Below are 451,722 nucleotides of genomic sequence, written 5' to 3'. Positions count from 1 at the left end.
ACGTAGGGCATGACGCCGCCGGCCAGCAGATAGTCCAGCTCGGTCTGGTTATCGATGCGGCAACGGACCGGGAAGCGGGCCATCTTGCCGTCCGACGGGCGGAACAGTTCGACCCACAGGTCCTGGCGCGGCTTCAGCTTGCCGACGTTGGCGTCGGCCAGGCCGCGGATGGTGACGATCTCCTCGCCCGTCAGGCCCAGCTTCTGCCAGCCGTCCTGCTTGAACTGCAGCGGAACCACGCCCATGCCGACCAGGTTCGAACGGTGGATGCGCTCGAAGCTTTCGGCGATGACGGCGCGCACGCCCAACAGGCGCGTGCCCTTGGCCGCCCAGTCGCGCGACGAACCGGTGCCGTATTCCTTGCCGGCGAAGACGACCAGCGGACGGCCTTCCGACTGGTATCTCATCGCAGCATCGTAGATCGACATGACGTCGCCCGACGGGAAGTGCTTGGTCACGCCCCCTTCGATCTCGGGCGTGATGCGGTTCTTGATGCGGATGTTGGCGAAGGTGCCGCGCATCATGACTTCGTGGTTGCCGCGACGGGCGCCGTAGCTGTTGAACTCGGCCGGCTCGACCCCGTGGTTGGTCAGATAGACGCCGGCGGGCGAGGTCTTCTTGATCGAACCGGCCGGGCTGATGTGGTCGGTGGTGATCGAGTCGCCGAAGATGGCCAGCACCCGCGCCTCGACCACGTCCTGGACCGGGGTCGGCTCCATCGACAGGCCTTCGAAATAGGGCGGGTTGGCCACATAGGTCGAGGCGTCGTCCCATTCGTAGGTCTGGCCGCCGGCGACGGCGATGGCCTGCCAGTGCTTGTCGCCCTTGAACACGTCCTTGTAGCGTTTGGCGAACATGGCGGGGGTGACGGACTTGCGCTGGATGTCCGCGACCTCCTGGGTCGTTGGCCAGATGTCCTTCAGGAAGACGTCGTCGCCCTTCTCGTCCTGGCCGATCGGGTCCTTGGTGATGTCGATCCGCATCGAGCCGGCGATGGCGTAGGCCACGACCAGAGGCGGCGAGGCCAGGTAGTTGGCCTGGACGTCGGGGTTCACCCGGCCCTCGAAGTTGCGGTTGCCCGACAGGACCGAGGTGGCGACCAGGCCGTTGTCGTTGATCGCCTTGGAGATGGCCGGGTCCAGCGGGCCCGAGTTGCCGATGCAGGTGGTGCAGCCATAGCCGACCAGGTTGAAGCCCAGGGCGTCCAGATCCTTCTGCAGGCCGGCGTCGGTCAGATAGTCGGTCACGACCTGGGAGCCGGGGGCCAGCGAGGTCTTGACCCAGGGCTTGGCCTTCAGGCCCAGCGCATTGGCCTTGCGCGCCACCAGGCCGGCCGCGATCAGCACCGACGGGTTGGAGGTGTTGGTGCAGGAGGTGATGGCGGCGATCACCACGTCGCCGTCGCCGACGGTGAACGTCTCGCCGTCGACCGCCGCGCGCGGGGCGTCGGACGGGCGGCTGAAGACTTCGGTCAGGGCGCTCTCGAACGAGGGGGCGGCGGCGGTCAGTTCGACGCGGTCCTGCGGACGCTTGGGTCCGGCCAGCGACGGCACGACGGTCGCCAGGTCCAGTTCCAGCGTGTCGGTGAACACCGGCTCTTCAGAGGTCTCGTCGATCCACAACCCTTGGGCCTTGGCGTAGGCCTCGACCAGGGCGACGCGCGCCTTGTCGCGGCCCGTGGCGGTCAGATAGGCGATGGTGGCGGCCGAAACGGGGAAGTAGCCGCAGGTGGCGCCGTATTCCGGGGCCATGTTGGCGATGGTCGCCTGGTCTTCCAGCGTCATGCCGGCCAGGGCGTCGCCGAAGAATTCCACGAACTTGCCGACCACGCCCTTCTTGCGCAGCATCTGGGTGACGGTCAGCACCAGGTCGGTCGCCGTCGCGCCTTCCGGCAGCTTGCCGGTCAGCTTGAAGCCGATGACTTCGGGGATCAGCATCGGGATCGGCTGGCCCAGCATGGCGGCCTCGGCCTCGATGCCGCCGACGCCCCAGCCCAGGACGGCCAGGCCGTTGATCATGGTGGTGTGGCTGTCGGTGCCGACGACGGTGTCGGGATAGGCGACGGTCGTCTTGCCCTCGGTCAGGGTCCAGACGGTCTGGGCCAGGTTCTCCAGGTTCACCTGGTGGCAGATGCCGGTGCCGGGCGGCACGACGCGGAAGTTGTTGAAGGCCGACGACCCCCAGCGCAGGAAGTTGTAGCGCTCGATGTTGCGCTCATATTCGCGCTCGACGTTCTGGCCGAAGGCCTTGGGCGTGCCGAAGTTGTCGACCATCACCGAGTGGTCGATCACCAGGTCGACCGGCACCAGCGGATTGATCTTGGCCGCGTCGGCGCCCAGGGCGCTCATGGCGTCGCGCATGGCGGCCAGGTCGACCACGGCCGGAACGCCTGTGAAGTCCTGCATCAGCACGCGGGCGGGGCGGAAGGCGATCTCGTGCTCGACCGAGCCCTTGTTCTCGATCCAGGCGGCGACGGCCCTGAGGTCGTCCTGGGTGACGGAAACCCCGTCCTCGTTGCGCAGCAGGTTCTCCAGCAGCACCTTCATCGAGCGCGGAAGACGGGAAATCCCGGCCAGCCCGGCTTCCTCGGCGGCGGGAAGGCTGTAATAGGCGTATTTCTTACGCCCGACGGAAAGGTCCTGGCGGGTCTTGAAGCTGTCGATCGACGGCATGGAGAGTTTTCCTCTGGTCAGCGCCGCCCGACAATCCGGTTGCGCCTTCGCGCGACAGACGCAGCGGCTCACAGGACCCCTGCGCGCGCGGCGAAAGCCTGCTGCGGCGACCGTGCCTATAGCCTCGCCGGACCCGACCGTCCATGTGTCCACACCTTCGACAGGGACATTGAGAAGGGTTCGCAAGAATCGCGCGAATTTCGCCCTCCCCCTCCCGGCGAGGGAGAAATCCCCATGATCCACACCCTCTGTCTCTCCGACCTGACGGTCTCGCGCGGCGAGCGGCGGCTGTTCGACGGCCTGAACCTGACGCTGCGCGCCGGCGAAATCCTGACCCTGACGGGCGCCAACGGCGCGGGCAAGACCAGCCTGTTGCGCGCCGTCGCCGGCCTGCTGCGGCCCGACGCCGGAATGATCGGCTTCCAGGACGGCGACGGCAATCCCCTGGACGCGCGAGAGGCGCGCGGGCGCGAAGTGCATTTCCTCGGCCATCTGGACGGGCTGAAGGGCGGACGCACGGCGCGCGAGGAACTGGGCTTCCAGTGCGACTGGCTGGGCCACACCCAATACGGCGTCGATAACGCCGCTGACGTCTTCGGCCTGAAGCCCCTGCTGGATCTGGAGGTGCGCCGATTGTCGGCGGGCCAGCGTCGACGCCTGGCCATGGGGCGGCTGGTCGGATCGCCCCGCGCCCTGTGGTTGCTGGACGAACCCATGGCCCCGCTGGACGGGCGCTGGCGCACGGCCTTCGTCGAACAGATGCGTCGGCATCTGGAGGCCGACGGCCTGATCGTCGCCGCCGTCCACGACCCCCTGCCCCTGACGTCGCGCAGCCTAGACCTGGGAGGCCTGTCATGAGCCGCCCCGGCGATCAGGAACCCCGCCCGCCCGGCCTGCGCGGCGCGACGCGGGTGCTTCTGCAACGCGAACTGGACCTGGCCTGGGGCGGCGGCGGCGGGCCGCTGCTGGCCTGCGGCTTCTTCGCCTGCCTGACGGCGCTGCTGCCCCTGGCGGCGGGCGGCGATCCGCGCACCCTGTCGCCGGTGGCGGGCGGCGTCGCCTGGCTGGCCCTGGCCCTGGCGTCCCTGCTGTCGCTGGAGCGGCTGTTCGAGCGCGATATGGAGGACGGCGCCCTGGACCTTCTGGCCCTGGGTCATCTGGCGCTGGAGCAGGTCGTCCTGATCAAGGCCCTGGCCCAGTGGATCGCCGTCGGCCTGCCCCTGGCCCTGACCGCCCCGGTCGCCGCCCTAGCCCTGGGCCTGCCGATGGCGCTGACGCCGCTGGCCGCCCTGACCGCCCTGATCGGCGGGGCGGGCCTCGCCTTCACCGGGGCGCTGGGCGCGGCCCTGGCGTTGGGCGCCAAGCGCGGCGGCCTGCTGATCGCCGTGGTCGTCCTGCCGCTGTTCATTCCGCCCGTGGTGTTCGGCGCGGGCGCCCTGGAGCGGGCCGCCTCGGGCCAGCCGGTCGGCCCGGCCCTGGCCTTGCTCTCGGCCTACGTCCTGTTCGCCGCCGTCGTCGCCCCCTTCGCCGGGGCGGCCGCCGTCCGCAATGCGCAAGGATGAGCCGCCGCTTGCCCGCCGCCCCATCGCCGCGTAAGCCCTGAACCGATGTTCGGCCTGTCCAATCCGCAGCGCTTCATGGCCTTCACCGGCCCCTTGACGCCCGGTCTGTGGGGCTTGGCCGCCGTGCTGCTGGCGGTCGGAACCTGGCTCAGCTTCACCGTCCCGGCCGACTACCAGCAGGGCGACACGGTGCGGATCATGTTCGTCCATGTGCCGGCCGCCGCCCTGGGCCTGGGGGCCTATGCGGCGCTGGGCGTCTCCAGCTTCTTCGCCCTGGTCTTCCGCCATCCCCTGGCCGACGCCGCCGCCCGCGCCGCCGCCCTGCCGGGCGCCGCCTTCACCGCCCTGGCCCTGATCACCGGCTCCTTGTGGGGCCAGCCGATGTGGGGAACCTGGTGGGTGTGGGACGCGCGCCTGACCAGCGTCCTGGTGCTGTTTCTCTTCTACCTGGGCTATATGGCGCTCAGGGCCTCGATCGACGACGAGCACAAGGCCGGACGCGCCGCCGCCGTCCTGGGCCTGGTCGGGTTGATCAACCTGCCGATCGTCAAATTCTCGGTCGACTGGTGGAACACCCTGCACCAGCCCGCCAGCGTCCTGACCCCCGGCGCGTCGGGCCTGGACCCGGTCTATCTGCCGCCCTTCCTGACCATGCTGGCGGCCTATGGGGTGCTGTTCCTGGCCCTGTGGCTGACGGCCGTCCGCGCCGAGGTCCGCCGCCGCCGCGTCATGACCCTGCGCGCCCGGCGGGTTCAGGAGGCCTGACCCCATGCTCGACCTCGACATGACCCCCTACGCCGCCTTCGTCTGGCCCGCCTGGGGGATCAGCGCCCTGGTCCTGGCCGCCCTGACCGTCCGCGCCCTCGCCGCCGCCCGCAAATGGAAGCGCGAACTGGCGCGCCTGGAAATGGACCAGAGGATGTCGTCGGAAGCCGCGCACCTCAACCGCCCTCAAGCAGCGCAAAGCGCGGTAGGGCCAAAAGAATGACCCGCTGGCTGGCCCTCGCGCCGCTGGCCGTCCTGGCCGCCCTGGCGATCCTGTTCGCCGGCTGGTCGCTGAAGCGCGATCCGGCCTTCAAGCCCGACGCCCTGGTCGGCCAGCCCATCCCCGAGACGGTGCTGCCGCTGCTGTCGGGCGACCAGGCGGGGCCCGGCCATCTCGACCTGAAGACCGCCGGCGTCGGCAAGCCCATGCTGGTCAATGTCTTCGCCTCCTGGTGCGCGCCGTGCCGGATCGAACACCCCAGGCTTTTGGCCCTGAAGGCGCGCGGGATCGCCGTCGTCGGCGTCGCCTACAAGGACGAGCCGGTCGCGACGCGCGCCTTCCTCGACGAACTGGGCGATCCCTATTCCATGGTGCTGGTGGACCGCGAAGGTCGCGCGGGCCTCGACCTCGGCATCTCCGGCGTGCCCGAGACCTTCGCCGTCGACGGCCGGGGCCGCATCGCCGCCAAACAGTCCGGCCCCCTGCTGGACGAGGCCGACATCGAACGGCTGGTCGCCTCCGTCCAGGCGCCCGCCGCGCGTTAACCCTTTTTCGACCGATTGCGTTAACCATGTCGGCATGAGCGCGATTCGTCCCGGCCTGCCGCTGAACACGCCCGCCCAGGGGCTCGACCTGCCCGGCGCGCGCAGCGCCCAGGCGGCCTTCTTCCGCGCCGCCCTCAACCAGGCGGCCTCGGCCCCCACGCCTGCGCCAGCCGCCGCCGTCATGTCCGCGGTCCGCACCGCCACCCCCGCCCGGCCAGCCGAGCCGCCCGTCGCCGCGCCCCAGCGCGAGGCGCCGCGCATCCTGCGCCCCGGATCCTATCTGGACATCCGCGTCTGATCCCGCCACGCCGCCGCACCCGTCCCAGGGTTTCGCGAGCAGCCGCCCAAACGCAAAAACGGGTCTGACCGACCGGCCAGACCCGTTTTTCTTGCGTCCCGACATGGAGCGGGCGAGGCGATTCGAACGCCCGACCCCAACCTTGGCAATGTTGGGGATCAGCATTTCCGGGCTTTTCAGGACGTTCCAAAAATCAGCTTTGTATGTTGTTTTGCATAGAGTTTCTTGTTTATCCGGTTGCGGAGCGTTTCGGCCGGTTTCACTTGAGTTGGTAGCGGAGTGGTAGCGGTGGCTCGGAAATGAGCGTATATTTCTATCGCCATGACGAAGCAAAAACTCACCAAGCGCGTGGTTGAGAGCGCGCCCGTTCCGGAGACCGGCGAGGGTCGAATCTGGGACAGCGAGATCGCAGGCTTCTGCCTTCGGATCTATCCAGGGACCGAGACCCGACAGGGCCATGCAGCCAAGCCGGTCCGAAGAATCTTCGCCATCAAGTACCGGGTCCGCGGGATCCAACGCTGGCTGACGCTTGGCGAGCATGGGGACGGTCCGGACAAGCTCACCGCGGACCGCGCTCGCAAGGAGGCCGCATCGGTGGTGGTCGACGCACGGCGCGGCATCGATCCCGGCGAAGCCCGCAGGCGCATCGAGGGCCTTACCGTCAAAGGCTTGGTTGAGCTCTATCTGGAGAGGGGGCCGGACGACAAACCGACCAAACGGGATTCGTCATGGGCCATGGACCGGACGAACCTCGAGCGCCACGTCGTGCCCCTGCTCGGGAAGATGGCGCTTGATACGGTCACTCGCGACCACATCACCGGGATGATCCGATCGATCACGGCCGGGAAGACCGCCAAGGATGTGAAGACCAAACTTCGTGGTCGATCCATCGTAAAGGGCGGGGCAGGCATCGCTGACCGGACCTATTCCACCCTGCGGGCGACCTTCAACTGGGCGATCGACAAGGGCCATTTCGCCGGCCCGAACCCCTGCGCCAAAGTCGAACGCAAGATTAGGCCGGCGGTCGAGCGCTTCCTGTCCGAGTCCCAGGCTCAGGATTTGATCGCAGCGCTGGACGCCCTGGAAGCGGGTGCGACGATCTCCGAACGGCAGGGCGCTGTCTATCGGCTTCTGCTTCTGACGGGCGCAAGGCGCAACGAGATCGCGGGCCTGCGCTGGACGGAGGTCGATTTTGATCGGCGTCGGCTCGTGCTGCCGCCGAGCCGCACCAAGGCCGGTGGCCGCACGGGGGATCGTCGGATCTCGCTCAACGACATGGCCTTCGGAATCCTGCACCGTCTCTACAAGACCCGCGGTCGAAGCCAATTCGTCTTCCCGGCCGCCAAGGGCGACAACGGATATGCGACCTCCGAGTCCAAGATCTGGCGGGACAAGGTGCTCCCCAAAGCCAAGCTGGAAGGCGTCCGCATCCACGACCTGCGCCACAGTTTCGCAAGCTTCGCCCTAGCCGACGGGGCCAGCCTCCCGATGATCGGCAAGGCGCTGGGACACGCCAACAGTCGCGCCACGGAACGGTATGCCCATCTGAGCGACGATCCTGTTCGCGCGCTTGCAGAGCGGATCGGTGAGCGTTTCAGTCCCAAGGCCTGAACTCGGGTCCACGGGCCGATATCAATCCGGAGCCATGGTTTGACTTTGAGCGTAGTAAGACGCTCGCGGTGTTCCAATATGCCGAATGTCAAACCAACATGTTTGACAATCTTCATATTAGGACACTATGAGTGTTCAAATGATAGGAATGTCAATCGGCGTCTAAAAGGGACCCCCTATCGGCGTGCAATAGGGACCCCCTTTTGAGGTTCGGGATGGACGTCACGAGCGCACCGCTTGCGAGGGTTGGGGCGTAGGGAGGGCGTAGCCCGACCGGAGGCTCAACCCTCGCCTGGCGTTCTTCGTGGAGGGTTAGCTGCGGTGTTTGAAGCGCCAGCTGTCGTTGCCGGTCTCGACGATGTCGCAGTGGTGGGTGATGCGGTCGAGCAGGGCCGTGGTCATCTTGGGATCGCCGAACACGGTCGGCCATTCGCCGAAGGCGAGGTTGGTCGTGACGATCACCGAGGTCCGCTCGTAGAGCTTGCTGATCAGGTGGAACAGCAGCTGGCCGCCCGAGCGGGCGAACGGCAGGTAGCCAAGCTCGTCGAGGACCACGACGTCGAGGCGGCAGAGGTGAGCAGCCAGCGCACCGGCCTTGCCCAGGCGGGTCTCCTCCTCGAGGCGGTTCACCAGGTCGACGGTGTTGAAGTACCGGCCACGCGCCCCGGCCCGCACGACGTTGGCGATGATGGCGGTGGCCAGGTGGGTCTTGCCCGTGCCGGTCCCGCCGACCAGCACGATGTTGCGCCGGTTCGCCAGGAAGGCGCCGCTGTGAAGCGAGCGCACCAGCCCCTCGTTGATCGGCGTGTCGTCGAACACGAAGGCGTCGAGGTCCTTCACGGCGGGCAGCCTGGCCGCCGCCATCCGGTAACGGATGGAAGCCGCATGCCGGTGGGTCGTCTCGGCGCGCAGCAGGTCGGCGAGGATCTCCATGGTCGTGCGCTTGCGCTGCAGGCCCGTGGTGACCGCCTCGTCGAAGGCTCCGGCCATGCCCTTGAGGCCCAGGCCGGTCAGGGCCGCCATCATCTCATGCCGCTGCATGCATGCCTCGCAAGCTGTCGTAGCGGTCGCAGTCCGCCAGAGGCGGATGCCGCAGCGCCAGGTCATCGGGCGTGACGATGCTCAGCGGCCGGGGCGGTTCGCGCCGGCGCGCCAGGATGTTGAGGATGACGTCGTCGCTGACGGTCCCGGCGGCGAGCGCCTCGCGCGCCGCGGCCTCGACCGGCTCCAGGCCGTCTTCCAGCACCGCCGCCAGAACCCGCACGAACCGGCGATCGGCTTCGTCGCCCGCACCCAGCTTGCGCCTCAGGCGGGCCAGCCCCGGCGGCAACTCCCAGTCCTGGAACGGCGCGCCATTGCGCAGGGCTCCGGGCTTGGTCGCCAGCACCGGGAGGTAGTGCCAGGGATCGTAGAGGGTCCGGTCACGACCGAAGAACCGGCGATGGTCGGCGACGACCTCACCCTCGCAGCGCACGACGATCCGGTCGGCATAGGCGCGGACCTGCACCGTACGGCGCCCGGCCTTCGCCATCACCGAGTAGCGGTTACGGTCGAAGCTGATCAGGCAGGTCCCCGTCACCGCGTGCTCGCTCTCGTGGAAGCCGTCGAACGGGCCCAGCATCGGCTGCAGCGCCGGCCGCTCGGCGGCCAGGGCCTGAGCAACCGTCAGCTCTTTCTGCTCGGGGTGCTGACGCAGCTCGCCCCAGCGCCGGCACTCCGCCTCCAGCCAGCCGTTCAGCTCCTCCAGGCTGGTGAAGCGCAGGCGCGGCTGGAAGAACCGTCCCCGGGCCGTCTGGACCTGGTGTTCGACCTGGCCCTTCTCCCAGCCCGCCGCCGGGGAGCAGGCCGTCGGCTCCACCATGTAGTGGCTCGCCATGACCAGGAAGCGCCGGTTGAACACCCGGTCCTTGCCCGTGAACACCGTCGTCACCGCCGTCTTCATGTTGTCGTAGATCCCGCGCGTCGGCACGCCGCCGAAGAAGGCGAACGCCCGCGCATGCGCGTCGAACAGCATCTCCTGGGTCTCGCGCGGATAGGCCCGAACATAGATCGCCCGCGAGGCGCACAGCCGCATGTGCGCCACCTTCACCCGCATCGGCTTGCCCGCGATCTCCACGTCCTCGTGGCTCCAGTCGAACTGGTAGGCCTCGCCCGGCCGGAACATCAGCGGGATGAACGATGGCGCGTCCGCCACGCCCCGGCGTCGCTTCAGCCGCCACCCCGCCGCGTAGCGCCGGACCGCGTCGTACGACCCGTCGAACCCCTCGCGCACCAGCAGGTCATGAACCCGCGTCATCCGCAGCTTCTCGCGCCGCGGCCGCGCCTCGTCCTCTTCCAGCAGCTCATCGAGCCTGGCCTGGAACGGCGCCAGCCTCGGCAACGGCTGCACCGCCCGCCGATAGGCGAACTCCGCATCCGGCTCCCGGATCGCCTTGCGCACCACCTTGCGCGACAATCGAAGGTCACGCGCGATCGCCTTGATCGCCTTCCCGGACGCAAACTCGCGCCGAATCCTCAACACCGTCTCCAACACCAACATCCCGAACTCGCCGCCTGACATCCGCCAAGCCGCCACCGTTAGACCTCAGGAATGAGGGGTCCTTATTCGACGCCGATCACACCGCTAACGGGGTCCCTTTTCCACGCCGATCCACACCCAGGTACAGGTCAGAAGCTCGGCCATCTGGGCCCGGTCCAGGTTTCGTGCGGAGCGGTAGTCGATGTCTTCGGCCGCGGCAGGGATCTTCAGTCGGGCGGCTTTCAGGATGCGTTTCAGGCGACGGTCGTCACGATACGCCGCTTCAGCCTGCAAGAGGTGCATTAGCCGATCGTGGAACGGTAGATCGGCGAACGCCGGCGTGGCCGCGTGATGCTCGACCGCTTCCACCATGCCGTTGAGGCCGAGGTCGCGGAGTTTGTCGATGATGTGGGTGGTGTTCATGACTCGTCTCCGGCGAAATAGTCGGGACCGCGCACGTTCTCATTCGTCGCGGCAGCGGCTGTTTTGGGCGTGATGAAGTCTGCCGGGTCCGTGAACTCCAGATTCCGATCCAGGACATTGCGCACATGGGCCAGTCGGGGTTCGCCGCACCGCACGGCGCGGGCGCAGGCTGCTTCCAGCCTCACCGGACCGACGCGGTGCGCCAAGGCCCGAAACGAGCGATAGACGGCGGTCTTGGCCGCGCCGAAGAACGGACGCCCAGCTTCGCCCTGGACCACAGCCTGAACACCGGGCCCATGCAGACGGGACCATAGGACAAGATCTTCGTCCTCCCCCGCGCGCCGCGCCAAATGGTTAGGTGGCATATGGGCTGGATCAGTCGAGGCCTCGCCCGCTACGGCCAGGCGCGGGTGGACGCCTACCGGCTTCCCGTCGTGCCAGATCTCGACCGTGGCGGCGTTCGCGCGCACATCAACCCGCTGCCCGATCAGGGTATGCGGCGCCGAGTATCGGCGCTGATCGTGCATGACGTGATAGTCTGGTCCGAGGAGCAGCTGACGCCTGACCTCGAAGAAGGCGAACGGCTCCGCCTGGAGAGGCCGCAACGCCGGACGGTCCAACTGCTCGAACAGAGTGGTGCGAGACTCTCCCGGCGCGCGCCGCAGCGCCTTGGTGTTGAGGCGGATGAGCAGGCTGGCCAGCAAGGCGTTCATCTCACCGAGCGACATCGCCGGGCGATCTGCGAGGGCCAACCGCAACAGGCGCTGAATCAGCTTCACGCCGATCTCCACCTTCGCCTTGTGCGTGGGACTGTAAGCCTTGGCGGGGCGTGCGATCGTTCCATGATGGTCGCAAAAGGCTTGAAACGTCGGATTGATCTCAGGCGCCTGTCCGCGCTTGTGGGAAATCACAGCGGCCTTGAGGTTGTCGGAGATGATCACCTGCGGGACGCCGCCGAAGAACCGAAGCGCCTGCTCGTTCGCCCAGATCCAGTCGCCCGCACGCTGTGAACGGGTGACGCAGGCGAAGGTGTAGTCAGAGGCGGGCAGCACCGCGACGAACAGTTCGAACGGGACCCGGTCGGCGGGGTCATCGTCTCGCCCGCGCGGCCGAAGCCCGGCGAAATCGACCATCATGGTTTCGCCAGGCCGGTGGCGCTGTCGCATGATCGGATGAGCCGCCACGTTGTATTCTCGGAATTTGCGGCAGTAATCGCGATAGGAGATGGTCGGCTGGTCGCCCGCCGTCTCGACGTAGGTGTCGTGCAAATCCTTGAGATGGTGGCCGGCCTTGACCTTTACGGCCACGGCCGCCCAGTCTGGCTGCAACTGTCCAATGGCCATCGGCGCCGATCGGCCCGCATTGAAGAGGCGCATCAGATCGCTGTCAGAAAGTGCGCAAAGGCCTTCGCATGTCAGGGACATCTCCAGGGCAAGCGAGCGGTAGCGAGCGACGGTCGTGTAGGAACAGCAGATCATGCGGCCGATCTGCCGATTGCCGTAGGCCGTGGTGAGGATGAGGCGCAGCAGGCCTCGCGGGTCGAACATGGAAGCTCCCGTTGTTCAATTCTTGATGATGGGAGCCTGAAAGGGGCGCGCGCGTCGGCGGTCTCCGTCGCGCTGACGCGACGGAGATTCCTTGACGGCGATGACGCTTTCGGGGAGATTGGCGGGGTCGCTGTGGAAACGACGAACCAATCTTCCGAAAGGGCCTGCGCTTTTGCCGAGCGCGGGCCTTTTCACTTTCAGGCGTGGATTGTGTGAAGCTTGATCAGGGGACGGGCATGGCGGTCTCCTTGTGGTGATCAGCCGATCCACTGCGGTAGCGGTCAGGCCAAATTTCTTCCGGACGCTGTCCCAGCGCGTCGGCGATGGCTTGCTCGACACGCCGCGAGCGCCTGAAACCGCGCGACACTATGGACACCGTGGAGGGCGTCACAGCCAGCGACCGGGCAATGTCCGACAGGCTGATGCGTTTGAGACTCAAAGCGGACTTGATCCGTGCATGCCTTTTGTCGTCTATCATCGCCTTGGCTCCATCTTGTGCGGCTAAAGGACCATAGTGTGCGAAATACCAACACCGCAACCATCAATGATCCAGACCCTGGCATCGCCCGGCGGCTGATCGCCGTGCGGCAGCAAAGTGGTCTCAATCAATCCGCCTTCGCAGCCCGGCTCGGTTTCCCCCGCCGCACCTATCTGGGATGGGAGCGCGGTGAGTCTGATCCTCCGATCTGGCTGCTGGACGCTCTGCACCAGGAGTTCGGCATCGACCCTCACTGGCTGCTGCACGGCCCCGGTGATCGGCCACGCCAATATGGCGCCGGACTCGATTGGGCCCGGTTTGGCCGCCTGCTTGTGGCCGTAGATCGCGAGGCTCGGGCGGCGGGCCTGGCGCCGAGACCCGAACAGATCTGCGAGTTGACCCGCGCGGTCTTCGAAGGCGCGCCTGAAGATGAAAAGGACGCCATCGAACGTCTGGCGCTGACCTTCAAAACAATGAAGAACCGGAATCGCTGACCATGGACGAAGACGTGCGCGTGGTTCCCTTTCCGAATCAGACGCAAACCCCGGAGGTTCAGCGGGAGGATGCCGTGGCGGACGCACTGGAGCGGGTCGGCGATATCCCGGTTGCGAAGGTGGAGGCGGTCGCCGCACTCGAGCGAAGGCCGAACTGGCCGGCGATCATCACCTTCATAGCGATCTCAATGCTCTCGTTGTCGGTAGCGGTCTTTTCGACGGGGGCGGATGATGTCCTACGCATGGGCGCGGCCATGGCGTTGGTGATCTCTATTCTGACGGGCGGGCTGGCCGTTCTGTATCGCCATGCACCGACGTTCTGGCGGCCCGGCATTGAACATACCGATCGTGTTGTGGATGACGGCGTTCAATCGCCTACGCCGTAGTCATAGCGAGCACCATGGGCGACCAGAATCCGACTCCCCGTCGAAGCCCGCAGCCGGTTCCCTCGCAGGGCGGTCCCGCCAACTTTCCAGCCCCAGGAGGGCCGAGGCGCACGGATCCGCACAGGACGATGATCTCGTCGCCGAATCCGAGGTGATCGAGACATTTGTGAAGTATCCCTCGATCATCGCCCGCGCCGCAGGTCTCGCATCCGAGATCTGACTGGCGGAATTCGAGCAGGAACCGCAGATGATGGTCGCGCTGAGTGCGCCCGTGAGCTTCGGCAACCGCACTCTCATCCTCTTCGCATCGAAGTGGCTCCCTATCCCTTGACGAACGTCATCATATGGCGTCCGGAAGTTTAGTTCCCTAGCTTCACAAGCAAGGCTCAGGAGGGCGGCGGTGTCTAATCAAACGCATTGGGAAACCGTTTATGAACAAGGCGGTGGAAGAGGTCAGCTGGTATCGACCCCATCTTGAGGTTTCGCTACGGCTCATTGCAGACTCTGCGCCATCCGCCAGCAGCGCGATCATTGACGTGGGCGGCGGAGAAGCGACGCTGGTCGATGATCTCGTCGCGCAGGGCTACAGCGACGTCACGGTCCTCGACATCTCCCCGGCGGCGATTGACGTGGCGAAGTCCCGTCTGGGTATGTCCGCCGCCGCGGTGCATTGGATCACCGGCGACATTACGGCTGTTGAGCTGGAACCGGCTCGCTACGATGTCTGGCACGACCGGGCCGTCTTCCACTTCCTGACCAGCGCAGGCGACAGAGCCGCATATGTTCGGCAGATCGCCCGCTCTGTCAGGCCCGGGGGCCACGTGATTGTCGCGACGTTCGGGCCGGACGGTCCGGACAAGTGCAGCGGCCTGGACGTAGTCCGCTACGACGCCGAACATCTTCACGGCGAGTTTGGGCCGAAGTTCCGTCTCCTGGACAGCGTTAGGGAGTTGCACGAGACGCATTGGGGTACGAATCAGCAGTTCATGTATTGCCTCTGTCGGATGGAGTGAGAGGCCAACCCGCCCCAGCGCGCCGCTTCGGCCCTGATCGGACTGAACGCCAGCGGCAAGGCCCCGGCCCTCGCCGTGCCGGTCGAGATGACGGTGCTCCAGTTCCACCCTTGTTCGCCGCCCGCCTTCGGCGATAAGACGAACCTCCCCCACGTCGCTCGATCACGCCCGATCTGTCTCTCGATATGCCAGCGCGGGGAGATAAAAGCGCTATGTCGCTCGTCGTTTTCAAACCGCGCAAGCCCTCGACAGCCGAACACAGCCGCGGGCGGAGGCGCAGGGCCTCGGCGTCAAACGCGGAGATCGGTTCACATGGAGAGCTCATCATTTCACCCGTTCATCACCGCCCCCAGTTGAGGCTGGCCGGAGCAAGTTCACAGGAACGGCGCGCCCCATCAAAGGCGTGATACAAGTGAAGATTGATGTCGCCTGAGGACGACGAGATGCCTTCTACGAGCCCTTCTGCACGGCCAGCGCCGCGTTGACTCCCTGGGCCAAGTCCTCTGCGGGTCCCTTGCCCCAATAGTGGACGAAATAGAACGCGGGGGTCTCCCCAATCATGTGATTGTGCAAAGCCACGACATGGATGTCTCCGGCCCGTAACGACCGGAGCACCGGCTGCACCTCCTCAGCGGTCATGATGAAGTCCCCGGCCACAGTCGCCATCGCGGTGCTTCCGGAGAAGGCCGCCCACGTCGTCAATCCCATCGATCCTCCGACTTCGACGCCATGCATGCGACCCGTGCGCGGCAAGGTGAACTTGACCACGCCACCGTTCAGCTCGGGATCGACTTCGAAATAGCGCCGCAATGAAGCGACATCGAACTCTCCGGCAACGGTCGGGGTGGATCCAGGAAAGCGTCGTCGAGGTGTCGGCGTCTCCGCACGAACGGCTCGAATGGCGTCCCACACGGCCTTCACCCCGGTGGCCAGGTCGTGCGCCGGCCCCGTGCCGCCGACGTGCATGAAATAGACGGGCGGATCGTCGAAGATGAAGTGATTGTGCAGGCCGGTGACCTGCAGCCCGGCGGCGAAGGCGGCGTCCATGGCGGCCGTGATCTCGTCCTCGAACACCACGGTGTCGCCCATCAGCATGACATTGTCGTCGCCGTGCGCTTTGAAAGCGGCCCAGGAACCCAAACCGGCGGCCGGCGCGAGGGGGGCGCCGTCCACTATCACCGGGACATCGGTTCGCGACCAGGCGATGCGCACGACACCGTCGGGAGCCACGGTCGCCTGTACGCCGGCCGCGGACGAGATGACCTCCCGCTTGTCGGATTGGGCAGCGCCCTTGGTCGCTATCGCCGTCGGCGATAGCGCCATGACTGCCAGGATCTGGACCATATGTCTGCGGTTCATCGCACGCTCCGTTTCTTAACTGACTATTCGATGCTTGGGGGACTTACGATAGTTGCAGTCGGCCACGCTTTAACTCGCCGGAGCGAAAAAGACCCAACCCGCTAACCCGGCGGCGGCCAACGCGACCACGACGTTGAGCTTATTCTTCCATGTGTAGAGCAACGCCAAAGCGACCGCGAAGATAGACACGCCAATGATCAGATCCGGGACGCGCTGGGCTGTGACCGTCGCCAAGTCGATCGTCGTAGCGGCGATGAGGCCAACCACGCCGGCTGAGACGCCTGCCAAAAAGGCATGCAGCCGCTTGGCTTCCAGCACCGATTCCAAACGGTCGTAGAGGATCAGCGAAAATGCGAATGCCGGGAGGAATATTCCGACGGTCATGGCTACGGCGCCGAGCGGTCCGCCGCCGAAATAGCCGACGAAAGTTGCGAAGATGATCAGAGGCGCCGGCAGGATGCCCGACAGCGCCAAGCCATCCAGAAATTGGCCATCGTTCATCCAACCTTGACCCACGGCGTCGTTGCGAACGAACGGGATCGCGGTGTAGGCGCCGCCGAAAGTGAGGAGGCCGGCCTTCAAGCCGGAAACGAACAACAGCCAAACGGGCGCTTGGCCGGGGTCACCGATCGCCGTTTGGACCTCTGGCGTTGCGGCATCGGGCGCCAAGAGCGTTACCAGAATCGTCAGAGCCGTCGCCCCGGCGGCGACAAGCGCAGCGAATACTCGCAGGCCGAGCGCCCATAGCGCGTAGATCGCCCCGGAGGCCGGAAGGGTGATCCAGAACGGAGCGCCGGCGAAGGCTGCCAGGCCGCAGATGATGGCGAGCATCCACAGGCGACCGTCCAGCAGGATATGCTTTCCGATCCGATGGACGGCGGCGACGATCAACGCGATCACCGCCGCCTGAATCCCCAGGAACGCCGCGCCGAGCGCTGTGTCGATCAGGGCGATACGGAAATAGAGCCATGACAGCGCCATCATGAGGAGAAAGCCGGGAAGCATGAAGCCCAGGCCAGCGAGGATGCCCCCGAGTCTTCCCTTGGCGCGCATCCCCAGGTGGACGCAGAGTTCGTGCGCCTCGGGGCCCGGCAGCACCTGCATCACTGCCAGCAGCCTGTTGAAGCGCTCGCTGGAGATCCAGCGCTCGTCGTCGACCAGTTCACGGCGCACCATGGCGATCTGTGCGACCGGACCGCCCCAGGCCAGCAAGCCGAACCTTAGAAACCGAATGAACAACTGCGCATGCGTCAGGTTGGGCGGCGCGGCCTCCGGGCGCGGTTCCGAGAGATCGACCGTCGTATTGATGTCCGTTCCGGCGCTCATGCCGCTAGGCCCGGAGTCGCGCCAGGGACCTCGTTCCGACCAGACCAACTTCCAGTTTCAGGTGACCAATCGCAGGCGACCCAGGTCATACCACCTCCTCAACTTGCTAGCTCGTTCACCTGTATCATTTGTGGTCATTGAATGATACACCTTGTATATGATTTCGTTCCCCGGCTCGCGCGCCCCTTGGCTGCTGTTGATCCACCAACTGCCCGCCAAGCCCGCCTATCTGCGCGTCAAAGTCTGGCGGCGGCTGCAGGCGATCGGGGCGACTCCGCTGAAGAACGCCGTTCACGCGCTACCGCTTCGCGACGACACGGCAGCTCTGTTCGACGACCTGCTGCGTGAGATCACCGAGGGCGGGGGTGAGGCCATCATTTTGGAGGCTGCGCTGGTCGGTGGCTTGGGAGACGCGGACGTGCGAGCCCTGTTCGATGCGGTTCGCGATTCCGATTACGAGGACCTCGCCCGCGAGGCGCGCACGATCGACGACGGGCAGGTCGCCCGCGAGATTGTTCGCCTGCGCGCGCGTCTGGCCGAAATCGCGGCCATCGACTATTTCGGCACCCACGGCCGGCAAGCTGCCGAAGCGGCGCTCGCAGACCTGGTGACGCGCTCGACGCGGCACCCTGACGTCAGTTCGACGTGTCAGGCGGTGATCGCGACCGCCGACCTGAGACAGCGGGTCTGGATCACCCGGCGCGGCATCCATGTCGATCGTATCGCGTCGGCCTGGCTGATCCAGCGCTTCATCGACCCCGAAGCGACTTTCAAGTTCGTCGACGGCCAAGGCTACGAGCCTGCCGCGGACGAACTCAGGTTTGACATGGCGAATGCCGAGTTCACCCACGAAGGCGAGCGCTGCACCTTCGAGACGCTGCTCGTGCGGACACAACTCGACAATGATACCGCGCTGGTCGCGATCGGCGAAATCATTCACGACCTCGACATCGCTGACAGCCGCTTCAATCGGCCGGAGACGGCCGGCCTGGGCGCCCTCATCGCCGGAATTTGCGCCCGAACGGATGATGACAACGAACGGCTGGCGGAGGGAACCGCCGCGCTTGAACAGTTTTACGCCTATTTCAGCAGAGGGCGAAAGGCGTGAACTGCGAGCTCTGCATGAAAGTTCTCGTAACAGGTTTGACCCAAGGAGGCCGAAGATTATGAACCTCGGTATTTTCTACTTTTCGCTCGCAAGCTTAGTTGTCTCACCGGGATCGGGCGTGACTCAAGATGTTCCGCCTTCCGCAACCGGCTCCGCCCTTTTGGAGCAATGCAGACGCGGGGCGCCCGAGTGCGGAGCCTATCTGCAGGGTATGCTCGATGAGTTGATCGTCCGTCGCGCCGTGTGCGGCGCCCCGAGATATGACCGTCAGCGTCTCCGCCAAGCTTATCTGCGCTGGGCCGAATCAGAGACTTATCTCAGAGACAAGCACATGGCGGCCGGAGCCAACGAGGCGTTGACTAAGGCGTGGCCTTGCGCTCGGCAGATCGATCCCAGCTCCAGCTGAGGGCCTGTTTGAGCCTGCCGACTTGGGCATGCTCGACACGGGCGTGGGCGGGATTATCGCCCTGATCTTCCTGCGGTCGGCAATCCGTGTATTGCGCGAGGCGTTGCCCGCGCGGCCGAGGGCTGGCGCGAGCTGATACACCGGTTCTGTTCGCGCCGTTAGCGGACCTTCCGAACGTCAAGAGCTGACACCAAGTAAGTTGATCAGCGCCAAGATTTCTTCTGACTACGGTTCGATCCCGCGAACGGGCGACTGAGCTTTGTCGAATAGCTCTGTCGCCCGTTCACTACTGCCAAAAACATGCCCAGCGTGGCTCGAGGCGCCCACTCGTTCTGACCGCAGGAGTCCAGTTCGTTGGCGGTGTGCAGGAAACTGCTAGCCCCTTTTGCTTGCTGGGTAACACCGGGGTAACAAACCTTGATATTTCAAGTTGTGCTGCGCTGGCGCGATTTCACCCTTGCGCGGGGCGTTCCACCCCGTTTCAGCCGTCCGTCGAGGCGCCACGCGACTCACCCTGACCGCCTCCGGCCGCGACGTCAGCTGGAGGGGGCGCCAGCTATGGACGGGAAATGTTGGCCGCGATCCTCATGGCGGTGATCGGTAAGATCGAAGACCTACACTCCAACAGGCTCAGCATCAGGGAAAGGCGCCCCATCGAAGCTCCGGATGGAAGGTGCCTAGTTTGACTGGGAACGCTTCTAAGACACCCACGGTGCTGCAATGTGCCGAGTGTCAAACTGGTTAGTTTGACAATTTTCATATTAGGACACTATGAGTGTTCAAATGCTGGGAAAGCTAAACAAGCTCGAACGTATCCTCCCGGAAGGCCTTCTGGTCGATTCCGGCTGGATGAACGAAAACGGCTATCCCAACTCGCTGAGGGCCAAATACGTCGCGTCGGGACGCCTGGAACGGACGGCGCGGCGGGTCTATCGCCGTCCACGCGGAACCCTCGACTGGCCGACAGCCGTTCTCTCGCTCCAGGCCCTCCTCGACTATTCCATTGTGATCGGAGGCCGCACCGCGCTCGAGTTGCAGGGCTATGCCCACTACCTTCCTGCCGCCCGCAAGGAAGTTCATCTCTATGGCGACGAGACCCCGCCGACCTGGCTCGCCGACCTGCCGCTGGACGTAGAGTTCAAATATCACCCGTCCCAAAGGCTCTTCCGGAACGCCCGATACTTCGAGGTCGCCCGGCTCCGCGAGGACTCCAGCGAGACCGGCCTCCTGGCGGACTGGGCCCGCGCCGCAGTGGTGGACACCCCCCTGGGCCACTGGCAATGGCCCTTGCGCCAGTCGACGCCCGAGCGCGCCATCCTCGAACTTCTGGACGAACTCCCCGATCATGAGAGCTTCGACCAAGTGGATCAGCTGATGGGCGCCCTGGCCACCCTCAGCCCGCGACGGCTGCAGCGCCTGCTCGAGGATTGCGTGAGCGTGAAGGTCAAACGCCTGTTCTTCTATTTCGCCGACCGGCACGGTCATGCGTGGCTTAAAGCCCTGGACCGCGACGCCATCGATCTGGGCAGCGGCAACCGCGTGCTCGCCAAAGGCGGCAGACTGGACCCGACCTACAAGATCACCGTGCCGAGGTCGCTCGATGCCGGTCAGTGACGTCTACGCCCGGCAGGTCCGCCTCCTCGTCCAAACCCTTCCCCTCGTGTTCCAGGAACCCTGCTTCGCCCTGAAGGGCGGCACGGCGATCAATCTGTTCGTCCGCGATCTCCCGCGACTGTCGGTGGACATCGACCTGACCTATCTGCCGGTCGAGGATCGGGACACATCGCTCGCCGCAATCGACGCGGCGCTGAGGCGGATCGCTGACGCCATCGAACACGCCCTGCCGGGCTCGGTCGTCGTGCGCGGCAAGGGTGGAGCCCAGCCCGTGATCGACAAGCTGCTCGTCCGCGCGGACGGCGCGGTGATCAAGGTGGAGGTGACGCCGGTCCTGCGCGGCGTGGTGTTCGAGCCCGAGGTCCGTCCGGTTTCAGCAGCGGTGGAAGAGCGCTTCGGCTATGCCGAGGCCCGGATGGTCTCCCACGCCGATCTCTATGCGGGAAAGATCATGGCGGCGCTGGACCGCCAGCATCCCCGCGACCTGTTCGATGTGCGCGACCTTCTGGCCAACGAGGGGATCACGCCGGCACTGCGACAGGCCTTTGTGATCTATTTGGCCAGCCACCACCGGCCCATGGCCGAGGTGCTCCGCGCCAATCCCAAGGATCTGACCCAGGAGTTCGAGCGCGGGTTCGATGGAATGACCGAAGACCCGGTGGACCTTGGCGACCTCATCGTCGCGCGCACGGCCCTGATCACCGCCATCGTCGATGACATGCCGGAGGCGCACCGCACCTTCCTGATCGGGTTCAAAGCCGGCGCGCCTGACTGGGACCTCATTGGCCTGCCCGACGCCGCCGACCTCCCCGCCGTGCGCTGGAAGCAGTTAAACCTCGACCGCCTGGAGCCCGCCCGGCGCGCGGACATGGTCGAACGGCTTCGACAGACTTGGCCGCAATCAGTCTGACAATACCGCCAGACCGCAGCATGCTCACAGACTCCGAGGTTCGGACGCTATGAGCAACTGACACAAACGGTCGTTTAGGCGTCTGCGCGTCGGGTCTAGATGGCGATTTCCGGAACGCCAGCCTGCCCTAGGAGCGCATAGAGCTCGGCTACCTTTGATCGTTGGCCACGTTGCTGGCAGAACGCAAAGATGGCCCGCTGCTTCGCTCGGGAGAGAGCGACGAAAAACGCGGCGAGGCCCTCTTTGTCGCCGGGTTTGTGCGCCCACCAAGCTTGGTCGTCGAGACCCATGAAGACGATCGTGTCGTACTCAAGCCCCTTGCTCTTATGCACGGTCATCAGAGGTATCTGATCGAGACCTTCGAAGGCATCCAAGCACTCGGACCAGGTCGATACCCCGGTAGCCGATGCCATCAGGTGCTGCAGGAGCCCTTCAACGACGATCTCGAGAAGATTGCCTGCTCCATATTCAACATAGGTTCTTTGAACGGCCGCGGGATCGAGGAAGCTCAACACGGCCTCTGCGATGTTAACCGCCGCCTCCGCCGAGGGCGCGGTTTCAGTCATGTCTTTCCTAAGCCGGGCCAGAAAACGGGACAGAGCGGCTTCAGCCCCGGCGTCCGCAGCATCGTCGCCGGGCGGGATCGCTCTCAGCGCCGAGACAGCGGCGGATAGATACTGCCAGGCCGCAGGCGAACGCTGGACAGATCCGAGCCTTAGCGCAGCGACGACGAGTCGGCAGAGGCTGTCTGATAGCAGGTCCTGAAGCGGGACTTTGCCGACAAGCGCGCTTTCGTTGCGAATACGCAAGCCGCTCGCGGCCATCGGCGCGCGGAGTTCGGTGTCAACCGCCTCCGCCTTCTGCTTGACGAGGATCGCATAGTCGCGTGGACGACGTCCTCTCCGCGTCATGTCGCTAGCCAACCACGTCGCGAGATGGCGCGTTTCTTGAGCGCATGTCGGGCTGTTCCAAATCTGGGCCACGTCGCCGTCGATAAGTTTGCCTGTCTTGGCAACGACTTGTGGCGACGATGGGTCGAGGGCGCGTGCGACGACATGCTGGATGGCGACGAGATCCGGTGAAGAACGAAAGTTGAAGAGCAGCGGCACCCGCAGAGCGTGGAAGTCTGCTTCCAATCGGGCGAAGGCGTCTGGTCTCGCGCCGGCCCAGCCCATGATCCTTTGTTTGTCGTCTCCGACGCCGGTGATTACGGCGCTGCTGCCCCTGAAGACCGAATAGAGGAAATCATACTGAGCGAAGGTGGTGTCCTGAAACTCGTCGACGAAGATGAAGGGATAGGTGGCGCGGAGTGCGTTCGCGATCTGAGGATTTGATCTCAGAAGTAGCTCGGCCATGCGGTTCAACGTGACGAAGGTGAGGTTGGATGGATCTCCCGCACCCCGTTGCTCCGACCACCACCGTGCGGTCGCAAACTCTGCCCCGGATCGCGGTTCCGGGTGAGGAACGAGCATGCGTCTGGCCCCCACCGTGCGACCCTCGAAACTCGAGGGACCGATTTCCTCGATCTCGGCCTTCCATGGCTCTGGCGCCGCAAGCCGTGCTCGAGTGAGCCAATAGTTGGTCGATTTGTAATCCCAGAAGGCAATCTCATAGGGTTTCGTAGGGCGCCATTCGGCGGGAATTGCAGTGTGAAATCTGTCGACGAGGTTTTTGGTGAAGGCGTCGAACGTGATCGACGTGAACCGATCCGAAAACTCCGCCGGGCACCGTTGTTTGACGCGGTCCGCAAGATTGCCGGCGGCATCGCCCTTGAAGGAAATGGCCAGGATCTGGAAAGGCGGGCGGCACAGGCCGGTTTCCAGCAGATAGGTCGCCTTCTGAGCCAGGAACTCTGTCTTTCCCGCCCCCGGGCCTGCGACCACGGAGGTCGATCCCGGGTGGCGGAGCGCGGTCCAGGCGGCCGGTTCGAGGGCATCGATTCCGCGCGGCCTCCAGTCGTCGGGCGCGATGAACCGTAACGTCATGATGTTGGCGATACGGTCACAGCCATGGGTCCAGCCGGCGGCGGGGGATCGAGCTGGGCCGCGACGGAGCCGAGCAAGGCCTTCAGTTCCTCTGGAGCCGCCGACGCGAGGGCCGGACTGTCGAGACCGCTCAGAACCCGAACATGCGTGCTTGGCTTGCCTCGCCCCAGAAAGAGGTAACGATACCAACGCAGCAGGCTGTCCTGGCTAAAGTCGTAGAGGGCGTGAATGCCACCGTCGCCTAACACGGCGTCGCGCGGCTCCCCGGCCGGGGATGGTCCGGAACGCCCGGGCTCTGGCGCCGAATAGGCGACTTGCATCGCCATCAGCATCGAATAGTCCAAATCCAGCGGCTCACAGAAGAAGACGTTGAACCTTCGAAGAGATCGCGCCCACGTCTGAATGCTTGTCCAGTTGGCGGCGGCGAAGGTGTCGAAGGCCGCCAGGTCCGCCGAAGGGCCCGCCGGGCTCGGGGTTTGGAAAAGTTGGTCAGGCCGAACGCCATTTTCCATTAGCTGCGCGCAAACGGTCTTGATGCGCCCCCAGCCCCCGCCCGCGCGACCGTAATCCAGATCCAGAAGAGTCGCGTGCGGAATGTCCAGATCGACAAGCAGCCGCCACAGGTGGTTGACGTGGCGGCCCCCAAGGGGAACGACCGCAACGAAAGACCGATCGATGTCTAAGCCAAGGGCCTCGGCGAGGCGCGGGAGCACCACCTCTTCGGAGGCGCCTTCGCCGAGGATCACGAAACGGGCAAAATAGAGTTCGGGGTAGGTGCGCACAGCCTCGCGAACAAACTTCGAAGCCTCGTCCGCGGTCGGAGGCAATCGGATCCCCCTCACGCGGCAGGCGCGGGTCTTCGGGTCGAGGCGGAAATGACGGACCTGCTCGGGCTTCACCCGCGCCAGAATGCTTGGCGAATGGCTCGAGAGCATAGCTTGAGCCCGTGACCCTGCGGTCAGTTCCTGGATCTGTCGGACGATACGGGAGAGGTAGAACGGCGCGAGGTTGTTTTCTGGCTCTTCGACGGCGATCAGAGTCAAGGCGGGAATGCTGATGCCGCCGGGCTGAAATCCATCAGGGCGGGGATCCGTCGCCAGGTTCGATTCTACGTCGAGCGTCGCCGCGGTCATGGCGAGGTGGAACAGGGATCGCTGGCCATCACTCAACTCATCGAGACCACGCTCGCGCCCTGCCTCGTCGGGGCGGAACAAAACCTCAGCCTTGCGGATGAACTGTTCGAATCGGAGGTCGATAGGCCGAAACACCGGCGTAGTGTCCGTGCCTGCGGTATGGACCTGCTGCCATCGTCTGGTGACTGCTGCGACCACGGCGTCTACTGCTGGCTCGCCGGAAAACGCGTTGTTCAGCGCGGAGCCCGCCGAAGCGAACGTGGTCCGCGTGCCTTCCGACCAGCTGATTGCCCGCCACAAGCGTCCACGCAAAAAGGCCGTCACCTGCGAGATGCCGTCGCGCGAGGCCGGTACATAGATGAGCTGGATTCTGGCTCTATCCTTGGGTTTCAGGTCCGAACACTCAGCGTCCGTAAAGGCGCCCATCGTCCGAACGGCGCGATAGGTGTGTTCGATTGCCCCATCGATGGAGCAGTCATCCGTCCAAATCCCCTCCATCCTCAAGCGACATTTCATTCTTCCGCTGTCGTCCGTGGCCATCTGAGAGAAGAACTCAGGAACGGCGGACGCGTCCGCAAGCGGATCGTCGAGCTCTGGAAAGGCCAAAACCGCCTCTATGGTGAACCGGCGCTCGTTGGGCGGATTCACTTCCGCAGCCGGGACATGAAAGTCTTGTCGCCGAAGCCTCCGTTGGTCCGGCGTAACACCGAAGAGCCGCTGAAGCGCAAGCATAACGGCGGTCTTCCCTGCACCGTTCACCCCGACGAAGGCGGTCAATCCTTCATCGAGATAGATCGGGATAGGGTTTGGTCCGAAGCATCGGAAGCCAGAAATTTCGAGTCGTTGGATGTGCAAGACGCCACTCCCCTGGACGCGACAAGCTGAGATGCCGCAACCTTTGCTTGCGGCCTGTTCTGACGGCCCTTGCAAGGCTCGACAAGGGGCAGCCGTGAACCATTAGCTTGGGCTTTCGGCTCTCGCGCGTCAGCTTCCGATCACCGTCGGCGGCGGATCGCCCAGACGAGTTTGGCCAGCGCCGATGCCAAGGCGGCTGCCGCCAACAAACCGCCCGGCTCGAACAGCTGAGCCATCACGAGGCCTGCGATCCTTGATCGTCGGCGCCGCTGAAATGACGGCGATCGACGATCAGAACTTTCCGGGCTCGAACAGCCGGATCGGCGTCCCGGTGTGCGATGCCGACAATCCCGACGCGGCGTGGCGACCCAGAAGAGGTATCGAGTTCGACTCCAAAGACGACGCCCAAGCCTTCGCGGCGCATGTCCTCGAGATGGCTGAAGATCAGGCGGTAGAGTTCACGTAGTCCGCCCAGGCTCGAGCTCTTCAGCAAGGGGCCGGCGGCGAGCCGGAAGGCGAGAACTTCGATCAGCTCGAACAGGCCGCTGACCAGCGATGAAGGCTCCGGATCTCCGCCGAGCGGCGCATGAACGACCAGGTCGCATCCGGCCAAGGATCGGAGTTTGGCCTGGTTGTCGAGCGGCGACACCTTCACAATAACGATGTGGGGATAGGGGTTGTTTTCCGGCTCTGCCAGCTCCTCGGGCATCAGCGGCCGCCGGGCTGCCGTGTAATATCCTGGCTCGAAACCGAACGCCGCGCCTATCCGGTCGAGTGCTTCGGGCTGAACCTTCTCCCCGCGTTCGATCCGTTCGAGGGTGGAGAGAGAAATGCCGGCCATATCCGCGAGCGTGGACTGTTTCCACGACCGAAGTCTTCGTGTCACCGACACATTGAACGCGATGATTTCTGGTGGGACGGAAGCATCGATTCCGGGGTCTGGGGCCGGCAGGGCCACGAGGCGGTCGTAGAGCGAGGAAGTCGGCATGGCGGTATCCTTTCCCCCCCTTTCTGAGACCTGACGCGCCGCGAAAGTAGCCCCATCCATCCTTCACCATCCCCGATGAAAAGGGAGTCGTATTCGTCATTCTTAATCGCCACACCGGTCGTCGGGGTCATCTGCCTGGCGACGGCCATCGGACAACGCGCTGTCTTGTGCGGATCGCCTATGCCCGGGCTAGGTTCGCGAAGCTGGAACGAACGGGCTGGAAACATGATGGAACGAGAAGAGGCAGACCCTCGCGAGGCGCTGGCCGATGAGGGCCTGCTGTCACCACAGGTCGAGACGTGGCGACATATCTACATCGACAACTACCGTGACTGGTTCGAGCTCGCGCGCGAGCTGAACCGGTATGCCGTGAGCCTATTCCAGGATCATCAGGATGCCGGCGACGGCGGACCTGCAAATGCGGCGGCGCCGACCGCCGTCCGCGTCTACGGCCGTGCACTCAACGCCTACACGGCAAGCATCATGCTTGCCGAGCGCGCCATGACGATAGAGGCCGTGGGAGCGGTGCGCCCCATCCACGAAGCCGGGTTCTGGCTCAGCCTTCTGGCGACCAATCCGGAGAAGGCGCTCGAGGAGCTGGACATCGATCACCACAAGCACGCGGTCGATCGGGAACAGCTCCTCCGGGCGGCCTACCCAGGAAACGCCGAGCTCCATTCCGCGTCGGTGCAAAGAGAAGCGGCTCATGCCGCGCTGCTGGGCAAACGCCGACCGATCTCCATGAAGGCGTTGGCGGCGAGCCTGCCCGGAGACCCCGGCTACCTCCAGTATCGTCTCGCGAGCGGCTTCTACGGGCATCTCTCGCAAAATAGTCTGGACGCCCTGAAGCTACGGACGGGCGACAAGGGCGTCCGGCCGATACTGGGACCGTTTGAAACCGAGATTCCCAAGGCGCTTTTCTTCGCGATCGACGCCATGGCGCGCACGACGCGCTATTTTGCAGCGCTGGTGAAGGTGCGTGACGCGAACGACATCCTTTCGGCGCTGCGAACGAAGCTTACTGATCTCGGCAAGGCCGACGCCGAGGCCGGGCCCCAAGGCGGCTGACGGGCCCCGCGACGTTCCGACAAAACGGTTGCCGAAGCGAATCGGCTGCTACGATCCGTCATGGGCAAGAAGATCTCAGACAACCCGACAGCAGCCGAGATGATGCAGGCGGCTGAGGCGGCGCGTCTCATCGCGAGCCTCGGGATCGTGCCGCCGGATGGCCCTTTGGCAGACGCCGCCAAAGCGCTGGCGGACGTCGTCGACAAGGCCGGCGTCTTGACCCTGCCCGACCGCTTCAACACCGCCTTCTCGGGCGTGGGTTGGGTCACTTGCGGAAGCATGCCCACAGAGGCGATGGAATCCGCGATCGCGCTCAAGACCGCAGGCAGGGCGGTCGATGCGGAGCAGTTACTGGCCGACATCTTCGATGAGCCGACGCTGAGGTTCCTGATCATGCGCTCCCATCGCTTCCACAAGGTGTACGAGCGCAAGCCCCAACTTGAAGAGGCCAAGGCGCTGTTCCTTGAGGGCCGCTATCTCGCCGCCACGCCACTCCTGCTTATGGCCTCTGACGGACTGGCCTACGACGTCGGCGGCTTCAGCGTTTTCTCCGAGCACGCCGATCTCACGGCCTTTGATTCCATCGTCGGTCACCCGACCGGCTTGCCCGCCCTGATCGGTCTCATCAGGGCGCCACGCACCAAAACGACGGGGGACCCGATCTCAATCCCCTACCGGCACGGCATCCTGCATGGTCGTGATAGCGGCTACGGGAACCGGATCGCCTGCGCCAAGGCCTGGCACCTGTTCCAGGCCTTGGTCGATTGGGCTCAAGAGAAGGCCGCCGAGCCGGACCGGATCGCGGTCCAGAAGCGCAAGGCCTCACAGTCATTTGGCGATATTATCGACGAGGCCGTATCAAGCGCGGCGCGTCGAGACGCGGAGAAAAAGGCGCTCGACGCCTGGACGGCCCGAGACCTCCCCGGCCTGCCAGATAGTCTCGAACCCGGCTCGCCAGAGGAAGCGCTTCACGACTATCTGGTCGGCTGGGGCAGCGGCAACTTCATGCTGATGTCGAGCCGATCGATCAACCTCGTCGGCAAGAGCGCCGGAAAGCTCGCCTACGAAGCCCGTCGCGACGCGCGCGGGCTTAAGCTGACGGATTTCCGCATCCTACGGTTCGAGGACAACACCCCAAGCAGCTCGCGTGCGGAAACAATGCTTACGTTCGAAACCTCCACGGGGCGAAGGGAGATGCAGCTCTCGATCGGGGTCATGCTCGACCTCGGCAAGGACGGCATTCACCTGCGGGGCCCTCAGGCGCGCTGGCAGGTCATGGGCCACGCCCTGCATGAGGCCCGCACGCGACTGGGCGAGGCCGGTGAATCCTGAGAGGGACGCTTCTGTTCCAGCGGCCCGCGATGCGGTGACGCAAGATTACATGGGGAAGCGGAGGACTAGCAGGCGCATGGCGCTGTCAGTCCGTCGGGTCGCGGGCCCGCTGATCTTGGAGGCGATCGAACGCGTTACGGATCGCCAGAGACAGATTGATGCGCAGGCGCGTCACCGCATTGTCGCGGCCATCGAGATAGTCTCGTTCGAGGCGGCGCAGTTGGTCTGCGGCCCGCGCATCGCTAAAGACGTCGAGACTATTGAGTTCCTCATGAACCGCGACGATCTGCGCAGTCGAGCCCCGGCCGACGATGCGGAAGTCGGGGCTCGCGGGCAGTCCGCCCGAGACGGGCGAGAAGACCTTGATCGATTCCCGGCCCTTGTGCTCCGTGGTGACGAAGCTGTGGTCCGCGATGTCGATGATGAAGTCGCCGGTAAGCGCCGTCGCAAGCTGATAGAGGCCCGACCGGTTCCGGAGCCTTTCATGGAGCCAGTAGTCCTGATCCGTATCGATCGGCGCTTCGCCCGGATGATCGACCCACGGCCGATAGCCGGACCGAGGATTGAGCGGCGCGTGAATATAGGCCCCAAGGTTCGACGGCAGCTTGCCATAGCTCGCGTCGAACTGGTCCGCGAACGCGCCGGCCAGCCGGCCGGCGACCAGGAGCTCGAGACCGCTCAGGTGAAGCGCTCCGATCAGCGCGGCATGCGCCAGCCCGACGCCGTCGTAGACCCGCGCGCCCGCCTTGCCCGAAATGCTGTCCCGCGCTCTGGGCGCGAGTCCCTGATCGTGGAGCAGCGCGAAATTGCGCGGCGTAATATCCGCCGCCAACGCCACTTCGCGCGAGGTCAGTAAGTCCTGTGTCGATCTCGAAGGGCGGCCCATGTAAACTGTCACTCTCTAGAAGTTTTAACTTCCACGAAGTGGATGTTTCCGTCAAGGGCTTGCTCCCATCCCACGTGCGGGGCCAGAACTGCGGCTGTGCGCAGCGTTCAGATGTAGTGCTTGAAGGGCAAGGGCGGCAGGTTGGCGATTGGCGCGGCGGTCAGGATTTCGCCGACGTCGTCTGCAAACCTCAAGGTCACCGGCGTGCCGTCCCCGTAGATGCAGGCGTTGAAGTTTAGCTTGGTGAGACCGAGGACGTCCTGCATGACCTGGGTCAGATCCGCGTCGCCCTTGGTCACTTCGATAGACAGCGGGTTGGGCGCTTCGCGCCCGGGATAGGTCTGGAGATCGGGCACGAAGCCGACGGTCCACAAATAGCCCTTGCGCGGGCTGACCGTCAGAGCCGTTCCCCGCAGGACAGGGCTCCGTCCCTGACGGAAGAGTTTGATCTCGCGCGTCGTCTGAATCCGTACGCCGACGAGCCGTGTGTCAGGTCCCACGGCGCTGGAAAAGCCCCGCCATTCAGCCTCGTTGAAATGCTGCTTGGCGTGAATGAAGAGCTCCTTGGGCGGGCGGCCGTGCTTGGCGATGTAGGCCTCGACCACTAGGCCGGCGATCTCCTTCGCCTTTGCCTCATCGAGGTGGAACTCGGACGTCGTCAGCGAATACCAGGGGCCCACGGCGCCCTTGAACACGACGCCGTCTCCGGATCCGAGAAACATCTGGGCGCCGCAGCAGGCGTTCCCTGGCGATCCGGCGGTATCGGTCTTCTTGAAGACGAGACCGATGTAGCAGACGTCCTCTCTGACACCCGCTAATGCCCAGGGACGCCCCCCGGCCTTGAAGAAGGCTGTGGTCGACAGGTTCCAGGCGATATTGGCGGGATCCTGCAGCATCTGCGGCTTGCCGCCGAGCGCATTGACGCCCTCCGGATCGATCGTCGATTCCCGGACGATCTGAAGAACCACCTTCTGATCGAGCAGCCGCGCCTTGAGCTGGTTGTGGAAATCGACCTCGTACCGGTAGGGCTCGGCGGCGGCGTTGTCCTCTGCGAACATCGACGGCGCCTGCACAAAGCTCCTCGCCGTACGGGCGGAGAACCTCTGGCTGGTTCGGGTCCGTTCGGGCAAGGGAACGATCGACTTCGGCCGACAGAAACGGTGTACGTCGTCCGGTATCACGACAAACCAGACCGCCGGAACGCTGTCCTCCTCGCGGAGGAACTTGCGAATGGCCTGGTCGAAGAGATCGACGGTCTTGTACACGCGCTCGTGGCCGTCCGGGATCCGGACTGTGCTCGACAAGGCCGCCGCTGAAATCGAGATGGTCGCGACGGGGTTGGCGGGCCATTTGGTCTTGAAGGCTGCTTCGAAGCCCGGAAACGCAAGGTGATGCTGCTCCGCCTTGGCGGCCGGGATATATCCCGTGATCTGGGATACCCACTTCTTGTACCGCGCTATCCCTTCGTCCGTGCCGATGACGCCGACTCTCATTTCAGCGGGTTTGGCCTCGTCGATCATGGGGCCGAAAAGGAACAGACCATCCTTAGGGTCGGGCAGCATCTGGCCGTGTCCGAACTGGAGTAGCGGCTCCGTCAGGATCTGCAGGCCCTGGATCGGCTCAGTCATCTGCGGACTCCGCCAGGCCCGCGATCTCGAAGGCCTCGTCCGGTTCCACAGGCGCCTCCGGAGGCGTCTCGTCCTCATCGTCCGGGACCACGGCCCGGGATTTCACGGCGGGATCGGCGCAAGAGACCGGCGATTCAAACAGGACTGGCCGCGCATCCACGACCACCTCTGCGAAATCGCCCATCGGCAGCTTCAGACGGCCGTCCTCGTCACCGATCCAAGCCACGTAGGCAAGCATCAGGTCGCGCCATTGTCCGTTCCACCAGTTTCGGCAGAAACCGCGCCGGAGCTTGTGCATCTTCTCCACGCTGTCGAGCGGCGTCTTGCCGTCGTGCGAGAAGATGATGGCCGCCTTCATGACGAAATGGGGCGTGTCCGTCATGACGGGCTTGGCGATGAAGCCGAGGTGCCAATAGACGCCCCGCTTCTCACTCCGGCCCACCATGGCCTTGCGCCTGCGTTTGCCGGTGTGATCGACAAAATAGGCGGTATCCTTTTCGATCACGTCCTTGGTGAAGAACCATGCGACCGAGTTGTCGGCCATCTCGAACGCGGACAATCCCTTGGCCGCCATGGCGTTGTTCCAGGATTGCCGCAGGAGATTGACGACCATGCGCCGGGCGTCCGCGCGTTTGACGCCGGGCATCGCCGCCGGCATCCCGGCTAACATGTCTTCCAGCGGCAAGGTGTAGCGACGCTCGATGACCTGTTCCGGCAGCGCGAGCTTCAGGTCCACTTCCGTGCCGAACGTCCCCACCAGCCTGAAGTATTTGAACCAGGGGAGACGGGTTCCGGACATGACGCCCGAGACCGCCGTCTCGGCGACGCCGAGCGAGAAAAGGGACACTTTGGGAGGCAGCGCGGCAATCGGGAGCCAGTTCGAGTACAGCTGCTCGGGCTCGATCCGGGGCATTTGATCGGCGTCGGACCGTCGGAGGCACCAGGCTGCGACGTCAGCCGGAGCGATTGCACCCTTCGGCACGCCGTCACGCTCAAGGACCTGAAAGACTCTCGCCAGGGCGGGAGCCCACCCGGCCTTGAAGTCGATGACGTTCTTGCGGGCGATATTGGCTTTGAAGTCCGAAAAGGGGACATCGTCCACCCTGACCGGCAGGAGGAAATTGGCGATCTTGTCGCTGCGCTCCACCGTGACGGCGAGGTGGATTTCGTCTTTCACGCCCTCCTTGTTCAAGGCGGCGGCGGAAACGACGAGGATGAATTTCGCCGTGTGATGGCGAATGGCGTCTTCGATGTCGTCCCAGAACAGCTCACCACCGATCAACTTGGTGACATCCGACCAGACTTCATAACCGGCGCTGGCGAGTTGAACGCCGAGCCATCGGACGAAATCGTTCTCCTCCGGATTGGCATGGCTGATGAAGACGAGGCGACGGCCGAGTCCGGCGGGCGTTTGAGGCGATGGCGAGGTCACGGATGATGGAATCACTCAGGAACCATAGCGTGATTTCCAAAACTCTTCCTGTTTTGTTCCGCCGCGCTGTTTGTTGATCCGTCGCACGCTTCGCCGTCGCGATCTCGCTAGAGGTTGTAGACGGCCTTGAGCCGCGCGACGAGTCGCCCCGCGTCAGGCGGCGTGAGTTTCAGCGCCTACGGATCAAAGGTTTTGTCCGCCTCGACCGCTTCGACAAAGGCCCGCAGATCGGCGGCGATCCCGTCCGGGAGCGCCAGGGTCATCGTCGGCCCCAAGAGCTGAAGGAGCTTGAACACATCGTTGCGATGCTTGGTGACATTCCGGCTATCGACCTGCTGGCCGTCCGCCCGGTCGCGCGCCAGGTTGTTGTAGGCGAACGCCTTGAAGGGAATGAGGGTCTGGACGTCGATGACAGGGACGCCGTCCATCTCTGTCGTTCCGTCCTTGAGCAACGCGTAATAGGCGTCGTCGAGCAGCATGGCTGACAGGCTCTCGACCGTCCCGTCCAGCGGTATGGGCGTGAGGCGCGCGCCCTCCGGCACGGTGATGACATCGGGCAGCCGCGAGAACAGCTCGATCATCGCCGGATAGGTCTTGTCGGAGGGATGGGTGAACCGGAAGAAATTCCTCGCGCCGTCGCTGCGTTCGCGGGTCTGGTAGCCGCCGGCGTCGATGAAGGCCCAGAAAGATCGGACGAACTCCGGCTTCAGGGCCTCGAGACAGAGGACCAGGTCGAGGTCCTTGGTCGGTCGGAACGGCAGACCGGCGCCGGTCATGTGAATCTCGGCCGCTGCGCCGCCGATCAATGTGTACTGGTCCTCGAAGCCCGCGAAGGCCGCCTTGAACACATCAATGCCTACGACCATCCGAAGGGCTCCATGAGGGTGTCGACGGCCTGATCGAGGCGTTCGTCATGACGATCCTCCAGGCTCAGATACAGGGAGAGGCGATCCACGACGGGTCCGTGATGGCAAAGCAGACGGGGATCGTAAGACCAGGTTTCGATGCGGATGGCTTCCGGGTCCCGATCGTCGGCCGGCTGAAGGTCGTGCTGGTAGACCAGCCCCTTCCACTGACGTGCGGAGACCGCCCGGACTTCATGAACGGGAGGACCGAGGAGGGTGTACTCCGACAAAGCGGATTCCCCGGCCAGCGGCAGTGCCTGGGCCTCAGGAAACGGCCTGACCAAGCGACGGGCACGGACGGGCGACTGAAGCAAGTCACGGACCGCCCGCCAGAGGTCGTCGCCCTCCTGCTTGAAAGCGATGCGACGCTCCCGGCCGCGAACATCGATGCCGAGAATGCCGTGCCGCTGCAGTTCATCAACCACCCGCCCAGTGCTCATGGCGGAATATTGAAACCGCTCGGCCAGGGACTTGGGCGTCTGGCCATCGAGGTCCTCACGAAGCAACGAGGCCAGGACCACGACCTGGGCGGCCGGCGTCAACTGCTCCACGGCCGGCCGGACCTCTGACCGGAAATACTCGCGCAGATCAGCGCCGAGCTCGGGCAGGAACAGCTGATTGCCGGGAACGATGAAGTTGACGCCCTGCTGGATAAGACGCTGTCGGTTGGCCGAGCTCAGGGCGTCCGTGAGGAAGACGACCATGAACGCGTCCGATGTCGAGCGGGCGGTCTGGATATGTTTGGCGATCGTGGCCGGGGTTTCCGCGTCCTGGCCGGGCGTGGCGAGAATGAGCAGCTTTCGTCCAAACAGGCTCGTTTCGGCCAGACGATAGCGATCCGTCAGGAAGAACGGCAGGAGGCCCACGTCGGCCTCCTTGAACGTCAATCGGATGTCGAACAGCTGCGTGACGTAGGCCGCCGCATCGTCGAAGAGACGGCCCAGACTCCCAAAAGATGTCGCGTTCGATAACATTGGACTGCACGATAACACTGGCAATGTTACCATTCAATCTAATGTTATTATTGTTGTCGTGGCGGCGTTTCAGCCACCGGTCCGCCGCCAATCGCCAACGTCAGGCTCGGGGCTCCATTGGAAGAAGGTCCGCGTCACGTTCGAGGTCTTCGCGCCTGAGCCGACGCCCCTCCAGGAGCAGCCAGTCGAGTCGTTCCCGGAGTTGATCGTCAGAAAAGCCGGGCGCCCAGGCGAGCGGCCTCAGTTCGATGAGCGCCTCCTCCTGGCCCATCCGGAACTCCCCCGTCAGGGTGGTCAGTTCGATGGTCAGGCTGATGCTCTGGGACCGATGCCGGTTGTAGTCGTCGATCAGCCCCAGATACTCATAGTTCTGATCTGCGCGCGCTCGCGCAGCGGGGATGTCGACGTCGTGTTTTCGGTTGGGCGCGATATCGGTCACGAGATCACGAAGATCGGAGACGCTCAGCGCATTCTCCGAATACGAGGCGTCGATCGATCGCAGGTCCGTCACGACCTGGCGGCAGTCCTGACAGATGTATACGACCCGATAGGATCGGAACGCCCCCATCCAGCTCTCATCCCCGACACGCCAGAACAAGGCCTGGGGATCGCGCTCGGCCGTGAAAACCATGTGACGATGCAGGCTTCCCGTCCATTTGCCCTTTCCCGAAAGTCGGAGCGCCTCGCTCCGATCGCGCCGGCAGACTTCGCACCGCCAGTCCGGGACGACCCGCCGCCAGGGTGTCTCGACGCCTTGGGAGGTCCTGAAGGCCGCGAGGTCTTCCAGGCTCGGTCTTCGCGAGGCGGTCCGCTTGAGACGGGGCGAAACGCCAAAGCCGTCGTGACGCACCGAGCGTTCCGAAACGATGCCGGGTATCCGATAAAGGCTTTCTGCATCGTGGCCCTGCTGCGATGCGAGGCGGGGCACGATCGACGTCAGGACGTGTGGGCTCCAGAACTGCGGTGGATTGCCCTGGATGCGATGGCCTCCCGCTTTCAGACGCCCCGCTAGTATGTCGAGAAAGGCGAGCCGGTCCGCAACGTCGCGCTCGACCTCGTTCCAGACGTCACGGACCGCCTCATCGTCGATCCCATGCATCCGGTTGGGCTTCACCCGGATGAAGCGCATGATCTCGCGGGGCGAGAAGCTGAAATAGCTGGGGATCAGGTCGCCGAGCCGGCCCTTGGCCTTCCCCTCGGCCGTATTGCAATCGTTGCAGATCAGGGTGGTGAAGAACCGCATGGTGAGGTCCTTGCAGGCGTCGACGCCGCGCCGAAGGTCCCGGCTTTCCGGGGTCCGGTCCTCCGTGTTCACGAGCGGGCGGAGCATCTTTTTGGCGTGATCGCGCAGGTGGTCGTGATGCCATTCCAGCTGGCACAGAAGGACACCGTTATCGCTGACCCGCGCGATCTCGGGCTTGCGGCGCTGACAGGCCTCGCAGACCCAGTCACGCCGGACCTCGGCCCAATTGCTGTTCAGATTGAGCTTCTGAGCCCCGAGGCTGTGCATCAAGGCCTTGGTCTGCCGGCTCCAGGCGCCGTCTGCCTGGGGCAGCAGGGACTCAAGGTCCTCGTCGGACACCGCTCTGAGGTCGGGCATGACGAGAGAGAAGGAGGCGGTCATCGAGGAATCCGGATGTTCAGGAAGAACTGCTTCGAGTGTGCGCCAGATTCGGACGTCCGCTCGCCTTCAACTCTGGGATCTCCAACTTCGAAGCTCAGGCGCGGCCTGCCGGGGCGCCGCCCGACTCCGCCAAGGGCAGCTCCACCGCGTAGCACCAGTAGATCAACAGGGCCGCGGTCAGCGCCTTGTCATCCAGTCCCGACGGAAGGGTCGTTCCTGCACGCTCGCCGGCGATTTCATTGACCTGGATCACTGAAAGCGCCTGCGTCAGGCGAGAGCCCAGAACCCGGCCGGCCTCCGGCGAAACCCGCTTCCAGCGTTTGAGGCGGACGCGATCCTGAATCGCGGCGTCGGCTGCGGGTTCCGATGCCGGGGCATAGGCGACGTCGCGCCACGGAGCGAAATACTGCGCCTCCGGCCAGAGCAGCCGAGACTGGTCGCTCCACGAAATGACGACCGGCCTTCTCTGTTCGGGTCGCGACATCGCGCTTTCGCAGAACGTCCTCAGAAGCTCGAATTTGTCCATATCGGTCTCACCAGGCCCTGAAGGACGACGCCGTCATCCCTGTCTGAGGTTCGGCGCCGGAAGGTCGTTGAGCTCACAAATCAGGGCCCGACAGCGATCGAATATTATCGCTGCCAGGTTCGGCGGATAGACGTGCTCGCTCCCGTGGGCGATTTCGTTGCGAATGTGGACGAGCAACTGGTGATCGTCGCCCCACTGACTTTTCTGCGGCGGCGATAAAATGTTCCGATCAACCGCATAGCCCAGGCGCCTTGCGAGGCCGGGCATCGTCTTGGCGTCAGCGCCCAGTCGGGTCTTCAGCGCGAACTCGAGACTGGCCAGGGCCTGGCCGGCGGCGACCACCATCAGTTCATAGTCGAGCCAGCCATAGATCAAGGCGTTCAACGCGCGCGCGTAGATTCTGACCACGACGTCCGGCGCGCCCGCAGGCAGCTCCAGATCGGCGACCATGTCGTAGTGGTCGCGGAAGCTCAACGGGCGCAGGCCGTCGACCGGGTCCTCCGTCATCACGATCCGGTATCGGGCGTCGGGCTCCAGGGCCTCAGCGTAAGTCTTCATTCGCGCCTGTCCCTTGGCAATGACGCCGCTGTCCGGCTTTGTAGGTCAATGGGCAAGTATGATCCGCTTCGGGACTATCTCCGCAAACTGAAGACCGATGAAGTCGAGCTCTCTTTCGCCGAGATGGAGCGAAAGATCGGCTATATGCTGCCCAAGAGCGCCAGCCTGCCGCAGTGGTGGGCGAACACAACCGACCCGGCCGCGACCCACGTTCAACGCAAGGCCTGGGGCGACGCCGGCTTCGACGCCTTTCTGATCGCCGGCGCCGACCGCGTCCGTTTCAAGCGGGTCCAATCGACCCGGTCCGCCCCCTAGCCTCCGAAGTCGAACGCAGCCTGGTTTTCGGGAACACCAGATTTCCGTTTCCGACGGCTCCTGACGGGCTGATCCGAACCGGTCGCAACCTCAGGCGCCGGTGACCTAGGCGGCTCTTCCAGGGTTCTCCTGACTGGCGGTTTGACCGGCTCCGGCGCCGCCACTATGGCCCGGGGCTCCGGCAAACGCTTTGGTGTCCTCGCCCGTCGCCACGCCAGCAGCTCGCTCTGCCACCATCCGACCCGGTTTTGCGAGACCTGGACGCAGGCCGGGAAATCTCCGGTCTTCTGCATGCGCCAGACCGTCGTCCGGCTCAGACCGCAGATCACCTTCACCTGCGACCAGGGGAGAATCCGGTCTTCCAACGCGTCGAACGGAGGCGGCTCGCTCACACTGTCCATGACACCGCCTCGTCTGCCCGGCGCTCCAGAACCTCGGCCAGCAATCGGGCGTCTCGTGCCGCATCCACCGTATCTCGAACATCCCAGGTGCGAAGAACGTCCTTCAGGGCGAAGCTGACCGCCGGGTCGATCAGCAGGTCGGCGACGCTGGGCGCCCACTCCGTTCTGAAGCCTTCCAATCCCGCCTCAGCCATGACGCCGACCCCTGGCCGCAGGCGGGGCAGACGCGCGAAGGTCGCTGACCTGGTTCAAGGCCCAGGCGCGAAGCACGCCGCGCGGATAGTAGGGCCTGTGCCGAATGTGTAGACAGGGGGGGCCGTTGCCTCCGGTGGACCACAGCCGGGCGAGGGTCTCCGGCTTCATGCGGATGCCGAACTGGATCAGAAAGGCGGACGCTTCCTTGCGGGTCAGCAGATCCTCATCAGCGGCGTCAGTCACCGCCGCCACCGGTTCTGTCGCGGGGATCATCGATCAGTCTCCGGGGCCCGGCACTCCCGGGAATTGCGGGCGCCCCTCCCGGCCGAGAGCGCGAGGTAGCAATCAACGGCTGCGGCCACATAGGCTTGCGTCTCCGCTATGTTCGGTATGCGCCCGAGTCTGGCGACACGATCCGGCCCCGAGTTATATGCCGCGAACGCCAGCCGAACGTCGCCGAAGCGCAGCAGCTGCCGGGCCAGATAGTCCGCCCCGCCGTTGAGGTTCTCGATCGGATCGAAACGGTCTCTGACCGCGAGATCCGCCGCCGTTCCAGGCATCAACTGCGTCAGGCCACCGGCGCCGACCGGAGACACGGCATCGACCCGGTATGCGGATTCCACGATCACCAGGGCATGGAGCATCTTGGGGTCGATCCCATGGCGCTCGGCGGCGGCAGCGATCGCGTCCATGAAGGGTTGGGACAGGGGCGGCAGTCTAGGCGTGAGGTCGACGACGCCCGCCACGTCCGACACAGGCTGCGCGGTGGGACGGCCGAACAGATCGCCACCGGCGTTGCGCCAGTCGACCGTTTGAGCGGCGGCGTTACCCGCTGCAAGCGCCAGGGCCAGAGCGGCCAAGAAGGGTCTCACCATGTCAGGGTCTCCCGAAACACCCCCTCCAGATCCCGGGTCCGGACGGGTCCAAAATAACGACTGTCGAAACTTCCCGGCGTATCGCCGAGCAGGAAGAGCTCGTCCGGCGCGAGCCGGCGGCACCCGGTCCAGGCGGGCAGAGCCGTGCCACGACGATCACGATCCAGAACGTGAGCCACGCGGCCGGGCATTCGAACCGCACTTCCCTGCCGGCAGACGGGATCGCCGCCGACGGCCGCGACCCGTTTGATCAAAAGGACCTCGTCCGGCATGCCGAGCGCGCCCAGGTAGCGCCGGGCGATCGGGGGTTGGGGCAGAGCGACCATCGCGCCCGTCTCCGGCGCGCCGCGCGGATGTCGCAGATACAGGCCACGGGGTACGCTGGGGCTCTCGTTGACCAAAGCCAGGGCTGGCGTCTGCTCAGCAATCAGGGAGCCCAGGGTGAGGAAGAAGACGGTGACGCCGAGCACGGCCCAGCGGTTTCCAGTATCGAGAGGGGTCCAGGTCATGGCCGGTAAGGCTCCAGGATCAGGTCACGGGTGATCATCACGCGGACCGGCGCGCCGGCGCGCAGACGGATCGACGGCCGGACGTCCAGCTCCCGGTCCACGAGCCGCCCCCCGACCTGGGAGCCCTCGATGGCGGCGGCGTCCCCGGCGTCGCCGAGCAGGCCGCCCGAACCCTCGCCATCTCCGTCACGGGCGATTTGGCCGAGGGTGGTGATCGCGCCGGCGAACAGGGTTCCGACCAGCAAGGGGAACAGCCGCCGATCGACATGGCCGCGCACGCCCACGGCGCCTTGCGCATCAACGCCGGGCTCGCCGGTCAGCACCAAGCTCTTGCCGTTGGGCAGGATCAGCCGGTCCCAGGTCAGGAAGGCGCGTCGGTCGCCATAGGCGCTTTCGCCCTCATGACGGCCGATAAGCCGGGTCCCCTGGGGCAGGACGAGATGGCGGCCGCTGACGGTGTCATAGACATTCTGCGACACCGTCGCGACGACCGGCCCGGCGCGCGCGGTGTCCACCCCGGTCAACAGGACCGCAGGAATGATCGCGCCAGCCTTCAGCTCATAGGGCGACAGCGGCGCCGTCAGGGTGTGGCCATTATAGGTGGCGCCGACGTCCGCAGCGTCCGCACGAGCGCCGGCCGTCGCTGGACCCGCCCCGGCATGCGCGGCAGGACCGGCCCCGGTTGACGCCCCCTCGAAGAACAGGCCCGATCGCGCCGCCTGTTCGCCCGGACTTGGCCCGGTCGCCCGGTTCGTCCGCGATGGCGCATAACCGGCGCTATACCGGGCCGGCGCGGGCGGCGGCGGGGGATCACCAGGCTCAGCCGTCTCGGGCTCGGCCCCATGGCGCGGCTCGGGCAGCCGGTCATAGGTCGCGGGTTGGTCGGTGACAGCTTCGGAGGGTCGAACGGAGCCCCGGGCCTGCTCTTCCCGACCCTCGACAGCGCGGAGCCGGGCGCTGTCGCGCAGTTCCGGCTGGACGACGAAGGCCCAGGCCAGGGAGCCGGAGACGAGGATCACGCCGCCGATCACGATCGTCTGGACGACCGACTTGCGCAGCCGGGTGACCGGCGGACGCGGAGCCCGCATCGATAGGCCAGGCGGCGGCGCCTTGGCCTTGCTGGTCAGGTCGGGTCTGACCTCAGGGCCGACGCCGGACCCTGCCGAAGAAGCGACATCGTCGGGATTGTGGGGGGTATCCTGGAACGAGCTCATCGGGCGGCTCCCTCGAGGCGGCGGATACGAACGATCTGGGGGCGACGATCGCCGAGCCTGAGCTCGGCGCGATCGAAGACGCGATCGACGATGAACAGACCTCCGGCCTGGCGGTAGTTGACCATCTGGGTCTCGCCGTCGGCGGCGATCACGAACAGGGCCGGCGCCTCGTCGATCTGAAGATCGGGGTCGAAAGCGATGAAGGTGCGCTGCCCGTCGTTGAAGACCGAGGCCGGCGTCCACCGTGCACGGCGCCCTTGCGGCTCTATCCGATAGCGGGCGTCGATAGGCCCCTCCGGCATCGCCACCGGGTCCGACACGCGGATTTCCGCCGCCTCGGCGATCGGCGCCATGGCCGGGGGATCCATCGCCCCGGTGTCCCAGGCGACCGCCGCGTTGAACCCTGAGGCGTCACCGCTCTTCAGGTCGATGAAATAGACCCGCCGGTTGGTGGTCAGGACCAGGTTGGTCTCGAGTCCTCGTTGCAGCGGCTTGAGGAGGACGTGGGTTCGCTGACCTGCGCCCTCCCCGGACGTGGTCTCCCCGATCTGCCAGCGGACGGTGTCGCCGGCTGCCTTGGAGACCAGGATCTCGCCGGCCCCCAGGGTCAGGGTGGTGACCCGCAGAGGCGCCGTCCAGACCTCGAACACCCGACCCGGAGACCAGGCGAACACCTGGACCCCGCCGACGAAGGCGTCCGAACGGGACGGGGCCCGGGCGTCCAGATTGGCGGCGACGATGGCGCGGCGGCCGGTCATCCCCGTCGCTGGCGCCACGGCGGTCGGCTGGGCTTCATAGGGCGTGCCGACGGGAACGGCGGGCGCCAGGGTCGCATCGGCGACCAGCGCATCATCGACTTGTACCGTCGATTGCGGCAGGGCTCCGGCTTCGGCGATGACGGCAGCCTCGGCCTCCACGACAGGCAGGGGCGACATCGGCGGCGGCCCGGATGTTCGGCCGAACACGGCGCAGCCGGACAGGCTGAGGCCCAGGCCGGCCAGGATCAGGAAGCGTCGGGGGTCCATGATACGTCCTCGATTTTCAGTCCAAGGGGGTTCTTCATCAGCTCGGCCTCGGTGCGGGGCGGCTGGGTCGTTGTGGTGATCAGGGCGCGCCAGCGCTCGACGCCGGCCTGCTGGCCGTTGACGAAACGGGTCTCGCGCCATTGCAAATCGTAGGTCCGCTCGGTGCGCCGCACGACGTTGAGCACTTCGACGTTGACGGCTTCGCGTCCGACCTCGGCGAAGGGGTCGTGGCTCTGCGCCCAGGCGTTAAGGAAGCTCGCCGCCTTGGGCATCATCAGGTCATAGGCCCGAAGCCAGTTCTGCCGGATCACGATCGGGTCGATCGACTTGGAGCGGACGTCACGCACCCAGCCGGCCAGCGCGTGTCCGATCTGGGCTTCGGTCGGTTCGTAGCGGCCGCCGATCGCTGTGATCCTCTGGGTCTGTCCGAGATCGGAGACCTCGACCACGAAGGGTTTGACGACGGCCCTGTCGGCCTGCACCCACCAGCCCGCTCCGAGGAAACCGGCGAGGACGAGATTGGCCACCGCGATACGGCGCCAGTTCCGGGCATGGGCCAGGGACAGCCCCATCCGGTCGTCCCAGATCTGGCCGGCGCGCTGATAGGGGGTCGTCTCGGGCGCCGAGGCCAAGGCGCGTTTGGGACGAAAGAAGGGGTGCATGGTCAGGACTCCTCGGTTCTCAGGTTGGGAGACAGGACGCCGCTGGTTTCGCCGGCAGGCATGAGCCCTCGCCCGGCATTGGCGACGAAGAAGGCTTGCAGTGCCTGGGCGCGGGCCGGCGGTCTCGATCCGCCTGACGAGGTCGATCCTAAGGCCGTCCGATGGAAATCGGACCGGGCGGCCTGGGCCTCCGCCGCGATCTTTTCGGCGGGCCTGCCGGGCCGCGCCACGGCACCGGCGCCGTCATTGGCCGCGCCGCCGGATCCCGACGCTTCTCCCGAAGGCGATCCCGACGTTTGGCGAGGTTGCCAGGCGACCGCAGGTTCGGAGACGCCGTTGGAGGGAAATGTCGGCGCGGCGGACATCGCCCCGCCCGACGGCCGACGCGGGCCGGACGGCGACGGATTGTCATTGGAGGGTTTGGGAGGCGTGGACGGCGGAGGCGACATCGGCGGGGTCGGAGACCGGCCGCCGCCTGCCCCGGCCGCAGCCCGGGCCGGGCCAGACATCTTCGCTGCGCCGCCTGCGACCGCCGTGCCCGCACCCGCGATCCCGGCTCCGGCCAGGGCGGCGCTGCCGCCGACGGCGATTCCGGCCGTGATGGCGGCCCCGGCGCCCAGGGCCGGCCCGCCCGTCACCAGGGCCGAGGCCAGATTGGGGATGAACATCGCCAGCATGGCCAGAAGGATCGAGGCGACGAGGATGCTCAACGCCTCGTAGATGTCGGGATTGGCCGAGGGCTGGAGCTGGTCGAAGACGGTCCTGGCCCCGGAGATGACGATGGCCAGGGCCAGCACCTTGAGTCCGGACGAGACGACGTATCCAAGGGGCCGCTCCGCCAGGAAGGCGGACTTGTTCCAGATGCCGAAGGGCAGGAGGATGAAGCCGCCCAGGGTGACGATCTTGAACTCGAGCAGGGCCACGATGATCTGCAGCGCCAGCACGGCGAAGGCCAGCATGATGCCGATCATGGCCAGGCCCAGGATCAGGGCGTCGGCCATGTTGCCGACCACGTCGAGCGGATTGTCGACGGGCGCAGGCGTCTCGCCGAGCGCCTTCACGATCTCCCAACCCTGGGCCAGGATGGCTCCGGGATTGAGAAAGTCGGCCCGGCTGAGCGATCCGCCCCCGGCCGTCAGACCCAGTTCAATGAACCCGGCGTAGATCGTCTCGGACAGCTGTTGCCAGTCGTTGATCAGCCAAGCGAAGGCTCCGATCAGCAGCACCTTTCCAAAGCCGGAGGCCAGCACTTCGCGATTGGAAGACATCGCCCACTGGATCCCGGTCAGGGCGACGACCAGGACAATCAGGAGCCCGAAGACGCCGTTGACCGCGCCCTGCAGGGCGTCGAACCCGGCCGAGATGGTGTTGGAGAACACCACCATCAGCTCATTGGGGGTTTCCACTCCGACCGACATCGCTTGCGCTCCTCAGTCCCGCGCGTGCGACAGGGGATCGAAGGTCGGTGCGGCGGGCGTTCCGGCCGAGCCCGCCCAGCGGCGGCGACGGGCCTCGTCCCCCGAGGCCTGGGTCGCGGCGTCGCGCGCCGTCGCCTCGGCCAGAAGCCGGGACTGGGCGAGCATGATGGTGCGCAAGGCCGCCAGATCCTCGGCAAGGACGGCCAGCATCTGGTTGGAGGACTGGATCGCGGCGGTCTGGCCTGAAGCGGCCTCGCTGGCCGAGAGGGCGCCCGTCAGCCGCTGATTGCGTCCCTGTCCAAGACGTTCGAGCTCGGCTGCCGTGCGAGCCACATCCTCGGCCGTTCGCCGGGCGTTGGCGGTCCGGGCCTGCCCCTGCTCCAGAAGACGCAGCATGTCCGAACCGGACAGGTCATCGGGATAGAGGCTCTGGAACTGCTGCTCCAGGCCGCTGACCGAGCTGGCGATCCCGCGCGCCGTACGGGCCAGTTCGGCCATGTCGCGCAACGACTGGCTGTTGCCGGTCAGGTGGCTGTAAGGCGAGGCCGCAAGGCTCTTGGCCTCGTTGGCCAGGCTCTCCAGCTGACGCGCCGCCTGAAGCGCATTTTCGATGTGATTGCGGGGGTCGAAGACGACCTGTTGTGCAGGCGCCGGGGTCGCGGTCGCCAGTAGGCTGACGGCGACGAGGCCAGCGGCCAAGATCTGGACCGGCCTATTCGGCCGCGAGCGGTCGGGCGAAGGCGTCGAAAACAGCATCAACATTGTGCACTCCCTTGGCTGTGAGAAATTCCCGCGCGAATCCGGCCTCTCCGGAGGCTGCGAGGATGTCGTCGATGAGGGTCTGGTCTTCCGGTGCGCTGGCTCCGCACAAGGCGAGGGCCACGCCGGTCAGGCGCAGATCGAACAGGCGTCGGCCGCGCGGCTGGCGCCAGTAATAGGCCCGCTTGGGCGTGGCGAAAGCGATCAGCTCGAGCTGGCGCCGGTTCAGGCCGAACCCCTGATAGAGGCGCGCCGAAGACGGTTCGAGCGCGCGGGGGTTGGGCAGGAAGACCTGAGTCGGGCAGCTCTCGATCAGACTGCTCGCGATCGGCGAGGCGGCCACGTCGTCCAGACTCTGGGTCGCGAACACGACGGCGACCCGCTTCTTGCGCAGCGTCTTGAGCCACTCCCTGATCTTGGCGGCAAAGGCCGTCTCGCCGAGGAAGAGCCAGGCCTCGTCGAGCACCAGCAGTGTGGGTCGACCGTCGAAGCTGCGCTCCAGATGATGGAAGAGCGCCGAAAGGACCGGCGCCACGGCCGAGGGCGTGGCCATCAGGCTTTCCAGCTCGAAGGTGTCGAACCGACTGGGAACCAGCACCTCGCCCTCTCCATCGAGCAGGGCGCCGTGTGGACCTTTGAGCGTCAGGGGCTCAAGCGCCGCCGCGACCGCCTTGTCCTGCACCAGGGCGCAGAAGAGCGTCAGCGTGCGCTGCGCCACGGGGGCGTCGGCCAGGGCCGCGAGCGCCGCCCAGATCTCTTCACGGATCCTTGGCACAGGCTCCAGCCCCGCGAGCCGGACGGTCTCTGCGATCCATTCCGACGCCCAGGCCCGTTCGATCTCCTGGTCGATGCGCGCCAGGGGCTGCAGCGAGAACCGCGCGCCGGGCTCCAGCGCCCTCCAACGGCCGCCCGCAGCGAGTGTCGCGGCCCGCGCCGATCGGCCCTTGTCGAAGAAGACCACCCGGGCGTCCGGATAACGGAACCACTGCAGGGCCAGAAAGGAGAGCAGCGCGCTCTTGCCCGAGCCCGTTGGCCCGACGACCATCGCGTGGCCGACATCGCCGACATGGAGCACCAGACGGAAGGGGGTCGACCCTGTCGTCCGGGCCGTCGCCAGTGGTGGGCCGTCCAGGTTGAGGTCCATGGAAGGACCGGCCCAGACCGCCGACACCGGCAGCAGATCGGCCAGATTCAGGGTCGAGACGAGCGGTCGGCGGACGTCGGCATAGGGCTCGCCCGGCAGTGAGCCAAGCCAGGCCTCTACGGCATTGAGGTCCTCGATCCGGGCCAGCAGCCCCTGAGCGTTCAACGCGGCCTCGATGGCCCGCGCCTTGGCGGCGGCGCCGGCCTCCGTCGCGTCAAGCACGGTCACCGTCAGGGTCAGATAGCCGAAAGCGCAGGCCTCGGCCCCCAGGGCGGCCAGAGCGCCGTCGCACTCCTCGGTCTTGGAGGCCGCGTCGGTATCGAGGAGCGGCACCTCCTCCTTGGTGATGGCCTCCCGGAGAAGAACACCGACGCCCTTGCGCTTGGCGAACCAGCGCTTCCTCAGCTTGACGATCTCACGCTCGGCCTCCGGCTTGTCGAGACCGATCCAGCGGGCCGTCCAGCGATATGGAAACGGCAGGGCGCCGAGCGCATCGAGCAAGCCGGGCCGGGTCACCGACGGCAGGCCGCGCACGGACACGACCTTGAGCCAGCGATCGCCGAGGCATGGGGCGATCCCGCCGGAGAGGTCGGCGTCCGCCAGCCAGGCGTCCAGATACATCGGCGAATCCGGCGCGGCGACCGGGAAGGTCCTCGGCGACACGCAGTCGTGCAACCAGGTCAGCAGTTCGGTGTCGTCGAGCGGATCGATCTCGGGCAGGGCGTCCGACAGGAGGTCGAGCGTGGTCGCCGCCTCACGGGTGAAGACCGCCACGGCCTGGCGCCAGTCCGCGCCGCCCTTGGCCAGGCCGTGAAACAGCCAGCGCTCCATTCTCCGCGTCTCGTCGGCCGGCGGCAGCCAGGTCAGGGCCAGGCGAAAATCCGTCTCGAAGGCCGGGTCGCCAGCCTCGAAGCGGCTCCGACGTTCCTCGTCGAGAAGCCAGGCGACATCCAGGTCGAACGCGCTCTCCGGATAGGGGGCGGCCTCACGGCGGCGCGCCTCCATATGCAGGCACCAGCCCGTCCCGAGACGCTTCAGCGCATTGTTCAGACGCGCCCGGACGGCCATCAGCTCGTCTTCGGTCGAGGATTCCAGGTCCGGTCCCCGGAACCGGAAGCCCGTGGTGAAGGAGCCGTCCTTGTTGAGGATCACGCCCGGCGCGACCAGGGCGGCCCAGGGCAGATGGTCGGCCAGAGCCGCCGGGCGTCTGCGATGTTCTTCGAGAAAGCGCATCCCACCCTCACGCGTCCAGATGGCCAGGCAGGGCGAGGTGTCTCCGCAGCACGTCGAAGAACCGGCGGTCTGCCCTGGCGGCCCAAAGGCCGATGGCATGGGCGACGGCCCACCACAGAAGGCCGAGCCACCAGATTCGCAGGGCCAGGCCGAGCACCACCGCAATCGTCCCCATGGCGATGGCGTAGTCCCGAGGCATCCCCGCCATGAGGACCGGCTCGGTCAGGGCCTGGGCGACCGGAAGATCCCAGCCCTCCGGTCGGCCGTCTTGGAGGGAGCCGGCCATCATCCGATCTCCGCACCGCCGGCGAAACCGAAGAAGTCGAGGAAGAAGGTCGAGGCCGCGAAGGCGATGCAAAGGCCGAACATGATGCCCAGACCGCGCCGCATCGAGGATCCGTTCTCGCTCATCGCGATCCCGGCGCCGAAGACGACCACCGCAACGACCGCTGCGGCCTGGACCACGGGCCCGGTGATGGACTGGACCACCTGCTGGAGCGGTCCTTCCCAGGGCATCCCCGAACCTCCGGCCAGGGCCGGCCCGGCCATCATCAGGCCACACGTCATCATTGCGCCGAACAGGCGGCGCCCAAGTCTTCCACGCATGTCTTGCTTCCTGTGTTCAGCGCGTCTCAGCGCGATGCACCACATTGCAAGCAAATAGATCCACAGGTTGTCAACTCTTTGGATCTATTATTTTACGAGACTTGCAGACGACTGTAAAACAACTTGAAAAGACTCAAAATACGACTTGTGATGACTTGCGGTCCGAAAGTCGCCCCGACTTCGATGGCGACTTCCCACGACTTGCGTTTCGTGCCCGACAGCGCTCGTTGCCAAACGACGCCGCCTCAATTTCAGGTGAAAGATTGGCCTCAGGCCAAGCCGCTGATCGCCTCGCCGTCGTGACCCAAGGCTCGGCACTGACCGCAGCCTGGACCTTCCGTCCGGTGTCGGTCCGCCGGATGTGGCCATCCAATCGATCGTCGATGATGGTGCGGCGAGGCATCCAGGAGAAAGTTTTAGCCGCCCGCCTCCCCGAAAGGCCCTTTCGGGGTGAGCCAGCGGCAGCTTGAATCGAGAGGTCTGAGACGCGGCTGAGGTCTGAAATGCGCGCCACAAGCAGCTATTCGGGTCACCGCGAAAATTTGACGTTGCACTAGGACAGGGGTCCGGGGCTTAACTTTCCGGTATTGAACCCCCCGCCCCCCTTCAGGCGGGGGGTTCTATAGCGATTGCGGAGAGATCCGAGGTGATCTCGACCGGAACCCCGGCGGCCTTCCGTTCGGAATAGCGGTCCACGAGCTGGACGGCGTGGGGCCGGACCAGAATGGTGAAGCGCACCAGTTCCTCCATCACATCAACGATGCGCTCGTAGTAGGCCGAGGGCTTCATCCGGCCGGCCTCGTCGAACTCCTGGAAGGCCTTGGCCACGCTCGACTGGTTGGGGATGGTGATCATCCGCATCCAGCGGCCCAGAAGGCGCAGGGTGTTGACGGCGTTGAAGCTCTGGGACCCGCCAGACACCTGCATGACCGCGAGCGTCCGGCCTTGGGTCGGGCGCATGCCGCCCAAGCTCAACGGCAAGTGATCGATCTGCAGCTTCATTACCCCCGACACCTGGCCGTGCCGTTCCGGACTGCACCAGACCATTCCTTCCGACCAGAAGGCGTGCTCGCGCAACTCGCGCACCGCCGGGTGGTCGTCGTCGCCGGGCGCACCCGGCAGGGGCAGATCCGAAGGGTCGAAGATGCGGGTCTCGCACCCCATCCGCTGCAGCAGGCGGGCGGCTTCCTCGACACAGAGCCGCGAATACGACCGCTCGCGCAGCGATCCGTACAAGAGCAGGATCCGCGGCGCGGGATCGGTCGGACCCAGTCCCCGGGCAGGATCGGCGAACAGATAGGCCGCGTCCAGAGCCGGCAGGTGATCCGGATCCGGCAGCGAACGCAGGCGGGCGAAGGTCATCAGAGGTCCTTGGTCAGATAGGCGGCCGACGCCGGGCAGACGTCCACGAACTCGCGGGTTCGCCGGATCACGGGCGGTGCAGACGCCCGATCGGCGACGACGAAGCCGTGCCGGATGAAGAAGCGCTCGGCCGTCGTGGTGAGCAGGTGCAGACGTGCAGCGCCCAAGTCGCCGGCGGCGGTCTCGGCGGCGGCCAGCACCCGACTTCCCACGCCGCGGGCCTTCTGGTCGGCAATTACGACCAGGGAGCGCAGCAGCAGGTCGCGCCCCTCCCCTTCCAGCCCGACGAAGCCGATGACTGCGCCGTAGTGATCGGCGCTGAAGTAGCGACCGGCGCCGGGCTCGGGCAGACCTGCGTCGCGCAGGGTCGCGATAAGACCGGCGTCATCCGCATCCAGGAGATGCAGGACGACCATCAGGCGGCGTCCGCCGGCGGGGCGGTATCCGGGAACCAGCGGCGACCCATCCACAGCGCGACGGACACCAGCAGGATCAGCACCGGCACCTCGACCAGGGGACCGATGACGGCCGCGAAGGCGACGGGCGAGGTCAAGCCGAAGGCCGCGATGGCCACCGCGATGGCCAGCTCGAAATTGTTCGAGGCCGCGGTGAAGGCCAGGGCGGTGGTGCGCGGATAGTCGGCCTCGATCAGCTTGCCCATGAGGAAGCTGACCACGAACATGACGAGGAAATAGATCGTCAGCGGTATGGCGATGCGCAGGGCGTCCAGCGGCAGGGCCACAACCTCCCCGCCCTTGAGGCTGAACATGACCACGATGGTGAACAGCAGGGCGATCAGGGTGATCGGTCCGATGCGCGGCAGGAAGCGCCGCTCGTACCAGTCGGCGCCGCGGCGGGCGATCAGGCTGCGACGGGTCAGGAAGCCGGCCAGGAAGGGAAGACCGAGGTAGACGAGCACCGCCCCGGCGATGGTCCAGACGCTGACGTCCACCACGCTGCCCTGCAGGCCGAAAAGAGGCGGCAGGACGGTGAGGAATATCCAGGCGTACAGGCTGAAGAACAGGATCTGGAAGATCGAATTGAAGGCGACGAGCCCCGCGACATACTGGTTGTCGCCGCGCGCTAGCTGGTTCCAGACCAGCACCATGGCGATGCAACGGGCCAGCCCGATCAGGATGACGCCAGTCATGTAGTCCGGCTGATCGCGCAGGAAGATCACCGCCAGGGCGAACATGAGGACCGGGCCCAGCACCCAGTTCTGGAACAGGGACAGGGCCAGCACCCGCTTGTCGGCGAAGACGCGCGGAAGTTCCTCGTACCGGACCTTGGCCAGCGGCGGGTACATCATAAGGATCAGGCCGATGGCGATCGGGATGTTGGTCGAGCCGATCGAGAGGCTGTCGACCCAGGTCGGCAGGCCCGGCGCCAAGGTTCCCAGAGCCACGCCCAGGCCCATGGCCACGAAGATCCACAGCGTCAGCCAGCGGTCGAGAAAGGACAGGCGACGCGGCGCATCGTCCGCCACGGGGGTGTCAATCACCGCTGCACCCGCTGGCCAGAGGCGTCGATGACCACCTCGCCGTCCTCCTTGGTGAAAGGCTTGAGATCATCGGCAGGCAGGAGGTCCAGAACGGCTTCGGACGGTCGGCACAGGGCAACACCGAGCGGACTGACGACGATCGGCCGATTGAGCAGGATCGGATGGGCCGCGATCGCATCGAGCAACTGATCGTCCGTCAGGCCCGGGTCCCCGAGGCCCAGTTCGGCGAAGGGGGTGCCCTTTTCGCGCAACAGATCGCGCAGCGGCTTGCCGGCCCGTTCGGCCAGCCAGGCGACCATGGTCCGCGACGGCGGCGTCTTCAGATACTCGACGACATGCGGCTCGGTGCCGACGTGGCGGATGAGCTCCAGCGCGTTGCGCGACGTCCCGCAGGCTGGGTTGTGATAGATGATGACGTCCATCGGGATCCTCAGGGGCAGCAGGGTGCGAGTTCAGCCAGCAAGGGCTCGCAGAGGTCCGCCCTGCCCCCGCAGCAGTCCTTGAGCAGGAACAGGACCAGGTCTCTGAACCGGTCCAGGTCGGCCCGGTAGATGATCGACCGGCTGCGCCGTTCCGACTTGATCAGCCCCGCACGGGTCAGGACGCCCAAGTGCGCCGACAGGGTGTTGGCCGGCACGGCCAAAGTCTGGGCGATCTCGCCGGCCGGCGCCCCCCCGGTTCGTGACGCACCAGAAGGCGGAAGGTTTCCAGCCGGGTCGATTGGGCGAGGGCGGCAAGCGCCAGGATTGCATCTTCTGATTCCATATTTCCAGATTAACGGAATTATTAATCGAAGCAATCACTACCGAGTTCCAGACGACAGTCTGAAGCGTCAGCCGATCAGTCAGCCAAGTCGTCAGCGAGAGGAATAATAGCCGAGCCCAGCGGCCACGTCAGCCCAACGTCGCTTCGAGGTGGCGTCAAGCTTGTCCAGCCAGGAGCTCACGCCGGTCCGCAATTCCGATGCCTTCACGACTACCGCGGGCCAAACCGACTGTCCGGCCTCGTCACGCAGTTCGAACCGGACCGTGGGATCCGGCAAGGTCAAATCGAAGTCAACGACGCCGAAATTGACGTCGTTGGAGAACGCCTGGCGCACTCGCATGACCGGGCGGCCCGTCAGGTAGAGGTCGACGGTATCCTGAGCCAGCGGCGAACTGACTAATTCGTACAGATCGTAGCCGCCGCGGTCCGACCAGGGCAGGCAGTTCATCTCGCCGAAATGCGTATCGCCCGAGAGCAGCAGGACGCCGGGGATCCTCTCGGCCATGATGTGTTCGAAGATGGCGTCCCGCTCATGGGTGAACGAGGACCAGGAATCCGCACCCTCGGCCTTGCCGTCATTCCAGCCGGAACCGGAGATCAACACCTTGAATGGCGCACGGCTAGCGCTGAGCCCGGCCATCAGCCAGTCGCGCTGCTGCTCGCCCAGCATGGTCTTGCCGGCGACGTTCGGGCCCATGTTCGGGTCGCGGTGGTAGCGGACGTCGAGGAAGAAGAAATCGACACCACCCTGCGACCAGCGGAAGAAGGCGCCTGCCGTTCCAGGCAGGCCGGCGGACGGGTTGGGCCAATACCGTGCGAACGTCTCCAGGGCGGCGACCTTGCCGGGATGCCGACGATCCTGGTCGTTCAGCCCATAGTCGTGGTCGTCCCAGATGCAGAACTGAGGCGTGGTCGCCATGAAGCGCCGGATCTCAGGCAGATCGCGCTGGCGGCGATATTCCTCGGCGAGGATCTCCGGGTCCAGGCTGTCGGCATAGACCGCGTCTCCGGCCCAGACAAAGAGGTCGGGTCGGGCAGTCTCGACTGCGCGCCAGATCGGCTGGACAGGATAGCGGGCGCGGCGGGCGCAGGATCCGAAAGCCAGCCTGAACCGGGCCGCCTGTTCGGGCGCCGCCGTCAATGTCCAAGGCTCCAGTCCCTGGTCGTCCGGATTGGGTTTGCCATCGACAATGACGCGGTAGGCGTAGGTACGGCCAGGCTCCAGCCCTTCAAGCTGATGAACCTGGATGAAGTCCTCCACGACATCGGCGGCCAGGACCGGGCTGCGACGTGGGTCCGGGAACTGGGGATCGACGTCGTATTCGATGCAGATAGGCCAAGGGCCGCTGGCCCGCGTCCAGACGACAGCCTCCTCGCCGCGCGCCCAACCCAGGACAGGCCCCTGCATCAGGCGTTTGATGCCGACCCAGTCGAGATTGGACTGGGCCGCCGCGACGGGGGGCGCGAGGGCGAGGAGGCTCGCGCCCATCAGGGTTCGGCGGTTCAGTGCAGGCATAAGGCGTCCTGTCGCGCGGAGGTGGGTCCGCGCCGCCGCCCGTGATCAGGGCGGCGGCGCGGATTGTGGTCAGAAGGCGTAGCGCAATCCGACGCCATACGTCGCCGGTGCGCCGACCAGACGCGATGCGCCGTTCAACTCCGGGAAATAGACCTCGTCGGTGATGTTGCGGCCGTAAGCGTAGACCGCCCAGTCGGCCGTCGACGCCAGCTCGACCCGTGCGTTCACCAGTGTATAGGCCCCCGCCGTATTGCCGGGGATGGCGTTCAGACGGTTGGACTCCTCGCCGTGGTGCGAGACGCCCAGGCGCGAGTTGATCCTCCAGCCGTTCGACAGGGTCAAGCCGTGGTTGAACGACAAGGTGGCGGTCACGTCCGGGGCGCCCGGCAAGGGGTCGCCCACCGTGGCCAAGACATCGGCCACACGCGCCGAACTGAACGAGATGATCTCGGAGTCCAGGAAGGCTGCCGATAGATCGACATCCAGGGTCTGGGTGTCGGTCTCGAACAGCACCGCATTAATGGCGAAATCGATGCCCGAGGTCTCGGCCTCGCCGACGTTGGCCCGGCCGTTTGTGTCGTTGGCCAGACGGGTCGTGGCCTGGAGTTCCTCGAACTCATAGGCGAAGGCGTCCAGCGACACGCGCAAGCGGCCGGTGGTCCAGCGCAGACCGGCCTCATAGGCGGTGACCGTCTCGGACTCGAACGGCAGGGTCTCGGCCTGAGTGAAGATCGAAGTGCCGTCGAAGCCGCCGGCCCGATACCCGGTGCCGGCCGAGATGAAGACGTTGAGGTTCGAGGTGACGTCGTACTTGGCCGTGATCCGGCCCGAGACGTTGTCGTCCTCGAACTCGCGATCCCAGATGAAGGGGTTGGTGGTGGCGAAGGTGGTGGTGAAGGTCGAGATCCCCCACGGGTTGAGGTCGTCGTTGCGGCCGCTGAACGTCGATTCATCCCGGGTGTAGCGTAGGCCGCCGGACAGTTGCAGCCGGTCGGTGACGTGGAAGTCGATCTGGCCGAACGCGGCGACGCTGTCGCGGGTCTGCTTGTGCAGGTTGTCGTACATCGTTCGCGCCGTGTAGCTGGTCCAGCGGGTGTCGAAGTCGATCTCGTCGGAGACGAGGAACCCGCCGACGATCCAGTCGAACCGCCCGCCTGTATCGTCGCCCAGCCGGACCTCCAACGAGGCCTGGCTCAGCTCTTCATCGGCGTCGAAGCGGGACGCGGGATAGGGCGAGCCGTCGCCGTTGCCTTGGACCGATCGCGTGGTGGCTTGGGCGCCCGCAACGATCGTGAGGTTGAGGTTATCGCCGAGCTCATGCTCCAGGGTCGCCGACAGACCGTAGATGTCGATGTCCTGCGTTGGATATTCGGCCGAATAGAACTCGTAGGGGTCATCGTTCTCGCCGGCGTTGGCGATGTTGGTGTCGAGCGCTGCCGAGATCCGGTCGTACTGGCGCGTCTCGCCACGATCCCGACTGCCGAACAGTTTGATGGTCAGATCCGTCTGGGGCGCGAGTTCGATCGCCACCGTCGCACGACCAGCGACGAGGTCCTTGTCGCCGAAGCCTTCGCGACGGCCGGGATCGAGGATCGGCGGCATCTGGTTCTGCACCACCCCGCCGACCGAGAGGCGGAAGCCCGCAAGATCGCCGGCCCCGGCGCCGTCCATGAAGCCGCCGCCCTGCTCAGCCAGGATCGCCACCCGCACGCCGACCCTTTCCGTCACCGGGCCGCCGAAGGCGGTTTCGAAGGCGGTGTAGTCATAGCTGCCGTACTCGACCCGGGCGCCTCCCTCCCGCACGTCGGTCGGACCGCGGGTGATGGCGTTAATGACGCCGGCCGTGGTGTTGCGGCCATACAGAGTGCCTTGAGGCCCCTTCAGGACTTCCACGCGCTCCAGGTCGAACAGAGGCATGCCCAGATAGGCGTTGGAGGTCTGGTAGACGCCGTCGATGTGCAGGGCGACCGAGGGGTTGCCGTTCGGCTTATAGTCATCGGCGCCGCCGATGCCGCGGATGGAGATCAGGCCGTAGTTCGTTCCGCCAAAGGCGTAGTTGACCGAGACGCCCGGAACCTCGTCGACCAGGCCGGTGACGCTGTCGATGCCGCGCCGTGCGGCGTCATCGCCATCGATGACCGTCACCGCCAGAGGCACGTCTTGGATGCGTTGCTCGCGCTTCTGCGCCGTGACGATCACATCGTCGAGTTGGGCCGCGTCGCTCGTCTCGATTCCGCCCGCCGAAACAGAAAAGGTGCGCTCGCCCACCGGCGTCGCGACCAGGCCGGATCCGGCGAGGATCTGGACGAGAGCTTGGGACGGCGACATCAATCCCGAGACTCGGTTTGCGCGCTTTCCACGAACCAGTTCAGGCGCGAACAGCACCTGAACGTCGGCGGTGCGCGCAAAGCTCGTCAGGGCTGTTTCAAGCGGCTGGCTTTCGATTGAGAAGGCGACCGGCTGATTGGCGGCTGTCTGGGCCATGGCGGGCGCCGAGACACCGAGCGCGGCGACGGCGACACAGGCGAGGAGGCCGCGCCTGAGGGCGCCGGCGAGCGGAGTGGTGTTGGTCATTGTAGCCCCATGAGATGCAGTGCCGGACGTGCGCCGGCTCACTCCCAGGAACGGAAGGCACTGCCCTGATCCCCACCCCGTCTTGGAAATTTCATCGAAGCGTCGCCGTTCAGTCAGAGGCGTCGATCCGCCATGTTCCGTCCGGGGTCTGAACAACGTCTAGATCGAAACCGCTGGCCAGACCCTGGGCGAACTCCCGCCCTCCGTCGTAGCGGAAAGACCCGGAAATCCGCACCTTGCCGGCCCTGTCGTCGCCGATCACCAGATGATCGGAGGAGTAGCGATTGAAGGTCTCGACCACCTCGCTCAAGGGCTTATCGCGAACGACCAAACGCCCCAGGCGCCATGCCGTGGCGCTCTCGACGTCGACAGAAGCAATGCGCAATTCGGCGCCCTCTCCGGTGCCCCGCTGTCCGGCCGCGAGATTGGCCACTATGCGGGAGCCGTTGCGCCGGTCGGCGACCGTCAGGGCTCCCTCCTCCACGACGATGTCCGGCCCCTCGTCCAACAGGCTGACCTGGAACCGGCTGGCCCCGGCGCTCATCGCCCGATCCCCCGCGATTACCGTCAACGGACGATCGCCATCGGCGAGGACATTGAAGTAGGCCTGCCCTTCCTCGAGGCGAACGCGACGGCGATCAGAGGCATAGTCGAGCCGCAGACGGGTCAGGGGCGCCAAGGTCACCTCCGATCCGTCTGGCAGGGGCGCGGTCAATCTCTGCCCCGCCCCGGTGACGATCAGGGCACTCGCTGGGGACGACGCGGACAGGACCCAGACACCGGCCCCCGCCGCAGCGACGGCACCTCCGGTCAGGCCGAACAGGGCTCGCCTGCGCGTCACGGCGCAGGATTCAGATTTCAACGCCCTCGCGCGAAGGGCCAGAACATCCGGCGCGCCCGCTTCAACGCCCAGCGCGCCCCAGGCGACCTGGCACTGGCGATACGCCTGCCTGTTGTCAGGGTCCGCCTCGATCCAGGCGCGAAAACCCTCTTCGTCGGCCTGGCCGGGTCGCGCACCGCTGTTCATCCGCGCGAACCAGAAGGCGGCGGGGTCGTCATGGTCATCGTTGTCGGGGGTCGGCGAGGCGGGAGACATCAATCGGAAATCTTTCCCAGGTCCTGTCGCAGCGCCGACATCGAGCGCACCATATGCTTCTCTACCGCGCTCACGGAAATCCCCAGCCTTTCGGCGATCTGGGCGTAGGTCAGGTTTTCAAACCGGCGCAGGATAACGATCGTCCGGGCGCGGGGCGGCAGGGCGTCGAGGGCGGCCAGCATCCGTGTCAGCCTCTGACGGCCGGCGACGATACGCTCAGCGCCCGGCTCTTCGCTCTCGGCAGACAGGGTATTGATATCGACATGTCGCCCTCCTCCGCGCGAAAGCTCATAGCGTCCTCGGTCGCGCGCAACGTTGGCGGCGGCTTCGAAGACATAGCCATCGACGTTGTCCAGGGTCAGGAGATCGGCCCGGCGCAGCAGACGCACGAACAGATCCTGGACCATTTCCTCGGCGTCCGTTCGGGAGCCGGATCGTCGTGAGAAGAAGTTGAGCAAGGGCAGACGCAGTCGCCGAACGAGGGCCGCGAAGTCGTCCGCCCTATCGATCTCTCTGGATCGACCATCCTTGTTCTCGACCTGCTCGAACACCTGGACCATGGCCAGCTGATGCCGGAGATGAGTCACGGTGAAATGTCGTTCTCGCGACAATCCCATAACGGCGTCATCGACGACGGCTTCGGGCCATTGAATGGGGTTTGATCAGATTGCGCGGTTGATCCCGCAATCCCGGCAGGATCTCCTCGCCGCAGCTTGGTTCAAGCGTCGGTGTCGCCACCCAGTCGAGGCATAATGCGGATGTAGACCAGTTCTGCCAGCAGCTCGATCAAGGTTTGGGTGACGATGATGGCGGGGACCAGGGGGATGGCCCCGGGCACGACGAGCGCCAGCGGCAAGACCACCAGCGAGTTGCGGGTGCCTGCGCAAAAGGCGACCGCTCGACCGGCCTCGGGGGTCAAGCGCGCGAGACGCGCCACCACCCAGCCAATCAGCGGAGCCAGCACGGCAAAGGCGATGTAGACCGGAACCACACTCAGGGTTCTGTCTAGAGTTTGCCCGAGTTGCGGCACGACGGCGGCGACCACGATGAACAGAACGAGTGCTGTCGCCGGCACCGGCGCGAGGCCCAGCCCCGACGAGACCCGCTCGCCCGTCGCACTCCGCGCGGCCCAGGCCTGAACCAGAGCCGCCAGGACGAAAGGTATGACGATCAGCCAGATGAAAGCATGGACGAACGGGCCGGGCTGGACGTAGGCCGCCGCCTCGGCCCCTAGGAACAAGCGCAGATAGATCGGCAGCAGTACCATCTGCGCGATCAGCAGAACCGGTGTCGAAGCCAGCAGCAGCCGGGCGTCTGCCTTCCCCAGATGGGCAAACGTCACGACGTAGTCGATGCACGGGCAGAGCAGCACCATCAGCACGCCAAGACGGATCAGAGGATCGGCCGGCAGAAATTGGATCAGGCCCAGGACCAGCAGGGGCACGGCGATGAAGTTGACGGCCAGCAAGGCGCCCATGAACCGCAGTTCGCGAAGCGCACGGCCGAGCGCCGCGACCGGCACCTGAAGGAAGGTGACGAACAGCATCAGGGCCAGCGCCGGATTGATTGCGCCTTCCAGGGCCTCGGTGCCCGGGATCAGCAGGCCGGCCGCTACGGCTGCCAGTACGGCGGCGAAATAGATCCAGACCTGGCGCGTTTCCAGTGTTTCGCGGAGTTCGGCAGTCGTCATGTTAGATCCTTGGTCTTTCGCGTCGCCACGATGAAACCGAACGCCAGCGCAGCGATGGCCAGGAGTTGGGCGAGGACACCTTCAAGGGTCGGATAGAAGCCTAGCCAGTCGACACGCGGCAAGGCCAATGGATGCAGGCTGATCAGCCCGGCTTCCTGCAAGGCCGCTACGCCCTTGCCGGCGAGAACCACCGCGAGGGCCGCCATCAGGATGGCGCTGTACTGGAAGAATTTCGCGATCGGCAGGCTGCGGCTGAGGCGCAGCATGACCCAGGTCACGACAACGAGAACCATGGCCGCAGCGCCGATGCCGGCCAGCATCGCTGCACCGCCGCCCTGGGTCCAGAGGGCGGTCAGGAAGAGGATTGTCTCGAACACTTCGCGGTAGACCACGATGAAGGCAAGCAGGAACAAGAACCAGGCCGACTTCTTCGACAGGGCCGTCGACAGCTTCTCTCGGATGTAGACCTGCCAGGCGTCGGCCTGCGCCTTGCCGTGCATCCAAAGGCCCACTGAGATCAGCACCACCGAGGCGATCAGCGAGCCGAACCCCTCGGTTAGCTCGCGGCTGGCGCCGCTGATGGTGATCAGATAGGTCGCCGCCGCCCAGGTCAGTCCGCCGGCGAGCAGCGCCGCCACCCAGCCGCCATGCACATAGGGAAGCACATCGGTGCGCTCCGCCTTGCGGAGAAAGGCGATCATCGCCACCACGATCAGCAAGGCTTCCAGACCCTCGCGCAGGAGGACCGCGAACGCGCCCACGAAGCTCGACGCGTTGCTGGCCTGATCGGGTGCAAGGGCGCGAGCGGCCTCGGCGAACAATCCGTCCAGTGTCTCGATCTCGCCTCGCACTTCGGCGACGGGCGCGTTTCGGCTGATCGCGCCGCGCACCTGGCCCATGGCCGTTTCGATGCGCAGCATGAGGGCGTTGTTGCGCGCCGTCAGCGATGGTTCGACCGGCTCGAAGCCGTCGAGATAGGCGGCGAGCGCGAGATCCGTCGCCTTGCGTTTGTCGCCCGCCTCATAGGCCGCCAGACTTTCGCGGAGCTTCTGGCGTGCGATGTCGAGCGAGCCCGTGGTCTGTTGGACGACGGCCTCGGGATGCCGCCTCAGATAAGCGGTCAGGGCGTCAGCCTTGGACGGCCCCACGGCGACGGTCAGGGCGGCCGGCGTGATCTGCGACAGCGCCTTCAGGTCAGGAAAGCGGGCGCGCACCGCCGCATCCTCGTTCCAGAGCTTCTCGCCAACGGCGGCCTGCTCCTCAGTGAAGGCGAAGCGTCCGACGTAGAAGGCCAGGTCCCACTGCTCGTCGGTCGACAGATGGGCGAAGCTCGCCATCGCCGTGCCGTCCAGACCCTGATTGATGACCTGATACAGGCCGAACGCACTGCGTTGCCGCGCGCGATCGACATCTGCGAAGGCGATGGCCGGCGGGTCGAGATCGGCCGCCAAAGGCCCATCGCCGCCGCCAGTCTCTCCGTGGCAAGCGGCGCAGTTTTGCGCATAGAGCGCCGCCCCACGGGGAAGATCCGGCGTCCGGACGGGCGCCAGGGGCGTGGGATAGGCAACAAGCAACTCAGCCGCCAAAGCATGCGCCTGACCGGCCACGGCCGTGGGATCTTGCTTGGCTATGATCGCCGCTTCGAGGGCTCGGGCCTTGCTGACCAGACCCGGCTGGGCCGGATGGACCGGGAGGGCTGCGATCCGTTCACGCACCTGGGCCGCAAACTCATTCATTTCCGCGTATTCGGGCGGGCTGATGATCTGGCCGTTCTGGACCGCGCCGCTGTAGTCCACCGCGAGATAGTCGAGAAGACGCCACGCCGTCTGTGACGACGCGCCCTCTTGGGCGGAGGCGATCGGCGGAGCCGCTCCGACCAGACCGAGAGCGAGCAACCCGAATGCCAAGGCGCGGAGACGGTTCTTAAGAGCGGTTATCATTCGCAATTGTTTAGGCCTTGTCGCATTCACAGCCAAGCCACTCCCGCGATGCTCAGGCCTTTTCTTTGCAGCCGCAGGACCCGTCCACGCTGCAGGATGGGGCCGGGCGCTTGGGCCGCATCAGCAAAAGAGCGGCGCCCAGAACGATCAGCATCAGCGCCCCGCAGGCGATCGCATCCCAGCTCTGGGTCAGGGCGACGCCTGCGGCGGCTAGGGTCGCACCGCCCATTACTAGCGCCGCGATGGGCACGGCGCAGCAGGCCGCGCAGGCGCCCGCCAGACCGAGAACGACCCAAGGCGGTCTGATCTTCTTCTTCGGTGTCGTTTCGAGGGTCATCGCAGCATCGCCATCAGCGCGGGTTCGATCCGGGGCCAGACGAGGGCCAGGGCGAGCATGAGAGTTGAAAGAGCCATCATGATTACGGTCGATCGCGCCAGCGGATGACCGCGGCGGAAAGTCCGCCACGCCAACCAACCCCAAGCAGCGAGCACGATCATGAAGGCGACGCCCGTGATCCACATATTGGCTCCCGCGAACCAGGCCAGGACGGCGCCTGAGGCGCCCAGAGCCAGCACCGGGAAGGCCAGCGGCACGACGCAGCAGGCCGCACATCCGAGAACGGCGCCCGTAGTCGCGACGATGGAGCCGACGCCGACCGCCTTCTGGTTCGGGTCGCCCTTGGCGGGCTCGGCGTTCAACGGCGCGCCGGGGGTCAGAGAGGTCATGATCAGCAGCATCCACGGGTTTGGGCCTGGGTCGACGGACCCGAGGCGATAAAGTCTTCGAACAGGGTGTCGGCGGCGAGACGGGCGTCTTCCGGCGCCGTGACCACGAGACGGACGGACCCCAGCCGCGGCTCGATCTCAAACGTCAGGAAGGAGCAGCAGGCGGTTTCCTTACGGACGAGTTCTTCGACATCCCCGTCAGCAGGCCCTTGGAATGGGTCTGCAGGAAGGGGGCGTCGGGCGTCCAGTGCAGGGTGATGTCCGCGTGGCACAGCGCCGCCAGTTCCGCCGCCTCGGCCCGGGCGCTGCGCCGGATCGAGAAGGTCTTTTCCTCGCGAACATCGAGGCTGATGGCGGTCAGTTCCGCCAGCAGTCCCATCTTCTCGCCGTGAGCAAGCCCATGCACCCAGCTGATCACCGTCTTGCCGGACGCTTCCCAGGCCGTACGGCGATCTTCGAGCCGGCGACGCACGTCCCCGTCGAGGGTCTCAATGACCCGGTCATTGGCCGGATTGAACCCACAGGCCGTGATGGCCAGGGCTGAGTCCACGCGCCCGATGTGGGCGCGCCGGACGAGGACGATGAACAGCCGGGCGATCAAGGCCGTCAGCGCCGCCCCGGGATCGTCGGCCAAGGCGCGGATCAGGCCGCGCGTCGCTACATCGGTCCGCACGGCGTGAAGGGCGTGGTTGACGCCATCGGTCTCCGGCTCCGGAGCCTCGACTTCCGGCGGGACATAGGCCAGTGGCGCCGAGGTCCGACGCGCGGCCTCCGGCGCGGCGTCCTCATCCTCTTCGTCGATCTCGGGTTCCTCGAGCGTGTAGCAGCGGACTTCGACGCCTGCCTCCGCGGCCGGCCACAGGACCAGCGTCGTCACGACCCGGCCCCCGCATCCAGTCTGGTCTGATGCGATCTTGGCGTGGATCATATCGACGATCGCCAGATCGGCGACGTCGGGGTGCTCGACGTCCGCCAGGGCGATTCGCGCCTTCTCTGTCCGATCGTTGAACACCTCCCGCTGCGCCCGGTAGCGCGCCATCTCTTCGGCGGGGAGTGAACCGCCATACACATAACCGAGCGCCTCAAGATCATCGGGAAGCTCTGGCTCCGGGCCAGCGGTCACGTGAACCGAGATCCCTTCGGCCTCGAACACGGCCGCGATCCCGCGTGCGCGACGGGTCCACACGGCGGTCAGAATGTCCGGGTCGAGCAGAACAGGCGGCAGTTCGCCGAACAGGTCGGTCTCGGTGCGGCCTCCGGCGTCGGCATAGGCCCGAGGATCGACCAGGGCGCAGCGGCGATCGCGCGTGGTGACCCGGCTGTCGTCGAGACGTTCGCTGACCCGCCATTCCTGGAACCCATGGCCGTCCAAGGTCATCTGGGCGAGATCCTCCTGCTCCTGGCGATCCGGCAGCCGTGCCAGCAACCGGGTCTGGCGAAGGGTGATGCGGCCCGCCTTCAGCGCCACCAGAGCGGCGGGCGCGACGCCGGACAGGGCCGCCAATCGCTTGATCTCGATCTCGTCGTAACCGAGTGCCCGCGCCATGGCCGTGATCGTCAGCTTCGACTTCAGCATCCGGCCGATGGCCGCGATGACATCGGCCACATGGACCGGAACGGCGGTGTTGGTCAGCAGCACCGCCGCCGCCTGGCGAGCCGGATCGGTCTCGACATAGGTGCGGACCGGATAGTCCTCGTCGATGTCGCCGGCCTCGAGCAGGATCGCCAGGGCCAGGCGGCGCCGGCGGCCGTCGAGGGCCATGAAGGCCTGCTCCTTCTTGCCGCGGCCCGGGCGAACGGTGACGGGCTGAAGCTGTCCGGCCGCCTTCAGGGTGGCGGCCAGGGTCGGAATGTCCTCGTCCGGCGGTTCGCCATAGCGCAGGTTCTCTCGCGCGATGCCGAGATCGCCGAGACGGACGATGCGTTCCACGGGCGTGAAGATGACGGCCGGGGTCGTGGTTTCTGGAGCCGGGGTTGTGGGGGTGATGGCGGGAACGAGGGCGGTCATGAGGTCTCTCCTGCCGGGCGACGGAGTCCATCCCCGCCGCTCCGGCGCCCCTCAGCCCCCTCGCTCCTTCCTTTGCGATGCCGCCGCGACCGCGACCTCGTTCCAGTCGCCGAACGGCGGCTCGGGCCATGATACCTCTACCTCAAGACCGTCATGGACCAGGCGGCGGCGCAGCCGGGCCGCCGCAGCCTCACCGGCCTCCCCCCGGTCGGCGGCGATCAGGACCCTGCGCACGCAGGCGGGCGGGCACCAGACGGCGAGGTTGTTGGCGGCCATTAGGGCCCAGCCGGGAAGACCGAACCGGTCCATGGCCGATAGGGTCGTGACCACGCCTTCGCCGACCAGCATGTATTCGGCGGCAGGCGAGAGGCGAACGGCTGCGCCGGGGGGCACCTGACCCACGGTCTTGCGAGCCAGGCGCAAGCCGGCAGCGAGCAGCCCATTGGTCTCGAGATAGGTCAGTTCGACGGCCGTCAGACGATCGTCGGCGTCGCTGATCCGGGCGATCAGAGCCGGACGCATGCGTCCGCCGGTCCGATAGACCGACAGTGGCGCGGAGGAATGCAGGCGGAGATTGGAAGCGGCGGCTCCGGCCGAGACCACGCGGCGCCGCAGATAGAGACCCGCCGGACCATGGGGGGGTCGCTCTGTCGTCGCGGTCCACAGACGCGATGCAGTCTCGATACGAAGGCGACGATCCGGCCTGGGCGCAGAGGACCGCCCACGCCCGCCGCCGGTGAGCCGGCCGGCGTCGTCGATGAAGCCTCGAACGCGAAGGTCATCCCGGGCGGCTCGCCAGTCGGCGCCGCCAAACCCGTGGACGATGACCCGATCATCGGCCAGCATCAGCGAAACCGATCGGTCCGCCGCGCTATGGCCGGGTGCGGGGATGCTGGCGCGTGAGCCCCCGGCGTAAAGGTCGCCGCCCAGGGCGGCGACGATGGCGTGAAGAGTCATGGCGACCTCAGATCAGCCCGAGCTGTCTGAAGCTCGTGGTGCCTTGGCGGCCGATGACGAGATGGTCGTGAACCTGCAGGCCGAAGACGTGTGCCGCCTCGACGATCTGCCGGGTCATTTCGATGTCGGCGCGCGAGGGCGTCGGATCGCCGGACGGATGGTTGTGGACCAGAATGAGCGCGGAGGCCGAGACCTCGAGCGCGCGCCGGATGACTTCCCTGACCCGCGCACCGGCCCATCACCAAGCCCGGGCTGAAGCGGAGGAAGGCGATGAGGCCGACGAAGCCGAAGACAATGCGGCCCTTGCAGCTCGCGCGAAGCTCACGCTCGTCCAAGCCCAGGACATTGCTCTGCGGGCTCGCGCGGGAGAGGTGAAAGACCATGAGTTGGAGGCCGAACGTGGCGGCAGCGGCCTTCGCTATTCTTTCGACATCCTGAGCGGCGGCAAAACCTTCGAGGTCGGTGTCGACGCCGAGACGGGCGCAGTCCTCGAGAACGCCGAAGAAGGACCCAATCCGGACTGATACAGCTGCGTGTCGCAATGTCTCGTCGCGGTCTCAATAGCGGTTGGCGTCTCCTCCGAGACGCCAACCGGTCGATCCAGTCATTGGACCCCGACCCCGCCTGAAGCGTAAGCTGAGGCGAGGTGTTTCCACCCGGTCTAGCCCTGCCGGCAGCGGTCCAAGCGGAGCGTTAAAAGCCGCCTAGGGCTTTGATCGAGAGCACCGGGGGGGCGGATGCCGGGTCTAAACGCCCTGCCGACCAAGCCACTCATGAAGGCCGATAATGCAGAATCTCGACAGCAAATCAGCGATCAGCAAGGTCCCAGCCGTCACGGCCGGGTTCTGGCTGATCAAAATCCTGGCCACGACCCTGGGCGAGACCGGCGGCGACACCGTCAGCATGTCCATGAAGCTTGGATATCTTGCCGGCACCGGGATTTTTCTCACGGTGCTGGTCGCCCTGGTCTGGGCTCAGGTCAGAGCCAAACGCTTCCACCCGTTCCTCTACTGGGCGACGATCATCGCCTCCACGACGGCAGGGACGACCCTGGCGGACTTCGCCACACGGTCGCTGGGGATCGGCTACACGGGCGGTTCGGCCCTGTTACTGGCCGCTGTCCTGACTTCGCTGGCGCTCTGGCGGCTTTCGTTGGGTTCGATTTCGTCTGATCACATCGCGACCCCCAAGGCCGAGCTCTTCTACTGGATCACGATCACCCTGTCCCAGACGTTGGGCACGGCGCTCGGCGACTGGACAGCCGATACGGGCGGCCTCGGCTATGTCGGGGCGGCGGGTGTTTTCGGCGCCCTGCTGGTACTGGTCGCTGGGCTGGCCTTGTGGACCCGCGTCAATCGCGTCCTGCTCTTCTGGGCCGCCTTTATCCTCACCCGGCCGCTCGGCGCGGTGGTCGGAGATTTTCTAGACAAGCCTCTGGATCACGGTGGATTGGCATTCAGCCGCCCGTTGGCGTCAGCGGTTCTGACCGTCGCCATCCTCGCCCTCATCCTCCTCCTCCCTCAAAAGGCTGGTCGACATCCTGGGAGCGATCAGGGGCCATCGCCCCGCGCATAAATGCGCTCGTTTCGTTGCTGACGAACGTCCCGGTCGGCGTTCGCTGTCACTAAGCATGTCCTCGTGCGACGGTCGCGGAGCGGCGGCGACTGGTACGATGGCCGTCAGAAAATCGACCGCGGCCCTAGTGCTCGTCTCACGACGGCGAGAGAGGAATCCGCAAGGCGACGGCAAGGCCGGGGAGGCGGTTGGTGATGGACAGCGTACCGCCATGCAAGGATGCGATGGCGGCGACCATGGACAGCCCCAGGCCAGATCCATCGGTATGGCGGCTGCGGTCAAGCCTGTAAAAGCGTCGGGTCAGGTGCTTCAACTCTTCGGCTGGTGCACCCGGGCCATCGTCTTCGACCGAGAGCTCGGCGTCAGCACCTGCCCGTGCGACCAGGACCCGTAGCGTCTGTCCCGGCGCGCCATGGGTCAGCGCGTTGTCGACGAGACTGGCGATCACCTGGGCGAGCATGGTCGGATCGCCATTCACGCGGACGTCTTGACTGACGATCAGGGTCAGGCTCCAGCCCGCCTGATCCGCCGCCGGAAGGTAGGCGTCGACCACATCGGCGGCCACGGCGGCAAGATCGACGTCGGTGAACCGCCGACTAGCGCCGCCCTCGATTTGGGCCAGTCTCAGCAGGGCTCCGAAGATCTCAAGCAATCGGTCCGTCTCCAGAACCGCCTCTGTAATCAGTTCGTCGCGCTCTGTTTCCTCCGCGCTTTGGGCGTCCTCGAGCGTGTTGCGCAGCCTGGTCAGCGGGGTGCGCAGATCGTGGGCGACATCCGAGGAAACCTGCCTCAACGCTTCCATGGCGGCCTCGAGCCGTTCGAGCATCGCGTTCAAGGTGTCGGCGAGATCGTCGAACTCGAGCCCGATGCCCAGTGACGGCAGACGCTCGGAGAGGTCGCCGCTCATCACCCGTTCGGCGGCTTCTGTGACGCTCTTCAAGCGCCGCAAGAGCACGGCGCCGGCGGCGATGCCGCACAACAAGGCCAGAAGCACGAGAGCGACCCCGCCCCAGAGCGCCAGGCGATGCAGCCACTGGCGCAGTTCGGCCAGGGCGTAGGTATCGCGTCCCACGGCGATGAAGGTGCCGTCCCGCGCGCGCGCGGTCAGCACGATGACTTCGATCCGGTCACTTTCGACGTCGTCTTCCTTGGCGTCCCAAGGCAGATGGATGCTCGCTACGCCTTTGATGCGTTCGACCGCGTCCGGAAGTCCGGCGCTCAGCCGATCGCCGCCGGGGGTGACGACCAGATAGCTGAACCGTTCGGGCTGGCCGCCCGAGACATGTTCGCGAAGCGACGCCACGAGGGCTGCGCCGCCCTCGGCATTGGCATCCGCGATCAGCACAGAGACCTGGTCGCGCAGCGCATCGCGGGCTGTCTCCTCGGCGAAGCGACCGACAGCGATATCGAGCACCAACAACAGCAGTCCGGTCCCGAGACCGAAAACAAGCGCGAAGAGAACGGCCAGACGAACGCTGGTGGTCTGCCACAGACCAGCCGGGCCCCTACTCCGGTTCGTCAAGGACATAGCCAACGCCGCGCAACGTCCGGATCAACTCCACGTCGAAGCCTCGATCGACCTTGGAGCGCAAGCGGCTGACATGGGCATCGACGATATTGGTTCGGGGATCGAAATGGAATCCCCACAGGCTCTCCAGCAGCATGGTCCGGGTGACGGTCTCGCCGATGCGCCGCGCTAGGAACTCCAGCAACTTGTATTCCTGCGGGGTAAGTTCGATCCGTTTGCCAGCGCGGATCACCCGGCGGCGACGGGTGTCGATGACCAGATCTGCGAGGGCGATCGTCTCGCTCAGCCCGGACAACGGTGGCCGACGCACCAGGGCATTCAGGCGCGCGAGCAACTCGCTGAAGGCGAACGGTTTGACCAGATAGTCGTCGGCCCCGCCTTCGAGACCTGCGACACGGTCCTCGACCGAGCCGAGAGCGGTCAGGATGAGGACCGGGGCAGCGACCCCTTCGCTGCGCAAAAGGGCCATGGCGTCGAGCCCGTTCAACCCCGGCAACATCCGATCCATGACGAGAACATCGTAGGCCCCGGCCATGCCCATCTGGACGCCCTCATTGCCCGAGCGGGCGACGTCGACCGTGTGGCCGGTCTCGGCCAGGCCCCGGGCGATGAAGCCCGCCGTGCGTTCGTCGTCCTCAACGACCAGCACCTTCATGACACGACGCCAGGGTTCATGTCGGCCACATGACCACGATGCCGGGTCGGTCGCCAGTCCGACGCCGCCATTGCCGTCCCGAATTAACCCGCCCGTCAGACTAAGCGTAAACTGCGCGACCTAGAACGGTGGCAGACCACGAGAGAATGCCGCTTGCCCTTCGCCGCCACTACGATTGCTCTCCCCAGCGCCGTGCTTTTTTGCAGGCGCGACGATCCGTCGATCAGCGACGCATACCCATCGGCGCAGATCCATGGATTCGCGCCCGCTTGGGTCAGACGGGTTCTGTCCTGGGTCTGGCTCTGTCGGTACAGGATTCTACCCCCAAAACTCGTGATAGATGCGGCCAGATGTTCGATCTGATCGTCGGCATCATCGCCGCCACCGGTGTTATGGGCGTCGCCCTCCTGATGTTCGCGGAGAACATTTTCCCTCCGTTGCCGTCCGAGGTGATCATGCCGCTCGCCGGGTTCGCCGCCGCGCGAGGCGACATCGACTTCGTTTTTCTGGTCATCGCCGGGACCGCCGGAGCGGTTCTCGGCGCCTGGGTTTGGTACGAGATCGGGCGTCGGGTCGGCCTGGAACGGCTGCGACGCTGGTCTGCGTCGCACGGCCGTTGGTTGACGCTGGCGCCGGACGAGGTCGATCGGATGGCCGGTCTGTTCACGCGGTTTGGGGCTCTGACGGTGTTCCTCGGCCGCCTCCTGCCCACGGTTCGCACATTCATCTCGATACCGGCGGGCGTGACCCGGATGCCGCTTGCCGACTTTCTGGTCTGGACCTCGGCCGGCACCGCCCTCTTCACCTTCACCCTTGCGTATGCGGGTTATCGGCTTGAAGCCCACTACGATCGCGTGGAGGCTTGGTTGAACCCTTTGACCACTGGGGTTCTGGCCTTCGCTGTCCTGGGCTATCTCTATCGGCTTGTGACCTTTAGGCCGCGCCCTGGCGCAGGGGTGCACGATGGTTGAGCTCTCCTCTTTCTGCGAGGGTAGGGTGCGAGCTGAACCGATTGGTGGTCGTCCGTCCGGATCGCCGGCCACGGAGAGAGACGGGGGTGCACCTCGGCCTCATCCCCTCTTCGACCGCGTCGTGGCGCGTTGTGGCGGTGGGTGCAGGAGCCGCCCCCACCCCGCTGACAGGTCGACACCGACGGCGTCCTTCAAACGCAATCTCAACGAAAGCCTCCTCGCTGGACTGTCTCTTCCGGAGGCGGCAGGCCGACCCACGAAGCCCTTGCAAACATGCCGACGCCATTGACTCGCCCTTTCACCACTAGCCGGCGTCTGATTGATGTGCGCCGACTGCCCGGAACCTGACCATGTCGGAAGACAAGAACGCCGCCATTCAGCGCATGCAGTTGATCCGCAAGGTCGTGCTTTTCGTTCTGATCATCGCCGTGGTCATCCTGGCTGCCTTCAGCCGGACCCTGAGGGGTGAAACGCCGTTTCACGAGGGCCTGGAGACTGTCGGCCTGATCCTGATCGGCGTCGCCATCGTCGGGCGGGGCTGGTGCTCTCTCTATATCGGAGGGCGCAAGAAGGCCGAGATCGTGGATCGTGGACCCTATTCCATCACCCGAAATCCCCTCTATGTCTTCAGTTTCGTCGGCGCCTTCGGGATCGGCGCCCAGACGGGCAGCATCGTTTTGGCCGTTCTGTTTCTGCTGATCGCCGTCGCGGTCTTCTGGGCGACCGTGAAGAGCGAGGAGGCCTGGCTGCTCGACGCCTTCGGAGCGCCCTATGCGGCCTACCTCGATCGCACGCCTCGTTTCTGGCCAGACGTCTCGAAGTGGCGGGACGCCGAGACCCTCGAAGTCCGCCCCATCTTTTTTCTGGTCACCCTCAGGGATGGCCTGGTCTTTCTGTTAGCGATCCCGATCTTCGAGCTGATCGAACACGCCCAGACGAGCGGCTGGATCCAGACGGTGTTCACACTGCCCTGAGCCAGGCGCCGCGAACTCGCTGGACCGCCTAGAACCAAAAAGCCGCTTGGCTGGTGGACGGGGGCGTCGCACCAGAGTTGCCGAGCTCACCGAGCAGGACCCGCGCCTGCTGACACGACAGGAAGGCCCCGAGCGGTCTCCTATCCCGGCTGCGCTCCGGCGGTTGCCGCCGAAAGAGCGCGGGCTTCGCTGCGTATGCGCACCCACATCATCGCTGCGTTGAGAACGCTGAACACGATCGCATAGCCGACCAGTCCGAAGGCCACCGGCAGGACCGCGATCTCGAGGGCGACCACGACATAGTTGGGATGGGAGGCGAAGCGATAAGGCCCCCGAGTGACCAGCGGCGCGCCTGGCAAGGTGACGATCCGGGTCGTCCAGCGGGACCCGAGGGTGGCGATCACCCAGACCCGGCCTGCCTGGAGCAGAACGAAGACGGCGAGCATGGCAAGGTTGACCGGCCTGTCCCACGCGAACGCCCACAGCCCCAGGAGCCAGGCCCCGTGCAGGAGGACGATGAAGACGTAGTGGTCCGCGCCCGTCTCGACGGCGCCCTGGGCGCGCAGACGGCGAGTGTTATACTCGGCCAGAACCAGTTCACCGAGCCGCTGCGCAGTCACCAGGGCGAGGACGACGATGGACAGCATCATGCCGCCGACCTCAGAGTTACGGTGCTCAGGGTGAAACCTGGCCCCAGGGCGGTCACGACCGACCGGTTCGGCAGACCCTGCCGTCTCGCCCGGTCGAGGACATAGAGGACCGTCGGCGCGGACATGTTGCCGTGGTCGGCCAAAACCTCCCGTTCGTGATCCAGACTGCCCTGATCGAGGGACAGGGATCTCTCCAGGGCGTCGATGACCTTCATTCCGCCCGGGTGACAGATGAAACGATCAACATCCTCAAGCTCCAGGCCCTGGCGTTCGAGCATCCCAACCATCGCCGGTCGAAGATTTTCGCGGGCGAACGGAGGAATCGCTCGGTCGAAGATGACGCCCAGCCCCGTCGAATCGACACGCCAGCCCATGACATCGAGACTTCCGGGCCAGGTGTGTTCGCCCGCCGCCTCGATCGAAGCGAAGCCCGTCTCGCCGCAGCGCACCACACAGGCGGCCGACCCGTCGCCGAACAGCGCCGTCGCAACGATGTCCGCCTTGGTCAGGTCCTCCATTCGGAACGAAAGAGTGCAGAGCTCGACCACGACCATCAGGATCACGGCGCCCGGCGAGGCCTGGGCCAGCCGTCCCGCAAGGGCGAGACCCGTCGCTCCGCCGGCGCAGCCGAGGCCGAAGACCGGGACCCGCGCTGCATCCGAGCGAAATCCCATCCGGGCCATGGCGCGGGCTTCAAGGCTGGGCGTGGCGATGCCCGTCGATGAGACCGTGATGATCACGTCAACATCGGAACCTTTCAGGCCTGCTTGATCGAGAGCCGCTTCGGCGGCGCTGGCGAACATGCCGACTGCGATGTCGAGATAGGCTTGGGTCCGTTCCGGCCAACTCCGTGGAGTGAGATACCAATCCAGGGGCATGGCCGATTGCCGCGTCCTGATCCCCGCAGTGTCGAACACGGGCAGCATCCGGTCGATTCCGGGAAACCGGTCTCTAAACAGCGCCTGAGCGACCCGGACCACGTCCGTCTGGGTCATGACATTCGGCGCGTCTGCGGTCGCGATGGAGAGAATTTTGGCGGAAGCCGGCATCGAGGTTCGCTCCGGTCGGTATCGGTTGCGACCCGAACGCTAATCGCGCGAAAGCTCCAAGGTTCCAAAAAGGCTTACGATACAGCTAGATAAGAACCGGTATCACTCGCAAAAGCAGCCAGAAGCGAAAGCGTAGCGTTCGAGGATGAAGCACGAAACAGCTCACGAGATAGGCGGTCGGCGTGCCTCTCGACCGGTTCATTCTCGACCGCTATCTCGCCAGCGCCGGTCAGAATGAGACGTCGTCGGGTCTCAAACGCCGTAACCCGCAAGGTGGACCGGAGCGATGGCCCCGGCCTCACGTCTCTTTTCACACCGTCGGTTTCGGTGTGAGGTTGGCTGAAAGCCTGGCGAGACGACGCGGCAGATCGCGTTCGATGGTTCTCTTCTGATAGGGACTAAGCTTGCGCCAGCCCGCTATCTCCGGCCGCGTCCGACCGCATCCTTCGCACTGACCCGAGCGTCCGTCGAAGGTGCAGATATCGATGCAGGGCGTGCCAGTCATCAAGGAACTACCGGGCAAGGGCCACGACGGCCTGCCAGGTGAGAACCAGGCCGACGATGGCGATCAGCCCGCCTGAAAAATAGGGCGCTTTCCGCGCAAAAGCCGCGAAACCTCCCGACCAGCGCTTCTCCGCATGCCGCATCCCGATCGCCGCTGCGACACCGACGGTGACCATGGTCGCCGCCAATCCGATCGAAAAGCACAGGACGAGGGTCGCACCCAAGGCCACCTGCTTCAGCTGCAGGCAGAGCAGCAGGACGGTGATCGAGGCCGGGCACGGGATCAGGCCGCCTGTCAGGCCGAAGAGCATGATCTGCCAGGTGGTCACCTTGCGGTTGGCGAACCGTTTCTTGATGTCGTTGGCGTGGGCGCGTTCATGGGCGTCCTGGTGGCCGGGGTCTGAGACATCCAGGCCGCCGTGGTCATGACCATGCTCGTGATCGTGTTCGGCGAACTCGACGTCGAAGTCATGGGTGTGATTGCCGTGGCCCAGAACCAGCCGCGCCGTGAAGGCGTGGGGTTCGGGAATGACGTCAGCCGACTCAAGATAACCGTCGCGCGCCTCGAAGCCGAATGTTTGAACAGAGCCATCCGCCCGGGTGGTTGCGACGGTGACGTCGTCGGCCCTCGGAACCGGCCCTTTCTCCGGAGCGAACCGGAACCGTGGGGGCACGCCGTCCTCGAAGATGCTCAGGCTGACGACGCCATGGCCGGGGTCGATCCAGCGCGTCTCGTCGTGGTCATGGTCGTGGTCACGATCATGCTCGTTATGGACGGCGTTCTGCTCGCGCCATGTGGCGAACAGCATCCATGCGGCGACACCGAGGATGATCACGGCCGAGGCCAGTTGGAACCAGCCCTCCGAGGCTTCGATGTCGAAGAACTGGCCGAAGTAGAGCCCGGTCAGGGCGATGGCCCAGACGATGGCCGTATGGGACAGCGTCGCCGACAAACCCAGCAGGATGGCCTGCCAGACAGTACCGCGCACCGCGACGATGAAGGCCGCCATCATCGTCTTCGAATGCCCCGGCTCCAGCCCATGAAGGGCGCCGAGCAGCAGGGCGGAAGGAATGAACAGCCAGGCGTGGGCCGAGCCCTGCGCGAGCAGGTCTGCAAACGGGGTCATCGACGTCTCACAGGTATTTGGTGATGTCTTTGAACTCGGCCATGGCCTGACGGGCCTCGGCCGGGTCGCCCTCCGCCGCATGGGCGAGGCAATGATCGATGTGGTCGTGGATCAGCGTCTTCTTGGCCGCCGCCACGGCCTTCTCGATCGCGTGAAGCTGCTGGGCGAGATCCAGACACGTTCGCCCGCCCTCGATCATGGCGATGGTCTTGCGCAGATGACCCTCGGCGCGCTTCAGCCGATTGACGATCTCGGGGTGGGATTCGTGGACGACGTGGGCCATGACGTTATGCTATCCCCCTGGAGGGGATAATACCAGCCCATCTTGGTTACCCGCCGCAGGACGACGTTCGATGTTTTCACCGCTTCGCCATGCCGGCTACCGGCATCTGTTCATCGCCCAGGTCGCGGCCTTGCTGGGCACCGGCATGGCGACGGTGGCGCTGGGTCTGCTGGCGCATGATCTGGCCGGGGCCAATGCCGGCGAGGTGCTGGGCATGGCGCTCGCCATCAAGATGATCGCCTATATCGGCGTGGCGCCTTTCGCGAGCGCCCTGGCCGCTAGACTGCCCCGGAAGGCTCTGCTGGTGTCGCTGGATGTCGTCCGGGCCTGTGTCGCCGGCGCCTTGCCGTTCGTTGGTGAGGCCTGGCAGGTCTATGCCCTGATGACGGTGCTGTACGTCGCCTCGGCGGCCTTCACACCGGCGTTCCAGGCCATGATCCCCGACCTGCTTTCGGACGAAGGCGAATACACCAAGGCCCTGTCGCTCTCGCGTCTCGCGGCTGATCTCGAGAGCGTGGCCAGTCCCGTGCTGGCGGCCGTGCTCCTCGCCTTCATGAGCTACAACAATCTGTTCGCCGGGACGTCCCTCGGCTTCGTCATCTCGGCCTTTTTCGTCGTCACGGCTGCACTGCCGGCACTGACGCAAACGGTTCAGAAACCCTTCATCCAGCGGCTCACGGGCGGGGTTCGCCTGTTCGCTTTGACGCCACGTCTGCGCGGTCTGATCGCCATCAGCATCGCCGAGGCCGCCGGCGGGGCCATGGTGTTCGTCAACACGGTCGTCCTGGTGCAGTCCCGCTTCGCCATGTCCGGCCAAGCCGCCGCCTGGGCGCTAGCGGCATTCGGGGCGGGGTCGATGGCGGCGGCGATCGCCCTGCCTCGCCTGCTGGACCGGATCGCAGACCGGACCGCCATGCTGTGGGGCGCAGCGATCATGACCTTGGTGCTGCTTGCGGGATCGGTGCTGGCGACCACCTATGTCGCCCTGCTCATCCTCTGGGCCGTCATGGGCGTCGGCTATTCGCTGACCCTCACACCGGCGGGTCGCGCCTTGCGTCGGTCGTCCAACGCACAGGATCGTCCGGCCCTATTCGCGGCGCAGTTCGCCCTGTCGCACGCCGCCTGGCTAATCGCCTATCCGGTCGCGGGGCTGGTCAGCGCGGCGGCGGACCCCAGCGCGGCCTTCCTGGTGCTGGCGGCCTTATGCGCATTCGGGACAGGCCTCGGTTTCGTGGTCTGGCCTGCGAACGACCCGACGGACCTGCCGCATCGGCATGACGCACCGGCCGAAGACGATCCGCATCTGGACGGTCAATCCGGAAAGACGTCGCATAGCCATCCCTTCGTCATCGACGAGCGCCACCCGCGATGGCCGACGACGAAGGAGTGAGGCCAAGGCGGGCGACATCCGACCGTAAGCCTCAGTCGACGAAATCGACGCTCTCGTAGTCGCCCGAGGTTTGAAGCGTGATGGTGACACGCTCGCCGCTGCGGTTACGCCAGAACCAGCCGTGATGACCCGCGAAAGCGGCCGTTAGCACCCCCGTCTCGCGGGCGGAGGTTCCCTTGCTATAGCCGTGATAGGTGATCCCTTGGCCGTCACCATGGGTGTCATAGTTCACCGCCGGGCCACTGGTGGACCAGGTGAAGTTCGCCTTCGCGCCGTCCCCCATGGCCATTTTGATCTCGGCCCCCTCGTCAGGCTCAAGGGTCAGGGACGTGCGATGGCTGCGACCCGCCGATGCGCCATTGGTTGTCGTAGCTGCGGCTGCCGTCTGGGTCGTGACCGCTGGCGGGACGGCTTCGGTCTTGGCAGACCTGGCCGGCTCCTGAGTTGCGGTGTCTGGTGAGCCCACTGGTGCGGCTGCCGGCAAGGCAGGCGCGGTCCTCGTGGATGTAATGACCGCCGCCGTTGAGGCCGCTTCAGCCGCAGCTTCAACGGCGAGTTGGCGCTTGATCCGGCCCATCTCGGTCAGCCCGAAGACCGAGCCGATGCGGGTAGGATCGACGCCGTACTCGGCTGGAAGGACCACGGTGACCAGCAGGGCCGAGGCGATGACGACGGCGACGCCGGTAGACTTGAGCAGCTTGGCCGTCGACGGCAGTTCGGCGGGATCGGGTTGATTGAGATTTTGCATGGAAGGTCTCCCGTCAGGCGACGAAGAAGCCGACGAGCTGATAGCCCGTCAGGATGAAACCGAGGATCATGAGGATGACGTTGGCCAGATAGGCGTGGCGCCCGAAGCTGGCGGTCCGGCGCCAGAATCCCATGGCGATCAGGATGGCTCCGAGCGCCAGAAGCTGGCCGATCTCCACGCCGATGTTGAAGGCGATCAGGTTGACCAAGAGGCCGTCTGAAGACAGCTGGAAGTCCTGCAGTTTGGTCGCCAGACCCAGGCCGTGGAACAGACCGAACGCCAGGGTCGCGGCCCTGGCGTCCGGCTGGACACCGAACCAGCGTCGGTAGGCCCCCATGTTGTCGAGCGCCTTGTAGACGACGGACAGGCCGATGATGGCGTCGATCAGATAACTGGAGACGTTGACGTTCAGCATCACGCCCAGCAGCAGGGTCGTCGAATGCCCGACGGCGAACATGGTGACGTAGAGGCTGATATCCTTGAGGCGGTAGAGGTAGAAGATCACCCCGAACAGGAACAGCAGATGGTCGTAACCGGTGACCATGTGCTTGGCCCCCAGATAGACGAAGGGCCAGAAGACGATGCCGGACGTCTCCTGGATGTAGCCCTTGTCCCCTGCCGCCACCCCGTGCGCCAGGGTGGCGGTGAACAGGCCGTTGAGGAAGAGCACCAACAGGCCTGCGCTCAGCAGGCCGATGGGCGTTCGCAACCAGGCGGTCGCGCGCTGGAGACGCGGGTTCATGAAGTCCTCCGGGAGTATGCGAAGGGAAGCCGCTCACGCCACGACCGTCTGACGCCGTTCGGCGAAGACGGGCGGCCGTGGACGAGGCTGTAGAGGGCGGGGAGCACGAGCAGGGTCAGCAGGGTCGAGGAGATGATCCCGCCGATGACGACCGTGGCCAGCGGGCGCTGGACCTCGGCGCCGGCTCCGACGTTCAAGGCCATGGGCACGAAGCCGAGGCTGGCGACGAGCGCCGTCATCAGCACCGGGCGAAGACGGGTCAGCGCCCCCTCCCGGATTGCCTCGCCAAGAGGCTTCCCTTCGGCGATCAAGCTGCGGATGAAGGTGACCATGACGACACCGTTGAGCACGGCGACCCCGGACAGGGCGATGAATCCGACCCCCGCCGAGATCGACAGAGGCAGCCCACGCAGCATCAGGGCGGCCACCCCTCCGGTCAGGGCCAGAGGCACGCCGGAGAAAACGATGGCCGAGTCCTTGACCGAGCGGAACAAGGCGAACAGCAGGCCGAAGATCAGCAGCAACACCGCGGGAACCACGAGTTGCAATCGTTTGGCGGCCGAGATCAACTGCTCGAACGTTCCGCCATAGGTGACCCAATAGCCGGCCGGTATGGCGACCTCAGCATCGACCCGGTCCTGAACCTCGCGGATGAACGAACCCAGGTCGCGGTCGCGGACATTGGCCGTGGTCACGATGCGGCGTTTGCCGTTCTCTCGGCTGATCTGGTTCGGACCCTTTGTGAGTTCGATCGTGGCGACCTCATTCAGGGGCACGAACTGACGCGGCTGTCCTTCGCCCGCCGGGAGCGGGACCTGGAGACGACCGATGGCGTTGGTGTCGGCGCGCAGACGCTCGGGCAGGCGGACAACGACGTCGAAACGACGGTCACCCTCGAAGATTTGCCCGGCGGTCGTGCCGCCCATCGAGGTGGAGATAACCGACTGGACGTCTTCGATGCTCAGGCCAAGGCGCGCCATGGCGGGTCGGTTGGGTGTGATCTGGAGCACCGGCAGGCCGGTGATCTGTTCGGTCTGGGGATCGGCGGCCCCGTCCACCGAGGCCACGATGGCTTCGATCTCGGCGCCGAGGCGCAGCAGTTCGTCGAGATCGTCGCCATAGACCTTGATGGCGACGTCGGCCCGCACCCCGCTCAGCAGTTCGTTGAACCGCATCTGGATCGGCTGGGTGAACTCGTATTTGCTGCCGGGAATCTCATTCACGGCCTCTTCCATCTCGGCGACGAGGTCGCCGCGAGACTTGCGAGGGTTCGGCCAATCCTTCCTGTCCTTCAGCATGATGAAGGTGTCGGCGACCGAGGGCGGCACCGGATCGGTGGCGACCTCGGCGGTGCCGATCTTGGCCACGACCCGCTCCACCTCGGGGAAGCGGGCGATGCGGGCTTCCAACGCAGTCTGCATCTGCACGGCCTGGGTCAGGCTGGTGCCCGGGATGCGCAGGGCGTGCATGGCGATGTCGCCTTCGTCGAGATTGGGCACGAACTCCGAGCCCATCCGCGACGCCCCGAACCCGGCGAGCAGCACCAGCACGACCGCAATGCCGATCATCAGGCTGCGGGTCCTGAGCGCGAAGTCGAGCGCCGGCTGATAACCCACCCGGGCCCAGCGCATCAGGAAGCTGTCCTTCTCCTCGACCTTGCCGGTGACGAACATGGCGACGGCGGCGGGTACGAAGGTCAGGGACAGCAGGAGCGCTGCCGTCAGGGCGATGACGACGGTGATCGCCATCGGGTGGAAGGTCTTCCCCTCCACCCCGGTCAGGGCGAAGATGGGGACATAGACCAGGGTGATGATCATGACCCCGAATAGCGAGGGCCGGATTACCTCGCTGGAGGCGGTCGCCGCCAGATCGAACCGTTCCTCGCGGGTCAGGATACGACCCAGGCGATGCTGGGCCTCGCCGTAGCGCCTGAGGCAGTTCTCGACGATGATGACGGCGCCGTCCACGATCAGGCCGAAGTCGAGCGCGCCGAGGCTCATCAGATTGCCGGAGGTTCCGGTCCGCACCATGCCGGTGATGGTCATCAGCATGGTGACGGGAATGACCGCCGCCGTGATCAGGGCCGCGCGGATGTTGCCGAGCAGCAGGAACAGCACGACGATGACCAGCAGGGCGCCCTCGACGAGGTTCTTTTCGACGGTGTGGATGGCGCGTTCCACCAGTTCGGTGCGGTCGTAGACCGGCGTGGCGACGACACCGGGCGGCAGGGCCTTGGCGGCTTCCTGCAGGCTGGCGGCGGCGGCCTGGGCGACGATACGGCTGTTCTCGCCAGCCAGCATGAGAACCGTCGCAAGGACCGTCTCCTTGCCGTTCTCGGTCGCGGCGCCGGTGCGAAGTTCCTGGCCCATTCCGATGTCGGCGACGTCCAGGATGCGGATCGGAACGCCCCCACGCGTGGCGATCACGATGTTGCCCAGGTCTTCACTCGTCGAAGCCTGCCCCGGCACCCGGATCAGATACTGTTCGCCGAAGCGCTCGACATAGCCCGCGCCGACGTTGGCGTTGTTGTTGTCCAGCGCTTCGACCACCTCGGCCATGGTCACCCCGTAGGCCGCCAGCCGCTGCGGATCGGGTGTGACGTGATACTGACGCTCGTAGCCGCCGACGGTGTTGACCTCGGTGACACCGCGCGTGTTGCGAAGCTGGGGCCGGATGACCCAGTCCTGAAGCGTGCGCAGGTCTTCGGTCGTATAGGGCTGGCCGTCGGGACGTCGTGCACCCGGCTCGGCCTCGACCGTATACATGAAGATCTCCCCGAGGCCGGTGGCGATAGGGCCAAGTTCAGGGGTGACGCCGGGGGGAAGCTGACCGAGGGCGCTTTGGAGGCGCTCATTCACCAGTTGGCGTGCGAAATAGATGTCGGTGCCGTCGTCGAAGATGACGGTCACCTGGCTCAACCCGTATCGCGAAACCGAGCGGGTGTATTGAAGGCCCGGAACGCCTGCGACGGCGGTCTCGACGGGGAAGGTGATGCGCTGTTCGGCCTCCAGCGGCGAATAGCCGGGGGCTTCGGTGTTGATCTGAATCTGGACGTTGGTGATGTCCGGAGTGGCGTCGATCGGCAGGCGCTGGAAGCTCCAGACGCCGATGGCGCAGGCCAGGAGGACGAGCCCCATGACCGCCCATCGGAAGCGGATCGACAGGGCGATGATGCGTGCAAGCATGGTTCTCGCGCCCCCTAGTGATCATGGCTCGCGCCGGACTTTTCGATGTCCGCGCGAATGAGGAAGGCGCCGTCCACGACGTATTCGGTTCGGGGTTCGAGCCCGCCAAGCACCTCGGTCCACTCGTCGGTCCTTCGGCCCAGTTCGAGCATCCGCACCTCATAGGTGTTGCCGACCTTGGCGTAGACGACCTGGAAATCGCGGAACGGCTGGATGGCCTTGGTCTGGACGGCGAGAGGCACTGCACCCTCACCGACCTGAACGGTGCCCTGTACTCCCAGGCCCGGCCGCCAGACGCCGCCCTGATAGGCCAGTTCGACATGGGCGATCAGGGTCTGGCTCATCGGATCAGAGCCGGGCAGGATGGTTTCGATGACGCCATTGAAACGGTGGTCACCTGCCAGACTGGTGACCTCGACCCGCTGGCCCCGGCGGACACGTTCTGCATCGCGCGGATAGAGGGCGAACTCGGCATGGAGGCGGGTTGGGTCGCCGATCACCAGCATCGGCTCGCCGCCCGCGCCGGTGATGGCCCCGGCGTTGACGTTCTTGGCCATGATGACGCCGGAGATCGGCGCGGTGACGGAATAGGTCTGGAGGCTCTCGCTGGACTCGACCCGCGCCACAACCTGGCCTCGCGATACGCGCTGGCCCAGTTCGACGTTCAACGCCATCACCCGACCCGGATAGCGGGCGAAGACATCGCTCTGGCCCTCAGGCGTGATCTCGACCCGACCGCTCAACGGCAGAGACTCGCCCAGGACTGCGGAACCGGCGCGCTGCGTGGTGACGCCACCGGCGCGGGCGGCGTCGGCTGAGATGACGGTGCGACCCTCATAGGACTGGTAGGCCCAGGTCGATCGCTTGCCGTTCTGGGTCGCCGCGACCGCCACGTCGAAGGAGTGCGGCTCGGAGACGACACCGGGGCTGGCGAGATAGTCCTCGGTCGGGATGAAGGTGAACCGATCGACCTTCGGCCCGAGACGGGTCAGGGCCATGGTCGCCTGGACCTGACGTGGATCGAGCGGCTTGTCCTTCAGATAGGGATAGAGCCGGAACAGGGGCTCTGGTCCTTCCTCGAAGATGGTGATCTCAAGGGCGAAGTCTCCGTCGCGGAGCATCCGGCCTCGGTGAGGGCCACGCTCATAGTCGGCGGCGGCAGCCTCGCCGTTTTCGCCTGCCTTTTCGGCGGGCTTGTCTCCGCAAGCGGCGGCGGCGAAGGCGAGGACGATCGCGGACGCAACGAGCCAGCGCCGCGAAGGTGTCAGGCGGATCATGGTTGAGTCTCCAGGGCGAGGATCAGGGCGCCGTGCGCGCCGGTCAGTCTGTCGAGGCGGGCGCGATCGATATGGAATTGCTTGAGCACCGCGACGCGGCGGGCGCGGGTCTGCAGCAGGGCGGTCTGGGCGGAGATGACGTCGTTGTAGGTGAAGCCGCCCCTGTTGAAGCCGTCGCGCACCAGAACGACGGCGCGCTCGGCCTGGGGAAGGGTTTCCTGCCCGATCCTGCGAGCTTCGCTGGCTCGGGCCATGACCTGAACCTGCAGGCGCGCGATCTCACGTTCACGGTCGATGCGGGCGGCGGCGAGATCACCCTCGGCGGCCAGCCCCTCCGCTCGGGCGCGGTCGATGGCCCCGAGGTTCTGGTCGTAGCGACCAAGGGGAATCGACGCGCCGACGACAAAGCCGAGGTCGTTGCCGTCCCCGAAGTGACGGACGCCGGCGCTGACCGTGGCGTCCGACCGGGCGCGGGCCGTCTCCACCGCCACCCGGGCGACGGCGATGTCGCGCTGTGCGACGAAGATGTCCAGGTCCGCCTGGGCGACCCCATCCGTGACGTCGAGCGCCGACCGGGTGTCGGCGAAGGTCTCGGCGCCAAGGGTGAAGTCCGATGACCCATCCCAGAACCGGGCCAGCGAAATGTTGGCGACCCGGACGGTAATCCCGGCCTGATCGAAGTCGATCTGGGCCTGAGCCAGTTCGGCCTCGGCGCGCGCCCCGGCGAACAGAGGATCGCGCGCCATGTCCACGCGGCGACCGACCTCGGTCTGGAACCGTTCGGCGAGGTCAAGGCGCTCGCGGGCGATCTCCAACTCGGCCTGAGCCGCCAGAGCTTCCGCCCAGGCGCGCTGCACCTGTTCGAGCCGGTCCAACTGGCGAATGCGCGCGGTGGCGTCGACCAGCAGCCCTTCGGCTTCGGCGAGAGAGACACGGGCGGACCTGTCACCGCCCCGCTCGAACCGTTGCTCGACTGTGAGCGTGGTCTCGGTCCGACGGAACAGGTCGCCTCCGCCGATGGTCGGAAAGTTCTCGACCATCACCCCAAGCGTGGGGTTGGGACGAACGTCCGCCTGACGCACGGCTGCCCGCGACGCCTGTCGCCGGGCCTGGGTCGGTGCCAGTGAGGGATCGACCAGGGCGGCTCGACGCAGCGCCTCGTCCAGCGACAGTACAGGCGCGGTGGACGTGGCCGCCGCATCCTGTGCGACAGCAAGGGTCGGCGGCAGCGAGGCCGCCAGAATGAGCGCGAGGGCCGACACGGCCGTCAGTCGCGCCCACGGCCCGGCAATGCCGGACGATGGGGTCTTCAAGGGATTCTCTCCGGGAAACGGGGGTGCACGCGCGACCGATTGGCCGCGTCGGATCAGATGATCGTGCGCGTCCGTCTGGGAGGGTATTCAGGCCCGTCGCCGTCGTGGGCCGGACGTGCGCCATCGCCCGCCGGCTGGATCAGCACGGCGTTCATGGCGACGAGGGGGCTCAGATCGCGGTTGAGGATCGGGATGGCGGTGTGGCTGTCGCCGCTCGTATGGTGGTGATGGCTTGCTGGACGCCCGGCCTCGCCCTCGTCTTCGCCGTCTTCGGCTTGATCCAGTGGATCCTCGGCCGGCGCGTCGGGGGCGATATGGACGTGCAGCGAGCCATGATCGACGTCCGCGATCTCTGCGTGATCACCGTGGCCGATCGCGACTGCCGGCCAATCCGACGCATGGGCAATCTGGTGCCGCCCTTCCTGAACCCCATGCAGGCTCAACGTCGCCACGAGGGCGGCGCACAGGCTGACGCAAATGGTGCGAAACAGGCGAGACAAGATTGAACGGCTCCTTCATCCGCCATAGTGCGACCCGATCCCAATGGCAACGGTCGAGGTTGCCGCATCACGATATGGCTAGGATTCGTCCTTCAGGTGGATACGTGATGGCGGAGGTCGGGAGCTCCGTTGACGGCTGCGACGATGCGAACATTGATCGATCCGCCAGTCGTGGTAAGGGGCGGCATGGGAGTGACTCACTATCATTCTCAAAATGTTTTCTTGGTGGGCTGCGGGTCGCTGCGGCGCCAGTGCGGCGCCGACCGGTCGGGATTGACCGACGCCGAGGCAGTACCCACGTCTCGTGGCCCGGGGTCAGGCCGGCGCCGCGGGCCGGGCTCGCCGGCTTTCGAACCGGCGTCGGATCCAGGTTCGCCCAGGTTTCTCAACGAGCAGATGCAGGGCCGCCGCGATCAGCGCCGTGACGACGAACAACCCTGCCAGTTCGACTGGCGTGATGCGGAAGGCGCTGTCGATGCCGCGCAGTTCGGCGACCACGCCCTTGAAGGCGACGAGGACGGGCATGTGCACGAGATAGAGGGCGAAGGAGGCTTCACCGGCGAAAACCAGCGCAGGGGCGGCGAGAGGCCCCTCGCAGTCCGCGCGTGCGAGCAGGGACCAGGTCAGGATAACGGGGGCTGAGAGGGCGACGATGATCCGGTCGTCCAACGACAGCTGCATAGCGCCGAGCAACACGAGGGTAGCAGCCAGGGCGGCGGCGATGGCGACGGGCCGGCTCCAGCGCCAGCGATGGCCCAAGCCGTAGAGCGCCATGCCGATCAGAAAGGCCGGCGCTATGCGCAAGATGCCCATGTCGTCCTCGGCCCGAGGCAGAACCTTGCCGAAGGTTGAGACGTAGGCCGCGTCGATGACAACATAGCTGACGATGCCCAAGCCGAGCAGGAACCAAGGACGATGTCTCATCCGGATCGAGAGAAGGGCGTAGGCCGGGAACAGCAGATAGGCGAACCATTCCGCCGAGAGCGACCAGGACGGGCCGCTCCAATTGTATCCGATTTCGCTTGGAAACCACGCCTGCACCAGGAACAGGGTCTTGAAGAAGCCCTCTGTCGTATAGGTCGAGAGATCGAACGGAACGCCAGAGATTGAAGCTCCGAGCACCATGATCAGAACACCGCCCAAAATCGCCAGATGGAGGGGATAGAGCCGAGCCAAGCGGGCCACGAGGAAGCGCCTGTAGCTGAATGTTCCTGCGGCGAAAGCGGGGCCGTAGACGTGGGCCAGAATGAAGCCCGACAGCATGAAGAAGGCGTCGACCGCCAGCCGGCTTCGCTCGATGATCGGGCTGTAGCCGAGGGCCGGATCCCACTGAAGCTGGTAGTGGAACAGCACCACGCCCATGGCCAGGAAGGCCCGCAGGCTGGTCAGGGCCATCAGATCAGCCGGGTAGCCTTCGTGAGTCGGAGAAACGGACGTCATGAACGATGGCCCCCCAAAGGCAGGCGGCACAGGACGGACCGCTTAATTGGTCTACGCATCGGTCGCCTCCATCCCTCATTCTGTCGCATCTGGGGATCAGGCCTGCCGCGCTGGAGAAAAGGCCATGATCTGATCCTGCGCCGCTCGCGGGCTCATGGCGATCGGCTTGCAGGTTTTCATCGGAAGGCGCGATGACGCGCGCCACCGGCTCAGCCCACAGACCGGCGCGGCCATGGTGAACGATGGCCTGGATCTCATCGAGCGCGGTTTTCTCCATGGGCGATGGATCGGCCGCCCATGCGGGCCCGCACGAAGACCACGTCGCCCACGCCCATGTCGCGATCCAGCTGACCGTGGCTCGCGCGGGCTCGGCCCGCGTGGTTCTGGACGACCGTCGCGCCCCGAGCCGTCAGGCGATCGTCATCGGGCTTTCTGGCGCTGATCGGGCCGGCCCTCGCCTCGTCATTCCGCCCTCCCTGACGGCCCTGTCGAGCCCAGAGGCCCAGCCGGACCGCATCGTGGCGGGCTTCAGAGAACGGCTCGGCGTCAAGGCGTATAAGCTGGATCCACGCCTTGAAGGGGTGCTTCTCAAGCCGTCTGAGGACCCGGCGCCCGGAGCCGTCGCCCGTGGGGCCTGGTCGGTCGGCGCCTCAAGGTCCTGGCCTAGGCGCAGATGCAGGCTCCACGTCTTCGCTATGCGCCCGTGATTCTCCGTGGGTTTTTCGGCCTGTTCATCAGCCTGTGGGATCATCTCTTGGGCAAGTTCCGGTCCGGGGTCCACACGCCCCGGGCAGGCCAGATCGGCGTGTCCGATCGGCCCTACTACCCGAGAGGATATTTTAGGACGCTCGCCGAACCAATCCGACAGGCCGTCTAGGGAAATATCCTGCGCTAGCGCGATGCGCGTCCGAGAAGGTTGATCAGTTCTGTGGCCTTGGCCTTGCGATCGGAGAGATCGTCGCCGGTCATCGCCCCCATGACGCAATGGTCGAGGTGGTCTTTCAGCACCTCGCTCTCGACGCGCAGCAGGGCCGCCCGTACGGCCTGGAGCTGGGTGAGGACCTCCACGCAGTAGCGGTCCTCCTCGACCATCCGGGCGATGCCGCGCACCTGGCCCTCGATCCGGTTCAGGCGGTTCAACACCTTGGGTTTTGTTTCCGTCTGCATCCAATTCCTCGCTCTGACCGTTCGACCATACCCCAGGACAGCGCCTTGCGCGATACCCCCTTAGGGTATATATGGCGTCCAGCTGTTTCAAGGAGCCCGCCATGTCCATGCCCTCCCCTTCGCATCCGCCCGACCACAGCTGCTGTTCGGCCAAATCGGCGGACAGCGGCGCGAAGGCGGTCGATCCGGTCTGCGGCATGACCGTCGATCCGGCGACCACAGCGCATCGGGCGGCCCACGACGATAAGGACTATTTCTTCTGTTCGGCGGGCTGCCGGACCAAATTCATCGCCGATCCGGACCGCTATCTCGGCGAGGCCCGGCAACCGGCGCCTGTCATCCCGGGCGCCATCTACACCTGCCCGATGCATCCGGAGGTGCGCCAGGAGGGCCCGGGCTCCTGCCCGATCTGCGGCATGGCGCTGGAGCCGGAGACCGTCACCGCCGAGGCGCCGGTCAATCACGAACTGATCGACTTCACCCGCCGCCTCTGGGTTGCCGCGGTCCTGACCCTGCCCGTCTTCGCGCTCGAGATGGGCGGCCATCTGACCGGACTGGCGATGCGGATTTCGGGCCAAACCTCCAACTGGATCCAGTTCGCGCTGGCGACGCCCGTGGTGCTGTGGGCCGGCTGGCCGTTCTTCCAGCGGGGCTGGGCTTCCCTCCGCAACCGCAGCCTCAACATGTTCACCCTGATCGCCATCGGCGTCGGCGCGGCCTGGATCTACAGCGTGGTCGCGGTGCTGGCGCCGGCTCTGTTCCCGGCGGCGGTCCGCCGGATGGACGGCAGCGCGCCGGTCTATTTCGAGGCAGCGGCCATCATCACCGTCCTGGTTCTGGTGGGCCAGATTCTTGAGCTGCGCGCCCGCGAACAGACGTCCGGCGCCATCCGGGCGCTGCTTGATTTGGCGCCCAAGACCGCGCGGCGGCTCCGTGACGACGGCGGCGACGAGGACGTCACGCTCGACATGGTCGCCGTCGGAGACCGGCTGCGCGTCCGCCCCGGCGAGAAGGTGGCGGTCGATGGCGAGATTCTGGACGGTCGCGTAACCATCGACGAGTCCCTGGTCACGGGTGAATCCATGCCGGTGACCAAGGGCGTCGGGGACAAAGTCGTCGCCGGTTCGCTCAACAAGACCGGCTCGTTCGTGATGCGGGCTGACAAGGTCGGCGCCGACACCCTGCTGGCGCAGATCGTCCAGATGGTGGCCCAGGCCCAGCGCAGCCGCGCGCCGATCCAGCGGCTGGCCGACAAGGTGTCCGGCTGGTTCGTGCCGGCAGTGATCGGCATCGCGGTTCTCGCCGCCCTCGTCTGGGGCCTGGTCGGTCCCGAACCGCGCCTGTCCTACGCGCTGGTCGCCGCGGTCTCGGTGCTGATCATCGCCTGTCCCTGCGCGCTGGGCCTGGCAACGCCGATCTCCATCATGGTCGGGGTGGGGCGCGGCGCCCACGCCGGGGTCTTGATCAAGAACGCCGAGGCGCTGGAGCGTTTCGAAAAGGTCGACACCCTGGTGCTCGACAAGACCGGCACCCTGACCGAGGGGCGACCGTCGGTGACGGCCATCCGGCCCGCCGCCGGGTTCGACGAGACCGAGCTTCTGAGACTCTCCGCCAGTCTGGAGCGGGCCAGCGAACATCCGCTGGCCGACGCCGTCGTCCGCGCCGCGACGGATCGCAAGCTCGCGCTGTCGGAGGCCTCGGAGTTCGACAGCCCGGTCGGGCGTGGCGTCACCGGGGTGGTCGACGGCCGCCGCGTGGCGCTCGGCAACGGCCGGTACCTCGGCGAGATCGGCGTGGATGTCGCCGCTCTCGAGGCCGAGGCCGAGGCGCTACGCCAGGACGGCGCCACCGCGATCTTCGTGGCCGTGGACGGGGCCGCGGCCGGCGTCCTCGGCATCGCCGACCCGGTCAAGGCGACGACGGCCGAGGCCATTCGCGATCTCAAGGCCGCGGGCCTGCGCCTGGTGATGATGACCGGGGACAACCGGACCACGGCCGAGGCGGTGGCGCGCCGGCTCGGCATAGACGACGTCCAGGCCGAGGTCCTGCCGCAGGACAAGGCGGCGGTCGTCGAGCGGCTGCGCGCCGAGGGCCGGATCGTCGCCATGGCTGGCGACGGGGTCAACGATGCCCCGGCCCTGGCCGCCGCCGATGTTGGTGTGGCCATGGGCGCAGGTTCCGACGTGGCGATCGAGAGCGCCGGCGTCACCCTGCTGGGGGGCGACCTCCAGGGCATCGTCCGGGCCCGCAAGCTGTCGAAGGCGGTGATGAGCAACATTCGCCAGAATCTCGTCTTCGCCTTCGGGTACAACGCCCTGGGCATTCCGGTCGCGGCGGGGCTGCTGTACCCGATCTTTGGCCTCCTGCTGTCGCCGGCTCTGGCGGCGTTGGCGATGGCCCTGTCCTCCGTGAGCGTCATCGGCAATGCGCTGCGGCTTCGTGCGGTCAGACTTTAACGGGGGCGGCATGGGGGACCGGGGCCAGGAGAAGGCGACGACCGGCGTTTGCGCCATTACGCACTCCGGCAGCCGATCCCTCGCCTGATCCAACAGCGTTCGGGTATATTTGATCAAGGCGGAACCGTGTCGGAGGACCCGGATTTAACTGGCGTTCATGTCCAGTTGCGCAACGGCGCCGAGATCCCGGTTCAAGTCCGCGTCCCGCCGCCGCCTCGCCGGCGCCCTCTTCAACTAGCCGCCGGCCGATTCGCCGGCGCCGCCCCACGCCGGAGACACCCGATGTTCAACCTGACCTTCACACGCTCGTCCGTTCTGCTCGCCGGCTGTTCCGCTCTCCTCGTGGCGGCGTGCAGCCCGGCCGCCGAGCCGCCGGCGGCCTCCAAGGCCGACGAGTCGGCGCAGACTCCGGAGCCCATGGCGATGGCGCAGACGCCCTTCTCCGCCGCCGAGGCGAGGATGCACGAGGCCATGAGGTCGGCGACGGGAGCCAGCGCCGGAGAGGCATGGGCCCGCAAGATGATCCCCCATCACCAAGGCGCCCTCGATATGTCCCAGATCGTGCTGCGCGACACGCGGGATGCCGACATTCGCCGGATGGCGCAGAAGACCGTCGAGATGCAGACCGGGGACATCGCCGAGCTCCAGCGTTGGCTCGAAACAAACGTGGGGGCCGCAGCCGGTGCGGCAGCGCCGGGCGGAGGCGGTGAGCCGCCGTTCGCGCCGGCCGAAGCGAAAATGATGGAGGCCATGATGGCCGCGACCGGGGTCGACACGGACCAGACTTGGGCTCGCAAGATGATCGCGCATCACCAGGGCGCCCTCGACATGGCCCAGGTGGTGCTGCGCGAAAGCCAGGACGCCGACATCCGGCGCATGGCGCAGAAGACGATCGAGATGCAGACCGCGGACATCGCGGAGCTGCGCGCCTGGCTGGAGGCTCATCCCGCCAGCGCAGGATGATCCGGCGTCGGCGAGAAGTCCCGTTGCAGATTTGCGAGTAGAGGAAGAACAATCGATGGAAAACATGAAGACCATGCACGCCATGAAGGGGAGCTATCGGTCGTTCGCGATCGAGCTCGTCCTGGATTTCATCACCATGTACCTCGTGATGTACACGATGATCGCGTCCCTCAATCATTTCTACTTCAACCTCAACAACGTCTACATGACCCTCATGATGGTCTCGCCTATGGCGATCCTCATGCTGGTGTTCATGCGGTCGATGTATCCGTCGAAACGGACGAATCTGCTGATCGGCGGGGCTGCCGCCCTGGTGTTTGCGGTCAGCTTCTGGGGTATGCGGACCCAGGCGGCGGTGGGAGACACGGAGTTCCTGCGTTCGATGATCCCGCACCACTCCGGCGCCATCCTGATGTGCCAGCAAGCCTCGCTGACGGATCCGGAAGTGCTCGGTCTGTGCGAGGAAATCGTCCGCTCCCAGGAACAGGAGATCGCCCAGATGAAGGCTCTTCTGGCGCGGCGGTAATTCGGCGGGCGGCCGCGAGGGCCGCCGGCGCGGTCGGCTCTGCGGCAGCGTGTCGCGAGGGCCGACCGCGTCGCCTGCGTAAATCCCTATAGATCGTCGCCGTACGGAGGCGCGGTCATGACTTTCAGGAGTATCCCATGAAGCTGGATCGTCGACTACTGCTGCGCGGCGCTGTCGCCGGAGGCGGTCTCGCGGCCCTGCAGGGCTTGATGCCCGCCTGGGCCCAGACAGGTTCGCCGGGGTTGCGGGCGGACCTGCCGACCCTCACCGGCCCGAACATCGACCTGACGATCGGTCAGTCGCCGTTCACCGTGAACGGGCGCACCGCCACGGCCACAACGATCAACGGCGTGCTTCCCGCGCCGGTGCTCCGTTTGCGCGAAGGCCAGAACGTCCGCCTCGCGGTGACGAACCAGCTTGATGAGGACACATCCATCCACTGGCACGGCATCCTGCTGCCGTTCCAGATGGACGGTGTGCCGGGCGTCAGCTTCCCCGGCATCCGCCCGCGCGAGACCTTCGTTTACGAATTCCCGGTCCGGCAGTCCGGCACCTTCTGGTACCACAGCCACTCAGGACTGCAGGAGGCGCTCGGCCATTACGGGCCCATCGTCATCGACCCGGCGGGCGCCGACCCGGTCGCCTACGACCGCGAACATGTGCTGGTCCTGTCGGACTGGAGCTTCATGCACCCGCACGAAATCTTCGACAAGCTCAAGAAGAGCCCCGGTTACTTCAACCGCCAGCGCACCACCCTGGCCGGCCTGCTGGACGGCAGCGACCGGATGAGCCTGGAAGAGCGCCGGATGTGGGGCGAGATGCGCATGGATCCGCGCGACATCCTCGACGTCAACGGCTCGACCTACACCTATCTGATCAACGGCCACGGGCCGCGGGAGAACTGGACCGGTCTGTTCCGGCCCGGCGAGCGGGTGCGGTTGCGCATCATCAACGCCTCGGCCATGTCGATCTTCAACGTGCGAATTCCCGGACTGCCGATGACCGTGGTTCAGGCCGACGGCGAGAATGTGCGCCCGATCGAGACCGACGAGTTCCAGATTTCTGTGGCCGAGACCTATGACGTCATCGTCCAGCCGACCGAGGACCGCGCCTACACCATCGTCTCCGAAGCCATCGACCGATCGGGCATGGGGCGGGCGACCCTGGCGCCGCGTCTTGGAATGACCGCCGAGGTTCCGCCGCTGCGGGAGGTTCCCAACCTGACCATGAAGGACATGGGCATGGGGGACATGGGCGGCATGGGCGGAATGGATCACGGGTCCATGGGAGCCCAGCCGGGCGGAGCCATGGCCGGGATGGACCACGGGGCCATGACCGGAGCCTCCGGCGGAGCCATGGCGGGCATGGATCACGGCGCCGTGCCTGCCCAGCCTGCCGGGGCGATGCCTGGAATGGATCACGGCTCCATGGCCGGAATGAACATGCGCGATCCCGAGAATGCGCCGCCCGACATGGCGGTCGGTGTGGGCGTCGATGCCATCGCGATGGCGCCGGCCAACCGCATGGGCGAGCGTCCGATCGGGCTTCAGGATGTTCCGCATCGCGTCCTCGTCTACACCGACCTCGTCTCGCTCCAGCCCAACAAGGATCAGCGTCCCCCGTCCCGGACGATGGAAATCCATCTGACCGGCAATATGGAGCGGTTCATGTGGGGCTTTGACGGCCGAAAATTCAGCGAGCTGGTCGAGCCGATCCGGTTCGAGCGGGACGAGCGGGTGCGCGTGACCCTAGTCAACGATTCCATGATGGCGCACCCGATCCATCTGCACGGCCATTTCTTCGAACTGGTCACCGGGGGCCCTGCCGGGCACCAGCCGCTCAAACACACTGTCAACGTTCCGCCGGGCGGCAAGGTCAGTTTCGACCTGACCGCCGACAACCCCGGCGACTGGGCCTTCCACTGTCACCTATTGCTGCACATGCATGCCGGGATGTTCAATGTGGTCACGGTCCGTCCGATGGAAGGAGCTGCATCGTGAAGACGTCGGTCGCCGTCCTTCCCCTGATCCTCGCCGCGGCCTCCGCGGCGGCGGGAACGCCTGCGCTGGCGCAGAGCCACGCCGGGCATGCAACGCCCGCGCCTGTTCGCCAGACGCTTCCGGAGGGTTGCGTCGCGCGCGGCTCCTCCACCGCCGATGCATCCCGGATAGGGACGGCCGGAGCGCCGACGTGCCCGACGGGCGCGGTGCCCGTCCGTCTGCAGGCTGGGGCGATGCCGGCGGGGCACGACATGTCGACCATGGGCCAGACCCGGCCTGCGCCGGCCATGCCTGCGGGACACGACATGTCTACGATGCCCCAGACGCAGCCCGCTCCAGCCGCCGCGTCTAGACATGCCGGTCATGACATGTCGACCATGGGTCAGACCCAGCCCGCGCCGGCCATGCCGGCGGGGCACGACATGTCGGCTATGGGCCAGACCCAGCCGGCTCCGGCCGCCGCGTCCCCGCATGCCGGCCATGACATGTCGGCCATGGGTCAGACCCAGCCTGCGCCAGCCATGCCCGCGGGGCACGACATGTCGACGATGGGCCAGACTCAGCCGGCTCCGGCCGCCACGTCCCCGCATGCCGGTCATGATATGTCGACCATGGGTCAGACCCAGCCCGCGCCAGCCATGCCGGCGGGACACAACATGTCGACGATGGGCCAGACCCAGCCGGCTCCGGCCGCCGCGTCCCCGCATGCCGGCCATGACATGTCGACCATGGGTCAGACCCCGCTCGCGCCGGCCATGCCGGCGGGGCACGACATGTCGACGATGGGTCAGATGCCGGCCGGACACGACATGTCCGGAATGGCCATGCCGCCCGACGTCCCGACCAGCGCGAACAATCCCGGACGTCCACCGGAAGCCCCCGCTCCGGCGGGCGCGGCAAGCGGGCCGGCCAATGCCGCCGACCTGCTGTTCGACCCCGCCGAAATGGCGGCGGCCCGCGCCCAGCTGTTGGTCGAGCACGGAAACGTCCGCACGACGGCGGTCATCATCGACCAGCTCGAAGCGACCTTTGGCGACGACGAGGAAGGCTACGCCTGGGACGCCCAGGGCTGGACCGGCGGCGACATCAATCGGTTCTGGTGGAAGTCGGAAGGGGAGGGCGCTTTTGACGGCGAGGTCGAGGAGGCCGAGATCCAGGCCCTCTACAGCCGGGCGTTCCGACCCTTCTTCGACTTCCAGACCGGCCTGCGGCAGACCTACCGGCCCGAGGGCGACCGGACCGATCTGGTCGTCGGCATTCAGGGTCTGGCGCCCTACTGGTTCGAGGTCGATGCGGCGGCCTTCCTGTCCAACAAGGGCGAACTGACGGCGAGGGCGGAGGCCGAATATGATCAGCGGATCACCAATCGCTGGATCGTGCAGCCCCGGGCCGAGGTGGTGCTGTCGGCGGAGGACATCCCCGAACTCCGGATCGGGTCCGGCCTGTCGACGCTCCAGATCGGGGCCCGCTTGCGCTACGAGTTCCGCAAGGAATTCGCACCCTATGTCGGCGTCGAATGGACCAAGAGCTTCGGCAATACGGCGGACTTCCTGGAAGCTGACGGGCGAAGCTCGGAAGACACCCGGCTGGTCGTCGGCATTCGGGCGTGGTTCTAGCGAAGCGGCGGCGGGTCTTGTCTTGACGCCGGCGCCCCCACAGGCACGCAACGGGTCGGTTGTCAGGACGCCCCCGCCGGGGCCAGGGCCTCGCTACAGCCTGTGCCTTGCGCCGGCCGGTGACCGGCCCGGTGTTGTCCAATGACAGCGGGGCGGCGGATCCGGGCCGTCGTGATCGATCTGGATGACACCCTGCTCTCAGCCTATCGCCGCCCTGATCTGGCGTGGCGCAGCGTCTGTCAGGTATACCAGACCGAGCTTGGCGACCTCGCTCCGGACGTTGCAGCGCGCGCCCTGACGGAGGCGGGGCGGGCCTTCTGGAGCGATCCGGACAGCCACGCCGTGGGCCGCGCAGACCCGAAGCAGGCCCGGCGCGTCATCGCAGCCAAAGCCTTCGAGGCCTTGCGGCGCGACAGTAGTCCAACGGTATCTCCCGAGATCGCAGAGCGCATCGCCGACGCCTTCAGCCTCCATCGCGACCGGCAGATGCGGCTCGAACCCAAGGCGGACGCCGTGTTGGTCCAATTGCGGGACGCTGGATACCGGCTCGCGCTGCTCACCAACGGCGCCGGTCCACTGCAGCGCGCCAAGATCGAGCGTTTCGGTCTGGCTTCGCGTTTCCATCATATCCAGATTGAAGGCGAGGTCGGCGTTGGCAAGCCCGATCCGGGCGCGTTCAGGCGAGTGTTTGCCGCCTTGAACGTCGATCCGCCCGAGGTCTGTGTCGTCGGAGACAGTCTGGAATGGGACATTCGCCCGGCCAAGGCGCTGGGCTGTTTCACCATTCTGTACGACCCGGAGGCTGGCCAAGCTGTAGGACGCGGTTTCGGCGACGCCCACGTTGTGACCCGGACATTGGCGAGCTTGGCGCCCCACCTTCAGGAGCGTAGTTCGCCCCCCGGCCGGATGGATCGCGCCGGCCGGCGATCACGGCGCGCCGACTGAGCCCAGGGCTGAAAGACCATCGCGAGGGGTCAGCCGGGGAGCCGACCGCTGATCGACGACGGAAAAACGCCGCGCGGCAGGTCGCGCGGCGTTCCTTCCACATCCGGCTTCGGCCCCTCAGGAGGCGGGAGGCCGATCCCTCAGTGAACCATGAAACGGACGAGGCCGTTCATCTGGTGGCCGTCGGCGCCCTTCGCGGCCCAGGCGGCGGAATAGGATCCGGGGGCCAGGATGGGGAGGGGCGCGCTGACCGTGGTGACCGGCGCCGCGTCGTCGACCACAGCCACGTCGATGGACCGGGCGTCAGGGCCCGTCAGCCTGAGAGAGGTCAGGGTCATGGCGTGCGGGAACGTCGCCGAGAAGGTCGTCGGCGCGACCGCTAGCATGGCGTTGTCCGCGGGCGCGGTGACGACGCCGTTGGCGGGGGCCTGCATGGCGGCGTGATCCTGCGCCGACATGCCCGCGTGCGAATGGCTCTGGGCCTGGGCGAGGGAGACGGGAGCCAGCGCCGCCAGAGCGGCCAGGCTGGTGAGGATTGAACGGTTCATGAGAGACTTCCTGATGCTTACGTGGACTACTGGTTGGGCGGCATGGTCATGCCGTCCATCTTCGACATGTCATGGCCAGCCATCGGATCGGCCGGCGGCGGCGTCGGGGCGGGTGCTGGCGCCGGCGCGGGGCGGGTCGGTCGGGGCGTCGAGGCCCGGGGGGACGGCGCCGGGGCTGGTGCGGCGGCCTGCGGCTGCGGGGTCGGCTCGGGCGTGGCGACCGGCGCGGCCTCCATCGGGGTCGTCGCCGAGGCGCCCGGCGCCGTCTGGGCCTCGACCGGTTGAGGGTCGGCGGCCGGCTGGCAGGCGCCCAAGGTGATCGCCGCTGCGGCGGCTAGGATCGGGACTCTCATGTGACAAGCTCCTGAAAGAAAAGGGCGATGATCGGGTCGATTTCCCGCGACGCCCTCATACTAGAATACGCGGACGGGCGCCGCATCCCTCGCCGCCTGGAGGTCGATCGACGGAGCGCCGCTGCGGCCCGAGCGGGGCTAAGGCGCGACGAAGGTTCCGAGGACCCTCGAGCTGATCACTCAAGAGCGGCCCGGACAGCGGGCGTGTCGTCCAGCGCCTCGGACAGCTTGCGACGAGCCCGCGCCACGCGGGTCTCCACGGTCTTGATGGAGACACCCAGCATCCCGGCCGTTTCCGCCTGACTGCGCCCTTCGATTGCCGTCAGCATAAGCGGAGCCTTGAGGTGCGGCGGCAGACGGCTCATGGCCTCGTTCAACCGCGCCAGCCTTGCGCTGGCATCCATCCGGTCATCGACCGCCTCGGCCCCGTCCGGCACGGACATGGCTTCCGGCGACGACAGGTCGACGCCGCCCCGGATGAGCCGCCGAACGAAGCGGCGACGGCTCCAGTCCCGGCATTTATTGAGTGCGATGGTCCGGATCCAGGCCTCGAAGGGTCGGACCGGGTCGTAGCGGCGAATGTTGATCCAGGCCGCCGCATAGGTGTCCTGCAACAGGTCCCAGGCGTCCTGTTCATCGCCGACATAGCGCCGGACGAAACGGAACAGAGAAGTCTTGGTCTGCCGCATCAACTCGCTGAAGGCCGCCCGGTCCCCGCCGGCGGCGCGGGCTGACAGGTCGTTGGGGCTGTCCACGCGGAACGCTAGCCTTCGTCGGGCGCGAGGGCCTCGACGATACGGTCGTCGAATACCTCGGCCTGGGCCGGCGTCAGAACGGACCGCATCTCGAAGACGTGGGCGATCGTCTCCTTCTGCAAGGCGCCCATGGCGACGTGGAAATGGTCCACCGCCGCCTGGACCTGGGGACCGTCGCCGTCGCTCCTTGCGATCGCGCGCGCCAGTTCCTGATTGGCCGCGCGGACGTCCGCTTCGAGCGCGGGCCGGCGCGCGGCGAACCGGGCTTCGACTGCGTCGATGCGGGTCAGCTGGTCGGGCGAGAGCTTCAGGTCGTGGTGCACGATGTCGTGCAGAGATGGCGGTTCGCGCCGGCTCAGCACCCAGCTGGCGCTGATCCAAGTGCCCGCGCCGCTGGCGACCGCCGCCAGGACGGCCGTCAGGGCGATGGCCTGCCAGCCGCGCATCATCGGCCGGTTTCCAGTCTCACCAGAGGCGACAGGCCCGCGTCGACCGTGAAGATGGCCATCTCTCCGGCCGGTCTGGGGGCGGCGACCGCGCCGACGCCGCCTGCCGTCAGGCCGGTGACCAGGGCCATGGCGACGGCGCCCAAACGCAGTTGCGACGCGAACCTTTCGCCGCGAAGCGCGTCGACCCGGCTCCAGACCAGCGGTTCGAGCCCGTCGAGCGACCGGCCCAAGGGCGTCGCCGCCGATCCGGCCAAAAGATCATCCAAATTACGCGCCATCGAACACTCTCCTTGCGCCCCTAATCCCTACTACGCCGAAACGAGCCAAATCCCTCAAACGAGGGGACGGCCTCTCCGGTGCGTAGTTAGCAGAAGGGACGGGATGGGAGAGAACAATGTCGATACGCAAACTTCTGTCGGGGCTCGCCCTGGTGGTGGCGCTGTCTGTCAGCGCGCCCGCGTTCGCGCACGAGGATCATGACAATCAGGCCGCGGCCCGCGCCCAGGCCGCCGCGCCGGCGGGCGCCGTGCCAGAAGGCGGCGTGATGGCCATGCCGGGGATGACCATGGACATGGACCACGGGGCCATGACTGCGGACGAGGGTCCCAAGCCTATGCCTCAACGCCTGTATCGCTGGCTCGGCGCCATGCATCCCGCCGCCGTCCATTTCCCGATCGCGCTGTTCCTCGTCGCCGCGCTCCTCGAGATCGCCGCCCTGACGCTGCGTCGGCCGGTCCTGACGCAGGGCACGCGGGTGATCATCGCCCTGGCGGCGATCTCCGCGGTCGCCGCGGTGGCGCTGGGATGGTTCGCTATGGGGCTGCCCGGGAAGGACGATGTGACTCACCTCTACCATCGGTGGCTCGGCACCTCGATCGCCGCGCTCGGCCTGCTGAGCTGGTGGGCGAAGGAACACTGGGTCCGCCGGCCGGGGCGCGGGCGCGAGCTGATCTACATCGGTCTTTTGACCGTGACCGCCGCCGCCGTGATGGTCAACGGCCTGCTGGGCGGGATGCTGACCCATGGCATGAGGCATCTGATGTTCTGACGGCCTTGGGGTCCGTCGTCGCCCGAACGCCTCGTTCTTCATCTACTTCGCCGGACCGGGTTCTACTGCGGCCGCGGCAAACCAGGAGACTGCACCATGATGTTCCGTTCAGCACTCGCCGGATCGGCGGTCGCCGCCCTCCTCGCGACCTCCGGCCAAGCGCAAGCTCAATCACAGGCGCCGGCCCACTCCCACGCCCCCGGCTCGGTCAATACGCCAGGCTCGGCGCACGCCCCCGGCCATGCGCAATCCGCTGACGAGGCCCAGGTGCGAACGGTCGTCACCGCCTACAAGGACGCCATCGAGCGGATGGACGTGTCGCAGACGCCGGCCCTGTTCTGGCCCGACTCGGAAATCTTCGAGAACGGCGGCGTGGAGGGATCCTTCGCCTATTATCTGGAGCACCATCTCGGACCCGAGTTCGCGGATCTGGCCGGCTTCGACTTCCGCGACCACGAGATGAAGGTCGAGGTCGACGGCGACACCGCCTTCGTGAGCGAGACCTACACCTACCACATCACCTTCAAGGACAGCGCCCGGGCCCCCATCGAGCGCCGCGGCGCCGCCACGAGCGTCCTGCGCAAGCGGGGTGACGAGTGGAGGTTCGACGTCTATCACTCCTCGGCCCGGCCCTTCCGCCCCGCCGCCTGATCGCGGCGGCGACCGTCATCGGCGGCCTCCAGATATCGCTCGCCAGAGGGACCCATGAGATCGATGCCCACGCTTTCACGCCGTGCATTTCTGGCTGCGGGGGCCGGCTCCGTCGCCGTCGCGGCCTGCGCTCCGGGCGCCCGTTCATCGACCGAGCTCGCGGTCTACAAGACACCCACTTGCGCCTGTTGCACGGCTTGGGTGGACCATATGCGAGCCGCGGGCTTCCAGGCGCGGGTCAATGAACTTCCGAGCCTTCGCTCTATACGCAGCACCCAAGGCGTGCCCGAGGCGCTCGCCTCCTGCCACACGGCCATGATCGGCGGCTATGTCCTCGAGGGCCATGTGCCGGCCGAGGATGTCCGCAAGCTTCTGGCCGAACGTCCCGAGGCCGTGGGCCTCGCAGTGCCGGCGATGCCGCTGGGGTCTCCCGGCATGGAGACGCCAGACGGCCAACGTGAGCCCTATGAGACCCTGCTGATCCTCAAGGGCGGCGGTACGCGCGTCTTCGCGCGTCACGGCTAGGCGAGGCCCAGGGATGAAGGTTCTCAAGCTCTCCACCCAGCTGCACAAATGGATTGCGCTCGTCGTCGGCCTTCAGGTGCTGTTCTGGGTCGGCGGCGGTCTGGTGATGACGGCCATTCCGATCGAGACGGTGCGCGGCGAACATCGGGCGGTTGACCTCAAGCCGAGCCCGCTGGAGCTCGGCGCGCTTCCGGCACTGAGCGAGATCGCGCGCCGAGCGGGCGTCGCGCCTGTCCAGGCGGAGCTTCACACGACGCCGCGGGGGGCGGCCTGGACCTTGAAGCCGGCGTCGGGCGAGCCAGTCGTCGTGTCCGCCGCGACCGGCCGGCCGTTCGGACCGATGTCGGCCGCCGACGCCTCGGCCTTCGCCAAGGGCGCGTACAAGGGCGAGGCGCGGGTTTCCGGCGCGGTTCTTCTGGCGACGGCGCCCGAGGAGACGGGACGCACCGGACCGCTGTGGCGGGTAGACTTCGCCGACCGCGAAAAGACGGCCTTCTACCTGTCGCCAGCGACAGGCGAAGTGGTGACGCGCCGCTCGGGCGTGTGGCGGATCTTCGACTTCTTCTGGCGACTGCACGTCATGGACTGGAACGACGGCGAGGACTTCAATCACCCCCTGATCATCATCACTACCGCCTTGACCCTGAGCATTGTGATTTCGGGCTTCATCCTGCTGTGGATACGGATCTCCCGCGACCTGAAAATGGCGCGTGCGGTTCGCAAGCGGGAGCCATGAGGCAGGCGACGGCTCGATCACAGGAAGCTCTGCCAAGAGACAACGACCGGACTTCACCACCGCGTCTCGCCGCCCTGACCACCGCCTGGCCGCCGCACATCCTGCGGCAAGAGGACGTCGCGGCCAACGGGGCCGAAATGTTCGCCACGACCCACGGCGGTTTCGAGCGGCTGGCGCCTATCTATCGAAACGCCTTGATCGACACACGGCATTCGTGCGTCCCAATGGACTGGTATCTGCAGCCGCACAGCTTCGCGGAGCGGAACGACCTGTTCCTGGAACACGCAGTCGCCCTGATGGCCGAGAGCACGACGAGCGCGCTGGAGCAAGCGGGGTGATCGCGACCTTGGCCGGTTTTGGACCACTCGGATCATCACCTGCCCGGCGCGCCGCTAGTCCGATCCGGCCCTTCCGGGTCATTCGTCATCCCAACTACTGGATCGCATCTCTTGAGATCGCCATGTTGCCGCTGGTTTTCGGCCAGGTCTGGATAGCAGTGGTGTTCACCGCGCTTAATGCCATGCTGATCACCTGGCGGGTGCGGCTGGAGGATCGCGCTCTTGCCTATCAGGCCTGTGAGCCAGAACGACCTGGATGCGAGGCGGGCCAGTCACCGACGATCAGGTCAGGCGGTGCGAAATTTCGGTCAGCGCCCGGAGGTCTGTCGCGAAGCGGGCGATCGACTCCCGGTGTCGGTCCAGTTCGCCATATGGCAGATAGCGCACGTCGAGGTCAGCGATACGGCTGAAGGCCGGCCGCTGCAACTGCGCGCGAACATCCTCCTCTCGGCTGTCCGGCGCCACGAGGAACAGGCCTGCGGAGGTGTGAAGCTCGCCTGACAGGGCGAGATCCAACATGCGCACCACACCGGAATAGATGGTCGTAGAATGCTCGACCTCAAAGGCGGCCGTTACGCGGTCCGCGCCAGCCTCCAGCCAGAGGACGTCGATGAGGCGGATGGACTCTGCGCCCGCGCCATTCGCAAGCGCCGCAGGCAAATGGTCCAAACAGCCTTGACCCAGGCGCGCGCCCTCATGAATGCGGCCGCGGTCATTGGCGGCGATCCACACCCGGTAGCCCAGTGCCCGGCCCAGATCGCGAATCCAGGCCTGGATTTCGGTATGGGTGCGATCCGTTTCGCGCTGTTGCAACGTGGTCTTCTCGAACTTCACGGCCTCGGCCCGGGCCTCGGCAAGCCGCTCCTGCCAGCCCCGGTTCGAGAGATCCTCGCTGTCGAGGGGCGGAGCAGGGTATCGACCGGAGCCGACGTCAAACAGGAAACCCGCCAAGGCCCCCAGGTCGTTAGACAGCAGGTCGCGATACCGAGCGTTGAGGGCGAGGATTCCCTCTCGCATGGCCAGATAGTGCTCCCAGCTGCCCAGCTTCACTTTCGACCCGGTGATTCCGTTGTACCCATTGACGATGGCGGTGTTGAACGGCGGGGCGTGGGTGGGATGCAGGAAGTAGATCAGGTTCGCAACGGCCGGCCCGAGCCCCTTGATCTTGAGCTGGTCAATCGTGCGGATGCCGGACAGGATCTCGGCGCCGGTCGAACAGCCGCTGCAGTGGTGCAGCAGACGCCCGAAGGCGCGCTGATTGACCGGGTTTTCGTAGATGTCGGGAATCCGGAGCTTGGGCTTCCAAAGGAAGGCGTGATCGGCGCCCCGGAAGATCTGGCGTTGCTCGGCGACGGAATGAACGATCGTCTCCAGTGACGAGCCGCGATAAGCGACGCCGAACCGGCCCGTCTCGATCTCCTCGACGACTTGGCCGATGCCCCGGCGGATGGAGCGGAAATTCTTCAGTCGTTCATCCCACAGGAACCACGTCTGATAGGTCGCCGAAGGGTCGTCGCGCCACTGCTCGATAAGCTCTCGAAGTCGATCCGGCACGCCATCCCCCTCAAGACTCCACTATCCCAATCTAGGCAGGTTGGCCGGCGAGCGCCAATGGATCGAACTCGAAGCGCGGCTAACCGCGTCCCCGAGCGGGCTCCGGCGAAGCGGTCGGGCACGGCCTCCGGCTTACATCGCCATGTCCATGGCCGAGACCGGGGCCAGGGTGCCCATGATCGCGACCAGGGCGAGGAGCGCCAGGGCGAGCAGGGTCTCCACCACCAGGCTGCGCTTCAGACGTCCCACCGCGACCCGAAGATCCTCGGGATCGTCGAGGGCGCTGGCGAGATCCGGAGTCAGATGGAAGCGGTTTGCGGCCGCCAGAACCAGCATGAGCGCGAAGAGGACCAGCTTGCCCGTCAGCAACAGGCCGTAGGGCGTGGTGAGAAGACCGGAGAGGCGATCAGGTCCGACCAGAAACCAGCTGTTGACCAGGCCGCTCAGCACCAGGACGGCCACCGACGCCGTTCCCACGCCGGCGAAGCCGTGAAGCGCCTGATGGAGAATCCGGTCGGCGGCCGGCCCGGAGCGGTGACGGATCGTCAGGATCAGCAAGGCCGCGAGCGCGCCGAGCCAGACCGCCGCGCTCCAGCTATGCAGGACGTCCGCGGTCAGATGGACCAGACGACCGGGTCCCTCCGTCGCCGCGCCGTGCCCCGTCCAAGCGAAACTTGCGGCCGCCACCAATCCGGCGAGGACGACGGCGATCCAAACCGGCCGGGACGGTCGGACGAAAACGAGGAGGAGCAGGGCGGCGGCGGCGACCAGGGCGCGGATGAGGAAGGCCGGCCCCAAGCTCGTGCCGGTGATCATGAAGCCCAAGGACGCGGGCTTGAGACCCTCGGCGATCGAGCCCGCCATCACCGAGGTCTGGGCCGCGAGCGCGGCGAGCGAGCCCAGGGCGACCACGGCCGACGCGGCGATCAGCAGGGGCTTGGCCCAGTCGAGCGCGACACCGTCGGACGGGCGCAGTCCGTAAAGGAAAAAGAGTGGCGTTCCCAGAAGGACGACCACGCCCCCGTACTGCAAAAGTCGGAGCAGGATGACGAGGCCATCGAGCACGGGGCTCAGCGCACCGTGAAGGCGATGGCGCCGGTCATGCGGTGTCCGTCCGCCGAAGCCGCGCGCCAGTTGAGGCTGTAGGCGCCGGCGGCGAGCGGACGCGCCGTCCGTCCCGACACGGTCTTGCCGTCTTCGGAGACGGTGGCGGTCACGGCGAATTTGGCGCCGGCGGCGTTGACCACTTCGAGGCCCGAGAAAGCCGGCACCACGCGTTCGCTGAAGGTCACCGTGAGCGCCCGGGGAGAGGCGACGGTCGCGCTCGCCGCCGGGGTGGAGGCGACGACGCGAGCGTGGGCCTCGGCCTGGGTGGCGACCAGGAGCAGGGCGCCGGCGGCGCCGATAAGGGAGAGGATCTTGCGAGGGGTCATTGGGAGGCTCCGAAACCAAAGGGGTTCAATGAGGTATACGGGGCCCGGAGTTCAATCCCTCATTCGACCTTCGGCTGACGCACGCTTACCCCGGGTCGAAGTCTGTCTGGAATGGGGCTGCGGTGCGAGGCAATCGGCGACGGTTGGCTGGGCGCGGGCCCAACGCCGGAGATCGGTCGCTTGACACGGCGCGCCGGGGGGCGTGGGATGGACGGGTATGTGGAATATCGTCCGCACCCTTCTGTTCGCCTTGGCGGTGGCCGGCTTTGTCGGGCAGTCGTCGGCGCACGCCACCCCGTTCCAAGTCTTCGAATCGACGGGTGGAATGGCGGAGATGGACTGCGCCGAAATGATGGTGATGGCGGACGAACCGTCAGGCGGACCGACGAGCCCCTGCGACGAGATGACGCCCGACTGCATCGCCAAGATGGGCTGCGCCGCCGTCGCGGCGCCCATGCCGCCGGCGCCGACCGTTCAACGGCCTTCGGCTCCGCGGGGACTCCGGTTCGCAGCCGTCGATGTCGTGCGAGAGGGCGCAGGCCCGCTTCCACTGAAGAATCCGCCGAAACGGCTGGCGTAGACCGCGTCCGCTGATCGGAAGGCCGTGCGCGCCGTTGCGCGGGCGACCGCCGATCGATCCGAGCCCTTCGCCGATGTCCCGCCCTCGCAGCGGGCCCAGTGGTTTCGAGGAATTCATGACCATTCGTCTGAGGTCGGCGACACGCGCATCTGCGTGTCCGCCGCCCCGTATCCGCCTGCCGCGCGTCGCGACGCGACGCGCGGAGGTTTCCCCGCCGTCCCGGGACCGTGGGTCGACCGCAAGCTGGGCGATTTTTCCCGCCTGCGCTCTGCTGCTGAGCGCTTGGGCCGTGTCGGCCAGGGCCGACCCGCAGACGTTCGACGAGCCCTGGCGCGGGCCGCCGTCGGAGCGCCCGGCCTTAGGGCCAGCACCCTGGGGGTCGATGCCGCGCGCGCTGCGGCCCCGGCCGCCGGCCGGCTGCCCGACCCTCGTCTCACGTTCGGGCTCGACGGGTTTCCGGTGACCGGGCCGTTCGCAGGCCAACTCGACCAGGACGACTTCACCATGCTCAGGATCGGCGTCGAGCAGGACGTGCCGAGCCGCGCGCGGCGTCGCGCCGAGCGCGACGTCGCCGAAGCGGAGATCGGCGTCGCCGGCTCCGAGCTGTCCGTCGCGCGACGAGAGGTTCAGATCGCAACGGGACTGGCTTGGATCGACCTCTTCTACGCCCAACGCCGCCTCGCGGCGCTGGAGGAGGTTCTGGAGTCCCTTCAGCCGTTGTGGAACACCGCTCCCGCCGGCGTCGCATCGGGCGCCTATCGGCCGGCGAACGCTCTCGGACCCGTCCAGCTCAAGGCCGATCTGGACGATCGCCGCAGCAGTCTCGTCGCCGAGCTCGAGAAGGCGCGGGCTGAACTGGCTCGCTGGACGGGCGACAACGAACCCGAAACGACGGGCCCGCCGCCGCAAGACGATCTCGACCTAGCCGCCTTGCGGAGCGGCATCGCCCGGCTGCCGATTTTGCGCGCCTATGGCGCCGCGGCGCGGCGCGCCGACGCCGAGGTCGACCTGGCGCGCGCAGGACGACGGCCGGACTGGTCGTTGGAGGCCAGCTACGGCCGCCGCGACGAGCGGTTCGGCGACCTGTTCTCCGTCGGAGCGAGCGTGCGGCTGCCGATCTTTCCGGGGCAGAGGCAGGATCCCGTCATCGCGGCGCGCGCCGCTGACGCGCTGCGGGTCACCGCCGAGCGCCAGGACGCCGAGCGCGTGGTGACCGCGTCGCTCCAGAGCGCCCTGGCCGACCACGCGACGGCCAAGGATCAATGGCTTCGGTCGCGCGACGTCGTTCTGCCCAATGTTCTGCAGCGTTCCGATCTCGAAACCGCGAGCTATGCGGCGGGCCGGGCGGGCATCGTTGAAGTGCTGGAAGCCTTCACCGCCGTGGCCAACGCCCGGCTCGACACGCTCGATCGCGAGGCCGCCGTGATGCGCCAAGTGGTCGAGATCACTCTCACCTATGGGAACGACGCCCGATGAACGCCCCTCGCAACAAACGGGTGGGCATCGCCATGGGCGCTCTTCTTCTGCTCGGGATCGGCGTCGGGGCCGGCGTCGTCATCGCCCCGCGCCTGGACGGGGCCGCAAACGAGAACGCCGAGGAGGGAGGGGAGCGCGAGATCCTCTACTGGTACGATCCCATGGTTCCGAACGAACGATACCCGGGGCCGGGGAAATCGTCGATGAACATGGATACCATCCCCAAATACGCCGATGAGGGGGCAACGAACGCCGCCCCCGGCGTCCGGATCGATCCGGCGCTGACCCACAATCTCGGGGTCCGGTACGCCACGGCCCGCCGCGGCGACCTGGAGGGCGATCTCAGCGCCACAGCGGCGGTCGATTACAATGAACGCGACATCGCCGTGGTCCAGTCGCGTGCGGACGGCTTCGTGCAGCGGGTCTACAACCGCGCGCCGGGCGACGTGATCGCCGCCGGGTCGCCTCTCGTCGATCTGCTCATTCCGTCCTGGGGCGGAGCCCAGACGGAATATCTGGCCGTGCGACGCACCGGCAACACGGCCCTGATTGAGGCCGCGCGGCAGCGATTGGTGCTGCTGGGCATGTCCGAGAGCCTGATCGCCTCAGTGGAACGCAGCGGGCGGGCGCGGACCACAATCACGGTCTCAACGCCCACCGGCGGCGTGATCAAGACGCTGGGCGTGCGCGCCGGCATGAGCGTCACCCAGGGCATGACCCTGGCTGAGATCAACGGCCTGGCCACCGTCTGGGTCAACGCCGCCATCCCGGAGACGCTGGCGAGCCAGCCGAGGGTCGGGCAGTCCGTCGAGGTGGCCCTGGCCGCATTCCCGGGCGAGCGGTTCACGGGCCGCCTGACCGCCCTGTTGCCGGAACTCGTCGGCGACAGCCGCACGGTCACCGGGCGGATCGAACTGGCCAATAGAGGGGGCCGTCTGCGCCCCGGCATGTTCGGTCGGATCAACTTCGGCGGCGGTTCGACGTCGGCTCTGCTCGTGCCGACCGAGGCGGTGATCCGAACTGGAGAGCGGGACATCGTCATGCTCGCCCTGCCGGAAGGCCGCTATCAGCCGGCCGAGGTTCGCATCGGACGGGAGGCCGGCGGTCAGACCGAAATCCTCGCCGGTCTGCGCGACGGCGAGCGGGTTGTCGCGTCGGGTCAGTTCCTGATCGATTCCGAAGCCAGCTTGTCAGGCGTCACGGCGCGGCCGATCGGCGGGACTTCCGGGCCCGCGCGCGCTCCGGCGTCGCCGACCGCCGGCCGGCCGGCCACCGCCGCCCAGACGGCCCCATCCATGGTCGCGCCCGCACCGCGCGGGAGGTCGGGGCAATGATCGCCGCAATCATACGCGCCTCGGTCAAAGGACGCTTCCTCGTCCTCATGGCGGCCCTCGCCCTGCTCGCTGCGGGCCTGTTTGCGGTGCGCAGCACGCCGGTCGACGCCCTGCCGGACCTGTCGGACGTGCAGGTCATCATCCGCACCAGCTATCCGGGGCAGGCCCCTCAGATCGTCGAGAACCAGGTCACCTACCCACTGGCGACCACCATGCTATCGGTGCCCGGCGCGCGAACGGTTCGGGGCTATTCCTTCTTCGGCGACAGCTTCGTCTATGTGCTCTTCGAGAATGGGACGGACCTCTACTGGGCGCGGTCCCGGGTCCTGGAATACCTCAGCCAGGTTCAGGCGCGGCTTCCCGCGACCGCCCAACCGGCGCTGGGGCCGGACGCCACCGGCGTGGGCTGGGTCTATGAATACGCCCTGGTCGATCGCACAGGCCGCACCGACCTGGCGCAGCTGCGAAGCCTGCAGGACTGGTTCCTCCGCTACGAGCTGAAGACCGTGCCGGGCGTGGCCGAGGTCGCCAGCCTCGGCGGCATGGTGCGGCAATACCAGGTGGTGCTCGACCCCGTCAGGCTCGCGTCATACGGCATCACCCATCAGGCGGTGGTGGAGGCCCTCCAGCGCGCCAACGGCGAGACGGGCGGCTCGGTGCTCCAGCTCGCCGAGGCCGAATACATGGTGCGCGCCAACGGCTATCTGACTGAGCTCGACGACTTCCGGGCTGTGCCGCTCCGCACCGCGGGGGGGGCGTGCCGATCAGCCTCGGGGACGTCGCGACCCTCCAGATCGGCCCGGAGATGCGGCGCGGCATAGCGGAACTGAACGGCGAAGGCGAGGTCGCCGGCGGCGTCGTTATCCTGCGGTCCGGTGCAAACGCCCGCGCCACGATCGCGGCGGTCGCTGAAAAACTCGAGACGCTCAAGGCCGGATTGCCGCCGGGCGTCGAAGTGGTGACGACCTACGATCGGTCGCAGCTCATAGACCGGGCGATCGACAATCTGAGCGGCAAGCTGATCGAGGAGTTCATCGTCGTCGCCCTGGTCTGCGGCCTGTTCCTCTGGCACGCCCGGTCGGCGCTGGTCGCCATCCTGACCCTGCCCCTGGGCGTGCTGGCGGCCTTCCTGATCATGAATCTTCAGGGCGTGAACGCCAACATCATGTCGCTGGGCGGCATCGCCATCGCCATCGGGGCCATGGTCGATGCGGCGGTGGTCATGATCGAGAACGCGCACAAGCACATCGAGCGATGGGAGCACGACCACCCGGACCACAAGCTCATCGGCGAGGATCGCTGGAAGGTCATCACCGAGGCGGCCGTGGAGGTCGGACCCGCGCTGTTCCTCAGCCTCTTGATCATCACCCTGTCATTCATCCCGGTGTTCAGCCTGCAGGCCCAGGAGGGGCGGTTGTTCGCGCCGCTGGCCTTCACCAAGAGCTATGCGATGGCGGCGGCGGCGATCCTGTCGATCACGCTCGTGCCGGTTCTGATGGGCTATCTGATCCGGGGACGGATCCCGGCCGAACAGAGCAACCCGATCAATCGCTGGCTGACCCGCGTTTATCGGGGACCGCTGGACTGGGTGCTGCGTCATCCCAGGAAGACCCTGGTGGCCGCCTTTCTGGTCTTCGCCACCACGGCCTGGCCCCTTAGCCAGCTGGGCGGCGAGTTCATGCCGGCGATGGACGAGGGCGACCTGCTTTATATGCCTTCGGCCCAGCCGGGCCTCTCTCCGGCCAAGGCCGCGGAACTGTTGCAGCAGACGGACCGGATGATCCGCACCGTGCCCGAAGTGGCGACCGTATTCGGCAAGGCGGGCCGGGCGGAGACCGCCACGGATCCGGCTCCGCTGGAGATGTTCGAGACGACCATCCAGTTCAAGCCACGCGATGAATGGCGGCCCGGCATGACCCCGGAGAAGCTGGTCGAGGAGCTTGACCGCGCGGTTCAGGTTCCCGGACTGTCCAACGTCTGGGTCCCTCCGATCCGCAATCGTATCGACATGCTGGCGACGGGCATCAAGAGCCCCGTCGGCGTCAAGGTGTCCGGCGCCGACCTGGCCGCGATGGACCGTATCGCGGCCCAGGTGGCCCAGGTCGCCAGGACCGTACCGGGCGTGACCTCGGCCCTGGCGGAACGCCTGACCGGCGGGCGGTATGTCGACATCGACATCGACCGGCGCGCGGCGGCCCGTTACGGCCTGAACATCGCCGATGTCCAGTCGATCGTCTCAGGCGCCGTGGGCGGGGAGACGATCGGTCAGACGGTGGAGGGGCTGGCCCGCTATCCGATCAGCGTCCGTTATCCGAGGGAATTGCGCGACAGTCTGGAGCAGCTGCGCGCCCTGCCGGTTCTGACGCCGTCGGGTCAGCAGATCACCCTTGGCACGGTCACCGATATCCAGATCGCCGATGGCCCTCCGATGCTGAAGTCCGAGAACGGCAGGCTGACCACCTGGATCTATGTCGATGTTCGGGGGCGTGACCTCGCGTCCGTCGTCGCCGATCTGCGTCAGGCCGTCGCCAGCGAGGTGGATTTCGCGCCGGGCGTCAGCATCGCCGACTCGGGCCAGTTCGAATACCTGGAACGGGCGGCGGAACGGCTGAAGATCGTGGTTCCGGCCACGCTCGTGATCATCTTCATCCTGCTCTATCTGACCTTCGGTCGCTTCGACGAAGCCCTGCTCATCATGGGCACCCTGCCGTTCGCCCTTACCGGCGGTTTCTGGCTGCTCTATCTGATGGGCTTTGATCAGTCGGTCGCGACGGGCGTGGGCTTCATCGCCCTGGCGGGCCTGTCGGCCGAGTTCGGCGTGGTGATGCTGATCTATCTCAAACATGCGCTGAAGCATCGAGGGCCTGATCCCGACCGGGACCAAGTGGAGGAGGCCGTTCGCGAAGGCGCCCTTCTGCGGGTCAGGCCCAAGGCCATGACGGTCGCCGTAATCCTTGGCGGTCTGTTCCCGATCCTGATCGGCCACGGCGCGGGCTCTGAAATCATGAGCCGGATCGCCGCCCCGGTGATCGGCGGCATGATCACCGCGCCCCTCCTGTCGATGCTTGTCATCCCAGCCGGCTACCTCCTCCTGAGACGCCGGAAATCACGTTCTACCCCCTCAACCCAAGGAGCGACTTCATGATCCGAACCCTCATCAGCCTCGCCGGCGGCGCCCTGGTGCTGGCGTCTTGCGGCCAGCAGGCCGACCCTGCGCCCGGCGAAGCGGCGGTCGAGAGTCCCTCGGCCGCCCCTGAGGCGGCTGCGGCATCCTCCGCCGCGGCCGCCAAGACCGCCTACGGCGCCGGGGTCATCACCGCCGTCGATCCGGCGGCCGGCACCGTCACGATCAATCACGAGCCGATAAAGGCGGTGAACTGGCCCGCGATGACGATGAGCTTCAAGGCCGGTCCCGCCGTGATTCGGGAGGCCGCCATTGGAGACCGCGTCCAGTTCGATCTGACGGTTCGCGGTGGAACGGGCGAAATCACGGCGATCTATCCGCATTGACGGCGTCGCCGGTGCGGGCGTCCGGGTCGTCGGTCGGGATGAGTTGGGTTGGGTTGGACACCCATCCGGCGCCCGCCTGACGACCCGGCGGCGGCCAAGCCGCCCGGGCTGTCCGGCCATCAAGACTTAAACTTTGCCGTCGATCCTGCGAGACTGGACGGTGGTTCCGGGCCTGGACGATCTTGGGGCGCTTAGCTTAATGGCGCAAAGCGGCGGACATTTAATCCGCAGATCGTGGTTCAAATCCGCGAGCGCCCTCCAGGATCTGACGCGGATGCGGATGAGGCGAGCGCCGCCGCGGCCGATGCGGAAGGGCGCCGCCGCGCCCTGGATCAGCGAACGGCGCGGGAGGACCAGTGGATGTGCGTGATCCGCCATCCCTCGGCCTGGCGATGGAGCACCATCGTCTCGACCGACATGCTGTCGACGGGGCGGCCGTTGAACTGGCCCGTCGTCCGGCTCTCGCTCGCGACCCACGCGCTGTCGGCGACGGCGCGCGCCATGCGCCGGGACCTTGCAGCCGGCACGGCGGCCGAGAAGGCGGCGTCCGCAGCCAGGTGGTGTTGGGCGTATTCCGCCTTCGATCGCTCGGTCCCGCCGCTCTCGAAGATCAGCACGTCGTCGGCCAGAAAGGCCAGCGCAGCGCTCGTATCTCCGTGTTCCAGCGCGGCGTGAAAGGCGTCGACGACGCTCGCAGCCGCCGTCGCTTCTGCCTGGATATCGTCGACTGAAGCGGCCGCCGGGTTCGCGACCGGGTCATGCGCCAGCGCCGGCCCGGCGGAGGCGATCGACGCGGAGAAGGCGAGGGCGAGAAGCATTCTTGCGGCGGACATGGCGTGGCCTTGGGTTTGCTGCAGCTTGGTCTCCCACTCTGCGACGGCTTTGCCTTGCGAGGCAATCCGCCCGATCGGCCTCCGGGGATTCCCGGGCGATGGCGGGATGGGGTCAACGCCACCCGGTCGGGGTTCTACACGTCGCCTGTCGCCGCCGGGAGGGACGAAGGACTGGATCTAATTCCCGCCTTCGCGACCGCCGGCGGCGCGGAGGAGGTCGCCGACCGGACGTCCATTCAGCCGGCACGAGGCGACGACCCGATCGTAAACGATGACCCGGCCGTTGCGGCCGCGAACCGCCGTGCAATCGAGCCAGCGACGGCCGACCACGCGGATCAGGCGCTCGCGGTCGGCGCGGCCGGCGGGGCTGTGCAGTTCGGCTGCGTCGAAATCCGAAAGCCGCACTTCGATCCAGGCGGCGGGGTCGGTCGTGTTTCCGAGGCACAGGCTGTCGCCGTCGCCGACGTAGCGCACGATCCCCGCGAAGGGCTCGCCGACGCGTTCCGGCAGCCGGCCCTCGCATGGATCGGCCCGGGCGGCGGTCGGGGCCAGCAGGAGCGCGGCGCCGATCAGAAGCCATTTCATCGGCCCAGGGTGGCGCGGCACCGGGCCGGGGACAAGCCCGACAGGGAGAGAAAGGAAGGCCGGACGGCGGGCGCTCCGTGGTGGAGCGGAGAAGGAGACCGCCATGAGACCGAACCCGACGTCGACCCTGATCCGGGCGCCGGCTGCCGAACCGCGCGGGCGCCGTCCGACGCCGACCCTCGTTCCGGCGGCGCCGGACGATCAGACCTTGCTGACTCTGATATTGGAGCGGATGGACCCGGAGACGGATTCTGCGCGGCTCGCCGCCGCCTTGCTCGAACGGTTCGGCAGCCTCGGCGGCGTCGCCGGCGCGGCGCCCGGCGAACTGGCCCAGGCGTCCGGCGCCGGGCCCGCCCTCCGGGCCGAGCTGACGCTTCTGCGCGAGTTCGCGGTCCGTCTTGCGCGCGCCGAAGCCTGCCGCCGCCCGGTCATAACGTCCTGGACCGCGCTCGTGGCCTATGTGCGGGCGGCGCTCGCTCACGAGCCGCGCGAGCAGTTCAGGACCTTGTTTCTGGATCGCAGGAACCAACTGATGCGGGACGAACTCGTCGCCGATGGGACAGTTGACCATGCCCCTGTATATCCGCGCGAAATCATTCGCCAGGCGCTTGAACTTTCGGCGTCGGCTCTGATCCTGGTCCACAATCACCCCTCCGGCGACCCCGCCCCGTCGCGCGCCGACATCGACATGACGCGCCAGGTCATCGAGGCGGCGCGTGTCTTCAACATCCAGGTCCATGACCACCTCGTCGTCGGTCGGGAGGGCACGGCCAGCTTCAAGGCCCTCGGCCTGATCTGAGGCGGCCATGACCTTGCACCGCATCGTCACCGCCCTGGGCGGCGATCTCTATTCCGACGGCCGGCGCGCCAACGTCCCCGCGCCCGGCCATAGCGCGCAGGATCGCTCGGTCTCGCTGCTGCTGAGCGACAACCGGGTCGTCATTCACGGCTTCGGCGGGGCGGACTGGAGGACCATCCGCGATCATCTGCATGACCGGGGCTTCATCGACGACGCCGGCCGATTGACCGGCGGCGGCCGATTGACCGGCGGCGGCCGAGCGGGTCCGTGGACCCCAAGGCCCGATGTCCGTCTTCGCCTCCAGACCGCGTCGGACCTCTGGGCTGGCGGTCGCGCCCTCGGCGGCGACGACCCCGCCGGTCGCTACCTTGAGCGTCGCGCCATTCAAGGCACCGCCGCCGCGAACCTCGGATTCCATCCCGAGGCGCCAATCTCCGTCTACCGGCCGCGGGGGCAAGTCCGCGCCGCCCTGATCGCGCGGATCAGCGACACAGAGGACCGGCTGACGGCGGTGGAGCTGACGTATCTGGACAGGAGCGGGCGTCTCGCCTCGGGCCTGCGACTGACGCGAAAGACGGTCGGTCTGGTTCCGGCCGGCGCCGCCGTTCGACTGGCGCCGGCGGCCGCGGAAATGCTGGTCGGGGAAGGCGTGGTCACGACCCTGTGCGCCATGGACCGTTTCCAGCTTCCCGGTTGGGCTTTGACGGCGGCGAACAACCTCGCCGCCTGGACGCCGCCCGCGCGGGTGCGCCGTCTGCTGATCGCCGCCGACCGGGGAGCCGCGGGCGAGGGTGCCGCGGCGCGGCTTCGCCGCCGCCTCGCGTTCGGCGGTCTGGAGGTTCGCATCGTGCTTCCGGACCCGCCATTCGGCGACTGGAATGAAGTGGCCGTCGCCGCGGCGAAAGGAGAGGAGCGAGGGTCGTGATGGGCGCCGGAGCGGCGGGGATGGGCCCCGATGCCCGGCGGGAGAGTCCCCATGACCGACCTTGTTCCTGCCACCACCCCCGCCATGATCGTCGAGCGCGACGAGCGCACCGTTCGCCTCGGAGACGTCGGCATCGCCCGCGAGAATCTCCGTTTCAATGAGCCGCCGGATGACGACATTCCGACCCTGGCCGCCACGATGAAGGCCGCCGGCCAGCTGCAGCGCCTCACCGTCCGCCCCGGCCGCGGCAAGAAGGAAGGGCCATGGATGGCGCTGGACGGGCGCCGTCGTCGCCTCGCGCTCGGCCTGCTGCTGGACGCGGGCGAGATCGACGAAAATTACCCGGTCACGGTCTGTGTCGAGACCGATCCCGCCCGCCAGGCGGCGGCCGTCCTGTTGACCAACACGGCCGTGCCCGTCCACGTCGCGGATATCGTCGGCGCCATCGGCCGGATGCTGAAATCCAGGCTGACGGTGTCCGTGATCTCCCGGGCTCTCGGTTACGCCGAGATCGACGTCAAACGCTTGGCCGCCCTGGCCGGGCTGCCGCCGGTCGCCCTCGTGGCCCTGAAGGCCGGGCGCATGACCCTCAAACAGGCCCGGCTGCTGGCCCGTCTGCCGGACAAGGCGGAACAGGCCGAGCTCGCCGAGGCGGCGCTGGACGGGCATGGATTTCAGGATTGGCGCATCACGGAACGGCTTGACGAAGGACGGGTCACCGCCCGGGACCGCCGCTGCGCCCTGGTGGATTCGGTCCGCTACGGCGAAGCCGGCGGGCGCACCGAGGCGGATCTGTTCGGAGAGCTGGCGCCCGTATTGCTCGATCCCGACATCCTAACCGACCTGTGGATCCGACGGGCGCGCGCCATTGCCGCCGTGTTCGAGGCCGAGGGGATCGCGGTGCATGTCACCGCCGGACCCGAGCCTGAACTGCCCGATGACCTGGAAGCGCTGGGCTATGTCTACGGCGGCCAGCTTCCGGCTGAAGACATGGCGCGTTACCGGGCCCAGCGCGAGGTGTTCAATGAGCGGGCGGAGACGGCCCGGCGGGCTCTCTCGGAGGCCGGCGACCCCGAGACCGTGGACGCCGCCATCATCGCCATGATCCGCGCCCGGGTGACGGCGGACCAGACGGGTTGCGGCGGGCGGGTGGTGACGACGATGGTGATGTGGCCCGCCTCCGGCACGGGCGTCGATGTGCGCTGCTACACGCCCGAGGAACCCGAGATCGAGGAGGACGGTTCGACCGAGAGCGGTTCACCGGACCAGGCGTCCGCGCCGCCGGCCTATGTTCCTCCCGAAGTGGCGACGCCCGTGCCGGAGATCGACGGCGTCAACCATGCCCTGCACGGCGTGCGCACCGACGTCGCGACGCGGGGACTGATCCGCGCCCTGGCCGATGACCCGGGCGCCGCCCTGACCGCCCTGATCGCGCGCCTGTTCACCGTTCTGGTGCTGCGCACCCATGTGGCGCGCCCGGACTCGGCTCTGGCCATCCTCGCCACCGGCTTCAATCCGGCCGGCGGGCGGGTGATCGAACCCCTGGACGGAGAGGTGCGCCAGCGGCTCGACGATCGCCGCGCGACCTGGCAGGCTTCGGGCGAGACCGTCATCGCCTGGGTTCATGCGCTGCCGCATGGCGAGAAGATGGGTCTGCTGGCCGAACTGACCGCGATCAGCCTCGACGTCCGCGAGGAACGCACGACCCTGATCCGGCGCAGCGCCCGCGCGGAAGCGGCTGAACTGGCCGCGCTCTGCGCGGCGGACATCACCCTGCACTGGACGCCTGACGCGCCCTTCCTTCAGCTTCACTCCAAGGGGCTGCTGCTGGGGATGCTCGAGGCCATGGGGGCCGAGGACGACCGCGCCAGGTCGCTGAAGAAGGCCGAACTGGTCGACTGGGTCGCCGAACAGGCGGCGTCGCGGACCTGGGCGCCGGCCGGCCTGTCCTGGGCGGGCTCGCCGCAGGATGATGCCGACGAAGCTGACGACCGGCCCATCGACGAGCAAGACCCTGCCTTCGACGACGACGGGGTTGGGGGGGTCGGTTCCGGCTGAGGGCGAAATGACACCCTAAGCGAAATGGCCGGGTTTGGCTGGAGAACGGATTGGTGGCTTTCCGACAGCGATCCTCTACTCGCTGCCATCTCGAGCTCGCCCGGTTTTTCTGTACGCAGCGGGCTTTGCGGAAGCACTGCCCTGAATATCTTCCGGTCGAGCGCCCGTCGGGCAAATAAGTTGCTTCAGCACCCTGCCTCAGACAAATGCCTGTTATGGAGGGACCCGGGACGGTAGCTGTACGGATCAGATCGGGCTGGGGCTGGCTTGTGCTGGTGACCTTAACTGTCTCCACCATTGGTGACGAGATCTCCCTCATCACTCTGATGTTTCGGGCTGCCGAGAACGAGACGCGTTTTGCCGTGCCCATGCTGCTGATTGCGCAGCTGCTACCTGGTTTAATCGCTGCTCCGTTCATCGGTCGCTTTGTCGATAGGCGTGATGCTGGCAGAATACTTGTCGTCACCGGCCTAGCACAAGCGGCGCTTCTCGCCTGGATTGCCGGCAACACGGCGATGTTGCCGACGCTCGTTGGCGCAAGCGTGCTCAGCATCTGCTTCGCCATCAGCGGAACGGCGACCTTCGCGCTTATACCCGTACTGGCGACAGCACTTGGCATGCCGCTCAGCCGCGCGAATTCCGTGCTTGAGCTTGTGCGCGGTGTTGGGATGCTTGCAGGTCCGGTAGCGGGCGGTATCCTGATTGCGTGGATCGGCGCGCGCAGTGCTTTGCTCATTGATGCTGCCAGCTACGTCTTGCTCGCCACCGTGATCCTGGCCAGCGGCTTGCGCCGGCCGATAGCGCCGGATGAGCAGGAACCTCGTACATTGCTCGCCGAGTACTGGCCGATCCTCCGCAACCGGCGGATCACGGTGATGACAGGATCGCTGGCTTTGGAGGTCTTTGCCTCTGCCATCGCAGATGTAGCATTCGTGTTCCTGATCACAGTGACGCTGAAGCAAGGCCCCCTCTCATTTGGCCTGGTAACCGCTTGCTGGGCCGCCGGCATGATCCTGGGCGCTCTCGCGGCAGGTGCGCGGCCGATGCGCCGACCTGCTCCTTTGGCTTTCGTTGCGGCCACTATGATTGGCGTGACCATGCTGGTGATCGGCAGCGCCGCTTTGGTCGGCGCGGCCACCATCATGTTGATCGGGATGGTTTTCGTATTCGGCGGAGTTGCCAACAGCGTGCACAATGTGGCGGTACGCACGATGCTGCAAAACGAAACGCCGACTGACCACCATGGGAAGGTTGCAGCTATTTATGGCGCAGTCACGAGCAGCGCCGTCATCATTGGCTATGTCACGGGTGGGCTGTTCACCCCGAGCAACGCGGTCGGTGCTTATCTGATTGCCGGTACGCTGGGTACAGCCGCCGGCTTGGCGGGATGGGGGTTGTTCAGCAGGTTTGCCGTTAGACTGGCGTCGCGTCCGACAAGCGGCACCCAATCTGCTGGTCGATGAATGTACGGCAGCTTCAGCGACAGGCCGATATGGGGCGACTGGCGCCCTCTCGGCGGGGGCGGGAGGTGAAAACTGATTACTCTGCTATTTCAATGTCAGGGGCCGTGTCCAACCGCGCCCGCCCCACGATCGCGGCGACGGTGTTCTTGCTGAGGCCGAGGTCGCGCCCGATCCAACGATAGCTGCGACCTTCGGCAACGAGCGCCAGCACCTTGGGGGCGAGCCGGTCGGACTTGGGGCGGTCGCCGGCCTGTCGCCCGAGTTTGCGACCCCGCGCCCGCGCCGCGGCGAGACCGGACCGAACGCGCTCGCTCAGCATGTCGCGCTCGAATTGCGCGATGCCGGCGAGCATCGTAGCCATCATTCGCCCGTGCGGTGTATCGACCTCGAACGTCATCCCGCTCATCGCGACTACCGATACCCGCCAACCCGACAGCCGGTTTAGCGTATCGAGCAGGTCCTGGGTCGAGCGTCCCCACCGGCTGAGTTCGGTGACAAGGATCGCATCGATGTGGCGGGCCTGCGCCAGTTTCATCACTTCGGCGCGCGCCGAGCGGTTGGCCTTCATCCCTGAGGCGGTTTCGCGAAAAACGTCGATGACCTCATAGCCGCCACGCTCGGCGAAACCGGCGAGGTCACGCAGCTGCCGCTCGCACGACTGGTCGGCGGTCGAGACCCTGGCGTAGATGGCGGCGCGTTGTCCCAATTGAACCTTCCTGAAATCAGGCTTCAAAAACCCTTGATTTGCGTGGGGTGAGTGTTGTCCAAAACAGACTTCTGTTCAACAGGGACACTGCCACATGCCGAGACGCCACATCCTGAGCGCCCGGCAGCGGTCGGCGCTGCTTGACCTGCCGACCGACGAGGCGTCGCTGCTGCGGCATTACATTCTGGCGGATGACGACCTGGTTCACATCGACCGGCGGCGCCGGCCGGAAAACCGGATCGGCTTCGCCCTGCAACTCTGCGCACTGCGCCGTCCGGGCCGGATGCTGGTACCCGGCGAAGTGATCCCGCTCGCGGTATCCACCTTCTTGGGGGCTCAACTTGGCATCGCCGGCGATACGCTCGTCCGCTACGCCGTCAGGCGCCAAACCCGCCAGCAGCACATGGAGGTGCTGCGCTCTATCTATGGGTACAGGACGTTCCCCGGACAGGGTCCGCGAGCGCAGGCTTTTCGTGAATGGCTGTTCGCCGAAGCCGAACAGGCACGCTCCAACGACGATCTCGCCCGGCGTTTCATCGCTCGCTGCCGTGACACTATGACCATCCTGTCCGCGATCACAACTATCGAGCGGTTGTGCGCGGATGCGCTCGTCGCGGCCGAACGCCGAATTGAAAGGCGGATCGCCGAGCGGCTCAATCCCGCGACCTGCGCTCGGCTCGACGAGCTGACCACTGAAATGCTGCCGGGCGCGATCAGCCGCTTCATCTGGCTGCGCCGGATCGAGCCGGGCAACAATTCCGCCGCGGCGAACCGGCTACTCGATCGATTGGAGTTCCTGCGTGCGATGGACCTCGATGCCGGTCTGCTTGCCGGAGTCCCACCGCATCGCGTCGCCAGGTTGCGGCGACAGGGCGAACGCTACTTCGCCGATGGTCTGCGTGATCTGAGTGCCGACCGGCGTCGCGCCATCCTCGCGGTCTGTATGATCGAGTGGGCAACCGCGACTGCGGATGCGGTGATCGAAACACATGACCGGATCGTCGGGCGTACCTGGCGGGAGGCGAAGCAGCTGCATGACGCTCGGATCGCAGATAACAGGGGTGCGGTCACTGCGACGCTGGCGGGCTTCGCCGCGCTCGGACAATCGCTGCTCGAAGCGCATGGCGGCGGTGCGTCGCTGGAGGATGCGATCGCGGATGCGGCGGGATGGGGGCATTTGACCCGCCTCGTCGCTACCGCCCGGACGCTGACGGACACGTTGGGTGACGATCCGCTGGCCCATGTCGATCAGGGCTATCACCGCTTCCGTCGCTATGCCCCGCGCATGTTGCGCTGCCTCGACCTCGAAGCCGCGCCGGTCGCCCGGCCCTTGCTGAACGCGGTGACCGCCATCGCCACCAAAGGCACGCCCCCGGCGACTGACGATTTCCTGCGGCCGCATTCCAAATGGCGGAGACAGTTGCGAGCGAAAGGCGACGATGATGCCCGTCTCCGAGAGGTCGCGGTCATGTTCCACCTGCGTGACGCGCTACGCTCGGGCGACATCTGCCTCGACCGCTCGCATCGGTATGGTGACCTCCGTAACGTCCTCGTGTCGATGGAAGTCGCGCATGCTGCGAAGCTGGCCGTACCGTCCGACCCGTATGTCTGGTTAGCCGATCGCAAGGCCCGTCTCGCCGATGGCCTGGCCCGGCTCGGTCGCGCCGCGCGTAACGGCACGATCCCGAAAGGCAGCATCGAAGACGGAACGCTGCGCATCGATCGCCTCACCGCCGATGCGCCGGATGGAATTGATGATCTGGTGCTCGATCTGTATCGCCGCCTGCCGCCCGTCCGCATCACCGACCTGCTGCTCGACGTCGATGCCGCGCTCGGCTTCACCGAGGCCTTCACGCACCTGCGCACCGGCGTTCCGTGCGGCGACCGGATCGGCCTGCTCAATGTCCTGCTCGCAGAAGGTTTGAACCTGGGCCTGCGCAAGATGGCCGAGGCTTCCAACACCCATGATTACTGGCAACTCTCTCGGCTCGCGCGCTGGCACGTCGAACGCGAGGCGATCGATCAGGCGCTGGCCCGTGTGGTCGCCGCACAAGGCGATCTGCCGATGGCGCAGGTCTGGGGTATGGGCACTACCGCATCCGCCGATGGTCAATTCTACCCCGCCGCGCGACAGGGCGAGGCGATGAACACGGTCAACGCTCGCTATGGCAACGATCCCGGCATCAAGGCCTATACCCACGTCAACGACCGCTTCGCGCCGTTGACGTGACCCCCTGAAACTCCTCCAGGAATAGCTAGAGTCCGCCCCTTGAAAGGACGGACAGAATGAAGCGATCACGGTTCACAGAAGAGCAGATCATCGGGATCCTGCGCGAGCAGGAGGCCGGTGTTCCGGTGGCGGACCTGTGCAGGAAGCACGGGCTGAGCTCGCCGACCTTCTACAAGTGGAAGGCCAGGTATGGCGGCATGGACGTGTCGGAGGCCCGGCGGCTGAAGGCGCTGGAAGACGAGAACGCCAAGCTGAAGCGGATGCTGGCGGACTCGATGCTGGACAACGTCGCGCTGAAGGATCTGCTGGGAAAAAAGTGGTGACGCCCGCTGCGCATCGAGAGGCGGCGGCGCACCTGCAGTCGGCCTACGAGATGAGCGAACGGCGGGCCTGCCGGGTGCTGGGCGTTGATCGGACGAGCGTGCGCTATCAGGCGACGCGACCGGACGACAGCGTCCTGCGGGATCGACTGAAGGCCCTTGCGCAGGAGCGGCGGCGGTTCGGCTATCGCCGCCTGCACGTGATGCTTCGGCGCGAGGGGCATGCGGTCAACAAGAAGCGGGTCCAGCGGATCTACCGCGAGGAAAAGCTGACAGTGCGCCGGCGCGGCGGGCGCAAACGCGCGATGGGCACAAGGCGGCCGCTGGAGATTCCCCTGTTCGCGAACCAGCGCTGGTCGCTGGACTTCGTGTCCGATCAGATGACCGACGGGCGGCGCTTCCGCATCCTGACGGTGATCGACAACTGCACGCGGGAATGCCTCGGCCTCGTCGCCGACACCTCGCTGTCAGGCCGTCGGGTGGCGCGCGAGCTAGACGCCATCATCCTGCGACGCGGGCGACCCGAGACGATCATCAGCGACAACGGCACGGAGTACACGTCCAACGCCATCCTGGCCTGGGCCGACGACGCCGGCGTGGGTTGGCATTACATCGCGCCCGGCAAGCCTCAGCAGAACGGCTTCAACGAGAGCTTCAATGGCCGCCTGCGCGACGAGCTGCTGAACGAGACGCTGTTCCGATCCCTGCCGCACGCCCGGGCCGTCCTCGAAATCTGGCGGCGCGACTACAACGAAACCCGGCCGCACTCGAAGCTGGGATGGCTGACGCCGCAGGCTTACGCAGATGCGCTCAACGGACAGATCGGCCGGTCCGCTGCGCTGGTTGAAGGCTGCGCTGACCGGCCTCTTGCCAACCCCACCAACCCAAGTTCAGATCATCAAAGGACTCTCGTTATGGCTGGATGAGAAACGGGGGTCACGTCACTCAAAAAAATCGGGAGCGGCGATCATTTTATCAGAGGCTTTATCAGAGTCCCGGCGAGGTCCTATTGGGATGGCAAGGAACAATCCAACAGCGCAGAACGCCTCGCCATGCGCCCCCAACCCGGGCCGAAGCCTTGCTTCCCAGTTTAGAGGGCCAAAGGACCCTGATGAGTGAAACCGGAAACCTAGACGAAGGCGCCCGTGGAGCTCGGCTCAACAGGCATTGTTTCTGCGTCACCGGACAGGACCAGCCTGATGGCGGCTGTTAGCGCGGAGGCTGAAAATGCGGAGCTCGTCGGTGCGCTTCTCGCCTCGAGGCCCAACCTGTTCTCGAACGGACCTGTTTTCATATCGGCGCTCGACCTCAAGACTATGCTCGACGTCGTCGCCGTCATCGAAGCCGCAGCGACAAACCCGGCATATCAAGACGAGGTTCTGCGCTGGGCGCCGACAATCGCTCGCAGAGACTTCGGCCCGCGTGGGGTCTTCATGCTGGCCTAAAGTAACGCGATCGCCGGACCCTATGGCAAGGCGAAGCCCGGGAGTAGTTAAAATCCGAACCCCGGCGACGTTGGTGATAGCCATCCACCGGATCAACACCAGCCCGATGACGACGACGGCCGCTGCTCCGGGCCTGCCGGCCCGGAAACTGTCGACATAAAGTCAGCAGACGCGTCGCGATCATATAGCCCCCGCCGCCAAAACGCGGTCTAGTCAGCGCGCCGTAAAAGCCCCTTTTCAGGCGAGCTGTGGCCCGGCTGTGCGCGCTTTATCGCGCTCGGCCCGACGCTGTGCGATGCCGCGAAGCGCCCGCCGGGCGGGGAATTCGACCAGGTGGTAGGAGACCGCGGCCACCACCGGCAGCATCAGGAACACGGCCAGCCACACGAAGAGTTGAAGCTTGTCGCCTCCGCCTGTGAGCTTGGACGCCGCGTTCACGGCCAGCAATTTCCACGGCACCACGACCATATAGACCGAATAGCTGATCTCTCCGAGATAGACGGCGGGCTTCGACGCCAGCCAGCCCGCGCGGGCGTTGGACAGGGAGGCGAGGGCCAGGATCAGGGCGCCGCACAGGGGCACGATCAGGGCGTCCGGCGCCGACAGCGACCCCGCGACGGCGATGGCCACTGCCGCGCCGGCGGCGATCCAGGCCGGACGCGGCAGGCTGACCTTGCGGTGCATCAGATACAGCGCGCAGCCCAGCGCGAAGCAGGGGACGATCCGCAGCGCGCCCCAGCGGATGGTGGCCTCGGTTAGGGGGAAGCCGGCCAGCTTCTGAAAGACGATGTAGAGGCCGACCAGGAAAAAGACCGCGCCGACGACGGCGGTGATCGGCCGCTCGCGCAGCCGCCAGGCCACAAAGGCGAAGGCGGGGAAGGACAGATAGGCGAACCACTCCGCCGAGATCGACCAGGACGGATGGTTCCAGCCGGCCACGGGCGCGAAGCCCCAGGCGTGGACCATCAGGATGTTGGCCGGCAACGACGACCAGCTGAGGATATTGCCGTTGACGCTCATCCCGGCGGCGAGCGCCCCGAAGGCCAGGACGCCGACGCCGATCAGGGTGGCGATATGCAGGGGATAGACACGCGCGATCCGCGCCCAGAGGAACGAACCATAACTGAACCGCTTCTCGCCATGCGCCGCCAGATAGACGTGACACAGGATGAAACCGCTGAGGACGAAGAACAGCTCCACCCCCAGATAGCCCTTGGCCACCAGGTTCGGCATCCATGAGACGTCGAGGTCAGGCCAGAAGGCGAACAGGGCCACCCAGATGGCGGCGCCGAAGCGCAGCGCGGTGAGCGGTCGCAGGTCCTGCGGCGTTTCCAGCTGTGTCATCCGCCCCATATGCGGCCGATGCGGTTCCAGAACCGTTAAGTGCGCCCAATGAAAGATGCCGGCGTGGCCTGCAACCCGGGACGATCAGCTTGGAGTTAGGCCATTGGTGACGCCCATATAGTCGACGTTTCCCGGAAGGAGCGCCAGGCGCACGGAGCGGAATATAGATCAGAATTGCGCCGCCAGATGCGAGAGCGACGCTCGTAAGTCGTTGCCGCTCCTTGCCATGCTGCGGCGTTCAAGCTCGGGCCGTCGCTGCCCGGCTACCCTTGATGCCCGCCTCCGCTGCACGTTGCGCCGACCACGTCCCTCGGAAAAGGCTCGGCCATCAGTCGCGACAATGATTCGGTGTTTCAGGAGACTTCAGCCGATTTCGCCTCAATGCCACGTTGGAGAACCAAGCCTCCTCCTCCTCACCAAACAAAAGGTTTTGGTAGCGGTGTGGTAGCGGCGGGGAAAATAGGGTGGGCGATCCCGCCGGGATCGCCCTGCCATAACCTATTGATTGCCTTAGCAATCTCGACTGGAGCGGGCGAAGAGATTCGAACTCTCGACCCCAACCTTGGCAAGGTTGTGCTCTACCCCTGAGCTACGCCCGCGATCCGTAAGGCGCCGCGTGTGCGCCCCGTCGAGGAGGGGGCGTATAGCGGAGGGTCGAACGATCCTGCAAGCTCTTTTTTGCGGCTATCGCGCTTCGCCCTGCCTGAGCCGGACCGGCCCCCGAACCGCCGCCCCTGGCCCCCCGGCCGCTCGCGGCCGGAGCGTCTTTCGCGCTCGAGCAGCGAGCGGCCGCACCTTATCCCCGCGCAGGCGGGAACGCGAGCGTAGCGCCCTCGCGCGCCTCAGCGCGGCGCCAGGCGGATGGCGCCGTCCAGGCGGATGCATTCGCCGTTGATATAGACGTTGCGCGCCAGCTCCAGCACCAGGGACGCATAGTCGGCCGGCGTGCCCAGGCGGCTGGGGAAGGGGATGGCGGCGGCCAGGGCGTCCTGGATCTTCTGGTCCATGCCGGCCATCATCGGCGTCCACATGATGCCGGGCAGGATGGTGTTGCAGCGCACCCCTTCCTGGGCCAGGTCGCGCGCGATCGGCAGGGTCATGGCGTAGACCCCGCCCTTGGACGCCGAATAGGCCGCCTGGCCGATCTGGCCGTCCTGCGCCGCCACCGAGGCCGTGTTGACGATCAGGCCGCGCTCGCCGTCCGCCATCCGCTCCAGCGTCACCATGCCCGCCGCCGATTGCGACAGGACGCGGAAGGTGCCGAACAGATTGACCCGCACGGTGCGTTCGAACTGGGCCATGTCGTGGGCCTTGATCTCGCCGGTGTCCTTCTTGCGCGAGACGGTCTTCATGCCGGTGGCGATGCCTGCGCAGTTGACGGTCAGCCGCTCCTGGCCATGGGCGGCGCGGGCCTTTTCGAAGGCTGAGGCGACCGAGGCGTCGTCTGTGACGTCCACCTGGCAGAAGACGCCGCCGATCTCGGCGGCGATCGCCTCGCCCTTCTCTGCGTTCAGGTCGAACAGGGCCACCTTGGCGCCGGTGGCGGCGATGGCGCGGGCCGTGCCCTCGCCCAGGCCCGAGGCCCCGCCCGTGACGACGGCGGCGATGCTGCTGTCCAGTTTCATCCTGTTCGTTCCTATGTAATGTTGAACCCGAGTTTCGATTGAGGATTTAGCGGCCATGACCGCCAAAGCCAAACCCGCCGATCCCGCCGACGCCCTGGACCCCAAGAAGGCGCTGGTTCCCGCCGTCGTCAGGATCAACGAGGCCCGCGTGGCCAGGGGCTTCTGGCCCAAGATTCAGCGCACCGCCGCCCGCATCCCCTTCGCGGACCAGGCCCTGGCCGCCTGGTACGCCGCGCGCGACCCCCAGACCCCGATGGCGGCCAAGGGGATGATCCTCGCCGGCCTGGCCTATTTCGTCCTGCCGGTGGACGCCATTCCCGACCTCTTCGCCGGCATCGGCTATACCGACGACGCGGCGGTCATCACCGCCGTCCTGGCCATGGTCGGCGCCAACATCAAACGCCGCCACCGCGACCTGGCCGAAGAGGCGGTCCAGCGGCTGAAGGCGAAATGACGATCCTCCCTCGCTGCGCGGTGTGGGATCAACTCTCGACCGTCACGACGATCTTGCCCAGGGCCTGACGGTCGCCCAGGGCCTTGATGGCCTCGCCGGCCTTTTCCAGCGGGAAGGTCCGCGACACGCGCGGCTTGATCCTGCCGTCGGCGTACATCTGCATCAGTTCGGCCATGTTGGCGGCGTGACCCTCGGGATCGCGCGCGACGGCCGCGCCCCAGAAGACGCCGATCACCGACACCGACTTCAGCAGCGTCAGGTTCAGCGGCAGCGACGGAATGCCCGCCGGGAAGCCCACCACCAGATAGCGCCCGTTCCAGTCCATCGCCCGGATCGCCGGATCGGCGTAGTCGCCGCCCACCGCGTCATAGACCACGTCGGCCCCGTCGCGGCCGGTGGCCAGCTTGAACTCGCCCGACAGCGCCTTCTGGGCGGCCTTGTCCATCGGACCGGACGGATAGATCAGGCCGTTGTCGGCCCCCATATCCAGCGCGAACTGCACCTTTTCGTTGGTCGAGGCGGCGGCGACCACGCGCGCCCCCATGGCCTTGCCCAGTTCGACGGCGGCGGCGCCCACGCCCCCGGCCGCGCCCAGCACCAGCAGGGTCTCGCCCGGCTTCAGCTGCGCCCGGTCCTTCAGGGCGTAATAGCTGGTGCCATAGGTCATGATCAGGGCCGCCGCTTCTTCGAAGCTCATCGCCTCGGGGATCGGGATGACGGTCTCGGCCCGCACCGCCAGCCGCTCGACCAGCCCGCCCCAGCCGGGCGCGGCGATGACGCGGTCGCCCTTGAACACGCCCTTGACGTCCTCGCCCACCGCCTCGACCACGCCCGCGACCTCGGCGCCAGGCGAGAAGGGCCGTTCGGGCCGGAACTGGTATCTGTCCTCGATGATCAATGTGTCGGGATAGTTGATCCCCACCGCCTTGACCTCGATGACCACCTCTCCGGCCTTGGGCGTGGGGTCCAGCACCTCCTCGACCACCAGGGTTTCGGGACCGCCGGGCGTTTTGGACAGGACAGCGCGCATCTTTCCTCCTTGGGGCCTGTCGCGCTTCGCGCTGCTTGAGGCCGTTTCACTTTATCCCTGGCCTATCGCGCTTCGCGCTGCTTGAGGCCGTTTCTTCGTGGCCGACATGGCGCAGCCCTCGTCGCGACGCTAAACAGCGCCACGCCCGATTGAAAGAGGCGAAAAGCCAAGCTCAGGAAGACTCCATGACCGCCCTCATCCTCCACGGCGGCGCCGGCGCCCGGCGTGAACGCAACTACGAGGCCGAGGTCGCGCACATGCGCCAGGTGGTCGAGGCCATGGCGGAGCGGCTGGACGCGGGCGACAGCGCCCTGGACGTCGCGACCGCAGCGGTGGTCATGCTGGAGGATTCGGGGCTGTATGTCGCGGGCCGGGGCGCCTCGCCCAATCAGGCCGGCGCCTATGAGCTGGACGCCAGCCTGATGGACGGCTCGACGCGCCGGGCCGGATCGGTCGCAGCGCTTCAGGGCTTCCGCAATCCGGTCCTGGCCGCCCGCGCGGTGATGGAGCGCACGCCCCACGTCATGCTGGCAGGCCAGGGCGCGGCCCTGTTCGCCCACGACCAGGGGCTTGAGCCGATCGCCGACGAGGCCGCCTGGTTCACCGGCGCGGGCCGGGGCGAGGACAACCATCCGCCCGGCGCCCTGGGCCACGGCACCGTCGGCTGCTGTGTCCTGGACGGCCAGGGACGTCTCGCCGCCGCCACCTCGACCGCCGGCGTCTTCGGCAAGATGCCGGGCCGCGTCGGCGACACCCCCATCCCCGCCGCCGGAACCTGGGCCGACGACCACGCCGCCGTCTCCTGCACCGGACAGGGCGAATATTTCATCCGCGTCGCCGCCGCCGCCCAGGCCGCCTGGCGCGTCGCCGCCGGCCAGACCCTGGCCCAGGCGACCCAGGCCGTGATCGACCAGATCGGAACCCTGGACGGCGACGGGAAGGGCGGCGACGGCGGCCTGATCGCCCTGGACGCCGCCGGAAACATCGCCGCCCCCTTCAACAGCCAGGGCATGAAACACGCCTGGCTGACCCCCAAAGGCGAGATCGGCGTGCGGGTCTTTCCCGGGACGTGACACACGCCAGGATTGACGACATCGCCGGAATACGCGAACCCGGGTCATGGCGATCCGAGAACATCCCAAGATCGGCACGATCCTGATGTGCGACTTCGACACCGGATTCGTTCCGCCGGAGATGGTCAAGCGCCGGCCGGTCGTGGTGGTCAGCCCGAAGATCGCGGCAAGACCCGGCCTCTGCACCGTCGTGCCCCTGTCGACCACGCCGCCCGATCCCGTGCAGCAGTTTCATTGCCAGATCGACCTGCCGGATCAGCTTCCAGCCTGGCTGGACAGGGCCGGCGTATGGGTCAAGGCCGACATGATGGCGGCCGTGGCCTTGTCGCGGCTTGATTTCATCCGCTTGCCCAAAGGCCGGCAAGGGAAACGAGAGTATTGCTTCGCGACTGTAAGCAACGAAAATCTGAGAAGAATACGGTCCAGCATACTGGCTGGCCTAGGTTTGGCGCACTTGACAAAAAGCCTCTGAAACTCTAGGTATGCGTCCGTTGGCGGCTCTCGCTTCGGCGATCCGCGTCTAAGACCTCGAAAGAGGCCGTCGTGCAGCCCAAGGCGAAAGCAAGCCCTTGCACGACGTAGAAAGCCTCGCTTCGGCGAGGCTTTTTCATTTTCCGGCGCCCGCTGCATCGCTTCATTACATCTCGGTAAGGTGCAAGACGCGCAATCGCTGTTACGTTCGGCCCGCCCGGCGTTCCGGGCCCGGAGCCCCCTATGAAATTCCGCCTGATCGCCACGCTCAAAGCCGGGGCCGCCGCCTCGGCCCTTCTTCTCGGCCTGGCCGCCCCCGCCTTCGCAGACAGCGCCGCCGCCCCCTCGGCGATCCAGGCGCCGCAGGGCGTGACCGTGCCGCCGCTCGGCTTCGCCAGGCGCGTCCTGCCCAACGGGCTGGAGGTCTATACGGCGCGCGACGCCGACACCTCCAACGTCACGGTCCAGGTCTGGTACAAGGTCGGGTCCAAGGACGATCCGGCCGGGCGCTCGGGCTTCGCCCACCTGTTCGAACACCTGATGTTCAAGTCGACCCGGAACCTGCCGCCCGAGACCTTCGACCGGCTGACCGAGGACGTGGGCGGCTCCAACAACGCCTTCACCGCCGACGACACCACCGCCTATTTCGAGACCGTGCCCGCCAACCATCTGGAGAGGATGCTGTTCGCCGAGGCCGACCGCATGGGCTCGCTGGTCGTGGACGAGCCGACCTTCGTGGCCGAGCGCGACGTGGTGAAGGAGGAGTACCGCCAGCGCATCCTGGCCAACCCCTACGGCCGGCTGTTCGGCCTGTTCGTGCCCGAGACCATCTATCAGGACAGCCCCTATCGCCGCCCCGGCATCGGCTCGATCGAGGAGCTGGAGGCCTCGTCGCTGGACGACGTGCGCCGCTTCCACGCCACCTACTATCGGCCCGACAACGCCTATCTGATCGTGGCGGGCAATTTCGACCAGGCCCAGCTGGACCGCTGGATCGACCAGTATTTCGCCCCGCTGAAGAATCCGACGACGCCGATCCCGGCCAACCATGTGGTGGAGCCCGAGCCGAGCGCTCCGAAAAACGTCACCTATTATGCGCCGAACGTGCCGCTGCCGGCCGCCGTCGTCGCCTGGCCGACCGTCAAATACGCCGATCCCGACCGCGCCGCCCTGACGGTCCTGGACGGGGTGCTGTCGACCGGCGAATCCAGCCGCCTGTATCGCTCGCTGGTCTATGACAAGCAGATCGCGGCCCAGATCGGCTCGACCCCCGACTTCGCCCAGCAGGCGGGCAATCTGTCGGCCCTGGCCATCATGGCCCAGGGCCATACGGCCGAGGAGGGGATCGCCGCCCTGAACGAAGAGATCGCCAAGCTGCGCGATGCGCCGATCACGGCCCAGGAGCTGGACGAGGCCAAGAACGAGATCGTGGCCAACACCCTGCGCAGCCGCGAGACGGTGGACGACCGCGCCACCGCCCTGGGCTTCTCGCTGATCAACACCGGGTCGGCGGCCGCCGCCGATCGGGAGGTGGCCCAGATCCAGGCCGTCACCGCCGCCGACGTGCAACGCGTGGCCCGCAAATATCTGACGCCGCAGCGCCAGTCGACGATCACCTTCCTGGCCGCCGACGCCCAGAACCCGGCCTCGGTGCAGAAGATGAACGTGGATGCGCCCGTAAAGGTCGCCGATCTGGCGCCCGCCGGCGAACCCGCCGTCCTGCTGCCCGAGGCCGAACGCGCCCGTCTGCCCCAGCCGGGGCCCGAGGTCGCGCCCGCCACCCCGGCCGTGGCCGATTTCCGCCTGTCGAACGGCCTGCGCGTCCTGGTCGCCCCGACCGACGGCCTGCCGCTGGTCTCGGCCCGGCTCGGCTTCAAGGCCGGTTCGTCCGACGATCCGGCGGGCAAGGCCGGGGTCGCCGCCCTGACCGCCTCGCTGCTGACCCAGGGAACCAAGACCCGGACGGCGCCCGAGATCGCCACCCAGATCGAACAGCTGGGCGCCGCCGTCGGCGCCGCGGCCGGGGTGGACTTCTCCAACGTCTACGCCAACGCCCCGGCCAACGCCTTCCCCGCGACCGTCGCCCTGATGGCCGATCTGGTGAAGAACCCCGCCTTCGCCGGCGAGGAGCTGGAACGCCAGCAGGCCCAGACGCTGGACGGCCTGCGCGTCGCCCTCAGCCAGCCGGGCGCCATCGCCGGCATGACCGTGGGCCGCGTCGTCTATGGCGACGCCCCCTATGGCGCGCCGGGATCGGGCACGCCCCAGACCGTGCCGACGATCACCCCGGCCGACGTCGCCGCCTTCCACGCCGCCCGTTATCGCCCGTCGGACGCGACCCTGGTCTTCTCGGGCGACATCGCGCCCGACGCCGCCCGCGCCCTGGCCCAACAGGCGTTCGGCGACTGGCGCCCCGCCGGCGCCGCGCCCGCCCCGGCCGCCGATCCGGCCGGACAGCCCCTGGCCCCGCGCATCGTCGTGGTGGACCAGCCCGGCGCCGGCCAGGCCGCCGTGGTCGCCGCCGTGCGCGGCGTGTCGCGCACCGACGCCGACTTCTTCCCGCTGACGCTGGGCAATTCCCTGCTGGGCGGCGGCTTCTCGTCGCGTCTGAACCAGGAGATCCGCATCAAGCGCGGCCTGTCCTACGGCGCCTCCTCGTCGCTGGGCGCGCGCGCCGATGCGGGCGTCTTCACCGCCTCGACCCAGACCAAGAACGAGACGGCCGACGAGGTCGCCGACTTGATCCTGGCCGAGATCGCCAAGCTGGGAACCGAAACCCCCACGGCCGCCGACCTGGCGCCGCGCCGCGCCACCTTGATCGGCGGCTTCGGCCGCTCGCTGGAGACGGTGGACGGCCTGGGGACGCTGGTCGCCAACCTGGCCCTCTACGACCTGCCGATGAGCGAACTGGCCGACTACGCCGGCCGCGTCCGCGCCGTCACCCCGGAACAGGTCCAGGCCGCCTTCGCCGAACACCTGCCGGCCGATCGCGCCAGCCTGGTGATCGTCGGCGACGGCTCCAAATTCCTGGACGCCCTGCGGGCCAGACACCCGAACCTGGAGGTCATCGAGGCCGGCGCCCTGAATCTGAACTCGGGCTCGCTGAAGTAGGCGCGCCGAAAGCAGACGGATCGCCCTCCCCTGCGGGGGAGGGCGCGGCGCCGTTCATCGCCAACCCGCGCAATCGGGCTCGCAACGCCTCGGCTTTTCAACCACTTGGCGATCAGCAGCGGCTTTCGTCCCTACGCCGTCGGAAACGGGGTTATGATCGCCCGTGGTCTTTGACATCGCGATGCCGTCGACTTGGACTCGTTGGACTGTTTTTCCGAGTCCAAGAGTCCAAGTCTGAACCCCGGCGTATGGCGCCAGGGCAATTCCGGATCGATATTCCGTTGCGTTTACAGCCATATAGGGCAGATGGCGTGAAGTCGCGCCTTTCCGCAGGTGCAGCTCAGCCTCACGCCCCCAGGCACACCACCTGGGCCACGCGCAGGTCGCGCCGCAGCGCGTTCGCCACCTGGCCATAGTCCTCGGTCGTCACCGCCGGTCCGCGCGCCGCCTCGGCCAGGGTCTGTTCGCCGCGGATCGCCGGGCCGAAGGTCTCGGGCGCGGTCGTATAGATGCGGCCCCGGCGCGGCGCCTCGGCGATGGTCACGCCGACGACCCGCCCTTGCGAGTCCAGCGCCGGCGCCCCCGACAGGCCCGACAGCGTCCCTTCGAGCCCGTCGGTGCGCCCCACCTCGGCCCAGGCCAGCACCGGCTCCTCGCGCGCCCCGCGGCCGGACACCTTCAGCGTCTCGCGGCCCAGGAGGCGCGACGTCACCTCGCCCGGCCGGCCTTGCGGGAAGCCGGGATGAAACGCCCTCTGTCCCTTCCGCAAGGGGTCGCCGACCGCCACGGGCAGGGCCGCCGGCCCGCCGTCGGTGATCAGCAGCGCCACGTCCGCGCGCGGCGCCAGGCGCACGTCGGCGGCCACGGCCCGGCCCGGCCCCACCACCAGGGCCGGCCTGCGGCAGCCCTCGACCACATGACGCGCCGTCACCCAGCGTCCGCGCCCGGCGATGGAGAAGGCGGTGCCCGACGCCGGCTTGAACGGCGCCTGGCCCGCATCGACGGTCACGGCCGTATCGAAGGGGGTGATCGGCCCCAGAAGCGGCCCGTCCTCCACATTGGGGGCGGGCGGCGCGGGCGGGGCGTCGGCGTTCTCGCGCCGGCCCAGCGACACCGCCAGCAAGACGGCCGCCACGGCGCCGTAGATGGCCCAGTCCGGCAGGCGCGGGAACTGCATCGGCCCGCCCCGATCAGCCGGTCAGGGCGGCGGACAGGATCACCGCCGTCGCCAGCTTGGCCCCCAGCAGCACCACCGCCGCCGAAATCTCGCCATGCCGGATCCGCTCGGGCAGGCCGGTCAGCAACAGGTCCACGACGCGGAAGGCCAGCAGTTGCAGCACCACCGTCGCCACGCCCCAGATGGCGATGTCGCGCACCGAGGTCGAGACCGACAGCGACACGGCCAACGGCACGGCCAGCCCCACCAGCACGCCCGCGAAGGCGACGGCCGCCGCCGTATTGCCCTGGCGGATCAGCGCGACCTCCTTCCACGGCGTCAGCATCGCATAGACCGTCGCCCCCGCGACCAGCAGCAGCAGGGTGACGATCAGGTGCATGACCATGACCGGAAAGCCCGAGGCGAAGGCCTGCACCTCGGCGCTCGACAGCACGTTCGACAAAGACGGGTCCATGACCAGACGCCTTGCCCCATTGTCGCCCCAATCCGCAAGCGCGGCCGGGACACAGTGCGTGACATTATGTGTCGAGGGTTGTGTCTCTCCCCCGGCAATGGGGAGGCGACGCAGATCAGGCCGCCGCCTGCTCCGCCTTCCTGAGCGCGCTGGCGCGGACCTTCTCGCTTTCGGACTTGAGCTGGCCGCAGGCGGCCAGGATGTCGCGGCCGCGCGGGGTGCGGATGGGGCTAGCGTAGCCGGCCTTGTTCAGGATGGCGGCGAAACGCTCGATCGTCTTCCAGTCCGAGCATTCGTATTCGACGCCGGGCCAGGGATTGAACGGGATCAGATTGATCTTGGCCGGGATGCCCTCGATCAGCTTCAGCAGGGCGCGCGCCTCTTCCGGGCTGTCGTTGACGCCCTTCAGCATCACATATTCGAACGTCACCCGCCGCGCATTCGACAGGCCCGGATAGGCCCGGATCGCCGCCATCAGCTGCTCCAGCGGATATTTCCTGTTCAGCGGCACCAGCACGTCGCGCAAGGGGTCGTTCGTGGCGTGCAGGCTGATGGCCAGCATGGCCGCCGTCCGCTCGCCCAGCGCCTGCAGCTGCGGCACGACGCCCGAGGTCGAGACCGTGATCCGCCGCCGCGACAGGGCGATGCCCTCGTTGTCCGAGATGATGTCGATGGCGTCGGCGACGTTGTCCAGATTGTAGAGCGGCTCGCCCATGCCCATGAAGACGATGTTCGACAGGCGGCGGTCTTCCTTCGGCGACGGCCATTCCTCCAGGTCGTCGCGGGCGACCTGGACCTGGGCCACGATCTCGGCGGCGGTCAGGTTGCGCACCAGCTTCTGCGTGCCGGTGTGGCAGAAGGTGCAGTTCAGGGTGCAGCCGACCTGGCTGGACACGCACAGGGCGCCGGCCCGGCCCACGTCGGGAATATAGACGGTCTCGATCTCGATGCCCGGCGCGGTGCGGATGAGCCATTTGCGCGTGCCGTCCTTGGACACCTGGCGCTCGACGACCTCGGGGCGCGCCAGGGTGAAATGCTCGGCCAGCTTGGCCTGCATGTCCTTGGCGACATTGCTCATGGCCGAAAACTCGGTCACGCCATAGTGGTGGATCCAGCTCCACACCTGGCTGGCGCGCATCTTGGCCTTCTCGGGCGGGCAGACGTTCGCGTCGATCAGGGCCTGGCGCAGGCCGGCGCGCGTCAGACCGCTGAGGTTGACGGGAGCCTTGACGGCGGGCGCGTTAGAGACGCGCGAAAGATCGAGCGTGATGCTCAAGGCGGCGATCCTGCGTGAGGTTGAGCCGGCCTATATAGCACGGATCCCGGCGATTGCATGGCCGGGGCGGATTCGACTGCCCTTAGAGGCCCACGTCCCAGACGCCGGCGTCGCGCATCCGGGTCTCGCGCGCCTCCTCGGCCCGACCGCCCATGTCCTTGGCCATGCTGCGGATCGCGGTCGAGACGGTGGCCTTGTGCACGCCCGGCACGACGGCGTGGGAGAAGGCGGCGCCGGCCAGACCCAGCAGCTTGAAGCCGAAACCCGCCGAAGCGACCATGTGCTGGAGATAGGTCTCGTCGACCTCGCGCGGGTGGTCGCGGAACAGGCGGTCGAACGGGGTTGAGCCCGAACGGCGGCGGTCGATCGTCGTCTGACTCATGGCGGCGGCCTTCCCTGTTTTCTCAACAACCATGGTCACGCCGGACGGCCGGCGACGCAACCCCCATCGCGATCTGTTCATTGGACGTGACCAACACGCCACCTGCCCGCTTCAGACCCATCGTCAGAAGTGAAAACTCGGTCTAGGGTCGGCGCTCGATCAAGGAAATGCCCATGCCGATCCGCCTATCGCCCGCCTCTTCCATGGCCGTCGCCCTGGCCCTGATGGCCTCGGCGACGCCGGTGCTGGCGCAATCGGGCGCGGCAGGCCTGCCCTATGACGCCAGGCGCGGCGTCTTCAGCTTCTCGTCGGGGCTCGAGGGCTCGCTTCCGGCGGTGGTTCAGGTCACGACCCTGGGCCAGTCGCGCGGTCCCAGTTCGGATGCGGCCGATCCCAAACCCTACGCCTCCGGTTCCGGCGTCATCGTCGATGCGGCCGAGGGGCTGGTGATCACCAACAATCACGTCGTCGAGGGCGGGCGAAAGTTCACCGTCGATCTGACGGACGGCCGCCTGTTCGACGCTGTGCTCGTGGGGGCGGACAAGGCGACCGACATCGCCGTGCTTCGCATCACGCCTGACGGTCGGCCGCTGAACCTCAAACAGGTCCAGACGGTGGATTCCGACACCCTGCGCACCGGCGACCTGGCCTTCGCGGTCGGCTATCCGCTGGGCCTGGACCAGACCCTGACCATGGGCGTCATCTCGGGCCTGAACCGCTCAGGGCTAGGCGATGCAGTCGAGGATTACATCCAGACCGACGCGGCAGTGAACTCGGGCAACTCGGGCGGGCCGCTCCTGGACAGCCGCGGCCGCCTGATCGGCATCAACACCTCGATCCTGTCGGGGGGTCTCGGCGGCGGCAACGACGGCATCGCCTTCGCCGTGCCGACGCGGATCATGCTCTATGTCGCCGACCAGCTGAAGAAGAACGGCGAGGTCAAGCGCGGCGCGACCGGGGCCATCTTCGGCTCGCTGAACGCCGAGCGCGCGCGCGACCTGCATCTGGGCATCGTACGCGGAGCCGTCGTCGCCGATGTCGCGCCGGGATCGCCGGCCGAGCGCGCCGGCCTGCGCCACAACGACGTCATCACCCGAATCCAGGGCCGCCCCGTCGCCAACGCCGGCTCGGTCAACGCCACCATCGGCATCGCCGCGCCGGGCTCGGATCTCAGCGTTTCCTATCTGCGCGGGGGCCGCGAGGCGACCACGTCGCTGGCGGTCGAGACGCCCGCTGATCAGCCCGTAATCGCCGGGGCTCAATCGGTACTGGCCTATGGGGCGACGCTGCGAGACCAGGACGGCGGCGCCCAGGTCACGGCGATCGCGGCTGGCTCGCCCGCCGCCCAGGCCGAACTGACGGCCGGCGATGTGATCACCGCCATCGCAGGCCAGCCTGTCGCCGACGCTCGCGCAGCCGCCACCGCCCTGCAAGGCACCTCAGGATCAGTCGAGGCGACCGTGATCCGAAATGGAGAGACCCTGAACCTGACCTTGTCGATTTAGGCGGGGTCAGGCGCCGACACGGCGCTGCTGGCAGGCTCCAGACAGCGAAACGCCCGCCTTGCCAGGGAGGGGGAGGGGAAAGGCAGGGCGGGCGCTCGCTTGGAGGAAGCATCGGCCGCCGGAGCCCGTAAACTGGAAACATCCAGGGGGGCTGGGGGGGCTGTTCAGGATCCGGGACGCTTCCGAACTCCGACGAGCCGATGATCGATATTTCGTTGCTCATACGGGCGGGCGAAGGACCGAAACGGGGCCATTTCGTGTCTGCGTCGATTTCCCGGCCGCCTCTGGCGTCGCGCCGCCAGCGACCTAAGTTGAACCCATGAGCCTGAACCCTCACGACACGACGCCGGCGCCCGGCCCCGTCTTCTTCGACCGTCGCGAACTTGACCCGATCCTCAGGGTGTACGGCCGCATGGTCGCGCAGGGCGAATGGCGCGACTACGCCATGGTCGGGCACAAGGACTTCGCCGAGTTCGCCGTCTTTCGCCGCAGCGGCGACGCCCCGCTCTACCGCATCGAAAAGCGCCCCGCCCTCCAAACCCGCCAAGGCCAGTGGGCCGTCATCGGCGAAGGCGGCCAAATCCTGAAACGTGGCCGCGACCTGGCCCAGGTGCTGCGCGTCTTCGACGGCCGCCGGTTCCAAGTGGTGGAGTAGCTCAGATCGCCTCGCCCCGGCGGACCATGATGCCGATCGACGTGGTCGTGAAGCCCATCAGCATCATCTTCAAATGCGGGTCATGGCGATACGGCGGCATGTCCAAGTATCGATCAACAGCCCCTTCGCCGGGATTCCAGTCCATCGCCGACATCTCGTGCCCTTTGGCCCGCAGACGATCCGCAAGCGCCTCGAAGTCCCGCTTGCGGAACAAAACCGTTCCCAGATTATCGACGGTCTCATCGTCGGACGACACATTGTACTCTGTGGTGTGAACCGCCCAGCCGCCCGGCTTCAGACAGTCGATCGACCGCTCGATGAAGGCTAGGCCCTTCTCGATCGACCCCAGATGCTCCAGCGCACAGGCCGACCAGCAGAAATCATAGCCTGTAAGCTCTTCCGGAACGGCGTTCATGTCGCAAAAGCGGAACTCCACGTTGCGATCGAATAGATCATCAGCGCAAACAGCGCGATTGCGCAGCGCTTCCTTGCCGTCGGCATGTTGTTTGGTTTCAGCCCAGCCCATTTCGGCCTTGCCGTCCGGCGCAAGGTCGGTCGCCGTAATAGAGACGCCCTCCGAGGCGAACATCGCCGTAAGCGGCTCGCGTCCGACGCCGAATCCCAGCCCGCGGCGCCCATCAACGCACACGCCACGCTCCCAGAGCGCCTGCGAGATGAATACGAATTCCCAGAGCTTTCTGTGGTACCGCAAGCCCTCGCCCAGGCGCGATGTCCAGAATGAGAAATAGGGCTGTTGAAAGCTGTCCTGCCGACACAGAGCGCCACGATCAAACACTCTGTATCCAGGGCTCGCGTCTGTGAGCAGCGACGGCTGTCCGCGCCAGACAGCCTCTTCAGGCAGCATCAGTTGTGCAAGCCCCTGCTGGATTTCGCGGCGCTGTTCGCGCTGACTGATTTCCATGCGACGCACCGCACGTTCGACAGCCACCATTCGCGAAGGCAGCGTGCCGAGCCGAGCGATCCTTCGTAGGCTGCGGCCAAGCCGACCCAAATTCATGTCGATATCTCCTCATCGCCGCGACGCCTCAAGGAGAGCGCAGAACGCATAACCTTACGCGGCTCGTTATCACCTGTAAGCACCCTGGCAACAGACGAAACAGCCCGCACAGTTCAAAAGAGAAAGGGCCCCGCGAGGGGCCCTTTCCGTATCCGTCTTTCGACAGACCTCAGTTCCGGTTGCCGCCCATGAATGCCAGCAGGAATTGGAACAGGTTCACGAAGTTGATGAACAGGCTCAAGGCACCGAAGCCGGTCGCCACGCCCATCGCGTTCTGGTCGCCGCCCAAGGCGTAGTAGGTCATTTTCAGACGCTGAGTGTCGTACGCGATCAGACCCGAGAAGATCAGCACGCCCAGGCCGGAGATGATCAGGTAGAAGGTCCCGGACTGCAGGAACATGTTCACGATCGAGGCGATGATCAGGCCGATCACGCCCATGATCAGGAAGGTGCCCATGCCGGTCAGGTCCTTCTTGGTCGTGTAGCCCACCAGGCTCAGACCGCCGAAGGCCGCCGCCGTCACCAGGAAGGTGGTGGCCAGCGAACCGCCCGTATAGCGCAGGAACAGGATGCCCAGACCCGCGCCGATCGTGGCGACCACGGCCCAGTAGAGCATGTTCACGCCCTTGGCCGTCGGGTTCTTCATGAAGAACATCGAGCCGAACAGCATCACCAGCGGCGAAAACTGGACGATCATGCCCAGGATGGTCAGGCCGATCCGGCCGTCCGCCGTCTGGACGAACAGCAACTGCTGCACCGCCGGCACATTGCCGGTGACATAGGCCAGGGCGCCGGCGACCACGAGGCCCAGGGCCAGCTTGTTGTAGACGCCCAGCATGAAGCTGCGCAGGCCGGCGTCGACCGACATGTCGGCCGTCTGCGGCAGAGGACGGGCGTAACCGTTGTTGAAATCGCTCATGGCGACGAACTTTCTCCGATTGGCCGGAGAGGCTTCTCCGGTCACACGCTTTGAATATCGTGAGCCTAGGCCCGCGCTGCAAGGAAAACCGGACTTGGAGGCTTGTGTTCCGGCCGCTACTTTCGGTCGCATGCTTCGTCTGTTCACCGCCCTGACCCTGCCGCCCGATGTCGCAGAGACGCTGAGACGACGGCAATCGGGCCTGCCCGGCGCACGGTGGCGGCCGTTGGACGCCCTGCACGTCACGCTCGCTTTCTATGGCGAGATCGACGAACGCCGCGCCGACGACCTGGCGTCGGAGCTGACGCGCGTGACGGGCGGTCCGTTCGAAATCGCGCTGAAGGGCGTCGGCTGTTTCGGCGACGACCACCGCAGCCACACGCTGTGGGCCGGGGTCGAAACGCCTAATGAGCGCCTGTCGGTTCTCGCCGGACGCTGCAAGGCCGCCGGAGAACGCGCCGGGATCGGCATGGAGGCGCGCGCCTACAAACCGCATGTGACCCTGGCGTATCTGAAAACCCAGACCAATCCCGAACGGCTCGGCGCCTGGGTGTCAGGGCACAATCTGCTGCATTCGCCGCCGATCCGCATCGACCGCTTCGGCCTGTATTCCAGCGGCCTGACCGACAGCGGCAGCCATTACGAACTGGAGCGGGAGTATCTGCTGTGACCACTGCCGCATACACCGTGCCGCCGCATGTGACCTTGGGGCCGACGCTGGAGACCGAGCGGCTGATCCTGCGTCCGCCGGCGGTTGAGGACTTTCCGCGCTGGGCTGAGTTCATGGCCGATCCCGAAACCGCCCGCTTCATCGGCGGGGTCCAGCCCGCGCCCCAGGTCTGGCGCCTGATCTGCACCGTCGCGGGCATGTGGGCCCTGGCGGGAGAGGGCATGTTCTCCATCCTGGAAAAGGAAACCGGCCAGTGGATCGGCCGCATCGGGCCGCTACATCCCTATGGCTGGCCCGGCCGCGAGGTGGGTTGGAGCCTTCATCGCGACGCCACCGGCAAGGGCTATGCGGTCGAAGCGGCCGCAGCCACGATGGACTACGCCTTCGAGGTGCTGGGCTGGGACGACGTGATCCACTGCATCGCGCCCGAGAACCTGCCCTCGGCGGCGGTCGCGACACGGCTGGGATCGCGCAATCGCGGGCCGGGCGCCCTGCCCGAACCGCACCAGGACATCGCCATCGATCTGTGGGGCCAGACGCGCGACGAATGGGCGATCAATCGGACGCGCCTGAATCGCTGACCGACAACCGAATGCGTCGGCGCATCGTATCCCTTCCAAACCGAACGAGGATACGCCCATGTTCCGCGCCAGCCTGATCGCCGCCTCCGTCGCCCTCGCCGCCCTGCCGGCGACGGCCTTCGCCCAGGCGTCGAACGTCGATCTGAACCGCTTCGACGGCCGGTGGTTCGAGATCGAGCGCAATCACAACAACGTCCAGAAGGACTGCAGCCGGGCGCAGATCGACTTCACGCCGCAGGGCGCCGCCGCCCGCTACGCCATCACCATCACCTGCGTCCGGCGCGCCGACGGCAAGGTCGAGACGCTGCGCGCCAACGCCCGTGTCACCGACACCACGACCAATGCGAAGTTCCGGTTCAGCCTGACCGGCCTGCTCAGCTTCGGCGGGCTCGCCGGCCAGAACTACTGGGTCTACGACCATGCCCCCGACTACAGCTGGGCCATCATGGGGCTGCCGGACAAGTCGAACTGGTGGATCTGGCACCGCAACCAGAATGCCTCGCAGGCTGAGCGCGACCGCATTCTGAACCGCGTTCGCGCCCTGGGCTTCAGCACCGGCCGCCTGGTCCACACCGGCGTCTAAGGCGCCGCTTGCGATAGGAACGTAGGCGGAACATAAGCTGTCGGCATGTCCGCCGTCGCCCATCTCGAACTCGTCTTCAGCCGTCCCGAGACCACCCTTTCGGTCACGTGCGGTGCGGCGCGGCTGATGATGGATATGGGCTATGCGCCGCTCTTGGAAGTCTGCCTGCCCAACGGTCGCCGCGCCGATGTCATGGCGATCGGGCGTAAGGGCGACATCGTCATCTGCGAGGTGAAGTCGGGCGTCGAGGACTATCGCGTCGACCGCAAATGGCACGAGTACGGACCGTTCTGCGACGCCTTCTTCTTCGCCGTCGCGCCCGAGTTTCCGCAGGACATCCTGCCCGACGAACCGGGCCTGATCGTCGCAGACGGTTTCGGCGGGGCGGTCGTGCGAGACGCGCCCGTGATCGGCTTGGCGCCCGCCCGCCGAAAGGCGCTGACGCTGGCTTTCGCCCGGCTGGGCGCGATGCGGACCTTGCGGGACTAGAGCCGGCGGAAGACGGCGGTCGCAAAACCTTCGGCGACCAGACGCGCCTCGACCTCGGCCAGGTTTTCGATCACCACGCCCTTGCCGCCTGTCGCGTGGATGATGCGTTCGCCATCCAGCATCAGCGCCGAATGGCCGGTCCAGTCTTGATGGTCGTTCGGCGCCAGCCAGACGACGATATCGCCGCGCTTAAGGTCCGACAAAAAGACCGCTCGACCCATGTGGGCCTGCGCGTCCGACCGGCGGGGACCGGGCAGGCCGCATGCCAGCAGGGCCTGCTGCACCAGGCCGGAACAGTCGGTGGAGATCGAGGACCGCGCGCCCAGCTCATGCGGACGGCCGAGCAGCCGCTCGGCCACCGCGACCAGATCTGTCTCGAACGCGCCGACCGGCTTCAGATCAGCCTCGGCCACATCCGTCGCCTCGACCACCAGAGCGTTTAACGGCAGGGCGGCATCCACGCCGGCGATCCAATGCGTCGCCAGCGGCGCGCCGGCCGACAGACTGTTCAGGACGACCCAGCCGACGACGCCGTCTCGACGCGCCCGGCCCCAGGCCCGCCCGTTCGACCGATCTAGCACGTCGAAGACCTCGCCATGCAGAAGCTGGTCGATCCGACCGTCAACGTCGGACAGGATGTCGGCCACGGCGACACGACAATGCATGGCCTCGGTCGCCCGATAGGCGTCTGCGCGCACCAGCCCTTCCAGCGCCTGTTCGGCGAGGTCGGGGCGAACGAGGCGGTCGCCGGGCGGAAGAAGGTCGAGGACGTCGGTCAACGTGAACTCGCATTGCTGAAACCACAGCCTTATCCCCCGATGGCTTAGGGGCCGTTAACGCGGGACGCTTTTGCGAAAGAAAATCAACAGAACCGCGTTCTTGATGGCGCGAAGCTGTCTTGAAGCGTCACCTTGGACGCCCATTTCGGCTTGAGGCGGCGTCGCGCCGGGAGGTCCCTATGCTGCTGCTGAGCGTTCTGATCATTCTTGGCCTAACCCTAGCTGACGATGGCGTCGTCGGCGCGGCCCTTAGAGAATGGCTCGTCGAGATGCCTGCGCGATTCCTGGCGGGCTTGTCACGCGGTCGAACATCAGGGTTGTGCCTCGTCGCTCTGGTGGGCGTCGCGGCCGTGATGCTGTTCGAGACGGAAGGCGTCCGGCTATTCTCGATGGCCGCCCCCGACATGGTGGCCTGGGTTCTGATGTTCGACGTGACCGTCATCTTCGACATCGTCGTTTTGGCGGTCAGTCTACGCGCGGTCGCCGGTTGGCGAGACCTGATCCGGCGCCGCGACCTGATGCAGGGCCTCGCTCGAAGACTGATCGGCCGGATTAAAGGCGTGCGGTCGCGGGGCCGACGCGTCAGTAAGCCTCGATCGCCGCGATCTCTGTCGAGTGATCCCGAACCAGATCCCGCCTACGCCTTCGTTTAACTACGTCGCGTAACGGGCCTTGAGCATGGCGTAGCAGGCTCTCAGCGCCTGGGCCTCGCCGCCTTCCGGATAGCCGGGGCGGGCGCGGGGGTTCCAGGCGAAGATGTCCATGTGCGCCCAGGCCCCCGTGGTCGGAGCAAACTTCTGCAGAAACAGGGCGGCCGTCACCGAGCCGGCCTGGGCCCAGCCGGCCGGGTCGTTCCGGAGATCCGCGATCTCGGCGTCCAGCGCGCCGCGATAGCCGGGCCACAGAGGCATCCGCCACAGGGGATCGCGCACCTGACCCGCCGCAGCAAGCAGCCCGGCGGCCAGACCTTCGTCGTCAGTATAAAGCGGCGGCAGCTCCGGTCCCAGGGCGATCCGCGCAGCGCCGGTCAGGGTCGCGAAGTCCAGCGTCAGGTCGGGTTGGTGCTCGCCCGCCCGTGTCAGTGCGTCAGCCAAGATCAGCCGGCCTTCGGCATCCGTATTGCCGATCTCGATGGTCAGTCCCTTGCGGCTGTTCAGGATGTCGCCGGGCCGGAAGGCGTCGGCCGACACGGCGTTCTCGACCGCCGCGACGATGACCACCAACCGCACGGGCAGGTCGGCCTGCATGACCAGACGTCCCAAGGCCAGCGCATGGGCCGAGCCGCCCATATCCTTCTTCATGTTGCGCATGCCGGCGGCGGGCTTCAGGTCCAGACCGCCGGTGTCGAACACCACCCCCTTGCCGACCAGGGCGACCAGCGGCAGGTCGGTCCGGTCCAGCTTCCAGCCGATCTCGATCAGGCGCGGCGCCCGGTGCGGGGCGGCGGCGCGCCCCACCGCGTGGACGGCCGGATAGTTGTCGTCCAGCAGGGCGTCGCCGGTGGTGACGGCGATCTCGGCGCCGGCGCTCTCTGCGATCTCGCGGGCGATGGTCTCGATCTGCAACGGCCCCATGTCGGCGGCGGGCGTATCGACCATTTCGCGCGCCAAGGCGCAGGCGGCGGCGATGCGCGAGATTTCTGCGACATCCACCCCGTCCGGCGCGATCAGCCGCACGGGCGTCCGGTCCGGCCGGGCCTTATAGCGGTCGAAGACATAGCCCCCCAGCAGGAAGGCCAGGGTCGCCAGTTCCGCGTCCTGCGCAGCGACCTCAAGCCGATACAGGCCACCCGGCAGTCGCGCCGACAGTCCCCGCGCCGCCATCGGATCGAAGGCCCGGCCAGTTCCTATAAAGACCTCGGCGATCCCGCCCTCAGCGTTGGGAACGATCAAAATTTGGCCAAGCTTGCGTTCAAACCGCTGCGATTCAGCCCATTGCTTGGCTACACCGTAAAACTCTTGCGAGAGAGTAGCGAAGTTGATTTGCACCGCATCGCGCTCGCCTTCCAAAACAAGCTCAATATGCGATCCCACAGAGCTTATCCGCCGCTAAACATCATGTTCAACTAAATCATACCCTCATCGCATCAAGCCAAGATCGACACCCAGCGCCAAGAAAGCGTGACTCCATCTGATATCACACCCCATCCACCCGTCATCCTCGCCCTTTGGAACCTGGATGTATCTGATATCGTCATGCACAATCAAACCCTTATAGAAATCACTCTGATGCGCGTTGGCCAAAGCGAAATTTTTAGCACCTAAATCAATCAACGCAGCCCTAATCTCATGCATTCGAACCGAGTCTAGCGAGTCTCCGTTATATTCTCTTCTGATGTAACATTTTGGATCCGAACTACGCGCCACTTCCAGAAATCGCTTAGCTAAGTAAGAAAATTTTTCGTTAACGCCGTCAATATCTTGGCGAACCAGTTCTTGGTTGGTTGTGGCCGCTTGGTTGCCCCCCTTGAACTCGTGGTGAAAAAAAATCCCGGTCTTGATTTCTCTAGCGCTGGGAAAACCTTCCCAAGATGCGATTTCGAAATCTTCAGGCCGTAAAATTTTGTGGCACCCGCGATTCAACGCCTCAATCAAGCCGTCAAATGGCGTGACCAAATTGTCAAAATAGCTGGTTTTAGGACGAAAAACCCTCCGCAACTGGCCAGCCACCATGCAGTTGCCCCCAAGCGATATAAAGCGCAATTTTCTATACCATGCAGTTCCGCCGACGTGGGTTTAGCTACTCTCCCCACCACACAATGGCAATGAAGACAGGCGCTCACCCCATCGTGAATCTTAGACACCATTTTATTAACCAAAAGGCACGACGGTGCGTCATCTGTCCACACGAGGAAGGTATTAGGTGCGGCGCTGCTTGTTCATAATACGCTACGCCAGTTTGGTGTTGCTTTCGGGACTGGGCATTCCGGAAGTCAGCGTAGCAGGCGGTCCAGCATCTTTTTCGGCGGCCCAGGCTCGGGCGCCGTCGTCCGCTGCGGTGCGGGCCACCTATGACCGGATGGACGCCCTGTCGCGCTCGGTCTTCTGGGCCTCGGAGCAGCAGGCGGATCCAACCGACGCCGTGGCGGGCGTGAAACTGGCCCAGGCTCTGCGTGAGCTGGGCCGATACGATCAGGCGGCCGAGGCCGCGCAGGCGACCCTGACGGTCCAGCCCAACAATCTGGACGCTCTGCTGGAGCTGGGCCGCGCCCACATCGCGCGCGGCCAGGCCTTCTACGGCGTCGCCCCTCTGGAGAAGGCGCGCGACCTGGCGCCGCGCGACTGGCGGCCCTATTCGCTGCTGGGCGTGGCCTATGAGCAGGTGCGGCGCTTCGACGACGCCCGCGCCGCCTGGAACCAGGCCCTGGTCCTGTCGCCCGACAACCCCGACGTCCTGGCCAACGCCGCCACCGCCGCCCTGACCCAGGGCGATGCGCCGGGCGCCGAGACCCTGCTGCGCCGCGCCGCCGCCCAGCCGACCGCCTCGGCCAAGGTGCGCCAGAATCTGGCCCTGGCCCTGGGCCTGCAGGGCAAGATGGCCGAGGCCGAACAGATCCTGCGCCGCGAACTGCCCCCCGAACAGGCCGAGCAGACCCTGCGCTGGCTGCGCTCACGCTCGGCGCCGGGCGCGACGGCGGCCGCCGCGCCGGCACAGCTCGCCGCCCCCGCATCGACGAGCGACACGGCCCGGACCTGGCGTTCCCTTCAAGGCGGCTGATCCGACCATTGCGACGCACGCCCGCGCGTGGTGGATGAGGCCATGGCTTCCCTCCCCCCGCCCCGCGCCTACGCCGCCTTCCTGTTCGACATGGACGGCACATTGATCACCTCGACCGCCGCCGCGGAACGGGTCTGGACCCGCTGGGCCGAGCGGCACGGTCTGGACGTCGCCGCCTTCGTCCCGACCGTCCACGGCGTGCGGGCCGTCGACACCATCCGCCGCCAGGCCCTGCCCGACATCGACCTGGACGCCGAGGTCGCCTGGGTCGAGCGGGGCGAGATCGAGGATGTGGCGGGCGTCGCCCCCATCCCCGGCGCCGTCGATTTCGTCAGACGCCTGCCGCCCGACCGCTGGGCCGTCGTCACCTCCGCCTCCCTCCCCCTGGCCCGCGCGCGCCTGAAGGCCGCCGGGGTCGAACCGCCCGCCGTCATGATCACCGCCGAGGCCGTCGAACGCGGCAAGCCCGACCCGGCCGGCTATCTGAAGGCCGCCCGGGCGCTGGGCTTCGACATCGCCGACTGCCTGGTGTTCGAGGACGCCGAGGCGGGGATCAGGGCCGGCGAGGCCGCCGGGGCGGACGTGGTGGTGGTGACGGCGGCCTGGACCCATCCGCAGGAAACGGATCACCCGAAGCTGGCGGATTATGCGGATGCTGGGCTTGAGGTCGGGGCGGACGGTTCGCTGACGCTGAAGGTCTGACACGTCATTCTCCCTCCCCGCTCCGGGAAGGGTCGTCGCGCAGCGACGGGGTGGGGGCGGCCGGCAGGGCCGCACCTGGCTGATACGAACAAATCTGTGGGATTTCGCCTTGCCGCCCCCACCCGACCTCGCTTCACTCGGCCACCCTGCCCGAGCGGGGAGGGAGAGGTTTCGCGACCGCGTCGGACATCCTATCTTCCCCGCCATGATCGACGATCTCTACAGCGCGCGCATCCTGACGCTGGCGGCGAACCTGCCGCATGCGGGGCGTCTGCCGGCGCCGGAGGGCACGGGCGAACGGGTCGCCAAACTGTGCGGCTCGCGCGCGACCGTCGACGTGGTCCTGGACGACCGGGGTCGGATCGCCGCCTTCGCCCAGGACGTGAAGGCCTGCGCCCTGGGCCAGGCCGCCGCCGGGGTGCTGGGCCAGCACGTCGTCGGCGCCTCCCTTTCCGAGATCGCCGACGCCCGCGACGCCATGATCGGCATGCTGAAATCGGGCGGCGAGGGCCCCAGCGGCCGGTTCGAAGACCTGCGCCTGCTGAAACAGGTCGCCGACTATCCCGCCCGCCACGCCTCGACCCTGGTCTCGCTGGAGGCGACGCTGGAGGCGGTCAATGCGGCCCTGACCGCACGAACTCGTCTCGCCGGCGCGGCCTGACGGGCACGACCGGTTGATCCCCCTGCTGCAACGGGGGATAAGCGCGGCGAACCTCTCAAGCCCCCGGCGAAGGGACATATGTCTCTCTACGAACGCGGCGTTCGCGCGGCCCATCGGGGCTACAAGCTGACGCTGTCCCCCCTGATCGGCCAGCAGTGCCGGTTCCTGCCGACCTGTTCGGATTACGGGCGGGACGCCCTGATCCAGCACGGACCGGTAAAGGGGGGATGGCTCACCGTGCGCAGGCTCTGTAAATGCCATCCCTTCGGGGGATCGGGATACGACCCGGTCCCGCCTATAAAGACTGACACATGATCGACCTGAAATTCCCCGATGGCGCCGTGCGCCAATATCCCGAAGGCTCCACGGCGCGCGACGTCGCGACCTCCATCTCGCCTTCGCTGGCCAAGAAGGCCGTGCTGGCCGAACTGAACGGCGAACAACGCGACATGGGCCGGGTGCTTGAGACGGGCGGCGACTTCCGCCTGATCATGCGCGACGACCCCGCCGCCCTCTATACGATCCGCCACGACACCGCCCACGTCCTGGCCGAGGCGGTCCAGACCCTGTTCCCCGGCACCCAGGTCACGATCGGCCCGGCGATCGAGGACGGCTTCTACTACGACTTCTACCGGGAAGAGCCCTTCTCGACCGACGACTTCGCCGCCATCGAAAAGGAGATGGGCCGGATCGTCGACCGCGACGCCAAGTTCGAACGCGAGGTCTGGGAACGCGACGAGGCGATCCAATTCTTCGAGGCGCGCGGCGAGACCTTCAAGGCCGAGCTGATCCGCGACCTGCCGGAGACCGAGACCATCACCCTGTACAAACAGGGCGACTGGATCGACCTGTGCCGGGGGCCGCATTTCCCCTCGACCCGCCATGTCGGCAAGGCGTTCAAACTGACCAAGCTGGCCGGCGCCTATTGGCGGGGCGACTCAAAGCGCGAGCAGCTTCAGCGCATCTATGGCACCGCCTGGGCGACCAAGGAGGACCTGGACGCCTATCTGCAGCGGCTGGAGGAGGCCGAGAAGCGCGACCACCGCAAGGTCGGCAAGGCCATGGAGCTCTTCCACATGCAGGAAGAGGGCCGCGGCATGGTCTTCTGGCACCCCAAGGGCTGGGTCCTGTGGCGGGTGCTTGAGGCCTATATGCGCCGCCGCCTGGACGCCGCCGGATACGTCGAGGTCAAGACGCCCCAGGTTCTGGACCGCAAATTCTGGGAGCAGAGCGGCCACTGGGACAAGTACCGTCCCAATATGTTCGTGTGCGAGACGGTCGAGGGCGAGACCTTGTCGCTGAAGCCGATGAACTGCCCCGGCCACGTCCAGATCTTCGACCAGGGCCAGCGGTCCTATCGCGAACTGCCGCTGCGCATGGCCGAATTCGGCACCTGCCACCGCTATGAGCCGTCCGGTTCGCTGCACGGCCTGATGCGGGTGCGCGGCTTCACCCAGGACGACGCCCACATCTTCTGCCGCGAGGACCAGATCGTCGAGGAGACGGCCGCCTTCATCAAACTGGCCCGCAGCGTCCACGCCGATCTCGGCATGGAGACCGCCTACATCAGCCTCGGCACCCGGCCCGAGAACCGCGCCGGCACGGACGAATTCTGGGACAAGGCCGAGGCCCTGATGGCCGAGGCCGCCCGCGCCGCCGGGACCGAGCCGGTCGTGACCGAGGGCGACGGCGCCTTCTACGCGCCCAAGCTGGACTTCATCGTCAAGGACGCCATCGGCCGCGAATGGACCTGCGGCACGATCCAGCTGGACTATGTCCTGCCCGAACGCCTGGACGCGACCTACATCGCCGAGGACGGTCAGAAGCACCGTCCGGTCATGCTGCACCGGGCCATTTTGGGCAGTTTCGAGCGGTTCATCGGCATCATGATCGAGAACTACGCCGGCGCCTTTCCCCTTTGGCTGGCCCCGACCCAGGCCGTGGTGGCGACCATCACCTCCGACGCCGACGACTACGCCCGCGACGTCATGGCCCGATTCAAGGCCGCCGGCCTGCGCACCGAGATCGACCTGCGCAACGAGAAGGTCGGCTACAAGGTCCGCGAACACTCGGTCGGCAAGGTCCCGGTCATCGCCGTCGTCGGCCGCAAGGAGGCCGAGGAAGGCATGGTCGCCATCCGCCGCCTGGGCTCCCAGGCCCAGACCCTGGTCACGGTCGAGGACGCCATCCGCATCCTGACCGACGAGGCGACGCCGCCGGACCTGAGGAGTTTGGCATGATTTCGCCGTTTTCATCCGTATGCGTGCTTGAATGCCCGCCAACGAGGTAACTGACGTCTATCGCAGTGAAAACATCGTCGCACGAGCCATAGCGTGCGACGATGTTTCGCGTTGGGTGATTACTTTCGATAACTACAGTATCGGCCACGGCTTCGAGCGAGAGGGATTTTCCGAAGGCTTCTTAAAAGAAAAGGGCCTTTCAGCCATTCACATCATGGGACGCCGGGAAGACTGGTACCAGTACCCTGATATGAAGGACGCCATCGACGCGATCAGAAAGCATCTGCCGCATCCAGAACGCATAATTACATATGGCTCCAGCATGGGGGGATACGCAGCGCTGCGCTTTGCCGACCTGCTGAGGGTGGATGCCGTTCTCGCGCTTTCTCCGCAGTACTCGATCAACCCGAAGAAAGTGCCATTCGAGACGCGTTGGCTTCAGGACGCAAATCGTATCGTATGGAGGCCCGAACTAGAGCCCCCTCTGCCAAAGACCGCGCACGTCGTAGTCGTCTATGATCCCACCACAATCGACGCCCAACATGTTGATCTGATCGCATCGGAGGTTCCCACCACCACCATCCCAGTACGATACTCTGGCCACCCATCGGGACCAGTCGTTGCGGACACACATCTTCTGGCACCGCTTTTATTGGACGTTCTCAATGGCGTGGAAGACCTATCTTATTACTCCAAAGCTGTGCGGACTGCTCGAAAACACAGTTCCACCTACCTTATTCACTTGGCGCGAGCGCTTCCCGCGCGGAAAAGCCATATAGCTCTCGCCCTCGCAGAACGCGCAGTGAGCCTACAGCCTCTCCACGTCGATTCTTTGCGCTACCTAGCTGACAACCTCGTCATTGCTGGCAGACATGAGGAAGCGATGACCTATTACAAGCGCGCAGTCGACGCCGCCCAAGGCAGTATCGCCGGTTTGATTCCTTTTGCAGATGGCCTGGCCCGAATGGGACGAAGCCAAGAAGCGCTAACGATAGTACGCGACGTCATCGTTAGGCCGGACGCCGCCGTGTTGGCGCATTTGCACGCCTGGCACGGCATGATTGCTTGGCAGGCTGGCCAGTTTCAGGAGGCGTCAAGGGCCGTGAATCGGGCGTTGGCGCTCCACCCCGATGAACCCAAATACCATCAGCTTGCCTCAGCTTACAAAATCGACACATCGATTGCCGCTCGATTTCGGCGGGCATTGGCGCGGATGCGCTTAAAATTTTCACCAAACGAAGGCTCAGCTTGATTGTCGCGGCCTAATGACGAGGGCACTCCCTGTTGCTGGAGGCCCGCAAACTAATCCGTTGAGCCTTTGGCGCCACATCTGACGTAACCCCCTGAAACTCCTCCAAGAATAGCTAGAGTCCGCCCCACGAAGGACGGACAGAATGAAGCGATCAAAGTTCACTGAAGATGACGTTCCCCCTTCCTGATCCTCCGTTTTGAGTGAGAGTCCGTTTCACCAAAGGAGACGGATGTGAAGAAGAGCAGGTTCAACGAGGCGCAGATCATCGGCGTGCTGCGCGAGCAGGAGGCCGGGAGCCCGGCCGAGCGTCGCCGGTTCGGCTATCGGCGCCTGGGCATCCTGTTGGAGCGGGAGGGCGTCAGCATGAACAAGAAGCGGCTGTTCCGGCTCTATCGGGAGGAAGGCCTGGCGGTGCGACGACGACGAGGCCGCAAGCGGGCTACCGGAACACGTGCGCCCATGGCCCTGCCGGACGGCCCAAACCAGCGCTGGTCGCTGGACTTCGTAGCCGACGGTCTATCGTGGGGGCGAGGCGGTGCGCCTGAACCCCGCGGCCGTTCGGCTGCGCAACTTGATCAGCTCCGCCGCACGGCCGCTCCCGCCGGCGCAGCAGATCGGCTATCAACCCCCTGGGCTCTCACAATGATCGAGGGAACAGAGGGGGGGCACGTCATTGCGTTCGCTTTGTTCAAGCGTCAGACGCCTTGGAACCCATAAGGCTGCAGGCTCGCATCGTCGCTTAACGAAGGCGCGACGTGTCGAGGGCGGGGTGGACCTGGCGGATGCAGATGCGGATTTGTTCGAGGATGTGATCCTCCGACCCGGCCCAGCCTTCGGTTTCCATGCGCAACATGCGGGCCGTCGAAAATTGCTGGGCCGCCTCGCTGAACCGCTGAGCCAGTTGCAGTGCATTGGCGTACTGTAGCCTGGCTTCGTAGGCGAGCGCGCCGCCCTCGGGGGTCACGTATTGCAGGTATTCGCTGTACAGGGCCACGGCGTCCTTCAGCCGGCCCTGTTCCTTCACCGCATGGGCGAGGACAAGCAGATAGTTTCGGCGGCCGGCATTCACCAGCTCTTGAAAACCCTTTTCGGCCGCCGCCCATCGTCCTTGCGCCAGGGCGGCCATCGCCGCATCGACCCGACCCTGCCAGGGGGCGTCAGCGGCTCTGGCCGCGCCGACGCGAAGCGTCTCGGCTATACCTCCATCATTGGGGGCCAACTGCGCAGCGCGTTCATAGTAGTGGAACGACTTCTCGGCATCGCCCTTCACCCAGAAGAAATGGCCGATCTGGACATTGAGGTCGGCGTCGTCAGGTCGCTGCTTGAGGGCTTCAAAATAGGCCGCTTCCGCAGCATCAAGCTCGCCGGCCTCCTTGAGCATGTGGCCCAGTTGCACACGAGGCCCGAAGCCGTCGCGAAGCTCTAGCGCGCGGCGATAAAGATCCGCTGCGTGACGCCAGTCGTGCTGCGATTTGGCGGTCTTAGCCTTCTGAAGGATTTGTTTGCGCTCTGCGCTTGAGCGGGCATCAGCGATGCGTCTGAATGCGACGTCGAGTTTCATTCGGCGACCCAAGTCAAGCTGACTTCTTGTGGCCTTACAATCCAGGGCTCGTCGTCCGGCTCGCCTTTTCGGATGGCGAAAATCAGGACTTCGCACACCAGATGTTCCGGCAGGGTGCGAAATTCGCTGCTGAACGTCGCCCGGCCCGCGAGAGTCATCGAAAAAAGCTTCTCAAGTCCTGCGTTGGCCGTCGCCTCTACACATATGACGGAGTCGCGATGTTGCCGCCAATCCACGTTGAGGCGCCAAAGGCCCGGCCGTAAGGGTTTCTTGGGTCCGGCGAGCACCAAGCCTTCGCTCACTTCCAGCCCATCGTCCTTGTAAAAGGCATTGAACGAAAGCGCGTCGCCCGTAACCATTAGCCCGCGATCACCAAGAGACAACATCAGAACCAAGCGATCACTACATTCCGCCGAGATGAGCGAAAACGGCGTGTCGCCGGTCATGCGAGCGACGGTGGGATTGCGTCCCTCCGCACGTGCGATATCGACGATCTCCTGAATGATTTCCGATCGGCTGACGCCGTTATTTAGGCGATCCTGGAATCGAAGACGTTCGTGCAGTTGCACGTCGCGGCCCATGAGCCGAAAGGCGGCGTATTCCAAAAATACGACGTCGTCAGACGGCGCATGGCTCGTCAAAATCTCTTCCACCACAATCTCGTCATCCGGGCGGACAATGGCGGTCGGTACAACAGGCGGGGGCGAACTGGGCGTGCCTTCGCTGCGCGCCTGCAAGGCCGCCCAGATCCGAGACTTGTTCACCCCCCGGAGAATGGCCTGAGTAAGGGCATTGGCGTCGCGCGGCGTGACCGTCGTTGCGCCGAGCGCTTTGATCGCAGCTCGGACAAAGGATTCAGCCGGGAGTTTCAACAGGGCTGCTGGCATCGCGGCGATATCGCGCGGCTTCGTCATTCAAGAAATCCTCATCAGATTGGCAGCGCGCTGACCAACCACTTCCCAGCTGTGGGTTTCGGCGTAGCGTCGCCGGGCGCGATCATGCAAAGTGCGTATCGCATCGTCCTGGGCGAGACCCAGTATGGCTTCGGCCAGAGTTTCCACATCCAAGTTTCGCACGAGATGGCTGAAAGGCAGCAGGTCTCGGAAAACGCCCGAGTTCGAAAGCAATGTGGGCCGGTCCAAAGCTATGGCCATCCTAGCGGCGCCCGAAGCGCCTTCGGGAGAGGGGCTATAAGGAAACACGAGCAGATCACAAGGCGCCAGGAGCTTCACCACCTTGTCATCCGGCAAGAAATCATAATTGGCCGTGACATGGTCTTCGAGCTTCAATGTCTTGATCAAGGCGTCTACCCGCGACCGCGCTACGCGGCTTTGACGCTCTACCCGCTGTGCATTCGCCAGAACCAGATGGATGCGAGGGTCCGACTTGCGAGCCAAGGCGATCGCACTGACAAGAAGTTCCAGATTCTTGTGTTCTGTCAGGAATCCGAACGTGCCGACAACGAAGTTGTCGGGGTTCGGTCGTTGGGACGCGCCCAGGATTCGGACGCCGTGTGGAAGGACTTCGCCCCGAAAACCCGCGCGGCCGAGTTCTTCCACGTCCTCAGCTGCGTGGGCGACGATGACGTCAAAGCCGTTCAACCAGTCCGCGTCAGACTGCAAGGTTTCGTGAACGTTGTGCAGCGTGATGATAAGTCGATCCCGGCCGCGGCGAAGCGCGGGTACGACCTTTCTCATGTCGTCTGCTGAAAAGTGCCCGGGATGGTGCTGGAACCAGATTACGGGCGCTAGGGCTTTATTGCCGACTTGATCGGCGAAGCGCTGCAGCGACACACCGTCATAACCCCACAGTCTCGTCACGCCATCTTCTCTTGAATTCGCTTCTGTCGGCTTGAGAGACCGCCGCGCCCAAATGTGGGCCAATCCGTCCTTGAGTGCAGAATCGCCATATAGTTGCTTTGAATACGTCGCGATCCCGCACTCCTCGTTCCAGGTCGAAACGACTTCAAATGAGGGGGCGGAAGAGCGCGATGTCTGCTGCGTCGATAGTGATGAAATGACGCGGCTAGCCACGGCGTCCCATGTCAGCGACTCGGACGCCAATCGCCGTGCATTGGCAGACAGACGCCGCGTCAGTTCGGGTTCATCCACCGCCTGTTGAAGCGCCTTCGCGAAACTTTCAACATCAGGATCTTCCCAAAGACCGTAAGTAGAAGCGACGTGTGATTTGGATTTTGCCGGTCGGCTTTCGACAAGCAAAGCTGTTCTCTCGGTGCAGAAATCGGCCTGTCCTCCTGAGCGCGCAGCGACCACAGGGATGCCTAGGTGCATCGCTTCTGCCAAAGGAAGCCCGAATCCTTCTCCCCTACTGACCAAAACTACGGCTGTGGCGCTCTGATAAAGACGGGCGATTCCGGCACCGTCGAGCGTTGAATCATCTATTATAATCCGCGGCGGGACGGAGAACCGTGACTGCGTGTCCTCCACAACGCGGCGCACGAAATTGTGAGGATTTGGGCTGGTCTTGATATAGAGTTCTACGTCGTTTCGATCATTGAAGGCCCGACAGAAAGCTTCAACTAATTCGTCCGGCGCTTTCCGAGGAAGGAACGTTGAAATATGGAGTAGTCGTTTACCGGTTTTCTCAGGCGCTTGATTGTGGCGCGCCTGAGATAAAATTTGATCTGCGCCGTTTCCTACAATGGGGCACGGGATGGTGACACCCGAACGTCTAAGTGCGTCGGACACATATCTGGCGGTCGTCATTACGAAGTCGAGGTCGCGATTAAAACGCATGGCCATGAGAGGAGGAATCTCGCTTTCCTCCCAAGCCCAGCACACCAACCCGTTCCTCTTGCCTGCCATGCCATGTGTCACGGGTGGCCAGGCATTGCGTAGATGCACGTCCACCGGATCGGCGTGGGCGACCGCTATGCCCGCCAAACCGGCGCGTTGGAGTTCTTCGTCACCTTCGCTGCGGTCAGTAGGTAAAATTCTGAGATTCAGACCGCGCTGCAGCAAGGCTTTTGCCAGATGCCGGTTAACGATCGAGAGGCTGGCGAAGCCGCAAAACTGCCCTTCGATGAGCACACGCCCGATTGTAGAAGGATCGCCTGAATGCGTCATTCTGAGTTCTTGCCTATCCATTAATTCGCCGTTCGGCCTGTCTCGGGTGGGATCACCGAATTCCTGCTCAGTCTGAACCTGACGACTACATTTCGGCTCGCGATTCAAGAGGCGGTGTGGATCGGCGTGGAAAAGGGACCCCGTTAGCGGTGTGATCGGCGTCGAATAAGGGCCCCTCATTCCTGAGGTCTAACGGTGGCGGCTTGGCGGATGTCAGGCGGCGAGTTCGGGATGTTGGTGTTGGAGACGGTGTTGAGGATCCGGCGCGAGTTTGCGTCCGGCAAGGCGATCAAAGCGATCGCGCGTGACCTTCGATTGTCGCGCAAGGTGGTTCGCAAGGCGATCCGGGAGCCGGATGCGGAGTTCGCCTATCGGCGGGCGGTGCAGCCGTTGCCAAGGCTGGGGCCGTTCCAGGCCAGGCTCGATGAACTGCTGGAAGAGGACGAGGCGCGGCCGCGGCGCGAGAAGCTGCGGATGACGCGGGTCCATGACCTGCTGGTGCGCGAGGGGTTCGACGGGTCGTATGACGCGGTCCGGCGCTACGCGGCGGGGTGGCGGCTGAAGCGACGCCGGGGCGTGGCGGATGCACCGTCGTTCATCCCGCTGATGTTCAGGCCGGGCGAAGCCTACCAGTTCGACTGGAGCCACGAGGACGTGGAGATCGCGGGCAAGCCGATGCGGGTGAAGGTGGCGCACATGCGACTGTGCGCGTCACGCGCGATCTATGTTCGGGCCTACCCGCGCGAGACCCAGGAGATGCTGTTCGACGCGCATGCGCGGGCGTTCGCCTTCTTCGGCGGGGTGCCGACGCGCGGGATCTACGACAACATGAAGACGGCGGTGACGACTGTGTTCACGGGCAAGGACCGGCTGTTCAACCGGCGCTTCCTGGTCATGGCGAGCCACTACATGGTGGAGCCGACGGCTTGCTCGCCGGCGGCGGGCTGGGAGAAGGGCCAGGTCGAGCACCAGGTCCAGACGGCGCGGGGACGGTTCTTCCAGCCGCGCCTGCGCTTCACCAGCCTGGAGGAGTTGAACGGCTGGCTGGAGGCCGAATGCCGTCGCTGGGGCGAGCTGCGCCAGCATCCCGAGCAGAAGGAGCTGACGGTCGCCCAGGCCCTGGCCGCCGAGCGCCCGGCGCTGCAGCCCATGCTGGGCCCGTTCGACGGCTTCCACGAGAGCGAGCACGCGGTGACCGGGACCTGCCTGATCAGCTTCGACCGCAACCGCTACTCGGTGATGGCTAGAGCGGGACGCCGTACGGTGCAGGTCCGCGCCTATGCCGACCGGATCGTCGTGCGTTGCGAGGGTGAGGTCGTCGCCGACCATCGCCGGTTCTTCGGTCGAGACCGCACCCTGTATGACCCATGGCATTACCTGCCGGTGCTGGCGACCAAGCCCGGCGCCCTGCGCAATGGCGCGCCGTTCCAGGACTGGGAGCTACCGCCCGCCCTGGCGCGCCTGAGGCGCAAGCTGGGTGCGGGTGACGAAGCCGATCGCCGGTTCGTGCGGGTTCTGGCGGCTGTGCTGGAAGACGGCCTGGAGCCGGTCGAGGCCGCCGCGCGCGAGGCGCTCGCTGCCGGGACCGTGAGCGACGACGTCATCCTCAACATCCTGGCGCGCCGACGCGAACCGCCCCGGCCGCTGAGCATCGTCACGTCGGATGACCTTGCCCTGCGGCATCCGCCTCAGGCGGACTGCGACCGCTACGACAGTCTGCGAGGCCTGCATGCAGCGGCATGAGATGATGGCGGCCCTGACCGGCCTGGGCCTCAAGGGCATGGCCGGCGCCTTCGACGAGGCGGTCACCACCGGCCTGCAGCGCAAGCGCACGACCATGGAGATCCTCGCCGACCTGCTCCGCGCCGAGACGACCCACCGGCATGCGGCTTCCATCCGGTACCGGATGGCGGCAGCCAAGCTGCCGGCCGTGAAGGACCTGGACGCCTTCGTGTTCGACGACACGCCGATCAACGAGGGGCTGGTGCGCTCGCTGCACAGCGGCGCCTTCCTGGCGAACCGGCGCAACATCGTGCTGGTCGGCGGGACAGGCACGGGCAAGACCCACCTGGCCACCGCCATCATCACCAACGTCGTGCGCGCCGGGGCGCGTGGCCGCTACTTCAACACCGTCGACCTGGTGAACCGCCTCGAGGAGGAGACCCGCCTGGGCAAGGCCGGTGCGCTGGCTGCTCACCTCTGCCGCCTCGACGTCGTGGTCCTCGACGAGCTCGGCTACCTGCCGTTCGCACGCTCCGGCGGCCAGTTGCTGTTCCACCTGATCAGCAAGCTCTACGAACGGACCTCGGTGATCGTCACGACCAACCTCGCCTTCGGCGAATGGCCGACCGTGTTCGGCGATCCCAAGATGACGACGGCCCTGCTCGACCGCATCACCCACCACTGCGACATCGTCGAGACCGGCAACGACAGCTGGCGCTTCAAGCACCGCAGCTGACCCCACCAAAAGAACGCCAAGCGAGGGTTGAGCCTCCGGTCGGGCTACGCCCTCCCTACGCCCCAACCCTCGCAAGCGGTGCGCTCGTGACGTCCATCACGAACCCCAAAAGGGGGTCCCTATTGCACGCCGATAGGGGGTCCCTTTTAGACGCCGATTGACAAGGCGGCCTTAAGCTCGATAAAGGTAGCCTGATACGGTCAAAATGACTGACGGGCCCCCTCCCTCCACGCCGTTCCTGTTCGCGCGATCCAGAACACCCCGTCCAGCACCAGTCGATGATCCCTCGGGCAACGCCCCCGCCTCGGCCCCCTCTCCACCACGAACGGCTCAAAGAACGCCCATTCCTCATCGTCATCAATCCACGACCGTCGTGGATACCTTCACGCGGTACTCGCCGGTGATCGATCCGCGGTTCACCTATCGGTCGGAGAACGTCGTTGAGGCGCTGGATCAAGCCTGCGCCAGGCTGGGCTATTCGAAGGCGATCCGGGTCGACCAGGGCACAGAGTTCGTCTCCCGGAATCTCCACCTATGGGCCTACGCCCACGGCGTCACTCTGGACTTCAGCCGGCCCGGCAAACTGACAGACAACGCCTTCATCGAGGGGTTCAACGGACGCTTCCGGGCCGAATGCCTGAACGCCCACTGGTTTCCTGACGCTTGCGGATGCGGCCGAAAAGTTGGAGGGCTTGGCGCAGAGACTACATGGGGCCATAGGCAGCAAGCCGCCGATAGCGTTGATGAATCCCGGTGACGCAGCCAGCCCGTCACCCTGACTCGGGCCGGGAAACTCCAGCTCCGAGTGCTCCAGAGAATGGGGGCGGATCACAAACGCCAGGACTCAGGTCGCCGCTGGATGAAAACTCAGGGGCACGTCAGGTTGATAGCGGATCTGCTGCCGGCAGGGCCATGGGCGCAAGGATTCCGGTGGCGCGCTTTCGGCCCCGCCGCCGTCGCATCGCCAGGCCTTCCCCGATAGAGCCGGAACAGCCGCTTCTTGTTCATGCTGTTGCCCTCCCGTTCCAGCAGGATACCCAGGCACCGATAGCCGAGCCGGCGGCGCTCAGCCCCCAGACTGCGCAGGCGCTCGCGCACCTCCGCGTCGCCTCGTTCAGGCTCGCGGCGCGCCGTCTCCGGATCGATCTGGGTCAGCCCGCGGGCGCGCTTCTGCAAGAAGCCGCGCTCCGCTATCAAACGAAACCGGCGGTCTCTGCCTTATCGTCGCGAGCTCAAGCCTGCAGTCAACGTCAGCATGGCCTTGTTTGATTGGATGAAAACGATGGCCCTTCAGGAGCTTTTGTTAAGCGAATTTGAGCCATCTGTCGCTGAGTGTGTAAAATCCCTCGCCAAGTAAGTTCGTCATAGCTACTGGGTGACAGTTGCCCAAAAGCGCCGCTGCGCGATTGATGGCTCCCTCGGCCATCGTTGCGACTATTTTGGTGATCTGTTAAAGAATAGAGAAAGATTGTGAAAATATTATCTAATGCATTTCACACAAGCTACCAGTACAATCTTGCCTCGGCTTTTCCTGAGCACGAATGGACATTCTTGGGGCCCTGGTCTCAAAATAGGCCGGAGTGCGATAACGTAGTTACGGACCGCGCGGAAGATTTGTCTGACTATGATTTCTTTCTTGCTCACTCTCCGGCTGAATATATATCTTTGTCAGGGCGGTTGGATGCGCGTGGGATTGATCGCTCAAGACTGATTTATATATCTCATTGGGGTTATCAGCCGCACCAGTGGGTCCATGTTTACAATGGAGTAAACTTTGATTATTTTATAAATGATGTTTCTCATTCCCCGATTGTTTGTGTATCACATTACATGGTGCCTCAGTTTGGATTTTATTCTGAACATAGCGTATCTGTAATACCGCATTTTATTCCTTCAGATTTGTTTGGCGAAAGCGTTTGGCGCGATGAGGGCGAAGACTTCATCAACGTCGTAAATTCTTTCTATCAACCAGAGCGCGGAGTTGGAGCAGCGTTTTGGGATTCTTTACCTGTGACAAAACGCTTGTATGGGGCGGGCAATAAGCCGACAGATGGAGGGGGGCTTCCTACTGTAGATGATTTTAAGTTGGCGGTTGGTCGGTCGAGAGCGTATCTTTGGACTGCTGACGCCGTTGCAACTTCTTTTGCGCCTTTAGAGGCGATGGCCCTTGGGTGCCCACTGGTTGCGCCAGATAACCTTGATTGGAGTAAGGAGTTCGAGCACGGAAGAGAGGTGCTGCTATATAAAGCGGGCGACATCGATTCGTGCCTTGAGCAAATAAACTTGCTAAATAGCAGCTCTCTTTTGAGAAGCTATCTATCTGCGGCTGGGAGGGAAGCTGTAATATCGCGATTTACAAAAGAGCTTTTCCGGCAGAGGTGGAAACAAGTATTTGATGGAGTGCTTGCTGCGGATCTAATCCGTCCCCGGAAAATTAATTGCAGTATGCGTAGAGGCTCTGGGGTCATGATTCGTAATGACGGAAAATTCGACCTGGCAACTGAGATTCGTCTTAAAGCTGGATCTGTCTGTGTTATTCATCCGCAATCAGATGAATCTGAGATCAGGCTTTCTTTAAGAAATAGCTTGAATTCCGTAAATCTTTTGGAGGGCTTTGCAAGCCTTGCTGCCTGCGGAAAGTTGTCACGCCATGCTGTTACAATGGCTGACGATTTTGGGGGCACCACTCAAGCTGTCCTTAAATCTGGTCGCCCTGTTTGTGTCTCGAATGACAAGTTTTTCTTGGAATTTGAGAAGAAAACCGATGAATTTAATAGGAGTCTTTACCCGATATATCGTGATTCGAGAGTTGTTTTTACCGAAAGGGCAACGTCGCAAGGTCCAGGGAATGGTGCCTCTTTGCCGCTTTTCTGCGATGAGCAATTTGCTGCTGGTGAATTTTCTCTATTTGTAAGGTATGATGGCCTAGAGCCTGCTCTTATTAGGAATGTTTTTGAGCAAGGTGTATTTCCGTCTGAAATCGTTGCGAACTGCATGCCTGATGCATCATGGGCTATCGGGTGTCATGTCGAGATGCTCGTGGAAGCATTATTCCATAACGAGTATTCTGTTCAGTTTCTTTCTATTCCAGATCTTGAGGACGTCAGCGCACTAATCGCTCCTGGCGATACAATTCCAAAGTTGCATCGATACATTCTCAGGGCGGTTCGTGGGTAGCTGAAACATTCAGACGTGGGGTGTGTTGCCGTTAAACCGGTGATTTCCTAGCGTGACTCCCCGCCCATCCCCCGCTATCTCGCGCCAGTGATGAACGAAACCGAGCGCCAATCCGAGGAACGCAGCTGGGAGACGGCGAAGACGCTCGCCGAGGCCCTGCCGTATATCCAGGTCTATGATCGCGAGACCGTGGTCATCAAATACGGCGGCCACGCCATGGGCGAAAGCGCCGTGGCGCGGCAATTCGCGGCCGATGTGGTGCTGCTGAAGCTGATGGGGGTGAACCCAGTCGTGGTGCACGGCGGCGGGCCGCAGATCAGCGCCATGCTGGACAAGGCGGGGGTCAAGTCCAGCTTCGTCGACGGCCTGCGCGTGACCGATCCGGCGACGATGGAGGTCGCCGAGATGGTGCTGTCCGGCGCCGTCAACAAGGAGATCGCTCACTGGATCACCATGGCCGGCAAGGAGGCCGACGTGCGCGGCGTCGGTCTGTCGGGCAAGGACGCCGGCCTGCTGACGGTCGAGAAGACGCGCCGGACCAAGCGCGATCCCGACAGCATGATCGAGCACGAGGTCGACCTGGGCTTCGTCGGCGAACCGACCCGGGTGGACCCCAAGCTGATCAGGGGGCTGATCGCGTCCGAGACCGAGGACTGGGTGCCGGTGATCGCGCCGATCGGCGTGGCCGAGGACGGCCAGACCTACAACGTCAACGCCGACACGGTGGCGGGCGCCATCGCCGGCTCGCTGGACGCCAAGCGGATGCTGCTGCTGACCGACGTGCCGGGAGTCAGGGGCGCGGACGGCGAGATCATCCGCCAGATGACGCTGGAGGAGGCGCAAGGCTTGATCGACGCCGGCGTCGCCTCGGGCGGCATGATCCCCAAGCTGGAGACGGCCATGGCCGCGGTGCGCGCCGGGGTGGAGGCGGTGGTCATCCTGGACGGCCGGCGGCCGCACGCCATGCTGGTCGAACTGTTCACCGAATTCGGGGCCGGCACCCTGGTGAAGGCGTCTTGAGGAATTTGTCGCACGTCACGGCCTGGGTGTTCGATATGGACGACACCCTTTATCCGCCCGAACAGGGACTGATGCGGCTGGTCCAGGCGCGGATCAACGCCTATGTCGTCGAGGCCGTGGGGCTGGAGCCGGAGGAGGCGGCCGTGCTGCAACGCCAGTTCCTGGACGCGCACGGCACCACCCTGGCCGGGCTGATGGCCAACTACACCATCGACCCGCAAGACTTTTTGAAGGTCGTTCACGACGTGCCGATGGACGGGATCGAGCCGAACCCGCGTCTGGCCGAACAGTTGATGCGCCTGCCGGGGCGTCGTTTCGTCTTCACCAATGGCGCGCGCGACTATGCGCGCCGGGTGCTGGATCGGGTGGGGATCGCCGACTGTTTCGACGGGGTTTTCGCCATCGAGGACGGGGATCTGACGCCCAAGCCCGCGCCGTCGACCTTTCGACGCATGGTCGAACGATTCGACTTCGAACCGCGCAGCGCCGCCTTCTTCGAGGATACGCCCAAGAACCTGGAGCCTGCCAAGGCGCTGGGAATGGCCACCATCCTGATCGGCGACGGGCATGGCAAGGCGCTGGGCGATCACATCGACCATGTGGCCCCGGACCTTCTCGACTTCCTCTCCGACCTGACCTTCAAGGACGCCGCATGACCGACCTGTCGCATCTCGAATCCGTCATCGAGGCCGCCTGGGACAACCGCGCCGAGGTCTCGCCGGCCGCCAAGGGCGAGGTCCGCGACGCCGTGGAGAGCGCCTTGGCCTTGCTGGATTCCGGCCAGGCGCGCGTCGCCTCGCGCGGGACGGACGGGGTCTGGACCACGCATCAGTGGCTGAAGAAGGCGGTGCTGCTGTCCTTTCGCCTGAACGACAACCAGATCCTGCGCGCCGGGCCGGCGGCCGCCATGCCGCTGTCGGTCGACCATCCCGCCGCGCTGGGCCCCTTCTGGGACAAGGTGCCGAACAAGTTCGGCGATTGGGCCGCCGCCGACTATCAGGCGGCCGGTTTCCGCGCCGTGCCGGGGGCCATCGTGCGCCAAGGCGCCTTCATCGGCCGGAACGTGGTGCTGATGCCGTCGTTTGTGAACATCGGCGCCTATGTGGACGAAGGCTCGATGGTCGACGCCTGGGCCACGGTCGGCTCCTGCGCCCAGATCGGCAGGAACGTCCACCTGTCGGGCGGCGCAGGGATCGGCGGCGTGCTGGAGCCGCTGCAGGCCAATCCGACCATCATCGAGGATGGATGTTTCATCGGCGCCCGCGCCGAGGTGGCCGAGGGCGTGATCGTGCGCGAGGGCGCGGTCCTGGCCATGGGCGTCTATCTGTCGGCCTCGACCAAGATCGTCGACCGGGCGACCGGCGAGGTGTTCCGGGGCGAGGTGCCGGCCTATTCGGTCGTGGTGCCGGGTTCGCTGCCGGATCCCAACGGCGGTCCGTCGCTGTATTGCGCCGTCATCGTCAAGCGCGTGGACGCCCAGACGCGCGCCAAGACCGGCGTCAACGAGCTGCTGCGGGACTGATCAGGCGGCGTCGGGCAGGGCGAGATGGGCCGCCCATTCCGGCGCATCAACCACGATCGCGATGGTGAAGACCGAGCCGCGCCCGACCTCGGGCCGGACGGTGATCTGACCGCCCATCAGCACCGCGAGGCGGTAACAGATGCTGAGGCTGACGTGCCCCCCGTTTCTCATCCAGTGACGTGCCCCCTCTGTTCCCTCGATCATTGTGAGAGCCCAGGGGGTTGATAGCCGATCTGCTGCGCCGGCGGGAGCGGCCGTGCGGCGGAGCTGATCAAGTTGCGCAGCCGAACGGCCGCGGGGTTCAGGCGCACCGCCTCCGGGGTCAGTCCCCGTGCGCCGAGTGCGGCCTGACGTGGTTGTAGTCGATGCGCCAGCGCTCGATGACGGCGCGGGCTTCGGCCAGGGTGGCGAAGACCTCCTCGTTCAGGCACTCGTCGCGGAGCCGGCCGTTGAAGCTCTCGACGAAGCCGTTCTGCTGCGGCTTGCCCGGCGCGATGTAAGGCCAGCCGACGCCGGTACGGTTGGTCCATTCGAGGATCGCACGACTGGTCATCTCCGTCCCGTTGTCGCTCACGATCATGGCCGGACGTCCCCGCCGTGCGATCAGCCGATCCAGCTCCCGCGCCATGCGCTGGCCCCCGATCGAGGTGTCGACCACCAGAGCCAGGGCCTCACGCGTGCTGCGCGAGCAGGAGGCCGGGAGCCCGACAGCGGAGGTCTGTCGGCGGCACGGGATCAGCGAGCAGACCTTCTATCGGTGGAAGGCGAAGTACGGCGGCATGACGGTGTCGGACGCCACGAAGCTGAAGGCGCTGGAGGACGAGAACCGGCGGCTCCGCCAGCAGCTTCTTGACGCTTCCGCATCCTGTGCATCGTCGATGACTTTACGCCGATGATCTGCGCCTCGTTGAACCTGCTCTTCTTCACATCCGTCTCCTTTAGTGAAACGGACTCTCACTCAAAACGGAGGATCAGGAAGGGGGAACGTCACAGGCGAAACCGCAAAATCCAGCCCGTCATCGACGGCCACATCTACGCCCTGCGAAACCGCATCGAGCGTTGTTTCTTAAAGCTCAAACACAGCCGACGACTGGCCACACGATATGACAAGACCGCCGACAGCTTCCTCGGCTTCATCCTCACCGCATCAATCCGATTGTGGACCAGGCACTTCGTCCACACCGCCTAGGCCGGATTTGATACTTCAGTAATTTCAACCCCGCCGAAACTTACGTACCCGTCGAACACACCTTCCAACTGAACCAGCCGCACTTCACTGGGGGCGGCCTCAGTCCATCGGTGCTCCATGATGATCTCGAAGTACCCAGGCCTGGATGGGGAAAATTCCTGAGCCTCATAAACCTCTACGCCGCCCCAATCGACGCGAAAACGAGAACGGCTCGCCCCCTCGTCAAATCCAAACTTGATCTTGGCCTGCCAGGTCGCCGGCCGCATGACGATATAAGGTCCAGAGATCAGGAAACGCGGTTTTCCTGTGATGTCGAAGGGCAGGCCCGACATCGCTAGGTCGACAGATCGCACATCGTAATTAAAGAGTTCTGGCGACCACGTCGCAGAAGCCTCACCCATAAGCAGGCCGAGCGCTTCCGCCGCAGCCTTTGATCGCGCACTGACGGATTTTGGCTGATCTGGACAAGCGACTTCAAGCCCCGGAGCGATCTCTATCAGCCGGCCTTCTTCAGTTGGCAGTACAAGCCGTCGCACCTCGTCGAGTCGACCAGCGTCCCAGAGGCAGCGGGAAATAGATTCGATGTTGTAAAAACCATGATCTTCGTCATCGAGATCTGGCAAACCCAGCAGTATCACGATTTCAGAAACATCTGCCCCCCTGTCCAAAGCCGCCTCGACAGAAGTGCAGATGGAGAGAACGCTGTCATGCCGATCTTCTATCGAATCTGCTTTCAAAGCATCGGACAGGCGCCATCCTTTTAAAGTGGCCTGGCTTGCGATTGCATTTCGCCATGCCGTCCAAGACCTGCACGGCGGCAGCACAACGCAATGATTAGGCAACGCCATGAAAATTACGCAGCCCTCAACCACGTGTATACTTCAACGGCTTCTTGCACATCGTCAAAAAGCTTAGCCTTTCCGCTCTCTATGATCAGCGCCTGATCGCAATAACTCGCAACCATGTCGGTGTTGTGCGATGCCATTACAAACGCCCTATGCGCTCTATTCTGGAACAACTCTTCCTGACACTTGCGCTGAAAGCGTGCGTCACCCACCGCAACCAATTCGTCAATCAGATAGCAATCGAACTCGACCGCGAGGGACAGCCCAAAAGCCAGCCGGGCCCGCATACCAGATGAATACTGCTTCACAGGCCGCCGCATAGCGTTCCCTAGTTCAGCAAAATCATCCACCCTCGCCATCAGGTCTTTGAAGTCCCTGTCGTAGAGTCGCGCCAAAAATCTCACATTATCGATGCCCGTCAGTGAGCCTTGGAAGCCACCTGCGAAGCCAATGGGCCAAGACGAAGTCATCCTCCAGGTAATCCTGCCTTCCGTAGGCCGGTCGATCCCGCCGAGCATGCGTATGAAGGATGACTTGCCCTGCCCGTTGCGACCAAGAAGAGCCAGCCGTCCATCCCGACGCAAGGAGAGGTTTAGATCGGAAAACAAGGGTTTGTGCGCGCCCGGATGTGTACGACTCAACCCCTGGACCAGCAACCCTATTTCGCCAGGTGTCAAATCGGTCATCCGAGCTGACGGTGCTCCCGCACCCCCGCCCATATAAGCCAACCCAGACCGTAAATCAGCATTGTAGAGAAGAACACCGTAAGAACCGCAACGAATCGACGCGGCTCTGTCGGCTTGTCAGGGTAGCTAGGGCTGACGATGCGCTCTAGGTAAAGTTTCTGGCGTCTAGCCTCCTGTTCGGCCGTGACGACGCCTGCGGTGGCTTCCGCCAGTTCTTTGTTGGCGAGTTCGCGCCGCAGCGACAGGTCCTCGTAGCCGCTGATCTTGCTGGCGAGAGAGTTTGACGCCCCTGCGATCTTGGCGCGTTCGGTGGCGACCTGACTTTCGTAAGCCGCGATACGGGAATCCAGCATAGGAAGTTGAGGGCTTCGGGGGGCGTCGGCGACGAGTTGCGCACGCTCCGCCTTCAAGGTCGCGATCGCCGCAAGAAGGTTGCCCACGAGAGCAGAGCCCTCCGTCGCGGTGCGAGCAGGATCTATAAATTGTTCCCGGTTACGAAACGCCGCCAGTTGAGACTGGATTTCCGATAGCCGCGTCCGCGCCTCTTCCTGGCTTCGCTTGGCGTCACGAACCGCGTCTTCAGTCGCGCGTGCATTCATTCGGTTGACAAGCCGCTCCCCGCCATCAAGCATGGCGACATTGAGCGACTGCGCGATCTTTGGATCAAAACTCTCGACACGCAGGGTGCTGATCCCTGTCGTTGCGTCATATCCGGTGACGACAAATCGCTTGAAAGCCTTTCTCATGCCCTCGTCAGAGTCACCCTCCCAAAACCGGGGCCACCCCGTGAGGGGATCACCGCCTCGGGGCGCGAGAATCTTCTGAAGATCAAAGCGCTGGCGCAACTCCTGAATTCCATCCGAAGACAGCACGTACTCGTGTACAGCAAAGGCGTCAGAAGCCGAGGCCGACAGTCCCACGCCTTGCAAGACGAAACCCAGGGACGTCGCCTGCGATTGATTGGCCTGCCGGACGACAAACCGCGCTTCAGACACATAAAGCGGTGACGCAATCAACAGGTAGTAGATAGCAACGAGCAGCGTCGGAACCACCACAACGCCCAAAAAGCCCGTCGGCAGGCGACGCCACCAGCGCGTCTCCTTGGGGGATGACGTGATGAGCTGGGGGATCGGACCCACATAATTGATCTTCGTTTTGCTCATTGGTTTCGCCCAGCGGGGTTTAGGATTCGGTTTCGATTAGCGGTCGAGCGCTTGAGATGAGCAAAAGGCCGACAATGTTGAAAACTGCGCCAACAGCCAGCGCATAAGGAACATCGTAATAGGTTTTGACAAATTCGCCAAATACAGAGGAGCGCATCATCTCGACCGGATGCACGAAAGGCAATACGAGGAGGACCTTTCGGAACCCTTCAGGCAGCCAGGCAACCATCGTGAACACGCCCGAAAGAGGCAGCATCAAATAACCAATCAGGCCGATCAACCGCTCCATCACATCGAAGCGCATGGCCAACCCAGTAAGGATCAGGGCGAAGCCTGTGGATATGAAGGCAAGAAGAAACCACCCCTCATACAGCAACAGGTAGTTACTTGGAGGATTTACCTGCCCCACAGCAAGCAAAAAGGCGTAAACGACCGCATAGGCGATCGTAGCGCCTGCAAATTCCAACAAGACACGTGCCGTGAAGATATGAAATGAACCAATCTGCCTATGGTAGAGCAGCCCCATGTTGCCTTGCAGCGCGCCAGCTAAATAGCCAATCAAGTGGCGGATCAGAATCAGCGACATATAGGCCGTCATAACGAATGGCGCGAGGCGGATTCCGTGCTCGTATGCGGGCTTGGTGAAGCTCCAGAGCACCATCACGCCGAAACAGAAGGCAAGCGGCTCAGCCACCAGCCATACAAAACCAAGCCCCTCACGCCCGAAACGCGTGATGATCTCCCTCATCAGCAAGGCGAGAACGGTCCTGAAATGTCTTTTTATAGAAGCGATCATGACGCTGCCGTGGTGGACCTAGGATAAACCTCGACCGAGCAGATCGACCTTTTGCTCGTTTGCGCTCTATTAGAAGACCGGGTCAAGGGCCGGATACTCAACCCACAACCTTCGCGTAAAGATCGCGAAGCCTGAGCTGATAGGCGGCCGGGCTGAACGCCTCGGCCTGAACCTTTCCGAGGGTCTCGAAATTAAGCCGCATGTCCGCGTCTGCGTCGAGCGCCTGAATACCGCGAGCGATGGCGCGTGTGTCGTAAGGATCGACAATCAGCGCCGCGTTCCCAGCGACTTCCGGCAGCGCCCCGCCGGTGGACGTCAGCACTGCGGTCGATAGGGCCATCGATTCCAAAACAGGCAATCCAAAGCCCTCATAAAGCGAGGGGAATAATGTCGCCTTCGCGCCACGAACCAAGCTGATCAACAGAGAGAACGGCATATAATCGTATTGTCGGATGCGGTCTGCATTGGGCCCGCCGTCGCGTTTCACCTGCGCGAGCAACGCCGTTTCGCCTTCATCCAGCCAAGCCCGACCGCCGATTATTATCAAGGGAGCTCGGGTTCCTGAAGCCAAGTAAGCTTCAACGATGCGTCCAAGATTCTTCTTGGGTTCGATAGCGCCGAAATGAAGGAAATAATCCTTCCAGCCTAAGTTGAATACGCCTTCGAGTTCCATCTCTAATTCGGCTTGCGGTCGATCAGAAAGGGAGGACGGTATGCTTACGGCCTGATATGTATTTGTAACCTGGCGCTCATCAACACCAAGCAGGCGTATCACATCCTGCCGCGTGGTTTCCGACACCACCGCGATATGATCCGCACGGCTCGCGACCTCTCGGCTCAACTTCATGTAGTTAGCTTTATCGTCCAACGTGGTGTGAGGAAGACGCAGCGGTATCAGGTCGTGGAAAGTGTAGATGTTCGCCACGCCCCTAGCATGGAGCGGCAGATTGGCTGTCCAGTGCATGATGTCGGGTGCCGGAGCGTCGGATGTCGCTGCAAACGAAACGGGGGTTGATCGCCCGTAGGCCTGAAAAGCGCGGTTAGCTAGGAAATACAGATCCTGGACAGCCCAGAAACGGTCTGCAGCCGGCATCCCGCCTGAACGCGACGGCCAAATAACCTCCCCCGACGGTATGATTGGATAAGGCGATCGACCAAGCGGCGACGTGAGCGTACCTCTCCAACGACGCGCCTTTTGCTTACGGTTCAGCTTCTGGGGGGGACGTTCAGCATCAACGAGCATGGCCTCGTTGAGAACGTTCTGCGGCCTTCTAGCACCAGACGGCCCATAGAGAACCTGTGTCCCCATGCCTATGGCGCGCGCATTCTCCAAGAGATTTCGGCCGTATGTCGCGATTCCGGAGCCCTTAGCGAGAGCAAGATTAAAGCCGTCAATACAGATCGAGGTCATGGTCACCAGCAGTACGTCAAAGGCACCTTGGACGATTGTGAAGACGGATCGTCAACCCCCTCTAGAGATTCAGCAGCACCGGATCCCCGCCCTGAGCGGCAATATTCACGCTGATCGCCTTCTCCGCCGCATAGCGGATCAGGCTGTTCGGCCCACCCGCCTTGGGCCCGGTGCCCGACAGGCCCTCGCCACCGAAGGGCTGGACACCGACCACAGCGCCTGTGATCGAGCGGTTCACATAGACGTTGCCCGCCGGGACCAGGTCGACCACCTCAGCGGCGAAAGCCTCGATGCGGCTGTGGACGCCCAGGGTCAGGCCGTAGCCGCGCGCGGCGAGCGCGCCGGCGACCGATCTCAGGTCGGACGGGGCGTAGCGATAGATGTGCAGGATGGGGCCGAAGACCTCGCGCTCCAGGAAGTCAGGCGTGGGGATTTCGGCGATGGTGGGGGCGAACAGGTCGCCCTTCTCCGAGGCCATCGGCAGGGCGGCGCGGGCGACGATCTTCGCCTCTCGCGACAGGCGCTCGACATGAGCCTCCAGGGCGCGGCGCGATTCGGGGTCGATCACCGGGCCGATGTCGGTCTTGGGGTCGGCGGGATCGCCCAGCACCTGCGCCGCCAGCGCGCCCTTCAAGCCCTCGATCAGGGCGTCGGCGGAGTCCTTGGGCACATAGAGGACGCGCAGGGCCGAGCAGCGCTGGCCGGCCGAGCCGAAGGCGGACTGGATCACGTCGTCGATCACCTGTTCCTTCAGCGCCGTGGTGTCGATGAACATGCCGTTCAGGCCGCCGGTCTCAGCGATGAAGGGGATGATGGCGCCGGGGCGGGCGGCGATCGAGCGGTTGATGGCGGCGGCCGTGTCCGTGCCGCCGGTGAAGGCGACGCCGTCTATGCCCGGATGCGTGACCAGGGCGGCGCCCACCGTCTCGCCGCGTCCGGGAACCAGGGCCAGCAGGTCGGGGTTCAGACCGGCCTTGTGATACAGGCGCACGGCCTCGGCGGCGATCAGGGGCGTCTGTTCGGCCGGCTTGGCCAGGACGGCGTTGCCGGCGGCGAGGGCGGCTGCGATCTGGCCGGTGAAGATGGCCAGCGGGAAATTCCACGGCGAGATGCAGGCGAAGACGCCGCGTCCGTGCAGGATCAGCTGGTTGGTCTCGCCCGTCGGCCCCTTCAGGGTTTCCGGCGCGGAGAAGTCGCGTTCGGCCAGAAGCGCGTAATAGCGGCAGAAGTCGGCGGCCTCGCGCACCTCGGCGACGCCGTCGTTCAGGGTCTTGCCCGCCTCGCGGCTGAGCAGGGCGACCAGACGGTCCATGTCCGCCTCCAACGCATCGGCCATGTCGCGCAGGACGATGGCGCGGTTCGCCCCGCCCTGGCGGTCCCAGGCGACGTGGGCGTTGGCGGCGGCCAGGGCGGCGGCGTCGACGTGGGCGGTCTCGGCTTCGGAGACATGGCCCAGCACCTGCGAGCGGTCGAACGGATTGGTCACGTCCTGAGGATTGATCCCGGCCCTCAGCTTGCCGCCGACGATCGGGCCGGAGGTCAGCTTTTCGCGGTCCACCAGCCCCAGCGCCTTGGCGTGGCGTTCGCGGTCGGCGGCCTGGGAATAGTCGCGGCCGAGGGAGTTCTGACGATCGCCGTACATGTCTTCGGGAACCGGAATCTTGGGGTGACGGTCGGGCGCCTGCTCGACCAGGGAGATGGGATCGGCCGCGACGGCCGAGGCGGGCACGCGCTCGTCCAGCAGGGCGTGGACGAAGGAGGAGTTGGCGCCGTTCTCCAACAGACGTCGCACCAGATAGGGCAGCAGTTCCTCGTGCCCGCCGACCGGGGCGTAGGCGCGCACGATGACGGTCTCATCTTTCCAGGCTTCACGGGCCGCGTCGTACAGGGCCTCGCCCATGCCGTGCAGGCGCTGATGCTCGACCGCGACGCCCCGATCGCGCGCCATGCGGCGCACGGCGGCCAGGGTGTGGGCGTTGTGGCTGGCGAACTGGCTGTAGATCGCCGGCGACGCCTCGATCATGGCGCGCGCGCAGACCAGATAGTTCAGGTCGGTCGCCGCCTTGGTGGTGAAGACCGGATAGTCGGTGCGGCCGAAGACCTGGGCGCGCTTGATCTCGGTGTCCCAATAGGCGCCCTTGACCAGACGCACCATCAGCCGGCGGCCCGAGCGACGGGCCAGGTCGGCCACCCGCTGGATCGTTTCCAACCCCCGCTTCTGATAGGCCTGAACCGCCAGGCCCAGACCGGTCCAGCCGCCCAGCGACGGCTCGTGCGCCAGCCGGTCCAGCAGCTTCAGCGACAGGGCCAGACGGTCCGCCTCCTCGGCGTCTATGGTGAAGTTGATGTCGTATCGGGCCGCGATAAGGGCCAGGCGCAGGACGCGGGGATACAGGGTCTTCCACACTCCGTCCTCCTGCGTCGCCTCGTAGCGGGGCGACAGGGCCGAGAGTTTGACCGAGACGCCGTGCCCATGCTCGGGGCCCTGCCCCTTCGACGTCTTGCCCACCGCCTCGATGGCGTCGGCGTAGATGGTCTCGTAGCGGTCCGCGTCGGCCATGGTCCGGGCGCCCTCGCCCAGCATGTCGAAGCTGCACAGCCAGCCTTCCTTGTTCGATCGCTTCAGCGCCGACTGGATGGTGCGGCCGACCACGAACTGTTCGCCCATGATCTTGACGGCGGTGGCGACGGCCTGGCGGATGACCGGCTCGCCCAACCGGCCCGCGATCCGTTTCAGGAAGCCGGGCAGGTCGGTGCGCGCCTCCTCGTCCACGTCCACCAGCTTGCCGGTCAGCATCAGACCCCAGGTCGAGGCGTTGACGAACAGGCTGTCGGACTGGCCCAGATGGGCGGCCCAGTCGGCGGAACCGATCTTCTCGGCGATCAGACGGTCGCGGGTCTCCTCGTCCGGCACGCGCAGCAGGGCCTCGGCCAGGCACATCAGGGCCAGACCCTCGCGGGTGCCCAGCGAGAACTGCTGCAGGAAGCTTTCGACCACCCCCTGTTTCTTCTGGCTGCGGCGGGCGTGCTCGACCAGGGCGACGGCCTCGTCCACCACGGCGGCGCGTTCGGCGGCGTCCAGCGGAATGCGCGCCAGATTGGCCGCGACGGCCTCGCGCTCGTTGCGGAACTTGTGCGCATCCAGACCGTCCCAGACGGCCAGGCTGGCGGGCGTGAAGGCGGGGGCGGTCATCGGCGACAAATCCTGTGGATTTACGCCTATAGGCCGGAGTTCATTGAAGGTGCTTCGTATGATAGGACACGAGGCCGAAGATCGTTCGATGTAAAGGCAGGATATCCGATGATCGACATCGACGCCGTCGACCGCCGCATCCTGCGCGTGCTCCAGGCCGAGGCCCGCATCTCCAACGCCGAACTGGCCCGGCGATGCAACCTGTCCCCCGCCGCCTGTTTCGAACGCGTCAAACGGCTGCGCGAAAAGCGGATCATCACCGGCTACGCCGCCCTGATCGACCCGGCTCAGGTCGGCCGCGACCTGTTGATCTTCGTCGAGGTCCTGCTCGACCGCACCACCGGCGACGTCTTCGAGGCCTTCGCCGCCGCCGTCCGCAGCCAGCCCGAGGTTTTGGAGTGTCACATGGTCGCAGGCGGCTTCGACTACCTGATCAAGGCCCGCGTCGGCGACATGGACGCCTATCGGGCCTTTCTGGGCGACGTGCTGGTGCGGATGCCGGGGGTGCGCGAAACCCGGACCTATGCGGTGCTGGAAGAGGTGAAGTCGACGACGGTTTTGCCGTTGTAAATGCACCCTAGGGCGATGCCGCGTCGCTGCTCGCGTCACCTTCGCTGCAACTTGAGATCAGCGAATGGGGTGACGAGACAAGGCTGCTGACCTAAGACGGGCCTCTGACTAGCAGCTTACAGCATCGCTCAATGACCAACATCTTCCCCGTCATCATGTGCGGCGGCTCCGGAACGCGCCTTTGGCCTGCCTCTAGGCCCTCGCTCCCCAAACAGTTCATTCCTTTGGCAGGTAATCGGTCGCTGTTTCAGGAGACAGTCAGCCGTGTCGCCGCTTTGGCGGAAGACGGCGGCGAACTGCTTGTGGTTGGCGGCGTGGGCCACAAGAGGGCGATCCTTGATCAGCTGGAAGAGATCGGGATTTCAGCCGTCATTCTTCTGGAACCTGAAGGCCGAGATTCCTCGGCCGCCATGGCTGCGGCTGCCCTTTGGACTGCTGAGCGCGCACCGGATGCGATCAATCTTTTTGTCGCATCCGACCACCACATTCCCGATGACACGGCCTTCAGGCAATCTGTGGCCTACGCAGCGGGCGCAGCGGCGAAAGGCCGCATCGTAACGCTGGGCGTCGTGCCCACGGAGCCGTCGTCCGCCTATGGTTATATTGCGCCTGCAGGCTCGGGCTTGTCGGAAGTGTCAGCCTTTGTCGAGAAGCCTGACCAACAGACGGCCCGTCGATATATTTCCGAGGGGTATCTTTGGAATAGCGGGAATTTCATCGTGCGCGCCGATATTTTGATCGAAGAGCTTCGAGAGCGCGCCGCCGCAGTCGCCGAGGCCGTCCAAGTCGCCTTGACTCAAGCCGAGCTCGATGGCCCGGCGCTGACCTTGGGGTCTGAATTTTCGGTCGCGCCAAAGATATCCATTGATTATGCCGTAATGGAAAAGACGGATCGCGCGTCTGTTCTGCCGGTCAACTTCGAGTGGTCAGATCTTGGAGCCTGGGATTCCGTTTACGCCTCCGGCGAAGGCGATGTCGGGCTTCACATCCTCGAAGATTCCGAAGGTTGCCTGGTCCGCGCCTGTGACGGCGTGATGGTTGCGGCCATCGGCTTGAGGGACGTTGGCATCGTTGTGGAACCCGATGCGGTTCTCGTCACTGACCTGAAAAAAAGTCAGGACGTGAAGAAGGTGGTCGAAAGGCTGCGCAAACTTTCCCCGCAGCACCTGGACTTCCCCCCCCCAGACACTCCCGAAACGCTGGAGGCTGGCGCAGTGCGGCTCACCGCCTGGCTGCGTCAGGTCGCCCTGCCGGTGTGGTCGAGCCTGGGGCAGGATGAAAGCGGCGGCTTCGAAGAGGTTCTGGCGCTGGATGGCCGTCATATCGCGACCTCGAGGCGCGCTCGGGTCCAGACCCGCCAGCTTCAAGTATATGCTGAAGCGGGACGGCAGGGATGGCGTGGGCCCTGGCGCGCGGTTGTGGACGCCGGTCTTGCTCGCCTCGTAGAAGTTTATCTAAAGCCCGACGGTCAGATGCGCACGCTCTTGGCTCCGGATGGAACGCCGCTTGATGAGACAGCGATGGTCTACGATCAGGCCTTCCTTATGTTCGCGTTAGCCCGTGTCCCCTCAGGGACCCGCGAGGTCGACTTTGAGACGCGAGCAGCAACCGTTCGTGACCTTCTGTCCGCCCGCGCCGATTACAAGGGCGGCGTCAAAGAAAGCGGTCACCACCCCTATCAGTCAAACGCCCATATGCACCTTCTGGAAGCTGCGCTGGCCTGGGAAGAAGCGGGCGGAGGCGGCGAATGGGCCGCCCTATCCGACCGCATTGTCACATTGGCCAGAACATCTTTCATTGACGAAGAGACCGGCGCTCTGCGGGAGTTCTTTCAGCAGGACTGGTCGCCCGCCACCGGTGAAGATGGCGCGCTGGTCGAACCGGGCCATCAGTTCGAATGGGCGTGGCTGCTCGCGCGTTACAGCCGCAGACGAGATGATCTCGTTGCGCTGGTCGACGCCTGGCGACTGTATGAGGTCGGGCTGAAAGGCATCGATTCTAAGCGTCAAATCGCCGTAGACGCCATGAACATCGACGGCAGCGTGCGAAGCGCGCGCGCTAGACTCTGGCCCCAGACCGAGTGGCTGAAAGCGTCACTTATACTGGCTTCGCTCTGCACCGAGAAAAAACGCACTGTCTGCCTGGAACAGGCCGCAATGGCTCAGCGAGCACTCTGGCGATATCTGACTCCGCAAGGAGTCTGGCATGACAAGCTACTCGAGAACGGAAAATTCATCGATGAGCCCGCCCCGGCCAGTTCTTTCTACCACATCATGGCGGCCTATGTGCAACTCAGGGAAACGCTGACAGAGCTTCAGCCAGACGCTGCTCTTTCCGTTCGCCTAGGATAAGGCGTGGCGGTTCGGCCACGACCGTCTCGCCTTCGTCATTCGAACGGTCTAGAAGTTCCGCCCTTACTTAACGGCTCAGGGTCCGCCCGCCTCAATGCGCATCGTTCTGGCCACCGACGCCTGGGAACCTCAGGTCAACGGCGTCGTCCGCACCCTGACCCGCACCGTGGCGGAATGCCGGGCCATGGGGCATGAGGTCGAGGTCATCGAGCCCAGCCTGTTCAAGACCATTCCCTGCCCGACCTATCCCGAGATCCGGCTGGCCCTGGGGGCGGAGGAGGAGATCCGGGAGATGTTGCGCGCCTTCGAGCCGGAGGCGGTGCATATCGCCACCGAGGGGCCGATCGGCATCGCCACGCGCCGCATCTGCGTGGAGTGGAAGCTGCCCTTCACCACCAGCTACCACACCAAATTTCCCGAATATGTCTCGGCGCGGTTCCCGATCCCGGTCCAGGTCGGCTACGCCTATATGAAATGGTTCCACAAGCCGTCGGGCCGGCTGATGGTGGCGACCCCGACGCTGCGCGACGAACTGGTCGAGCATGGGTTCAAGAACGTCTCGCCCTGGTCGCGCGGCGTGGACACGAAGGTCTTCAACCCCGATCTCGAACCCATCTATGACGAACTCGGCGGCAAGGACTGGCCCCGCCCCTTCTTCCTGAACGTCGGCCGGGTGGCGGTCGAGAAGAACATCGAGGCCTTCCTGCAACTGGACCTGCCCGGGACCAAGATCGTCGTCGGCGACGGCCCGGCGCGCGCCGAGCTGCAGGAGAAATACCCCGAGGCCAAATTCCTGGGCGCCAAGTTCGGCGACGATCTGGCCCGCTGCTTCCGCGACGCCGACGTCTTCGTCTTCCCCAGCTGGACCGACACCTTCGGCCTGGTGATCCTGGAGGCCATGGCCACCGGCACGCCCGTCGCCGCCTACCCGGCCCACGGTCCCATCGACATCATTCCCGGTTCGAACGCCGGGGCGATCGACAAGGATCTGAAGACCGCCTGCCTGGCGTGCCTGGACCTGGACCGCCAGGCGGTGCGCGCCTATGCGGAGAAGTTCAGCTGGCGCGCCTCGGCCGAGCAGTTCGTCGAAAACCTGCAACCCTATCCCGAACCGGAACGCGGCCGCTTCTGGCGCCGTCTGCGCCGCATCGCCCGCATTCGCAAACGCGCCGCAGCCTGATAAGGGCAACGACAACTCTAGCGCGACTCCCTACAAAGGACATCCCATGCTCAAGCCCCGCCAGGATCTGACGCCCAACACCGCCGCCTATGAGACCCAGGCGTTGGTCAAGCCGACGGGCTTTCGCGAGTACGATGCGCGCTGGATTCTGGAGAAGGAGATCAACCTTCTGGGCGTCCAGGCCCTGGGCCTTGGGCTGGCGACCTATGTCCACGAGATCGGGGTCCAGCCGAAGATCGTGGTCGGTCACGACTTCCGCGGCTACAGCCTCAGCGTCAAACAGGCGCTGATCATCGGCCTGATGCAGGGCGGGATGGAGGTTCTGGACGTGGGGCTGTCCCTGTCGCCCATGGCCTATTTCGGCCAGTTCGAACTGGACGCCCCCTGCGTCGCCATGGTCACGGCCAGCCATAACGAGAACGGCTGGACCGGGGTGAAGATGGGCGCCGACAAGCCCCTGACCTTCGGCCCTGAGGAGATGGGCCGGCTGAAGGAGATCGTGCTGAACGGCGAGGGCGTCGCGCGCGACGGCGGCAAGCTGGTGCGCATCGACGATTTCCGAGAGACCTATATCGCCGACGTCGCCTCCAAGGTTCAGGTCAAGCGCCCGCTGAAGGTCGTGTGCGCCTGCGGCAACGGCACGGCCGGCGCCTTCGCGCCCGAGGCCCTGCGCCGCATGGGCGTCGAGGTGATCGAGATGGACACCGAGCTGGACTACACCTTCCCCAAATACAATCCGAACCCGGAGGATCACGCCATGCTTGTGCAGATGGCCGAGCGGGTGAGGGAGACGGGCGCCGACCTGGCCCTGGGCTTCGACGGCGACGGCGACCGCTGCGGCGTGGTGGACGACACGGGCGAGGAGATTTTCGCCGACAAGATCGGCCTGATGCTGGCCCGCGATCTGTCCAAGGGCCATCCGAACGCGACCTTCGTCGTCGATGTGAAATCGACCGGCCTCTACAAGACCGACGAGACGCTGAAGGCCAACGGCGCCCAGGTGGTCTATTGGAAGACGGGCCACTCCTATATCAAGCGCAAGACCGCCGAACTGGGCGCCCTGGCCGGGTTCGAGAAGTCGGGCCACTTCTTCATGGCCGGCGACCTGGGTCATGGCTACGACGACGGCCTGGTCGCGGCCGGCGCCGTCCTGGCCATGCTGGACCGCAATCCGGGCAAGAAACTCAGCGAGCTGAAAGCCGCGCTGCCCGACGCCTGGACCAGCCTGACCATGTCGCCCCATTGCGACGACGAACTGAAATACGGGGTGCTTGAGCGCATCGTGAAGGAGTATTCCGATCTGGCCGACGCCGGCGGCGAAATCCTGGGCCGCAAGATCGTCGAGGCCATCACCGTCAACGGCGTGCGCGTGCACCTGGAAGACGGCTCCTGGGTCCTGGTGCGCGCCTCGTCCAACAAGCCCGAACTGGTGGTGGTGGTCGAAAGCATGCGCTCCGAGGACGACATGCGCGACCTGTTCCGCAAGGAGGTCAAGCCGCGCCTGGCCGCCTATCCCGAGATCGGCGCGTTCAACCAGGAAATCTGAGGGCGATCAGGCCTCTGCGCGACCGGGGCGCTGAACCAAACGGCGTCCCGGCCGCTTCCTCCCAAACCTCAAGGCGGGAGGACCGATTGCCACGTTACTTTTTCCATACCCAGAACGGCGACTGCGTTCGCGACGACCAGGGCGAAGAGCTGAAGAGCGTGGACGCCGCGCGCGAGGAGGCGGTGGCGGTCCTGGGCGAAATCCTGCGCTACCGCGGGGCGTCCTTCTGGGACACGCGCGCCTTCAGCGTCATCGTCACAGACGCGGACGGCGAGACGGTGGTCAGCATCACCGCCTCGGCCTCGGACGCCCCGCCCGACGGATGGAACCTGTCGGAACGGCTTCAGTGACCGCGCGAGGGCTTGGCCGCCGTCGCTGCGACCCTGCCCCCCCTCACTCCACCGTGACGGACTTGGCCAGGTTGCGGGGCTGATCGACGTCGGTGCCTTTCTGGACGGCGGTGTAATAGGCCAGCAACTGCACCGGCACGGCGTAGATCAGCGGCGCGATCAGCGGGTGGCAGTCCGGGGCGTCGATGCGGCGGATGCCGGCGCCGTGCGGATCGGGCGCGGCGGCCGGCGCGATCATGATCACCGGCCCGCCGCGCGCGGCGACCTCCTGCAGGTTCGAGGCGGTCTTCTCGAACACCTCGTCCAGCGGGGCCAGGGCGATGGTCGGCGTCTCTTCGTCGATCAGGGCGATCGGGCCGTGCTTCAGTTCGCCGGCGGCGTAGCCCTCGGCGTGGATATAGCTGATCTCCTTCAGCTTCAGCGCGCCCTCCATGGCCAGGGGGAACATGACCCCGCGTCCAAGGAACAGGACGTCGTCGGCCTTGGCCAGGTCCTGAACAACGGCGCGGACGCCGTCGCCCATGCTCAGGGCCTGGGCGATCAACCGGGGGCTTTCGAACAGGGCCTTGACCAGTTCGGCCTCTTGGCCCGCGTCGATACGGCCGCGCGCCACGCCCGCCGCCACGGCCAGGGCCAGAAGGGCGGCGACCTGGGCGGTGAAGGCCTTGGTCGAGGCCACGCCGATTTCGGGTCCGGCGTGGGTGGGCCACAGAACCGCCGCCTCGCGCGCCATGGACGAAGAATGGACATTGACGACCGCCGCCGTTTGCAGCCCTTGCGCCTTGCACCAGGTCAGGCTGGCCAGGGTGTCGGCCGTCTCGCCGGACTGGCTCACGGCGACCGCCACCGTGCGCGGCGACACGGCGGGCGAGCGATAGCGGAACTCCGACGCGATCTCGACGTCGCAGGGCAGGCCCGCCAGCCTTTCGAAGGCGTAGCGGCCGATCTGACCGGCGTAGAAGGCGGTGCCGCAGGCCACGATCTGGATGCGGTCGACGGCGGCGAAGTCCACGCCCTGCGGCTTGGCCCTGCCCGTCACCAGGTCCAGATATTCCGACAGGGTGTGCTGGACGCTGTCGGGCTGTTCGTGGATCTCCTTTTCCATGAAATGGCGGTACTCGCCCTTTTCGACCAGGGCCGAGGAGGCCGAGACCTGGACCACCGTCCGTTCCACAGGCTGGCCCGCCATGTCGAACATCCGGGCGCCCCGGCGGGTCACGGCGACATAGTCTCCCTCTTCCAGATAGGAGATCTTCTGGGTGAAAGGGCCCACCGCCAGGGCGTCGGATCCCAGATACATTTCGTCCTCGCCCCAGCCGACGACCAGCGGGCTGCCTCGACGCGCGCCCAGAATCAGGTCGTCCTCGCCGTCGATCAGGACAGCCAGCGCGTAGGCGCCGGTAAGCCGATCCAGCGTGACCTTGAACGCATCCAGCGGCGCCCGGCCCGTCTTCAGTTCAGCGTCCAGCAGGTGGGCGATCACCTCGGTGTCGGTCTGGCTTTCGAAGACGTGCCCCTCGGCGGCCAGCTCGGCCTTCAGCTCGGCGAAGTTCTCGATGATGCCGTTGTGCACCAGCGTCACGCGCCCGGCCTTGTGCGGGTGGGCGTTGGCGGTGGTCGGGGCGCCGTGGGTGGCCCAGCGGGTATGGCCGATGCCGACCGTGGCCTTCATCGGGTCCTCGGCCAGGACGGCCTCCAGATTGCGGATCTTGCCCTGGCCGCGGCGGCGTTCGACATGGCCGTCGACCACGGCGGCGACCCCGGCGGAATCATAGCCGCGGTATTCCAGCCGCTTCAGGCTGTCGATCAGACGGGGAACGACGGGGCCGTTTCCCGTGACGCCGATGATGCCGCACATGCGAAAGCTCCGCTCGGGGAATGAAAAGGCCGCTTTGCACTGGCGGCGAACTGGGACTAAGCCACACCTTGCCCCTTCGGCCGTCTAGGCAATCTTAAATCCGGCCGCATTAAACAAGGGGTTTCGGATCGTTACCCGATACGTAAGGACCAGGCCTTGGGCGACAGAAAATATTTCGGCACGGACGGCATTCGCGGACGGGCCAACACCTATCCGATGACGGCCGAGGTCGCCCTGCGCGTCGGTCTGGCCGCCGGCAAGCTGTTCCGCACCAGCGACGACCGGCGCCATCTGGTGGTGATCGGCAAGGACACCCGCCTGTCGGGCTATACGATCGAGCCGGCCCTGGTCGCCGGCTTCGCGTCGGTGGGCATGGATGTGCGCACCTTCGGTCCCGTGCCGACGCCGGGCGTGGCCATGCTGACCCGGTCGATGCGGGCGGACCTGGGGGTGATGATCTCGGCCTCGCACAACGACTACGCCGACAACGGGATCAAGCTGTTCGGGCCCGACGGCTACAAACTGTCCGACGAGATCGAGCTGAAGATCGAAGCGATGATGGACCAGGGCCTGGACCAGGGCTTGGCGGCGTCGAACAAGCTGGGCCGGGTCAAGCGGATCGACGACGCCCAGGCGCGCTATATCGAGATCGCCAAACAGGCCTTCCCCAAACGCCTCAGCCTGAAGGGCCTGCGCATCGCCGTCGATTGCGCCAATGGCGCGGGCTACAAGGTGGCGCCGACCACCCTGTTCGAACTGGGCGCCGAGGTCTTCCCCGTGGGCGTCGAGCCGAACGGGACCAACATCAACGCCGACTGCGGTTCGACCCATCCCGAGGCCTTGTCGGCGGCCGTCAAGCGCTACCGCGCCGACATCGGCATCGCCCTGGACGGAGATGCGGACCGGCTGATCGTCTGCGACGAAAAGGGCCAGGTCGTCGACGGCGACCAGATCATGGCCCTGGTCGGACTGGACTGGGCCAGGCGCGGCATCCTGACCGGGGGCGGGATCGTCGCCACCGTCATGTCGAACCTGGGGCTGGAACGCCGGCTGAAGGCCGAGGGCCTGACGCTGGAGCGGACCAAGGTCGGCGACCGCTATGTGATGGAGCGGATGCGAGAGGGCGGCTTCAACATCGGCGGCGAACAATCGGGCCACATCATCCTGCACGACCACGCCACCACGGGCGACGGCCTGATGGCGGCGCTGCAGGTGCTGGCCGTCCTGGTCGAATCCGCCAAGCCGATGAGCGAACTGGCCCGCCAGTTCGACGCCGTGCCGCAACTGCTGGAGAACGTCCGCTTCACCGCCGACAAGCCGCTGGAGACCGACGCGGTCAAGGCCGCCATCGGCGAGGCCGAGACCCTGCTGAACGGCCAGGGCCGCCTGCTGGTCCGCCCATCGGGCACCGAAAAGCTGATCCGCGTCATGGCCGAGGGCGACGACGAGGCCCTGGTCAGACAGGTGGTGGCCGATGTGGCCGGCGCCGTGCGGGCGGCGGGATGACCAGCCGCTAGTTGCGGCACTCCGCCGGCGGATTTCCGTCGCCCCGCCACAGCCTGCAGGACCGGTCGATCTCGCCCTGGATCAGGTCGCAGGGGTTGGCGGCGTTGCAGGGCGGACGGGTCGCGGGGCTCACCTTGATGCAGCGTTCGACCAGACGCGCGGCGGCGCTGGCGCCGATGGCGTCGCGACAGGCGACCTCGCTGACCGGCGCGCGGACCGGCGCCATGTCCGGCCCCTCGGGGATGCGGGCCTGCGGTTCTTCGACCGGCTCGGTCTTTTCAGGCTCGGCGGTCTTTTCGGTCTGGGCCGAGGGCGCCGGCGTCTGGGCCTGGGGAGCGGGCGCCGGCGCCTCGGTCTTCAGCGGCGTCGCCTCGATGATGTCGTTCCGGCCCGCCGAACCGTCGGCGGTCGCCGGCGGGGCCGGATCGCCGCGCTGGCACCCAGCCGCGATCAGCGCGCAGGCGATCAGCGAAAGCCAGGGGGATCGACGCATGGGCTGCGCTCCGTTCGGAAATCGAGACGCGCCACAATGCCTCAAAGGCGGGGGCCGGCGAAACCCCTTATCGCTTCGCCGCCGCCAGCGCCGCCTTTTGCAGGGCGAACAATTCGGCGCAGCCGATCTCGGCCAGGGCGAACAGCCGGTCGAACTCGGCCCGCGAGAAGCCGCGCTTCTCGCCCGTGGCCTGGACCTCGACGATCTGGCCCGCGCCGGTCAGGACGAAGTTGGAATCGGCCTCGGCGCCGGAATCCTCCTCATAGTCCAGGTCCAGCACCGGCGCGCCGTCGCAGACGCCGCACGACACCGCCGCCACCTGGTCCAGGATCGGATCGGATTTCAGCACCCCCTCGTCGCGCAGATGGTTCAGGGCCGAGGCCATGGCGACCCAGGCGCCGGTGATCGAGGCGGTGCGGGTGCCGCCGTCGGCCTGGATCACGTCGCAATCCAGCACCACCTGACGCTCGCCCAGGGCCTTCAGATCCACCACGGCGCGCAGGGACCGCCCGATCAGCCGCTGGATCTCCTGGGTGCGGCCGGTCTGCTTGCCCGCCGCGGCTTCGCGGCGTCCGCGCGTATGGGTGGCGCGGGGCAGCATGCCGTATTCGGCCGTGACCCAGCCCTGGCCCTTGCCGCGCATCCAGCCGGGGATGCTCTCCTCGACCGAGGCCGTCACCAGGACCTTGGTGTTGCCGAACGCGATCAGGCACGAGCCCTCCGCATAGCGGTTGACGCCGGTCTCGATGGTCACGGGACGCAGCTGGTCGTCGGTGCGTTGCGAATGGCGCATGAGAAATGATCCCTGTCGGTCGGGCCTTGGAAGCGGTCGCGGCGGTGCTTATCCTGAAACCGTGAGCCTGTATGCCCCGAAAAACCCGCCGCTGGACGCCGGCCAATCCCTCGCGGGCCTGGCCGGGCTGGACACGCGCGCGCGCGACATCTTCCGGCGCATCGTCGAGAGCTATCTGGAGACCGGCGAGCCGGTGGGATCAAGGACCCTGTCGCTGGGCGGGGTCGCCCTGTCGCCGGCCTCGATCCGCAACACCATGCAGGACCTGGCCCTGGCCGGGCTGCTGGCGGCGCCCCACACCTCGGCGGGGCGGATCCCCACCCATGCGGGCCTGCGCCTGTTCGTGGACGGCCTGCTGGAGGTCGGCGACCTGACCGCCGAGGAACGGCGCGAGATCGACGGGCGCCTGGCAGGCCGGGGCCGCAACCTTGAATCCGCCCTGGACGAGGCGTCCAACCTGCTGTCCGGCCTGGCGGGCGGGGCGGGCGTCGTCTCCAGCCCGGTGCGCGACGCGGGCGTCAAACATGTGGAGTTCGTGGCCCTGGGCCCGGATCAGGCCCTGGCCGTCATCGTCGCCGACGACGGCACGGTGGAGAACCGAATCATGGCCCTGTCGGCCGGGGTCACGCCGTCCACCCTGCAGGAGGCCTCCAACTTCCTGAACGCCCGCCTTCGCGGCCGCCCCTTCGCCGACGCCCGGCGCGAAATGACCCAGGAGCTTCGGGCCGCCCGGCGCGAACTGGACCAGGCCGCCGCCCGCCTGGTCGAGGACGGCCTGGCCGCCTGGTCCGGCGGCCCGGACCGCGAGCGCGCCCTGATCGTGCGCGGCCGCGCCAATCTGCTGCAGGACCGCGAGGGGCTGGCGGACCTGGAGCGGGTGCGCGTCCTGTTCGACGACCTGGAGCAGAAGGAGCAGTTGATCGGCCTGCTGGACGGGGTGGACGCCGCGCAGGGGGTGCGCATCTTCATCGGGGCCGAAACGCGGTTGTTTTCACTTTCGGGTTCCGCCGTGATCGCGGCGCCCTATATGAGCGGCCGACAGCGGGTTCTGGGCGCCATCGGCGTCATCGGCCCCGCGCGACTGAACTACGCCCGTGTCATTCCGTTGGTGGACTATACCGCCCGGGTGCTGGGCCGGATGCTGGACGGGAACGAAACGTGAGCGACAAGCCCCTTAACGACGACATCAACGCCCTGGACGCCGAGGCGGCCGAAGCCAACGCCGAACATGGTCTGGATTCCCGCCCCTCGCAGGATGCCGGCGGCGACCTGGCCCCGCTGGACGCCGTGATCGCCGAACGCGACGAGTGGAAGGACCGCGCCCTTCGCGTCGCCGCCGAGATGGAGAATCTGAAGCGCCGCGCCGAGGCGCAGCAGAACGACGCCCGCGCCTTCGCCATCCAGCGGTTCGCCAAGGACCTGCTGGGCGTCGCCGACAATCTGGAACGCGCCCTGATGGCCGCGCCCAAGGAGGCCGAGGGCGCCACCGCCGGCCTGGTCACGGGCCTGGAGCTGACGCAGAAGGCGCTGCTGCAGGCGTTCGAGACCAATGGGCTGAAGCGCGTGGCCCCCGAGGCGGGCGAAACCTTCAACCCCCACCTGCACCAGGCCATGATGGAACAGCCGTCCGACACCGTGCCCGGCGGCAAGGTGATCCAGACCATGCAGTCCGGCTTCGAACTGTTCGGCCGCACCGTGCGCCCCGCCATGGTGGTGGTCGCCGCCAAGGGCTCGGGCGGACAGGCCGCCAACCCCTATGGCGCGGCCCCTGCGGCCGACGGTCAGGCCTTCGACGGCAAGGCCTGATCCACGGCCGATGGACGGCGTCGGTCAGAACCGGCGCCGCCATCCTCCGATCAGGGCGAATTCGGGCGCGGCGTCGGCGACATGGCGCGGCGCGCGGCTGGCCACGGCCTGAAGCGTGACGCTGGAGCCGTCCCTCAGATCGCGTTCGCCGCCCAGGATGACGTCGATCTGCCGACCGCTGGGAGCCGCCGAGAAACTGCGCCGGGAATAGGTCAGCGGGTCGAAATAGTCGATCGGCACGTCGGCCAGATAGGCGGAGAAGGTTCCGCTCTCGATCCGCAAGGGCTGGGCCAGGGTGAAGCTGACCCGGCCGCACAAGGCCGAACAGTCGGCCAGCAGCCCTAGCCGCCAGTTCGAACTGATCGCCGCCCGGTCCATCGACAGGAACCGCCCCTCGATGCGGGTCGACCCCAGCCCCGCCTCCCCGATCAGGCGCAGGCCCGGCGTCAGGCTCCAGTCGCCGCCCAGGGCGTAGAACCGGGTCCGGGACGGCAGGGCGAAATCCGATCCGCTCGGCAGGAAGGCCCCCAACGGCCCCAGCCGTTCGTCCAGGGCCCCGACGCTGAACGACAGGCCGCCGTCCGCGCCGCGCCAGCCGATCGACGCCCGGCTGTAGGTCGCCGCATCCTGTTCGACGTGGCGCAGCGGCATCCGCCGGTCGCCGCCGCCGCTTTCGGCCGAGACCGTCAGGGCGCCGAACCGCATCGCGCCGCGCACGGCGCGGTCGGCCTGGGCCAGGGCGGCGAAGCCGTCGCCGGCCGCGCCGTCGAACGGCGAGGCCGCCCCGCCCTTCCCCTGCCAAACCGAGAAATTCATCCGGCCCGTTTCCAGGTCCAGCATCGCCTCCTGGCGAGGCTCGTCGCCCATCCACGGCGCATCATAGAGGTCGTGACGCGGCGCTACAGGCTCGGGCGTCGGGCTGGGCTGGGCCGCGATCAGGTTCAGCCGTCCGCCGCCGGGCAGGGCCAGGGTGGTGGCCGCCGTTGTGTTCTGGTCGAACGGCGCCGCCTGATAGGAGCGGCTGGGCGCCGTGGGATAGGCCCCGCCCAGCTGGACCGCGAACATTCGGCCATAGCCGTCGAACAGCACCGTGTTCAGCGCGTTCTGCCGGCCGAAGGCGTCGCCGAAGGCCGCGCCCACGAAATTGCCCGGCTCGGTCTGGGTGATCAGTTTCGATCCATCCGCCATCGGCGTCGCGCTCGTCCCGACCGGCCGGAAGGCGCCGGCCAGGTCCAGCAGACCGCGCCCATAGACGATGTCCGCGCCTGGGTCGCCGGCGTCGCGCGCCGTATCGACCAGGATGGCCAGGGCCTGTCGCGCCGTCAGATTGGGAAAGGCCTGCATCAGAAGGGCCAGGGCGCCCGAGACGTGCGGCGCCGAGAACGACGTGCCGCTAACCACCCAGCAGGACGTGCCCTCGCAGCCGGTGACGACCTCTTCGCCTGGCGCGGAGATATAGGCGCCGGCCGTATCGCCGGCCTTGTTGGAGAAGCTGGACATGACATTGGTCGCCCCGTGCGATCCCACGGCGATGACGCCGCCCGCGAAGCGCGGATCGACGGCGTAGCGGGCGGGCCAGCCTGGATTGGCCTCTCCGTCGTTGCCGGACGAGGCGACGATCACTGCGCCCGAGTTGACGGCCCGCAGCAGGGCCGCCTCGAAGGCCGAGCCCAGCCGGCCGTCGCCGCCCAGCGACATGTTGATGATCTTGACCCCGTTGGCGACGGCGTAATCCAGCGCGCGCACCAGGTCCGAACTGCTGAAACAGACCTTGTCGTCCTTGTCCTCGCAGTCCGAGATGTCGGTGCGGATCGACAGGATGGTCGACTGATAGGCGACGCCGATCGCGCCGAAGCCGTTGAAGTTTGAGGCGATGACGCCCGAAACCCGCGTCCCGTGGCTGCTGGATTCGACATAGGGGGTGTTCCGGCCTGCGACCACGTCGGTCGAGGCGCCGGATATCCGCCCCTCGAGTTCCGTCAGGGTGTTGGCGACGCCCGAATCGACCACGGCGACGGTGACGCCCGCGCCTGTGGCCCCCGACTGCCAGGCCGACTGAACCTTGATGTTCGCCAGCCCGTAGTTGCGCAGATATTCGCTCGACGTCACGGCGGGCGGCGGTGGTGGCGGAGGCGGCGGGGGTGGGGGCGGTGGGGGCGGTGGGGGTGGGGGAGGAGGAGGCGCAGGCGGGGTGATCGCACCGCCGCCCCCGCCGCCGCCTCCCCCGCCGCCGCACGCGGCCAAAGGCAGGAACACCAGCCCAAGACCCAGGACGACCGCCGCACGACGCCGCAATCCGATCATCGCCAATCCCTCCCGCGCGCGACCGCCCTCCGCAGCCCGCCGTTCAGTAACGCCCTAATTCTTTAACGCCTTATCGAAGGTCGCCAGCAGTTTGGACCAGCCGTCCTTGGCGTCCGCCTCGACGTAGCTCGCGCGATAGTCGGCGTGGAAACCGTGCGGCGCGTCGGGATAGACGACGATCCGACTGTCGGTCTGGCCGGCCCGCGCCAGGGCCTGGCGCATCCGCTCCACGCTGGCCAGGGGAATGCCCTGATCCTGGCCGCCATACAGGCCCAGCACCGGCGCCTTCAGATCGTCGGCCAGGTCGACCGGCCAGGGCTGGCCCGCCGAAACCTGAACCGGGGTCGCGTCCGCGCCGGGCGCCAGCCGGCCGTACCAGGCCACGCCCGCCCCGATGACGGCGAAACGGGCCGCCGCCTGCCAAACCACCTTGCCGCCCCAGCAGAAGCCGGTGATGCCGACCTTGCCGTCCCGGGCCCAGGATTGCTGGCTGGCCCATTCCATCGTCGCCGACAGGTCGCCCATCACCTGCTCGTAGCCGGCCGCGCCCACGATCTCCATGATCCGCTTCATGTCCGACAGGGGCGCAGGGTCCTCCACCCGGTTGAAGAAGGCGGGCGCGATGGCGGCGTAGCCCTGTTTGGCCAGCCGGCGGCAGACGTCGCGGATATAGTCGTGCACGCCGAAGATTTCGGACACCACGATCACGACGGGGAACGGTCCCGCCTCGTCGGGTCGCGCCACATAGGCCGGCAGGTCGAACCCGTCCGACGCGGCGTAGGTCACGGTTTCGGTCGTCAGGCCCGCCGTATCGGTGGTGATCGGCTTGGCCTCCCTGGCCAGGGCGGCGACGGCGTAGCCGGAGAACAGCAGCCCGCCCAGGGCGCCCAGGGTGCGTCGGCTCAGCTTCACATCGTCGGCGGCCTGGCCTTCGGGACGGATCGGCACGGTCATGGGCGACGCTCCAATGCAAGGAAAGGCGTCAGAGCATCACGACCGGCGCGCGCCGTCCAGTCCTGTCGAGGCGCGATGCAAACGTCTCGGCAGTCTCGACAATTTGTCGAGGCTGCGCCCGAAATCCCGACGCCGGATGTCGAGGATCAGTGCCGGAAGACGCGAACCCCGGTGAAGGCCATGGCGATCCCCTTCTCGTCGGCGGCGGCGATCACCTCGGCGTCGCGCATCGAGCCGCCGGGCTGGATCACCGCCGTCGCGCCCGCCGCGACCGCTTCCAACAGGCCGTCGGCGAAGGGGAAGAAGGCTTCCGACGCGCAGGCCGAGCCTTCCGCCAGCGAATGGGCCAAGCCCTTGGCCTCGCCGGCCTCCTTGGCGCGGATGGCGGCGATGCGGGCCGAGTCGCGGCGGTTCATCTGGCCGGCGCCGATGCCCGCCGTCTGGCCGTCCTTGGCGTAGACGACGGCGTTGGACTTGACGTGTTTGGCCACGGTGAAGGCGAACAGCATGTCCTGGATTTCGGTCGGCGTCGGCTGGCGGCGCGTGACGATCTTCAGGTCCGACGGCTTGATCAGCGAGCGGTCGCGCGACTGGACCAGGAAGCCGCCGGCGACAGAGCGAAACACCTCGCCCGGGCCGTGCGGGTCGGGCAGGCCGTCGGCGATCAGCAGACGCAGGTTCTTCTTGGCGGCGAAGACTCCCCTGGCCTCGTCGTCCGCGCCTGGCGCGATCACGACCTCGGTGAAAATGCCGGTGATGGCGCGGGCGTCGTCGCCGTTCAGCGGGCGGTTGACCGCGATCACCCCCCCGAAGGCCGAGACGGCGTCGCATTCCAGGGCGCGGGCGTAGGCTTCCGACAGGTCCTTGCCGACCGCTACGCCGCACGGGTTGGCGTGCTTGACGATGACCACGGCCGGCTGTTCGAACTCGGCGACCAGCTCATAGGCCGCGTCGGCGTCGGCGATGTTGTTGTAGCCCAGCTCCTTGCCCTGGACCTGGGTCGCATAGGCCACGCCCGGACGCTTCTCGCCGGTGCGGTAGAAGGCGCCCGTCTGGTGCGGGTTTTCGCCATAGCGCAGCGTCTGGGCCAGGGTTCCGGCGATGGACTTGCGGGCAGGCGCCGCGTCCTCGATCTGTCGGGCGAACCAGCCCGAGACGGCGGCGTCGTAGGCGGCCGTGCGGGCGAAGGCGCGGGCCGCCAGCCGCTTGCGCAGCGCCAGATCGGTCGATCCGTTCGCCTTCAAGGCCTCCAGGATCAGGGCGATGCTCTCGCCGTCCACCGCCACCGCCACATGCCCATGGTTCTTGGAGCCGGACCGGATCATGGCCGGGCCGCCGATGTCTATGTTCTCTATCGCGGCCTCGAAACCGCCGCCGGCTTCAACCGTCTTTTCAAATGGATAGAGGTCGATCCAGACGAGGTCGACCGCGCCGATGCCGTGTTCGGCCATAGCCTGGGCGTGCGCCGGGGCGTTGCGCACGCCCAGCAGGCCGCCGTGCACGACGGGATGCAGGGTCTTGACCCGGCCGTCCATCATCTCCGGGAAGCCCGTCAGCTCGGCCACGTCCTTGACCGGCAGGCCCAGCTTCTCGATGGCCGCGCGCGTGCCGCCGGTCGAGACCAGTTCGACGCCCAGATCGTGCAGGGCGCGGGCCGCGTCCTCCAGCCCCGCCTTGTCGGACAGGGAAATCAGGGCGCGCTGCGGTTTCACCTGATCGGGCGCGGGCGGAAAGTCGGGAGCGGCGGGCATGGCGGCGTCCGTGAATGCTGGGGAGGATGGCGCGCCGTCTAGACCCAAACCGCCGCCGCGTCACCCCGTATGCGGACGCCTCACAACAGGTCGAACCATCGCAGGGCGTTGAGCGCAAGGCCCAGCGCGATCAGGGGGCCGAAGACCCGAAAGGTGTGCCGCGTGCAGCGCTCGGGAAAGAAGGTGTCATAGGCGCCGTCCGGCGTGGCGCCATAGCGCACGGCCACGGCGGTCAGGGGGCACTTCAATCCAGAGGCGATGAAAACCGCCGCTTCGACGGCGACCAGGGTCAGGGCGATCCAAAGCCACCGTCCCGTCCGCCCCGAAATCCCGGCGTAGAGCACCAGAAGAGAAGCCGCCGACATGACCAGATAGATGGCCGTATGCACGCCGCGAACGATCCGCAGACGATCCCCGTCGGTCACGCCGGATCGCCGCTCGCGCCCGCAGGGCTCAGCTTCCAGCGGATCTTGGTTTCGCTGTCGGTGCGGGCCGAGCCGCGCACCACGATCTGCAGGCTGCGGCGGGTCAGGCCCGCGTCGATATGGACGCTGGGTTCGATGGCCACGTCCGGCCCGTCGGTCCTGAACCACCAGCCCCGGCCCGAGGCCCCGCGCAGCAGGATGGAGCGCCGGTCCCGCGCCAGCGACGCCTGAACTCCCGGCTCCAGATGGAAACGGATGGCGTAGGGAGCGGCGATCTGGCGCACCATCTCCTTTCGGCCCGGCGTCGGAAACAGCTTCTCCTCGGCGCGCAGTTCGTCCAGCCGCTGGTCCAGATACAGCCTGCGCTGATGGTTGAGGCCGAAGAGCTCGGTCCAGCCGTCGTGCTCCATCTCCAGCCAGACCGCGCCGTCGCCGTCGCGCCGATCGGCCGTGACATGGATCGGCGGTCCGACCAGGCGCGGCCCCAGCAGTTCGCCCTTCCACCCGCCCAGCGGCTCGTTCAGCGACCGTTCGCCCAGCGTCAGCGTCGAATGGGCGGGCGTCAGGCGCAGGGCCTGGCGGTCCGTCGCGGCCGGGGTCCAGCCCGATCCCGTGACCAGACGATCCTTGCCGCAGGCGATCTCCAGCGCCAGGGGCTGGGCGCAGGCCGTGGCGCCCCATGGCCCGGACGCCGGCGCCGCCGTATCGGCGACGACGGTCAGAAGCGGGCTGGCGATGCGGGTCAGGCCCGCCGCCTTGCCCGCGGCGGCGGGGTCGTCCGTCGCCTCGTCATGGGCGCGGGCGGCGGCGACCCGTTCGACGCTGGACGCGCCGCCGCCCTGGAAACCGGCCAGACGACCGTCGGGCAGGGTCAGCAGACGCAGTCCCTTGGTCAATCGGGCGATGGCGGCCGAAACGGCGTCGGGCGTCGGCTCGGAAAGTTGCGACAGGGCGTCGTCCAGCGTCAGCAGGTCCAGCAACAGCTCCAGCCCCGCCTCCGGGCTGCGCGAGGCGTGGCCGCCGTCGTCCCGAACCGTGATCTCCAGCGCGCCGGACAGGCGCGACAGGGCGCGGCGACGCAGGCTCTGCCCGGCCGGTCCGGCCAGGACGCAGCCGCCGACGGCCGCCGCCGTCAGACGCTCGGCCCGGCTGGCCAGACCGCCGGGGGGCCGCAGCAGCTGGCGGGTCTGGCGCGCCAGGCTGTCGGCCAGGGCCAGGCGTTCGGTCTCGGTGGCGACCGCCCCCATCCGCCGCGCCGCACAGGCCAGGTTGACGACGCGCCGCGCCAGGATTTCCGGCCCCCAGGCGAAGGGCGACCAGCGGGCGAAGGCGTCGCCCCAGGCCAGGGCCAGACGCAGGGCCTCGCGCGCGCCGCGATCGCCTTGCATCATCAGGGCGGGCAGCCAGGCGAAGGCGTGCAGTTCGACCGCGAAGGGCCTGGACGGACTGGGCCGGTTCCACGGATCGCCCGACGGCTCCACCTCCATCGCCGCGCCGGCCAGCAGGAACCGCCCGGCCAGGACGTTGCGGCCCGGCGCAGGATCGTGCGGACGGAAATCGCGCGGCGTGGCGGCGAAGGCGCTGACCTTGCGCCCCTTCAGCGTCAGGCCGTAGCCGGGCAGGCCGTAAAGCTCGATCCACAGTTGGCGCGTCGCCAGCCGTCCGGCGATGGCGGGCCACAGGCCGGGACCGGCCGCCGCGTCGCCGGCCCGAACGGGCGTCCTGACCGGGGCGCCGGGCAGGCCGGGAATCTGGCCCGAAGCCACGTCGAGGCCCGCGTCCTGGCCGCGCGGAGCGAAGGGACCGAGCGGGCTCATGCGCGTTCCGGCGCGGCCTTCAGGGCGGCGATATTGGCCGCATAGTCGCCCTTGAACACGAAGGAGCCGGCGACCAGGGCGTCGGCTCCGGCGTCGACGCAGGCCGCCGCATTGGCCGCGGTGACGCCCCCGTCCACCTGCAGATGCGCTGAGGATCCCGCCCGGTCCAGCATGCCGCGGGCGCCTGCGATCTTGCGCAGCGAACTGTCGATGAACCTCTGGCCGCCGAAGCCTGGATTGACCGACATGATCAGCACCAGATCGACCAGGTCGACCACCTCTTCCAGGATCGACAGCGGCGTCGCCGGATTGAACACCACCCCGGCCTTGGCGCCCAGTTGGCGGATGCGCCCCAGGGTGCGGTGCAGGTGCGGGCCGCTTTCCGGGTGGACCGTCAGGATGTCGGCGCCGGCGTCGCGGAACGCCTCGAGCCACGGATCGACCGGCGCGACCATCAGGTGCACGTCGAACGGCAGGCGGGTGTGCGGGCGGATCGCCTTCACGATGTCCGGCCCCAGTGTAAGGTTGGGCACGAAATGCCCGTCCATGACGTCCACATGGACCCAGTCGGCGCCCGCCGCCTCCAGCGCACGGACTTCTTCGCCCAGCCGCGAAAAGTCGCTGGCGAGGATCGACGGACAGATCAGAGGGGTGACGGCCATGGCCCTCGGGATAAGGCGGGTTGCAGTCGGGAGCAAGCCGCTCCCGCTCAGGAAACCCGTTCCAGCCGGGCGGCGAAGAAGCCGTCGAGACCGCCTTTTTCGGCCCACATGGAGGGCAGGATGCGGAGCCAGCCTTCGGGGGTCAGCGCCTGGGCCGGGGCCCCGACGGCGGCGGGGTCGGCGGGTGTGGTGCGGAAGCCGGGGTTGCGGCGCAGGAAGGCCACGATCTGGGTCTCGCCCTCCTCGCGCTCCAGCGAACAGGTGCAATAGACAAGCCGTCCGCCCGGCTTGACCCGTTCCGCAGCGGCGTCCAGCAGGCGGTGCTGGACATCGGCCAGTTTGGCGACATCGGCCGGGCGGGTGGCGCGCAGGACCTCGGGGTTGCGGCGGAAGGTGCCGGTGGCGGTGCAGGGCGCGTCCAAAAGGACGGCGTCGAAGGTGCGAACGTCCGCCCAGTCCTCGGCGGGCGCGGCGACGACCTCGGCGCCCAGGCCGGTGCGCTCCAGGTTCTGGCTCAGGCGTTTCAGGCGCGGGGCCGACCGGTCGAGCGCGACGACCGCAGCGCCGGCGGCCGCCAGTTGCAGGGTCTTGCCGCCGGGCGCGGCGCACATGTCCAGCGCGGTCTCGCCCGCCTTCACGTCCAGCAGGCGGGCAGGAACGGCGGCGGCGGCGTCCTGGACCCACCAGTCGCCGTCCTCGAAACCGGGCCAGGTCGCCACGTCGCCGCGCCGGCCGGTGCGGACGGTTCCCCCCGGCAGCGCTTCTCCGTCCACGGCGGCGGCGACGGCGGCGGGATCGACGCCGGGCTTCAGGCTGAGGTCCGTCGCCGGCTCCTCGCGCGCGGCCAGGGCCAGGCCGACCAGGGCCGCCTCGCCATAGGCCGCCCGCCACCGGGCGGCGATCCAATCGGGCAGATTGCTCTCGGCGGTCGTCAGGCCGGGACCGTCCCTGCCCACGCCGCGCAGCACGGCGTTGACCAGGTTCTTGTAGGGCCGGGTCTTGGGATCGCGCTCGGCCAGTTTCACCGCCGTCGACACGGCGGCGAAGGCGGGGGTCTCCAGCACGAGGGTCTGGGCCAGGGCGATGCGCATCAGGGTGCGCACGGCCTCGGGCGGGGCCTTCTGCAGGCGGCGATCCAGAATCTGATCGATCTCGCCCAGCCGGCGCAGGGCGGCCATGGCGACGGCGCGGGCGAAGGCGCGGTCCACCGGCGCCAGGGCGCGGGCGGCCGGCTGGGACAGGGCCTCGTCCAGGCCGTTGCGCTTCTCCAGCGCCGCGTTCAACAGGACGCCGGCGACCACGCGCGCCTCAACGCCGATGTCGTCCTGAGACGAAGCGGCGGCCTCCGCCGAAGCCGGGCGCGGCCTGGCCTTGGTCGCCATCCGGCGCCCGCGCGCCTCGGAGCTTTGGCCCGGCCGGGCGCCCGGCCTCATACGGCCACCTGCGCGCCCAGTTCGACCACGCGGCCGGGCGGGATGTGGAAGAAGTCGGTCGGATTGGCGGCGTTGCGCATCAGGAAGATGAACAGCCGATCCTGCCACAACGGCATGCCCTGGCGCGCCGAGGGGATCAGCGAGCGCCGGCCCAGGAAGAAGCTGGTCGACATGATGTCGAACTTCAGCCCCTGCTTGCGGCACAGGCCGAGCGCGCGGGGCACGTTCGGCGTCTCCATGAAGCCGTATGTCACCGTGACCTTCTTGAAGTCGTCGTTGATCGGCTCCATCCGCACGCGGTCGGCCTCCCTGACGCGCGGCCGCTCCGAGGTGCGCACCGTCAGGATGACGTTCTTCTCGTGCAGCACCTTGTTGTGCTTGAGATTGTGCATCAGGGCGACGGGGGCGACATCGGGGTCCGAGGTCAGGAAGATGGCCATGCCGGGCGCGCGGTGCGGCGGCCGCGCCTGCAGCATCTCGATCAGGTCGGTCAGCGGCAGGCTGTCCTTCCGGGTCTTGGCCGTCAGGATCTGGGTGCCGCGCACCCAGGTCCACATCACCACGACCAGCAGGGCGCCCAGCACCAGCGGCATCCAGGCGCCGTCGGGGATTTTCAGCAGGTTGGAGGTCAGGAAGACGCTGTCGATGAAGGCGAACGGGATAAGGGTCCCGGCGACGGCCCACATCGGCCACTTCCAGCCCTTGCGGATGACCGAATAGGCCATCAGCGTATTGACCAGCATGGTGCCCGTCACCGCCACGCCATAGGCGGCGGTCAGATTGTGCGAGCTCTGGAACACCACCAGCAGCACCAGAACCCCGGTCATCAGGAAGGTGTTCACCGCCGGCACGAAGATCTGGCCGGCCTGGGTCTCGGAGGTGTTGCGGATGTCGATCCGCGGCAGCAGGCCCAGTTGCACCGCCTGCTGCGTCACGGAAAAGGCGCCGGTGATCACGGCCTGGGAGGCGATGACGGTCGCGGCGGTGGCCAGGATCAGCATCGGCCAATAGGCGGCCTGGGGCACCATGTTCCAGAACGGATTCTCGGCCGCGGCGGGATTGTCCAGGATCAGGGCGCCCTGGCCCAGATAGTTCAGCGTCAGGCAGGGCAGGACGAAGGCCAGCCACCCCATTCGGATCGGCGCCTTTCCGAAATGACCCATGTCGGCGTAGAGGGCCTCGGCGCCCGTGACGGCCAGGAAGACGCTGCCCAGGATGACGAAGCCCAGGAAGCCGTCGTGCAGCAGCAGGCTGACCCCGTAATAGGGCGACAGGGCGCGCAGGATGGTGACGTCGTCGAAGATATGGACCAGGCCCAGCGCCCCCAGGCTGAGGAACCAGACCGCCGTGATCGGCCCGAAATATTTGGCCAGCTTGGCCGTGCCGCGCGACTGGACCAGGAACAGGGCGATCAGGATGCCGGCCGAGATCGGCACGATGAAGGGGTCCAGCCTGCCCGACACGCCGGGCGCGTCCTGCAGCCCCTCGACCGCCGACAGCACCGAAATGGCGGGCGTGATGATGCCGTCGCCATAGAAGAGCGCCGCGCCGCAGACGCCCAGGATGAAGATCCAGGCGCTGCGCCGCCCCACGGCGAACTGCGCCAGGGCCATCAGCGACAGGGTGCCGCCCTCGCCCTTGTTGTCCGCGCGCATCAGGAAGAAGACGTATTTGAACGTCACCACCACCATCAGCGCCCAGAAGGCCAGCGACACCACGCCGACGATGGCCAGGTCGCCGCCCACGCCGCGCTGGGCATGACCGATCGCCTCGCGCAGGGCGTAAAGCGGGCTGGTGCCGATATCGCCGAACACCACGCCGATGGCGCCCAGGGTCAGCGCCCAAAGGCCGCCGTGCTTGGCGATCCCGCCCTGAACAGGGCCGCCCGGAACGTGGGATTCCGGGCCCGTAGCGTGGGTGGACGTGTCCGGCGTGTGCGACGCAGGCGAGGGAGCGCTCGCGTCGTGGGGAGTATCCCCGGCCATGCGTATCCTCCGGGGCGCCGACGCCAGTCGGTCCCTTCAAAGCGGCGAGCCTTTAGGCTCATTCCGCACGGTCTTCAATCGCGCCCGGCAGGATTCGGTTTCGCCGCGCCGCCGCCGATTTGTGATTCGGCGCGCGAACGCCTATTTTCACCCCAGGAACAGAACCATGTCAGACAGCCAGCGCTTCCCCGTCGCCGCCCACGCCCTGGCCTATATGGCCCACAAGGGCGCCTATGGGCCTGCGCAGGCGGCGCCCAGCGGCGTCCTGGCCTCGTCCATTCCGACCAACCCCGTCGTCGTGCGGCGCGTGACCGCCCTTCTGGCCAAGGCCGGGCTGATCGCGACCCGGCCGGGCGCCACCGGCGGTTCGTGGCTGCTGCGTCAGCCTGAGGACATCCGCCTGGACGAGGTGCTGAAGGCGGTCAACGGCTGCGCCCACATCGGCTCGCCCCCCGCCGGGGCCAAGGGCTGTCCGATCAGCGAACACATTCCCCGCCAGGTGGCCAAGGCCCTGACCGCCGCCGACGAGGCCGCGACCGAGGCCCTGTCCAAAATCACCATCGCCGACCTGCTGGCCGAGAACCCGCCGTCCCTGGCCGCCTTCACCGTCCATCCGTCCTGCCCCGTCGCGGCCTGAGACCGAAGTGCGCCGCACAGTCCTGATCACCGGCGCTTCGGCCGGGATCGGCGCGGCCCTGGCCCGGACCTACGCCGGCCGCGGCTGGAACCTGATACTGACAGCGCGGCGAGACGCGCCCCTGAACGCCTTGGCCGAGGCGGCGGCGGCCGCCCACGGCGCGGCGACCGTCGTCATTCCCGAGGACCTGGCCGATCCGGCGGCGCCCGAGCGCCTGGTGGCCGACATCGCCGCGCGCGGCCTGGTCGTCGACGGCCTGGTCAACAATGCGGGCTTCAGCCGCGTCGCCGGCTTTCTCGACACGGACCTGTCCGCCCATCGCGCCATGATCCAGGTCATGCTGACCGCGCCGGTCGAGCTGTCGCGCCTGTTGCTGCCCGGCATGGTGGAGCGCCGCTTCGGCCGGGTGCTGAACGTCGCCTCCCTGGCCGGCCAGATGCCCGCGACCGGCGGCGACACCCTGTATGGGCCGATCAAGAGCTTTTTGATCAAGGCGTCTCAGGGCCTGCATCTGGAGACGCAGGGGACCGGCGTCCACGTCACGGTGCTGAACCCCGGCTACACCCTGACGGAGTTCCACGACGTCAACGGCTCGCGCGAACAGGTCTCCAGCGCCTATCCGGCCTGGATGTGGATGGACGCCGCGCGCGTGGCCCGCATCGGCTACGACGCCTGCGAGGCCAACCGCCCCAGCGTCACCCCCGGCGTCATGAACAACGTCATGGCCGGACTGGCGCGCTTCCTGCCCGACGGCCTGGCGCTCCGCATGGTGGCGAACCACGCGAAGCGGCTGGAGCGGCTGTAGGGCGTGGGCCGGACATCCGGCCGGCCTCCACCCCACACCCGTCATCCTAGGCCTTGTGCCTAGGATCCAGAATCCCGGTGTTGGGACAGGATGCGATGTCTTTGATGCGGCGCGTATGGATCCTAGGCACAAGGCCTAGGATGACGAATTTCTGGTAGATGGGGCTGAACCCAGGCAGCGGCCTCAAATATGAATCGCGTGCCCCAGCGCCCGCAGCGACGCCTCGTGGAAGGCCTCGCCCAGGGTCGGGTGGACGTGGATCGTCCCGGCCACGTCTTCCAGCACCGCCCCCATCTCCAGCATCTGGGCGAAGCTGTTGGACAGTTCCGACACATGCTGGCCCACCGCCTGGACCCCCAGGATGCGATGATCGGATTTGGACGCGATCACCCGCACGAAGCCGCCGTCCTCGCCCGCCTCGATGGCCAGGGCGCGACCGATGGCGGCGAAGGGGAAGAGGGCCTGGATCACGTCGTCGCGGCCCTCGACATCCTGCGGACCGACGCCTGCGGAGACGATCTCCGGCTCGGTGAAACAGACCGCGGCGATCGTCACGGGATCGAAGATGCGGTCGTGGCCGGCGATGATCTCGGCGACCACCTCGCCCTGGGCCGAACCCTTGTGCGCCAGCATCGGTTCGCCGGTCAGGTCGCCGACCGCCCAGACGTTCTTCATGCTGGTGGCGCAGCGCTGGTCGATCTTCACGAACGGGCCTGACATCGCCACGCCCATGTTCTCCAGCCCCCAGCCCCGGGTGCGGGGACGGCGACCCACCGTGACCAGCACCTTGTCCGCGTTCAGTTGCAGGGGTTCGCCGTCCTTGGTGGTGACGTTCAGCTTTCCGTCGCCGAAACCGCCCGCCCGGGCGCCGAGGTGCAGTTCGACCCCGTGCTTCTCCAGCCATTTGGCGACCGGATCGGTCAGGGCCTTGTCGTAGAGCGGCAGGATGCGCTCGGCCATCTCGACGATGGCCACTTGGGCGCCCAGCTTGCGATAGGCGATGCCCAGCTCCAGCCCGATATAGCCGCCGCCGACCACCACCAGCTTCTTCGGCACCTCCGACAGGCTCAGCGCCTCGGTGGAGGAGATGACGTCGCCGCCGAACGGCAGGAAGGGCAGTTCGACCGGCTCGGACCCCGTGGCCAGGATGACGTGTTCGGCGGTGATCTTCACGTCGCCGTCGTCGGTCTTGACGATGCAGGTCTTGGCGTCCTCGAAGTTCGCCCAGCCCTTGATCACCTTGACCTTGGCCTTCTTCAGCAGGGCCGCGACCCCGGCGTTCAGCTTCTTGACGATCCCGTCCTTCCATTCGACCGTCTGCTTCAGGTCGATGGCGGGCGCCGCCGCCGTGATGCCCAGCGTGCCGCCGCCCTGCTCTCGATCTTTGGCCGCCTTGGCCACCGTCTCGAACTTGCCCGCCGCATGGATGATGGCCTTGGACGGAATGCAGCCGACGTTCAGGCAGGTGCCGCCCAGCCCGTCGCCGCCGTCCACCAGAACGGTGTCCAAGCCCAGCTGGCCGCAGCGAATGCCGGCCACATAGCCGCCGGTGCCCGCGCCGATGATCAGGACTTTGGTTTTGAGCTGCTGCATCGTTCGTTCCGTCTCATCCAATCGACCCTCTCCCGGCGGGAGAGGGCTTGAGCGCACGACGCCCCCGGCGTCGTTTTTGCGCGAAAGGGTGAGGGTCGGCCGGTGCGGACTGGCCCACCGGCTGAACCCTCATCCGGCCCTGCGCGCCACCTTCTCCCAACGGGAGAAGGGCGTCGCCTAGCCCATCCACAGCGTCGCGGGATGCTCCAGCAGCCCCTTGATGCGCTGGACGAAGACCGCCGCGTCGTGGCCGTCGACGATGCGGTGATCGAAGCTGGAGGACAGGTTCATCATCTTGCGCACGACCATCTGGCCATCCTTGACCACGACCCGTTCGGCGATCTTGTTGGGGCCGACGATAGCGACCTCGGGGTGGTTGATGATCGGGGTGTGGACCACCCCGCCCAGCGTGCCCAGCGAGGTGATGGTGATGGTCGAGCCGGACAGCTCCTCGCGCTTGGCGGTTCCGTCCTTGGCCGCGCCGGAGACGCGGGCGATCTCCAGCGCCGTATCATAGGGGTCGCGCGCCTCGGCGTGGCGGACCACCGGCACCATCAGGCCGTTCGGCGTCTGGGCGGCGATGCCCAGGTGCACGGCGGCGTGCTGGGTCAGGACGCCCGCCTCGTCATCGTAGGTGGCGTTGATCTGCGGCTGGTCGCGCAGGGCCACCACGATGGCGCGGGCGATGAAGGGCAGGACGTTCAGCTTGGGCTGGTCCTTGGACTTCGTCGCGTTCAGGTGGGCGCGCAGCGCCTCCACCGCCGTCATGTCGATTTCCTCGACATAGGTGATGTGCGGAATGCGGCGCACGCTCTCGGCCATCTTCTCCGCGATCTTGCGGCGCAGGCCGATGATCTTGACCTCGGTCGTCCCTTCGGCCGGGGCGTACAGCGAACCGCCGCCCGACGGCGCCGAAGCCGGAACCTGGCCGCCGCGCGCGATGAAGCCGTCCAGGTCCTCGTGCGTGATCCGGCCGGCCGGGCCGGAACCGGGCACGAAGGTCAGGTCCACGCCCAGGTCGCGGGCGCGGTTGCGCACGGCCGGAGAGGCGGACGGCCGCTCGCCCGGCGCACGTCCGGTCAGGGCCGGAACGGGCTTGGCCGGGACCGTAGCCGAAGTCTTCGAAATCGTCGTCGGAGTCGTCGAAGTCGCAGCGGAATCCGTCGTCGAATTCTCCGCCGGATTCGGGGCCGGTTTCGGGGCCGCGACCGGCGCCGCGACATTGCCCCGCCCCTCGACATCGAAGGTCGCCAGCGGCCCGCCGACCGGCACGGCCTTGCCCGCCTCGCCGTACAGGGCGACGACGGTTCCGGCGACTGGCGAGGTGATCTCGACCGTGGCCTTGTCGGTCATGACGTCGGCCAGGATCTGATCTTCCTCCACCGCGTCCCCGACCTTGACGTGCCAGCCGACCAGCTCGGCCTCGGCGGTGCCTTCGCCCACGTCGGGCAGTTTGAAGACGTAGTTGCCGGCCGGCGTCGACGGCGCGTCGGAGCGCCCCTCCACCGCTTCGCGGTCCCCCTCCCCACGGGCGTGGGGAGGAGACGATGCGGCGACTGTCTCCTCCCCGCGCGAAGCGGGGGGAGGTGGCTCGGAGCGCAGCGGAGAGACGGAGGGGCTCTCTTCGGCATTGCCCGTCCCCTCGACCTCGAACTCCACCAGCGGACCGCGCACCGGCACCATGGCGCCGGGTTCGCCGTGCAGGGCCGTGACCGTGCCCGACACCGGGGCGGTGATCTCGACCGTGGCCTTGTCGGTCATGACGTCGGCGACGATCTGGTCCTCGGCGACAACATCGCCGACCTTGACGTGCCAGCCGACCAGTTCAGCCTCGGCGGTGCCTTCGCCCACGTCGGGCAGTTTGAAGACGAAACGACCCATCTTATCGACCCATCCCTGTTGCTTGGCCGGTCACGACGCTCTTCAAGGCGTCTGCGACCCGTTGCGGTCCGGGGAAATATTCCCATTCGAAAGCATGGGGATAGGGCGTGTCCCAGCCGGTGACGCGCGCGATCGGCGCCTCCAGCGAATAGAAGCAACGCTCCTGCACCAAGGCCGACAGTTCGCCGCCGAAGCCCGAGGTCTTGGGCGCCTCGTGAACGATGACGCAGCGGCCCGTTTTCTTGACGCTGGCCTCGATGGTCTCGATGTCCAGCGGGACCAGGGTGCGCAGGTCGATGACCTCGGCGTCCACGCCCGCGTGCTCGGCGCCGGCCAGCGCGACCCAGACCATGGTGCCATAGGCCAGGATGGTGACGTCGGCGCCCTCGCGCATCACGCGCGCCTTGCCGATGGGCTCGACGTATTTGCCGGTCGGGACCTGGGCCAGGTCTTGCGCCTTCCACGGGCTGACCGGCTTCTCGTGCCAGCCGTCGAAGGGGCCGTTGTAGAGACGTTTCGGCTCGAAGAAGACGACCGGATCGTCGTCCTCGATCGCGGCGGTCAGCAGGCCCTTGGCGTCGTAGGGATTGGACGGGATGACGACCTTCAGGCCCGCGATATGGGTGAACAGGCTCTCAGGGCTCTGGCTGTGGGTCTGGCCGCCGAAGATGCCGCCGCCATAGGGGCTGCGGATCGTGATGGGCGAGGTGAACTGGCCGCCCGAGCGGTAGCGCATCTTGGCCGCTTCCGAGACGATCTGGTCGTAGGCCGGATAGATGTAGTCGGCGAACTGAATCTCCACGACGGGCCGCAGACCATAGGCGCCCATGCCGATGGCGGCGGCGACGATGCCGCACTCGCTGATCGGGGCGTCGAAGCTGCGGGTCAGGCCATGCTTTTGCTGCAGCTTGTCGGTGACGCGGAAGACCCCGCCGAAATAACCCGCATCCTCGCCGAACGACAGGACATCGGGGTCCTCGGCCATCTTGACGTCGATGGCCGAGTTCAGGGCCTGGATCATGTTCATCGGCTGAACGCCGGACCCGATCGCCTCGGAGGCCGGAGCGGCGTTTTGGTCGACCATGTCCGGCTCGACGCCGTCGGTGCGGTCGGCCTCGGTGAAGGTGGATTGCTCAGCCATGATCAGACCCCCACCTCGCGACGCTGTTCGACCAGGCGCCAGTCCTCGGTCGCATAGACCTCTTCGAACATCGTCTTCACGCTGGGGCGCGACTGGCCCAGGGTGCCGACGGCCTCGGCTTCCTTGCCGGCGGCCCGGACCTGTTCGACCGCCGCCTTCAGCGCGGCCGCATGGCGTTCGTCGTCCCATTCGCCGATGACGGTCAGGTGCTGGCGCAGCCGCTCCAGCGGATCGCCCAGCGGCCATTTTTCGTGCTCGTCGCCGGGGCGATAGCGGCTGGGGTCGTCGGAGGTCGAGTGCGGGGCGCCGCGATAGGTGAACAGTTCGATCACCGTCGCCCCCTGGTTCGACCGCGCGCGCTCCTCGGCCCACTGGGTCGCGGCCCAGACCGCCAGGAAGTCGTTGCCGTCGACCCGCAGCGCCGGCAGGCCGTAGCCGATGGCCTTGGAGGCGAAGGTCGTCTCCAGCCCGCCCGCAATGCCCTGGAAGGACGAAATGGCCCACTGATTGTTGACGACGTTCAGGATAACGGGCGCGCGATAGACGCTGGCGAAGGTCAGGGCGTTGTGGAAGTCGCCTTCGGCCGTGGCGCCGTCGCCGATCCAGCTGATGGCGATCTTGTCGTCGCCCTTGTAGGCGCTCGCCATGGCCCAGCCGACCGCCTGGGGCACTTGCGTGCCTAGATTGCCCGAGATGGTGAAGAAGCCGTAGTCCTTGGCCGAATACATGATCGGCAGCTGGCGGCCTTTGATCGGGTCCGCCGCATTCGAATAGATCTGGTTCATCATCTCGACCAGCGGATAGCCGCGCGCGATCAGAAGCCCCTGCTGGCGATAGGTCGGAAAGCCCATGTCCTCGCGGCTGAGCAACATCCCTTGCGCCACCGCGATGGCCTCTTCGCCGGTGCACTTCATATAGAAGCTGGTCTTGCCCTGGCGGTGGGCGCGGTGCATCCGGTCGTCGAAGGCGCGGGTCAGGATCATGGCGTTCAGCCCGCGCCGCAGCGTCTCGGGATCCAGGCGCGGGTTCCAGGGGCCGACGGCCTGGCCCGCGTCGTCCAGGACGCGAATCAGGCGAAAGGCCAGATCGCGCATGGCGTAGGGGGTCGATCCGACCTCGGGCCGATCCACCGCGCCGGCCGGGTCCATCTGCAGATGGCTGAAGTCGGGCGCGTCGCCGGGCCGACCGGACGGTTCGGGCACGCGCAGCGACAAGGGCCGGCTGTTCTTCTTGCTCATTTTGTCGTTCATGCGGGCGTCCATGTCCGTTGGGGTCCGTCCGTGTTTCCTCTAGACGTTTGATAACACGGCCCCTAAGCAGGCGCTCGCTCAAATTGACCTTGCAAAATCCCGATTTCGGGTATTTTATTTCGCGATAATCATAATCGGAGAAACGCCTTGGCGGACGAACTCGATCCCATCGACGCCCGTATCCTGGATATCCTGCAACAAGACGCCGGGCTGTCGGTCGCCGAGGTGGCGGATCGCGTCGGGCTTTCGGCCTCGCCCTGCTGGCGGCGGATCAAGCGGCTGGAGGATTCCGGCCTGATCACCAAGCGCGTCACCCTGCTGAACGCCAAGCTGCTGGGCCTGGACTTCGAAGTCTACGCCATCGTCAAGCTGATGCTGCCGTCGTCCGAAAACCTGAACGTCTTCGAGGCCGCCGTGGCCAAATGGCCCGAGGTGGTGCAGTGCGCCACCATCACCGGCCGCGAGGACTATGTGCTGCGCATCATCACCGCCGACATGCACGCCTTCGACCTGTTCCTGCGCGAAAAGCTTCTGGCGCTGGGAATCGTCTCGGACTGCGAAAGCCACATCGTGACGCGCGGCGTGAAGAATGTGACCGCCCTGCCTCTTGGCATCGTCACGCCTCACGTCGGATAACGGCGCCCAGGCGGACGTTCGCCCTGGGAGCCGACACATGATCGAACTGGTGATCGAGGCGCGCCGCAAGGATCTGGGCGGGTTCGAGGTCGGGCGCGTCCTGCCCTTCCATTCGCGCCGGATGGTGGGGCCCTTCATCTTCCTGGACCAGATGGGACCGGCCGAGTTCGCGCCGGGCGCGACCGCCATCGACGTGCGCCCGCATCCGCATATCGGCCTGTCGACCCTGACCTATCTGTTCGAGGGTCGGATCATGCACCACGACAACCTGGGCTACGACCAGGCCATCCGGCCGGGCGAGGTCAACTGGATGACGGCCGGCAAGGGCATCGTCCACTCCGAACGCACCGACCCCCTGACCAAGAGCCGGGGCGGGCCGATGCACGGGATGCAGGCCTGGGTCGCCCTGCCGAGCGAGGCCGAGGAGATCGACCCGTCCTTCGTTCACCTGGGCGAGGACGCCCAGCCGACCTATGAGAACGGCGGCCTGTTCGCGCGGCTGGTCGCGGGCCAAGCCTATGGCGCCAAGGCCGAGGCGCCGGTGTCCTCGCCGCTTTTCTACATCCATTGGGAGCTTCAGCCCGGCGTGCGCACCGCGCCGCCGGCCGCCAGGGGATCGGGGGGCGTGAACGAGCGCGCCCTCTATGTCGCGAAGGGGTCGATCGAGGTGGGAGACCGCGCCTTCCACGAGGGGCAGATGGTGGTGCTGTCGCCGGACGCCGAACCGACCGTCAAGGCCCTGACCCAGGCCACCGTCATGGTGCTGGGCGGAGAACCGGTGGGCGAGCGGCTGATCTGGTGGAACTTCGTCGCCTCCAGCCAGGCGCGGATCGACCAGGCCAAGGCCGACTGGAAGGCCGGCCGGATGAAGCTGCCCGACGCCGACGATCTGGAGTTCATCCCCCTGCCCGAAGAACCGGCCGCCGCCCAGCCCGCCCCCGCGCCGGTGGAGCCCAAGCCGACCGATCCGGTCTGACACGACGAGGGCTTGTCTCCGCGATTTGCTCCAGAGGACGCAACCCGCTAACGCCTGCGCCATGAACTTCGACTTCGACGCCCAAGTCACCGCCGCCCTGTTCGACAACACCGGCGCCGTTTTCGCCCTCGGCGACGGCTCGGTCCGATTCGAGGACCGGACGCGGGTGGAGGCGCACGACGGGGCCGTGCTGTGCGCCTGCGTCCACCCCTCGGGCGAGGGCTTGATCACGGGCGGCGACGACGGAAAGGTGGTCTGGACCCGCCGCGACGAAGATCCGGTGGTGCTGGCCACGGCGAAAAACCAATGGATCGACGCCATCGACGCCTCGCCGGCCTCGGGCCTGATCGCCTTCTCCTTCGGCCGCACCCTGTCGGTGATCGACCCGGCCGACATGGGCTTTCGCCGCGACTTCGCCCATGAGCGGACCGTCTCGGGCGTCGCCTTCGATCCCAAAGGGCGGCGCATCGCGGCCTCCACCTATGGCGGGGCGGCGCTGTGGTACGCGCGGATCGAAAAGCAGCAGCCGGTCAAGCTGAGTTGGGCCGGCTCGCACACGGCCGTCGCCTTTTCGCCCGACGGCGCCTTCGTCGTCACCACCATGCAGGACAATCAGTTGCATGGCTGGCGCATCAAGGACGCCAAGAACCTGCGGATGGGCGGTTATCCGGCCAAGGTCCGGTCGATGGCCTTCCTGGCCGATGGCCAGCTGATGGCGACCTCGGGCGCGCAAGGGGCGGTGCTGTGGCCCTTCGTCGGCGCGAACGGACCGATGGGGCGCGAGGCGACCGAGATCGGCTATGACGATACGACCCTGGTCAATCTGGTCTCGGCCCGCGCCGACAACGGCCTGCTGGCCGCCGGACTGATGGACGGTCGGGTCTGGGTCGCCCATCCGGCCGCGCAGGGGCTGAACTTCGTCAAGGCCGAGAAGGGGCCGGCCATCGTCGCCCTGTCGCTGAGCCCCGCCGTCGACAAGGTCGCCTGGGCCGACGAGGACGGTCGCGCCGGGGTCATCCTCCTCTGATGCCGGCTGCGGGGCGCAAGCGCGGACGCCGCCGCGTCGTGACGATCGTGCTGGCCGTCCTGGTCCTGTTCCCCATCGCCGGCGTCCTGGTCGTCGCCGTCGTTCCGCCCCCGCCCACCATTCTGATGCTGCGCCAAGCCCTGAGGGGCGAGGGGCTGGACTATCGGTGGCGCGGGCTGAACCGCATTTCGTCCAATCTGGTCGACGCCGCCATCGCCGCCGAGGACGCCCGGTTCTGCAGCCACCACGGCTTCGACATGGACGCGATCCAGAAGGCGCTGGACCACAACGCCGAGGGCGGGCGCATCCGCGGCGGATCGACCATCAGCCAGCAGACCGCAAAGAACGTCTTCCTGTGGCCCGGCCGCGACTGGGTCCGAAAGGGGCTGGAGGCCGGCTATACCGTCCTGATCGAAACGGTCTGGTCCAAGCGGCGGATCATGGAGGTCTATCTGAACGTGGTGGAATGGGCGCCCGGCGTCTATGGCGCCCAGGCCGCCGCCCGCCACTGGTTCGGCAAGGACGCCGAAGACCTGACCCCGCGCGAGGCTGCGCGCCTGGCCGCCATCCTGCCTGCGCCGCGCCGCTATCAGGCCGCCGCGCCCGGCCCCTATGTGCGGCGACGGGCGGCCCGCATCCAGGCGGCGATGGGGACGGTGCGGGGCCAGGGCCTGGACGCCTGCGTCGTGGGCCGCAGGGGCTGAACCCGCGCCCTTGAACGGCTCGGGGGATCAGACGGGGTTAACCCTTCCCCTTGAGCCTTCCCTTAACCGCCGCGCGTCATACTGTCGGCCAATCGGGCGTAATCGGGCGGTCGGGGCCCATGGGGATGAACTTGGCCAACGCTTCCACACTGGTCGGCAGAACCGTTCGGGGCTTGCGGGCGCTTGCGGCGCGTCTCGCGTCGGATCGCGGCGGCAATGTCGTGATGATCTTCGCCCTGGTCATGCCGGCCCTGATCATGATCACCCTGGGCGGGATCGACCTGAACCGGATCACCACGGTCAAGGCCCGGGTTCAGGACGCCCTGGACGCCGCCGCCCTGGCCGCCGCCCGGTCCTCCTATACCGACGCCGACGACCTGAGGACGGTGGCCATGGTGGCGCTGCGGGCCAATCTGCGCGGCGCCTCGGTCGAGCCGTTCAGCGATGCGGACCTGAAAATCGAACTGACCGCCAATCAGGTGGTGGTCGCCGATCTGAAGGTTCAGGTGAAGACGCTGGTCGCCAACATCGTCCTGCCGCCCTACGGCAAGCTCATGGACGACACCCTGCCGGTCAATGTCCACTCCGAAGTCAACCGCTCCTCCAAGGACATCGAGGTCGCCCTGGTGCTGGATATCACGGGGTCCATGGCCGGCTCGCGCCTGACCAGCCTGAAGGACGCGGCTCGTCAGCTCGCCACCATCGTCGTGCAGGACCGACAATCCCCCTACTATTCGCGCATGGCGGTCATTCCCTACTCCACGGGGGTCAATCTAGGCGATATGGCCAGCGACGCCCGTGGCCCCGCCATCCAGTCCACGGCCATCACCAAAGCAGACTGGTCGACCGGCGCGGCTCGGTCGATCACCGCCATCTCCAGGGCGAACAAGGGCTACGTCACCTCTTCCAAACACGGGTTCAAGGACGGCGACTTCATCTGGATCGATGGCGTGAAAGGCATGACGCAGATCAACGCCAAGCCTTATCGCGTCGCCGACGCTTCGACCGACGCCTTCTCATTGCAGTCCTGGAACGGCTCCTACTGGGCGGACGTCAGCACATCGAGCTACAAGACCTATTCTTCGTCGGGAACGGCGTATGGCTGCAAGCTGTCGGACTGCACGATCGTCGTCACGTCGCCCAATCACGGACTTTCGGCGACGGACCCGGCGACAGGCGCTCAATCGGGCGTGCGCATCACCGACGTGATCGGGATGTCGAAGATCAACGCCACGAGGGACACCGACTATTGGCTGATATCCAATGTCACCCGGGACACTTTCTCGATCGGCCTGGTCGGGCCCACCGCCGGAACCTATGCGTCGGGCGGCAAGGTCTGGTGCGGCGACGACAGGTGCCAATGGCGCATCTATCGCAACGTGTCGGGGGCGATGAAGGTCTATCCGATCAGCGACTGCGTGAGCGAACGGGCGGGTCCGCACCAAAACGACGACACTCGTCCATCCGTCGCCTATGTCGGGCGATTCTATCCAAACCAGGCCGGCTCGAACAAATGCACCGCTTCGCCGCTGCTGCCGCTGACCGACGACAGAGCGGAGATCAACAAGCTCATCGGCCCGGTCAATGCGCCCAGCCAAGGCTTCCAGGCCGCCGGCTACACCGCCGCACAGATCGGACTGGCGTGGGGCTGGTATTCGGTTTCCCCAGAATTCAACGCGTTGTGGAGCGCCTACCCGGCCGCAGCCTACGATCCAAACAAGACCCTGAAGGCCGTGATCCTGATGACGGATGGCGAGTTCAACGCGCCCTATTGTTCCGGCGTGCTTGGTCGGGACGCCTCGTTCGGCGGTTCGGATCGCGCGGACTGCGCCGCGACCAACGGCGAACCCTACGGTCAGGCCAGGGCGCTCTGCACAGCCATAAAGGGCAAGAACATCATCCTCTACACCGTCGGCTTTCAGGTCTCCGCCAACAGCTCCGCCGGCAGATTCCTGAAGGATTGCGCCACGACCCCCGCGAACTTCTTTCTTCCCGCCAGCGGGGCCGACCTAACGGAATCGTTCAAGGCCATCGGCCGCGACATCACCCGGCTGAGGATTTCGCGCTGATCGGTCAGAGCAGGCGAATTTCGCGCAGGCGTTCCGTCAGATAGTCCTCGGCCAAAATGGTCTTGCCGGCGTATCGGTCGGGATTGTCCGGCGTGATGGCGCTGGGCAGGGTCTCGATCGGGAAGTCCGGGTTGAAGTGCAGGAAGAAGGGCGTCGAATAGCGGGCGAAGCCCCGCCGTTCCGGCGCCGGATTGACCACGCGATGCGTCGTCGACGGAAGGACATGGTTGGTCAGCCGCTGCAGCATGTCGCCGATATTGACGACCAAGGTGCCCGGCGGCGGGGCGATGTCCAGCCAGCCGCCGTCCTTCTCCTGAAGCTGAAGGCCCGCCTCCTCGGCGCCCAGCAGCAGGGTGATGACGTTGATGTCCTCGTGGGCGCCGGCGCGCACGCCGGGCGCATCGGCCGGCACCGGTGGGTAGTGCAGCATCCGCAGCACGCTGTTGCCCATCTCGACCTTGTCGGCGAAAAAGTCGTCGCCCAGCTTCAGATAGCGGGCGATGGCGCGCAGAATCCTGGCGCCCAGGGCGTCCATATCCTCGAACATGCCGTAAAGGTGCTCGCGGAAACCCTCGATCTCAGTCGGCCAGACGTTGTCGCGCATATAGCGACGATAGGGGTGGCCTTCGGGCAACTCGCGCCCGACGTGCCAGAACTCCTTCAGATCCACGGTCTTGGAGTCCTTGGCCGCCTCGACCCCGAACGGGGTCAGGCCCCGCGCCCCGCCCGTGCCGGGCTGATGATATTTGCGCTTCACATCCTCGGGCAGGGCGAAGAAGGCCTTGGCGTCGTCGAGCGCGGCCGCGATGCGCGCCTCGTCCAGACCATGGTCGGCCACCACGGCGAAGCCGAAGCGCGAGAAGGAGGCGCCCAGGGCGTCGCTGAACGCCTGGAAGTCGGCGTCGTACAGTTTCATCGAGACCGGCGTGATGGCGCGGTTCTGCGGGCGGTTGTCTTCGGTCGCGCTCACGGCGTCGTCCTTGGTCTGGGGATGGGCGGCGTCCCCCATACGCCTAATCCGCATGGTTGTCAGTTCGCCGAAGACGCCGACGTATCGCCCGTTCATCCGGCATACAGGTTGGAACCTTCACAGTAAGGATACGTTTTCGCGCCAGATCGCAAAATACGAAAAGGACCCCTTCATGCGCGCCAAATTCATCGTCGCCAGCGTCTCGATCGCCGCCCTGCTCGGCGCGGCCGCCTGCACCACCACCGACCCCTACCGCTCCGGCCCCGTGCGCAACAACACCGGCACCGGCGCCATCGCCGGCGCCCTGGGCGGCGCCTTGCTGGGTTATCTGACCAACACCTCGAACGGCGAACAGGGCCGAAAGAACGCCCTGATCGGCGCCGGGGTCGGCGCGCTCGGCGGCGCGGCCGTGGGCCAGTATATGGATCGCCAGCAGCGGGCGATGGAATCCCAGTTGTCCGGCTCGGGCGTCGGCGTCGCGCGTCAGGGCGACACCCTGGTCCTGCGCATGCCGTCGGACGTGACCTTTGCGACCAATCAGTCGTCGATCGACCCGCGCTTCCTGCCCGTCCTGCAGGATGTGGCGCGCGTGCTTCAGCAGTATGACCAGTCCACCGTCGATGTGATCGGCCACACCGATTCCTCGGGCGGCGACGCGATCAACCAGCCCCTGTCCGAAGCGCGCGCCAGCAGCGTCGCCGCCGAACTGGTCCGCAACGGCGTCCTGGCCCAGCGCCTCTATGTCGCCGGCGAGAGCTCGCGCAAGCCGGTGGCGTCCAACGCCACGGCCGAAGGCAAGGCGATGAACCGCCGTGTGGAGATCCTGATCCGTCCGTTCACCGGCTGATCACGGCCCCATCGGCGAGGATGGCAGGGCGGCGTCGAAGAGGCGTCGCCCTTTTTGCGGCCCGGCGATCGGGTTCACCGCTTGCATGGCGCCGCGCATCGGGGCTAGGCCGGTCGCAGCCCTCTTTGGAGCGAGGCCGTGCCGCCGGAAGACCGGGACCTTGAACAAGGCTTGAAGCTGGCCGTGGTCGCCGTGGTCTGCGCCATCCTGACGGCCACTCTGGTCATCGCCGTCGGCGGAGCTCTGCTGGGACGACCGCCGCCCGACGCCGAGTCCGTGGAGGCGCCGGCCGCCCTCGCCCCAAAATCCTGAACCTTCCGCGCAAACGGAAACGCCGCCTCCTTTCGGAAGCGGCGTCAAGGTCTGTCGACATCTGATCCCCGGTCTGCCGGTCTGGTTTGTCCAGACCGGCTTCCGTCGGGTCTTAGAAGTTGATGTCGATGGTCGCGCGGCGGTTGAGCGGTTCGCGCACGCCGTCGGCGGTGGGCTTGGCCAGGTTGGTTTCGCCCTTGCCGTCCAGGGCGATCACGCCGCCGTTGACGCCTTGAGCCACCAGGGCGTCCGCGACGGTGCGCGAACGACGGTTGGACAGGCCGACGTTATAGGCGGCCGAACCCGAGGTGTCGGTGTAGCCCACGATCAACACGCGCGTCGGACGGCCCGACTTGGCGTAGTTGGCGGCCTGCGTCACCACCGAACGGGCTTCCGCCGTCAGGTCCGAGCGATCCCAGTCGAAATAGACCACGAACTGGCGGGCGACCGGCGCGGCCGGAGCCGGCGGCGGGGGCGGCGGGGGAGGCGGCGGGGGCGGAGGCGGGGGCGGAGGCGGCGGCGCGTCTTCGGCGCCGAAGCTGTAGCGCAGGCCCAGGGTCACGGTGTGCGACTGGTCGTAGTCGCCGTCCCATTCGCCGAACGACGTGGCGCCCACGCCCGTCCCGGCCGTCGTCGAGGCGAACTTGGCGTCGCCCGTCAGATAGCGGTAGGTCAGGTCGATGTTGGCGCGGTCGCTGATGGCCCAGGCCAGACCCGCGATCGCCTGAGCGGCGAACTTGGTCGAGGTGTCGTCCGCCGTGAAGGTGGCCCCACGGTTGGCGCGCAGGGCGCCGACCGTGTCGACGTCGATGCGGTTCACGCCGGCGCCCAGCCCCACGAACGGGCGGATGCCCCAGGCTTCGTAGCCGAAGTCATAAATGACATTGGCCATCAGGGTGACGGATTCGATGTCGCCTTCGGGCGAGTGGCAAGGCCCCGTCGCCGGCGTCAGGTTGCACAGGCCTTGCGTGCCCGACACGGCGCGGACCGTGCCGATGTCGCCCGAGCGATAGCCGCCTTCGAGTTCCACACGCCAGTTGGGGTTGAAACGATAGCCCAGGCGCGCAAAGGCGGCCCAACCGTCGTTCACTTCATAGTTCCAGTTGGCGCCCGTGGTCGACGACTCGGCGTTGATGTCGTCGATCATGTGATAGCCGGCGTCGATGGCGCCGTACCAACCATTGGGTTCCGCCGATGCGGCGCCGGCGGACAGGGCCAGGGCGGCCGCTGCGCTGGAAGCCAGCACCAAAGTCTTCATACGCATAGGGTGTAACCCTCCGCCTCTGTTGAAAATGAGGGCGGATTTACCGCCTGAGGCGGGACATAACAGCCTTGCCTTGGAAGGTCGAGGCGAAAAGGCGACAAAGATTCCGGCTTCGCTCCCCACCGTGGCGTTGATGCTACAGGTGAATTTCGGATTTTATCGATTTTTTGTTAACGCTCGGCCTCGCCGGCGTCACAATCCAAGGCGGAAAGGGGGCCCAACCCTCGCGCGCAAACGCCCGCCATGATGGCGTCGCGCTAGCCGGGGAGCATCTGCATCGCGAGCCATTCCGCGACCAGCGCGGGCTTGTCTTCGCCGTCGATCTCGACGGTCAGTTCGTGCTTCAGCAGCCAGCGCCCGCCGCCCTTGTCCTCGGCGGAGAGCAGTTTGAAGCGGCCCCGCACGCGGCGGCCGGCCCGCACCGGGGTCAGAAAGCGCAGCTTGTCGAAGCCGTAGTTGACGCCCATCACCACCCCGTCCAGCGGCCGGACGGCGTCATAGCTCATGGCCGAGGCCAGGCTCAGCGTCAGAAACCCATGGGCTATGGTCCCGCCGAAGGGCGTGGCCCTGGCGGCCTCAGGATCGACGTGAATGAACTGGCGATCCTCGGTGCAGTCGGCGAAGGCGTCGATCCGGGCCTGATCGACCACGAACCATCTCGATACCCCGACCTCCTGTCCGATCAGCCCCTGAAGTTCGCTGGCCTGGGTCATCGCGTGCTGCCTCCCTGTGAGAATTTTTCCGGAGGTTGACCCAGGCCGGGCGCGATGGAAACCCCTCAGCCGGCGAAACGGCCCTCGATGATCTGCGCATAGAGCGCAGGATCGACATTGCCGCCAGACAGGACGATGGCGGTCGTCCGCCCCTTCGTCTCGACCTTTCCGGCCAGGAGCGCCGCCAGCGAAACCGCCCCGCCCGGCTCGATCACCAGCTTCAGGTGACGGAAGGCGAAACGCATCGCCTCGGCGACCTCGCCGTCCGAAACGGTGACGCCGCCGGCCAGCCGCCGATTGATCGGCCAGGTCAGTTCGCCGGGCATCGGGGCCATCAGGGCGTCGCAGATCGACGGCGCGCCCTGGGGATGGCCCTGGCGTTCGCCGGCCGCGAGCGAACGGGCCGTATCGTCGAAGGCGTCCGGCTCGACCACGACGACCGCAGTCGAGGGGCTGCGCTCCGCCATCACCAGATTGATCCCGGCCATCAGCCCGCCGCCGGATGCGCCGCACAGCAACTGGTCCAGCGGGGCGCCTGCCTGGTCCAGCATCTCCAGGGCGACGGTCCCCTGGCCCTCTATGACGAAGGGGTCGTCGAACGGCGGAACCAAAACGGCGCCGCGTTCGGCGGCGAGGGCGGCGCCGACGGCCTCGCGGCTTTCGCGCCAGCGATCGTACATCCGCACCTCGCCGCCGAAGCCGATCACGCCGTCCACCTTCACCCGAGGCGAGTCCGACGGCATGACGATGACGGCCGGGGCGCCGACCAGGGCGGCGGCGGCGGCGACGCCCTGGGCGTGGTTGCCGGACGAAAAGGCCACGACGCCGCGCGCCTTCTCCTCGGCCGTCAGCCGGCTGATACGGTTGTAGGCCCCGCGAAACTTGAAGGCTCCGGCCCGCTGCAGCGTCTCGGCCTTCATCAGCACCCGCCCGCCGACGGCGGCGTTCAGGGCCGGACTTTCGATCAGGGGGGTGCGGACGGCGACGCCGTCGATCTGGCGGGCGGCGTCCAGGACGCCTTCATAGCTGGGCAGGTGCGTGATCATATGCTCCCATAAACCGCAACGTCGGCGCCGCCCAAGGCACCGCAGGGAGAAATCCATGAGCCTGATCCTCGCCATCGACCAGGGCACGACCTCGACACGGGCGATCGCCTTCGAATCGGGCGCGGACGGCAGCGACCTGAGGCCCGTGGCGGTCAGCCAGATCGAACTGGCGCAGCATTTTCCCCGGTCGGGGTGGGTCGAGCACGACGCCGCCGAAATCTGGACCGCGACCCTCCAGACCTGCCGCGAGGTCATTGGCAAGGCCGGCGGCGTCGCCCGTTTCGACGCCATCGGCATCACGAACCAGCGCGAGACGGCGGTGATCTGGGACGCCGCGACGGGCGAGCCGCTGCAACGCGCCATCGTCTGGCAGGACCGACGCACCGCCGACGTCACCGCGCGCCTGACAGCCGAGGAGCGCGAGCCGATGGTCCAGGCGGCGACCGGCCTGATCCTGGACCCCTATTTCTCGGCGACCAAATTCGCCTGGCTGCTGGACGCCGTGCCGGGCGCGCGCGAGCGGGCGATGACGGGCGAGGTCAAGCTGGGGACCATCGACGCCTGGCTGATCTGGAAACTGACCGACGGCCGGGTTCACGCCACGGATGCGACCAACGCCTCGCGCACGGCGCTGATGGATCTGGAGGCGGTCCAGTGGCGCGACGATCTGTGCGCCCTGTTCGACGTGCCGCGGGCGGCTCTGCCCGACATCGTCCCCTGTTCGGGCGTGATCGGCGAAAGCGATGCGGCCCTGTTCGGCCGCCCTCTCCCCATCGCCGGATCGGCCGGCGATCAGCAGGCGGCCCTGGTCGGCCATGGGGCGCTGAAGCCGGGCGACGCCAAGATCACCTATGGCACCGGCGCCTTCCTGGTCGCCAATGTCGGCGACCGGCCCGTAGCCTCGACGCGCCGGCTCCTGGGCACCCTGGCCTATCAGGCCGGCGGCCGCGCCGCCTATGCGCTGGAGGGGTCGATCTTCTCGGCCGGCTCGGCGATCCAGTGGCTGAGGGACGGGGTGGGGATGATTTCGCAGTCCCGCCAGTCCGAGGCCATGGCGCAGGAGTTGCCCGACAACGGCGGGGTCTATCTGGTCCCCGGCTTCACCGGCCTGGGGGCGCCGTGGTGGGAGCCCGAGGCGCGCGGGACCGTGGTCGGCCTGACCCGCGATTCCGGCCCCGCCCATTTCGTCCGCGCGGCGCTGGAGGCCCTGGCCTATCAAACGCGCGACCTGCTGGACGCCCTGACCGAGGACGGCGCCCCGCCGCTGAAGACGCTGAGGGTCGACGGCGGCGTCACCGCCAACAGTTTCGCGATGCAGTTCGTGGCCGACATCTGCAAGGTCGAGGTCGAGCGGCCCGCCTTCCAGGAGATGACCGCCCTGGGCGCGGCGCGCCTGGCGGCCCTGGGCGTCGGCCGGGCGTCCGATCTGGACGCTCGACCGGCCGAGGCGCCGGCCCGCTGGGCGCCGCGGATGAGGGACGACGAACGCGAACGGCTGCTTTCCGGCTGGCGTCGCGCGGTGAAGGCCGCCATCATCGCCGCGCCGGGTCGGGCCTGAGATCCGAACGGCGCAAGGAAACGCCACGAGAACCGACTGGGCCGCCCATGACCGACGCCTCCTCCCCCGACGCCCCCGCGCTGGATGCTCAGAGCGCCTTTTCGGGCACGCGCGAGGTCGACGCCCGCTATCGCCTGGACGAGGCGGCGCTGGACGCCTGGATGACCGATCATGTCGCGGGCTACGCCGGGCCGCTGGCGGTGCGCCAGTTCAAGGGCGGCCAGTCCAACCCCACCTACGAGCTGACCACCCCGACCGCCGCCTATGTGCTTCGCCGCAAACCGCCAGGCGCGCTGCTGCCCAGCGCCCATGCGGTGGACCGCGAATATCAGGTCATATCCGCCCTGGCGGCCCAGGGCTTTCCGGTCGCCAGGCCCCACGCCCTGTGCCTGGACGAAGGCGTCATCGGTTCGATCTTCTATGTGATGGACAAGGTCGAAGGGCGGATTTTCTGGGATCTGAAACTGCCCGGACTGACGCCGCCCGAGCGGCGCGCCATCTACGAGGCCCAGACCGATACGCTGGCGCGGCTGCACGGCTTCGATCCCGCCGCCATCGGCCTGGGCGACTACGGCAAGGCGGGCAACTATTTCGCCCGCCAGGTCGGCCGCTGGACCAAACAGTACCGCGCCTCCGAGATCGACCCCATCCCGGCGATGGACCGTCTGATCGCCTTCCTGCCCGACAGCCTGCCGCCCGAGGGGCCCAGCCGGATCGTCCACGGCGACTTCCGCCTGGACAACATGATCCTGGCGCCCGACGCCGCCCAGGTTCGGGCCGTTCTGGACTGGGAGCTGTCGACGCTGGGCGATCCGATGGCCGATTTTTCCTATCTGCTGATCGCCTGGGCCATTCCCGCCAGCTTGCGCAACGGCCTGGCCGGGGCGGACCTGGAGGCGTTGGGCATTCCGTCGGTGGAGGAGACGGTCGAACGCTACGCCGCCGCGACCGGGATGCGGCCGGCGAACCTGGACTGGCTCTACGCCTACAACCTGTTCCGCCTGGCGGCCATCTGCCAGGGCATCGCCGGCCGGGTCCGCGACGGCACCGCCGCCAGCGCCCACGCCAGGAGCATGGCCGCCCAGGTCGGACCGCTCAGCGAAGCGGCCTGGGGCTTTGCGAAAAAAGCCGGAGCCTGACCGCGCCGCCGCCGACCGCTGAAGCCGGGCCTCAGTCCCGGACCGCCGCGCCCAGGATGCGGCGGTCGGTCTTGCCTTGGATCAGGACGGCGACCGCGTCGCCGCCGCGCGCCGGGGGCAGGGCGTAGAGAACGGGCCGGCCGCGCCATTCGCCCAGCCGCCGCACGTCGCGCACGACATTGACGTGACGCACTTCGCGGCCGCGGTTTTCGCCCCGGCCGACCTCGACCGTCTGTACGCCGGGCGTATAGGTGACGGCGACAACGTCAGCCCCGCCGACGGGCGCGCGTCCCGAGCCGACGCCGACGCGGTCGCCGGTCTCGCGGAACTCGATCTCGGGCGGCCAGACCTGACGGCCGGCCTCCTCGACGATGGCGCCTTCCAGCTCCAGCCCGCGGGCCCCCGACACCTGGCGGCGGCCGTCGATCACCACCTGGGGGGTCGAGACGCCCCGCTGGCGCAGGGCGGCGCGATAGGCGCGCTGGCGCTGGGAAAACTCGGGGCGCGCGAAGGTGTCGGTCCAACCCAGATAGTCCCAGTAGTCGACGCCATAGGTCAGGGCGATGACGCCCGGTTCGGCCGCCGCGCGCTCCACCGCCGCATTGGCCTCGACGCAGCCGCCGCAACCCTGGGCCGTGAACAGTTCGACCACCACCGGGGCGGCGCCGCGGACGGCGGGCGGCCGAACGCGCTCGGCCCGCGCCGCAGCGGACGCGCCGGCCGCCACGCCGGACGATTGAGCGGACGAACTCATGGCGAGCAGCGCGCTCGCCACGACCGTTCCCGCAATCGCCCACCCCCTGACCTTCATGCCTGCGTCTTTAGCCCCCAGCGTCGCCGACCGCGCCTCATATTCGCGTGAGCCGGCGCCCGATCCTTCCCTCAATCCATCAGTTGCTGGGCCAGATAGACATAGTGGCGGGCCCAGCGGCGGGCGTTGGCGACCGGGTCGGCGTCGTTGGAGTGACCCCCGGCCGTGTCCTCGTAATAGAGATGGTCGTGCCCCTGGTCGCCCAGGCGCGCGGCGAACTTGCGCGCATGGCCGGGGTGGACCCGGTCGTCGCGAGTGTTGGTGGTCAGATAGACGCGCGGATAGGTCACGTCGGGACGCAGCTGCTGATAGGCCGAGTATTTCGCGATCCACTCCGCTTCTTCCGGGATGCGCGGGTCGCCGTATTCGCCGATCCACGACGCGCCGGCCGGCAGCTCGTGATAGCGCAGCATGTCCACCAGCGGGCTTTCGATCACCGCTGCATTGAACAGCTCCGGGTGCTGGGTGATGGAGACGCTGGTCAGGACGCCGCCGTTCGACCGGCCATAGATGCCCAGGCGACGCGGGCTGGTGATCCCGCGCCGTTCCAGATCGCGCGCCACGGCGGCGAAGTCGTCGAAGGCCCTTTGCCGGTTTCCATCCAGCGCCGCCTGGTGCCATGCGGGCCCGAACTCTCCGCCGCCCCGGATATTGGCCTGGACGAAGACCCCGCCCCGCTCCAGCCACAGCTTGCCCATCTCCGGCTTGTAGGCGGGGTTCAGACTGACCTGGAAGCCGCCATAGCCCAGCATGATCGTCGGGTTCGACCCGTCCAGCTTCATGTCGCGCGGGCGGGTGATGAAATAGGGTATCTTGGTCCCGTCGGTCGAAGTCGCCTCATACTGTTCAGTCACGTCGCGGGCGGCGTCGAACTTGGCCGGCGCGGATTTCAGCTCGGTCAGGGTGAGCGCGCCGTTGTCCAAGGGCGCGGCAAGGCTGGCCGATAACAGGCTGAGCGCGGGCGGCGTCAGGAATCCTTGGCTCGAAACGAAGACCTCTCCTCGTGACTTGGATCTGTCGCCCAAGCCGACGGCGCTGTTCGCCGGCACGGCCAACTCGACAGGCCTGTAGGGTTGTTCGCCATGCGGTCTGAGCGTGATCAGACGGCCCCTGACGTTGTCGTTCAGCGCAACGACCAGCCGATCATCCAGAACGGCGACATCCGCCACCGACTGCCGCTGATGCGGCGCAAACGCCTCCACCTGCATGTTGCCGAAGACAAGGTGGGGATTGTCGATCTCCAGGCCATTGAGCGGCGGCGCGACCAATGTTCCCGCCTTGAAGGACTTGATGGACCCATTCCAGTCCTCATCCAGAACGAAAACCAAGGTTTGGTTGAGCATCCCGTAAAGCGTCACGCGGCTCGGGATGTGAAGGCGCACCGGGTGCCCATCCTTCAACCACCACGTCTCCGACCGGAAGGTGTCCAGCGGACGGGTGATGATGACGGCCGTCACCTTGCCGTCCTTGTCGCGATAGACGGCGGGGCTGACGCCATAGCCGCCGTCGCCCCGGTCGCCGCGATAGACCTCGGTCGCCTGGGCCAGGGCCTGGCCGCGCTTCAGCGTCTTGACGATGAAGGGATAGCCCGACTCGGTCAGGGTTCCAGCCCCGAAATCGGTGGCGACCAGCAGCGTGTCGCGGTCCAGCCATTCGATGCGGTGCTTGCCTTCGGGCAGGTTGAAACCGCCGTCCACGAACCGTTTCGTGGTCAGGTCGAACTCGCGCACCGTCACCGCGTCCTTGCCCCCGTCAGACAGCATGATCAGGCAGCGCGCATCGTCGGGCGCCAGGCAGTCGGCGCCCTTGAACACCCAGTCCCTGCCCTCGGCCCTGGACAGAGCGTCGATGTCCAGCAGCGTCTCCCACCGGGGCGTCGCGGTGCGGTAGCTGTCCAGCGTCGTGCGGCGCCAGACGCCCTTGGGATTGGCCGCGTCCTGCCAGAAGTTGCCGACGCCGTCGCCCAGGAAGGACGGGCTGGGGATGCGGTCTGTCGCGGTCAGTATGGCTTCGGCCTCGGCCCGGAAGGCCTCGTAGCGCGGATCGCCGGTCAGGACGGCCAAGGACTTCCTGTTCTCCTCGGCCACGAAGGCCATGGCCTCGGCCCCGTCCACCTGCTCCAGCGCCAGATGATCGTCGGCCGCCGCGACGCCGGCCGGGGTCAGATCGCGGGGGAAGTGGGGCGGCGGCGTCTTCGATGCGGCCGGCGAGGGGGCCAAATACTCGGCCATGTTCGGCGTGGTCGCGCAGGCGCCCACCAGAAGGGCGGGAATGGCGGCGGACAGGATCAGGTGACGCATGGCTTAAACTCCGCAATCTGATCCTCCCCCGCATCGCGGGGGAGGGGGACCGCCGTCAGGCGGTGGAGGGGGCGGAACCAGACAGGGCGCCAGGGGTCGCCCCCTCCACCACTTCGTGGTCCCCCTCCCCCGTTCGCAAGCGCTCACGGGGGAGGATCGGACTTACTGCTGCGCCGGCGTGTCCATCAGGCGACGCGAAAGATAAGTGTACTCCAGCGCCAGGCGCCGTGCGGTCTCGCGCAGGTTGGCGCCGGCCGCATGGCCGCCGTCGGTGTTCTCGTAGAACAGCACCGGATAGCCAAGCTCCTCAAGCCGCGCGGCCGCCTTGCGGGCGTGGCCCGGATGGACCCGGTCGTCCTTGGTCGAGGTGTGAATGAAGACTTCCGGGTAGGGCTGACCCGCGCGCAGGTTCTGATAGGGCGAATACTGTTCGATCCAGGCGCGCTGTTCGGGAATATCCGGGTCGCCGTATTCGCCGATCCAGCTGGCCCCGGCCAGCAGCTTGTGGAAGCGCAGCATGTCGAACAGGGGCACCTGGATGACGGCGGCGTTGATCAGGTCCGGCTGCTGGGTCAGCATCGCCCCCATGAACAGCCCGCCCTGCGACCCGCCCATGATGCCCAGTTTGGGCTGGCTGGTGATCTTGCGCGCGATCAGATCCAGCGCCACGGCCTGGAAGTCCTCGTGTGCGCGCTGGCGATTCTGTTGCAGGGCCGCTTCGTGCCAGCGGGGGCCGAACTCGCCGCCGCCGCGCGTATTGGCGATCACATAGACGCCGCCCCGCTCCAGCCACAGCTTGCCGACCGTCGCCGAATAGCCGGGCAGCAGCGAGCTTTCGAACCCGCCGTAGCCGTAGAGCAGCGTCGGGTTCGACCCGTCCAGCGGCATGTCCGCCTTATGCACCACGAAATAGGGGATCAGGGTCCCGTCGGCCGAGCGGGCCTCGTGCTGGTCGACCGTCATGCCCGTCGCGTCGAACTTGGCCGGCATCGACTTGACCTGATCGACCGCGCCGGTCGCCGCATCGGCCAGCCATAGGCTGGACGGGTTCAGATAGCCGGTGACGCTGACGAAGACCTTGTCATCCTTTTCGGAGGCCGAGCCGACGCCGACCGAGACGTTCTGGGGCAGATCGAGCGTCGTATGCGCCCACTCGCCGTCACTTCCCTGGGGACTGGGCGTATAGACCCGCACCGAACCGCGGACATTGTCGTACAGGGCCACGACCAGCCGGTTGCGGGTGACGTTGACGCCCTCGATCGCCTGACGCTCGGTCGGACGCAGGACCAGCTGGGCCGGGGCCGCCTGATCGGCCAGCCAGGTTTCCAGCGGCCAGGCGATCAGGTCGCCGGTCTTGAAATCCTGGCCCGAGGGCGCGGTCCAGTCCTGTTTCAGCGAGACCAGCAGCCGACCGTCGACCAGGCCGCTGATGTCGGACTTGGGCGGCAGCTGCAGCTGGGTCAGGGCGCCGTCGTCGGTCACGCGCCAGGTCTCGGACGAATAGAAGTCGACCGAACGGTTGATCAGCACCGCCTTCACCACCCCGTCGGCGTCGCGCAGCGTATAGCCGGACACCGAAACATCGGTAGGCTGTCCGGTGAACAAGGTCTCGGCCTGGTCCAGGCCCTGGCCGCGCTTCATCCGCTTGACCACCATCGGATAGCCCGAGTTGGTCAGGGTGCCGGGGCCGAAGTCGCGCGAGACCAGCAGGGTGTCCTTGTCGATCCAGGCCGCCCCGCCCTTGGATTCCGCCAGGACGATCCCGCCCTTGACGAAGGTCTTGGCCACGCTGTCGAATTCGCGCAGCGTCACTGCGTCCTTGCCGCCGTTCGACAGGCTGATCAGGCAGTAGCGCTCCTCGGGCGGAAGGCAGGTCGCGCCCTTGTAGACCCAGTTCTGACCCTCTGCGGCGGCCAGGGCGTCGACGTCCAGGATGGTCGCCCATTCCGGCGTCGCGGTGCGATAGCTGTCCAGGGTGGTGCGGCGCCACAGGCCGCGCACATGCTGGGCGTCCTGCCAGAAATTGTCGATATGGCCGTCGTGGGTGAAGCCGGGCGAGGGGATGCGGTCCTGGGCCTGGACGATGGCCAGGGCCTCCTGGTGCAGGGTTTCGTAGCGGGGATCGCCCTGCAGCACGCCCAACGAACGGGCGTTGTGTTCGCGCACCCAGGCCATGGCGCGCTCGCCCTCCACCTCTTCCAGCCAGACGTAGGGATCGGTCGCCTCGCTGGAGGCGAAGCCGCTGGCTGGCGTTGGAGCGGGGGCGGAAGAAGCGGTCTGGGCCATGGCTGCCGATGTCAGGCTGGTGGAGGCGAGAAGAGCCGCGAGGGCGGCGGCGGACGAACGGATCATGGTTAGGACGGTCCCCGGAAACGAAGCCGGCACCTTAGCGACGACGATCCGGGCGGCAAGCCGCGCCGCCTTACCGTTTTGTCACATCGGCCTATTCCTCGCCGTCAGTCCTCGTCGACGATGCACAGCAGATTGCCGCAAGCCTTGCAGTGGACAGCGTCCTGATCATGCGTCTGAAGTCCGCAGACTTGGCATGGATAGCGGACCTTGTGCGGCTTGATGAGGGCCTGGGCCAGGCGAAGGAACAGGGTGATGCCGACCAGCATGATGGCGATGGACAACAGCTTGCCCACCGAACCGGGCAGGGTGATGTCCCCGAACCCGGTCGTGGTCAGGGTGGCGACGGTGAAATACAGGGCGTCGACATAGCCGGCGATGCCGTCGTGTCCCAGGAAGGTCGCATAGACGAACCCCGTCGTCACGAAGACGAACGTGACCAGGCTGGCCAGGGCCCTCACGATGGCCTCGACCCGCGTGTCGTCGAACCTTCGGCCCACCGTGCGCCAGAAGAAATCCGAGTTCAGCACTGTCCACAGCCGCAGCATCCGCAGGAAGCCAAGGTTGAACAGCCAGGCCGGGAATAGCAGAGTCGCCAGGATGAAGAGATCCAGCCAGACGATCGGCCGCTTCAGCCAATCCTTGACGTCCGAATAGGCATAGGCCCGCGCCGCGAGGTCGGCGGCCAGCAGCGCCGCCACCAGATAGTCCAGCGCATAGAAGGCCCAGCCCATGTTCTTCAGGATCGGCGACGCCAGGAAGAAGGCGATGATGGCGAAGTCCACCGCGATCACCGTCATGCGGAACCGCACCGCCGGCGGCTGGGAGCCGTGATAGAGATAGCGCAGCCGGGCGCGCAGGCGCAGACCGTCGTCCTTCGGATGGGTGTCGGGTTCGGCCACTCTGGTTTCCGCCACGCAGGGATTGCGCCTATATGGCCTGCATGACCCGTCCTTTCGTCAAGATGAACGGCGCCGGCAACGATTTCGTCGTCGTCAATGCGCTGGAACAGCCGTTCGCTCCCGGCGACGTGCAGATTCGCGCCCTGGGCGACCGCGAGACGGGCGAAGGCTTCGATCAGCTGATCGCCATCGAGCCTTCAGGCAGGGCCGACGCCTTCATGCGGGTGTGGAACGCCGATGGGTCGATGGTCGAGACCTGCGGCAACGCCCTGCGCTGCGTCGGCTGGCTGCTGATGGAGGCCAATGGATCCGATCACGTGGTCGTCGACACCGCGGCCGGCCCGATCGTCGCGACCCGCGCCGGCGATCACAAGGTGACGGTCGACATGGGCAGGCCGCGCCTGGACTGGTCCGAGGTTCCGCTGGCCGAGGCGATGGATACGCGCGGAATCGAGCTGCAGCTCGGCCCCATCGACGACCCGGTCCTGCACACGCCGGGCGCCGTCTCGATGGGCAATCCACACGTGGTCTTCTTCACCGACCGCCAGGACGACGGCTTCGTCGTCGCCTCTGGCTCCCTGGTCGAACATCACCCGCTGTTTCCCCAAGGGGTCAATGTCGGCTTCGCGAAGGTGCTGGACCGCGACCGCATTCGCCTGCGGGTGTGGGAACGGGGCGCGGGCCTGACCCGGGCGTGCGGCACCGGCGCCTGCGCCGCCCTGGTGGCTTCGGCCCGGCGCGGCCTGACCGATCGCCGGGCGACGGTGGCGGTGGACGGCGGCGAGTTGGTCATCGACTGGGACGAAGCCACCGATCACGTGCTGATGACCGGCCCCGTCGAGATCGAGCGCACGGGCGTCCTGTCGATCTGAAACCGGCGCGCGCCGCGGCGAATCGCACGGCCGGAAACGGCTCCGATGGGACCCGGCCGGTTGTCCCGCCTGCCGCCGCGCTTTAGGAACAGGCAAAGCCAATCAGAACGCCGCGCCGGAAACGCCTGAATCCATGCCCGACCAGACAGAAAAACAGACCTTCTCCGACCAGGAGGCCCTGGACTTCCACCGCATCCCGACGCCAGGCAAGATCTCCATGGCGCCGACCAAGCCGATGGCGACCCAGCGCGACCTGTCGCTGGCCTATTCGCCGGGGGTGGCCGTGCCGGTGCTGGCCATCGCCGCCGACGCCGACAAGGCCTACGACTATACAGCCAAGGGCAATCTGGTCGCCGTCATCTCGAACGGCACCGCCATCCTGGGGCTGGGCAACCTGGGCCACATGGCCTCCAAGCCGGTGATGGAGGGCAAGTCGGTCCTGTTCAAGCGGTTCGCCGACGTCGACAGCTTCGATATCGAGGTCAAGACCACGGACCCGGACGAGTTCATCACCGTGGTCAAGAACATCGGCGACACCTGGGGCGGCGTCAATCTGGAGGACATCAAGTCCCCCGAATGTTTCGTCATCGAATCGGAGCTTCAGGATCTGCTGGACATTCCCGTCTTTCATGACGACCAGCATGGCACGGCCATCATCTCGACCGCCGGCCTGATCAACGCCGTCCACGTCGCCGGCAAGAAACTGGACGAGGTCAAGGTGGTGTTGGCCGGGGCCGGGGCGGCGGGCCTGTCGTCCATCGCCCTGATGAAGGCGGCGGGCGTGAGACCTGAGAACACCGTAATCTGCGACCGCGACGGGGTGGTCTACAAGGGTCGCGAACACGGCATGGACCAGTGGAAGGCCGCCCATGCGACCGACACGCCGCTGCGGACCCTGGCCGAGGCCATGGTCGGCGCCGACGTCGTGCTGGGCCTGTCGGCCAAGGGCGCGATCACCAAGGAGATGGTGGCGTCGATGGCCCCCAATCCGATCATCTTCGCCATGGCCAACCCCGATCCCGAGATCACGCCCGAGGACGTGCAGTCGGTGCGTTCGGACGCCATCATCGCCACGGGCCGCTCCGACTACGTCAACCAGGTCAACAACGTCCTGGCCTTCCCCTATCTGTTCCGGGGGGCGCTCGACGTGCGCGCGCGCCGGGTCAACCACGAGATGAAGGTCGCCTGCGCCCAGGCCCTGGCCGCCCTGGCGCGCGAGGACGTGCCGGACGAGGTCGCCGCCGCCTATCGCGGGCGCAAGCTGAAGTTCGGCCCGGACTACATCATCCCCACCCCCTTCGATCCGCGCCTGATCTGGTACATCCCGCCCTTCGTCGCCCAGGCGGCGATGGATACCGGCGTCGCCCGCGTCCAGATCGAGGACATGGACGTCTATCGCAACGCCCTGCGCTCGCGCGTCGATCCGTCCGCCGCCCTGATGCAGAAGATCAACTCGGCGGTGCGCGGCGGACCGGACAAGCGCGTCGTCTTCGCCGAGGGCGAGGAGCCCGCCGTCATCCGCGCCGCCTGGGGCTTCAAACAGGCCGGTCTAGGCACGCCCGTCCTGGTCGGCCGCGAGGATCTGATCCGCCAGAACGCCGCCGAGGCGGGCCTGGACTTCGACGAATTGGACATCGAGATCACCAACGCCCGGGTATCGCCCAACAATGTCGAGGACACCGACTGGCTGTATGAAAAGCTGCAGCGCCGGGGCTATCTGCGCCGCGACGTGGCGCGGATGATCAATCAGGACCGCAACTATTTCGCCGCCACCCTGGTCGCCAAGGGACGCGCCGACGCCATGGTCGCGGGCGTGACCCGCAACTTCAACATGGCGCTGAAGGAGGTTCAGCGCGTGCTGGACGTGGACGACACCCTGATCGGGCTGTCGATCCTGCTGGCCAGGGGCCGCACCCTGTTCGTCGCCGACACCTCCATCCACGAACTGCCGGACGCCGAGGAGCTGGCCGAGATCGCCGTCAAGGCGGCCGAGACAGTGCGTCGCCTGGGCCGCAATCCGCGCGTGGCCTTCCTGTCCTATTCGACCTTCGGCAACCCCCCCGGCGACCGGGCCGAAAAGGTGCGCGAGGCCATCCGCATCCTGGACAAGAAGGGCGTCGATTTCGAATACGAGGGCGAAATGCCGCCCGAGATCGCCCTGGACCCCAAGGGCCACCCCGCCTACGCCTTCAACCGCCTGACCAAGCCGGCCAACGTCCTGGTCATGCCCGCCATCCATTCGGCCGCCATTTCGACCAAGCTGGTCCAGGCGCTTGGCGGGGCCACGGTGATCGGCCCGCTGCTGGTCGGGCTGGAGAAGCCGGTGCAGATCGTGTCCCTGGGCGCCTCGGTCTCGGAGATCATCACCGCCGCCACCTTCGCCGCCTATGACGCCGGCCCCGCCTTCCAGGGGTCGGGCCTGACCTCCGCGCCGCGCCCGCCCGCGGCCGTGGTCGAACCTTGAGCGAACCGACGCCCTTTCCGCCCGCCGCCCCCCCGCCCAGGCGGGTGGAGCCGGGCCTCTATCTGGTCGCCACCCCCATCGGGAACCTGCGCGACATGACGCTGAGGGCGCTGGACGTATTGGCCGCCGCCGACCTGGTGCTGGCCGAGGACACCCGCGTCACGGCCAAGCTGCTGTCGGCCTATGGGCTGAAAGCCAAGCTGGAACGCTGCGACGACCATGCGTCGGGGCGCGCCGCCGAACTGGCCGTCGAACGCCTGCGGGAAGGCCAGGTGGTGGGCTTGGTGTCCGACGCGGGCACGCCGCTGGTCAGCGATCCCGGCTTCGTGGTGGCCCGTGCGGTGATCGCCGAAGGCCTGCCGGTCCATCCCATCCCCGGCGCCTCCAGCCTGCTGGCCGCCCTGTGCATCGCCGGCCTGCCCGCCGACCGGGTGCTGTTCGCCGGCTTCCTGCCGCCCAGGACGGCCGGACGCACCGCCGCCCTGGAAGAACTGAAGACCCAGCGCCAGACCCTGGTCTTTTTCGAAAGCGGACCGCGCCTGAGGGACAGCCTGACCGACATGGCCGCCGTCCTGGGACCACGGCCCGCCGCCGTGGCGCGCGAACTGACCAAGCTTTACGAGGAATGCGTGCGCGGGCCGCTGGACCAGTTGGCGGCCGATCCCCGCCTGGATGCGCCCAAGGGCGAGATCGTGGTGGTCGTGGGACCGGGCGAAGTCGAACAGGCGACCGAGGCGGATGCGGACGCCGCCCTGATCGACGCCCTACGTACGCTGTCGACCGGCGACGCGGCCTCCGAGGTCGCCAGGGCCCTGGGGCTGAACCGCAAGACCCTGTATCGCCGCGCGCTGGCGCTGAAGGGCAAGTGAAACGCCTGCCGCGCCTCGCGCCCGTCCCCCGCCCCAAGGCGGCGTGGCGGCAGGCGAAGGGCGGGGCGGCGTTCAAGGCGGGCCACGCGGCGGAATGGGTCGCCGCCTTCTGGCTGATGTCGCGCGGCTATCGGATTCTGGGGTTTCGCCTGGGGAGCCGGGCGGGCGAGATCGACCTGCTGGCCTGTCGGGGCGCGGTGTTGGCGGTCGTCGAGGTGAAACGGCGCGCGACGATCGAGGCGGCCCTGGTCGCCCTGAAGCCCGCCCAGTTCGATCGGCTGGTCGCAGCGGGCCAGGCGATCCGGCGCAATCGACCGGCCCTGCAACGGCTGGACTTGAGAATTGATATGGTGGCGCTGGCCCCCTGGCGGTTTCCGCGTCATCTTCGCGGCGTCGAACGAGGCGGTTGAAAGAAGGGCATGACGCGCGAGGAGGCCGAGCGCATCCTGACGGCGGCCGGCCAGGCCGACGACGAGGCCTTCCCCCTGCTGGAGGCCGCGATCGCCTGCGCCATCCACGATCATCCTTTGCGCGATCCCGAGCCGACCCGCGCCCTGGCGCGAAACGCCTGCGAACGCTTGAAGGAGCGGTTGGGCGGCGAAAGCCCCGACGACGCCCTGTCCGAAACCCTGTGCGCGGATCTCAGGCTGAACGGCGACCTGATCCACTACGACCACCCCGCCAACACCGACGTCATCCAGGTGGCCGAGCGACGGCGCGGCCTGTCCGCCGCCCTGGCGGTCTTCTATCTGCACGCGGCGCGCCATGCGGGGGTCGCGGCGGCGGGGGTGGACTTCCCCGGCCATTTCATGGTCCGTGTCGAGACGGCCGAGGGGCCGGTGGCGCTGGACCCCTTCAGCCAGGGACGGCTGATCCTGCCCAGCGAACTGACCCGCCGCGCCCTTCGCGCCGGGCTGACGCCGCATGTGGCGGATCGGCTGGATATCCTGATGGCGCCGGTGACGGACCGGCAGTCGCTGATCCGGCTGCAGAACGTGCTGTTCAGCCGCGCCATCCGGGATCGGGACTATGAGGCGGCCGAACGCTCGGCGCTGCGCCGCGCCCTGCTGGACCCCGAGGACCACCGCCCCTGGCTGGACGTCGCGGCCGCGCGCGAGAAGCAGGGCGCCCTGGCCGGCTCGCTCCAGGCCCTGTCGCGCGCCCACGGCCTGGACGGCGCGGAGGAGGCCAGGCGGTTCACGACGTTCGAACGGGTCCGGCTGCAACTGAACTGAACACAAGCGTCCTCCCCGATCGGGAAGTGAGAACGCCTAGACCACCGCCTCGCCGCGCAGCAGCCGCGGCAAATCGCCTGTCGCCCCGCCGGCTTCCTGCATGAAGGCGCGGCGCAGGGGACCGATGCGATTGACCGCAGCGAGCCCCAGGTCGCGCGCCAGCCGGATCGGGGCGATGTCGTTCGAGAACAGCCGCACGAAGGCGTCGAACCCGGCCGCCAGGGCCGCATTGTCGAACCGGCGCCAGCGGGCGTAACGCTCCAGCACCGTCTCGGCCCCGATGTCTTCGCCCAGGCGGGCGGCCTCGGCCAGCACCTCGGCCAGGGCGGCGGCGTCCTTCAGCCCCATGTTCAGCCCTTGGCCCGCGACCGGATGCACCCCGTGGGCGGCGTCTCCGATCAGGGCGATGCGCGGCGCGACAAGCCTTTCGGCCAGGCTGAGCGACAAGGGATAGACGAAGCGCGGCCCCTCGACCGTCGCCCCGTCCAGGAACTCTCCGAACCGGCGCATCAGATGGGACTGGAACGCGGCGTCCGAGGCCGTGCGCAGGGCCTCGGCCCGCCGCGTCGTCTCGGTCCAGACCAGGCTGGCGCGCTGGTCGGTCAGGGGCAGGATGGCGAAGGGGCCGCCGGGCAGGAAATATTCGTGGGCGACATCGCCGTGGTCGCGGCCCAGCCGCACCGTGGCCACCACCCCGCTCTGGCCATAGCCCCAGCCGATAGTGTCGATGCCAGCGGCCCGCCGCACGAGGGAGCCGCGCCCTTCCGCGCCGACCACCAGGGGCGCGGTCAGGACCGATCCGTCAGCCAGGATCACGGTCGCCCTGCCCGCCTCGGCGGCGACGCGGGCGACGGACGCCGGCGCCCGAACGTCGATACCGGCCCTCGTCACCGCCGCGGCCAGGGCGGCGCGGATGCGGCGGTTCTCGACCATATAGCCCAGCGGCTCGCCGCCGGTGCGGCCGCCGATCTCCTCGGCGTCGAAGCGCAGAAAGGCGGCCGAGGCGGGCCGGCTGGCGGCGCCCGGACGGCGGCCGTCCGTCACCAGAATATGATCCATCCGGCAGGCATGGGGCCGCAGCGCCTCGCCCAGCCCCAAGGCGTCCAACATGCGGAAGGTCGAAAAGGCGATGGCGGTCGAGCGCCCGTCGAAGGTCGGGGCCAGTTGGGCGTCGAACGGCTGGGGGTCGATCATGACTGCCTTCAGCCCGCCCTGCGCCGCCGCCAGGGCGAAGGCCGCCCCGGTCAGGCCGGCGCCGGCGATGACGATGTCGTAGCGTTCGATCTCAGCCATGACAGGCTTGTCGCGCCCGGCGCGCGAAAGGTCCAGAGGAAGTCGTCTTCGCTTCGCCCGGCCAAGCTGGTAAACAGCCCTTTAACCCTGCGGGTGCGACAAGGGCGGTCGAACCTCAGCCGCCCGGAAGGCTCGCCCTTCATGTCCACCGCCCTCGCCATCGGCCGTCAGGCCTGGATCAGCGCCCGCATCCTTTGGGATGCGCCCTTCGTCGTGCGGTTCCGGGGGGTGTTGCAGGCCCTTCTGGCGACCCTGCTGCTGATCGCCTTGGCGTCGTGGAACCCGGCGGACCCCAGCCTGAACGCGGCATCCAGCCTGCCGACCACCAACTGGCTGGGCGGCGACGGGGCGCTGTTCGCAGACCTGTTCATGCAGTCTCTGGGACTGGCCGCCTGGCCGGCCGCGCTGCTGCTGACCGCCTTTGGCCTGGCGCGCGCCGTGGGCGACGCCATCCAGCAACGGCTGAAGCCGACGCCGCTGAAGGCCCTGGCCGCGACCGGGGGAACCCTGGCCCTGTCGGGCGCCCTGGCGGCGCTGGCGGCGCCGGCGGCCTGGCCCCTGGCGGCGGGACTGGGCGGCCTGTGCGGCGACGGCCTGACCGGGCTGACAGCCCGGGCCATCGGGACCCTGCATGTTCCCGGCGCGCGCATCGTCGCCGGCCTGATCTTCCTGGTCGCCGGCCTGTGGCTGGTCGGCTTCGCCATCGGCCTGAGGGCCATGGACTTCCTGGACGCCCTGCACTGGGGACGGTCGCTGAAGGCGCCCGCGCCGCGCGCACCCGCCAAGCCTGCCCGTGACAAGGCCACGCCCAGGGCGCGGCCTCCGCGCGCCGCCCCGGCCCAGGACGCCCCGTCGCCCATCGCGGCGGAGACGCCCGCCGACCTTGGCCCTCGCACCGCCTATGACGACCTGCCGCCGTGGGAGGACGAGGCCGCGTCCCCGCCGCCCAGCGCCGCGCGCGCCGCAGGCGCCCGCCCGATCGAACCGCGCGTCGCGGCGGTCAAGGCGCCCAAGGCCCGAAAAGACGACCTGGACCAGCAGGCCTTCGACTTCACCCGACCCGAGGGCGATTTCGACCTGCCGCCGCTCGGCATCCTGACCAAGCCGGCCCAGCGCGTCGGTTCGGTGGACGAGGATTCGCTGAAACAGAACGCCAAGATGCTGGAAGGCGTGCTCCAGGAATTCGGCGTGCGCGGCGTGATCGACCAGATCCGCCCCGGCCCTGTCGTGACCCTGTACGAATTGGTCCCCGCGCCGGGCGTGAAGCACGGCCGCGTCGTGGCCCTGGCCGACGACATCGCCCGGTCGATGTCAGCCCGCGCCTGTCGTATTTCCGTGGTTCAGGGCCGCAACGCCATCGGCATCGAACTGCCCAACGCTAGGCGCGAGACCGTCTATCTGCGCGACCTGCTGGCCAGCGCGGAATATGACAAGAAGGGGCATCTGCTGCCTTTGGCGCTAGGCGAGACCATCGGCGGCGAGCCCTATGTCGCCGACCTGGCGCGGATGCCCCACCTGCTGATCGCGGGCACCACCGGCTCGGGCAAGTCGGTCGGGGTCAACGCCATGATCCTGTCGATCCTGTATCGCCACAGCCCGGCCGAATGCCGCTTCATCATGATCGACCCCAAGATGCTGGAGCTGTCGGTCTATGACGGCATCCCGCACCTGCTGGCGCCTGTCGTCACTGATCCGAAAAAGGCGGTCGTCGCCCTGAAATGGACGGTGCGCGAGATGGAGGATCGCTATCGCCGAATGTCCAAGCTGGGGGTGCGCAACATCGCCAGCTACAACGAGCGCGCCAAGGAAGCGCAGGCAAAGGGCGAGCATTTCGAGCGCACCGTGCAGACCGGCTTCGACGACCAGGGTCGTCCGGTCTACGAATCCGAGAAGATCCGGCCCGAGCCCCTGCCCTTCCTGGTCGTGGTCATGGATGAGATGGCCGACCTGATGCTGGTGGCGGGCAAGGACGTGGAGGGCGCCGTCCAGCGTCTGGCCCAGATGGCCCGCGCCGCCGGCATCCACCTGATCATGGCCACGCAACGCCCGTCGGTGGACGTCATCACCGGCACCATCAAGGCCAACTTCCCGACCCGCATCTCCTTCCAGGTCACGTCCAAGATCGACAGCCGCACCATCCTGGGCGAACAGGGCGGCGAGCAGCTGCTGGGCCAGGGCGACATGCTCTATATGGCCGGCGGCGGCCGCATCACCCGCCTGCACGGCCCCTTCGTGGACGACAAGGAGGTCGAGGACGTCTGCAAACATCTGAAGGCCCAGGCCGAGCCCGACTATCTGGACCTGATCACCGACGAACCGGACGGCGACGGCGACAACGCCTATGACGAGGGCGGCGGCGGGGGCCAGAACGGGAGTGGGGGCGACGACCTCTACGACCGCGCGGTGGCCGTCGTTACCCGCGACCGCAAGGCCTCGACCAGCTATGTCCAGCGCCGGCTCCAGATCGGCTACAACCGCGCCGCCTCCCTGATCGAGCGGATGGAGCAGGAAGGCGTGGTCAGCCCCGCCAACCACGCCGGCAAGCGCGACGTCCTGGCCGGTCCGCCGCCGATGGTGTGACGAGGGAGAGAAAGGAAGCTTCCCGCCACCTCGGAAGGAACAGGCCGTCCCCGCGCCCGTTACCCTCCCCGCCGCCGGTCCAAGCTTCAGCATTTCGATGAACAAGGCTTCATCGCAGCGCCGGAATATGGTCAGGCTCGCGTCATTCCGACGCCAAGCCGACCGGGCAAGACGGCAGGATCGACAACCATCCCGAACGGGAGACGGACTTCATGACCTCGCGCACCAAGACCCTGGCCACGCCCGACCTGGACCGCCGCAGCCTGCTGTTGGGAGCCGGCCTGACGACCGGCCTGATCGCAATGGGCGCCTTCGACGCCGCCCAGGCCCAGTCCAATCTGTCGGCCGACGACCGGGCCGTGGTTCAACAGGCGCAAGGGTATCTGCAGGCCCTGACCTCGGCGCAGGGAACCTTCACCGAAACCGGCCCGAACGGCCAGACGCGCCGGGGCCGGTTCTATCTGCAGCGCCCAGGCAAGATGCGGTTCGAGTATACCGACCCGGCCGGGCTTCTGGTCGTCTCGGACGGCTATAACGTCAAACGCTACGATCCGCGCCTGAACAACTTCCAGCAGGTTCCGCTGGGCCGCACGCCTCTGTCCACCTTCCTGGCGCGCAATGTACGCCTGGACCAGGGCGTCAACATCGAGCGGGTCACGCGCATGGCGTCCGGCGCCTTCGCCATCACCGCGCGCGACGCCCGACGTCCCAACGACGGACAGGTGGTGCTGGCCTTCGCCGGAAATCCGCTGCGGCTGCACGAATGGACCATCACGGATCCGCAAGGAGCCCGCACCCGGACCCAGCTGACGTCGTTGCAGCCGGCGTCGAACCTGTCGGCCCGTCTGTTCCAGCTCAGCGATCCGACGCGCCGCCCCGGCCGGAACTGATCAAGACAGGGGAAGAGTGACCATTCCTCAACCCCTGTTCGTCTAGGATGCCGGTCATGAGCCTGACCGCCCCGCCAGCCGGCGTCCCATCGTTGAAATGGACTGCGGCGACGGGGGCCGGCGCCTTCGGCCTGTTCCTTCTGGGCGCCGTGGTGGTCGAACCGGCCCTGCACAGGCTGATGGAGCCGCGCCAAGCCCCGTTCGGTTCGCGCGCCGACGGCCAGGTCGTCATCGGCGATCCTGTCGTTTCGGGCAGCTATGCATCGTCGGGGACGCAGACGCAGACGCCCCTGACGCTTCAGGCGCAAGGCGGCGTCCTGACGGTGGAAGGCGCGGGCCGTCTGGTCACGACCCCGCATCGGCTGGTAGGGGCCGGCGAGAAGGCCAGCGTCTCCAGAAGCTTCGCCCAGGTCATGCGCGCCCCGCCCGCTGCGCAAATCGAAATCCGACGGGTGACGGACGACCAGGACAGCCGGCTGTGCGCGGGCCAGGCCGTGGGCTGGCTGGCCCTGGCCGTGCGGCGCGACGGCTTTCTGCTGATGCCCGTGCGCCAGGGGCCGCCGCCGGGCGCCCTGGCGGCGGACGACCGGCTGTGCGCCGTGCGGGACTTCGTCCGATGATCAGAAGCCTGATCCTGGCAGCCGTGGTCGGCGCCGCCGTGGCGCTGCTGACCTGGACGCGGCCGGGCGCGCCCGAAACCCGGACCAGAGATTCGGTGACGATCCAGGTGCTGGACAACGGCTTTCACACCGATCTGGCCGTGCCCCGCGCCGCGCTGATGCGACGCGGCGGGCCGCTGGCCCAAGCGACGGCAGGCCTGGCACCCGGCGACTGGATTTCGATCGGCTGGGGCGACGCGCGTTTCTATGTGGACCAGAGCCCGATCCCGGATCGTCTGCCGGACGGCGCCCGGGCCTTCTTCCGGCCAGGCAATGCGTCGGTCGTCATGCTGGACCCGGCGCGCGACGATCCGGGCGCGGCCCATGCCGGCGATGTCGCGCGCCTGACCCTGACGCGGGCGCAGTTCGATGGGCTGGCGGACCGGATCGAACAGTCCCTGGCCCTGACCGACGGCAGGCCCCGCATCGTGGCGGCCCGTCCCGGCGACGACGCCCGCTTCTTCGCCAGCCGCGAGACCTTTTCCATTCTGCACCTGTGCAATCACTGGACGGCCGGGGTGTTGAACGCGGCGGGCGTGCCGGTCCGTCCGGTGCGGTCGATCTCCTCGGCGGAGGTGGTGCGGTCCGTGCGGGCGGCGGCGGTCCTAGACCGAAAACTGGACATGAGCGCGCCACGCGCCTAGACCGCCCGACTTTCGCCTATCCGGCCGGGTCCGAGCCCCGGCGGGCGAACAAGAAGGAGCGGCCCATGGCCCACAAGCAACATACCCGCAACGTATCCGGCCCGTCCGGCCCCAGCCAGCGCCAGCTGCGCGCGGGCGAACTGATCCGTCACGCCCTGGTCGACATCCTGCGCGAAGAGGACATTCACGACGCGGCTCTGGCCGGCGTGTCCGTCACCGTGACCGAAGTCAGGCTGTCGCCCGACCTGAAGCACGCCACCTGTTTCGTCGAACCCCTGGGCGCCGGGGTCGAAGCGGCTGCGACCAGCGGCCACGAGGGCGAAATCATCAAGGCGCTGAACGCCCATGCCAAATTCCTGCGCGGCCAGCTTGGCCGCCGGCTGGACATGAAGTTCACCCCCGACCTGCGCTTCCGCCACGACGAAAGCTTCGACGCCGCCAGCCATATGGACCGGCTGTTCGACGATCCCCGCGTCCGCGCCGACCTGGACCGCCGCGACGACGAGGGCGAAGACTGATGCTGGCGATCCTCCCCCGTCCTTCACGGGGGAGGGGGACCGCGCGCAGCGTGGTGGAGGGGGCGACCCCAGACACCGGCCTTGCGTCCGCCCCCTCCACCACTTCGTGGTCCCCCTCCCCCGCTTCGCAGGGGAGGATCTGAGGATGGGGCGCAAGAAAAAGGGCGATGTCGTCAACGGCTGGGTCTGTCTGGACAAGCCGTTCGAGATGGGCTCGACCGAGGCGGTCAGCCGCATCCGCCGCCTGTTCAACGCCCAGAAGGCCGGGCACGCGGGGACGCTGGACCCGCTGGCCAGCGGCATACTGCCCATCGCGCTGGGCGAGGCGACCAAGACGGTGCCGATGATGATGGAAGCGAAGAAGGTCTATCGCTTCACCGTCAACTGGGGCGTCTCGACCGACAGCGTGGACCGCGAGGGCGAGATCATCGGCCGGTCCGACGTGCGACCCACGGTCGATCAGGTGAAGGCCGCCCTGCCCGCCTTCGTCGGCGAGATCGACCAGACGCCGCCGCGCTTTTCAGCCGTCAAGGTGGACGGCGCCCGCGCCTATGACCTGGCGCGCGACGGGATCGATTTCGAACTGCAGGCCCGCCGCGTGACCATCCATTCGGCCGAGGTGACGGATGCGCCGGACGCCGACCATGTCGAGATCCGCATCCTGACCGGCAAGGGCGTCTATGTCCGTTCGCTGGCCCGTGACCTGGCCCTAACGCTGGGCGCGGAAGGCCATGTGTCGGCCCTGCGCCGCGAGCAGGTCGGGCCGTTCAGCGCGCAAAACGCCGTCACTCTGGATTCTCTGGAGGAAATGGTGCATAGGGGCGCCGCCTCGGAAGGCTTGCTTGCCGTCGCGACCGCCCTGGACGACATCCCGGAGCTGGCCGTGTCGGACCAGGACGCCTTCTCGCTTCGGCAGGGACGCCCGATCGTTCTGCTCCCCCGTCAGGTGGAAACCCTAAAGGCCCGTCTTTCCGACGGCGCGCGGACGGTTTCAGCCTTTCAGGGCCAGACCCTCGTCGCGCTGTGTCAGTTGCGGGCCGGCCGGCTAGAACCCGACCGCGTTTTCAACCTTTCCTGATCGCCTGATCAGGGGACTCCAACCCCGGCCTCAAGCAGCGCGAAGCGCGGTAGGCCACAAAGGGAGACTTTCGATGTCGGTTACTGCTGAACGCAAGCACGAGATCATCGCCGATAACGCCCGCTCCGCCGGCGACACTGGCTCGGCCGAGGTCCAGGTCGCGATCCTGTCGGAACGCATCGCCAACCTGACCGAACACTTCAAGACCCACAAGAAGGACAACCACTCGCGTCGTGGCCTTCTGAAGATGGTGTCGCAACGTCGCCGCCTGCTCGACCACCTGAACAAGGTCGACGCCGGCCGCTACCAGGCGCTCATCGCCAAGCTGGGCCTGCGCCGCTAAGGCGTCGGATCAGTGTAGAATACGCTTTCGAGGCGCGGACGGTCACGTCCGCGCCTCGTTGTGTAACTAAAGACTGCCTGCGCGCCGCAGGACTGACACGGCGCAGACGCGAGGGCCAGGACGGCCCTCCACCGGGTCTTCCGCGATGGCGCGGCGGCCCATGGATCGAAGGACTGAACACCCGACGCTCCAGCCCAATGATGGGACCCCAATTCTGGGGAAACCTGGGCGGAATACGCCGCCCGGGATACGAAAGACGAGACATGTTCGACATCAAACGCAAGACGATCGAGTGGGCCGGACGCCCGCTGACCCTGGAGACGGGCCGCATCGCCCGTCAGGCCGACGGCGCCGTGCTGGCGACCTATGGCGAGACCGTGGTCCTGGCCACCGTCGTCTATGGCCGCGCGCCCAAGCCCGGCCTGGACTTCTTCCCCCTGACCGTCAACTATCAGGAGAAGACCTTCGCCGCCGGCAAGATTCCGGGCGGCTACTTCAAGCGTGAAGGCCGTCCGTCGGAGAAGGAGACTCTGGTCTCGCGCCTGATCGACCGCCCGATCCGCCCGCTGTTCGTCAAGGGTTTCAAGAACGAGACCCAGGTCGTCGTCACCGTGCTGCAGCACGACATGGAGAACGACCCGGACGTTCTGGGCATGGTCGCCGCCTCGGCCGCCCTGACCATTTCGGGCGTGCCCTTCATGGGGCCGATCGGCGCCGCGCGCGTCGGCGTGATCGACGGCGAACTGGTGCTGAACCCGACCATCGACCAGCTTCCGACCTCGGACCTGGACCTGGTGGTCGCCGGCACCCAGGACGCATTGATGATGGTCGAATCCGAAGCCAAGGAACTGTCGGAAGACCTGATGCTGAAGGCGCTGATGTTCGCCCACGCCGGCATGCAGCCGGTGATCGACGCCATCATCGACCTGGCCGAACACGCCGCCAAGGAGCCGTTCGACTTCCAGGCCGAAGACCATTCGGACGTGGTCGCCTCGATCAAGTCGCTGGTGGGGGAGGACATCAAGGCCGCCTACACCCACCCCGGCAAGTATGAACGCCGCTCGGGCGTCGATGCGGCCAAGAAGACCGCCGCCGCCGCCCTGGTGAAGACCGACGAGAACCCCGACGGCGTCGACGGCTCCAAGTTCTCGGCCGCCTTCAAGGAATGCGAAGCCGAAGTCCTGCGTCGCGACATCATCGAGAACGGCCACCGCGTCGACGGCCGCGCCCTGGACAAGGTCCGCGCCATCGTGTCGGAAGTCGGCGTCTTGCCGCGCACCCACGGTTCGGCCCTGTTCACGCGCGGGGAAACCCAGGCCCTGGTCGTCGCCACCCTGGGCACCGGCGAGGACGAGCAGTACATCGACAGCCTGACCGGCACCTACAAGGAATCCTTCCTGCTGCACTACAACTTCCCCCCCTATTCGGTGGGTGAAGCGGGCCGCATGGGTTCGCCCGGCCGCCGCGAAATCGGCCACGGCAAGCTGGCCTGGCGCGCGATCCGTCCGATGCTGCCGTCCAGGGAGGACTTCCCCTACACCATCCGCCTGGTGTCGGAGATCACCGAGTCGAACGGCTCGTCCTCGATGGCCACGGTCTGCGGCTCGTCGCTGGCCCTGATGGACGCCGGCGTGCCGCTGGTCCGTCCGGTCTCGGGCATCGCCATGGGCCTGATCCTGGAGCCGTCGGGCGAGTTCGCCATCCTGTCCGACATCCTGGGCGACGAAGATCACCTGGGCGACATGGACTTCAAGGTCGCAGGCACCCGCGAAGGCATCACCTCGCTGCAGATGGACATCAAGGTCCCCGGCATCACCGAGGAGATCATGAAGCAGGCCATCGCCCAGGCCTCGGCCGGCCGCCTGCACATCCTGGACGAGATGGACAAGGCCATGGAGGCGCCGCGCGCCGAGCTGGGCGAGTTCGCGCCCAAGATCGAATCCATCAAGATCGCGGTCGACAAGATCCGCGAAGTGATCGGTTCGGGCGGCAAGGTCATCCGCGAAATCGTGGAAAAGACCGGCGCCAAGATCGACATCGGCGATGACGGCGCCATCAAGATCGCCGCCAACGACCAGGAGAAGATCGACGCCGCCAAGGCCTGGATCCAGTCCATCGCCTCCGAACCGGAAGTCGGGACCATCTACACCGGCAAGGTCGTGAAGGTCGTCGACTTCGGCGCCTTCGTGAACTTCTTCGGCGCCAAGGACGGCCTGGTCCACGTGTCCCAGATCGCCCTGGAACGCGTCGCCAACCCGGCCGACGTCCTGTCCGAAGGCCAGGAGGTCAAGGTCAAGTTCCTGGGCTTCGACGATCGCGGCAAGACCAAGCTGTCGATGAAGGTCGTCGATCAGGAGACCGGCGAGGACATCACCGACAAGATCAACGCCGAGCGCGCCGAACGCGGCGAAGCCCCGCTGTCGGACGATACCGGCGGCCGCCCGAAGCGCGAGGGCGGCGATCGCGGCGGCGACCGCGGCCGTCGTCGTCGCGACTAAGCGACGACCTCAAGCCTGATGCGAGGGAAGGCCCGGCGGAGCGATCCGCCGGGCTTTTTTCTTCGTCGCGCGCACCCCGGAGCGATTTCGCTTGCCGCGCCCGTCCACGCGGTTTCCATTATCGGCTCATCCGTGGGGAGAACGTCATGCTGGATCGCCGCCGCCTTCTTCAATCCGCCGCCCTGGGCGCGGGCCTCGCCGCCGTCGGAAGCGCCGCCTTCGCCCGGACGGAAGGGGGGTCGGCGGACGCCGCCCTCAAGGTCTTCATGGACAAGGCGTTCGAGGAGACGCTGGATCGGTCGCCCGAGGTCGTGACCATGTTCGGCCTGGACAAGGGGCCGCGAGCCGCCGCCAAGTCGCGGCTGACCGTGCCGACCCGCGCCGAGGAGGAAGCCCAGCGCGCCTTCGTCCGCCGGCAGGCCGCCGACCTCGGCCGCATCGACCGGGGCGCCCTGTCGCCGCGCGACCTGAACTATTACGACAGCATCAAGGACAATCTGGACGGCGTCATCGCCACCTACGCCATCCCCTATGGCCAGGGCGGCTGGCCCAACCCGTATCGCGTCAGCCAGCAGGGCGGCGCCTATCAGTCCACGCCGGACTTCCTGGCCAACCAGCACACCATCGAGACGGCGGCGGACGCCGACGCCTATGTGGCGCGTGTCGACGCCTTCGCCGACGTCCTGGCGGCCGAGACCGACAGGCTGAAGGAAGACTACGCCCTGGGCGTCGTGCCGCCCGACTTCATCCTGGCCAAGGCGATCCGCCAGCAGGAGGGTTTCCTGGCAACGCCCGCGGCGGCCTCGCCCCTGACCCAGTCGGTCGAGGAGCGCACCCAGGCCAAGGGACTGACCGGCGACTGGGGCGCCCAGGTCCAGCGGCTGATCGAGACGCGGGTTTATCCGGCCCTGGCCGCACAGGCCGCCGTGCTGAAGGCGGCCCAGCCGAATGCGACGCACGAGGCCTCGGTGCGGCGCCTGCCGCAGGGCGAGCAATATTACGCCAACAGCCTGCGCTACATCACCACCACCCAACTGACCGCCGACGAAATCCATCGCACCGGCGTCGAACAGATGGCCGAACTGACCGCGCGCGCCGACGGCCTGCTGAAGGCGCAAGGGTTGACCCAGCGCTCGGTCGCCGAGCGGATCAAGGCCATGGGGGACGACCCCAAATACGTCTATCCGAACACCGACGCCGGCAAGGCCGAACTGATCGCCAAGCTGAACGCCCAGATGGCGGACATGCAGGGACGCCTGCCCGATGCCTTCGGCCGCCTGCCCAAGGCCAAGGTCGAGATCAAGCGGGTTCCGCCCGAGATCGAGGCCGGGGCGCCGATGGGCTATTACAACTCGCCCAGCCTGGATGGGACGCGGCCCGGCATCTATTGGATCAATTTGAAGGACACGGCGGAGTGGCCGTCCTGGTCCTTGCCGACCCTGACCTATCACGAGGCGACGCCGGGCCACCACCTGCAGATCAGCCTGCAGCAGGAGAGCGAATCCGCCCCGCTGCTGATGAACCTTCTGGGCTTCTCCTCCTATGTCGAGGGCTGGGGCCTGTACGCCGAACAGCTGGCGGACGAACTGGGCGCCTATGAGAACGATCCGGCGGGCCAGATCGGCTATCTGCAGTCGCTGATGTTCCGCGCCGCGCGCCTGGTGGTGGACACCGGCATCCACGCCAAGGGCTGGAGCCGCGAACAGGGCATCCGCTACATGATGGAGGCCTATGGCGATCAGGAGGGGGCGGCGACATCCGAGGTCGAACGCTATTGCGGCTGGCCGGGCCAGGCCTGCGCCTACAAGGTCGGGCACAACGAATGGGTGCGCCTGCGCGAACAGGCCAAGGCGACCCTGGGGCCGCGGTTCGACATCAAGGGCTTCCACGACACGGCCCTGGCCGCCGGCGGCGTGCCCTTGTCGGTGCTGGACCGGATCGTCGCGGCCTGGGTCCAAACCCAGGCCTGAGGCGCGGGCCGCAGCGCAGGGTCTTCAGTCGGGAAGGGTTTGGCCGTCCATGCGGCGCAGGCGGTTGTGGATGTCGGTGGCGGCCACGGCGGCCTCCGCCGTCGCCACCGCGATCTGATTGAGCCCGCGCACGACGTCTCCGGCGGCGTAGAGGCCCGGCACGCTGGTCGCCTGATGCAGATCGACCTCCAACCGGCCGTCGTCGCTGAGGCGCGCGCCCAGCCCACGGGCCAGTTCGGCGTTGGGCGATGCGCCCAGGGCGGAATAGACCAGGTCGAACGCGCGCGTTTGGCCGCCCCAGGTCAGGGCCGTCACCCGCTCCTTTTCCAGCACCACGGCGTCGAGGGGCGCCAAGATGACCTCCACGCCCAGCCGCTGAAGCGCCGCCTGGCGCGTCAGGGCCTCGGGCGGGCCGATGTGAATCAGCGCGACCCGGTCGGAATAGGTGCGCATGAAGGCCGCCTCGCGCGCGCCCTTGTCGCTGTGGCCGATCACGGCGACGGCCTTGTCCGTCGCCTCGTAGCCGTCGCAGATCGGACAGATGCGGACCAGCGACCGCTGGACGGCGCGCTCGACGCCCTTCAGGTCGGGATGGCGGTCGACCACGCCGGTCGCCAGAAGGACGGCGCGGGCGCGCACCGACCGCCCGTCGATGCGGGCGACGAAACCCTGCCCCTCCTTGGCCAGTTCCGCAACGCGACCGGCCGTGACGACGGCGCCGTATTCCCGGGCCTGTTCACGCATCCGCTTCAGGATATCGGCGCCCGAAATGCCCGCCGGAAAGCCGGGCATGTTGTGGCTGACGGGTATCCAGCTGGCGCGCGGCTCTCCGCCGTCCACGACCAGGGTGTCGCGCCTGAAACGGCCCAAATAGGTCGCCGCCGTCAGGCCGGCCGGACCTGCCCCGATCACCAGGACCTCGGGGTCGGTCATCGGGTGCGCCAGGCGACGGGCCAGAGGTCGGCGGGGACGCCGGCGCATTCGCCCATGACGCTCTCGCGGCTGAGGACGAAACGGTTTCCAGTCCAGGTCCAGGTCTGAAGCGCGCCGCAGTCGCCCAGGCCTCGTCCCTTGGCGAAGGCGGACAGGGTGCGGATCCTGGGATCATATTCGCCGTTGACGGTGCTGTTGTCCGGCCGTTCGGGGTCGGCGCCCGGCCCCGAGGTTCCCGCCAGGACGGCGGGGCGGGGATCGCTGCCGCCCGGTCCGGTCACATACCAGACATGGGTGACGTTGTAGGCCCCGGCCCCGCATGGCGCGGCCCACAGCTCGGTCCGGGCGTCCAGACGGGCCGACATGACCATGTCCCTGACGGCCGGCATGGACGATTGCTTCAGACAGTTTCCGACCTCGGTTCGCATGCGCAGGGCGGCCGGCAGGCTTTGGCCCGTATCTCCGAAGCCGGACTGATCGACCGCCGGCGCCGGCGTGACGACGGGCGGGGACGGCGCGACGGGCACGGCCGAGGCGGGGCGGCCGCCGCGGCGGATCAGGGCGGTCGGGGTGTTCAACCGGCCCTGCTTCTCGTCGACCCATAACAGGGCGGCGGCGGCGCCGTTCAAGGAGACGACTTGAGTCGAGGCGGCGCGAATGGTCATGGCTTTGCCCTGGATCATGGCGTCGATCAGCGGGCGGGGATCGCCTGCGGCCAAGCCGATGGGGGCCTCCGCCTCGGACGCGGCGTCCAACGTCGCCGGATAGCTGCGGCCGTCGATCACCAAGGCGACGGTTTTCGCCGCGCCCGCCTCGGCGTCGGGCCAGTAACCGAAGCGGATGTCGGGCTGCGCCTCTGGTCCCGCCGCCAGTGCGATCCGCACCCAGCCGGCCGCGAACTCGGGCGCGAAACCGAACGCCCAGCAGGTTCCGTCGTTGCCGCAGGTCGCGCTCCAGTCCCGGAACTGGCGCGTCTCGGCGCGGGTCCGAAGCACGGGCGGGGGTTCGGCCGGAGCCGCCCCGGACGGCGCGGCAGGCGCGGAAGGGGCGGGCGAGCTGGCGGCCTGTCGATCGCCGCAGGCGCTCAGGGCCAGCGCAGACGCGGCCAGGACGGACGCTGGCGAAGCGGGGCCAAGGCGGAAGGCGGCCGTCATGTTTTCCTCAACGCCGAAGGCTTGTGGGCGGCGCGGGCGCCGGTCCTGTCGCTCTCGACGACATATTCGGGATTGTCGACGGAGGCGGCGACCCTGTGGCCCTCGATACGGGTTTCGGAGACGACCTTCCTGATCACCCGGCCGGTCGTCGCGCCCTGGCTGTGGTCCCATCCGACGCGGTCGCCCGCCTTGAAACGCTTTTCCGCCATCGCGGTCCCCTCCAAGCCTTCGTGTTCAGCGATCAGACGCCGCATCAGTTCCGCATCCACCACTGGCGGGGCCTCGCAGAAGGCCAGGATCCATCGCTCCACCAGCGCCCGCTCCTCATCCGTCATCCTGTCGTCCGTCGCCATTGATCGGACCGACACAAACCCTGGCGGCCGGAACAGTTCAGACGCCGGCCCGAGGCCTTTTCCGGGCAGGGTTAACGGAGGCCGGGGTTTGCGCCGGCGCGCCGCCCCGCTATACCGCCGCCACGATATTCCTTCCCTCAGTCACAGGCGGACCGCACGCATGGCCAAGATCAAGGTCGAAAACCCCATCGTCGACATCGACGGCGACGAAATGACCCGCATCATCTGGCAGATGATCAAGGACAAGCTGGTCTTCCCGTTCCTGGATCTCGAGCTGGACTATTACGACCTGGGCATGGAGCACCGCGACGCCACCGACGACCAGGTGACGATCGACGCCGCCCACGCGATCCAGAAGCACGGCGTCGGCGTGAAGTGCGCCACCATCACCCCGGACGAGGCGCGGGTGAAGGAATTCGGCCTGAAGAAGATGTGGAAGTCGCCGAACGGCACCATCCGCAACATCCTCGGCGGCGTGGTCTTCCGCGAGCCGATTATCTGTTCGAACGTGCCGCGCCTGGTTCCGGGCTGGACCCAGCCCATCGTCGTCGGCCGTCACGCCTTCGGCGACCAGTACAAGGCCACCGACTTCCTGATGCCGGGCCCCGGCACCCTGACGATCAAGTTCGTCGGCGAGGACGGCGAAGTGATCGAGCACGAGGTCTACAAGGCCCCCGGCGCCGGCGTGGCCATGGCCATGTACAATCAGGACGCCTCGATCCGCGAGTTCGCCCACGCCAGCTTCGCCTATGGCCTGCAGCGCAACTACCCGGTCTATCTGTCGACCAAGAACACGATCCTGAAAGCCTATGACGGCCGCTTCAAGGACCTGTTCCAGGAAGTGTTCGACGAACACTACGCCGCCGAGTTCAAGGCGCGGGGCCTGACCTATGAGCACCGCCTGATCGACGACATGGTCGCGGCCGCGATGAAGTGGTCGGGCGGCTTCGTCTGGGCGTGCAAGAACTACGACGGCGACGTGCAGTCCGACGTGGTGGCGCAAGGATTCGGCTCGCTGGGCCTGATGACCTCGGTCCTGATGACGCCGGACGGCAAGGTGCTGGAAACCGAAGCCGCCCACGGCACCGTGACCCGTCACTATCGCCAGCATCAGAAGGGCGAGGCCACCTCGACCAACTCGATCGCCTCGATCTTCGCCTGGACGCGCGGCTTCAAGCACCGCGCCAAGCTGGACGGCAACGCCGCCCTGGACCAGTTCGCCGACACCCTGGAGAAGGTCGTCGTGGACACCGTCGAGGCCGGCTTCATGACCAAGGACCTGGCGCTGCTGGTCGGCGACCAACAGGGCTGGCTGACCACCGAGGGCTTCCTCGACAAGGTCGCCGAAAACCTGAAGGCCGCCCTGCCGGACGTTGGCTGAGGCGCGCGGAGCCCCTCCGCACAGCATTGCCGGCAGGACGCCCAAACGTCCTCAAGCGGCGCGAAGCGCGGTAGGATAAACAAGAATGAGCCCTGCCGGAGCGATCCGGCGGGGCTTTTCGTTGTGCGAAGGGCCGGGGCGTGCATGATCGGCGATAATGAAGGAGCGTTCGTGAAGCGGCTGTTCGGAAACCTGGTGCTGGCGGCGCTCGCCTTGGCGGTGCTGGCCTTCTTCGCCGCGCCGGCGGTGGGGTTTTTCGCCATCCGTTCGGCGGCCGAGGCGAACGATGTCGCCGGGCTTTCTCGGCTGATCGACTTCGGCACCGTGCGGCAGTCGCTGAGGCCGCAACTGGCCGGGCGGCCCGAGGCCCTGGCCCCGGCGCCCTCCTTCCTGGAAGACCCCATCGGCGCCTTCCGTCGCCAATTGGACCAGCAGAACCCGTTGCAGCGGCAGCCCGACGTGAACGCCTATCTGACGCCGGCGGCCCTGTCGGCCCTGCTGCGGGGCGAGGGACGATACGCCAACCAGCAGACGCAGGCCGCGGCGACGACGGGAACCGCAGCCCGCAAGCCCTGGCCGCGCCCGGCCTATTGGAGCGTCAACCGGGTGCGGATGGCGGTGGCCGACCAGGGCGGGTCGCGAACCCTGTTCACCTTCGAACGGCGAGGGCCGTTCGAATGGAAGCTGGTCCATATCGGCCTGCCCGGGGACACGTCGCCGTCCGCGCCGGCGGTTCGTCCGTGAGCCGCCGCGCCGTCCGTTTTTCGAAGGAGGGGTCATGACCCGCAAGATCGTCACCGGCGCCCTGATCGCCGCCGTCGTGGGTCTGGCGGTCGCCCTTTTCGTCTCGCCCTTCCTGACGGCGCAGGCAATCGTGCGGGCGGCGCGGGCCGGCGATGCGGCGGCGCTGGAGCGGCAGGTGGACTTTCCCGCCTTCCGCGCCAGCCTGAAGAGCGAGCTGAACGCGCGGGCGGGGCTGGAAATCCGTGATCGGGCCAAGGGCGACCGGGGACTGGCGGCGCTGGGGATGCTGCTGGCGCCGTCGCTGGTCGAAGGCGCGGTCGACAACTTCGTCACGCCCCAGGGCGTCGCCGCCTTGGTCCGTTCGGGCGAGACGCCGCAGCCCGAACGCCCCGTGCCCGCCGACGACACCCCGGCGGCGCCCAAGGACAAGGTGCGCCAGTCCTGGGCCTATCGCGGACTGAACCGCTTCGCCGTGACCGTGACGCGCGATGACAAGCCCGATGACGAACTGGTTCTAATCCTGGAACGTCGAGGACCGTTCAACTGGAAACTCGCCGGCGTGGACCTGACGCCCGATCCGATGATGTAGGGCCGCGAAACCGCACTGCAACTTCGAAGACAGTGCGATGTGCAAGAAGCGCAACCGACTAAAAGTCGGGTGCGTCTCGCGCGACCCGACCTGCCGACCGGCCCTCATCCGACCCTTCTTCCTGCGGAAGAAAGGTCGGACATGTCAGCCGTTCAGAGCCGCTCGTACGGCGGCCAGACCGTCCTCGGCCCTGGAGCCGTCCGGGGCGCCGCCCTGGGCGAAGTCGGGCTTGCCGCCCGCGCCCTGGCCGCCCATGGCCAGGACGGCGGCGCGGGCCAGGTCGGCGGCGTTGACCGAGGCGGTCAGGTCCGAGGTCACGGCCACGGTGACGGCGGCCTTGCCCTCGATCACGCCGATCAGGGCGACGACGCCCGAACCGACCTGTTTCCTGAAGTCCTCGGCCACGCCGCGCAGCCCCTTGCCGTCCACGCCGTCCAGGACACGGGCGATCAGCTTGACGCCGTTGATCTCTTCCGGCGCCGAAGACGCGCCCGAGCCGCCGCCCAGGGCCAGCTGCTTCTTCAGCTCGGCGACTTGTTTCTCCAGCGTCTTGACCGAGCCTTGCAGAGCCTCGACCCGGGCCGGAACGTCGGTCGGCTGGATCTTGAAGTCGCGGGCCAGATTGCGGGCGACCTTGGCCTGGGCTTCCAGATAGAGGCGGGCGGCCTCGCCGGTCAGAGCCTCGATGCGACGGACGCCGGCGGCGACGCCGGTTTCCTGGATCACCTTGAACAGGCCGATATCGCCGGTGCGGGCGACGTGGGTGCCGCCGCACAGCTCGACCGAATAGGGGGCGTTGCCAAGAGCCGCTTCTGGGACCAGCGAACGGCCGAGCGTCAGGACGCGGACCTCGTCGCCGTATTTCTCGCCGAACAGGGCGATGGCGCCGGCCTCGATGGCGTCGGCGGGGGTCATCAGCTTGGTCTCGGCCGGGACGTTCTGGCGGATCACGGCGTTGACCTCGGCCTCGATGGCGGCCAGCTCGTCCTCGGTGACGGGAGCCGAATAGCTGAAGTCGAAGCGGGCCCGTTCGGAATCCACCAGTTGGCCCTTCTGGGCGACCTGCGGGCCCAGGACGTTCTTCAGCGCCGTGTGCAGCAGGTGGGCGGCCGAGTGGTTGGCGCGGGTCGTAGCGCGCTTGTCGGCGTTGACCAACTGGGCGACGCGGGCGCCGATCTCGAGCTTGCCGGCCGTGATCTGGACCGACAGGACATGCAAATCGCCGGCGTGTTTCTTGACGTCCAGCACCTCAGCTTCACCGCCCGGCCATTCCAGGGTTCCCTGATCGCCGGTCTGGCCGCCGCTCTCGGCGTAGAAAGGGGTCGTGTCGAACAGGACCTCGACGATGTCCCCGGCCTCGGCCGTCTCGACGGGCGCGCCGCCATTCATGATAGCCAGGACCTCGCCCGAACCCTCGACCGCGTCGTAGCCGGTGAAGACGGTCGGTCCCATCCGGTCGCGCACGGCCAGCCATTCGCCGGCGTTGGCGGTCTGGCCCGAGCCCTTCCAGTTCTCGCGCGAACGCTGGCGCTGTTCGGCCATGGCGGCGTCGAAGCCGTCGACATTGACCGAGAAGCCGCGACGGCGGGCCTCGTCCTGGGTCAGGTCCAGCGGGAAGCCGTAGGTGTCGGACAGGGTGAAGGCCGTCTGGCCGTCCAGCATGTCGCCGGGACGGAAGCCCTGAACCGCCGTATCGAACAGGGCCATGCCGCGGCCGAGCGTGGTGCGGAAGCGGATTTCTTCCTGCTTCAGCGTGTCCTCGATGAAGGGCTGGGCGCGGGCCAGTTCCGGATAGGCGTCGCCCATTTGGGCGACCAGGGTCGGGACCAGACGGTGCATCAGGGGGTCCGAAGCGCCCAACAGGTGGGCGTGGCGCATGGCCCGGCGCATGATGCGCCGCAGCACATAGCCCCGACCCTCGTTCGAGGGCGTCACGCCGTCGGCGATCAGGAAGGACGAAGACCGCAGGTGATCGGCGATGACCCGGTGGCTGGCGGCCTGATCGCCGTCCGACTTGGTCGAGGTGGCGTCTTCGGACGCCGCGATCAGGGTCTTGAACAGGTCGGTTTCGAAGACCGAATGCACGCCTTGAAGCACGGTGGTCATCCGCTCCAGCCCCATGCCGGTGTCGACGCTGGGCTTGGGAAGGTTGCGAACGATCTGATCGTTCTCCTTCTCATACTGCATGAAGACGTTGTTCCAGATCTCCACGTAGCGGTCGCCGTCTTCGTCCGGGCTGCCGGGAGGGCCGCCGGGGATCTTGTCGCCGTGGTCCCAGAAGATTTCGGTGCAGGGGCCGCAGGGGCCGCTGTCGCCCATGGCCCAGAAGTTGTCGGCGCCGGCGATGCGGATGATCTTGTCGTCGGAAAAGCCCGTGACCTTCTTCCAGATGGCGGCGGCCTCGTCGTCATCGATATAGACGGTGACGAGCAGGCGTTTGGGGTCCAGGCCGAAGTCCCGCGTGACCAGCGTCCACGCCCGGTCGATGGCGTGTTCCTTGAAATAGTCGCCGAAGGAGAAGTTCCCCAGCATTTCGAAGAAGGTCAGGTGGCGGGCGGTGTAGCCGACATTGTCCAGGTCGTTGTGCTTGCCCCCGGCGCGGACGCATTTCTGCGAGGAGGTGGCGCGCGGATAGGGCGGCTTGGCGGCGCCGGTGAAATAGTCCTTGAACGGCACCATGCCGGCGTTGACGAAAAGCAGGGACGGATCATTCTGAGGCACCAGCGGGGCCGAGTGCACCTTCTCGTGACCATCGGCCGCGAAGAAGTCGAGGTAGGTGGCGCGGATCTCGTTCAGGCTGGGCATTCGGCGTGTCTTCGGCTAGGCGGTCGCTAGGAACCGGCGTCATATAGGGTTTTGGCGGGAAGCGCATCACCTGCGCGGGATGGGGGTTTGGGCGCCACAAGATCCTCCCCCAAGAAGCGCAGCGGAAAGGGGGAGGGGGAGGATGACTTCACACCCTCGGCGGCGGACCGAACTTGCCGGACTGGTAGTCCTGGATCGCCTGGATGATCTCGTCGCGGGTGTTCATGACGAAGGGGCCGTGGCTGAAGACCGGCTCGCCGATGGGTTCGGCGTGGCCGAGCAGGACGACGGCGTCGGTGGTGGCCGTGATCTGGACCGCGTCGCCGTCGGACAGGCCGGCGAGGTTCCATTGCGGCACAGTGGTCCCGGCGACCGCGATCTCGCCCTTGACGACATACAGGAAGACGTTGCGGCCGGGGGCGACTGGGGTCTCGAACGTCGCGCCGGCGGGCAGGCGGACGATGGCCAGATGGACGTCGATCAGGGACTGGATCGGCGCCTTGACCCCCAGCCAGTCGCCAGAGACCGGCTCCACCGTGACGCCGTCGGCGGTGGTGAAGGTCGGGATGTCGGCCTTCTGCAGGCCGATGTAGTTGGGCCGGGTCATCTTCAACCGAGACGGCAGATTGACCCACAGCTGCAGGATCTCGATCGGCCCGCCGTCACGCTTGAAATCGACCGGCGATAGTTCGGCGTGGATCAGGCCCGAGCCGGCGGTCATCCACTGGACGCCGCCCGCCTCGATGACGCTCTCGCCGCCGCCGGAATCGTTGTGGGCAAGTTCGCCCTCCAGGATGAAGGTGACGGTCTCGAATCCCCGGTGCGGATGGGGACCGAAGGGCAGGCCGGCGTTGCCCGGCGCATAGGTCTGGGGCCCGTGATGGTTCAGGAACAGGAAGGGATCGATCTGGTCCAGACCGGGACCCGGCACGGGTCGGCGCGTGATCAGGTCGCCGATGTCGTCGCGATGGGCGGGATGCAGACGAAGGACGGGACGGGGCGTGATCTCGGTCATTCGTCACATATAGGGTGGCGGATACGCGCTGACCAGTTCAGGCCGCCGCCTGGTCAGCCGGGACGCGAGACCGCGACCGGGCGGGCGCGGCCGTTCTGGACCAGCTCGCCGCTCCAGCCCTGAGCGGCCGCGCGAAGGTGCAGTTCGCCGCCCGCCAGGGGCAGGACCGTGGTCGCGCCCACGACAGCGGCTGGACCTGCGGGGCCGCCCGGGACCGGGGCCGCCCGCTCGTCCAGCCGGCGCCAGGCGCCCTCGACGTGCCGCCCCTCGCCCCGGTCTGTCAGGGCCAGGGAGAGAAGCGGCCGGCCATCCGGCGCCGCGACGCGCCAGCGACCGTCCAGCGGTCCGGCGCGGCGGTCGGCGTCGATCTCGGCCTGGGCCACGCCCTGGTCGTAGGCGGCCTCGCCGTCGCTGGGCGTGACTTCATAATCGCCGACATAGGCGTCGACGGCGACTGGCCGGATCAGGGGGCCGCGGCGCCGGTCGCCTCCGGCGTCGCCCTCGGCCTCTGCCTCTCGACCAAAGTCGGAGGGCGGCTCGAACGGACGGACCGTGGGGGCCTGATAGATCTCGGGCGTGGCGTCCAGGCCGGTCGCCTGAAGGGGAACCTGCAACCCTGCCTGGGGCATGGCCGCCAGGGACACGGCGGCGAGGAAAGCGAACAGGATCATGCGTCTAACCTGCCAAAACACACGCCGGCTCGCCTAGAGGTCGGACGTCTCCGCGCGAAAACGTGATTCGAATGCGGGGCGAGGGCGACAAGCGTAACAATCGCCCGATCTGACCCGCCGTGCGTTGACACCGGCCCCTCCGGGTCACAAAAGCCTTCGCAACCGCACACGGCGATTGAATTCATTCGCTTTTGAGAACCATTCGCATGACCCAGCCCAGCCCGAAGCCGGGTGGCGCAACAAACGACCGAACGGGTCGTTTCGTCACCCAACCGAACGGTCACGTCACTCCGCTTTCTCCGCACATGCAGGTCTGGCGCTGGCACGTGACCATGGCCGCCTCCATCCTGTTCCGCGCCACGATCATCGCCGCGACCGTGGGCGTTCTGTTCGTGGTCGGCTGGCTGGCCGCCCTGGCGTTCGGACCCGAGCGCTACGACGGCTTCCTGCGGCTGGCGGGATCGCCGCTGGGCCTGTTCGTCGGCTTCGGCCTGACGGCGGTGCTGTTCTCCTTCATCCTGAACGGCGCGCGTCACACCTATAACGACACCGGAAACGGCCTGACGGTGAAGTCGGCCAACATGCTGTCCAGCATCGCGGTCTGGGCGCCGGTCCCGCTGGCCGTGTTGTTCTGGATCGTCCTGTTCGCCGCCGGGAGGGTTTCGCTGTGAGCGGCGCCGCAAAGTTCAAGAACAACGTCAAGGTTTCCGAGCGTCACGGCGCGGGCGAATGGCTGACCGAGCGGGTGCTGCTGGTCGCGCTTCTGCCGTTGGGCCTCTGGGTCGCATCCACCGGCTTCACCCTGGCGGGGGCGGGCTATGACGCCGTCATGGCCTGGTTCGCCGATCCGTTGAACGCCGCCTTGATGGCGATCACGGCGGTGGTCTTCTTCGGCTACCTCAGCCTGTCCTGGAAGGTGATCCTGGAGGACTATGCGCCGAATGCGGGGACGCGCGGCCTGCTGGTCGCCCTGCTGAACCTCGTCTTCGTCGTGCTGGCCGCCGCCAGCGTCTTCTTCATCGTGCGGCTGGCGCTGGGCTCGGCGCCGCTGCCCGCCGGCTTCGGAGCCTGATTTACTGATGGCTGCATACGAACTGATCGATCACGAATACGACGTCGTCGTCGTCGGCGCCGGCGGATCCGGTCTGCGCGCCGCCCTCGGCGCCGCCCAACAGGGCCTGAAGGTCGCCTGCGTCACCAAGGTCTTCCCGACCCGCTCGCACACTGTGGCGGCGCAAGGCGGCATCTCCGCCTCGCTCGGCAATATGGGCGAGGACAGCTGGCAATGGCACATGTACGACACCGTCAAGGGGTCGGACTGGCTGGGCGACCAGGACTCGATCGAATATCTGGTCCGTAACGCGCCCAAGGCCGTCTACGAGCTGGAACACTGGGGCGTGCCCTTCTCGCGCACCGAGGAAGGTAAGATCTATCAGCGCGCCTTCGGCGGCATGACCCGCAACTTCGGCGAAGGCCCGGTGCAGCGCACCTGCGCCGCCGCCGACCGCACCGGCCACGCCATCCTGCACACCCTGTACGGCCAGTCGGTGCGCCGCGAGGTGAAGTTCTTCGTCGAATATTTCGCGCTGGACCTGATCATGCAGGACGGCGCCTGCACTGGCGTGACGGCCCTGCAACTGGACAACGGTCAGCTTCACCAGTTCCGCGCCAAGATGGTGGTTCTGGCGACCGGCGGATACGGCCGCGCCTATTTCAGCGCCACCTCGGCCCACACCTGCACCGGCGACGGCAACGCCATGGTGCTGCGCGCCGGCCTGCCGTTGCAGGACATGGAGTTCGTGCAGTTCCACCCGACCGGCATCTATGGCGCCGGCTGCCTGATCACCGAGGGCGCGCGCGGCGAGGGCGGTTATCTGACCAACTCGGAAGGCGAGCGGTTCATGGAGCGCTATGCGCCGACCGTGAAGGACCTGGCGCCGCGCGACATGGTCAGCCGCTCCATGACCATCGAGATCCGCGAAGGCCGCGGCGTGGGTCCGAAGAAGGACCACATCTTCCTGCACCTGGACCACCTGGATCCGAAGATCCTGCACCAGCGCCTGCCGGGCATTTCGGAAAGCGCCAAGATCTTCGCCGGCGTCGACGTGACCAAGGAGCCGATCCCGGTTCTGCCGACCGTCCACTACAATATGGGCGGCATACCGACCAACTATCACGGGGAAGTCCTGACCCTGCGCGACGGCAACCCCGACAGCGTGGTTCCCGGCTTGATGGCCGTGGGCGAGGCGGCCTGCGTCTCGGTGCACGGCGCCAACCGCCTGGGCTCCAACTCCCTGACCGATCTGGTGGTGTTCGGCCGCGCCGTCGGTCTGCGCTGCGGCGAGGTGGTGGACAAGGCCTCGGCCGTGCCGTCGGCCTCCAAGGCCCAGACCGACGCCCACCTGGCGCGTCTGGATCGCTTCCGCTACGCCGACGGCTCGACCCCGACCGCCGAACTGCGCCTGTCGATGCAGCAGGCGATGCAGGCCGATGCGGCGGTGTTCCGCACCGGCAAGACGCTGGAGGAAGGCGTCCGGAAGCTGCGCGCCATCGACGCGGCTGGCGCCGACATCAAGACGACGGATCGCGGCCTGATCTGGAACACGGACCTGATGGAGACCCTGGAGTACGACAATCTGATCGCCCAGGCCCTTGTCACCATCGAGGGCGGGTTGAACCGCACGGAGTCGCGCGGCGCTCACGCTCGCGAGGATTATCCGAACCGCGACGACGTCAACTGGATGAAGCACACCCTGGCGTGGAAGCGTCCGGGCGAAGGGGTCCAGATCGACTACCGTCCCGTCCACAACTACACCATGTCGGACGACATCGCCTATATCGAGCCGAAGGCGCGGGTTTACTAAGATGGTCCAGCTCACTCTCCCCAAGGGCTCCAAGCCGACGACAGGCAAGGTCCACAAGGCCGCGCCGGGTTCGAAGGACGTCAAGACCTACAAGGTCTATCGCTACGATCCCGAGGTCGACGCCGATCCGCGCTGGGACGTCTATGAGGTGCCAGCCGGCGACCACGGCCCGATGCTGCTGGACGCCCTGATCCACATCAAGAACACCATCGACCCGACCCTGTCGTTCCGACGGTCGTGCCGCGAGGGCATCTGCGGCTCCTGCTCGATGAACATCGACGGGCGCAACACCCTGGCCTGCACCAAGGGCTGGGACGAGTGCCAGTCGTCCAACATCACCATCGCCCCCCTGCCCCACCAGCCGGTGGTCAAGGATCTGGTGACGGACCTGAGCCTGTTCTACGCCCAGTACGACTCGATCCAGCCGTATCTGCAGTCCGACGAGCCGGATCCCGAGAAGGAACGTCTGCAGACCCCGGCCGAGCGCGAGAAGCTGGACGGCCTGTACGAGTGCATCCTGTGCGCCTGCTGCTCGACCTCCTGCCCCAGCTACTGGTGGAACCAGGAAGAGTATCTCGGCCCGGCGGCGCTGCTGCAATCCTATCGCTGGATTTCCGACAGCCGCGACGATGCGACCCAGAAGCGTCTGGACGACCTGGAAGACCCGTTCAAACTGTATCGCTGCCACACGATCATGAACTGCGCCCAGGTCTGCCCCAAGGGTCTGAACCCGGCCAAGGCCATCGCCGAGACCAAGAAGCTGATGGTCGCCCCCAGCCGCAAGAAGGCGGCCTGATCGTTCGGACGCCGGAGGCTTTGTCTCCGGCGATCCCCCGGCTTAGGAGCGGCCCATGGCCAGCATCACCTATATCGAACATGACGGGACCGAACACGTCGTGGACGTGAAGCCGGGGCTTTCCGTCATGGAAGGCGCGATCCGCAACAATGTGCCGGGCATCGACGCGGACTGCGGCGGCGCCGGCGCCTGCGCCACCTGCCACGTCTATGTCGACGAGGCCTGGCGGGAGGCGACGGGCAAGCCCAGCGCCATGGAGGAATCCATGTTGGACTTCGCCGAGGAGGTGGAGCCGAACAGCCGGCTGTCGTGCCAGATCCGGGTTTCGGACGCCCTGGACGGCCTGGTCGTGCGCCTGCCGGAAAACCAGCACTGAGATGACGGGGGCCGCCCTGGTCGATGCGATCGGCGGCTGGGTCGACCAGAGGATCGGGGGAACGGCCCTCGAGGACTTGCCGCCCATCATCGGCGTGTCGGGCGCGCAAGGATCGGGCAAATCGACCTTGGCGCGCGACCTGGCCGAACGGTTTGGGGCCGCCGTCCTGTCGCTGGACGATGTCTATCTGACCAGGGCCGAGCGGGCGACGATGGCGCGCCAGGTCCACCCCCTGTTCGTCACGCGCGGTCCGCCGGGCACGCACGATCTGGACCTGCTGCACCGGGTTCTGGATCGTTTGAGGATGGCCGGACCGGGCGACACGACCCCCCTGCCCCGTTTCGACAAGCTGGCGGACGACCGCGCCGATGTCTCGACATGGCCGGTGATCGAGGGGCGCCCCCGCGCCATCGTGCTGGAAGGCTGGTGCCTGGGCGCCGCGCCTCAGACCCAGGCCGCATTGACCGCGCCCGTCAATGCGCTGGAGCGGCGGGAGGACGCCCAAGGCGTTTGGCGTCGCGCCATCAACGCCGCCCTGGCCGAGGACTATGTCGGCGTGACCCGGCGGCTGGACGCGCTGATTTTCCTTCAGGCGCCCGGGTTCGATGTGGTTCTGGACTGGCGCGGTCAACAGGAGGCGGCGCTGACGGGCGTCGCCCTGTCGTCAGAGCGGCGCGACCGGCTGGCGCGGTTCATCCAGCATTACGAGCGATTGACCCGCCATATGCTGGCGGGCGGGATCGCGCCGGACCTGACCGTGGACCTGGATGCGGATCGCCGGATCGTTGCGATGCGTCCGGGCGTTGAGACCGGATGAGCCTGTTCAAACCCAGGACCGCGCCCGGCGACGACCGGCGCGCCCAGCCCCGGCGTCCGCGCAATGCGCGGGGCGTCGTCTGCGGCGCCGACGTGGAGACCGCCTGTCTGATCGTAGACCTGTCGGACGCAGGGATGCGGGTGCGGCTGGATCGCGCCGCCGCCCTGCCGCGCGAGGTGGTGGTGGTCGATGTCGCCGAGGCGGTGGCCTATCCGGCATCGGTCGTCTGGCAGCGGGGGCAGGAGGCGGGACTGCGCCAGACCGGCGCCAAGTCCCTGCGCGGCCTTGCCCCGGCGCGCCTGGTCCCGGCCCGCGACGCCTGGCTGAGGGCCGGCGGGCGCTGAATCTGGTCCTTAAGGCCTAGGCGCCGAGACCGGCAGGCATGGATCCGGCGTTGATGGCGATGCGCCCGACCAGGCCCTTGACGATCAGGTCCAGGGCCGAACCCTCGCGATAGTCGGCGGCCGCGACGAAGTTGACCCGGTCCTCCGAGATCAGGGAATAGACCTTCTTCTGGTCCTTCTCGTTCGAGCGCGGATCATAGACGGCGATGGAGAAGCCGCCCTTGGTGTGCATCATCTTCATGGTCGGCACGTCGGTGTCGCCGTCGCCGATGAAGATCATCCGATCGAAAGGCACCGGGCGTTCGTCGTCGGGAATGAAGTGGTTGATCCGCTCGTGCTCCCAGTGGTTCTTCACCCCTTTGTTGATGCGGAACAGATACTGGGTCTTGGTGGTGTAGTTGACGCCCACCGCCGGCCAGGCCGCCTGGCCCTTGTCGTCATAGACGTAGTGGGAGGCGAAGACGTGGGTCAGGGCGGGGCGGATCGGCGTGCCGTCGATCATCTCCTCCAGGCCGGCGGATATGATGTAGTGCTCGATCTCCAGCCCGTATCGGGCGCCGAAGGCGTTTATGCGGTCGAACCAGCTGAGGTCCTTCAGCCCCTCGAACAGGGCGACCGCGCGGCCATGATCGCGCAGGGTCTCGCGCGTGACCGCCGCGCCATTCTGGCGCGCATGATGCAGCATCAGTTGCATGTACATCAGTATGCCGTCGCCATCGGCCTGTTTGGTCAAGGCTTCCGCCTCGCTCCAGAAGGCGCCGATATCCACGCCCACCGAGGGGATGAAGCTGACCTCCTGCATGTTCCCGCGGGCCAGGGTGCCGTCGAAATCATAGATCAGGGCGGTTTTCAGCGGGGCTTTGGGAGCCTTGTCGGGCATGGGCGGGATCCGGTGCGTCAGCGAACCCGCCCTCTATATCAGCCGGCCGCCCCCGTCGATTGGCGCCGCTGGCCGAAGGTGGGGGCCGAGGTCTTCTGCTCGTCCCAATAGGCAGCGCCGGTGGTCGGCTTGAACATGGTGCGCGGCGTGCCGTTTCTGGCCACCACGGCGAAGGTGTTGGTCGAAGCCTGATAGATCAGGGTGTCGCCGTTCGGCCGCTTGACCGTTTCGGCGTCGCGCGGCGGCTTGGCGGCGAAGGCCGTGACCTTGGCCAGATAGTCCTCGGGCGAGCGGGCGCCGAAGTCGGCGCCATTGCGGTCGTAGAGACGAGTGATCTTGGCGTCGACCGTCTCGCGCCTATTGGCGGTCAGGACAGGCTTTGCCTCGGGCGCGGTCGTCGTGATCTCGGCCGTATCGCCGGTTTGCGCCAAGGCCAGGGGCTGGGCATCGCCCGCGCGGTCGCGCGTCTCGACTGCCGAGGATCGGTCGCAACCGCCCAAGGCCAAGCCCACCCACAGCAACAGCGCCGCGGCCTTCTCCATCCTGTTCATCGCCAGACCCCTCCAATGCCCGTATGGCGCGACGAAAGCACAACTTGATTGTTCGCGCAATGTTCCTACGCAGCGTCTCGACGGCGTCATGCGGGATCGCTAGATCATGAGCCATGGACAGCCGCCCCCTCACCCATCGCAAGATCCTGCTGATCGTCGGCGGCGGCGTCGCGGCCTACAAGGCGCTGGAGCTGGTGCGGCTGATCGCCAAAGCGGGCGGCGAAACGCGGGTGATCCTGACGGAATCCGGGGCCGAGTTCGTCACGCCCCTGTCGCTGGCGGCGTTGAGCGGCCATCTGGTGCGGTCGGGCCTGTTCCACCCCGACGACGAGACCAGCATGGGCCATATCGAGCTGTCGCGCTGGGCCGATCTGGTGGTCGTGGCGCCGGCGACGGCGGGATTGATCGCCAAGGCCGCGAACGGTCTAGCCGACGACCTGGCCTCGACGACCCTGATCGCCACCGACAAGCGGGTGCTGCTGGCGCCGGCGATGAATGTGCGGATGTGGGAGCATCCGGCGGTCCAGGCCAATATGGAGCGTCTGAAGGCCTTTCCGGGCTTTCACGGCGTCGCGGTGGTGGGGCCGGACGACGGCGAGATGGCCTGCGGAGAATATGGGCCGGGTCGGATGGCGGAACCCGCCGCGATCCTGGAGGCCATCGAGGGCCTGCTGGCTGGCGCAGCCGGACGACCGCTCAAGGGACGCAAGGCCGTGGTCACCGCCGGTCCGACGTTCGAGCCGATCGACCCGGTGCGGGGCCTGACCAATCGCTCCAGCGGCAAGCAGGGCTACGCCATCGCGGCGGCCCTGGCCGAGTTGGGTGCGGAGGTGACGCTGGTGTCGGGGCCGACCGCGCTGGCGGCGCCCACCGGCGTGACGCGCATCAATGTGGAGAGCGCGCTGGAGATGCAGGCGGCGACGCAGGGCGCCCTTCCCGCCGACATCGCCGTCCTGTCGGCCGCCGTCGCCGACTGGCGCGTGGACACCATCGCCGGGGGCAAGATCAAGAAGGGACCGGGCGGTCCGCCGACCCTGGCCCTGATCGAGAACCCCGACATCCTGGCCGGCGTCGCCGCGCCCGGCCCGAACCGCCCGGCCCTGGTCATCGGCTTCGCCGCCGAGACGACGGATCTGGAGGCCAATGCCCGCGCCAAGCTGTCGCGAAAGGGCTGCGACTGGATCCTGGGCAACGACGTGTCCGACGACGTATTCGGCTCGGACGGCAACGCCGTGCTGCTGGTCACGGCCGACAGGACCGAGACCTGGCCGCGCCAGTCCAAGACCGCCATCGCCCGGGCCGTCGCCGCCCGCATCGCCGATCAGTTCAAGGACGCGGAATGACCGAAACCCAGATCCAGATCCTGCGTCTGCCCCATGCCGAGGGCCTGCCCCTGCCGACCTATGAGACGGCGGGATCGGCGGGCATGGACCTGCGAGCGGCGGTGCCCGAGGACCAGCCCATCGTCCTGGCCCCGGGCCAGCGCGTCCTGGCGCCCACGGGCCTGAAGATCGCCCTGCCGCCGGGTTACGAGGCCCAGGTACGGGCGCGCTCGGGCCTGGCGCTGAAACACGGGATCGTCTGCCCCAATGCGCCGGGCACCATCGACAGCGACTATCGCGGCGAATGCGGCGTGATCCTGGCCAATATCGGCGCCGAGCCTTTCGTCATCCGCCGGGGCGAACGCATCGCCCAGCTGGTGATCGCCCGGCACGAACGCGCGGACTGGATCGAGGTGGAGACGCTGGACGAAACGGCGCGCGGGACCGGCGGCTTCGGTTCGACGGGGCGGTAATCCTAAACCGGCGGCGCGGTCGGCTGGATCAGGCTGTCCTTGCGACGAACGTGTTCGCGCCAGGCGGTGTAGAGGCCGCTGGAGGCGATCAGGGCGGCGCCGGCCAGGATGCCGAAAGTCGGGGTCGTGGACATGAGCCACCAGCCGAAGACGAGGGCGCCGACGATCTGGAGATAGTCGAAGGGCGCGACCACGGCGACCGGCGCCTTCTGCAGCGAGGCGGTCATGAACAACTGGGCCAGGCCGCCGGCGATTCCCGATCCAACCAACAGGGCCAAGGTCTGAGGCGAACGCCAATGGCCGACGAAAGGCAGCAGGATCGCCCCCACGGCCGAAGAGCCGACGAAGAACCAGAAGACGATTGCGGCGACATGCTCGGTGTCGCGCAATTGGCGCAGGGTGATGGTCACGCCCGCCGTAAGCAGGGCCGCGACCAGGCCGAAGGCGATCCCCTCCAATGGCAAGGCGTGGGCCGCCCCCAGGGCGCCGGGCACAGGCCGCATGACCAAGACCACGCCGACGAAACCCACGGCGACGGCGGCCCAGCGGCGCGGCCCGACCGCTTCCTTCAGGATAAAGAAGGACAGCAGGGTGGCGAAGATCGGAGCGGTGAAGCTGAGGGTCGTGGCGTCGGCCAGCGGCAGCAGGGTCAGGGCCTGGAAAACGCACAGGATGGAAGCGATGCCCAGGGCGCTGCGGCCGACATGGGCCAGGGGACGGCGCGTGGTCAGACCCGCAAGGCCGCCCGGCTGGGTCAGAACCCAGGCCAGCACCACCGGCAGGCCGAAGAAGGCGCGGTAGAACAGCATCTCGGGCGCGACGACGCCGTCCAGCGACGCCAGTTTCAGCACCGCCGCCATGACCGAAAAACAACCCGCCGCCGCGATGCGCAGGGCGATGCCGCCGGCGATGTCGTCGCCGCGTCCCCCCGTCGCCTGCACGTCCTTGGACATCCGCGCCTCTCGCCGCAGCCGAGACGCCCAAGGCCCCGGCCGCAGGACCTGCGACCCTTTAGGCCTGCCCCATTTCGACCGGCTGCTGGGCGATCTGCTGCTGGCGGGCGATATAGATGGCGGCGAAGTCGATGGGGTCCAGCTGGAACGGCGGATAGAAACCGCCGTCGGACGTGGCGCCCGAAATGATCTCGCGCGCGAAGGGGAACAGATAACGCGGGCATTCGATCAGCAGCAGCGGCTCGATGTCCTGTTCCTGCACATTGGCCAGCTGGAACAGACCGCCATAGACCAGTTCCACATGGAACACGGGCTGGTTCTCGTGGGTCGCCTTGATCGACAGCTTCAGGTCCAGCTCGAACAGGCCGTCCGGCCGGCCCTGGGCTGCCATTTCGACGCCCAGGTCGATGGCCGGCTTGCCGTCGATGCGCAGGGATTCCGGCGCACGCGGGTTCTCGAACGAGAAGTCGCGGACATACTGGGCCAGGATGCGGAAACCGGGGCCGGCGGGCTGACCCTGCGGAGCGTCGCCTTGCTGGGGCTGTTCGGCGGGAGGAGCGGCGTCGGTCATGAGGCGGTCTTCTGAGCGATTTGAGGCCGATGAGGCCATTATGAGGCGCCGCGACTACCATGCCGGGACGCTTGGCCGCAATGTCGAGCGCGCGATTGGGGGCGCGGTTCGCCTTGCCTCGCCCTATATGACACCCTAATCACGCCAGACAGCCGTTTGGCGCGCCCGTCGCTACAGGAATCCCGCCTTGAACCTGCCGGTCCAGTTCCAGATCGTCGTCTTCGCCGTGATCGCGGCCATCGTCCTGTTCCAGCTTTACAATGTGCTGGGCAAGCGGGTGGGACGCCAGCCGCAGGAAGACGCCAAGGCGGTCGTGCCCAGCCCTGCGGCGAACGACAGGCCTGCGGCGCCCGCCATCGACCCGGCCACCCTAGCCTCGATCGCCTCGCTGAAGGCGCGCGATCCGGCCTTCGATCCGGCTCGGTTCCTGGACGGGGCGCGCCAGGCCTATGAGACCATCGTACGGGGCTACGCCGCCGGCGACCGGGCGGCGCTGAAACCCTTGCTGAAGCCCAATGTCATGGCCTCGTTCGAGGCCGGGATCGCGGCGCGCGAGACGCGCGGCGAGACGGAAACGGTGGAGTTCCTGTTCCCGCCGCGCGCCGATCTGGAAGGCGCCGTCGCCGAGGGCGACAAGGCCGTGGCCAAGGTGCGCTTCCTGGCCGAACTGCGCAGCCGCGTGACCAAGGCCTCGGGCGAGACGGCGGATTCCGAAACCGGCGAGCCGCTGGTCGAGGAGCGCCGCACGGCCGAGCACTGGACCTTCGAACGAACCCTGGGCGCGGCCGATCCCAACTGGGTTCTGGCGCGCGTCGAGCCGGCCAACGCCTGATGCGGGGCGTCAGCCGGCCGGCGTCGGGGGCGCTGGGCCTGGTCGCCCTGATGGTCCTGGCCGCCTGTTCGTCCGGTCCGACGCGGCCCCAAGGACAGACCCCGCCGGCCGGCGGGGTTCCGGGCGGCCCCATCCCCTATACGCCCTCGCCGACGCCGGGAGGGCCGCCGTCGACGCCGTCAGGCGCACTGAGCCCCGCCGTCCTGCCGGGCTGGAACGACGAGGACCACCTGGCCGCTTTCCGAGCCTATGTCGACGGATGCGACGCGGCGCGCGCCCCCGCCGCGCGCGCGGTCTGCGCACGGGCCAAGGCCATGGCGACGACCATGATCGTCACCCCGTCGGACGCCCGGGCCTTCTTCGAGGCCAGTTTCAGCGCCGCGCCCGCCGCGACGGCCGACGGACGGCCCGGACTGCTGACATCGTACTTCGCGCCGGAATATCCCGCGCGTCGACGGCCGGACGCCGAGTTCTCCGCCCCCGTCCTGCCCAAGCCCGCCGATCCGCGCGCGGCGGGCGACCGGACCTCTATCGAATACTCCGCCAGGCCCGACCAGGCCCTGGCGTGGATGCGGGCCGAGGATCTGTTCTTTCTGCAGATCCAGGGGTCGGGCTATCTGACCTTCGAGGACGGGACGCGGGAACGCGCCGCCTACGCCGCCGACAACGGCAGACCCTTCGTCGGCATCGCCCGCCCGATGGCCCAGCAGGGTCTGCTCGCCCAGAACGGCACGTCGGGCGACGCGATCCGGGCCTGGCTGGCGGACCATCGGGGCGATCAGGCGCAGGCCGTGATGGCGTTGAACCCCCGCTACATCTTCTTCCGCCTGGACCCGGACGATGACGGCCATCCGGCGGGGGCCGCGGGCGTGCCCCTGACCGAGCGGCGGGCCATCGCGGTCGATCCGGCGCACTGGCGTTACGGCGAATTGGTCTGGCTGGAGGCGGACGGCGGCGACCTGCGCGGGGCCAGCGCCAGCTATCGCGGCCTGGCGATGGCGCTGGACACCGGTTCGGCCATTCGCGGGCCGGTGCGGGCGGACCTCTACATGGGCCGGGGCGATGCGGCCGGCGCCGAGGCGGGGACCGTGCGTCATCCATTGCGCATGTGGCGGCTGGTCCCGAAGGGATAGACGCCCGCTCCACCGCCCAAGCCCTCAAGCCAGGTCTTCGATCTCTTCCTCGGTCAGCTCGCCCGGAACGATGGTGACGGGCAGTTTTCGGCCGCCGATCTGGGCGCCGTGCTTGATGATCGCCGAGACGAGCGGCCCAGGCCCGCGCGAGCCGGTTCCAGCCGCCAGGACCAGGATCTTGATGTCGGGATCGGCTGCGACGACCTTCTTGATGGCCCCTTGGGCGTCGCCGGTCTCGATCAAGAAGACCGGCGCCGCGCCCGAGCGGGCCATGGCCTCCTCGCCCAGACGATTCAGCAGGACCTCGGCCTCCTGGCGTTGCTGACGGGCGATCTCCTCGCGGGCGCCGGACCAGTGGGCGTCGCTGTCGGACGGCAGGACGCGCAGCATGACCACGCGCCCGCCCGTCGATCTGGCCCGGCGCGAGGCGAAGCGCAGGGCCGCGTCGAACTCGGGGCTGTCGTCGACGACGACGAGGAATTTTCTCGGCATTGCGGCCTCCCCAGCCTGATGTCGGACGAGAAGAGGCCGCCAGACGGCCGCCCCGTCAAGCGGCCTGAGCCTCGAGCCCGCCTCAGCCCCGCGTCGCGGCCGAAGCCAGGTCGCGGATGGTGGCGTTGGCGATGGTCAGTTTGGCGAAGGTCCAGCCCGAGCCGGACTGCTCGATCTCGTCCACCGAGGCGCGCACGCCCTCGACCGTCGCCTGTTTGGAGCCGATCCAGGCGTCGACGGCTGCCTCGGCCGCGTCCTCGCTGACACCGACGGACGGATCGGAGGCGCGGGCGACGGCGCGGGTCAGGGCGGCCTGTTCGTTCATCAGATCCTCGATCAGGCGACGCACGGCCAGACGATCGAAATGATCCGCAGACGGAATGGAGCCGGCGGCGGCGCGCAGCCGGTCGAAGTCGAAGGCGGCCCCGACCTGGTGATACAGGCGCGCCATGGCCCCGACCGGCCAGTTCGCCTCCTGCGCCAGGTCCCCGATATCGGAGGCGGCGACGAGGGGGCGCATGATGGCGATGCTGCGGGTCAGATCCTCGGGCGCACCGTGGTCGGCGAAGCGTTTGACGCGCGCATCTAGGCGTCCCTGTTCGAAGCGCGACAGGACCGGCGCGCCCTCGGCCTGCAAGGCGTCGGCGATCGGACGATAGCGGTCGATCAGGGCCTGAACCGACAGACCGCCCTTGGCGCGGCGGGCCAGCCAGAAGGTCTGACGACGCAGGACGACGGCGATCTCCTGATACAGGGCGATCTGCGCCTCGGCCGAGATCTTAAGGTCCAGGGCCGACACGGCGTCCCATGCTTCGTCCAGGCGGAAGACGCGGCGCGCAGCCTCGAAGGCGATGATCAGAGCGGTGGTGTCGCATTCCGCCGAACCGCGCAGGCGGTCGGGGAAGGTCGGGCCGCACATGTTGACGACTTCGTTGGCCATGACGGTGGCGATGATCTCGCGCCGCAGACGGTGGCTCTTCATCTCCGGTTCGAACCGGGCCAGGGCCTCGGGGAAGTAGCGGACCAGGATCTGTTCGAAGAAGGGATCCTCGGGCGCCTGCGAGGCGACGATGTCGTCTGACAGCTCCAGCTTGGCGTAGGCCATCAGGACGGCCAGCTCCGGCCGGGCCAGCGGGATGCCCGCCGTCATCAGCTCCTTGACGCGGGCGTCGTTGGGCAGGCCCTCGACCTTGCGGTCCAGCTTTCCACGCGCCGACAGGGCTTGCATGAACCGCTGCTGGGCGTCCAGGGCGCCGGGGCCTTCGGCCTGTTGCAGCGTCAGGGCCAGGGTCTGGTCGTAGTTGTGGGCCAGAACCTTCTGGCCCACCTCATCGGTCATGGAAGCCAGAAGCGGGGCGCGCTGGTCCGTCGGCAGGACGCCGTTGGTCACGGCCGAGCCGACCAGAATCTTGATGTTGACCTCGTGGTCGGACGTGTCGACCCCGGCGGAGTTGTCGATGGCGTCGGTGTTGATGCGGCCTCCGTTATGGGCGAAGGCGATGCGGCCCGCCTGGGTGAAGCCCAGGTTGGCGCCCTCGCCCACGACCTTGACGCGCAGTTCGTCGCCATTGATGCGCAGGGCGTCGGTGCCCTTGTCGCCGACCTGGGCGTCGGTCTCGGCGGCTGATTTCACATAGGTCCCGATCCCGCCCAGATAGAGCAGTTCGACCGGCGCTTTCAGGATGGCGCGGATCAGCCCGACGGGGTCCAGCACGTCGTCGGCGACGTCCAGCGCCGCCTTGATCTGGGGCGTCAGCTGGATCGCCTTGGCCGAGCGCGAGAAAACGCCGCCGCCCTCGGAGATCAAACGCTTGTCATAGTCCTGCCAGGACGAGCGCGGCAGGTCGAATAGACGCTTGCGCTCGGTCCAGCTGGTCGCATGATCCGGGTTCGGATCAATGAAGATGTCACGGTGATCGAAGGCGGCGACCAGGCGCGTCGCCCTGGACAGAAGGACGCCGTTGCCGAAGACGTCGCCGGACATGTCGCCGACGCCGACCATGGTGAAGGGCTGGGTCTGGATGTCCTTGCCCATTTCGCGGAAGTGGCGCTTGACCGCCTCCCACGCGCCGCGCGCGGTGATGCCCATGGCCTTGTGGTCATAGCCGATGGAGCCGCCCGACGCGAAGGCGTCGCCCAGCCAGAAGCCGTAGGCGGCCGAGACGCCATTGGCGATGTCGGAGAAGGTCGCCGTGCCCTTGTCGGCGGCCACGACCAGATAGGGGTCGTCGCCTTCCCAGGCGATGACATTGGCCGGATGGGTCACCGAACCGTCGGCGGCGATATTGTCGGTGATGTCCAGAAGGCCGGACAGGAAGGTGCGATAGGCGCGGATAGCCTCGCCCTGAATCGCCTCGCGGTCCGTGGTGCGGGGCAGCTGCTTGGGATAGAAGCCGCCCTTGGAGCCGACCGGCACGATGACCGCGTTCTTCACCTGCTGCGCCTTGACCAGGCCCAGGACCTCGGTGCGGAAGTCGTCGCGACGGTCCGACCAGCGCAGACCGCCGCGCGCGACCGGGCCGAAGCGCAGATGCACCCCCTCCACATGCGGCGCCCAGACGAAGATTTCGCGATAGGGTTTGGGCAGCGGCAGGTCGTCCAGCTCGCGCGAGGCGATCTTGATCGAAATGTGCGGCTTGTGCTGACCGTCGGCGTCCAGCTGGAAATAGTTGGTGCGCTTGATCGCCCCGATCAGGGCGGCGATGCGGCGCAGGGCCCGGTCGTGATCCAGGCTCTTCACGTCCTGCAGCAGGGTGACGATCTTGGCGTCCAGCTCGGCGACGGCCGGCGCGCGGGCATCGGCCGAACCACCTTCAGGGGCGAACTTGGCCTTGAACAGCGACAGCAGGGCGCGCGCCACGTCGGGGTATTCGCGCAGGGCCTCTTCCTGCACCGTCTGCGATGGGTCCAGGCCCGTCTGCTGGCGATAGTGGGCCAGGGTGCGGATCAAGGCGGCGTCGCGCCATTGCACGCCCAGTTCGATCACCAAGCGGTTGAAGCCGTCGCTTTCGTTGCGGCCGGTCCAGACGGCGGCGAAGGCCTCCTCGAACGGTCCCTTCACGTCGTTGAAGATCAGCGCCTCGCCGCGCGGATCCTCCATCAGGAATTCGTGGATGTGGATTTCGGCGTCGCCCAGCGGACGGATGGCGTTGCCGTATTCCTCCAGCGTCTTCAGGCCCATGGCCGCCAGGATCGGCAGGACGTCGGACAGGGGCACGGCCGAGCCGCGGCGATACAGTTTGAAGCGGAACTGCAGGCGGCTGTCGTCCGGGGTGCGGAAGGCGCGCACGGCGACCGGCTCCCCCTCCCCCGGCGCGCCGCTGTCGTTCAGCCGGGTCATGAACTGCAGATCGACCGCAGCCTCGTCCGCGTCGTAGCGGTCGCGATAGCCGGCGCCGAAGGCCCGCGCCCATTTGGCGCTGAGCGGTCCGACCGAGACCTCCTCCACGCCCGAACGTCGCAGCCCCGCCTCGAAGCGGTCGACCCAGCCGCGACCGGCCTCGGCGACATCGGCCTCCAACTGGACCGGATCGGGGATCGGATGGTCGCCCGGCTTGACGCCGATGATGTAGTGGACGCGCACCAGGGGCGCGTCGGACAGTTGCGGATACCAGGCGGAGATGCGACCGCCCCAGGCGCGCGCCACGATCTGGCCGATGCGTTCGCGCACCGCCGCGTCGAACTTCTCGCGCGGGATGAAGCACAGGACCGAGACGAAGCGGTCGAACGGATCCTGGCGCGAGAACAGGCGGATGCGCGGCCGATCGTACAGGTGCAGAATGCCCAGGGCGATGGACAGGAGTTCGTCCTCGCTGATCTGGAAAAGCTCGTCCCGGGGGTAGTTCTCCAGGATGTTCTTCAGGCGTTTCTCGTTGTGGCTGCCCGGCGCCTTGTCGGCGCGGGCCAGGGCGTTGGCCACCTTGCGGCGCACCAGCGGAACCTCGGTCGCCAGCTGATCGTAGGCTTCGAAGGTGAACAGGCCGACGAAGCGGGTCTCGCCCGTCGCCTTGCCGTCCGCGCCGTAACGCTTGACCCCGACGTAGTCCATGTAGGCGCGGCGGTGAACCCGAGATCGGGCGTTGGCCTTGGCCACCGTGACCGGCTCGGACAGGTCCAGCTGGCGGCGCATCTGGGCCGTCAGGACCGCGGGTTCGGAGGTGCGGCGCAGCACGGTGCGTTCGGGGTCGGCCAGTATGCCCAGGCCGTGGCCCGACTGAGCCAGCGGCGCCTCGGCCTCGTATTCTCCGGCGGCGTTCAGCGGATAGTCGTAGTCGCGCGCGCCCAAGAAGACGAAATGATCGCTCTTGAGCCATTTCAGGAAGGCGATGTTCTCGGCCAGGACCGCCGGATCGACTGCGGGCGGGGTCGCCTCCAGCCGCTGGACCGCCTGGCGCATCAGGGCGGTCATGGCCTCGTGGTCGGCGACGGCGGCGTGGACATCAGCCAGGCTCTGCGCCAGGCCCTCGCCCAAGGCGTCGCGCCGCTCCTGGGGCACGCCGTCGATGACCAGCATGATGATCGACAGGCGACGGCCGTCCAGATCCACCACTGGGTGGAACAGGGCGCGCACGGAGACGCCGGCCTCGGCCAGGGCGCCCATGACGCTGTCGACCAGGAAGGGGGCGTCGGCCTGGACGATGCGGACAAGGTCGTAATCCAACGCCTTGCCGTCCGCGCCCTGCAAGGGGCCGACGGTGATAGCCGGCGGCGCGGCGTCGTGCGGATAGGTCTTCGCCGCCGTCCAGGAGGCGGCCAGAAGGGCGGCCAGGTCCTCGCCGTCCAGTTCCGGGGTCTCGTCGGCGGCGTAGTCCTCGTACGCCTGGGTCAGATAGACCTTTTCCGCCGCGCCGGGCTCGGTTCCCACGAGCCGGGCGAAGGCCGCTTCCAGCGCAGCTTCCGTTATAGGCTGGACGGGTTGGCGCAGATCGGGGGCGGTCATGGACGAGCAATCTCGAACAACGCGGCGCGGCCGCTAGATGCGCGGCGCGACGTGGCGCCACGCCTGCTGACTAGGCCAGGTCCGGTCGCGCGGGAAGCCCCCCGCGACCGATCATTCTGGTGATCGACGATAAGCCTGGAATTATTGTGCAGCGCCACAAAGCAGAAAGCCGCCGGACTGGGGGAGTCCGGCGGCCTGCGCGAGCGGCGCCTGGAGGGGGAGGGGAGGGCGCCGGTCTCGCTTCGCTGCGGTTCGGAGGGGGTGTTCCGCAGCGTCGGAACGGGAGATGGGGAGGGCGCCGGCGGGTTCAAGAACCCGCGCAAACGAATTTTCGCGACATTTTGTCAGGCCGCCGCACCGGCATCGCCGGGGATCGGGGCGCGGACAACGGATTTCGATGCTAAGCGTTGAGGACTTCCAAAGGTGAAGCTGGAGCGCCAGGGTCGACATGCGTCGCTTTTTCATGGGTTCGGTCGTCGCGGCCGTGATCGGCCTGCTGCTCGCGGGCGGGGGTTACTGGGCCTATTGGAACTTCTATTCCCGGTTCCAGCCGGTCACGATCAGCCGCAATGCGGGCGAGGTGCAGCGATTGCTGGACGAGGCGTCGTGGGTCTCGGACGGCGGCGGGGGCCAGCCGCTCTATATCGTCACCTATCGCGACAGCGCCGCCAGCCATCGCTATCTGCGAGACGAGGTCGCCAAGCTGAAGGCGGCGGGGGTCGAGACCCGCTTCATCGTGTTCGCGCGCGCCGATGCGGAGGGAACGCCGCGATCAACGGCGGCCGAGCGGGCCACGGTCTCGGAACTGTGGCTGAGCCGCGACTGGCCGCTCTACCAACGCTGGATGGCGACGCCCGCGAACAGCTGGACGGCGGCCGGCCTGCCCCAGGCGGACAACGATCTGGCGCGGACCGCCGTGGTGGAGGCCGGGCGGCGGTTCGACGATCAGCTGGGACGGTTGCTGCGCGATGCCGGGGTGCGGATCAGCTATCCCCTGATCCTGTGGCGCGACCGGGACGGCTTCCTGAAGGCTTGCGGCTGCGCCGACAGCCGAGCCTGGGCCTTCATCCGCGACGATGTCGGGGCGCCGGACAGGCTGGGGGCCCCCCAAGAGGCGCTGTCGCCGTCCGAAGAAGAGCCAAGCGCGCCGGACGGGACGGCGGCCATGCCCTATCCTGATCTGCCGGCGATACCGCCGATCGAATCCCCGTCCGGCCCCGCCCCGCTGGGTCCGCAGGGCCAAGACCAGAGAAACTCGCGGCCCGCCGCGTCGTCCGCGCGTCCGCAGCCCCCTCGCCGGGCCGCACCGGCCGCCAGCCAGCAGGAAGACACGACCTTCTATTGATCAGAGGGCGGCCGAGGCGGCGATCAGACGTTCCACGTCCTCGGCGTCCTGATAAAGGCCGAAGCCGAAGCGGATGACATCGTCGCGAACATCGGCGACGACGCCTGCCTGCCTCAGCGCCGCGCGCCAGGCGGGGGCGTCGGGATGGCGCAGCGCCAGAAAGCGCGCCCGGGGCGCCTCGCCCTGCACCGGATTGAGCACCTCCGCCCGGGCCGGCGCGCCCGCCTCGCCAGACGCAAGCGCCGCCTGGAACCGGGCCGCCAAGCCGCGCGCATGGGCGGCGACGGCCGCAGTGTCCAGGCCCTGCTCGGCCAGCATCCGCCGCGCCGCATTGAACCGATAAAGCGCCGAACAGTCGAAGGTCGCGCCCCAGAAGCGGCCGCCGTCGCTGCGATACCGGACCCCGCCGGGCGGCCCGGACAGGTCGCCGAACTCTGCGAACCAGCCGGTGACGACAGGTCGGGGGCAGAAGTCGGGCGGAGCGTGCAGGAAACAGGCCCCCTCGCCCGCCATGGCGTATTTATAGCCGCCGGCGACGTAGAAGACCCGGTCGGCCACCGCCGACAGATCGGTCGGGGTCGCCATGAACCCGTGATAGCCGTCGATCAGGACCCACGGCCCTTCCGGCCGGGCCAGGGCGGCCAAGTCTTCCATACGGTCGAAGAGGCCGCCCGTGCGGAAGAAGACCTGGCTGACGACGATCCAGTCGTAACCCCCGCTCTTCGCCTCTTCGACGAAGCGATCCGCGAAGGAGTCGAAGGGCGCCAGGGGCACGCGCGTCACCGCCGCCGCGCCGACCTCTTCCCACCGATCCGCCTGACGCCGGAAAGAATGGAACTCTCCGTCGGTCGACAGGATGCGGGCCGGCGACCGCTCCAATCCCGAGAACAGGCGCAGCAGGAAATCATGGGTGTTGGAGGAAAAGACCAGGCTGTCTGGCGACGCCAGGTTCAGCTCGGCGGCGACATGGGCCTGAGCCTCGGGGATCACCTGGCCGAACACAAGGTCCCACTTGTGATCGGCGTGCCGATTGGCGTCGAGCCAGGCCTGCTGCTGGCCCTCGAAACCGGCGTCGGGCCACAGATGATGGCTATGCGCCGCGAAATGCAGCCGATCCGGCGCCGCCGCCAGGGCGCGGGAGAAGAGGGACTTGTAGGTCATCCCTCTTCCTTAGCCGTCGAACGAACGTCTCACCAAGCGCACAGGCGACAAGCCGCCGCGCACGGCGCGCCTCTCAAGCCAGAGCGCCATGGCAGTGTTTGAACTTGCGGCCGGAGCCGCAGGGGCAGGGGGCGTTGCGGCCGGTCATTTCCCAACCCGGCGGCAGGGCCTCGACCGGCAATTTGGAGCGGTCGTCGCCGATCAGGGCCTGTTCCGGGTTCTGAGCCGACGGATTCGTCATCTCGTTCTCGCCGGTGCCGGGGTTCAGGTGGATTTCCTGGAACTCGGGCAGTTCGGGCGGGGGCTGGAAGCGGAACTCCACGGTCATCAGCCAGCGGGTGACATTGTGGCGCAGATCGTAGAGCAGGCTTTCGAACAGGGAGAAGGCTTCGGTCTTGTACTCTTGCAACGGGTCGCGCTGGCCATAGCCGCGCAGGCCGATGACGCCGCGCAGATGGTCCAGGTGGACCAGATGCTCGCGCCACTGCATGTCGATCATCTGCAGCATGAACTGCTTTTCCAGACCGCGCGTCTGTTCGGCGCCGATCAGTTCCAGCCGTTCGGCGGCGCGGGCGTCGGCGGCGGCCAGCAGGCGTTCCTCGATCTCCTCGTTGGAGACGCCTTCCTCGGCGGCCCAGTCGTGCAGCGGCAGCTCCAGGCCCAGGGTCGTGCGGACCTTCTCGTCCAGGCCGTCGATGTCCCACTGTTCGGCATAGGCCTTGGGCGGCATATAGCGTTCGACCAGGTCGGAAACCACGTCGCGGCGGAAATCGCCGACCAGTTCGGACAGGTCCTCGGAGTCCATGAATTCCTGGCGCTGCTCGAAGACGGCCTTGCGCTGGTCGTTCACAACATCGTCGTATTTCAGCAGGTTCTTGCGGATGTCGTAGTTGCGGGTCTCGACGCGCTTCTGGGCGGTTTCGATGGCGCGGTTCAGCCAGGGGTGGGTGATGGCCTCGCCCTGCGCCACGCCGAAGGTCTTCATGATCGAGTCCAGACGGTCGCCGGCGAAGATGCGCAGCAGGTCGTCCTCGCAGGACAGGTAGAATTTCGACACGCCTGGGTCGCCCTGGCGGCCGGTGCGGCCGCGCAGCTGGTTGTCGATGCGACGGCTTTCGTGACGTTCGGTGCCCAGGACGAACAGGCCGCCGGCGGCGAGCGCGATTTCCCGCTGGACGGCGATCTCGGCCTTGAACTCGGCCTCCTTGGCCGCCTCCATCTCGGGAGTGACTTCGACAGCCATGTTGCGCTGTTCCAGTAGCCACTTCTGCATCTTCATCTCGAGGTTGCCCCCAAGCTGGATGTCGGTGCCGCGGCCAGCCATGTTGGTGGCGATGGTGACGGCGCCGGGCAGGCCCGCGTCGGCGACGATATAGGCCTCCTGCTCGTGCTGGCGCGCGTTCAGGACGTTGTGCGGAATGCCCCGCAGCTTGGTCTCGTAGACGATGTCATAGGCGGCGTCGCCGATCTTCTCGGCCTCCTTGGCCCGGCCAGCATACTCCGGCTTCAGCGTGCGCGACACCTCCACCTTGTGCTCATAGCGGCTCAGCAGGTCCGACAGCTGCTCCGAACGCTCGATCGAGACGGTGCCGACAAGGATCGGCTGGCCGGCCAGGTGGCATTCGGCGATCTGCCTGGCGATCGCCTGGTTCTTCTCTTCGTGGGTCCGATAGACCTCGTCGTCGTAGTCCTTGCGCTGGATCGGCCGGTTGGTCGGCACCTCCAAGACATCCATCTTGTAGATGTCGCCGAACTCTTGGGCCTCGGTCGCGGCGGTGCCGGTCATGCCCGACAGCTTTTCATAGAGGCGGAAGTAGTTTTGGATCGTCACCGAGGCCAGGGTCTGGTTCTCGGGCTGGATCTTGACGTCCTCCTTGGCCTCGATGGCCTGGTGCAGGCCCTCGGACAGACGACGGCCGGTCATCATGCGGCCGGTGAATTCGTCGATCAGGACGATCTCGCCGCCCTTGATGATGTAGTCCTTGTCGCGCTGATACAGAGTGTTGGCGCGCAGGGCCTGGTTGGCGTGGTGGACCAGGCTGATGTTGGCCGCGTCGTACAGGCCCGTGGTGTCGGCGGCAAAGTGGCCGCCGGCTTCCAGCGCCTCTTCCATCCGCTCCGAACCCAGTTCGGTCAGCAGGACCTGTTTCTGCTTTTCGTCCAGCTCATAGGTGTCCTTGTCCTTGATCAGGTCTTTGATCAGGGCGTCCAGCACCTTGTAGAGGTCCGAACGGTCCTCGGTCGGACCCGAGATGATCAAGGGCGTGCGCGCCTCGTCGATCAGGATGGAATCGACCTCGTCGACGATGGCGAAGTTGTGCGGACGCTGCACCATCTCGCGTCGGTCATAGACCAGGTTGTCGCGCAGATAGTCGAAGCCGAACTCGTTGTTGGTGCCATAGGTGACGTCGGCGGCGTAGGCGGCTTGGCGCTGGCCCTGGGACAGGCCGTTGACGATGACCCCGACCTCGAGACCCAGGAAGCGATAGACCTTGCCCATCGTCTCGGCGTCGCGGCGGGCCAGATAGTCGTTGACGGTGATGACGTGCACGCCCTTGCCGGCCAGGGCGTTCAGATAGACGGGGGCCACGGCCACCAGGGTCTTGCCCTCGCCGGTCCGCATCTCGGCGATGCCGCCTTCGTGCAGGATCATGCCCCCGGCCAGCTGGACGTCGTACTGACGCTGGCCCAGCACCCGCTTGGACGCCTCGCGCACGACGGCGAAGGCCTCGGGCAGGATCTTGTCCAGGGTCTCGCCGTTCGCCAGTCGGTCCTTGAAGGCGTCGGTCATCATCCGCAGTTCGTCGTTGGACAAGGCCGCGAACCTGGGCTCCAGCGCATTGATCCGCTGAGCCTGGTCCTGAAAAGCCTTGACCTTGCGGTCGTTGGAAGAACCGAAAAATTTCTTGGCGAAGCCGAGCATGTCAGATCCGGTAAAGGTCGAGCGTCAACGAGGAGCGGCTCTGAAATCCCGTGAGGGCGGCGATAGGGACGCCGCGAGAGAGGCCCGAACCGACGGCGGCCGCGGCGCGCCGGAACCAGGCGCGCGCGAAGGGCCGCGCAGACGATCAAAACCCCTCGACTTGGGCGCAGGGCGGACTTAAGCACCGGCCTAACCCCTGTCAACGCGAGGGGCTTTCGGCCGCCTTCGACGGAGCGCCTCCTTGATCCCATTCCGGCGACCCTCGACCTGGCGAAAAACGGCGGTCCTGGCCGCGCTTCTGGCCGCCGGACTGACGACGGCGGCCTGTTCGCGCGACGGGGGCGACCGGCCGCCGGAGCCGGGCGACCAGGCCGTGGCCACGGTGCAGGATCGCACCATCTGGGCCTCCGACGTGCGGCGCGAGGCGGTTGCGCAAGGGTTGATCGGCGAGGGCGAGCCGCTGGACGCGACGTCGGACCTGTTCCGCCGGGTGCTGGACGAGGTGATCGACCAGAAGCTCCTGGCCGGAGAGGCCCAGCGCCGTCGCCTGGATTCCTCGGCCCTGGCCCAGCGTCGCCTCGAGGCGACGCGCGAGCGCATCTTGGGCGACATGCTGGTGGAGAGCGTGGTCGACAAGGCCGTGTCGGACCAAGCGGTGCAGACGCTTTATAATGAGCAGCTGCGGCTGGCGAAGAACGCCGAGGAAATCCGCGTGCGGCTGATCCTGTCGCGCACCCGGCCCGAGGCCGACGCGGTGATCGGAATATTGGGCCAGGACGCCGGGTTCGAGGCGGTGGCGATGGAGCGGTCCATCGACGAGGCGACGCGATTCTCGGGCGGGGACCTGGGCTATTCGACGCTGGACGTCATGCCCCAGGCCTATGCCGACGCCCTGCGCGACAAGCCGGCAGGCGCCGTCGTCGGGCCTTTTCAGACGGAAGGCGGTTGGGCCGTGCTGCGGGTCGAGGACCGGCGAAAGGAGACGCCGCCCACCCTGGAGCAGGCCCGGCCGCAGATCGTGCGCTATCTGACGTATGAGGGCGTGCGCCAGTTGCTGGAGCAGCTTCGGGGCAAGGCCAAGGTCGATATCCACCTGCCCGCCCCGCCGAAGCCGCCCGCCAGTACGCCCCCCGCCGCGCCCGCCCAGCCCTCCGAACCGGCCGCCTGACATGACCAAGCCCCCCTCCACGACCGGCCAGAAGATCGAACAGGTGTTCGAAAAGGCGCTGGACCCCTTCGCCACGGCCTTGAAGCGCGCGACCCGGGTCGCCGGAACGGAGCCTTCGGCCGCCGCCGCCGCGCCAGCACCGGCCCCCGCCGGCAAGCCTGGCCTGGCGATCTCGCCCCTGGCCACGCCCTTTCCCGCCATTCCGCCCATCGGCGGGGTCGAGATCGCCACCGCCCGGGCGGGCTTCTACAAGCACGAGCGCGACGACCTGGTGGTGTTCCGCTTCGCCCGCGGGACCAGCTGCGCCGGCGTCTTCACCCGCCACAAGATCGGATCGGCGCCCGTCGATTGGTGCAAGAAGCATCTGGGCGGCGCGGAAGGCGGCAAGGATGTGCGCGCCCTGGTGGTCAACGCCGGGTGCGCCAACGCCTTCACCGGCAAGGCCGGGGCCGACGCCGCCCGACGCACCGCCTCGGAGGTCGCCAAACGGTTCGGCTGCCGCCAGCGCGACGTCATGCTGGCCTCGACCGGAGTGATCGGCGTGGTGCTGGACGACAGGAAGATCGTCGCCAAACTGCCCGAGATCGAGAACGGGCTGGAGGCCGCCCATCCATCCGATCAATGGGCCAGGGCCGGGCGCGGCATCATGACCACCGACACCTTCCCCAAGGGCTCCTACGCCGAGGCCGAGATCGAGGGCTACAAGGTCCGCATCGCCGGGATCGCCAAGGGGTCGGGCATGATCGCGCCGGACATGGCGACCATGCTGGCCTTCATCGTCACCGACGCCGACATCCATCCGAACGTGCTGCAGGCGCTGCTGGGCCTGCATGTCCGCACCACCTTCAACTCGGTGACGGTGGACGGCGACACCTCGACCAACGACACGGCGCTTCTGTTCGCCACAGGAACCTCGGGCGCGCCGCGCATCGGCCGGGTCGGCGACCGGCGGCTGAAGAGCTTTTCCGCCGCCCTGGACAAGGTGATGCTGGACCTGGCGCACCAGCTGGTGCGCGACGGCGAGGGCGCGACCAAGTTCGTAAAGGTGACGGTGGACGGCGCGGCCAGCCCCGCCTCGGCGCGGAAGCTGGCCAAGTCCATCGCCGACAGCCCCCTGGTCAAGACCGCCATCGCCGGTCAGGACGCCAACTGGGGCCGGGTGGTCATGGCCGTGGGCAAGACCGAGGAGCCGGTCGACCGCGACCGCCTGGCCATCAAGTTCGGCCCGCACCAGGCCGCCATCGACGGCGCCCCGGCCTCGACCTATGACGAGGCCAAGATGACGGCCTATATGAAGAACCCCGAGATCGACATCACCGTCGATGTCGGTTCCGGCCGGGCGTCCGCCACCGTCTGGACCTGCGACCTGACCAAGGGCTACATCGAGATCAACGGCGATTATCGCTCGTGAACGAAGCGCCGATCCCCACCGTCCTGGTCGTCGCCGTCGCCCTGATCGATGTGGACGGGCGGGTGCTGATCGCCAAACGGCCGCAGGGCAAGACATTGGCCGGGCTTTGGGAATTTCCCGGCGGCAAGGTGGAGCCGGGCGAACGGCCTGAACAGGCCCTGATCCGCGAGCTGAAGGAAGAGCTAGGGATCGACGTCAGCGAAAACTGCCTGTCGCCGTTCGTTTTCGCCAGCCATGCTTACGATTCATTTCACCTGTTGATGCCATTGTATCTGTGCCGGCGCTGGGACGGCGTGGTCACGGCGCGTGAGCACGACGGCCTGGCCTGGGTGAAGCCGGAGAAGCTTTCGGACTATCCCATGCCGCCGGCGGACGAACCCCTGGTCGCCTGGCTGCGCGACCTGCTGTAACCACCGCCGACCAGGGAGGCCGGTCATGCGACGTCTTATCGGCCGATTCCTGCGCGACGAGGGCGGCGCGACCGCCATCGAATACGGCCTGATCTGCGCCCTGATCTTCCTGGCCATAGTGGGCTCCATCAACGCCTTCGCGAACGCCCAGAACGGCGGCCTGGCCGTGACCGTCGAAAAGCTGACGACGGCCATGAAGGCCGCCATAAGCGGCTAGTCCGGTTCCTCGCCCGTCATTTCCCGGACGCCCAGCGCATCGGCCAGACGGGTCTTGGCCGAACCGCGCGGCAGAGGTTTCTGCTGGCTGTCGTGCGGCTTCCAGCCGGCCAGGTGGATGATCTCGAAGGTCGCGGGGATGCGGCCGTCCTCCAGGCCGTGGCGTTCGGCGTAAAGGGCGGCGGCGCGCGCGACGATGCGACGGTTCAACGGCCGCACGGGGCCGTGCAGCCCATTGGTCTCGCCCATCGCCCGAAGATCGCCGATCAGGGCGAACAGGTCGGGGTATCGCACCGTGAACCGATCCACGTCCGAGACCGGCAGGGCGAAGCCGGCCCGTTGCAGAAGGGCCGCCCCGTCATAGCCGTCGGCGAAAGGCGACACGCGCGCCTGGGCGCCGCCGCGCTCGGCCAGTTCGGCCTCGGTCAACACCGCACGCAGCTCTTTCAGGGTTCCCGCGCCGAACAGGGTCCCGATGAACAGGCCGTCCGGTTTCAGCGCCCGGCGGATCTGCGCCAGGGCGCCGGGCAGGTCGTTGGCCCAGTGCAGCGTCAGAAGCGAGACGATCAGGTCGGTCGATGCGTCGGAGAGGGGCAGGGCCTGGGCGCCCGGCGCGGCCCGCCGGTCCAGGCCGAGGGGCGCGGAGACGGCGCCGATGCGGGGCGCGGCGTCGCTGGCGCGTACTGCACGATCAAACACGCCGGAATGGGCGGAAAGATCGACCACGACGGGAAAATCGCGCACTATCGCCTCCAGGCTCTCGGCGGCGTTTTCGGCGGCGCGGACGTGGAGGAAATCGGCCTGATGGAAGCGGCGGGCCGATCGCGCCAGGCGAGCCTGGCGGCGGGCGGCGTCGAAGATGCGCGGGGGGCCTTCGAAAGGGACGGGGGAGACGGTCATGGACGCACAGGATGGGGGCTGGCGGCGCGCCTGGGAAGGGGCGGCGCGGCGGTTGCGGTCGGGCGGCGCCGGTTGGGGCCGCGGACTGGCCGATCTGATCCTGCCCCCGACGGCTCATGACAGCCGCGCGGCGACGGCAGCGGCCGGCCTGACGCCCGACGCCTGGAGCCGCATTCGGTTTCTGGAGGCGCCGGTCTGCGACGGCTGCGGCGCCGCATTCGAATACGACGGCGGCGCCTTCGCCGAAGCCCGTTGCGCGGCCTGCGTCGCCCAGCCCTATGTCTTCGAAAGGGCGCGGGCGGCATGCCTGTACGACGAGGCGTCGCGCGGCCTGATCCTGCGGTTCAAGCATGGGGACCAGCAGCAGTTCGCCCCCCTGTTCGCGCGCTGGATCGGGCGGGCCGCGGCCGAACTGGTCGAAGCGGCGGACGCCGTGGTCCCGGTGCCTCTGCATCCGTTTCGCCTGTTGTCGCGCCGGTTCAACCAGGCGGCCGAGATCGCCCGCCCCCTGGCCCGCAGCGCGGCGCGCGACTATCTGCCCGACGCCCTGATCCGCACGTCCCACACCGCAAGCCAGGGCGGAAAGAGCCGACGGGGGCGGCGGCTGAACGTGAAAAAGGCCTTCGTCGTCACCGAGGCGGGGCGGCGGCGCATTCGGGGACGGCGCATCCTTCTGATCGACGACGTGTTGACCACGGGCGCGACCGGCGAGGCCTGCGCGCGCGCTCTGATCGAGGCGGGCGCGCGGGCGGTGGACCTGGCCGTGATCGCACGGGTGCGAAACGCCCGTGAACTGACTATGTAGAATGCGCCCCGCCGCCCGCTGCATGGCGATGCTCGACTTGAGGGCGTGAAATTTTTGAGTGGAGAATCCCTTTGGCCGACGTCGTCATCTACACCAAGCCCGGTTGCCCCTACTGCTTCAGCGCCATGTCGCTGCTGAAGAAGAAGGGCGTGGACTATACCGAGATCGTGGCATCCAACGACGCCGACAAGAAGGCCGAAATGGTCGAGAAGTCCGGCGGCCGCATGACCTTCCCGCAGATTTTCATCGACGGCCGGCACGTCGGCGGGTCCGACGACATCCACGCGCTGGACCGCGACGGCAAGCTGGACGCCCTGCTGGCCGCCTGATGTCGATGAGCGGCGGGATCGACATCGCCCTGATCCAGACCCGCACGCCGGCGACGGCGCGGGACGCACTGGCTCATGTCGAGCCGCTGATCCGCCAGGCGGCCTCGACCGGGGCGCGGTTCATCCTGACGCCGGAGGGGACCAATGTCCTGGAGCAGCGCCGCGAGCGTCGCGACGCCGCCGTCATCGACGAGGATCAGGATGTGGCGGTTCTCGGCCTGCGGCGCCTGGCGGCCGAACTAGGCGTCTGGCTGCTTATCGGCTCGGCCATCGTGCGGTCGGGGCGCGCCGGGGAGGGGCGGGCGGCCAATCGCTCGTTTCTGGTCGATTCGTCGGGCGCGATCACGGCGCGGTATGACAAGCTGCATGTCTTCGACATCGACCTGCCGAACGGAGAACGCTATCGCGAGAGCGCCACGGTGCGGCCGGGCGACAGGGCGGTCGCGGCCGATACGCCTTGGGGACGCCTGGGTCTGACCGTCTGCTACGACATCCGCTTTCCCCACCTGTATCGCCAGCTGGCCAAGGCGGGCGCCTCGATGATCGCGATTCCCGCCGCCTTCACCGCCCCGACTGGCGAGGCCCACTGGGAGACCCTGCTGCGCGCCCGCGCCATCGAGACCGGAGCCTTCGTCCTGGCGCCGGCGCAGGGCGGTCCGCACGAAGACGGCCGGCGCACCTGGGGCCGCTCCACCGTCGTCGGGCCCTGGGGCGAGATCATCGCCAAGGCCGATCACGACGAGCCTTGCATCGTGACGGCGAAACTGGACATGGAGGCGGTGCGACGCGCCCGCGCCGCAGTGCCGGCCCTGACCCATGACCGCGACTTCCTGCCTGCCTCCTGACCGCCGATGATCCGCTACGCCCTGAAATGCGACCACGACCACGGTTTCGAAGCCTGGTTCGGTTCGTCTTCCGACTATGACGACCAGGCGGCGCGCGGCCTGGTGGAATGCCCGTTTTGCGGCTCCGGCGAGGTCGAAAAGGCGGTGATGTCGCCCTCCGTCAGCGGGACGAAACGCTCGCCCCCCGCCGCTCTCGAGGCCGTGAAGACGATGCAGACCATGATGATGGAGGCCGCCCGCGAGGTGCGCGCCCATGTCGAGGCCAATTTCGACTATGTCGGGGACGCCTTCGCCCGCGAGGCGCGCGCGATCCATGAGGGCCGGTCCGAAAGACGCGAGATCTATGGCGAGGCCACGCCCGCCGACGTCGAGAAGCTGAAGGCGGACGGCGTCCCGGTGTCCGCCCTGCCGGAGGCGCCGCCGGACCCGTCGAAGGTGAACTGAGGTGGCCTCGGGGGAGGACCGCTACCGGGAGTTCGTGCCGCCCGCAGCGCTGCGGCCCTTCGTCCGCGTCATCTGGACCTACGCCGCCCCCGACCCCAGCATGACGATCCAGCGGATCGCGCCGGACGGCTGCCCCGAACTGATCTTCGACCTGGGCGCGCCCTATGCGGAGCAGGCCCCGGACGGCGCCTTCCATCTGCAACCGCCCGCCCTGTTCGCCGGCCAGATGACCCGTCCCCTGGTGATGCGGCCGACCGGCCCGACCGAACTGGTCGCTATCCGCTTCGAACCCGACGGAGCCAGGGACTTTCTGGGCCTGCCCCTGGCGACGGCGACGGACCGGCGGCTGGACATGACGGCGCGCCTGGCCGGTTTCGCCCCGCCGCCCGGCGATCCCGAAGGACAGGCCGCCGCCTTCGTCGCCTGGCTTGACGACCTGAGACGGCGCGGGGACTGGGCGATCGACCCGGTCATCCGGGCCGAGATCGAGGCCGCCGCCGAAGACAAGCCCATATCCTGCCGCTCGCCCGGCGACCGCCGCGCCCTGCAACGACGGTTCGCGGATCGCGTTGGCGTCTCGCCGCGCATGCTGCGCTCGATCTTTCGTTTCCGGCGCGTGTTCGATCACGCCGCAACGCCCAGCGCCGACGCCAGCTGGCTGGAGGCGGGGCTGGACGCCGGCTATTTCGACCAACCACAGATGGCGCGCGACTTTCGCCGATTTCTAGGCTGCACCGCCACCGAATGGGCGCGAGAGCAGCACGAACTGGCCCGCGCCATAGCGTCGCAAACCTACAAGCCGGGTCCGCCTCACGCCGACTAGGGTCTCGGCGCTGGAGAGAGGGATATCCCATCATGCTGATCGCGCTGACCATGGCCGCCGCCTTGCAAACCCCAAACCTGCGACCCGACCTGGGTTGGATGGCCGGCGCCTGGCTTTCGTGCGAGCCGGGACGCGAGGTTTCGGAAATCTGGACCGATCCGCGCCTGTCGCTGATGCTGGGCGTCAATGTGACGATCCGGGGCGACCGCATAGGCTTCGAACAGTCGCGCATCGCGCCGACCGGCCCGGCCCCTGACGCGCCCTACGCCTATTTCGCCCAGCCGGGAGGAGCGCCGGTCACGGTGTTCGCCGTCGTCGCCTCCGGCCCCGGCCATGTCGTGTTCGAACAGGCGGCCGCCGACGACTTTCCCAAGCGCGTCGTCTATGAACGCGACGGCGAGGCCCTGAACGCGCGGATCGAAGGCGTGGTCGACGGGCGGGAAAGGACCATTCGATGGCGCTTCCAGAAGGCGGAACTGAACGCACGCTGCCCCGCGCCGACGGCGGGTTGAGCTGGCGGCCCATGCGGCCGGGCGACATCGCGGCGGTGGTCGGAGTGGCGCGGCTGTCCTTTCCCGATCATTTCGAGGACCAGGCCTGTTTCGAGAACCGGCTGGCGCTTTATCCGCGCGGCTGTTTCGTCCTGGCCGACGGCGACGCCCCGGCCAGGGGCTATCTGATCGCCTATCCGTGGAAGGCCGACAGCGCGCCGCCGCTGAACACGGTGATCGAGGGCCTGCCGGCCGACCCCAACCTGATCTATCTGCACGACCTGGCCCTGCATCCCGAAGCGCGGGGCGCAGGCGCGACCGGCGCGATCGTGGAAAGGCTGGCCGAGCAGGCGGCCGAGGACGGCTGGCCGGTCATCGCCCTGGTGGCGGTCAACGACGCCGTCGGCTTCTGGTCGCGCCAGGGGTTCGCCGAGAAGACGGTCCCGGGCATGGCGGCCAAGCTGGCCAGCTACGGCGCCGATGCGCGCTACATGACCCGCGACCTGGGCTGACGCCTGAACGGGTCTTGGCCGCCTGCTCTGGCGTTTCGCCGCTCTTGCCTGTAAGAGGCGCGCGAAACTTTCTCCCCCTAATGCCTGCATCCCTTGCAGCGGCGCGGATTCTCCGCGACCGAACACAGTCCGCCCGAGCCCTTCATGAACCTGCGCAACGTCGCCATCATCGCCCACGTCGACCACGGCAAGACGACCCTGGTGGATCAACTGCTCGCCCAGTCCGGCGTGTTCCGAGCCAATGAGGCGACGACCGAGCGCGCCATGGACTCCAACGACCAGGAAAAGGAGCGCGGCATCACCATCCTGGCCAAGTGCACCTCGGTGCTCTGGAACGGAAAGGCGGGCGAGACCCGCATCAACATCATCGACACCCCGGGCCACGCCGACTTCGGCGGCGAGGTCGAGCGCATCCTTGGCATGGTGGACGGCTGCGTCATCCTGGTCGACGCCGAAGAGGGCGTCATGCCCCAGACCAAGTTCGTGCTGACCAAGGCCCTGAAGATGGGCCTGCGTCCGATCCTGTGCATCAACAAGGTCGACCGCGCCCACGCCGACCCGGACCGCGTCCACAACGAGACCTTCGACCTGTTCGCCGCCATCGGCGCGACCGACGAACAGCTGGACTTCCCGCACATCTACGCCTCGGGCCGCAACGGCTGGGCGACGCTGGACCTGAACGTCCCGAACGACAACCTGGCCCCGCTGTTCGACCTGATCGTCGACCACGTTCCGCCGCCGGCCGTCCAGGCCAACAAGGACAAGCCGTTCCGCATGCTGAACGTGCTGATCGAAAGCGACCCCTTCCTGGGCCGCCTGCTGACTGGCCGGATCGAGAGCGGCAAGGCGATCCCCGGCATGGCGATCCACGCCCTGGACCGCGACGGCAAGGAGATCGAGCGCGGCCGCATCACCAAGGTCCTGGCATTCCGCGGCCTGAAGCGCCAGCCGCTGGACGAGGGTTCGGAAGCGGGCGACATCGTCGCCATCGCCGGCATGTCCAAGGCGACCGTGGCCGACACCCTGTGCGCCATGGAAGTCACCGAGCCGCTGGACGCCCAGCCGATCGACCCGCCGACCATCTCCATGACCGTCTCGGTCAACGACAGCCCCCTGGCTGGCCGCGAAGGTGACAAGGTCCAATCGCGCGTCATCCGCGACCGCCTGCTGAAGGAGGCCGAGGCCAACGTCGCCATCCGCGTGACGACGACCGAAGGCGGCGACGCCTATGAGGTCGCGGGGCGCGGCGAACTGCAACTGGGCGTTCTGATCGAGAACATGCGCCGCGAAGGCTTCGAGGTCTCGATCTCGCGTCCGCGCGTGGTGTTCCAGACCGGCGATAACGGCGAGAAGCTGGAGCCGATCGAGGACGTCATGATCGACGTGGACGACGAGTTCACCGGCGTCGTCATCGAGAAGCTGTCGGCCCGCAAGGCCGAGTTGTCGGACATGGGCCCGTCCGGCGCCGGCAAGACCCGCATCAGCCTGAAGGCGCCGTCGCGCGCCCTGATCGGCTATCAGGGCGAGTTCCTGACCGACACGCGCGGTTCGGGCGTTCTGAACCGCGTGTTCAGCCACTATGAGCCGCACAAGGGCGCCATCGCCGGCCGTCTGAAGGGCGTGCTGATCTCGAACTCGGACGGCGAGACCGCCGCCTTCGCCCTGTGGAACCTGGAAGATCGCGGCGTCATGTTTGTCGGCGCGGGCGAAAAGACCTATCAGGGCATGATCATCGGCGAGAACGCGCGTTGGGACGACCTGGACGTCAACCCGATCAAGGGCAAGCAGCTGACCAACGTCCGGGCCGCCGGCAAGGACGAGGCCGTGCGCCTGACCCCGCCGCGCCAGATGTCGCTGGAACAGGCCATCGCCTATATCGACGACGACGAACTGGTCGAGGTGACGCCGAAGTCCATCCGCCTGCGCAAGCAGGTGCTGAACCCGTCGTTCCGCAAGAAGCGCGTTCGTCCCGAATAATCGTCCACTGACGCGGCGAGGGTTTGAGGCCTATATCGGCGGATGACCCCCGCTTCGCCCAGCCTGGACGACCGACTAGACGAGGCCGCCGCCGCGCAGGATCCGCGCGCGGCGGTCTCTTTCGTATTGCGCGAGACCTATGACGCCGCCCGCGCCCGCGCAGAGCGCAAGCTGGACGCCGGCCTGAAGGGGCGCGAGGTGGCCCGGCTCTACGCCGCCGCGGCGGACGAGATGCTGACCGCCCTGTGGCGGGTGGCGACGCAGATATTGTTCCCCGTATCGCCGGTCGAGAGCGAGCGCCTGTCGCTGGTGGCGGTGGGCGGTTACGGGCGCGGCGTATTGGCGCCCTTCTCCGATCTGGACCTGCTGTTCCTGCGCCCGGCCAAGGCCACGCCGCGCGGCGAGAACGTGATCGAATTCGTCCTCTATGTGCTGTGGGACCTGGGGGTGAAGGTCGGGCCTTCCGTGCGTTCGGTCGAGGAGTGTCTGAGCCTTTCGCGCACCGACATGTCGGTTCGGACCACCCTGCTCGAGGCGCGGCCGCTGGCGGGCGATCAGGCCTTGGCCGAATTGATGATCGGGCGGTTCCGGGACATGGTGTCAAAGACCGACCCGCGCCCCTTCATCGCCGCCAAGCTGGAAGAACGGACCCTTCGCCACCAGAAGGCGGGCGTGACGCGGTACAAGGTCGAACCCAACGTCAAGGACGGCAAGGGGGGGCTGCGCGACCTGAACACCCTGTACTGGGTCGCTCGCTCCCTGGCGCCCGACAGCCGGCTGGGCGCGACGGTGATGGACGAGCTGTTCACCCCACGCGAGCGGCGCACATCCGACGAGGCGTTCGACTTCCTGTGGCGCGTGCGCACCCACCTGCACCTGATCGCGGGACGGCCCGAGGAAAAGCTGACCTTCGACATGCAGCCCGAGGTCGCGCGGCGCATGGGGTGGCGCGGGCGTGGCGACGAACCGGCGGTCGAGCGATTCATGCGCCGCTATTTCCTGATCGCCCGCGATGTCGGCGCCCTGACCCGCGCAATGTCGGCCAAGCTGGAGGCGCGCCATCAGAAGACGGCCCAAGGCCTGTCGCGGCTGATGATCCCGTTTCGCCCGGCGCGGCGCAAGCTGGAGATCGACGGGTTTTGGATCGACCAGGGCCGGCTGTCGGTCGAGGGCCCGGAGGTGTTCGCCGCCGATCCGGTCAAGCTGCTGACCCTGTTCGTAGCCGCCGACAGGCATGACCTCGATCTGCACCCGGACGCTTTTTCGGCGGTGACGCGCTCGCTGTCGCTGGTGACGCCCCGTCTGCGACGCGATCCGGCGGCGAGCCGCGCCTTTCTGGACGTTCTGGCGCACGGACAAAGGCCTTACCGGGTTCTGACCATCATGAACGAGACGGGCCTGCTGGGCCGGTTCCTGCCCGAATGGGGCCGGATCGTCGGCCAGACCCAGTTCAACATGTATCACGCCTATACGGTGGACGAGCATACGCTGCAGGCCATCGGCATCATCAACGACATCGCGCGGGGCAAGCTGAAGGGCGACCACCCGTTGGCGACCGAGATCGTGCAGCTGATCTCGGACACTGAAGCCCTGATGCTGGGCATGCTGCTGCACGATGTGGGCAAGGGCGGCGAACGGGGACAGCTGGAGGACGGCGCCATCGCCGCGCGCCGGGCGTGCGAACGGCTGGGTGTCGATCCGCGGCGGATAGAACTGGTGGTCTGGCTGGTGCGCAGCCATCTGGCCCTGTCCGATTACGCCCAGAAGCGCGACCTGTCCGACCCGGCCACGATCCGCGCCTTCGCGGAACTGGTCGGCGATCCCGAGCGGTTGCGAATGCTGCTGGTTTTGACCGTCGCCGACATCCGGGCGGTGGGGCCAGGGGTCTGGAACGGCTGGAAGGGCCAGCTGATGCGCACCCTCTACGACCAAGTCGCCGCCCTGTTCCGGGGCGAGGACGTGATGTGCGAGGATCCCCTGTCGGCCCACCCCGCCCTGGTCGAGCGCGCACGCAAGGACGGCGCGGCGGCCGAGGCGGCGCCGGTGTCGCCGGTCGAGGGGCTGCCGGTCCAGGCGACCGAAATCTCCATCGCCGCCGCCGACCGGCCCGGCCTGTTCGCCGACCTGGCCCAGACCATGGCCGCCCTGGGCGCGGACGTCACCGACGCGCGCGTCGCGACCGAGGCGGGCGTGGTGCTGGATGTCTTTCGCGTTCAGGATGGGGCGGGCCTGCCCTATGGCCAGGCCGAGCCGCGCCGGCTGAAGACCCTGGTCCAGGCGCTGGAAAAGGCCGCGCGGGGCGAGGGTCGGATCGGACAGGCGCCCCGGCTGGCCGGCAACGCCCGCAAGGCCGCCTTCGAGGTTCGGCCGGTGGTCATGGTCGATCATCACGCCAGCGAGGCGGCCACGGTGATCGAAGTGTCCTGCGCCGACCGGCCCGGCCTGCTGGCCGATCTGTCGCGGGTGTTCACCGACGAGGGGCTCAGCATACGTTCGGCCCATGTGGCCAGCTATGGCGAGCGGGCGGTGGACAGTTTCTATGTGGTGGATCGCAAGGGACGAAAACTGGCGTCCGAACAGCGGATCGAAGAATTGCGCCAGGCGCTGGAGGCGGTGCTGAACAGCCGCGCCCCCGCTCCGGAAGGCCGCAAGGTGCGTTCGGCCCGCGCCAGCGCCCGCGACGTCTCGGAACTGGGCCGGCGCGTGCGCAAGCCCGTATCGCCGCCTGGGGAAGCGCGCTAAGCGAAGCGATCCTTCGCCTCTGTCGAATGTCCGCATGAGCCTCGCCCGCAACACCCTGGTCCAGTCGAGCCTGACGCTGGGCAGCCGCATCCTGGGCTTCGTGCGCGACATGGCGCTGGCGGCGCGCTTCGGCCAGGGACCGATGATGGACGCCTTCACCACCGCCCTGATGCTGCCCAACATGTTCCGGCGCCTGTTCGCCGAGGGCGCCTTCGCCCAGGCCTTCGTGCCGGTCTATGGCGGGGTCCGGGCGCGCGAGGGCGAAGCGGCGGCCGCCGTCACGGCGTCCGAGGCGCTCAGCTTCATGCTGGCGGTGGTCGCCGGCTTCTGCATTCTGCTGCAGATCGTGATGCCGTGGATCATGCCGTGGCTGCTGTCGGCCTATCGCGATCAGCCCCAGGTGCTGCGCGCCGCCGTGATCGCCACTCAGCTGGCCATGCCCTATCTGGCCTGCATGACCGTGGCGTCCCTACTGTCGGGGGTGCTGAACACGGGCGGTCGGTTCGCCCTGTCGGCGGCCGTGCCCGTGTTTCTGAACCTGTGCACCCTGGCCGCCCTGATGCCGCCGTTGATCCTGCCGATCGCGCAGGAGGCGGTGCTGTTGATGGTCACGGCGGCGGTGACGGTTTCCGGCCTGATCCAGGCGGGGCTGCTGTGGTGGGGCGTGCGGCGGCTGGGCGTGCGTCTGAAGATCGGCCTGCCGCGCATCACCCCCAATGTGCGCCACACTCTGGCCCTGGCCGTGCCCGGCGCCCTGGCCGGCGGGGCGCTTCAGATCAACTCCCTGGTGTCGCAGTTCCTGACAGGCTCGGACGAGGGCGCGCGCTCGGTTCTCTATAACGCCGATCGCCTGTACCAGCTTCCGCTGGGCCTTGTCGGGGTGGCCATCGGCCTGGCCCTGGTGCCGCGACTGACCAAGGCCTTCGTGGCCGGCGATCACGAGGGCGGCCAGCGCACCCTGGACGACGGCGTCAACCTGGCCATGGCTTTCACCCTGCCCGCCGCCGTAGCCCTGTTCGTCATCCCCTTCTTCATCATCGACGCGACGGTGACGCGCGGCGCCTTCACCTCGGCCGACGCCGCCCGCACGGCCGACGTGCTGCGCCAGTTCGCCTGGGGCGTGCCGGCCTTCGTCCTGGCCAAGGTCCTGACCCCGCCGTTCTTCGCCCGCCAGGACACCCGCCGGCCGATGATCTTCGCCGTGACCAGCGTTGCGATCACAATCGTCCTGGGCTCGGTCCTGTTCTTCTGGTTCCGCAGCCAGGGCTGGGACGGGGTGCTGGGCCTGGCCATCGCCACCAGCACCTCGGCCTGGATCAATGTCGCCCTGCTGGGCGGGGTGCTGGTCCGCGAGAACAGCTGGCGGCCGTCGCCGGCCTTCGTGTCCCGCTTCGCCCGCGTGGCCGCGGCCAGCGCCATGATGGCCGCCCTGCTGTTCGCGGCCGACGTCTTCTATCCGCAACTGAGCCGCCTGTTCCTGGCCAAGGAGATCGCCATCCTGGCGGTGTGCGGCGCGGGGGCGGGTCTGTATGGCTTCTGTCTGCTGGCCTTCCGCGCCGTCACCCTGTCGGAACTGAAGGCGACGCTGCGGCGCGAGCCGGGCGGGACGGCGGTCTCCGGTCTGGACTGACCGGCGGCGAACCGATAAGCGCGAGACCATGACGACCTCGGGCCCGACCTTCGACCGGCGATGGCGCTGCTGATCCGCCGCCCGCTTCGCCACGCCTGCCTTCCGACTTTTCGAGACCCGATTTCATGACAGATCAAATTCCGCCGACCGCTGCTCCGGCCTATACCGGCCCGCGCCGCATCCTGTCCGGCATCCAGGCCTCCGGCGCCCTGCATCTGGGCAACTATCTGGGCGCGCTGAAGCGGTTCGTCGAACTGCAGGACCAGGGCGCGCCGGTCTTCGTCTTCGTCGCCGACATGCACGCCATCACCGTCTGGCAGGAACCGGAGAAGCTGGCGGCCCAGACGCGCGAGATCGCCGCCGCCTATCTGGCGTCGGGCCTGGATCCGAGAAAGGCGATCATCTTCCCGCAATCGGCCGTGCGCGCCCACGCCGACCTGGCCTGGATATTCAACTGCATCGCCCGCCTCGGCTGGCTGGACCGGATGACCCAGTTCAAGGAGAAGTCGGGCAAGCACAAGGAACGGGCTTCGGTCGGCCTCTACACCTATCCGGTGCTCCAGGCCGCCGACATCCTGCTCTACAAGGCGACCGAGGTGCCGGTGGGCGAGGACCAGAAGCAGCATCTGGAACTGACCCGCGACATCGCCGCCAAGTTCAACAACGACTTCGGCGTGCCCGGTTTCTTCCCCGTGCCCGAGCCGATCATCCAGGGCCCAGCGACCCGCGTCATGAGCCTGCGCGACGGGGCGGCCAAGATGTCCAAGTCGGATCCGTCCGACAACAGCCGCATCAACCTGACCGACGACGCGGACACGATCGCGTCAAAGATCCGCAAGGCCAAGACCGACCCGGCGCCCCTGCCGGAAACCCTGGAGGAGCTGAACGAGCGGCCCGAGGCCAGGAATCTGGTGGCCATCTACGCCGCCCTGGCGGGGACGACGCGCGAACAGGTGATCGCCGATTTCGGCGGCCAGGGCTTCGGCGCCTTCAAGCCCGCGCTGGCGGACCTGGCCGTCTCGGCTCTGGCGCCGGTCACGGCCGAGATGCGCCGCCTGATGGACGACCCGGCCGAGATCGACCGGGTGCTGAAGGACGGGGCCGAACGCGCCGCCGCCGTCGCCGATCCGGTCGTGGACGAGGTCAAGAAAATCGTCGGTTTCTGGAGGGCCTGATGGGCGCTTACGAAGCGAAGATCGCCTGGAGACGGGGCGGTCAGCCCTTCCTGGACAAGCGGTATAGCCGCGCCCATTCCTGGCCCTTCGACGGCGGGGCGGTCGTGCCGGCGTCTTCGGCCCCGTCCAGCGTGCCCGTGCCGATGTCCGATCCTTCGGGGGTGGACCCGGAGGAGGCGATGATCGCCTCCCTGTCCAGCTGTCATATGCTGTGGTTTCTGGCCTTCGCCGCCAATGCGGGCCTGACGGTCGATACCTATGTCGACGAGGCCTCCGGCGAAATGGGACAGGACGACGGCGACCGCCGCTACATCGCCAAGGTCGTCCTTCGTCCCCGCACCCGCTTCACCGGTCGCGTTCCGTCGCAGGAGGAACTGGACGCCCTGCACCGCCAGGCCCACGACCGTTGCGAGATGGCCCATTCGGTACGGGCGACGATTACGACCATCGCGACTACCGGCTGAAACGGCGTCTAAAGCGTTGGGGCGACGTCGGTCAGAAAGGCGCGGAAGCGGCGCAACGCCTCTTCGGTCAGGTGCGCATCGTGACGCATCGGACCGTTGCTGGTCGGCTCGTCGAAGGCGTGGGTGCCACCTGCGACCCAGCTTTCGACCTCGGCGCCGCAGTCGCGGATCATGGCGTTGACCCGTTCGGCGTTGCGGACGGTGGTCAGGTGGTCACGCCGGCAGGTCACGGCCAGGACCCGCGGGCAATGCCGCCACGGCTTCATCCGGTTGAAGGCGAAGGGACCGATATAGGGATACATCAGCCACACCGCGCGCACTCCCGACAGGTCCGCTTCGGCAGGGTTGGAAACGCCCATCGTTCCGGGGCCGGGCGTCTCGCTCATCATCTCCATGATCGACCAGCCGCCATGGCTCCAGCCGCCAAGAGCCAGTTTCGTCGCATCCACGTCGGGCCGCGCCGATACGCCATGGATCGCGGCCAGCACGTCGCCCGCCCGCTCATAGCCTCGGAACGAAAGGCCGGTGCAGACGGCCGTCAGGGTGAAGGCCCGTCCCCAACCGCGCGGGGCGTAGGAGTCCACGATGAAGGCGCGCCACCCCGCCGCCTTGGCCACGGCGGCGTAGCGGGGCAGGTGGTCCCGCAGGCCCCCGCAGCCATGAAACAGCAGGACCGCCGGGCGCGGCCTGTCGTCGTCGGGGCCGACGACGGTCACATGAGGTTCGAGGCGAGACCAGCGGCGCTTCAGATCGTCCATGACCGCTTTACGCCGCAGGCGAGCGGCGAACGCCAGCCCCTCTTGCGCATTTCGATATTCCGATATATCTAAACCACGAGCACAGATATATCGAAAAGGAATCGATCATGAGGTCCAAGGGGATCTTCCAAGGCCGCCGCGACGGATGCGGCGGAAAACACGGCCGGCCGGAAGGGTTTGGCAACGGCTTCGGCCGGGGGATGCGCGGCGCGCGCGGCGCTGACTTCGGTCCCGGCTGGGAAGGACGCGATACGCGCGGACGCGGTCACGGCCATGGCCGGCGCGGCGGCGGGCGTCTGTTCGACCACGGCACGCTGCGCTGGGTGCTGCTGTCGCTGATCGCCGAAAAGCCCAGCCACGGCTACGAGCTGATCAAGGCGGTGGAGACCAAACTGGGCGGCGCCTATTCGCCCAGCCCCGGCGTCATCTACCCCAGCCTGACCCTGCTGGAGGAAATGGGCGCGCTGGAATCCGAGGCCCAGGGCGGCAAGAAACTGTATTCCATCACCGGCGCCGGCCGCGCCATGCTGGCCGAAAACGAAGAGGTTCTGAGGGCCGCCGAGGCGACCATGGACAAGTTCGCCGCCCGCGCCCTGCGCCCGGCCGCCATCCAAGACGCCGTCGGCCGGCTGCGCCACGCCATCCATGCGCGGCTGACGGGCGAGGCCGCCCTGACCGAGGCCCAGGTCCAGGGCATCGCGGCCATCCTGAACGAGGCCGCCGACAAGGTGGAGCGGGCATGAGCGACGCGCTTCGCACGCCCCGACGGTTGCGGCACGAACTGAAGTTCCGCACCCTGCGCGTCGCCGAGGTTCAGGACCTGACGCCCACCCTGCGCCGCATCGTGCTGGAGGGGGCGGACCTGGACGGGTTCGTCTCTTTGGGGTTCGACGACCATGTGAAGATCTTTCCCGTGGCGGAGGGCCAGGCCCCGATCCTGCCGACCATCGGGCCCGACGGGCCGGTTTTTCCCGAGCCGCGTCCGGTCGCGCGCGACTATACGCCCCGCGCCTATGACTCCGCGAAGAACCGCCTGACGCTGGACTTCGTGACGGGGCACGGCGGGCCGGCGACCGAATGGGCCATGGCGGCCAGCACGGGTTCGGTGCTGGGCGTCGGGGGACCGCGCGGCTCCTTCGTCGTGCCGACCGCCTTCGCCGACCATGTGCTGATCGGCGACGAGACGGCGCTGCCCGCCATCGCGCGGCGGCTGGAGGAACTGCCTGCCCAGGCCCGCGCCCATGTGGTGGTCGAGGTCGCCGGCGCGGCGTCGCGGCTGACGTTGGACAGCGCCGCCAAGGCGACTGTGACCTGGGCCGTGCGCGACGGCGCCCCGCGCGGCCGGGCCGAAGCGCTGACGGCGGCGGTCGAAACGGCCTTGGCCCTGGTCGACCGCAGCGACGCCTATGTCTGGATCGCGGCCGAATCCGACGTCGCCAAGACCTTGCGCGCCAAGGTTCTGGACATGGGCTTTTCGCCCAGAGCGATGAAGGCGGCCGGCTATTGGCGGCTGGGCGGCGCCGGCGCGCACGAGGTCATCGAGGATTAAAGGCCCCGGCCCGCCACGCGCAGGGTCAGGTTCAGCCTGCCCCCGCCGGGAAGCAAACGGGACGAGCCGGCCAGTATGCGGTCGATTCCGTGCCGGGCCAGGCGGGCCGGGCCCGTCAGGGCGCAAACGTCGCCGCTGTCCAACCGGACGGTCGTGGTGGTCCCGCCCTCGGCCGGGCCGATGCGGAAGCGCGCGGCGTCGCCCAGGGACACTGACAGGACCGGCGCCCCCAGATCGGCCTCGTCGCGATCCTGGTGCAGGCCCATCCTGGCGCCCTCGCGATACAGATTGACCAGACAGGCGTCAGGCAGGCCCGGCCAATCCACGGTCCGTCGCCATAGATCGAGCAGGAAGGACGGGATCGCCGGCCACGGGCGCCCGGTTTCGGGGTGGATCGCCTGATAGCGGTAGCCCGCCCGGTCTGACACCCAGCCCAGCGGGCCGAAGTTGCTCATCTCGACTGAGAACGGCCGCCCGCCCGGCGTGAGCGGCCGATAGGGCGGGGCCTGCCGCAAGCGCGCGAACACGGTCGCGGCCAGGGCCGCCTGGGCCGCCGCATCGAGCGCGCCCGGCCACAGCCGAAAGCCCTCGACGGCGGTGGCGACCTCGACGGGGGCGGGTGTGATCGCTGGTCTGACGGACATCGCGAGCGCCTCGGCTCCTGGGCCCTTCGTGAGCTCGGCTTCGAAAGCATAGACGCAGCCGCCCGAGCCGTCATCGATATTGACGCAAGTTTCGGCCGTCCTCCAGCGCACGAACCCAGGATGTCGCCCTCCCAGTCGTCCTTGCGCGAATCCGAGCCTTGGAGGTCTTTCCCGGCGCAACGCGGCGTCCCGTCGTTCTTTGCCCCATACGAATCGCAGATCGCCCTTGCGGGCCCGGGGGATTTTCCCATATCGGGGCCAGCTTCGGAGAAACCCCGCTAAAACTGGGGCTATCCGGCCCGAACAACGCCAACCCAACCCGGGGGCGGTCACGCGCGGCGCTTCGTCGAAGGCCGCCGCATCGCCCGCTGAACGAGAGAGACGAAGAACGCCCATGGCCAAGATTATCGGCATCGACCTCGGCACCACCAACTCCTGCGTGGCCGCCATGGATGGCAAGAACCCCAAGGTCATCGAGAACGCCGAAGGCAACCGCACGACCCCGTCGGTCGTCGCGATCCAGGACGGCGCCGAAGTGCTGGTGGGTCAGCCCGCCAAGCGTCAGGCCGTGACCAATCCCTCCAACACCTTCTTCGCGATCAAGCGCCTGATCGGCCGCAACTTCGACGATCCGGTGGTGGCAAAGGACAAGGGCATGGTGCCCTATGAGATCGTCAAGGGTCCGAACGGCGACGCCTGGGTGCGCGCCTTCGGCAAGGACTATTCCCCGCAGCAGATCTCGGCCTTCATCCTGCAGAAGATGAAGGAATCGGCCGAGGCCTATCTGGGCGAAAAGGTCACTCAGGCGGTCATCACCGTGCCGGCCTATTTCAACGACAGCCAGCGCCAGGCCACCAAGGACGCCGGCAAGATCGCCGGCCTGGAAGTGCTGCGGATCATCAACGAGCCGACCGCGGCGGCCCTGGCCTATGGGCTGGAGAAGAACGACGGCCAGAAGATCGCGGTCTATGACCTGGGCGGCGGCACCTTCGACGTCTCGATCCTGGAGATCGGCGACGGCGTGTTCGAGGTGAAGTCGACCAACGGCGACACCTTCCTGGGCGGCGAGGACTTCGACCTGCGCCTGGTCGATTATCTGGCCGACGAGTTCAAGAAGGAGCAGGGCGTCGACCTGCGCCAGGACAAGCTGGCCCTGCAGCGGCTGAAGGAAGAGGCCGAAAAGGCCAAGAAGGAATTGTCGACCACGACCCAGTACGAGGTCAATCTGCCGTTCATCACCATGAACGCCTCGGGTCCGCTGCACCTGAACATCAAGCTGACGCGCGCCAAGCTGGAATCCCTGGTCGAAGACCTGGTCCAGCGCACGATCGAGCCGTGCAAGAAGGCCCTGGCCGACGCCGGGCTGAAGGCCTCGGACATCGACGAGGTGGTGCTGGTCGGCGGCATGACCCGCATGCCCAAGGTGCAGGAGGCGGTGAAAGCCTTCTTCGGCAAGGAGCCGCACAAGGGCGTGAACCCCGACGAGGTCGTGGCCCTGGGCGCCGCCGTTCAGGCCGGCGTGCTGCAAGGCGACGTCAAGGACGTGCTGCTGCTGGACGTGACGCCGCTGACCCTGGGCATCGAAACCCTGGGCGGCGTCTTCACGCCCCTGATCGAACGCAACACCACCATCCCCACCAAGAAGAGCCAGACCTTCTCGACCGCCGACGACAACCAGTCGGCCGTGACCATCCGGGTCTTCCAGGGCGAGCGGCCGATGGCGGCGGACAACAAGATGCTGGGTCAGTTCGACCTGATGGGCATCCCGCCCGCGCCGCGCGGCATGCCCCAGATCGAGGTCGCCTTCGACATCGACGCCAACGGCATCGTCAACGTCTCGGCCAAGGACAAGGCGACCAACAAGGAACAGTCGATCCGCATCCAAGCGAACGGCGGCCTGTCGGACGCCGACATCGACAAGATGGTCAAGGAAGCCGAGGCCAACGCCGCGTCCGACAAGGCCAAGAAGGACCTGGTCGAGGCGCAGAACGCCGCCGACAGCCTGATCCATTCGACCGAAAAGGCCCTGGCCGAACACGGCGACAAGGTCGGCGCCGACGAGAAGGCGGCGATCGAGACCGGCCTGGCCGATCTGAAGACCGCGCGCGAGGGCTCGGACCCGGAAGACATCCGCGCCAAGACCAACACCTTGGTCCAGGCCTCGATGAAGCTGGGTGAAGCCATGTATTCGGCCCAGCAGGGTTCGGGCGACGCCGCAGAAGGCCAGCCGGCCGACGACGGCGTGGTCGACGCCGAGTTCGAGGAAGTGTCGGACGCCGACGACAAGAAGAGCGCCTGATCCGCAACAGGTCGCTGAAATGATACGGCCCCGCTTGTCTTGCGATAGGCGGGGCCTTTTCATGAAACTTGCATCATTCGTCCCGGCCCCCATGTCAGCCGGGACACCGTAGTTCCGTCATAGCCGGCCAGAGGCTGATCCTTCCCTTTGAAGGAGCGCAGGTCGGGCTCTCGCAAAGAGGCGGAGGGAACGCGGCAGGGGAAGTATGAGGACGATCGCCCTATGGCGCGTGACTATTATGAGGTACTGGGCGTCGAGCGCACCATCGACGCGCCCGGTCTGAAGGCCGCCTACCGCAAGTTGGCCATGATCCATCACCCGGACCGCAACGGCGGATCGGAAGAATCCGTCGCCCAGTTCAAGGAAATATCCGAGGCCTATTCGGTCCTGTCGGACGCCGAGAAGCGCGCGGCCTATGATCGGTTCGGCCATGCGGGCGTGAACGGCGGCGGCAATCCCTTCGGTCAGGGCCAGCAGGGCTTTTCGGACATCAACGACATCTTCTCCCAGGTGTTCGGCGATGCGTTCGGCGACGCCTTCGGCGGACGACAGGGCCGGGGCCAGCAGGGCGGGCCGCGTCGCGGATCGGACCTGCGCTACGACCTCGAGATCACCTTGGAGCAGGCCTACAAGGGCGAAGAGGTCGAACTGGACATCCCCGCCACCCTGACCTGCGACGCGTGCGAGGGATCGGGGGCCAAGCCGGGCACCAAGCCCGTCACCTGCACCACCTGCAACGGCGCCGGCCGGGTGCGCCAGGCGAACGGCTTCTTCCAGGTTGAGCGCACCTGCCCCCGCTGCCACGGGCAGGGCCAGATGATCGCCGATCCCTGCCCGACCTGTCACGGCCACGGCCAGGTGCGCAAGACCCGCACCCTGAACCTGAAGATTCCCGCCGGCGTGGACGACGGATCGCGCATCCGCCTGTCGGGCGAAGGCGACGCCGGCCAGCGCGGCGGCCCGCGCGGCGATCTGTACGTCTTCATCTCGGTGGCGCCGCACGACCTGTTCGAACGGGATAACCTGGACCTTCTTGTCACCGTGCCCGTGCCGATGACGGTGGCGGCCCTGGGCGGCGAGATCGACGCTCCCTGCCTGGTGTCCTCGGCCTGCGACGGCAAATGCAAGGCCTCGGTCGCCGTGCCGGCCGGCGCCCAGACCGGCAAAACCGTGCGCATCAAGGGCAAGGGCATGCCCCATCTGAACGGCCGCAATCGGGGCGATCTGGTTGTAGAGCTGTTCGTCGAGACGCCTACCGATCTGACCCCGCGCCAGCGTGAGTTGCTGGAAGAGCTTGCCCTGTCGTTCGGCGAAGGGCAAAACCCCCGCAATTCCAGCTTCGCCGGAAAGGCGAAGCGTTTCTGGGCCGACATCCTGGGCAACCAGGACGCGGACGGGTCGAAAGAAAACGCGGCTTGAGCGCAATCTTCCACGCCGGAATTTCCGGCTATCGCGGACGAATGGGCCGTGCGGTGTCCCAGGTTCTGGACGCTCGCGACGACGTGGTGGTGGCCGCCCGTTTCGACTGGGGCGAAACGGCCGACCTGTCGCTGTGCGACGTGATCATCGACTTTTCGACGCCCGACGCCTCGGTCGCCTTGGCGGAGAAGGCGGCTGAACGCGGCGGCCCCGCCCTCGTCATCGGTTCGACCGGCTTCACGCCCGAGCAGGAAGCCGTGTTGCTGAAGGCGGCCGAGAAGGTCGCCATCGTCAAGAGCGGCAACTTCTCCCTGGGCGTGAACATCCTGGTCGGCCTGGTGCAGCACGCGGCCCAGCGGCTGGACGCCCAGGACTGGGACATCGAAATCACCGAGGCCCACCACCGCCGCAAGGCGGACGCGCCCTCCGGCACCGCCCTGATGTTGGGCGAAGCGGCGGCGGACGGCCGGTTCGCCGATCTGGCGGACCTGCGCACCGCCCCCTACGACGGCGTGCAGGGCGAGCGGGAAACGGGCAAGATCGGCTTCTCCTCGATCCGCGCAGGCGGCATCGTGGGCGAACACACCGTCCTGTTCGCCTCGGAGGACGAGGTTCTGACCCTCAGCCATTCCGCCATCGACCGGTCGCTGTTCGCGCGCGGCGCGGTGGCCGCCGCCGCCTGGGTCCGCACCCGCAAGGCGGGCCTCTACGACATGCAGGACGTGCTCGGGTTCAGGCAAGCCTGAACCCAACGAGGCGCTTCACGCCGCGTATGTTCGCGACGCGGTCGCTCACGACTTGAGCGCAATTTTGAAGAGGAATGCGCTCAACGGCCGCCTGGCCTATGCCGCATCTTCTTGCGCCGGCAGGCCATAGGCGTCCCACAGGGACCGGTCTTTCAGCATCTTGGCCAGGAAGGCGAGGTGGGCGGCCTGTTCCTCAGGCGTGGAGCGCGGGGCGAGGGGGCGGGGGCGCTGGCCATAGGCGGCGACCTGAACAACGCCGCCCTGACCCCGGCCGACCGGACCCGACGACAGGTCCAGCACCCGCTCCTTGCCGCCGCGCAGTTCCAGATACACCTCCGCCAGCAGGCGGGCGTCGATCAGGGCGCCGTGCAGGGTGCGCTCGACCAGGGACACCTTGTAGCGTTTGCACAGGGCGTCCAGCGAGTTGGGCATGCCCGGAAACCGGCTCTGGGCCAGTTTCAGGGTATCGATCCAGCGCGCCTCGCCGGTGATCGGCCGGCCGCAGCGACTGTATTCGAAGTCGATGAAGTTCCGGTCGAAGGCCGCGTTGTGGGCGATCATCTTCGCATCGCCGATGAAGTCGATCAGCTCGTCGGCGATTTCGGCGAACTTGGGCGCATCCCTGACCTTCTCGTCGGTGATGCCGTGCACCCGGATCGCATCCGGCGGGATCAGCCGTTCCGGGTTGACGAAGCGGTGGAAGGTGCGACCCGTCGGCAACAGATCCTGCAGTTCGATGCAGCCGACCTCGATCAGCCGATCCCCCGTCCTGGGGTCGAAGCCGGTAGTTTCCGTATCGAGAACGATCTCGCGCGCCATGCGCCCTTTAATGGCGATGTTCGTCCCGGTCCGAAAGGGTCGCGGCGTCCCGACGCCGAGATATCCACGTCGGATCCAGCACCGTCTCCACCACCGCCGCGACCTGGGCTTGGGCGGCCTTCAGACCCCGGCCGGTGTCGATGACGAAGTCGGCCCGCGCGCGCTTTTCCGCATCGGGCGTTTGGCGGGCCAGGATCGCGTCGAACCGTTCGCGCGTCATGCCGGGCCGGGCCAGAACCCGTTCGGCCTGGACGGCGGGATCGGCCGTGACCACCACCACGGCGTCCACCTTGGCGTCTCCGCCCGTCTCGAACAGCAGGGGAATGTCCAGCACCGCCAGCCGGACTCCGGCCGCGCGCGCAGCCTCCAGATCGGCGAGGCGACCCTCGGCGACCAGGGGGTGGACGATGGCCTCCAGACGTCTGAACGCGGCGTCGTCGCGGCCCAGGGCCTCGGCCAGGCGGGCGCGGTCCACCGCCCCGTCCACGACCACGCCTGGGAAGGCGGCCTGAACCGGCGCGACCGCCGCACCGCCGGGCGCATACAGACGGTGCACCGCGTCGTCGGCGTTCCAGACCACGGCGCCCAGATCGGCGAACATGGCCGTCGTCGTCGACTTGCCCATGCCGATGGAGCCCGTCAGGCCGATCAGGATCACGCCGCCTCTCCCAGGTGTCGCAACACGCGCTCGCGCACGTCTGTCTCGGGAACCGGGTGGCCGAAGATGGCCTGAAACGAGGGTCTGGCCTGGCCGATCAGCATGGCCAGACCGTCGACGCCGACCAGTCCGCGTGCACGGGCGGCGGCCAGCAGGGGCGTCTCCAGCGGGCGATAGGTCATGTCCATCACCACCGTCCCGGCCTCCAGCCGCCCCACGTCCAGATCGGGCTGCACACTGAGCGCATTGACGACCAGGGTGGCGCCGACGAAGGCGGATGCATCCTCGACCACGGCGACGGCCGGGCCCAGGTCGGCGGCCAGGCGTTCGGCCCGATCGCGCGACCGATTGAGGATGCGAACCTGGGCGCCGGCCGAAACCAGGGCGCCGGCCGCCGCGCGGGCCGCCCCGCCGGCGCCCAGGATGACCGCCGGCTTGGCATCCACCTGCAGATCCGGCGCCTGTTCGCCCAGGGCGTTCATCAACCCCAGCCCGTCGGTGCTGTCAGCCCGGATGCGTCCATCCTCGAACACCAGCAGATTGGCCGATCCGACCAGGCGGGCGGCCTCCGAGACCTGGTCCGCCGCAGCATAGGCCTGCTCTTTATAGGGAGCGGTGACGTTTAGTCCCCGCAGGGCGCCGCGACGGCCCTGGTCCAACAAGGCTTCGAACGCCTCGGGCGTTTCGGGTCCGTAGGCGACATAGCGGGCGTCGAGCCCCGCCGCAGCGATCCAGGTCGCGTGGATCAGGGGACTGAGGGAATGGGCGATGGGCGAGCCGACGACACCGGCCTGGACGGTCATGACGGCAGGATCCCGACGTGGCGCAGTTCGGCCAGGACAGGCCACAGGGGCAGGCCTAGGACGGTGAAATAGTCGCCCTCCACCGCTTCGAACAGCTGCGATCCCCGGCCTTCCAGCCGATAGGAACCCACGCAGGACAACAGCGCCTCGCCCTCGGCCGCCAGATAGGCGTCCAGAAAGGCGTCGGAAAAATCGCGCATCCGCATCTGCGCCGTGTCGACGCCCGACCAGACGATCCGGCCCTTGGCGGCCAGGGCGGCGCCCGAATGAAGCTGGTGCGTCCGACCGCGCATGGTCCGCAAACGCTGGCGCGCCTCCTGAAGCGACCGGGCCTTGGACACGAGGCCCCCGTCGAACGCCAGGGTCTGGTCAGATCCCAGCACCCAGGCGCCGGCGTCGTCGCGCGATAAGGCCAGGGCCTTGGCCTCGGCCAGGCGAACGGCCAGGGCGGCGGGGTGCAGATCGCCGGAGACGGCCTTGATCGCATCCTCGTCCACCCCGGCGACGCGCACCGTGAACGGCACGCCGGCGTTTTCCAGCATGGCTCGGCGCGCGGCGCTCTTGGACGCCAGGATCAGCTTGATCGCGCCGTCGTTCACCAGGTGGTCCCGATCTTCTGGTTGCGATGCTCGCTGAGCAGATTGGTGATGGCGGCGGCCGTCTCCTCGACCGAGCGGCGGCTGACGTCGATGGTGGGCCAGCCCCGACGCTCGAAGGCGCGCCGGGCCTTGATGGTCTCCTCGCGAACCGCCTCCTGATCGGTATAGGCCGACGAGGGATTGGCGTTCAGATTGTCGATCCGGTTGCGCCGGATCTGAACCAGCCGGTCCGGCGAGACCGTCAGGCCGATCACCAGCGGGTTCTTCAGCTTGGTCAGCCTTTCCCCGTCTTCCTGGCCCGGCACCAGGGGGACGTTGGCGGCGCGGATGCCCCGGTGCGCCAGATAGATGCAGGTCGGGGTCTTGGAGGTCCGGCTGACGCCGCAGAGCACGACATCGGCGCCCTCCAGCTGATCCAGGGTCCCCTGGCCGTCGTCATAGGCCATGGCGAAGTCCAAGGCCGCGATCCGGTTGAAATAGTCGTGGTCCAGGGCGTGCTGGGCGCCGACGCGCGTCGACAGGGCCGCGCCCAGATAGCGTGACATGGCCCCCACCAGGGGGTCCAGCGCCCCGATCTGGGGCATGTCCAGCCGACGGCAGCCTTCTTCCAACTGTTCGCGCAGGTCGCGGTCGACCAGGGTGTGGAGAACCACGCCCGGCGCCGAGGCCACTTCCTGGAGCACCCGCTCCATCTGTTTTTCCGACCGGACCAGGGCGTAGATGTGTTCGATGGGAATGACGCCATCGAAACGGGCGGTCACGGCCTTGGCCATGGCGTTCAGCGTCTCGCCGGTGGAGTCCGACACCAGGTGGACGTGGAAATAGGTGGCGAGGCGGCCGGGATTGGGCGGCCGGGCGCCGGTCGATCGGGCAGGGCTCATGCGGTCGGGCTCCCTGTTGAAACCTGGTGGAAGGCGGGGGGCCGCCGGGGCGCCGTTTTCCTTAGCCGGTCCGCGTCCCGGCCGCGAGCGGGGATGAGGGTGGATCGCGTCGCCGGTCCGCTCCGGGATCATCCCCGGTCGGAAAACCGGTTTCGCATCGCCTGTGGAAAATCCTAACGAAGGGTTAACGGCGCTTAACCGCGTTCACAGGCGCAAGGTCCCGGAAAGCCTTTGGCGTTAAGGTTTCGTTAGGGATTGTCCACGGCCGGGAAACCCTGCGCGACCATCCCCGTTAACGATGGCCGGACCGGGGATATCCGGTTTTGTTCCGCCGCTGCGGCCGGAATCCTCCCCGTCGTTCCACCGCCCTACCTGCCACTTCGAATCTTTTAATTCTTATCTTGATTAGGGATTGAGAGCGGGGGGCTGTGACCTTAATCGTCCGGCATGACCGATCCGAGCCAGAACGCCAGTCAGACGCCCTTGATGCTGAGGGCGCTTCGGGGGGAGACGCTGAAGCGCCCGCCGGTCTGGTTCATGCGTCAGGCGGGGCGTTATCTGCCCGAGTATCGCAGGCTGCGGGCCGAGGCGCCCGACTTCATCGCTTTCTGCCTGAATCCCGAGATGGCGGCCGAGGCGACGCTTCAGCCCATGCGGCGGTTCGGCTTCGACGCGGCCATCGTCTTCGCCGACATCCTGTTGATCCCCCGCGCCCTGGGCCAGGACGTCTGGTTCGAGACGGGGGAGGGGCCGCGGCTGGGCGAAATGCCGATCCCCGGCCGGATGGCGGAACTGGCCCCGGCGGCGGGCGAGCATCTGTCGGCGGTGGGCGAAACCCTGGCGATCGTGCGCGCGGCGCTGGAGCCGGAACGCGCCCTGATCGGTTTCGCCGGCGCGCCATGGACGGTGGCGACCTATATGCTGGACGGCGAGCATCGGACCATCGGCAAGGGCGAACGCGCCCAGGCCCGCACCTACGCCTATGCCGATCCCATACGGGTCGACGAGACGCTGGAGGTCCTGGTCGAAGCCACGGCCCGTTATCTGAAGATGCAGGCCGACGCCGGCGCTCAGGTGCTCAAAATCTTCGAAAGCTGGGCGGAAGGCCTGCCGGACGATCTGTTCGAGAGACTGGTCCTGAAGCCGCACCAGGCGCTGGTGAAGCGCGCGAAAGAGCTGGGGGTCGCAGTCCCTCTGATCGGCTTTCCCCGGGGCTCTGCGGCGTTGGCTGAGCGTTATGCCGAGGCGGTGGAGGTGGACGCCGTCGCGCTCGACACCGCCTGTCCGCTGGAGGTCGGACGGCGGGTTCAGCAGATCAAGCCGATCCAGGGCGCGCTGGACCCGCTGCTGCTGCGCGCCGGGGGCGATCCTCTGCACCGCCGCGTCGATCAACTGATGGAGGCCTGGGGCCAGGGGCCGTGGGTGTTCAACCTGGGCCACGGCATCCTGCCGGACGTGCCCATCGGTCATGTCGAGCAGGTGCTGGAACGGATCGGCGCCCAATGACCGAGCACCACGGAACAGGACTGAGGGGCAGGCGCATCGCCGTCGTCCTGTTCAATCTCGGCGGACCGGACGACCAGGCCGCGGTCAAACCCTTCCTGTTCAACCTGTTCAACGATCCGGCCATCATCGGCCTGCCTGGCCTGGCGCGCACCCCTCTGGCCCGGCTGATCTCCAGTCGGCGCGAGGCCGCCGCCCAGGCTAACTACCGGCTGATGGGCGGAGGATCGCCCCTGCTGGGGGAAACGCAGGCCCAGGCCCGGGCGCTGGAGACCGCGCTGGCCGAGCGGCTGGCGGGCGACGAGATCCGGGTCTTTATCGCCATGCGTTACTGGAACCCGCTGACCGAGGAGACGGCCGCCGACGTCGCCGTGTTCGGGCCGGACGAGGTCATCCTGCTGCCGCTCTATCCGCAGTATTCGACGACGACGACTCAATCCTCTCTGAAGATTTGGAACGAGACCTACGCCGGATCGGGCGTCAGTCGGGCCGTCTGCTGCTATCCCCGGGCCGCCGGCTGGATCGCGGCCCAGGCCCAGGCGATCGGGGAAAAACTGGATGAGGCCGGCGAGGCGCCCGTGCGGGTGCTGTTCTCCGCCCACGGCATCCCCGAAAAGCTCGTGACGGGAAAGGGCGATCCCTATCAGGAACAGGTCGAGACCACGGTCGCCGCCGTGGTCGCGGAAATAGAGTCCCGTCGCGGACCCATCGACCACGCCATCTGCTATCAAAGCCGGGTCGGCCCGATGAAATGGCTGGGTCCTTCGACTCCCGAGGCGATCCAGAGCGCGGCCGAGGACGGCGTCGGAGTGGTCGTGACCCCCGTCGCCTTCGTCTCCGAGCATATCGAAACCCTGGTCGAACTGGATATCGAATATGCGGAGCTGGCCCGGGACAAAGGCGTGGTCCCCTATTTGAGGACTCCCGCCGTCGGGATCGAACCGCTGTTCATCGACGCCCTGGCCGAGGCGGCGGTCGGCGCCCTGGGCCGGACCGGCGTCGCGCCCCATGGCCAGGGCTGCAAGGCGGACTGGAAGGCCTGTCCGCATCGTAACGGGAGACACGCGGCATGACCCTCTATGACCTGGCGCGCGGCCTGCACATTCTGGCGGTGATCGCCTGGATGGCGGGCCTGCTGTTTCTGCCCCGCCTCTACGCCTACGACGTCGAACAGAACGCCAAGCCCGAGCCTCTGCGCGGCGAGATGCAGCGGCTGCTGCGTCTGTGGCAGACGCGGCTGCTGCGCATCATCGTCAATCCGGCCATGATCCTGGCCTGGGGCTTCGGACTATGGCTGATCCACATCGACGTCTCCGCCCGGGGTGCGGCTTTTCTGGCCGAGCCGTGGATGATCGTCAAACTGGTCGGAGTCCTCCTGCTCAGCGGCTGGCACGGCTTCTTGGCCGCCCAGAGGAAGAAGATCGCGGCGGGAACATCGAAATATTCCGGCCGGTTCTGGCGCATGACGAACGAGATCCCGTTCCTGCTGGCCATCGTCATGGTCTTGTCTGTGACGACCGAATGGCGCTTGGGCTAGGCGGCTGCGCTTGACGTCGGGCGCGGCCTGTGGTTCCGCTGGCGGCGAACTGCTCGACCCTTGCGCCGGCGGCCCCTCTCTTCTTCGCGACGCCTGCCGGTTCGACCCGCAGGAGCCCGTCGCATCCTCCTCCGGCCGGAAGGCCAGACATCTCGAAGACCCGACGCCGCAGAGACCGTCTGCGCGCGCCCACGAGCCTGCATCATGACCGACGTCCGCGACACCGATCCCGATTCCCCCGAGGCTGAAGCCCTCGAACCCGCTGAACATCACGGCGCCGTCCATTCGCCGGGCGAGGCGGCCGGCGCCGATTCCGGCGTGGACACCACGGCCGACGAGGACGACGATGGCGAGCCGGTCGTCGCCAACGGCCGTATCACGCTGGCCGAACTGAACGAGAAGACGCCGGCCGACCTGGTCGCCTTCGCCGAACAGCTGGAGGTCGAGAACGCTTCGAACCTGCGCAAGCAGGACCTGCTGTTCGCCATCCTCAAGGCCCTGGCCGACGAGGAGGTGGAGATCATCGCCGACGGGGTGCTGGAGATCCTGCCCGACGGTTTCGGCTTCCTGCGCAGCCCGGACGCCAATTATCTTCCGGGGCCGGACGATATCTATGTCTCGCCGTCGCAGATTCGACGCTTCGGGCTGCGATCGGGCGATACGGTGCACGGGGCCGTGCGCGGCCCGCGCGAGGGCGAGCGTTACTTCGCCCTGTTGAAAGTCGACACGATCAATCTGGAAGACCCGGAGCTGGTCAAGACCAAGGTCCTCTTCGACAACCTGACGCCGCTGTACCCGGAAGAGCGGCTGCACATGGAAATCCAGGACCCTACGCTGAAGGACCGTTCCGGGCGGGTCATCGACATCGTCGCCCCGTTGGGCAAGGGCCAGCGCTGCCTGATCGTGGCGCCGCCCCGCGTCGGCAAGACGGTGATGCTGCAGAACATCGCCAAGTCGATCGAGAAGAACCACCCGGAAGTTTTCCTGATCGTCCTCTTGATCGACGAACGTCCTGAAGAAGTCACCGACATGCAGCGCACTGTGAAGGGCGAGGTCGTGGCCTCCACCTTCGACGAGCCCGCCACCCGCCACGTCGCCGTCGCCGAAATGGTGATCGAAAAGGCCAAGCGCCTGGTCGAGCACAAGAAGGACGTGGTGATCCTGCTGGACTCCATCACCCGCCTGGGCCGCGCCTATAACGCCACCGTCCCGTCGTCGGGCAAGGTGCTGACCGGCGGCGTCGACGCCAACGCCCTGCAACGGCCCAAGCGCTTCTTCGGCGCGGCGCGCAATGTGGAGCAGGGCGGATCGCTGACCATCATCGCCACGGCCCTGATCGACACCGGCAGCCGCATGGACGAGGTGATCTTCGAAGAGTTCAAGGGCACCGGCAACTCCGAGATCGTGCTGGACCGCAAGGTCGCCGACAAGCGCATCTTCCCCGCCATCGACGTGCTGAAGTCCGGCACCCGCAAGGAAGACCTGATCACGCCCAAGGATCAGCTGGCCAAGACCTATGTCCTGCGCCGTATCCTGAATCCGATGGGGCCGCAGGACGCGATCGAGTTCCTGCTCGACAAGCTGCGTCAATCCAAGAACAACGCCGACTTCTTCCAGTCTATGAACACTTGAGGCGGATTCGGTCGTCAGGCGTTCTGTTTCACGTGAAACGGAGCCAAGACCGATGAAGATCAACGTCGAGGTGGATTGCACCCCGGCCGAGGCGCGGGCCTTCCTGGGTCTGCCCGACGTGGCCCCATTGAACGAGGCTCTGGTCGCGGAGATGCAGCAGCGGATGCAGGCCAATGTCGCCGCCATGCAACCCGAGGAATTGATGAAGACCTGGGCAAGCTTCGGCCTTCAGGCCCAGGATCAGTTCCGTCGATTGATGGAAGCGGCGGTCAAGTGAGGCCGCGCGTCCGGCCGCGATGCCGATACGCCGCCATCGCCTCCTCGCCTTCATGAAGCAGGATGACTGTTTGACATGAACGAGACCATCTTCGCCCTCGCCACGCCTCCGGGCCGTGGAGCCATCGCCGTAATTCGGTTGTCCGGGCCAGAGGTCGAACCGACTTTGACGGCGCTTGGCGCGACTCCCCTGCCGCCGCGCCTGGCCTCGGTGCGGAATCTTAGCCACGATGGCGGCCATATCGACCAGGCTCTGGTCCTGCGTTTCGTCGCGCCTCACTCCTATACAGGGGAAGACGCTGCCGAGTTGCATCTTCACGGCGGCCGGGCTGTGGTGGAAGCGGCGAGCCAGGCCCTGATCGCGCTCGGCCTCCGACCTGCGGAACCGGGAGAGTTCACCCGCCGCGCCTTTCAGAACGGCCGGATGGACCTGGCCCAGGCGGAAGCGGTCGCCGACCTGATCGACGCCGAAACGGCCGCCCAGGCGAAGCAGGCGCTGGGCCAATTGGACGGGCGGCTAAGCGAGACCTATGCGGGTTTCCGTCGCGATCTGCTGACCGCCCTGGCGTTGGTCGAGGCGGAAATCGACTTTCCCGACGAAGAGGTGCCCGACAATCTGGCGCGAACGGCGGGGCCGGTGCTGGATCGGCTAGCCGAGGATTTGCGCCGGGCGGTCGCGACGGCGCGGCGCGGCGAGCGGGTTCGCGACGGGTATCGCATCGTTCTGATCGGCGAGACCAACGCCGGCAAGTCGTCGCTGTTCAACGCCCTGATCGCGCGGGAAGCCGCCATCGTGACCCCCATCGCCGGAACGACGCGCGATGTCTTGGACGCCGAACTGGTGATTGGGGGCTATGCCGTGACCCTTTCCGACACCGCCGGCCTGCGCGACAGCGACGATCCGGTCGAGGCCGAAGGCGTCCGGCGGGCCCGGACGCGGGCCGAACAGGCCGACCTGCGTCTATGGGTGCGCGCCCCAGGCGATCCGGAGGGCGCAGCCGGCGCCTATGTCCGGCCTGGCGATCTGATCGTCGCCAACAAGGCGGATTTGGGTGTGGACGAAGTGGAGCCTGGGCTCGAAGTCGTTCGCGTCAGTACGACCAACCGCGAGGGGCTGCAGGCGCTTCACGATTGGATTGCCGCCCGATTGGCCCGTGACCTGTCGGGGACCGACTTTCCGGCTGTGACTCGCGAACGGCATCGGCTGCGGTTGATGGAAGCCCTGGCTGCGGTCGAAGCGGGCCGTTCGGCCTTGGCGGTCGCGCCCGAAATGGCAGGGGATGATTTGAGGCGCGCCGCCGACAGCCTGGCCCGCGTGACCGGCGCCATCGGCGTAGAGGACATACTGGGCCAGGTGTTCGCTTCTTTCTGCATAGGAAAATAGTTCCGCCGCCATACCGGCGTTCACGTGAAACAACCCGACTTGCTTTGCGCCCTTCGCGGGAGAAGAGGGCGTGAGACTGGCGACCAACGCCCTTTTGCATTATGTGGCGCGGATGCGTACCCTCTCTGAAATCGTCTGCGATGTCGTCGTCATCGGCGGCGGCCACGCCGGCTGTGAAGCGGCGGCGGCTTCGGCGCGAGCCGGGGCCCGTACGCTCCTGCTGACCCAGAAGCTGGAAACCATCGGCGAGATGTCGTGCAACCCGGCCATCGGCGGCCTAGGCAAGGGGCATCTGGTGCGCGAGATCGACGCGATGGACGGAATCATGGGCCGCCTGGCCGATGCCTCGGGCATCCAGTTTCGTCTGCTGAACCGGTCCAAGGGCGCCGCCGTCCGCGGCCCGCGCAGTCAGATCGATCGCCGTCTTTACCGTGAAGCCATGCAGGCCGAACTCGGCGTCACGCCGAATTTGATGCTGATGGCAGGCACGGCGGAAAGCCTGATCCTGGAAGGCGACCGTGTCGTGGGCGTCGTCACCGGCACCGGCGAACGCGTGCGGGCCAGAGCGGTCGTCCTGACCACGGGAACCTTCCTGAACGGCGTCATCCATCGGGGCGAACAGCGCATCGCGGCAGGGCGTCATGGCGAAGCCCCTTCGACGGGATTGGCGGCCGATCTGCGTGCGGCCGATCTGCAGATGGGTCGGTTGAAGACGGGCACGCCCGCACGGTTGGACGGGCGCACCATCGCCTGGGACCGGCTGGAGATGCAGCAGGCGGACGAGGTCCCTTCGGCCTTTTCCTTTCTGACCGAGCGGATCGCCGTGCCGCAGATCGCCTGCGGCGTCACCCATACGACGGAAGAGACCCATAGGATCATCGCCGAGAACCTAGGCGAGAGCGCGGTTTATGGCGGGCGGCTGTCGGGTCGGGGGCCGCGCTACTGCCCCTCGATCGAGGACAAGGTCGTGCGGTTCGCCGACAAGACCAGCCATCAGATCTTTCTGGAGCCCGAGGGGTTGGACGACCCGACGGTTTATCCCAACGGCATTTCGACCTCGGTCAGCGAAACGACCCAGCTGGCCTTTCTGCGCACTATTCCGGGGTTGGAGCAGGTTGAGGTGTTCCGGTACGGCTACGCCATCGAATACGACTATGTCGATCCGCGCGAACTGACGCCCGCCCTGGAAGTCAAGACGCGGCCCGGGCTGTATCTGGCCGGACAGATCAATGGCACCACCGGCTACGAGGAAGCGGCCGCCCAGGGGCTGATGGCGGGCCTGAATGCGGCGCGCGCGGCGGCAGGCCAGGAGGCGGTGATCCTGGGCCGCGACCAAGCCTATATCGGGGTGATGATCGACGATCTGGTGACGCGGGGCGTGACGGAGCCGTATCGGATGTTCACCAGCCGGGCCGAGTATCGACTGACCCTGCGGGCCGACAATGCCGATCAGCGTCTGACGCCGCTGGCGATTTCCCTCGGAATTGTCGGGGAAGCGCGTCGCACTCGGTTCGAGCGAAAGTCCGCCGCCCTGAAGCGCGCCAGCGCTGTTTCACGTGAAACCCTTTTCACCCCGAATGAGGCCGGGGCGATCGGAATCGCCGTGAACGCCGATGGCCGTCGTCGGTCGATGCGCGAACTGTTGGCCTTCCCCGGCGTGATGCTGGACCAGTTCGCGCCGGTGATCCCCGAGGTCATGGCCTGGAACGAAGACGTTCGGGAGCAGGTGGCCATCGACGCAGGATACGCCAACTATCTGGATCGCCAGGCCATGGACGCCGAGGCCCTGCGGAACGAAGAGGCGCTGAGCCTTCCGGCCGACCTCGACTATGAGGTCGTCGGGGGACTGTCCAACGAGGTGCGCGAAAAACTGGCTCGGGTGCGGCCCATGACCTTGGGACAGGCGGGGCGGATCGAGGGCATGACGCCCGGCGCGCTGACGGCCCTTCTGACCCATGTGAAGCGCACGCCGCGCGCTGTGGCGGCCGCCTGATGCTGGCGGCCGAACGGTCGATCTTTCAGGTACGCACGAACGCGACCGATATTCAGATGGCCGATCTCGAATCGTTTCGCCTGCGATTGGGCGATGCGAACGCGGTGATGAACCTGGTCGGACCCGACAGCCTGCCGGACTATTGGAATCGCCATGCCTGGGACAGCGCCCAACTGCTGTCTCATGCGCCGAATGCATCCACCTGGGCGGACCTGGGGGCGGGGGCGGGATTTCCCGGCGTGATCCTGGCGATCCTTTTGAAAGGTCGTCCCGGCAGCCACATATGGCTGATCGACAGTCTGGGAAAGCGGTGTCGGTTCCTGCGGGAAACGGTCGACGCACTGGGTCTGCCCGCGACTGTCATCAATGGTCGGGCGGAAGAGCAGCAGGTGAGATGCGATATCGTCACCGCGCGGGCAGTGGCGCCGATGGATAAGTTGCTGGGTTATGCACAGCCCTACTTCGAAAGGGGTGCACAAGGTCTTTTCCTCAAGGGCGAGAAGGCCGAATCCGAGTTGATCGCCGCACGGAAATCCTGGCATTTCGAAGCGGAACTGGCCCCGTCGCAGAGCGACCCGCGTGGCCGCATCGTGACAATTCGGAGTGTTCGACGTGCCCGCATCCGCTCGTGAAAAACAGCCCGCCCGGGTCCTGGCCGTCTCCAACCAGAAGGGCGGGGTGGGCAAGACGACGACGGCGATAAACCTGGGCACCGCTCTTGCCGCCATTGGGGAGCGCGTGCTGATCGTCGACATGGATCCGCAAGGCAACGCCTCTACCGGCCTCGGTGTTCCACGTGAAACACGTCGCGTCACCATCTATGACGTCGTCGTCGACCACCGCTCAATCGACGACGCGGCGGTGCAGACGACGGTGCCCGGCCTCTGGATCGTACCGGCGGACGCCGATATGTCGGGGGTGGAGATCGAATTGAGCCAGGCGGACCGCCGCTCCTACCGGCTGCGCGACGCCCTGCGCGCGCATGACGACGGGCCTACCGCGTATGACTATGTGCTGATCGACTGCCCGCCGTCGCTGAACCTGTTGACGCTGAACGCCATGGCGGCGGCGGATGCGGTGCTGGTGCCGTTGCAATGCGAATTCTTCGCCTTGGAGGGCCTGAGCCAACTGATGCGGACCATCGACATGGTCAAGCACAGCCTGAACCCCACGCTTGAAATCCAGGGCTTGGTCCTGACCATGTTCGACCGGCGCAGCGCCCTATCGGGCCAGGTCGCCAACGATGTCCGCGCCCATTTCGGGGACAAGGTCTATGACAGCGTCATTCCGCGCAACGTGCGCGTCGCCGAGGCGCCGTCCTTCGGCAAGCCGGCCCTGATCTACGACCTGAAATGCGCCGGCAGCCAAGCCTATCTGCGGCTGGCGCGCGAGGTGGTCAAGCGCGAGCGGCGACGCCTCGCGCTGGCCGCTTGATTCCTAGAAAAGAAACGGAAGCAGTATCTTGGCTGAACGACAAAGAGGTTTGGGCCGCGGTCTGTCGGCGCTTATGGGCGAGAATGCGGAGGCTCCCGTCGCGGCGGACGCGCCCGTGTCAGCCGGCGTGCGGCGCGTGCCGATCGAGAGTGTCAAGCCCAACCCGGACCAACCGCGCAAGGTGTTCCGCCAGGAGGACCTGGAAGAACTGACGGCCTCGATCCGCGACAAGGGGGTGCTTCAGCCGATCCTGGTGCGGACCCAGCCCGGCGAGCCCGGCGTCTGGCAGATCATAGCCGGCGAGCGCCGCTGGCGCGCGTCCCAGGCCGCTCGCCTGACCGAAGTGCCGGTCGTGGTCCATGAAATGGACGACGTCGAGGTGTTCGAGGTCGCCATCGTCGAGAACGTCCAGCGCGCCGACCTGAATCCGCTGGAAGAGGCCGAGGCCTACCGTGTCCTGATGGAGCGTTTCGGGCGCACCCAGGACGCGGTCGCCGGCGTCGTCGGCAAGAGCCGCAGCCATGTGGCCAACACCCTGCGTCTGCTGCAGCTGCCTGAACGGGTGCTGTTCTATGTGCGCGAAGGCAAGCTGTCGGCCGGCCACGCGCGGGCCTTGATCAACACGCCCGATCCCGGCCGGTTGGCCGATATCGCCTTTGTCGACGGCCTGAGCGTTCGCGAGACCGAAGCCCTGGCGCGGCGCGCGGTCGAAGGGCCGAAACCGTCAAAGGCGCGGTCGGGCGGCGTCAAGTCCGGCGGCGGCTCTGCGGATGTCGCAGCCCTGCAACAGGACCTGGCCGACGCCCTGGGGCTGAACGTCCAGCTGACCGACCGCGACGGAAAGGGCGAACTGACCATCCGCTATGGCACGCTGGAGCAGTTGGACGACCTGTGCCGTCGTCTGATGCGAGGTTGACGCCGGGGATGTGGTAGGGTGGGCGTATGACCGATCAGAACACGCCCACAGCCGCCGACAAGTTGAAACAGGCGCTCGCCGCCAAGAAGGCGAAAGGCGGACACGGATTCAATGTGCAGCCCGGCGCCAAGGCCGAGGAGAAGAGCATGGCCGCCCGCAATGTGGCGATGGCCAAGCCGGCGTTCCGCAAGGCGTCCAAGCGCGGGTGAGCCTGCTTCCTGGGGGCCGCCTAAAGCCCCAGCCGTCTCGCCCGGCCGGCGATTTCCAGCAGCAGGCGTTCGGCGATCAGCTGGTCGGGCATTCCGGTCGTCTTGGCGGCGACATCGGCGACGTTGATGCTGTCCATGACCTCGTCGAGAGCCTCCAGGCGCCAGGATCGGGCCTGACGCAGCATTTCCGCCTCCTGCTTCCAGAAGACGCCGGCGGCCTTGGCGGCCTCTTTGGCGTGTGCGCCGTTGGCTTGCAAGATATTGATCCTGCGAAGCTTTCCTAGATGAATGGCGGCGAATCGCACGGCCATGACCGACGATTCGCCCTCGGCGAAGGCGCGCCTCAGGCCCGATTGCGCCGGAGCGGGGCGGGCGCCGAAGGCCTGGAGCGCCGCATCGGACAGCGAGGCGTCCGGCTCGACCCCCAAGTGCAGTTCCAGCGCGTCCATGTCCAGCGTCCGGCTCGACCCTGGACCGATGAACAAGGCCAGGCGCTCGATCTCCTGACGCATCAGGCCGCGTTCGCGGGGCAGACGGGCGACGAACCGATCCAGGGCGTCGGAGGTCAGGCCGACCTTGTCCGCCGCCAAGGCTTCTCGAACCATGCGGGCGACATCGCCGGTCTCGTCCTCGTAACAGACGATGCCGACGGCCCCGTTTTCCTTTTCGGCCGTCTTTCTCAGCGCCGATTCGCGACCCAACTGATCGGCCTCGACCACCAGCATGGCGTCGGGGTTGTAGCCGCCCTGGGCGTGGGTCTTCAGCGCGGCGGCGACGGCCTTGTCCACGCCGGGCTTCAGCGCCGCCAGCCGGATGCGCACCAGACGCCGCCCGCCCATCAGGGACATGGCCGTCAAGGCCTCTTCCAGCCGCGTCTCGTCGCTGTCGATGTCGCTGTCGGTCAGGACGGTGACGTTGAAGGGGTCGTTCAGATCGGGCGTGACGGTCCGGCACAGGACTTCGGCCCGCTCGGCGACGCCGGAGCGGTCCTTGCCGTGGATGACCGCCGCCCGGATCGCCGGATCGGGCGCCTTCAGGAAGCGTTCGATCTCGGGACGTTTGGCCAGGATCACGGGTTGGACAGGGCCTGCATGAGGTCGAGTCGGATCAGGCGGGCCAGCTCCGAGGCCGCGCGCTCCTCGCCGTCCTGCTGGGCGGCGATGGCGGCATAGGGTTGGTCGGCGGCGGCGTAGGTGGTCGTCACCGTCTCCGCGCCGGTGATCGGCGCGCCGCCCGCGGCGGGGGTCAGGATCCAGGTCGCCTTGACGGTCAACTCATAGCGGGTCGCGGTGTCGTCGATGCGGCGACCCAGGGAGCGGCGGCTTTGCTCGACCTGGGTGGTCAGACGGTACAGGGGCGCTTCGCCCCGGTCCCAGGCCAGGACGTCCTCCAACTGCTCGCGCAGGCGATAGCCCAGTCGGTCGTCCTGGGTCGAGACGGCGATCCGGCGCAGGGACGACCCCACGGCCGGCTCGGCGTAAATGGGGGTGAAGCCGCAGGCGGATACGCCCAGGGCCGTCAACACCGCAAAGACCGCCGCGATACGCATCAGCCGGCCACCAGATTGACGATGCGGTCCTTGACCACGACGATCTTCTTCACGCTCAGACCCTCCAGTCGCGCCTGCACGGTCGCATCGGCCAGGACGACCGCCTCGACCTCGGCCGGCTCCATGCCGCGCGCCACGCGGATTTCCGCCCGACGCTTGCCGTTGATCTGGATGGGCAGCACCACCTCGTCGTCGGCCGCCAGAGCAGCGTCCCACACAGGCCACGGCGCGTCCAGAACCATCCCGTCCTCGCCCAGCCGGGTCCAGCATTCCTCGGCCAGGTGCGGGGTGAAGGGGGCGATCAGCCGGGCCAGGGCCGACAGGGCCTGGCGCTTGGCGTCGCCGCCGGCCTGGTCCGCGTCGCGAATCGCGGCGACGAAAGAATAAAGCTTGGCGATGGCCGAGTTGAAGCGGAAGCCCTCTACGCCTTCGGACACGGCCTTGACGGCCTTGTGGGTCTCGCGCAGCAGTTCGCCGTTGGCCGTGTCCTCGCCGGGGAAGGCCGGGTCGTAGGCGTCGAACAGGGACCAGGCGCGCTGAACGAAGCGGCTGGCGCCCTCCACCCCGCCCGGCGTCCACTGCACGTCCCGTTCGGGCGGGCTGTCCGAGAGGACGAACAGGCGCCCTGCGTCCACGCCGTGGCTTTCCAGGATTTCGGCCGGGGCGACGACGTTCTTCTTGGACTTGGACATCTTTTCGATGTCGCCGATGATCAGGGCGTCGCCGGTCGACAGCTGGCGGGCCGAACGGACGCCGTTGTCGTTGCTCAGCTCGACGTCGGTCGGTTCGACCCAGGCGCCGTCGGGCCGACGATAGGTCTCGTGGACCACCATGCCTTGGGTGAACAGGCCGGCGAACGGCTCCTTGACGCTCATCAGGCCGGCGTCGGTCAGGGCGCGGGTCACGAAGCGGGCGTAGAGCAGATGCAGCACCGCATGCTCGACCCCGCCGATATACTGATCCACCGGCAGCCAGCGGTCGGCGGCGGCCTTGTCGATCGGCGCTTCGGCCTTGGGATCGGTGAAGCGGGCGAAATACCAGCTGGAATCGACGAAGGTGTCCAGGGTGTCGGTCTCGCGCGTCGCATCCGCGCCGCAGGACGGGCATTTGACATGCTTCCACGTCGGGTGCCGGTCCAGCGGATTGCCGGGCACGTCGAAGGTGACGTCCTCGGGCAGGACGACCGGCAACTGGTCGGCGGGAACTTCGACCGGGCCGCAGGACGGGCAGTGGATGATCGGTATCGGGCAGCCCCAGTAGCGCTGGCGCGAGACGCCCCAGTCGCGCAGGCGATAGATGGTCGCGCCCTGACCCGCGCCGGCCGCCTCGACCCGTCGGATGGCCTCGGCCTTGGCGGTCTCGATATCCAGCCCGTTCAGGAAGTCGGAGTTGTAGATCAGGCCGGGACCGACATAGGCTTCGTCGTCAACGGCGAAGTCGTCGCCCGCGCCCTCGGGGCGAACGACCGGGATAACCGGCAGGTCGTACTTTCGGGCGAAGTCCAGATCGCGCTGGTCATGCGCCGGGCAGGCGAAGATGGCGCCCGTGCCGTATTCCGACAGGATGAAGTTGGCGATCCAGACCGGAATCTCGGCGCCGGTGAAGGGATGGACGGCCTTCAACCCGGTGTCCCAGCCGATCTTTTCGGCCTGTTCGATGTCGGCCTGGGACGTGCCGCCCTCGCGGCATTTGGCGACGAAGTCGGCAATGTGCGGATCGGCGTCGGCCAGCTGTTTCGAAATCGGATGATCCGGCGCCAGGCCCAGGAAGCTGGCCCCGAACAGAGTGTCTGGACGGGTGGTGTAGATCTCGACGCCGTGGTCGTGGCCGGCAGGCGCCGCCCCGGCCCATTTCCAGGTCATCTGCAGACCCTTGGACCGGCCGATCCAGTTTTCCTGCATCAGCCGGACCTTCTCGGGCCAGCGGTCCAGGGTCTTCAGACCGTCGATCAGGTCGTCGGCATAGTCGGTGATGCGCAGGAACCACTGGTTCAGCTTGCGCTTCTCCACCAGGGCGCCCGAGCGCCAGCCGCGCCCGTCGATCACCTGTTCGTTGGCCAGGACCGTATTGTCGACCGGATCCCAGTTGACGACCCCGTCTTTGCGATAGACCAGACCGCGCCGATACAGTTCCAGGAACCAGGCCTGCTGCTTGCCATAGTATTCCGGGTCGCAGGTGGCGAACTCGCGCGACCAGTCCAGCGACAGGCCCAGCAGTTTCAGCTGTTCGCGCATGTTGGCGATATTGGAATAGGTCCAGCCCTTGGGGTGGATGCCGCGCTCCATGGCCGCGTTCTCGGCCGGCATCCCGAAGGCGTCCCAGCCCATCGGGTGCAGCACATCGTAGCCTTGCGCGCGCTTGGACCGCGCGACCACGTCGCCCATCACATAGTTGCGGGCGTGACCCATGTGGATGGCGCCCGACGGATAGGGGAACATCTCGAGCACATAGTATTTCGGACGGCCGGCGTCCTTCGTCACGAAGGCGGAGGCTTCGGCCCAGCGGGCCTGCTGGCGGGGTTCGGCGGTCTTGGGGTCGTATCGGGCCACGGTCGTCCTGAAAGTCGAAAAGGGCGCTGACGCCCTCCCGGCTCAACTAGCCCGAAGGACGGCAGCGCCCAAGAAAATTGCGCCCCAATGAGCGATAACCAGCGTGCTCAAGCAGCCCGAAGGGCGATAGCAACCGAAAATGCCGCTCAAGCAGCCCGAAGGGCGATAGCGCTTGCCAAAACCGAATGCTGGCGATCAGCCAGCATTCGACAGGTTCAGCTGTCGCGCCTTGGTCAGGATGGCGTTTTCCAGGTCGGCCTCGGTCTGGGCGGCGACCGGGGCGGCGGTCCACTGGCCGTCGGCGCCCTTCACCTCCTTCGTCACCGTCACGTTCAGGGCGTCGGCGCGCAGGCGGGTGTCCAGGATGAAGACGGTCGCCTTGAAGCGCTCGTTCGGCGTCTGGGGGTTGATATACCAGTCGTAGTTGATGACGCCGCCCCACGGATCGGCGGTCAGCAGCGGCATGAAGCTGAGGGTGTCGAGCGAGGCGCGCCACAGATAGGCGTTGACCCCGATGCCCTGCTGGGCGTTCGTCTTGGGCGCGGACTTCTTGCCCCCGACGAAGGGAATGCTCGAGCAGGCCGAAAGCGACGCGCCCAGGGCCACGCCAGACACCAGCACGACCGCGACGTTGCGAACCAGGGCCTTGTTGAGGCTCATCAAGAGAAGTCTCCGTAAATCCAGGGACGTGGGAGCCCTCGCTCGCACGCGCGCACGGCGCGATGAAACGCCGACTGCACCGCTCTATAACACGGTGAAAAGGGGCGATGACAAGGCGAAGTCGCGCCCGAGGGCGTCCGTCGAAGCAGCGGTTTCGCGACAGGGGCGCGTCATCCGACCCGAAGCGACCCAAATCCCGTGACGCCTGAGACACATGCGCCGACAACAATGAAGAGGAACCTTGTTATCGAGCGGTCATTCCGTTGACCGAGCCGGCGCCCGGTGTCTAATCGCCGGGCTCACGACCATATAAGGTCGGTTCGGGGTCGAAACGTCGCCGTTGGCGGGGTTCTAAGGGTTTGGTTATGCGGTTCGGCGGTTTTCTTGCTGTGATGTTGGCGACGACGGCGCTTGCCGTCTCGACGTCCGCGCTTGCCCAGAGCGCGTCCAACACGGTGTCCCTGTCGGAAGCCCAGGCGGCCCAGCGCAATGCGCCGGCGCCGCAGCGTCGCGGCCTTCGCCTGAACGACAACGGCCGTTGGGGCCTGGATTTCAACCTGAACCAGCCCGTGGGGCGTGAAACCGACTGGGGCGATGTCGAGGCCGGGGCGTATTATCGCCTGAACGACCGCCTGCGCGTGGGCGCCGCCGCCGCCGTGGCCACGCCCGAAGCCGACCCGGCCCGCGCCCCGGAAACCAACAGCCGCGCCCAGCCGCGCGTGCGTCTGGAAACCATCTTCAAGTTCTGATCTGGGACGGCGCATCGAACGCCGTCCTGATCGCATCGACCCCGGCCAGGCCGCAGGCGCCGCCGATCCGGCCTGCGTTGGCCGCGTCGATCCCACCCAGCGCATAGACCGGCCGACCGGCGCCCCTCGCCAGGATTTGGAACCGCTCGGCCCCCAGGGGCGGTCTGGACGCCGAAACGCCCCCGGCCGCGAAGACGGGCGAAAGCACCAGGGCGTCCAAGCCGCCCGGCGCCGTTTCCCCGCCATGCCAGGCGGCGGTCAGCAGCCATTGGGGGCGGGCGCTGCGTATCTCGATCGCCCGATGCGCCGCGCGTTCCGGCAAATGCAGGCCGTCGGCCCCGACCGTTTCGGCCAGTTCCGCGTCCAGTCCGACCAGGAGCCGGATCCCCGCCGTCGCTGTCGTTTCGCGCAGTCTCTCGCCCGTTTCGACGGCCTCCGCCGCGCCGAAGGCGCGATAGACGACCGCCGAACCGGCAGGCAGCCGGGCCGCCGTCTCCCACGGGCGCGGCGTTCGGTCGGGATCGGTGAAGAACAGAAGGGGCGGCAGCCAGGCGGCGCCTGGGCTGACAGCGGCGGCGGCGCGGTTTAGAGCGGTCGCGACGTTCCAGAGCGTGCGCGCATCGTCGCTGTAACCGGCCGGCAGGTTCATGACCCCTTCATCTCCCGCTTCCGCCCCGCCGTCCATCGCCGAACGGGTCGCAGAGGTCCGCGCCCGCATCGACGCCGCCTGTCGCGCGGCCGGGCGCGATCCCCATGACGTCACCCTGACCGCCGTATCCAAGACTCAGGGCCCCGACGCGATCGACGCCATACTGGCGTCCGGCCAGCGGGTGTTCGGCGAAAATCGGGTGCAGGAGGCGCAATCGCGTTGGACCGCCCGGATCGCGGGGCTTCCCGACCTGGAACTGCGGCTGATCGGCCCTTTGCAGACCAACAAGGCGGCGGACGCCGTCGCCCTGTTCGATGTCGTCGAGACGCTGGATCGTGAAAAGCTGGCCCGCGCCCTGGCCGAGGCGGCGATGAAACGCGGCCGATCGCCGCGCGTCCTGGTTCAGGTCAATACGGGGGCGGAACCACAGAAGGCCGGCGTCCGGGCCGATCAGGCCGACGATCTGATCGCGACGGCGCGTCTGACCTATGGGCTGACGGTCGAAGGGCTGATGTGCATTCCCCCGGCGGCGCAGGACCCGGAACCCCATTTCAAAACCCTGTCCGCCCTGGCCGACCGTAATGGATTGGCGGTCCTGTCGATGGGAATGAGCGGCGATTACGAGGCCGCGATCCGATGCGGGGCCACCCATGTGCGGGTCGGAACGGCGCTGTTCGGGGAACGAAATCGGCGCTAAAGCCCCTCTAACCCGTAACCCGATGTGAATATTCGCACCCTCAAGCCTTGGCGCGGGGGTCAAGCCTCGCCATTGTCTGTCCATGCCCACGCCCAAGACCATCCTGATCATCGACGACGACGACGACCTGCGCGAGGCCCTGGCCGAGCAGTTGAACCTTCACGAGGAGTTTCGCACCCAGCAGGCCGCGACCGCCACGGACGGGGTGCGGATGGGGCGCGAGATTCGCGCCGACCTGATCCTGCTGGACGTCGACCTGCCGGACATGGACGGGCGCGAGGCGTGTCGCCTGTTGCGCAAGGATGGGGTGTCGACCCCGGTCATCATGCTGACGGCCCAGTCGGCGGACGCCGACGCGATCCTGGGCCTGGACGCCGGGGCCAACGACTATGTGACCAAGCCCTTCCGCTTCGCCGTGCTGCTGGCCCGCATCCGCGCCCATCTGCGCAGCCACGAACAGTCCGAGGACGCGGTCTTCACCATCGGTCCCTATGAGTTCCGGCCCGCCGCCAAGGTGCTGATGGACGCCAAGGGCAAGAAGGTGCGGTTGACCGAGAAGGAAACCAACATCTTGAAATACCTCTATCGCGCGGGGGCCAAGCCGGTGTCGCGCGAGGAACTGCTGACCGAAGTATGGGGCTATAACGCCGGGGTCACGACCCACACGCTGGAGACCCATATCTATCGGCTGCGCCAGAAGATCGAGCCGGAGCCGGGCCATGCGCGGCTATTGCTGACCGACGCGGGCGGCTATCGGCTGCAACCCTGAAGGATCTGGGCGGCGGGGGAAGTCGGCCGCCTTCAGACGTCCAGGTCCACCGTCACAGGCGCATGGTCGGAGGGGCGTTCCCATTCGCGGACGTCGTCGTGGATGCGGGCGGTGTCCCTGATCACCGCGGAGGTCAGGCCCGGCGAGGTCCAGATGTGGTCCAGGCGCAGGCCGCGATTGGATTTACGGAAGTCGGCGGCGCGATAGCTCCACCAGCTGGCCAGTTTCTGCGGTTCGGGGAAGCGGTCGCGCAGCACGTCGGCGAAACCGCCGGCCGCCTGAAGCCGGTTCAGCGTCTCGACCTCGATCGGCGTATGGCTGACGATCGTGGACATGTAGCGATGGTTCCAGACGTCGTTTTCGCCGGGCGCGATGTTGAAGTCGCCGGCCATGACCAGCGGCCGGGCCTTGTCCTGGCGGGCCACGAGCGCGGTCAACTGTTCGTAGAAGTCCATCTTGTGATCGAACTTGGGGTTCAGCGCCCGGTCGGGGATGTCGCCGCCCGCCGGGATGTAGAAGTTCTGGACGTCGATCCCGGCGACCTGGGCCGAGACGCAGCGGGCGTGGCCCAGTTTGCACACCTGGAAGGTTTGGCTGTCCTCCAGCGGCAGGCGGCTGGCGATGGCGACCCCGTGCCAGCCCTTCTGGCCCGCCACGCGCAGATGCGGCAGGCCCATCGCCTCGAAGGCGCCGCGCGGGAACTGGTCCGTGGTGCATTTGATCTCCTGCAGCATCAGGACGTCGGGCGCGCGGTCGGCGACGAAACGGGCGACCTGGTCGATGCGCAGGCGGACGGAGTTGATGTTCCAGGTGGCGAGGCGAAGGGTCATGCCTCCGTCTAGCAGGCGCGCGGCGTAAAAAAAGCCCGGCCGCGATGGCCGGGCTATGGGAGGTTCGTCTCTCTCGCCGCCGGGGAGGGGGATATCTTCCGTGGCGGTAGAACGGCCGCCGCCGTTCATGTGCCGAAAGTGTCACTGTCGGACAGAAAAGTCAAACCGTCACAATTGCCGCTTGCGCGTGCTCATTATGAAACAGTCCGACGCCGGACGAACCAGGCGGTCGCGGCTCAGTCGACGCTTCCGCGTGCGGCCGGCGCGGCGGCCCATTCGCCGCGCCACTCGTAACTCAGGGTGACGCAATGGCGGTAGGCGCCGTCGGACCAGCGGCCGACCGCATGCATGGTCAGGGGACGCGGCGCGCGCACCCGGTTCATGATCAGCCAGACCTCGTCGGCGCCGGGGCACAGGGCGCGGGCCAGGCCCCGGCCGTCGCCGTCCTGATTCACGGCGTAGATGTCGTTCTCCGGCGCGCCGTCAGGCAGGACGCGCCGCGCCGCGTCGGGGCCGCCCCGGGTGAAACCGGCCGTGCCGCGCGCGGTGGTGGAGAACAGCCGCTCGACCTGGACCGCGCCGAACAGACCGCGCCGCACCTCCAGCGTGATCCCTTTCGTCAGGGCCTGGGTGATGCGATCCGAGGCGTTGTAGGACAGGAAGCGGGTGTCCGCGTGGGCCGGGGCCGCGATCAGGATGGCGGCGGCCAGACCGAGAGGCAGGCTGAAAGACGGGCGGGTCGGACGGCGCATTCCTGCTTCTTCCCCAGGTTTTGCGGCGAGAACTAGGCTTCGCCCAGACAGCGCAAGGCGACTTCCAGATTGCGCAGGCCGTCCTCGCCGGTCACGGCCGGGGTCTCGCCGGTGGATATGGCGCGGGCGAAGGCTTCCAGCTCCTTCCTCAGCGGCTCGGCCGGCCAGCTGTTCAGCATCCGGGTCGAGTAGGAGCCGTCAGGCTGCTGGCCGAAATATTCCGTCACCTGGCGGGTGATCAGGTCGGCGACGACGAACTTGGTCTTGGTGGCGACTTGCAGCGTACGGGTCTTGTAGGGCGTGACCCAGTTGGTGGTGATGTGGGCGATCACGCCGTTGTCCAGTCGGAACTGCAACAGGGCCGTATCCTCGCGGTCTGCGCGGGTGCGGGCCAGTTGAGGCTGAACCTCGACGATCTCGGACCCGGTCAGGTGGCGGATGATGTCGATGTCGTGCACGGCCAGGTCGATGACGACGCCGACCTCGCCCATCCGGGGCGGGAAGGGGCCGACGCGGGTGATCTGGATCGAGATGATCTCGTCGCCGTCGATGGCGCGCTTGACCGCCTCGACCGCCGGATTGAACCGTTCGACTTGGCCCACCATCAGGACGCGGTCGTTGGCCTTGGCCGCGTCGATCATGCGCTGGGCGTCGGCCACGGTGGCGGCGATGGGCTTTTCGACAAGGACGTGGACGCCCTTTTCCAGCAGGGCCACGCCGATCTCGGCATGGACACGGTTAGGGGTGGCCACGACGGCGGCGTCCAGGTCGGCGTCGACGAAGGCCTGGGCCGTGGTGACGGGCGCGGCGTCATAGGCCGCCGCGACGCCCTCGACCGTGATGGCGTCGGGATCGAAGACGGTGGTCAGGTCGAACTCGCGCATCTCCGAGGCGACGCGGGCATGGTTGCGGCCCATGACGCCGACGCCGGCGACGCCGAACTTGAGGGGGACAGTGTTGGGCATCGGGTTCAGGCCTTGTAGCTGGCGACGGCGGCGACGATGCGGTCCTGGGTCTCGGCGTCCAGATCCGCGTGCATCGGCAGGCTGACGACCACGTCCTTCAGCCGCTCCGTCACGGGGAGGCCTCCGGCGCCGCGCGGATAGTGCTCATAGGCCGGCTGAAGATGCAGCGGAATCGGATAATAGACGGCGGTGGGCACGTCGTTGGCCTTGAGGTGCGCGGCCAGTCCGTCACGGTCGGGATGTTCGATCGTATATTGCGCCCAGTTGGAGATGTTGCCCGTCGGCACGTCGGGGACCTTGGCGACGTGGGGCCGCAGGGCGTCGTTGTAGCGGCCGGCGATGCGGTTGCGCCATTCGATCTCCTGGCCGAAGACCTTCAGCTTCTCGATCAGGACAGCGGCCTGGATGGTGTCCAGACGGCTGTTCAGGCCGATGCGCATGTTCAGATACTTGGGGTCGTGGTCGAAGGTGCGGTCCTTCAGATCCACCGCGACCGCCTTGCCGTGCACCCGCACGGAATCCATCAGCTGGGCCAGTTCGTCGTCGTCGGTCAGCACCGCCCCGCCGTCGCCATAGCAGCCCAACGGCTTGGCCGGGAAGAAGCTGGTGGTGGTGACATCGGCCCATTTTAACGGATGGGCGCCGTCGATGGTGCAGCCGAACCCTTGCGCCGAATCCGAGATCAGCTTCAGCCCATGCCTGTCGCAGATCGCCTTGATCGCCGGATAGTCGGCGGGCTGGCCGAACAGGTCCACGGCGATGACCACGCGGGGCGTCAACCGACCCTCGGCCTTGATCCCCTCGATGGCCCGTTCCAGCGCGGCCGGGTCCATATTGTAGGTTTCGGCGTCCACATCGACGAAGACCGGCTCGGCGTCGAACCAGGGCACGACCTCGGCCGTGGCGGCGAAGGTGAAGCTGGGGACGAAGACCGCATCGCCGCGTCCGACGCCCCAGGCCATCAACGGCAGGGCCAGGGCGTCGGTGCCGTTGGCGCAGCCCAGGGCGTGTTTGGCCTGACCGAAGGCGGCCAGATCGGCCTCGAACTGGCGAACCTGCGGACCCATGACCCAGGCGCCGCCGACGACGGCCTCTTGGACGGCGGCCTCGATCTTGCCGGCGAGACGCAGGCGCTGGGCCTGAAGGTCGATGAAGGGGATCATGGGGTCGCACTCTCCGTAATTGGATCGGGGCGGCGTTGGGCCGGGCCGCGTCAAGGACGCCAGTTGGGCCGTCATCTGTCGCGCCGTCCTAGCAAGATCGGACGCGCGGGCCAAATCGTGCGGCGTCACATCGCGTTGCCCTTTGCTACCGTCGCTTTCGCTTGGCGGGGGCCGGGATCATGCTCTAAGCCAGCGCCATGATCGCCCGCGCCGCCGCCCAGACAAGGGTCTCGAACTGGCTGTTCGACCACGCCCTGCCGCTATGGGCCGACCGGGGGCTGGACGCCGAGGGGCGGTTTTTCGAACAACTGGATTTCGGCGGTCGTCCCGTCGTGGGCCAGCGTCGGCGCACCCGCGTCCAGGCGCGCCAGATCTATGTCTTTTGCGAAGCGACGGCCCTGGGCTGGGCGGGGGGGCGCGGCCCGGCCCAGGCGGGGCTGGACTGTCTGATCGCGAGCGGACGCCGCGACGACGGGCTGTGGATCGGCGCGACCGACGACAAAGGGGCGGTGACGGACGCGGCGCCGGATCTCTACGACCTGGCTTTCGTGCTGTTCGCCCTGGCCGCCGCCCATCGCGTGCTGGGCGATCCGCGCGCGCGGCCGCTGGCGCTGCAGACGCTGGAGGCGATCGACAGGGAAATGACCGCCCCCCACGGCGGTTGGCACGAGGCCCTGCCGCCGCGCCTGCCGCGTCGCCAGAACCCGCACATGCATATGCTGGAGGCGATGCTGGCTTGGCAGGCGACGGCCGCCGATCCGGCGTTCGCGAGGGCGGCGGGCGTCTCGCTGGATCTTTGTCGGCGTCATTTCATGGTCGATGGCGCGATCCGCGAATACTTCGGCGAAGACTGGCGGCTCGATCCGCACCAGGGGCGGGTGATCGAGCCGGGCCATCTGGAAGAGTGGGCCTGGCTGCTGCGCCAGGCCAGGACGTTGGATCCGGCGGCGGACGATGCGGCCAAGGCGCTTCATCGTCGCGCCATGACGCAAGGGCGCCGCGACGGTTTCGTAGTTCGGGAGATCGACCCGACCGGCGCGCCCCTGGATGCGGGGCGACGGCTGTGGGCCCAGACCGAGGCGGCGCGCACGGGCCTGAGCTTCGGCGACGACGGCGCCGTCGACCTGATCGACCGCATCCTGGACACCCATCTGGCGACGGCCGTGCCGGGGCTATGGATCGACAGCTACGATGCGGACGGTCGGCCGCAGGATCGAGCCGCGCCGGCGTCCAGCCTCTATCACCTGATGACCGCCTTCTCCGAACTGTTGAGATTGGACGCATGACCGCCGCCCCCGCCGCCTTTCTGGATCGCGACGGCGTCCTGATCGAGGACTGCGGCTATCCGCATCGCCCCGAGGACCTGAAGTTGACGCCGGGCGCCGCTGCGGCCGTGCGGCGAATGAACCAGGGCGGCTATCGCACCATCATCGTCACCAATCAGTCGGGCGTGGCGCGGGGCCTGTTCAGCGAAGACCGGATGCACGCCTTCAACGCCCTGTTGATCGAGGCCCTGGCCGAACAGGGCGCGGTGATCGACGCCGTCTACGCCTGCCCCTTCCATGCCGACGCGGTCGAGGCGCGCTATCGTCACCCGGACCATCCAGACCGCAAGCCCAATCCGGGCATGCTGTTACGCGCCATCGCTGAACACCATCTGGATCCCGCCCGCAGCTTCATCATCGGCGATCAGCCGACCGATCTCGAGGCCGGGCGGCGCGCGGGGGTGAAGGGATATCTGTTCGCGGGCGGCGATCTGGACGCCTTCGTGCACGACACGGTGGGCCTCTAAGGGCGTCGCATTTCGTCGTCCGGTGAATTACCCTGACGAAAACGTCGGAGGAAATCTCAATGGCCCATCCGCAGTCGCCTGACGCAAGGCCCTTCGCGGAGCGGCGCTGGACCGCGCCGGACGGTCTTCGTCTGTTCGCCCGCGACTATGCGCCGGGATGCGGCGTGGCGCGAACGCCGATCATCGCCATCCACGGCCTGACCCGAAACAGCGCGGATTTCGAAGCCGTCGCCCCCCTGTTGGCTCAAAGCGGCCGGCGTGTCCTGGCGGTCGATGTGCGCGGGCGGGGTCTGTCGGACCGGGCGCCCGATCCGATGACCTACAGGCCCGACATCTACGCCCAGGATGCTCTGGCCCTGATGGACCAGGCGGGGATTGCGAGGGCGGTCTTCGTCGGCACCTCGATGGGCGGTCTGATCACCATGGCGCTGACGGCGATGCGGCCCAGGGCGGTGGTCGCGGCGGTGCTGAACGACATCGGGCCGGAGGTGGCGCCGGAAGGCCTGGCGCGCATCGCCGCCTACAGCGGCCAGCCGGTCGAGATCGGTTCCTGGGCCGATGCGGCGGCCTATGCCCGACGGATCAACACCGTGGCCTTCCCGCATTACGGCGATGCGGACTGGGCGGCGTTCGCGCGGCGGATCTTCCGCGAATTGCCGGATGGGCGCATCGCGCTGGACTACGATCCCGACATCGCCGTGCCGATCCAGGCGGCGGGGGCGAAGGCTTTGGTCCCCGACCTGTGGCCGATGTTCCGGCGGATGACGCGTAAACGTCCCACTCTGCTGGTGCGCGGCGGGACGTCCGACCTGCTCAGCGCCGACATCGCCGCGCGGATGAGAAAGGCGGCGTCGAACATGGTCTATGTCGAGGTTCCCGGGGTGGGCCATGCCCCCATGCTGGACGAGCCCGAGGCCCGCGCCGCGATCTTCGAATTCCTGGCGGAGGTCGATTAATCCCGGGTCGGATCGACGCGCGAGGCGTCGCCATAGGTCAGGGCCAGGAAAACATCTTCCAGGTCCGGGTCCTCGGTGGTGATATCGGCGATGGTCACGCCGGCGGCGCGGACGGCGTTGATGACCTGCTCCACCGAAGACTGCCCTTTCTTGTAGGCGACGGCGAACGCGCCGCCGGGGCGCGGCGTGACCTCGAAGCCCGGCAGGGCCGGCGGGGTCGCCTGGGGCGTTTCGGGCGTGACCACCACGTTTCGGCTATCCAGCCGGCGCAGCAGCTGCGGCGTCGGCTCGCAGGCCACCACCTCGCCCCGATTGACGATGGCGATGGTGTCGCAGAGCTCCTGCGCCTCTTCCAGATAGTGGGTGGTCAGGACGATGGTGACGCCGTCTTCGTTGATGCGGCGGACATAGGCCCACAGTTGTCGGCGCAGTTCGACGTCCACCCCCGCCGTCGGTTCGTCCAGGATGAGGATCGGCGGATTGTGGACCAGGGCTTTGGCCACCATCAGGCGGCGCTTCATGCCGCCCGACAAGGCGCGGACATAGGCGTCAGCCTTGTCCGACAGACCCAGCGCCGCCAGCAGTTCGTCGGAACGCCGCTCGTTCTTGGGCACGCCGTAGAAGCCGGCCTGGACCTCGAGGGACTCGCGCGGGGTGAAGAAGACGTCGGCGACGATCTCCTGCGGCACGACCCCAAGGGCCGCGGCGGCATCGCGCGGCTCCTTGTCGATGTCGCGGCCCCAGATGACGACGGAGCCTTCGGACTTCTTCACAACCCCGGCCAGGATGTTGATCAGTGTGGATTTGCCGGCGCCGTTCGGACCCAAGAGGCCGAAAACCGAACCGCGTGGGATAACCAGATCGACGCCGCGCAGGGCGATCTTGGGCGGCGATTTCTTGGACCCGGCGTAGGTCTTCTTCAGGCCCCGCACCGCGATGGCGTTGTCGGGCAGGGCGAGGGTCTCAGGCATGGCTTCACTCAGGGCGGCGTGGCGAGGCGCATAGGTAGGGCGCGCTGGACCATCCGCCAAGCTGGCCAAGCCGTATTAAGAGACAAGCGAGCCAGACTTTATGTCAATGACCCTTGACTTATGAGGTCGGGATGTCTAGGTTCCTTGTCATAGGACAACTCGACTTGATGGAGAACATTATGACGACGCCGTCTGTCAGACCTCGTATGACGCGCACCCGCCTGATCGGATTTTTCGCCATGGCTGTCTGCGCGGTCGGCTATGTCGGGGCGGGCCTGGCCCTGTGGGTCGGCAAGATTGGCCAGATGGACATGAGCCAGGCCGCCCTGGCGGCGGCGGGGCTGGCGGTCGTGGGCGAGGTCGGTCTGTGGGTCGGGGCCGGATGTCTGGGGCTGACGCTGTTCAAGAAGCGCAAGGCCCTGATGGATCGCCTGCTGGGCCGGAGCAAGCCCGCCGAGGTTTGACCTTCCGGCCCGGCCCGCTTAGAGCGGAAATCGGTCGCGTCGGCCTTTCGTCGGTCGCGTCTCAGATTTCGCTCCGGCCAAGGGGTCGGCAGCCTTCCAGACCCGGACCGCATCATGCCCCCGCGCCACGCCGACGCCATCATCCCCCCGCCTGAAGAGATCGTCGTCTCCACCAAGCGCGTGGCCTGCGACGGGGGCGGCGGCGCCCTGGGCCATCCTCTGGTCTATATGGACATGGGAGAGGACGACTTCATCGAATGCGGCTATTGCGACCGCCGTTTCGTCCTGTCGGCCCACCCGCACGACGAGAACGAATATCTGAGCCCGGCGGCGCGCGCGCCCGAGGCCCATTAAGCACTGATCGTTTTAGACGGGACCGTTTTCGCGGTTACGCCTGAAGCGTGAATCAGGCTCTCGCCTGCTTTCGGCCGTAACCTCAGTTCAGTCGCGAAGTCGGGCGATCCCGGTCTATAGGATTGCTTGAGAACCTGTTTGGATGGAGCCTCGCCTTTGCGCTATCTGCACACCATGGTCCGCGTGAAGGACCTCGACGCCTCGCTGCATTTCTATTGCGACCTTCTGGGGCTCCAGGAAGTGCGACGCACGGAGAACGCGGCCGGCCGGTTCACCCTGGTCTTCCTGGCCGCGCCCGAGAATCTGGCCCAGTCGGCCGCGGAGCGGTGTCCCGAGGTCGAACTGACCTTCAACTGGGAGCCCGAGGATTATCAGGGCGGCCGCAACTTCGGGCACCTGGCCTATGAGGTCGACGACATCTACGCCGCCTGCCGGACGCTGATGGACGGCGGCGTGACGATCAATCGTCCGCCGCGCGACGGCTACATGGCCTTCGTCCGATCGCCTGACGGCGTTTCCGTCGAACTCCTTCTGAAAGGCGCGCCCTTGGCGCCGGCGGAACCCTGGGCTTCGATGACCAACACCGGAGTCTGGTGATGCGTTTGCGCGCGGGGACGGCGCTGACGGCTGCGGCGTGCGTGCTGTCGGCCTGCGCCTCGACCACCGAAAGCAATACGGGGCGCACGGCCACCGAACAGTTGCTGTTGGCCCGCGCCTCCGACCGGGCGATCGAGGGGCTGGTGCTGCCCTTGCCCCTGGGGGCGTCGGTCTTCGTGGACGACGCCTATTTCCAGGGAGACGGCGCCCATTACGCCGTCAGCGCCATCCGGGGCGCCATCTCGGACGCGGGCTTCAGCCTGGCCCGCACCAAGGACGACGCCAACGCCGTGTTCGAAATCCGCGCCGGCGCCCTGTCGCTGGAGCAGATGCGGCGGGTCTTCGGCATTCCCGAGATGCGCATCCCGATCAACGAGACGTTCAACGTCGTCTCCCTGCCCGAACTGTCGGTCTACAGCCACCGCGACCGCGTGGGCGTCGCCGAGTTTTCGGGTTTTCTTTACGAGGCCAAGACGGGCGCGCCCCTGGGCGCCGTGACCCCGATGATCGGCAGTTATCGCATCCGCAGCCACAAGGCCTTCATGGTCGTGTCCTGGGGTCAGCAACAGGCCCAACCCGGCCAGCGCGATCCGGGTTCGAGCTGGACGGAATTCTGACGCTGACGCGGGCCCTTGGGCACCCTATGTTCCGGGCATGACCGAGACGACCGCGCCCGATACAACTGAGACCGACCGACCGTTGACCCAGGACGGGCCCGCGCTGCGGCTGTGGATGATCGACGCCTCGGCCTATATCTTTCGCGCCTACCACGCCCTGCCGCCTTTGACGCGCAAGTCGGACGGCCTGCCGGTCGGCGCGGTCCAGGGCTATTGCAACATGCTCTGGAAGCTGTTGAAGGACATGAAGGGCGCGGACGGACCGACCCACCTGGTCGCCATCTTCGATCATTCGGAGAAGACGTTCCGCAACACCCTGTACGACCAGTACAAGGCCAACCGCTCGGCCCCGCCGGAAGACCTGATCCCCCAGTTCCCCCTGGTGCGCGAGGCCACGGCGGCCTTCGGCGTGCACTGCGTCGAACTGGCCGGCTACGAGGCCGACGACCTGATCGCCACCTATGCCTGCAAGGCGCGCGACGCGGGCGGGGAGGCGGTGATCGTCAGTTCCGATAAGGACCTGATGCAGCTGATCGGCGGCGGCGTCGTCATGTGGGATCCGATGAAGGACCGTCGCCTGGCCGAGCCCGAGGTGTTCGAGAAGTTCGGCGTCGGCCCGGACAAGATGATCGACCTTCAGGCCCTGATCGGCGACAGCGTCGACAACGTCCCCGGCGCCCCCGGCATCGGCCCCAAGACGGCCGCCCAGCTGCTGGACGAATACGGCGACCTGGACGCTCTGCTGGCCCGCGCCGGCGAGATCAAACAGCCCAAGCGACGCCAGACCCTGATCGATTTCGCCGATCAGATCCGCCTGTCGCGCGAACTGGTGCGCCTGACCTGCGATGCGCCGGCCCCGGAAGTTATTGACGATTTCGCCGTGCGCGACCCCGACCCGGAAACCTTGTCGGCCTTCCTGGAAACGATGGAGTTTCGGTCGCTGCAGCGGCGCGTCGGCGACGGCAAGGCCGGCCCCAGCGAGACCTCGGCCTTCGCGCCCAAGCGCGCCCCGAACCTGAGCGCGCCCGTCGCCACGCCGCGCTATGGCCAGGCGGTCGCGGCGCCGACCGAGGTCCACAGCTTCGATCACTCGACCTATGAATGCGTTCAGACCGAAGAGGCGCTGGATCGCTGGATCGCGCGCGCGACCGAGGCCGGGGTAGTCGGTTTCGACACCGAGACCGACGCCCTGTCGGCGACCCACGCCGGCCTGTGCGGCGTATCGCTGGCGATCGGGCCGAATGCGGCCTGCTACATCCCCCTAACCCACGAGCACGAGCCGCAAGCGGGTGAGGGCGGGCTGTTCGGCGAGGCGGCCGACCCGCGCGAACCGATCCAGCAACTGGACAAGCCGACCACCTTGGCCAAGCTGAAGACGCTGCTGGAAGACCCCTCGGTCCTGAAGGTGTTGCAGAACGCCAAATACGACATCGCCGTGATGGCGCGCCGGGGCATCCGCATCGCCCCTTATGACGACACCATGCTGATCTCCTACGTGTTGGAGGGCGGGCTGCACGGACACGGCATGGACGAGCTGGCGCGGCTGCATCTCGGCCACGACCCGATCCCGTTCAAGAGCGTGGCGGGCGTCGGCAAGAGCCAGAAGTCGTTCAAGCACGTGGCCCTGCGGCCCGCCTCGGAATACGCCGCCGAGGATGCGGACGTAACGCTGCGCCTGTGGCGCATTCTGAAGCCTCGCCTGGCGCGCGAGGGCCTGTCCACCGTCTATGAAACGCTGGAGCGGGGGATGCCGACGGTCCTGGCCGACATGGAGACCGCGGGGATTCGCATCGACCCGGATCGGCTGAAGCGCCTGTCGAGCGAGTTCGGCCTGCGGATGGCCGAACTGGAGACCGAGGCCGAGCGGATCGCCGGCCGCCCCTTCAACATCGGGTCGCCGCGCCAGATCGGCGACATCCTGTTCGGCGAACTGAACCTGCCGGGCGGCAAGAAGACCGCCAGCGGTCAGTGGGGCACCGACGCCAGCGTGTTGGAGGACCTGGCGCTGAGCCACGACCTGCCGCGCACCATTTTGGACTGGCGCCAGCTGTCCAAGCTCAAGGGCACCTATACCGACGCCCTGATCGCCGCAGCCGATCCGGCGACAGACCGGGTGCACACCAGCTATCAGCTGGCGGCCGCCTCGACCGGGCGCCTGGCGTCCTCGGATCCGAACCTGCAGAACATCCCGATCCGCACGGAGACGGGGCGAGAGATTCGCCAGGCCTTCATCGCCGCGCCCGGCCACGTGCTGATCAGCGCCGACTACAGCCAGATCGAACTGCGGCTGTTGGCCCATATCGGCGACATCGCCGAGCTGAAGCGCGCCTTCAAGGCGGGGCTCGACATTCACGCCGCCACCGCCAGCGAAATGTTCGGCGTGCCGGTCGAGGGCATGCCGTCCGAGACGCGCCGCCGGGCCAAGGCGATCAATTTCGGCATCGTCTACGGCATTTCCGCCTTCGGCCTGGCCAACCAGCTGGGCATCGATCAGGGCGAGGCCGGGGCCTATATCAAGACCTATTTCGAACGTTTCCCCGGCATCCGCGACTATATGGACCGGACCAAGGCCGAGGTGCGCCAGGCTGGCTTCGTCTCGACCGTGTTCGGCCGGCGCATCCACATTCCCGCGATCCACTCCAAGTCGGGGGCCGAGCGCCAGTTCGGCGAACGCGCCGCCATCAACGCCCCGATCCAGGGCGCGGCCGCCGACATCATCCGCCGCGCCATGATCCGCATGCCGGCCGCCCTGGTCGAGGCGGGCCTGGCGACGCGGATGCTGCTCCAGGTCCACGACGAACTGGTGTTCGAAGCCCCCGAAGCCGAGGCCCAGGCCGCGATTCCCGTCATCCGTCGCGTGATGGAAAACGCCGCCGAACCTGCCGTCGCCTTGACCGTGCCCCTGGTCGTGGACGCCCGGGCCGCCGCCAACTGGGATGAGGCGCACTGATCGGACGTCAGGCCGCGATCATGCCGATGTCGTCGGGAAGTTCGCCGCGGCCCAGGAGGCCGGTCTCGAAGTCCATGAAGATGTCCATCAACTCCTCCACATTGACCGGGGCGGCGCCGGGGCCGAAGCGGAAGCGCCAGTAGCTGACGATATGCTGGACCGCGCCCAGCTGGTCGCCCAACTTGGCGAACATGGACGGCGCGTCCAGCAGAAAGTCGCGGAAGGCCGTGGGGCGGCCCTCCTGGGTCAGTTTGGAATAGGCGTCGTCATAGATGCGAAGGGTCCGGCTGACCTCGTCGCAGGTCTTGATGATGCGACCGCGCAGGACGTCGCGACTGCGGGCCAGATATTCCTTGGCGGCGCGGTCGACCTTGCCGACGGGGCGAATGGTGCGCACAGCCTCGGCGACGCCCGCGACCTCGCCCAGCAGGGCCGCCAGGGTCCATTTGTAATAGAGGAAGCCCTTCCAGCAGAAGACGCCCTCCTGATACTGTTCCGGCGCCAGGCGCAGCGTCAGCCGCAGGGCGTCCAACTGATCGCCAGGGGTGTTCGACAGGATCTTGGCCGCCATGCGTCCGGCCGAATCGGCGTTCACCGCCACCGTGTCCGATCCCAGGCTGAGCGTGACCAGCGGCTCGATCTCGCTGCGCACGAAGGCCAGCATCCGCTGCAGGTCGCTGTCGCTGATCGAGAAATAGCAGGGCGCCGGGTCCAGCCCGCCGCGGCGCAGCTGCTCGCGCAGCAGGAAGGGATCGAGCGACGGGAGTTTGTCGATCAGGCGCAGGGTCTCGATATCGGGATGGTTCGCCGCGACGCCGAACGCCTCCATCATCATTCGCTCGAAACCGATCTGGTTGACGAAGACGTAGCGGCCGCCGGTCTTCAGGTCCGTATCGTCGATGGGGATGACGACCTTGGTGACGACCTGGCGGCGGCCGGTGAACAGGTCGGTCTCGTTGCGGCGCAGGCGATGTTTGATGATCAGGGCGCGGTTCAGCGCCGTGGTGCGGAAGATCGGATAGGCGGCCCATTCCGGGTTGCGCACCGCGCCGTCCGGGCCGCTGTCGCCGTTCTCTTCCCAGACCCGCAGCAGATTGAGCACCCTCGCCGTCGAGGCGGAGCTTTTCAGATGTTCCAGGCTGCGGACGGCGCGATCGGTCATGCGATCATCCTAGGCGCGAAATCGTCACCAAATGGCTTAGGTTGCCGCAAAAGAGATCAGGGTTCGGCAAGGCCTCCCTCAATCTTCACCTCAGGTTCCGGGGAACTCTGCGGCTCAAGCGGAGCCTCATGGCGGCGTCTCGCGCGCGCCGCGCTGGCGCCGTCTCGCCAACCGGGTCTAGAACGAGCCCATGCAGATTTTCGACATCCTGATCGCCGTCGCCATCACCGCCGTGACGGTGACGCTTGGGTTGGGTCTCTATTCGCTGTTTCGCGGTGGAGACTATGCGCGGACCTACTCCAATCGGCTGATGCGCCTGAGGGTCGCGCTTCAGGCGGTGGCGGTGTTGTTGCTGGCGGTCGGCATGATGTGGAAGGCGACGCGGGGGGGTTGACCATGGTGACGCTGAACAAGATCTACACCCGGACCGGCGACGGCGGCCGGACGCGGCTGGCCTCCGGCGCCCTCGTCTCCAAGAGCGACGCCCGGGTCGAAGCCTATGGAGCGGTGGACGAGCTGAACGCCGTCATCGGCGTCGCCCGGCTGAACAGCGGCCAGAACGACCGGATCGACGCCATGCTGGGCCGTATCCAGAACGAACTGTTCGACCTGGGCGCCGACCTGGCCACGCCGCTGGACCCGCCGCCGGCCTGGGAAGCGCTGCGCATCATCGACAGCCAGGTGGAAAGGCTTGAGCAGGAAATCGACTGGATGAACGAGAGCCTGAAGGCGCTCGACAGCTTCATCCTGCCCGGCGGGACGCCGCTGTCGGCGCATCTGCACCTGGCGCGCACCGTTTGTCGCCGGGCCGAACGCGAAGCCGTGCGCCTGGTCGAAGAGGGGCAGGCCGTGAACGAGGCGGCCGTCAAATATCTGAACCGGCTTTCGGACCACCTGTTCGTCGCCGCCCGACGCGCCAACGCCAATGGCGCAGGCGACATCAAGTGGAAGCCGGGCGCGACCCGCTGAACCGCCGTATCGGCCGTCAACGTCCCTGGCGGGCGGCCAGTTCGGCCTTTTCCCGGGCGACCTCGGCGCGGACGGCGCGCTGCTGGGCGTTCACCTCGTCCTCCAGGCGCACCAGATCCTTGTTCTTCTCGGCCGAGGCTTCGGCGCGCGTCACGCCGGCGGGGCGGCCGGTGATGTCGGGAATATAGATGGGCGTCGCGCAGGTGCGGCTTTCGATATCGTACCAGCTGCCCTTGGCTTCGCAGCGCGCGCCCGGGTTCACCCAATAGGTCTGCAGCACGAAAATGCCCGCCAGCACCACGGCGAAGGCGGCTCCGAACAGCATCGCCAGCCTGGGGAATGTCAGGAAACGCTTCATCTCGGGATCCGTTAGGGGACGACGGCCAGGAAACCTGACGCGGCGTTACGTTGACAGGCCTTCGCGACCGCTCCATGTCCTTGCCCCTGCATTCAGGCGATTTCACGGATAGACCCATGAAGGTACTCGTCCCCGTCAAACGGGTGATCGACTATAACGTCAAGGCCCGCGTCAAGGCGGATCAGTCGGGCGTCGATCTGGCCAACGTCAAAATGAGCATGAACCCATTCGACGAGATCGCCGTCGAAGAGGCGGTTCGCCTCAAGGAAGGCAAGGAGCACCACGCCGCCGGCACGGCGAACGAGATCGTGGTCGTCTCCATCGGCGTCGCCCAGGCCCAGGAAACCATTCGCACGGCCCTGGCCATGGGCGCGGATCGCGGCCTGCTGATCCAGTCGGACACGGATCTTGAGCCGTTGGCCGTCGCCAAACTGCTGAAGGCGGTGGTCGAGGAAGAAAAGCCCGACCTGGTGCTGATGGGCAAACAGTCCATCGACGGCGACAACAATGCGGTAGGCCAGATGCTGGCCGCCCTTCTGGACTGGCCCCAGGCGACCTTCGCCGGCAAGCTGGTCGTCGACGGCGGCAAGGCGACCGTGACGCGCGAAGTCGACGGCGGTCTTCAGACCCTTGCGGTCGACCTGCCCGCTGTGGTGACGGTGGACCTGCGGCTGAACACGCCGCGCTACGCCTCGCTACCGAACATCATGAAGGCCAAGAAGAAGGAGATCGCCGTCAAGGCGGTCGCCGACTACGGCGTCGATGTCGCCGACCGATTGAAGGTCGTGAAAGTGACCGAACCGCCCAAGCGGTCGGCCGGGGTCAAGGTCGCGGATGCGGCCGAACTGGTTTCCAAGCTCAAGTCTGCGGGAGCGCTGTAATATGGCTGTCCTCGTCATCGCCGATCACGACGGTTCGACCGTCCGCGACACCACCCACAAGACCGTGACCGCCGCGCTCGGCCTGTCGTCCGACGTGGACGTGCTGGTCCTGGGCCAGGGAGCGCAAGCCGCCGCCGACAGCGCGGCCAAGATCGCCGGGGTCCGCAAGGTGCTGCTGGCCGACAGCGCCGGTCTTGGCAAGATGCTGGCCGAGGCGGTCGAGGCGACCGTCCTGCCGCTGGCCGCCGGTTACGACGCCATCCTGACGCCGGCCACCACGGACGGGAAGAACTTCGCCCCGCGTCTGGCCGCCAAGCTGGACGTGGCCCCGATTTCGGACATCGTTGAAGTGGTCTCGCCCGACACCTTCGTGCGTCCCATCTACGCCGGCAATGCGCTGGAGACGATCCAGTCGTCCGACGCCAAGAAGGTGATCACAGTGCGGCCGACCGCCTTCGCCGCCGCCGCCGAGGGCGGATCGGCCCCGGTGGAGAGCGTCGCCGGCGCCGATGCGCCCAAGACCGTTTTCGTCTCCGAGGAGATGGTCAAGTCGGATCGTCCCGAACTGGGCGCTGCCAAGATCATCGTCTCGGGCGGCCGCGCCCTGGGCTCGGCGGACGAATTCCACGCGGTGATGGAGCCGCTGGCCGACAAGCTGGGGGCCGCCATCGGCGCCTCGCGCGCCGCCGTCGACGCCGGCTATGCGCCCAACGACTATCAGGTCGGCCAAACCGGCAAGGTGGTCGCGCCCCAGCTCTACATCGCCGTGGGCATCTCGGGCGCGATCCAGCACCTGGCGGGGATGAAGGATTCCAAGACCATCGTCGCCATCAACAAGGATCCGGACGCTCCGATCTTCCAGGTGGCGGACTATGGCCTGGTCGCCGACTACAAGACCGCCGTGCCGGACCTGATGGCCGCCCTGGGCTAAGGCGCCGAGGCGATAGTCGAACTTGGGGAGGGGGCGCGATGTCCAAGCCGACGTTGCGCCCCTGTTCGCATCCGTGAGCAAGACGATGGCGACGCTGGCCGTGAATCTCCGACCCGGCGCCGCTTCGGACCGGATCGACGGCTGGGACGTCGATGCGTCCGGCCGCCGTGTTCTGAATATCCGTGTGCGGGCGCGTCCCGTCGACGGCGAGGCTAATGCCGGGCTGATCCGTTTTCTCGCTAGAAGCCTGGACTTGCCGAAGTCCGCCGTGACACTGATGCGGGGCGGTCAATCTCGCCTGAAGATGATCGCCGTCGAAGGGTTGGGCGATGACACCCTTGCAGAACGACTCGAGCGGCTGATCGCTGTCGGATGAACGGCGCGGCCATTCCGGGTCCTGGCGCGTTGTTTCGCCAAACCGGAGACCCAGACCATGAGCGAAGCGACGCAAACGCGAATTCTCCACGCCGCAGCGGCGTGACCCTCGAACGGCACGGCGATCGGTTCGCCGTCGCTAGTCTGAGGCTGGAACAGGCGACGAGCTTCGACAGCCAAGACGAAGCGCAGCGCGCCTTCGACGCCGAGGTCGCGGCGGTCGAAAAGGATCCCGAACTCATGTCCAGGCTGGGCGGGGCCTGAAAGGGCGGCCACGATTCCGGGTCGGGGCGCTGTTCATCGATTCCGATTCCGCGAGAATTTTCGCCGTCGGGTCAGAATCTGGTTGCGGACAAATCTTGGGCTCCGTATAGGGCTGCCTCGCTCGGAGACGGGCCGGCCTTTTGGGCCTTGGGGCTTTGGTTCCTGGGGTTTTTGGGGAGCGGGGTGTTGAGAAACGTCTTGCTTTTCGGGGTTGGTTTGATTAGGTTCCGCGCTTCAATCGAATCGCCGGTTTGGTGAAGGGGCAAGCCTCTTGGTTTTCTCCGGCGGTTTTTTGCGGTTTGAAGGGTTCGCCTTTCGGGTCTGCGAAATCTCTGAAAAGAGCGGTTGACATGAGGTTCGGCGGTCTCTAAATCGCCGCCTCCGCCGACGACGAGGCGCTAAACAAGTCGGGCCGCCGAGGCGGTTCTGGGTCTTTGACATTGTTGATATGGAAAGAGAAACGCAGGCGGCGGTGTTCTTGCGATGGCCCTTCGAGGTCATCATACGACACTGACTATCTGCGGTCTTTTTGAAAAGATACCATGCGTCGGTCTTTGGATCGACGACGTGGGAACTCGTCAATAGAATACGTAGAACTAACGCCAAGCTCGCTACGGCGGGCTTCAAGCTTAGGTCAGAAGTCAACTCAACCTGAGAGTTTGATCCTGGCTCAGAGCGAACGCTGGCGGCAGGCCTAACACATGCAAGTCGAACGAACTCTTCGGAGTTAGTGGCGGACGGGTGAGTAACACGTGGGAACGTGCCTTTAGGTTCGGAATAACTCAGGGAAACTTGTGCTAATACCGAATGTGCCCTTCGGGGGAAAGATTTATCGCCTTTAGAGCGGCCCGCGTCTGATTAGCTAGTTGGTGAGGTAAAGGCTCACCAAGGCGACGATCAGTAGCTGGTCTGAGAGGATGATCAGCCACATTGGGACTGAGACACGGCCCAAACTCCTACGGGAGGCAGCAGTGGGGAATCTTGCGCAATGGGCGAAAGCCTGACGCAGCCATGCCGCGTGAATGATGAAGGTCTTAGGATTGTAAAATTCTTTCACCGGGGACGATAATGACGGTACCCGGAGAAGAAGCCCCGGCTAACTTCGTGCCAGCAGCCGCGGTAATACGAAGGGGGCTAGCGTTGCTCGGAATTACTGGGCGTAAAGGGAGCGTAGGCGGACATTTAAGTCAGGGGTGAAATCCCGGGGCTCAACCTCGGAATTGCCTTTGATACTGGGTGTCTTGAGTATGAGAGAGGTGTGTGGAACTCCGAGTGTAGAGGTGAAATTCGTAGATATTCGGAAGAACACCAGTGGCGAAGGCGACACACTGGCTCATTACTGACGCTGAGGCTCGAAAGCGTGGGGAGCAAACAGGATTAGATACCCTGGTAGTCCACGCCGTAAACGATGATTGCTAGTTGTCGGGATGCATGCATTTCGGTGACGCAGCTAACGCATTAAGCAATCCGCCTGGGGAGTACGGTCGCAAGATTAAAACTCAAAGGAATTGACGGGGGCCCGCACAAGCGGTGGAGCATGTGGTTTAATTCGAAGCAACGCGCAGAACCTTACCACCTTTTGACATGCCTGGACCGCCACGGAGACGTGGCTTTCCCTTCGGGGACTAGGACACAGGTGCTGCATGGCTGTCGTCAGCTCGTGTCGTGAGATGTTGGGTTAAGTCCCGCAACGAGCGCAACCCTCGCCATTAGTTGCCATCATTCAGTTGGGAACTCTAATGGGACTGCCGGTGCTAAGCCGGAGGAAGGTGGGGATGACGTCAAGTCCTCATGGCCCTTACAGGGTGGGCTACACACGTGCTACAATGGCGACTACAGAGGGTTAATCCTTAAAAGTCGTCTCAGTTCGGATTGTCCTCTGCAACTCGAGGGCATGAAGTTGGAATCGCTAGTAATCGCGGATCAGCATGCCGCGGTGAATACGTTCCCGGGCCTTGTACACACCGCCCGTCACACCATGGGAGTTGGTTCTACCCGAAGGCGCTGCGCTGACCGCAAGGAGGCAGGCGACCACGGTAGGGTCAGCGACTGGGGTGAAGTCGTAACAAGGTAGCCGTAGGGGAACCTGCGGCTGGATCACCTCCTTTCTAAGGATGCTTCTCCAGGCTGTCTCTCACGAGGCTGTCTATTGAGGCTCCAATAAACGGCGGAACGCCGCCGTCTCCGTTTCTCTTTCCACTTTCGTCATCGACGCCTCGATCATTCGGATCGTTGAGTTGGTGACGCGATCGCGAGCCTGGGCTTCAAAGCCTGGCTGTCGCTGCCATAGGCCCGTAGCTCAGGTGGTTAGAGCGTACGCCTGATAAGCGTAAGGTCGGCAGTTCGAGTCTGCCCGGGCCTACCAGCCCTGCTGGACTCAAGCCTTTAGGCAGATCGTACGACGGCTCTCCTGGGCTTCGCACCGTTCTTGGAACGGGGCCATAGCTCAGTTGGTAGAGCGCCTGCTTTGCAAGCAGGATGTCGTCGGTTCGACTCCGTCTGGTTCCACCAGGCCGCACCCGCGGCCTTGGAATTGACCCGAGGCGCGCATCGCAAATGGTTTGTCACCGGCTGAAAAGCCGACTGGCATTGAAATCGTGAAGGAAGAACTAGGCCGGCTCCCCTGAGCTTCTAGGTCGTGTTCGAGAAGAAGACATTGTCTGACAAAAATCAGGCCTGGTCCCCCGGCATCTTTCCAGTCGGGCGGAACATACCAGGCATGAGTTTTGCTGAGAAACGATCAAACGTTGAAGGGCTTCTGACGGATGCCTTGGCGTAGAGAGGCGATGAAGGACGTGGCAAGCTGCGATAAGAACCGGGGAGGCGCTAGCACCCTTTGATCCGGTTATTTCCGAATGGGGAAACCCACCTTTACAGTCTTCCAACTCTGTTTCTTCGGAAGCAGCGATTGGCGGATTGTTGAAAGGTATAATGAGCTGAATACATAGGCTTCATTAAGCGAACCCGGGGAACTGAAACATCTCAGTACCCGGAGGAAAGGACATCAACCGAGACTCCCGTAGTAGTGGCGAGCGAACCGGGACCAGGCCAGTGCTCTTGTGAAATAAAGACGAACGATCTGGAAAGGTCGGCCATAGTGGGTGAAAGCCCCGTAGTCATCAAACAGCAAGAGACTCGAGTAGGGCGGGACACGTGAAATCCTGTCTGAACATGGGGGGACCACCCTCCAAGCCTAAGTACTCCTCTACGACCGATAGTGAACAAGTACCGTGAGGGAAAGGTGAAAAGCACCCCGACAAGGGGAGTGAAACAGATCCTGAAATCGGAAGCCTACAAGCAGTCGGAGCCTCCACGCGAGGTGACGGCGTACCTTTTGTATAATGGGTCAGCGACTTCATGTGTCGAGCAAGCTTAAGCCGTTAGGTGTAGGCGCAGCGAAAGCGAGTCTGAATAGGGCGCTAAGTTCGACGTATGACGACCCGAAACCAGGTGATCTATCCATGAGCAGGTTGAAGGTTGGGTAACACCAACTGGAGGACCGAACCCGTGAATGTTGAAAAATTCTGGGATGACTTGTGGATAGGGGTGAAAGGCCAATCAAACCTGGACATAGCTGGTTCTCCGCGAAATCTATTTAGGTAGAGCGTCCGACGAATTCCTTGGGGGGTAGAGCACTGGATGGTTGCGGGCTGCGCGAGCGGTACCAATACTAACCAAACTCCGAATACCCAAGAGAACTATCGGGCAGACACACGGCGGGTGCTAACGTCCGTCGTGAAAAGGGAAACAACCCTAACCATCATCTAAGGCCCCCAAGTCACGGCTAAGTGGGAAACGATGTGGGATTGCTTTGACAATCAGGAGGTTGGCTTAGAAGCAGCCATCCTTTAAAGAAAGCGTAACAGCTCACTGATCAAGCGATCCTGCGCGGAAAATGTAACGGGGCTCAAGCCGTGCGCCGAAGATATGGGTTTGCAGTTTACTGCAAGCGGTAGCGGAGCGTTCCGTAGGCCGGTGAAGGTCAGGCGTGAGCCTGGCTGGAGGTATCGGAAGTGAGAATGCTGACATGAGTAACGATAAGAGTGTGAGAGACACTCTCGCCGAAAGACCAAGGGTTCCTGCGTAAAGCTAATCTGCGCAGGGTTAGTCGGCCCCTAAGGCGAGGCTGAAAAGCGTAGTCGATGGGAAGCAGGTAAATATTCCTGCACCAGCTGGAAGTGACGGATGGCATAACTCGTACCCACTTATTGGATTGTGGGTGCGGGGGCGTCGTCCCAGGAAATAACTCCAGCAGAGACCGTACCCGAAACCGACACAGGTGGTCAGGTAGAGCATACCAAGGCGTTTGAGAGAACTGTGCTGAAGGAACTCGGCAAATTGCACGCGTAACTTCGGAATAAGCGTGACTCACCCTGGGCAACCAGGACTGAGTGGCACAAGCCAGGGGGTAGCGACTGTTTAGCAAAAACACAGGGCTCTGCGAAGCAGCAATGCGACGTATAGGGTCTGACGCCTGCCCGGTGCCTGAAGGTTAAAGGGAGATGTGAAAGCGTCGAACTGAAGCCCAGGTAAACGGCGGCCGTAACTATAACGGTCCTAAGGTAGCGAAATTCCTTGTCGGGTAAGTTCCGACCTGCACGAATGGCGTAACGACTTCCCCACTGTCTCCAGCACAGGCTCAGTGAAATTGAATTCCCCGTGAAGATGCGGGGTTCCCGCGGTCAGACGGAAAGACCCTATGAACCTTTACTATAGCTTCGCCTTGGCGTTAGCGACCGTATGTGTAGGATAGGTGGGAGACTATGAAACCGGGGCGCCAGCTCTGGCGGAGTCGTCCTTGAAATACCACCCTTACTGTCGTTGACGTCTAACCGAGGGCCGTTATCCGGTCCCGGGACATGGCGTGGTGGGTAGTTTGACTGGGGCGGTCGCCTCCCAAAGTGTAACGGAGGCGCGCGATGGTGAGCTCAGAGCGGTCGGAAATCGCTCGTCGAGTGCAATGGCATAAGCTCGCCTGACTGCGAGACTGACAAGTCGAGCAGAGACGAAAGTCGGCCATAGTGATCCGGTGGTCCCGAGTGGAAGGGCCATCGCTCAACGGATAAAAGGTACTCTAGGGATAACAGGCTGATTTTGCCCAAGAGTCCATATCGACGGCAAAGTTTGGCACCTCGATGTCGGCTCATCACATCCTGGGGCTGGAGCAGGTCCCAAGGGTATGGCTGTTCGCCATTTAAAGTGGTACGTGAGCTGGGTTCAGAACGTCGTGAGACAGTTTGGTCCCTATCTGCCGTGGGTGTTCGAAGCTTGAGAGGATCTGTCCCTAGTACGAGAGGACCGGGATGGACATACCTCTGGTGTACCTGTCATGGCGCCAGCTGTGCAGCAGGGTAGCTAAGTATGGAATAGATAACCGCTGAAAGCATCTAAGCGGGAAACTAACCTCAAAACAAGGCTTCGCTGAGGATCGTGGAAGACTACCACGTCGATAGGCCAGGTGTGGAAGCGCGGCGACGCGTGAAGCTTACTGGTACTAATAATCCGATCGGTTTGATCGTTTCTCAGCAAAACTCATTCGATGATCGTTCAGACCTGAACGATCGCAGACAATGTCTTCTTCATCCTTGTTCAAGCTAAGCGCTAGCGCTGTTTGAACATTGGATAATGTCTGGCCTCAAGTAGGGCGAAAGCCCGATAGGCCAACATCATATGTGCTTGGTTGACCTGGTGACTATGTCGGAGGTTCCCCACCCGATCCCATTCCGAACTCGGTCGTTAAGCCCTCCAGAGCCAATGGTACTTCGTCTCAAGGCGCGGGAGAGTAGGTCGTCGCCGGGTCTACCAAGCACATATGATTTGCGCGCTAACGGCCTTCGGCCTAATCGAGCGCGCTTCTCGAACACTTTCTTCCTTCGCGAACGACCGCTTGCCGCGGGATGGAGCAGCCCGGTAGCTCGTCAGGCTCATAACCTGAAGGTCGTAGGTTCAAATCCTACTCCCGCACCCAACGATAACGACACCCCCGTCGCCCACGCGCCGGGGGTGTTGTCGTTTTGGGTCCAGGGAATTGTCCTCGAGCCAGTCCAGGATCACGCCAAACTCGCCATGCAGCGTCGCGTGCATCTCGCCGCGCTTGGTCCCTGGCGTCAGCACCACAGTATCGATCAGGCCGCGCAGGGCCGTGGTCGCCTCGTCGCGATCTGCAGGCTGGTTCAACGCCTCTGCGAGGCGGCTGACCTTCTTGCGGTAGGTCTCGGCGATGTTGGGGTGAAGGTCGATGGTGGGCGTACTTGTCTCTGTCTGCTGAGCGCGCAGGACGGCGACACGGTCTTCCAGGTCGCAGAGGCGTGCCATCAGGGCTGGCGTCCGTCGGCCGTCTTCGATCGCGTCGAGAATGCCGGAGATCGATCGTTCGGCCTTGGACAGTTCGAGTTTGTCGGCGGCGCTGTTGGCGCTGCGTTCGTGGTTCAGGCGATTGGTCTCGGCGACGAAGGCGCGGACTGCCTCGGCGGCGACTTCGGGCGCCATGAGCTTGTCTCTGAGTCCGGCGAGCACGCGCTGCTCGATCTTGGCGCGGGTGATGGTGCGGCTGACGTGACCTGATCCTCCCTCGGTTTGGTGGACACCCATGCTAGCTTTTCGGAGCTGGAGAGGAGTGTCTGATGAGTGTTCAACGCCGGAACTTTCCGGATTCTTTCAAGCGCGAGGCCGTTGACCGCGTCGCCAACGGCGGCCTGAGCGTCGGGGCGGTGGCCCGCGAGCTTGGGCTGCACGAGACGGTGCTTCGTCGATGGATGACGCAGTTCGGGGTGCAGGCGACGGGGGCGTCGCGGCGCCCCACAACGCAGGCGTCGTCCCCGTCGCCGTCGGATCTGGCGGCGGAGGTGGCCCGGTTGCGGCGAGAGAACGGTCAGCTGCGGATGGAGCGGGACATCCTAAAAAAAGCCGCGCTCATCTTCGGAGCGGCCTCCCGATGAAGTTCGGGTTCGTCGATGAGCATCGTCAGGTCTGGCCGGTTCGCGTGATGTGCGCGGTCCTGGGCTTGTCGGCCAGCGGTTACTACGCCTGGCGCGGTCGCCCCGAGAGCCAGCGGTCTGTCGCCAATCGCGAGCTGACCGAGGATATCCGGCTGATCCATGCGGAGAGCAGCGGCTGTTACGGCTCGCCGCGCGTTCACGCCACCCTGCGGCGGCATGGGCGTCGGGTCGGTCGATCCCGCGTGGAGCGGCTGATGCGCCGCGCCGGCCTGCGGGGCTTGGCGGCCTTGCCGCGTCGCGCCCGGACGACGAACAGCCGCCACGGTTATCCCATCGCGCCCAACAGGCTGGCCCGGAACTTCGAGGCGGCGGCGCCCAACCAGGTCTGGCTCGCCGACCTCACCTACATCCCGACCGGCGAAGGCTGGCTCTATCTCGCCGCCATCCTCGACCTGCACACCCGCAAGATCGTGGGCTGGTCCATGCGCCAGACCCTGCACACCGAGATCGCCCTCGACGCCCTCAACATGGCCGTCGAACGTCAGCGCCCCGCGCCCGGCCTGATCCATCATTCGGACCGGGGCATCCAATACGCAGCCGAAGCCTATCGATCAGCCCTGGCCCGATCCGGCATCACCCCGTCGATGAGCCGAAAGGGCGACTGCTGGGACAATGCCCCGATGGAGAGCTTCTTCCACACCCTCAAGACCGAACGCGTTCATCACCGCGTCTACGCCACCCGAGACCAGGCGCGGCGAGACCTGTTCGGATACATCGAGGGCTTCTACAATCCCCATCGCCTGCACTCAGCACTGGGCTATATCAGCCCCGCTGAGGCCGAGCGCAAAGCGGCTTAACCCCGTCCACTTTTACGGGGGAAGATCAACCCCCTAAAACTCCTCCAGGAATAGTTAGAGTCCGTCCTCGAAAGGACGGACAGAATGAAGCGATCAAGGTTCACGGAAGAGCAGATCATCGGGATGCTGCGGGAGCAGGAGGCCGGTGTGGCGACGGCGGAGGTGTGCCGGTGGCACGGGGTCAGCTCTGCGACCTTTTACAAGTGGAAGGCCAAGTTCGGCGGGCTCGACGTGTCGGAGGCTCGGCGGCTGAAGGCGCTCGAGGATGAGAACGCCCGGCTGAAGCGGATGCTGGCGGACGCGATGCTGGACAACGTGGCGCTGAAGGACCTGCTGGGAAAAAAGTGGTGACGCCCGCCGGTTGGCGCGAGGCGGCTGGTCATCTACAGGCCGCCTATGAGATGAGCGAACGGCGGGCGTGCCGTGTCCTGGGCGTCGATCGGACGAGCGTGCGCTATCAGGCGACGCGCCCGGACGACGGCGCCCTGCGCGACCGGCTGAAGGCCCTCGCCCAGGAGCGTCGCCGGTTCGGCTATCGCCGCCTGCACGTCCTGCTGCGGCGCGAGGGCCATACGGTCAACAGGAAGCGGGTTCAGCGGATCTATCGCGAGGAGCGACTGACGGTGCGCCGGCGCGGCGGTCGGAAGCGAGCGATGGGCACGCGGCGACCACTGGACCTGCCGCTGGCGGCCAACCAGCGCTGGTCGCTGGACTTCGTCGCCGACCAGATGACGGACGGGCGGCGCTTCCGCATCCTGACGGTGATCGATAACTGCACCCGCGAATGCCTGGCGCTGGTGGCCGACACCTCATTGTCGGGCGCGCGGGTCGTGCGGGAGCTGGACGCCGTCATCGATTACAACGAACGGCGTCCGCACTCGAAGCTCGGGTGGCTGACACCACAGGCTTATGCAGAAGCGCTCAGCGGACAGATCGGCCGGTCCGCTGCGCTGGTTGGAGGCTGCGCTGACCGGCCTCTTGCCAACCCCGACAACCCAAGCTCAGGTCAACCCAGGACTCTCGTTATGGCTGGATGAGAAACGGGGGTCACGCCATTCCGACTGCAGTTCTACCCGTTCGGAGGCGTCGGCAGGACGGTCGAATGGATCGAGCGGTATGCGGGATCTTCAAACCCGCTGCCTGACCAGACGCTAAGGCTAAGCTTTGCGCGGGCAAGCCCGCCTGGGCGCATATCGATCTAGAGTAATTCTCAGCCTACGCAGCGCAAGCGGCTACAACTTTTGGCGAAACCCAACCGAGCCTGTGGTGAGAAGGTGCGACGATGGGCGCCATGCATTGGCTGGGCAGCGTCAGCTCTCTCAGATTTTTCGGGTGCGCCAGCCGCGAACCATGAAGGCTTGAAGGAAGGCCACGGCCGGGGCGAATCTTGCGTCTTGCAACAGCGTCTCGGTCTCGAGGGGCGACAGGACGCCCAGCGTGTCTCGCATTCCCTTCTCGAGACCAGCCAGCGAGTCAGGTGTGGCGCCCATCCGCCTCTGGATGCGTTTCCAATCCTCGAGCTTGTCGGGGAAGTCGGGCCCGTCGAGATCGGTGCTGATTTCCGCTGTGACGAAATGACCTCCCGGCTTCAATCGGTTACAGATGTTCCGGTAGAAGGACGGCCGGCCTTCCCGTTGAATGAAGTGGGCGACGAGGATGGACAGGGCGACGTCGAAGGGATTGCCGCGAGGCGCAGCCTCCACATAGCCCTGGATAAGCTCGCATCGGTTCTCAACGCCCGCCGCCCTCAACCGGTCCCGGCAAACCTCGAGCATGTCGGCCGACGGATCGACGCCGACGAAGGACCATTCCGGATAGGCCTCGGCCAGCGATAGGATTTCCGCGCCCGTCCCGACCCCAATGCACAGCGCGCGGGCGGGCGGGGGCAGATCTTCCAGCATGAGCTGGATCAGGAAATGGAGATTGCGCGAGATCGGCGCCAATGCGCTGTTCCGCTGGTCGTAGGCCTGAGCCATCGTGCGGTCGAAGAAGTTTGGCGTCGCGGGCGTCGCCGTCTGCCGGTTCATGGATTTCCTCCTCGCTGAAAACGGCCGGGCCGATGGCGTCTGGACGCGACCCATCTCCCGACTAGACCGCTCCTGGTCGGCCGTCTTCCACCACGAAGGTCCTGAGCGTGGAAAGCGAGGCGTCGACGCGGGTCCGGTCGCTGATCGCCTGCATCCGCGTCTCCAGCCGGTCCGGGGTGAAATCGAGGGTCACGAAGCCGTGGGCCCGGCTTTCGAAATACCGCACGTGCGGGTTCTCGGGCAGCATTTCGGCGAAGGGTTCGTAAGGGGGCGGGTCCGCGGTGATGGACCGCTCTGGCGGCGATGGACTAGGTCTTCGCCCGCCAGCACCTGCACCGGCTGCATCGCCGGTTGGCCGTCCAGGGCCTCGGCGGCGACCACGATCTCGCTCAGCAGGGCTGGACGCCGACGGTCCTGGGTTTCTTGAAGCGCTTCCTGTCCGACGGCTGTCGCTGGAAGCGTCAGGGCGAGCGAGGCGACGGACCACGACAGGGGGGGGTGCGAGTGGGGCGGGTTATGGTCATGGTGAACAGATATGCCCTAGATACGATATGGCTTTTCAGCAAGCAGCGGATAGACAGTGGGACGGCCGGTCGTCAACGGCTCAGGTGCTTTTGCTACGGACCGCGACATCGCGGCACAGGTCAGGCGTCAAACGAGAGCGCGGCTCGCCTCGACGTTTCACTCCGGCACATAGATCATCTTGCCGTCGGGCAGGCGATAGGCCGAGCCGGCCTTGACGCCTTGGCCTTCGCCGATCTGTCCTTGGGATTCATAGCGGGTCAGTTCGTCGCCGTCCTTGACGGTGATGCGCATGTCGGCCTGACCGGGGTTTTCGACCACCACCAGGTCGCGGGCGTTGAACGGATTCAGCGGGTTCTGGACCAGCACCACCAAAAGGACGGCGATGATGACCACGAACAGGTCGATCAGATTGACGACCGCGCTGATCGGATCGTCGTCGTCCTCGTCGAGGAAGCGCATCAGCCGGCCTCCCGTGCGCGTTCTATCGCCCGCAGGTCCTGCAGCAGCCAGCGGCGGCGTACCGTCAGCACATAATGGGCGATGCTGGCGGCGATCAGGGCCAGGGTGACGCCCGAGAAGGCCACCACCATGTTCTCGCCGACGCCCGAGGCGTCGCCCCGACCCAGAGACAGCAGGGCGGGGCCCATCGGGATCATGGTCGCGACCAGGCCGAGCATCGGCGCGCTGCGCGAGACGATGCGCAGGCCCTCAAGGTCCTTCAGGATCATCAGCTCCAGATCATCGCTGACGGCCTGGGTCGCCTGCGCCCGGCGCGCCAACGGCGCGCGCCAGTCGTCCCGCCGCCGCTGCAGGTCTTCGACCAGGAAGGCGCCGAGGGCGAACAGGGCGTAGGCCAGGGCGGCGATGATCAGCGCCAGGGCCGGGATCAGGAACAGGCTGGCGACCTGATAGAGGCCGGCTTCAAGCTGGGGCATGGGTGGACTTTCGGCGGGAGGAAACGAGACGGCTGAGGCCGCCGGCGAGAAAGGCGATGAGGAGCAGCAGCCCGCCCCAGGGCGCAGGCGCGGCGGGGGCGGGCGACGGCGGCGCCATCTTTTCCAGCACCTGGCCGCGCACGACGTCGGGCGGAGACGCCTCGGCCTGCGTCTGCGGCGACGGAGACGAGCGATCGCGCCGTGCGGGGGCGGGCGCCTGCGCGCCGCGGCCGAACCCCGTCGGCGCGGGGGAGGCTTGCGTCGTCGCCGCATCGATTTCGGCCAGGCGGCTTTCCAGTTCGTCGCGCGTCCGGGCGTCCGGCGACCAGAAGCCCTTGCGGATCGCATCGCGCAGACGCGACACCACCTGGCGCTCGGCCGTCGGATTGTTGGACTGGAACCATTCCCGCAGGCCCAGGCCGCGTTCGTCGCGGACATAGACGTCATGCAGGGCCTGCCACTGGTCCTGACGCACCATGCCGGGCGCCACGGCCTGCCAGCCGAACAGATTGTCGGCCAGGTCGACGATGGCCAGGGTCCCGGCGTAGCCCTCGGCCTGCATGGCCGCGATCCAGGCGCAGTTGGTGTAGCGGCTGCGGATTTCGGCGGCCAGGAAGTCGCGCGCGGCGACCGCCTTGGGCGCGCCGGCGCGGGCGTCGGTGATGTACAGCGACGGGGCCTCGCCTCCCGCGCGGCGGATCGCCAGCGACAGGCCGCCCAGATACTCGAACGGGTGGTCGGTCGACAGCACGCCATGCAGATTGGTCGAGCGCGACAGGGCGGCGGCCTGGACGTCCGCCAGCTGGGCGGCGAAGACGCCGGCGCCGGCCGGCTTCTCGCCCCAACGGCCCGCCCCGTAGACATAGCCGAGACGGTCGAGGAACGGGTCAGCCAGGGCCTGTGCGTCATTCCACGCCTCCGTGTCACGCACGGCGTCGGGCAGGCCGCTGCCATAGTCGCCCGGCGCATTGCTGAAGATGCGCGCGCGACCCAAGACCTGGGCCTCGTCGGCCGGGACGCCTTGATCGACCAGACGTCGAGCGGCGCGGCGGCTGTTCTCGGCGACGGGATCGCCCGGCTCGTCCAAAGCCACGATCCGATCCACCGCGTCCGCCAGCAGGCGCAGGAAGCCGTCGAACTGGTCGCGATAGACGCCGGTCGCATGGACGACGACGTCGATGCGCGGCCGGCCCAGCTCGGCGGCGGGAATGATGTCGAGCGCCGCGACCCGCCCGCCGGCGTCCCAGCGCGGACGCAGGCCCAGGGCCTGCAGAACCTGGCCCTCGGGCAGGCCCAGGGTGCGGATGGTCTCGGACGACCACAGGCTGACCGCCATCTTGGTCAGGGGCCGGCCGTCGTGTTCGGCGGCGTAGGCCTGGCGCAGGCTGTCCAGGGCGCCGGCGGCGGCCTCGTAGGCGGCCGGGGCGGGGACCTCGTCCGGCTCGAAGGCGTAGAGGTTTCGGCCGCCCACGGCGTCGGAGTTGCGGATCGGATCGCCGCCCTCGCCCGGCAGGACGAAACGGCCGGACAGGGCGGCGAGGAGCGCCTCGCTCTCTCCTGTGTCGCGCAGCCGTCGGTCCAGCATAAGCGCGCGCTCGACCTGGGTACGCAGGGTCGGATCGACGATCTCATCCAAGGAGGCGCCATCCCGCAGATGATGGTGCAGAAGCAGGAAGGCGGGGCTCTGGCGCAGGGCCGCCTCGTCCTCGGCCAGGGTCTCGGTCTGGTCGATCCCAAGGGCGTCGAAGAAGGGACGGCCAAGCTGCTGCATCACCGTCATCAGCCGGTGATCGGGGGAGGCCGGGCGGCCGAACGTATGCAGCCCCATAGGCGTGGGCGCGCCCCCGACCTGGTGCAGATAGTCATGCAGTTCGGCGGCGAAGGTTGTGAAATCGGCCCGCGCCGTCGCCGCCGTCCACCCCATGTCCGCGTCGATGCTTCGCGCGGCGGCCAGGGCGAGAATCTGGTCGCGGACCGCATCCTTTACCGGGCCGTCGTCCAGCTGCTGATGCTGGTGGATCAGGGCGTGCAGGTCCTTCAGTTCGTCGTTCAAGCCGGCGGGCGCGAACGGCGGGGTCTGGTGGCTGACGGTCACGGCGCGGCCCCGGCGCTTGGCCTGGGTCGCCTCGCCCACATTGTCCTGAATGTACGGGTAGATCACCGGCAGGTCGCCGAGCACCAGAAAGGCGTCGTCGTGCGCCGACAGGCCGCGATCCTTGCCCGGCAGGAACTCCTGCGTGCCGTGTGTGCCCAGGTGGATAAGCGCGTCGGCGCGGGCCGTCTCCCGCACCCAGAGATAGGCGGCCAGATAGAGATGGTCGGGCGGCAAGGCCGTGTCGTGATAGGCCCCGCCCACCCACGCGGCGCGCGGCGGCTGAGGCAGGACGGTCAGGGCGCCGTCCTGGAAGGCGGGAATGAGGAAGACGGGTTCGCCGTCGACGCGACGCACCGCCCAGTGCCGCGCGGGGTCGCCCCAGCGGGCCAGGATGGCGTCGCGTCGCGCGGTCGGCAGGCCGTCCAGCCAGGCGCGGTAGCGGGCGACAGGCAGGGCGACGGCCAGGCCGCGCGGTTGAAGGCCGTCCAACTCCTCGTGACGATAGAAGGCGCCCAGCATGGCCCGCCCGACATCGATCCAGCGCGCTTCAGGCAAGGCGGGAACGGCGTAGCCGGCGGCGTTCAGGTCCTGGCTCAGCGCCTCCAGGCTGCGCGGAATATTGAGGTTGGAGGCCGAGATATTGGCCTCCCCGCCCGGGTGGTTCCAGAACATCAACGCCAGCCGCTTGTCGGCGTTCGGCGTGCGGCGCAGCGCAACCTGACGCGCGGCGCGCGCCGCCACCGCCTCGATCTGTTCGGGAATGGGGACCAGGGCGCCGTCGTCGACGGCGGCGATCACCATAGGATCGGACACGCCCCAGGTCTCTGCCGGCGCCAGCAGGGCGGCGGCAGAGCGGATGGGCAGGCCGCTGGAGGAACCCCGCCAGGCGTCGGCGTCGCCGTCGCGCCAGGAGAAGGTCGTCGTCATCGGAATGTCGAGTTCGGCCAACTGGTCGCGGATCACGCCGCCGGCGACGATGTGCTGGGTGTTGATCAGCAGATCGGGGTTCAGAGGAGCGACGGCCTCGATCAGGCCGCGCGCCTGGCGCTGGTCAAACCAGACGCCGACGCCGTCGATCCCGCGCGCGTCAAGCGCCGCGATCAGGGCGTCCGGCACGGCGGTGTCGTCGTCCGACACGCTGGAGCTGGACATCAGTATGGCGACGCGAGGCCGAGCGGGGCGGGCGTCCAGCCAGGCTCTGAATGTCTCCGGCGCATGGCCGGCGGCGGCGGGGTGATAGTAGCCGGTCTCGCCCAAAGGCGCGGGCGGGGGCAGGTCGTCCGTCGCAGCGCCGGCCTGGCGGCGCGCGAGATAGCGGAACAGGGCGGTGAAGTTGGCCGAACCGCCCGAGCCGTAATAGGCGGCGATGCGGCGGGCGACGTCGGCAGGCAGGCCTCTGGACGCCGGCGGGCCGCCGCCGACGCGGACCCAGGCGACGCCGGACGCCGTCAGCGCCTCGCCGATCCGCGACTGGACCGCCTCGGCGTCGGCGGGTCGGGGCGTATCGAGAATAACCAGGTCGGCCTGGGCCCAGTTCGGCTGGCTCTCCAAAGTCGACAGTGTCGCGCCCCGCAGAACCACGCCCTCCTGCGCCGCATAGCCAGCCAGGCGTCGGAACTTGGACGGCAGGACGAAGTCGCTGCCGATCACCTGAACGCGCGCGGCCGGAGCCGCCTGCGCCCTGGCGCCGCCGTCCAGTTGGGGGAGGGACAGCAGCGCCAGGACCAGCAGCGCCCGGAGGAACAGGCGCGCTGTCTCAGAAGGCCGCACTGAAGCCGACATGGTAGAAGCGGCCCGGCTCGGCGAAGGAGAAGTGGGCGGATTCATCGGACAGCTGGACGTCGCCCAGGTTCTGCACGCCGGCTCGGACCCACAGGTTCGGCTGCAGGCGGTAGCCGCCCTCCAGCGACACCAGGGTGTAGTCGGGAACCGGCTGCTGGACCGAGTTGGACAGCATGAACTGCTCGCCGACGTATTCGCCGCGAAGCTGGACGAAGCGAAGGTCGTCCGGCTGCCAGCGCAGCGTCGCATGGCCGCTGTGTTCCGGCCGTTCCGTCAGCGCCTGACCGGTCTCCTTGTTCTCGCTGTCGAGGTAGGTGTAGTCGGCGCGCAGGCTGAAGCTCGCCGGCAGCGGCGCCTCGCCGGCCAGTTCCAGGCCCGTGATGCGGGCTTCCGAGATATTCTGGTACAGGCGGATTTCGCGGCCGCGGATGCCGCAGAATTCGGTGCAGCGCGTCTCGATCAGGTCCTCGATGTCGTTGTCGAACACGCCGACGCGGCCCATCCAGCCGTCACGACGGTATTCGGCCGAGGCCTCGTAGGACGTGCCGATCTCCGGCTTTAGGGCGGGGTTGCCGTAGACGGTGAAGCGGCCGGCGGCGGCGACGGTGACGAACTCCGGCGACAGCTGCTTCAGGCTGGGCGACTTGAAGCCGCGCCCGCCGCCCGCCTTCAGCGTCAGGCCTTCGACCGGCGCCCAGACGGCGTAGAGGCGCGGACTGGTCTGCCAGCCGTAGTCCTCGTGATGGTCGAACCGCGCCCCGCCGGTCAGCGACAGGGTCGGCGTCAGCGACCATTCGTCCTGGGCGAACAGGGCGTAGCGTTCGCCGTTCAGTTCGCCCGACGTTGAGGCGGCCGAGTCCTCCAGCTTTTCATGCCGCCATTCGCCGCCGACGCTGACGCGGTGGTCGGTCAGGCGGTCGAAGGTGGCGCGGCCGTCCAGGATGTCCTCCTGCATGCCGATCGGGCGCGAGGCGGTCTGGCCGGCCGTCACGGCGTTCTCCCGATCCAGGGTCGAGCGATAGGCGCGCACGACCGTCTCGCCCCAGCCCCACTGGCCGGTGTGCGACAGAGCGTATTGGTGCCGGTCCACCGTGTCGGCGTAGCGGTAATAGACGGGGCGCGCTCCCGTGCTCACCGTGTCGCGGTAGCGGTCGTCGCGCCCGGCCAGCACCGTCAGATCGATGCGCTGGGCCATGTCGGGCGTCCAGCTCAGGGTCGCCGAACCGGTCAGGCTCTCGCGATCCTCCAGGTCCGACAGCCGCTCATTGGTCTCCTGGGGCGTATTGGCCCGCGCCTTGGACTCGGCGAACAGGCTCAGGCCGAGCTTGTCCTGCACCAGCGGGCCGCCGGCGTAGGCGCCGAGCTGATAGGTTTCGCCGCCGCGGCCGTCTTCGCGCAGGCCGCCCATGGCGGTGAGGCTGCCCCTCCATTCGTCGGTCGCGGTGCGGGTGATGACGTTCACCACGCCGCCCAGCGCTTCCGACCCGTACAGCGACGACATCGGCCCGCGCACGACCTCGACCCGCTCGATCGCTTCGGCCGGCACCCAGCCCAGGTCGAAATCGGCATGCTGGATCGCGTTGGCGGCGGCGTTGACGCGGCGGCCGTCGAGCAGGAACAGGGTGTGTTCGCTGGGCATGCCCCGGATCGACACGCCGCGTCGCGTCAGGCCGGCACCGTTGACCGTCACGCCCGGCACGTCACGCAGCACATCGCTCAGATCCTGAATCGGGCGGCGCATCAGTTCGTCGCGATCGATGACGCTCACGCTCGCGGGCGCGTCCGCAACCGTCCGCGGCGTGGCGGTGGCGGTGACGACCACCTCGGGCAACTGTTGTGGCGCGGCCTCCTCGGCCCAGCCTAGGGCGGCGGGTGAGGCGAAAGCGACGGCGAGCGCCGCCCGTGAAACGGAACGCGTGAAAAGCGACATGACGATGAATCCCCGAAAGAGGAATATGTAATGTTATTACGTATCGCTCAGGTCAAGCGCTCCCAAGCAAAAAGGGCGGCGTCAATTACAACGCCGCCCTTCTGCACTCGGACCAGAATCAGAACCGGTAGGCGACGCCGATGCGCAGGTTGCGGCCCGGCAGGGGGGCGATGTCCTTGAGGAAGGAGGCGTGTTCGCGCGCCTCCTCGTCGGTCAGGTTCCGCGCTTCGGCGAACAGGGTGACGTTCTGCTGGGCGAAGGGCCGCACGGCCAGGGCGGCGTTGACCAGCGTATAGTCGTCGGTCGGCAGTTCGAATTCGTTGGCGACGCGGTCCTGTTCGCCCACATGGCGGACCTCAGCGCTGGCGTCGAAACGGGCCGAGGTCCAGGCCAGGCGTCCGGTGACGGAATAGGGCGGAATACGCGCGGCCGGGCCGAAGTCGGTCTGAGCGTGAACGAAGTCGGCCGCGCCTTCCAGCGACAGCTTGCGGTCGCCGTCCTGCCAGACGGCGTAGGCGCCTTCGATCTCGAAGCCGTAGAATTTCGCATCGGTCTGAACGAACTGATAAACGGGGAAATACTCGTCCTCTTCCTCGAAATAGAACTGCTCGCCAGTCGGCCGCTCGTCGATGAAGCCATCGTACCAGGAATGATAGACGTGAAGATCGCCCGTGAACCGGCCGCGGTCGTAATGGGCGGTGCCTTCCAGCGTCGTGACCTTTTCGCTGTTTAGGGTCAGGTCGCCGGTCTCATAGGCGGCGGTGGCGATGTGGACGCCGTCTGCGTACAGCTCGACCTCGCTGGGCGCCCGTTCGTTGTGGGCCAGGCTGAGACCCAGGAACAGGCCGGGCGCCGGGCGCAGGAAGGCGGCGGCCGAGGCGGACCAATTGTCGAAGGTGCGATCGACCTGGCTGATCCTGCCGATGGGCGTGCCGGACAGTTCGCGTCGATCATAACGCAGTCCCCCTTCGAAACCGTGGTTGCCCCGGTCCAGACGCTGAACCGTATAGACCCCGATCTCGTCGATATCGACGGTGGGGACGAAGGCCTCCTCGCCGATGGCCTCGAAGTTGCGTGACAGGGCCTGCACGCCCAGGGCCCCATTCCAGCCGCCGCGCTGGCGCTGAACCAGGTCGGCGCGCGCCTCCCAGCCGTCGGAGTTGAAGACGGTGCCGGGTTCGCCGACATCCTCGAACTCCGTGTGGGTGTAGTCGGCATGGCCGTAGGAGCCACGTAGGGCCGCAAAAGGACCGTCGTCGAATCGATATTCGCCGCGCGCGTCCCAGCGCTTCTGATTCAGCTTGATGAAGACCGATTCCTCGGCGACCGTGCCGTATTCGCTGTCGGTGTCCTTGTAGGAGACGCCGGCGAAGCCTTTGTCGCCGATATAGGCGCCGCCGACGCCCCAGGTCTCCAGGTCGGTGTAGCTGTTCGGCTGCTTGCCGCCGTCGTCGCGCGCGATGCCTTCGGCAGCGGCGAGACGGGCCGAGACGGCCGGGGCGGGGATTTCATAGTCGTCCGTCTTGCGCTTCACCGCATCGACGTTGAAGGCGAAGTTCCCGGCGCCGGCCGTGACGCGGGCGAAGCCGCCGCGACCGTCGTCGACGCTGGAGGCCTGGGCTGAGACGACGCCGTCGATGCCGCCTTCCGGAATGGCCGTGGGAATGCGGTCGTCCAGCACATTGACCACGCCGCCGATGGCCGAACCGCCATAGACCAATGTGGCGGGGCCGCGGATGATCTCGATCCGGTCAGCCTCGGCGGGGTCCGTCGCCACGGCGTGGTCGGGCGAAACCGAACTGGCGTCGATCAGGCCGATGCCGTTGGTCAGAACCTGGACGCGCGGACCGCTCAGACCGCGAATGACCGGCCGGCTGGCGCCGGGGGCGAAGTCGGTCGAGCGGACGCCGGGCCGACCGTTTAGCAAGTCGCCCAACGAGGCGGCCGGGGCGGTGGCCAGGGTTTCCTCGTCCAGCACGTCGGTGGCGATGACCGCCGCGCGCTGGCTGACACCGTAAGGGGCGCCGGTGACGACGACATCGTCCAGCGTCGTCGGCGCATTCGCGGTCGGCGGGGTCGATTGGGCGGCGGCCGCGCCGGCCAGGACGGTTGAGCCGACCGCAGCCAGAAGCAGCGAACGCAGGGCGGGGGAGGAACGCATGGCGATGACCTTCGAGGGAGGAAGAAGGTGTGTTATGAGATAACATCACGACCGGTCAAGCCGGTCTTGGCGTTCCTGGCCCTTGTGCGGCCCAAAAGGCACGCCGAGGCGCTCGCCCGATCGGCTCATGGTGCGTCGATTTTTAGGAAGAATGGCGCACCCGACAGGATTCCTCGTGCCGACCTGCTGGTAGGCCGAGCTATCGGCTGCTGATTGGGCGTCGTCAGCCATGATGATACTCCGCGACTCGGATGGATGAGCCGCGAAGCAGAGTCCTCGGATGGGCTGGGGTCAACGTCTCGAACGGTGCCGCACGACCGTCTCTGACGTCAGGCGGAGTCTTTCCTGCCAATCTTCCACCGCTATGGTCAGCAGGTCGCGGCAGGTCGCGTTGAGGGGGAGAAGTTTAGCCATGTGGAAGCTGGATCATGTCGTCCCGGCGTCTGACGTTGATTTGGAGGAACGGCGCCTTGGCGAAGTTCTGGCGAGCGCGGGCTACGATGTTGGGAAGTTGACGTTGAGCGGTTTGGCCCAGCAGGTGCTGGCCGAGCGGGCGAAGGCCACGGTGATGGCCATCGGGATCGAACCGTCGAACTGGCCACATTTTCCGCTGGGCAATGGCGGCGTCGAAGTGCGCTTCCAGTTCAGCCGCGAGGCGGATCAGGTGAACGCGAAGATGGCCTTGGCTTAAAAGCCGTTGAATTTAACGCTACGTCGGCTTGCTTTCGCGTAACATTGATGGCCAGATCACATGGGGGCCACCATGACGCTTGAGACTTTCCGCCAAAGCCTTCTGTCTTTCTCTATCGCAGAGTGGGCAGTTGTCGCCGTCGTCGTCATTTCCTTTGTTGCCGTCACAACGACGGTCGGCTTCGTGATGGGGCCGATTGTGGGCTACTCCGTCGTCATGCTCTCTCGACGTGCCAAGCGTCGGGGAACAGCCTTTGAGGCGGAGAAATCGGCCTCTACGACCAAATAGCTCACCCGGAGACGCTCTCCTGACGGCTTTCCTGAACCCTCTTCAGCGTGCGCGAGATGGCCGTCACCGTGGTCGTGGAGGCTCGATGTAGGCGGGCGGTGGCCCGGATGCCCTGACCGGCTTCCAACGACCTCCTGATCGCTTCTACGCGGTCCTGCGGCATGGGCTTGCGCCCGCTCTTCTTGGTCGTCCGTCGAAGACCGCTCAAGATGCGCTCGCGGATCATAGCCCGCTCGTAGGAACTGAAGACCGAGAGCATCTGGAACATCATGGCGCCGGAGGGCGTCGAGGTGTCGAGGCCCTGCGTGTGGACGTAGAGGTCCACGCCCTTGGCTTGGATGTCGCCGAGGAAGTGGATCAGGTCGGGCAGGGATCGTCCGATCCGGCACACCGAGAAGGTCGCGATCAGATCGAAGTCCTTGCGCGCCACGCCTTTGAGCAGGCTGTCGAAGCCGGGTCGTTTGTCGCGGCCCTTGGCGCCGGAGATGCCCTCATCGACGAAGGTGGCGACCACCTCCCAGTCCTGCCGCTGGGCCACTGCCAGCAGATCGCGAAGCTGGTTCTCGACGGTCTGGTTTTTGTCAGCCGTGCTCACACGACAGTAAATCGCCACGCGCTTGGTCAGGGGTGTGCTCCGATCCGATATTGGGAGCACAGGGTCTCACGGATCGACCGGGCGTCAACGAGAAGGGTTGAACGACCTATCTTCGTTCAGCGGAGCGACGAAGAGCCGGTCGCAGTCGTCCTCGGCGTTGGTCAACGGAATCATCTCGCACTGGTCCCCCAGTGCCTCGACGGCTTCGGCCGCCAGTTCGGTGAACTCCTGCTCGAAGCCGGAGCGTCGGAACAGCAACACGCCGTCCTTGGTGTCGAGCACGCCGTAGGCTGGGGAGCCTTCGAGAAGGGTGTCGAGACGCATGGGCATCAGTCTTGAAGGCCCCAGCCCACAGATAGTTCAGAACGGCTCAGGTCTCGTGTGCCATCAGAGCCGCTTGGCCATGCGGTAGTTGCGGAAGGTCTGCCCGCGCAGTTCGACGTCCTGAGCCTCGATCACTTCGAATCCGTTGCGCTCGAAGAAGGGGCGAGCGGTGATGCTGGCCTCGGTGAACAGACGGTCGAGGCCCTGCTCGTGGGCGCGGGTATGGATGTGATCCAGCAGCGCATGGGCGACGCCTCGGCCTTGATGATCGGCATGGACGAACAGCATGTCGATGTGGCCGTCAGGTTCCAGATCGCTGAAGCCGACGATCTCGCCACCCGCTTCAGCGACATAGGTCGGTCGGCCGCCCAGTCTGGTCGTCCAGTGCTTCCGGTTCACCGCGACTGGCGCCCATGCGTCGATCTGAGCAGGGCCGTAGTCTCGGCTGGCCACCTGCCTCACCGATCCGGCGAACAGATCGATCAGGGTGTCGAGATCGGCGTCGTCATAGAGACGGATGTGAACGGCTGCGCTCATGAGCCAGTGACTGGCATAGCTCGGACGCCCTCGCCAGACCCGATGGTCTGGGCAGTCTGATCAGGGGGCGAGACGCCTCAAGGTCGGTGATGGCGTCATACTGGAAGGCAAGGCGCAGATAGCTCTGACGGTGCTCCACGAGCGAGGTCAGACCCGCAAGCTCACGCGCCTTCGCTGCTCGCTGTCGATTGTAGCTGACCCCAGAACCCATCCGGCAAAAACTCCAAGCGGGGCAGTTCGTTCCTTAACCACGCCTCATTCAGCAGGAGGCGCGTCGTCCATCGGCATGACGAACATCTGGCTGTAGCCGTGATGGCCATCGCTGGTCGTGAAGACGATGAAGTCGTCGCCCGCGTGGTCTGCGGCTTCGCGCACCAAGTCGCTGAACTCGTCCAGATGTTCGGGCTTGCCGACCAGCGTGAAGCCATCCTTCTCGGGCTTCACATCGCAAGCCGGGGTGCCTTGGATCAGTTTTTCCAGCAGCCTTCCCATACGTCAGATAAACACCGCTCGATGAACGGCGCAAGCTTGGCCGCCCCGACGAGATCAGTCTTCAGGCCCGCGCGGAAGAGAGCCGACCAGCCGGTCCAGTTCCCAGACCGTCACCTCGACGCAAGAGAGGTGCTCAGCCAGAACGGTCCTCCCATGGGCCAGCGCACCTTCGTCGTCGTCGCACTCTTGGGCGAGGAACATCCCGGCAGAGCCATCAGGGGCGCACGGATAGAAGAAGTAGATCGCCATCGTCACTCCCTCGCTCGTGTCCGCTACCGCACCTTAAGCCTTCGCCGCTGTCATCCAAAACAGATGGAAGCGGGCACAAAATATCGACTACGCCACGACTGGGTTTGCGGGCCGTGAAACACAGCCATTTCCACCCCCGTTTGGGAGAACGGTCGAAGCGGCGGATATCAACCGATCTTCCAGCCGATGACATCGCGATCCGGCCGAAGCCTCTTTCAGGATCGCAGCCGACATCGCTCCCCTTAAACCGCCATCTTCCAGATCGGTCTGGCGGCGGCACCCTCGGGCACAGGGGGAGGAGGTGTTTCCACCTTTAACGGCTCTCCTAATAAGACCTCTATTAGCAAGTCCGTTAACGGGGGAAAGTTCGGCTGGAAGACAAACTGGTCGCTCCGCTCCTTCCAGCCCCCCCTCTGCCTACGTCGAAAGATATGGCCGCCGCCAGTTCTCGAAGGTTATAAGTAAGGGAAGGTGGCGGACACCGTTGGAGGTCATGTTCCAACGAGGATCAGCAGGTCGATCACGTCTTCACACTTACGGATATCGTGATCTCATTAGTGGTGCTCGGCTTGTACTTGGGCATCCCCGTGTAGTCGAAGTTTCGCCAGCGCGTTTCGGCCTCCAGAACCTCGCCCCATGCCCGTTCGAACATCGTTGTCAGGACAAAGAAGGATGGATGGGTTGATGAGACGGATAGACCTCGCGAAGCCGTCAGCGCGAGAAGGTGGGTCTCTACGGCATTGGTCTGATCGTCGAGACTCTCGAAGATTGCCTTTCGCTGGGCGGCGGCATCTTCTGAAACAGCGATGGCGGCAAACGCCTCGACGCGGCCGCCTTTCTGCGCCGCCCCGAACAATCGGCACTCTTCCTCATAGGTCAGTCTTCCCGCCATCGGATTAGGGTCGTGGAGGATGGCTTGGGCACGTCGATAAAGTTCACTTGCCCGCCAATCTTCGATCATCGAGACCACGGTGTGAACAGGGAGCCGTTCCGAATCGTCTTGGAGCTTGGTCCAATCCTGCTGACCGGTTTTCCGTTCGCGATCATAACTCTTTTTGATCTTTGAACGGCGATGGTCCCTAAAAGCACTGACTTCCGATAATGGATACCAAGCTGTTCCGCCTGTAGGACTGGTTGTTGAGCGGTAGTAGGCTGGACCTCCACCCACGCCCTTCTCATCGGCCTTGGCCAAGTTAGCGAGATAGCCCGAACTGACGCCGATCTCCTCGGCTGCTTCATCTCTGGTGAGAAGATGCTCGTCAGGAATGCCCAGCAGCGCAGCGAGAGCGGATTTCGATATCGAACGATGGGGAGAAGAGGCGTCGGACATGCGTCAACGCTCGCACTCTGAAGCTTTCTATCCGGTTTCGAAATTAATCAATGTGAAGGATCGGAGGCCAATGTGAAAACTTGGAAGCCGATATGAAAAGGGGTCTGATTAACCTCATCTATCATCGCTCGGATTCGGCCCAAATCCGTGACCTATGGCCTCATCACCAACCGATGAGGACGTCGAAAACATATGGTCATCCGCCGCCAGAAGGCTGCTCAAGCTCAGAAGGCCCACGCCGCTAACGACAACCTGCCGACCACCACGCCGCCGCCGCCCGCCGCGCCGACCGCGCGACTGGTGAAGGGTGAGTGCATCGTTTCCATGGACGCCATGGTCGCTGGATTGGTTGATCTGATCGTGACGTCGCCGCCCTACCTGAACATCGGCATGCCTTACGGTGACAGCTTCGCGAGCATCGAGGACTACATTGAGTTCTCTCGCCAATGGATCACGGCGGCGGCTCGTGTTCTCAAGCCGGGCGGTGCGATGTGGATCAACGTCGGCATGCATAAGGCTGGGCCGAACAGCCGCGTGCCCCTGACGTATTATCTGTTCCCGCTGATTGCGGGCACCGGCCTGACTTTCGTTCAGGAGATTGTTTGGGACCGCCGCGCTCAGCAGAACACCACCCAACGCTTCTCCACTCGCTCGGAACGCTGGCTCTATCTGGTGAAGCCCGGCGTGGTGAAGGGCGGGCGCGGTCGTCCGAAGAGCATCACTCCGACCTTCAATCTCGACGATGTGCGACGTCCTTCGACTTCGGCCGACAAGCGCAACAACCCTGCGGGAGCCAATCCCGCCGACATCTGGGCTTACACGCAGGTTCACGGCACGGCCAAGGAGCGCACCGAACATCCGTGCCCGTTCCCCCAAGCCATGATCGAGCGCATCGTGCTGTCATGTTCGAACCACGGAGACGTTGTGCTTGATCCGTTTGGCGGCTCTGGGACGACGGGTGCGGCGGCTATCGAACAGGGTCGTTCTGCGATCCTCATCGAACGTGAGCCGACCTACTGGCCGATCATCGAGAAGCGTCTGGGCCTGCAAGAAGATGCCGTTCGTCTGTTGCTCGGCGAGAGCCTCGCCCGCATGGCCGACATCGCCGACCAATCGGTGGACCTCATTGCGACCGACCTTCCGTATGGCTGCACGCGGGCACCTTGGGATGAGACTATCCCGATGGATGCTCTCTGGACCGAATATCGTCGAATCCTGAAGCCTACCGGCTCCGTTGTCATGACGTCGGCGGGAATGTTCTCGGCCAAGCTGATGATCGCCGCGCCCGACCTCTACAAATATTCCTTGGTGTGGGAGAAGACGCGCGCCACCCGCTTCGTCCACGCGAAGTCGCAAGTTCTGATGGAGCATGAGGACGTTCTGGTCTTCTCGAAGGGCGGGATCGGAAACCGTGCTTCCAACCCCATGACCTACAATCCGCAAGGGTTGGTCGAACTTCCCGAAGCTCGCGTTAGCCGCAACGGCGACGTGGGATCGAAGCTCTATAAGAACCACCCTTATCGCTGCGCTTACGAGCGTCGCCAAACGCATACCAACTACCCACGCTCGGTTTTGCGCTTTCCCTCGGTCCACAAGGGCGTTCATCCGACCCAAAAACCTCTCGAACTGTTCGATTGGATCGTCCGCACTTACTCCAATCCCGGCGACGTCGTGCTCGACAACACGATGGGAAGCGGAACGACCGGCTGCGCGGCGGTGGCTGCGGGGCGCAAGTTCATCGGTATCGAACGCGAACCCGAGTTCTTTGGCATCGCGAAGCAACGCATCGAAGCGGTCGAACCTAGCTTGTCGCCTGATACGATCCCGGCACTGCCTCCCGCCGACGTGACCGTTGATGCCGCCACGACCCTCGCCGCAAACGACTGCATCGGCGATAAAGGCTCGGCGCGCGCCCTTGTCGGAGCCTCCCTTATCAACGGCGACGTCTTGACCGAGATGAAAAAGATGGCCGACGAATCGGTGGACATCATCATCACCAGCCCGCCATACAACATCAAACAGTCAAGCGGAGGCGGCTTCAAGGGCCGTGGTAAGACCGGCAAGTGGACGTCGGCTAAGCTCCGTGACGGTTACGACGGGCACGACGACGCCATGCCCTACGAAGATTACGTCGCGTGGCAAAAGGCGTTTCTGCGAGAGTGCTGGCGCCTGATCCCCGACGATGGCGCCATCTTCTACCAGCACAAGAACCGCGTTCAGAATGGCGTATTGCGGACCCCGCACGATCTGAATCCTGACCTGCTTCTGCGCCAGATCATCATCTGGGATCGCGGGTCTGGCATGAACTTTAGCAAGGCGTTCGCGACGCCCAGCCATGAGGTGATCTATGTTTTCGCCAAGCCCAAGTTCCGCTTCCGTAAGGGACATGGGCTGAAGGATGTGCTGAAGATCTTGCCTGATCGCGGTAACCCGCATCCGGCCCCCTTCCCGGTCGAATTGCCGCGCTCGATCATTGCGGCGACGACCGCCAAAACGATCCTCGATCCCTTCAGCGGTTCGGGTTCGACGGGCGTTGCCGCCCTGCTGGAAGGGCGTCGTTTCGTCGGTATCGAGCAGTCGGCGGCCTACTGCCGGATGGCCGAAGAGCGGCTGGCTGCCGTCCCTATGGAAGATCGGAAGAAAGTCGGGTCGGGCGACAACGACAACACCCTTTCCGAGGATATCCCTCTGATCGCATGACGATTAGCGGTCAGACTTTAGAGCGGCTTTTTCAGTCGGCTGGCCGTTGCGGGGGCAGCCGACACGAGCATCTTCTTGAAATGGGCCGACTGAGCACGGGAGCGGGCGATCAAGATGTCGGTCTGCTGCGCCAACCAGTCCTGCGGGAGTTCACGACGTTTCCAGCGTTCGATGTCTTCCGTCGAGAACAGCAGATCGTAGGCATCGTCGTCGTTCATCGACGCGCGCCCTCTGGGAGCCAAAGCACCGCCCACGCGACCCTCGCCGCGAGCACGAGGCGGCCTTCACGCCATAGGGTCTGGAAGAGTGCGATGAGCGCGTCCGCTGAAGGGCCGCGACCGCCACGAAGACAGAGATAGTTCTCAGCGCGCCCGAGCCATGCGCTGCTGAAGTGGCGATAAGAGTCCGTCAGCCCGCGCTCGCGAAAGTGGTGGTAGATGTCCATACCGGAGTGTCTCCTTTCCGATATTTATCTCTGCCTCCGTCCGCCGTTTCGCGTCCTTTGCGCGGCAAACGAATCGGGAACAGATACTGGTGGAAGACGCGCCATTTGAACGGAGGCCACGGTGATCAAAATCACTGGTCTGAAGGAGCTTCAGAAGAAAATGGACGATCTCGCGAAGTTTGCCTCCGAGATTGATGGCGAACTGGCGCGAGTATCGTTCGACCCGAACGATCCATCCAGCATTGAGACCGCCATCCAAGAGGCCTGTGATGCGGTCGATGAACGAGCCAACTCCTACCCACTGAATGACATGGTTCAGAATCTCGCGGAGCAGGCGAAGGAGAGTTTCCGCGAGCAAATACTGGAACGTGCGGCGGCGTCGCGGCTGGAGGCGGACGAAGAATGACCGTGGCCAACGCTTTGGCGGCCATGAACAATGCGGTCCTCGATCTCCAACAGGCCGACTACAACACGTTCGAACGCCCTCTGAAGAAGCTCGCCAATGCCCTCAACGCGGAGTCGTTGAAGGATGTGAACGATCCGCTCAAGGCGGCCGTGGATTTCGATGCTTTCGTGGCCGGATCGAACCAAGGCGGCAGCATGTTGGGCAGCGCGAGCTTGGAGTGGCCAGATGACAAGGAACAGGAGTTCGGCCTGATCCTGACTCTGATCGACCGTGGAGCGGCCGACCCCAACTGGTTTATGGAATTCGGTCACCACTGGTTCCACGACGGAAGCAAGCTGATTGCGGGCATCCGCAAGATGACCAAATCGGTCATCATCCCGTTCGATCGCGACTACAAAAACTACATCATGGGGAGGGTTCCCGCCGCACAAGCGGTGCTCGGTGATCCCGACAAGACCAAGGTCTTCATCGTGCACGGCCACGACGAAGCTCCTCGCGAAACTGTGGCGCGCTTTATCGGTCAGCAGGGCCTTGAAGCCGTGATCCTTCACGAACAGGCCAACGCGGGAATGACTGTCCCCGAGAAGCTGATCAAGCATGGCAATGTTGGTTTTGCAGTCGTTCTGCTCACGCCGGATGATGTCGGCCGAGCGGCGTCCGAAACCATCGACAGGCCGCGCGCCCGCCAGAATGTCATCCTCGAACTCGGCTACTTCGTCGGACGGCTGGGACGAGAAAAGGTCTGCGCCCTGCTTAAAGGCGACATCGAAATGCCGACCGATTATGTCGGTGTCGTTTACGTCAAATGGGACGACGCTGGAGCATGGAAGATGAGCCTCGCGAAGGAGTTAGACGTGGCGGGCTACGACATAGATTTTAACAAGGTCATGAAGGGCCGCTGATCCAAGACTGTCGGCGCACGGGTTGACCGCTCGCTCGCCAGTCGATTCAACAGTTCCCGACGCGCCCACCACAGCGCGCACTGGGGGTTTCAGTGGCTACGCTTACGCAATCGGAACTTGAACGGCATCTCTGGCAAGCGGCGGACATCCTTCGCGGCCACGTCGATGCGGGGAAGTTCAAGGACTACATCTTCGCCCTGCTGTTCTACCGGCGCCTCTGCGACGTGTGGGACGAGGAGTTCGAGGTTCTGCTGGCCGAGAGCGGCGACCGGGAAGAGGCGGCCGATCCTGACGAGCACCGCTTCCATGTTCCGCCGCAGCATCACTGGAACGCGGTCAGGAAGCACGCTACCCAGATCGGCCAGCATCTGAACAACGCCTTCGCCGCCATTGAAGACGCCAATCTGCGTCTGCGCGGCGTGTTCGGCGATGTGGACTTCGCCAATCAGGAACGCTTCCCCGACGCCCGGCTGGAGAAGCTGCTCGCCCACTTTGAGAAGCATCGACTGCGAAATAGCGACGTGCCGCCCGACATGCTGGGCGACGCCTACATGTATCTGATTGAGCAGTTCGCCGAAGGCGCGGGCAAGAAGGGCGGCGAGTTCTACACGCCCCGACAGGTCGTGAAGCTGATCGTCGAATGCCTTGACCCCCAGCCGGGCATGTCGATCTACGACCCCACCTGCGGCTCAGGCGGCATGCTGCTGGAGGCGGCGCAGCACCTGAAGGACAAGGGCCAAGACCCGCGCAGCCTGTCGCTCTATGGGCAGGAGAAGGAATTGGACACTTGGGCCATCGCCCAGATCAACCTGTTCCTGCACGACATCGACGACGCCTTCATCGCCAAGGGCGACACCATCCTCGACCCCAAGCGATACGATCCACGCGCACAGGAGTTCACGCCCGGCGTCGGCGCCTATGATCGGGTGATGGCCAATCCGCCGTTCTCACAGAAGGTGTGGGGTCACGAGGTCTGGACCAACGGTGACCCATTCGGCCGCGACATATATGGCGTGCCCCCCAAGGGGTATGGCGATCTCGCCTTCGTCCAGCACATGATCGCCTCGCTGAAAGACGACGGCATGCTGGGTGTCGTCGTGCCGCATGGCGTGCTTTTCCGGGGCGGCGCCGAGGGCCGCATTCGCGAGGCCATGCTGAAGGCCGACATCATCGAAGCGGTGATCGGGTTGGCGCCCAATCTATTTTACGGCGCGGGCATTCCGGCGGCAATCCTGATCATCCGCAAGACCAAGCCTGTCGAGCGGAAGGGTAAGGTGCTTCTCGTCAACGGCGACGCCACATTCCAGCGAGGAACAGCGCAAAATCATCTGACGGATGCCAATGTGCGGACGCTGGCCGACACCTTCCATGGCTTCTCCGACATAGAGAAGCTGGCCCGCACCGTGCCCGTCGATGAGATCGCGGCCAATGGCTTCAATTTGAACATTAGCCGCTACGTGCAGATCGGCGCGGACGCCGAGGCAGTCGATGTTGCAGCCGAGGTCGCCAAGCTCAAAGACCTAATCGCCAAACGCGACGAAGCCGAGGTGGTGATGTTCGGACACCTCAAGAGGCTCGGTTATGTCGAGTGAGGTGCCAAAAGGGTGGCGGCACGCAAAGCTTGGCGAAATTGCTGCTTTATCAGGCGGGACGACGCCATCGAAATCCAACGATGCCTATTGGACGCAAGGGGTTGTGCCGTGGGCGACTCCATCAGACATCACTTCGCTACCGCTCGCGAAAACTCGCATAGCCGCCACTGAAACGCATGTAGCCGAGCTTGCGCTGAAGGAGTGTTCGCTAAAGCTCAACCCACCCGGCACGGTTCTGATGACCTCGCGTGCGACTATCGGCTACGCCGCAATCAACGACGTGCCGATGGCGACCAATCAGGGCTTCCTCGCTTTCGCATGCTTTGACATATGCGACCCGGACTTCCTTTGCCACTGGCTCAACGCAAATAAAACTGCGCTAACGGCCGCAGCAGGCGGGAGCACATTCAAGGAGTTGGGAAGAGGAACCGCAAAGCTGCTTCCAATCCTCCTCCCTCCGCTTGATGAGCAGCGGAGGATCGCCGATGTGTTGGGATCGATAGGTCACTCTCTCCACCTTGCAGATATTGCGGTAAAGAAGTTTGATGATCTTCTTTCGGCTTTGCGTCGCGAACTAACGCACCATCCAGACCTCACATTTGATGGAGTTGGTCGAGTTTCCCTTCACGACCTGTGTCGTCCTCGACAGCATCCAACGATATCAAGTCAACAGCTTACATCGACTGGCTTTCCCGCTTATGGAGCCAACGGCCAGATTGGCTTCTACACGTCCTACACTCACGCTGCTCCGGTAATCGCGATTACCTGCCGAGGCGCGACCTGTGGAACGGTGAATTGGATTCCCGCTCAATCGTATGTGACAGGCAATGCCATGGCTTTGGATGAGGTTCGTCACGAACTCATCAATGAGAGATTCCTGTTCCACTATCTTTCAGCTTGGGGAGTTGCGAAAAGCATTGCCGGGTCGGCGCAGCCACAGATCACTCGCCAGTCGTTGAATGGCATCGAAATAGCCCTTCCTCCTTTGGCAGAGCAGAACTCCGTCGCCGCCGTATTGGACGATGTCTTGAGCCAACTTGAAGCCGCATCTACCGCTCGCACGAAGGTGGAGGCCGTGCGCTCTCAAGTGACTGCCGACCTCCTCTCCGGTCTCGTCAGGGTGCCCGCATGAGCGAATATCGCCTCGCCGAGAAGCCTGCGCTCCATGCGCTGACAGCGATGGGCTACGTCGTGCTTCATCACGAGGCGGCGATGCTGATGCGACAGGAGGCGAACCGCGTCCTGCTGAAACCGGTGATGATAGAAGCCCTTCAGACTCTGAACGAGGGGCTGGGCGCCGAGGACGCCGAGGCGATCTACAGCGATCTGTCCACCCTGTCCGACAACGAGGAATGGCAGCGGCGGCTGCGCGGCGCCTATTCCCGGCGGGTGAAGGGTGAGGCCAAGGATCGCCCCGTCGCCCTGATCGACTTCAAGCGACCCGATAGGAACCGCTACCACGTCGTGCGCCAGTTCAAGGTCGAGGCGCAGCGGTCGCGCATCGCCGATCTGGTGGTGTTCGTGAACGGCATCCCGCTGGTCGTGATCGAGGCGAAGTGTCCGCTGAAGGCGGCGGATCGCTCCGGTCAGGCGTTCGAGCAGATCAAGCAGTATGAGCGTGACATCCCGCGCCTGTTCTACCCCAACGCCTTCAACATCGTCACGGACGGCATGGCGACGCTGTATGGCGCGACCGATGCGAAGGCGAAGTTCTATGCGCCTTGGCCCGACCCGTGGCCGCGCGCTCGCGACGAGTTCGCCGACGATCTGACCAAAGACCTGTGGTGTCTGCTGGAGCCGTCGCGACTGCTGGACCTACTGGCTCATTTCATCGTCTTCGAGACCGATCCCGACACCGGACGACGGATCAAGAAGGTCTGTCGCTATCAGCAGTTCCGGGCCGTCAACAAGGCGGTGAACCGGGTCGCCGAGGGGACCAAGAAGAAGGGTCTGATCTGGCATACCCAAGGCTCCGGCAAGAGCCTGACGATGGTGTTCCTCGCCCTGAAGCTGAAGACCCATCTGACGCTGGATGCGCCGACGCTCCAGAACCCGAACATTCTCGTCCTGACCGACCGCATCGACTTGGACGATCAGATATCCAAGACCTTCGTCGCCTGTGGTCTGCCCAACCCAAAACAGGCGGCGGACGTGAAGGCGTTGCGCGAGGCCGTGGCTCGCGGCGGCTCGGGCCAAATTCTGCTCTCGACCATCTTCAAGTTCCAAGGCTCGAAAGAGCCGATCCCGAACTCGGAGGACTGGATCGTTCTGGTGGACGAGTGCCATCGCACGCAGGAGAAAGACCTCGGCGCCTTCCTACAAGCGACACTGCCCGACGCCCGCTACTTCGGCTTCACCGGCACGCCGATCAAGAAGGCCGACAAGGACACTTATGCCCGGTTCAGCGAGCCGGGTGAGACCTACCTCGACAAATACGGGATCGACGACGCCGTGGGTGACGGTGCCACCGTGCCGATCCTCTACGAGGGCCGGAAGACCGAATGGTCGATCAACGAGGCCGAGATCGACATCCTGTTCGACCGCTGGTTCGTCGATCTGTCCGACGAGAAGCGTGAGAAGCTGAAGCAGAAGGGCGTCAGCCTCGCCCTGATCGCCAAGCACCCGGAGCGCATCAAGCTGATCGCGCGCGACATCTGGGAGCACTTCAAACAGACCTGTCGCCCGGATGGCTTCAAAGCCCAGATCGTCGCCATCGACCGCGAGTCGGTCGTGCTCTACCGATTGGCCTTGGCCGAGGTGATCGCCGTCGATCTGGCGAAGGATGGCATGGTCGAGGCGGACGCGGCGGCCAAGGCCGAGCGGATGATCAAATGCGTCTTCTCCAAGAGCCAAGAGGACGACAAGCCGAGCGAGGACGCGGACGTCGAGACCGTTCGCGCCGAACTGCGCGCCCATTACCTCGACACGGACGGCGAGAAGACGGCCAAGAAGGCGTTCAAAAGCAGCGGTGACGAGCCGAGCTTCCTGATCGTCTGCAACAAGCTGCTGACCGGCTTCGACGCGCCGAACGAGCACGTCATGTATCTGGACAAGCCCCTGCGTGAGCACGGCCTGCTTCAGGCCATCGCACGCACCAATCGGACATGCTCGATCAAGCGACCGGACGGCTCGACTGTCGATAAGCCGCACGGCCGGATCGTGGACTACATCGGAGTTACCCAGCACCTCGACGACGCCCTGTCGTCCTACCGCGCCGATGACGTTCAGAACGCTCTGCGAGACCTCGACCTGCTGCGTCGCGACCTGCGGAAAACCCACGCCGAGTTCAAGCGTCAGCTTCGGCTGCTGGGCCTCGACGGGATGGAAGAGAAGGCCGCCGCCTACGCCATCGAGAAGCTTGTGGGCGATGGACGCGAGGACGACTGGTTCGAGCTTCAGCGGCTGGGCCGTCACTTCGTGCGGACCTACGGCGACCTGTCGCCCGATCCGGCAATCCTCGACTTCACCGAGGATATGAAGTGGGCCGCGACCTTCCTGCGGCTGGCCCAACAGGCGATCACCAAAGACGAGAGCCTCGATCACCTGACCTACTCGGGCAAGATCAGGGACATGCTGGAGGAGCACGTCCGGGCCACCGGCCTGACCACGACCGTCCGCCTCCGCAACATCACCGATCCCGACTTTAAGGACGACTTCCAGACCGAGGAGAAATCCGAAGAGGAGCTTCACGAGGCGTTCGTGCGGAAGGCCGCCGAACTGAAGCGTGTCACCCGCGAACTGGTCGATAAGAACCCGGCTCAATACGGTCGATTCTCCGAGCGCGTGCTGGAGATCATCCGTCGCTTCGAGGAAGGCCAGATCGCCGCCGCCGAGGGCCTGAAGGACTTCGAAGACCTCACCGGCGGCATTGCCACCGAGGCGGGCGCCCACGACGAACTGGGCATGGATGAGCGCGCCTTCGCGATCCTTCGGATCATCGAGCCGCATACGCCTGATGCCGAGCATACGACGCTTCAGGGCGTGGCTGTTGAGGTTGGTGCACTCTACGCCGGAGCGCAGTCCAGCCAGCCGTCTTGGTTCTTTATGGACGGATACAAAAGGGAGCTTCGCCGCGAGGTCCGCAAACTACTGCGCCCGCTCGAACTGGACGACGCCAACGTCGTCCGTGATGAGATCGAGGACTACGCCGTCCACGCCTACGCCGAGGGCAATTGATGGGCGTCGTCCGCATCGGTCAGACCGAGGTCGCCTACGAGCTTCGCCGATCCGCTGCTGCGTCTGAACGGCGGATCACAGTCACGCCCGGCCACGTCGAGGTGCTGGCTCTCACGACCGACGACGACGCCGAGATCGACGCCTTCCTCGGCCGCAAGCGGCAGTGGCTGTTCAATACCTTGCGCGAGCTTGAGGCGAAGACGTCCAAGCGCGCAGTTGTGCCCCGGTTCATGACCGGCTCGAAGATTCCGTATCGCGGACGGATGGCCCGGCTAACCGTGCGCCGACACGACGGCGCGCACATCGAGATCGACTACCGCAACGGCTTTCTGGTCGATCTTCCATCATGGGTCCGCGACGCGGATCAGGACGCCATTGTCGCCACCGAGATCAAGCTATGGCTGAAGCGTCGTGTGCGTCGGGACGTCATGGACATCGCAGCCGCCTATCGCCGCCGGTTCGACTTGAAGCCGCGCACGATCCGCGTCGCCGACATGAAGACCGGCTGGGGCGCCTGTGGCCCGACCGGCTCCATCCTGATCAACTGGACCCTCGTGTTCGCGCCGAAGGCGGTGCTGGAATACGTCGTGGCCCATGAACTGGCGCACCTGACGGTGCGGTCTCACGGCCCCGACTTCTGGGCACACATGGCTGCGCTGATGCCTGACTATGAGCGGCCAAAGGGCTGGCTCGACACCCATCAGGGCGCGCTGGACGCGGCCTTCTTGGACATCGCTGCATGAGGCTCTTCGTCGGCTGGGATGTCGGCGGCTGGCATTGCGACCGCAATCGTGAATCCCGTGATGCTCTTGTCGTTTTGACCTTGGGGAGGGACGGCCAGCTCACACTGGCTGGGAAGGCTTGGCGCGGAAGTCTGCGGTCAACTCTGACGAGCCACAAAGGCTTCGATCTCGTTCGTGCGATGCTGCGCCACTGCGACGTCAGCCTTGACGGCGCCGAGGCCATCATGATCGCGATTGATGCCCCGCTCGGATGGCCGAGAGCAATGCTCGATTTGGCAAACGGCGGCGACCTTACCGACGTATCGGATCGTGACTTCGAGAACCCCTACACGAGGCGCCAGACCGAACTGGACCTGATCCGTCAGGGTTTCGCCCCGCTGTCCAATGTTCGCGACATGATTGGGAGCCAATCGACCAAGGCGATGCATTTCCTGCGCGCCGCCGATCTCGCTCCTCAACCTCGCGCGAGATGGTGTGCCGGTAGCGTGACGGCCATCGAGACCTACCCAGCCGTCGCACTGAAGAACGCTGGGTGTTCGGCGCGGCATGGGCAATTGATGGACGCTCTGCTGTCCCGGCAGTCGATTACCAAACCGGCTCTAACAGATGTCAGGGACGCCCTCGCATGCGCCGTCGTGGCCTATTCTGCGTCGGAACATCCAGAGACCGTCGTCGAGCCACCCATGGGATATCCGCCTCTCGAAGGCTGGATCATAGTGCCGGGGTCAGCATGACGATCAGCCCCATTCCAGTTCGCCGGTGAAACGGCGATAGCTCTTCCAGCCGTCGCCACCGCCCGCATCGTCGATGCGAGGAATGCCGATCTGGTCGCACTTCTGCTCCACCTCCGCGAAGAGGGTCAGCGGGACAGGACGGTTTCGCTCGATGTGAACCTCGCGCAACAACCAGCCCTCAGGACGGGTAGGCCGGAATTCGACAAGACATTCGCCGCGAAACTCGGCCACGGCCATCTTTCCCGCCGCGACGTCAGACAGACGGTGAGCGAGGCAGTTGCGGTATTTCCGGCCAGCTTCCAGCAGGTCACGCATGGAGGCGAGCGGCCGGAGTTCGTTGTCGCCTTCGGGCACAGGGTGAGGGGGCAACCGGTCGGCACGGCGTAGCAGCCGGTCGAGAAGTCGGGGCAGCGAGGAGGTCGGTCCCATGCGGGCGATAGCTTCCGCTACCACCTCGTCAGATGCTTTCGAGTTCACCGACTGAATAAAGGTGACCGCCCTGTTGAACGTCATGGCCTCGGCGCCGGTGTCGATGCGGTCGAGTGTGTGGGCATGGCGCCATCGCGGATCGAGAGCGAGTAACACCTCCAGCTTCCGGCAGGTGATGCGGCCAGAGGCGCGCAAGGCTTCAGCTCCGCGCACATCGTCGCTGGTGAGCAAGTCGTAGAGGGCGAGATAGTCCTTTGCCCGAGGTAGCGGTCGGTCACCGATCTGCGTCAAGAGACCGGGGAGACCATCCGGCACGTCGCCGAAGCTATGGCGCAGAATGTCGTTCGCGCGCCTATGGCGAACAACCTCGGCGAACGACGACGGGAAGAGATCTTCGTGGGCCTTGTTAAAATCAGCCTTTTCTTCTCGCGCCGCCAGCGAAGCGAAGATCGCCTGACGACGCGGGGGCGCCGCCGTGAGCACGCGAGACAAGATGCCCGGCACTTCATCGTCGAGCTTCACCAGAGCGTCGGTGCTCCATCCCAGAAGCCCGCCCTCACGCATTGAAGCGCTCCCATGGGAAGCGGCCTTGGCCTTGCGCGTTTGGTGCGGTCTGGAAGGCAACCCAGCGCCATTTCCGGGTTTCGCCGGGGGTGGTGCAGTGGTCAAAGACGATACGCTGTGGCTCGTTGGTGATGTCGTTCAGGATCGCCTTAATCGCGATTGCTTCAGGGACCACCACGGGAACGGTGATCTCCCCGTCAGCTTCCGCCGGTGGGCTGATGAACAGCCATTCGGTCGTGCTGATCCACTGGTGAGGCCCGGCGACATCGTTGAGGAAAACTTCGAGTTCGAGACCGTCGATCTCACCCGCCTCGTCAACGTTGGCGCGCACGGCAAGACATCGCAGCGGGGCTTCTTCCGGTGCCATTCAACCTCCTTTTCTGGGGAGGTTTCAGGGTCTCATGAAAGCTGAGTCCGTCAACCAGAATGGTGCGCGAGGGCCTCGGTGGGGAGGGTGCCGCCACGGAGGTCTAAAGCCGGAGCAAACCGATTCAAGTCCCTAACCAGTGAGCACGCTGTTGAAGGATCGCATTCCTCATTGAATGGGGGGCGAGATCGTAGCCCCGATCAAGAGCCTTGATTGCGCTGGATAGATCGCCCGTCGCCTTCATGCATCCCGCCAAATTGACCCAAGCAGCATATTTGTCAGGCGCAAGCGTGATCGCACCTTTGAGGACGAGGATGGCCTCGGAGTTTCGGCCGAGCAAGCTAAGGGGCTTAGCCATATTCAGCATCGCGCCAGTGTTATCAGGATCACATTCCAGAGCCTTTCGAAACGACAAGACTGCCCGCTCCGGCTCTTCCAGACCTCCCCAAATTACACCGAGATTGTTCCACGGTGCTGTTCGCGTGTCGTCGATTGAGATCGACTTAGACGTCGCTGCGTGGGCCTCGCGAAGATTTCCGCCGGAAAGATACAACCTGCCAAGTTGTGTCCAGCCGCTCGCATCGTCAGGCCAGCGCCGGGTGATTTCGTGTGCCGCATCAAGCGCATCTTGGAAGCCAGATGGCCCCTCAACCGTCGCCTTGGCTCGAAGCTCCTCCAGTGCAGATTCAGTGGATGCGATAGCGACAGGCAGCTTTATGCCGTGACGTTGTGCAACTTGACTCAACAATGATTTGGCTTCTGGAAGTTCAGCCCTTTCAGAAGGGGTTTTTGCCCAAAGTCGGGAAATCAATGGAGAGAGCGGATGATCATCCAGTCGCGGCATGCCGCTCAGATGGCTTTCCCGAAGCCTATGGAAATCTGTGGACGCAAAGGGGTGAAACCCAAAGCAAAGCTCGTGGAGGATGAACCCAAAAGAGTATAGATCAGATTTGTAAGTGCCCTGTCTTCCATGCCATTGCTCCGGCGACATGTATCGCGGCGTTCCCCCGGCGCTGCTTTGTAGCCCGCGCACTTTGGCCATTCCAAAGTCGGTGATGTGAAGATCGTTAGAGCGATCAATCAGAAGGTTCGCGGGTTTAACGTCAGCGTGTGTAATCAAGCCTTTTGACGTCGCGTGCGCCAAACCGTCCAAAAACTGAGCAGTCCATCGGAACACTTGGCGCGGTGTTTTCGGCGATCCATTCAGGTGGTCAAACAAAGAGCCCCGACCCATGTCGTCAGGCGCGATGTATTCAGCGGCCACGCATAACCGACTGCCTACTTGATCGACCCAAAATGCAGGGACGATGGCGGGGTGGCGGCCCATTGCCACCCAAGCTGCGGCCTCGTGCCGAAAAGCCTCTTGTTGATTTAAGGGCAACTCCGTTTTGGCAAACTTCAAAACGAAACGCGCGTCGCCCCTGTCGGGAGACTGCGATTTGTCTTCAACGACGCAAACTACGCCAAGTCCGCCTTCGAAGATTTTGTGAACGAGATAACGTCCACCCAAAATATCGCCAACGACAGGGACCATCGCTGGAGTCTGTTTCTTGAAAAAGGCCATGCTTCTTGCGGAGCTTGTTCAGTGGGCGGGTTGACTATCGAGCATATTGAAAGTCGTGAACGAGGTGCATTTGACAGGCCTTCTCACCGATTTTCGAAAAGCGGCTTTCGACAAGGCTGATCCCTATGGTGCGGTCAGCAAGGCCGGCCCCCCCGCCGAAACAAACTCGGCGACAATTGCCTTGGTCCCTCGCTGAAGGTCTCCTTGGGTTGATATCGCACTCGTCCACATCGAGTTGCCGTAGCGACCGATCCAACGGGTCTGACCTGACTGAACGTCGATCAGGCGAAGGGTCATGTTCACATGGTCGAACGAGTAAAGCGGACCACCCACCGCTGAAACCGTGCCGGTAAAGAGATACCTCACACCGAGTTCCTCTGAAGCGCCCCGGGTTTTCCGGAGGCTCCGATTTATGAGAAGGAGCTTTCGTTATGAGTAGAACCCGGAACAAGTTTTCACCTGAGATCCGCGATCGTGCAGTGCGTATGGTTGGCGAACATCGCGCCGATTACGGTTCGGAGTGGGAGGCGATGTCTTCGATTGCCGCCAAGATTGGCTGTACGGCCGAGACGCTGCGCCGCTGGTGCCGCGAGGAGGCGAGCCGACGAGCGGGGCCAGCGGCGCTTGCCGCTGATGAGAAGGCCAGGATCAAGCTGCTCGAGCGCGAGGTAAAGGAGCTGCGGCGCGCGAACGAGATCCTGCGCAAGGCATCGGCGTATTTTGCGCTGGCGGAGCTCGACCGCCGCGAGAGGTGATGATGTCGTTCATCGACGCGCATCGCGAGGACTTGGGTATCGAGCCGATCTGCCGCGAACTGGCGATCGCCCCGTCCTCCTATCGTGAACATGCTGCCCGTCTGGCCGACCCCGCCAGGCGTTCAGCACGTGCCCGGCGCGATGACGACATGCGCGAGCATATCAAGCGCGTGCACGAGAACAGCTTTGGCCTCTACGGCGCGCGCAAGGTCTGGCATCAACTGCGCCGCGAGGGTATTTCGATTGCCAAGTGCACGGTGGAACGATTGATGCGCAGCATGGGCCTGGCCGGTATCCGGAGGGGCAAGAGGACCGTCACCACGGTCAGCAATCCCAAGGCTCCGTGCCCGCTAGACAAGGTCAACCGGGAGTTCCGTGTCGCCCGGCCCAACGCCTTGTGGGTGGTGGATTTCACGTACGTGCAGACCTGGGCAGGTTTCGTTTACGTGGCCTTCGTGATCGACGCCTATGCGCGGCGTATTGTGGGTTGGAAGGTCAGCACCTCGGCGACCGCAGGGTTCGTTCTGGATGCCCTCGAGCAGGCCATTCATGCACGTCGCCCTAGACCTGAGGATGGCCTGATCCACCACAGTGACAGGGGCGTTCAATACCTTGCCATGAACTACACCCAGCGCCTTGCCGAAGCCAACCTGGTTCCTTCAGTCGGCAGTGTCGGGGACTCTTACGACAACGCTTTGGCCGAAACAATCAATGGTCTCTACAAGGCAGAGGTAATCTGGCACCAGCGCTCCTGGCCGAGTGCATCGGCCGTCGAAATGGCCACCTTGCGCTGGGTCCACTGGTACAACGAGCATCGCCTCTTCGGTCCCATCGGCTACATTCCGCCCGCCGAGGCAGAGGCAAATTACTATGCAGCCATCGAGACCCTCGATATGGCTGCCTGAGCCAAACCGGATAGCCTCCGGAAAACCCGGGGCGCTTCAATCGCCGTAGGACGACAGAGCTTGCACTGATGCCGGTGAGGCATTCGACAGATCGGTGTCGATTCCGATGACTTCTCTCGCTCGGGCCGCTTCTACGACCGCGATCCCTCTGGTGGCTAACTCTTGCGATATCAAATCAACTGCTTGAGAACCGAGCGGTCCTTCCAAGCTGACGATAGCGACGCGCGCCCCCGTGGCTTCTGGAACGATCATTGACGAAGTGGACGCGCAACCGGCCAACGTCGCCGCCGCGAGGATCGTCAAAATCTGTCTGCGTTTCATTGTCTTCTCCCACCCTGTGAAGGGAGCATAACCCAAGGGGAATAGCGACAGGCAACACCGGATGAGAGTCCGCTCTCGCGGTCAAGATCATCCCCCCGGAATTCCGAAGCCTCCTCCGATCAGACTTCCACCCGTCACATCGACGGTCAGACCCAGCCGCTTTCGCTGCTCCGCGTAGTGGAGGCGAGCAACTCTTGCTTCTTCCAATACGCCGGTCATCTGGTGGGCCATGTCCTCGATCTGATCCACCAACATCTCGATGCACTTCTCCTGCACGTCGAGGCGTTTCTGGGCATCGTCCAGCGCTGCGGCCAACATCCCGTTGATCTCGTCCTGAGTCATCACGCTGCTGCCTTTCGTGCACGGTAATCAGCCGCACGTTGAGCGGCACTCTTTGGCGGCTTCAGCGGATCAGGCTTCGGGCCGGGTTTGGCCTTCGTGCGGGTCAGCCCGAGGTCGATGAACTCCAACGATGTGCGGAACGGGAAGCCAGCCGCCTTGAAGTAGTCGGCGAGGAAGGTCGCCTGTTCCTTGTCATAGACAGTCACCGTCACCGGGCGCACATCGTCGGGCATGCGGAGCGACGACCGGAACACGATCTGGATCAGGTCTTCAAACTCACGATCTCGGCGCACTGCCTCGTGATCGAGCAGCCCGCAGGTCATGGCGGCGAACACCTTGTTCTCCGCATCGCTTGCCTTGGCGCTGTAGAGAACCGAGCACTCGGTCAGAAACCGGTATTTGTTTGACCCGGCGATCTTGGGCGAGACCTGCTCGCCCGGCAGCTTCAGGTCACCTCGCTTCTTGTTCGCCGCCCAATAGTGCTGCCCGGCGGTGACGTTCGTTCGAACCCAAGCGCACCATGCCTGAACGGCTCGTTGGCCAGCCTCGGTCGTCTCGAAAAATGTCGAACCGGCACGATGATCCTTCGCGACGTATCTGATCGTCAGATCACGACCCTGCCAGACGGCGTTCTGACCGATGGAAATCGGCTTCCAGATCACGCCGGGATGAAGCGTCGTGCACAGCCGATAGGTAATGAGACTTGTGAAGCTGTTCGCGAGGATGACGGCCCGGTCGTAGACGGCCAGTTCGGTGACATCCCAGACGCTGAAGTAGGTCAGTCTCTGGCGGTGCTGGAGTTCTCCCCAAGCTTCCAGATTGATCACGGCTCCACCGCGCTGAACCCGGTTGTGCAACGCTGCGACCGGGCGGGTGAGGTCGTCGGCAGCAAGAGCACGGGAGGAAGGAGCGTCGGCCTTCGGAAGAAGTTTGGAGTAGCCCTTGGCGAACGGCTCCAGATTGTAGGTTGCTTCCCAGAACGGTGTGGAGGCACCGAGGTCGAACGATCCCGATGTCCAGACCTTGGGGTCTTCGTCGATGATGATCGTCCAACCCCTACCCTCGGCGGCCGAGTGATCCACCCTCTTGACCGCCTCGTGGGTCATGATCAGGACGACGTGCTCTTCGTCGCTGCAACGCTCAATCATCAGCGGGAAGTCGCGGGAGACGACGTTGCCAGCCTCGCTGGACAGCGAGCAAACCCTCACCGCAGCACCCGACTGGATGGCATTGTTGATGATAAGGCTCTGGCGGACGGCGAACTCTTCTGTGCGATCCACTGCGTAGATGTAGCGTCCGGGCGTGCGGCCGATGCGTTCGACGGCCCATTTGGTCTTCCCAGCACCGCATGCTGCGTCGCTGTAGTAAATAGTCTGCATGTTGATTTGGCGTTGATTGTGGTCGCAGCCCCTATGCGTGCGACACAATCAGTATTTAACACGCAAATAATCGTGCTGACTATAAACTTCGTGACTGTAGTTTCTAAACCATCCCGTCACGAGCGCATCCCGTCACGTCATTCATCTAATAGTATTTAGAGGATTGGTGTGACGCGCTGGGGCGTTGTTTGATCCTCGGCTGCCGAGACATTGCGCCGCGCTACACGCGACGGCTCCACGCCTTCGATCACGGCCTCCCGGCGAGCCGCTCGGCCTATCGAGAGCCGTGTAGCTACGTCGTGAACTGGATGGGGTCGAGGAATCCGGCTCCTCCCCCAATCAAAGCGAATGCATTGCAACAAAGAGATCGGCCTCTTCCGCCGATCTCGAAGTTGCTGGCGACGCGATGGGCGTCGGCCCCAAATGCCTTCTTCAAGTCGGTGCAGTCGATTGGCGTGGGTCCAGATCAGTTCGTATCTCGTCGGCTCGAAAGCCCAGCCCTTTTCACGGTCGCGAAGCGGCCGGAGGGTGCGCCCGTGACGGTCCTGAAGTCTCCCAGCTTGACAGCCGGGAAAGACCGGTGTTCTCCTTTCCGCATGGGAAGGCTGCTGGATAAATTGATCCGAGGCTCCACGGCTTACGATGTGGAGGCCGAGAACGACGGCTTCTCTCTGGTCGGCAAGCCCGGCCGTCTAAACGAGTTCAGCGATCTCGTGCGGGAAGCCGTAGACCACTCGGGCGAGGACTTCGTGGTCTTCCCGACGAGCGACGGTCACCAAGGTTACAGCCGGATGTTCGTGGTGCCGCTGGACGGTCAAGCCGATCCTTGAACGACCCGGCAGTCACCGACCACTCGCCCCAGACTTCCTTTAAAAAAGCAGTCCGAAAAGGTATACTTCTAGGAGATGACGAGGAGGGGCACCGGAAGTCTCGCGTTAATCATCAGATATGGATGACAGACTCTCCGAATACCGTATCCTGAAATCTATCTCCGACAACGCGGGGTTTTCAGGGGTTTTCGGAAACGGATGCTGATCGGATATTCGAGGTGCTCGGCTCGCGGACAGAACCACGAGTCACAGATCGACGCGCTGGAGCGAGCAGGGTGCGAACGCATCTTCATCGAGACCGCTTCCGGCACGCGATCTGATCGGCCGCAGCTTACCGAACTTCTCGACTTCGCCCGACCCGGAGACACAGTGGTCATCCTACGTTTGGATCGGCTTGCCCGAGATGTTCGGCAAATCCTCGACCTCGTAGATCAGTTCACCCGCCGGGATATCGGCCTGAAGTCGTTGAGCGAGGCCATCGACAGCACGACGCCGAGCGGTCGGCTGGCGGTCCATACGTTGGCGGCGCTCGGCCAGTATGAAGTCGAACAGAAGCGACTAGCCTGTGAGGCGGGCCGACGAGCGGCCATCGCGCGCGGTCGCATGGGCGGTCGTCCCAAGGCGATGGACGAAACCAAGCTCAAGATCGCGAAGGCGCTGATGGCCGATGACCAGCTTTCGATGTCCGAGATCGCCCGACAGGTCGGGGTGGCGCCCAGCACGCTTTATCGGACGTTGCCGGGCGGTCGGGGCATGCTGCTGGAATCGTCGCAGGTCTAGCCGCGTGTCTTCTTCGTGAGAGCGGCCAAGAATTGGTCAGCGGTCCCGTAAGTGGTCAGCGGTCCAAAATAGGCTTCGGGTCCACCATTACGCTCGACCATCGCGGCGTAGTTTTCCGCCCATGTCGCGTCGGCTTCTGCCTCCCTCGCTTCTCGCCGTGCCCTGACCTTCTCTCGTATGGCTTCGAACTCTGCCCGATCCATAGTCCCCTCCTTGCTTATCGGACCCTTTAATCGACATCGGTTGATGACGAGTTTCCTCGGCGGGAAGGTCGCTGGTGTTTCCGTCGAACCGATCTGAAAATGCATTCAGAGGATGTCGCCACGGCTGACCACCACATCATCCACGTTCCGCCCACAGCAGGGCGATCAATCTCACTTCCCAGCCGGTTAAATGTTCTCCATACGTTCTCATATGGGAGTAGCCGCTTACAAGGGCGATGACACGACGGGCTTCCAAAGCCCGGCGCAGGATCACATCGAAGGCGTGCCCGATCTCGCTGACCTTTTGGAGCTTCGGCGCCCGCAGCGATACGCCGTAAGAGTGAAGGGCGAAGGGCTGCGAAAGCGCGGCATCCACGGAGGCGACATCCTCGTGGTCAACACCGACGCGGAACCACGGTCGGGGAAGGTCTGCGTCGCCTTCCTGCACGGCGATGTCGTCCTCGCGATCCTTACCGAGAAGGATGGGCAGTGGTGGCTCGAACCTTCGAATGATGCGCCGCAGCCGGTGTCTGACGAGACGGAGGTCTGGGCCATGATCGCCGCACTGGTCAGGACCGATGTCTGATGTTCGGCCTGATCGACGGCAACAACTTCTATGTCTCGTGCGAACGAGCCTTTGATCCCAGCCTGACTGGCAAGCCTGTGATCGTGCTGTCGAACAACGACGGCTGCGCCATCGCCAGATCGGCCGAGGCGAAGGCTCTCGGGATCAAGATGGGCGAGGTCTGGCACCTGTCGAAAAGGAAGCCGGAGTATCGCGACGTCGTTGCGAAGTCCTCGAACTACGCCCTTTACGGCGACATGAGCCGGAGGGTTTTCGAGGTTCTCTCCGACCATTTCGCGCGGGTCGAACCCTACAGCATCGACGAGATGTTTCTGGACCTGACCGCCTTCGCGAGGGTGGATTACTGCCGCCGGGTTCGAGAACGGGTGCGCCGCATCACCAAGATTCCGACGTGCGTCGGCATTGGGCCGACCAAGACGTTGGCGAAGCTGGCGAACAAGCACGCCAAGACTGCAACCGGCGTCTCCGACTTCAGCGACATCGACACCCGCCGGGAGGCGTTCGCCACGATGCCCATCGACGAAATCTGGGGCGTCGGCCGAGCCAACCAGATGAAGCTCAATGACTTCGGCGTCTTCACCGTCGAGCAGTTTGCCGCGCTGCCGTCAGCGAGCGTTCGGAAGTTGATGACCGTCACCGGGCAGAGGACGCATGCCGAGTTGAATGGCGTGTCCTGTCTGCCTCTCACGCTGGCGCCGGATCAGAAGCAGACGGCTGCGGTGACGCGGATGTTCGGACGTCCTGTCGAGACATGGACCGACATGCGAGAGGCATTGGCTACTCATGCCGCTCGGGCCTCCGAGAAGTGTCGCCAGCACGGTCTGGTCGCCAGCGCGATGCAGGTCTTCTTCCACACCCATCCGCACAACGGCGACCCTTGGTATCACGGGCAGCGGTCGTTCGAGATCGAGCCGACTGCCGACAGCTTTGCGATCATCAGTCAGGCTGTCGCGGCCGGGCGGTCGATGTGGAAACCAGACACGCGCTACGCCAAGGCGGGCGTGATCCTGCTGGACCTACAGGCCCGACAGGACGCACCCCGCGATCTGCTGCCGACAGTCGATCCCGTCAGGTCAGAGAAGTTGATGACTGCGCTGGATACGGTGAACGCCCGCTTTGGCCGGGGAACACTACGACCCGGCGGGATACGTCAGGTGACACCATGGTCCACGCGGGCCAACAACCGTTCGCCCAGATACACCACGCGAATCGAGGAATTAATGGAAGTGCGGGCCTAACCGACAAGGAAGGTGTGCGTCATGGCCCCGCGAAGTCAGGCGGCGAGGTCGGTCAGTGCAGTTCTAACTCGTTGGAGTTGACGGCTTCCACTGGTCAGGAGCGGATGCAGAACCTTCTGGCCGCGTTTCCGAGCATTCTTCCGCGACTGGGCCGCCGTCGCATCGACGAGATCGTAGCGCAGGTGGCTGAACAGCGGAACGAGGCAGTCGAACAGGCGTCGGTTGATCAGCAGCGTGTGGCTGGGCTTCGGCCCAGTGTGAGGTGCGCGAAATCCAAGATTCCGTCCGGCGGTTTGGTTGAGGTCGTCGATGTGCTTGAGGCGGGCGAGGTCACCTCGGCCCGTCCACGCATTGAGGGCCTGATAGCGCGCATATTCATCGGGGGTCATCAGCGTCATCGTCTGGATGATGTCCTTGCCGATGAGATCGTTCGAACCTTTCGCGGCGATGTGCGACCGCGCGTTTTCGAGCGTGTCGAGCTTGTTGCCAATCGCAAAAAGCTCGCATCCAGCCTCTTCAGCGTCCTTTGTCCAATCAGCGACGTGCTCGGCGGCCGTTGATGACTTCAAGGACCGCATAGGGTGCGTATCGACTCGATCCTTTTCGATCAGAGGCGTGTCGAGACTGGTGATGGCCCAGTGGCCAACCTGTTGGGCCAAGGCGACAGGAACTGCCTCTGTCGTGAGTATGAGCGTCTTGTGGGCAGCGATGTTGGCCCATTTGTGGGGGCGCACGCACCAGTGACGCTCTTCCGCCTGATCGTAAATATTCTCGACGCCGTTTGAGCGCGGACCATACTCACCAGCCGGATGCGCCGCGATGACGTTCCACTCCGCCTCTCCCACCTCGGCGATGCGGCATGCATCCTCGAAGGACACGAACTGCGCGTGTGGAAGCTGGGCCATAAACCGCTCATGGTCACGGAACTTGTCAGCCTTCGTCGTCTTCGATGTCCAGCCAGCACCATCAGCCAATGCGCGCACCGTCACGACTGTCTCGGCAGGTTGCAAATCGACGATGCTCTTGGCGTCGATCTCGTCATGAATGAGGAAGCCCAACCGAGTGTCTTCCATCAGTCCTGACCGGAGCGCGCCTCGTTGTGACGGGTTGTCCCAGAAGATCGGCGAGAGCAGCAAGCGGCTGTCAGGGCCGCTGCCCCATGACTGAGCAACCGGATGGACGGTGAAGAAGACGGGGTGACGCCCCTCGTAAGAGGAGTGCAAGGCTGAATAGCGTTTCCGAATGTGCTCCATGATCTGAGGTTGGCGTTTTTGGATTGCATCGAACCGAGATGAAAAGCCCATCTCGGCGGCTGCGGTGTGAGTGATGAAGTTTCCTCCACGCCCGCCGAACTCCTCCTCGTAGATTCTGGAGAAGGAGGGCAGCACGACAGCGGCGAAATGGTCCTTGTCGGCGGCCCTCATCGCGTCCTCGAAGGCTTGAGCCTTTTCTTCCGCTCCGTCGTAGGTCGGAGACGCGAACATCATCCGCGATGGCAAACCATGGCCCGAGAGAAGCCGGTGATATCGAGGCAGATTCGCGAGCAAGGTGCCCGACTTGCTGATGCCCTCTGGGGCACACAGCAGATCGACGCCCGGTCGAGTGATCTTGGCGGGGATCAGGTCGTGGATAACCTCGCCGAGCGCGCTGGTGGCAGCGACCTTGGTCGAGGCAGAGTCCGCGAACTGCTGTTCAATCGGCGTCCGCACTCGACCGCCGGGGCCGAGTTGCTTCTGCCGGTGCTCTTCGGACCAGAGTTCGATCATCTCGCCGAGTGGACGCGGAAGTCGAGGCATCAGAGAGCCTCCCCCATCCTCGACGTTTGTCAGGCCGTGGGGATTGGCGCCTTGCACCAGCACGGTCGCGAAGTCGGGTCGCATCATCGACGTCGGGTTCTTGTCGCCGAGCGAGTTGAAGAACTGCGCCCGCAGATCACCTTGCGAACGGTCGAAGCCTGCGAACTTCGGCCAAGCCTCAACCCCATTGAAGATCGCTTCGAGCTTGGCGGCGCAGTATGCCTCCTCACCCGGCTGAACGGATGTCTGAACCTGCGTGCCCCCCGTCCGAGGCGCCGTGGCCGACGTTGGTGCTGCCATCGAGAAGTCGGCGGGAACGAGAAGCGTCTGACTACCTCCCCGGCTTCGCTGGATCGTCAGGTGCTCCCACATCACGACCTGCATCAGCACATCGCCAAGCGGCACGCCGAAAAAGTGGTCTTCTTTGTCATTCAGGCACATGCCGTTGGGAAGGCGTCGAAACATTTCCGGCATCCGCAGGCTCTCATCCGGTCGTTCGGTTGGTGGGACCATGAGATCGGTGGAATTGACGAACTCGTCGCGCAAACGGTCCCACGCCTTCTGGAGGCCAAGCCGCGCACTCGACGGCTCTGACACAGCCCCAGCGATCAAGGAGGTCTCGACGACGAAGTGGTAGTGAAAACTCTTGTTGCCGGAGTAGGTGACGTTCAGACCCGCCACGTCGGCATAGTTGGCGCGCAGGTGACGAACGAATTTGCCGATGGGGCTGTCGGTCGGCTTCTTCTCGAAACGGAACCAAGAAAGCTGCTGCTTAAAGAAGGGAAGGCTCATCGAATCGAATTCGATGGTGAGGATGTGATGGGGCGCGATCTCCACGCGATCTGACGGATGCCTGAAGTCGCCTGCCCACGGCGACGACATCTTCAATGCGTTCGTGAAAAGGCATTGCAGTTCCCATTCTGCCCGGCCTTCGCCCAGTTCGGCCCGCAGGAAATGGCTTCTTCCCCCGACATCCTTTCGGTTCGCGACGGCCATGTAGCGGCGGGTCTTGGGATCGAAAGACTCTGGCTGGATGACGTCGGTGAGAAGCAGCGATGGGCCTCGTGTCTCCGCTCGGCGGAACTGATTGGTTTCGTGCGCGGACAGTTGCGGGGCGTAATACTTCGCCCACATGGGTTCATAGATGGTCATAGTAAGGTCGTGTCAGGTCAGGTTGTGATGGCGGACGTGATCGACCTGCTGATCCTCGTTGGAACATGACCTCCAACGGTGTCCGCCACCTTCCCTTACTTATAACCTTCGAGAACTGGCGGCGGCCATATCTTTCGACGTAGGCAGAGGGGGGGCTGGAAGGAGCGGAGCGACCAGTTTGTCTTCCAGCCGAACTTTCCCCCGTTAACGGACTTGCTAATAGAGGTCTTATTAGGAGAGCCGTTAAAGGTGGAAACACCTCCTCCCCCTGTGCCCGAGGGTGCCGCCGCCAGACCGATCTGGAAGATGGCGGTTTAAGGGGAGCGATGTCGGCTGCGATCCTGAAAGAGGCTTCGGCCGGATCGCGATGTCATCGGCTGGAAGATCGGTTGATATCCGCCGCTTCGACCGTTCTCCCAAACGGGGGTGGAAATGGCTGTGTTTCACGGCCCGCAAACCCAGTCGTGGCGTAGTCGATATTTTGTGCCCGCTTCCATCTGATTGGGAGAACGGAACTATCGGCTGGGCGCGATGCTTCATCAAAGGAGCATGAAGCGATGCGGTAGGAGGGCCGTCAGATGCGCTGGAAACGAGTCATCTATTGCAGCCGCTCGACCGTATCGCTGGAAAACTCGTTGAACCTCGCCGAACTTCTGGGAGCGTCCGCACGCAACAACCGACGCGACGAGATCACCGGGCTGCTCGCCTACGCGGAAGGCATGTTCATTCAAGCTATCGAAGGCACGCCACCGGCAGTGGACCGGCTGATGGACCGACTGCGAGCCGACACCCGACACCGCGATCTCACTGTGTTGGGTGAGGACTTCGGCTCACAACGGGCATTCGCGGTCTGGGCGATGGAGACGCCGAAGATGCGCCCCGAACGGACAGCCCTCCTCCGCAAATTAGTCGAGAGGTGCGGAGGCTCTTATGGATCGGCCCTGAAGTTGATGCTCGACATGGCGCAAGATTTTGACACAGCCTCCGCTTGAGAGGCGCCCACTTGCCAGCTTTATCGAACAGTGTTTTCCTTTCGGCATGGGAAGGCTGCTGGACAGTCTCTTGGAAAGCTCTTCCGCCTATCGCGTGGTGCGAGAGGCGGACGGCTTCATGCTAATCGGCGATCCCGACCATCTGGACGAGTTCAGCGATCTTGTGCGGGAAGCTGCTGCGCGCTCGGCGAGGAATTTGTCGTCTTTGCGGTGAGTGAGGGAGGCCATCGCTACAGCGAGATGTTCGTTATGCCACTGGATTGGCCATTGACGTCTGACTGAAGGGCAGTCGGCGAGGAACCATATCGTTGAAGTTGCGTTGACCCCCGCATGCGGTTGGAAGGCTACAATCGAACGCGGGCAGCCAATCTGCGGGAACTCGCGGGTCAAACCTCTGTAATTGAGCATCGCCAGTCCTACCTACGTCTCGCTTACCAGTATGATGGCATCGCCGATCTGGAGGCCCGTTCTCTGGGCAAACTTCGCAGACGAGGGATGACAACTCCGAACCCAGATACAGCCCGCAACTGATTGACGGCCTGCCGATCCGTGAGAGTCTGTTCTCCCAACACCAGATCGGAGAACACCCCTGACCAAGCGCGTGGCCCTCTACTGTCGTGTGAGCACGGCCGATAAGAACCAGACCGTCGAGAACCAACTTCGTGATCTGCGAGCAGTCGTCCAGCGGCAGGACTGGGAGATCGTCGCCACCTTCCTCGACGAGGGCATCTCCGGCGCCAAGGGCCGGGACAAACGACCGGGCTTCGACAACCTGCTCAAGGGCGTGGCGCGCAAGGACTTCGATCTGATCGCGACCTTCTCGGTGTGCCGGATCGGACGATCCCTGCCCGACCTGATCCACTTCCTCGGCGACATCCAAGCCAAGGGCGTGGACCTCTACGTCCACACGCAGGGCCTCGACACCTCGACGCCTTCGGGCGCCATGATGTTCCAGATGCTCTCGGTCTTTAGCTCCTACGAAAGGGCCATGATCCGTGAGCGTATCCTCTCGGGCCTTCGTCGGACGACCAAGAAGAGCGGGCGCAAGCCCATGCCGCAGGACCGCGTAGAAGCGATCAGGAGGTCGTTGGAGGACGGTCAGGGCATCCGAGCAACCGCCCGCCTACATCGTGCCTCCACGACCACGGTGACGGCCATCTCGCGCACGCTGAAGACGGTTCAAGAAGACCGTCAGGAGTGCGTCGCCGGATGAGCTATTTGGTCGTAGAGGCCGATTTCTCCGCCTCAAAGGCTGTTCCCCGACGTTTGGCACGTCGAGAGAGCATGACGACAGAGTAGCCAACAATCGGCCCCATCACGAAGCCGACCGTCGTTGTGACGGCAACAAAGGAAATGACGACGACGGCGACAACTGCCCACTCTGCGATAGAGAAAGACAGAAGGCTTTGGCGGAAAGTCTCAAGCGTCATGGTGGCCCCCATGTGATCTGGCCACCAATGATACGCGAAAGCAAGCCGACGTAGCGTTAAATTCAACGGCTTTTAAGCCAAGGCCATCTTCGCGTTCACCTGATCCGCCTCGCGGCTGAACTGGAAGCGCACTTCGACGCCGCCATTGCCCAGCGGAAAATGTGGCCAGTTCGACGGTTCGATCCCGATGGCCATCACCGTGGCCTTCGCCCGCTCGGCCAGCACCTGCTGGGCCAAACCGCTCAACGTCAACTTCCCAACATCGTAGCCCGCGCTCGCCAGAACTTCGCCAAGGCGCCGTTCCTCCAAATCAACGTCAGACGCCGGGACGACATGATCCAGCTTCCACATGGCTAAACTTCCCCTCAACGCGACCTGCCGCGACCTGCTGACCATAGCGGTGGAAGATCGTCAGCAAAGGCGCGCGCCTGACGTCAGAGACGGTCGTGGAAGTCCGTTCGCCAGACGGATTCAATCGACCACGACTTGCTGATTATAGGGCCGCCGGGTGCCGACTAGATCGGTCGCAAGCGTCTGGTCGTCGCTGCCCAAAGCGTTGACGGGAATCGCTCATATCACGATGGCTGGACGCTTCAGATCGAGACCGCAGTCATGACCGACGTCCCACGCCACCCGAGGAATCCTGTCGGGTGCGCCAGCCTTCCAAACATCGTTGAAAACGCTGCGGAAATACCGTCCGCCGGACCGTCTTTCGACGATTGCTACACATCCTTGCTACATAATTCGACTGACGATCAGGGGCTAAAGCGTTCTGATCGTTGAGACCAAGGGAGCCCAGATGACCAAATTTCGTTGGAATGATCCCCCAAATGAACGCGATCCAGCCAACTACGATCCAGATCGCGATCCGAAGCTGATGTTCACTGGAAGGAAAGACGGCCACTCCATCACAGAACGCCAAACAATACTGAACAGAATAATCGAAATAGACGATTTGATAATAACCTACGAGGCCGAAGTTGAACCATACACGCCTGATCCCGGCTTTCTGATGGGAGATGACCTGAAACGATACGAAGAGCTAAATAATTTCGACCCCTCTTTTAGCAGCACTGGCGATGGAGGCACGCTGATTGCGAGGGAAGTTTCACGCCTAAAGGCGGAGCGACTGGAATTGATAGAACGCCTTGCTGCCTTCCCTCGGACCGATAGATTTTGAAGTGAGCGGCATGAAGTGCCCAAAACCTATCAGCAACACGCTGCGAGCATTTCCGCACTATCTCCGCATTGCGAGGTGCGACAGATCAAGACCGGGATAGCTTACGCGGTCGATGGCTTCTTTCAACGTCGCCATCCGGTAGCCGCTGCCATAGGCGTCAGAAACAGAAGTCCCGCCGCTCGCTGTCGTCCAGCCGCCTAACGCCAGTGCGATGTCACGGTCGATGCGCGCTTCACGGAGGGCGTCACGGAAGCCGTGCCGAAAGCTGTGAAAGCAGGTCTTTGGTGAATCTGCTCCCGCTTTGACGACGAAGCGGCGAAACCACGCAGAGAAGGTCGAAGACCTATACCCCGTGGCCCCCATCGCCACTTCGCCGAACAGCTTAATCTCGCCAGCGCGCTTTCGTTGGCGCACAAAATCCATGAACCCGAGATCGAGCAAGGTCGCGTGGACCGGCACGATGCGCTCGCTGGAGGCGGTCTTCAGTCGCTTGTCGGTCTGCTCGCCTTCCGACCTTTCGGTGATGACGAAGCAGTCCACCTCGTCGACCCGCCGGATGTCGGCTGCGTCCAATTGGCAGGCCTCGTTCAGACGTAGGCCACCAAAAAGCGACAAGAGGGGAATCCAGAACCGAGCGTTGCGGGGTTGCTCTGGGCCGGGCGTGGCGTAGCCGTGTCCGTCGTCGCGGCAGCCGGTGTAGAGAGGTGCCGAGAAAATCGCCTGCAACTGGGCTGGAGCGAATGGACGCCGCTTGTCCCGGCGAGCCACAGGGTCGGGAACGCGCAGGCCTTGCGCCGGATTGCGGTCGAGCATTTCCTCCTTCACCGCCCAGTTCAGCACCCCGCCGAGCTTGTTCAGGTAGGTGTTAATGTTGGAGGCGTTGATCAGGTCCGTGCGTCCTTCGGTCTTCGCTCGTTCTGCGATTTCGATGGGATCGAGCTTGGGGAACAACTTTGAGGCGTTGCGCGGCTGCCAACGCAGGACCTCGATCATCTCGCGGCATTGGCTACGGGTGATGCTTCGGACTGGCGTGTCCTTGCCGAGGATCGACAGCACGGTCCGCTTGGTCGTCTGGTAGGCCATGCGCGTAGTCGGCGACCAATCCCGCGTCGGATCATTCATGTAGGCATCGTAGAGGTCGTCGAGCGTGACGCCGGTCGGAGCTTCCGCTTCTGCGACTATCGGCGCCGCCACGACTGGCGCGCGTTCGTCAAATCTCTCCAACACGATCTTATCGATGGTCAGGCCGACCTTCGAACGCGCAACTTCGAACTCATGCTCGATCTGCGCGGCGACACGTAGGGCGCGACGCTTGGCCACCGTTGGGCTGTCCGTCCCCAACGATCTCCAGATTTCTTTCCTGCCGATAATACCCCGAAGGGCCTCGGGCACCCGCCGCCGGTAGTAGATGCGACCACCACCTCGTTCGACCAAATGCGTTCGAACATTGTGTAGCGGGTTTGTGTAGCAAGCCTTGCGCCACTTTCCTGAACGATCAGAACGCTTTAGCCCCTGATCGTCAGTCGAATTATGTAGCAAGGATGTGTAGCAATCGTCGAAAGACGGTCCGGCGGACGGTATTTCCGCAGCGTTTTCAACGATGTTTGGAAGGCTGGCGCACCCGACAGGATTCGAACCTGTGACCTCTGCCTTCGGAGGGCAGCACTCTATCCAGCTGAGCTACGGGTGCGTGCGCGGCGTTACGCCGGAAAAGGCCGCTTACAGCATGGCGCGGGCGGCCTCAACCTGAATAAGCGTCCGACCGTCTTTCAAGGCCGGACGAGGCCAGACCGGCAAACGGCGGGGCGCTTACTGCGCCGTCATGCCGCCGTCGATCTTGAACTCGGCGCCCGTGACGAATTTGGATTCGTCCGAGGCCAGATAGAGGACGCACCAGGCGACGTCGTCGGGCTCGCCGATCCGTTTCAGCGGAATGCCGCGCGCCAGGCGTTCGTGGGCCTTGCCCTCGTCCCCGCCGGCCATGGCGATGAAGGGGTCCAGGATCGGCGTCTTGATGAAGACCGGATGCACCGAGTTGCAACGCACGTTCCAGTCGGCCTTGGCCGCCTCCAGCGCCAGGGTCTTGGTGTACATCCAGACGGCGGCCTTGGTGGCGTTGTAGGCGCCCATGCCGGGAGCGGCGGCCAGGCCCGCGATGGACGAGATGTTGACGATGGAGGCCGGCGCGGCGGCGCGCAGATGCGGCATGGCGTGTTTGGCGCCCAGCATGATGGAGCGTAGATTGACCTCGTACTGACGCTGCCAGTTCTCGATCGTGTCCTGTTCGACGAAGGCCAGAGGCCCGCCGACCCCGGCGTTGTTGACCAGGACCGAAAGCCCGCCCAGGTCGGCGACGGCGGCGGCGATCACCCTCTCCCAGTCGGTCTCGCTGGCCACGTCATGGACATAGGCGAAGGCGCCGCCGGCGACTTCCGCATTGATCCGCTCGGCCAGGGCCCGGACGCGCGGACCGTCGATGTCTGTCACGGCGACGCGGGCGCCTTCGCGCGCCATCATCAGGGCCATGGCCTCGCCCAGGCCGCCGGCGGCGCCGGTGATCAGGACGGTCTTGCCGGCCACGCGGCCGGCGCGGGCGCTCATGACCGCACCCCCATGCCGGCGGCCGCGGCGTCGATGAAGCGGGCCAGGGTCGCGTCGCGCTCGGTGACGCCGCCGGCGTCGTGGGTCGTCAGCACGATTTCGACGCGATTGTAGACATTGGACCATTCGGGATGGTGGTCCATCCTGTCCGCCATCAGGGCCACCCGGGCCATGAAGCCGAAAGCGGCGTTGAAATCCTCGAAGGTCAGGCTCCGTTCGATGGCGGGCCGCGCGCCGCCGGCCGCGCGCCAAGCCGGCAGGCCTTTCAGGATTTCCGCAACGTCAGGGCGGGCGTCTGTCATGGATGTTTCCTCTTTTTCCCTTGGCGTAAGGCGCCCGCGCGCGGCCGGCAAGCGTCGGGAACATCTGGCCAAGCTTGGGCGTTGATCTCCCGGTCAAGCGTGGCTGTGCGTTTATGCGAAACCAGGAAAACCAGGCCGAGGAGATGAGGATGGACAATCTGTGGATCGGCGCCCTCGACGCGGCCGACCGAAGGCGGATCGAACCGCATCTGAAACAGTCCGCGATCACGCGCGGCCAGATGCTGTACGACGCCGGCGAAGCGGTCGACCAGGTCTGGTTTCCGATCAAGGGGGTCGTGTCGCTGATGACGGTCCTGCCCGACGACAAGATGGTCGAGACCGCCGCCATCGGTCGCGAAGGCCTGATCGGCGTGACGTGCGGACCGCTGAACGCCCGCGCCGCCAGCCGCGCCATCTCCCAGCGCGACGGCCTGGCGGCCTATTGTTCGGCCGAGGTGTTCGGCGAGGCGCTGGACAGGAGCGAGAGCCTGCGTCTGGCCCTGGCGCGCTTCACCGAGGGATTGATGGCCCAGGTCCAGCAGGCCGCCGCCTGCAACGCCCAGCATCGGCTGGACGAGCGGCTGGCGCGCTGGCTGCTGACGCTGCACGACCGGGCCGAGGACGACCGTTTCGAACTGACCCAGGCCGACATCGCCGGAATGCTGGGCGTGCGCCGCGCCACCGTGTCCGAGGTCGGATCGGTGCTGGAGGGCAAGTCCCTGATCCAGCGCGGGCGCGGCTGGGTCAAGGTCCTGGACCGCGACGGACTGGAGGCGGCCTCCTGCGGCTGTTACGGCCTGATGCGCGACGTGATGAAGGATCTGGAGCTGCCGCGACCGGAAGCGGCCTGATCGCCGTTCTGATCGGGTGACGGCGGCGCGGCGACGCGCTAGACGATGGACATGACCGACGCCTCCTCCCACGGCCCGCATTCGCAGGGCGATCGTTCCTCCTTCGGCTTTCGCGACGTCGATGCGCGCGAGAAGGTGAGGATGGTGCGCGGGGTCTTCGATTCCGTCGCCTCGAACTACGACGTGATGAACGACCTGATGAGCGTGGGCGTCCACCGCATCTGGAAGGACGTCGCCGCCGCCAAGCTGAACCCGCGTCCGGGCGAGACCATTCTGGACGTCGCGGGCGGCACCGGCGACATGGCCCGACGCTATTCGAAGATGGCGCGCGCGGCCCAGGAGCGGCGGGGCGGCGAGGACGCCAATGTCGTCGTGCTGGACTACAACGCCGAGATGATCCTGGCGGGCGTGCACAAGGGCGGCGAGCCGGAAATGAGCTGGTCGGTCGGGGACGCGATGAATCTGCCGCTGCCCGACGCCTCCATCGACGCCTATTCGATCAGTTTCGGCATCAGGAACGTGGCCCATATCGACAAGGCCTTGGCGGAGGCGCGTCGCGTGCTGAAACCGGGCGGCCGGTTCCTGTGCCTGGAGTTCTCGCGGCCCACCACCGCGCCGATCCGCAAGGTCTATGACGCCTGGTCCTTCCACGCCATTCCGCGCATCGGCGGCTGGGTCGCCAAGGACCGCGACAGCTATCAGTATCTGGTCGAAAGCATCCGCCGTTTCCCCGACCAGGCGGCGTTCAAGGGGATGATCGAGGACGCCGGCTTCCGCCGCGTCTCCGTGACCAATCTGTCGGGCGGGATCGCCGCCATCCATCACGGGTGGGCGATCTGACCAGCCGCATCTATCGCACGGCTCCGCCGCCGCCGGCGACCGTGGCGGTGCAGAACCCGGTCGCGGCCTTTCTGCGGCTGCTGGGCTGGCTGTGGGTCCTGGTGCGCCACGACGCCCTGGTCCCGCGCGAGGTGACGCCGTTGCTGCCCGCCTGGTTGCGGCCGTTCGCGCGCTTCGTACAGATGTTCTCGGGTCGCGCCGGGCGGCAGGGGCGGCCGGGCCAGCGGCTGGGCGCCGCCTTCGAACACCTCGGGCCGGTGGCGATCAAGCTGGGCCAGGTTCTGGCCACCCGCGCCGACATCTTCGGCCTGGCGTTCGCGCGCGACCTGGGTCGGTTGAAGGATCGGCTGCCGGCCTTTGCCTTGGAGGAGGCCCGACGCGAGATCGAACGCTCGCTGGGCCGGCCGGTCGAAAGCCTGTTCGTCGGCCTTGAACCGCCGGTCGCCGCCGCCTCCCTGGCCCAGGCGCACCGCGCGACTCTGGCCGACGGCCGGGCCGTGGCGGTCAAGGTGCTGCGCCCGGGGGTCGAGCGTCGCGTGGCCAACGGGCTGGATTCGATGCGGCTGGCCGCCGCCCTGGTGTGGAAGCTGGTTCCGATGGCGCGCCGGCTGGAGCCGCAGGCCTTCGTCGAGACCATCGCCAACTCCCTGGACCTGGAGCTGGACATGCGGCTGGAGGCCGCCGCCGCCAGCGAAATGGCCGAAGTCATGGCCAAGGACGGCTATATGTCCGCCCCCGCCGTTATCTGGGACGGGGTGGGCAAGCGGGTGCTGACGTTGGAGTGGGCGCAAGGCGTGCCCATGACCGACCCGGCGCTGATGGATCTGCCGGGACTGGACAAGAACCAGCTGGCCGACAATGTCGTGCGCGCCTTCCTGGTCCAGGCGCTGGACCACGGCGCCTTCCACGCCGATCTGCACGAGGGCAATCTGTTCGCCAGCGCGCCCGCCCATCTGACCGCTATCGACTTCGGCATCGTCGGGCGGCTGGGTCCGGCGGAGCGGCGCTATCTGGCCGAAATCCTGTGGGGCTTCATCAGCCGCGACTACGACCGGATCGCCCGTGTGCATTTCGAGGCCGGCTATGTGCCCGCCCACCATTCGGTCGAGACCTTCGCCCAAGCCCTGCGCGCGGTGGGCGAGCCGGTGATCGGCCGCGCCGCCAGCCAGGTGTCGATGGGCCGGCTGCTGGGCCAATTGTTCGAGATCACGGCCCTGTTCGACATGCGGCTGCGCCCCGAACTGATCCTGCTGCAGAAGACCATGGTCTCGGTCGAGGGGGTGGCGCGCCGCCTTCAGCCCGACCACGACCTGTGGAAGGCGGCCCAGCCGGTGGTCGAACGCTGGATCCGGCGCGAGCTGGGCCCCCAGGCTCAGGCCCGGGACGCCCTGAACGAGATGATCGCGGCCGCCCGCGCCCTGTCTCGCCTGGTGCAGGAACCGCCGCGCCCGACCACGGTGGTCATGGAAAAGTCGGGAACTCCGGCTTGGCTGGCGGTTTCCGTTACGGTCGCGGTTATCGCGGCGCTGACGGCCCTGGGCCTTTCGCTCTGGCCCTATCTGACCTGACCGGAGCCCGACGACCATGCACACGATGCTGACGAAGACCTTGGTGAGCGCAGCCCTGATCCTGACGCCCGCCCCGGCCCTGGCCCAGGCGGCGGCCGCGTCCGTCCCCAACGCCTTCGACCGCCCGGCGCAGACCCAGCCCCAGACCCCCGCCCAAGCGGCGCCGGCACGACCGGTCGCCCCCGCGACGGCTTCGGCGCCGGATGTCGCGCGCGCTGAAGAAGCCCTTCGCGGCGTGATCGCCGACGTTCAGGGCGGCGGCTTCGACTATGCCGATTTCACACCCAATCTGGCGACGCAGATACGCGCTCAGGCCGAGCAGGTCACGGCCCTGATCAAGGGCTTCGGCGCGGTGAAGACGGTCGAATATGCGCGTCAGGAGGGCGAGGCGCAGCTGTTCAAGGTCACGTTCGACAACCAGGCGACCGAATGGCTGATCGGCTTCGACGCCGACGACAAGATCGCGGCCCTGCTGTTCCGCCCGGCCGAAAGCTGATCCTCAGTCGAGGGCGGGCTTGCCTCGCCCGGACTTGATGGCGCCGCGACTGGTCTTGGCCTTCAGCCGTCTCTCCTTCGAGGCCTTGGTGGGACGGGTCGGCACGCGAAAGACCGGCCGGACCGAGGCGTCGTCCACCATTTCCTGAAGCCGAGCTATGGCGTCGGCGCGGTTGCGCTCCTGGGTGCGGAACCGCACGGCGTTGATCAGTATGACCCCCTCCTGCGTCAGGCGACTCCCCGCCAGCTTCATCAGCCGCGTCTTGACCGGCTCGGTCAAGGAGGGAGAGCGCCTGACGTCGAACCGCATCTGAACGGCGGTCGCCACCTTGTTCACGTTCTGGCCGCCCGGGCCGCCGGCGCGGTAGAAGTGAAACTCCAGTTCGTCCTCGGGAATGACGGCGGTCATGACGCGGTCCTGCGCGCCTTGACCACGGCCTGGTCCAGCGCCTGGAGAAAGCGCGAGCGGTCGGCGGCGGAGAACGGCGGCGGGCCGGACGTGGCCACCCCCATCGACCGCAGATGCTCGCCCACCATTCGCCCGGCCAGGGCCGAACCGATGGAATCCGGCGTAAAGGGCTGGCCGTTGGATTTCAGCGCCTGGGCGCCCGATTTCAGGCAGCGGTCGGCCAGAGGGATGTCGGCCGTGATCACCACATCGCCGGTCCGGGCTCTTTCGGCGATCCAGTCGTCTGCGATGTCCGGCCCGGCGTCGACCACCACCTGTTCGATCAGGGCCTCGCGCGGGACCTGCATCCAGGCGTTGGAGACGACGTAGGTCTTCAGCCCGTAGCGGCGCGCCACGCGATAGACCTCCTCCTTCACCGGGCAGGCGTCGGCGTCGATGTAGAGGACGGTGGGCATAGGCGTGACCTAGCGCGGACAGGGGCGAGCGTCACCTGTGTCTCGCCGGCTCCCCCTTTCAGACGACGGAACAAGGCGGACATAAAAAGGGCGGGACCGAACGGCCCCGCCCTTCCGTTGAGACCGAACCGGCCGTCAGTTACGATAGGCCGGCGGCATCGGCGTCTGTTGACGGTAGCGGTCGCGCAGCAGTAGCGGGCGGCTGGCCAGCGGCTGTTCGACCCCGTTGACGAAGATGACCGAGGGCTGGCTCAGCGGCTCCAGCGGATCGCCGGACCAGACCACCACGTCGCCGGCCGCGCCCGGGGCGATCTGGCCGAACTGGCCCGCCATGCCGAAAATCCTGGCCGGATTGACCGTCAGGGCCGCGATGGCGGCCTGATAGGGCAGGCCGTGCGAGACCGCATTGCCGGCGTTGTAGCGCGCGTCGCGGGCGCGGTGGGTCGACCCCTCGTTGCCCTTGATGGCGATCAGCACGCCGGCCGCGTTCAGGGCCGCCGCATTCTCCATCCGCGCCGCCCGCATCTCGAAGTCCGAGGGCAGGTTGTCGATGGGGTTCAGCAGCACCGGCACGCCGGCCGCAGCGATGTCGCCCGCCACCAGCCAGCCCTCTTCGGCGCCGTCCAGGATCAGCTTGATTCCTTCTTCGCGCGCCAGGCGCAGCACCTGCTGGATGTCGGACGCCCGATGTACGGTGACGATCAAAGGCAGGGTTCCATTGGCGACCGGGATCAGGGCCTCCAGGTCGGCCCGCGACAGGCTGAGATCGCGCAGCGCCGCCCGGTCGTAGGCGGCCTTGTTGCGGGCGTAGAGCCTGACCTCCGCCATCGTCTCCTTGAACAGGACGAACTGGGCGCCCCGAGCGCCGCCGGCGACCGCCGCCCCCGCCTCGCCGAAGGGGGCGACCATGGCCACGCGCGGCTTGACCAGGATGTCGGCCCCGCCGCCCGCCAGATCGGGGCCCAGGTTGATGACGGCGGCCTGGCCGGCGAACAGGCCGGGCGTCTGATAGCCGCCGTCGCCCACGCCGGCCGTTTCGTCCTCGTGAACATGGCCGCCCGACGACCCCGGATGCTGGGGCACGACGACCGCGCGGGTGATCCCGCCCAGACGCGCCACCGGCAGGGTGAAAGACCACGGATCCAGGCCGTAAGAGACATCGAAGGCGGCCGACAGATTGTTGGCGGCGTTCCTCAGGGCGTTGGTTCCGCGAACAGAACTGACCTCCGCGCCGGCCAGGCCCGAATCCACGGCGACGAAGCCGGGGGCGACGGTCTTGCCCGCGGCGTCGATCACGCGCGCGCCGGCCGGGGCGCCGCCGGCGCCGACCGAGACGATCTTGCCGTCGCGCAGCACGACCGTGCCGCTTTCGATGACCGAGGTTCCGGTCAGGATGCGCCCGCCGACGATGGCTACGGTTTCCTGAGCCAAGGCGGGCGCGGCGAGCGCCAGGGCCGCGACGGCGCCGGCGAGGATGGACGAGAGGCGCATCAGCGAGCTCCTTCCGAGACGTTGGCGGCGGTCAGGCCGTAGCCGGGTTGGCCCAGTTCGAAATCGCTGGTCGGCTGATAGGCCGGGTTCGCGCGGTCGAAGGTCAGGGCGCCGTCGACGAAGACCTGGTCGGCGCGGGCGTAGATGGAGAAGGGATCGGCGCTCCAGATCACCACGTCGGCGCGCAGGCCGGGTGTCAGCGACCCCGTCTGATCGGCGATGCCGATGGCCTTGGCGGCGTTGGAGGTGAACCAGCTGATGGCGTGTTCTTCCGAAATGTTCAGCCCGGCGCGTCGTCCGGCCGACAGGGCGGCGGCGGCCTCCTGGTTCAGGCGCTGGGTCAGAAGCGCGTCGTCGGAGTGGATGACGGCGCACGATCCGGGCTGGGCGTCGACCAGGGCGGCGTTCTCCTCGATGGCGTCCAGGGCCTCCATCTTGAAGCCCCACCAGCCGGTCCACATGGCCGCGCAGATGCCGTTCTGAGCCAGTTGCGGCGCCAGCTTGTAGGCCTCGGTCGCGTGGTGGAAGGTGGCGATGCGGTAGCCGAACTCCTTGGCCATATCCATCATCAGCGCCATCTCGTCGGCGCGGTAGCAGTGGTTCTGGATCAGGATCGAACCGTCCAGAACGCCCGCCAGGGTCTCGTTCTGCAGGTTGCGGGTCGGGGCCGTCCCTTCGCCGGTCTCATGCCACTTGTCCCATTTGGCCTTGTATTCGCGCGCGGCGATGAAGGCGGCGCGATAGCCGGCCATATTGCCCATGCCGGTCGCCGGGCTCTGGTTGCGGGACCCGTAAACCCGCGACGGGTTTTCGCCGCAGGCCATCTTGACCGTATAGGGGGCGGCCGGGAACTTCATCCCCTGCATGGTGATCGACGGCACGTTGCGGATGGTCACGCCGCGCCCGCCGAACAGATTGGCCGAACCGGGCAGGATGTGCATCGTCGTGACGCCGCCTGCGCGAGCGGTGTTGAAGCCGGGGTCCTGCGGCCACAGCGAATGCTCGGCCCAGACCTGGGCGGTGTTCGGACTGGTCGCCTCGTTGCCGTCGCTCATGCCCTGAACGCCGGGCGACGGATAGACGCCCAGATGGCTGTGGACGTCGATGACTCCGGGGGTGACGTAGCGGCCGCGCGCGTCCACGACCTTGTAGCCCGCCGGGACGGGGGTGGAGGCGTCGCCGACGGCGGCGATCCTGCCGTCCGTGACCACGACCACGCCGTTGTCGATCTTGCGGTCCGTGCCGGTCAGGACGGTGGCGCCGACCACGGCGAAATTCTCGCGCGGCAGCGGCTGGTAGGTCGAAGGATAGGGATCGAGCGTCGTCGCCGGGTCGAGGCCCGCATCCAGCGTCCGGTCGCGCGACGGCTTGGCGGCGGCGTTCTGGCTCGATGTCTGGCCCGTGGTCGCGCAGGCCGAAAGGCCCAGAACCGCGCAGCCTATGGCCGCGAGGCCGGCGCCCCGCAGATGATTTCCGATCATCGAATTCCCTCTTGCCGACGACGCGCCAGCCCGACGTGTCTTTCCGGGCGACATAGAAGGGTGTTCGGCCCGGACCGTCAAAAGGTTTTGCGCCTTCTCTGGACGCCTTCTCGCACGGCGGCTAACGGCAGGCGGATGAGCGCTGAAGACCGTCCCCAGGACGCCACCCCCCGCCTGGACCGCCCGCTGCGGTCGTTCGGCCGTATCAAGGCCCGTCCGATCAAGCCGCGCCAGGCGGCCCTGATGGAAACCCTGCTGCCCGCCATCGCGGTGCCGGACCCCAAGGCCGGGCCGCTCGACCCGCAGGCGATGATGCCCGAAGCCGCCGAGGTGTGGCTGGAGATCGGCTTCGGCGGCGGCGAACATATGGCGGCCCAGGCTGCGAAACGGCCCGACGCCCTGGTGATCGGCTGCGAGCCCTTTCTGAACGGGGTCGCCTCGGCCCTGCGGCATGTGGAAGAGGGCGGGCTGAAGAATGTCCGCATCCACGCCGACGACGCGCGCGACGTGGTCGACGCCCTGCCGGACGCCTCGGTCGACCGCGTGCTGATCCTGTTTCCCGACCCTTGGCATAAGGCGCGCCACAACAAGCGCCGCCTGCTGCAGGACGAGACGGCCCAGGCCTTCGCCCGCATCCTGAAGCCGGGCGGAACCCTGCGTTTCGTCACCGACTGGCTGGACTACGCCGAATGGGCGCTGGAGCGGTTGGAACGGACGCCGGGGCTGGAGCGCATCGGTCCAGAGAACCAGAGTGAGGCCGACCAGGACTGGTTCGTCCCGCCCGCCGACCATGTCGTGACCCGCTACGAGGAAAAGAAGCTGGGCGACACCGCGCCGATCTTCTTGCAGTTCAGGCGGGTCTGAACAGAAGAGGGCTGACAAGCGGTCGTGAAGCGCCTATATGGCCCTTCACATCGTTAGACCGGCGTCCAACGGCGTCGTTCCAAGCGGCGGCCCGGACGGACCGCCGCTTTTGTTTTGGATATTCGTCGCTTGCGCGCAAAGACCGCCCAGGATCGCCAACTGCTTGAGCTGATCGACCCCATCGCGGGCTCGCTCGGCCTGGATGTGGTGCGCGTGCGCCTGATGTCCGGCGCCAAGCGCCAGCGGCTTCAGATCATGGCCGAGCGCCCGACCGACCACGACATCTCGGTCGAACAGTGCGCCAAGCTGAGCCGCGCGGTGTCCGAGGTGTTCGACGCCGCCGATCCCATCTCCGGCGAATATCTGCTGGAGGTCTCGTCGCCCGGCGTCGACCGGCCCCTGACCCGTCCCATCGACTTCGATCTGTTCGAGGGCGAGGAGGCGCGGCTGGAGACCGACCGGATGATCGAGGGCCGCAAACGCTTCAAGGGCGTGCTGGCCGGGTTCGAGGACGGCAATGTCCTGATCGACCTGGACGGCGAGGACGACACCGCCCTGATCCCCTTCGACTGGCTGGCCGACGCCAAGCTGGTCCTGACCGACGCCCTGATGAAACGGGGCGCCGCCATCCGCGCCGCGCGCGGCGAACCCGAAGACGACGGCCTGCCGGAAGGCGGGGCCGAAGACGCAACCGACACCACGACCCCTTCTGAGGACAACGCCTGATGGCCGTCACCGGTATTTCCGCCAACCGCCTCGAACTGCTGCAGATCGCCGATGCGGTCGCCCGCGAGAAGAACATCGACCGCGAGATCGTGATCGAGGCCATCGAGGAGGCGATCCAGAAGGGCGCCAAGTCGCGTTACGGCGCCCACCACGACATCCGCGCCAAGATCGACCACAAGACGGGCGAACTGTCCCTGACCCGTCACGTCACCATCGTCGCCGACGACTGGGCGCCGGAAGACGAGCTGGAAGAGTTCAACGACAGCGCCATGGTGCGCCTGAAGGACGCCCTGAAGCGCGACCCCGAGGCCGAGGTCGGCAAGGAATATGTCGAACAGCTGCCGCCGTTCGAGTTCGGCCGCGTCCAGACCCAGATGGCCCGTCAGGTCGTGACCGGAAAGGTCCGCGAGGCCGAGCGCGCCAACCAGTACGAAGAGTTCAAGGATCGCGTCGGCGAGATCGTCAACGGCACGGTTAAGCGGGTCGAATACGGCAACACCATCGTGGATCTGGGCCGGGGCGAGGGCGTGATGCGCCGCGACCAGTCCATTCCGCGCGAAGTGTTCAACATCGGCGACCGCATCCGCACCTACATCTACGACGTCCGGCCCGAGGCCAAGGGCCCGCAGGTCATGCTGTCGCGCGCCCATCCCGGTTTCATGGCCAAGCTGTTCGCCCAGGAAGTGCCCGAGGTCTATGACGGCGTGATCGAGATCCGCGCCGCCGCGCGCGACGCCGGCTCGCGCGCCAAGATGGCCGTGCTGTCTAACGACAGCTCCATCGATCCCGTCGGCGCCTGCGTCGGCATGCGCGGCTCGCGCGTTCAGGCGGTCGTCGCCGAACTGCAGGGCGAGAAGATCGACATCATCCAGTGGAACCCCGACGAGCCGACCTTCATCGTCAACGCCCTGGCGCCCGCCGAGGTCTCCAAGGTCGTGCTGGACGAAGAAGCCGGCCGCGTCGAGGTGGTCGTGCCGGACGAGCAACTGTCGCTGGCCATCGGCCGTCGCGGCCAGAACGTGCGCCTGGCCTCGCAACTGACCGGCTGGCAGATCGACATCATCACCGAGGCGCAGGATAGCGAGCGCCGCCAGCGCGAGTTCAGCGAACGCACCGCCCTGTTCCAGGAAGCCCTGGACGTGGACGAGGTCATCGCCCAGCTCTTGGTCACGGAAGGCTTCGCCACGGTGGAGGACCTGGCCTATGTCGACGCCTACGAAGTCTCCGAGATCGAGGGCTTCGACGAGGAGACCGCCGAGGAGCTTCAGGCCCGCGCCCGCGAATATCTGGACAAGAAAGCCGCCGAGCTTGACGCCAAGCGCGTCGAACTGGGCGTCGAGGACGCCGTCCTGGACGTGCCCGGCGTCACCCTGGCCATGGCCGTCGCCCTGGGCGAAGGCGGCGTCAAGACGGTCGAGGACCTGGCCGACCTGGCCACGGACGAAATCCGCGGCGGCTATGAGGTCAGGAACGGCGAGCGGGTGAAGGTCCCCGGCGTGCTGGAAAGCTTCAACCTGGCCCAGGAAGACGCCGAACTGCTGATCCTGCAGGCCCGCGTGGCGGCCGGCTGGATCGACGCCTCGGAACTGCCTCAGCCGGAACCCGAAGAGTACGAAGACGAGGGCGACTACGCCGACGGCGAATACGATCCGGACCAGGTGTTCGGCGACGCGCCCGCAGCCGATGACGCGGAGGTCCTCGCCGAGGACGGCTCCGAACCGTCGAACGCGTGATGGGAGACCTGGCCGCATATGAGCTTGCGCGACGCAACGATCGATAGGGAACGCCGGGATCTGGTTTCGCACCAGGTCATGGATGAATCTCGTCTGATCCGTTTCGTCGCCGGGCCCGATGGCCAGGTGGTTCCCGACCTGGGCAGGAAATTGCCCGGCCGCGGCCTGTGGGTCGAGGCCAGCCGCGCCTCCGTCGAGGCGGCGGTCAGGAAGAACGGCTTCGCCCGCGCGGCCAAGACCCGTCTGAACGCCCCGGCCGACCTGGCCGATACGGTCGAACGGCTGCTGGCGAAGCGCTGTCTCGACCAGCTGGGTCTTGCCCGGCGCGAAGGCGTTCTTATATCCGGCTTCGAAAAATCCGCCGCGAACCTGCGTTCCGGCAAGGCCGCCTGGTTGATCGAGGCCGCCGACGGGGCGGCTGACGGGCGCGCAAAGATGCTGGCCCTGGCCCGTCATCAGACCGCCAAGGTCTGCGGCGCGTTCACGGCGGACGATTTGAGTTTGGCCCTTGGCCTGGAAAATGCGATACACGCCGTCCTGCTTGCGGGCGGACGCGCTGATCGCTGGACCATCGAGGTCGAACGACTGGCTGGATTTCGGCCGCTTCGCCCTTCCCACTGGGAGGTTTCCGGTGGCGAGGGCGAACCGGCGGGAGCGCTCCCCCCAGGGGCGAGCTGAGGATTTTGACGGCCGAGGGCCTGTCTCCAAGGGCGGAGACGGGCTCACGGTCGTTCATGGGTATTGGATGACGACGGCGGGATTTTCCGCCCCGAGTAAAGCGACCGGATGAGCGACGAAAACGACAAGACCAACCAGGGCCAAGGCGCGGGACAAGGCAATGCGGGGGGCGCGCCCTCCCAGTCGGGGCCGCGCGCCCCGCTGAGCCTGAAGCCGCGCGCCGCGGGCTCGGTTTCGACCGGCACGGTGAAACAGAGCTTCAGCCACGGCCGTTCCAAGACGGTGGTGGTCGAGACCAAGCGCCGCCCCGGCGCCGGCGGTCCGCAACGGCCGCAGGGCTTCGATGTCGCACGTCCGCAACCCGCCGCCCAGGCCGCGCGTCCGCAAGGACCGCGTCCGTCGCAACCCGCCGGCGGCGCCCTGTCGGCCGAGGAGCAGGAAGCGCGTCGCCGCGCCATCGCCCTGGCCACCCAGGCCAACGCCGCCAAGGCCGCCGCCGAGGCCGCCGCCAAGGCCGCCGCCGACGCCGCCGCGCGCGAACAGGCCGCCGCCACGGAGCGCGCCGCCCAGGCCGCCCGCGACGAAGCCGCCGCCGCCAAGGCCGCCGCCGAGGCCGCGCGCGCCGAGGCCGCCAAACTGGCCGCCGCTGCGCCCCAGCCCGCAAAGCCTGCGCCCAAGCCGGCCGCGCCCGCCGCTTCGACGCCGGCCCCGGCTCCGGCTCCGGCCTCCAGCCCGGCGACCCCAGCCGCAGCCTCCGCTGCGCCTGCCGCTCCCGCCCGTCCGGCGGCTCCGGCTCGCCCCGTGGTCAACTTCGGCCAGCGCGTGCCCAAGCCGGGCAATCCGCAACGCACCCCGGCCGAACGCCCCGCGTTCGGCGGCCGTTCGGCGCGCGAACAGGCGATGGGCGGCGGAGAGCGGTCCTATTCGGACCGTCCGCAACCGACCGAGCGTCCGCAGAGCGATCGCCCGCAAGGCGCCCGTCCGGGCCAGCGTCCGCAAGGCGCCAAGCCGGCCGAGCCCGTGCGCTATTCGGCCCTTAATCCGCGTCCGGCCCCCGGCGCCGCGCGGCCAGGCGGCCCGCGCACCGGCCCCGGCGGCCGCGCCGCGCCCAACGCTCCGCCCGCCACGCCGGAAGTGGCCCGCCCCAGCCGCGCCCCCGGCGCCGGCTTCGGCCGCCCGGCCGGTCGCGACGACGACCGGGAGAAGCGCTTCTCCGACGCTGGCAAGGCGGTCAGCCGCACGCGCGGCGAGCCCAAACGCCGCGAAGGCCGCATGACCATCCAGTCGGTGGTCGGAGACGGCGACGCCGCCGAACGTATGCGTTCGCTGGCCTCGGTCCGCCGCGCTCGCGAACGCGAGAAGGAAAAGCGCAAGGGCGGATCCACCGACGCGCCGAACCGTCCGCGCGAAGTGGTCATCCCCGACGTCATCACCGTGCAGGAGCTGTCCAACCGGATGGCCGTGCGCGGCGTCGACATCATCAAATTCCTGATGCGTCAGGGCATGATGATGAAGATCAACGACGTGATCGATTCCGACACCGCCGAACTGGTGGCCGAGGAGTTCGGCATGGCGGTCAAGCGCGTATCCGAATCCGATGTCGAGACGGGCTTCCTGGCCGACGCCGACGACGAAGGCGCCACCGAGACGCGCGCCCCGGTCGTGGCCATCATGGGCCACGTCGACCACGGCAAGACCTCGCTGCTGGACGCCCTGCGCACCACCGATGTCGCTGGCGGCGAAGCCGGCGGCATCACCCAGCACATCGGCGCCTATCAGGTGCGTCTGGAAAACGGCCAGAAAGTCACCTTCCTGGACACGCCGGGCCACGCCGCCTTCTCGGCCATGCGGGCGCGCGGCGCCAATGTGACCGACATCGTGGTCCTGGTGGTGGCCGCCGACGACGGCGTCATGCCTCAGACCATCGAGGCGATCCAGCACGCCAAGGCCGCCGGGGCGCCCCTGATCGTGGCGGTCAACAAGATCGACAAGCCGGACGCCAATCCGCAAAAGGTCGTCAACGAACTGCTGCAGCACGAGGTCATCGCCGAGAGCCTGGGCGGCGACACCCAGATCATCGAGGTGTCGGCCAAGGAACGGATGAACCTGGACGGCCTGCTGGAGGCCATCCTGATCCAGGCCGAGGTCATGGACCTGCGCGCCAACCCCGACCGTTCGGCCGAGGGCGTGGTCATCGAGGCCAAGCTGGACAAGGGTCGCGGCCCGGTCGGCACCGTCCTGGTCAAGCGCGGCACCTTGAAGCGCGGCGACATCGTCGTCGCGGGCGGATCGTGGGGCAAGGTCCGCGCCCTGCTGAACGAGCGAAACGAACAGCTGGACGAGGCGGGTCCGTCGGTCCCGGTCGAGATCCTGGGCCTGGACGAGGCGCCGTCGCCCGGCGACGTCTTCGCCGTGGTGGATTCCGAGGCCCGCGCCCGCGAGCTGACCGAATATCGTCAGCGGGTGAAGCGCGAGAAGGCCCAGGTCTCGGGCGGCTCGGTCTCGCTGGTCGACATGATGGCCAAGCTGGGCTCCAAGAAGGCCTCGGAATTGCCGGTCGTCATCAAGGCGGACGTGCAGGGTTCGGCGGAAGCCATCGTCGGTTCGCTGGACAAGATGGGCACCGACGAGGTCCGCGCCCGCACCGTCTATTCGGGCGCCGGCGGCATCACCGAGAGCGACGTCAACCTGGCCAAGTCGGCCGGCGCGCCGATCCTGGGCTTCAACGTCCGCGCCTCGAAACAGGCGCGCGACCTGGCCGAGCGCGAGGGCGTGGAGATCCGCTACTACTCGATCATCTACGACCTGCTGGACGACATTAAGGGCGTCCTGTCGGGGATGCTGGCGCCGCTGCAGCGCGAGACCTTCCTGGGCAACGCCCAGGTGCTGCAGGTGTTCGACATCTCCAAGATCGGCAAGATCGCCGGTTGCCGCGTCACGGAGGGCGTGGTGCGCAAGGGCGCCCGCGTCCGCATCATCCGCGACGATGTGGTGGTGCTGGAGCTGGGCGTGCTCAACACGCTCAAACGCTTCAAGGACGAGGTCAACGAAGTGCCCTCTGGCCAGGAATGCGGCATGCAGTTCCAAGGCTTCCAGGACATCAAGGAAGGCGACTACATCGAGTGCTTCACGGTCGAGGAGATCAAGCGCACCCTGGACTAGATCCTGGCGCGCGAAGCCCGATAAAGACGAAGGCCCGGAACGCTGGTTCCGGGCCTTTTTCGTTGCTCGACTGGGCTGGCGCCGGGGCGTGTCCGTTCACGCTTCGCCAATGGACGGGCGCGGTCGTTGGCGAAGGCGGCCCGTGCGTCGCCGCAGACGTGATGGCGAACGGACGATGGCGGCGGCACGGTCGGGTCATCGAGGGCCGGTCGGCGGTCCTCCGACAGAACCGGACCAAAGCCATGAAGACCCTGTCTTTCACCCTCGCCCCCGTCGCCGCCCTGATGGTCGCCGCCGTCGTGGCCGCGCCCGCCTTCGCCGCCGACCTGACCGTCGCCTTCCCGACGGCGGCGCCCCAGGGCAAGATCATGGTCGCCGTCTTCGACACCGCCGAAACCTACGGCGGCCATGGCCAGCCGGCCAAGGTCGCCATGCTGGACGCGGCCGGCGGAGAGACGCGCGTCACCTTCGACGGCCTGCCGGACGGGGACTATGCGGTGCGCGCCTTTCACGATCTGAACGGCGACGGCAAGATGAACACCAATCCGTTCGGCATGCCGACCGAACCCTATGCCTTCTCCAACAATGCGGTGGGGAACATGGGGCCGGCCGGCTGGGACAGGGCGAAGTTCTCCGCCGCCGGCGCCGTCGTCCAGACCATCGACCTGAAATAAGCTTCCCAAGCGTCGGAGCCCGATCATGACCCCTTCCCGCCGTTCCTTTCTGATGGGCGCCGCCGCCCTGTCGGCCGCCGTCGCCACGCCCGAGATGGCGCGCGCCGCCGCCGCCCTGGACGCCGCTGCAAGCGCCGATTGGGCGCTGGCCACCCGTGATGTCGAAGCCGACCTGCCGCGCCAGACTATGCGGCTGATCCACGGCCGCGCGCCGGTCGGGCTGGAAGGGACGCTCTATCGCAACGGTCCGGCCAAATTCCGGCGGCCGGGCGGTTCGGCGACCCACTGGTTCGACGGCGACGGCATGATGCGCGCCTTCCGCATCGACGACGGCCGGGCGACGCTTCAGGCCCGGTTCGCCGACACCCCCAAACGCCGCAACGAGACCGAACTGGCGGCCGTGGTCACGCCCGGCTTCGGCTCCAAAGGGGATGCGCGGGCCCGCATCGGCTCCAACGACGACGCCAATGCGGCCAACACCGCCGTCATGGTCGCGGGCGACCAGATCTGGGCCCTTTGGGAGGCGGGATCGCCCCTGGCGATGAACCCGTCGGACTTGTCCACGGCCGGCTTCGTCACCCTGCGCGACGATCTGAAGGGCATGCCCTTCCAGCCCCACCCCCGTTATGCGTCCGACGGCTCCATCTGGAACGTGGGCGTGGCCGGACGCCGGGCGGTGATTTGGCGGCTGAACCCCGACCGCAGCCTGAACGACGCCCAGATCGTCGATCTGCCGCGCGCGAGCTATATGCACGACTTCACCGCCACCGACCGGCACATCATCCTGGTGCTTCAGCCCTGGGTGTTCGAGACCCGCGCCATGCCGGTGATCGCGGGCCTGGCCTGGCGCCCCGAGACCGGCACGCAGGTCTTGGTGCTGGACAAGGACGACCTGTCCAAACGCCGCCTCTACGACCTGCCGGCCTTCTTCCACTTCCATCTGGGCGACGCCTGGGCGGAACGGGACGGCACGATCCGTTTCGACGTGGCCGCCAGCGGCGATCCGCGCTTTGCGGTGGACGGCGCGCGGGTGCTGGTCGAGGGACATGGCGTCGTGCCGGGCGATCCGGCCAGGCTGGCGCTGATCACCCTGCGTCCCGACGGCCGGGCCGATATGGCCCATAGCGCCGTCGTGGGCGAATTTCCCAAGGCCGATCCGCGCCGCGCGGGCCGACAACGCAGCCTGACGGCCCACACCTCCGGCGAAACCCGCGGACGGCCCCTGCCGACGGGATTGGCGGTGCAGGACTGGGACAGCGGCCGCTCGCACGCCTTCGAATTCGGCGTCCATCAGGTGGTGGAGGAGGCGGTCTTCGTGCCCAAGCCCGGCGCGACCGCCGAACGCGACGCCTGGCTGGTGGGGCCGTCGGTCAATCTTCGGGCCGGCCGCACCGAACTGCATGTCTTCGACGTGGCCCGGATCGAGGACGGGCCGGTGGCGACCTGGCAGGCGGATACGGCTCTGCCGGCGGGGTTCCACGGCGTCTGGGCGGGCTGAGGACGGCGCGGCACAACCTTTGCGCGCCTTCACGGTTCGAAAAGGCCGATGTGCCAAGGTGACGCCATGACCCCCGTCCAGACGCCCGCCGATCTTCGACCGATCACCGCCCTGCGCTTTGGCGCGGCCATCTGGGTGGCGGTTTACACCTTCTGGGAGAACCTGGCGGGGGCGGGCGCGTCCAACCTCGTCGCCAAGGGCTATCTGGGGGTGGAGCTCTTCTTCGTCCTGTCCGGCTTCATCCTGTGCCACGTCTATCTGCAGGCGGCGGGCGAGGGACGGTTTTCCTATCGCGGCTTTCTGTGGGCCCGGCTGGCGCGGGTCTATCCGCTTCATCTGTTCACCCTGATCGGGGTCGGCGTCCTGGCGACGGCGGCGCTGGCCGTGGGCGTGAGCGTCGATCCGAACGTGCGGAACTGGTCCGCCCTGCCGGCCAATCTGCTGATGGTTCACGCCTGGGGCCTGGCGCCGGTGGCGGGGTGGAACCACCCATCCTGGTCGATCTCGGCGGAATGGTTCGCCTATCTGTGCTTTCCGCTGTTCGCCCTGGCGTTCTGGCGGGTGCGGTCGCGGCCGGTCGCGGCGCTGCTGGGGACGGCCGCCTTCATGGTCATCCTGTATTTCGCCTTCGAACAGATCGCCGGCTTTTCGCTGACCGAGGCGACCATCCGCTGGGGCGCGCTTCGGATCGTGCCCTGTTTCGCCCTGGGGTGCGCCCTCTATCTGGTCTATCGCCGCGCCCCTTTGAAGGCGCCCTGGCTGTGCGCGGCCGTATCGTTCGGCCTGATGATCCTCAGCGCCGCGCTCGGTCTGTGGGACGGGGTGACGGTGCTGCTGTCCGGCGCCCTGATCCTGTCGCTGGCCTCCCTGACCAACGACCGGGCCGGATGGCTGGCCTCCAAGCCCGCCGTCTATCTGGGAGAGATCAGCTATTCGGTCTATATGGTCTGCGTGCCGTGGAAGCTGGTGTCGGTCGGCCTGGCGGCCAAGGTGTTCGATGCGCCCGACAAGCAGTTTCAAATTTTCGTGTGGCTGGCGATCCTGGCCCTGCTGCCGGTCATGGCGGCGGCGTCCTATCATCTGGTCGAACGCCCGGCGCGCAAGGCTTTGCGCGGATTGACGGAAAAGCGAAGCTTTGGCGCAAGCAAAACCCGGCCGCACGGCGATATGCCGAAACAACTTGCGACAGGCCGTGATCCCGTGGCCTAAAGGGGTTTCCATAGGCGGGTCGGGATACCCCAATTATGATGAAACGGCTCAAAGCCGCCGCAGTTGCGGCGACCCTCGGTTTTTTCGCCCTGGGCGCTGTCCCCTCCGCTGCAAAGGCCGATGAGCCGTACTGGCAGTGCGTGACCTTCGCGCGCATGTTCTCGGGCATCAACATCTTCGGCGACGCCTGGACCTGGTGGCGCCAGGCCGCCGCCAAATTTCGCACCGGCAAGGCGCCCGAGACGGGATCGGTGTTGGTGTTCCGCCCCGAGGGGCGCATGAGCCGGGGTCACGTGGCCGTCGTTTCGGACATCCTGACCGACCGCGTGGTGCGTGTGACCCACGCCAATTGGGGCGGCAGCCGCGGCAAGGTCGAGGAGAACGTCACTGTCGTCGACGTCTCGCCCTCCAACGACTGGTCGCAGGTCAAGGTCTGGTACAATCCGATCAACGACCTGGGCACCACGGTCTATCCGACCTACGGATTCATCTACAAAGGCGCCCGCGACGCCTTGGACGCCGGTCGCCAGATGGCCGCCAACGTCTCGGCCCAGGGCCAGCACTAAAAGTCCCCGGCTTGCACCGCTCGCCCCGGCGGGCGATAGGCGGGCATGACCCGATCCAGCGACATCACCTATGCCGGCTATCTGGCGCTGGACGACCTGCTTTCGGCCCAGCGCCCGCTGTCGGACCAGCACGACGAGATGCTGTTCGTCGTCATCCACCAGACCAAGGAGCTGTGGCTCAAGCAGATCCTACACGAAGTGGCCCTGGCCCAGGCGATGGTGCGGGCCGGCGACCTGGTGCCCGCCTACAAGAGCCTGGCGCGGGTGTCGCGCATACAGGCGGTGATGACCCAGAGCTGGGACATCCTGTCAACCATGACCCCGGCTGACTATCTGCGCTTTCGCGGCGCGCTGGGGGCGTCCTCGGGCTTTCAGAGCGACCAGTTCCGCCGGCTGGAGGCCATGCTGGGGTTGAAGGACGCCAGCTTCCTGAAGTTCCACATCGGCCGGCCCGAAGCCCTCGCCGCGCTGGAAGCGGCCATTGCGGCGCCTAGCCTGTATGACGACGCCCTGGCCCAGATGACCAAGGCCGGTCTGCCCGTGCCGGCCGAGGTGCTGAACCGTGACGTGACCCAGCCCTATGAACCGTCGGAGGGGGTCGAGGCCGCCTGGCTGGAGGTCTATCGCGACACCGAGCGCTGGTGGGCGCTGTATCAGCTGGCCGAGAAGCTGGTCGATCTGGACGACGCCCTGCTGACCTGGCGGCACAAGCACGTGGTCACGGTCGAGCGGATCATCGGCCGGCGTCGCGGCACCGGCGGCACCGAAGGCGCGGCCTATCTGGCCTCGACCCTGACCAAGCGGTGTTTCCCCGAATTGTGGTCGCTCCGCACCAAACTTTGATGTCGCAGAGGGAAACCAACGCCCCGCCCGGCCATTTCGCCGTTCGACCGCATAGCGGAAGGAAGACCGAGATGACCAATCCCAATGCTCATGACATCAAGGTCCTGAACGGCCTGATCGAAACCACCCTGGACAGTGCCGACGGCTACCGCGAGGCCGCCGAACAGACCCAGGATCCCCATTTCCGCACGCTGTTCGAACGTCGCGCTGGGGAGCGTCAGCAGGTGGTCGAAGACCTGTCCGCCGCCGTGCGGGGTCTGGGCGGCGATCCCGAACCGCACGGCTCCATCCTGGCCAAGGCTCACCGCGCCTTTCTCGACGTGAAGCACGCCTTGTTGCGCAACGACGATTCCGTCGTCGGCTCGATCAACTCGGGCGAAGGCTTCATCGCCGGAAAATACGAAAAGGCGCTGGAGGACACCGGCATTTCCGCCACGACGCGCGAAACGATCCGGCGCGCCTATGCCGCCGTCAAGGTCGAGCACGATCAGATGGAGGCGCTGAAACGCAGTCTCGAGGGCCAGCGGGACGCCGACAATCCATTGTTCCCGCAATAGACCTGGCCCCAGGCTGGAATCGAAAAGGCCCCGGCGACGCCGGGGCCTTCGTCATGTCGCTGGTCATCCGCGCTCAAGCAACGCGAAGCGCGTTGGCGCACTGGATGCGATCAGGCTTCGTCGCCGGCCTTGTCGACCGAACCCGTTTCCGGGACCACCACGCCCTTGGCCGGACGCACCGTCTGGCGCTCGGCGATACGCGCCGACTTGCCGCGACGATCGCGCAGATAATAGAGCTTGGCGCGACGCACCACGCCGCGGCGCTTCACCTCGATCGACTCGATGTTCGGCGACAGGATGGGGAAGCGGCGCTCGACGCCTTCGCCGAACGAAATCTTGCGGACGGTGAAGGTCTCGCTGACGCCGCCGCCGTCACGGGCGATGCAGACGCCTTCGAAGGCCTGAACGCGCTCGCGCTCGCCTTCCTTGATCTTCACGTTGACGCGCAGAGTGTCGCCGGGCTGGAATTCCGGGATCTTGCGTTCGCCCAGGACGCGGGCTTTTTCTTCGGCGTCCAACTGCTGAACGATGTTCATGTCATTTCTCCTCGGGCTTTGCGCCCTTTAGCTGTGAGTTGGCGGAATGCGCCGCCCAGAGGTCCGGACGCCGATCCCGCGTGGTCGTCTCCCGCTGCGCCTGACGCCATTCAGCGACCTTCTTGTGGTCGCCCGACAGCAGCACCTCGGGAATATCCAGCCCCTCGAACGTCCGCGGCCGCGTATATTGCGGATGTTCCAGAAGCCCGTCCTCGAAGCTTTCGGACGACAGGCTGTCGCCTGAGCCGAGCACGCCGGGGATCAGTCTTACGCACGCCTCGATCGCGACCATCGCCGCCGCCTCGCCGCCGGCGAGAACCGCGTCTCCGACCGAGACCTCCTCGAACCCGCGCGCGTCCAGCACCCGCTGATCCACCCCCTCGAAACGGCCGCACAGCACGACGATCCCGTCGGCCTTGGCCCATTCCTTGACGCGCGCCTGGGTCAGGGGCCGACCCCGGGCGCTCATGTACAAAAGCGGCCGCTTTGGTCCCGGCAGGCTATCCACCGCCCGGGCCACCACGTCCGCCTTCAACACCGCTCCCGGCCCGCCGCCCGCAGGGGTGTCGTCCAGGAAGCCGCGCGTATCTGTGGAAAAGGCGCGAATGTCAACCGTCTCCAGGCTCCATAGGCCTTTCTCGCGCCAGGCCGTGCCGATCAGCGACACCCCCAGCGGACCGGGAAAGGCCTCGGGAAACATGGTCAGGACGGTCGCCAGAAAGGGGGGGGCGGTCAAGGGCATGGCGGCGGCTCATACACCACAACGCCGCGGCCGTCGCCTCGCCGGGTTCGCATTCGTCGCCGGCCATGCAACCCCAGGCGCAGATCGGCGTTTGCACGGAGCTTGACCATACCAACCAAGGGGTTCCCCAAAATGCGCAAGATCATCACCCTGTCCATCGTCGCCGCCGCCCTGGCCGTTTCCGCCTGCAACACCATCGCCGGCGCCGGCCGCGATGTCTCCGCCGCCGGTTCGGCCGTGACCCAGGGCGCCAACGAAGCCAAGAACTAAGGATCGATCCTCTCGATCCTGACCCAGGGCCCGCCGGCGACCCGGCGGGCCTTCTCGTATCCGTCGCAAGTCGATGTTACGCTGCCGGTCTCGCATCAGGAGACGGACGATGGGCTTTCTGGACAATGTGGTGAAGGGTCTGGGCCAGGACGCCGCAGGCGGCCTCGGCGACCTGTTGAAGAACCAGGGCGGCGTCGGCGGTCTGGCGGAGAAATTCGGTCAGGCAGGACTCGGCGACGTCATCGGCTCCTGGGTCGGCAAGGGCGCCAACGCCAGCATCACCCCGGAACAGATCGTCGCCGTCATCGGCCACGGCCCCCTGGCCGACATGGCCGCCAAGATGGGCGTCTCGCCCCAGCAGGCCGGGGAAACCCTGGCGGGCCTTCTGCCCGAAGCCATCGATCGCTTGACCCCCGGCGGCCAGATCGACGGCGCCGACGACCTGTTGAACACGCTGCCGGGCGGTCTTGGCGGCCTGGGCGACATGATCGGCGGCTTCCTGAAGAAGTAGGCCTTCAGGAGGGCTGGCCCTCCGTCGCCGCGACGGCGGGGTCCTCCGCCGCCTCGCTCTCGCGCCGCTTCTGCAATGCGATCTGTTTTCCGGCCACCACGAAGGCCAGGACGATGCCGAACAGGCCGATGACGAAGGAATAGAGGAAGAAGGCGACATAGCCCGCGCCCAGGGCGGCGGGGCTGACGCCGCTGGTCGCCGCGCCGGCGGTCAGCACGCCCTCCTGCAGATTGGCGAACAGGCCGCGCAGGCCGGCGAAAGGACCGTTCCCCTCCGCCGCCCGCGCCGAAGCCTCGACGATCCGCCCAGACTGCGAGGCGATCAGCTTGCCGGGCAGGGCGTAGAGCGAGGTGAACAGGGCGTACTGGGTCGCGGTGAAGCCGATCGACGTCAGGCTGGACATATAGGCGATCAGGGCGGTCCCGGCGTAACCGCTGGAGACATTGTCGACCCCGATGGCGACCGTCAGCGCCGGCAGGCTGTGGCCCTGGGTCGCCAGCCAGGCGAAGACCAGATTGGACGCCGGGCTCATGAAGGCTCCGATGACCATGGTGCGGATCAGCCCCAGCCTGGCCACCGACCAGCCGCCGACGAAGACGCCGACCGTGGTCATGATCACGCCGAACACCTTTCGCACCTCGGCCAGTTCGGTCTTCGAGAAGCCCAGGTCCAGATAGAAGGGCGGCATGATGTTCAGCACGAAGTCCGCCAGCCGATAGACGCAGATCAAGGCCAGGATCAGGGTCGCGACGCCGGAGAACCGCCTGTAGAAGTCCGCCAGCGGCTGGCCGAACGACCCGGCCAGATAGGCGCCGGGCCGCGTCCGGACCCCCGGCAGGGGCCAGCAGGCCATGACCATGACGACAAGTCCAATGAGGACCAGGCCGAATTGCAGATAGACCCCCTCGGGCTTGGCCGACAGTGCCGCTGCGACCGACGCCTTTCCGTCCGCCCCCAGGCCGAACAGGCCGAACAGGGCGTTCAGCGGTGCCGACTGACCCGTCAGCCCCGCGCCCAGGAACATGGCGGCGATCCCGATCACGGCCAGACGGACGATCCATTCCACGACTTCGAGCTTCGGCCGCGACGGCACGTCTCCGACCGGGATCGGCCGAATCTTGTGGGCTTTCTCGCGCGGGGCGAACAGGACGCCGGCGATGCCGAACCCCATCAGGGCGGCCATGACGGCGTAGGAAAGGTTCCAGTTGTAAAGGTCGGCCAGCACCAGCGGCACGGCGCCGGCGACGATCATCGCCACGCGGTATCCCATCTGATAGGCGGCGGCCATGGCGCCGTGGCGGCTGTCGTCCGCCGCCTCGATCCGCCAGGCGTCGATGACGATGTCCTGGGTCGCGCCGAAGAAGCCGACCAGGGCGGCGAATCCGGCCACGGCGATCAGGGCGTTCGACGGGTTCAGGGTCGAGATCGACCACAGGCCGAACACGATGACGCCCTGCGTCACCAGCATCCAGGCGCGGCGGTGCCCCAGCAGGCGCGTCAGGCCCGGCACGGCGGTCCGGTCGATCAGCGGCGCCCAGACGAACTTCAGCGAATAGGACAGGGTGGCCAGGGCGAAGAAGCCGATCACCTCCAGCGTCTGGCCGCTTTCGCGCAGCCAGGCCGAGAGGGTGTCGAAGATCAGCAGATTGGGCAGGCCGGCGGAAAAGCCCAGCAGCAGCATGATGAAGACACGCCGTTCGCCATAGACGGCCAGGCCGCCGAAACGACTGGCCGATTTTCCGGCAGCGGCGGGGGTGGTCTGGTCGATCATGCACGGCTCCGGCGGCGACCGGAACGCGGCAGCCTTGACTCAGCCGACCTTGGCGCGGATGTCGCGCTTCGTCCAGCGCGCCAGGGCGGCGCGCAGCGCCTCGGCGTCCAGCGGCTTGACGATATGGTCGTCCATGCCCGCCTCAAGGCACAGGCGGCGATCCTCGGCGAAGGCGTTGGCGGTCAGGGCCAGGATCGGCGTCCGATCGCCCGTCGCGCGAATGGCGCGCGCCGCGGCAGGTCCGTCCATGCCCGGCATGCGCATGTCCATGAAGATCAGGTCGTAGCGGGCGCGGCGGACGGCGGCGACGGCCTCGTCGCCGGTGGCGGCGGTCTCGACCACGCAGCCCTCGCGGCGCAGCAGGGTGCGGGCCAGAAGGGCGCCGACCGGATTGTCTTCGGCCAGCAGGACGCGAACTCCGGCGAAGCGCGCCGGCGCGACCCGGTCGTCCTCGACGGATTTCGCGCCGCTCGGTTCCGGGGTCTGGTCCCCGGCGGCGGCCAACACCCGCTCCACCAAGGATGTCCGCCGAAGCGGCTTGATCAGATAGCCGTCGGCGCCCGCCGTGCGATAGGCCGCGATCAGATCCCGCTCGCCGGGCTTCAACATGACGACGGCGCGCCCGCCCTGAGGCAGGGCGACAGGCTGGCCGGGCGTCGTCGGCGCGTGATCGATCAGGATCACCGGCGCCGAGTCCGACAGCATGGCGCCGGACGCTTCGATCTGGGCCTTCGCGGTCGACATCACGAAGGGGTCGGGCGAGCGCACGGCGACCGTTCGTCCTTGCAGCGACCGGGCGCGCGGGGCGCCGACGGCGTCGAAGGCGGCCTCGAAACGGAACCGGGCGCCGCCCAGGGGCGCGCCTGGGCGATCTTCGACTTGCACCGATCCGCCCATGGCCGTCGCCAGCTTGCGTACGACCGCCAGCCCCAGGCCGGCTCCGTCGTGACGCACGGCGTCGGAGGCGTCGGCGTGGCCGAACTCCTCGAAGATGCGCGATCGCGCGTGGGGCGGCACGCCGGGGCCGGTGTCGTCCACGAGGAACGCCAGGCGTGGACGGATGTCGTCGCCGCCAACCCTCTCCACCGTGACGCGGACGCCGCCTGTTTCGGTGAACTTGACCGCATTTCCGGCCAGGTTGAACAGCACCTGACGCAGCCGGCCCTCGTCCGCCCGGATGTCGGGGGCGTCGGCGGCGACGGACCAGACGATCTCCAGCCCCTTGTCGTGCGCGCGCGGGCTGAGCAGTTCGGCGACGCCCTGGACCAACCCTTCCAGATCGACCGGCGTCAGGTCGAACTCCAGCGCCCCGGCTTCCAGCCGGGCGTAATCCAGAAGGTCGTTGACCAGGCCCAGCAGGTGTTCGGCCGACTGGCGGGCGTTTTCGGCATAGGCGCGCTGGGCGCCGTCCAGCCTGGTCCGCTCCAATAGGCCGATCATGCCCAGAACGCCGTTCAGGGGCGTGCGCATCTCGTGGCTCATCAGCCGCAGGAACTGCCGAGCGGCCGCGTTCGGCGGCGCCGTCTCGTCGGTCCTGTCGGTCGCCCGGCGTCGCGCCATCCCAGTCTCCATGGCGACGAGGTTAGAGGCTTGGGGTTAAGGAACCGTCCCGTTCCTCCGCGCCCACGCCATCGCGAGGCGCGAAAGGCGTCGGCCCGTCGTGGGCGAAGGGGGCTTGTTCCTCGTCGCCTTCGCGCAGGCCGAACGGCGCATCGCCGCGGCGACCCGCGCTGCGGTCGAAATCGGCCTCGGCGCCCAGGGTGGCGCGGCGATAGATCAGGGCCTCGGCGATATGGCGGCGCAGCACCCCGGTTGCGCCCTCCAGGTCGGCGATGGTGCGGGCCAGCCGCAGGGTGCGGGTCCAGCCGCGCGCCGTCAGCCCCCCGGCCTCGCCGGCCCGCATCAAGAGCATTCGTCCCGCCTCGTCGGGCGTGGCGAACCGATCCAATATCTCGCCCGATGCGCGGGCGTTCAGCGCCTGGGCCGGGTCCAGCCCGGCGGTGCGCACCCGATCCTCCTGCATGGCGCGGGCGACGGCGACGCGGGCGCGGGCCTCCGCCGTGCCCTCGGCCGGCGGCGGCAGGGCCATGTCGGCGGCGGTGACGGGCGGGGTCTCCACCGTCAGGTCGATCCGGTCGAACATCGGGCCGGAGATGCGGTTCTGATAATCGCGCTGGCAACGCGGAGCCTTTCCGCAGGCCCCGCGTCCGGCCCCGCCCAAACCGCAACGGCAGGGATTCATCGCCGCCACCAGCTGGAACCGCGCCGGATAGCGGACATGGGCGTTGGCGCGCGCCACCACGATCTCGCCCGTCTCCAGCGGCTGGCGCAGCGAATCCAGGGCCTGGGCCGAATACTCGGGCAGTTCGTCGAGGAACAACACGCCGTTGTGCGCCAGGGACGCCTCGCCCGGCTTGGCGCGCAGGCCCCCGCCGGTCAGGGCGGCCATGGAGGCGGAGTTGTGAGTTCCGGCACCCGATGCGACAAACCAAGCCTGAGATGACCCGTTAACGGTGCCCAAAGCTCCGATTTCATCCACCAAGAACTGCGACAAAATCTAGGACTCTGGCAAATAATGCGACAAGATACCGAAGTGCATAAGCGCCGACGCATTCCACCGGGCCGTCGCTCAGTGACAGGGCAGATGCCCTCGCGCTATCCGAGCGGACCGCTTCTTTACGAGTCCAAACTGGAACGCGATTTCCTTATGTTGCTGGAGGTGGACGGCCACATCCGCGACGTGGTCACTCAGCCGATGACGATCAGTCTTACGGTCGATGGCCAGGCGCGTACCTATACGCCCGACATCATGGCGGTCTGGCAGACACGCTCGCCTTGGCCTCACGGCTTTCGACGCGTGGTCTTCGAGGTGAAACCGCTGGCGATCCTACGCTCGGAATATGGAACACTGGCGCCGAAGTACCGCGCCGCTCGCCGGTATTTCGCCGAGAGAAATGTCGGCTACCGCGTGGTGACCGAACGCACCATTCGCACACAGCGTCAGGTGAACGCCGAACTGATCGCCCCGACCCTGCGAGGCAGCGTGGATCAGGAAATGGTGCGTCGGGTGCAGGCGATTGTCCTCGCCAAGGGGACGCACCGACTAGGCGACATCCGTTTCCGGCTGGAGGAGGAAGGGGCCATTCGCGGCGTTGTTATGGAAGCCCTCTATTACATGCTGGGTGCGGAGCTTCTGATTGGCGACCTCAACAAGCCTCTCACCGACGATACGCCTCTGACGTGGTGGGCGAATGCGAAAATCGGAGCATTGCTTGAAGGGACTTAGGTTAGACGCCGGCGTCAATGTCACGATCGGCAATCGCCCTGCCACTATCGTTCGCGTACTCGACCTGGACAGCTATCTGGTCCGCTTCGAGAGCGAGGAACATCGCGTCGTCGGGCGTAAGGACATCGACGATCCACGAAGCGTAAGCGCACCGATCCGCGCTTTGGACGACTATAGCCCTAAAGAGACCGAGGAAGCTTACCGTTGGTGGGAAGTCCTCAAACCCCTTCTCACCGGCGCCATCTCGCGTGGTGAAAAGTCGGACTTCATAATCGAAGCCGGCAAGGTGCTCGGGGTTGATCGAGCGACCGTCTATCGCCGTGTGAAAGGCTACACCGGCTCGGTCATGAGCTTGCTTCCAAAGGGCGGGCAAGGCGCGCGCGGACAGCGGCGTATGAGCGCCGAGCGAGACGCCCTCCTCGATGCCATCATCAGGAAGCACTACCTGGTCAAAAATCAGCCCGCCCCTATGACGGTGTACAAGGAACACCTTGAAATCGAATTCGCAAAGGCGGGTTTACGCCCTCCGGTTCTCGCCACCTTCTACGCTCGCATCGCGGCGCTAGACCCGATCGAGGTCATCGAGGCGCGCCAGGGCAAGCGGGCATCGCACGACGCCAAGAAGCGCCTGATGGGCAGCTATCCTTTCGCCGAGGCGCCGCTCAGTTCAGTCCAGATCGATTATTGGGATTACGATCTCGAAGTGGTGGACAGCGTTGATCGCCTCCCCATCGGCCGACCTCGGCTGACGATGGTGATCGACACATTCAGCTTCATGCCCATCGGCTACTATCTCTCTCTGGACCCTACCGGCGCCTCCAGCGCCGGCCTCGCGATCTTCCATTCGATCACACGCAAAGAACGATGGCTCGCCGACCTGGGCGTGGAGATGGAGTGGCCCGTTTGGGGCTTCCCTAAGATGATCCATGCGGACAATGCCAAGGAGTTCAGGGGCTCCATGCTTCGACAGTTCATGGCGAACGTGGACGGGGAGCTGATGAACCGGAAGGTCAAGACGCCTCGATATGGCCCCCACATCGAACGCTACTTTGGCAAGCTAGCGTTCAGCGTGAAGCACCTCCCTGGCGCGACCGGATCGAATATTCGCGAGCGCGCAAAGCTTCCCGACCCGAGGAAGTCCGCCAGCCTCACGCTTGGGGAGCTTGAACTCTACCTCCTCAGCGTCATCAAGGAACACATCAACACCAAGCATTCCACGCTGGGCATGACCCCGCTGGAGAAATGGCGCTCGTACTTCTTCGAAGGGACCAAGCAGATCAACAAGCTGCCTGACGAAGTCGACAATCTCGATTTCTGGCGCAAGGAACTGATGCCGAAGACCGAGCGGACGCTACAAAGCTATGGCGTTCAGTGGGATCTCTTCCACTACGATTCCGACGGCTTGGTCGCCCTGCGTCAGCGACATGCGAAGACCCCAAGCAAGACCTTCACTGTCCGCCGCGACCCACGCGATGTTTCGGAGGTGTACGTCTGGGATCCGGACAACAAGGTCTATCTGACCGTCCGCTACAGAAGCCCCATGAGCATCGGCATGTCCCTATGGGACCAACGAGCAACGAAGCGCGCCCTGGAGGAACAGGGCCTAATGCACATCGGAGAAAACGAGATCTTCGACGCTCACAAAGAGCGCATCAAGCGTCAGGAGTTGGTCGCCAGTTCCAAACAGGACACGGTGAAAGCCAGGCGCCAACGCGAACAGAAGCGGCGCCATGAAGACGCGAGAAAGCGGGAGAAGGCGGTCGTCACCGGCTCCGGGCCGCCGGCCGCCGTGCCCAGGCCGATCGCAGTTCCCTTGTCGGCTGAGCCGCCGCCGCCTGAGAGCCCGGCTGCGCCGCGCCGCACCGACACCTTCGACGATCTGGACATCTGATGACCGATACCGCCGCTTCGCGTTACGCGCACCTCGCCCCGAAGGCTCTCCAGGTCATCGACCTCGAAGGGCCAGAGCGGATTGTTTCTCGCTGGGGCAACCTATGGGTCGGCTACCCTAGGCTCAAAAAAATCTACGACAAAATGGAGGTTATGCTGATGACGCCTCCAACAACGCGGCCCCGTAATCTGCTACTCCTAGGGGAATCGAACGTCGGGAAAACGACTATGCTTCGCCGTTGGGCGGAGCGGAAGAATGACGCGGCGGCGGAAGCTGAGCGACTGTGCGATCCCGCCTTACTCGGTGAATGGGCTCATATCCCTGTCGTATGCGTCGAAACGCCACCGCTAGGTGATGAGGCGCGGCTTTACGAAAACATCCTCGAAAAGTTGGGTTTCCCTCTTCCGGCGTCCTATTCGACCTCAGCCAAACTCAGGACGGTTGTGAAGTTGATAAAGGCCAACAGGGTCGGCCTCATCATTCTCGACGAGTTTCACAACGCCCTCCCCGCACACTTCAAACAGCTCCTCCGTTTCAATGTGGTCCTCAAGAACCTGACCAACGAAACCGGCATTCCATTTCTAGTCGCCGGCACCGACATGGTGGATCAGGTGTTCCAGAAGGACGATCAGCTACACCGCCGGTTCTCGCGAGCGACACTGGAGCGTTGGCCGTATGACGAAGATTGGCGCACGTTGCTTCGCAGCTTCCAGGCGCTGATCCCTCTTCGCAAGCCGTCATGCCTAGATGATGAGGACATCGCGAGAACATTGCACGAGGTGTCGAGCGGCCGGATCGGCGATCTCTCCTATGTTCTCCATGACGCGGCGCTGCTCGCCGTGCAGTCGGGCGAGGAGCGGATCACCGCCGATCTGATCAAGCCGCTTTGATGGCGGCAGGAGCATCACCCGGTGGCGATGCTCCTACCGCTGATTTCCGGCCGTGGCCCTTTCGAGGGCGCCCGAAGCCCGATGAGCTTTTGTCGTCGTGGTTCCTGCGCGCGGCGGAGGCCATGGAAATGAAGCCTTACGCGCTGGCTCACATCGCCTGGCGTTCGACCCCTCCTCCTCTGACACGCGATATCGACGGCATCGCCGATGATCGGATTCTCGCTATACTTTCGGCTTCGACGCTGACGCCCATCGAGCAATGCCGCGCCACTACGCTCGCTAGTTACGAAGGCGTACTCTTCGAATCCCATCAGCCCCTCGGACGCACCACTTGGATCATGCCGTTGGGTGTCCGTGCGCGCACCCGACTTAGTCCGGGGCTGCAATACTGCCCGGCCTGCTTGGAACAGGCGCCCTATTATCGTCGGCTGTGGCGCGTGTCCTGGGCGACGGTGTCAATCGGCGTCTAAAAGGGACCCCCTATCGGCGTGCAATAGGGACCCCCTTTTGAGGTTCGGGATGGACGTCACGAGCGCACCGCTTGCGAGGGTTGGGGCGTAGGGAGGGCGTAGCCCGACCGGAGGCTCAACCCTCGCCTGGCGTTCTTCGTGGAGGGTTAGCTGCGGTGTTTGAAGCGCCAGCTGTCGTTGCCGGTCTCGACGATGTCGCAGTGGTGGGTGATGCGGTCGAGCAGGGCCGTGGTCATCTTGGGATCGCCGAACACGGTCGGCCATTCGCCGAAGGCGAGGTTGGTCGTGACGATCACCGAGGTCCGCTCGTAGAGCTTGCTGATCAGGTGGAACAGCAGCTGGCCGCCCGAGCGGGCGAACGGCAGGTAGCCAAGCTCGTCGAGGACCACGACGTCGAGGCGGCAGAGGTGAGCAGCCAGCGCACCGGCCTTGCCCAGGCGGGTCTCCTCCTCGAGGCGGTTCACCAGGTCGACGGTGTTGAAGTACCGGCCACGCGCCCCGGCCCGCACGACGTTGGCGATGATGGCGGTGGCCAGGTGGGTCTTGCCCGTGCCGGTCCCGCCGACCAGCACGATGTTGCGCCGGTTCGCCAGGAAGGCGCCGCTGTGAAGCGAGCGCACCAGCCCCTCGTTGATCGGCGTGTCGTCGAACACGAAGGCGTCGAGGTCCTTCACGGCGGGCAGCCTGGCCGCCGCCATCCGGTAACGGATGGAAGCCGCATGCCGGTGGGTCGTCTCGGCGCGCAGCAGGTCGGCGAGGATCTCCATGGTCGTGCGCTTGCGCTGCAGGCCCGTGGTGACCGCCTCGTCGAAGGCTCCGGCCATGCCCTTGAGGCCCAGGCCGGTCAGGGCCGCCATCATCTCATGCCGCTGCATGCATGCCTCGCAAGCTGTCGTAGCGGTCGCAGTCCGCCAGAGGCGGATGCCGCAGCGCCAGGTCATCGGGCGTGACGATGCTCAGCGGCCGGGGCGGTTCGCGCCGGCGCGCCAGGATGTTGAGGATGACGTCGTCGCTGACGGTCCCGGCGGCGAGCGCCTCGCGCGCCGCGGCCTCGACCGGCTCCAGGCCGTCTTCCAGCACCGCCGCCAGAACCCGCACGAACCGGCGATCGGCTTCGTCGCCCGCACCCAGCTTGCGCCTCAGGCGGGCCAGCCCCGGCGGCAACTCCCAGTCCTGGAACGGCGCGCCATTGCGCAGGGCTCCGGGCTTGGTCGCCAGCACCGGGAGGTAGTGCCAGGGATCGTAGAGGGTCCGGTCACGACCGAAGAACCGGCGATGGTCGGCGACGACCTCACCCTCGCAGCGCACGACGATCCGGTCGGCATAGGCGCGGACCTGCACCGTACGGCGCCCGGCCTTCGCCATCACCGAGTAGCGGTTACGGTCGAAGCTGATCAGGCAGGTCCCCGTCACCGCGTGCTCGCTCTCGTGGAAGCCGTCGAACGGGCCCAGCATCGGCTGCAGCGCCGGCCGCTCGGCGGCCAGGGCCTGAGCAACCGTCAGCTCTTTCTGCTCGGGGTGCTGACGCAGCTCGCCCCAGCGCCGGCACTCCGCCTCCAGCCAGCCGTTCAGCTCCTCCAGGCTGGTGAAGCGCAGGCGCGGCTGGAAGAACCGTCCCCGGGCCGTCTGGACCTGGTGTTCGACCTGGCCCTTCTCCCAGCCCGCCGCCGGGGAGCAGGCCGTCGGCTCCACCATGTAGTGGCTCGCCATGACCAGGAAGCGCCGGTTGAACACCCGGTCCTTGCCCGTGAACACCGTCGTCACCGCCGTCTTCATGTTGTCGTAGATCCCGCGCGTCGGCACGCCGCCGAAGAAGGCGAACGCCCGCGCATGCGCGTCGAACAGCATCTCCTGGGTCTCGCGCGGATAGGCCCGAACATAGATCGCCCGCGAGGCGCACAGCCGCATGTGCGCCACCTTCACCCGCATCGGCTTGCCCGCGATCTCCACGTCCTCGTGGCTCCAGTCGAACTGGTAGGCCTCGCCCGGCCGGAACATCAGCGGGATGAACGATGGCGCGTCCGCCACGCCCCGGCGTCGCTTCAGCCGCCACCCCGCCGCGTAGCGCCGGACCGCGTCGTACGACCCGTCGAACCCCTCGCGCACCAGCAGGTCATGAACCCGCGTCATCCGCAGCTTCTCGCGCCGCGGCCGCGCCTCGTCCTCTTCCAGCAGCTCATCGAGCCTGGCCTGGAACGGCGCCAGCCTCGGCAACGGCTGCACCGCCCGCCGATAGGCGAACTCCGCATCCGGCTCCCGGATCGCCTTGCGCACCACCTTGCGCGACAATCGAAGGTCACGCGCGATCGCCTTGATCGCCTTCCCGGACGCAAACTCGCGCCGAATCCTCAACACCGTCTCCAACACCAACATCCCGAACTCGCCGCCTGACATCCGCCAAGCCGCCACCGTTAGACCTCAGGAATGAGGGGTCCTTATTCGACGCCGATCACACCGCTAACGGGGTCCCTTTTCCACGCCGATCCACAGGCAGGTCGTGCTGCGGGCCACCCCCGAGGGGCCCGAGGAACGGGATGATGTGCTGCTCATACCGGCCGGGGTGTGGCAGCTCCCTCAGCAGGAAGCGCCGCCACGTCTCCTCGGCACCCCTTGCGGCAGCCTGTTGGTCCTCGCTGAGGTGGTCCATGGGCTGAGCGTCCATGCCATGCCGCAGGATGCGCCATGAGACGGAGGTGCAGAACCGGATGAGCCAATCGCCGTAGTCGACGCGTCGCACGTCCCCCGCGCTCCACGGGTTGAACAGCTCGTTGCAGAACCGCCGCTCTAGGCCGCTGAACAGAGCCTCGCAGGGGCCGCAGAGCCAAGACTTCTTGAGCCCGTCCTGTACCCGGCGGGCGGGCGCGTCCCCGGCCCGGATGTGGCCGGTGGAGGAGGTCTCCCGCAGCCAGCGGAAAACGAACGCGGGGACGATGTGGCTGACCTTGAGGGCCCCGTGGGTGCCGCAAAGGGCGCAGGGCGCTACTCCGGCTTCCACCGCAGCTTCCCGCAACCGCACTGGGCCCCCGGATTGCCCTCCATCAATCCGACGCGGGAACCGCATTCGTCGCATTGGAACAGACTAAGCACAGCCTCGCATGTAGCGATGAGGTCGCGCGCCTCTGTATCGCTGCCGCTGAAAGTGTGCGTGCTGCGGTTGCTCCAGACCTCTAGCTGAGGCTTTGCTTGCGCGATGGTCGCGACGGCCGCCTCGTGCGTACCGTAGGAGCCGTTGGTTTTGAGCCGGAAGCAGTCTTTAGCTGTGCGGTGGAGCGCAAGGATAAATTCGCCCGTGCTTCGCCGGTCATTGGCGCTACCTCTCAAGTGGGGGACTGCTAGGCCAATCTTCTCGGCGATCCGGCCAAGCGATACGTCCATCATCCGCCGCACGTTGGCGACCGCGTCCTCGGGATCAGACCTAACTCGCTCTTTGGCTTTTTCCCAGTCGATCGGCTGGTCCGCGAACTTCAACCCGACGGCCGGGGAGTCGAAGGACAGCAGCTTGAGGAACGACCACCTTTTTGCATCCAACATATGCTGAAGCTCAAAGTACCATTCCCGATCATGCGTCAGGACAATGACTTGTCGCCCAGCGAAATGCTGCTCCAACAGGGGCGCGACCCGATTTCGGTGCTCTCGGTCAAAGCTGATCACCACATCGTCCAGCACTATTGGTCGGTCCGCCGCACTCGCTTGGTTCGCCATGGCGAGGAAAATGCAGAGCCCCAGCGCATTCCTCCTGCCCTCCGACAGGGTCAGGCGAGGGCTGTCTAGTTCCTTCCCGTGAAACTGTAGGGCCACGTCGATAGCCTTGTCGTTCCCCTCGGGGATGATCAGGCGCACCTTAGTGACAGCCTCATCGGGCTGGAGGATTTGCCAGTATTTTTGGATATCGCTGGAAATCGCCTCGAAGGTTTGGCGCGCCCGATCCGCCATCTCCTGCCTGACTTCCTTCTCCATCGCTTTGACAAGGCCGATAAGAGCATCACCCCGCTGGATGCCCGCGCGCTGAGCGTCGGCCTTGAAAGAGTCAAACAGGGCCGTGGCATCCCGCAGGTCTCGGAGGAGGGTCTGGGCTTCCGGTGGCAACTCCTTCGAGTCCTCCACGGCGCGGGCGACCAGCGGTTCAACCTTCTGCTTCAGCTCCGCGATATCCGCAGCGCCGCAGGTTGTCCGCAAGTCCGCCACGGTGATCCCGACAAGGTAAGTGACCCCAGCCTCAAGCTCGGGTGGCAGCCCCGCCCTCCAGCTACTGAGGTCTTCCTTGTTGGCCCACAGCCGCAGCCTTCCGACCTCTTCGCAGACCTCGTTAATGGCGGCACGATGCTCCCCGTAGAGCTTTTGTGCCTCGCTCAACCGCCGCTGCTCGTCCGCGATGTGGGTTCGGAAGTCATCGACAGGCAACTCTAAGCCACAGGCCGGGCAGTGCATTGAACCGACCGCGTCTCCATCCGCTGCCGCGAACCTGTCGGCGGCGGCCAGCACATCGAGCCGCTCCTTAATCAATGGCGCAGCCACGTCGGAAATCCGCGCCGCCCAGTCATCGACTTTCGCCAGCTTCTTACCTAGGTCGCTTGATCCAATCTCCGCGATGGCTGTGGCCTGTCGCTGCTCAGCACTGGCTGAACCGCTCTGAATGTTGATTGCCGCCAAAACATCCACGAGGGTCTTCACCAAACCCTCCTGCGGCTTCTCGGGCACGTAGGCGGCTCTGAGTTCTCCGAGCCGGGCGCGGAGTTGGCCGCCGTCAGCGTCCCCGAAAGCCTCCCTCCGCCGCGCCTCCGCTTCCTCGACTTTTCCTCTGAGCTTCTGAAGGTCGCCGTTGCGGTCTATGGCCGCGACGAGCTGATGCAGGTTGTCCGCCATCGTCTCCAGCCGCGAGAGGCCCAGAAGCGGCACGATGGCGCTATACTTCTCGCGCTTCGCCGCAGTGATGAACACCTTGAGGTCTTCCTGTCGGAGAGCCGTTCGGCGGTACTCCCACCCCATCGGCGTTGCGCCGTCCCGGCTATGGACCGGTGCGCCCGTTCTCCACGTGAGTTTCTCGCTTGAGCCGTCAGCGAGGGTGGCGCGTACGGCAGTCTCCTGACCGTCAGGACGCGCGGTGTTGATCAGGCCGTTTTCCTGATTGCGGCCCGCGTACTCGTGGCTGAGGTGGTCCACCCTGCCTCTGCACAGAAGGACTTCGAGGCCATCGACGAACGAGCTTTTGCCTGAGCCGTTCGGCCCGAAAACAACGGTGGACTTACCGTTCAGCGGAAGTTCCGCGTGGGCCGCCCCACCACGAAACCACTGAAGCTCTATCGACTGCAGTCTCACGTCGTTCCCCGATTGGCGAGGGCCAACGCTGTGGCGAATTGCTCAAGCTCTAGCTTTCTACGCGGCTCCTGAAGGGGGCCCTGCAAGAGCTTCCTAAGCTCCGTCGCCACCGCCTCTGGGAAGTTATGGTCGTCCGTGGCCGCCGCTTCCAATGCAGCGGTGAGCCTCTTCTCGATCCAGTCGGCAGTCTCATCCATGGCCGCTCCCCTAATGCATCCTGCGCGCGAAGGTCACACTAGCCCAACGAGAGCGGCCGCCAAGGGAGATCGGGGCGAGGGTCTTCACGTCATTGCCATGAGCAGATTGTGTCCGCCCGCCGCCGCGATCTCCAGCGCGCGTTTGGCGCTTTCCTGACCCTTGACCTCGCGCAGGTCGGGTGCGGCGCGCCCGGCCGCCAGAGGACCGGGTTCGGGCGCGCGCAGCACCTGGGTTCCCTTGAAATGATTGACCACGCCGATCAGGGATCGGGGCGCCAGGATGCGCGCGCCGCCGGCCCAGGCGGCTTCCGGCCCCGTCGCCTCGGGACAGATCAGGCCCAGCCCCATGGCGTCGGCGGCGACGGCGGCGGGAAGGGCGCCGCCCACCCGCGCGATCTGGCCGTCCAGCCCCAGTTCGCCGATGGCCGCCCAGCCGTCCAGGGCGTCGGGGGCGATCACCCCCATGGCCGCCATCAGGGCCAGGGCGATGGGCAGGTCGAAATGGCTGCCCTCCTTGGGCAGGTCGGCGGGCGCCAGATTGGCGATGATCCGCTTGGCCGGCAGGGCCAGGCCGATGCCGGCGAAGGCGCCGCGCACCCGCTCCTTGCTTTCGGCCACGGCCTTGTCCGGCAGGCCCAAGATGTTGAAGATCGTCGGTCCGTCGGAGCCGATCAGCTGGACCTCGACATCCACGCGCCGGGCCTCCACCCCGTCGAAGGCGACCGTGACGACCCGCGCGACCATATCCGTTCTCCCGCTCCACCATGGAGAACGAACCATGAACTGAAATCTAATTCAAGTGGCGTTCACGCAACCCGAGCGGCGCGCTTCTTCTCGATCACGTCCCACATCCGGGCCGTGGCGTCGACGCCGGTGAAGGTCTTCAACTGCTGGGCGCCGGTGGGGGAGGTGACGTTGATCTCGGTCAGATAGTCGCCGATGACGTCGATGCCGACGAAGATCAGGCCGCGGGCCTTCAGCGTCGGGCCTATTCGGGCGCAGATCTCCAGGTCGCGCGGCGTCAGTTCCACCGGCATGGCCTTGCCGCCGACGTGCAGGTTGGAACGCACCGCCCCCTCGGCCGGCACGCGGTTGATGGCGCCGACCGGCTCGCCGTCGATCAGCAGGATGCGCTTGTCGCCCTTGGACACGGCGGGGATGAACTTCTGGATCACCAGGGGGTCGCGGCTGCCCGCCGCATGGATTTCGATCAGGGCGTCCAGATTGGGATCGTCGGCGCGCAGCTTGACCACCCCCGATCCGCCGTTGCCGTGCAGGGGCTTCAGCACCACCTCGCCATGCTTCTTGTGAAAGGCGGTCAGGGCGACGGGATCGGCCGAGATCAGGGTCGGCGGCTGCAGGCCGGGGAAGGCCGTGACCATCAGCTTTTCGGGCGCGGACCGCACCTGGGCCGGATCGTTGACCACCAGGGTCCCGGGGTGAACCGTCTCCAGGAGATAGGTGGCGGTGACATAGGCCATGTCGAACGGCGGATCCTGCCGCATCAGGATGACGTCCACGTCCTCGGCCAGGTCCAGCCTTTCCCAATCGCCGAAGCTGACGTGGTTTCCGGCCTCGCGGCGCACGGTGACGGCCCGGGCGCGGCAGTAAAGGCGGCCTTCCTCCAGCGCCAAGGTGCGGAAATCATACACCCATTGTCTGTGCCCGCGCGCCTGGGCCGTCTCGGCCATCAGGAAGGTGGTGTCGGCGGAAATGTCGACGGCCTCGATCGGGTCCATTTGGATGGCGATTCTGAGCATTGAGGCTTTCCTTGCGTTGGAAGGCACGAATGGAATGGGAATGAGGAAGCTCCACCGCAACCTTACCCGCTCATCCCCGCGAAAGCGGGGAACCAGTTCTGTCGCTCGGCAGTGCGTTGGATTGAGAACGAAAGCGGGTGATGCGCGGATCGCCCAAGGCGCTGGGTCCCCGCTTTCGCGGGGATGAGCGGAGTATGGAATCAGTCGATCTGACGCGCTTCCTCAGCCAGCATGATCGGCACGCCCTCGCGGATGGGATAGGCCAGTTTGGCGCCGGCCGAGATCAGTTCGTTGGCGTCGCGGTCGTAGGTCAGCCTGCCGCGCGTGACGGGGCAGACCAGCACCTCCAGCAGGCGGGGATCGACGGAGACCGGCGTGTTGAAGGCGTCGCTCATTGTTCTGGCCTATCGCGTCTGGCGCTGTTCGAGGGAGTCCTTAGCGGCCTGCCGCGCATTGCGCTACTGGATGGAGGGCGCGGCGTCGTCGCCGGCGTCGGCGGCGTCGATGCGCAGCAGGGCGGTCAGGGCCTCGGCGCGCGACATCAGGCTGACGGCCTCCAACAGCGCCTGTTTTTCCGCCGGTTCGAACGGCAGGGCCATCGACAGGCTGTTGACCAGGGCCTCCATCGGCGCGGTTTCGGCCGTCTCCCAATCGATGTCCAGCAGCCGGTGGGCCATATAGGCGCGCAACGCGTCGAGGAAGGCGTCGCGGTCGAAGTCCGGCTCCTCGGGCGGAGAGGTCAGGTCCGCCTCATAGGCGTCGAACGCCGCCCTAACCTGGCGATAGGGCGTCTTGGACGGCAGTTCGGCGGCGATGCGGAATCGCGACACGCCCGTCAGGGTGATCAGATAGCGCCCGTCGGAAGTCTCGGCGAAACTGGTGATCCGCCCGGCGCAACCGACCGGCGACAGGCTGGGCAGGACGGGCGTTCCGCCATTGGGCTGGACCAGGCCGATCATCCGATCCCCGGCCATGGCGTCGTCCACCATGTTCAGATAGCGCGGCTCGAAGATGTTCAGCGGCAGTTGGCCGCGCGGCAACAGGATGGTCCCGCCCAGCGGGAACACCGGGATCACCTGGGGCAGGTCGAACGCTTTCACATAGCCCTGGGGCATGATGTCTCCCTGGCCCGTCGCGGGCCTCGGCCCATCCTCAAGAGAACAGGATCGACGACAGACGCCGCCGCCCGTCCTTGGCCACGTCCGAACTGAGGCCCGCCGCCTCGAAGATGACCAGCAGCTGTTTGCGCGCCGCCTGGTCGTTCCATTCCCGGTCGGCCTTGACGATGTGCAGCAGATTGTCGACCGCGCCCTTGAAGTCGCCCGCCGCGCTCTGGGCCTCGGCCAGATCATAGCGGGCCTGATGATCGTTCGGGTCGGCGGCGACCTTGGCTTCCAGCTCGGCGGACGCGCCGCCAGCGGGCGCCTTGGACGCCAGGGCCAGCTGCGCGCGCACGCTCTGCACCGCCGGCTCCTTGGAGTCCTGGGGGGCCATGGCGATGGTCTGGGCCGCCTGTTCGGGATCGCCCCCGGCCAGATAGACCCGCGCCATGCCGGCGATGGCCTTCTCGTTCTCCGGCTCGATCGACAGGACGTGGGCGAAGGCCTGGGCCGCGCCGCCGAAGTCGTTCAGGCCCAGCGATTCCTCGCCCAGCTCAAGCAGTTGCGCCGTCTCGGTCGATCCACCCTGACCGTTGGTCAGCTTGTCGATGAAGGCCTTGATCTGGCTGTCGGGAATGGCGCCCTGGAAGCCGTCGACCGGCTGGCCGTCGACGAAGGCGTAGACCGTCGGGATCGACTGCACCCGCAGTTGGCCCGCATAGGCCGGGTTGGCGTCCACATCGATCTTGACCATCTTCACCGCCCCCTTGGCGGCGCGCACGGCCTTCTCCAGCGCCGGCCCCAGCGTCCGGCATGGCCCGCACCAGGTCGCCCAGAAATCGACGATGACCGGCTGCTGCTTCGACGCCTCGATCACGTCGGTCATGAAGGAGGCGTCGGTGCCTTCCTTGATCAGGTCTTCGCGCGTGTTCAGCATCGGGTCGGTAAAGGTCATGGGCGGCGTCCGTAAGGCGGTGTCGTGTTCAACGGCTCAGATGGCGTCAGGATGCGCCCCCATCAAGCGGCGATGCGATCCTGACGGTTTTGGGCAGCCGCAAAACAGATTCGAAGTGTCCGATCTGTCCAAAATCCCGTCTCAAAGCGATGAACGGCTCGCCCCAGATAGGGCGGCGGCGTCAGGGCCGCAACGACAAGGTCGTTGAAGCGGCGACCCTGGTGATGTAGGGTTCGCGTATCATTGAAATGGCGGCGCCTTATGGCCCTCAAGATATTCCTCGCGTCCATGGCGGCATCGGTCGGGTTGCTCGCATCGCCTGCGCTGAGCGAGAGTTCGGACGCCGTCCGCGTCCCGCCTGACATTGGCGCGGCCTACGGCCGCCTTGGCGCCGCGATCCGCGCTCATGACCCCGAGGGCGTCCGGTCGGTGTGGGCCGAAGACTTCGTGGTCAACTCGCCCAACAACGAGGTCCTGACGCGCGAGCAGGTCATCGCCGTGATGGCGTCCGACTTTTTGGAATACAGCGACTTTCGCAAACACATCACCTTCGTGAGCCAGAAGCCCGAGATCACGGTCGTCATGGGTTACGACACGATGATCCCCCTCAAGGGGCCTGGTGCGGGTCAGCATGTGATGCGGCCCTTCACAGACATCTGGGCCCGGCGCGACGGCGCCTGGGTTCTGATCGCCCGTCAAGCCACTATCGCCGCGGTCGGTTCAGCGCCGGAGTAGCCGAACCCTCTTTCGTCAGGTGCACGGACGGCGCCGCCTCGCCGGCTTAATTCAGCGTCGCGAAATCCACCACCAGCGGCTCGCGTCCCAGCAGGTCCAGCACCCGCCGGAACGCCGCCTGATCCAGGGCGGTCGTCGCCGTGTTGGTCAGGGGATGGAAGTTGACGATGTTCTTTGGCTAATACACCCAGACCAATATGCCGGTGAGCCGACCATTCGGAGTTCCGCCAGGGCGGTTAGCGGACTTTACTTCGAGACGGAACGCCTGAATTCAGGCGATGAAAGACTTAGTCGGTTGACGAGGTCGGCTCGCGCGAGGCCAGCGCCGCTTGGCGCTCAATAAGCACCCGAAGGCCAGCCTGAACCTCCCGCCGGTCCTCAGCTTCAAAGACGCGAATTCGCGCGCCGTCCATTCCCCTAGCCGAGGTGATTTGTTCCTCCGTGGCGAAGATGAAGTGCCCGTTGTAGGCGCCAGATATCGACCGCCCCTCCATCATCCGTGCACCTTCAAGCCGAGCCGCGCAGCTTTCGAGATTTGGAACATCCTGTCCAACGATCTCGAATCTTGGCTTCTCGTCAGCGACCTCCAACATCCGCCAGCAGATGCCCGCACCGAATGGCGCGGCCGCCTGCGACGAGCAGGCCGCCAAACTGGTCAGCAGGATCACGCCCGTCCATTTCAAGAGGTTGGCCCCGCTCTGGCAGTCCCGGAGCGGGTCATCTCCAACACGTCTCTGACGGCATCGATCACCGCTTGCGGTTCTTCAAACTGGATCACATGGGAGGCGTCCTGAACCATCCGCTGTTCGCCCCGGGTCGACGAGGCCGCTATTCTCGCGCCCGCCTCTGACCAGGCCCGCCGCAAAGGGATGGTCTCAGCTGGCGCCGCACCCTCATTTGCTCCGAACTTGTTCGCCGCCGTTAGGACGATCACCGGCACATCACCAAGTGAGCCTGCCGCAGTCTTCACTTCGCCCATGCCGGTGGGATCAGGCTCGTTCTCCGACAGAACAGCGGCGGCCATTTCCCGGCTCCCCAAGGGACCGTCCGTCGGCGGTGAGCCGCACTCGACGTAGATGGCGTTTCCAGGCCTCATTTCACCAGCCGCAGTGGCGCGGATGCATTTCAGGGCGGCGGACTGCCCCGCCTCGTGCGCGGTGGCCCAGACTGGTCCGATACCTGCTAAAGTCTCCAGGTCGGCGCCCGGATCAACGAGGACCAATCCGGCTATAACTTCTCGTCGCCGCACCACGGCGAGGCGCGCCGAAACTTCGGCCGCCGAATGCGCCACCAAGACGAAAGGCCCTGTCTCCGCAGTGGCGTCGAGCAGTTCGAGTAAATCGCTGGTGCGCCGGGCATAGTCGCGTGGCAGCGGTCCAGGGTCGCTTCGGCCATAGCCGGCGCGGTCATAGGCGCAGGTCCGGGTTATCTCGGCGAGCCGTGGCTGAACCCGCGCCCAAATGGAAGAATCCAACCCAAGCCCCGCATCTAAGATGACTGTGGGTTCGCCTGCCCCGGCGCACTTCAAGTGAAGTCTGCGACCATCGAGCAGGGAGACCATAGCGTCATCTGTGGCGGTCTCATCTTGAACAGCAGGTCTCTCCGACTCCTGCTGAGCATCGGCCATTCCAGCGGTCAGGGCCAGAACGGCCAAGCTTATCGTAGCTGTCGTCCAAGACCGGCTTTTCAGTCTCGAAAACATGGACCTCACCTCAACCTGGGGAGGTGCAGTAAGGGGGGAAGCGCGTCGGCTAGTCAACGCCGTCCACGAAGGTCCTGCGGCGTGACGAGAACCTACTGCCTGTAACAGCTTGCAGCAGGCAAGATCGGCACGCAAGCAACGTGGCGAACGTCCACAATGGGTCGAGGCTGTGTAAAAACGTCTTGGTATGGAGCGAATTAGCTTAGCCTTCTGAGGTCAGCAGGAGGTGGGTATGAGCCGCTTCGTTCAGGGTGCAGATCGCCGGCAGCAGACGCTGCTTCCCGAGTGTCTTGATGACTATGTGGCCGAGGATAATCCGGTCCGGGTGGTCGATGTCTTCGTCGACGAGCTGGATCTGAAGGGGCTGGGGTTTGAGGGGATGACGCCCGCAGCGACGGGACGGCCCGCTTACCACCCGGCCATGCTGCTGAAGCTCTACGTCTACGGCTACCTGAACAAGGTGCAGTCGAGCCGGCGACTGGAGCGTGAGGCGCAGCGCAACGTCGAACTGATGTGGCTAACGGGGCGGCTGGCGCCGGACCACAAGACCATCGCCGACTTCCGCCGCGAGAATGGCCCTGCGATCCAGGCGGCCTGTGCGCAGTTCGTGGTGCTGTGCCGACAGTTGGGCCTGTTCGGATCGGCCCTCGTCGCCATCGACGGTTCGAAGTTCAAGGCGGTGAACACCCGCGACAAGAACTTCACCGCCTACAAGGTGAAGCGGCGGATCGAGCAGGTTGCCGAGCACATCGCCAGCTACCTCGAGGACCTCGATACGGCCGATCGGCACGAGGGGGATGGCGTGGAGGCACGGTCGGTGAGGCTGGTCGAGAAGATCGATCGCCTTCGCGCCCAGATGGCGATGCTGAAGGTCATGGAGGCTGAGGTCGAGGCGTCGCCGGACGGCCAGGTGTCCCTGACCGATCCCGACGCCCGCGCCATGGCGACGTCAGGCCGGGGGAGTGGCATCGTCGGCTACAACGTCCAATCCGCCGTCGAGGGCGAGCATCACCTGATCGTCGCCCACGAGGTGGTGATGACCGGCTCGGACAAGCAACAGCTGGCGAACATGGCGGGTCAGGCCAAGGAGGCCATGGGCGTGGAGAGGCTCGATGTGCTGGCGGACCGGGGCTACTTCTCCGGCGAAGAAATCCTGGCCTGTGAGGCCCTGGGCGCGACGCCCTTCGTGCCAAAGACGCTGACGTCAGGCGCAAAGGCGAATGGGCGCTTCGGCAAGCAGGACTTCGTCTATCTGCCAGATCAAGACGTCTACCGTTGCCCGGCCGGCTCCCTGCTTCCGTACCACATGACCGTCGTCGAAAGAGGCATGACGCTGCATCGGTACTGGGATCGGGCCAGTTGCACAGGCTGTAGCATCAAGGCTCAGTGCACGCCTGCGGTCGAACGAAAGGTCACGCGGTGGGAGCATGAAGCGGTGATCGATGCCCTTCAAACCCGAATGGACCTGAGGCCCAGAGCCATGCGTGAACGGCGAAGCCTGGTCGAACACCCGTTCGGCACCATTAAGGCCTGGATGGGCCACTCCCACTTCCTGATGAAGCGGTTGCCCAACGTGAAGACCGAGATCAGCCTCCACATCCTGGCCTACAATATGAAGCGGGTGATGGCGGTGATGGGAACCAGGCCGTTGATGGAGGCGATCCGGGCCTGAGCACGAGGCGTCCTGCGCTTCGTCTCAACCTCCGCCCCGCCGTCGCTCAGCACGTTTTTACACGGCCTCGGTCGAACGAGGCAATAGGCACGCAGTCCCGAAGCCGATATTCGGCGGACGGGGCGGCGGGTTTCGTCACAGGAGTCATGAACAGTTCAATGCGCTGAAATCCACCACCACCGGCTCCCGCGCTAACAAGAACAGCACCCGGCGGAACGCCTCCTGCTCCAATGCGGTCGTGGCCGTGTTCACCATTGGGTGAAAATTCACGATGTCGGCGTCCCACAGGCGGCGGTCCAGCACGAACGTCACGCGGCGGTCGATGTCGTTGATCAGAGCCAGGGCCGTGACCGAGCCGGGGCGGACGCCCAGCGTCTCCCACATCAGGGTCTCGTTTCCGAACGACAGCCGGCCCGAGCCGATGACGCCCGCCGCGCGCTTCAAGTCGATTACCGTGTCCTGACGCGCCGAGATCAGCCACAGCCGACCCTTGTGGTCCTTCAGGAACAGATTCTTGGTGTGGGCGCCGGGCAGGTCGGCCTTGAGGTCCAGTCCCTCTTCCACGCGGAAGACGGCCGGGTGGTCGTGGGTCGCGTGGGCCACGCCGTTCTCAGCCAGCCAGGCGATCAGGCGGTCGCGGTCGAAAGCCGGCGTCGGGGCGGGTTGGGTCGTCATGGTTGAGCCGTCGGGTTTCGGGCGGTAGGAAACGTCCATGGTCGATACCGTGCAGACGCGCCCGCTGGAACTGGAATGCTATCCGATGACGGCCCGGCCGCCGGACCTCGTGCCCGGCCGCCAGTCGCGCAATTGGATGGACGCCTTCATCAGCCGCCATCCCTATCGCTGCCTGCCGCTGAACATGGCCAACACCACGGGGTGGGAAATCCTGTGCCCGTTCGGCTTCTCCGCCGAGTGGAACGGAGGTCCGCGCCAGGAAGACATCGTCATCACGCCCGACCGGCCACAGCACGACCTGGATCATTTCGTCACCTCGCACTTCTCGCGCGGGGTCCTGACCATGCATCCCCAATATCTGTTCCGCACGCCGCCGGGCTGGGGGATGATGTGTTCGGGGTCGCCCAACCATGTGAAGGACGGCATCCAGCCGCTGGTCGGCCTGATCGAGACCGACTGGCTGCCCTTCCCCTTCACGATGAACTGGATATTCACCCGGCCGGGGCGGATCACCTTCGAGAAGGGCGAACCCTTTTGCTTCGTCAATCTGATCGAGCACAAGAAGGTGGAGCAATTCCAGCCGATCATCCGTTCCCTGGAGTCCAACCCGGTGATGAAGGGCCAGTTCGAGGCCTGGAACCGCGCGCGCACCGATTTCAATCAGCGCCTGGCCGGCGGAGACCCCGACGCGGCCAAGGAGGCGTGGCAACGCTATTACTTCAAGGGCGAGGTGCCGGAAAACCTGGGCGCCGCGCCGGCCACCCACTCCAACAAGCGCCGGCTGAAATCGCCGCGCGTCGGCTGAGGGCGGTCCATCGGCCCTCCGTCGCGAGACGAAGGGCCGAGGTTCGGATCACGAGGCCGGGCGCGTGACCTGCGGGCCCAGATTCTGAATCACTTCGCGGGCGTCGAAGGCGTTGGGGTCGTTGGCGGGCTTGGGTCCGCGGCCCAGGACGATCTCGGCGTTGGCCTCGAAACGGTCGATCTGGCGCACGTCGAAGTCGTTGGCGCCCCAGCGGTCCCACGGGCTCCAGAAGCCGCCGCGATAGTAGCGCCACGACGGACCCCAATAGGGGCCGTAGAAGCTGTTGTAGCGCGAATAGAAGGGATCGGGCGTGCCGACGTAACGGGTGTCGCGGTCCGTGGCGCGGTTGACGGTGGCGAACCAGTCATAGCCGCTTTCGACCGTCAGTTCGGCCGAGCGCAGCAACAGGCCCATCTCGACCTGCTCGCGCGAGGTCACGGAATTGCCGGAGAAGCTGACGCGGTAGCGGTTGGTCTCAAGCCGCTGCTCGGCGTAGCCGCCGCGCTGGCCGTTCAGACCGGCCGGCTGGTACGGCGTGGCGGTGGCGCAGGCGGCGAGGGCCAGCCCCGCGGCCACCGTCATCGCCAGGGTCTTCATGGGTAGGGACTTCATGACATCAAAACTCCTTGATCGCCCATTCGGGCGCGCTGACGGCTGAACGGAGCATGAACGGCGGCGTTCCCGACCAATCTAGGGCGAAGCTTGGCCAGGTCTAGAGCCGTGCGACGATCAGCACCGCCGCCGTCATCAGCAGCACGCCGACGAAGACGCCGAATCCCTTGCGAAAGCGGGGCTGCTGCATCCTTCGCGACAGGGCGGCGCCGGACAGGGCGTAGGCGCTCATCGACATCATGTCCATGCCGATGGCCGCGACGGCGAACAGAGCCATCTGCGGCGCGACGGGCCTGTTCACGTCCACGAAAGGCGGCAGGACGGCGGTGAAGAACAATATGGCCTTGGGATTGGCGATCTGAACCGTGAAGCCGTCGATCAGGGCGCTGCGGCCCCGGCGGACCTCGACATGGTCGGGCTGGGCGGCGCTGGCGAAGGCGCCGCGCAAGGCCTTGACCCCCAGCCAGGCGACATAGAGGGCGCCCAGGACGGCGATCACCTTGAAGGCGGCGGGAAAGGCCTTGACCAGGGCGCCCAGGCCCAGGGCCGCCGCGCCGAACCACACCAGGGTCGCCGCATTCATGCCGATCACCCCGACCAGGGCGGAGGCGCGGCCCTTTTCGATCCCCGTCCCCACGGCGAACAGATTGGCCGGACCCGGCGTGACCGCCATCACCGCCATGACCCCGAGGAAGGTCGAATACAGGTGCGGATCGACGGGCAGGGCGGACATGCGGCGCGATGTCGCCGGTCCGCCGCGCGCGGTCAAGCCTGACGGTCAAGCTTGGTCGACGGCCCGGGACGAAATCAGGCGCCGGGACGCCGGGGGGCTTCGGGCGGGGGCGGCGGGGCAGGCGGCGCTGGCGGCTCGACCGCTTCCCCCGTGACGGCGTCGGCGGCCTGGTCCAGCGCATATTGGGCGATCAGCCCATATGTGACCATCTGATCGGGGTCGGGGTTGGTCCAGGCGCTGTTGCGGACGATGCCGGTCGCGGCCGCGACGCCGTGCTGCGCTCCCTCCTCCATCGCCTGTTTGACCTCGGGGTCGTTCAGGGCTTCGGCGACCAGGGCGTCGACGTCGATCTCCTTCAGCGCCTCGGCCGCCATTTCGGCGGCGTGCTGGGTCGTTTCGGCCGTAAAAGCGGCCACGTCGGGGGCGTATTCGGACCACAGGGCGGCGATCCGGGCGCCGCGCTCGGCCTCGCTCAGGCTTTGGTCCTCGGAAATGGCCTCGGCGCGTTTGCCGAAGGTCTCCATCCGCGCCTCGAAGGCGCTGGCGGCGGATTCCAGCCGCGCTTCGGCCGCGCGGGGCGCATCGTCATGGGGCGCGGCGTCCTCCTGGGCCGTCGCCGCATGGACGGACAGCGGGGCGAGGATCAGGGCGGCGCTGAGGCCGAGAAGGCGGATCATGGGACGGCTCCCTGGGAACGACCCGCGCAGCCTCCGCCCTCCGTCGCCCCGCCTCAAGTGAAATCGCGGTAAGGCGCGACCTACTGCGGCTGGGCCGGGGCGGGCGCAGGCGCCGCAGCGGCCTGTTCGACCTGGGCGCGCACCATGGCCGGTATGGATTTGATCTGGGTCGCCGCGGCCGCCATCTGGTCGGCGGGCACCCCCTGGGCCGCTGCAAAGGTCTGCATTTCGGCGGCGAAGGCGTCGGTCTCGATCTGATAGCGCGCCTGCAGGGCGTCCAGGTCGGTCTTGGCCTTGGCCTTGTCGCCCTGGGCGGCGGCGGCCTGCATTTCCGAGGCCATGGTCTCCATGCTCTTGCGGAAGGCTTCGCCCTTGGCTTCGAAGGCCGCTTCGGCGTCGCTGTCTTCGTCGGCGGCGGGAGGCGCGGCCTGCTGCGGGGCGTCGGGGGCGGCTTGGGGCCGGGCCTGGGCCAGGGCCGGGCCGCTCAGGGCCAGGATCGCGACGACGGTGACGGAGGACAGACTACGCATGGAACGCTCCGGGACAGGCCGCGCGCGGCCGATGGGCGAACCCTCGTCCGGCCCGCGATCACCCATCCTGGCCCATAAGCTTCAGATGTCAAAGACCCGATAGGGTCTGTCGCCCAGGGTCTTCAGCACCGGCAGGGCGACGTTATAGACGGGAACCCCCCGGTTGGTCCGCCCCTCCGGCCCGCCGCGATGGGCGTGGCCGTGCACCACCAGGCTGACGTTGTCGTAGCGGTCGATGGTCTCGGCCAGGCGCGACGACCCCAGGAAGGCGTGGATCTCGGGCGGCTCGCCGGTCACGGTCTCGACCACCGGCGCATAGTGGAGCAGGACGACCGAGCGTTCGGTGCGAAGCTTGCGTATGGAGTTCTCGATCAGATTAGCGTCCTCGACCGCCTCCTGCACGAACCGCTTGATCGAGGCTTCGCCGAAGGACGACAGCATATAGCGGCCGAAACCGCCGACGAACCCCTTGCCCCCGGCGAAGCCTACGCCGTCGATCTCATAGGCCTCGCCGTTCAGCATCCTGACCCCGGCGTCGGTCAGCATCCGCTCGACCTCCTCGGGCTGGCCGCACTCGTGTTCGTGATTGCCCAGGACGCCGACCATCGGAATCTTGCAGAGTTTCAGGTCCTCCAGCAGCCGCTCCACCTCCGGCGTCTTGCCGTAGTTGGTCAGGTCGCCGCACAGACACAGGACGTCGGCGTCGTCCGACACCCGTTCGAACAGATCGCGGTATGGGCGCTCGCTGGTTTCGCCGACATGCAAGTCGCCGACGGCGGCGACGCGCATCTTCCTGGCCGGACCCGGCTCGAGGCCCGGCTGGGGCGTCTGGGCGGCCGCGGTTGCGTCTGTCATGCGGCGGCCTCCTCAGCGACCCAGGTTGACGGGGTCGTGGCGCTCCTCCAGCCCCTTGCCGACCACGTCGCCAAAGCCCCATTCGGCGACGTCGGCGACATAATCGCGCGGGCTGAACAGTCGGCCGCGACACACCTTCACGCGCGGCGCGGGCAGGTCGATCTGGGCCGTCAGCCGCGCCACCAACTCCTCCATCAGCCAGCGCGGCACGCGGTCGCGTTCGGTCGGATAGGCGAAGCGGAAGTTCAGCAGATGCGCCGCCAGAACCTCCCAGTAGAGGTCCATCTGGTCCAGCAGGCTTTTCCAGTCGATGGCGTCGGACTGTTTCAGGATGACGTGGTTCACGTCCGCCCCGTCATAGCGATAGCGGTCCTGGATGAAGACCTTGGACAGGATCAGGGCCGTCGGCGGGGTGATCTGCACCTGGTGGCCATAGACGGTGATCCGATCCTCGCCGAACCAGCTGTCGGACACCGCGATGGTGCCGTTCGACATGGCGAAGATGACGTCGAAGAAGTGTTTCTCGTCCTTCCAGACCTTGGCGATCCAGCGTTCGTCCTCGACGTCGGTGCGGTAGCCGTGCTTCTGGAAGAAGGCCAGGATGCGGGGATAGTCGCCGGGCTTGCAGAACACGTCCAGGTCCTTGGTCGGACGCCGGATGCCGGTGTAGGCGGTGACGGCGTATGTGCCGGACAGGAGGAAGGGAATGCCGCTTTCCTTCAGCAGGCGCAGGCTTTCCTCGTAGAAGGCCAGGGCGTCGGCCGGGGGTTCGAACGTCGGTTCGGCGATCACGTCTGACATCGGCTGCACCCTCCCTGGCGAGGGCTGGGAAACGAGCCCGGTCCGCGCCGGTTCCGGGGAAGGCGCCTAAGCCGTCGAACACGGGATCGTCAGGCCTCCATTTCATGGCCGTCGCGCGACAGGGGCCGTCTCTCGACGAGGCGATGCGGTCGTCCGCCTTCGAGGCCGTGTTCGCCGCGCGAGGGCGGTCCCAACAGAGACCCAGGCCGCCTGGCGGGACCGGATAAATCGGTCCCCAGCCTCCTCCCCAGGATTCTCTCGGCAAATCCACTAGATGTAGCGGGTAGGACAATTTTGACCGCAAGATAGAGCGATTTCGGCTTGGCGCCGCCGGTTCGGAGTCGCATGGTGAATGCGTCTTCGGAATCGCTTTCAGGTCCAGTTCGATGAGCGCCAGCACCCCGATCATCCATCCCGAACGCGCCGGTCTTCTGACCCCGTCCCTCGCCTACAAGCCGTTCCGGTATCCGTGGGCCTTCGACATGTGGAAGAAGCAGCAGCAGGTCCACTGGATGCCCGAAGAGGTGCCGCTGGGCGAGGACGTCAAGGACTGGGCCTCGACCCTGAACGACGGCGAACGCAACCTGCTGACCCAGATCTTCCGTTTCTTCACCCAGGCGGACATCGAGGTTCAGGACAACTACATGGAACGCTACGGCCGGGTGTTCAAACCGACCGAGGTGAAGATGATGCTGGCCGCCTTCGGCAATATGGAGACCATCCATATCGCGGCCTACGCCCTGTTGCTCGAAACCATCGGCATGCCCGAAAGCGAGTTCGGCGCCTTCATGGAATACGAGGCCATGCGGGACAAGCACGACTACATGGGCCAGTTCGGGGTCGACAGCGACGCCGACATCTGCCGGACCCTGGCCATGTTCGGCGGCTTCTCGGAAGGGGTTCAGCTGTTCGCCAGCTTCGCCATGCTGATGAACTTCCCGCGCATGAACAAGATGAAGGGCATGGGCCAGATCGTGTCCTGGTCGGTGCGCGACGAGAGTCTGCACTGCGAAGGCATCATCAAGCTCTACCACGCCTTCAACAAGGAGACGGGCGCCGTCACCAAGGCCGTGGCCGACGACATCGTCGACTGCTGCAAGACGGTGGTGAACATGGAGGACAAGTTCATCGACCTGGCCTTCGAGATGGGTTCGGTGGAGGGCATGACGCCCGAGGACATCAAACAGTACATCCGCTTCATCGCCGACTGGCGCCTGCGCCAGCTGAAGCTGCCGGAAGTCTATGGGGTGACGGAAAACCCACTGCCCTGGCTGCAGTCGCTGCTGTCGGGCGTCGAACACGCCAACTTCTTCGAGGCGCGCGCCACCGAATATTCCAAGGCCGCCACGCAAGGGAACTGGCACGGCGCCGACGGCGTCTGGACCGAGTTCGACCGGATGATGGCCCGTCGCGACATGAGCCTGGTCGCGGGCTGACCCGCCGCAGACGCTCGCTCGCCGCCTGGCGCGCCGGGCCGACCGGCGTCCCGCAGGCCGAGCGGACGCCCGACTGGCACAGACGCACCTGTTCGCGCCAGGCCGCTAGTCGCGATCGTACCGATCCTGGGCGGCGCGGGTCGCCTCGGCGGCGGCGCGGGCCTGTTCCTCGGTCTGACGCACAGCGATCTGGTGGCGGGCCAGGGCCGCGTCATAGTCCAGGCGCGCGGCGGCGTCGGCCTTGTCCGCCAGGGCGTTCCGGGCCGCGATCTCGTCGTTCAGGGCGCGGGTGGCGCGAAGTTCCTCCTCAGTCTGCTTGTCGTCTCCGGCGCGGCGATAGGCCTCTCCACGCGTCCTCAGCAGGGCGTCGCGATCCGCCGGATCGGGCAGGGCGCGCTGGTCGCGATAGGCGTCGGGCCCCGCATACGGCCGGGTCTGGTCGAGCGCGGTCGGCGCCGCGCCGCGGGGCGTCGTCTGTGGCGTCGTCTGTGGCGTCGTCTGGGCGAGGGCCGGCGCGCCCGCCGTCCCCAGGGCCAGGACGAAGAGGGCGGGACGTAAGATCATCGGACTTCTCCTTGCGGCGGCCGGTCATGCGCAGCTTGGCCATATCGGACCTTCTGGACAACGCCGAAGCCATGAAAAGGTGGCGCGCGGCCCAGCTTCGCGGCATGGTCCGCCAAGAGCCTTCCCGACCCTCGATTCAGAGACGACGCATGATCCTCAGCACCTCGTCCGGCGACTTCCCCATTCCCGCCGAAGTGGCGCGCCAGCTGCCCAATGTGCCGGCCCTGCCGGACGCCTCGGCCGCCGACGCCCGGCTGCAGATCGAGGACTTTCGTCACTGGCTGGACGCTTCGCCCGAGCACGCCATCGACTACGAGCGGCTGCGGCGCTGGCATCTGGTGCAGGACGAACTGGCCGCCCAGGCCAAGGCCGAGAACCGCGCCTTCGTCGTGTCCGACGACGGGCTGGAATAGGCGCCTTCCGACCTCAGGCCGGCAGGCGCAGTTCGAACGTCGCCCCGGACCCGTCCGTCTCGACCAGCCGCAAATCCCCGCCGTGCAGGGCGGCCAGTTCGCGCGAGATGGTCAGGCCCAGGCCCGTGCCGTCCGAGCTTTTGGAACTGACGAAGGGTTCGAACAGCCGCTCGGCCAGACGCGGCGGAATGCCCGGCCCGTCGTCGGCGATCCTGACCACGCAGAAGCCGTCCTCGCCGAAGGCGCTGACGGTGACGGCGCCGCGGCCGCGCCGTTCCGGCGGACGGGCGGGATCGGCCTCGATCGCCTGGCGGGCGTTGCGCATCAGATTGACCAGGATGCGATACAGCTGGTCCGGGTCGGCCTCGACCGCGAACCGGGGGGGCAGTTGTTTGACCAGGCGCACGCCGTCGGGGTCCAGCCCGGCGTCCTCGGCGGCCAGGGTCAGGGCCTTGGTCAGGACGACCCGGGTCTTCTGCGGGGCCGGCTCCTCGCTCTTTCCGTATTCCAGCACGTTGCGCGACAGGCTGGCGGCGCGGCTCAGCGCGCGCTCCAGCCGCGGCAGGGCCTTGGCCACCTGGGGGTCGGCCGAGGAGGCCAACCGGTCCGACGCCATCTGGGCCGAGGTCAGCATGTTGCGCAGGTCGTGGTTGATCTTGGCCACCGCCTCGCCCAGCGCCACCAGGCGCGCGCGCGAGCGCAGGGAATGGCGCACCTCCTCCTGCATCCGGCTGAGTTCGCGCTCGACCCGGCCGATCTCGTCGTGGCGATCCGACGGCGTCTCGGCCTCGCTCTCGGGGTCGGCGGCGAACCGCTCCATCGAGCGCGTCACGCGCCGAAGCGGCCGCAGCACCAGAAGCGCCAGGCCGCCGTACAGAAGCGCGCCCGCCGTCACGGATATCAGCAGCGACACCAGAAGGCTGTTCAGCAGAAAGGCCCGCAATTCGATCTTCAGCGGCTGGGCCGGGGTGACGATCTCGATGAAGTCGCCCGAGCGATAGCGGGGCTTGGCCTGGACCCGCAGCGACCGGTCGGGGTGGCCGAACAGGGTGCGCCAGGGGTCGGTCAGCCGCGCCCAGCTGTCCTGGCGTCTCAGGTCGATCAGCTCGGGCGCGCGCGGCAGATTGGGCGCCTGGAGCAGCAGCCGCCGCACCCCCTGTTCGGTCAGGGCCACGGCCTGGACCCCGCCGATCCGCATCAGTTCGGCGGCCGTGTCGTCCTCCACCGCGCTGTAGGGCAGGGCCTCGACCCCGACCGAGGCCAGTTCGGCGGCCTGCAGCCGGTCGCGCAGCCAGCGTTCGTGGAAGGCCGCCAGGTTCGGCCCCATGATCAGGGCCTCGACCGCCAGGGTGAAGGCGGCGGTCAGCAGCAGCAGTCGCGCCGACAGGCCGTCGGGCGCGCGCGGGGTCAGCCGTTCGCGCCACGCCGCCGCCTGTTCCGGCGTCAGCTTCAGTCGCGCCGCGACCTGGTCGAACAGGGCGCTCACGCCGGCCTGCCCGCGATGCGCCGGGCGCGGATCATCTGAAACAGCTTGATGCCGACAGGCAGCAGCAGCGACAGGAAGACCACCCCCATCAGGGGCCAGAAGAACTGATGAAGCAGCAGCGGCAGGTCCGGCCGCACCCCCGCCTTCAGCAGGTCGCCCAGCCGCGAACCGATCCAGGTATAGATGAAGGTGGACGGCAACAGGCCGATAAAGGTGGCGATCACATAGGGCCTGAGCGGCACCGCCATCATCCCCGCCGTGGCGTTGACCAGGACGAAGGGGACGCTGGGGATCACGCGCAGGGTGAACAGGGTGGTGAAGGCGTTGCGGTCGATCCCCTTGGCCAGCCGGTCCATGAAGCCGGCGTCCGCCTCGAACTTGGCGCGCAGCCAGGTTCCGATCGAGGTCCGATAGACGTAATAGATGACGACCGAGCCGAGAGTGGCCCCGGTCGACTGGGCCAGGGCGCCGACGTGGGGGCCGAACATCATCCCGCCCAGCAGGGTCAGGAAGACAGGCCCCGGAATGGTCGAGGCGGTGGCCAGGGCGTAGACGGCGACGAAGGCGCCCAGGGCGGTCCACCAGTGGTCCTGCGCATAGGCCTGAAGGTTCAGCCCGTGCTCGCGGATCAGGTCCATCGACAGATAGCGGTTCCAGCCCAGGGCGAAGAAGGCGACCACCAGACCGGCGACGGCCGCGAGCGGCGCCAGCCGCAGGCCCCATTCCCTCGCCGTTCGTTTCGCCATAGGCTCGTCATTCCCGAAATGCCGACCGAGCGTTGACTCGCGCGGTCTTGCGACTTATACGCCCGCCCTTCCTGCGGCGGACGCCTCTTGCCCCGTCGCCCAACCTTTTAACGTCAGGAGCCGACCGTGAAGCGGACCTATCAGCCGTCGCGACTCGTGCGCAAGCGCCGTCACGGCTTCCGCAGCCGGATGGCCACCAAGAACGGCCAGAAGATCGTTGCGCGCCGTCGCGCCAAGGGCCGCAAGCGTCTGACGGCGTAAGCGGCTTATCGCGTCCGGTCTCTGGACGCATGAGCGACCCTTTACAGATCAAGCGTCTGTTGCGGCGGCCCCAGTTCCTGGCGGCCGCCAAAGGCGTTTCCGAGGCGCGCGGGGCCGTGGTGATCCAGCGGCTGGATCGCGGCGACGGTTCGCCGCACATCGGCCTGGGTTTCACTGCGACGAAAAAGATCGGCGGGGCGGTTCAGCGCAACCGCGCCAAACGCCGTCTGCGCGAGGCGGCGCGGGCCATGCTGCCCCGACACGGCATGCCCGGCAGCGACTATGTCTTCATCGCCCGCATGGGCACGACCGAGCGTGCGTGGGACCGTCTGCTTGACGACGTGAAATCCACCCTTACAAGGCTGGCGACACCGAGACACGATCGGGGGGCCGACCGGCCTCCGCCCGCCCGCGCCCCATCCGGCCAGGACCGCCAGAATCCATGAAAAACGAGAACACGCGCAACACGATCATCTTCATCGTGTGCTCGGCCCTGATCATGGGAATCTATTATTTCGCCGTCCTGCGTCCCCAGGCCGAGCGCCGGGCCGTTCAGCAGAAGGCCCACGCCGAACAGTCGCAGACGGCCGAGAACGCCGCCCGCACGGCGCTGAGCCCCCAAGGGCCGACCTTCGTCACCGACCGCAGCCAGGCGCTGAGCAGCGCCGCGCGGGTGCCGATCCAGTCCGGCACGCTGAAGGGTTCGCTGTCGCTACAGGGCGGGCGGATCGACGACCTTTTCCTGACCGACTATCGCGAGGTCCAGGACAAGCCCCAGCCGGTGGAGCTGTTCCGCCCGCAGGGGATGCAGAACGCCTATTTCGCCCAGTTCGGCTGGACCGGGCCGAACGTGGCCGGCGGCGTGCCCGGCCCCAACACCCTGTGGCGCCTGACCAGCGGCTCGACCCTGACGCCGACCACGCCGATCACCCTGACCTGGGATAACGGCCAGGGCCTGCGCTTCACCCGCGTCATGTCGGTGGACGACAAATATGTCTTCTCGGTCCAGGACACGGTCCAGAACCTGGGAACCCAGGCCATCACCATCGCCCCCTACGGCAGCGTCCAGCGCCAGGGCGTGCCGCCCTCGGCCGGCTCCTCGCACATCGTCCACGAGGGCGCGATCGGCACCTTCGGCAAGCCCGGCGACTACCGGACCGAGCAAAAGAAGTACAAGGACTGGCTGAAGGAGCCGCGCATCGAGAACGCCTCGACGGGCGGCTGGCTGGGCATCACCGACAAATACTGGCTGGCGGCCCTGCTGCCCCAGCAGAACGAGGCGGTCGAGACCGAATTCCGCGTGCGCGGCGAGGGCGCCGGCCAGCAGCTGGAAGCCAATGTCCTGGGCACGACCCGCACCATCCAGCCCGGCGCGACCGCGACCGAGACCCAGCGCCTGTTCGCCGGGGTCAAGCGCGCCGAGGTGCTGAAATCCTACGAGCAGAGCCTGAACCTGCCGCGCTTCGTCTATGCGATCGACTGGGGCATGTTCTGGTTCCTGACGCGGCCGATTTTCTGGATTCTGGAGAACGTCTACGGCCTGGTCGGCAGCTTCGGCGTGGCCATCCTCGCGCTGACCGTCATCGTCAAGCTGGTCATGTTCCCGCTGGCCAACAACGCCTACGCCTCGATGTCCAAGATGCGGAACCTCCAGCCCAAGATGGAGGAGATCAAGAAGAAGTTCAAAGACGATCCGCAAAAGCAGCAGCAGGAGACCATGGCCCTGTATCAGCGCGAGAAGATCAATCCGGTCGCCGGCTGTCTTCCTCTGGTGCTGCAGATCCCGGTCTTCTACGCCCTGTACAAGGTGCTGACCGTCACCATCGAAATGCGCCATCAGCCGTTCCTGGGCTTCATCCACGACCTGTCGGCGCGCGATCCGTCGTCGATCTGGAACCTGTTCGGCCTGATCCCGTGGGATCCGGCGGCCGCGCCGCTGATCGGCGGCCTTCTGGCCGGCCCGCTGCACCTGGGCCTGTTGGCCATCGCCTACGGCCTGACCATGTGGCTGCAGACGGCGATGAACCCGCCGGCGACGGATCCGATCCAGCGCCAGATCTTCCAGTTCATGCCGCTGATCTTCACCTTCATCATGGCGCCGTTCGCGGCGGGCCTGCTGATCTACTGGGCCTGGTCCAACGTCCTGACCATTCTGCAGCAGTACGTCATCATGCACCGTTACAAGGCCGAGAATCCGATCGACGACTTCCTGGCGCGCTTCAAGAAGTCGCCGGCGTGATCGAAGAGACCGCGTTCACGCACCAGGAGATCGAGGCCGCGCGCATCCTGTTCGCGCGTCCCGCGACCTTCGTCATGGGCGCGGCCAAGATCGAGCAGTTGCCCGATCCCGACCTGCCCGAGATCGCCTTCGCCGGCCGGTCCAACGTCGGCAAGTCCAGCCTGATCAACGGGCTGGTGGGCATGCACAAGCTGGCGCGCGCCTCCAACGAGCCGGGCCGGACGCGCGAGGTGAATTTCTTCGACCTGGACGGCCGGCTGCGCCTGGTCGATCTACCCGGCTACGGCTGGGCCAAGGCGTCCAAGACCACGGTCAAGAAGTTCCAGGATCTGGGCCGAGACTATTTGCGCGGGCGCGTCACGCTGAAGCGGGTCTATCTGCTGATCGACAGCCGCCATGGCCTGAAGTCGGTGGATGCGGAGGCGCTGGACGCCCTCGATCTGGCCGCCGTCAGCTATCAGATCGTCCTGACCAAGGCCGACAAGCTGAAGACAGGCGAGGGCGAACGGGTTCAGGCGGCCACGCTGAAGGCCATTTCCAAACGCCCCGCCGCCTTTCCGGTGGTGGCCCTGACCTCGTCGGAAAAGGGCCTGGGCCTGCCCGAACTGCGCGCCGAGATCATGCGCACCACCGGCGCGACGCTGGATTAAGTCCTTTTCGTCATCCTCCGGTCTCCCCCTCCCCCTCCGTCGCGGGGATCGCCGGAGGATGACGAAGGAAAAGCACGCAAACGAAAAGGCCCGGAGATCGTTCTCCGGGCCTTCGTCGTTTCAGACCGCCTTCGCCCTACTGGGCGGCCGGCTCCGCGGAGCGGACCTCGACCGGAATGCCCAGGGCGTCCAGCTGCGGCTTGACCACCGAGGCGTCGCCGACCACGACCCAGACGAACCTGGACGGATCGATGGCGGCCTTTGCGGCGGCGTCCAACTGGGCGGCCGTCAGTGCGTTGGTGCGCGCCGCGACGGTCTCGGGATAGTCGTCCGGGCGGCCCAGCAGGTCGTTGGTGCGCATGGTCCCCAGGACGGCGGCCGAGGTTTCGTAGCTGCCGGCCAGACGGCGGGTGTTGCCGTTGATGGTGCGTTGCAGTTCCTCGGCCGTCACGCCCTTTCCGCCCGACAGAAAGTCCGCGAATTGCTGGTTCAGCGCCTCGATGGCCGGGCCGGTCTTGTCGGCCTGGACCGGGGCGGTCACCAGATAGGGCACGCGTCCGGCGAACGGATTGACCGAGGCGTTGACGCCGTAGGACCAGCTCTTCGTCTCGCGCAGATCGGTGTTGATGCGCGACAGGAAGTCGTTGCCCAGCACGTTGTTGGCCGCGTTCAGCACCAGAAGGTCGTCCTTGCCGGTGACGCCCAGGACCTCGCCTCCCATGATGTAGGACTGGGGCGATTGCGGGCGGTCGATCAGGACGATCTTGCGCGTCGTCGCCGGGATGGGCGCCGAGAAGTCCTTGACCGGCTTGGCCGATGCGGGCGGTACCCACTGGCCGAAGGCGGCGTCCAGGATCGGCGTCACTTCCGACAGGGGCCTGTCCGAGACGATGAAGATTTTGGCGTTGTCCGGGCGGATCCACTTGGCGTAGTCGGCGCGGATGTCGGCGTCGGTGATCGCCTTGACGCTGGCCTCGTCGCCGGCGCCGCTGAACGGGCGGCCATAAGGGCTGTCCGGCCCATAGATCAGCTCGGGCAGGGCGCGGCTGGCCAGGGCCGCCGGCTGGGTGCGCTCGGCGGCGATGCGCGACAGGCGCGTGGCGCGCAGGCGTTCCAGCTCCGCCGGCGCGAAGGTCGGATTGCGCACGACGTCGGCCAGCAAGGCCACGGACGGCTGCAGGTTCGGCGTGAGGGCCGACAACTGGATCACCGAACTGTCCATGGTCGCGCCGGTGGTGATGCTGGCGCCCAGGGCCTCTTGCGCCTCCGCCAGCTGGGTGGCGTTCAGGCCGCCGGCGCCCTCGTCCATCAGGTCCAGCATCAGGGTCTGCAGACCCAGTTTCGACCGGTCGTCGGCGGCCAGGCCGGCGTCGAAGTCGATGGCGATCTTCGTGGTCGGCGTGGCGTCGCGATGGGCGTAGATCACCTCCATGCCGTTCGCCAGCCGGGCGCGTTCGACGGCCGGGAAATCGACGTTGGCGACCTGGCCGATCTCGGGCCTGGGCATGCGCGGCTTGCGCTGGATTTCAGGGGCCGGCGTGTGATTGGCGCCGGACGGCGCGTCGGCCGCCTCCTGATAGGCCTCGCGCTGCCCGGGCAGGGTGGTCAGCGTATAGGCCGGGCGCGTCAGCCACTTCTGCGTCGCCGCCTGGACCTGGGCCGGGGTGACGGCGGCGTAGGCGGCCAGCTGTTTCTTGTAGAATTCGGGATCGCCGGCATAGAGTTGCCCTTCGGCCAGGGCCGTGGCCTTGCCGCCGAAGCCGCCGACCTGCTCCAGCCCCTGGATGCGACGCGAGGCGTATTGGGTGACGACGCGGTTGATCTCGTCCTGGGCCGGGCCGTCCGCGATCAGGCCGTTCAGGATTTCACGCATCCGCGCCTCCACGGCGGCCGGGTCTTCGCCCGGCTTGACCATGGCGCTCATCTCGAAGATGCCGACACGATGATAGGCGCCGTTGGAGGCGCTGACCGAGACGGCGGTCTGTTCGCCGCGCACCAGTTCGTTGTCCAGCCGCGACGAAGCCAGGCCGCCCAGCACGGAGGCGGCGACGCTCAGGGGCACGGAATCGGCGTCCAGCATGCCGGGCACGGCCCAGCTGATCTCGACCTGGGCGTTGGAGACGCGGTCGTGCGTGGTCTCGCTGAGCGGGGCGGCCAGGGTCGGGACCGGGGCCTGCGCGGGATTGTTCACCGGCCCCCTGGCGATGGGGCCGAAATATTTCTGGGTCAGCTCACGCGCCTTGGCGGGCGTGATGTCGCCGGCCAGCACCAGCACGGCGTTGTTGGGGCCGTAATTGGAGGTGAACCAGTCGCGCACCGTCTGCATCGAGGCGGCGTCCAGGTCGGCCATCGAACCGATGGTGGAGTGGCGATAGGGGTGGCCTTCGGGGAACAGGGCCTCCAGCTGCTTGTACTGGTTCAGGCCATAGGGTTGGTTGTCGCCCTGGCGCTTCTCGTTCTGGACGACCCCGCGCTGCAGGTCCAGCGTCTCCTGGCTGATTGCGCCCAGCATATAGCCCATGCGGTCGCTTTCCATGAACAGCGCCTGTTCCAGCGCCGGGGTCGGGACCGTCTCGAAATAGTTGGTGCGGTCGAACCAGGTGGTCCCGTTCATGTCGGTCGCGCCCATGTTTCGCATCGGCGTGAAATAGCTGCCGGGCGCGTTTTCCGAACCGCCGAACATCAGGTGTTCGAACAGGTGGGCGAAGCCGGTCTTGCCCGCCGGTTCGTCCTTGGAGCCGACGTTGTACCAGACGGACACGGCGACGACCGGCGCCTTGCGGTCTTCGTGGACCAGCACGGTCAGGCCGTTGTCCAGGGTGAACCGGGTGTAGGGGATGTCGACGGCGGCGACCAGATCGGCGACCGGCGCAGCCTGGGTCGCGGGCGCTGAGGCCAGGGCGGCGCTCTGTGCGGCGGGCGCGGCCTCGACGGAGGCCCAGACAGGTGTGGAGACCGCCAGAAGGGCGGCGGCGGCGACGAGAGAGCCGGTGCGGCGCATATGTGATCCTCGGATTACAGGTGGATCGCACCATAACGCCGGTCGGCGCTCGGGCAACGCGGCGGAATGAAACATGACCAAAGGTTCATGTCCGCGTCCTGACGCCCGGAAAAGGTTGCATCGCCGGACCCCCGGTCTTATGCGCGCGTCAACTTCCCGATCCCGACTGCCCGAGTTTTTACCGAAAGAGCCGCCATGTCCGCCCCCGCCGACAAGCCCGTGAAGAAAGTCGTCCTCGCCTATTCCGGCGGCCTGGACACCTCGATCATCCTGAAGTGGCTGCAGACCGAATACAACGCCGAGGTCGTGACCTTCACCGCCGACCTGGGCCAGGGCGAAGAGCTTGGCCCGGCGCGCGAGAAGGCGCTGAAGCTGGGCATCAAGCCCGAGAACATCTTCATCGACGACCTGCGCGAGGAGTTCGTGCGCGACTTCGTCTTCCCGATGTTCCGCGCCAATGCGCAGTACGAGGGGGACTATCTCTTGGGCACCTCCATCGCCCGCCCGCTGATCTCCAAGCGCCAGATCGAGATCGCCCGCCAGGTCGGCGCCGACGCCGTCTGTCACGGCGCGACCGGCAAGGGCAACGACCAGGTCCGGTTCGAGCTGGGCTATTATGCGCTGGAACCCGACATCCGCGTCATCGCTCCCTGGCGCGAGTGGGCGTTCCGCAGCCGCGAGGCGCTGCTGGACTTCGCCGAGAAGAACCAGATTCCGATCGCCAAGGACAAGCGCGGCGAGGCGCCCTTCTCGGTCGACGCCAACCTTCTGCACTCCTCGTCCGAGGGCAAGGTTCTGGAAGACCCGGCGGTCGAGGCCCCCGAATTCGTTCACCAGCGCACGATCAGCCCTGAGGACGCGCCGGACGTGGCGACCGTCATCGAGATCGGCTTCGAGAAGGGCGACGCCGTCTCGATCAACGGCGAGGCCATGAGCCCGGCGACGATCCTGACCGCCCTGAACCAGTACGGCCACGACAACGGCGTCGGGCGCCTGGATCTGGTCGAGAACCGCTTCGTCGGCATGAAGTCGCGCGGCGTCTACGAGACCCCCGGCGGGACCATCCTGATCGCCGCCCACCGCGGCATCGAAAGCATCACCCTGGACGGCGGCTCCATGCACCTGAAGGACCAGCTGATGCCGAAATACGCCGAGCTGATCTACAACGGCTTCTGGTTCTCGCCCGAGCGCGAGATGCTCCAGGCCGCCATCGACAAGAGCCAGGAAAACGTCTCCGGCACGGTCAAGGTCAAGCTGTACAAGGGCAATGTCTCGGTCATCGGCCGCGAGAGCCCCTACAGCCTTTACGACCAGGATCTGGTCACGTTCGAGGAAGGCGTCCAGGCCTATGACCACAAGGACGCGGCCGGCTTCATCAAGCTGAACGCGCTCCGCCTGCGCGTTCTGGCCAAGCGCGACGCGCGCAACAGCTAGGGCCGCTCTCCTTCCCTCTCGACACGCGCGTGAGGAAGACGACGACGGCCTGGGCGCTCAGTCCAGGTGCGCCCAGGTCCAGTCTCCGCGTCGCTCGACCGTGGCGGGCAGCCCGAACAGGTCGCTCAGCACCGGGCCGGTCAGCAGGTCCGCCTTGGC

425 protein-coding genes, 6 tRNA genes, 3 rRNA genes, 14 pseudogenes and 1 other annotated feature (2 of these 449 running past the window's edge) are annotated in these 451,722 nt (G+C 66.4%); of the genes and pseudogenes, 228 read left to right on the top strand and 220 right to left on the bottom strand.

The window, feature by feature from the left end:
* Positions 1-2,672 carry the 5' portion of an aconitate hydratase AcnA gene (gene acnA / locus AC0L6G_RS13425; protein WP_293827845.1) on the bottom strand. 55 nt of this gene lie to the left of the window's left edge, so the window shows 2,672 of its 2,727 coding nt (coding positions 1-2,672); the start codon lies at positions 2,670-2,672; the stop codon falls past the left edge of the window.
* 234 nt (positions 2,673-2,906) lie between these two features.
* On the opposite strand from acnA, the gene ccmA reads away from it, so the two are divergent.
* From ccmA to AC0L6G_RS13390, 7 genes are all read left to right on the top strand, one after another.
* Positions 2,907-3,530 (top strand): heme ABC exporter ATP-binding protein CcmA, encoded by a 624-nt coding sequence (ccmA, locus tag AC0L6G_RS13420; protein WP_473252470.1) that lies wholly within the window; start codon positions 2,907-2,909, stop codon positions 3,528-3,530.
* Positions 3,527-4,234 (top strand): heme exporter protein CcmB, encoded by a 708-nt coding sequence (gene ccmB, locus AC0L6G_RS13415; RefSeq protein WP_473252469.1) that lies wholly within the window; start codon positions 3,527-3,529, stop codon positions 4,232-4,234. The genes ccmA and ccmB overlap by 4 nt, the downstream gene beginning before the upstream one ends.
* Positions 4,235-4,279: 45 nt before the next feature.
* Positions 4,280-4,999, top strand: coding sequence for a heme ABC transporter permease CcmC (gene ccmC / locus AC0L6G_RS13410; RefSeq protein WP_473252468.1), 720 nt, complete (start codon positions 4,280-4,282; stop codon positions 4,997-4,999).
* A 4-nt stretch (positions 5,000-5,003) separates the two neighbouring features.
* Positions 5,004-5,222, top strand: coding sequence for a heme exporter protein CcmD (ccmD, locus tag AC0L6G_RS13405; protein ID WP_220675553.1), 219 nt, complete (start codon positions 5,004-5,006; stop codon positions 5,220-5,222).
* On the top strand, positions 5,219-5,764 hold the full coding sequence (locus AC0L6G_RS13400) for a DsbE family thiol:disulfide interchange protein (protein ID WP_473252467.1): 546 nt from the start codon (positions 5,219-5,221) through the stop codon (positions 5,762-5,764). Before ccmD ends, AC0L6G_RS13400 begins: the two co-directional genes overlap by 4 nt.
* Positions 5,765-5,798: 34 nt before the next feature.
* Positions 5,799-6,062: a hypothetical protein gene (locus AC0L6G_RS13395; protein WP_293827836.1), complete on the top strand. Its 264-nt coding sequence runs from the start codon at positions 5,799-5,801 to the stop codon at positions 6,060-6,062.
* Positions 6,063-6,383: 321 nt separating this feature from the next.
* The gene (locus AC0L6G_RS13390; protein ID WP_201099695.1) at positions 6,384-7,673 is read left to right on the top strand and encodes a tyrosine-type recombinase/integrase; all 1,290 of its coding nucleotides are present in this window, start codon (positions 6,384-6,386) and stop codon (positions 7,671-7,673) included.
* A 312-nt stretch (positions 7,674-7,985) separates the two neighbouring features.
* Here AC0L6G_RS13390 and istB (AC0L6G_RS13385) read toward each other — a convergent pair whose 3' ends face one another.
* The 5 genes from istB (AC0L6G_RS13385) to AC0L6G_RS13365 form a co-directional block, all read right to left on the bottom strand.
* A complete protein-coding gene (gene istB, locus AC0L6G_RS13385; RefSeq protein WP_003170613.1) occupies positions 7,986-8,714 on the bottom strand; it encodes an IS21-like element helper ATPase IstB in 729 nt (242 codons plus the stop codon).
* Positions 8,701-10,212: an IS21 family transposase gene (gene istA / locus AC0L6G_RS13380; protein ID WP_164952576.1), complete on the bottom strand. Its 1,512-nt coding sequence runs from the start codon at positions 10,210-10,212 to the stop codon at positions 8,701-8,703. The genes istB (AC0L6G_RS13385) and istA (AC0L6G_RS13380) overlap by 14 nt, the downstream gene beginning before the upstream one ends.
* A gap of 84 nt (positions 10,213-10,296) precedes the next feature.
* On the bottom strand, positions 10,297-10,614 hold the full coding sequence (locus AC0L6G_RS13375; protein WP_473252466.1) for an ATP-binding protein: 318 nt from the start codon (positions 10,612-10,614) through the stop codon (positions 10,297-10,299).
* Positions 10,611-12,161: an IS21 family transposase gene (istA, locus tag AC0L6G_RS13370; protein ID WP_091738377.1), complete on the bottom strand. Its 1,551-nt coding sequence runs from the start codon at positions 12,159-12,161 to the stop codon at positions 10,611-10,613. Before istA (AC0L6G_RS13370) ends, AC0L6G_RS13375 begins: the two co-directional genes overlap by 4 nt.
* Before the next feature lie 223 nt (positions 12,162-12,384).
* Entirely contained in the window at positions 12,385-12,639 is a 255-nt protein-coding gene (locus AC0L6G_RS13365) for a helix-turn-helix domain-containing protein (RefSeq protein WP_091742480.1), read from the bottom strand.
* 38 nt (positions 12,640-12,677) lie between these two features.
* On the opposite strand from AC0L6G_RS13365, the gene AC0L6G_RS13360 reads away from it, so the two are divergent.
* The 3 genes from AC0L6G_RS13360 (at position 12,678) to AC0L6G_RS13350 (ending at position 14,532) form a co-directional block, all read left to right on the top strand.
* Positions 12,678-13,133, top strand: a complete 456-nt coding sequence (locus AC0L6G_RS13360; protein ID WP_291751559.1) for a helix-turn-helix domain-containing protein — start codon at positions 12,678-12,680, stop codon at positions 13,131-13,133.
* 2 nt (positions 13,134-13,135) lie between these two features.
* Positions 13,136-13,519: a hypothetical protein gene (locus AC0L6G_RS13355; protein ID WP_091738373.1), complete on the top strand. Its 384-nt coding sequence runs from the start codon at positions 13,136-13,138 to the stop codon at positions 13,517-13,519.
* 431 nt (positions 13,520-13,950) lie between these two features.
* Positions 13,951-14,532 carry a class I SAM-dependent methyltransferase gene (locus tag AC0L6G_RS13350; protein WP_165118089.1) on the top strand — a complete coding sequence of 194 codons (582 nt, stop codon included), beginning with the start codon at positions 13,951-13,953 and terminating at the stop codon, positions 14,530-14,532.
* A 450-nt stretch (positions 14,533-14,982) separates the two neighbouring features.
* On the opposite strand, the gene AC0L6G_RS13345 is transcribed toward AC0L6G_RS13350, so the two are convergent.
* Both AC0L6G_RS13345 and AC0L6G_RS13340 read right to left on the bottom strand, forming a co-directional pair.
* Positions 14,983-15,891, bottom strand: coding sequence for an LppY/LpqO family protein (locus AC0L6G_RS13345; protein WP_218054327.1), 909 nt, complete (start codon positions 15,889-15,891; stop codon positions 14,983-14,985).
* 69 nt (positions 15,892-15,960) lie between these two features.
* Entirely contained in the window at positions 15,961-17,217 is a 1,257-nt protein-coding gene (locus AC0L6G_RS13340) for a chromate transporter (RefSeq protein ID WP_141653097.1), read from the bottom strand.
* A gap of 157 nt (positions 17,218-17,374) precedes the next feature.
* Here AC0L6G_RS13340 and AC0L6G_RS13335 point away from each other — a divergent pair, with 157 nt between their 5' ends.
* From AC0L6G_RS13335 to AC0L6G_RS13320, 4 genes are all read left to right on the top strand, one after another.
* Positions 17,375-18,325 carry a chromate resistance protein ChrB domain-containing protein gene (locus AC0L6G_RS13335; RefSeq protein ID WP_176695932.1) on the top strand — a complete coding sequence of 317 codons (951 nt, stop codon included), beginning with the start codon at positions 17,375-17,377 and terminating at the stop codon, positions 18,323-18,325.
* A complete protein-coding gene (locus tag AC0L6G_RS13330) occupies positions 18,243-18,731 on the top strand; it encodes a Rap1a/Tai family immunity protein (RefSeq protein WP_367118267.1) in 489 nt (162 codons plus the stop codon). Before AC0L6G_RS13335 ends, AC0L6G_RS13330 begins: the two co-directional genes overlap by 83 nt.
* Positions 18,732-19,514: 783 nt before the next feature.
* Complete coding sequence (locus AC0L6G_RS13325) at positions 19,515-20,345, top strand: type IV toxin-antitoxin system AbiEi family antitoxin domain-containing protein (protein WP_201099712.1); 831 nt, start codon at positions 19,515-19,517, stop codon at positions 20,343-20,345.
* Positions 20,332-21,255 (top strand): nucleotidyl transferase AbiEii/AbiGii toxin family protein, encoded by a 924-nt coding sequence (locus AC0L6G_RS13320; protein ID WP_201099713.1) that lies wholly within the window; start codon positions 20,332-20,334, stop codon positions 21,253-21,255. The genes AC0L6G_RS13325 and AC0L6G_RS13320 overlap by 14 nt, the downstream gene beginning before the upstream one ends.
* 95 nt (positions 21,256-21,350) lie before the next feature.
* Here the strand turns inward: AC0L6G_RS13320 and AC0L6G_RS13315 are convergent, their stop codons facing one another.
* From AC0L6G_RS13315 to AC0L6G_RS13305, 3 genes are all read right to left on the bottom strand, one after another.
* The gene (locus AC0L6G_RS13315) at positions 21,351-23,240 is read right to left on the bottom strand and encodes a UvrD-helicase domain-containing protein (protein ID WP_293827828.1); all 1,890 of its coding nucleotides are present in this window, start codon (positions 23,238-23,240) and stop codon (positions 21,351-21,353) included.
* Positions 23,237-25,228 carry an ATP-dependent nuclease gene (locus AC0L6G_RS13310; protein ID WP_314135934.1) on the bottom strand — a complete coding sequence of 664 codons (1,992 nt, stop codon included), beginning with the start codon at positions 25,226-25,228 and terminating at the stop codon, positions 23,237-23,239. Before AC0L6G_RS13310 ends, AC0L6G_RS13315 begins: the two co-directional genes overlap by 4 nt.
* A 235-nt stretch (positions 25,229-25,463) precedes the next feature.
* A complete protein-coding gene (locus AC0L6G_RS13305; RefSeq protein WP_473252465.1) occupies positions 25,464-26,216 on the bottom strand; it encodes a helix-turn-helix domain-containing protein in 753 nt (250 codons plus the stop codon).
* Between the two features lie 228 nt (positions 26,217-26,444).
* Between AC0L6G_RS13305 and AC0L6G_RS13300 the strand changes: the two genes are divergently transcribed.
* Together AC0L6G_RS13300 and AC0L6G_RS13295 are read left to right on the top strand one after the other, a co-directional pair.
* Positions 26,445-27,284, top strand: coding sequence for a hypothetical protein (locus AC0L6G_RS13300; protein ID WP_201099715.1), 840 nt, complete (start codon positions 26,445-26,447; stop codon positions 27,282-27,284).
* Positions 27,285-27,344: 60 nt separating this feature from the next.
* Positions 27,345-28,616 carry a hypothetical protein gene (locus AC0L6G_RS13295; RefSeq protein ID WP_314137114.1) on the top strand — a complete coding sequence of 424 codons (1,272 nt, stop codon included), beginning with the start codon at positions 27,345-27,347 and terminating at the stop codon, positions 28,614-28,616.
* Between the two features lie 85 nt (positions 28,617-28,701).
* Here the strand turns inward: AC0L6G_RS13295 and AC0L6G_RS13290 are convergent, their stop codons facing one another.
* The 8 genes from AC0L6G_RS13290 to AC0L6G_RS13255 all read right to left on the bottom strand — a co-directional run bounded on the left by AC0L6G_RS13290 (position 28,702) and on the right by AC0L6G_RS13255 (position 37,101).
* The gene (locus AC0L6G_RS13290; RefSeq protein WP_201099729.1) at positions 28,702-29,502 is read right to left on the bottom strand and encodes a hypothetical protein; all 801 of its coding nucleotides are present in this window, start codon (positions 29,500-29,502) and stop codon (positions 28,702-28,704) included.
* Positions 29,503-29,609: 107 nt separating this feature from the next.
* Entirely contained in the window at positions 29,610-31,130 is a 1,521-nt protein-coding gene (locus tag AC0L6G_RS13285; RefSeq protein ID WP_473252464.1) for an argonaute/piwi family protein, read from the bottom strand.
* Positions 31,123-32,562, bottom strand: coding sequence for a toll/interleukin-1 receptor domain-containing protein (locus AC0L6G_RS13280; RefSeq protein WP_201099731.1), 1,440 nt, complete (start codon positions 32,560-32,562; stop codon positions 31,123-31,125). Before AC0L6G_RS13280 ends, AC0L6G_RS13285 begins: the two co-directional genes overlap by 8 nt.
* Positions 32,563-32,738: 176 nt before the next feature.
* Positions 32,739-33,428 carry a hypothetical protein gene (locus AC0L6G_RS13275; RefSeq protein WP_473252463.1) on the bottom strand — a complete coding sequence of 230 codons (690 nt, stop codon included), beginning with the start codon at positions 33,426-33,428 and terminating at the stop codon, positions 32,739-32,741.
* Positions 33,419-34,333, bottom strand: coding sequence for a hypothetical protein (locus AC0L6G_RS13270; protein WP_374037673.1), 915 nt, complete (start codon positions 34,331-34,333; stop codon positions 33,419-33,421). The genes AC0L6G_RS13275 and AC0L6G_RS13270 overlap by 10 nt, the downstream gene beginning before the upstream one ends.
* 208 nt (positions 34,334-34,541) lie before the next feature.
* A complete protein-coding gene (locus AC0L6G_RS13265) occupies positions 34,542-36,065 on the bottom strand; it encodes a hypothetical protein (protein ID WP_473252462.1) in 1,524 nt (507 codons plus the stop codon).
* Between the two features lie 94 nt (positions 36,066-36,159).
* Positions 36,160-36,591 (bottom strand): hypothetical protein, encoded by a 432-nt coding sequence (locus AC0L6G_RS13260; RefSeq protein WP_473252461.1) that lies wholly within the window; start codon positions 36,589-36,591, stop codon positions 36,160-36,162.
* 33 nt (positions 36,592-36,624) lie between these two features.
* Complete coding sequence (locus AC0L6G_RS13255) at positions 36,625-37,101, bottom strand: hypothetical protein (RefSeq protein WP_473252460.1); 477 nt, start codon at positions 37,099-37,101, stop codon at positions 36,625-36,627.
* Between the two features lie 96 nt (positions 37,102-37,197).
* Here AC0L6G_RS13255 and AC0L6G_RS13250 point away from each other — a divergent pair, with 96 nt between their 5' ends.
* Entirely contained in the window at positions 37,198-37,464 is a 267-nt protein-coding gene (locus AC0L6G_RS13250; RefSeq protein ID WP_293827613.1) for a DUF7662 domain-containing protein, read from the top strand.
* On the opposite strand, the gene AC0L6G_RS13245 is transcribed toward AC0L6G_RS13250, so the two are convergent.
* The 29 genes and pseudogenes from AC0L6G_RS13245 to AC0L6G_RS13105 all read right to left on the bottom strand — a co-directional run.
* Positions 37,461-37,865 carry a helix-turn-helix transcriptional regulator gene (locus AC0L6G_RS13245; protein WP_473252459.1) on the bottom strand — a complete coding sequence of 135 codons (405 nt, stop codon included), beginning with the start codon at positions 37,863-37,865 and terminating at the stop codon, positions 37,461-37,463. The two genes, AC0L6G_RS13250 and AC0L6G_RS13245, sit on opposite strands and share 4 nt — an antisense overlap.
* Positions 37,853-38,059, bottom strand: a complete 207-nt coding sequence (locus AC0L6G_RS13240; protein ID WP_473252458.1) for a hypothetical protein — start codon at positions 38,057-38,059, stop codon at positions 37,853-37,855. The genes AC0L6G_RS13245 and AC0L6G_RS13240 overlap by 13 nt, the downstream gene beginning before the upstream one ends.
* Positions 38,052-38,333, bottom strand: coding sequence for a hypothetical protein (locus tag AC0L6G_RS13235; protein WP_473252457.1), 282 nt, complete (start codon positions 38,331-38,333; stop codon positions 38,052-38,054). Before AC0L6G_RS13235 ends, AC0L6G_RS13240 begins: the two co-directional genes overlap by 8 nt.
* Entirely contained in the window at positions 38,330-38,920 is a 591-nt protein-coding gene (locus AC0L6G_RS13230) for a lytic transglycosylase domain-containing protein (RefSeq protein WP_473252456.1), read from the bottom strand. The genes AC0L6G_RS13235 and AC0L6G_RS13230 overlap by 4 nt, the downstream gene beginning before the upstream one ends.
* 8 nt (positions 38,921-38,928) lie before the next feature.
* Positions 38,929-39,444, bottom strand: coding sequence for a S26 family signal peptidase (locus tag AC0L6G_RS13225; RefSeq protein WP_473252455.1), 516 nt, complete (start codon positions 39,442-39,444; stop codon positions 38,929-38,931).
* The gene (locus tag AC0L6G_RS13220) at positions 39,441-40,658 is read right to left on the bottom strand and encodes a TraB/TrbI/VirB10 family type IV secretion system protein (protein ID WP_473252454.1); all 1,218 of its coding nucleotides are present in this window, start codon (positions 40,656-40,658) and stop codon (positions 39,441-39,443) included. Before AC0L6G_RS13220 ends, AC0L6G_RS13225 begins: the two co-directional genes overlap by 4 nt.
* Positions 40,655-41,683: a P-type conjugative transfer protein TrbG gene (gene trbG, locus AC0L6G_RS13215; RefSeq protein WP_473252453.1), complete on the bottom strand. Its 1,029-nt coding sequence runs from the start codon at positions 41,681-41,683 to the stop codon at positions 40,655-40,657. The genes AC0L6G_RS13220 and trbG overlap by 4 nt, the downstream gene beginning before the upstream one ends.
* Entirely contained in the window at positions 41,662-42,345 is a 684-nt protein-coding gene (gene trbF / locus AC0L6G_RS13210) for a conjugal transfer protein TrbF (protein ID WP_201099744.1), read from the bottom strand. The genes trbG and trbF overlap by 22 nt, the downstream gene beginning before the upstream one ends.
* Before the next feature lie 2 nt (positions 42,346-42,347).
* The gene (trbL, locus tag AC0L6G_RS13205; RefSeq protein WP_473252452.1) at positions 42,348-43,763 is read right to left on the bottom strand and encodes a P-type conjugative transfer protein TrbL; all 1,416 of its coding nucleotides are present in this window, start codon (positions 43,761-43,763) and stop codon (positions 42,348-42,350) included.
* Between the two features lie 12 nt (positions 43,764-43,775).
* Complete coding sequence (locus AC0L6G_RS13200) at positions 43,776-44,462, bottom strand: TrbJ/VirB5 family protein (RefSeq protein ID WP_444571871.1); 687 nt, start codon at positions 44,460-44,462, stop codon at positions 43,776-43,778.
* Between the two features lie 13 nt (positions 44,463-44,475).
* On the bottom strand, positions 44,476-46,899 hold the full coding sequence (trbE, locus tag AC0L6G_RS13195) for a conjugal transfer protein TrbE (RefSeq protein WP_473252451.1): 2,424 nt from the start codon (positions 46,897-46,899) through the stop codon (positions 44,476-44,478).
* 7 nt (positions 46,900-46,906) lie between these two features.
* Entirely contained in the window at positions 46,907-47,185 is a 279-nt protein-coding gene (locus AC0L6G_RS13190) for a VirB3 family type IV secretion system protein (RefSeq protein ID WP_035306146.1), read from the bottom strand.
* Complete coding sequence (locus AC0L6G_RS13185; protein ID WP_164952685.1) at positions 47,185-47,505, bottom strand: TrbC/VirB2 family type IV secretion system protein; 321 nt, start codon at positions 47,503-47,505, stop codon at positions 47,185-47,187. Before AC0L6G_RS13185 ends, AC0L6G_RS13190 begins: the two co-directional genes overlap by 1 nt.
* A gap of 606 nt (positions 47,506-48,111) precedes the next feature.
* On the bottom strand, positions 48,112-48,867 hold the full coding sequence (gene arsH, locus AC0L6G_RS13180; protein ID WP_473252450.1) for an arsenical resistance protein ArsH: 756 nt from the start codon (positions 48,865-48,867) through the stop codon (positions 48,112-48,114).
* Positions 48,867-49,283, bottom strand: coding sequence for a GNAT family N-acetyltransferase (locus tag AC0L6G_RS13175; RefSeq protein ID WP_473252449.1), 417 nt, complete (start codon positions 49,281-49,283; stop codon positions 48,867-48,869). The genes arsH and AC0L6G_RS13175 overlap by 1 nt, the downstream gene beginning before the upstream one ends.
* Entirely contained in the window at positions 49,283-50,368 is a 1,086-nt protein-coding gene (arsB, locus tag AC0L6G_RS13170) for an ACR3 family arsenite efflux transporter (protein ID WP_473252448.1), read from the bottom strand. The genes AC0L6G_RS13175 and arsB overlap by 1 nt, the downstream gene beginning before the upstream one ends.
* Positions 50,365-50,790 carry an arsenate reductase (glutaredoxin) gene (gene arsC / locus AC0L6G_RS13165; RefSeq protein WP_473252447.1) on the bottom strand — a complete coding sequence of 142 codons (426 nt, stop codon included), beginning with the start codon at positions 50,788-50,790 and terminating at the stop codon, positions 50,365-50,367. The genes arsB and arsC overlap by 4 nt, the downstream gene beginning before the upstream one ends.
* An 8-nt stretch (positions 50,791-50,798) precedes the next feature.
* Positions 50,799-51,133 (bottom strand): annotated as a pseudogene (locus AC0L6G_RS13160) (ArsR/SmtB family transcription factor).
* Positions 51,134-51,224: 91 nt separating this feature from the next.
* On the bottom strand, positions 51,225-52,394 hold the full coding sequence (locus tag AC0L6G_RS13155) for an alkaline phosphatase D family protein (protein WP_473252446.1): 1,170 nt from the start codon (positions 52,392-52,394) through the stop codon (positions 51,225-51,227).
* 324 nt (positions 52,395-52,718) lie between these two features.
* The gene (locus AC0L6G_RS13150; protein ID WP_473252445.1) at positions 52,719-55,223 is read right to left on the bottom strand and encodes a TonB-dependent receptor; all 2,505 of its coding nucleotides are present in this window, start codon (positions 55,221-55,223) and stop codon (positions 52,719-52,721) included.
* A gap of 109 nt (positions 55,224-55,332) precedes the next feature.
* Entirely contained in the window at positions 55,333-56,319 is a 987-nt protein-coding gene (locus AC0L6G_RS13145) for a FecR family protein (protein WP_473252444.1), read from the bottom strand.
* Positions 56,319-56,906 carry an RNA polymerase sigma factor gene (locus AC0L6G_RS13140; protein WP_473252443.1) on the bottom strand — a complete coding sequence of 196 codons (588 nt, stop codon included), beginning with the start codon at positions 56,904-56,906 and terminating at the stop codon, positions 56,319-56,321. Before AC0L6G_RS13140 ends, AC0L6G_RS13145 begins: the two co-directional genes overlap by 1 nt.
* Positions 56,907-57,037: 131 nt before the next feature.
* Positions 57,038-58,009: an arsenic resistance protein gene (locus AC0L6G_RS13135; RefSeq protein ID WP_473252442.1), complete on the bottom strand. Its 972-nt coding sequence runs from the start codon at positions 58,007-58,009 to the stop codon at positions 57,038-57,040.
* Complete coding sequence (locus AC0L6G_RS13130) at positions 58,006-59,979, bottom strand: FTR1 family protein (RefSeq protein ID WP_473253258.1); 1,974 nt, start codon at positions 59,977-59,979, stop codon at positions 58,006-58,008. The genes AC0L6G_RS13135 and AC0L6G_RS13130 overlap by 4 nt, the downstream gene beginning before the upstream one ends.
* Positions 59,980-60,001: 22 nt before the next feature.
* Positions 60,002-60,286, bottom strand: coding sequence for a hypothetical protein (locus AC0L6G_RS13125; protein ID WP_473252441.1), 285 nt, complete (start codon positions 60,284-60,286; stop codon positions 60,002-60,004).
* Positions 60,283-60,675 (bottom strand): hypothetical protein, encoded by a 393-nt coding sequence (locus AC0L6G_RS13120; RefSeq protein ID WP_473252440.1) that lies wholly within the window; start codon positions 60,673-60,675, stop codon positions 60,283-60,285. Before AC0L6G_RS13120 ends, AC0L6G_RS13125 begins: the two co-directional genes overlap by 4 nt.
* Positions 60,676-60,820: 145 nt before the next feature.
* The gene (locus AC0L6G_RS13115; RefSeq protein ID WP_473252439.1) at positions 60,821-62,683 is read right to left on the bottom strand and encodes a ParB/RepB/Spo0J family partition protein; all 1,863 of its coding nucleotides are present in this window, start codon (positions 62,681-62,683) and stop codon (positions 60,821-60,823) included.
* A 51-nt stretch (positions 62,684-62,734) separates the two neighbouring features.
* Positions 62,735-63,640, bottom strand: coding sequence for a toprim domain-containing protein (locus AC0L6G_RS13110; RefSeq protein ID WP_183197674.1), 906 nt, complete (start codon positions 63,638-63,640; stop codon positions 62,735-62,737).
* Positions 63,641-63,647: 7 nt separating this feature from the next.
* Positions 63,648-63,860: pseudogene (locus AC0L6G_RS13105) on the bottom strand (JAB domain-containing protein); the annotation flags it as partial.
* Between AC0L6G_RS13105 and AC0L6G_RS13100 the strand changes: the two are divergent.
* Together AC0L6G_RS13100 and AC0L6G_RS13095 are read left to right on the top strand one after the other, a co-directional pair.
* Positions 63,763-64,164, top strand: coding sequence for a PepSY domain-containing protein (locus AC0L6G_RS13100; protein ID WP_473252438.1), 402 nt, complete (start codon positions 63,763-63,765; stop codon positions 64,162-64,164). The pseudogene AC0L6G_RS13105 and the gene AC0L6G_RS13100 sit on opposite strands and share 98 nt — an antisense overlap.
* 262 nt (positions 64,165-64,426) lie before the next feature.
* Complete coding sequence (locus AC0L6G_RS13095) at positions 64,427-65,215, top strand: COG4705 family protein (RefSeq protein WP_292227051.1); 789 nt, start codon at positions 64,427-64,429, stop codon at positions 65,213-65,215.
* A 136-nt stretch (positions 65,216-65,351) separates the two neighbouring features.
* Here the strand turns inward: AC0L6G_RS13095 and AC0L6G_RS13090 are convergent, their stop codons facing one another.
* Entirely contained in the window at positions 65,352-66,629 is a 1,278-nt protein-coding gene (locus AC0L6G_RS13090; RefSeq protein WP_473253257.1) for a sensor histidine kinase, read from the bottom strand.
* A gap of 91 nt (positions 66,630-66,720) precedes the next feature.
* Positions 66,721-67,398: a winged helix-turn-helix domain-containing protein gene (locus tag AC0L6G_RS13085; protein WP_473252437.1), complete on the bottom strand. Its 678-nt coding sequence runs from the start codon at positions 67,396-67,398 to the stop codon at positions 66,721-66,723.
* Between the two features lie 350 nt (positions 67,399-67,748).
* Here AC0L6G_RS13085 and AC0L6G_RS13080 point away from each other — a divergent pair, with 350 nt between their 5' ends.
* Both AC0L6G_RS13080 and AC0L6G_RS13075 read left to right on the top strand, forming a co-directional pair.
* Positions 67,749-68,369 carry a DedA family protein gene (locus tag AC0L6G_RS13080; protein ID WP_473252436.1) on the top strand — a complete coding sequence of 207 codons (621 nt, stop codon included), beginning with the start codon at positions 67,749-67,751 and terminating at the stop codon, positions 68,367-68,369.
* Between the two features lie 350 nt (positions 68,370-68,719).
* On the top strand, positions 68,720-69,343 hold the full coding sequence (locus tag AC0L6G_RS13075; protein WP_183197660.1) for a methyltransferase family protein: 624 nt from the start codon (positions 68,720-68,722) through the stop codon (positions 69,341-69,343).
* A gap of 140 nt (positions 69,344-69,483) precedes the next feature.
* Here AC0L6G_RS13075 and AC0L6G_RS13070 read toward each other — a convergent pair whose 3' ends face one another.
* The 5 genes from AC0L6G_RS13070 to AC0L6G_RS13050 form a co-directional block, all read right to left on the bottom strand.
* Positions 69,484-69,993, bottom strand: coding sequence for an isoprenylcysteine carboxyl methyltransferase family protein (locus tag AC0L6G_RS13070; RefSeq protein ID WP_473252435.1), 510 nt, complete (start codon positions 69,991-69,993; stop codon positions 69,484-69,486).
* Positions 69,990-71,042, bottom strand: a complete 1,053-nt coding sequence (locus AC0L6G_RS13065) for a type III polyketide synthase (RefSeq protein ID WP_473252434.1) — start codon at positions 71,040-71,042, stop codon at positions 69,990-69,992. Before AC0L6G_RS13065 ends, AC0L6G_RS13070 begins: the two co-directional genes overlap by 4 nt.
* A gap of 310 nt (positions 71,043-71,352) precedes the next feature.
* Positions 71,353-71,547, bottom strand: a complete 195-nt coding sequence (locus AC0L6G_RS13060; protein WP_135194134.1) for a DUF1289 domain-containing protein — start codon at positions 71,545-71,547, stop codon at positions 71,353-71,355.
* A gap of 7 nt (positions 71,548-71,554) precedes the next feature.
* The gene (locus tag AC0L6G_RS13055) at positions 71,555-72,673 is read right to left on the bottom strand and encodes a nickel/cobalt efflux transporter (protein ID WP_473253255.1); all 1,119 of its coding nucleotides are present in this window, start codon (positions 72,671-72,673) and stop codon (positions 71,555-71,557) included.
* Between the two features lie 7 nt (positions 72,674-72,680).
* Positions 72,681-72,956 (bottom strand): metal-sensing transcriptional repressor, encoded by a 276-nt coding sequence (locus AC0L6G_RS13050; protein ID WP_292227072.1) that lies wholly within the window; start codon positions 72,954-72,956, stop codon positions 72,681-72,683.
* Positions 72,957-73,026: 70 nt separating this feature from the next.
* Here AC0L6G_RS13050 and AC0L6G_RS13045 point away from each other — a divergent pair, with 70 nt between their 5' ends.
* A complete protein-coding gene (locus AC0L6G_RS13045) occupies positions 73,027-74,346 on the top strand; it encodes an MFS transporter (RefSeq protein ID WP_473252433.1) in 1,320 nt (439 codons plus the stop codon).
* Positions 74,347-74,377: 31 nt separating this feature from the next.
* Here the strand turns inward: AC0L6G_RS13045 and AC0L6G_RS13040 are convergent, their stop codons facing one another.
* The 8 genes from AC0L6G_RS13040 to AC0L6G_RS13005 form a co-directional block, all read right to left on the bottom strand.
* Complete coding sequence (locus AC0L6G_RS13040; protein WP_035308115.1) at positions 74,378-75,094, bottom strand: hypothetical protein; 717 nt, start codon at positions 75,092-75,094, stop codon at positions 74,378-74,380.
* 13 nt (positions 75,095-75,107) lie between these two features.
* Complete coding sequence (locus AC0L6G_RS13035) at positions 75,108-75,836, bottom strand: HupE/UreJ family protein (protein ID WP_035308114.1); 729 nt, start codon at positions 75,834-75,836, stop codon at positions 75,108-75,110.
* Positions 75,833-79,021 (bottom strand): efflux RND transporter permease subunit, encoded by a 3,189-nt coding sequence (locus tag AC0L6G_RS13030; RefSeq protein ID WP_035308111.1) that lies wholly within the window; start codon positions 79,019-79,021, stop codon positions 75,833-75,835. Before AC0L6G_RS13030 ends, AC0L6G_RS13035 begins: the two co-directional genes overlap by 4 nt.
* Positions 79,022-79,035: 14 nt before the next feature.
* Positions 79,036-80,298: an efflux RND transporter periplasmic adaptor subunit gene (locus AC0L6G_RS13025; RefSeq protein ID WP_035308110.1), complete on the bottom strand. Its 1,263-nt coding sequence runs from the start codon at positions 80,296-80,298 to the stop codon at positions 79,036-79,038.
* Positions 80,295-81,611 (bottom strand): TolC family protein, encoded by a 1,317-nt coding sequence (locus AC0L6G_RS13020; RefSeq protein ID WP_052004992.1) that lies wholly within the window; start codon positions 81,609-81,611, stop codon positions 80,295-80,297. Before AC0L6G_RS13020 ends, AC0L6G_RS13025 begins: the two co-directional genes overlap by 4 nt.
* Before the next feature lie 53 nt (positions 81,612-81,664).
* Positions 81,665-82,111, bottom strand: coding sequence for a hypothetical protein (locus tag AC0L6G_RS13015; protein ID WP_088582500.1), 447 nt, complete (start codon positions 82,109-82,111; stop codon positions 81,665-81,667).
* A 315-nt stretch (positions 82,112-82,426) separates the two neighbouring features.
* Positions 82,427-83,551 (bottom strand): acyltransferase family protein, encoded by a 1,125-nt coding sequence (locus tag AC0L6G_RS13010; protein ID WP_291537777.1) that lies wholly within the window; start codon positions 83,549-83,551, stop codon positions 82,427-82,429.
* 891 nt (positions 83,552-84,442) lie between these two features.
* On the bottom strand, positions 84,443-84,718 hold the full coding sequence (locus AC0L6G_RS13005) for a metal-sensitive transcriptional regulator (RefSeq protein WP_473252432.1): 276 nt from the start codon (positions 84,716-84,718) through the stop codon (positions 84,443-84,445).
* 107 nt (positions 84,719-84,825) lie between these two features.
* Between AC0L6G_RS13005 and AC0L6G_RS13000 the strand changes: the two genes are divergently transcribed.
* The 6 genes from AC0L6G_RS13000 (at position 84,826) to AC0L6G_RS12975 (ending at position 93,224) form a co-directional block, all read left to right on the top strand.
* Entirely contained in the window at positions 84,826-87,174 is a 2,349-nt protein-coding gene (locus AC0L6G_RS13000; RefSeq protein ID WP_473253254.1) for a heavy metal translocating P-type ATPase, read from the top strand.
* A gap of 282 nt (positions 87,175-87,456) precedes the next feature.
* Entirely contained in the window at positions 87,457-88,137 is a 681-nt protein-coding gene (locus AC0L6G_RS12995) for a DUF305 domain-containing protein (RefSeq protein ID WP_052004990.1), read from the top strand.
* 55 nt (positions 88,138-88,192) lie between these two features.
* Complete coding sequence (locus tag AC0L6G_RS12990; RefSeq protein WP_473252431.1) at positions 88,193-88,663, top strand: DUF305 domain-containing protein; 471 nt, start codon at positions 88,193-88,195, stop codon at positions 88,661-88,663.
* Positions 88,664-88,800: 137 nt separating this feature from the next.
* Positions 88,801-90,663, top strand: coding sequence for a copper resistance system multicopper oxidase (locus AC0L6G_RS12985; RefSeq protein ID WP_035308097.1), 1,863 nt, complete (start codon positions 88,801-88,803; stop codon positions 90,661-90,663).
* A gap of 377 nt (positions 90,664-91,040) precedes the next feature.
* Positions 91,041-92,279, top strand: a complete 1,239-nt coding sequence (locus tag AC0L6G_RS12980) for a copper resistance protein B (RefSeq protein WP_473252430.1) — start codon at positions 91,041-91,043, stop codon at positions 92,277-92,279.
* Positions 92,280-92,450: 171 nt separating this feature from the next.
* Positions 92,451-93,224: an HAD family hydrolase gene (locus AC0L6G_RS12975; protein WP_164952667.1), complete on the top strand. Its 774-nt coding sequence runs from the start codon at positions 92,451-92,453 to the stop codon at positions 93,222-93,224.
* A 140-nt stretch (positions 93,225-93,364) separates the two neighbouring features.
* On the opposite strand, the gene AC0L6G_RS12970 is transcribed toward AC0L6G_RS12975, so the two are convergent.
* The 5 genes from AC0L6G_RS12970 to AC0L6G_RS12950 all read right to left on the bottom strand — a co-directional run bounded on the left by AC0L6G_RS12970 (position 93,365) and on the right by AC0L6G_RS12950 (position 95,607).
* Positions 93,365-93,772 (bottom strand): copper resistance CopC family protein, encoded by a 408-nt coding sequence (locus tag AC0L6G_RS12970; protein WP_052004988.1) that lies wholly within the window; start codon positions 93,770-93,772, stop codon positions 93,365-93,367.
* A gap of 26 nt (positions 93,773-93,798) precedes the next feature.
* Positions 93,799-94,125 (bottom strand): hypothetical protein, encoded by a 327-nt coding sequence (locus AC0L6G_RS12965; protein WP_183197649.1) that lies wholly within the window; start codon positions 94,123-94,125, stop codon positions 93,799-93,801.
* Between the two features lie 176 nt (positions 94,126-94,301).
* Positions 94,302-94,880 carry an RNA polymerase sigma factor gene (locus AC0L6G_RS12960; protein ID WP_035309312.1) on the bottom strand — a complete coding sequence of 193 codons (579 nt, stop codon included), beginning with the start codon at positions 94,878-94,880 and terminating at the stop codon, positions 94,302-94,304.
* Between the two features lie 8 nt (positions 94,881-94,888).
* Entirely contained in the window at positions 94,889-95,329 is a 441-nt protein-coding gene (locus AC0L6G_RS12955) for a Spy/CpxP family protein refolding chaperone (RefSeq protein ID WP_035309314.1), read from the bottom strand.
* Positions 95,326-95,607 carry a hypothetical protein gene (locus AC0L6G_RS12950; protein WP_035309315.1) on the bottom strand — a complete coding sequence of 94 codons (282 nt, stop codon included), beginning with the start codon at positions 95,605-95,607 and terminating at the stop codon, positions 95,326-95,328. Before AC0L6G_RS12950 ends, AC0L6G_RS12955 begins: the two co-directional genes overlap by 4 nt.
* A 116-nt stretch (positions 95,608-95,723) precedes the next feature.
* On the opposite strand from AC0L6G_RS12950, the gene AC0L6G_RS12945 reads away from it, so the two are divergent.
* From AC0L6G_RS12945 to AC0L6G_RS12920, 6 genes and pseudogenes are all read left to right on the top strand, one after another.
* On the top strand, positions 95,724-96,377 hold the full coding sequence (locus tag AC0L6G_RS12945) for a DUF2231 domain-containing protein (RefSeq protein WP_473252429.1): 654 nt from the start codon (positions 95,724-95,726) through the stop codon (positions 96,375-96,377).
* 99 nt (positions 96,378-96,476) lie between these two features.
* Complete coding sequence (locus AC0L6G_RS12940; RefSeq protein WP_473252428.1) at positions 96,477-97,028, top strand: YybH family protein; 552 nt, start codon at positions 96,477-96,479, stop codon at positions 97,026-97,028.
* 282 nt (positions 97,029-97,310) lie between these two features.
* Positions 97,311-97,553 carry a DUF411 domain-containing protein gene (locus tag AC0L6G_RS12935; protein ID WP_473252427.1) on the top strand — a complete coding sequence of 81 codons (243 nt, stop codon included), beginning with the start codon at positions 97,311-97,313 and terminating at the stop codon, positions 97,551-97,553.
* Between the two features lie 13 nt (positions 97,554-97,566).
* Entirely contained in the window at positions 97,567-98,289 is a 723-nt protein-coding gene (locus AC0L6G_RS12930) for a PepSY domain-containing protein (protein ID WP_088582510.1), read from the top strand.
* On the top strand, positions 98,286-98,627 hold the full coding sequence (locus AC0L6G_RS12925) for a hypothetical protein (protein ID WP_088582511.1): 342 nt from the start codon (positions 98,286-98,288) through the stop codon (positions 98,625-98,627). Before AC0L6G_RS12930 ends, AC0L6G_RS12925 begins: the two co-directional genes overlap by 4 nt.
* A 122-nt stretch (positions 98,628-98,749) precedes the next feature.
* Positions 98,750-98,794, top strand: a pseudogene (locus AC0L6G_RS12920) (hypothetical protein); the annotation flags it as partial.
* Between the two features lie 115 nt (positions 98,795-98,909).
* On the opposite strand, the gene AC0L6G_RS12915 reads toward AC0L6G_RS12920, so the two are convergent.
* The 3 genes from AC0L6G_RS12915 to copC form a co-directional block, all read right to left on the bottom strand.
* Positions 98,910-100,181: a type II restriction endonuclease gene (locus tag AC0L6G_RS12915; protein WP_473252426.1), complete on the bottom strand. Its 1,272-nt coding sequence runs from the start codon at positions 100,179-100,181 to the stop codon at positions 98,910-98,912.
* A 132-nt stretch (positions 100,182-100,313) separates the two neighbouring features.
* Positions 100,314-101,246 (bottom strand): copper homeostasis membrane protein CopD, encoded by a 933-nt coding sequence (copD, locus tag AC0L6G_RS12910; protein ID WP_473252425.1) that lies wholly within the window; start codon positions 101,244-101,246, stop codon positions 100,314-100,316.
* Positions 101,247-101,251: 5 nt separating this feature from the next.
* Entirely contained in the window at positions 101,252-101,614 is a 363-nt protein-coding gene (copC, locus tag AC0L6G_RS12905) for a copper homeostasis periplasmic binding protein CopC (RefSeq protein ID WP_473252424.1), read from the bottom strand.
* Between the two features lie 217 nt (positions 101,615-101,831).
* Here copC and AC0L6G_RS12900 point away from each other — a divergent pair, with 217 nt between their 5' ends.
* From AC0L6G_RS12900 to AC0L6G_RS12875, 6 genes and pseudogenes are all read left to right on the top strand, one after another.
* Entirely contained in the window at positions 101,832-102,194 is a 363-nt protein-coding gene (locus tag AC0L6G_RS12900) for a hypothetical protein (protein ID WP_473252423.1), read from the top strand.
* A 24-nt stretch (positions 102,195-102,218) separates the two neighbouring features.
* Entirely contained in the window at positions 102,219-103,670 is a 1,452-nt protein-coding gene (locus tag AC0L6G_RS12895) for a TolC family protein (protein ID WP_473252422.1), read from the top strand.
* Positions 103,667-105,004 carry an efflux RND transporter periplasmic adaptor subunit gene (locus AC0L6G_RS12890; protein WP_473252421.1) on the top strand — a complete coding sequence of 446 codons (1,338 nt, stop codon included), beginning with the start codon at positions 103,667-103,669 and terminating at the stop codon, positions 105,002-105,004. Before AC0L6G_RS12895 ends, AC0L6G_RS12890 begins: the two co-directional genes overlap by 4 nt.
* A pseudogene (locus AC0L6G_RS12885) lies at positions 105,001-108,149 on the top strand (efflux RND transporter permease subunit). The gene AC0L6G_RS12890 and the pseudogene AC0L6G_RS12885 overlap by 4 nt, the downstream one beginning before the upstream one ends.
* On the top strand, positions 108,146-108,514 hold the full coding sequence (locus tag AC0L6G_RS12880) for a copper-binding protein (RefSeq protein WP_473252420.1): 369 nt from the start codon (positions 108,146-108,148) through the stop codon (positions 108,512-108,514). The pseudogene AC0L6G_RS12885 and the gene AC0L6G_RS12880 overlap by 4 nt, the downstream one beginning before the upstream one ends.
* A gap of 185 nt (positions 108,515-108,699) precedes the next feature.
* A tRNA-Lys gene (locus AC0L6G_RS12875) sits at positions 108,700-108,775 on the top strand.
* A 71-nt stretch (positions 108,776-108,846) separates the two neighbouring features.
* On the opposite strand, the gene AC0L6G_RS12870 is transcribed toward AC0L6G_RS12875, so the two are convergent.
* The gene (locus tag AC0L6G_RS12870; protein ID WP_473252419.1) at positions 108,847-109,347 is read right to left on the bottom strand and encodes a YybH family protein; all 501 of its coding nucleotides are present in this window, start codon (positions 109,345-109,347) and stop codon (positions 108,847-108,849) included.
* Positions 109,348-109,524: 177 nt separating this feature from the next.
* Positions 109,525-109,932: a nuclease gene (locus AC0L6G_RS12865; protein ID WP_473252418.1), complete on the bottom strand. Its 408-nt coding sequence runs from the start codon at positions 109,930-109,932 to the stop codon at positions 109,525-109,527.
* A 103-nt stretch (positions 109,933-110,035) separates the two neighbouring features.
* Between AC0L6G_RS12865 and radC the strand changes: the two genes are divergently transcribed.
* The 4 genes from radC to AC0L6G_RS12845 all read left to right on the top strand — a co-directional run bounded on the left by radC (position 110,036) and on the right by AC0L6G_RS12845 (position 115,177).
* Positions 110,036-110,731 carry a RadC family protein gene (gene radC, locus AC0L6G_RS12860; protein WP_473252417.1) on the top strand — a complete coding sequence of 232 codons (696 nt, stop codon included), beginning with the start codon at positions 110,036-110,038 and terminating at the stop codon, positions 110,729-110,731.
* 7 nt (positions 110,732-110,738) lie between these two features.
* The gene (locus AC0L6G_RS12855; protein WP_473252416.1) at positions 110,739-111,656 is read left to right on the top strand and encodes a toprim domain-containing protein; all 918 of its coding nucleotides are present in this window, start codon (positions 110,739-110,741) and stop codon (positions 111,654-111,656) included.
* Positions 111,657-111,707: 51 nt separating this feature from the next.
* Positions 111,708-113,714: a ParB/RepB/Spo0J family partition protein gene (locus AC0L6G_RS12850; protein WP_473252415.1), complete on the top strand. Its 2,007-nt coding sequence runs from the start codon at positions 111,708-111,710 to the stop codon at positions 113,712-113,714.
* A 275-nt stretch (positions 113,715-113,989) separates the two neighbouring features.
* On the top strand, positions 113,990-115,177 hold the full coding sequence (locus AC0L6G_RS12845; protein WP_473252414.1) for an MFS transporter: 1,188 nt from the start codon (positions 113,990-113,992) through the stop codon (positions 115,175-115,177).
* 76 nt (positions 115,178-115,253) lie between these two features.
* On the opposite strand, the gene AC0L6G_RS12840 is transcribed toward AC0L6G_RS12845, so the two are convergent.
* Positions 115,254-115,883 (bottom strand): recombinase family protein, encoded by a 630-nt coding sequence (locus AC0L6G_RS12840; RefSeq protein WP_169576808.1) that lies wholly within the window; start codon positions 115,881-115,883, stop codon positions 115,254-115,256.
* Between the two features lie 94 nt (positions 115,884-115,977).
* Here AC0L6G_RS12840 and AC0L6G_RS12835 point away from each other — a divergent pair.
* The 3 genes and pseudogenes from AC0L6G_RS12835 to AC0L6G_RS12825 form a co-directional block, all read left to right on the top strand.
* Positions 115,978-118,104 (top strand): annotated as a pseudogene (locus tag AC0L6G_RS12835) (Tn3 family transposase); the annotation flags it as partial.
* Positions 118,105-118,169: 65 nt separating this feature from the next.
* Positions 118,170-119,359 (top strand): IS3 family transposase gene (locus tag AC0L6G_RS12830; RefSeq protein WP_303718781.1). Its coding sequence is split into 2 segments (ribosomal slippage): positions 118,170-118,428 and positions 118,428-119,359, totalling 1,191 coding nucleotides; the frame shifts between segments, so codons are not numbered across the junction.
* Positions 119,360-119,632: 273 nt separating this feature from the next.
* Positions 119,633-119,878 carry a hypothetical protein gene (locus tag AC0L6G_RS12825; protein ID WP_473252413.1) on the top strand — a complete coding sequence of 82 codons (246 nt, stop codon included), beginning with the start codon at positions 119,633-119,635 and terminating at the stop codon, positions 119,876-119,878.
* 237 nt (positions 119,879-120,115) lie between these two features.
* Here the strand turns inward: AC0L6G_RS12825 and AC0L6G_RS12820 are convergent, their stop codons facing one another.
* The 3 genes from AC0L6G_RS12820 to AC0L6G_RS12810 all read right to left on the bottom strand — a co-directional run bounded on the left by AC0L6G_RS12820 (position 120,116) and on the right by AC0L6G_RS12810 (position 122,847).
* Entirely contained in the window at positions 120,116-121,222 is a 1,107-nt protein-coding gene (locus AC0L6G_RS12820; protein ID WP_473252412.1) for an acyltransferase family protein, read from the bottom strand.
* Between the two features lie 524 nt (positions 121,223-121,746).
* Positions 121,747-121,821, bottom strand: a tRNA-Gly gene (locus tag AC0L6G_RS12815).
* Between the two features lie 243 nt (positions 121,822-122,064).
* Positions 122,065-122,847, bottom strand: coding sequence for an SDR family NAD(P)-dependent oxidoreductase (locus AC0L6G_RS12810; RefSeq protein ID WP_293826586.1), 783 nt, complete (start codon positions 122,845-122,847; stop codon positions 122,065-122,067).
* Positions 122,848-122,902: 55 nt separating this feature from the next.
* Between AC0L6G_RS12810 and AC0L6G_RS12805 the strand changes: the two genes are divergently transcribed.
* On the top strand, positions 122,903-123,301 hold the full coding sequence (locus tag AC0L6G_RS12805; protein WP_473252411.1) for a YkvA family protein: 399 nt from the start codon (positions 122,903-122,905) through the stop codon (positions 123,299-123,301).
* Between the two features lie 28 nt (positions 123,302-123,329).
* Here the strand turns inward: AC0L6G_RS12805 and AC0L6G_RS12800 are convergent, their stop codons facing one another.
* Complete coding sequence (locus AC0L6G_RS12800) at positions 123,330-124,331, bottom strand: NADPH:quinone oxidoreductase family protein (RefSeq protein WP_473252410.1); 1,002 nt, start codon at positions 124,329-124,331, stop codon at positions 123,330-123,332.
* A 185-nt stretch (positions 124,332-124,516) separates the two neighbouring features.
* On the opposite strand from AC0L6G_RS12800, the gene AC0L6G_RS12795 reads away from it, so the two are divergent.
* The 3 genes from AC0L6G_RS12795 to AC0L6G_RS12785 all read left to right on the top strand — a co-directional run bounded on the left by AC0L6G_RS12795 (position 124,517) and on the right by AC0L6G_RS12785 (position 128,986).
* The gene (locus AC0L6G_RS12795; protein WP_473252409.1) at positions 124,517-125,404 is read left to right on the top strand and encodes an isoaspartyl peptidase/L-asparaginase family protein; all 888 of its coding nucleotides are present in this window, start codon (positions 124,517-124,519) and stop codon (positions 125,402-125,404) included.
* 46 nt (positions 125,405-125,450) lie between these two features.
* Positions 125,451-125,876: a type II toxin-antitoxin system PemK/MazF family toxin gene (locus AC0L6G_RS12790; RefSeq protein WP_473252408.1), complete on the top strand. Its 426-nt coding sequence runs from the start codon at positions 125,451-125,453 to the stop codon at positions 125,874-125,876.
* A 242-nt stretch (positions 125,877-126,118) separates the two neighbouring features.
* Positions 126,119-128,986 (top strand): M16 family metallopeptidase, encoded by a 2,868-nt coding sequence (locus AC0L6G_RS12785; RefSeq protein WP_473252407.1) that lies wholly within the window; start codon positions 126,119-126,121, stop codon positions 128,984-128,986.
* A 346-nt stretch (positions 128,987-129,332) separates the two neighbouring features.
* On the opposite strand, the gene AC0L6G_RS12780 is transcribed toward AC0L6G_RS12785, so the two are convergent.
* The 4 genes from AC0L6G_RS12780 to AC0L6G_RS12765 all read right to left on the bottom strand — a co-directional run bounded on the left by AC0L6G_RS12780 (position 129,333) and on the right by AC0L6G_RS12765 (position 132,275).
* The gene (locus AC0L6G_RS12780) at positions 129,333-130,163 is read right to left on the bottom strand and encodes a S1 family peptidase (RefSeq protein WP_473252406.1); all 831 of its coding nucleotides are present in this window, start codon (positions 130,161-130,163) and stop codon (positions 129,333-129,335) included.
* 13 nt (positions 130,164-130,176) lie between these two features.
* Entirely contained in the window at positions 130,177-130,617 is a 441-nt protein-coding gene (locus tag AC0L6G_RS12775) for a DUF350 domain-containing protein (RefSeq protein WP_291537623.1), read from the bottom strand.
* 115 nt (positions 130,618-130,732) lie between these two features.
* Positions 130,733-131,893, bottom strand: coding sequence for a dual-specificity RNA methyltransferase RlmN (gene rlmN, locus AC0L6G_RS12770; protein WP_473252405.1), 1,161 nt, complete (start codon positions 131,891-131,893; stop codon positions 130,733-130,735).
* Positions 131,894-131,975: 82 nt separating this feature from the next.
* Positions 131,976-132,275 carry a DUF6356 family protein gene (locus tag AC0L6G_RS12765; protein WP_473252404.1) on the bottom strand — a complete coding sequence of 100 codons (300 nt, stop codon included), beginning with the start codon at positions 132,273-132,275 and terminating at the stop codon, positions 131,976-131,978.
* Between the two features lie 173 nt (positions 132,276-132,448).
* Here AC0L6G_RS12765 and AC0L6G_RS12760 point away from each other — a divergent pair, with 173 nt between their 5' ends.
* On the top strand, positions 132,449-133,780 hold the full coding sequence (locus AC0L6G_RS12760) for a trypsin-like peptidase domain-containing protein (protein ID WP_473252403.1): 1,332 nt from the start codon (positions 132,449-132,451) through the stop codon (positions 133,778-133,780).
* Between the two features lie 319 nt (positions 133,781-134,099).
* Positions 134,100-134,435, top strand: a complete 336-nt coding sequence (locus AC0L6G_RS12755) for a DUF2794 domain-containing protein (RefSeq protein WP_184279866.1) — start codon at positions 134,100-134,102, stop codon at positions 134,433-134,435.
* A 1-nt stretch (position 134,436) separates the two neighbouring features.
* On the opposite strand, the gene AC0L6G_RS12750 is transcribed toward AC0L6G_RS12755, so the two are convergent.
* On the bottom strand, positions 134,437-135,453 hold the full coding sequence (locus AC0L6G_RS12750) for a class I SAM-dependent methyltransferase (RefSeq protein WP_473252402.1): 1,017 nt from the start codon (positions 135,451-135,453) through the stop codon (positions 134,437-134,439).
* Positions 135,454-135,622: 169 nt separating this feature from the next.
* A complete protein-coding gene (locus AC0L6G_RS12745; protein WP_055754260.1) occupies positions 135,623-136,372 on the bottom strand; it encodes a Bax inhibitor-1/YccA family protein in 750 nt (249 codons plus the stop codon).
* A 130-nt stretch (positions 136,373-136,502) separates the two neighbouring features.
* Here AC0L6G_RS12745 and thpR point away from each other — a divergent pair, with 130 nt between their 5' ends.
* From thpR to mmcB, 4 genes are read left to right on the top strand one after another with little or no spacing between them, the layout of a single operon-like run.
* Positions 136,503-137,042, top strand: coding sequence for an RNA 2',3'-cyclic phosphodiesterase (gene thpR, locus AC0L6G_RS12740; RefSeq protein ID WP_473252401.1), 540 nt, complete (start codon positions 136,503-136,505; stop codon positions 137,040-137,042).
* Positions 137,039-137,623, top strand: coding sequence for a GNAT family N-acetyltransferase (locus AC0L6G_RS12735; protein ID WP_473252400.1), 585 nt, complete (start codon positions 137,039-137,041; stop codon positions 137,621-137,623). Before thpR ends, AC0L6G_RS12735 begins: the two co-directional genes overlap by 4 nt.
* Positions 137,624-137,681: 58 nt before the next feature.
* Positions 137,682-138,206 (top strand): lipocalin family protein, encoded by a 525-nt coding sequence (locus AC0L6G_RS12730; RefSeq protein WP_473252399.1) that lies wholly within the window; start codon positions 137,682-137,684, stop codon positions 138,204-138,206.
* A 45-nt stretch (positions 138,207-138,251) separates the two neighbouring features.
* Positions 138,252-138,695, top strand: a complete 444-nt coding sequence (mmcB, locus tag AC0L6G_RS12725) for a DNA repair putative endonuclease MmcB (protein WP_473252398.1) — start codon at positions 138,252-138,254, stop codon at positions 138,693-138,695.
* Here mmcB and AC0L6G_RS12720 read toward each other — a convergent pair.
* Positions 138,692-139,474: a C40 family peptidase gene (locus tag AC0L6G_RS12720; protein ID WP_473252397.1), complete on the bottom strand. Its 783-nt coding sequence runs from the start codon at positions 139,472-139,474 to the stop codon at positions 138,692-138,694. The two genes, mmcB and AC0L6G_RS12720, sit on opposite strands and share 4 nt — an antisense overlap.
* A gap of 179 nt (positions 139,475-139,653) precedes the next feature.
* Between AC0L6G_RS12720 and AC0L6G_RS12715 the strand changes: the two genes are divergently transcribed.
* Positions 139,654-140,127, top strand: coding sequence for a hypothetical protein (locus tag AC0L6G_RS12715; protein WP_473252396.1), 474 nt, complete (start codon positions 139,654-139,656; stop codon positions 140,125-140,127).
* On the opposite strand, the gene AC0L6G_RS12710 is transcribed toward AC0L6G_RS12715, so the two are convergent.
* On the bottom strand, positions 140,128-141,462 hold the full coding sequence (locus AC0L6G_RS12710) for a leucyl aminopeptidase family protein (protein ID WP_473253252.1): 1,335 nt from the start codon (positions 141,460-141,462) through the stop codon (positions 140,128-140,130). It lies immediately after the preceding gene.
* Between the two features lie 90 nt (positions 141,463-141,552).
* Positions 141,553-142,176 carry a DUF1796 family putative cysteine peptidase gene (locus AC0L6G_RS12705; RefSeq protein ID WP_473252394.1) on the bottom strand — a complete coding sequence of 208 codons (624 nt, stop codon included), beginning with the start codon at positions 142,174-142,176 and terminating at the stop codon, positions 141,553-141,555.
* Positions 142,177-142,348: 172 nt separating this feature from the next.
* Between AC0L6G_RS12705 and AC0L6G_RS12700 the strand changes: the two genes are divergently transcribed.
* From AC0L6G_RS12700 to AC0L6G_RS12670, 7 genes and pseudogenes are all read left to right on the top strand, one after another.
* Positions 142,349-143,191: a tetratricopeptide repeat protein gene (locus tag AC0L6G_RS12700; RefSeq protein WP_473252393.1), complete on the top strand. Its 843-nt coding sequence runs from the start codon at positions 142,349-142,351 to the stop codon at positions 143,189-143,191.
* Between the two features lie 42 nt (positions 143,192-143,233).
* Complete coding sequence (locus AC0L6G_RS12695) at positions 143,234-143,893, top strand: HAD-IA family hydrolase (protein ID WP_473252392.1); 660 nt, start codon at positions 143,234-143,236, stop codon at positions 143,891-143,893.
* 205 nt (positions 143,894-144,098) lie between these two features.
* Complete coding sequence (locus AC0L6G_RS12690) at positions 144,099-144,554, top strand: iron-sulfur cluster assembly scaffold protein (protein ID WP_473252391.1); 456 nt, start codon at positions 144,099-144,101, stop codon at positions 144,552-144,554.
* Positions 144,555-144,632: 78 nt separating this feature from the next.
* Positions 144,633-144,869: a membrane protein insertion efficiency factor YidD gene (gene yidD, locus AC0L6G_RS12685; RefSeq protein WP_292045032.1), complete on the top strand. Its 237-nt coding sequence runs from the start codon at positions 144,633-144,635 to the stop codon at positions 144,867-144,869.
* Positions 144,866-146,794 (top strand): threonine--tRNA ligase, encoded by a 1,929-nt coding sequence (gene thrS, locus AC0L6G_RS12680; protein ID WP_473252390.1) that lies wholly within the window; start codon positions 144,866-144,868, stop codon positions 146,792-146,794. Before yidD ends, thrS begins: the two co-directional genes overlap by 4 nt.
* A 31-nt stretch (positions 146,795-146,825) precedes the next feature.
* Entirely contained in the window at positions 146,826-148,046 is a 1,221-nt protein-coding gene (locus tag AC0L6G_RS12675) for a tetratricopeptide repeat protein (protein WP_291537583.1), read from the top strand.
* Between the two features lie 297 nt (positions 148,047-148,343).
* Positions 148,344-148,577, top strand: a pseudogene (locus AC0L6G_RS12670) (IS3 family transposase); the annotation flags it as partial.
* 208 nt (positions 148,578-148,785) lie between these two features.
* Here AC0L6G_RS12670 and AC0L6G_RS12665 read toward each other — a convergent pair.
* Genes AC0L6G_RS12665 through AC0L6G_RS12655 form a run of 3 tightly spaced genes read right to left on the bottom strand, consistent with a single transcriptional unit; the run spans position 148,786 to position 152,693 of the window.
* Positions 148,786-149,607, bottom strand: a complete 822-nt coding sequence (locus tag AC0L6G_RS12665) for a hypothetical protein (protein WP_291540170.1) — start codon at positions 149,605-149,607, stop codon at positions 148,786-148,788.
* Complete coding sequence (locus AC0L6G_RS12660) at positions 149,604-150,521, bottom strand: hypothetical protein (RefSeq protein ID WP_291540172.1); 918 nt, start codon at positions 150,519-150,521, stop codon at positions 149,604-149,606. The genes AC0L6G_RS12665 and AC0L6G_RS12660 overlap by 4 nt, the downstream gene beginning before the upstream one ends.
* A complete protein-coding gene (locus tag AC0L6G_RS12655; RefSeq protein ID WP_473252389.1) occupies positions 150,522-152,693 on the bottom strand; it encodes a glycosyltransferase family 4 protein in 2,172 nt (723 codons plus the stop codon).
* A gap of 231 nt (positions 152,694-152,924) precedes the next feature.
* On the opposite strand from AC0L6G_RS12655, the gene istA (AC0L6G_RS12650) reads away from it, so the two are divergent.
* Together istA (AC0L6G_RS12650) and istB (AC0L6G_RS12645) are read left to right on the top strand one after the other, a co-directional pair.
* Positions 152,925-154,436 carry an IS21 family transposase gene (gene istA, locus AC0L6G_RS12650; protein ID WP_374036561.1) on the top strand — a complete coding sequence of 504 codons (1,512 nt, stop codon included), beginning with the start codon at positions 152,925-152,927 and terminating at the stop codon, positions 154,434-154,436.
* A complete protein-coding gene (gene istB / locus AC0L6G_RS12645; RefSeq protein WP_128115569.1) occupies positions 154,423-155,151 on the top strand; it encodes an IS21-like element helper ATPase IstB in 729 nt (242 codons plus the stop codon). Before istA (AC0L6G_RS12650) ends, istB (AC0L6G_RS12645) begins: the two co-directional genes overlap by 14 nt.
* A gap of 221 nt (positions 155,152-155,372) precedes the next feature.
* On the opposite strand, the pseudogene AC0L6G_RS12640 reads toward istB (AC0L6G_RS12645), so the two are convergent.
* Positions 155,373-155,513, bottom strand: a pseudogene (locus tag AC0L6G_RS12640) (transposase); the annotation flags it as partial.
* A 5-nt stretch (positions 155,514-155,518) separates the two neighbouring features.
* Between AC0L6G_RS12640 and AC0L6G_RS12635 the strand changes: the two are divergent.
* Positions 155,519-155,930, top strand: a pseudogene (locus tag AC0L6G_RS12635) (DDE-type integrase/transposase/recombinase); the annotation flags it as partial.
* Positions 155,931-156,018: 88 nt separating this feature from the next.
* Here AC0L6G_RS12635 and AC0L6G_RS12630 read toward each other — a convergent pair.
* Positions 156,019-156,327, bottom strand: a complete 309-nt coding sequence (locus tag AC0L6G_RS12630; RefSeq protein ID WP_473252388.1) for a hypothetical protein — start codon at positions 156,325-156,327, stop codon at positions 156,019-156,021.
* Positions 156,328-156,765: 438 nt separating this feature from the next.
* Here AC0L6G_RS12630 and AC0L6G_RS12625 point away from each other — a divergent pair, with 438 nt between their 5' ends.
* The 4 genes from AC0L6G_RS12625 (at position 156,766) to dapD (ending at position 160,870) form a co-directional block, all read left to right on the top strand.
* Positions 156,766-158,328: a glycosyltransferase gene (locus tag AC0L6G_RS12625; protein ID WP_473252387.1), complete on the top strand. Its 1,563-nt coding sequence runs from the start codon at positions 156,766-156,768 to the stop codon at positions 158,326-158,328.
* A 90-nt stretch (positions 158,329-158,418) separates the two neighbouring features.
* Positions 158,419-159,348 (top strand): acetylglutamate kinase, encoded by a 930-nt coding sequence (gene argB / locus AC0L6G_RS12620; protein WP_473252386.1) that lies wholly within the window; start codon positions 158,419-158,421, stop codon positions 159,346-159,348.
* Positions 159,345-160,004 (top strand): pyrimidine 5'-nucleotidase, encoded by a 660-nt coding sequence (locus AC0L6G_RS12615; protein ID WP_473252385.1) that lies wholly within the window; start codon positions 159,345-159,347, stop codon positions 160,002-160,004. The genes argB and AC0L6G_RS12615 overlap by 4 nt, the downstream gene beginning before the upstream one ends.
* Positions 160,001-160,870, top strand: a complete 870-nt coding sequence (gene dapD, locus AC0L6G_RS12610) for a 2,3,4,5-tetrahydropyridine-2,6-dicarboxylate N-succinyltransferase (RefSeq protein WP_291540179.1) — start codon at positions 160,001-160,003, stop codon at positions 160,868-160,870. Before AC0L6G_RS12615 ends, dapD begins: the two co-directional genes overlap by 4 nt.
* On the opposite strand, the gene AC0L6G_RS12605 is transcribed toward dapD, so the two are convergent.
* Positions 160,871-161,041, bottom strand: coding sequence for a hypothetical protein (locus AC0L6G_RS12605; protein WP_473252384.1), 171 nt, complete (start codon positions 161,039-161,041; stop codon positions 160,871-160,873).
* A 29-nt stretch (positions 161,042-161,070) separates the two neighbouring features.
* Positions 161,071-161,549 (bottom strand): annotated as a pseudogene (locus AC0L6G_RS12600) (integrase core domain-containing protein); the annotation flags it as partial.
* On the opposite strand from AC0L6G_RS12600, the pseudogene AC0L6G_RS12595 reads away from it, so the two are divergent.
* Together AC0L6G_RS12595 and AC0L6G_RS12590 are read left to right on the top strand one after the other, a co-directional pair.
* Positions 161,497-161,727, top strand: a pseudogene (locus AC0L6G_RS12595) (transposase); the annotation flags it as partial. The pseudogenes AC0L6G_RS12600 and AC0L6G_RS12595 sit on opposite strands and share 53 nt — an antisense overlap.
* A 134-nt stretch (positions 161,728-161,861) precedes the next feature.
* A pseudogene (locus AC0L6G_RS12590) lies at positions 161,862-162,059 on the top strand (transposase); the annotation flags it as partial.
* On the opposite strand, the gene AC0L6G_RS12585 reads toward AC0L6G_RS12590, so the two are convergent.
* The 6 genes from AC0L6G_RS12585 to putA form a co-directional block, all read right to left on the bottom strand.
* Positions 162,056-162,931, bottom strand: a complete 876-nt coding sequence (locus AC0L6G_RS12585; protein WP_473252383.1) for a hypothetical protein — start codon at positions 162,929-162,931, stop codon at positions 162,056-162,058. The pseudogene AC0L6G_RS12590 and the gene AC0L6G_RS12585 overlap by 4 nt on opposite strands.
* Complete coding sequence (locus tag AC0L6G_RS12580) at positions 162,913-163,590, bottom strand: ABC transporter ATP-binding protein (protein ID WP_291537567.1); 678 nt, start codon at positions 163,588-163,590, stop codon at positions 162,913-162,915. The genes AC0L6G_RS12585 and AC0L6G_RS12580 overlap by 19 nt, the downstream gene beginning before the upstream one ends.
* Positions 163,587-164,753 carry a KpsE/RkpR family capsule polysaccharide export protein gene (locus AC0L6G_RS12575; RefSeq protein WP_291537565.1) on the bottom strand — a complete coding sequence of 389 codons (1,167 nt, stop codon included), beginning with the start codon at positions 164,751-164,753 and terminating at the stop codon, positions 163,587-163,589. Before AC0L6G_RS12575 ends, AC0L6G_RS12580 begins: the two co-directional genes overlap by 4 nt.
* Positions 164,754-164,772: 19 nt before the next feature.
* On the bottom strand, positions 164,773-165,549 hold the full coding sequence (locus AC0L6G_RS12570; protein ID WP_291537563.1) for an ABC transporter permease: 777 nt from the start codon (positions 165,547-165,549) through the stop codon (positions 164,773-164,775).
* A 97-nt stretch (positions 165,550-165,646) separates the two neighbouring features.
* Positions 165,647-166,960: a glycosyltransferase family 4 protein gene (locus AC0L6G_RS12565; protein ID WP_291537576.1), complete on the bottom strand. Its 1,314-nt coding sequence runs from the start codon at positions 166,958-166,960 to the stop codon at positions 165,647-165,649.
* A 61-nt stretch (positions 166,961-167,021) separates the two neighbouring features.
* The gene (gene putA, locus AC0L6G_RS12560) at positions 167,022-170,153 is read right to left on the bottom strand and encodes a bifunctional proline dehydrogenase/L-glutamate gamma-semialdehyde dehydrogenase PutA (protein ID WP_473252382.1); all 3,132 of its coding nucleotides are present in this window, start codon (positions 170,151-170,153) and stop codon (positions 167,022-167,024) included.
* 108 nt (positions 170,154-170,261) lie between these two features.
* Between putA and AC0L6G_RS12555 the strand changes: the two genes are divergently transcribed.
* From AC0L6G_RS12555 to AC0L6G_RS12535, 5 genes are all read left to right on the top strand, one after another.
* Positions 170,262-170,723, top strand: coding sequence for an Lrp/AsnC ligand binding domain-containing protein (locus AC0L6G_RS12555; RefSeq protein WP_291537558.1), 462 nt, complete (start codon positions 170,262-170,264; stop codon positions 170,721-170,723).
* A 131-nt stretch (positions 170,724-170,854) separates the two neighbouring features.
* Positions 170,855-173,074 carry an AGE family epimerase/isomerase gene (locus AC0L6G_RS12550; protein WP_473252381.1) on the top strand — a complete coding sequence of 740 codons (2,220 nt, stop codon included), beginning with the start codon at positions 170,855-170,857 and terminating at the stop codon, positions 173,072-173,074.
* 94 nt (positions 173,075-173,168) lie between these two features.
* Positions 173,169-174,254: a glycosyltransferase family 4 protein gene (locus AC0L6G_RS12545; RefSeq protein WP_291537553.1), complete on the top strand. Its 1,086-nt coding sequence runs from the start codon at positions 173,169-173,171 to the stop codon at positions 174,252-174,254.
* Positions 174,255-174,300: 46 nt separating this feature from the next.
* On the top strand, positions 174,301-175,800 hold the full coding sequence (locus AC0L6G_RS12540) for a phosphomannomutase/phosphoglucomutase (RefSeq protein ID WP_291537550.1): 1,500 nt from the start codon (positions 174,301-174,303) through the stop codon (positions 175,798-175,800).
* Between the two features lie 86 nt (positions 175,801-175,886).
* Positions 175,887-176,150, top strand: coding sequence for a DUF6894 family protein (locus AC0L6G_RS12535; RefSeq protein ID WP_291537548.1), 264 nt, complete (start codon positions 175,887-175,889; stop codon positions 176,148-176,150).
* Between the two features lie 43 nt (positions 176,151-176,193).
* Here the strand turns inward: AC0L6G_RS12535 and glmS are convergent, their stop codons facing one another.
* Entirely contained in the window at positions 176,194-178,008 is a 1,815-nt protein-coding gene (gene glmS / locus AC0L6G_RS12530) for a glutamine--fructose-6-phosphate transaminase (isomerizing) (RefSeq protein ID WP_473252380.1), read from the bottom strand.
* 156 nt (positions 178,009-178,164) lie between these two features.
* Between glmS and glmM the strand changes: the two genes are divergently transcribed.
* A complete protein-coding gene (glmM, locus tag AC0L6G_RS12525; RefSeq protein WP_291537546.1) occupies positions 178,165-179,514 on the top strand; it encodes a phosphoglucosamine mutase in 1,350 nt (449 codons plus the stop codon).
* Between the two features lie 7 nt (positions 179,515-179,521).
* On the opposite strand, the gene AC0L6G_RS12520 is transcribed toward glmM, so the two are convergent.
* Positions 179,522-180,007: a hypothetical protein gene (locus AC0L6G_RS12520; RefSeq protein WP_293827065.1), complete on the bottom strand. Its 486-nt coding sequence runs from the start codon at positions 180,005-180,007 to the stop codon at positions 179,522-179,524.
* A 67-nt stretch (positions 180,008-180,074) separates the two neighbouring features.
* Entirely contained in the window at positions 180,075-180,800 is a 726-nt protein-coding gene (gene rph, locus AC0L6G_RS12515) for a ribonuclease PH (protein ID WP_473252379.1), read from the bottom strand.
* 91 nt (positions 180,801-180,891) lie between these two features.
* Between rph and hrcA the strand changes: the two genes are divergently transcribed.
* Together hrcA and grpE are read left to right on the top strand one after the other, a co-directional pair.
* Complete coding sequence (gene hrcA / locus AC0L6G_RS12510) at positions 180,892-181,962, top strand: heat-inducible transcriptional repressor HrcA (protein ID WP_473253251.1); 1,071 nt, start codon at positions 180,892-180,894, stop codon at positions 181,960-181,962.
* Positions 181,959-182,606: a nucleotide exchange factor GrpE gene (gene grpE / locus AC0L6G_RS12505; RefSeq protein ID WP_473252378.1), complete on the top strand. Its 648-nt coding sequence runs from the start codon at positions 181,959-181,961 to the stop codon at positions 182,604-182,606. Before hrcA ends, grpE begins: the two co-directional genes overlap by 4 nt.
* Positions 182,607-182,630: 24 nt before the next feature.
* Here grpE and AC0L6G_RS12500 read toward each other — a convergent pair whose 3' ends face one another.
* The 8 genes from AC0L6G_RS12500 to AC0L6G_RS12465 all read right to left on the bottom strand — a co-directional run bounded on the left by AC0L6G_RS12500 (position 182,631) and on the right by AC0L6G_RS12465 (position 193,937).
* On the bottom strand, positions 182,631-184,715 hold the full coding sequence (locus tag AC0L6G_RS12500) for a S8 family peptidase (protein WP_473252377.1): 2,085 nt from the start codon (positions 184,713-184,715) through the stop codon (positions 182,631-182,633).
* 249 nt (positions 184,716-184,964) lie between these two features.
* A complete protein-coding gene (locus tag AC0L6G_RS12495) occupies positions 184,965-185,864 on the bottom strand; it encodes a dienelactone hydrolase family protein (RefSeq protein ID WP_473252376.1) in 900 nt (299 codons plus the stop codon).
* A gap of 146 nt (positions 185,865-186,010) precedes the next feature.
* Positions 186,011-187,615: a bifunctional phosphoribosylaminoimidazolecarboxamide formyltransferase/IMP cyclohydrolase gene (gene purH, locus AC0L6G_RS12490; protein ID WP_473252375.1), complete on the bottom strand. Its 1,605-nt coding sequence runs from the start codon at positions 187,613-187,615 to the stop codon at positions 186,011-186,013.
* 80 nt (positions 187,616-187,695) lie between these two features.
* Complete coding sequence (locus AC0L6G_RS12485) at positions 187,696-188,040, bottom strand: hypothetical protein (RefSeq protein WP_293828067.1); 345 nt, start codon at positions 188,038-188,040, stop codon at positions 187,696-187,698.
* A complete protein-coding gene (locus tag AC0L6G_RS12480) occupies positions 188,037-189,857 on the bottom strand; it encodes a heparinase II/III family protein (RefSeq protein ID WP_473252374.1) in 1,821 nt (606 codons plus the stop codon). Before AC0L6G_RS12480 ends, AC0L6G_RS12485 begins: the two co-directional genes overlap by 4 nt.
* Positions 189,854-190,519 carry a ribulose-phosphate 3-epimerase gene (gene rpe, locus AC0L6G_RS12475; RefSeq protein WP_291537527.1) on the bottom strand — a complete coding sequence of 222 codons (666 nt, stop codon included), beginning with the start codon at positions 190,517-190,519 and terminating at the stop codon, positions 189,854-189,856. Before rpe ends, AC0L6G_RS12480 begins: the two co-directional genes overlap by 4 nt.
* A gap of 47 nt (positions 190,520-190,566) precedes the next feature.
* Entirely contained in the window at positions 190,567-191,952 is a 1,386-nt protein-coding gene (locus AC0L6G_RS12470; protein ID WP_473252373.1) for an RsmB/NOP family class I SAM-dependent RNA methyltransferase, read from the bottom strand.
* Positions 191,949-193,937 carry a potassium transporter Kup gene (locus AC0L6G_RS12465; protein WP_291537524.1) on the bottom strand — a complete coding sequence of 663 codons (1,989 nt, stop codon included), beginning with the start codon at positions 193,935-193,937 and terminating at the stop codon, positions 191,949-191,951. The genes AC0L6G_RS12470 and AC0L6G_RS12465 overlap by 4 nt, the downstream gene beginning before the upstream one ends.
* Positions 193,938-194,103: 166 nt before the next feature.
* Between AC0L6G_RS12465 and AC0L6G_RS12460 the strand changes: the two genes are divergently transcribed.
* Together AC0L6G_RS12460 and AC0L6G_RS12455 are read left to right on the top strand one after the other, a co-directional pair.
* Positions 194,104-194,574, top strand: a complete 471-nt coding sequence (locus tag AC0L6G_RS12460; protein WP_473252372.1) for an Rrf2 family transcriptional regulator — start codon at positions 194,104-194,106, stop codon at positions 194,572-194,574.
* 7 nt (positions 194,575-194,581) lie between these two features.
* The gene (locus tag AC0L6G_RS12455; protein ID WP_473252371.1) at positions 194,582-195,379 is read left to right on the top strand and encodes an SDR family NAD(P)-dependent oxidoreductase; all 798 of its coding nucleotides are present in this window, start codon (positions 194,582-194,584) and stop codon (positions 195,377-195,379) included.
* 183 nt (positions 195,380-195,562) lie between these two features.
* Here the strand turns inward: AC0L6G_RS12455 and lpdA are convergent, their stop codons facing one another.
* The 4 genes from lpdA to AC0L6G_RS12435 all read right to left on the bottom strand — a co-directional run bounded on the left by lpdA (position 195,563) and on the right by AC0L6G_RS12435 (position 201,244).
* Positions 195,563-196,972: a dihydrolipoyl dehydrogenase gene (lpdA, locus tag AC0L6G_RS12450; protein WP_473252370.1), complete on the bottom strand. Its 1,410-nt coding sequence runs from the start codon at positions 196,970-196,972 to the stop codon at positions 195,563-195,565.
* A 177-nt stretch (positions 196,973-197,149) separates the two neighbouring features.
* Entirely contained in the window at positions 197,150-198,853 is a 1,704-nt protein-coding gene (locus tag AC0L6G_RS12445; protein ID WP_473252369.1) for a 2-oxo acid dehydrogenase subunit E2, read from the bottom strand.
* Between the two features lies 1 nt (position 198,854).
* Positions 198,855-199,994, bottom strand: coding sequence for an alpha-ketoacid dehydrogenase subunit beta (locus tag AC0L6G_RS12440; RefSeq protein ID WP_473252368.1), 1,140 nt, complete (start codon positions 199,992-199,994; stop codon positions 198,855-198,857).
* 2 nt (positions 199,995-199,996) lie between these two features.
* Positions 199,997-201,244: a thiamine pyrophosphate-dependent enzyme gene (locus AC0L6G_RS12435; protein ID WP_473252367.1), complete on the bottom strand. Its 1,248-nt coding sequence runs from the start codon at positions 201,242-201,244 to the stop codon at positions 199,997-199,999.
* 147 nt (positions 201,245-201,391) lie between these two features.
* Here AC0L6G_RS12435 and AC0L6G_RS12430 point away from each other — a divergent pair, with 147 nt between their 5' ends.
* The 5 genes from AC0L6G_RS12430 (at position 201,392) to AC0L6G_RS12410 (ending at position 206,656) form a co-directional block, all read left to right on the top strand.
* Positions 201,392-201,880 (top strand): Lrp/AsnC family transcriptional regulator, encoded by a 489-nt coding sequence (locus tag AC0L6G_RS12430; protein WP_291537515.1) that lies wholly within the window; start codon positions 201,392-201,394, stop codon positions 201,878-201,880.
* A 37-nt stretch (positions 201,881-201,917) separates the two neighbouring features.
* Positions 201,918-202,856: a pirin family protein gene (locus tag AC0L6G_RS12425; RefSeq protein WP_473252366.1), complete on the top strand. Its 939-nt coding sequence runs from the start codon at positions 201,918-201,920 to the stop codon at positions 202,854-202,856.
* A 61-nt stretch (positions 202,857-202,917) separates the two neighbouring features.
* Entirely contained in the window at positions 202,918-203,883 is a 966-nt protein-coding gene (locus AC0L6G_RS12420; RefSeq protein WP_473252365.1) for a WD40 repeat domain-containing protein, read from the top strand.
* On the top strand, positions 203,883-204,587 hold the full coding sequence (gene mtgA, locus AC0L6G_RS12415) for a monofunctional biosynthetic peptidoglycan transglycosylase (protein ID WP_473252364.1): 705 nt from the start codon (positions 203,883-203,885) through the stop codon (positions 204,585-204,587). Before AC0L6G_RS12420 ends, mtgA begins: the two co-directional genes overlap by 1 nt.
* 131 nt (positions 204,588-204,718) lie before the next feature.
* The gene (locus AC0L6G_RS12410) at positions 204,719-206,656 is read left to right on the top strand and encodes a ubiquitin-activating E1 FCCH domain-containing protein (protein WP_473252363.1); all 1,938 of its coding nucleotides are present in this window, start codon (positions 204,719-204,721) and stop codon (positions 206,654-206,656) included.
* A 4-nt stretch (positions 206,657-206,660) separates the two neighbouring features.
* Here the strand turns inward: AC0L6G_RS12410 and AC0L6G_RS12405 are convergent, their stop codons facing one another.
* Positions 206,661-207,572, bottom strand: a complete 912-nt coding sequence (locus tag AC0L6G_RS12405; RefSeq protein WP_473253250.1) for an isopenicillin N synthase family dioxygenase — start codon at positions 207,570-207,572, stop codon at positions 206,661-206,663.
* Between the two features lie 226 nt (positions 207,573-207,798).
* Here AC0L6G_RS12405 and AC0L6G_RS12400 point away from each other — a divergent pair, with 226 nt between their 5' ends.
* Together AC0L6G_RS12400 and AC0L6G_RS12395 are read left to right on the top strand one after the other, a co-directional pair.
* Positions 207,799-208,473, top strand: coding sequence for a YiaD family glycine zipper/OmpA-like lipoprotein (locus AC0L6G_RS12400; protein ID WP_291537506.1), 675 nt, complete (start codon positions 207,799-207,801; stop codon positions 208,471-208,473).
* Positions 208,474-208,611: 138 nt separating this feature from the next.
* On the top strand, positions 208,612-208,785 hold the full coding sequence (locus AC0L6G_RS12395) for a hypothetical protein (RefSeq protein ID WP_473252362.1): 174 nt from the start codon (positions 208,612-208,614) through the stop codon (positions 208,783-208,785).
* A 112-nt stretch (positions 208,786-208,897) separates the two neighbouring features.
* Here AC0L6G_RS12395 and AC0L6G_RS12390 read toward each other — a convergent pair whose 3' ends face one another.
* The 3 genes from AC0L6G_RS12390 to AC0L6G_RS12380 all read right to left on the bottom strand — a co-directional run bounded on the left by AC0L6G_RS12390 (position 208,898) and on the right by AC0L6G_RS12380 (position 211,808).
* Positions 208,898-210,043 (bottom strand): outer membrane beta-barrel protein, encoded by a 1,146-nt coding sequence (locus tag AC0L6G_RS12390; protein WP_473253249.1) that lies wholly within the window; start codon positions 210,041-210,043, stop codon positions 208,898-208,900.
* 263 nt (positions 210,044-210,306) lie between these two features.
* Positions 210,307-210,762: a MaoC family dehydratase gene (locus tag AC0L6G_RS12385; protein WP_473252361.1), complete on the bottom strand. Its 456-nt coding sequence runs from the start codon at positions 210,760-210,762 to the stop codon at positions 210,307-210,309.
* A 65-nt stretch (positions 210,763-210,827) separates the two neighbouring features.
* Positions 210,828-211,808, bottom strand: coding sequence for a threonine ammonia-lyase (locus AC0L6G_RS12380; RefSeq protein WP_473252360.1), 981 nt, complete (start codon positions 211,806-211,808; stop codon positions 210,828-210,830).
* A gap of 55 nt (positions 211,809-211,863) precedes the next feature.
* Between AC0L6G_RS12380 and glpK the strand changes: the two genes are divergently transcribed.
* Both glpK and AC0L6G_RS12370 read left to right on the top strand, forming a co-directional pair.
* On the top strand, positions 211,864-213,366 hold the full coding sequence (gene glpK / locus AC0L6G_RS12375; RefSeq protein WP_473252359.1) for a glycerol kinase GlpK: 1,503 nt from the start codon (positions 211,864-211,866) through the stop codon (positions 213,364-213,366).
* 47 nt (positions 213,367-213,413) lie between these two features.
* A complete protein-coding gene (locus tag AC0L6G_RS12370) occupies positions 213,414-214,505 on the top strand; it encodes a phosphotransferase family protein (protein ID WP_473252358.1) in 1,092 nt (363 codons plus the stop codon).
* 31 nt (positions 214,506-214,536) lie between these two features.
* On the opposite strand, the gene AC0L6G_RS12365 is transcribed toward AC0L6G_RS12370, so the two are convergent.
* From AC0L6G_RS12365 to AC0L6G_RS12350, 4 genes are all read right to left on the bottom strand, one after another.
* Positions 214,537-215,316 (bottom strand): DUF1223 domain-containing protein, encoded by a 780-nt coding sequence (locus tag AC0L6G_RS12365; RefSeq protein WP_473252357.1) that lies wholly within the window; start codon positions 215,314-215,316, stop codon positions 214,537-214,539.
* A gap of 71 nt (positions 215,317-215,387) precedes the next feature.
* Positions 215,388-217,616: a prolyl oligopeptidase family serine peptidase gene (locus AC0L6G_RS12360; protein ID WP_473252356.1), complete on the bottom strand. Its 2,229-nt coding sequence runs from the start codon at positions 217,614-217,616 to the stop codon at positions 215,388-215,390.
* Between the two features lie 162 nt (positions 217,617-217,778).
* Positions 217,779-219,968, bottom strand: a complete 2,190-nt coding sequence (locus tag AC0L6G_RS12355) for a prolyl oligopeptidase family serine peptidase (protein WP_473252355.1) — start codon at positions 219,966-219,968, stop codon at positions 217,779-217,781.
* A 104-nt stretch (positions 219,969-220,072) separates the two neighbouring features.
* Positions 220,073-220,867 carry a potassium channel family protein gene (locus AC0L6G_RS12350; protein ID WP_473252354.1) on the bottom strand — a complete coding sequence of 265 codons (795 nt, stop codon included), beginning with the start codon at positions 220,865-220,867 and terminating at the stop codon, positions 220,073-220,075.
* Between the two features lie 41 nt (positions 220,868-220,908).
* On the opposite strand from AC0L6G_RS12350, the gene dapF reads away from it, so the two are divergent.
* From dapF to AC0L6G_RS12325, 5 genes are all read left to right on the top strand, one after another.
* Complete coding sequence (dapF, locus tag AC0L6G_RS12345; protein ID WP_473252353.1) at positions 220,909-221,739, top strand: diaminopimelate epimerase; 831 nt, start codon at positions 220,909-220,911, stop codon at positions 221,737-221,739.
* 133 nt (positions 221,740-221,872) lie between these two features.
* Positions 221,873-224,203, top strand: coding sequence for an NADP-dependent malic enzyme (locus AC0L6G_RS12340; RefSeq protein WP_473252352.1), 2,331 nt, complete (start codon positions 221,873-221,875; stop codon positions 224,201-224,203).
* Positions 224,200-225,072 carry a 16S rRNA (cytidine(1402)-2'-O)-methyltransferase gene (gene rsmI, locus AC0L6G_RS12335; protein ID WP_473252351.1) on the top strand — a complete coding sequence of 291 codons (873 nt, stop codon included), beginning with the start codon at positions 224,200-224,202 and terminating at the stop codon, positions 225,070-225,072. Before AC0L6G_RS12340 ends, rsmI begins: the two co-directional genes overlap by 4 nt.
* Positions 225,069-225,482 carry a YraN family protein gene (locus tag AC0L6G_RS12330; protein ID WP_291535532.1) on the top strand — a complete coding sequence of 138 codons (414 nt, stop codon included), beginning with the start codon at positions 225,069-225,071 and terminating at the stop codon, positions 225,480-225,482. Before rsmI ends, AC0L6G_RS12330 begins: the two co-directional genes overlap by 4 nt.
* A gap of 9 nt (positions 225,483-225,491) precedes the next feature.
* The gene (locus tag AC0L6G_RS12325) at positions 225,492-226,307 is read left to right on the top strand and encodes a transglutaminase family protein (RefSeq protein WP_293827795.1); all 816 of its coding nucleotides are present in this window, start codon (positions 225,492-225,494) and stop codon (positions 226,305-226,307) included.
* Positions 226,308-226,343: 36 nt separating this feature from the next.
* On the opposite strand, the gene AC0L6G_RS12320 is transcribed toward AC0L6G_RS12325, so the two are convergent.
* Positions 226,344-227,600 (bottom strand): UbiH/UbiF/VisC/COQ6 family ubiquinone biosynthesis hydroxylase, encoded by a 1,257-nt coding sequence (locus tag AC0L6G_RS12320; RefSeq protein ID WP_473252350.1) that lies wholly within the window; start codon positions 227,598-227,600, stop codon positions 226,344-226,346.
* Between the two features lie 141 nt (positions 227,601-227,741).
* Here AC0L6G_RS12320 and AC0L6G_RS12315 point away from each other — a divergent pair, with 141 nt between their 5' ends.
* From AC0L6G_RS12315 to AC0L6G_RS12275, 9 genes are all read left to right on the top strand, one after another.
* Positions 227,742-230,180 (top strand): DNA translocase FtsK, encoded by a 2,439-nt coding sequence (locus tag AC0L6G_RS12315; protein WP_473252349.1) that lies wholly within the window; start codon positions 227,742-227,744, stop codon positions 230,178-230,180.
* A gap of 212 nt (positions 230,181-230,392) precedes the next feature.
* Positions 230,393-231,070 carry a LolA family protein gene (locus tag AC0L6G_RS12310; RefSeq protein ID WP_473252348.1) on the top strand — a complete coding sequence of 226 codons (678 nt, stop codon included), beginning with the start codon at positions 230,393-230,395 and terminating at the stop codon, positions 231,068-231,070.
* A 56-nt stretch (positions 231,071-231,126) separates the two neighbouring features.
* The gene (locus AC0L6G_RS12305; protein ID WP_473252347.1) at positions 231,127-231,690 is read left to right on the top strand and encodes a hypothetical protein; all 564 of its coding nucleotides are present in this window, start codon (positions 231,127-231,129) and stop codon (positions 231,688-231,690) included.
* On the top strand, positions 231,687-232,373 hold the full coding sequence (locus AC0L6G_RS12300; RefSeq protein WP_473252346.1) for a DUF2459 domain-containing protein: 687 nt from the start codon (positions 231,687-231,689) through the stop codon (positions 232,371-232,373). The genes AC0L6G_RS12305 and AC0L6G_RS12300 overlap by 4 nt, the downstream gene beginning before the upstream one ends.
* Before the next feature lie 65 nt (positions 232,374-232,438).
* Positions 232,439-232,891 (top strand): 30S ribosome-binding factor RbfA, encoded by a 453-nt coding sequence (gene rbfA, locus AC0L6G_RS12295; RefSeq protein WP_473252345.1) that lies wholly within the window; start codon positions 232,439-232,441, stop codon positions 232,889-232,891.
* 145 nt (positions 232,892-233,036) lie between these two features.
* A complete protein-coding gene (gene truB / locus AC0L6G_RS12290) occupies positions 233,037-233,969 on the top strand; it encodes a tRNA pseudouridine(55) synthase TruB (protein ID WP_473252344.1) in 933 nt (310 codons plus the stop codon).
* 73 nt (positions 233,970-234,042) lie between these two features.
* Positions 234,043-234,312 (top strand): 30S ribosomal protein S15, encoded by a 270-nt coding sequence (gene rpsO / locus AC0L6G_RS12285; protein ID WP_087121609.1) that lies wholly within the window; start codon positions 234,043-234,045, stop codon positions 234,310-234,312.
* A 263-nt stretch (positions 234,313-234,575) separates the two neighbouring features.
* On the top strand, positions 234,576-236,810 hold the full coding sequence (gene pnp, locus AC0L6G_RS12280; protein WP_473252343.1) for a polyribonucleotide nucleotidyltransferase: 2,235 nt from the start codon (positions 234,576-234,578) through the stop codon (positions 236,808-236,810).
* 146 nt (positions 236,811-236,956) lie between these two features.
* On the top strand, positions 236,957-238,780 hold the full coding sequence (locus AC0L6G_RS12275) for a DUF885 domain-containing protein (protein WP_473252342.1): 1,824 nt from the start codon (positions 236,957-236,959) through the stop codon (positions 238,778-238,780).
* 24 nt (positions 238,781-238,804) lie between these two features.
* Here AC0L6G_RS12275 and AC0L6G_RS12270 read toward each other — a convergent pair whose 3' ends face one another.
* From AC0L6G_RS12270 to AC0L6G_RS12260, 3 genes are read right to left on the bottom strand one after another with little or no spacing between them, the layout of a single operon-like run.
* Complete coding sequence (locus AC0L6G_RS12270) at positions 238,805-239,713, bottom strand: NAD(P)/FAD-dependent oxidoreductase (protein ID WP_293826980.1); 909 nt, start codon at positions 239,711-239,713, stop codon at positions 238,805-238,807.
* Positions 239,710-240,867, bottom strand: coding sequence for a DUF1176 domain-containing protein (locus AC0L6G_RS12265; protein WP_473252341.1), 1,158 nt, complete (start codon positions 240,865-240,867; stop codon positions 239,710-239,712). Before AC0L6G_RS12265 ends, AC0L6G_RS12270 begins: the two co-directional genes overlap by 4 nt.
* Positions 240,864-241,202, bottom strand: coding sequence for a hypervirulence associated TUDOR domain-containing protein (locus tag AC0L6G_RS12260; RefSeq protein ID WP_293826978.1), 339 nt, complete (start codon positions 241,200-241,202; stop codon positions 240,864-240,866). The genes AC0L6G_RS12265 and AC0L6G_RS12260 overlap by 4 nt, the downstream gene beginning before the upstream one ends.
* A gap of 178 nt (positions 241,203-241,380) precedes the next feature.
* On the opposite strand from AC0L6G_RS12260, the gene AC0L6G_RS12255 reads away from it, so the two are divergent.
* The 3 genes from AC0L6G_RS12255 to AC0L6G_RS12245 all read left to right on the top strand — a co-directional run bounded on the left by AC0L6G_RS12255 (position 241,381) and on the right by AC0L6G_RS12245 (position 243,934).
* Entirely contained in the window at positions 241,381-242,601 is a 1,221-nt protein-coding gene (locus AC0L6G_RS12255; RefSeq protein WP_473252340.1) for an NADP-dependent isocitrate dehydrogenase, read from the top strand.
* 171 nt (positions 242,602-242,772) lie between these two features.
* Positions 242,773-243,345 (top strand): DUF2939 domain-containing protein, encoded by a 573-nt coding sequence (locus AC0L6G_RS12250; RefSeq protein WP_473252339.1) that lies wholly within the window; start codon positions 242,773-242,775, stop codon positions 243,343-243,345.
* Between the two features lie 34 nt (positions 243,346-243,379).
* A complete protein-coding gene (locus AC0L6G_RS12245; RefSeq protein WP_473252338.1) occupies positions 243,380-243,934 on the top strand; it encodes a DUF2939 domain-containing protein in 555 nt (184 codons plus the stop codon).
* Positions 243,935-244,078: 144 nt separating this feature from the next.
* Here AC0L6G_RS12245 and alaS read toward each other — a convergent pair whose 3' ends face one another.
* The 3 genes from alaS to AC0L6G_RS12230 form a co-directional block, all read right to left on the bottom strand.
* Entirely contained in the window at positions 244,079-246,739 is a 2,661-nt protein-coding gene (gene alaS, locus AC0L6G_RS12240; RefSeq protein ID WP_473252337.1) for an alanine--tRNA ligase, read from the bottom strand.
* A 148-nt stretch (positions 246,740-246,887) separates the two neighbouring features.
* Positions 246,888-247,754, bottom strand: coding sequence for a pirin family protein (locus AC0L6G_RS12235; protein ID WP_473252336.1), 867 nt, complete (start codon positions 247,752-247,754; stop codon positions 246,888-246,890).
* Positions 247,755-247,807: 53 nt separating this feature from the next.
* Positions 247,808-248,425: a hypothetical protein gene (locus AC0L6G_RS12230; RefSeq protein WP_473252335.1), complete on the bottom strand. Its 618-nt coding sequence runs from the start codon at positions 248,423-248,425 to the stop codon at positions 247,808-247,810.
* Between the two features lie 206 nt (positions 248,426-248,631).
* Between AC0L6G_RS12230 and sdhC the strand changes: the two genes are divergently transcribed.
* From sdhC to AC0L6G_RS12195, 7 genes are read left to right on the top strand one after another with little or no spacing between them, the layout of a single operon-like run.
* On the top strand, positions 248,632-249,096 hold the full coding sequence (gene sdhC, locus AC0L6G_RS12225; RefSeq protein ID WP_293826970.1) for a succinate dehydrogenase, cytochrome b556 subunit: 465 nt from the start codon (positions 248,632-248,634) through the stop codon (positions 249,094-249,096).
* Positions 249,093-249,497: a succinate dehydrogenase, hydrophobic membrane anchor protein gene (gene sdhD, locus AC0L6G_RS12220; protein WP_293826969.1), complete on the top strand. Its 405-nt coding sequence runs from the start codon at positions 249,093-249,095 to the stop codon at positions 249,495-249,497. The genes sdhC and sdhD overlap by 4 nt, the downstream gene beginning before the upstream one ends.
* A 7-nt stretch (positions 249,498-249,504) precedes the next feature.
* The gene (gene sdhA / locus AC0L6G_RS12215; RefSeq protein ID WP_473252334.1) at positions 249,505-251,289 is read left to right on the top strand and encodes a succinate dehydrogenase flavoprotein subunit; all 1,785 of its coding nucleotides are present in this window, start codon (positions 249,505-249,507) and stop codon (positions 251,287-251,289) included.
* Position 251,290: 1 nt separating this feature from the next.
* Positions 251,291-252,085, top strand: coding sequence for a succinate dehydrogenase iron-sulfur subunit (locus tag AC0L6G_RS12210; RefSeq protein WP_291535509.1), 795 nt, complete (start codon positions 251,291-251,293; stop codon positions 252,083-252,085).
* Positions 252,086-252,140: 55 nt separating this feature from the next.
* Entirely contained in the window at positions 252,141-252,461 is a 321-nt protein-coding gene (locus tag AC0L6G_RS12205; RefSeq protein ID WP_473252333.1) for a 2Fe-2S iron-sulfur cluster-binding protein, read from the top strand.
* Position 252,462: 1 nt separating this feature from the next.
* The gene (locus AC0L6G_RS12200) at positions 252,463-253,278 is read left to right on the top strand and encodes a kinase (RefSeq protein ID WP_473252332.1); all 816 of its coding nucleotides are present in this window, start codon (positions 252,463-252,465) and stop codon (positions 253,276-253,278) included.
* Complete coding sequence (locus AC0L6G_RS12195) at positions 253,275-253,622, top strand: PilZ domain-containing protein (protein WP_291535507.1); 348 nt, start codon at positions 253,275-253,277, stop codon at positions 253,620-253,622. The genes AC0L6G_RS12200 and AC0L6G_RS12195 overlap by 4 nt, the downstream gene beginning before the upstream one ends.
* A 16-nt stretch (positions 253,623-253,638) precedes the next feature.
* Here the strand turns inward: AC0L6G_RS12195 and AC0L6G_RS12190 are convergent, their stop codons facing one another.
* Both AC0L6G_RS12190 and AC0L6G_RS12185 read right to left on the bottom strand, forming a co-directional pair.
* Positions 253,639-254,502 (bottom strand): haloacid dehalogenase-like hydrolase, encoded by an 864-nt coding sequence (locus AC0L6G_RS12190; protein ID WP_473252331.1) that lies wholly within the window; start codon positions 254,500-254,502, stop codon positions 253,639-253,641.
* A 38-nt stretch (positions 254,503-254,540) separates the two neighbouring features.
* Positions 254,541-255,053 carry an S-type pyocin family protein gene (locus tag AC0L6G_RS12185; RefSeq protein WP_473252330.1) on the bottom strand — a complete coding sequence of 171 codons (513 nt, stop codon included), beginning with the start codon at positions 255,051-255,053 and terminating at the stop codon, positions 254,541-254,543.
* A gap of 113 nt (positions 255,054-255,166) precedes the next feature.
* Here AC0L6G_RS12185 and coaBC point away from each other — a divergent pair, with 113 nt between their 5' ends.
* Both coaBC and dut read left to right on the top strand, forming a co-directional pair.
* Positions 255,167-256,396, top strand: coding sequence for a bifunctional phosphopantothenoylcysteine decarboxylase/phosphopantothenate--cysteine ligase CoaBC (gene coaBC / locus AC0L6G_RS12180; RefSeq protein WP_473252329.1), 1,230 nt, complete (start codon positions 255,167-255,169; stop codon positions 256,394-256,396).
* On the top strand, positions 256,393-256,848 hold the full coding sequence (dut, locus tag AC0L6G_RS12175) for a dUTP diphosphatase (RefSeq protein ID WP_291535503.1): 456 nt from the start codon (positions 256,393-256,395) through the stop codon (positions 256,846-256,848). The genes coaBC and dut overlap by 4 nt, the downstream gene beginning before the upstream one ends.
* Before the next feature lie 2 nt (positions 256,849-256,850).
* Here the strand turns inward: dut and AC0L6G_RS12170 are convergent, their stop codons facing one another.
* A complete protein-coding gene (locus AC0L6G_RS12170; protein ID WP_473252328.1) occupies positions 256,851-257,801 on the bottom strand; it encodes a DMT family transporter in 951 nt (316 codons plus the stop codon).
* A 58-nt stretch (positions 257,802-257,859) separates the two neighbouring features.
* Positions 257,860-258,372 (bottom strand): protein-export chaperone SecB, encoded by a 513-nt coding sequence (secB, locus tag AC0L6G_RS12165; protein WP_291535501.1) that lies wholly within the window; start codon positions 258,370-258,372, stop codon positions 257,860-257,862.
* Positions 258,373-258,565: 193 nt separating this feature from the next.
* On the opposite strand from secB, the gene timA reads away from it, so the two are divergent.
* Positions 258,566-259,204 carry a TIM44-related membrane protein TimA gene (gene timA / locus AC0L6G_RS12160; RefSeq protein WP_473253247.1) on the top strand — a complete coding sequence of 213 codons (639 nt, stop codon included), beginning with the start codon at positions 258,566-258,568 and terminating at the stop codon, positions 259,202-259,204.
* Positions 259,204-260,337 (top strand): MltA domain-containing protein, encoded by a 1,134-nt coding sequence (locus tag AC0L6G_RS12155; RefSeq protein WP_473252325.1) that lies wholly within the window; start codon positions 259,204-259,206, stop codon positions 260,335-260,337. The genes timA and AC0L6G_RS12155 overlap by 1 nt, the downstream gene beginning before the upstream one ends.
* 24 nt (positions 260,338-260,361) lie before the next feature.
* Here the strand turns inward: AC0L6G_RS12155 and AC0L6G_RS12150 are convergent, their stop codons facing one another.
* Complete coding sequence (locus tag AC0L6G_RS12150) at positions 260,362-260,829, bottom strand: universal stress protein (RefSeq protein ID WP_473252323.1); 468 nt, start codon at positions 260,827-260,829, stop codon at positions 260,362-260,364.
* Between the two features lie 82 nt (positions 260,830-260,911).
* Positions 260,912-265,768 carry an NAD-glutamate dehydrogenase gene (locus tag AC0L6G_RS12145; protein ID WP_473252321.1) on the bottom strand — a complete coding sequence of 1,619 codons (4,857 nt, stop codon included), beginning with the start codon at positions 265,766-265,768 and terminating at the stop codon, positions 260,912-260,914.
* 448 nt (positions 265,769-266,216) lie between these two features.
* Between AC0L6G_RS12145 and AC0L6G_RS12140 the strand changes: the two genes are divergently transcribed.
* The gene (locus tag AC0L6G_RS12140) at positions 266,217-267,113 is read left to right on the top strand and encodes a hypothetical protein (protein WP_473252319.1); all 897 of its coding nucleotides are present in this window, start codon (positions 266,217-266,219) and stop codon (positions 267,111-267,113) included.
* Here the strand turns inward: AC0L6G_RS12140 and AC0L6G_RS12135 are convergent, their stop codons facing one another.
* Both AC0L6G_RS12135 and secA read right to left on the bottom strand, forming a co-directional pair.
* Positions 267,114-268,274: an aminotransferase class V-fold PLP-dependent enzyme gene (locus AC0L6G_RS12135; protein WP_473252318.1), complete on the bottom strand. Its 1,161-nt coding sequence runs from the start codon at positions 268,272-268,274 to the stop codon at positions 267,114-267,116.
* A 73-nt stretch (positions 268,275-268,347) separates the two neighbouring features.
* Positions 268,348-271,197: a preprotein translocase subunit SecA gene (secA, locus tag AC0L6G_RS12130; RefSeq protein WP_291535495.1), complete on the bottom strand. Its 2,850-nt coding sequence runs from the start codon at positions 271,195-271,197 to the stop codon at positions 268,348-268,350.
* Positions 271,198-271,438: 241 nt separating this feature from the next.
* Between secA and AC0L6G_RS12125 the strand changes: the two genes are divergently transcribed.
* From AC0L6G_RS12125 to AC0L6G_RS12110, 4 genes are read left to right on the top strand one after another with little or no spacing between them, the layout of a single operon-like run.
* Entirely contained in the window at positions 271,439-272,365 is a 927-nt protein-coding gene (locus AC0L6G_RS12125) for a peptidylprolyl isomerase (RefSeq protein WP_473252315.1), read from the top strand.
* 1 nt (position 272,366) lies between these two features.
* Complete coding sequence (gene argJ / locus AC0L6G_RS12120; protein WP_473252313.1) at positions 272,367-273,776, top strand: bifunctional glutamate N-acetyltransferase/amino-acid acetyltransferase ArgJ; 1,410 nt, start codon at positions 272,367-272,369, stop codon at positions 273,774-273,776.
* An 11-nt stretch (positions 273,777-273,787) separates the two neighbouring features.
* Complete coding sequence (locus AC0L6G_RS12115) at positions 273,788-274,186, top strand: (deoxy)nucleoside triphosphate pyrophosphohydrolase (protein ID WP_291535546.1); 399 nt, start codon at positions 273,788-273,790, stop codon at positions 274,184-274,186.
* A 25-nt stretch (positions 274,187-274,211) separates the two neighbouring features.
* Positions 274,212-274,403, top strand: coding sequence for a Flp family type IVb pilin (locus tag AC0L6G_RS12110; protein WP_293826412.1), 192 nt, complete (start codon positions 274,212-274,214; stop codon positions 274,401-274,403).
* On the opposite strand, the gene AC0L6G_RS12105 is transcribed toward AC0L6G_RS12110, so the two are convergent.
* Positions 274,400-275,302: a methyltransferase domain-containing protein gene (locus AC0L6G_RS12105; RefSeq protein ID WP_473252312.1), complete on the bottom strand. Its 903-nt coding sequence runs from the start codon at positions 275,300-275,302 to the stop codon at positions 274,400-274,402. The genes AC0L6G_RS12110 and AC0L6G_RS12105 overlap by 4 nt on opposite strands.
* Between AC0L6G_RS12105 and AC0L6G_RS12100 the strand changes: the two genes are divergently transcribed.
* The 12 genes from AC0L6G_RS12100 to AC0L6G_RS12045 all read left to right on the top strand — a co-directional run bounded on the left by AC0L6G_RS12100 (position 275,301) and on the right by AC0L6G_RS12045 (position 287,539).
* Positions 275,301-276,107 (top strand): phosphoribosyltransferase family protein, encoded by an 807-nt coding sequence (locus AC0L6G_RS12100; protein WP_473252311.1) that lies wholly within the window; start codon positions 275,301-275,303, stop codon positions 276,105-276,107. The two genes, AC0L6G_RS12105 and AC0L6G_RS12100, sit on opposite strands and share 2 nt — an antisense overlap.
* Before the next feature lie 71 nt (positions 276,108-276,178).
* Positions 276,179-276,436, top strand: coding sequence for a glutaredoxin 3 (grxC, locus tag AC0L6G_RS12095; protein ID WP_293826407.1), 258 nt, complete (start codon positions 276,179-276,181; stop codon positions 276,434-276,436).
* 5 nt (positions 276,437-276,441) lie between these two features.
* Positions 276,442-277,281 carry a carbon-nitrogen hydrolase family protein gene (locus AC0L6G_RS12090; protein WP_473253246.1) on the top strand — a complete coding sequence of 280 codons (840 nt, stop codon included), beginning with the start codon at positions 276,442-276,444 and terminating at the stop codon, positions 277,279-277,281.
* Between the two features lie 6 nt (positions 277,282-277,287).
* A complete protein-coding gene (locus AC0L6G_RS12085; protein ID WP_473252310.1) occupies positions 277,288-277,725 on the top strand; it encodes a DUF1178 family protein in 438 nt (145 codons plus the stop codon).
* 1 nt (position 277,726) lies between these two features.
* Positions 277,727-278,548 carry an AraC family transcriptional regulator gene (locus AC0L6G_RS12080; RefSeq protein WP_473252309.1) on the top strand — a complete coding sequence of 274 codons (822 nt, stop codon included), beginning with the start codon at positions 277,727-277,729 and terminating at the stop codon, positions 278,546-278,548.
* Between the two features lie 32 nt (positions 278,549-278,580).
* Positions 278,581-279,060, top strand: coding sequence for a DUF6265 family protein (locus AC0L6G_RS12075; RefSeq protein WP_473252308.1), 480 nt, complete (start codon positions 278,581-278,583; stop codon positions 279,058-279,060).
* Positions 279,057-279,551 (top strand): GNAT family N-acetyltransferase, encoded by a 495-nt coding sequence (locus tag AC0L6G_RS12070; protein ID WP_473252307.1) that lies wholly within the window; start codon positions 279,057-279,059, stop codon positions 279,549-279,551. The genes AC0L6G_RS12075 and AC0L6G_RS12070 overlap by 4 nt, the downstream gene beginning before the upstream one ends.
* Before the next feature lie 144 nt (positions 279,552-279,695).
* A complete protein-coding gene (gene typA / locus AC0L6G_RS12065) occupies positions 279,696-281,528 on the top strand; it encodes a translational GTPase TypA (RefSeq protein WP_473252305.1) in 1,833 nt (610 codons plus the stop codon).
* A 42-nt stretch (positions 281,529-281,570) separates the two neighbouring features.
* A complete protein-coding gene (gene glnD / locus AC0L6G_RS12060; RefSeq protein ID WP_473252303.1) occupies positions 281,571-284,270 on the top strand; it encodes a [protein-PII] uridylyltransferase in 2,700 nt (899 codons plus the stop codon).
* A 34-nt stretch (positions 284,271-284,304) separates the two neighbouring features.
* Positions 284,305-285,900, top strand: a complete 1,596-nt coding sequence (murJ, locus tag AC0L6G_RS12055; protein ID WP_473252302.1) for a murein biosynthesis integral membrane protein MurJ — start codon at positions 284,305-284,307, stop codon at positions 285,898-285,900.
* Between the two features lie 125 nt (positions 285,901-286,025).
* Positions 286,026-287,075 carry a tryptophan--tRNA ligase gene (trpS, locus tag AC0L6G_RS12050; protein ID WP_473252301.1) on the top strand — a complete coding sequence of 350 codons (1,050 nt, stop codon included), beginning with the start codon at positions 286,026-286,028 and terminating at the stop codon, positions 287,073-287,075.
* A complete protein-coding gene (locus tag AC0L6G_RS12045) occupies positions 287,075-287,539 on the top strand; it encodes an OsmC family protein (protein ID WP_473252300.1) in 465 nt (154 codons plus the stop codon). The genes trpS and AC0L6G_RS12045 overlap by 1 nt, the downstream gene beginning before the upstream one ends.
* A gap of 8 nt (positions 287,540-287,547) precedes the next feature.
* Here AC0L6G_RS12045 and AC0L6G_RS12040 read toward each other — a convergent pair whose 3' ends face one another.
* Complete coding sequence (locus AC0L6G_RS12040; RefSeq protein ID WP_473252299.1) at positions 287,548-288,297, bottom strand: dienelactone hydrolase family protein; 750 nt, start codon at positions 288,295-288,297, stop codon at positions 287,548-287,550.
* 107 nt (positions 288,298-288,404) lie between these two features.
* Between AC0L6G_RS12040 and AC0L6G_RS12035 the strand changes: the two genes are divergently transcribed.
* Positions 288,405-289,040, top strand: coding sequence for a PadR family transcriptional regulator (locus AC0L6G_RS12035; RefSeq protein ID WP_291535477.1), 636 nt, complete (start codon positions 288,405-288,407; stop codon positions 289,038-289,040).
* Positions 289,037-289,846, top strand: a complete 810-nt coding sequence (locus AC0L6G_RS12030) for a siderophore-interacting protein (protein WP_293826380.1) — start codon at positions 289,037-289,039, stop codon at positions 289,844-289,846. The genes AC0L6G_RS12035 and AC0L6G_RS12030 overlap by 4 nt, the downstream gene beginning before the upstream one ends.
* Here the strand turns inward: AC0L6G_RS12030 and AC0L6G_RS12025 are convergent.
* Entirely contained in the window at positions 289,843-290,490 is a 648-nt protein-coding gene (locus AC0L6G_RS12025; protein ID WP_293826378.1) for an alpha-ketoglutarate-dependent dioxygenase AlkB, read from the bottom strand. The two genes, AC0L6G_RS12030 and AC0L6G_RS12025, sit on opposite strands and share 4 nt — an antisense overlap.
* A gap of 394 nt (positions 290,491-290,884) precedes the next feature.
* Between AC0L6G_RS12025 and dnaK the strand changes: the two genes are divergently transcribed.
* The 3 genes from dnaK (at position 290,885) to dapB (ending at position 294,954) form a co-directional block, all read left to right on the top strand.
* Positions 290,885-292,789, top strand: coding sequence for a molecular chaperone DnaK (gene dnaK, locus AC0L6G_RS12020; RefSeq protein ID WP_473252297.1), 1,905 nt, complete (start codon positions 290,885-290,887; stop codon positions 292,787-292,789).
* A gap of 222 nt (positions 292,790-293,011) precedes the next feature.
* On the top strand, positions 293,012-294,208 hold the full coding sequence (gene dnaJ / locus AC0L6G_RS12015; protein ID WP_293826372.1) for a molecular chaperone DnaJ: 1,197 nt from the start codon (positions 293,012-293,014) through the stop codon (positions 294,206-294,208).
* Positions 294,205-294,954, top strand: coding sequence for a 4-hydroxy-tetrahydrodipicolinate reductase (dapB, locus tag AC0L6G_RS12010; RefSeq protein ID WP_473252295.1), 750 nt, complete (start codon positions 294,205-294,207; stop codon positions 294,952-294,954). The genes dnaJ and dapB overlap by 4 nt, the downstream gene beginning before the upstream one ends.
* Before the next feature lie 96 nt (positions 294,955-295,050).
* Here dapB and dnaQ read toward each other — a convergent pair whose 3' ends face one another.
* The 5 genes from dnaQ to AC0L6G_RS11985 are packed head-to-tail and all read right to left on the bottom strand — an operon-like array spanning position 295,051 to position 298,714.
* Positions 295,051-295,773 carry a DNA polymerase III subunit epsilon gene (gene dnaQ / locus AC0L6G_RS12005; protein ID WP_293826366.1) on the bottom strand — a complete coding sequence of 241 codons (723 nt, stop codon included), beginning with the start codon at positions 295,771-295,773 and terminating at the stop codon, positions 295,051-295,053.
* Positions 295,774-295,780: 7 nt separating this feature from the next.
* Positions 295,781-296,431 carry a dephospho-CoA kinase gene (coaE, locus tag AC0L6G_RS12000; protein WP_473252294.1) on the bottom strand — a complete coding sequence of 217 codons (651 nt, stop codon included), beginning with the start codon at positions 296,429-296,431 and terminating at the stop codon, positions 295,781-295,783.
* Entirely contained in the window at positions 296,428-297,234 is an 807-nt protein-coding gene (locus tag AC0L6G_RS11995) for a shikimate dehydrogenase family protein (RefSeq protein WP_473252293.1), read from the bottom strand. The genes coaE and AC0L6G_RS11995 overlap by 4 nt, the downstream gene beginning before the upstream one ends.
* Positions 297,231-297,776, bottom strand: coding sequence for a Maf family protein (locus AC0L6G_RS11990; protein WP_473253245.1), 546 nt, complete (start codon positions 297,774-297,776; stop codon positions 297,231-297,233). Before AC0L6G_RS11990 ends, AC0L6G_RS11995 begins: the two co-directional genes overlap by 4 nt.
* A 53-nt stretch (positions 297,777-297,829) precedes the next feature.
* A complete protein-coding gene (locus AC0L6G_RS11985; protein ID WP_291535459.1) occupies positions 297,830-298,714 on the bottom strand; it encodes a pyruvate, water dikinase regulatory protein in 885 nt (294 codons plus the stop codon).
* 447 nt (positions 298,715-299,161) lie between these two features.
* Here AC0L6G_RS11985 and hemE point away from each other — a divergent pair, with 447 nt between their 5' ends.
* The 11 genes from hemE (at position 299,162) to AC0L6G_RS11930 (ending at position 309,598) form a co-directional block, all read left to right on the top strand.
* Positions 299,162-300,220: a uroporphyrinogen decarboxylase gene (gene hemE / locus AC0L6G_RS11980; protein WP_293826355.1), complete on the top strand. Its 1,059-nt coding sequence runs from the start codon at positions 299,162-299,164 to the stop codon at positions 300,218-300,220.
* Positions 300,217-301,290, top strand: a complete 1,074-nt coding sequence (gene hemH, locus AC0L6G_RS11975; RefSeq protein ID WP_473252292.1) for a ferrochelatase — start codon at positions 300,217-300,219, stop codon at positions 301,288-301,290. The genes hemE and hemH overlap by 4 nt, the downstream gene beginning before the upstream one ends.
* A complete protein-coding gene (locus AC0L6G_RS11970; RefSeq protein ID WP_293826351.1) occupies positions 301,287-301,754 on the top strand; it encodes a CopD family protein in 468 nt (155 codons plus the stop codon). Before hemH ends, AC0L6G_RS11970 begins: the two co-directional genes overlap by 4 nt.
* A gap of 204 nt (positions 301,755-301,958) precedes the next feature.
* The gene (rho, locus tag AC0L6G_RS11965) at positions 301,959-303,386 is read left to right on the top strand and encodes a transcription termination factor Rho (RefSeq protein WP_293826349.1); all 1,428 of its coding nucleotides are present in this window, start codon (positions 301,959-301,961) and stop codon (positions 303,384-303,386) included.
* Between the two features lie 52 nt (positions 303,387-303,438).
* Positions 303,439-303,663, top strand: coding sequence for a DUF6489 family protein (locus AC0L6G_RS11960; protein WP_291535449.1), 225 nt, complete (start codon positions 303,439-303,441; stop codon positions 303,661-303,663).
* A gap of 75 nt (positions 303,664-303,738) precedes the next feature.
* Positions 303,739-305,046 (top strand): tRNA uridine-5-carboxymethylaminomethyl(34) synthesis GTPase MnmE, encoded by a 1,308-nt coding sequence (gene mnmE / locus AC0L6G_RS11955; protein WP_293826345.1) that lies wholly within the window; start codon positions 303,739-303,741, stop codon positions 305,044-305,046.
* A gap of 112 nt (positions 305,047-305,158) precedes the next feature.
* Positions 305,159-307,039, top strand: coding sequence for a tRNA uridine-5-carboxymethylaminomethyl(34) synthesis enzyme MnmG (gene mnmG, locus AC0L6G_RS11950; RefSeq protein WP_473253244.1), 1,881 nt, complete (start codon positions 305,159-305,161; stop codon positions 307,037-307,039).
* The gene (gene rsmG, locus AC0L6G_RS11945; protein WP_473252291.1) at positions 307,039-307,671 is read left to right on the top strand and encodes a 16S rRNA (guanine(527)-N(7))-methyltransferase RsmG; all 633 of its coding nucleotides are present in this window, start codon (positions 307,039-307,041) and stop codon (positions 307,669-307,671) included. The genes mnmG and rsmG overlap by 1 nt, the downstream gene beginning before the upstream one ends.
* On the top strand, positions 307,652-308,473 hold the full coding sequence (locus AC0L6G_RS11940) for a ParA family protein (RefSeq protein ID WP_291535441.1): 822 nt from the start codon (positions 307,652-307,654) through the stop codon (positions 308,471-308,473). The genes rsmG and AC0L6G_RS11940 overlap by 20 nt, the downstream gene beginning before the upstream one ends.
* A 28-nt stretch (positions 308,474-308,501) precedes the next feature.
* Positions 308,502-309,389: a ParB/RepB/Spo0J family partition protein gene (locus tag AC0L6G_RS11935; RefSeq protein ID WP_293826337.1), complete on the top strand. Its 888-nt coding sequence runs from the start codon at positions 308,502-308,504 to the stop codon at positions 309,387-309,389.
* Between the two features lie 26 nt (positions 309,390-309,415).
* Complete coding sequence (locus AC0L6G_RS11930) at positions 309,416-309,598, top strand: hypothetical protein (protein WP_293826334.1); 183 nt, start codon at positions 309,416-309,418, stop codon at positions 309,596-309,598.
* A 20-nt stretch (positions 309,599-309,618) separates the two neighbouring features.
* On the opposite strand, the gene holA is transcribed toward AC0L6G_RS11930, so the two are convergent.
* The 4 genes from holA to AC0L6G_RS11910 form a co-directional block, all read right to left on the bottom strand.
* On the bottom strand, positions 309,619-310,671 hold the full coding sequence (gene holA, locus AC0L6G_RS11925; RefSeq protein ID WP_473252290.1) for a DNA polymerase III subunit delta: 1,053 nt from the start codon (positions 310,669-310,671) through the stop codon (positions 309,619-309,621).
* Positions 310,668-311,147, bottom strand: coding sequence for an LPS assembly lipoprotein LptE (gene lptE, locus AC0L6G_RS11920; protein WP_293826328.1), 480 nt, complete (start codon positions 311,145-311,147; stop codon positions 310,668-310,670). Before lptE ends, holA begins: the two co-directional genes overlap by 4 nt.
* Entirely contained in the window at positions 311,147-313,696 is a 2,550-nt protein-coding gene (gene leuS / locus AC0L6G_RS11915; protein ID WP_293826326.1) for a leucine--tRNA ligase, read from the bottom strand. The genes lptE and leuS overlap by 1 nt, the downstream gene beginning before the upstream one ends.
* Positions 313,697-313,891: 195 nt before the next feature.
* On the bottom strand, positions 313,892-314,356 hold the full coding sequence (locus tag AC0L6G_RS11910; protein ID WP_291535432.1) for a DUF3576 domain-containing protein: 465 nt from the start codon (positions 314,354-314,356) through the stop codon (positions 313,892-313,894).
* Between the two features lie 365 nt (positions 314,357-314,721).
* Here AC0L6G_RS11910 and AC0L6G_RS11905 point away from each other — a divergent pair, with 365 nt between their 5' ends.
* Positions 314,722-315,105, top strand: coding sequence for an NtrZ family periplasmic regulatory protein (locus AC0L6G_RS11905; RefSeq protein WP_293826324.1), 384 nt, complete (start codon positions 314,722-314,724; stop codon positions 315,103-315,105).
* Here the strand turns inward: AC0L6G_RS11905 and AC0L6G_RS11900 are convergent.
* Positions 315,095-315,754, bottom strand: a complete 660-nt coding sequence (locus AC0L6G_RS11900; RefSeq protein WP_293826322.1) for a thiamine phosphate synthase — start codon at positions 315,752-315,754, stop codon at positions 315,095-315,097. The genes AC0L6G_RS11905 and AC0L6G_RS11900 overlap by 11 nt on opposite strands.
* Between AC0L6G_RS11900 and AC0L6G_RS11895 the strand changes: the two genes are divergently transcribed.
* The gene (locus AC0L6G_RS11895) at positions 315,753-316,451 is read left to right on the top strand and encodes a YggS family pyridoxal phosphate-dependent enzyme (protein WP_473252289.1); all 699 of its coding nucleotides are present in this window, start codon (positions 315,753-315,755) and stop codon (positions 316,449-316,451) included. The genes AC0L6G_RS11900 and AC0L6G_RS11895 overlap by 2 nt on opposite strands.
* A gap of 82 nt (positions 316,452-316,533) precedes the next feature.
* The gene (locus AC0L6G_RS11890; RefSeq protein WP_055755062.1) at positions 316,534-317,220 is read left to right on the top strand and encodes a response regulator transcription factor; all 687 of its coding nucleotides are present in this window, start codon (positions 316,534-316,536) and stop codon (positions 317,218-317,220) included.
* A gap of 32 nt (positions 317,221-317,252) precedes the next feature.
* On the opposite strand, the gene AC0L6G_RS11885 is transcribed toward AC0L6G_RS11890, so the two are convergent.
* The 4 genes from AC0L6G_RS11885 to AC0L6G_RS11870 form a co-directional block, all read right to left on the bottom strand.
* On the bottom strand, positions 317,253-318,050 hold the full coding sequence (locus AC0L6G_RS11885; RefSeq protein WP_473252288.1) for an exodeoxyribonuclease III: 798 nt from the start codon (positions 318,048-318,050) through the stop codon (positions 317,253-317,255).
* A gap of 236 nt (positions 318,051-318,286) precedes the next feature.
* Complete coding sequence (locus AC0L6G_RS11880; RefSeq protein ID WP_293826315.1) at positions 318,287-318,802, bottom strand: hypothetical protein; 516 nt, start codon at positions 318,800-318,802, stop codon at positions 318,287-318,289.
* 32 nt (positions 318,803-318,834) lie between these two features.
* Complete coding sequence (locus AC0L6G_RS11875; protein ID WP_293826313.1) at positions 318,835-319,767, bottom strand: Gfo/Idh/MocA family protein; 933 nt, start codon at positions 319,765-319,767, stop codon at positions 318,835-318,837.
* Positions 319,768-319,772: 5 nt separating this feature from the next.
* Positions 319,773-320,930 carry a DegT/DnrJ/EryC1/StrS family aminotransferase gene (locus AC0L6G_RS11870; protein WP_293826311.1) on the bottom strand — a complete coding sequence of 386 codons (1,158 nt, stop codon included), beginning with the start codon at positions 320,928-320,930 and terminating at the stop codon, positions 319,773-319,775.
* A gap of 197 nt (positions 320,931-321,127) precedes the next feature.
* Here AC0L6G_RS11870 and AC0L6G_RS11865 point away from each other — a divergent pair, with 197 nt between their 5' ends.
* From AC0L6G_RS11865 to AC0L6G_RS11855, 3 genes are read left to right on the top strand one after another with little or no spacing between them, the layout of a single operon-like run.
* On the top strand, positions 321,128-322,216 hold the full coding sequence (locus AC0L6G_RS11865; RefSeq protein WP_473252285.1) for an AGE family epimerase/isomerase: 1,089 nt from the start codon (positions 321,128-321,130) through the stop codon (positions 322,214-322,216).
* Positions 322,213-322,722 (top strand): D-glycero-alpha-D-manno-heptose-1,7-bisphosphate 7-phosphatase, encoded by a 510-nt coding sequence (locus tag AC0L6G_RS11860; protein ID WP_293828387.1) that lies wholly within the window; start codon positions 322,213-322,215, stop codon positions 322,720-322,722. Before AC0L6G_RS11865 ends, AC0L6G_RS11860 begins: the two co-directional genes overlap by 4 nt.
* Before the next feature lie 59 nt (positions 322,723-322,781).
* Entirely contained in the window at positions 322,782-323,678 is an 897-nt protein-coding gene (locus AC0L6G_RS11855) for an alpha/beta fold hydrolase (RefSeq protein ID WP_293828388.1), read from the top strand.
* On the opposite strand, the gene AC0L6G_RS11850 is transcribed toward AC0L6G_RS11855, so the two are convergent.
* Complete coding sequence (locus tag AC0L6G_RS11850; RefSeq protein WP_293828389.1) at positions 323,675-324,649, bottom strand: ABC transporter ATP-binding protein; 975 nt, start codon at positions 324,647-324,649, stop codon at positions 323,675-323,677. The genes AC0L6G_RS11855 and AC0L6G_RS11850 overlap by 4 nt on opposite strands.
* A 206-nt stretch (positions 324,650-324,855) precedes the next feature.
* On the opposite strand from AC0L6G_RS11850, the gene AC0L6G_RS11845 reads away from it, so the two are divergent.
* From AC0L6G_RS11845 to polA, 5 genes are all read left to right on the top strand, one after another.
* Complete coding sequence (locus tag AC0L6G_RS11845) at positions 324,856-325,113, top strand: hypothetical protein (RefSeq protein WP_291535416.1); 258 nt, start codon at positions 324,856-324,858, stop codon at positions 325,111-325,113.
* A gap of 114 nt (positions 325,114-325,227) precedes the next feature.
* Complete coding sequence (locus tag AC0L6G_RS11840) at positions 325,228-325,467, top strand: zinc-finger domain-containing protein (protein WP_293828391.1); 240 nt, start codon at positions 325,228-325,230, stop codon at positions 325,465-325,467.
* Positions 325,468-325,623: 156 nt separating this feature from the next.
* A complete protein-coding gene (locus tag AC0L6G_RS11835) occupies positions 325,624-326,064 on the top strand; it encodes a VOC family protein (RefSeq protein WP_473252283.1) in 441 nt (146 codons plus the stop codon).
* Complete coding sequence (locus AC0L6G_RS11830; protein WP_291535413.1) at positions 326,064-326,681, top strand: DUF6655 family protein; 618 nt, start codon at positions 326,064-326,066, stop codon at positions 326,679-326,681. The genes AC0L6G_RS11835 and AC0L6G_RS11830 overlap by 1 nt, the downstream gene beginning before the upstream one ends.
* Before the next feature lie 37 nt (positions 326,682-326,718).
* Positions 326,719-329,631, top strand: coding sequence for a DNA polymerase I (polA, locus tag AC0L6G_RS11825; RefSeq protein ID WP_293828394.1), 2,913 nt, complete (start codon positions 326,719-326,721; stop codon positions 329,629-329,631).
* Between the two features lie 7 nt (positions 329,632-329,638).
* Here the strand turns inward: polA and AC0L6G_RS11820 are convergent, their stop codons facing one another.
* Complete coding sequence (locus AC0L6G_RS11820) at positions 329,639-330,793, bottom strand: hypothetical protein (protein ID WP_293828396.1); 1,155 nt, start codon at positions 330,791-330,793, stop codon at positions 329,639-329,641.
* A 190-nt stretch (positions 330,794-330,983) separates the two neighbouring features.
* Between AC0L6G_RS11820 and AC0L6G_RS11815 the strand changes: the two genes are divergently transcribed.
* Entirely contained in the window at positions 330,984-331,187 is a 204-nt protein-coding gene (locus AC0L6G_RS11815; protein WP_293828398.1) for a twin transmembrane helix small protein, read from the top strand.
* 2 nt (positions 331,188-331,189) lie between these two features.
* Entirely contained in the window at positions 331,190-331,762 is a 573-nt protein-coding gene (locus tag AC0L6G_RS11810) for a cob(I)yrinic acid a,c-diamide adenosyltransferase (RefSeq protein ID WP_293828399.1), read from the top strand.
* Positions 331,763-331,778: 16 nt separating this feature from the next.
* Here AC0L6G_RS11810 and AC0L6G_RS11805 read toward each other — a convergent pair whose 3' ends face one another.
* Entirely contained in the window at positions 331,779-332,120 is a 342-nt protein-coding gene (locus AC0L6G_RS11805; RefSeq protein ID WP_291535408.1) for a hypothetical protein, read from the bottom strand.
* 116 nt (positions 332,121-332,236) lie between these two features.
* Here AC0L6G_RS11805 and AC0L6G_RS11800 point away from each other — a divergent pair, with 116 nt between their 5' ends.
* The 10 genes from AC0L6G_RS11800 (at position 332,237) to AC0L6G_RS11755 (ending at position 340,539) form a co-directional block, all read left to right on the top strand.
* Positions 332,237-333,001, top strand: coding sequence for an electron transfer flavoprotein subunit beta/FixA family protein (locus tag AC0L6G_RS11800; protein ID WP_293828401.1), 765 nt, complete (start codon positions 332,237-332,239; stop codon positions 332,999-333,001).
* A gap of 1 nt (position 333,002) precedes the next feature.
* Positions 333,003-333,932, top strand: coding sequence for an electron transfer flavoprotein subunit alpha/FixB family protein (locus tag AC0L6G_RS11795; protein ID WP_293828403.1), 930 nt, complete (start codon positions 333,003-333,005; stop codon positions 333,930-333,932).
* An 85-nt stretch (positions 333,933-334,017) separates the two neighbouring features.
* Positions 334,018-334,308 carry a DUF167 domain-containing protein gene (locus AC0L6G_RS11790; protein WP_293828407.1) on the top strand — a complete coding sequence of 97 codons (291 nt, stop codon included), beginning with the start codon at positions 334,018-334,020 and terminating at the stop codon, positions 334,306-334,308.
* Positions 334,309-334,409: 101 nt separating this feature from the next.
* Positions 334,410-334,571, top strand: coding sequence for a hypothetical protein (locus tag AC0L6G_RS11785; protein WP_293828405.1), 162 nt, complete (start codon positions 334,410-334,412; stop codon positions 334,569-334,571).
* Positions 334,572-335,218: 647 nt separating this feature from the next.
* Positions 335,219-336,679 (top strand): 16S ribosomal RNA (locus AC0L6G_RS11780).
* A gap of 180 nt (positions 336,680-336,859) precedes the next feature.
* Positions 336,860-336,936, top strand: a tRNA-Ile gene (locus tag AC0L6G_RS11775).
* Between the two features lie 70 nt (positions 336,937-337,006).
* Positions 337,007-337,082, top strand: a tRNA-Ala gene (locus AC0L6G_RS11770).
* 227 nt (positions 337,083-337,309) lie between these two features.
* Positions 337,310-340,090: ribosomal RNA gene (locus AC0L6G_RS11765) — 23S ribosomal RNA — on the top strand.
* A 165-nt stretch (positions 340,091-340,255) separates the two neighbouring features.
* A 5S ribosomal RNA gene (rrf, locus tag AC0L6G_RS11760) occupies positions 340,256-340,370 on the top strand.
* The 16S, 23S and 5S rRNA genes sit together here with 3 tRNA genes alongside, the layout of an rRNA operon.
* 92 nt (positions 340,371-340,462) lie before the next feature.
* A tRNA-Met gene (locus tag AC0L6G_RS11755) sits at positions 340,463-340,539 on the top strand.
* Here the strand turns inward: AC0L6G_RS11755 and AC0L6G_RS11750 are convergent.
* Positions 340,518-341,162 carry a hypothetical protein gene (locus AC0L6G_RS11750; RefSeq protein ID WP_473252282.1) on the bottom strand — a complete coding sequence of 215 codons (645 nt, stop codon included), beginning with the start codon at positions 341,160-341,162 and terminating at the stop codon, positions 340,518-340,520. The genes AC0L6G_RS11755 and AC0L6G_RS11750 overlap by 22 nt on opposite strands.
* Before the next feature lie 32 nt (positions 341,163-341,194).
* Here AC0L6G_RS11750 and AC0L6G_RS11745 point away from each other — a divergent pair.
* Together AC0L6G_RS11745 and AC0L6G_RS11740 are read left to right on the top strand one after the other, a co-directional pair.
* Positions 341,195-342,366 (top strand): IS3 family transposase gene (locus AC0L6G_RS11745; protein WP_114150060.1). Its coding sequence is split into 2 segments (ribosomal slippage): positions 341,195-341,468 and positions 341,468-342,366, totalling 1,173 coding nucleotides; the frame shifts between segments, so codons are not numbered across the junction.
* Between the two features lie 84 nt (positions 342,367-342,450).
* Positions 342,451-343,220, top strand: a pseudogene (locus AC0L6G_RS11740) (IS3 family transposase); the annotation flags it as partial.
* Positions 343,221-343,685: 465 nt separating this feature from the next.
* Here AC0L6G_RS11740 and AC0L6G_RS11735 read toward each other — a convergent pair.
* The 8 genes from AC0L6G_RS11735 to AC0L6G_RS11700 form a co-directional block, all read right to left on the bottom strand.
* Entirely contained in the window at positions 343,686-344,393 is a 708-nt protein-coding gene (locus tag AC0L6G_RS11735) for a class I SAM-dependent methyltransferase (protein ID WP_473252281.1), read from the bottom strand.
* A 61-nt stretch (positions 344,394-344,454) separates the two neighbouring features.
* The gene (locus AC0L6G_RS11730) at positions 344,455-344,640 is read right to left on the bottom strand and encodes a hypothetical protein (protein WP_473252280.1); all 186 of its coding nucleotides are present in this window, start codon (positions 344,638-344,640) and stop codon (positions 344,455-344,457) included.
* Between the two features lie 434 nt (positions 344,641-345,074).
* The gene (locus AC0L6G_RS11725; protein WP_473252279.1) at positions 345,075-345,377 is read right to left on the bottom strand and encodes a DUF2149 domain-containing protein; all 303 of its coding nucleotides are present in this window, start codon (positions 345,375-345,377) and stop codon (positions 345,075-345,077) included.
* Complete coding sequence (locus tag AC0L6G_RS11720; protein WP_473252278.1) at positions 345,377-345,853, bottom strand: hypothetical protein; 477 nt, start codon at positions 345,851-345,853, stop codon at positions 345,377-345,379. Before AC0L6G_RS11720 ends, AC0L6G_RS11725 begins: the two co-directional genes overlap by 1 nt.
* A complete protein-coding gene (gene cobN, locus AC0L6G_RS11715; RefSeq protein ID WP_473252277.1) occupies positions 345,840-349,718 on the bottom strand; it encodes a cobaltochelatase subunit CobN in 3,879 nt (1,292 codons plus the stop codon). Before cobN ends, AC0L6G_RS11720 begins: the two co-directional genes overlap by 14 nt.
* Positions 349,705-351,660, bottom strand: a complete 1,956-nt coding sequence (locus AC0L6G_RS11710; RefSeq protein ID WP_293828676.1) for a TonB-dependent receptor domain-containing protein — start codon at positions 351,658-351,660, stop codon at positions 349,705-349,707. The genes cobN and AC0L6G_RS11710 overlap by 14 nt, the downstream gene beginning before the upstream one ends.
* 118 nt (positions 351,661-351,778) lie before the next feature.
* On the bottom strand, positions 351,779-353,821 hold the full coding sequence (locus tag AC0L6G_RS11705; RefSeq protein ID WP_473252276.1) for a TonB-dependent receptor: 2,043 nt from the start codon (positions 353,819-353,821) through the stop codon (positions 351,779-351,781).
* A 45-nt stretch (positions 353,822-353,866) separates the two neighbouring features.
* Complete coding sequence (locus AC0L6G_RS11700; protein WP_473252275.1) at positions 353,867-354,052, bottom strand: hypothetical protein; 186 nt, start codon at positions 354,050-354,052, stop codon at positions 353,867-353,869.
* Positions 354,053-354,233: 181 nt separating this feature from the next.
* On the opposite strand from AC0L6G_RS11700, the gene AC0L6G_RS11695 reads away from it, so the two are divergent.
* Complete coding sequence (locus AC0L6G_RS11695) at positions 354,234-354,512, top strand: hypothetical protein (RefSeq protein ID WP_045811806.1); 279 nt, start codon at positions 354,234-354,236, stop codon at positions 354,510-354,512.
* A gap of 72 nt (positions 354,513-354,584) precedes the next feature.
* The gene (locus AC0L6G_RS11690) at positions 354,585-354,800 is read left to right on the top strand and encodes a hypothetical protein (protein ID WP_197071099.1); all 216 of its coding nucleotides are present in this window, start codon (positions 354,585-354,587) and stop codon (positions 354,798-354,800) included.
* A 1-nt stretch (position 354,801) separates the two neighbouring features.
* Here the strand turns inward: AC0L6G_RS11690 and AC0L6G_RS11685 are convergent, their stop codons facing one another.
* From AC0L6G_RS11685 to AC0L6G_RS11660, 6 genes are all read right to left on the bottom strand, one after another.
* Positions 354,802-355,413: a recombinase family protein gene (locus AC0L6G_RS11685; protein WP_473252274.1), complete on the bottom strand. Its 612-nt coding sequence runs from the start codon at positions 355,411-355,413 to the stop codon at positions 354,802-354,804.
* 66 nt (positions 355,414-355,479) lie between these two features.
* Positions 355,480-355,719 carry a hypothetical protein gene (locus AC0L6G_RS11680; protein WP_473252273.1) on the bottom strand — a complete coding sequence of 80 codons (240 nt, stop codon included), beginning with the start codon at positions 355,717-355,719 and terminating at the stop codon, positions 355,480-355,482.
* A 63-nt stretch (positions 355,720-355,782) separates the two neighbouring features.
* A complete protein-coding gene (locus tag AC0L6G_RS11675; RefSeq protein WP_312185786.1) occupies positions 355,783-356,256 on the bottom strand; it encodes a GNAT family N-acetyltransferase in 474 nt (157 codons plus the stop codon).
* A 255-nt stretch (positions 356,257-356,511) separates the two neighbouring features.
* Entirely contained in the window at positions 356,512-356,748 is a 237-nt protein-coding gene (locus AC0L6G_RS11670) for a hypothetical protein (protein ID WP_312185789.1), read from the bottom strand.
* A 54-nt stretch (positions 356,749-356,802) separates the two neighbouring features.
* A complete protein-coding gene (locus tag AC0L6G_RS11665) occupies positions 356,803-356,997 on the bottom strand; it encodes a hypothetical protein (protein WP_312185791.1) in 195 nt (64 codons plus the stop codon).
* A 520-nt stretch (positions 356,998-357,517) separates the two neighbouring features.
* On the bottom strand, positions 357,518-358,327 hold the full coding sequence (locus AC0L6G_RS11660) for a hypothetical protein (RefSeq protein ID WP_146756763.1): 810 nt from the start codon (positions 358,325-358,327) through the stop codon (positions 357,518-357,520).
* A gap of 192 nt (positions 358,328-358,519) precedes the next feature.
* On the opposite strand from AC0L6G_RS11660, the gene AC0L6G_RS11655 reads away from it, so the two are divergent.
* Positions 358,520-361,027, top strand: coding sequence for a DNA-methyltransferase (locus AC0L6G_RS11655; protein ID WP_473252271.1), 2,508 nt, complete (start codon positions 358,520-358,522; stop codon positions 361,025-361,027).
* 17 nt (positions 361,028-361,044) lie between these two features.
* On the opposite strand, the gene AC0L6G_RS11650 is transcribed toward AC0L6G_RS11655, so the two are convergent.
* Both AC0L6G_RS11650 and AC0L6G_RS11645 read right to left on the bottom strand, forming a co-directional pair.
* Positions 361,045-361,245 carry a hypothetical protein gene (locus AC0L6G_RS11650; protein ID WP_473252270.1) on the bottom strand — a complete coding sequence of 67 codons (201 nt, stop codon included), beginning with the start codon at positions 361,243-361,245 and terminating at the stop codon, positions 361,045-361,047.
* A complete protein-coding gene (locus AC0L6G_RS11645; RefSeq protein WP_473252269.1) occupies positions 361,242-361,472 on the bottom strand; it encodes a DUF6626 family protein in 231 nt (76 codons plus the stop codon). Before AC0L6G_RS11645 ends, AC0L6G_RS11650 begins: the two co-directional genes overlap by 4 nt.
* A gap of 121 nt (positions 361,473-361,593) precedes the next feature.
* Here AC0L6G_RS11645 and AC0L6G_RS11640 point away from each other — a divergent pair, with 121 nt between their 5' ends.
* The 7 genes from AC0L6G_RS11640 to AC0L6G_RS11610 all read left to right on the top strand — a co-directional run bounded on the left by AC0L6G_RS11640 (position 361,594) and on the right by AC0L6G_RS11610 (position 370,025).
* Positions 361,594-361,878, top strand: coding sequence for a hypothetical protein (locus AC0L6G_RS11640; protein WP_473252268.1), 285 nt, complete (start codon positions 361,594-361,596; stop codon positions 361,876-361,878).
* Positions 361,875-362,780 carry a TIR domain-containing protein gene (locus AC0L6G_RS11635; RefSeq protein ID WP_473252267.1) on the top strand — a complete coding sequence of 302 codons (906 nt, stop codon included), beginning with the start codon at positions 361,875-361,877 and terminating at the stop codon, positions 362,778-362,780. Before AC0L6G_RS11640 ends, AC0L6G_RS11635 begins: the two co-directional genes overlap by 4 nt.
* 92 nt (positions 362,781-362,872) lie before the next feature.
* Positions 362,873-364,372 carry a type I restriction-modification system subunit M gene (locus AC0L6G_RS11630; protein WP_473252266.1) on the top strand — a complete coding sequence of 500 codons (1,500 nt, stop codon included), beginning with the start codon at positions 362,873-362,875 and terminating at the stop codon, positions 364,370-364,372.
* Positions 364,362-365,504, top strand: a complete 1,143-nt coding sequence (locus AC0L6G_RS11625; RefSeq protein ID WP_473252265.1) for a restriction endonuclease subunit S — start codon at positions 364,362-364,364, stop codon at positions 365,502-365,504. The genes AC0L6G_RS11630 and AC0L6G_RS11625 overlap by 11 nt, the downstream gene beginning before the upstream one ends.
* Positions 365,501-368,548: a type I restriction endonuclease subunit R gene (locus tag AC0L6G_RS11620; RefSeq protein ID WP_473252264.1), complete on the top strand. Its 3,048-nt coding sequence runs from the start codon at positions 365,501-365,503 to the stop codon at positions 368,546-368,548. Before AC0L6G_RS11625 ends, AC0L6G_RS11620 begins: the two co-directional genes overlap by 4 nt.
* A complete protein-coding gene (locus AC0L6G_RS11615; RefSeq protein WP_473252263.1) occupies positions 368,548-369,291 on the top strand; it encodes a M48 family metallopeptidase in 744 nt (247 codons plus the stop codon). The genes AC0L6G_RS11620 and AC0L6G_RS11615 overlap by 1 nt, the downstream gene beginning before the upstream one ends.
* Positions 369,288-370,025, top strand: a complete 738-nt coding sequence (locus AC0L6G_RS11610; RefSeq protein ID WP_473252262.1) for a hypothetical protein — start codon at positions 369,288-369,290, stop codon at positions 370,023-370,025. Before AC0L6G_RS11615 ends, AC0L6G_RS11610 begins: the two co-directional genes overlap by 4 nt.
* Before the next feature lie 3 nt (positions 370,026-370,028).
* Here the strand turns inward: AC0L6G_RS11610 and AC0L6G_RS11605 are convergent, their stop codons facing one another.
* The 3 genes from AC0L6G_RS11605 to AC0L6G_RS11595 all read right to left on the bottom strand — a co-directional run bounded on the left by AC0L6G_RS11605 (position 370,029) and on the right by AC0L6G_RS11595 (position 372,949).
* A complete protein-coding gene (locus tag AC0L6G_RS11605) occupies positions 370,029-371,018 on the bottom strand; it encodes a hypothetical protein (RefSeq protein ID WP_473252261.1) in 990 nt (329 codons plus the stop codon).
* On the bottom strand, positions 371,011-371,385 hold the full coding sequence (locus AC0L6G_RS11600) for a hypothetical protein (protein WP_453976490.1): 375 nt from the start codon (positions 371,383-371,385) through the stop codon (positions 371,011-371,013). The genes AC0L6G_RS11605 and AC0L6G_RS11600 overlap by 8 nt, the downstream gene beginning before the upstream one ends.
* A 124-nt stretch (positions 371,386-371,509) precedes the next feature.
* Positions 371,510-372,949, bottom strand: coding sequence for a serine/threonine protein kinase (locus AC0L6G_RS11595; protein WP_473252260.1), 1,440 nt, complete (start codon positions 372,947-372,949; stop codon positions 371,510-371,512).
* A gap of 431 nt (positions 372,950-373,380) precedes the next feature.
* Here AC0L6G_RS11595 and AC0L6G_RS11590 point away from each other — a divergent pair.
* Positions 373,381-374,609, top strand: a protein-coding gene (locus tag AC0L6G_RS11590; protein WP_278448215.1) for an IS3 family transposase whose coding sequence is annotated in 2 segments (ribosomal slippage) — positions 373,381-373,669 and positions 373,669-374,609 — 1,230 coding nt in all. Because the reading frame shifts where the segments join, the coding sequence is not laid out codon by codon here.
* Positions 373,662-373,776: a sequence feature (AL1L pseudoknot), on the top strand. Its footprint overlaps the gene before it by 115 nt.
* Positions 374,610-374,645: 36 nt before the next feature.
* On the opposite strand, the gene AC0L6G_RS11585 is transcribed toward AC0L6G_RS11590, so the two are convergent.
* The 3 genes from AC0L6G_RS11585 to AC0L6G_RS11575 form a co-directional block, all read right to left on the bottom strand.
* Positions 374,646-374,930, bottom strand: coding sequence for a hypothetical protein (locus AC0L6G_RS11585; RefSeq protein ID WP_473252258.1), 285 nt, complete (start codon positions 374,928-374,930; stop codon positions 374,646-374,648).
* A gap of 87 nt (positions 374,931-375,017) precedes the next feature.
* The gene (locus AC0L6G_RS11580; protein WP_473252256.1) at positions 375,018-375,272 is read right to left on the bottom strand and encodes a hypothetical protein; all 255 of its coding nucleotides are present in this window, start codon (positions 375,270-375,272) and stop codon (positions 375,018-375,020) included.
* On the bottom strand, positions 375,272-376,651 hold the full coding sequence (locus tag AC0L6G_RS11575) for a hypothetical protein (RefSeq protein WP_473252254.1): 1,380 nt from the start codon (positions 376,649-376,651) through the stop codon (positions 375,272-375,274). Before AC0L6G_RS11575 ends, AC0L6G_RS11580 begins: the two co-directional genes overlap by 1 nt.
* Positions 376,652-377,187: 536 nt before the next feature.
* Between AC0L6G_RS11575 and AC0L6G_RS11570 the strand changes: the two genes are divergently transcribed.
* The 4 genes from AC0L6G_RS11570 to AC0L6G_RS11555 all read left to right on the top strand — a co-directional run bounded on the left by AC0L6G_RS11570 (position 377,188) and on the right by AC0L6G_RS11555 (position 380,288).
* Positions 377,188-377,481 carry a hypothetical protein gene (locus AC0L6G_RS11570; RefSeq protein ID WP_473252253.1) on the top strand — a complete coding sequence of 98 codons (294 nt, stop codon included), beginning with the start codon at positions 377,188-377,190 and terminating at the stop codon, positions 377,479-377,481.
* 198 nt (positions 377,482-377,679) lie between these two features.
* Complete coding sequence (locus AC0L6G_RS11565) at positions 377,680-378,261, top strand: recombinase family protein (protein ID WP_473252252.1); 582 nt, start codon at positions 377,680-377,682, stop codon at positions 378,259-378,261.
* A gap of 393 nt (positions 378,262-378,654) precedes the next feature.
* Positions 378,655-379,050 carry a LexA family protein gene (locus AC0L6G_RS11560; RefSeq protein WP_473252251.1) on the top strand — a complete coding sequence of 132 codons (396 nt, stop codon included), beginning with the start codon at positions 378,655-378,657 and terminating at the stop codon, positions 379,048-379,050.
* A complete protein-coding gene (locus tag AC0L6G_RS11555) occupies positions 379,050-380,288 on the top strand; it encodes a Y-family DNA polymerase (RefSeq protein WP_473252250.1) in 1,239 nt (412 codons plus the stop codon). The genes AC0L6G_RS11560 and AC0L6G_RS11555 overlap by 1 nt, the downstream gene beginning before the upstream one ends.
* A 35-nt stretch (positions 380,289-380,323) precedes the next feature.
* On the opposite strand, the gene AC0L6G_RS11550 is transcribed toward AC0L6G_RS11555, so the two are convergent.
* Positions 380,324-383,236, bottom strand: a complete 2,913-nt coding sequence (locus AC0L6G_RS11550) for a hypothetical protein (protein WP_473252249.1) — start codon at positions 383,234-383,236, stop codon at positions 380,324-380,326.
* A 578-nt stretch (positions 383,237-383,814) separates the two neighbouring features.
* On the opposite strand from AC0L6G_RS11550, the gene AC0L6G_RS11545 reads away from it, so the two are divergent.
* On the top strand, positions 383,815-384,228 hold the full coding sequence (locus AC0L6G_RS11545) for a BLUF domain-containing protein (protein ID WP_052689635.1): 414 nt from the start codon (positions 383,815-383,817) through the stop codon (positions 384,226-384,228).
* 601 nt (positions 384,229-384,829) lie between these two features.
* On the top strand, positions 384,830-385,441 hold the full coding sequence (locus AC0L6G_RS11540) for a recombinase family protein (protein WP_045811829.1): 612 nt from the start codon (positions 384,830-384,832) through the stop codon (positions 385,439-385,441).
* A gap of 1 nt (position 385,442) precedes the next feature.
* On the opposite strand, the gene AC0L6G_RS11535 is transcribed toward AC0L6G_RS11540, so the two are convergent.
* Together AC0L6G_RS11535 and AC0L6G_RS11530 are read right to left on the bottom strand one after the other, a co-directional pair.
* A complete protein-coding gene (locus AC0L6G_RS11535; RefSeq protein WP_197071099.1) occupies positions 385,443-385,658 on the bottom strand; it encodes a hypothetical protein in 216 nt (71 codons plus the stop codon).
* A gap of 72 nt (positions 385,659-385,730) precedes the next feature.
* On the bottom strand, positions 385,731-386,009 hold the full coding sequence (locus AC0L6G_RS11530; RefSeq protein ID WP_045811806.1) for a hypothetical protein: 279 nt from the start codon (positions 386,007-386,009) through the stop codon (positions 385,731-385,733).
* Between the two features lie 448 nt (positions 386,010-386,457).
* Here AC0L6G_RS11530 and AC0L6G_RS11525 point away from each other — a divergent pair, with 448 nt between their 5' ends.
* Positions 386,458-386,838: a hypothetical protein gene (locus AC0L6G_RS11525; protein ID WP_156146864.1), complete on the top strand. Its 381-nt coding sequence runs from the start codon at positions 386,458-386,460 to the stop codon at positions 386,836-386,838.
* Between the two features lie 57 nt (positions 386,839-386,895).
* On the opposite strand, the gene AC0L6G_RS11520 is transcribed toward AC0L6G_RS11525, so the two are convergent.
* The 4 genes from AC0L6G_RS11520 to AC0L6G_RS11505 form a co-directional block, all read right to left on the bottom strand.
* On the bottom strand, positions 386,896-388,272 hold the full coding sequence (locus AC0L6G_RS11520; protein WP_473252248.1) for a DUF6538 domain-containing protein: 1,377 nt from the start codon (positions 388,270-388,272) through the stop codon (positions 386,896-386,898).
* A 179-nt stretch (positions 388,273-388,451) separates the two neighbouring features.
* A tRNA-Arg gene (locus AC0L6G_RS11515) sits at positions 388,452-388,528 on the bottom strand.
* A 119-nt stretch (positions 388,529-388,647) separates the two neighbouring features.
* Positions 388,648-389,439, bottom strand: coding sequence for an SDR family oxidoreductase (locus AC0L6G_RS11510; RefSeq protein WP_473252247.1), 792 nt, complete (start codon positions 389,437-389,439; stop codon positions 388,648-388,650).
* Positions 389,436-389,741, bottom strand: a complete 306-nt coding sequence (locus AC0L6G_RS11505) for a 4a-hydroxytetrahydrobiopterin dehydratase (RefSeq protein ID WP_473252246.1) — start codon at positions 389,739-389,741, stop codon at positions 389,436-389,438. The genes AC0L6G_RS11510 and AC0L6G_RS11505 overlap by 4 nt, the downstream gene beginning before the upstream one ends.
* A gap of 149 nt (positions 389,742-389,890) precedes the next feature.
* Between AC0L6G_RS11505 and AC0L6G_RS11500 the strand changes: the two genes are divergently transcribed.
* The 4 genes from AC0L6G_RS11500 to AC0L6G_RS11485 are packed head-to-tail and all read left to right on the top strand — an operon-like array spanning position 389,891 to position 393,496.
* The gene (locus AC0L6G_RS11500) at positions 389,891-390,592 is read left to right on the top strand and encodes a Crp/Fnr family transcriptional regulator (RefSeq protein ID WP_150824093.1); all 702 of its coding nucleotides are present in this window, start codon (positions 389,891-389,893) and stop codon (positions 390,590-390,592) included.
* Between the two features lie 51 nt (positions 390,593-390,643).
* A complete protein-coding gene (locus AC0L6G_RS11495; protein ID WP_473252245.1) occupies positions 390,644-391,432 on the top strand; it encodes a class I SAM-dependent methyltransferase in 789 nt (262 codons plus the stop codon).
* Positions 391,420-393,000: a 2-polyprenylphenol 6-hydroxylase gene (gene ubiB, locus AC0L6G_RS11490; protein WP_473252244.1), complete on the top strand. Its 1,581-nt coding sequence runs from the start codon at positions 391,420-391,422 to the stop codon at positions 392,998-393,000. Before AC0L6G_RS11495 ends, ubiB begins: the two co-directional genes overlap by 13 nt.
* Positions 393,001-393,043: 43 nt before the next feature.
* Positions 393,044-393,496, top strand: a complete 453-nt coding sequence (locus AC0L6G_RS11485) for a hypothetical protein (RefSeq protein ID WP_473252243.1) — start codon at positions 393,044-393,046, stop codon at positions 393,494-393,496.
* A gap of 3 nt (positions 393,497-393,499) precedes the next feature.
* On the opposite strand, the gene arfB is transcribed toward AC0L6G_RS11485, so the two are convergent.
* The 4 genes from arfB to AC0L6G_RS11465 form a co-directional block, all read right to left on the bottom strand.
* Positions 393,500-393,904, bottom strand: a complete 405-nt coding sequence (gene arfB, locus AC0L6G_RS11480; protein ID WP_473252242.1) for an alternative ribosome rescue aminoacyl-tRNA hydrolase ArfB — start codon at positions 393,902-393,904, stop codon at positions 393,500-393,502.
* Positions 393,901-394,359: a YaiI/YqxD family protein gene (locus AC0L6G_RS11475; RefSeq protein ID WP_473252241.1), complete on the bottom strand. Its 459-nt coding sequence runs from the start codon at positions 394,357-394,359 to the stop codon at positions 393,901-393,903. The genes arfB and AC0L6G_RS11475 overlap by 4 nt, the downstream gene beginning before the upstream one ends.
* 135 nt (positions 394,360-394,494) lie before the next feature.
* Complete coding sequence (locus AC0L6G_RS11470; protein ID WP_293828292.1) at positions 394,495-395,850, bottom strand: amidohydrolase family protein; 1,356 nt, start codon at positions 395,848-395,850, stop codon at positions 394,495-394,497.
* A complete protein-coding gene (locus AC0L6G_RS11465) occupies positions 395,850-397,331 on the bottom strand; it encodes an amidohydrolase (protein WP_293828294.1) in 1,482 nt (493 codons plus the stop codon). Before AC0L6G_RS11465 ends, AC0L6G_RS11470 begins: the two co-directional genes overlap by 1 nt.
* Positions 397,332-397,466: 135 nt before the next feature.
* On the opposite strand from AC0L6G_RS11465, the gene trmB reads away from it, so the two are divergent.
* The 11 genes from trmB to AC0L6G_RS11410 all read left to right on the top strand — a co-directional run bounded on the left by trmB (position 397,467) and on the right by AC0L6G_RS11410 (position 409,841).
* Positions 397,467-398,195, top strand: a complete 729-nt coding sequence (trmB, locus tag AC0L6G_RS11460) for a tRNA (guanosine(46)-N7)-methyltransferase TrmB (RefSeq protein ID WP_473252238.1) — start codon at positions 397,467-397,469, stop codon at positions 398,193-398,195.
* 129 nt (positions 398,196-398,324) lie between these two features.
* Entirely contained in the window at positions 398,325-398,921 is a 597-nt protein-coding gene (rimP, locus tag AC0L6G_RS11455) for a ribosome maturation factor RimP (protein WP_293828297.1), read from the top strand.
* Positions 398,921-400,654 carry a transcription termination factor NusA gene (gene nusA / locus AC0L6G_RS11450; RefSeq protein ID WP_293828299.1) on the top strand — a complete coding sequence of 578 codons (1,734 nt, stop codon included), beginning with the start codon at positions 398,921-398,923 and terminating at the stop codon, positions 400,652-400,654. The genes rimP and nusA overlap by 1 nt, the downstream gene beginning before the upstream one ends.
* An 18-nt stretch (positions 400,655-400,672) precedes the next feature.
* On the top strand, positions 400,673-401,332 hold the full coding sequence (locus tag AC0L6G_RS11445; protein ID WP_293828301.1) for an RNA-binding protein: 660 nt from the start codon (positions 400,673-400,675) through the stop codon (positions 401,330-401,332).
* Between the two features lie 108 nt (positions 401,333-401,440).
* A complete protein-coding gene (gene infB, locus AC0L6G_RS11440; protein ID WP_473252237.1) occupies positions 401,441-404,494 on the top strand; it encodes a translation initiation factor IF-2 in 3,054 nt (1,017 codons plus the stop codon).
* Positions 404,495-404,736: 242 nt separating this feature from the next.
* A complete protein-coding gene (locus AC0L6G_RS11435; protein WP_293827752.1) occupies positions 404,737-405,168 on the top strand; it encodes a DUF2141 domain-containing protein in 432 nt (143 codons plus the stop codon).
* A 25-nt stretch (positions 405,169-405,193) separates the two neighbouring features.
* Positions 405,194-406,666: a carotenoid oxygenase family protein gene (locus AC0L6G_RS11430; protein WP_293827754.1), complete on the top strand. Its 1,473-nt coding sequence runs from the start codon at positions 405,194-405,196 to the stop codon at positions 406,664-406,666.
* 66 nt (positions 406,667-406,732) lie between these two features.
* A complete protein-coding gene (locus tag AC0L6G_RS11425) occupies positions 406,733-407,875 on the top strand; it encodes an acyltransferase family protein (RefSeq protein WP_293827755.1) in 1,143 nt (380 codons plus the stop codon).
* Positions 407,876-407,913: 38 nt separating this feature from the next.
* On the top strand, positions 407,914-408,441 hold the full coding sequence (locus AC0L6G_RS11420; protein ID WP_293827757.1) for a CHAP domain-containing protein: 528 nt from the start codon (positions 407,914-407,916) through the stop codon (positions 408,439-408,441).
* Positions 408,442-408,486: 45 nt separating this feature from the next.
* Positions 408,487-409,284, top strand: a complete 798-nt coding sequence (locus AC0L6G_RS11415) for a tryptophan 2,3-dioxygenase (protein ID WP_293827759.1) — start codon at positions 408,487-408,489, stop codon at positions 409,282-409,284.
* Between the two features lie 71 nt (positions 409,285-409,355).
* A complete protein-coding gene (locus AC0L6G_RS11410; protein ID WP_291539275.1) occupies positions 409,356-409,841 on the top strand; it encodes a PA2169 family four-helix-bundle protein in 486 nt (161 codons plus the stop codon).
* A gap of 110 nt (positions 409,842-409,951) precedes the next feature.
* Here AC0L6G_RS11410 and rplS read toward each other — a convergent pair whose 3' ends face one another.
* Entirely contained in the window at positions 409,952-410,377 is a 426-nt protein-coding gene (gene rplS / locus AC0L6G_RS11405; protein WP_293827761.1) for a 50S ribosomal protein L19, read from the bottom strand.
* Position 410,378: 1 nt separating this feature from the next.
* Positions 410,379-411,119: a tRNA (guanosine(37)-N1)-methyltransferase TrmD gene (gene trmD, locus AC0L6G_RS11400; RefSeq protein WP_293827762.1), complete on the bottom strand. Its 741-nt coding sequence runs from the start codon at positions 411,117-411,119 to the stop codon at positions 410,379-410,381.
* A gap of 132 nt (positions 411,120-411,251) precedes the next feature.
* On the opposite strand from trmD, the gene AC0L6G_RS11395 reads away from it, so the two are divergent.
* Together AC0L6G_RS11395 and AC0L6G_RS11390 are read left to right on the top strand one after the other, a co-directional pair.
* Positions 411,252-411,389 carry an entericidin A/B family lipoprotein gene (locus AC0L6G_RS11395; RefSeq protein WP_017505021.1) on the top strand — a complete coding sequence of 46 codons (138 nt, stop codon included), beginning with the start codon at positions 411,252-411,254 and terminating at the stop codon, positions 411,387-411,389.
* Positions 411,390-411,498: 109 nt separating this feature from the next.
* Entirely contained in the window at positions 411,499-411,900 is a 402-nt protein-coding gene (locus tag AC0L6G_RS11390) for a YidB family protein (RefSeq protein ID WP_293827764.1), read from the top strand.
* Positions 411,901-411,904: 4 nt separating this feature from the next.
* Here the strand turns inward: AC0L6G_RS11390 and AC0L6G_RS11385 are convergent, their stop codons facing one another.
* The 3 genes and pseudogenes from AC0L6G_RS11385 to AC0L6G_RS11375 form a co-directional block, all read right to left on the bottom strand.
* Entirely contained in the window at positions 411,905-413,671 is a 1,767-nt protein-coding gene (locus tag AC0L6G_RS11385) for an AmpG family muropeptide MFS transporter (RefSeq protein ID WP_293827766.1), read from the bottom strand.
* Positions 413,672-413,710: 39 nt separating this feature from the next.
* Positions 413,711-415,231, bottom strand: coding sequence for a response regulator (locus AC0L6G_RS11380; protein ID WP_473252235.1), 1,521 nt, complete (start codon positions 415,229-415,231; stop codon positions 413,711-413,713).
* A 184-nt stretch (positions 415,232-415,415) separates the two neighbouring features.
* Positions 415,416-416,135: pseudogene (locus AC0L6G_RS11375) on the bottom strand (ATP-binding protein); the annotation flags it as partial.
* Between the two features lie 180 nt (positions 416,136-416,315).
* Between AC0L6G_RS11375 and AC0L6G_RS11370 the strand changes: the two are divergent.
* From AC0L6G_RS11370 to AC0L6G_RS11355, 4 genes are read left to right on the top strand one after another with little or no spacing between them, the layout of a single operon-like run.
* On the top strand, positions 416,316-416,957 hold the full coding sequence (locus tag AC0L6G_RS11370; RefSeq protein ID WP_219352610.1) for a TnsA endonuclease N-terminal domain-containing protein: 642 nt from the start codon (positions 416,316-416,318) through the stop codon (positions 416,955-416,957).
* Entirely contained in the window at positions 416,944-418,848 is a 1,905-nt protein-coding gene (locus AC0L6G_RS11365) for a Mu transposase C-terminal domain-containing protein (RefSeq protein ID WP_313514873.1), read from the top strand. The genes AC0L6G_RS11370 and AC0L6G_RS11365 overlap by 14 nt, the downstream gene beginning before the upstream one ends.
* Positions 418,848-419,738, top strand: coding sequence for a TniB family NTP-binding protein (locus AC0L6G_RS11360; RefSeq protein WP_219352608.1), 891 nt, complete (start codon positions 418,848-418,850; stop codon positions 419,736-419,738). Before AC0L6G_RS11365 ends, AC0L6G_RS11360 begins: the two co-directional genes overlap by 1 nt.
* Positions 419,738-420,208 carry a TniQ family protein gene (locus AC0L6G_RS11355; protein ID WP_473252234.1) on the top strand — a complete coding sequence of 157 codons (471 nt, stop codon included), beginning with the start codon at positions 419,738-419,740 and terminating at the stop codon, positions 420,206-420,208. The genes AC0L6G_RS11360 and AC0L6G_RS11355 overlap by 1 nt, the downstream gene beginning before the upstream one ends.
* A 146-nt stretch (positions 420,209-420,354) precedes the next feature.
* On the opposite strand, the gene istB (AC0L6G_RS11350) is transcribed toward AC0L6G_RS11355, so the two are convergent.
* From istB (AC0L6G_RS11350) to trxA, 9 genes and pseudogenes are all read right to left on the bottom strand, one after another.
* Complete coding sequence (gene istB / locus AC0L6G_RS11350) at positions 420,355-421,083, bottom strand: IS21-like element helper ATPase IstB (RefSeq protein ID WP_003170613.1); 729 nt, start codon at positions 421,081-421,083, stop codon at positions 420,355-420,357.
* Positions 421,070-422,581 carry an IS21 family transposase gene (istA, locus tag AC0L6G_RS11345; RefSeq protein WP_164952576.1) on the bottom strand — a complete coding sequence of 504 codons (1,512 nt, stop codon included), beginning with the start codon at positions 422,579-422,581 and terminating at the stop codon, positions 421,070-421,072. Before istA (AC0L6G_RS11345) ends, istB (AC0L6G_RS11350) begins: the two co-directional genes overlap by 14 nt.
* Positions 422,582-423,187: 606 nt before the next feature.
* On the bottom strand, positions 423,188-425,524 hold the full coding sequence (locus AC0L6G_RS11340; RefSeq protein ID WP_473252232.1) for a hypothetical protein: 2,337 nt from the start codon (positions 425,522-425,524) through the stop codon (positions 423,188-423,190).
* On the bottom strand, positions 425,521-425,721 hold the full coding sequence (locus AC0L6G_RS11335) for a hypothetical protein (RefSeq protein WP_473252231.1): 201 nt from the start codon (positions 425,719-425,721) through the stop codon (positions 425,521-425,523). Before AC0L6G_RS11335 ends, AC0L6G_RS11340 begins: the two co-directional genes overlap by 4 nt.
* Before the next feature lie 99 nt (positions 425,722-425,820).
* Positions 425,821-426,465 (bottom strand): annotated as a pseudogene (locus tag AC0L6G_RS11330) (magnesium chelatase domain-containing protein); the annotation flags it as partial.
* A 62-nt stretch (positions 426,466-426,527) separates the two neighbouring features.
* Positions 426,528-427,481: a glutathione synthase gene (gene gshB, locus AC0L6G_RS11325; protein WP_293827770.1), complete on the bottom strand. Its 954-nt coding sequence runs from the start codon at positions 427,479-427,481 to the stop codon at positions 426,528-426,530.
* Positions 427,482-427,681: 200 nt separating this feature from the next.
* On the bottom strand, positions 427,682-427,876 hold the full coding sequence (locus AC0L6G_RS11320) for a Trm112 family protein (RefSeq protein WP_291539322.1): 195 nt from the start codon (positions 427,874-427,876) through the stop codon (positions 427,682-427,684).
* A gap of 63 nt (positions 427,877-427,939) precedes the next feature.
* Positions 427,940-428,596 carry an LON peptidase substrate-binding domain-containing protein gene (locus AC0L6G_RS11315; protein WP_293827771.1) on the bottom strand — a complete coding sequence of 219 codons (657 nt, stop codon included), beginning with the start codon at positions 428,594-428,596 and terminating at the stop codon, positions 427,940-427,942.
* A gap of 37 nt (positions 428,597-428,633) precedes the next feature.
* Positions 428,634-429,536 carry a thioredoxin gene (trxA, locus tag AC0L6G_RS11310; RefSeq protein ID WP_293827773.1) on the bottom strand — a complete coding sequence of 301 codons (903 nt, stop codon included), beginning with the start codon at positions 429,534-429,536 and terminating at the stop codon, positions 428,634-428,636.
* A 288-nt stretch (positions 429,537-429,824) separates the two neighbouring features.
* Between trxA and AC0L6G_RS11305 the strand changes: the two genes are divergently transcribed.
* A complete protein-coding gene (locus AC0L6G_RS11305; protein ID WP_473252230.1) occupies positions 429,825-430,271 on the top strand; it encodes a nuclear transport factor 2 family protein in 447 nt (148 codons plus the stop codon).
* Positions 430,272-430,558: 287 nt separating this feature from the next.
* Here the strand turns inward: AC0L6G_RS11305 and AC0L6G_RS11300 are convergent, their stop codons facing one another.
* Together AC0L6G_RS11300 and AC0L6G_RS11295 are read right to left on the bottom strand one after the other, a co-directional pair.
* Positions 430,559-430,939, bottom strand: a complete 381-nt coding sequence (locus AC0L6G_RS11300; protein ID WP_293827776.1) for a hypothetical protein — start codon at positions 430,937-430,939, stop codon at positions 430,559-430,561.
* A gap of 11 nt (positions 430,940-430,950) precedes the next feature.
* Positions 430,951-431,925 carry an alpha/beta fold hydrolase gene (locus AC0L6G_RS11295; protein ID WP_293827778.1) on the bottom strand — a complete coding sequence of 325 codons (975 nt, stop codon included), beginning with the start codon at positions 431,923-431,925 and terminating at the stop codon, positions 430,951-430,953.
* A 280-nt stretch (positions 431,926-432,205) separates the two neighbouring features.
* Here AC0L6G_RS11295 and AC0L6G_RS11290 point away from each other — a divergent pair, with 280 nt between their 5' ends.
* Entirely contained in the window at positions 432,206-433,645 is a 1,440-nt protein-coding gene (locus AC0L6G_RS11290) for an IS1182 family transposase (protein WP_287105140.1), read from the top strand.
* A gap of 144 nt (positions 433,646-433,789) precedes the next feature.
* On the opposite strand, the gene AC0L6G_RS11285 is transcribed toward AC0L6G_RS11290, so the two are convergent.
* Positions 433,790-434,320, bottom strand: coding sequence for a prolyl-tRNA synthetase associated domain-containing protein (locus tag AC0L6G_RS11285; RefSeq protein WP_293827779.1), 531 nt, complete (start codon positions 434,318-434,320; stop codon positions 433,790-433,792).
* Positions 434,321-434,357: 37 nt separating this feature from the next.
* Between AC0L6G_RS11285 and AC0L6G_RS11280 the strand changes: the two genes are divergently transcribed.
* Positions 434,358-435,125, top strand: coding sequence for a DUF6065 family protein (locus AC0L6G_RS11280; RefSeq protein WP_293827781.1), 768 nt, complete (start codon positions 434,358-434,360; stop codon positions 435,123-435,125).
* A 48-nt stretch (positions 435,126-435,173) separates the two neighbouring features.
* Here the strand turns inward: AC0L6G_RS11280 and AC0L6G_RS11275 are convergent, their stop codons facing one another.
* The 6 genes from AC0L6G_RS11275 to AC0L6G_RS11250 all read right to left on the bottom strand — a co-directional run bounded on the left by AC0L6G_RS11275 (position 435,174) and on the right by AC0L6G_RS11250 (position 439,333).
* Positions 435,174-435,737, bottom strand: a complete 564-nt coding sequence (locus tag AC0L6G_RS11275) for a CC0125/CC1285 family lipoprotein (protein WP_291536799.1) — start codon at positions 435,735-435,737, stop codon at positions 435,174-435,176.
* Between the two features lie 100 nt (positions 435,738-435,837).
* Positions 435,838-436,470 carry a LysE family translocator gene (locus tag AC0L6G_RS11270; protein ID WP_293827783.1) on the bottom strand — a complete coding sequence of 211 codons (633 nt, stop codon included), beginning with the start codon at positions 436,468-436,470 and terminating at the stop codon, positions 435,838-435,840.
* A 74-nt stretch (positions 436,471-436,544) separates the two neighbouring features.
* Positions 436,545-437,147 (bottom strand): hypothetical protein, encoded by a 603-nt coding sequence (locus tag AC0L6G_RS11265; protein ID WP_473252228.1) that lies wholly within the window; start codon positions 437,145-437,147, stop codon positions 436,545-436,547.
* An 80-nt stretch (positions 437,148-437,227) separates the two neighbouring features.
* Complete coding sequence (locus AC0L6G_RS11260) at positions 437,228-437,677, bottom strand: hypothetical protein (protein ID WP_293825495.1); 450 nt, start codon at positions 437,675-437,677, stop codon at positions 437,228-437,230.
* A gap of 81 nt (positions 437,678-437,758) precedes the next feature.
* Complete coding sequence (locus tag AC0L6G_RS11255) at positions 437,759-438,532, bottom strand: metallophosphoesterase family protein (RefSeq protein WP_293825497.1); 774 nt, start codon at positions 438,530-438,532, stop codon at positions 437,759-437,761.
* A 12-nt stretch (positions 438,533-438,544) separates the two neighbouring features.
* Positions 438,545-439,333, bottom strand: a complete 789-nt coding sequence (locus tag AC0L6G_RS11250; RefSeq protein ID WP_291536805.1) for a nucleotidyltransferase family protein — start codon at positions 439,331-439,333, stop codon at positions 438,545-438,547.
* Positions 439,334-439,719: 386 nt separating this feature from the next.
* Here AC0L6G_RS11250 and AC0L6G_RS11245 point away from each other — a divergent pair, with 386 nt between their 5' ends.
* A complete protein-coding gene (locus AC0L6G_RS11245; protein WP_314187619.1) occupies positions 439,720-440,769 on the top strand; it encodes a ribonucleotide-diphosphate reductase subunit beta in 1,050 nt (349 codons plus the stop codon).
* 105 nt (positions 440,770-440,874) lie between these two features.
* Here the strand turns inward: AC0L6G_RS11245 and AC0L6G_RS11240 are convergent, their stop codons facing one another.
* Positions 440,875-441,333 carry a hypothetical protein gene (locus AC0L6G_RS11240; RefSeq protein WP_473252227.1) on the bottom strand — a complete coding sequence of 153 codons (459 nt, stop codon included), beginning with the start codon at positions 441,331-441,333 and terminating at the stop codon, positions 440,875-440,877.
* 149 nt (positions 441,334-441,482) lie between these two features.
* Here AC0L6G_RS11240 and AC0L6G_RS11235 point away from each other — a divergent pair, with 149 nt between their 5' ends.
* Positions 441,483-441,746, top strand: a complete 264-nt coding sequence (locus AC0L6G_RS11235) for a hypothetical protein (RefSeq protein WP_293825503.1) — start codon at positions 441,483-441,485, stop codon at positions 441,744-441,746.
* 13 nt (positions 441,747-441,759) lie between these two features.
* Here the strand turns inward: AC0L6G_RS11235 and AC0L6G_RS11230 are convergent, their stop codons facing one another.
* Both AC0L6G_RS11230 and AC0L6G_RS11225 read right to left on the bottom strand, forming a co-directional pair.
* A complete protein-coding gene (locus AC0L6G_RS11230) occupies positions 441,760-443,232 on the bottom strand; it encodes a sensor histidine kinase (RefSeq protein ID WP_293825505.1) in 1,473 nt (490 codons plus the stop codon).
* Positions 443,229-443,978: a TVP38/TMEM64 family protein gene (locus AC0L6G_RS11225; RefSeq protein ID WP_473252226.1), complete on the bottom strand. Its 750-nt coding sequence runs from the start codon at positions 443,976-443,978 to the stop codon at positions 443,229-443,231. Before AC0L6G_RS11225 ends, AC0L6G_RS11230 begins: the two co-directional genes overlap by 4 nt.
* A 126-nt stretch (positions 443,979-444,104) precedes the next feature.
* Between AC0L6G_RS11225 and rpmH the strand changes: the two genes are divergently transcribed.
* Genes rpmH through yihA form a run of 4 tightly spaced genes read left to right on the top strand, consistent with a single transcriptional unit; the run spans position 444,105 to position 447,128 of the window.
* Positions 444,105-444,239 carry a 50S ribosomal protein L34 gene (gene rpmH / locus AC0L6G_RS11220; protein WP_003164000.1) on the top strand — a complete coding sequence of 45 codons (135 nt, stop codon included), beginning with the start codon at positions 444,105-444,107 and terminating at the stop codon, positions 444,237-444,239.
* Between the two features lie 29 nt (positions 444,240-444,268).
* Entirely contained in the window at positions 444,269-444,685 is a 417-nt protein-coding gene (rnpA, locus tag AC0L6G_RS11215) for a ribonuclease P protein component (RefSeq protein ID WP_293825545.1), read from the top strand.
* The gene (gene yidC / locus AC0L6G_RS11210; RefSeq protein ID WP_473252224.1) at positions 444,682-446,478 is read left to right on the top strand and encodes a membrane protein insertase YidC; all 1,797 of its coding nucleotides are present in this window, start codon (positions 444,682-444,684) and stop codon (positions 446,476-446,478) included. The genes rnpA and yidC overlap by 4 nt, the downstream gene beginning before the upstream one ends.
* Complete coding sequence (yihA, locus tag AC0L6G_RS11205) at positions 446,475-447,128, top strand: ribosome biogenesis GTP-binding protein YihA/YsxC (RefSeq protein ID WP_473252222.1); 654 nt, start codon at positions 446,475-446,477, stop codon at positions 447,126-447,128. The genes yidC and yihA overlap by 4 nt, the downstream gene beginning before the upstream one ends.
* A 136-nt stretch (positions 447,129-447,264) precedes the next feature.
* Here yihA and AC0L6G_RS11200 read toward each other — a convergent pair whose 3' ends face one another.
* Positions 447,265-450,129 (bottom strand): M16 family metallopeptidase, encoded by a 2,865-nt coding sequence (locus AC0L6G_RS11200; protein WP_293825551.1) that lies wholly within the window; start codon positions 450,127-450,129, stop codon positions 447,265-447,267.
* 195 nt (positions 450,130-450,324) lie between these two features.
* Here AC0L6G_RS11200 and AC0L6G_RS11195 point away from each other — a divergent pair, with 195 nt between their 5' ends.
* Positions 450,325-451,563: an argininosuccinate synthase gene (locus AC0L6G_RS11195; RefSeq protein WP_293825553.1), complete on the top strand. Its 1,239-nt coding sequence runs from the start codon at positions 450,325-450,327 to the stop codon at positions 451,561-451,563.
* A gap of 57 nt (positions 451,564-451,620) precedes the next feature.
* Here AC0L6G_RS11195 and AC0L6G_RS11190 read toward each other — a convergent pair whose 3' ends face one another.
* Positions 451,621-451,722, bottom strand: the end of a protein-coding gene (locus AC0L6G_RS11190; RefSeq protein ID WP_293825555.1) for an ABC transporter ATP-binding protein. The gene runs 696 nt beyond the window's last position; the window shows 102 of its 798 coding nt (coding positions 697-798); the start codon falls outside the window, past its right edge — the gene reads right to left on this strand; its stop codon occupies positions 451,621-451,623.

This window comes from Brevundimonas sp. D3-1P (assembly GCF_055809335.1).
The sequence above is the reverse complement of the archived record's forward strand: the minus strand, read 5'-3'. Positions and strand labels throughout refer to the sequence as shown.

Bases quoted from the DNA above. Each gene is read 5' to 3' on its own strand.
- ccmA (WP_473252470.1), top strand. From the start codon at position 2,907: ATGATCCACACCCTCTGTCTCTCCGACCTGACGGTCTCGCGCGGCGAG.
- ccmB (WP_473252469.1), top strand. From the start codon at position 3,527: ATGAGCCGCCCCGGCGATCAGGAACCCCGCCCGCCCGGCCTGCGCGGC.
- ccmC (WP_473252468.1), top strand. From the start codon at position 4,280: ATGTTCGGCCTGTCCAATCCGCAGCGCTTCATGGCCTTCACCGGCCCC.
- ccmD (WP_220675553.1), top strand. From the start codon at position 5,004: ATGCTCGACCTCGACATGACCCCCTACGCCGCCTTCGTCTGGCCCGCC.
- AC0L6G_RS13400 (WP_473252467.1), top strand. From the start codon at position 5,219: ATGACCCGCTGGCTGGCCCTCGCGCCGCTGGCCGTCCTGGCCGCCCTG.
- AC0L6G_RS13395 (WP_293827836.1), top strand. From the start codon at position 5,799: ATGAGCGCGATTCGTCCCGGCCTGCCGCTGAACACGCCCGCCCAGGGG.
- AC0L6G_RS13390 (WP_201099695.1), top strand. From the start codon at position 6,384: ATGACGAAGCAAAAACTCACCAAGCGCGTGGTTGAGAGCGCGCCCGTT.
- istB (WP_003170613.1), bottom strand. From the start codon at position 8,714: ATGCAGCGGCATGAGATGATGGCGGCCCTGACCGGCCTGGGCCTCAAG.
- istA (WP_164952576.1), bottom strand. From the start codon at position 10,212: ATGTTGGTGTTGGAGACGGTGTTGAGGATTCGGCGCGAGTTTGCGTCC.
- AC0L6G_RS13375 (WP_473252466.1), bottom strand. From the start codon at position 10,614: ATGAACACCACCCACATCATCGACAAACTCCGCGACCTCGGCCTCAAC.
- istA (WP_091738377.1), bottom strand. From the start codon at position 12,161: ATGTTCGACCCGCGAGGCCTGCTGCGCCTCATCCTCACCACGGCCTAC.
- AC0L6G_RS13365 (WP_091742480.1), bottom strand. From the start codon at position 12,639: ATGATAGACGACAAAAGGCATGCACGGATCAAGTCCGCTTTGAGTCTC.
- AC0L6G_RS13355 (WP_091738373.1), top strand. From the start codon at position 13,136: ATGGACGAAGACGTGCGCGTGGTTCCCTTTCCGAATCAGACGCAAACC.
- AC0L6G_RS13350 (WP_165118089.1), top strand. From the start codon at position 13,951: ATGAACAAGGCGGTGGAAGAGGTCAGCTGGTATCGACCCCATCTTGAG.
- AC0L6G_RS13345 (WP_218054327.1), bottom strand. From the start codon at position 15,891: ATGAACCGCAGACATATGGTCCAGATCCTGGCAGTCATGGCGCTATCG.
- AC0L6G_RS13340 (WP_141653097.1), bottom strand. From the start codon at position 17,217: ATGAGCGCCGGAACGGACATCAATACGACGGTCGATCTCTCGGAACCG.
- AC0L6G_RS13335 (WP_176695932.1), top strand. From the start codon at position 17,375: ATGATTTCGTTCCCCGGCTCGCGCGCCCCTTGGCTGCTGTTGATCCAC.
- AC0L6G_RS13330 (WP_367118267.1), top strand. From the start codon at position 18,243: ATGATGACAACGAACGGCTGGCGGAGGGAACCGCCGCGCTTGAACAGT.
- AC0L6G_RS13325 (WP_201099712.1), top strand. From the start codon at position 19,515: ATGCTGGGAAAGCTAAACAAGCTCGAACGTATCCTCCCGGAAGGCCTT.
- AC0L6G_RS13320 (WP_201099713.1), top strand. From the start codon at position 20,332: ATGCCGGTCAGTGACGTCTACGCCCGGCAGGTCCGCCTCCTCGTCCAA.
- AC0L6G_RS13315 (WP_293827828.1), bottom strand. From the start codon at position 23,240: ATGACGTTACGGTTCATCGCGCCCGACGACTGGAGGCCGCGCGGAATC.
- AC0L6G_RS13305 (WP_473252465.1), bottom strand. From the start codon at position 26,216: ATGCCGACTTCCTCGCTCTACGACCGCCTCGTGGCCCTGCCGGCCCCA.
- AC0L6G_RS13300 (WP_201099715.1), top strand. From the start codon at position 26,445: ATGGAACGAGAAGAGGCAGACCCTCGCGAGGCGCTGGCCGATGAGGGC.
- AC0L6G_RS13295 (WP_314137114.1), top strand. From the start codon at position 27,345: ATGGGCAAGAAGATCTCAGACAACCCGACAGCAGCCGAGATGATGCAG.
- AC0L6G_RS13290 (WP_201099729.1), bottom strand. From the start codon at position 29,502: ATGGGCCGCCCTTCGAGATCGACACAGGACTTACTGACCTCGCGCGAA.
- AC0L6G_RS13285 (WP_473252464.1), bottom strand. From the start codon at position 31,130: ATGACTGAGCCGATCCAGGGCCTGCAGATCCTGACGGAGCCGCTACTC.
- AC0L6G_RS13275 (WP_473252463.1), bottom strand. From the start codon at position 33,428: ATGGTCGTAGGCATTGATGTGTTCAAGGCGGCCTTCGCGGGCTTCGAG.
- AC0L6G_RS13265 (WP_473252462.1), bottom strand. From the start codon at position 36,065: ATGACCGCCTCCTTCTCTCTCGTCATGCCCGACCTCAGAGCGGTGTCC.
- AC0L6G_RS13260 (WP_473252461.1), bottom strand. From the start codon at position 36,591: ATGGACAAATTCGAGCTTCTGAGGACGTTCTGCGAAAGCGCGATGTCG.
- AC0L6G_RS13250 (WP_293827613.1), top strand. From the start codon at position 37,198: ATGGGCAAGTATGATCCGCTTCGGGACTATCTCCGCAAACTGAAGACC.
- AC0L6G_RS13245 (WP_473252459.1), bottom strand. From the start codon at position 37,865: ATGGACAGTGTGAGCGAGCCGCCTCCGTTCGACGCGTTGGAAGACCGG.
- AC0L6G_RS13240 (WP_473252458.1), bottom strand. From the start codon at position 38,059: ATGGCTGAGGCGGGATTGGAAGGCTTCAGAACGGAGTGGGCGCCCAGC.
- AC0L6G_RS13235 (WP_473252457.1), bottom strand. From the start codon at position 38,333: ATGATCCCCGCGACAGAACCGGTGGCGGCGGTGACTGACGCCGCTGAT.
- AC0L6G_RS13225 (WP_473252455.1), bottom strand. From the start codon at position 39,444: ATGACCTGGACCCCTCTCGATACTGGAAACCGCTGGGCCGTGCTCGGC.
- AC0L6G_RS13220 (WP_473252454.1), bottom strand. From the start codon at position 40,658: ATGAGCTCGTTCCAGGATACCCCCCACAATCCCGACGATGTCGCTTCT.
- trbG (WP_473252453.1), bottom strand. From the start codon at position 41,683: ATGGACCCCCGACGCTTCCTGATCCTGGCCGGCCTGGGCCTCAGCCTG.
- trbF (WP_201099744.1), bottom strand. From the start codon at position 42,345: ATGCACCCCTTCTTTCGTCCCAAACGCGCCTTGGCCTCGGCGCCCGAG.
- trbL (WP_473252452.1), bottom strand. From the start codon at position 43,763: ATGTCGGTCGGAGTGGAAACCCCCAATGAGCTGATGGTGGTGTTCTCC.
- trbE (WP_473252451.1), bottom strand. From the start codon at position 46,899: ATGCGCTTTCTCGAAGAACATCGCAGACGCCCGGCGGCTCTGGCCGAC.
- AC0L6G_RS13190 (WP_035306146.1), bottom strand. From the start codon at position 47,185: ATGGCCGGCTCCCTCCAAGACGGCCGACCGGAGGGCTGGGATCTTCCG.
- AC0L6G_RS13185 (WP_164952685.1), bottom strand. From the start codon at position 47,505: ATGCGTGGAAGACTTGGGCGCCGCCTGTTCGGCGCAATGATGACGTGT.
- arsH (WP_473252450.1), bottom strand. From the start codon at position 48,867: ATGACCTTCGCCCGCCTGCGTTCGCTGCCGGATCCGGATCACCTGCCG.
- AC0L6G_RS13175 (WP_473252449.1), bottom strand. From the start codon at position 49,283: ATGGTCGTCCTGCATCTCCTGGATGCGGATGACGCCGGTCTTATCGCG.
- arsC (WP_473252447.1), bottom strand. From the start codon at position 50,790: ATGGACGTCATCATCTATCACAACCCAGCCTGCGGGACGTCGCGCAAC.
- AC0L6G_RS13150 (WP_473252445.1), bottom strand. From the start codon at position 55,223: ATGACCAACACCACTCCGCTCGCCGGCGCCCTCAGGCGCGGCCTCCTC.
- AC0L6G_RS13145 (WP_473252444.1), bottom strand. From the start codon at position 56,319: ATGTCTCCCGCCTCGCCGACCCCCGACAACGATGACCATGACGACCCC.
- AC0L6G_RS13135 (WP_473252442.1), bottom strand. From the start codon at position 58,009: ATGACGACTGCCGAACTCCGCGAAACACTGGAAACGCGCCAGGTCTGG.
- AC0L6G_RS13125 (WP_473252441.1), bottom strand. From the start codon at position 60,286: ATGACCCTCGAAACGACACCGAAGAAGAAGATCAGACCGCCTTGGGTC.
- AC0L6G_RS13120 (WP_473252440.1), bottom strand. From the start codon at position 60,675: ATGACCTCTCTGACCCCCGGCGCGCCGTTGAACGCCGAGCCCGCCAAG.
- AC0L6G_RS13115 (WP_473252439.1), bottom strand. From the start codon at position 62,683: ATGACCGCCCTCGTTCCCGCCATCACCCCCACAACCCCGGCTCCAGAA.
- AC0L6G_RS13110 (WP_183197674.1), bottom strand. From the start codon at position 63,640: ATGACTCTTCACGCCATCGTCGCCGCCCTGGGCGGCGACCTTTACGCC.
- AC0L6G_RS13100 (WP_473252438.1), top strand. From the start codon at position 63,763: ATGTCGGCGCGCGAGGGCGTCGGATCGCCGGACGGATGGTTGTGGACC.
- AC0L6G_RS13095 (WP_292227051.1), top strand. From the start codon at position 64,427: ATGCAGAATCTCGACAGCAAATCAGCGATCAGCAAGGTCCCAGCCGTC.
- AC0L6G_RS13085 (WP_473252437.1), bottom strand. From the start codon at position 67,398: ATGAAGGTGCTGGTCGTTGAGGACGACGAACGCACGGCGGGCTTCATC.
- AC0L6G_RS13080 (WP_473252436.1), top strand. From the start codon at position 67,749: ATGTTCGATCTGATCGTCGGCATCATCGCCGCCACCGGTGTTATGGGC.
- AC0L6G_RS13075 (WP_183197660.1), top strand. From the start codon at position 68,720: ATGTCGGAAGACAAGAACGCCGCCATTCAGCGCATGCAGTTGATCCGC.
- AC0L6G_RS13070 (WP_473252435.1), bottom strand. From the start codon at position 69,993: ATGATGCTGTCCATCGTCGTCCTCGCCCTGGTGACTGCGCAGCGGCTC.
- AC0L6G_RS13065 (WP_473252434.1), bottom strand. From the start codon at position 71,042: ATGCCGGCTTCCGCCAAAATTCTCTCCATCGCGACCGCAGACGCGCCG.
- AC0L6G_RS13060 (WP_135194134.1), bottom strand. From the start codon at position 71,547: ATGACTGGCACGCCCTGCATCGATATCTGCACCTTCGACGGACGCTCG.
- AC0L6G_RS13055 (WP_473253255.1), bottom strand. From the start codon at position 72,673: ATGACCCCGTTTGCAGACCTGCTCGCGCAGGGCTCGGCCCACGCCTGG.
- AC0L6G_RS13050 (WP_292227072.1), bottom strand. From the start codon at position 72,956: ATGGCCCACGTCGTCCACGAATCCCACCCCGAGATCGTCAATCGGCTG.
- AC0L6G_RS13045 (WP_473252433.1), top strand. From the start codon at position 73,027: ATGTTTTCACCGCTTCGCCATGCCGGCTACCGGCATCTGTTCATCGCC.
- AC0L6G_RS13040 (WP_035308115.1), bottom strand. From the start codon at position 75,094: ATGCAAAATCTCAATCAACCCGATCCCGCCGAACTGCCGTCGACGGCC.
- AC0L6G_RS13035 (WP_035308114.1), bottom strand. From the start codon at position 75,836: ATGAACCCGCGTCTCCAGCGCGCGACCGCCTGGTTGCGAACGCCCATC.
- AC0L6G_RS13030 (WP_035308111.1), bottom strand. From the start codon at position 79,021: ATGCTTGCACGCATCATCGCCCTGTCGATCCGCTTCCGATGGGCGGTC.
- AC0L6G_RS13025 (WP_035308110.1), bottom strand. From the start codon at position 80,298: ATGATCCGCCTGACACCTTCGCGGCGCTGGCTCGTTGCGTCCGCGATC.
- AC0L6G_RS13010 (WP_291537777.1), bottom strand. From the start codon at position 83,551: ATGACGTCCGTTTCTCCGACTCACGAAGGCTACCCGGCTGATCTGATG.
- AC0L6G_RS13005 (WP_473252432.1), bottom strand. From the start codon at position 84,718: ATGCAGACGGAAACAAAACCCAAGGTGTTGAACCGCCTGAACCGGATC.
- AC0L6G_RS13000 (WP_473253254.1), top strand. From the start codon at position 84,826: ATGCCCTCCCCTTCGCATCCGCCCGACCACAGCTGCTGTTCGGCCAAA.
- AC0L6G_RS12995 (WP_052004990.1), top strand. From the start codon at position 87,457: ATGTTCAACCTGACCTTCACACGCTCGTCCGTTCTGCTCGCCGGCTGT.
- AC0L6G_RS12990 (WP_473252431.1), top strand. From the start codon at position 88,193: ATGGAAAACATGAAGACCATGCACGCCATGAAGGGGAGCTATCGGTCG.
- AC0L6G_RS12985 (WP_035308097.1), top strand. From the start codon at position 88,801: ATGAAGCTGGATCGTCGACTACTGCTGCGCGGCGCTGTCGCCGGAGGC.
- AC0L6G_RS12980 (WP_473252430.1), top strand. From the start codon at position 91,041: ATGGGTCAGACCCAGCCCGCGCCGGCCATGCCGGCGGGGCACGACATG.
- AC0L6G_RS12970 (WP_052004988.1), bottom strand. From the start codon at position 93,772: ATGAACCGTTCAATCCTCACCAGCCTGGCCGCTCTGGCGGCGCTGGCT.
- AC0L6G_RS12965 (WP_183197649.1), bottom strand. From the start codon at position 94,125: ATGAGAGTCCCGATCCTAGCCGCCGCAGCGGCGATCACCTTGGGCGCC.
- AC0L6G_RS12955 (WP_035309314.1), bottom strand. From the start codon at position 95,329: ATGATGCGCGGCTGGCAGGCCATCGCCCTGACGGCCGTCCTGGCGGCG.
- AC0L6G_RS12950 (WP_035309315.1), bottom strand. From the start codon at position 95,607: ATGGCGCGTAATTTGGATGATCTTTTGGCCGGATCGGCGGCGACGCCC.
- AC0L6G_RS12945 (WP_473252429.1), top strand. From the start codon at position 95,724: ATGTCGATACGCAAACTTCTGTCGGGGCTCGCCCTGGTGGTGGCGCTG.
- AC0L6G_RS12940 (WP_473252428.1), top strand. From the start codon at position 96,477: ATGTTCCGTTCAGCACTCGCCGGATCGGCGGTCGCCGCCCTCCTCGCG.
- AC0L6G_RS12930 (WP_088582510.1), top strand. From the start codon at position 97,567: ATGAAGGTTCTCAAGCTCTCCACCCAGCTGCACAAATGGATTGCGCTC.
- AC0L6G_RS12925 (WP_088582511.1), top strand. From the start codon at position 98,286: ATGAGGCAGGCGACGGCTCGATCACAGGAAGCTCTGCCAAGAGACAAC.
- copC (WP_473252424.1), bottom strand. From the start codon at position 101,614: ATGACCCCTCGCAAGATCCTCTCCCTTATCGGCGCCGCCGGCGCCCTG.
- AC0L6G_RS12900 (WP_473252423.1), top strand. From the start codon at position 101,832: ATGTGGAATATCGTCCGCACCCTTCTGTTCGCCTTGGCGGTGGCCGGC.
- AC0L6G_RS12890 (WP_473252421.1), top strand. From the start codon at position 103,667: ATGAACGCCCCTCGCAACAAACGGGTGGGCATCGCCATGGGCGCTCTT.
- AC0L6G_RS12880 (WP_473252420.1), top strand. From the start codon at position 108,146: ATGATCCGAACCCTCATCAGCCTCGCCGGCGGCGCCCTGGTGCTGGCG.
- AC0L6G_RS12870 (WP_473252419.1), bottom strand. From the start codon at position 109,347: ATGTCCGCCGCAAGAATGCTTCTCGCCCTCGCCTTCTCCGCGTCGATC.
- AC0L6G_RS12865 (WP_473252418.1), bottom strand. From the start codon at position 109,932: ATGAAATGGCTTCTGATCGGCGCCGCGCTCCTGCTGGCCCCGACCGCC.
- radC (WP_473252417.1), top strand. From the start codon at position 110,036: ATGAGACCGAACCCGACGTCGACCCTGATCCGGGCGCCGGCTGCCGAA.
- AC0L6G_RS12855 (WP_473252416.1), top strand. From the start codon at position 110,739: ATGACCTTGCACCGCATCGTCACCGCCCTGGGCGGCGATCTCTATTCC.
- AC0L6G_RS12850 (WP_473252415.1), top strand. From the start codon at position 111,708: ATGACCGACCTTGTTCCTGCCACCACCCCCGCCATGATCGTCGAGCGC.
- AC0L6G_RS12825 (WP_473252413.1), top strand. From the start codon at position 119,633: ATGGCGGCTGTTAGCGCGGAGGCTGAAAATGCGGAGCTCGTCGGTGCG.
- AC0L6G_RS12820 (WP_473252412.1), bottom strand. From the start codon at position 121,222: ATGACACAGCTGGAAACGCCGCAGGACCTGCGACCGCTCACCGCGCTG.
- AC0L6G_RS12810 (WP_293826586.1), bottom strand. From the start codon at position 122,847: ATGAAACTGGACAGCAGCATCGCCGCCGTCGTCACGGGCGGGGCCTCG.
- AC0L6G_RS12805 (WP_473252411.1), top strand. From the start codon at position 122,903: ATGACCGCCAAAGCCAAACCCGCCGATCCCGCCGACGCCCTGGACCCC.
- AC0L6G_RS12800 (WP_473252410.1), bottom strand. From the start codon at position 124,331: ATGCGCGCTGTCCTGTCCAAAACGCCCGGCGGTCCCGAAACCCTGGTG.
- AC0L6G_RS12795 (WP_473252409.1), top strand. From the start codon at position 124,517: ATGACCGCCCTCATCCTCCACGGCGGCGCCGGCGCCCGGCGTGAACGC.
- AC0L6G_RS12790 (WP_473252408.1), top strand. From the start codon at position 125,451: ATGGCGATCCGAGAACATCCCAAGATCGGCACGATCCTGATGTGCGAC.
- AC0L6G_RS12785 (WP_473252407.1), top strand. From the start codon at position 126,119: ATGAAATTCCGCCTGATCGCCACGCTCAAAGCCGGGGCCGCCGCCTCG.
- AC0L6G_RS12780 (WP_473252406.1), bottom strand. From the start codon at position 130,163: ATGCAGTTCCCGCGCCTGCCGGACTGGGCCATCTACGGCGCCGTGGCG.
- AC0L6G_RS12775 (WP_291537623.1), bottom strand. From the start codon at position 130,617: ATGGACCCGTCTTTGTCGAACGTGCTGTCGAGCGCCGAGGTGCAGGCC.
- AC0L6G_RS12765 (WP_473252404.1), bottom strand. From the start codon at position 132,275: ATGAGTCAGACGACGATCGACCGCCGCCGTTCGGGCTCAACCCCGTTC.
- AC0L6G_RS12760 (WP_473252403.1), top strand. From the start codon at position 132,449: ATGCCGATCCGCCTATCGCCCGCCTCTTCCATGGCCGTCGCCCTGGCC.
- AC0L6G_RS12755 (WP_184279866.1), top strand. From the start codon at position 134,100: ATGAGCCTGAACCCTCACGACACGACGCCGGCGCCCGGCCCCGTCTTC.
- AC0L6G_RS12750 (WP_473252402.1), bottom strand. From the start codon at position 135,453: ATGAATTTGGGTCGGCTTGGCCGCAGCCTACGAAGGATCGCTCGGCTC.
- AC0L6G_RS12745 (WP_055754260.1), bottom strand. From the start codon at position 136,372: ATGAGCGATTTCAACAACGGTTACGCCCGTCCTCTGCCGCAGACGGCC.
- thpR (WP_473252401.1), top strand. From the start codon at position 136,503: ATGCTTCGTCTGTTCACCGCCCTGACCCTGCCGCCCGATGTCGCAGAG.
- AC0L6G_RS12730 (WP_473252399.1), top strand. From the start codon at position 137,682: ATGTTCCGCGCCAGCCTGATCGCCGCCTCCGTCGCCCTCGCCGCCCTG.
- mmcB (WP_473252398.1), top strand. From the start codon at position 138,252: ATGTCCGCCGTCGCCCATCTCGAACTCGTCTTCAGCCGTCCCGAGACC.
- AC0L6G_RS12715 (WP_473252396.1), top strand. From the start codon at position 139,654: ATGCTGCTGCTGAGCGTTCTGATCATTCTTGGCCTAACCCTAGCTGAC.
- AC0L6G_RS12695 (WP_473252392.1), top strand. From the start codon at position 143,234: ATGGCTTCCCTCCCCCCGCCCCGCGCCTACGCCGCCTTCCTGTTCGAC.
- AC0L6G_RS12690 (WP_473252391.1), top strand. From the start codon at position 144,099: ATGATCGACGATCTCTACAGCGCGCGCATCCTGACGCTGGCGGCGAAC.
- yidD (WP_292045032.1), top strand. From the start codon at position 144,633: ATGTCTCTCTACGAACGCGGCGTTCGCGCGGCCCATCGGGGCTACAAG.
- thrS (WP_473252390.1), top strand. From the start codon at position 144,866: ATGATCGACCTGAAATTCCCCGATGGCGCCGTGCGCCAATATCCCGAA.
- AC0L6G_RS12675 (WP_291537583.1), top strand. From the start codon at position 146,826: ATGCCCGCCAACGAGGTAACTGACGTCTATCGCAGTGAAAACATCGTC.
- AC0L6G_RS12665 (WP_291540170.1), bottom strand. From the start codon at position 149,607: ATGAAACTCGACGTCGCATTCAGACGCATCGCTGATGCCCGCTCAAGC.
- AC0L6G_RS12660 (WP_291540172.1), bottom strand. From the start codon at position 150,521: ATGACGAAGCCGCGCGATATCGCCGCGATGCCAGCAGCCCTGTTGAAA.
- AC0L6G_RS12655 (WP_473252389.1), bottom strand. From the start codon at position 152,693: ATGACGCATTCAGGCGATCCTTCTACAATCGGGCGTGTGCTCATCGAA.
- istA (WP_374036561.1), top strand. From the start codon at position 152,925: ATGTTGGTGTTGGAGACGGTGTTGAGGATCCGGCGCGAGTTTGCGTCC.
- istB (WP_128115569.1), top strand. From the start codon at position 154,423: ATGCAGCGGCATGAGATGATGGCGGCCCTGACCGGCCTGGGCCTCAAG.
- argB (WP_473252386.1), top strand. From the start codon at position 158,419: ATGAACGAAACCGAGCGCCAATCCGAGGAACGCAGCTGGGAGACGGCG.
- dapD (WP_291540179.1), top strand. From the start codon at position 160,001: ATGACCGACCTGTCGCATCTCGAATCCGTCATCGAGGCCGCCTGGGAC.
- AC0L6G_RS12605 (WP_473252384.1), bottom strand. From the start codon at position 161,041: ATGAGAAACGGGGGGCACGTCAGCCTCAGCATCTGTTACCGCCTCGCG.
- AC0L6G_RS12580 (WP_291537567.1), bottom strand. From the start codon at position 163,590: ATGACCGATTTGACACCTGGCGAAATAGGGTTGCTGGTCCAGGGGTTG.
- AC0L6G_RS12575 (WP_291537565.1), bottom strand. From the start codon at position 164,753: ATGAGCAAAACGAAGATCAATTATGTGGGTCCGATCCCCCAGCTCATC.
- AC0L6G_RS12570 (WP_291537563.1), bottom strand. From the start codon at position 165,549: ATGATCGCTTCTATAAAAAGACATTTCAGGACCGTTCTCGCCTTGCTG.
- AC0L6G_RS12565 (WP_291537576.1), bottom strand. From the start codon at position 166,960: ATGACCTCGATCTGTATTGACGGCTTTAATCTTGCTCTCGCTAAGGGC.
- putA (WP_473252382.1), bottom strand. From the start codon at position 170,153: ATGACCGCCCCCGCCTTCACGCCCGCCAGCCTGGCCGTCTGGGACGGT.
- AC0L6G_RS12555 (WP_291537558.1), top strand. From the start codon at position 170,262: ATGATCGACATCGACGCCGTCGACCGCCGCATCCTGCGCGTGCTCCAG.
- AC0L6G_RS12550 (WP_473252381.1), top strand. From the start codon at position 170,855: ATGACCAACATCTTCCCCGTCATCATGTGCGGCGGCTCCGGAACGCGC.
- AC0L6G_RS12545 (WP_291537553.1), top strand. From the start codon at position 173,169: ATGCGCATCGTTCTGGCCACCGACGCCTGGGAACCTCAGGTCAACGGC.
- AC0L6G_RS12540 (WP_291537550.1), top strand. From the start codon at position 174,301: ATGCTCAAGCCCCGCCAGGATCTGACGCCCAACACCGCCGCCTATGAG.
- glmS (WP_473252380.1), bottom strand. From the start codon at position 178,008: ATGTGCGGCATCATCGGCGTCACGGGAAACGGCCCCGTCGTTCCCCGT.
- AC0L6G_RS12520 (WP_293827065.1), bottom strand. From the start codon at position 180,007: ATGCGTCGATCCCCCTGGCTTTCGCTGATCGCCTGCGCGCTGATCGCG.
- rph (WP_473252379.1), bottom strand. From the start codon at position 180,800: ATGCGCCATTCGCAACGCACCGACGACCAGCTGCGTCCCGTGACCATC.
- AC0L6G_RS12495 (WP_473252376.1), bottom strand. From the start codon at position 185,864: ATGACCGTGCCGATCCGTCCCGAAGGCCAGGCCGCCGACGATGTGAAG.
- purH (WP_473252375.1), bottom strand. From the start codon at position 187,615: ATGCCCGCCGCTCCCGACTTTCCGCCCGCGCCCGATCAGGTGAAACCG.
- AC0L6G_RS12480 (WP_473252374.1), bottom strand. From the start codon at position 189,857: ATGAGCCCGCTCGGTCCCTTCGCTCCGCGCGGCCAGGACGCGGGCCTC.
- rpe (WP_291537527.1), bottom strand. From the start codon at position 190,519: ATGGCCGTCACCCCTCTGATCTGTCCGTCGATCCTCGCCAGCGACTTT.
- AC0L6G_RS12470 (WP_473252373.1), bottom strand. From the start codon at position 191,952: ATGAGGCCGGGCGCCCGGCCGGGCCAAAGCTCCGAGGCGCGCGGGCGC.
- AC0L6G_RS12465 (WP_291537524.1), bottom strand. From the start codon at position 193,937: ATGGCCGGGGATACTCCCCACGACGCGAGCGCTCCCTCGCCTGCGTCG.
- AC0L6G_RS12460 (WP_473252372.1), top strand. From the start codon at position 194,104: ATGTCAGACAGCCAGCGCTTCCCCGTCGCCGCCCACGCCCTGGCCTAT.
- lpdA (WP_473252370.1), bottom strand. From the start codon at position 196,972: ATGCAGCAGCTCAAAACCAAAGTCCTGATCATCGGCGCGGGCACCGGC.
- AC0L6G_RS12445 (WP_473252369.1), bottom strand. From the start codon at position 198,853: ATGGGTCGTTTCGTCTTCAAACTGCCCGACGTGGGCGAAGGCACCGCC.
- AC0L6G_RS12440 (WP_473252368.1), bottom strand. From the start codon at position 199,994: ATGGCTGAGCAATCCACCTTCACCGAGGCCGACCGCACCGACGGCGTC.
- AC0L6G_RS12435 (WP_473252367.1), bottom strand. From the start codon at position 201,244: ATGAACGACAAAATGAGCAAGAAGAACAGCCGGCCCTTGTCGCTGCGC.
- AC0L6G_RS12425 (WP_473252366.1), top strand. From the start codon at position 201,918: ATGATCGAACTGGTGATCGAGGCGCGCCGCAAGGATCTGGGCGGGTTC.
- AC0L6G_RS12420 (WP_473252365.1), top strand. From the start codon at position 202,918: ATGAACTTCGACTTCGACGCCCAAGTCACCGCCGCCCTGTTCGACAAC.
- mtgA (WP_473252364.1), top strand. From the start codon at position 203,883: ATGCCGGCTGCGGGGCGCAAGCGCGGACGCCGCCGCGTCGTGACGATC.
- AC0L6G_RS12405 (WP_473253250.1), bottom strand. From the start codon at position 207,572: ATGAAACTGTACGACGCCGACTTCCAGGCGTTCAGCGACGCCCTGGGC.
- AC0L6G_RS12400 (WP_291537506.1), top strand. From the start codon at position 207,799: ATGCGCGCCAAATTCATCGTCGCCAGCGTCTCGATCGCCGCCCTGCTC.
- AC0L6G_RS12390 (WP_473253249.1), bottom strand. From the start codon at position 210,043: ATGAAGACTTTGGTGCTGGCTTCCAGCGCAGCGGCCGCCCTGGCCCTG.
- AC0L6G_RS12385 (WP_473252361.1), bottom strand. From the start codon at position 210,762: ATGACCCAGGCCAGCGAACTTCAGGGGCTGATCGGACAGGAGGTCGGG.
- AC0L6G_RS12380 (WP_473252360.1), bottom strand. From the start codon at position 211,808: ATGATCACGCACCTGCCCAGCTATGAAGGCGTCCTGGACGCCGCCCGC.
- glpK (WP_473252359.1), top strand. From the start codon at position 211,864: ATGAGCCTGATCCTCGCCATCGACCAGGGCACGACCTCGACACGGGCG.
- AC0L6G_RS12370 (WP_473252358.1), top strand. From the start codon at position 213,414: ATGACCGACGCCTCCTCCCCCGACGCCCCCGCGCTGGATGCTCAGAGC.
- AC0L6G_RS12365 (WP_473252357.1), bottom strand. From the start codon at position 215,316: ATGAAGGTCAGGGGGTGGGCGATTGCGGGAACGGTCGTGGCGAGCGCG.
- AC0L6G_RS12360 (WP_473252356.1), bottom strand. From the start codon at position 217,616: ATGCGTCACCTGATCCTGTCCGCCGCCATTCCCGCCCTTCTGGTGGGC.
- AC0L6G_RS12355 (WP_473252355.1), bottom strand. From the start codon at position 219,968: ATGATCCGTTCGTCCGCCGCCGCCCTCGCGGCTCTTCTCGCCTCCACC.
- dapF (WP_473252353.1), top strand. From the start codon at position 220,909: ATGACCCGTCCTTTCGTCAAGATGAACGGCGCCGGCAACGATTTCGTC.
- AC0L6G_RS12340 (WP_473252352.1), top strand. From the start codon at position 221,873: ATGCCCGACCAGACAGAAAAACAGACCTTCTCCGACCAGGAGGCCCTG.
- AC0L6G_RS12325 (WP_293827795.1), top strand. From the start codon at position 225,492: ATGACGCGCGAGGAGGCCGAGCGCATCCTGACGGCGGCCGGCCAGGCC.
- AC0L6G_RS12320 (WP_473252350.1), bottom strand. From the start codon at position 227,600: ATGGCTGAGATCGAACGCTACGACATCGTCATCGCCGGCGCCGGCCTG.
- AC0L6G_RS12315 (WP_473252349.1), top strand. From the start codon at position 227,742: ATGTCCACCGCCCTCGCCATCGGCCGTCAGGCCTGGATCAGCGCCCGC.
- AC0L6G_RS12310 (WP_473252348.1), top strand. From the start codon at position 230,393: ATGACCTCGCGCACCAAGACCCTGGCCACGCCCGACCTGGACCGCCGC.
- AC0L6G_RS12305 (WP_473252347.1), top strand. From the start codon at position 231,127: ATGAGCCTGACCGCCCCGCCAGCCGGCGTCCCATCGTTGAAATGGACT.
- AC0L6G_RS12300 (WP_473252346.1), top strand. From the start codon at position 231,687: ATGATCAGAAGCCTGATCCTGGCAGCCGTGGTCGGCGCCGCCGTGGCG.
- rbfA (WP_473252345.1), top strand. From the start codon at position 232,439: ATGGCCCACAAGCAACATACCCGCAACGTATCCGGCCCGTCCGGCCCC.
- truB (WP_473252344.1), top strand. From the start codon at position 233,037: ATGGGGCGCAAGAAAAAGGGCGATGTCGTCAACGGCTGGGTCTGTCTG.
- rpsO (WP_087121609.1), top strand. From the start codon at position 234,043: ATGTCGGTTACTGCTGAACGCAAGCACGAGATCATCGCCGATAACGCC.
- pnp (WP_473252343.1), top strand. From the start codon at position 234,576: ATGTTCGACATCAAACGCAAGACGATCGAGTGGGCCGGACGCCCGCTG.
- AC0L6G_RS12275 (WP_473252342.1), top strand. From the start codon at position 236,957: ATGCTGGATCGCCGCCGCCTTCTTCAATCCGCCGCCCTGGGCGCGGGC.
- AC0L6G_RS12270 (WP_293826980.1), bottom strand. From the start codon at position 239,713: ATGACCGACCCCGAGGTCCTGGTGATCGGGGCAGGTCCGGCCGGCCTG.
- AC0L6G_RS12265 (WP_473252341.1), bottom strand. From the start codon at position 240,867: ATGACGGCCGCCTTCCGCCTTGGCCCCGCTTCGCCAGCGTCCGTCCTG.
- AC0L6G_RS12260 (WP_293826978.1), bottom strand. From the start codon at position 241,202: ATGACGGATGAGGAGCGGGCGCTGGTGGAGCGATGGATCCTGGCCTTC.
- AC0L6G_RS12255 (WP_473252340.1), top strand. From the start codon at position 241,381: ATGGCCAAGATCAAGGTCGAAAACCCCATCGTCGACATCGACGGCGAC.
- AC0L6G_RS12245 (WP_473252338.1), top strand. From the start codon at position 243,380: ATGACCCGCAAGATCGTCACCGGCGCCCTGATCGCCGCCGTCGTGGGT.
- alaS (WP_473252337.1), bottom strand. From the start codon at position 246,739: ATGCCCAGCCTGAACGAGATCCGCGCCACCTACCTCGACTTCTTCGCG.
- AC0L6G_RS12235 (WP_473252336.1), bottom strand. From the start codon at position 247,754: ATGACCGAGATCACGCCCCGTCCCGTCCTTCGTCTGCATCCCGCCCAT.
- AC0L6G_RS12230 (WP_473252335.1), bottom strand. From the start codon at position 248,425: ATGATCCTGTTCGCTTTCCTCGCCGCCGTGTCCCTGGCGGCCATGCCC.
- sdhC (WP_293826970.1), top strand. From the start codon at position 248,632: ATGACCCAGCCCAGCCCGAAGCCGGGTGGCGCAACAAACGACCGAACG.
- sdhA (WP_473252334.1), top strand. From the start codon at position 249,505: ATGGCTGCATACGAACTGATCGATCACGAATACGACGTCGTCGTCGTC.
- AC0L6G_RS12210 (WP_291535509.1), top strand. From the start codon at position 251,291: ATGGTCCAGCTCACTCTCCCCAAGGGCTCCAAGCCGACGACAGGCAAG.
- AC0L6G_RS12205 (WP_473252333.1), top strand. From the start codon at position 252,141: ATGGCCAGCATCACCTATATCGAACATGACGGGACCGAACACGTCGTG.
- AC0L6G_RS12200 (WP_473252332.1), top strand. From the start codon at position 252,463: ATGACGGGGGCCGCCCTGGTCGATGCGATCGGCGGCTGGGTCGACCAG.
- AC0L6G_RS12195 (WP_291535507.1), top strand. From the start codon at position 253,275: ATGAGCCTGTTCAAACCCAGGACCGCGCCCGGCGACGACCGGCGCGCC.
- AC0L6G_RS12190 (WP_473252331.1), bottom strand. From the start codon at position 254,502: ATGCCCGACAAGGCTCCCAAAGCCCCGCTGAAAACCGCCCTGATCTAT.
- AC0L6G_RS12185 (WP_473252330.1), bottom strand. From the start codon at position 255,053: ATGAACAGGATGGAGAAGGCCGCGGCGCTGTTGCTGTGGGTGGGCTTG.
- coaBC (WP_473252329.1), top strand. From the start codon at position 255,167: ATGGACAGCCGCCCCCTCACCCATCGCAAGATCCTGCTGATCGTCGGC.
- dut (WP_291535503.1), top strand. From the start codon at position 256,393: ATGACCGAAACCCAGATCCAGATCCTGCGTCTGCCCCATGCCGAGGGC.
- AC0L6G_RS12170 (WP_473252328.1), bottom strand. From the start codon at position 257,801: ATGTCCAAGGACGTGCAGGCGACGGGGGGACGCGGCGACGACATCGCC.
- secB (WP_291535501.1), bottom strand. From the start codon at position 258,372: ATGACCGACGCCGCTCCTCCCGCCGAACAGCCCCAGCAAGGCGACGCT.
- AC0L6G_RS12155 (WP_473252325.1), top strand. From the start codon at position 259,204: ATGCGGGGCGTCAGCCGGCCGGCGTCGGGGGCGCTGGGCCTGGTCGCC.
- AC0L6G_RS12150 (WP_473252323.1), bottom strand. From the start codon at position 260,829: ATGCCGAGAAAATTCCTCGTCGTCGTCGACGACAGCCCCGAGTTCGAC.
- AC0L6G_RS12145 (WP_473252321.1), bottom strand. From the start codon at position 265,768: ATGACCGCCCCCGATCTGCGCCAACCCGTCCAGCCTATAACGGAAGCT.
- AC0L6G_RS12140 (WP_473252319.1), top strand. From the start codon at position 266,217: ATGCGTCGCTTTTTCATGGGTTCGGTCGTCGCGGCCGTGATCGGCCTG.
- AC0L6G_RS12135 (WP_473252318.1), bottom strand. From the start codon at position 268,274: ATGACCTACAAGTCCCTCTTCTCCCGCGCCCTGGCGGCGGCGCCGGAT.
- secA (WP_291535495.1), bottom strand. From the start codon at position 271,197: ATGCTCGGCTTCGCCAAGAAATTTTTCGGTTCTTCCAACGACCGCAAG.
- argJ (WP_473252313.1), top strand. From the start codon at position 272,367: ATGACCAAGCCCCCCTCCACGACCGGCCAGAAGATCGAACAGGTGTTC.
- AC0L6G_RS12110 (WP_293826412.1), top strand. From the start codon at position 274,212: ATGCGACGTCTTATCGGCCGATTCCTGCGCGACGAGGGCGGCGCGACC.
- AC0L6G_RS12100 (WP_473252311.1), top strand. From the start codon at position 275,301: ATGGACGCACAGGATGGGGGCTGGCGGCGCGCCTGGGAAGGGGCGGCG.
- AC0L6G_RS12105 (WP_473252312.1), bottom strand. From the start codon at position 275,302: ATGACCGTCTCCCCCGTCCCTTTCGAAGGCCCCCCGCGCATCTTCGAC.
- AC0L6G_RS12090 (WP_473253246.1), top strand. From the start codon at position 276,442: ATGAGCGGCGGGATCGACATCGCCCTGATCCAGACCCGCACGCCGGCG.
- AC0L6G_RS12085 (WP_473252310.1), top strand. From the start codon at position 277,288: ATGATCCGCTACGCCCTGAAATGCGACCACGACCACGGTTTCGAAGCC.
- AC0L6G_RS12075 (WP_473252308.1), top strand. From the start codon at position 278,581: ATGCTGATCGCGCTGACCATGGCCGCCGCCTTGCAAACCCCAAACCTG.
- typA (WP_473252305.1), top strand. From the start codon at position 279,696: ATGAACCTGCGCAACGTCGCCATCATCGCCCACGTCGACCACGGCAAG.
- glnD (WP_473252303.1), top strand. From the start codon at position 281,571: ATGACCCCCGCTTCGCCCAGCCTGGACGACCGACTAGACGAGGCCGCC.
- murJ (WP_473252302.1), top strand. From the start codon at position 284,305: ATGAGCCTCGCCCGCAACACCCTGGTCCAGTCGAGCCTGACGCTGGGC.
- trpS (WP_473252301.1), top strand. From the start codon at position 286,026: ATGACAGATCAAATTCCGCCGACCGCTGCTCCGGCCTATACCGGCCCG.
- AC0L6G_RS12045 (WP_473252300.1), top strand. From the start codon at position 287,075: ATGGGCGCTTACGAAGCGAAGATCGCCTGGAGACGGGGCGGTCAGCCC.
- AC0L6G_RS12040 (WP_473252299.1), bottom strand. From the start codon at position 288,297: ATGGACGATCTGAAGCGCCGCTGGTCTCGCCTCGAACCTCATGTGACC.
- AC0L6G_RS12035 (WP_291535477.1), top strand. From the start codon at position 288,405: ATGAGGTCCAAGGGGATCTTCCAAGGCCGCCGCGACGGATGCGGCGGA.
- AC0L6G_RS12030 (WP_293826380.1), top strand. From the start codon at position 289,037: ATGAGCGACGCGCTTCGCACGCCCCGACGGTTGCGGCACGAACTGAAG.
- AC0L6G_RS12025 (WP_293826378.1), bottom strand. From the start codon at position 290,490: ATGTCCGTCAGACCAGCGATCACACCCGCCCCCGTCGAGGTCGCCACC.
- dnaK (WP_473252297.1), top strand. From the start codon at position 290,885: ATGGCCAAGATTATCGGCATCGACCTCGGCACCACCAACTCCTGCGTG.
- dnaJ (WP_293826372.1), top strand. From the start codon at position 293,012: ATGGCGCGTGACTATTATGAGGTACTGGGCGTCGAGCGCACCATCGAC.
- dnaQ (WP_293826366.1), bottom strand. From the start codon at position 295,773: ATGGCGCGCGAGATCGTTCTCGATACGGAAACTACCGGCTTCGACCCC.
- AC0L6G_RS11995 (WP_473252293.1), bottom strand. From the start codon at position 297,234: ATGACCGTCCAGGCCGGTGTCGTCGGCTCGCCCATCGCCCATTCCCTC.
- AC0L6G_RS11990 (WP_473253245.1), bottom strand. From the start codon at position 297,776: ATGCTGGAAAACGCCGGCGTGCCGTTCACGGTGCGCGTCGCCGGGGTG.
- AC0L6G_RS11985 (WP_291535459.1), bottom strand. From the start codon at position 298,714: ATGAGCCCTGCCCGATCGACCGGCGCCCGGCCGCCCAATCCCGGCCGC.
- hemE (WP_293826355.1), top strand. From the start codon at position 299,162: ATGACCGATCCGAGCCAGAACGCCAGTCAGACGCCCTTGATGCTGAGG.
- hemH (WP_473252292.1), top strand. From the start codon at position 300,217: ATGACCGAGCACCACGGAACAGGACTGAGGGGCAGGCGCATCGCCGTC.
- AC0L6G_RS11970 (WP_293826351.1), top strand. From the start codon at position 301,287: ATGACCCTCTATGACCTGGCGCGCGGCCTGCACATTCTGGCGGTGATC.
- rho (WP_293826349.1), top strand. From the start codon at position 301,959: ATGACCGACGTCCGCGACACCGATCCCGATTCCCCCGAGGCTGAAGCC.
- AC0L6G_RS11960 (WP_291535449.1), top strand. From the start codon at position 303,439: ATGAAGATCAACGTCGAGGTGGATTGCACCCCGGCCGAGGCGCGGGCC.
- mnmE (WP_293826345.1), top strand. From the start codon at position 303,739: ATGAACGAGACCATCTTCGCCCTCGCCACGCCTCCGGGCCGTGGAGCC.
- mnmG (WP_473253244.1), top strand. From the start codon at position 305,159: ATGCGTACCCTCTCTGAAATCGTCTGCGATGTCGTCGTCATCGGCGGC.
- rsmG (WP_473252291.1), top strand. From the start codon at position 307,039: ATGCTGGCGGCCGAACGGTCGATCTTTCAGGTACGCACGAACGCGACC.
- AC0L6G_RS11930 (WP_293826334.1), top strand. From the start codon at position 309,416: ATGACCGATCAGAACACGCCCACAGCCGCCGACAAGTTGAAACAGGCG.
- lptE (WP_293826328.1), bottom strand. From the start codon at position 311,147: ATGCGTATCGCGGCGGTCTTTGCGGTGTTGACGGCCCTGGGCGTATCC.
- AC0L6G_RS11910 (WP_291535432.1), bottom strand. From the start codon at position 314,356: ATGAGCCTCAACAAGGCCCTGGTTCGCAACGTCGCGGTCGTGCTGGTG.
- AC0L6G_RS11905 (WP_293826324.1), top strand. From the start codon at position 314,722: ATGCGGTTCGGCGGTTTTCTTGCTGTGATGTTGGCGACGACGGCGCTT.
- AC0L6G_RS11895 (WP_473252289.1), top strand. From the start codon at position 315,753: ATGACCCCTTCATCTCCCGCTTCCGCCCCGCCGTCCATCGCCGAACGG.
- AC0L6G_RS11900 (WP_293826322.1), bottom strand. From the start codon at position 315,754: ATGAACCTGCCGGCCGGTTACAGCGACGATGCGCGCACGCTCTGGAAC.
- AC0L6G_RS11890 (WP_055755062.1), top strand. From the start codon at position 316,534: ATGCCCACGCCCAAGACCATCCTGATCATCGACGACGACGACGACCTG.
- AC0L6G_RS11885 (WP_473252288.1), bottom strand. From the start codon at position 318,050: ATGACCCTTCGCCTCGCCACCTGGAACATCAACTCCGTCCGCCTGCGC.
- AC0L6G_RS11880 (WP_293826315.1), bottom strand. From the start codon at position 318,802: ATGCGCCGTCCGACCCGCCCGTCTTTCAGCCTGCCTCTCGGTCTGGCC.
- AC0L6G_RS11875 (WP_293826313.1), bottom strand. From the start codon at position 319,767: ATGCCCAACACTGTCCCCCTCAAGTTCGGCGTCGCCGGCGTCGGCGTC.
- AC0L6G_RS11870 (WP_293826311.1), bottom strand. From the start codon at position 320,930: ATGATCCCCTTCATCGACCTTCAGGCCCAGCGCCTGCGTCTCGCCGGC.
- AC0L6G_RS11865 (WP_473252285.1), top strand. From the start codon at position 321,128: ATGATCGCCCGCGCCGCCGCCCAGACAAGGGTCTCGAACTGGCTGTTC.
- AC0L6G_RS11860 (WP_293828387.1), top strand. From the start codon at position 322,213: ATGACCGCCGCCCCCGCCGCCTTTCTGGATCGCGACGGCGTCCTGATC.
- AC0L6G_RS11855 (WP_293828388.1), top strand. From the start codon at position 322,782: ATGGCCCATCCGCAGTCGCCTGACGCAAGGCCCTTCGCGGAGCGGCGC.
- AC0L6G_RS11850 (WP_293828389.1), bottom strand. From the start codon at position 324,649: ATGCCTGAGACCCTCGCCCTGCCCGACAACGCCATCGCGGTGCGGGGC.
- AC0L6G_RS11845 (WP_291535416.1), top strand. From the start codon at position 324,856: ATGACGCGCACCCGCCTGATCGGATTTTTCGCCATGGCTGTCTGCGCG.
- AC0L6G_RS11840 (WP_293828391.1), top strand. From the start codon at position 325,228: ATGCCCCCGCGCCACGCCGACGCCATCATCCCCCCGCCTGAAGAGATC.
- AC0L6G_RS11830 (WP_291535413.1), top strand. From the start codon at position 326,064: ATGCGTTTGCGCGCGGGGACGGCGCTGACGGCTGCGGCGTGCGTGCTG.
- polA (WP_293828394.1), top strand. From the start codon at position 326,719: ATGACCGAGACGACCGCGCCCGATACAACTGAGACCGACCGACCGTTG.
- AC0L6G_RS11820 (WP_293828396.1), bottom strand. From the start codon at position 330,793: ATGACCGATCGCGCCGTCCGCAGCCTGGAACATCTGAAAAGCTCCGCC.
- AC0L6G_RS11815 (WP_293828398.1), top strand. From the start codon at position 330,984: ATGCAGATTTTCGACATCCTGATCGCCGTCGCCATCACCGCCGTGACG.
- AC0L6G_RS11810 (WP_293828399.1), top strand. From the start codon at position 331,190: ATGGTGACGCTGAACAAGATCTACACCCGGACCGGCGACGGCGGCCGG.
- AC0L6G_RS11805 (WP_291535408.1), bottom strand. From the start codon at position 332,120: ATGAAGCGTTTCCTGACATTCCCCAGGCTGGCGATGCTGTTCGGAGCC.
- AC0L6G_RS11800 (WP_293828401.1), top strand. From the start codon at position 332,237: ATGAAGGTACTCGTCCCCGTCAAACGGGTGATCGACTATAACGTCAAG.
- AC0L6G_RS11795 (WP_293828403.1), top strand. From the start codon at position 333,003: ATGGCTGTCCTCGTCATCGCCGATCACGACGGTTCGACCGTCCGCGAC.
- AC0L6G_RS11790 (WP_293828407.1), top strand. From the start codon at position 334,018: ATGGCGACGCTGGCCGTGAATCTCCGACCCGGCGCCGCTTCGGACCGG.
- AC0L6G_RS11750 (WP_473252282.1), bottom strand. From the start codon at position 341,162: ATGGGTGTCCACCAAACCGAGGGAGGATCAGGTCACGTCAGCCGCACC.
- AC0L6G_RS11735 (WP_473252281.1), bottom strand. From the start codon at position 344,393: ATGAACCGGCAGACGGCGACGCCCGCGACGCCAAACTTCTTCGACCGC.
- AC0L6G_RS11730 (WP_473252280.1), bottom strand. From the start codon at position 344,640: ATGCTGCCCGAGAACCCGCACGTGCGGTATTTCGAAAGCCGGGCCCAC.
- AC0L6G_RS11725 (WP_473252279.1), bottom strand. From the start codon at position 345,377: ATGCGCTTCCTCGACGAGGACGACGACGATCCGATCAGCGCGGTCGTC.
- AC0L6G_RS11720 (WP_473252278.1), bottom strand. From the start codon at position 345,853: ATGCCCCAGCTTGAAGCCGGCCTCTATCAGGTCGCCAGCCTGTTCCTG.
- AC0L6G_RS11710 (WP_293828676.1), bottom strand. From the start codon at position 351,660: ATGTCGCTTTTCACGCGTTCCGTTTCACGGGCGGCGCTCGCCGTCGCT.
- AC0L6G_RS11705 (WP_473252276.1), bottom strand. From the start codon at position 353,821: ATGCGTTCCTCCCCCGCCCTGCGTTCGCTGCTTCTGGCTGCGGTCGGC.
- AC0L6G_RS11700 (WP_473252275.1), bottom strand. From the start codon at position 354,052: ATGGCTGACGACGCCCAATCAGCAGCCGATAGCTCGGCCTACCAGCAG.
- AC0L6G_RS11695 (WP_045811806.1), top strand. From the start codon at position 354,234: ATGTGGAAGCTGGATCATGTCGTCCCGGCGTCTGACGTTGATTTGGAG.
- AC0L6G_RS11690 (WP_197071099.1), top strand. From the start codon at position 354,585: ATGACGCTTGAGACTTTCCGCCAAAGCCTTCTGTCTTTCTCTATCGCA.
- AC0L6G_RS11680 (WP_473252273.1), bottom strand. From the start codon at position 355,719: ATGCGTCTCGACACCCTTCTCGAAGGCTCCCCAGCCTACGGCGTGCTC.
- AC0L6G_RS11675 (WP_312185786.1), bottom strand. From the start codon at position 356,256: ATGAGCGCAGCCGTTCACATCCGTCTCTATGACGACGCCGATCTCGAC.
- AC0L6G_RS11670 (WP_312185789.1), bottom strand. From the start codon at position 356,748: ATGGGAAGGCTGCTGGAAAAACTGATCCAAGGCACCCCGGCTTGCGAT.
- AC0L6G_RS11665 (WP_312185791.1), bottom strand. From the start codon at position 356,997: ATGGCGATCTACTTCTTCTATCCGTGCGCCCCTGATGGCTCTGCCGGG.
- AC0L6G_RS11660 (WP_146756763.1), bottom strand. From the start codon at position 358,327: ATGTCCGACGCCTCTTCTCCCCATCGTTCGATATCGAAATCCGCTCTC.
- AC0L6G_RS11655 (WP_473252271.1), top strand. From the start codon at position 358,520: ATGGTCATCCGCCGCCAGAAGGCTGCTCAAGCTCAGAAGGCCCACGCC.
- AC0L6G_RS11650 (WP_473252270.1), bottom strand. From the start codon at position 361,245: ATGAACGACGACGATGCCTACGATCTGCTGTTCTCGACGGAAGACATC.
- AC0L6G_RS11645 (WP_473252269.1), bottom strand. From the start codon at position 361,472: ATGGACATCTACCACCACTTTCGCGAGCGCGGGCTGACGGACTCTTAT.
- AC0L6G_RS11635 (WP_473252267.1), top strand. From the start codon at position 361,875: ATGACCGTGGCCAACGCTTTGGCGGCCATGAACAATGCGGTCCTCGAT.
- AC0L6G_RS11625 (WP_473252265.1), top strand. From the start codon at position 364,362: ATGTCGAGTGAGGTGCCAAAAGGGTGGCGGCACGCAAAGCTTGGCGAA.
- AC0L6G_RS11620 (WP_473252264.1), top strand. From the start codon at position 365,501: ATGAGCGAATATCGCCTCGCCGAGAAGCCTGCGCTCCATGCGCTGACA.
- AC0L6G_RS11615 (WP_473252263.1), top strand. From the start codon at position 368,548: ATGGGCGTCGTCCGCATCGGTCAGACCGAGGTCGCCTACGAGCTTCGC.
- AC0L6G_RS11610 (WP_473252262.1), top strand. From the start codon at position 369,288: ATGAGGCTCTTCGTCGGCTGGGATGTCGGCGGCTGGCATTGCGACCGC.
- AC0L6G_RS11605 (WP_473252261.1), bottom strand. From the start codon at position 371,018: ATGCGTGAGGGCGGGCTTCTGGGATGGAGCACCGACGCTCTGGTGAAG.
- AC0L6G_RS11600 (WP_453976490.1), bottom strand. From the start codon at position 371,385: ATGGCACCGGAAGAAGCCCCGCTGCGATGTCTTGCCGTGCGCGCCAAC.
- AC0L6G_RS11595 (WP_473252260.1), bottom strand. From the start codon at position 372,949: ATGGCCTTTTTCAAGAAACAGACTCCAGCGATGGTCCCTGTCGTTGGC.
- AC0L6G_RS11585 (WP_473252258.1), bottom strand. From the start codon at position 374,930: ATGAAACGCAGACAGATTTTGACGATCCTCGCGGCGGCGACGTTGGCC.
- AC0L6G_RS11580 (WP_473252256.1), bottom strand. From the start codon at position 375,272: ATGACTCAGGACGAGATCAACGGGATGTTGGCCGCAGCGCTGGACGAT.
- AC0L6G_RS11575 (WP_473252254.1), bottom strand. From the start codon at position 376,651: ATGCAGACTATTTACTACAGCGACGCAGCATGCGGTGCTGGGAAGACC.
- AC0L6G_RS11565 (WP_473252252.1), top strand. From the start codon at position 377,680: ATGCTGATCGGATATTCGAGGTGCTCGGCTCGCGGACAGAACCACGAG.
- AC0L6G_RS11560 (WP_473252251.1), top strand. From the start codon at position 378,655: ATGTTCTCCATACGTTCTCATATGGGAGTAGCCGCTTACAAGGGCGAT.
- AC0L6G_RS11555 (WP_473252250.1), top strand. From the start codon at position 379,050: ATGTTCGGCCTGATCGACGGCAACAACTTCTATGTCTCGTGCGAACGA.
- AC0L6G_RS11550 (WP_473252249.1), bottom strand. From the start codon at position 383,236: ATGACCATCTATGAACCCATGTGGGCGAAGTATTACGCCCCGCAACTG.
- AC0L6G_RS11545 (WP_052689635.1), top strand. From the start codon at position 383,815: ATGCGCTGGAAACGAGTCATCTATTGCAGCCGCTCGACCGTATCGCTG.
- AC0L6G_RS11535 (WP_197071099.1), bottom strand. From the start codon at position 385,658: ATGACGCTTGAGACTTTCCGCCAAAGCCTTCTGTCTTTCTCTATCGCA.
- AC0L6G_RS11530 (WP_045811806.1), bottom strand. From the start codon at position 386,009: ATGTGGAAGCTGGATCATGTCGTCCCGGCGTCTGACGTTGATTTGGAG.
- AC0L6G_RS11525 (WP_156146864.1), top strand. From the start codon at position 386,458: ATGACCAAATTTCGTTGGAATGATCCCCCAAATGAACGCGATCCAGCC.
- AC0L6G_RS11510 (WP_473252247.1), bottom strand. From the start codon at position 389,439: ATGAGCGCCCGCGCCGGCCGCGTGGCCGGCAAGACCGTCCTGATCACC.
- AC0L6G_RS11505 (WP_473252246.1), bottom strand. From the start codon at position 389,741: ATGACAGACGCCCGCCCTGACGTTGCGGAAATCCTGAAAGGCCTGCCG.
- AC0L6G_RS11500 (WP_150824093.1), top strand. From the start codon at position 389,891: ATGGACAATCTGTGGATCGGCGCCCTCGACGCGGCCGACCGAAGGCGG.
- AC0L6G_RS11495 (WP_473252245.1), top strand. From the start codon at position 390,644: ATGACCGACGCCTCCTCCCACGGCCCGCATTCGCAGGGCGATCGTTCC.
- arfB (WP_473252242.1), bottom strand. From the start codon at position 393,904: ATGACCGCCGTCATTCCCGAGGACGAACTGGAGTTTCACTTCTACCGC.
- AC0L6G_RS11475 (WP_473252241.1), bottom strand. From the start codon at position 394,359: ATGCCCACCGTCCTCTACATCGACGCCGACGCCTGCCCGGTGAAGGAG.
- AC0L6G_RS11470 (WP_293828292.1), bottom strand. From the start codon at position 395,850: ATGCGCCTCTCGTCCATCCTCGCCGGCGCCGTCGCGGCCCTGGCGCTC.
- AC0L6G_RS11465 (WP_293828294.1), bottom strand. From the start codon at position 397,331: ATGATCGGAAATCATCTGCGGGGCGCCGGCCTCGCGGCCATAGGCTGC.
- trmB (WP_473252238.1), top strand. From the start codon at position 397,467: ATGAGCGCTGAAGACCGTCCCCAGGACGCCACCCCCCGCCTGGACCGC.
- nusA (WP_293828299.1), top strand. From the start codon at position 398,921: ATGGCCGTCACCGGTATTTCCGCCAACCGCCTCGAACTGCTGCAGATC.
- AC0L6G_RS11445 (WP_293828301.1), top strand. From the start codon at position 400,673: ATGAGCTTGCGCGACGCAACGATCGATAGGGAACGCCGGGATCTGGTT.
- infB (WP_473252237.1), top strand. From the start codon at position 401,441: ATGAGCGACGAAAACGACAAGACCAACCAGGGCCAAGGCGCGGGACAA.
- AC0L6G_RS11435 (WP_293827752.1), top strand. From the start codon at position 404,737: ATGAAGACCCTGTCTTTCACCCTCGCCCCCGTCGCCGCCCTGATGGTC.
- AC0L6G_RS11430 (WP_293827754.1), top strand. From the start codon at position 405,194: ATGACCCCTTCCCGCCGTTCCTTTCTGATGGGCGCCGCCGCCCTGTCG.
- AC0L6G_RS11425 (WP_293827755.1), top strand. From the start codon at position 406,733: ATGACCCCCGTCCAGACGCCCGCCGATCTTCGACCGATCACCGCCCTG.
- AC0L6G_RS11420 (WP_293827757.1), top strand. From the start codon at position 407,914: ATGAAACGGCTCAAAGCCGCCGCAGTTGCGGCGACCCTCGGTTTTTTC.
- AC0L6G_RS11415 (WP_293827759.1), top strand. From the start codon at position 408,487: ATGACCCGATCCAGCGACATCACCTATGCCGGCTATCTGGCGCTGGAC.
- AC0L6G_RS11410 (WP_291539275.1), top strand. From the start codon at position 409,356: ATGACCAATCCCAATGCTCATGACATCAAGGTCCTGAACGGCCTGATC.
- rplS (WP_293827761.1), bottom strand. From the start codon at position 410,377: ATGAACATCGTTCAGCAGTTGGACGCCGAAGAAAAAGCCCGCGTCCTG.
- trmD (WP_293827762.1), bottom strand. From the start codon at position 411,119: ATGCCCTTGACCGCCCCCCCCTTTCTGGCGACCGTCCTGACCATGTTT.
- AC0L6G_RS11395 (WP_017505021.1), top strand. From the start codon at position 411,252: ATGCGCAAGATCATCACCCTGTCCATCGTCGCCGCCGCCCTGGCCGTT.
- AC0L6G_RS11390 (WP_293827764.1), top strand. From the start codon at position 411,499: ATGGGCTTTCTGGACAATGTGGTGAAGGGTCTGGGCCAGGACGCCGCA.
- AC0L6G_RS11385 (WP_293827766.1), bottom strand. From the start codon at position 413,671: ATGATCGACCAGACCACCCCCGCCGCTGCCGGAAAATCGGCCAGTCGT.
- AC0L6G_RS11380 (WP_473252235.1), bottom strand. From the start codon at position 415,231: ATGGCGCGACGCCGGGCGACCGACAGGACCGACGAGACGGCGCCGCCG.
- AC0L6G_RS11370 (WP_219352610.1), top strand. From the start codon at position 416,316: ATGCCCTCGCGCTATCCGAGCGGACCGCTTCTTTACGAGTCCAAACTG.
- AC0L6G_RS11360 (WP_219352608.1), top strand. From the start codon at position 418,848: ATGACCGATACCGCCGCTTCGCGTTACGCGCACCTCGCCCCGAAGGCT.
- AC0L6G_RS11355 (WP_473252234.1), top strand. From the start codon at position 419,738: ATGGCGGCAGGAGCATCACCCGGTGGCGATGCTCCTACCGCTGATTTC.
- istB (WP_003170613.1), bottom strand. From the start codon at position 421,083: ATGCAGCGGCATGAGATGATGGCGGCCCTGACCGGCCTGGGCCTCAAG.
- istA (WP_164952576.1), bottom strand. From the start codon at position 422,581: ATGTTGGTGTTGGAGACGGTGTTGAGGATTCGGCGCGAGTTTGCGTCC.
- AC0L6G_RS11335 (WP_473252231.1), bottom strand. From the start codon at position 425,721: ATGGATGAGACTGCCGACTGGATCGAGAAGAGGCTCACCGCTGCATTG.
- gshB (WP_293827770.1), bottom strand. From the start codon at position 427,481: ATGCTCAGAATCGCCATCCAAATGGACCCGATCGAGGCCGTCGACATT.
- AC0L6G_RS11320 (WP_291539322.1), bottom strand. From the start codon at position 427,876: ATGAGCGACGCCTTCAACACGCCGGTCTCCGTCGATCCCCGCCTGCTG.
- AC0L6G_RS11315 (WP_293827771.1), bottom strand. From the start codon at position 428,596: ATGCCCCAGGGCTATGTGAAAGCGTTCGACCTGCCCCAGGTGATCCCG.
- trxA (WP_293827773.1), bottom strand. From the start codon at position 429,536: ATGACCTTTACCGACCCGATGCTGAACACGCGCGAAGACCTGATCAAG.
- AC0L6G_RS11305 (WP_473252230.1), top strand. From the start codon at position 429,825: ATGGCGGCATCGGTCGGGTTGCTCGCATCGCCTGCGCTGAGCGAGAGT.
- AC0L6G_RS11290 (WP_287105140.1), top strand. From the start codon at position 432,206: ATGAGCCGCTTCGTTCAGGGTGCAGATCGCCGGCAGCAGACGCTGCTT.
- AC0L6G_RS11285 (WP_293827779.1), bottom strand. From the start codon at position 434,320: ATGACGACCCAACCCGCCCCGACGCCGGCTTTCGACCGCGACCGCCTG.
- AC0L6G_RS11280 (WP_293827781.1), top strand. From the start codon at position 434,358: ATGGTCGATACCGTGCAGACGCGCCCGCTGGAACTGGAATGCTATCCG.
- AC0L6G_RS11275 (WP_291536799.1), bottom strand. From the start codon at position 435,737: ATGAAGTCCCTACCCATGAAGACCCTGGCGATGACGGTGGCCGCGGGG.
- AC0L6G_RS11270 (WP_293827783.1), bottom strand. From the start codon at position 436,470: ATGTCCGCCCTGCCCGTCGATCCGCACCTGTATTCGACCTTCCTCGGG.
- AC0L6G_RS11265 (WP_473252228.1), bottom strand. From the start codon at position 437,147: ATGATCCGCCTTCTCGGCCTCAGCGCCGCCCTGATCCTCGCCCCGCTG.
- AC0L6G_RS11260 (WP_293825495.1), bottom strand. From the start codon at position 437,677: ATGCGTAGTCTGTCCTCCGTCACCGTCGTCGCGATCCTGGCCCTGAGC.
- AC0L6G_RS11255 (WP_293825497.1), bottom strand. From the start codon at position 438,532: ATGACAGACGCAACCGCGGCCGCCCAGACGCCCCAGCCGGGCCTCGAG.
- AC0L6G_RS11250 (WP_291536805.1), bottom strand. From the start codon at position 439,333: ATGTCAGACGTGATCGCCGAACCGACGTTCGAACCCCCGGCCGACGCC.
- AC0L6G_RS11245 (WP_314187619.1), top strand. From the start codon at position 439,720: ATGAGCGCCAGCACCCCGATCATCCATCCCGAACGCGCCGGTCTTCTG.
- AC0L6G_RS11240 (WP_473252227.1), bottom strand. From the start codon at position 441,333: ATGATCTTACGTCCCGCCCTCTTCGTCCTGGCCCTGGGGACGGCGGGC.
- AC0L6G_RS11235 (WP_293825503.1), top strand. From the start codon at position 441,483: ATGATCCTCAGCACCTCGTCCGGCGACTTCCCCATTCCCGCCGAAGTG.
- AC0L6G_RS11225 (WP_473252226.1), bottom strand. From the start codon at position 443,978: ATGGCGAAACGAACGGCGAGGGAATGGGGCCTGCGGCTGGCGCCGCTC.
- rnpA (WP_293825545.1), top strand. From the start codon at position 444,269: ATGAGCGACCCTTTACAGATCAAGCGTCTGTTGCGGCGGCCCCAGTTC.
- yidC (WP_473252224.1), top strand. From the start codon at position 444,682: ATGAAAAACGAGAACACGCGCAACACGATCATCTTCATCGTGTGCTCG.
- AC0L6G_RS11200 (WP_293825551.1), bottom strand. From the start codon at position 450,129: ATGCGCCGCACCGGCTCTCTCGTCGCCGCCGCCGCCCTTCTGGCGGTC.
- AC0L6G_RS11195 (WP_293825553.1), top strand. From the start codon at position 450,325: ATGTCCGCCCCCGCCGACAAGCCCGTGAAGAAAGTCGTCCTCGCCTAT.